We start from the raw sequence: 461,373 nt of genomic DNA, 5'->3' as shown, positions 1-461,373 counted from the left end.
TCCACCGATCCCCCGGCCGCGGCTCCGACAGGCCCAAGACCTGCCCGATCACGTCCAGCACCGCACGCTGCTCCGGCGTGACCGCCACCGCCGCCGTGTCCGCCCGCCACGGCCGATCCGCGCGGCTCAGCAACGCGGCCTGATCGACCTTGCCGTTGGCCGTCAACGGCAGGGCGTCGATCCGGTAGAGATGATGCGGCCGCATGTAGGTCGGCACGGTGGCGGCCAGATGCCGGTCCACCGCCGCGAACGACAGTTCCGGCTCGGTCACCAGGTAGGCGAGCAACTCCACCGGCCCGCGCTCGTCGGGGCGCCGGGTACACGCGTACGCCTGCCGGATTCCCGGGTGCGCCATGAGCTGCCGCTCGACCTCGCCGGGCTCGATCCGGAAGCCACGCACCTTCACCTGCCGGTCGGCGCGCCCGACGTACTCGATGTCCCCGTCCGCGTTGCGGCACACCAGATCGCCGGTGCGGTAGAACCGTGCACGACCACCGTCGTGCCACGGCAACCGCACGAAGCGTCGGCCGGTCTCCTCGGGAAGGTTCCGGTAACCCACCGCGACTCCCGCGCCGGACAGATACAGCTCGCCGACCTCGCCCGCGACGGCGGGCCGCTCGGCGCCGGGCACTACCACCAGCGCCCCGGTGTCCGGCAGCGGTCGCCCGATCGGCACCCGATCCGCCGAATACTCCCGCGGGATCGGGTGGCACAGTGCGAAAGTCGTTGTCTCCGTGGGCCCGTACACATTGTGCAGCTGGGTGGTCGCGTCGGCGTTGTCCCGGTACCACCGGCGCATCAGGGTCACATTGAGCTGTTCCCCACCGACCAGCACCTGGTCGGCCGCGGCAAAGCAGTCGGGGACGGCGTCGACCATCGCGTTGAACAGAGCCGTAGTCGTGAATACGGTGTCGATGCGTTCGCGGCGCAGGGCGGCGGCGAGCCGATCCGGTGTCTGCGCGGTCGCGTCATCGATGATCACGCAGCATCCACCGGTCACCAGGGGCACCCAGACCTCGAAGCTCAACGCGTCGAACGCCGGATTGGACAGGCACGCATAGCGTCTGCCCGGCGCGATCGGGAGGTATCCCGGCCGCGCCAGTCGCAGGATTCCCGCGTCGCGCACCTCGACGCCCTTGGGCAGTCCGGTCGTACCCGAGGTGTAGAACAGAAACGACGCCGCAGCGGGCATGCCGGGCGGCCCGGCCGTCGCCTGCTCGCCGGTCAACAGTGCCGAAACCGGCAGCGACAGCACCGATTCCGCGAGTTCCGCGGCATCGTCGTGTACGACCGCAACCGCACCCGAGTCCCGGAGAATGTGATGGCGGCGATCCGGCGGACTCTGCCGGTCCAATGGCACCACCTGAGCACCCGACCGCAGCAGCCCGAGCATGACGCAGACCAGTCGCCAGCCGCGGGGCAGCGCCACCGCGACGGCGTCCCCGGGCCGAATGCCGTTGTCGGCCAACGCCTGTGCGACCGCCGCACCGAGCGCGTCGACAGTCGAGTAGTCCAGGTCGCGGTCGCCCTCGCGCAACGCGACGGCGTCGGGCGTGCGCCGAGCCTGATCGTGCACGGCGGCGGCGAGGCTCGCCGCGACCGGGTCAGCACCCATCACGACTCCATCACCGAAGCCGAGAGCTCCACCAGCTCGGCCACGATGAGCTCGGCCACCCGGGGCAGCTGATCGCCTTCCAGCATCTCCCAGTGTCCGCACTCCACCGGCACCACCGACAGCCCACCCTCGGCCCGGGCCCGCCAGAAGTCGGCGGCCGCGGCATATTCCGGCGTATCCGCGGACCCGGTCACGGCTTGCATGAACACCACCCGCGCCGCCGACACCGGCGGCCGATAGTCGCACCCGGTCATCCGGTTGTGGTTGTAGATCCGCAGATAGCGCTCGATCTGCGCGTCGTCGATGCCAGGGTACATACCGTTGAACCGGACCAGCTTCTCCCGGAACTCCGCTCCCCCAACGGGTTCGATCGCCGAGGGGTCGGCGGTGCCGTTGGTGTCGAGCAAGACCACGCTCACCCGCGCATGCCCCCGCGCCGTCAACAGCCTGCCCATCTCGTAGGCCACCAGGCCGCCGTAGGACAGCCCGCACAGCACCACCGACTCCGCCGGATCGGGATCGGTCAGCGCCAGATACCGCTCGGCCATCGCCGCCACGCTGGGCAGCGGCGTCTGTCCCGGGTCGATCCCGGGCGACTGCATCCCCTGCACGGTCATCGTCTCCGGCAGTGCCGCGGCCAGCGGCAGGTAGCAGAAGGCGGTGCCGCCTGCCGGATGCACGCACACCACCCGCTGCGGTCCGGTCCCCGTGCGCAGATCGATGACGGTGCTGTCCGGCGCGAGGGCGACCTCCGCGCGCAGATGCGCCGCGAACGCCTCGATCGTCGGGTATCGCATGAGGTCCGGCACCGGCACGGGCCTGCCGAACTCCGCAGCGATGGCGTCGGCCACCCGGATGGCCGAGATCGAGGTGCCGCCGACGTCGAAGAAGTTGTCGGTGATCCCGATGGTCGGATGCACCAGCACGCGCCGCCAGATCCGGTACAGCGCCATCTCCACGTGCTCGCGCGGGCTGCTGGTGTTCACCCGGGCCGCGTGCTCGGCGCGGATGCGCTCCAGCAGCGCGGGCCGGTCCAGTTTTCCGCTGCGGTTCAACGGAAACGGATCCACCTCGGCGACGACGGCCGGAATCATGTAGTCCGGCAACAGATCCGACAGCGCGGTCCGCCAGTCGTGCGCGGATCGTCCCGCGCCGCCGCCGGCGACGGCGGCGACCAGGCGTGGCTCCCCGTTCGGCGCGCGGTCCACCAGCATGATCGCCTCGCGTCCACCCGACACCGCGAGCAGCGCCGCCTCCACCTCCCTCGGCTCGATCCGGAAACCACGGACCTTGACCTGATCGTCGCTGCGGCCGACGAATTCACCGGTGCCGTCGTGCCGCCAGCGGGCCAGGTCGCCGGTGCGATACATGCGCTCGCCGACCGCGAGCGGATCCGCGACGAATCGTTCGGCGGTCAGATCCGGGCGGTTCAAGTACCCCCGGGTCACCCCGGCGCCCGCGACGTACACCTCGCCCACCACCCCGGCGGGCACCGGCCGCAAGCGCTCGTCGAACAGATACATCCGGGTGCCGGGCAACGGCCTGCCGATGGGGCACGACTGTTGCCGCGGTTCGGGATCGATGTGCGCCGAGCTGTACACCGTCGCCTCGCTCGGCCCGTAGCCGTACAGCACCCGCAAGCCGGGCAGCACCTCGCGCAACCGGGCCAGCGCCAGCTCCGACAGCGCCTCAACGCCGGACTTCAACTGCCGCAATGCCGATCCGGCCAGCCGCTGCCGCGGGTCCTCGTCCAGCCAGCGGATGTACGCGGGCGGCAGGAACGCCTGCTCGACGCGCTGCGCGCGCAGCCACTCCAGCAGCGCCGCCGGATCGCCGCGCAGTTGCTCCGGCACCACGTGCAGAATGCCGCCGGTGGTCAGCGGCAGCAGCATCTCCTGCAACGAGGCGTCGAATCCGATGCTCGACCACGCCGACGCCGGCGCGCCGGGCAGCGCGCCGAACCGCTGCAACCACTGGTCGAGCAGGTTGACCAGACCGCGATGCGGCACCGCGATGCCCTTGGGCCTGCCCGTCGACCCCGAGGTGTAGATAACGTAGGCCAGGTTCGACTCCGCGACCTCGACACCGGGAAAGTCGTCGCGGTCGGACTCCTGCTCGACCGCGGCCAGGTCCAGCCACCACGGCGGGCGGGTCTCGACGTCGCTGAGCACCAGGGCCGGGGCGGCGTCGGCGACCATGGCGGAGAGCCGGTCGTCCGGCTGGGCGGGGTCCAGCGGCAGGTAGGCCGCGCCCGCCTCGAAGATGGCGAGCATGCCGACCACCAGCGCGGACGAGCGGCGCACGTGCAGGCCGACCACCTGCTCACGGCCGACGCCGCGGGCGATCAGCGCGTGCGCGAGCCGGTGCACCCGCCGCCGCAACGTGGCGTAGTCGAGCTGCTCCGGTCCGCACACGAGCGCGAGTTGCTCCGGCCGTTGCCCAGCCTGTTCCTCGAATCGGCGGATGACGCCACCGGGGGCGAACGGCGTCGTCGGTTCGCCGATGCTCCACTGCCCCAGTACGGTTCGCCGCTCGTCCGGGTCGAGCAGGGCCAGGTCCGCGACCGCACGGCCGGGCTGCTCGACCATCTGTTCCAGGGCGCGCAGCAGGTAGCGGCCGTAGCGTTCGATCGTCGTCCGTTCGAACAGCGCCGTCGCGTATTCCAGTTCGAGGACGAGAGCACCGTCCTCGTCCACCAGTCCGAGCGCCAGATCGAATTTGACCGGAGCGTCATCGATATCGAGCGGTTCGACCTCGACGCCGGGCAGCCGCAACCGCCCGCGCAGCGGGGGAAACTGCGTGCACGCGGTCTGGAACAGCGGCGTGTGCGCCGGGCTGCGAGGCGGGTTGATCAGCTCCACCACCTGCTCGAACGGCAGGTCGACATGCTTGAGCGCACCTCGCAGTGCATCCTGGACCTGACGGAGAAGCGTTGTCGTACTTGGCGATTCGGTCAAGACGAGCCGCACCGCGACGGTGTTGACGAAGAAGCCGATCGCCTCCGCGAACCGTCCGCGACCGCGATTCGCCGTCGGCACCCCGATGACCAGGTCGGCCTGACCGGTCAACCGGGACAGCAACACCGACCACCCGGTCAGCACCGTGGCGTACAGGGTGGTGCCGTGCGCATGCGCGAGGGCGCGCAGGCCACCGGCGAGCCCTTCGTCGAGCGCGAAGCGCACCCGGTGACCGCGATGGTCCTGTTCGGGCGGACGCGGGCGGTCGGTCGGCACTTCGAGCAACGGCGGAGCGCCGGCCAGGGTGCGCGCCCAGTAGGCGGCGTGGCCGGCGGGCTCGTCGCCGTCCAGCCATAGCCGCTGCCACCGAGCGTGATCCGCGTACTGCTGGGGCAACGGTGGCAGGTCGGCCTCGACGCCGCGCAGCAGCGCCGCGTACAGCGCGCCGAGGTCGCGCAGCAGGATCGTCCGGGACGTGCCGTCATAGACGATGTGGTGCACCGTGATCAGCAGAACGCGCCGATCCGGGGCCAGCACGGCCAGGTGCGCCCGGGCCAGCGGACCACGCTCCGGATCGAACGGCGCGCCGGCGTTGTGCCCGCGCAGTTCGGCCAGACGCGTTGCGGCGTCGGGTGATTCGGTGAGATCGACGATCTCCAGCGCGAAGCCGGTCTCGGGCGGATCGATCACCTGGTGCACCGCGGCGCCGATCGGAACCAGGCGGGTGCGCAACGCGGCATGACGGGCGGCCAGCGCGTCGAAGGCGCGGCCGAGGACCGCGTGATCCACCGCCCCGCGCAGCTCGAACGCCACCGCTTCGTTGTAGGCCACGCTGGCCCGGCCGTTCTCCGTACGGATCCACAGTCGCTGCTGCCCGAACGAGAGTGGGGCCTGCTCCAAGTTCATACGATCTACCAAACTCTTTCCCGCCGAGCCCCATTCGGGCTTGATCGACCGCCAACCAGCAACCGGCGATGACCGTGTCCTGGATGCTCTCACGCCGAAAATAATTCGGACATCACCTAAAAATCAGTGACGTCGTAAGACAGAGTTATCGGCTCGGTATAGCCCGATTCCCGATTATCGACTGGCGCACGGATTTCGGATCCAATGGCTAGCATTGCCGTCCAGCACCACGTTCGACGACGGCGAGGCTTCGATGATCGAGACAACCGGCAATCCCTATCGGTCACTGCCGGTGCGCGCATTCTGGCGCCCGGCCGTCGCCGAGCCCGACATATCCGCTATCACCGAGGTGTGGTCGCCGAAATTCGCGCTCGGCCAGGATGATCCGATCATCACGGCCGGCTCCTGTTTCGCGGCCCAGCTCGGCCGGACCTTGATCGAACGCGGAATGCATTGGTTCGACGCCGAACCCGCTCCCGCGGGCCTGACCGCCGACCAGCGCCGCAGCCGCCACTACGGCGAATTCTCGTTCCGCACCGGCACGATCTACACCGCCGCCGTGCTGCGGCAATGGCTGTCCTGGGCGTTCGGGCGTTCGGTGCCACCCGCGGACGCCTGGCCGGACGACGGCCGGTTCCATGATCCATACCGGCCTGCCATCCAACCGGAGGGATACGCCTCGGCCCAGGACATGCTCGACGCCAGGGCGGTCACCTTGGCCGCGATCCGGGACGCGATCACGACGGCCAGTTGCTTCATCATCACCCTGGGGTTGACCGAGACCTGGCGCGACAGCGTGCACGACACCACCTATCCGGCCTGTCCGGGGACGGTGCGCGGCACCTTCGATCCGCAGCGACACCTATTCCACAACAACACCTTCGCCGAGGTGTACGCCGACCTGACCGAGGCGATCGCGCTGGCCCGCACGGCCAACCCGGGCCTGCGGATACTGCTCACCGTGTCCCCGCAGCCGATCACCGCCACCGCGACCGGCGGGCACGTACTCGTCGCCAACGCCGACACCAAGTCCCTGCTGCGCGCGGTCGCCGGACAGGTGGCGCGGGACGGCGACGACATCGACTACTTCCCCGCCTACGAACTGATCACCAGCCCGCCGTTCCGCAGCGGGTTCTACGCGTCGAATCTGCGGGCGGTGACACCGGAGGGCGTCGACTTCGTCATGGGCCATCTGCTGTCCGGCCTGGCCGGTCGGCCCACCGAACCGCAGCGCACCAGCACCGGCACACCGTTGACGGGAGGAGATGTCTGTGACGACGCCGTCCTCGATTACTACGCTCCCCGCTAGGTTCCTGCTGCTCGGGGATTCGCACGCCGGACCGATCGGCCGGGCCGCCGAGGCGGCGCGAATCCCGTTCCGGGGCGGGCCGATCGGCGCCGGGCGCGAATTCACCGAAGACTTCTTCGAGCCCAGGCCCGGCGACGTCGTCTTCGGTAAGCCGGAGGCGGAGCGGTACTACCGAAAGTTCCTCGGCGAGCTGGGCATTGCCGCGCTGGGCGAGTCGACCGTCCCGCTGGTGACGACGTTCGGCTTCGCCGCGCATTTCGTCGCCACCACCGAGAACTGGGCGCTGTATCGGTTGCGCGACAACGCGTTCGAGCCGGGTTTCCTGGGTAGTTCGCTGTTCGACGCCATCGTCACGGCCGTGGTTCGCGACGCGCTCGCCTTCTACCGGCACACCCGCGCCCTCGGCCTGCGCGTGCTGGCGGTGCTGCCGCCGCAGCGAGTGCCCCCACTGTCCGATCCGGAGGTGTTCCTGGCCGCGCAGGACACCATCCGCCGCGCGGTCATCGCCCTCGGCATCGAGGTGATCGATCCGCGTGACCGCATCACCGACGCGAGCGGTTTCCAGCGGCGCGAACTGTGCCAGGCCGACGACGAGGTCCACGGCAATACGGCCTGGGGCCGGATCGTGCTGCGCGAACTGCTCGACCGCGGACTCTAGACCCAACAATCAGGAGGAATCTGTGCAGCGCTACGAGCTAGAGGCCATCGAACGCATCACCACCAGGGCACCGCGGACCTACCGGACCATCGGCGTGGAGACGCTGACCCCGATCATCGGCGCGGAGATCTCCGGCGTGGATCTGTCGCAGGAGCTGTCGGCGGAACAGCTCGGGGAGGTCAAGACCGCGTTCCTCGATCATCACGTGCTGGTCTTTCGCGATCAGGTCATCTCGGCCACCGATCACAAGCGCTTCGCGGGATACTTCGGCGAGCTGCGGCCGGTGAATCCGCCGCCGCCGGAGGGTGATCCGTACATCCTGGAGATCGCCACCTCCGCCGAGGCGGCGAATGTGGCGGGTAACGGCTGGCATGCCGACGGCACCGACAACCCTGAGCCCGCGCTCGGATCGATGCTCTACCTGACGCGCGTCCCGGAGACCGTCAGCGGCGGCGACACGATGTTCGCGAACATGCATCTGGCCTACGAGATGCTCTCACCGGCCATGCGGGAGTTCCTCGACGGGCTCACCGCCATCCACGACGGCCACGTCGCGTTGAAGGACTTCGTCGCACCGCCCGGATATGTCATTCCCCGCAACGAACATCCGCTGGTGGTGCGGCATCCGGAGACCGACCGCAAGCTGCTCTACGTGAATCAGGGCTACACCGAGTCCATTCCGCAGCTCTCCGCCGACGAGAGCCGGGCGGTGCTCGACCTGCTGTTCCGGATGGTGCCGGACCGGGCGCTGCTGAGTTGCCGGGTCCGCTGGTACCCGAACACGCTGGTGTTCTGGGACAACCGGTGCGTCCAGCACCACGCGACCTATGACTACTACCCGCATACCCGGTACGGCCAGCGGGTGGCGATCAACGGTGGTCCGCTGAAGGGCTGAGCCACAGCGGGAACCCGCGCGGCAGCGCCGTCCGCAGCTGGTTCGCCATCGACGTCAACCGGGCCGGGTCGTCGCCGGCACAGGCCAGTACCGCGGCGCGCAGTCGCGCGGAGGGAAAGGTCGCCGCATAGGCGTCCAGGTCTCCGCTCGCGAAGGCAGCCGCCGTCACCGCGGCATTGGCGGCCGCGTTCGCCGCGGCGTGGACGCGGGCATTGGCGTCGGTGTTCATCTCGGCGTAGCTCGCGCCGAACTGGCCGGCCGCCGCCGCGGTGTAACCGTGCGCCGCGGCATAGGACCTCGCGTCCGCCGCCGCGGCGGCGTAGGCCCGGGCATAGGGATAGGCGTGCCGATAGATCTGCCGCAACGCGGGCTCGAGCGCGGCAACCCACTCGGATTCGGCGATCGGCGCACCGGCGACGGCGCGAGTATGCAACGCCAGCAGGGCCTCCTGGGCCTGCGCTGGTTCGCCCCAGCGCGTGCTCGCCTCGATCAGCATCGGGCCGAGCACCCGCGCGTGCACGTCGTGCACGTCGAAAAGGGTTAGCGGTGTGGCGGACTCGTCGTCGGTCACGGGTTACCTCCTCGGTACGAGTTGCCGATGATAGTGCTCGATACCGATTTCGGTGTCGTCGCAGGAACCGACACCGACGACGCCCTCGAGCCAACCCGCCAAGTAATCACAAGAACATCACATACGCATCACTTTTATTGGGACACACAACATTTGCCCAGCCCAGAGCCAGTGCTGCGGGATTCGGATCCAGCGGCCGAATCCGGTGCGGTCACATAGCATGGGCCGACCGGCTGATCATCCAGGCGCTGCCGCCACCGTACGGTGCCGCCAATTCGAATTCACCTCCCTGAACACCGAATTCGTCCACCTGCAAGGAGATACGTAATGGGCGACACGTTGCCAGCGGCCCTGACCGGGCTGGCGGTAAACCATGTCGAATTCTATGTGGACGATCTCACCGCGCATACCGCGGAACTGGTTGACGGCTATGGCTTTACCGTCGCGGGCGTGACCGACCCGGCCCGCACGCGCGCGGACAGCGGTTCGGTGGTGCTGCGCCAGGGCGATATCACCGTCGTGCTGACCGAGGGCTACACCGATGACCACCCGGCCACCGAGTACGTCACGGTGCACGGGACCGGTGTCGCCGACATCGCGCTGGTCACCGCCGATGCCCGCGCCGCCTTCGACGCCGCCGTCGAGCGCGGCGCCCGCCCGGTGAGCGAGCCGGGCGTGCGGGACGACACCGGCGCGGTGACCGCGACCATCGGCGCGTTCGGCGATGTGCTGCACACCTTCGTGCAACACGGCCCCGGCACCGGGCATCGACTGCCCCCTGGCCTGCGCACCGTCCCGCCGGTCGAGCGCTCCGCGGCGAACACCCGGCTGTCGGACCTGGATCACGTCGCCGTCTGCGTGGAAGCAGGCCGGCTCGAGTCGACCGTCGAGTTCTACCGGCAGGTGCTCGGCTTCCGCGCGATCTACGCGGAGCGCGTGGTCGTCGGCGAGCAGGCGATGGTGTCCACCGTCGTGCAGAACGACTCCGGCACCGTGACCGTGGTGTTCGTCGCGCCCGAGAGCGCGGACGCGCCGGGACAGATCAATACCTTCCTGCACGACCACGGCGGCCCCGGCGTCCAGCACCTCGCCTTCAGCACCGACAACATCCTGACTTCCGTTGCCGCGCTGCGCGATCGCGGCATCGCCTGCCTGCGCACACCGGCCACGTACTACACGCTCCTGGCCGACCGCCTGGAACCGGACGCCTACACCGTGCCCGAGTTGCAGGCCTTGGACATCCTGGTCGACGAGGATCACGATGGGCAGCTGTTCCAGATCTTCACCCGGTCCACCCACCCGCGCGGCACCTACTTCGCCGAGATCATCCAGCGCCGGGGCGCACGCACCTTCGGCAGTGGCAACATCAAGGCGTTGTACACGGCCGTCGAACTCGACCACGCGAACCAGCGCGCCGCGACCCGATGACCGACGTGACCTCGGCCCACTCGATCGCCGGCCTCCGGCGTCTGGCCGAACAGCAACTGCCGACCCCGGTGTGGGACTTCATCGACGGCGGCAGCGGCGGCGAGGTGACCCTCGCGGCCAATCGCACCGCCTTCGACGCGGTGCAGCTGGTCCCCCGCGTCCTGGTCGACGTCACCCAACCGGACTGCCGCACAACGCTGTTCGGGCACGAGGCGAGCATGCCGGTCGCCGTGGCGCCGATGGCCTACCAGCGACTGCTGCATCCGGACGGCGAGCTTGCCGCCGCGCGCGCCGCCGCGACGGCCGGAATCCCGTTCACCGCAAGCATGCTCAGCACCGTCGCGGTGGAGCAGATCGCCGAGACCGGCGTGCAGACCTGGTTCCAGCTGTATTGGCTGCGCGATCGCGGCCTGATGCTCGACCTGCTGCACCGCGCCGAATACGCCGGCTGCGCGGCACTGATCCTCACCGTCGACGTCCCGGAGATGGGCCGCCGCCTCCGCGACATCCGCAACGGGTTCGCCCTGCCCGACGACATCCGAGCGGTCCAGCTCCCCGAGGCGAACACACGGCGCGCGCACGCCGAATCGGCGGACAACTCGGCGGTGGCGGCGCATACCAGCGAACTCTTCGATCCCGGGCTGGACTGGGCGGGATTGGCGTGGCTGCGATCGAACACCAGGCTGCCGATCATGCTCAAAGGGGTGCTCGACCCGCGCGATGCCGCGCTGGCGGTGGAGCACGGGGTCGATTCGATCGTCGTGTCCAATCACGGCGGACGCCAGCTCGACGGCGCGATTCCCAGCATCGACGCGCTGCCCGAGATCTGCGCGGCGGTCGGCGATCGGTGCAATGTGCTGCTGGACAGTGGGATTCGCAGCGGCACCGACGTGCTCCGGGCCCTCGCCCTCGGCGCCCGCGCGGTCCTGATCGGCAGGCCGGTGCTGTGGGGGCTGGCCGTCGCCGGGGAGATCGGTGTCAGTGCCGCGCTGTCGATGCTGCGGGCGGAGCTGCACACCGCGATGCGGCTCACCGGATCACCCGATCTCACCGCGGCGGCCGCGCTGCGGCACACCAGATCTCAGGTGTCCCGGTGACCGAACTGCGCCTCGACGCCCTGCACCCGGTGCTGACCGATCCCGCGCTGGAAACGATGAACTTCCTCAACGAGGTGGTCAATCGCTTCCCCGCGGCCGTGTCCTTCGCGCCCGGCCGCCCCTTCGAGGGGTTCTTCGAGATCGACGACATACCACGCTATCTCGACACCTACTGCCGCTATCTGCGGGAGCGGCGGGGTTACTCCGAGGAGCAGATCCGGCGGACGCTGTTCCAGTACGGACGCACCAAAGGCATTGTGCACGAACTGATCGCCGAGCAGCTGCGGCTGGACGAGGGCATCGACGCCGATCCGGAGTCGATCGTCGTCACGGCCGGCTGCCAGGAGGCCATGGTCCTGGTGTTGCGCGCGCTGCGCGGCGACGAACGGGATGTGGCGCTGGCCGTCGCGCCCACCTACGTCGGATTCACCGGGGCGGCGCGGTTGGTCGATATGCCGGTGCTGCCGGTGGCCGGCGGTGAGCACGGGGTCGATCTCGCCGACCTGCGCGCGCAGGTGCGGGCGGCGGTGGCCGACGGGCGGCGGCCGCGAGCGCTGTACCTGGTTCCGGATTTCTCCAATCCGAGCGGGATCAGTCTCGACCTGGCGACCCGCCTGCGGTTGCTTGATCTCGCCGACGAGCTGGATCTGCTTGTGCTGGAGGACAATCCGTACGGACTGTTCCATGCGACCGACGCCGCGCACGTGCCGACGCTGAAGGCATTGGATACCCGGAACCGGGTCGTCTATCTCGGATCGTTCGCCAAGACCGGCCTGCCCGGCGCGCGGGTGGGGTTCGCCGTCGCGGATCAGCCGGTCACCGACGGCGGGCGGTCCGCGGGACTGTTCGCCGACCAGCTCGCCAAGATCAAGAGCATGCTGACGGTGAACACCTCGCCGATCGCGCAGGCGGTCATCGGCGGCAAACTGCTCGAAAACGACGGCAGCATGGTTCGGGCGAACACGGCGGAGATCGAGTTGTACCGCCGCAACCTGCATCACCTGCTGGACGGACTGGCCGCCAGATTCGCCGATTCCCCGGTGCGCTGGAACATTCCGCAGGGTGGCTTCTTCGTGGTCGTCGACGTCGGATTTCCGGTCGACGACGAACTCCTGGAACGGTCCGCCGAGCACTACGGGGTGCTGTGGACGCCGATGTGCCACTTCTACGCCCGCGACGTGGCCATGAACCAGTTGCGGTTGTCCTGTAGCTCGCTCACCACCCGGCAGATCGATATCGGTCTGGACCGGCTGGCCGCCCTGGTGCGGGACCAGATCTCGAACGTCGCTATGCCCGATCGAAAGGATTCCGCTATGTCTTCGCCGAATGATCCGGCCGCGGAAAGCCGTGTGCGGAAGATATTCTCGGAGGTCCTGGAGATCGCCGAAACGCAGATCGAGGAGGGTGCGGACCTTTACGACGATCTGGCCGCGAACTCGCTCGACAAGGCGGAGATCCTGGCTCGGCTCGAGAAGGAGTTCGAGATCCAGCTCGCGCCCGAGCAGTCGGCCGCGATCATGAGCCTCGGCGACGCGACCGGTGTGGTGCTTTCGTTCGACGGGGGTCGGTCGTGATGCCGGTGCCGGAGACGGTGGATCTGGTCGAATCCTTCGTCGGCAAGCATGTGGTCGCCGGTGCCGGGGAGCGAATTTCCTATATCGACCCGGATCTCGGCAAGGTGACGTATCAGCAGCTCTATCACGCGGCCGGGCTGTTCGCCGCGCGGTTGCGTGCGCGGGGAATCCGCTCCGGGTCGCGATGTCTGGTACTCGCCGACGATTCGGCGACGACGGTTACCGCGATCATCGGAATGTGGTGGTACGGATGTATTCCCGTGCCGGTCAGCCCCGCTTTGACCGAGCAGGAAATCGGGTTCATCGCCGCGGACAGTGCGGCCGCGGCCGTTTATCTGGATGTGCCCGCGGGAAAGCGAGCCGGTCTCGCGGCGTTGCTGTCCGGGCTCGAACAGTTCGACAGCGCGCCGGTCGTGGCGGACCTCGCGCAGGCGGCCGAGGGGCGGGTGGGTGAGCTGCCGGGGTGTGCGCGGTCGTCCCTCCGGCAGGAAGCGCTGGTGCAGTACACCTCGGGGAGCACGGGTCGCGCGAAGGGGGTTCTGCATTCCGCGGCGGCGCTGCTGGAGGTGTCGGCCGGGTTCGGGCGGATTCTCGCCCTCGGTCCGGCGGACACGGTGTTGTCCACGGCCAAGTTGTCCTTCGGCTACGGTTTCGGCAACTCGGTGCTGCTGCCGTTGACCGCGGGTGCGTGCACGGTCCTGCTGCGCGGCGGCATCGACGCCTACGTCGTCGCGAGCGCCGTCCGTACCCACCGGCCCACCGTGCTGTGTTCGGTGCCGCGGATCTATGCGGCGCTCCCCCGCATCTTCGGCACCGGCGAAACGTTCGAACACGCTCTGCGGCTGGCGGTTACGGCCGGCGAACGCTGCCCGGCGGAGCTGATGGAATCGACCGCACGTCTGCTCGGCGTGCCCGTGCTCAACGGCCTCGGCGCGACCGAAGCCCTGCACATCGTGATCGCCACCGCCGACGGCGCCGAACCCGGCGCAACCGGTCGCGCGGTTCCCGGCGCGGTCGCCACGGTCCGGGACGAGGACGGGCAGGTGCTCACCGACGGCACCGAGGGCCGATTGCACATCGCGGGCCCGACCGTCGCCACCGGCTACCTGAATCGACCGGACGCCGAACGGCGCACCTTCGCCGACGGCGGCGTCTACACCGGCGACATCGCGCAGATATCCGCCGAAGGCTCGGTCCGATACCTCGCCCGAACCGACGACATCCTGAACCTCGGCGGCCACAAGGTCGCCCCCGGCGAAATAGAAGCCGTCATCCAAGCGGTCCCCGGCGTAGCCGACTGCGCCGTGGTCGCCGCCCGCAACCAGGACGGACTAGACGAAGCGATCGCCTACATAGTCCCCGCCGACCCCACCGCCACCGAACTACGCAGCGTCATAACAACCGCCCTACGCACCGGCCTGGCCCCCTTCAAACGCCCCAACCGAATAGAACTGGTCACCACCCTCCCCACCACCTCAACCGGCAAACTAGCCCGCTTCCACCTCCGAACCCTCGCCACCCACTGACTCCCCACCCAACCCGCCAGCCGAGCTCAATCAGTCTGGACTACAACAAGTTCCGAAAGAACCCGGTCACGTGGTCGGTGGTAGCGAAGGGGATAGAAGGGTTGTCACTCGGGTCAATTCGGTGCACAGGTCGGCTGGTGGGTGGTCGTCGGTTCGGGCGGCCTCGAACCTTAGTGTTTGGCCGCCTTTGTCGGGGAGATTGGCTTCGCGGGGGATTTCGAAAGCCAGTACGCACCAGTCCGTGGAAGCGTCCCATCGCACTTGGACGGCGTGGCGATCACCGATGGTTACCGGCTTCGGGTGCACGTAGGTGCGATTCTCGTAGATCGACCCTTCGAATGGGGCGACGGTCTGGGACACCCGGAGTCGATACCAGCCACCGCGCCAGATGCACTGTGCGCTCTTTGTGTCGTAGTCGCCGCGCAGTAGCGAATTCGGATCGAGTCCGGCGGCGGACAGGCGGTCGTCCGGGATCTGGCAAGGATCCCAGACGACACTGGGATTCTCCGCGGTCGTGGACGTGCGAGTGCTGCTGGTCAGCGAGGGCTGGGTCAGCATCGCCCGGGGGAGCGCCGACGGCACCTGCTGCGCAACAGCTTCCGCGATCGCTTCGGTTCCGGCGCGCAAATCAGCGCGCAGTTCCGGCGAATCCACGACGGGAAAGGTCTCGGGAATGCCCGACCAGTCCTTGCCCCACGTCTCGACCGTCACGATCAGGTTGTCGATGCTGAACATCACGCTGATCCGCGGCGGGTCACCCTTGGCGGTTTTCTCCCAGGTGACCGCGTTCTCACCGATGCCGGCGACGGGCGTCGGCCGCGGACTGTCCGGCTGGGTGGAACCCGGTACATAGTTCGCGAGGTTCGGCCGGGTGTCGTTCACTCCGATGGGATACAGGGACAGGAAGTAGGAGACCGTAGCGTTTCGCCACATCGGTGTTCGGTAAGGCTTGACCGGCTCGCGTTGAATCGAGCTGCCGAACTTCATCGCACAGGTCAAGCTCTGGCTGGTGTCTCCGGCTGCACGATCGGCGTCGGGCGCCTCCCGGACAGCACTGTAGGCCTCACCGGCGAATGCCTTGATCGCCCCGTCGGCAGGCTTCAACGCGTCCGAGCAACGCGCAGGCAGCTCCGAGAACCCCGCCTTGTACCGCTCCCCGGCACCCGGAGAACAGCCGGTCACACCGGCAACCAGCAGCAGCGTAAGTACTACGAACACCGAGCGATGACGACGAACAACATCCATGAGCAAAGCCCTCCCCGAGCGCGACCGCCCCCGTGCGACACGATGTCCGAGTGTGTCGGCGCGCCCCGGACCTGTCAACCTGATCACGCCTACATCCCGGTCACCTTTCCGTCGTTCGCTCGGAGCAGGGTGTTCAGGATTGGGCCGATATCGGTTGCGGCGCTTGGGTTCATCATGCCGGTGTGCCATTCGTTGATCGGGTATTCGTGGATGGTGCCGGTGATGTGGCCTTGCCAGGTGGCGGCGAGTTGGTCTCGGTAGGGCTCGCGGGCGGCTATGAACAGGGTGGCGTCGCCGGCGTAGTGGGGTGGGGTGTGGGGGACGGGGGTCATGAAGCTTTCGGTTACCCGTTCGACCTGGTGGGGGGTGAGGATGCCTTCGGTGCTGAGGCGGTCGGCGATCAGCGGGAACAGGTCTGCTGGGTCGTCGATGTGCTGACCGTCGGTCAGGCCGAGGAAATCGCGCCAGCCGCGCAGGAATTCGGTCAGGGCGCGGCGGTTCCGGGCATCGTCGGGCTCGGCGGCGGGGAGCGGTTCGAGGTTCTCCGCGATGCCGGTGTCGACCAGGACGAGCAGCCCGACCGGATGGCCGAGCTGTTGGAGTCGGGCGGCCATGGCGTGGGCGATCTTTCCGCCGAGGGACCAGCCGAGGAGGTGATAGGTGGTGTCGGGGAAGGCTTTCAGGATCTCCGCGACGTAGCGCTCGGCATACGCGTCCACCGACGCCAGCCGCGGGCCGTCCTCGACGATGTAGGGATCCTGCAAACCGTAGACCGGGCGATCCGAGTCCAGATGGCCCGCGAGCGCGCCGTAGACCCACGCGAGACCGCCGCCCGGATGGACGCAGAACAACGGGGCCCTATCCCCCGCCGAACGCAGGGGCGACAGCACGCCGAGGGAGACGCCCAGCTCGGATGGCCGCTCCAGGTACCGCGCGAGTGAGGCCGGTGTCGAGTCGGCGAAAAGCAGCCGGTAAGGCACTGCCGTCCCGGTGCGGGCACGGAGCTGGGACACCAACTTCATGGCGACGACCGAGGTTCCGCCCAGGGTGAAGAAGTCGTCGTCGACGCCTACCCGCTGCACGCCCAGCACCTCCGCGAACACCGCGACCACGATGTCCTCCAGCGGGGTCGAGGGCGCTCGATAGGTGGTCACCGCCCACTCCGGGGCGGGCAGCGCACGGCGATCGACCTTTCCGTTCGCGGTCAGCGGCAGCGCGTCGAGCACGGTGACGGTGTCGGGGACCAGGTAGGACGGCAGTCGTTGCGCGACCGCCTGCCGGATCGCTGCCGAATCAGGGCGGTGCCCCGGCACGGCGGTGACGTAGGCGGCCAACCGCACGGCAGAGCCGGACTCGTCGACGGTGACCACGGCCTGCTGCACCGAGGCCAAACCCGCCAGCGCCGTTTCGATTTCGCCGAGCTCCACCCGTTGCCCGCGAATCTTCACCTGGAAATCGTTGCGGCCCAAGAACATCAGCACCGCGTCGGCGCCGTCGCCCAGCCACCGCACCAGGTCTCCGGTGCGATACATGCGTGCGCCCGGCGCGCCGAAGGGATCGGCCACGAACGTCGTCGCGGACAACCCTGCCCGGTGCAGATACCCGCGCGCCACGCCGGGCCCGGCCGCGTACAACTCACCGACCGTCCCCGCAGGCACCGGCCGCAGCGACGAATCCAGCACCGCCACCCGAACTCCGGGGATCGGACCGCCCACCGACACCGGATCACCGGCGGCCAACTGGGCGCCGGTCAGCCAGATCGTGCACTCACTCGGCCCGTACAGGTTGTGCAGCCCGCGGATACCGGCGGCGTCCGTGCCCGACCACCGGCGCACCAGCTCCGGCGGACAGGCCTCGGCACCGGTGAGCAGCACCCGCAGGTCGTCGAGCCCGTCCGGATCGATCGAGAGCCCGACCGCCGGTGACAGGAAGGCGTGGGTGACGCGTTCACCACGCATCAACTTCGCCAACGGTTCTCCGGCGAAGACATCGTCGGGAGCGACGACCAAGGCCGCACCGGCCGACACCGCCAGCAGCAGCTCCAGCATCGCGGCATCGAAAGTACGCGCGGCAACGGCCAATACACGAGAGTCGCGATCCAGCTGATAGCGCGAACACTGAACGGTGGCGACGGCCGCCAGTCCCGCATGGGTGACGGCCACGCCCTTCGGCGTACCGGTGGACCCCGAGGTGTAGACGACATAGGCGGTATTGGCCGAAAGCACCGACCCGCGTTCGTCACCGACCGGCGCTGCGCTGCACCGAGACAGGTCGAGTCGATCCAGGTCGATCACCCGACGGCCATTACGGTCCAGTCCAGCATCCGAATCTGTGCCCCGCGAGGCGGTTCCACTACTGACGAGCACAAGGTCGGCAGCGCAATCATCGAGGATGAACCGATTGCGTTCGACCGGATGAGCGGGATCGATCGACACGAACGCGGCACCGGCCTTGGCGACCGCCCACACCGCGCGCACCCACTGCGCCGACCGTGGAATCGACACTACGACAATGGATTCCCGCCCGATCCCCGACTCGATCAGCAGCCGCGCACAGCGATTCGACCACTCATCCAGCTCCCGATACGTGCACGCCCGCCCGGCTTCGACCACCGCGGGCCGGTCTCCGTGCTCGGCGGCGGCACGACTCAGCATCTCGGCCAGGGTGACCCGATCCGGCCCCGGACCACCATCACCCCACTCCGACAACAACAGTCGCTCATCGGCCTCGAGCACCTCGAGCTCCCGCAAGCCCACCGCGGGATCGGCAACCACGGCATCGATGATTCGCCGCAACCGCCCGGCCAGCGCGGCGATCGTCCCGTGATCGAAGAGATCGAGGGCATAGCTCACCCCGACCAGCAGACCACCGGCCGCCGCCGGGTCATCGGACACCGTGACCGTGAGATCGAATCGCTCCACGCCGCTGCCGAACTCCATTGGCGTGCACCGAATCCCCGGTAACTGCGCGTCCGACGCAACCGTGTCGAGGTTCTGGAACGCCAGCATCACCTGGAACAGCGGATGATGCGCCTGGCTTCGGGGCGGATCGACCACCTCGACCACGCGCTCGAACGGAATGTCGGCGTGCGCGAACGCCTCCAGATCCACCCGGCGGCACTCATCGAGCAGCTCGCCGAACGAGGCGGCGTCATCGACCCGGGTACGCAACACCAGCGTGTTGACGAACATGCCGACCAGCCCGTCCAACGCCGCGGCACCGCGCCCCGCGATCGGTGTGCCGACCGCGATATCGCCACTCCCCGACAGCCGCGCCAGCACCACCGCCAACGCCGCGTGCACCACCATGAACACGGTCGCATGCTGCGCACGCGCGACCCGGGCCAGCCCGGCCGCCGTATTCGCCTCCACCGCAAACGAATACGTACCACCACGATGGGTCGCCACCGCGGGCCGCGCCCGGTCGGCAGGCAACTCCAGCCGCTCCGGCAGACCCGCCAACTGCCCGGTCCAGTACCCGGCCTGCCGCGCCGACCTGCTCTCCGGATCGGACTCCGACCCGAGAACCGCACGCTGCCACAGCGTGTAATCGGCGTACTGCACCGGCAACGGCGCCCATTCCGGCGACCGCCCCGCCCGCCGCGCCGCATACGCCAGCGACAGATCCCGCGCCAGCGGCGCCAAGGACCAACCGTCCGCCGCGATGTGATGCAGGACCAGCACGAGGACATGCTCACCGGAACCGCTGTCCAGCAACGCGACCCGCACCGGCGGCGCGGTCGACAGATCGAACCCGCGCCGCATCAGCGGCAGCACCGCCTGCTCGAGCTCGGCGGCGGCGACGGTCCGCACCTCGACCGTGGTGCCCGCCTCGGCCGCGGGCAGGATCCGCTGGTACGGACTCCCGTCCCGGTCCGGGAAGACGGTGCGCAGGGTTTCGTGACGCGCCACCAGATCACCGATGGCGGCGGTCATCGCCGCGATGTCCAGCTCGCCGGTCAACCGCAGCACGAGCGGGATGTGGTACGCCGGTGAGTCCGGTTCGAGCCGGTTGATGAACCACATCCGCCATTGCGCGAACGACAGCGGCGGATACTCCGGTCGCTCGCGCGCCACCAACGTCGACCACACCGGGTCCTGGCCGGCGGCCGACCGCTCGGTGAGCAGCCGCCCCAACCGGGCCGCGGTCGGCGCGTCGAACACATCGCGCACGCTCACCTCGGCGCCCGCCGCCGCGGACACCCGGGACGCCACCCGCGTCGCCGACAGCGAATGTCCGCCCAGCGCGAAGAAGTCGTCGTCGACCCCGACCCGGTCCACGCCGAGCACCTCGGCGAACACCGCGACCACGATCTCCTCGAACGGCGTCGACGCGGCCCGATACGGCACCACCAGCCACTCCGGGGCGGGCAGCGCGCGCCGATCCACCTTGCCGGTCGAGGTCAGCGGCAGTTCCGCCAGCACCGTGACGGTATCGGGCACCATGAACGACGGCAGCCGCCGCGCAATGGCTTGCCGAACGGTCACGGGCTCGGGCAGGCGCCCGGGCGCCGCGGTGACATAGGCGGCCAATCGCACTGTCCCACCGGACTCTTCGTCGGTGTGCGGGACGACCACCGCGTCCCGCACGTCATCCAGCTGGGCCAGCGCGGTCTCGATCTCGCCGAGTTCGAGACGCTGCGCCCGGATCTTGATCTGACTGTCGGCACGCCCGGCGAACATCAACGCCGGACGCGCACCCTTGGTCCACCGCACCAGGTCGCCCGTGCGATACATCCGCGACCCGGCCGGTCCGAACGGATCGGCGACGAACGATCCGGCCGTCAACGCCGCTCGATCGAGATATCCGCGCGCCACACCGGGACCCGCGGTGTACAACTCCCCCACCACACCGGCCGGGACCGGGCGCAACCAGGCGTCCAATACCGCCAACCGGACTCCCGGAATCGGCCCGCCCAGCGAAACCGGCTCATCCGCAACCAATTCGGACGCGGTCACCCAGATCGTGGCCTCGCTCGGCCCGTACAGGTTGTGCAGGCTGCGCACGCCGGCGGCGTCCGTACCCGACCATTGCCGCACCAGTGCGGACGGGCACGCCTCACCGGCGACCATCAGCACCCGCAGATCGTTCAGCCGCCCGGCCTCCACCGTGGCGGCCACCGCCGGGGTCACGCACGCGTGCGTGACGCCTTCGGACCGCATCAACTCCGTCAACGGCGCACCCGCGAAAACATCACCGTCGGCGACGACCAACGCGGCACCGACCGAAACGACCGCCAACAGCTCGTACACGGCCGCATCGAAAGTTCTTGCCGCAACACCCAATACGCGGGAATCGGCATCGAGGCCGAACTGCCGGCGCTGGGCAGCCGTGACCGCGGACAGCCCGGCATTGGTGACGGCCACGCCCTTCGGCGTGCCGGTCGTCCCGGACGTGTACACGACATACGCGGTATTGCTCGGCCGCACGGCACCGCGTCGATCGGCCCCGGTGACCGGTGCGTCGCTGTACTCGGTCAGGTCGAGCCGATCCGGATCGATCACCGAGACCCCGGCCTCGTTCAGCCCCGCGGTGTCCAGTCCGGTTGTGCCGTCGAAGGTTCCACTGTCGGCGAGCACGACCCGCGCGGCGACATCGGCGAGCACGAACCGGTTCCGCTCCCACAGGTGCGCCGGATCGACGGACACGAAGGCCGCACCGGTCTTCGCGACCGACCACACCGCCCGCACCCAGTCCGCCGAGCGCGGCAGCGCGATCGCCACCACGGTTTCCGGGCCGGCACCGTGCTCGATCAGCATCCGCGCGCATCGATTCGACCAACGATCCAGTTCCCGATAGGTCAGTCGATGGTTCGCGTCGACGACCGCGAGCCGATCCGGGCACTCGGTCGCCACCCGCGAGAGCATCGCGGTCAGTGTGATCGGAGCCGGAGCGCCACCCCCATCACCGCGCTCCCGCAACGCATTCCACTCACTCGCATCTAGCACATCCAGCTCACGCAGTCCGGCCTCGGGATCGGCCACCGCCGCGCGCAGGATTCGCGCCAGCCGATCCGCCAGGTCCGCGACCGTCGAGCGATCGAACAGGTCCGTGGCATAACCGATGGTGACCGGGATGTCGCCGTTCGCATCCGGAATGTCGGCGACGGTGATGGACAGATCGAATCGTTCGACGCGGGCACCGAGGTGCATCGGCATGACCCGGATTCCCGGCAGCTGGGCGGAGTCCGGATCCAGGTCCAGATTCTGGAAGGCCAGCATCACCTGAAACAGCGGATGATGCGCTTGCGTCCGGGGCAGATCGATGGCCTCCACCACGCGCTCGAACGGAATGTCGGCATGGGCGAACGCATCGAGATCCACCTGCCGGACCTGGCCGAGCAGATCGGCGAACGACCCGGTCTCGTCGATCCGCGTGCGCAACACCAACGTGTTGACGAACATGCCGACCAATTCGTCCAAGTCCGCCGCGCCACGCCCCGCGATCGGCGTGCCGACCGCGATGTCATCGGCGCCGGACAGCCGGGACAGCAGTAGCGCCAGCGCCGAGTGCACGACCATGAATACCGTCGCCCCAGCGGCATTCGCCAGCTCACCCATCCTGGCGAACAGTCCGGCGTGCAGCACGAACGAGTAGCTTTCGCCGGCTTGCGTGGCGACCACCGGCCGCGGCCGATCGACGGGCAGCTCCAGCCGATCCGGCAGTTCGGCCAAATGCCTTGTCCAATAGTCGAGCTGACGTGTCAGCGTCGACTCCGGATCGGACTCCGCACCCAGCATCGCCCGCTGCCACAGCGTGTAGTCCGCGTACTGCACCGGCAGCGGAACCCATTCCGGCGCTCGCCCGCTCCGGCGGGCCGTGTACGCGGCCGACAGGTCGCGCACGAGCGGCGCGATGGACCACCCGTCGGCGGCGATGTGATGAATCACCATCGACAACACGAACTCGTCGCCACCGCGGTCCAGCAGCGTGACGCGCAGCGGGAGATCCGTCGCCAGGTCGAACACGTGCCGGGTCGACTCGATCACCGCGGCGTCGAACCCTGCCGGATCCACCGACCGAACGTCGACGGTCACCGAGGCCCGGTCGGCGGGCAACACCCGCTGGCACGGTGTCCCGTCCATGTCGGGGAATACCGTACGCAGGCTCTCGTGCCGTGCAACCACGTCGCCGATCGCGGCGACCAAGGCCTCCGGGTCCAGCTCACCGGTCAACCGCAATACCAGCGGAATCGTGTATGCCGCTGCCGCACCGTGGAATTGGTTGATGAACCACATGCGCAGCTGGGCGAACGACAGCGGCACCCGCTCGGGCCGCTCCCGGACGACCAGCGCCGGCTGCGGCGAGGCGGCGTTGCCGGCCGCCAGCACCCGGGCCAACCGCGCGGGCGTCGGCGCCTCGAACACATCACGCACCCCGATCCGGACACCAAGCATCGCGGACACCCGCGAGGTCACCCGCATCGCCGACAGCGAATGCCCGCCCAGCGCGAAGAAATCGTCGTCCGCGCCGACCCGGTCCACCCCGAGCAGCTCGGCGAACACCTCCGCCACCGCCTGCTCGGTCGGCGTGGACGGCGCGCGATAGGCGCGGGCGAGCCGTTCGGGTTCCGGCAACGCCGCGCGATCCAATTTGCCGCTCACGGTGAGCGGCAACTCGGGCAGCACCGCGCACGCGTCGGGAACCATGTGCGCGGGCAGCCGGTGCCGGGCCGCGGCCAGCACCTCCCGCGGATCGAGATCCGCGCCGACGAGATAGCCGATCAGGCGATCGGATTCCGGATGATGCACCACGACTGCCCGACGCACCCCGGCCTGCTCGGCGAGCACCGCCTCGATCTCACCCAGCTCGATCCGTTGCCCCCGAACCTTGACCTGGAAGTCGTTCCGCCCCAAGAACTCCAGGTCGCCGCGCTCGTTCCAGCAGACCAGGTCTCCGGTCCGATACAGCCGGGAGCCACCGACCCCGAACGGGTTCGCGACGAAGGATGCCGCCGTCAGTCCCGGCCGGTTCGAGTAACCGCGCGCCTGCTGAATGCCGCCGAGATACAGCTCACCGCGCACACCGACCGGTACCGGTCGCAACAACCCGTCCAGGACGACGGCCGCCACCCCGCGGATCGGCCCGCCGAGGGTCACCGGCGCGGCGGGATCCATCGGGTCGCTGATGGTGGTGACGATGACCGTCTCGGTCGGCCCGTACGCGACGTACAGTTCCCGGCCCGGCGCCCACGCGGCCACCAGTTCCGCCGGGACCCGCTCGCCACCGGTGACGAGCACCCGCAGCGCGGGCAGCCCGGCCGGCGACATGGTCGCCAGCACGCTTGTCGTCACGAAGGCATGCGAAACCCGCTGCTGCCGAATGATTTCCGTGAGGGAAGCACCACCGAAAACGTCCGGCGGCGAGACCACCAGCGCGGCCCCGTTCGGGTGCGCCATCAGCAGTTCCATCATCACCGCGTCGAAACCCGGCGCCGACACGGCCAATATCCGGGAACTCGGGTCCACGCGGTAGCGCTCGCGCTGCTCGGCGGTGAAGTTCGCCAAGCCGGCGTGGGAGACCACCACGCCCTTCGGGGTGCCGGTGGACCCGGAGGTATAGATCACGTAGGCCGCGTGGTCCGGCCGGAGCGGGCGGACCCGGTTCGCATCGGTGACCGCGGTCGCGGCGAACTCGGCAAGGCGCGCAGGCAGATCCGGCCCGTCGAGCAGCAACCGCTCGACCGTGCCGGGCACGGTGGCCACGGTGTCCGCCACCGACAGGGCAAGGCGCACAGCGGAATCGGCGATCATGCCGGTGACCCGGTCCAGCGGGTGGCGGGGATCGATCGGCACGAAGGCCGCGCCGGATTTGGTCACCGCCCACAAACCGACGAGGAACTCGATGCCCCTGGGCATGGCCAGCGCGACCGCGTCGCCCGGTCCGATGCCGCGGCCGATCAGCAACCGCGCCAACCGGTTCGAATAGCCGTCCAGCTCACCGAAGCTGAGTGTCACCGCGCCCGACACCGCCGCGGGCGCCGCCGGTTCGATGGCGGCCCCTGCGGCGAGCAGGTCCGCCAGCGGGCGCGGCGACTCGGCCGCGAGGCCACGGACGGGCACCAGCCGCGCCCGCTCGGCCGGGGACAACAGGTCGATCGACGCCACGGGCGCCGACGGGTCGGTGGCCATCGCGTCCAGCACACGCGCGAGCCGATCGGCACAGCCGCGCACCCACTCGTGCGCGAATACGCCTGGCTGGTACTGCAACTGAGCCCGATACGGATCGCCCTTGGCCACTACCAGTGCGAGCGGATAGTGCGCGGAGTCGTTCGACCGCAGATCCGTCACGCTCAGGTCATCGATGGCCGCCGCCTGGGCCGCCAGGGCAGCCTCGTCGACGGGGTAGGACTCGAACACCAGAACCGTGTCGAACAGGGCCGAAACATTCAGTGCGGCATGAATATCGGAAAGACCGATGTGGTGGTGCCCCAGCAGGCCCGACTGTTCCGCCTGTACTCGGTGCAGCACCGCGGCGATCGGCTCGCCGGGCCGGTGCCGGACCCGCACCGGGATGGTGTTGATGAACAGGCCGACCGCGGACTCGATGCCGGGCAGGTCGGCGGGCCGTCCGGACACCGTGGCACCGAAGACGACATCGTCGCGCCCGGTCAGGTATCCCACCACCGTGGCCCACGCCACCTGGAACAGGGTGTTCACCGTGACCCCCGCGGACGACGCCGCGGCGACCAGTCGACCGGACAGCGCGTTGTCGAAAGCTAGTGCGACGGAGCTCATTCGCTCCGTCGGGCGCTCAGCCGCGGCGCGCGGCGCCAACCGCGTCGCCTCGGCGCCGTCGAGCGCGTGCCGCCACACCCGCAGCGAATCCGCCGGATCCTGGCGGCTCAGCCAGTCGAGATAGGACCGATACGAACCCACCGGTGCCGCGCCGGCCGCGTCCGGCGACGCGTACGCCGCCAGCAGCGTGTGCAGCAGCGACGGCATGGACCAGCCGTCGAAGAGCACGTGGTGGTACGAGAGCAGCAGGGTGAACCGCCCCTCCGCCACCGTGATCAGGGTGAACCGCAGCAGCGGCGCCGTCTCGATGTCGAACGGCTCGGCCCGGTCCCGCGCCATCACCTCCGCGAGCGCGGACTCCGGCTCGGCCCGCAGGTCGACCTCGCGCCAGGGCAGCGCCACACCGTCGGCGACGATCTGCACGCCGTCGCCCTCGGCGGTCGCGGTGAACGCCACCCGAAGGTTCGGATACCGCTCCAGCAGCGATCCGGCCGCGCGGCGCAGGCGTCCGGCGTCCACCGCTCCGGTCAGGGTGATGGCGAGTTGCACCGCGTACACGTCGACCATGGACTCGGCCAGCCGGGCGTGGAACAGGAGCCCGGTCTGCAACGGCGACAACGGCCACACATCGACCAGGCCCGGGTACCGCTGCTCCCAGACCGCGATGTCGGATTGGGTCGCTCGCACCAGCGGGAAGTCGGAGGGCGTGTGGCCACCGGAGCGCGGGCGCCGCAGCCGGGCGACGACGGCGTGCAGCGCGTCGACCCACAACTGGGCCAGCTCGTCCACCGCCGCCTCGTCGAGCACGTCATCGAGGTAGCCGAAGGTGGCGGACAGGCACCCGTCGGTGACGGCGGCCGTGATGTCGACCACCGCCGTCGCCATGACATGCAGGTCCTCGTCGGCCAGCGGAGAGCCGAGTGCGTCGGTGACGGCGAAGTCGGCTGCCGTTGTCCCGCTTGTCGATCGGTTCGGCGACAGCTGACCGAGGTAGTTGAAGGCGATCTGCGCGGGCAGCCCGACGGGCAGGGCGTGCGCGGTCTCCGGATTGAGGTAGCGCAGCAGCCCGTAGCCGATACCGTGGTCGGGGATCGCGCGCAGGTGCTCCTTCGTGCGCTTGACCGCCGTCTCGATCGCCGGCCCACCGGCGTAGGCATCGTCGAGATCGATTCCGGCCAACTGGATTCGGACCGGATACACCGTCGTGAACCAGCCGACGGTCGCGGTCAGGTCGGCGCCGGGAAGGATCTGTTCCTCGCGTCCGTGCCCCTCCAAGCGCAGCAGCGTCGAGGACTCCGGCACGCCCCTACCGACTCGCCAGCGACGCACGGCCACGGCCAGCGCGGCAACCAGTGCGTCCTGTACATCGCCGTGGACAGCCGCGGGCACCAGGGTCAGCAGGGCCTCGGTGACTTCCGACGAAACCCGCACTCGCCGTGTGCGTATCGCGCCTGCGCCAGCGCGCACGCCGGTACGCGAGCCGAGCAGCGGGTCCGGCCCGTCGACTATGCCCTGCCACAGCGGCAGTTCCGCCACCCGCCGCGGCGACCGCGCCGCCTCGATCATGCCGTGCGCCCAGCGCCGCATCGAGGTGCCCACCGGCGGGGTCGCCAGCACACCGCCGGCGCGGTACTGCTGCCACGCCGACAACAGGTCGGGCAGCAGGATGCGCCATGAAACACCGTCCACCACAAGGTGATGCGCGATGACGATCAGCTGACCGGCGTGCGCCGGGTCGGCCGGAGCGAACCAGAGCACCTGCAAGACAACGCCGTCGGCCGGATCCAACCGGCTCAGTGCCGCGTCGACCTCCGCCGTCACGCGGCGATGACGTTGCTCCGCAGCGAGATCCGGGGCAAGCACGACCGGGTGCACCAGCGACTCGACGTCGACCAGCCCGCTCGGCCGCGTCGCCAGCTGCCAGTCCCGGCCGTCGTGCCACAGCCGAGCGCGCAGCATGTCGTGCCGGTCGATCAACGCGGTCAGGATCGCGGTCAGGCCGGCCCGGTCCAATCCGACCGGAGCGGTGAGCACCAGGGTTTGGTTGAACCGCTCGAACCCGCCCCGCTCCACCATCCATCGCACGATCGGGGTGAGCGGCAGCGAGCCGACACCACCGCCGGGCAGCTCCGCCAGAACCGGTGCGGGCGCGACGGATTCGGCCACGCGCGACAGCGCGGCGACCGTCCTGGCCTCGAACACCTGTCGTGGCGTGAACACCACACCGCGGTCCTTCGCCCGGGCGACCAGCTGGATCGACACGATGCTGTCGCCGCCCAGTGCGAAGAAGTCGTCGTCGGCTCCCACCTGATCGAGCCCGAGGACCTGCGCGAACACCTCGGCCACGACCTCCTCGGTGGCGGTGGCGGGCGCCCGGTACTCCGTGGTCGTCCACTCCGGTGCGGGCAGCGACCGCAGGTCCACCTTCCCGCTCGTGGTCAGTGGCAACTCGTCGAGGACGGTGATGAGATCGGGGACCATGTACGACGGCAGCCGCCGCGCCGCGGCCGCGCGAAGGGCAATCGGGTCGGGGTGCCTGCCCGGCGCCGGGGTGAGGTAAGCGGCCAACCGCGCGGTGTCGCCGTCGGTGACCTGGGTGACGACGACGCGGTGTACCTGGTCGAGGTCGGCGAGCACGGCCTCGATCTCGCCGAGTTCCAGGCGCTGGCCGCGAATCTTGATCTGGCCGTCGGCGCGGCCGACGACCACCAGTGCCCCACCGTCGGGCAGCCGGCGCACCAGGTCGCCGGTCCGGTACATGCGGGACCCGGCGGGCCCGAACGGGTCGGCGACGAACGCCGCGGCGGTCGTGCCCGCGCGGTTGAGGTAGCCGCGGGCCACGCCGGGGCCTGCCACGTACAGCTCGCCGACCACGCCCGGCGGCACCACGCCGAGCCAGGTGTCCAAGACCGTCGAGCGGATACCGGGAATCGGGTTGCCGATCGATACCGGTTGGCCGGCAGCCAGTTTCGTGCCGGTCACCCAGATCGTGGCCTCGCTGGGGCCGTACAGGTTGTGCACGTCCCGGAGGCCGGCGGCGTCGCTCGCCGACCATTGCCGCACCAGCGCGGGCGGACACGCCTCGCCGACCGCCATGAGCACGCGCAAGCTGTCGAGCCCGCGGGCATCGAACGAGGCCGCGACCGCCGGCGTCAGCACCGCGTGGGTCACCTGCTCGGCGCGCATCAGCTCGGCCAGCGGCGGCCCGGCGACCACATCGTCGGGAGCGACGATCAGCGCGGCGCCGACCGGTGCCGCGAGCAGCAGCTCGAAGATCGCCGCGTCGAAGGTGCGCGCGGCGACCGCCAATACCCGCGACTCGGAATCCGTGCGAAGGTCCCGGTGCTGCGTCGTGGTGACCGCGGTGAGCCCGGCGTGGGCGACCGCCACGCCCTTGGGCGTGCCCGTCGACCCCGAGGTGTAGACGATGTAGGCGGTGTTGTCCGGCCGGATCGATCCGCGCCGATCGGCGTCCTCGATCGGGCCTGCGCGCCATCCGGACGGGTCGAACTCGGCCAGATCGAGCGCCACGATCCCCGGCACGTCCCAGTCCCCGCCGTCATCGACGGTGAGCAGTACCGCGGCCGCACAATCCGCGAGCATGCCGCGATTGCGCCCCCGAGGCTGCGCGGGATCGAGGGAAACGAACGCGGCCCCGGTCTTCGCGACCGACCACACCGCGCGCACCCACGCCACGGACCGGGGAGCGGCGATCGCCACCACGGTTTCCGGACCGGCGCCGAGCTCGATCAGCGCTCGCGCGGCGCAATTCGACCACTCGTCGAGTTCCCGATACGTCCAGACCTGCCCGGCGTCCACGATCGCGGGTCGCGTCGCGAATTCCGCTGCGGCGCGCAGGAATATCCCGGCCAGATCGCGCGGCCGCGGACCGGCGCCGCCGTCGCCGCACCGGCGCAACAGCATGCGCTCATCCGGCGTGCGCAGGTCGAGAGCGCGCAGCGTGAGCTGCGGATCGGCCACCACGGCGCGCACGGTGTGCTGTAGGCGGTGCGCGAACGCGACGATGGTCGATCGATCGAACAGGTCGAGCGCGAAGCTGACGGTGATCGGCACATCAGCGGACGTGCCGTCCGGGATGTCGGCGACGGTGATGGTGAGATCGAAGCGTTCGATCCCGATGTCGAGACTCCGCAGCGGCTCGACCGCGAGCCCGGGCAGCCGCGCCAGCGCCGGGTCCAGGTCGAGGTTCTGGAAGGCCAGCAGCACCTGGAACAGCGGGTGATACGCCTGGCTGCGGGGTGGGTCGATGGCCTCGACGACGCGTTCGAACGGAATGTCGGCGTGCGCGAACGCGGCCAGGTCCACCTGGCGGCAGTGGTCGAGCAGGTCGGCGAACGAACCGGCCCCGTCGACCCGGGTGCGCAGGACGAGCGTGTTCACGAACATGCCGATCACACCGTCCAGTGCCGACGCGCCGCGTCCCGCGATCGGCGTACCCACCGCGATATCGGCGCTGCCGGACAACCGCGAGAGCACCGTCGCCACCGCGGCGTGCACCACCATGAACACGGTTACCCGATGGGTGCGCGCCACGGCGCCCAGCCCGGCCACCGTCGCGGCATCCAGGGTGAACGTATAGACGCCGCCGCGTTGCGCGGCGACCACCGGTCGCGGCCGGTCCGCGGGCAACTCCAGCCGATCGGGCAGGCCGGCCAAATGTTCTGTCCAATAAGCGAGTTGGCGCGCGGCCAGGCTGTGCGGATCGGACTCCGCGCCGAGCACCTCGCGCTGCCACAGGGTGTAATCGGCGTACTGCACCGGCAACGGCGCCCATTCCGGCGTCCGGCCTGCCCGGCGCGCGGTGTAGGCCAGCGACAGGTCGCGCACCAGCGGCGCGATCGACCATCCGTCGGCGACGATGTGATGGAGCACCACGACCAGCAGGTGCTCGTCGGATCCACTGCGCAGCACCGCGACTCGCCACGGCGGTTGCGCGGACACGTCGAATCCCTGGCGCACGATGCTGATGACCCGGGGCGTGGGGTCGACCGGATCGACCGTCTCGTTCACGACCGCACCCGCGGCAGGCAGGATCAGCTGGCAGGGTACTCCCCGCTCGTCCGGGAATATCGTGCGCAGGCTCTCGTGCCGGGCCGCGATATCGCCGACCGCGGCCGACAGTGCCGCCGAATCCAGATGCCCGCGCAGCCGCAGCACCATGGCGATGTTGTACGCGGGTGAATCCGGCTCGAATCGGTTGATGAACCACATTCGAGATTGCGCGAACGACAACGGTATTCGATCGGGGCGGTCCCGTGGCACCAACTCCACGCTCGACGGGCCCGTGGTCTCGGTGGCCCGCACGGCCAATACCGCGGCCAAGCGGGCGGCAGTCGGTGCGTCGAACACGTCGCGGACTTCGACCGTGATTCCCGTGGCCGTCGCCACGCGGGACGCCACCCGCGTCGCCGAGAGCGAATGCCCGCCCAACTCGAAGAAGTTGTCGTCGGCGCCGACTCGGTCGGTGCCGAGTACCTCCGCGAAGACCGAGACGACGGTCTGCTCCAAGGGGGTCGACGGAGCGCGATAGGTCGAGGTGATCAGCTGCGGGGCGGGCAGGGCACGGCGATCGACCTTGCCGTTGGGCATCAGGGGCAGCTCGTCGAGGACGACGATGGCCGCCGGAATCATGAACTCGGGCAGTCGTTCCGCCGCGAGCTCACGGATCTCGGCCACCAGGTCGGCGATGCCGGGGTCGTTCACGTAGGCGGCCAATGATTCCAGTGGCTCCGCGCTCAGATAGACGTCGTCGAATACCGTCGTCTCGTCGGCATCGCGGAGCAGGAGCGCGTCCATCCGACCGGCGACGGGCGACCAGGTGACCGCGACCGTGAAGCCCAATTCCGCTCCGAGCGAATGGATCTCGTGCGGCAGCACCGCCGCGTTCGGGTCGTTCAACTCGAGCTCGGCCACGCGCGCGTGTTCGGCGGCCGCGTCGACGGCGCGACCGGCCGCCACGTCCGCAACCGTTCCGGCCTGCGGTATTCCGGTGATGCGCAGGCTGCCGGGCCGCTCGGCGGCCAACTGCGCATGCAGCCCGCGCAGGTCACCGAATTCGGACCAGGCTCGCTGCGGCAGTCCGGCGAGCGAGCGCACCCGCGCCGGGGATTTGCGCAGGACGACGTCGTATCGGTAGCGCGTCAGTTCGTTGTCGACCGGCGCGTACTTCAACTCGATATCCACCGCGGCCACGTCGGCGACTTTGTCCCGCAACGCGACGAAGAACTCGGGGGCGACCAGCAATTCCTGCTCGGCGATCAGCGCGCGACGCGCGCGTTCCCGCACCGCCGCCACGGTGTCCTCGTCCCCGCCGCCGGACAGCTGTGTGCCGGTGGCGAACTCGCGCAGCAGCGTCAGATTGCGGATGTCGCCGACGAAGAACGCACCGCCGGGCAGCAGCAAGCCCATGGCCTTGTCGATCACGTCGATCAGATAGGCGGCGTTCGGGAAGTACTGCGCGACCGAATTCAGCACCACCACATCGAATCGATCCGGCGGGAGTCCCGAGATGTCGTCGGCGGACTGCACCCGCAACCGCACCCGATCCGCCCAGTCGACCGCCGATTCGCTCAGTCGCGACCGGAGATTCCCGATGGTCGCCGCCGAGAAATCGGTGCACCAGTATTCGGCGCACTGCGGGGCCAGTCGGGACATCAGCAGGCCCGATCCGACGCCGATTTCCAGCACCCGGGCCGGCCGCAGCCCGAGAATCCGGTCCACGACCGCGTCCCGCCACGCCCGCATCTGCTCGACCGGAATCGGCTCGCCGGTGTAGCTGCTGTTCCAGCCGCCGAAATCGGCGTCCAGGGCCATGGGCTCGGCGAATTCCCGGCCGTCGCCGCGGTAGCTTTCCTTGCCCGCGTACAGGTTGTCGTAGACCTGTCGCCAATGGTCGACCAGGTCGGCGGCCCGGTCGCCGTCGTCGGCGACGGTCGTTTCGCGATCGCGGACGACATAGGCGACCAGCTGCTTGTCGGCCACGGCATCGGCGCTCTCCCGGGCGACGACCACCGCGCGCGACACCGCCGGATGGGCCACCAGCGCCGCCTCGACCTCGCCGGGCTCGATCCGGTACCCGCGCACCTTGACCTGGTCGTCGGCCCGGCCCGCGAATTCGAGCACGCCGCCGCGGGTCCACCGCACCACGTCTCCGGTCCGGTACATCCGCTCGGCGACACCGAACGGGCACGCCACGAATCGTTGCGCGGTCAGCTCCTGCCGTCCCGCGTAGCCGCGCGCCAATTGCGTTCCGGCTACGTACAATTCACCGGCCACACCGACCGGCACCGGGCACAACCGCGAATCCAGAATGAACACTCGCACATTCGCCACCGGAGCGCCGATCGGCACCCGCCGATCGATATCCCACGGTTGCGCGGCGAGGATCTCGTGGGTCGAGACGCACACCGTGTTCTCGGTCGGCCCATAGGCATTGGCGATATCGACACCCGGCCAGCGGTCCCGGAATCGGGCCACCGCGGCCGAACTCAAAGCGTCACCGCCGGTGACTACCTGACGTACCGGGCCGGCGTCGAGCTCGGGTTCCGCGGTCGCGAGCAGTTCGAAGAGCGCGGTGGCCACGAACATCGTGCTGACGCGATGCCGAGATACCGTCCGCATCAGCGCGGACAGGTCGAGCCGATCGGGAGGTGCGATGACGATCGTCGAGCCGGCCAACACGGCGGGCCACAATTCGTAGGCCGAGGCGTCGAAGGCCATCGAGGAATGCAGCAGCACCCGCGCACCCGGACCACCGGGCCAGCCGTGTACCGCCATGTTCACCACGCCGCGGTGCTCGACGACAACGCCCTTCGGGCGTCCGGTCGAACCCGACGTGTAGATCACATACGCGGCATCGGCCGCCGACAAGGCAGGCAGACCGGATGACTCGCCGGCGCCGAGATCCGCGCTGTCGACGCATATCGACGCTCGGCCGTTCAACGGCAGACCCGCTCCGACAGCCACCGTCGTCAACACGAGCACCGGATCCGCGTCACCGAGGATGAACTCGATACGGCCGCTCGGATAGTCCGGATCGATCGGCAGGTAGGCGGCGCCGGCGACCACCACGGCCAGCACGGCAGTTACCAGATCCGCCGACCGCGGCAGCGCGACGGCCACGACCGAACCACGGCCGACCCCATGACCCCTCAGCACCTGCGCCAGAACACGCACGCGCACAGCCAATTCCGCGTACGTGAGGTCGCCGTCCGCGTGCGCGACAGCGACCGCCTCCGGGGTGGCCGTTACCTGTCGAGCGAACAGGTGCGCCAGCGAGGCATCCGCAGGCAGCGGCGCCGCGGTGTCGTTCCAGATCCGGAGCACTCGGTCGCGTTCCGCGGGCGCGAGGACGTCCATCCGGCCGAGCGGCATAGCGGGGTCGGCGCTGACGGCTTCCAGCAACTGCAGGTAGCGCTCGGCGAGGTCGGCCACGGTGGCGCGATCGAACAGATCTGTGGCGTATTCGATTCGACCCGACAGTGCGGGCGGCGCGGCGTCGTCGGCCGGGTTCATCCGTTCGACCACGTCCACGTGCAGGTCGAATTTGGCGGTGCCGGTGATCGCCGGAACGATCTCGACCTCCAGCTCGGGCAGGTGCAGATCCGGCAACAGGTTGTTCTGCAACGCGAACGACACCTGGAACAGCGAGTGGTACGCCGGAGAGCGGGTCGGTTGCAGCAACTCGACCAGTCGCTCGAAGGGCGCGTCCTGATTCTCGTAGGCGGTCAGAGCCTTTCGGCGGACCTGGTCGAGGATCTGCTCGAATCGGGGGTTGCCGGACAGATCTACCCGCAGCACCCAGGTGTTGACGAAGAAGCCGATCAGATCGTGGGTCGCCGCTTGGGTACGCCCGGCCACCGGACCGCCGATCGAGATGTCCTCGCCCGCACCGAGCCGCGACAGCAACACGGCGAGCGTCGACTGCAACAGCATCGACACGGTCACCTGACGATCGTGGGCGAGTCGGTACAGCGCCGCGCACAACGCCGGCTCGAAGGCGAACTCGATGACGTCGCCGCGGTTGCTGGCCGTCGGCGGGCGCGGGCGGTCGGTCGGCAGGGTTATCGGCTGCGGTGCGTCCGCCAGTTCGGCTGCCCAGTAACCGAATTGAGTGGCCAGGATGCTGTCCGGATCGGACTCCGCGCCCAAGGTCGCGCGCTGCCACAGGGTGAAGTCGGCGTACTGCACCGGCAACGGCGCCCAATCCGGTGCCCGGCCCTGCCTGCGCGCGGCGTACGCGGCCGAGAGGTCGCGCACGAACGGCGCGATCGACCAGCCGTCCGCGGCGATGTGGTGCAGCACCAACACCAGGGTGTGGTCGTCGGCACCGTTGCGCGACAGCGTTACTCGCAACGGCGTCTCGGTCGAGACATCGAATCCGCGCCGCACCAGGCCGGTCAGTTCATCGGGCTCGGCCGTCTCGATCGCGGTTCGCGCCAGGTCGATCGGCAGGACTCGCTGGTAGGGCACCCCGTCCGCGTCCGGGAACACGGTGCGCAGGCTTTCGTGCCGCGCCACCACATCGGTCAACGCCGCGGACAGCGCCTGCTGATCCAAGGGTCCGCGCAGACGCAGCACCATCGGGATGTTGTAGGCGGGTGAGTGCAGTTCGAATCGGTTGATGAACCACAGCCGGGACTGGGCGAACGACAGCGGAATCCGCTCGGGTCGTTCCCGCACCGTCAGCTCGGGCCGAGCCGGGCCACCGCCCGCTCCGCCTCCGGTGAGCGCCTGTGCCAGCCGGGCGGGAGTGGGGGCCTCGAAGACGTCCCGCACGCCCACCTCGATGCCCAGCACGGCGGTCAAGCGCGCGGCCACCCGCATCGCCGACAGCGAATGTCCGCCCAGGGCGAAGAAGTCCGCGTCCACGCCGACGCGCTCCACACCGAGTACCTCGGCGAACACGGTGACGACCGTTTCCTCGGCCGGCGTCGACGCGACGCGATCGTCCGCCGCGGCGAAGGCCGGCGCGGGCAACGCGCGCCGATCCACCTTGCCGTTCGGGGTCAACGGCAGGTGATCGAGGACCACGAAGGACGACGGGACCATGTACTCCGGCAGCCGATCCGCGACGAAGCGCCGGATCTCGGGCACGAGAACGGTCTCGTCCCGCACCTCGTCGGCGCGATCGAGCACGACGTAGCCGATCAGTCGCTTATCCACCACGGTCGCCGAATCGGCAGTCGCAGAGCCGATCTCCCGCGCTATGACCACCGACTGGGAGACCAGCGGATGCGCGGTCAGGACGGTCTCGACCTCACCGGGCTCGATTCGGTATCCGCGGACCTTGACCTGTTCGTCGGCGCGCGTGACGAATTCCAGCACGCCGGCCCGGGTCCACCGCACGATGTCGCCGGTGCGGTACATGCGCTCACCGGCGCCGAACGGACAGGGCACGAACCGTTCCGCGGTGAGTCCCGGTCGATTCCGATACCCGCGCGCCAGTTGCACTCCGGCCACATACAACTCGCCCGCCACGCCTACCGGTACCGGGCGCAGGCGCGAATCCAGCACGTACACGCGCATATTCGCGACGGAGGCGCCGATCGGCACGCTGCCCCCGCCCGTCTCCTCCGGGGTATCCGGGATCTCGTAGGCGGAGACGCACACCGTGTTCTCAGTCGGCCCATAGGCGTTGACCACGCCGATGCCCGGCCAGCGGTCGAGGAAGCGGGCGACGGCGACCGTTCGCAACGCGTCACCGGCGGTGACCACGCGTCGGACCGAATCGAGTCGAAGTTCCGGGCCCGAGCTCGCCAGTATCTCGAACAGCGGGGTCGTCACGTACAACGCCGTGACTCGATGCCGAGCGATGGCCCGGCTCAGTTCCGCGATGTCCGTTCGGCCAGGGGGTGCGATGGCGATCGTCGACCCGGCCAGCAGCGCAGGCCACAACTCGTAGGCCGACGCGTCGAAGGCCATCGACGAATGCGACAGCACCCGCTCACCGGGGCCACCCGGCCAGCCGTACTGCGCCATATTCACTACGCCGCGGTGCTCGACCACCACCCCCTTCGGACGCCCGGTCGAACCCGACGTGTAGATCACATACGCCGCGTCGGCCGGTGCCAGCACCGGCAAGTCCCCGGACGAATCGCGCCCGAGATCAGTGACATCCAGACACCGCGCTGCCCACTCCCCCAACGGCAGCACCGCACCGACGGACGCGGTCGTCAACACCAGCAGTGGGTCGGCGTCGGCAAGAATGAACTCGATCCGACCACTCGGGTAGTCCGGATCGATCGGCAAGTAGGCGCCACCGGCGACCACCACCGCCAACACGGCGGTCACCAGATCCATCGACCGGGGCAACGCCACGGCCACCACCGAACCCCGGCCGACCCCGCGGCCCACCAGCGCCCGCGCCAGAACATCGGCCCGCACAGCCAGATCCGCGTAGGTGAGTTCCTCGTCGCCGAAGCGCAGCGCGACCGTGTCCGGTGCCGAGGCCACGCGGCTACGGAAAGCCGCCACGATCGTGGACTCCGTCAGCGTGGCATCGGATCGCGAGTTCCAGTGCATCAGCAGCTGTTCGCGTTCCGCGCCGGACAGCAGGGCGATGTCGGCGATCGTCTCCGCCGGGTCGGCGCTCACCGTGCGCAGGACACGGAGGTAGCGGTCGGCGATGCCGGTGACCGTGGTTCGGTCGAACAGGTCGGTGGCGTATTCGATCCGGCCGGCCAGCACCGCGGGAGTCTGCCCGCCGCCCGGGATGTCGATCAGGTCGAAATGCAGATCCGTCTTCGCGGTCCCGGTCGAGACGGCGACGAAATCGGCAGTCAGGCCGGGCAGTTCGAGCGCGGGCAGGCCGTCGCTCTGCAACTCCAGCGACACCTGGAACAACGGGTTGTAGGCCGTCGACCTGGCCGGGTTGATCAGCTCGACCAGCCGCTCGAAGGGTGCGTCCTGATTCTCGTAGGCGGTCAACGCCTTTCGGCGCACCTGATCGAGCACCTGATCGAAACGCGGGTTGCCGGACAGGTCCACCCGCAACACCCAGGTGTTGACGAAGAAGCCGACCAACTCCCGCAGTGCCTCGTCGGTGCGCCCGGCGACCGGACCGCCGATCGAGACATCCTGGCCCGCACCCAGCCGCGACAGCAGCACCGTGAGCGCCGCTTGCACGACCATCGACACGCTCACCCGGCGTTCCCGCGCGAGCCGGTACAGCGCTTCGCGCAGCGGCGCGTCGACGGTGAATTCGACGACGTCGCCGCGGTTGCTCACCAGCGGTGGACGGGGCCGGTCGGCCGGCAGCGCGATCGGCTGCGGTGCGTCGGCCAATTCCGCTGCCCAGTACCGGCATTGCGCCGCGAGCGCACTGTCCGCGTCGGACTCCGCGCCCAGCAGTTCGCGCTGCCACAGGGCGTAGTCCGGGTACTGCACCGGCAGCGGACTCCACTGCGGCCGCTGCCCCGTCACCTGGGCCGTATAGGCCGTCGACAGATCGCGCAGCAGCGGCGCCATCGACATGCCGTCCGCGGCGATGTGATGCAAGACCAGCACCACGACGTGCTCGGCCGGGCCGCACCGGAACACGCTCGCGCGCAACGGCATATCCACCCGAAGGTCGAAGCCGCGGCGAACCCGCTCGGTCACCGCCGCATCGACTCGCGCCGGATCGACGGCGACCTGCTCGAGCACCGGCGCGCTCGGCACGACCTCCTGATACGGCACCCCGTCCAGCTCGGGATAGCGGGTTCGCAGCGCCTCATGGCGCGCGACGACCGCGCCGAGGGCCGCGGTCAACGCCTCGGTATCCAGCGATCCGGCCAGCCGGAAGACCAGCGGGATGTTGTAGGTCGGTGATTGCGGCTCGAATCGGTTGATGAACCACATGCGTAACTGCGCGAACGACAACGGGATTCGCGCGGGGCGCGGCTGGGCGATCAGCTTCGACCGCGCCGGACCGGTCTCGCGCGCGGTGAGCACCCTGGCGATGCCGGCCGCGGTGGGGGCGTCGAAGATGTCGCGCACGCCGACCGTACGGCCGGTCACCTCGGTCAGTCGCGCGGCCACCCGCGTGGCCGAGATCGAATGCCCGCCGCGCGCGAAGAAGTCGTCGTCGACGCCGACCCGTTCCGCCCCCAGCACCTCGGAAAAAGTAACGGCGACAATCTCTTCGAAGGGGGACGAGGCGGCTCGATACGGCGCGATCGGTCGCTGTGGCGCCGGCAGCGCACGCCGATCCACCTTGCCGGTCGCGGTCATCGGCAATTCGTCGAGCACGGTGACGGTCTCGGGAACCATGTAGGACGGCAGTCGTCGCGCCGCGGCCTGCTTGACCGTGGTCGCATCGATGGCGTGTCCCGGTGCGGCGGTGAGGTAGGCGGCCACCCAGGCCTCGCCGGCCTGTCCGCCCACGGTGGTGACGATCGCCTGCTGTACCTCGTCCAGGCCGGTCAGGGCGGCTTCGATCTCGCCGAGTTCGAGGCGTTGGCCACGGATCTTGATCTGGGAATCGGTGCGGCCGACGAAGATCAGCGTCGCGTCGTCGCCGCGGAGTTCCCAGCGCACTACGTCGCCGGTGCGGTACATGCGCGCACCGGCCGGACCGTGGGGGTCGGCGACGAACGATGCCGCGCTCAGCCCGGCCCGGCCGAGGTACCCCCGAGCCAGCCCGGGGCCGGACACGTACAACTCCCCCGCCACCCCGAGCGGTGCCGGCCGCAGCCACGAATCCAGAACGGCCAGACGGACTCCCGGAATCGGGCGGCCCAGTGACACCGCGTCACCCGGTCGCAGTGCGGCGCTGGTCACCCAGATCGTGGTCTCGCTCGGCCCGTACAGGTTGTACAGCAGGCGAGCGCCGGCGGTGTCGCTTGCCGACCATTGCCGCACCAGGGCGGGCGGGCACGCTTCGCCGGCCACCATGAGCACGCGCAGATCATCGAGTCGCCGCGCGTCGAGGGTGGCCGCGACGGCCGGAGTCAAACATGCATGTGTCACACTTTCGGCACGCATCAACGCCGTCAACGAGTCACCGGCGAAGGCGTCCCGGGCGGCGACGATCAGCGCCGCCCCGGCCGGGACCGCGGCCAGCAGTTCGAAGACCGCCGCGTCGAAAGTCCGTGCCGCGACGGCCAGCATCCTGGAGTCGCGGTCGAGTCGATACTGCCGGGCGAGGGTGTCCGATACTCCGGAGAGTCCGGCGTGGGTGACGGCGACACCTTTCGGGGTGCCCGTCGAGCCCGAGGTATACACGATGTAGGCGGTGTTACCGGGCCGTACCGCACCGTGTCGATCCGCGTCGACGATCAGGGCGGCGTTGCGGTCGCGCAGTTCGAGCCGGTCGATGTCGAGAACCCGCACGCCGACCAAAATGTCTGCGTCTGTGGCGTTCTCACTGTCGGTCAGCAGAAGTTCCGCGCGGCAATCGGTAAGGATGAACCGATTCCGTTCGACCGGCTGGGTGGGATCGATGGTCACGAACGCGGCACCGGTCTTGGCGACCGCCCATATCGCACGCACCCACCCGGCCGAGCGTGGAATCGCCACGGCCACCGTGGTTTCCGGGCCGGCACCGCAATCGATCAGCGTCCGTGCGCACCGGTTCGACCAATCATCCAACTCCCGGTACGTCCACGTGCGGGCACCGTCGCGGACCGCGAGTCGATCCGCGTGCGCCGTCGCGGCACGCGACAGCAGGTCGGGCAAGGTGATCTGCGCGGGCCCCGGACCGCCCGCGGCCGACGCCAGCAGCATCCGGCGCTCGGCGGGCTCGAGCAATTCCACGGAGCGCGCCCGGGTCTCGACGTCCGTCAGCACGCTGTGCAGGAAACTGTCGAGGAACCGCGCGAACCGCCGGTGGTGGTATGCGACCTGAGCGGAGGTGTACACGCTCGGGTTGGCGAAGAAATCCAGCCGGGTGCTCTCGCCACCGACGGCCGGGTAGACGTTCACCGAGAGGTCAGGGACCAATCCCGGGGTCAATACCCGCAATCGGCCGGTGAGGTCGCCGAGCACGATCTTCGTATCGAGGATCATCAGGTCGACCATCGGCCCGGCCGCACGCGGGAGATGCTGAGCGGCAACCGATTCCGTGTCCTCGAGCATGTCCTCGTGCCGGTAGCGCTGGCCGCGCAGGACCGCCATCAGCGTGCGCTGCGTTTCCTCCAGCAGTGAGCCGACGGTGCGGTCGGGCGGCACGGTGATCCGGAACGGCACGATGTTGGCGGTCATCCCGCCGGAGCGGCTCATGGAGGCCGTGACCCGCGCGGACACCGGCAGACTCAGCACCACATCGTCGGCGCCGGTCATGCGCGCCAGGTACAGGCCGAACGCGGCGAGCAGGAAGACCGACGGGCCCGCGGAGCGCGTCGCGACCGCGGCGCGCAACGCGTTGTCGGTCTCGGCGGACAGCAGCGCGCTCACCGCGACGGGGTGCTCTTCGGCGAGCGCGACCCGATCGGTCAGCGTGACCGGCTCGGGGAGCTCGGCGACATACTTCGACCAGAACACCCGGTCGTCGTCGAAGCGTTGCGAGGCGCGATACTCCTCGTCCGCCGCGACGATCTCGGCCAGCGAGCGAATCGACTGCGCGGCAATGTCTTTGCCCGCCAGGGTGGCGGTGTAGAGCTGTGCGCTGCGGGTGAGGATGTTCAGCGCGGCGATGCCGTCCAGCACGATGTGATGGGCGCGCAGGTACCAGAACCACCGCCGCTCGGCGACCCGCACGATCGCGCCCTGCACCACAGGACCGTGCCACAGGTCGATGGGTGCGCGGTAGTCGGCGCGCATCCACTCCTGCGCTGCGGCAACCGGGTCGGGCGCCGTCCGGTAATCCAGGTGCCGCACGGCGCTATTGGCGGTGTCGTCCACCACCTGCCGCAGCTGCCCGGCCACCTCGAACAGCCGCATGCGGCCGACCTCGAACTCGTCGAGCGCCCGCTCGAACGAACCGGCCAGCCGCGCGGCGTCCAGATCGCCGGCGAGTTCCACGTACAGCGCGTTCGATACCGGTGTGGCACCGGCCAACTGCTGCAACAACTGGATCGCACGCTGCGCCGCGGTCAGCGGATAGGTAGCTGGATGACCGTCGCGGGCATGCAGGGGTGAACGATGGTCGGGCATCCCGCCTCCTGAAGATCCGAAACTCAAAGAGCACGTGCTTTGTTCGCGAGGGTGGCCAGCGATTCGAGACCGTCGAGCACGGCCGGCTCGGCCACGCCGAAGTCGATGAGGCAGGCGATCTCGTCGGCGCCCGCGCGGTGCAGGCTTTCGACCATCGGCAGCGCCGAATCCGGGGTGCCGAACAGCCCGTTGGTGCGGTAGTACCGTTCGAAGGCGAAGTCCAGCACCTTGTTTCGCGATCGGTCGGCCAGGCCGTCGAGAGCTTCCGCGCCGCGGCGCCACAGATCGACGGAGTCGGCCAGGTAGCGCTTGAACGGTCCCTGCACCGTCTGCCGCACCGCGGCGTCGTCGTCACCGACGAACGTGTGCAGCATGACCGTGACCTTCCCGCCGTCGGCGTCATGGCCATGCCTGGCGCGCGCCTTGCGGTAGGCGGTGATCTTGTCCGCCAGTTCGTCGACGCTCTGGAAGAGCAAGGCGGTCAATACATTCACGCCGAGCTCGCCGGCCATCTCGAAGCGCTCCACGCCGCCGCTACAGGTCACCCAGGCGGCCAGGTCCGGCTGGATCGGAGCGGGGAAGATACGCACCGATCGCGATTCGCCCGCGCCGTTCGGCAACTCGATCGACTCACCCCGCCACAGCTGCCGAACGGTGCGCATGCCGGAACGCATGACGTCGACCCTGGTGCGGTAATTGTCCTGCGCCAGGACGAAATCGTCGGGATTCCAGCCCGTGGCGAACGCGACATCGACCCGGCCGTCGGACAGATTGTCGACCACAGACCAGTCCTCGGCGACCCGCACCGGGTTGTGCAGCGGCAACACCACACTGCCCGCCCGGATCCGCACCCGCTCGGTGATCGCCGCCAGCGCCGCACCCAGCACGGCGGGGTTCGGGTACAGCCCGCCGAAGGTGTGGAAATGCCGCTCCGGCAACCAGATCGAGGCGAAGTCGTGGGTGTCGGCGAAGCGGGCGCTGTCGAACAGCAGACGGTAGCGCTGCGCACCGGTTTGCTGCGCGTCGCTGGCGAAGAAGAACAGGCTGAACTCGAGCCCCGTGCCGTCCGGACCGGGCCGCGCGGTCGAGCCGGCGACCAGGCTGCCGGGCTCGCCGGGTTCGGCGACCGCCTCGACCAGGTCGGCGACGCACATGCCGCCGTAGATGTCCTCCGCGGAGATCTCGACGCCGAATCGATCCTCGAGCATCGTCAGCAGTTCGGCGGCCTTGACCGAGTCCAGACCGAGCGCGGTGAGCGGTGTTCGGGGGTCGACGGATTCGAGCCCCAGGCGCTGTCTCGCCCAGTCGAGGAAGAATGCCGCGGTGTCGGCGTCGCCCTGCGGCTCGGTCATATGGCCCTCGATTCGGACTCGTTGGCGTACAGGTGGCGCAGGTGCGATCGGCGGATCTTGCCGCTGGTCGTCTTCAGCACCTTGCCCCGGTCCACGAAGATCACTCGGTGCAGGGCGACGGCGTGGTCGCGGCTGACCGCGGACCGGATCGACGCCTCCAGCGCGGCGACGCTGTCGTCCGCGATTTCGTCGTCGAGTTCTTGCACGACGATCAATCGCTCTTCGCCGTTTATCTCGGCCGACAACGCGGCGCAGCCGCCGCGGCGCAGACTCGGGTGCGTGGATTCGATGCTCCACTCGATATCCTGCGGGAACAGATTTCGGCCGTTGATGATCATGACTTCTTTGAGCCGTCCGCAGACGAACAGATGCCCGTCGACCATGAATCCGAGGTCGCCGGTGCGCAGATAAGTCGTTCCGTCCTCGTCGGCGATCTCCGCCGCGAATGTTCCCTTGCTCTCCTCGGGTTTGTTCCAATAACCCGAGGTGACGCTGGGTCCGGACAGCCAGATTTCGCCGACCCGGCCCGAATTCACCCGTCGACGCGTCTCGGGATCGATCAGCGCCGCGGTCCCCGCGCCGACCCGCCCCAGATCGACCAGTTCCCGGCCGTTCGGCTGTTCCACGACGAGACCCTTTTCCAGGTCCTCGCTCACGAACGAACTCGTGCGCAGGCCCGAGCCGACCGGTCCCCCACTCACATACAGCGTCGCCTCGGCGAGGCCGTAGCCGGGGAAGAAACTTGCCCGGCGGAATCCGCTCACGTCGAACTTGTCGGCGAATTTCCGCAATACGATCGGGTTCACCGGTTCGGCGCCGACGAACGCGACGTCCCATTGGGACAGATCCAATTGCTCGGCATCCGCGCGCGATACGCGTTCCGCGCAGATTCCGTAGGCCAGATTCGGGCCGCCCGCAGTGGTATTCGTGTGCTCCGATATCGCGCGCAACCAGATGAGCGGGTCGCGCAGGAAGGTCAGCGGCGCCATGAGCGTCACCGGGTAGCCGGCGAAAAGCGGCGACAGAATTCCCAGGATCATGCCCATATCGTGCGAGGGCGGCAGCCAATGGACGGCCGAGCTGTGCTCGGTGTGGCCGAAGGCGCGGCGTTGGCATTCGAGGTTGTGCATGAGGTTGCGGTGGCGCACCACAACACCTTTCGGGCTGCCGGTGGAGCCCGAGGTGTATTGCAGGTGGGCGACGTCGTCCGCCGAGGGCAGCGGGGTGTCGAGCACCGGCCGGGAACCGCCGCCGTCGGTGGCCGCGCTGTCGATGATCTTCTCGTCGGGCCAACCGAGCAGGTCACGGGCCACCGCCGCGGCCGACTGCGGGGCGATGACGGCCACCGCGCCGCTGTCGCGCGCGATCGCCGCGACGGTTTCGGAATGTCGTTGCGAGGTCGGTACATACAGGGGCACGGCGACGCGCCTGCTCAGCAGGCAGGCGAAGAACGCGTGCACCATGTCGAGGCTCGGCGGGCACAGCAGCAGAATTCGATCGCCCGGCGCGCTGATTTCCTGCAATCGGGTCGCCAAACCGACCACCCGGCCGAGGAGGACCGCATAATCCTCGACTTCGCGGTTGCCGCGGCCGTCGAGAAACGTGTAGCCGACGCGCGTGGGTTGCTCGGCGGCGCGACTCACCAAGATGTCCGCCAGAGTCGACGGGCGCCCCGATAATTGTTCGTAACTCATCGACCTTCGACCTCCCAATTCAGCTATAGCCACACTGGACGAACGACTTTCAGGTCTGCACCCGACACCCGGCAGCGAGTCCCGACCGCTCCGCGCGCTGCACATCTTTGCACAGATCCGAGGGACCGAGCGGCGCCCGAACTCCGGTCTGTCGACAGCCGTTCAGCACCGGAACTTCGGCGGTCCGTCGTGCGTCCACAGCACCAAGCAATTGCTTCTGGAACGGGACGGCCACCCTTCTGCCAATTGGTCCTTTGACCATGTCTGGCGGCCCGGAACGCCGGGGCGATGGCCGAATGTCGCCGCCTACGACGCCGAAAGTCATTACCCCACTGCGGATCACCTGCTGCTCGCGCACTCGATTCCGATCGCTCGAATATCTCCGGAAACGTCTCGTCAGCGGCACGATAGGACGGCAGCGGGTAGCGAACTGATACGTGTCACTGTTCTCCTTCCAGAGCGCGGAGCGACGGCAGTGGTCGAGTGTTCCTCCTAGTTCGTCGCCGCGAGTGTCGCGGATGGGTCGAGGATTATGCCGAAAGCGCAAAAGTGGAGTGGGGGCGTCGAGTAGAGGGCGGAATCGCCGACTCCGCCGATATACACACGTTTGCGAAATCGAGCCGCCGCCCTGCGCGTGTCGCCGCTGCTGTTATCCGATTGTTGCCGGGAGGACGTCGGTGATGCCATCGGCGATATCGTGAGATTCGAGGCGAGGTATCACAATTCGCGACGTTCCAATGGATTTCGGATGTCGTGTCGCTTGGGGGTGGATCGCTCTTTCGACTGCGCACCGATCACCGCAGAATCGGGAGCACCGGCCCATCGGGCAGACACGACGACCGGGGATGACCCGCGGCCCACCTACGGGCCGCGCGGTCATCCCCAGTTGCGTTAGGACACAGCGGATATCGCCATTGTCCGGGCCGTCGCCTCGAATCGGCTCGGGGCCGGACAGTCCCGTCAGACGATCCGGACGTCCATCGTGTAGGAGGCGTCATGCTCCGGCGAGGTGAGCGTCACGTGGTATTTGCCCGTCTGCGGCAGGCGGATCTGGCTCGAGGTGTTGTCGCGGCAGATCAGCTGGCCGTCGGGGGCGGCGATGACGAAGCGGGCGGTGCCGGAGGCGGAGGTGTAGTGCGAGATGAGGTCGGTGGTCATCTGCTGGCCTGCCCGCGCGTCGATCACCCAGATATCGCTGTAACCGCGGTTGAGGTAGCCGGTCACGGTGCCGTGGTCGGTTCCGGGCGCGAACTTGATCTCCGCGTAGACCCCGCTGGCGTTCGCGACGCCCGCCCCCGCCGAGACGGCGAAGAACGCCGCCGCGATCGTGACCATGGCGAAGGCGGCTTTGCGCAGGGTGGTGAGCCAGACAGTCATGATGTTCCCGTTTCTCGCAGCATTGAAAGGTGTTACGCCACAGAGCTTGCGCCCCGGCACTCAGCAAGATCTATCGGCCCGCTAACGGACCACGTGGGGCGACGCGCACCGAGTCCCGACGGAGCGGCCGATGGCCACCTATGCATGTTCTGCGCACCCCGGATGTCCCGGAATGGGGGTTCTCGGTGTTCGAGCGTCTGCTCATGGAGGAAATTGTCGACGGTGCGTCCGGCGGACGGCAGTTCGGCGTGGGTCTTCCGATACTCGGTGTCTACCTGCGGTATATCGAGATGGGAGAACAACATTGAGCGAGTGGAACCGGGTGACGGTTGTCGAAGGGTTTGTTCCGGTGATCGATCTGTCGTCCAAGGACAGTGGCTCGGGGCGGCGGGCTGTCGCGCAGGCGATCGGCGCCGCCTGCGCCGGGTCGGGGTTCTTCACCATCGTCGGGCACGGGGTGCCCGCGCAGCTCATCGATCGGATGTGTGTGACGAACCGGGAGTTCTTTCTGCTGCCGGACGCGGTGAAAGATGTGGTCGGGCATCGGCCCGGGGTGTCCGGGTTCCGGCGGATGGCGGGGTCCACGGCGCACAGCCTGGACAAGCGGACACCGCCCGATCTGTGTGAGGTGTTCTCGGCGCATGTGACCGGGGAGCTGAGCGACCGGGAGCGCGAAGGTCTCGGAAATCATTGGGCCTCATGGAAGTTGGCCAATATCTGGCCGGAAACACCGGCGGGCTTCGCGGACACCTGGCGCGAGTACATGGCGGCGCTGACCCAACTGGCCGGTGATCTCATGCGGCTGTTCGCGCTGGCATTGGAACTCGACGAGAACTTTTTCGACGGCATGTTCGACCGCCACGTCTCCTCGGTGGCCGTCAACTACTACTTTCCGCAGCGCGCGGCGCCGCTGCCCGGTCAGCTGCGCCGCGGCGAGCACACCGACTGGGGCAGCCTGACCATCCTCTATCAGGACACCGACATCGGCGGGCTCCAGGTACGGCACGGGGACGGCGAATGGCGGGACGTGCCAACCATTCCCGGCGGATTCATCGTCAATATCGGCGATCTGATGGCGCTGTGGACCGCGGGCCGATGGGTCTCGACCATGCATCGGGTGGTCAACCCCGAACGCGGCAACAGCTCTTCCCGGCTGTCCATCCCGTTCTTCTACCTCCCCAACCACGACACGCCGATCGACCCGATCGGGGCCTTCACCGGCGGGGACGCGCAACAGCACTACGGCGCGTCCACCGCCGGCGAATGGATCTCCCGAAAGATGCAGAAGACCTTCGCCGCCGACCCCCTCGACTATCGGTAGCCGCTCAGGCGAGGAACTTGCCGAGGTCGTCGAGGACGCGCATCGCGCCGATCGGGCCGAGGCCGAGGAACCAGACCTCGTCGTCGACGGCGATGGCGTGGCCGGCTTTGACCGCGCCGATGTTGCGCCAGATCGGGCCGGAGGTCACGGCCTTCTGGTCCGGCGAGACGTCGGCGCCGTAGCTGGAATAGAAGATCCAGTCGGCGGCGGCCTGGTCGATGTTTTCCTTCGAGACCTCTACCGCGAGTTCGTTGACGTTCTGATTCGCCGGGCGCGGCAGGCCGACGTCGGCGAGGATGACGCCGATGAAGGATTTGTTGGCGTAGAGGCGGATGTTGCCGCTCAAGAAGCGAACGAGCGAAATCGTCGGTGCGGCAGGTAGTTTGGCCTTCACCTGATTGGCCTTGGTTTGGTAGTCGTTGAGCAGCTTGGTGGCCTGCTCCTCGGCACCGAGGGCGGCGCCGACCAGCAGGAAGTTCTCCTTCCACGGGAAGCCGGGGCGGATGGAGAACACGGTCGGCGCGATGGCGGACAGCTGCGGGTACAGGTCGTTGACGCGTAACTTGCTGCCCAGGATGAGATCCGGCTTCAGCGCGGCGATCTTCTCCAGGTCGAGGGTGTTGGTCGGACCGACGGTCGCGATGTTCTGTACCCGATCGGCCAGATACGACGGCACGCCCTGCTGACCGGCGGTGGTGGCCATGCCGACCGGCGTAACGCCAAGGGCGAGAACGTCGTCCAACTCGCCGGAGTCGAGAACGACTACCCGCGTCGGCTTCTTCTCGATCCGCGTCTGGCCCATGGCCTGGGTGACCGTACGCGGGAACACCCCGGGTCCGACATCGGCCTTGAGCTTGGCGGTTTCGGTATCGGCGGTGGCGAACATCGCGCCCCCGGTGGCGACATTCTTGTCACCGTGGCCGGTGTCGCCCGCGCTCACGGGGTTGGTGGCGGGATCGGACCCGCATGCGGTGAGCAGCGCGACGGCCGCCACGGCGACCACCGCCTTCGTCCATCGGACCATTGTGTGATTCCTTTCCTAGGACCGGGTGGCGGGCGCGACGGCCCGGCCGGTGCGATGTCGTCCGATCGGAACGACCATCGGGGTGCCGGACACGGGGTCCGGGATGATCTGGGCGGGCAGGCCGAAGACGTCCTCGACCAAGTCCGCGGTGAGGATGTCGGCCGGTGCGCCCTCGCAGGCGATGTCGCCGCCCTTCATGGCGATGAGGTGATCGCCGTAGCGGGCGGCCAGGTTGAGGTCGTGCATCACGATCACCACGGTGGTGCCGTCGACCTTGTTGAGGTCGGCGAGCAGGTCGAGCACCTCCACCTGATGGGCGATGTCGAGAAAGGTGGTCGGCTCGTCGAGCAGCATGATCGGGGTGCGCTGGGCCAGCGCCATGGCGATCCACACCCGCTGGCGCTGGCCGCCGGAGAGTTCGTCGACCGAGCGCGCCGCCAGCTCGACGGTGTCGGTGACTTCCAGTGCGCGCGCCACGGCGGCGTCGTCCTCGGGTGTCCATCGGCGGAACATGCCCTGGTGCGGGTAGCGACCGCGCCCGACCAGGTCCGCGACCGTGATGCCTTCTGGCGCGACCGGTGACTGCGGCAGCAGGCCGAGCACCCGCGCGACGTCCTTGCTGCGCTGCGCGGAGATCGACTCGTCGCCCAGATAGACCGCGCCCCGGGCGGGTGTGAGCAACCGGGCCAGCCCGCGCAGCAGGGTCGATTTCCCGCACGCGTTGGTGCCGACGATCATGGTCACCTTGCCCTCGGGGATGCGCACGGTGAGGTCGTTCACGATCGTCACCGGTCCATAGCCGAGGGCAAGGTGCTCGGTGCGCAAAGTTGGGGTCACGCTTTTCCTCTCAGACACGCACAGACCTTTCAGACTCGGCCGGCTCGGTTGGCCGCGGCGAGCAGCCACAGCAGATACGGCGCGCCGACCGCGCCGGTCACCACGCCGACCGGCAGTGCGGTGCCGAGCAGATGCTGTGCGACGAAGTCGGCGGTCAGCGTGACCAGCGCGCCGGTGAGCGCGGCGGGCACCAGGGCCGTGCGGCCGCCGCCGGTCAGCCGGGTGGCGATCGGGTTGGCGACGAACGCGACGAACGCGATGGGGCCGGCCACCGCCGTCGCGAAAGCCACACTGGCGGTGGCGATCAGCAGCAACAGCAGCCGGGTGTACTCCACCCGCAGGCCGAGGCCGGCCGCGACGTCGTCACCGAGTTGCAGTCCGTTCAGCGCGGGGGCGAGCAGCGCGGCGGCCGGGAGCAGCACCGCGAGCGCGATCGCCAGCGGGATGACGTGGTGCCAGCTGCGGCCGTTGAGATTGCCGATCATCCAGACCAGCGCCTGCTGGGCGAGCGCCACGTCGGCCCAGGTCATGAGATACGAGACGACGCTGGTCAATACCGCGCCCACCCCGACGCCGACCAGCACGAGACGAAACCCGTTCACCCCGCCGCGGTGCGCGAGGCGATAGATCAGCGCGCCGGTGCCGACCGCGCCGGCGAACGCGGCCAGCGACAGTGCCGTGCCGGCCAGTCCGAAGACGACCAGCGCGGCCACCGCCGCCGCGCTCGCGCCCTGGGAAACCCCGATCACGTCCGGACTGGCCAGCGGGTTCCGGAGCAATCGCTGAAACAGCGTGCCGCCGATGCCGAACGCGATGCCGACCAGTGCGGCCGCGACCGCGCGCGGCAACCGTAGCTGCCGGACCACGAACGCGTCCTGCCCGCCGCCACCTCCGAGCAGAATGCCCGGAATCTCTTGCAGCGGAACGGAATACGAGCCGACGGCGAGGTTCAGCGCGAATACCACGACCAGCGCCGACACCAACCCGAGCGTCACCACCCTGGCCCGAGTGGCGCCACCGCGCCGGGCGTGGGCGACGGCGGCCAGCGCGGCCGCGTCGACGGTACTCACGCCGCCACCAGCTTGCGGCGGCGCACGAGCACGACGAGCAGCGGCCCGCCGATGACGGCGGTCACGACGCCGACCTGCACCTCGGCGGGGCGGGCGATCACGCGGCCGACCACGTCCGCGACCAGCAGCAGGATCGCGGCGAGCACCGCGGCGTACGGCAGGAGCCAGCGATGGTCGGGGCCGGTGATCAGCCGGGCCGCGTGCGGGATCATCAGGCCGACGAAGGCGATGGGTCCGGCGATGGCCGTGGCCGCGCCGCACAGGATGATCACCGCGAGCGCGGCGACGCCGCGGGCGAGCGGCACATTCTGGCCCAGCGCGCGGGCCACGTCCGGGCCGAGCGCCAGCGCGTTCAACATGCGCGCCGACAGCATCGCGAGCAGGAAGCCGACCGCGAGGAACGGCAGCGCCTGCCCGATGGTCGGCAGGTCGCGCTCGGCGAGCGAGCCCACCTGCCAGAACCGGTATTGATCGAAGGTGGTGGTGTCGGTGAGCAGCAACCCGCTGGTCACCGACTGCAACGCGGCGGTCACCGCGGCTCCGGCCAGCGCGAGCTTCATCGGCGTGGCGCCCTCCCGGCCGAGCGAGCTGACCAGGTAGACGACGCCGCCCGCGATCGCGGCGCCGGCGAAGCCGAACCACACGTAGCCGGTCACCGAGGTCAGGCCGAGCACACTGATCCCGAGCACCACGAACAACGCCGCGCCCGCGTTGACGCCGAGCAGGCCGGGATCGGCGAGCGGGTTTCGCGTCGCGCCCTGGATGATCGAGCCGGCCAGCCCGAGCGCGACACCCACCAGCACGCCGATCACGGTGCGCGGCAACCGCAGATCGCGCACGACGGCGTGGTCGATATCGGCGGGGTTGTAGTGCAGCAGCGCGTCGAGCACGGTGGTGAACGTCAGCGCGCGTGAGCCGATGGCGATGCTCAGCAGCACGGCGAACGCGAGCAGCGCTAGTAGCAGCGCCAGCCCCAGTGCGAGCGGGAGCGTCCTGGTGCGGGCGCGATCCATGTGTGTCGGTTACCTTCGGTTGCAGACTATACGGTTTGCCTACCCTAATTCATGAGTGATGGGATGTTCGAGCCGCCGGGGGGCGGCGCTGCCGCGGCGCGGCACAGCAAACAGCAAGAAAGCCGAAACCCTCTGCATCGCAGAGGATTTCGGCACTCATCGGCCGGTAGCGACAGGCGCTACTTCCCGGTGCCCTCCATTATGTGCTTCAGCTTGTCGGTCTCCTGCGTCTGCTGTTCCTGCTGGAGCGCGAAGCTCGTGGAAGCGGTGTGCAGTGCGCTTCCGATCTGCTCGGCCACCGGCTTGGCCTCGTTGAGGCGCTTCTGGATGAATTCCGCGGCGGCGGTATAGGCGTCCCACATCCCGAAGAACAGCGGGCCGAACTGCACCACCGTGTATTTCAAGGGGTCGATCTCCCCGGCGGTCTGGCCCAACTCCGGCGCCACCTCGGTCAGCCAGACCTTGGAAACCTGCTCTAGCAGATCGACGTCGACCTTCAGCTCTCTGGTCATAGATGATCACTCCACAAGGTGTCGTTGCTCATTGAGATCCACGCGGACATCAATTCGGGTTCGCAATCTTCCAGATCGCCAGCTCGGCTTCCGTGGACGAACTGCCGTCCCACGGGTGGTCTTGGAAACTCTCATCGGTCAGCAGTGTGCGGTACTTCGGCTTCGCCGCACCCTGGTTGGTGATGTCCACCACCGCCGTGCGCGACCCGATCTCGGTGTGCTTCAGCAGATGGGCGACATCGGTGGCCACCGGGCGCAAATCGTCCGGACTCGTCGACCCGGCCGCATCGAAATCGACGGTCACCGAGATCATGCCCGGCCTGTCGCGCATTTCAACCGTATCCACCATGAACAAGCAGGTTCCGGCCGGAAGTCGCAACTTCGCGAGCTCCGCGGTCAAGAATTTCTCGTCCGCGTTCTGGGCGGGCGAAGACGGCCCGTTCGTACACGCTCCGGCGCTGGTCGTCGCCCCGGCCGACGTGCTCGGCGTCGCCGTCGGTGTGACGAATTCGCCTGACCCACAAGCGGATACCACGGCTACAGCGGAGATGCCCACGGCGCCGGCCAGGCGCCTCGAAGCCGAACGGAAGCGCACAGTGCGCGGAGCCGCGCGTCGCTCCGGGTGCGGAGATCTCATTTCTCCTTGTCCTCTCCGTCTTGGTGCCAATCGTCGCCCTTGTCGTCGAACAGATCGGTCGCACCGGAGGGCCACGTCACCGCGCCGGATTTGGCGACATCGAACCCGGATGGAGCTCGGATGAGGTTCTTGAGATCGTTACTCGCGACGTAGACCTTGCTCTGTACCTTGACGAAGTCGGTGAGCGCCTGGGCGACGAGTTCGACGGCCGCCACAATGGCGGAATTCAAGTTATTGATGGTCCAGATCGAAGCGACGCCGGCCGTAGCACCCGTTTCCTCGACGAACGTCGCAACGTTGGCGATAATCGTAGCCAGCTTGTTGGTGATGTTGTAGTAGAGATTCTGCCCCTCTTCGGCGACCGTGATGAGTCGGTCGTGAATAGTGGTACACATGTTGTCGATGGTGGTCATGGCCGCCTGCTGGCTTTCCTTCGTCGTCTTGAACGACTTGTAGGCGCTACCGTCCCATCGGCCTTCCATGTTCAGCTCGCGGCGGCCCTGCATGCCGATGCAGCCGCGGACCTCGGCGCCTATCCATTGCCATTTAGCCGCGTAGTCCAGGAACAGCCAGGGGGCGAACATCCCCTCGACGGCCTGTTTGAGCTTCTCGAACAGGTCGGCAAGGGTGTCTTGAATATCATCCCGGACGTCGCTCACCTTGAGGTATACCAGAGGCGCGATGTACTTGAGCTTGTCGACTGCATCGTTGATTTTGTCCGGCGTCTTCTTGACGTCCTCGACCGCGCGTGAGAAATCATCCCTGACCTGAGCCAGCGTCTTTTCCGATAATTCGACCATCGATCCCGAATTTCCGTTCTTACATCATGTCCGATTGACCCGCTACAACGTGCCGGCTAGCTGTATTCCACGAGGTACCGCTCGTGCGCCAGCACCCGCGAAGCCAATTCGCTGTCCGTTTCCTGGTCGAGATAGATATCGCTCACTGGCCGCGGCTTCCGCGCGCGTATCTGCGCACAGCACTCGAGAATGTCCTGCGCAACGAAATCGACCTCGATGCCCTCCACCCAGCCGGGATCGATACTGATCGAGATCAGCTTGGACCACGTTGCGGTGACGGTCAGCGCCGGCCTGCCGAACGCGTCGCGTCCCGGGCCATACACTTCGAGCGGGGTTTCGAGGAACAATTGATCGTAAAGTCCCCGGTAGTCCTCTATCGTGCGGGTCCTCAGCAATAACGGTGTGGCACTACGTAGCGACGGTACGGTCGACGGCGGCAACGCTCCGGACTCGACCGTGCGCGCGGCCCACTCGTACATGCCATAGCGGTAGGCATCCACAATCGACTTACCGTACTGCGACGGATCGAACGCGGCCTTCCAGTTGCGCCCCAGCTTGATATCCACAGGCAGGCGATCGGGGCCGACGGTCACGGAAACCAGCGATGACTTCTGCGGCGGAGTCAGGCCGAGGCTCGCCATCAGAGCGGTCGAGCTCGACGCCCCCGCCATGTCTCGGGCGGCGGGAGCGGGGCGGCTGAATGACGGCGTTGGCGCGGACGGGCGCGAATCGGCCGGTGGCGGGGGCGCACTCGGCGCGGACGCTACGGGCGGCGTTTTCGGGGCCGACCGGAGCGGTTCCTCGTCCCAGTATTCATCGGGGTCGTCATAGTGGTTGTAGAACCCCCCGCTCATCGCCGCACCTGTCCGTGGCCGGTGGCCTGCGAGGCAGGCAGCGTCGGAACACCCGGAATCAACATCAACCCCCAAGTCATGTCAGTCGCCGTCAAGACGGACGCGACCACCCTCGCTGGTACCGATCGGTTTGTCAACTTCCACGGTGCGCATTCCTTACGCACACGGCAACCGAATCCGAATTCATGACCGCGACCGCTGCGCGCCGGGGAGTTCGGGAACCGAGGAGATGAGGCGGCGGGTGTAGTCGTCTTGGGGTGTGTTGAAAACTGTTTCTACATCGCCGGATTCGACGATGCGGCCGTCTTTCATGACGACTACGCGGTCGGCGGTGTGGTGGATTACGCCTAGGTCGTGGGAGATCAGGAGTAGGGCGGTGCCGGATTGGGCTTGGAGGGTGGCGAGGAGGTCGAGGATTTGGGCTTGGACGGAGACGTCCAGGGCGGAGACCGGTTCGTCGGCGACGAGCAGGGCGGGGCGGGGGGCGATGGCGCGGGCGATGGCTACGCGTTGGCGTTGGCCGCCGGAGAGGGTGCGGGGGTGGCGGTCGAGGAAGTCGGGGGTCAGTTGGACCGCGTCGAGGACCTCGCGGACGCGGGTCGCCCGGTCGCGGCCTCGAATGTCCACGGTGTCAAGGCTTTCGCCGATGATGCGTTCGACGGTGTAACGGGGGTCGAAGGAACTCAGCGGGTCCTGGGCGATCAATTGGGCGGTGCCGCGGTGGCGGCGCAGTTCCTTGTCGGAGTATTCGCTCCACGGTTCGCCGTCGACGACGACGCGGCCCGCGGTCGGCGCGACGAGGCGCAACGCGAGGCGCGCGGTGGTCGTCTTGCCGGAGCCGGACTCGCCGACGATGCCGAGGGTCTCGCCGGCGAACAGGTCGAAGTTGACGTTGTCGACCACGGTGCGGGCGGCCGGGCCGGTGCCGTAGGTTTTGCGAAGGTTCTGAACGGACAACACGATCCGGGTCTCGTCCACCGTGCGCGGCGGTAGTGGTGTGCGATCGTGCAGGTCGAGGTCGGACGGACCGTCCGGGATGGACAGTGCGGTACCGCGGGAATCGGCCGAGGGGACGGCGGCCAGCAAGCGCTTCGTGTAGCCGTGCGTCGGCCGGGTCAGCACGTCGTGGGCACTCCCCTGCTCGACGACCGTTCCGTCCTTCATGACCAGCACGCGATCGGCCAGCTCCGCGACCACCGCGAGATCATGGCTGATCAGCAGCAGCGCGTTGCCCGCCGCCTTGCGCTGCCGGAGCAACTCCAGAATCTGTTGCTGCACAGTGACATCGAGGGCCGTGGTCGGCTCGTCGGCGATGATCAAGCGGGGATCGCCCGCGATCGCCGTCGCGATCAGCACCCGCTGGCGCAGGCCGCCGGAGAGTTCGTGCGGGTACTGCCGCAATCGCCGCTCGGGTTCGGGGACACCCACATCGGTGAGCAGCCGCACGCTGCGCGCGGTGCGCGCGGGCCCGCGCAGATCGGTCAGCGCGCGTTGGGCTTCCGCGAGGGTCGCGCCGACCGTGCACAGCGGATCGAGGGACACGAGCGCGTCCTGGAGGACGAACCCGATATCGGAGCCGCGGATCCGCCGCCACTGCCGCTCGCGATACGCCCGCGCGTCCTGCCCGAACAGCTCGAAACTGTCCGCGCGGACCGCGGCCCCGGATCCGGACAGCCCGAGCAGAGCGCGCGCGGTCACCGACTTCCCGGAACCCGACTCGCCGACCAGCGCGACGACCTCACCAGGCTCGATCCGCAGATCGATGCCGTGCACCACCTCGCGGCCGCCCGCCTTCGCCGGAAACCCGATGCGCAGGTTGGTGATCGAGACCAGGCTCATGAGGGCCTCCCGTCGTAGTGCCGTTGCCAATGCCGCCCGAGCGAACTCACCGCGATGACGGTGGCGGTGACCGCCACACCGGGCAGTACCGCGATCCACCAGGCGTTGCGCAGATAGTTGCGCCCCTCGGCGAGCATCGCTCCCCATTCCGGTTCCGGGGGTTGCGGTCCCATTCCCAGGAAGCTCAGTCCGGCCGCGCCGAGGATCGCGGTGCCGAGGCCGATGGTGGCCAGGATCGGTACCTGAGCGACCGCGTGCGGCAGCACGTGCCTGCGCACCAGCGTGGCCCGGGTGAGGCCGAAGGTCCTGGCCTGCTCGACGTACCCGGACTCCTGGACGACGAGTGTCTGGGCGCGCACCACCCGGGCGAACCGGGGAATCGAGGCGATGCCGAGCGCGAAGATCAGGTTGGTGGTCCCCGGCCCGGTGAACGAGATCAGGACCAGCGCGAGCAGCAGATCGGGGAAGGCCGAGACCACGTCGAGGAACCGGGTGATCAGCTCGTCGAGCAGCCCGCGGGCCAACCCGGACAGCAGGCCGAGCGCCGTGCCGGCCACCACCGCGATCGCGACGGCGGTGACCCCGATGAGCAGCGAGTAGCGCGCGCCGTGGACCACCCGGGTGAAGACATCGCGGCCGAGATGGTCGGTGCCGAACCAGTGCTGCGGGCTCGGCGAGAGCTGGGCGGCAAGGGGATCGGCGGCCAGCGGATCGTCCCCGGCCAGCACGGCGGGCGCAATCACCGCGATGGCGACCAGGATTACCGTCACCGCCGCCACGACGACGCCCGGCGGCACCTCGAACTTTCTTGCCCGCGTGGCGATTCGGTGGATGGCCGGGCGGGAAACACCGAACGTCGTCATGCCCCGCCTCCGCTGGAGTCCCGCCGAAGTCGCGGGTCGAGCCACAGGTACAGCAGATCGACCAGCGTGCTGATCACCACGTAGACCAGCGCGGACAGAATCGCGACCGCGAGCACCACCGGAAGATCCTGTGCCAGTACGGCATCCACGGTCACCCGGCCGAGGCCGGGGCGGCCGAAGACCTCTTCGATGATCACCGCCCCGCCCAGCAACCCGCCGACCAGCCAGCCGGTCAGGGTCACGGCGGGCAGTGCGGCGTGACGCAGCCCGTGCCGCAGGCGCAGCTCGGTCTCGCTCACCGACCAGGAGCGCACGGTCACCGCGAACGGCTCGTCGAGCGCCCGCTCCAACCCGTCCCGCAGCACCTGGGAGATGACCGCGCCGAGCGAGAGACCGAGCGCGAACGCGGGCAGCACCAGGGCGGACAGTCCCTTGTTGGCGGCCACCGGAAAGATCTTCAACTGGAAGCTGAACACCGAAAGCAGCACGATGCCGAGCCAGAACGCCGGCGTCGAGATCAAAGCCAGCTCAACCGCATTCGCGACGGCGCGGGCACGCCGGCGCCGCGCGGTGGTCGTCGCGACGAGCACCGCGAACACCACCGCGACCAGCAACGCGGCCCCGGTGAGCGCCAGTGTCGGCCCGGCCTGCGAGCCGATCACCTCCGAGACCGGCCGTTGCAGAACATAGGAGCGCCCGAAGTCGCCGTGCGCCACGTGCCACAGGTACCTGGTGTACTGCACGATCGCGGGACTGTCGAGCCCCCATTCGGCGCGGATGGCCGCCTCGATCTCCGGCGTGCGCGGCTGCTCGCCGAGCAACACGTCGACCGTGTCACCCGGCGCCAGCCGCACGCCGACGAAGGACAGGGTGGCCGCGCCCCACAGCACGCCCACGCCCGAGAGCAACCGCAGCAGTACGCGTTTCGCGATCCTGACCCGTGCGTCGGGTGGACTGCCCTCGGCGATGGCCACGGCCGGCGGTGCGGCGATGTCGAGGGTCATCGACACCACACCGGTTCGTCACGCACCGCGTCACCCACGATCGATCCAGACGTCGTAGGCGTTCTCCGGAAGTTGTTTGTAGGGGCGGAAACCCGCGCCGTGCACGTGCGCGGCGGCCGCGATCTGGTTCTCCGGAATGTAGAGCGGCAGCCCATAGGCCTTGTCCACGAGTGCGAATCGTTGCAGCTGTGCGTACTGCTTGGCCCGTTCACCGTTGTCGATCGTCGCGGCTGCGGCCTGGAGCCAGCCGGACAGTTCGGGATCGCCGGCCCGGCTGTAATTGAGCGTGCCCTTCGAATTCGGCGGGTACCAGTGGTTTTCGATGTCGATGCCCCCGGTGAGGGTGTCGGAGTTGGCGATCGAACCGAAGGTGTTGTTCTTGCGCAGTTCGGCGTAGGTGCCGAGATCGACGTAGGAGACCTTCAGATCGATGCCCGCGTTCTGCTTGGCCTGCGCCTGGACCGCCTGCAACAGCACCTCGCGCTGATCGCGGACGGTGGACTGGGCCTGGACCAGATCGATGGTCAGGCGCTGACCGTTCTTGGTCCGGAATCCGTCGGAATCCTTTGCCGTCCAGCCCGCTTCGTCGAGCAGCCGGTTGGCGGTGTCCTTGTTCGGGCCGTAGGCGCCTTCGATGCTCTTGTCGTAGAACAGCGTGTCGACGCTGGAGGCGATCCCCCAGCCCCGGGTGCGCTGACCGCGATAGATCGACTTCAGCACCGCGTCGACGTCGACCGAATTGTTCAGTGCCTTACGGACTTTCTCGTCCGCGGCCGGACCGAAGGTGGCGTTCCAGTACAGCGTGTACGGGCTGCCGTTGTTCAGCGAGTGCTGGTAGGTGTAGTCGGAATCGTCCTGGAACAGCGACGCGTCGTTGCCGGACACGCCTTCGATGAGGTCGACCTGGCCGGAGGTGAGCGCGCCGGTGCGCACCGACGACTCGGGCAGGAACCGGTAGGTCAGCTCGTCGAGGTAGGCCGGGCCCTGATGGGCGGCGTTCTGCGGCGCCCAGTTGTAGTCCGGGTTCTTCCTGAAGTGCAGTTCCTGACCCTTGACGTAGCGATCGAGGATGAACGGACCGGTGCCCGCGATCTCCGGTCCACCGGCCTTGAGCTGGGGCTTGTCGAACGCGGCCGGGGAGATGATGTCGAAGCCGGAGGCGAAGTCGAGGAACGGCGCGTACAGGTTCTTCAGGGTGAAGACGACCGTTCGCTCGTCCCGTGCGGTCACCGCGCCGAGGTTCGACAGCGGGCCGGAGGAGAATCCGCCGGAATAGGCCACGTCCTGCATGGTGGTGAAGTTGCGCGCCACCGCGGCCGCGGTCAGCGGATTGCCGTCGGTGAACTTCACTCCCTCGCGCAGGGTGAAGGTGTAGGTCAGCCCGTCGGGCGACACCTCGTGCCCGGTGGCCAGCCAGGGGACGTAGCCCCCGTCCTGGGTGCGAGCCAGCAGCGTCTCGAAGGTGTTGCGCAGCAACATCCTGGTGTTGCTCTGACCGTTGAGGTGCGGATTGAGCGTGGTCGGCTCGGTCTCCACACCCCAGGTCAGCGAGCCGCCGCTCTTCGGTTGCGCCGAGCTGCCCGCCGTGGTGTCCGAGCCGCCGCACGCGGTCGCCAGCAGGGCCGTGGCCAGCAGGAGGGCGCCGGCCAGTCGTCGAGTCCGCATCACAGTGCGGCGCTCCTATCTTCGATGAGAAACAGTGGTTGATCGGTGGTGATGACCGCGCCTTCCGCCGCGGTCACGGTGACGATTCCGGAATGGGTCGCGGTCAGCTCGTGCTCCATCTTCATGGCCTCGACCACGCCGAGCAGCTGGCCCTTTTCGACCTGCACACCCGATTCGACGTGCAGCCGGACGACCGTGCCCGGCATCGGCGAACGGATCTCGGGATCGAGCGCGGTGGCGCCGAACGACCGGTACTCGGCGTACCGGACTTCCCGGGCGACGCCCGCGACCTGGATGGCCCAGGCCTCCCCCGCGCGGCGGACCACACACGGGGTCGAGCCGACCGAAATCGTGTCGCCGCCGGTGCGCACGCAGACGACGCCGCGCTCGGCGGTGTCCGCGCGGACCCGCACCGCCTCGCCGTCGTAGCCGCTGACCCGGACGGTGAACGGTCGCCCGTCGACCGACAGGTCGATGCTGCCGAGGTCATGATCGGCGGGATCGAGCAGTGCGCGGTCGCCGGTGGGTGCGCCTGCCGACCACGGCGTCGCGCGATCGGGCGCGGTCAACGCCGCGGCAACGGCGTAGGCGCCCAACAGATCTGGATCCGCGAACGCCGCGGTCGGGTCGATGCGGTCCAGGTAGGCGGTGTCGTGTTCGACGGCCGCCAGGATCGGCGAACCGAGGACCTGGGCGACGAAGCCGAGGTTGGTGGAGATGCCGGTCCAGCGCAGATCGGTGCACGCCTGCCGGGCGGCGGCGAGCGCCTCGTCGCGGGTGGCGGCGGTGGCGATGAGTTTGGCGATCATCGGGTCGAATCCGCCGGTGACGGTCAGGTGCCGATCGAAGGCGCGCTCGATCCGGATGTCGGGCCAGTGCGTCACTTCGAGCGCACCCGGGCACGGCAGGAAGGCCCGGAACGGGTCCTCCGCGTACATCCGCACCTGAACCGAGGCGCCCGAGTAGGCGATCTGGTCCTGGGTGGCGGGCAGCGGCTCGCCCGACGCGACCCGAAGTTGCCAGTCCACCAGGTCGATGCCGGTGATCTCCTCGGTGACCGTGTGCTCGACCTGGAGCCGCGTGTTCATCTCGATGAAGAAGAACTCCTCGCCCACCAGCAGGTACTCGAACGTGCCCGCACCGACGTAGTTCAGCGCCTGCGCACCGCGCACCGTGGCATCGAATATCCGGGCGCGGATGGCGTCCGGGATGCGCGGGGCGGGCGCCTCCTCGATCACCTTCTGGTGGCGCCGCTGCAGTGAGCAGTCGCGGTCGAAAAGGTGTACGACGCTGCCGAATTCGTCGCCGAACACCTGCACCTCGAGGTGGCGCGCGTGCTCGACGTAGCGTTCCAGGTGCAGGCGGCCGTCGGCGAAGGCCGCGGTCGCGGTCCGGGTGGCGGAGGCGAGCGACTCGCGCAGTTCGGCCGGCGAGCGCACCACGGACATGCCCTTGCCACCGCCGCCACCGGCCGGTTTGACGATGAGCGGATAGCCGATGTCCTCGGCCGCGCGGGCCAGCGCGTCCAGGTCGCCGCTGGCCTCCCTGGTGCCGGGCAGCACCGGGACGCCGGCGTCGGCCATCACGGTCAGCGCGGAGGCCTTGTCGGCCATGGTCTCGATCACCCGGGAGCTCGGTCCGACGAAGACCAATCCGGCGGACCGCACCGCGCGGGCGAACTCGGCGTTCTCGGAGAGAAATCCGTAACCGGGATGCACTGCGTCACAACCCGTTTCGATGGCCGCGCGCACCAGGGCGGCACCGTCGAGGTGGCTGCCGGCGGCGGGCAGTCGCACGGTGGCGACCGCGCCGTCGTGATAGGTCAGGTCGCGATCCTCGTCGACGCTGACGGTGACGTAGCCGATGCCGAGCCGGCGGCAGGTCCGCGCGATCCGCGCCGCGACCTCGCCGCGATTCGCGATGAGCAGCGTGTTGATCACAGCCGGAACACCCCGAAGGTGCCGGCGGCCGGCTGTGGCCGGTCCCAGCGTTCGTGCGCCAGGGACAGGCACTGGGCCAGCCAGGCGCGGGTGTCCTCGGGCTCGACGACCGCGTCGACCCACATCCGGGCGGCGATATACGCCGGGTGCGATTGCTTTTCGAAGCTGTCGATGATCGGCTGCTTGATCGCCGCCTCCGCTTCCGCGCTCAGTTCCTTGCCCTCGCGACGGAGCTTGTCGCGCTTGAGAATTGCCATCACCGCGGCCGCCTGCTCGCCGCCGACGCCGGTGGAGCGGGCGTTCGGCCACATGGCCATGAACTGGCCGCCCATCGAGCGGCCGGACATGGCGAAGTTGGCCGCGCCGAAGCTGCCGCCGATCACCAGCGAGATCTTGGGCACGGTCGCGCAGGAGACGGCGTTGACCATCTTCGCGCCGTGTTTGGTGATGCCCGCGCGCTCGTATTGCTCGCCGACCATGAAGCCACTCACGTTGTGCACGAACAGCAATGGGATTCGGCGTTGGTTGCAGATCTGGATGAAGTTGGTCGCCTTGAGCGCGCTGTCGGGGAAGATCACCCCCTGGTTCGCGATGATTCCGACCTCGTATCCGGCGATGCGCGCGGTCGCGCAGACCATGGTGATGCCGTAGTCCTTGCGGTACTCCGTCCACGAGGTGGCGTCGACGATGCAGCGCAGGATCGCGCGGACGTTCATCTCCTTCTTCGTGGTGGCCGGGATCAGCTCGGGCAGCCGCGCCGGATCGTCGGCCGGCTCGAGCGCCGCGAAGGACGGCGGGCGCACCTGGTCACCCGGTGTGCGCGCGATGATGTCGCGCACCATCGCCAGCGCTTCCACCTCGTTCACCGCCAGGTGATCCGCGACGGCGGTCTCGCGCACGTGCAGGTCGGTGCCGCCGAGGGTCTGCGCGTCGACCTTGATGCCGGTGGCGGCCTCGACCAGTTGCGGGCCGCCGAGGAAGACCGTGCTGAGGTCTTTGACCATGACGGTCTCGTCGCTCATCGCAGGGATGTAAGCGCCTCCGGCGGTGCAGATTCCGAGCACGGCGGAGATCTGCGGCAGGCCGAGCGCGGACATCTCCGCGATGTTGCGGAACATCTTTCCCAGGTGTTCCTCGTCGGGGAAGATCTCCTCCTGCAAGGGCAGATAGATGCCGCCCGAGTCGGCGAGGTAGACGCACGGCAGGCGGTACTCGCGGGCCAATTTCTGGCCGCGCAGCTGCTTCTTGATCGTGAGCGGGTAGTAGGTCCCGCCTTTGACGTGCGGGTCGTTGGCGAAGACCATGCAGGGGCGGCCGTGGATGCTGCCGATCCCGACGATGAGCGCGGCGGCGGGCAGGTCGGTGTCGTACACCTCGTGCGCGGCCAGCCTGCCGATCTCCAGGAACGGTGTTCCCGGGTCCAGAATGCGGTTCACCCGTTCCCGGACCGGCAGTTTGGCGTCGCCGGTGCGGCGGCGCGGCGCGACGATGCCCGCGTTGTGCTGGCGCAGAAGTCGGCGCTGCGCTTCGAATCCGGTGTCGTGCTCGACGGTTACGGTCATGCCGGTAGCTCCGCTCGATCCTGATGTGCGGCGAGACTCGCGTTCAGGGTGTCGGCGAATCGACGAATCGTGCTGGGCTCCAGATCAGCTCGCAGCATGAGGCGCAGGCCTGCGCTGCCGCGGCGGATGATCGGGAAGAAGACGGGCGAGGTGTAGAAGCCGGCGCCGAGCATGTCCCTGGCCACGGCGATGGTGGTGTCCTCCTGGCCGATGCTGACGAACCGGATGGGCAGGCCGTCGCCGGCCAGCTCGGTGTCGACCAGCGAGTCGAAGAGCCGAATCCGCTCCTGCAGCGCCAGTTGCCGTTCGTCGACCGTGCCGTCGTCGTGCAGGTCGCAGGCCGCGACGATGGCGCCGAGGCCGGCCGTGTTGACCCGCTGTGACCACATCAGCGGGCCGCTGGTGCGCAGCAGGGTGTTCTTCAGGGTGTCGTCGCCGAGCGCGCCGAAGAAGATGACCCCGCCGCTGGCGCCGAAACCCTTGTTGAGCGAGGCGATTACGAGGGTCCTCTCCCGCCAGCCCGGATAGGCGCCGAGGACATATCCCCGCCCCCGCGGGCCCAGGGTCGAAATGCCGTGCGCCTCATCGAAGTACAGGAACAGCCCGTACTGGTCCTGGAGGCGGAACAGCTCGTCCAGCGGCGCTCCACCGCCGGTGCTGTAGACGCCGTCGGCGATGTAGGCGACGTGCGAGTGCTTGCGGCACAACTCTTCCAGGGCGGCGATGTCGTTGTGCGCGATGGTGATCAGCTCGGTCTCGTCGGCGACGAGCGGCTTCATCGCGTTCAGACAGAAGTGCGCGTTCTTGTCGAAGACGACCAGCGGCGGATGGCCGTCGGTGAGCTCGCCGGAGGCCAGCAGCGGCAGGGTCGCCCAGGCCGCGGCGGCGCAGGACGAGACCGTGACCGCCTCGGCGCCGAAGGTCTGCGACAGGCGTTGCTCGGCCTCCTCCAGCAGTGCGAGCCGAATTCGCATGCGCGAGATGGAGGAATTGATCGTCGCGGTCTCGTCGAGTCCCCGGTGGGCGCCAGCGACGATGCGCGGGTCACTGTCCAGGCCCAGGTAGGAGTAGGACGAGAAGTTGATGATCGTGCGGCCGTCCCGGTCGTGCACGTGTCCGTCGCGCATGTCCGCCGCGACGATGTCGACCAGGCCGTGAGCTGCGCTATCGTCCCAGAAGGAGTTGCTCAGTTGCAACTGCCGACGGACATTGGCGAATTGATGGATAACCATTCCCCTTGTTCCTTTGTTGGCGTGCGCGTCTATCGGTGGATCAGGAAGTAGTGGCGGGCCTTTCCGGTGCCGCCACGACGAGTACGTTCACTCCGGCGAGCAGCGTGATGACGATGGACCAGGCGAGCAGCCCGGTCAGGGACGGACCGGCCAGCGAGGCGACGCCGGCCAGGCCCTGCTGGATCAGCGCGCACCAGGTGACCGCGATCGCGGCGCCGGAGACCAGGTGGCTGACCGCGTGCGCGGCACTGTTGGGGAACAGCGTCGCCTGGCCGAAGGTGGTCGCGATGTAGCCGGCGAGAAAGACCGGAAGGGCGATCGCCCGCGGGGCATCGACGATCCAGACCAGGGTGATGAGCACGCACCCGGCGAGCATGATCCACGCGCCCTGCCGCATCATGGCGCGCGCGCCGACGCGGCGGACGGTGTGCCGCACGTAGGTGGCGCCCGCCAGGTAGGCCGCGCCGTACAGCCCGCCGAAGAGGCCGAATACCCACGGCTGCAACGAGAATCGGTCGGTGAAGATGAACGCCGACTTCTGCTGGATCATGACGATCACGGCGAACCCGATGCCGCCGGCGACCGCGCTGGCGACGAAGACCCGATCGCCGATCAGCCTGCGTACCGTGCCCCTGGCCGGGGCCTTCGGCTCCGGCTTCGGCAGCGAGACCCGCAGGGCGAGCGCTACCGGCACCGCGGCGAGCACGGCCAACGCCACGAAGCCGTACCGCCACCCGATGGTCGAGGTAAGCACGCCGCCGACCACCTGACCGCCGCCGAGCGCGACGACGAACGCCATCGACAGCAGCGAAAGTTGGCGCGCGAGTTCGGCGCCCGAGAACAGGTCCTTGATCATCATCCGGGCGACGACGGCGATGCCGCCCGCGCCGATCGCCTGCACCACCCGCAGCCCGAGCAGTTCCGCCGCGTTGGTGATCAGCGCGAGGCCCGCGCTGGCCAGGATGAAGCACAGTCCCGCGGCGACGAACGCGGGCACGCGCCCGAATCGTTCCGCCGCGCGGCCCCAGGCGACCACCGGCAACGCGGCGAACACCACGAAGACCGCCACCGACAGTTGCAGGGTCGCGTCACCGGCCCCGATATCGGCGCCCAGCGCGGGCATGCTCGGGAGATAGATGGTGGTCGCCATCTGCGCCGCCGCGACCGCGCTACACGCGGTCAGCACGATGGATCGGTTTCCTACCGGCGGGGATACAACGCTCCCGGATTCCTGCCGCACAGCCAATTCAGTCCCCCTACTCAATAGAGTTGCGCCGCAGGTCGGTCGAAGCCCGGCAGACAACGTCGATCGTCCGATTTCGGATTCGAAGATATGGATACCCTGGCCGGATGCGCGGGTGCGAGGGTTAAAATCCGCTTGATTCTGCCGGAAGGCTTTGCGGCCCAGCGGGTTTCGCGCATCCGACTATTGGTTCGGCACGGCGTCCGTCAAGCCCCCGAATCCTGGGGCCACCCGCGTTCAGGGAGATCACCTCGGACTACGGAAGGTCTCCGACCGCAGGGCCGCGCACCGCGGCTACCGGGCGGTCGCGCGAACTGGACCGATCCACCGCGGTAGGAGTTCGCGCAGCGGTACGGTCGGTTTTCTATACCGTAAACACTCCCGTGACATTCCCCAGTCAATTCCCCAGTCAGCCTGCTTCATCTGGCAAGGCATTCTGCACATAATCATTGTACCAATCAGAAGCATCCAAATTTCGGATGACTGGTTAGACATTTCACTGCTCGCTGCCACGTCCGGCACATTGCGGCCGTCCGTGCGCCCGAAATATTCACGAGGAACGGCAATGAAAATACCTTCGGCAAAATCTGCTCGCATATCCACAATTGCGGCGCTTTCCGCGCTGGCGCTCGCGCCCGCGCTGCTGGCGGGGCCTGCCTCGGCAGATCCGGTGACCGTCAATTTCCAGTGCCAGGCCAAGCCGCCGATCGGCGCCCCGCAGGAATCCACGATGGCCATGCAGGTCACCGGCACGGCACCGGCCACCACGCCGCCCGGTTCGGCGGTGGCCATCAACCTGGTCGCCGGGCAGGGGCAGATCCCGGCCAATCAGGGTGGGTACAAGATCAATTACGTGCGTGATCTGAAGCTGATCGCGCCCTTCCCGACCAATTCCACCTACGTGTCCTCGACCCTGTCCGGCGGCACCGTCCACGCCACGATCGACACCAGCGGCGGCAACGCCGCGATCAAGGTGACCGACCGGCTCCCCGGCGGCTCGACGTTCACGCTGCCTGCGCTGACGGTCAATGTGAAGGCGGGCAATTCGGGCTCGATCACGACCACGCTGGCCGGCACCAGCTATACCAACCCGGGCTTGACCATGGTCGTCAACGCGCAGGCGGGTCCGTTCGCGGTGAACGTTCCGGTGTCGTGTTACCCGTCACCGGCGCCGATCTTCACCACGACCGCCATCACACCAGGAAAGGCACAGCAGGCACCTCAGCCCGCGGCACCCAGCGCACCGGGGGCCTTCACCCTGCTCCCGGAACTCGGACTGGGCCAGGCGCAGTAACAATCGCAGTCAGCTGGACGTGCGGTATCGATCTGCTCCACCTCGATACCGCACTCTGACGTGGAAATAGGGCTGTCGCGTATCTCGACGCTCCCGAGTTCGAATGCCGCACATGCCTTCCCGTGTTCCGTCGAGCGGAGATCCCGGTCATGCGATTCACCATTCGAACAATTGTCGCGTCCACGATTCTGCTTTTCACACCCGCGGTAGCGCATGCCGAGCAACCCGTTCCACCGGGCGGCTGCTCGACCATTTCCTTCCCGCAGCCCCCATTGGGAAACCTCGCCGCGACCCTGTGTCTGCCGAGCGCCGCGACGAGCACCGTCATGGTGTTGATGCCAGGGTCGAACTACAACCACACCTACTGGGATTTCCCGTATCAGCCGGAAACCTATAATTTCCGGCGGGCGATGAACAACGCCGGCTACGCGACGCTGGTCGTGGATCGGTTCGGCACCGGCGCCAGCAGCAGGCCGCCGAGCGCGCTGCTGACCGCGACCACCTCGGTGACCGCCCTGCACGGACTGGTCGGCGCCCTGCGCCAGGGGCAGCTGGGCGGGCAGGCGTTCAGCAAGATCATTACCGGCGGGCACTCGCTCAGTTCCGGGATCGCCGTCAACGAGGCGAGCACCCATCACGACGTGGATGGCGTTCTGCTCACCGGCTTTTCGCACAGCCTGGACGCGGTCGGCGTGACCGCCGTCGTGGCCACCTATCAGGCGGCCGAGGCGGATCCCAAGTTCGCGGGGCAGGGCTACGACCCCGGTTATCAGACGACGCGGCCGGGAACGCGCGCCGCCGATTTCCACGGCGCGGGCGACGACCCCCAGGTGATCGCCACCGACGAGGCGACGAAGGACGTCTTCGCGCTGACCGAGTATCCCGACGGCCTGACGTCCACCGTGCCGCCCGTCACCGACACCATCGACGTCCCGGTGCTGGTGGTGAACGGAAGCTCGGATCGATTGTGCCGCAACGCCTGTGCCAACACCGCCACCCTGGCGGCCGAGGAGGCGCCGTACTACAACCCCGCCGCCCGCCTGCGCGCGTTCGTCCTCCCGAACAGCGGGCACTCGGTCAATCTGGCGCCGAACACCGCCGACTACCAAGCCGCGGTACGCGACTGGGTGAACTCGACCGTCCTGTCGCACAGGTAGGCACGATTCCGGACCCGCCACGAATAGCGGACACATCCTGACCGCTACTGGTGACATCGTGAGTTCGTCGCCGGAAGTCTCCGGGGGCGAAACCACTCGTGAAGGACCGGAACATCATGTCGCTCAACGCTGTTGCTCATCTGAACTTCCACGGCGAGGCTCGCGAAGCACTCGAGTTCTACCGGTCGGTGTTCGGCGGGGAACTCACTGTTGCCACGTATGCCGACTTCGGCATGCCCGCCGGGGCGCCCGGCGCGCAGCATGTCGTGTTCGGCCAGGTTGTCGCGGACAACGGCTTTCGGGTGATGGCCTATGACGTGCCCGGCCAGGCCGGACCCGCGGCGCCGCGTGTGCCGAGCACGCGGCGGGAGAACGGCACCACGATCACCGACGAGCGGTTCTTCCTGTCGGTCCGGGGCCCGAGCGTCGACGAGGTGACCCCGGTGTGGGCGGGCCTGGCCGAGGACGCGATCGTGATCGAGCCGTTCGGCCCCGCCCCGTGGGCGCCCGCCTTCGGGATGCTCACCGATCGCTTCGGCGTCACCTGGATCGTCGATGTCGCGACCGAGTACGCGCCGGCCTGATCGTTCGACTGGGGGTGCGCCAGTGGCGCGCCCCCACCGGCACCGTCACGGTCCGCAGAAGTCCTCCGGCAGAACGTCTTTGAGGAAATGCCTGCCCCGAGCCCCCGGAATCTGGGGCAGAGGTGGATCTCGATGGGCGATACCATCGGCGTCTACGCACCGAACCCAGCGACGGTGCGCCCGGGGAGAATTCGGTGTCAGAAGAACAGATGCAGGCCGGTCACGAGGATCGGAATCGCGGACGGTGAGCGGGTTCGAGGTCGAGATCAGCCAGTTGCGCGACGCGGCCAAGGCGGCGGGGTCCGCCGAGAACCAGGCCAAGGTGGTGGACCCGGGTACCGGCCTGGATGCGATCGCGACCGCGTTGCCGGGTGGGGACGCGGCAACGAAGGCACCCAAGCTGGCGACGACGTTCAACGAGCGGGCCAAGGGGTGGGCCGACGAGATCGGCAAGTGGAGCGGGACGGTCGCCTCGGCCGCACAGTTGTACGAAGACAATGAAAAAGAAGCCGAAAGCGCGTTCGGGCCATGACCATCAGCTACCACGATGTCCGCAAGTGGGATGCGGGTGCGCTCGACACCACGGCCACCAACCTGCGCGGGCGGCGGGACAAACTCATCGGGCTGCAGGATGAACTGGACGACGCCAGACGACTGCCGCGATGGCACGGCCCGGCGAGCGACAAGGCACGCGATTCGTTGGGGGTCACCCGGAACAACGCCGAGATCATCATCGCCGAGCTGTCCGCGGTCGACCGTGCGCTGCAAGATGTTTCGGACGACGTGACCGCACTGAAGAACCGGGTCACCAATAACGACGCCCTCGCCGATACCTACCAATTCGGCATCGCCGCCGACGGCGCGATCGTGGACAACCGGCCGCCCGATCCCCCACCGAAGTCGCGCACCGAGGCCGAGGATCGCGCCGAGACCCGGCGGCACCGGGAGACCATCCGGCAACAGCTGATCACCGAGACCAAGGCGATACTCACCACGGCGCACAATATCGACGCCGGCCTGGCCGGGGTGATGCAGCTCGCGCAGGACCGCAAGATCAGCGACCACGGCGCGACCACCCTCGACGACGCCAGGAAGGGTGGGGAGATCGACGCCCAGGTGGCCGAGATGGAGCAGGCGCTGCGCGACGCCGGGCTGCTGACCGGGCCGCCGGTGTCCGGCTACTACCGGCAGTGGCTGGAAAACGCGGTGCGCCGGGGCGTTTCGCTCGACACGATCAAGCAGATCATCGCCGAACACCACATCACGCCTGCCGATTTCAAGATCCTCGAGGGGCTCGAAGAGATCCGCGAGGACGAGGACGGCGACGGGATCTTCAAGTCGTTCTTCCTGCTGCCGACCAACATCAGCGGGGACGACGCGGCCAAAGCGGTGCGGATGACCTACATCTTGAACGCGGGCACCGACTACGGAAAGGGCCACCCGACCGACTTCGCGCCGACCCCGTACAGCTCCGCGGAACTGCGGCGCATCACCGAACGGCAGCAGAAGAACGACTGGAGCTACGACGAAGACGTCGGGTTCGTGCACGGCAACGGCGGGCGGCTGGTGACCACGCCGAACGGCATGATGATGGGCCTTGGCGGAAACCTGATCCAGGACCAGTTCAGCCGAAACGGCGGAACGACCTGGGGCGACACGTTCATGCTCAACATCGATGACGCGAAGGATCCGGCGCAGCAGATCAGGGAGGTGGCGCGGTCGGGCCACGCGTGGTACGAAAACGACCAGGGCCCCTACCGGGGCAAGCTCGACCTGGACCGGTATCTGCACCACGAGGAGCGCCACTCCCAGCAGTGGGCACGCGAAGGCTATACGAGCTTCATCACCTCTTATGCGTGGGAGCAGCTCACCGGCGGCAACGAGACCGAGGAAGACGCGGGGCTTTCCGATGGTGGGTATTAGGTGGCCGCGAGTCGCCTGTGCCGCTCTGCTTGTGGCGGCGGTGACCGCGGCGTGCGATAGCAAGGCGCAGTTCGCGCCGTCGCTGCCGCCTGCGGCCGGGTTCCGGGTGGACGACGGTGTCCTGAAGTTGTGGACGGGCACCCCGTGCGCCGGCGTCACCGGGCTGACGTTGATCTTCGACTCCGGCACCGAGCAGAGCACGGAGCAGAGATGGACCGCGCCGCTGCCGGGAGTGCCGGTCGAGCGGATGGACCTGCTGCGCACCGCGGGCGGGGTCGCCGGCGAGGGGCCGTTGCAGGTCCAGAAACCACTGCCGGCCGGCTACGACTGGACCAGGGCCGGCTCGCTCAACTTTTCCGTGGACGGGCCGGAGGCAAATGGCGCCAGGGTGGATGTGGGTCAGATTCTGCGCGAGTCGGCCCAGCATCCGTCCGGGAGTTATCTGTTCGGCCCGCGCGGCTGGATGGACGCCACGGAAGTTCAACGGGAGAACCAGAAGTCGTTCCTGACCGTCTGCACGCCCGACCCGAAGTGAGGGAGCCGCGCAGCGCGACGGGTGTGCTGCGGACGGTGCTGCGCCGGGTCGTGCTCGGCGCGTTTGTGCTTACCGTCGGGGTGATCGCGCTGCTCGTCGGCGAGGCGGTGCGCAGTGCCACCGGCCTGGCCTTCGATCCGCACGGCTACGGAGTGTTCGCCGGAATCCTGTTGACCGCGGTCCTGACGCCGGTCGCGCTGGCGCTGTGGCTGCTGTATCGGTTGTTGCGCTGACGCAGCGGCCCGCGAACGCTACCGGTCGCGTAACCCGCCGAAGAACCCGACGATCCGGCGGATTCGCCCGTCCGAGATCTCCACGAAATCCACGCCGTCCGGCAACGCCGTGCCGTCCGCCCGCACCAGCCGCCAGCCGAACCTGGCCATCCCGTGATGCGCATCGACCTGGCTGACCCGCAGCACCCGCATCCCCGGCTGCTGCGCGAACACGCCGTCGATGTGTCCCGCCAGCTCCTCGACCCCAACGGCGTGCACGGTCGGATCGGTATACGTCGCGCCCACCGCCAATGCCGCACCGAGAAACTCGCGCCGCCGCAACGGATCCGGGTCACTCCACCCCGCGCAGTACGTATCGATCAGCCCGTCCAAGTCAGCCATTCCCCCATCCTCCCCCGAGCGGGCACCATCGCCCAGTCCGCCCAGAGGATTCAGGTGCGGTCGTGCAGGGTGATGTGGTAGCCGTCGGGGTCGGCGAAGGTGAAGGTGCGGCCGAAGGGGCCGTCGATCGGGGCGGTGACGATGGGGTGGCCGTCGGCGGCCAGGGCGTCGTGGATGGCTTGGACGTCGGTGGCGTGCAGCCAGATCGCGGCGCCGACGCCGGGCTGGGCGACGGCGTCGAGATCGGTGCCGGGCACGAGGTCGCGGAGGGCGAAGGCGATGGGTTTCGTCTCGAAGACGACGGCGTGCGGAGGTCCGGCGGGTGAGCGGACGAGGCCGAGGTACCGCTCATAGAACGCCTGCGAAGCGTCGAGGTCACGCGCTTGCAGCGAGAGGAAGTCGGGGCCGGTGGCTGGCATGATGCTCCTTCGGTTACGTGTCAGTCTTCTGACACGGGTCACTGTATGTCAGAATACTGACATGAGTCAACACGGGGCAGGCATCGAGCTGCAGACGTCGCTGGGCTACCTGCTGAAAGAGGCGTCGAGCGCGCTGCGCGTAGCAATGGAGGAGGTGCTGCGGCCGCTCGGCATGAGCGTGACGCACTACTCCTGCCTCGAGCTGCTGGCGCAGCGACCGGGCCTGTCGAACTCCGAGCTCGCCAGGGGCGCGTTCGTGACCAGGCAGTCGATGAACGTGCTGCTCCAGACCCTGGAGCGGGAGGGTCACGTGAGCAGGCCCGCGTCGGCGCCCGTGGGGAAGGTGCTGCCCACCCGGCTCACTCCGCTCGGCCGGAAGAAGCTGGAGAAAGCGAGCGCGGCGGTCCGGTCGGTCGAACTCAGAATGCTGGCCGACCTCACCGATACCGACCAGTCGGCCGCGCTCCGCATCCTGCGCAGCATGATCCGTTCCCTGCGGGACGACCCCCGCGAGGCCGGCGCCACCGCGAATGATTGAATTGATCGCGCGGGCGCGGATTTCGCGCCGGACGGCCTTTCTCGCCGATCGGCACGGCCGGATAACCCGTCACACTCGATGCCGTTGAATCCGCGGATACTTCCCGCCCTGCGGGAAAGATGCCGTTGTGTTGCTGTGCCGTTCGACGCAATTCCAGCGAAACGACTTGCTCAACAACCGTTCCGAACAAGGCGCACGAGAATACTCGAGCTCGGCATCAATCCGTTGCCCTACGTTGCCCCACTCCGTGACCGCGACCTGATCTCGCAGGCGGAAAGGGTGGATCGGGCCGGTTGAATCCGAAGTGAGCTCGGTTCTGTCTTGCTATCCTGATGAGCATCACGACCTTCCGCGCTGGCGGAGGTCCAATTCATCGGCGCCGCAACGAGTATGGGCAACTACGTCGGGTGGTGGACATCGCGTCGAAGGCACCGCGGCTGCGTCCGCAGGAATCGGTGTTCGAGGTGACGGGTTCGTCGAAGTACGGCCGGCGGGACGGGAGACCTGATGCGAAAGAGCCTCTCGTCCCTGCCGTGGGTGATCGTTTATGTTCTGCTGTGCGGCGTCGTCATGTGGCTGCTGGCAATCGGCTGGATGCACATTTACCCGTAGCCGTGCGGCGCGTCAGGCGACGGCGCGCAGTTCCTCGGCGGTGATTTCCTCCAGCGGGCGGCGGCGGGTCTCGACCAGGAAGGCGATGCCCGCCGCGGCGGCGATGGTCATCGGGATGGCGCTGATCAAGGCGGTGACCGAGATCGACGGCGCCGCGACGGCGAGCACCACCAGCGCGATCACCACGATACCGCCGGCCTTGCTCATGGCCGCCGCCAAACCGGTGCCGCGCGAACGTATTCGGGTCGGATACACCTCGGCGCCATAGGCCACGAGCACCGCTACCACCGAGCTCGCGCCCCAGATCGGCGGGATGAGCAGCGCGTAGAGCAGCGTCTTGTTGTCCGCGACCCGATCGCCGAACGCGACGAAGCCGAACAGCGAAACCGCAAGCAGCGCACTGAGTATCACCATCGTCCATTTCGACGAGCGGTGATAGCAGTAGGCGACGAGGAAGTTGAGCGGGAACCCGATCAGTGCCGAGTCACGCAGGATCTGATCGGCCGAGACGCCGCTGTATCCGAGCTGGCGCAGGTTGGTCGGCAGCCACAGCTGGAAGCCGTACACGACCAGCCCGACACCGAGACCGACCAGCACCAGGACGGTGGTGATCCCGCCGAACGGGGGCTGCACGAGCCGGCGGAATCCGCCCTTGACCCCGGATTCGACTGCGAGCTCTGAGTTTTCGACCTCGACGATGGAGGCGTTGTAGACGCGCAGCACCTCCTCGGCCTCCCGGCGGCGGCCGAGCGCGAGCAGGAACCGCGGCGACTCCGGGATCCAGCGGGTGAGCAGAATGGTCAGCAGCCCGGTCGGGAACCCGATCAGCCACATCACCCGCCAGCCGTAGCTGTCGCCGATGGTGGACGACAGCCAACTGGTGATGATGTACGCGCCGGCGATGTCGCCGCCGATCAACACCATCAGCCAGCCGCGGTGCCTGGCCGGAATCGTCTCCGCGAGCAGGGTGAACGCGATCGGCAGCATGCCGCCCGCGCTCATGCCCATGATCAGGCACATCAGCAGATTCAGCTCGAAACTCGGCATCGCCCCGCACACCGAGGTCGCCACGAAGAACACCCCGGCCAGCAGAATCGCCGCCTTGCGCCCGATCCGATCACCGAGCCACCCCCACAGGAACGACCCGATCACCGTGCCGGTGATACCCGCCAGCGGCAGCAGCGCGGCGGGCAGCCCGCCACCGGGATTGGTCGCGGTCTTCAGGCCGTACTCCTTGGCCACCCCGGGCACCACGAAGGCCAGCGTGGTCGGCTTCATCACATCGATGGTGATCGCCGCGGCCATCACCAGCAGCAGCACCACGTGCACCCGATTGACCGGAGCGTCGTCGAGCGCGCGCACCCGCAGATTCGCCACCTGATCCCGTTGTGCCCCAACCGGAATCAGGCCATAGGTGGTCACCGCGAGACCGACCACGATCAAGGCCATACCGGCGATCATCGAGGCATCCATCGGCATGTCGGCCATGTGATACCCCATGTGCCTGGACTCCCAGAACATCGGGAAATGCAGCGCGGTACCGAGAGTGGTTGCGGCCAGCCCGAACCAGAAGGCGCGGGTGCGCCGCCGGATGGGCGCCGGGCGAGATCCACCGCCGGATTGCGCGAGCGATGAGTCGAAATGTCTTTGGCCAGACACAGATATCTCCGTTCGTTACCGCGCGGACAGCGGGCGAGCCGAAGTGGTACCCGCGCGCCGACGCGGCAGATGCACGACCAGAGACGGCAGCGGCACGAGTCGCCGCCACCCTGCTCGACGTTGAGCTCTGGTCTCTCCCTTGCGGTTTCAGAATCGCATCTCTCGGTTGCCGCCGCAGCGATTCCGCGAACATGTGTGCCGGGGCCGGGCGCGGCCGCGGCCGGGGAGCCCGGCCGCGGCGCGGCTCAATGGTGCGGCAGCGCCAGCAGGAAGGGCGCGGTCCGAATCGTTCGCTCGCTCAAGGTGATACCGATTTCCAGCCGATCGTTTTCGCGTAATCGGAACTCACAGATTCCGATGCGGACATCCCGGGTTACCCGGTGATTTCGATCGTCGCGAACGGTCGAGACCGCGATCGCACGGGCAACCCACTTTCCCGGCGGCAAGCAGCTGATACTGAACGCGCCCTGGTCCGTGACAATGAGTTGCGCGGCGGCCGACGTCAGCGGGTTGGCCGCGGAGAATATGCTCATGTATCGGCGGGTCGCGACGGCACCGTCCGGATCGCATAATTTGCCACGCAAGAGTGGTGTACTGGACTCCCGGCCGCAGTTGGCGTGTTGTTCGGACCATCTCAGCGGAACCTGCTCGCCCCGGGCGTAGCGCCGATACTGCGACGGACTCAGTCCGACCGCTTCGGTGAATCTGGAAGTGAAGGTGCCGTAACTGAGGTAGCCGACAGCATAGGAGATCTCGGAAACTTTCATCGACGTGGACGCCAATAACTTCTTGCTACGGGCCAGCCGGATTGCCGCGAGAAAACGGGCCGGTGACCAGCCGGTTTCCGCGCGAAAACGTCTGACGAAGTGAAACTTACTGCATTTTGCGACGTCGGCGAGATCGTCCAAGGTAACCTGCTGCCCACAGTTTTCCCACATGTACTTGATGCTGTCATCGATATGATCCGACACGAACTCTCCAAACTCATAACAATCCAGGATGCCGGAGCCGGCGGCAGCAGAAGTAAGCCCTTCCGCGACCATTCGGCCGCGAAATAGCTGCAAAATAGCGACTATGCTATCGGCAACGGAACATGGCCGCTACCGCAGATGGTGAAACTGGCCGGCCGTCTCTGGCATCGAGGGTCAACCATTCAGGTATCGCTCCGCAGGCCGCACGACGTCGAGGGGAATGTCGTGGCCCTTCGGCCGCGGGATGAATGCTTGGTAAGTGAAGCCGTCGATTCCGCAGGGTGGTTGCGCTCCTGCCCAGCACCCCCTTGCCCGGTATCCCCGACGCAAGCCCCATAGCCCCGATGCAGCGAGGCATGCGAGCGGAGTGCCCGACGGCGGCCCAGTTCGCCACCGTGATTGATTGTTTCAACTGGACGGTAGAATACTTCCATTTCGTAGATTGAGCAACGAGGGAGAAGCCCCAGACGCGGCCGGATGTCAATCTGGAGTACACGTTTCTGCGAAGGAGGGCTTCAGATGGTCTCCGCTTTGGGTGGGCTTCGCCGGAGGATCTTGACGCCGGACGCGCGACAGGCAACGTTGAAGGTTCGCGGGTTTCCCGCCCGAAACCCTTATGCCGCAGCATGTTTGGAAACAGCAGGCGCGACATTCCTGGCCGGATTCGGGGTCGGCGCCGAGCGCGGAACGGCGGCGGAGACCGCCGCGCTTTTATCGGAAATCGACAGCGGGAGAAGAGGTTTCGCGTTCGAAGGCGCCGCGATGGCGCTGGCGATCCGGGACGGGTTACCGATCGGTCACAACCACCACGTCACCGACTTCATCACCGCAGCAAACGAACATCTCTACATGATCTACGTCGGCGTCGGCTGGGCGCTGGCCCGGCTCCCCCGGCGCCTGCATCGAGGGGCGCTGGCCGGGGCCACCGACCCGGTTCTGCGGTGGCTCGTATTGGACGGCTACGGATTCCACCAGGCCTATTTCGATACTGATCGCTACGTAAAACAACAGTATGTTGACCCGACGCCGCCGCTGGTGTCGCCCCGGCACCTCGACTATGTGCCGCACGCCATCGATCAGGGGATCGGCCGCGCGCTGTGGTTCGTCTCCGGCGCCGATCCGGCGGCCGCGTGCACGCTGATCGAGGGGTTCCGGGCGGACCGGCGGCCGGACCTGTTCGCCGGACTCGGCCTGGCGGCGACCTACGCCGGCGGCGCCACCGCCGACGAGCTCGCCACGCTGCGCGACCGGGCATCGGCCTACCGCCGGGAAGTCGGCCAGGGCGCGACGTTCGCCGCCGAGGCACGCTCGCGCGCCCGCATCGTGCAGCCGAATACCGAAGCCGCCGTGGCGATTCTCACCGGCAGCCACGTCGCCGACGCCGCCGCGCTCGCGATCGAGACCCGGCCCGTGCACCTGACGATCAATGGCCGCCCTGGATTCGAGGTCTGGCGCGAGCGGATCCGACAACGCTGCCTGACCGCAGAACCAGCCGACCCGACCGTCTCCGCAGCACCGGAATCAACCGCAAAGGCCGAATCATGAACGCCAGACTGAGAGCCCTGGTGCCGACGATCGGCGCGGTGGTGCTGTTGGCCGCCACCTTTCTGATCGCACAGGCCCAGGTCGCCACCGAAGATCCGGCCACGGTGGCGCAGGACTACAAGTTCGAGTCCATGTCGATCGCCATGCCGCCCGGATACGACCAGTTGCCGATGAATTCCGTGCGCGAGGTGAACCCGGCGTATCAGAACATTCGCTCGTGGATCTCCTCCGTCGGCGCCTCGATCGCGATCAACGATCTGGTCGGGCACGGGCGGTCCGACGGCATGTGCATCGTCGACACCCGCACCGACTCGGTGATCGTGACCTACACGCCGACCGCGGCGCAGGCCGACCGGTTCACGCCGTTCGTGCTCCGCCCGGACCCGATCACGATGGATTCTACGATGGCGCCGATGGGTTGCGCCCCCGGCGATTTCAACGGCGACGGCGGCATGGACCTGCTCGTCTACTACTGGGGACGAACACCGATCATGTTCCTGCACAAGGCCGATGCCGCGGGCCAGGCACCGGCCTACACCCCCACCGAGGTGATCCCTTCGGGGACCACGCAGGGTCAGTACCACGGCGAACGCTGGAACACCAACGCCGTGTCGATCGCCGACTTCGACGGGGACGGCCATCCGGACATCGTGTTCGGGAACTACTTCCCGAACTCCGGTGTCCTCGACCCGAACGGACGCCCGGACGTCGTCATGAACGACTCGATGTCGAGCGCGAAGAACGCCGCGGGCGAGCGCGTATTCCGCTGGACCGGACTGGATCCCGCCGGGCAGCCGAAATACGTCGAGCAGAAGGAGGCAATCCCGATCGACGTCGCCACCGGCTGGACGCTCGCACTCGGCGCAGGCGACATGACCGCCGATCTGCTTCCCGAGCTCTATGTCGGCAACGATTTCGGCCACGATCATCTGCTGCTCAACCAATCGACGCCGGGCACTATCCGATTCAGCACGGCCACCGGCAACCGAACCTGGACCGACCCCAAATCCTTTGTACTCGGGAACGACTCGTTCAAGGGCATGGGCGTCGATTTCGCGGACATGTACAACCGCGGGAAATTCGACATGGTGGTCAGCAATATCACCACCGCGTGGGGCATCCAGGAAAGCAACTTCGTCTGGCGCAACGACGCGACCACGCCGGACGACATGCGCCGCGAACTCGCCTCCGGGCACGCGCCGTTCGCGCAGCAGGCCCAGCAACTCGGGCTCGCCTGGACCGGCTGGGGCTGGGACATGAAGGCCGCCGATCTGCGCAACTCCGGAACCCTGGACGTGCTCCAGACCGCCGGGTTCGTCCAGGGCGCCGGCGGCAGCAACCGCTGGCCCTGGCTGCAGGAGCTGGCCACCACCAACGACGTTGTGCTGCACGACCCTGGCATGTGGCCGCGGGTCGTCCCCGGCGACGACATCGCGGGCAGGCACCCGATGGCGCTGTACGCCAAGGGGAACGACGGCAAGTACGTCGACATCACCGAGCAGGTCGGCACCGACGCGCCGATACCGACGCGCGGAGTCGCCATCGGCGACACCACCGGCACCGGCCGGCTCGACTTCGCCGTCGCCCGCCAGTGGGGGCCGCCCGCGTTCTTCGCGAATCGTTCGCCGCACCTGGGCAATTCGCTGTCCTTGCGGCTGTGCCGGCCGGCCACGGGGACGGCCGCGCCGGGTGCCGCACAGCCGGCCTACAACGCGATCGTCACGGTACGCACCGCCGACGGCCGGACCATGCGCAGCCAACTCGACGGCGGCAGCGGACACAGCGGCAAACGCAGCTTCGACGTCCACTTCGGGCTCGGCGCCGCCACCACCCCGGTCTCCGCCGACCTCGAATGGCTGGACAACGCAGGCACTCCGCACCACCAGACACTCCAGCTGGCGCCTGGCTCGCACACGCTGATGCTGACCGAAACGGCCACCGAGATCGCCGAGGGGATCACGAAACCATGACTCTGCTCAATCGGAAACGAAATCTTCGCGAGCCGCGCCCCGCGACCAGGACCACGGTCGCGACCGCACCGCCCGCCACCAACGGCGCGACACCCGGCGACCGGAAGCCCGACACCCCACCGGTCAAGAAGGATGTGCGATATCTGGCCCTCCGGAATTTCGCCATCTCGCTCAGCGTGCTCAATATCATCGGCTACACCCTGCTCGGCTTCGAACAACCACCGCTGTGGCCGATTCTGGCGCTCTTGGCGTCGTACTCGATCGACCTGGTTTTCGAGTGGATCACCGCGTGGTCGCGCGGCACCGCGCCGCGATTCCTCGGTCGCGGAGCCCGCGGCGTGTACGAGTTCCTGCTGCCCGCGCACATCACCGCCCTGGCCGTGAATATGCTGCTCTACGCCAACAATCAATTCTGGCCGGTGCTTTTCGCCGTGGCGGCCGCGATCACCAGCAAGTACGTTTTCCAGGCCCCGTTCGCCGGGCGCATGCGCCATTTCATGAACCCGTCCAATTTCGGGATAACGATGGCGCTGCTGTTCTTCAGCACCTGGGTGAGCATCGCGCCGCCCTACGAGTTCGGCGAGAACATCAACACGATGTTCCGGATCGCGGTCCCGCTCGTCCTGCTCGTCGCGGGGTCGGTGATCAACGCGACCCTGGTCGGCCGGGTGCCGCTGATCGTCGGCTGGCTCGGCGGGTTCGTCATCCAGGCCCTGGTCCGGCACGCGCTGTTCGACGTCGCGCTGGTCGCCGCGCTCGGCACGATGACCGGCACCGCCTTCATCCTGTTCACCAATTACATGATCACCGACCCGGGCACCACACCGTTCCCGGCGCGCGTCCAATTCATGTTCGGCGCCTCGGTCGCGACCGTGTACGGGCTGATGATGGCCGTCGACATCGTGTACACCCTGTTCTTCGCGCTCACCCTGGTCTGCGCGATCCGGGGCAGCTATGCCTGGCTTTCCACCTGGACCAAGGCCGCCAGACAGCGGGCCGCCGAACGCCGGGACACCGACCCGGTGTCCGTCCTGTCCCCCGGCCCCACCGCTCAGCGAGCTTGACCGATGGTTCGGCTAGCGATCGTAGGCATGGCGTGCCGTTTTCCCGATGCCGCGAATCCGGCCCAGCTCTGGGACAACGTCCTGGCCCGGCGGCGCGCCTTCCGGCCGGTCCCACCCGCCCGGTTGAACGCGGCCGACTACTACGCGAGTGATCCCGCCGCGGCGGACCGCCACTACGCGACGCATTCGGCGGTCATCGAGGGCTGGACCTTCGATCGGGCCCGGCATCGCGTGGCCGCGGGCACCTTTCGGTCCACCGACATCGTGCACTGGCTCGCCCTGGACACCGCCGCGGCGGCGCTCGACGACGCGGGCTTCCCCGCGGGGGAAGGCTTGGACCGCAAACGCACCGGCGTCATCCTCGGCAATACGCTCACCGGCGACATGACCCGCGCCTCGGGCATGCGGCTGCGCTGGCCTTATGTGCGCCGCACCCTGGCTGCCGCGCTGCGCCGCAACGGCAGGCCCGCGGCGGAGATCGCCGCCTTCCTCGACGAGTACGAGGCGGACTACAAGGCGCCGTTCCCGGCGATCACCGAGGACACCCTGGCCGGCGGCCTGGCGAACACGATCGCCGGGCGGATCTGCAACCACTTCGATTTCGGCGGTGGCGGTTTCATCGTCGACGGCGCGTGCTCGTCCTCGCTGTTGTCCATCACGCAGGCCGGCGACGCCATGCTCGCGGGTCATCTCGACGCCGCGATCGTCGGTGGCGTGGATCTGTCCATCGACCCGTTCGAACTGGTCGGCTTCGCGAAGACCGGCGCCCTGTCGACCTCGGAAATGCGCGTGTACGACGAGCGGTCGAACGGATTCTGGCCGGGTGAGGGCTGCGGGATCCTGGTGTTGCAGCGCGAGGAGGACGCGCTCGCCCGGGGCGCGCGGATCTACGCGACCATCGCCGGGTGGGGTGTCTCCTCGGACGGTCGCGGCGGTATCACCCGGCCCGAACCCAGCGGCCACCTGCGGGCCATCGAACGCGCGTACCGGATGGCGGGATTCGGGACGGACACCGTCGACTATCTCGAAGGCCACGGCGCGGGCACCACGGTCGGTGACCGAACCGAGCTCGAGGTGTTCAACACCGCCGTCGCCGCGCGGAGTGCGGACCGGCCGCCGGTGGCGGTCGGATCGATCAAGGGCAATATCGGTCATACGAAGGCGGCGGCGGGGATCGCGGCGCTGATCAAGACCGCGCTCGCCGTGCACCACGGAACCATTCCGCCGATCACCGGAACCGACCGGGCCCATCCGGTGCTCGCCGACGTCGGAAATCGACTCCGCCTTCCCGACCGGGCACTCGAATGGCCGGGCCCGGACGGCCCCCACCGGTCCGCGAAGGCCGGTTATCCCCGGCGGGCGGGTGTCTCGTCGCTGGGCTTCGGCGGCATCAACGCCCATGTCGTGCTGGAGAGCCGACTGCCGCCGCGCCCGCTGTCGCGCACCGCCGGTACCCGGCTGGCCCGTAGTGCTCAGGACGCGGAACTGTTCGTGCTGTCCGCGGCGACGCCGGTTGAACTGGAAACGCGGCTGCGCACGGTGGCCGCGCTCGCCGCCCGATGTTCGTTCGCCGAACTCGGCGATCTCGCCACCGAGCTGATCCGGATCGACGCCCGGCTGCCGATCAAGGCGGCGGTGGTCGCCGCCGACCAGCGCCAGGCCGCCGACCGGCTGACCGAACTGGCCGACCTGCTGGCCACCGGTGAACGGCACTGGTTCGCGCCGGGCAGCGGCCAATTCCTCGGTGCGGGAATCGGATCCGCGCCACGCATCGGCCTCCTGTTCCCCGGGCAGGGCGCGCCGGGGCAGGGCGACGGCGGCGCGCCCGCTCGCCGCTTCGCCGTCGTCGCCGATCTGTACCAGCAGGTCGGCGTGCGCGCCGGCGGTCAGGCGACCGAGGAGGCGCAGCCGCGCATCGTGACGGCCTCGCTCGCCGGCCTGCGCGTGCTCGATTCGGTCGGCATGAACGTCGTCGGCTGCGTGGGGCACAGCCTGGGGGAACTGACCGCGCTCTACTGGGCGGGGGTGTTCGACGAGACCGAGCTCGTGCGCACCGCGGCGGTCCGCGGCGCGGCCATGCACAACGCCGCCGTGGACGAGCCGGGCAGCATGGCGACGATCTTCGCGGCCGCCGATCAGGTCGCGACCCTGCTGAACGGCAGCCCGGTGGTGGTCGCCGGATACAACGGCCCGGGACACACGGTGGTCGCGGGCCCGGCCAACGCGGTCGACGTGGTGCTGGTGAGTGCGCGCGCGGCCGGAATGCGCTGCCGGACACTACCGGTCTCGCATGCGTTCCATTCGCCGTTGGTCGCGCCGGCCGCCCACGCCTTCCGCCGCTACCTCGACGAGATCGACCTCGGCCGGGTCAAACGGCCCGGCGTGTTCTCGACGGTCACCGCGGGCCCGCTGGAACCCGGCTGCGCCGTCGCCGATCTGCTCGAGCGTCAGGTGCACGCACCGGTCCGGTTCGCCGACGCGCTGTCGCAGCTCGCGGAGACCTGCGATCTGCTGGTCGAGGTCGGTCCCGGTGCGACGCTGTCGGCGCTGGCCGCCGACGTCTGCCCCGGTGTTCCGGCGGTCGCGATGGAAACCGACGGCAACTCCGTCGGCGGGATCCTGCGCACCCTCGCCGCCTGCTATGTGCTCGGCGCCCGCCCCGACCTGGAGGGGTTCGCCGCCGAGCGCTTCACTCGGACCATCCCGCTCGACAAGCAGTTCGTTTTCCTCGAAAGTCCTTGCGAGCAAGCGCCGAACGACTCGTTCCTCCCCCAGGCGCAGTCCAACGGACACGGGGTGATCCAGCCGGATATCGCCGATCGACCCAGCGGGGCCCGGCCCGACGAGACCTCGTCGCTGCCGACGCTGCGCCGACTGATCGCCGAGCGCGTCGAACTCCCGCTCGACGAGATCACCCCGGAGATCTGCCCGCTCGACGACCTGCACCTGAGCAGCATCACCATCACCCAATTGGTCGCGGACGCGGTCAAGCTGCTGGGTGCCGAGACACTGGAACCGACCACCAATGTGGCCACCGCGACGATCGCGCAGCTCGCCGAGGCGATCGACGACCTGGCGAAGACCGCGCACGGTGCACCGGCGCGGCAGGCCGACGACCTGACCGGGGTCGATATCTGGGTGCGGCCGTTCACCGTCGAGCTGGTCGCCGCGGCGGCGCCGCCGGTCACCGACCGCGGCGACGACGCGCCGGGCACCTGGCGGGTATTCGCACCGCCGGACGATCGGTTCGCCGCGGTCCTCCGATCCGAGCTCGACACCGCCCGCCTCGGCGACGGTGTGCTCCTGCGGCTGGGCGCGGCCACCGGCGAACCGGCCGAAATCGCCATCGACCGTATGCTTTCCGCGGCCCGGGCGGCGATCGACACCGGGTCCCGCCTGGTCGTGATCGACGACGGCCGGGACGCCGCCGCGCTGGCCAAGACGGTGCACCTGGAGGCCCCCGCCGTCCGGACCACCGTCATTCATCCGGCGCCCGGCCTGGCACCCGAGCAGGCCGCGCGGCTGGCCTGCGCCGATATCGCCGCCACCACGACCTTCCGGGAAGTCCACTACGACGGGGAGGGCAACCGGACCGAACCGGTACTTCGCGAGCTCACGCCGGGCGCCGCCGATCTGCCGCTCGGCGCGCGCGACGTGGTCGCGGTCACCGGCGGGGTTCGGGGCATCACCGCCGAATGCGCTGTCGCGCTGGCCGAGCAGACCGGATGCGTGCTCGCGATCATCGCGCGCAGCCAAGCCGACGATCCCGAGATCGCCGCCAACCTGGCCCGGCTCCGCGAATCCGGTGTCACCGCACACTATTACGCCGCCGACGTGACCGACCGAGGCCAGATCGCCGACACGATGGCCACGATTCGGCGCGAACTCGGCGCGGTCACCGGCATCCTGCACGGCGCCGGAATCAACACCCCCGCGGCGATCGGATCGTTGACCGGTGACCACGTGGCGCGAACCGTCGCGCCCAAGGTCGACGGCCTGCACCACCTGCTCGGATCGGTCGAGCAGGCCGAGCTTCGGCTGGTCGTCGGCTTCGGCAGCATCATCGGCCGGGCCGGCCTGCGCGGCGAGGGGCACTACGCGATCGCCAACGACTGGTTGCGCTCCGCCATCGATGCCCTCGCCGAGGAGCTGCCGGACTGCCGGTGCCTCACCATCGAATGGTCGGTCTGGGCCGGAACCGGGATGGGCGAACGGCTCGGCGTGCTGGATTCCCTTGTCCGCGAAGGCATCGAGCCGATTCCGACCGACCTGGGCGTCGACCTCATGCTGGATCTGCTGCGCACCCCCGCCTGCCCGTCCAGTGTGGTGGTGATCGGCAGAACCGGCGGGCTGCCGACGATCCGCTTCGATGACACCGAGCTGCCGCTGCTGCGGTTCCTGGAGCGCCCGCGGCTGCACGTCCCCTGGATCGAGCTGCTCGCCGACGCCGACCTCTCGGTGGCCACCGACCCCTATCTCGCCGATCATCAATTCACCCGCGACGCACTGTTCCCCGCGGTGCTGGGCATGGAGGCGATGGCGCAGGCCGCCACCGCGCTGTTCGGCGAGCAACGCCCGGTGCAGTTGCACGATCTCGAATTCCTCCGGCCGATCGTCGCGGCACCGGACCGGGTGACGACGATCCGGGTCGCCGCGCTGCGCTCGGGCGACACCGTCCGGGTGGCGATCAGGTCGGATACCACCGCGTTTCAGCTCGACCATTTCCGCGGCGTCTGCCGGCACGCACGCCAGCCCGACGACGTGGCCGCGGTCGGCGCGATTCCCGCCGTCCCGGCGCCGGCGACCGAACCGTTGGAGCGGCTGGCCGAATTCGCGCACACCGCCGAGACCGCGCCGGCCGGGCTCGGCATGGCGATCGACACCGACTTCTACGACCGAATCATGTTCCACGGAAAGATGTTCCGGTCGGTCGAGGACTATCGGCAGCTGTCCGCCCGGCAATGCGTGGCGCGGATCAGCGTCCGCGAGCAGCGCTGGTTCTCGCCGATGTTGCCGAAATCGCTGGTGCTGGACGACCCGGCGGCCAGGGACGCGTTCATGCACGCCATCCAGGTCTGCGTGCCGGACGCGACGCTGCTGCCGGCGAAGGTGGCCCGCGTGCTGTCGCTGCCGATAGCCCCCGACGTCCGGACCGTCGTCCTGGCCGCGCGCGAACGGTCGCACGAGCAGTCGACGTATATCTACGACGTCCTCGTGCGCGACGAGCGCGGCGCGGTCGTCGCGATCTGGGAGGGGCTCGAACTCGTCGCGGTCGCACCGATCGCGGCGGAGTCCGGGTGGATCCCCGAGTTGCTCGGTCCACACCTGCAGCGGCGTCTCGATACCCGGCTGACCTCGCCGGTGCAGTTGGCGATCGTGCGCGACCAGCCGCCGGTTCCGGTCCTCGACGACCCCCGTATCTCGCTGCGTCGCAACGCAACCCGACGCGCACTGGCCGCCGCCCTCGGACGCACGGTTGTCCTCCGGTATCGCCCCGACGGGCGGCCGGAGATACCGGACGGACACGCGAGCTTCGCGCACGGCGCCGGGGTCACCGTCGCCGTGGTGGCCGCGTGCCCGGTGGGCTGCGATCTCGAACCGGTCCAGGCGCGCACGCAGGCGCAATGGGCCGGGCTGCTCGGCAATTCGGGGGTCGCGCTGGCGGAGCTGTGCGGCCGGGCGGCAGGCGAGTCGTTCGACACCGCCGCGACCCGGGTATGGAGCGCGCGCGAGGCGGTGACCAAGCTCGGCGTCACGGTCACCAGGCCGCGACTGACCCTGGACCACCGGGCCGCGGCCGACGGCTGGCTGGCGCTGCGGCACGGCACCGACGTCGTCTGGTCCCTCAGCACCACCCTGGCGTTACCGGCACCCCTGCCGGTGGTGTTCTCGGTCACCGAGAAAGGTTGATACGTGCGTTATTACGAGATCTCCCACATCGTCGGCTTCGAGGAAACCAACCTGGTCGGCAACGTCTATTTCGTGCACTACTTTCGCTGGCAGGGGCGCTGCCGGGAAATGTTCCTGATGGAGCACGCGCCGGACGTGCTCGACGAGATCCACCGGGACCTCAAGCTTTTCACGATCAAATGCGAGTGTGAGTACTTCGCCGAACTGACCGCGTTCCAGCGGCTCACCATCCGGATGACCCTGGTCGACCTCACCCAGACGCAGATCGAGTTCGAATTCGCCTACCTCGAGGTCGACGACCGGACCGGGGGCGAGCACCTGGTGGCCCGCGGTCGTCAGCGAGTCGCCTGCATGCGCGCCAACGGAACTCGGGTGGAGCCGACCCGGGTGCCCGAGAGCCTGCGGCGCGCGCTCGAGCCGTACGCCGAACCCGGCCACCGGGGAACCGACCGGCGCGTCCTGGCCGGCCGCCGGGCCGACTGAATCATGGACGATCGGCCGACCGGGTCAGGAGACGTCGGCGTGGGCCTCGGACCCGGCCTGCGCCGTCGAGGTGAGCTCGAGGTCGAGCAGCCTGAGGCAGCGATTCAACGAGGTCGAATCCCCGCTGACGGTCAGGCTTCCGGACAGCATCGCGTCGAGGATGCCCAGTTGCTCGGTGCCGATCCGGATGAACGTCTCCGGGTCGGCGGTGACCACGAGTACCGGTTCGTCCGGTGTGGGTCCGTCGACGACGCGCGCGGTGCGGTCCTCGCACAGCACGTGGAACACCTCGTCGCCGATCCGGAACTCGTAGGACTCGTCGACCTCGGGCTGCGGCCCTACGCTGATCATCGCCTCCAACGCCAATCGGCCCCACTCGGAACGGACGAGCCCGTCCTGCTCGTAGGAGGAGATGTGCGACAGGCCCCATGACGCCAACCCGATGATCACCGGTCTGAGCGCCTCACCGCTGGCGGTCAGCCGATATTGAACACCGCGGCCGTCACCGGGTACGGGCTCACGCTGGATCACCCCGTGTTCGGTGAGCATCTGCAACCGGGCCGCGAGCAGGTTCGGTCCGATCCCCACCAGCGTCTCTTCGAGCAGCTGGTTGTATCGCTTCGGGCCGGTCGTGAGATCGCGGATGATCAGCAGGGTCCAGCGCTCGCCGACGAGGTCGAGCGCGGCCGCGACCGCACACAGTTGCGCGTAGCGCTTCGTTCCCATGTGAGTACCTCGAGTGTCGGATCACTACAACTTCCTAGTGACACTGATACTACGTTACATGTTTCCCTTCGGTTGCTGCGGCCACCTACCCGTCGGTCAGTACCGTCTGAGCTAACGGTGTTTCAATGCTGAACCATGGCCGGTCACGCGCCGTTCCGCGGAACTGATGCCATCCGGAAATAACACGTCGACGCTGGGACGGAAGGCGAATCGCCGGCGCGACCGAAGGCGGCCGGAGCCGCGGCGCCAGCAACGGAGATGCCCGCCGACCGGCGCCCGGCAGTCCGCAGCACATCTCGGCCGTAATAATATCTTAATGTATAGCAATATTGACGACGCGCCACTGCGGGTCGGACCGGGCGCTCACGTCCCGACGGCCGCGCTCAGCAGTTTGTGCGCGGACTCGAGGTGCGCGGGCGTGGTGCCGCAGCATCCGCCGATGATGTCCAAGCCGTAGTCGGCGCACCACCGCGCGGCCAGTTCCGCGAACTCGTCCGGGGTCAACGCCGGAGCCAGGGCGCGATCCACATGTTCGTGGGCCGGCAGTCCGGTCCGGTCCTCGATGTTCGGATAGGCCCCGATCAACCCCGCCCGGCCGCGGCACACCACCCGCAGCGCCACCTCGGTGGCCTGCGGGGAGGTGCAGTTGATCAGAACGGCCTCGGCCCCGTCGCGTTGCACCGCGTGAACCGCACCGGTCAGCGGCTCCCCGGACAGCAGGGTCGCGTCCTCCGCGCAGGCGAACGACACCCACGCCCGCCCGCCCGCGGACAACACCTCCCGCAGCGCGATCCTGGCCTCGCGAATGGTGTTCATCGTCTCGATCAGGAACAGGTCCACCCCGGCCCGCGAGAGCTCGCGCACCAGCCAGCCGTGCTCGGCGCGCAGTTCCTCGTCGGACGGCACCAGATCCGGCCGATAGCAGTCCTCGACCGGTCCGATCGAGCCGGCGATCTGGGCGTCGAGCACGCCGGCTTGTTTCCGGGCGGCGCCGGCCACCCCCACGGCGGCGTGCACCACCCAGGCCCAGCCCGCCTCGTCGAGCTTGGTCTGCCGCAGGGCGCGCAGGTTGGCCCGGAAGGTGTTCGCCGTGATCACCTGCGCGCCGGCGGCGAGATAGGCCTCGTGCACCGACTGGAGCACGCCCCGCTTCGCGTCGGTGAGCACGGCCCCGGAGGTCCACCACGGCGGGCGCACCGGCAACCCCGCGCGTTGCAGCTCGGTCGCGATGCCGCCGTCGAGCAGCCGGACTCCTTGGATATCAAGGGAATTCGTCATCAGTCACCTTCCAGCGCAGTGGTCAGATCCTCGACCAGATCGGCCGGATCCTCGATCCCGACCGAGAGCCGAATCAGGTCGTCGGTGATTCCGGCCGCGTGCCGGATGGCACGCGGTATCGGCCGATGCGTCATCAACGCGGGGCACTCGATCAGCGAGCGCACGCCGCCGAGGCTCACCGCGCAGGCGAACAGCCGAGTTCTCGCCATCAGCTTCTCCGGGTCGCCGCGGTAGCGGAAGCCGATGATCGAGCCGGGACCCGACATCTGCCGGCCGGCCAGGCGATACTGGGGATGCTGCGGCAGACCCGGATAGCGCACCTCGAGCACGGCGGGCAGAGCGCACAGTTCCTCGGCGATCGCGCGGGCGGTGGCGGTCTGGCGGGCGACCCGCAGGGACAGCGTCTTGACTCCGCGATGCACCAGATAGCAGTCCAGGCCGCCGGGTACACCGCCGGTCACCGTCCGATGTTCGACGAACCCGGCGTGCAACTCCGCGTCGTCGCACACCAGCGCGCCACCGAGCACATCGGCGTGGCCGGCGATGAATTTCGTTGTGCTGTAGAGGCTTACATCCGCACCAAGCGCCAGCGGACGCTGCAGGGCCGGGCTGGCGAAGGTGTTGTCGACCACCACCGTCGCGCCCCTGGCATGGGCCAGCCTGCCGATCTCGGCCACATCCGCGATCTTCAGCAACGGGTTGCTCGGCGTTTCCACCCACACCATCGCGGCGTCGCTCGCCAGCGCGCGCCGCACTTCGGCCGGATCGCTCAGATCCGCGTAGTCGACCCGGATGCCGAATCGGCTCAACGCGGCGAACAACGCGTAGGTACCGCCGTACACGTCATCGGAGGACACCACCCGCTGCCCGGCCGCCAGGCGGGACAGCGCCGTGGTCGCGGCGGCCTGCCCCGAGGAGAAGACCGCGCAGAATCGCGCGTCCTCCAGCGCGGCCAGGCATTCTTCCAATGCCTGCCTGGTCGGATTCTCCCCGCGAGAATAGAACAGCCGCAACGGTTCCTGCGCGAAACGGTCATAGGTGGTGGCGACATGGATCGGCGGCACGAGGTCGCCGGTGCCCGGCGCGGACTGCTGCCCGCTGTGCACGAGCCTGGTGTCGAAGCGCATGCCGGTCAGCCGATCGGCGCGACGGCCCGCAGCAGCAAGGCCTTGCTCGGCAGGGCGACGGTGCCCTCGGGTGTGCGGTAGGGCTCGACGGCCTCGCCGACGGCGGCCCAGGTCTCCGGATCGTCGGCGCTGCCGAACCGCTCCCGCAGCATGGTCCTCAGGCCCGGCGGAATGACCACCTTGTTGAATTCGATGAAACGCTGCGGGGATTCGAGCACGAACGGTACTCGGAACTCACTCACCTCGACATCGCCGAAACCGGCCTTGACCAGTTCGGCGCCCACCGCCTCCTGGTCGCCCATGCTGAACGGCCCCGGTGCCCCCGGTGGCGCGGGTGGCAGTTCGAGCCGTCGGGCGATCACCTGGAAGCCGAGCGACATCATGGGCGCTTCCGATCCCGGAGCCGCCCATACGGCGGCGGCGAGCAGGCCGCCGGGCACCAGCACCCGCGCCAGTGCCCGGAACGTCTCGACCCGGTCGACCGCGAACATCAAGCCCCAGCGGCTGAGCACGACGTCGAACGACGCGGCCGGAAAGTTCAGCGATTCGACGTCGCCGACCACGAATTCGACATTGCCGACGCCGCGTCCCCGGTCGCGGGCCCGGCCGATCATCTCCGGCGCGAGGTCGATCCCGGTGACCGCACCGGACGCGCCGACGACCGCCGCGGCGGACAGCGCGGGTTCGCCGGTGCCGGTGCCGATGTCGAGCACCCGCTGGCCCGGCCGCACGCCGGCGAGGTCGAGCAGCGCGGCGGTGACCGGTGCGCCACCGGTTTCGAAGTCGGCCGAGCAGGACATCCAGCCGGCGCTGATCGCGTTCCAGTTGGCTCGTTGCGTGTGCTTGAAGCGCACCGGATCGAATTCGGTTGTCATGGCGCCGGTCCCGTCAGTGCTGGTTCTCGGTGGACGGCTCGGTCGCCAGAAAACGTTCGGTGGGATGCTCGTGCGTCCAGAATCCGGGCCGCACGGTGGTGAGCGCCTGCCGGACGACCTCGATTTCGGCTTCGGTGTTGTATACCGCGAACGACAGGCGGACGGTGCCGACCTCGCCGAAGCTGTCGATGAACAGGTTGGCGCAGTGCACCCCGCTGCGCACCGCCACCCCGTGCCGATCCAGGTGACCGCCGACGTCGTAGGGGTGGATGCCGTCGACGACGAACGAAACGATCCCGCTCGGCCGGGCGGCCGGGTCGCCGATGATCCGCACCCGCGAAATGCCTTGCAGGGCTTCGACAGTGGCCTCGATCAGCAGGTCGTCGTGGCGCTGGACGGCGTCCCAGCCGAGCTCATGGACATAGTCGAACGCCGCGGCCAGCCCGATGGCGCCCGCAATGTGCGGCGTGCCCGCTTCGAGCCGGGCAGGCACCGGAACGTAGGCGACCGGCTCGGCCAGGGTCACGCCTTTCACGGTGCCGCCGCCCACCTGGTACGGCTCCAGCGCGGACAGCAGCTCCCGCTTGCCGTACAGCACGCCGATGCCCATCGGGCCGTAGATCTTGTGCCCGGAGAAGCAGTAGAAGTCGGCGTCGAGGTCGCGCACGTCCACCGGCCCGTGCGGCACCGCCTGTGCGCCGTCGACGAGCACCGGTATGCCGTGCCGATGCACCGCGGCGATCATGTCCCGGACCGGGTTGACCGTGCCGAGCACGTTGGACACCTGCGCGACGGCGGCGAGCCGGACCCGCGGCCCGAGCGCCGCGGCGAACCGGTCGAGCGCGACTCGCCCGCCGGCGCCGACCGGAACGATCACGAGCTCCGCGCCCGTGCGCTCACACAGCCTTCGCCACGGCAGCAGGTTGGAGTTGTGCTCCATGCCGGTGACGACGACCTGGTCGCCCGCGGTCACCACCGACCGGCCGAAGGTATCGGCGAGCAGGTTGACCGCCGCGGTCGTGCCGGGCGTGAACACCACCTCGTCGGCGTGCTCGGCGTTGAGCGCGCGCCGGATGGTTTCGCGGGCCGCCTCGTAGGCATCGGTCGCGGCCATGCTGAGCTGGTAGTAGCCCCGGCCGATATTGCTGTTCAGGCCGGAGTAGTAGTTCACCAGCGCGTCCAGCACCGCACGCGGTTTCTGCGCGGTCGCCGCATTGTCCAGGTAGACCAACGGATTCGGGCCGAAGCGGCGCTCCAGGATCGGAAAGTCCGGGCGCACGGACTCCCCCAGAATCGAAGGGCTGATCTTCCCATTACTCACCAGATCAGTCATCAGATAACCATATCTAAATGAAGTTAGTTTGCCTAGGGTTGAACAGGTTCCGGAACTCGGTCAGATAGCGCGCGGGGAACTCGAACACCTTCTGCGGCGGATACCGGCGCTCGCCCGCGCGCGGGCCGAAGAAGAACCAGCAGATCTGCGCGATCTGCTCGGTGAACAGCACCGGATGCACGTCTGCGGAGTACATCCCCATATGACAGAAGGCGGCCCCGAACTCGCCGCGAGCGGAGAACCCGCGCCCGGACATCACATGCCCGAACACGTCGTGCACCGCCCGGAACACGTCGTTGTGACTGAACTCCACGCCCTCGACCACAATGCCGGACGGTTGCCGCATCGGATGGAAAGCCGCGGCCGGTTCCGGGCCGTGCCCGGAGCTGGTCAGATAAACGTACAGCTCACCGGTGGCCCGGACGGACGCACGCAGCTCGGCCGAAGTCCGGTAGGGCTGTCCAGCGGCCAACCAGGGCCGCACCCTGATCCCGGCATCGGCAACCAGCCGGTACTGCTGGACGTTCTCCCGCTTGAACCGGTCGTAGCGCCGGGCAAGGGAGGTGGCATAGGCCAATCGCGGCGCCTGCTCGAAGTACGCGGCCACCCGGCGGCAATAGTCCTCGTCCCAGTCGAGGGTGAAGCCGGCCGGCGCGGCGATCCGATGCCCGCCCGAGGGCCAGTGGCGATCGACGTAGGTCTGCGCAAGATCGGCCAGCTCGGCTTCCATCAACATCACCCCTAGTTCACAATATATTCTTGAAGCGAGATTGTCGCCAGGCCAGGGAGACCGAGATGACCCACCGTGAATCCGCGCCCGTCGCCAGGACGCTGCCCGCACCCACCGCCTATCTGTGCGGTCTCACCTGGGACGGCTCGATGCTGTGGCACTCCGATCAGGACGCGCGAACGATCTTCGCCATCGACCCGTCCGACGGCACGGTCGCGCGGTCCTGGGCCTGTGCCCGCGTGCGCGCGGACCTCGCCTACGACGGCACCCGGCTGCTCCAGGTCGGCGGGCACCCGAAACGGCTCGTGCTCGTCGACCCGGCGACCGGGGAAGCCGCCGGGGAGAAGGAGGTGCTCCCGCGCAGCGGTCGGCTGACCGGGATCGAGTTCGGTCCGGAGGGGCTGTGGATGTGCCTGCGCGCGCCGACCGTCGTCCAGCTGCGGAACTACGCGACCATGGAGATCGAACGCGAGTACCCGGCGGGCGGCGAATCCCCTTCCGGCCTGACCTATGCCGACGGCCTGGTGCTGCACGGCGATTACGGCGATGCGATGGTGCGGGCGCTCGACGCGCGCACCGGCGAGCAGGTCGGCGCGGTCCGCGTACCCGGCCGTCCGACCGGAATGACCTGGGACGGAAGCCATCTCTGGTATTGCGACTTCCCCGCCCGCGCACTGCGCGCCGTCGAACTCGACGCCGTGCTGGTCAATCGAGGGTAGAACGGCCGCCGTCGGTGCCGAACAGGCCGCGCATGAGCTGCGGCTTGGCCGCCTCCTGAAAATCCATGTCCGGGTCCAGTTCCCGGATGGTCCCCTCGATCACCAGCAGCGACAACAGCGGGAAGATCAGCTCGGACGCGGCGTTGATGCCGAAGCGGCGCTGCAGGTCGAACATCTCCATGGCGAACGCGATCAGGCTGAACTCGCTGGCGGGCTGGCCGTGGCTGCGTTCGACGAGATCGGCCATCCGCACCGTGAAACCCGCGAGATCGGCGTCCGCGGCGATCTCGGCCGCACTCTGGATCACGATCTCGGCGGCATGCTGCCCGCGGCCGATCGCCATGTTCATGAAGAACTCGGCGAACAGGCGGCGCAGCCGGTCGGTCAACTGGACGCTGAAGCCGGCGTCCAGCACCACGACCTGGGCGCTGCGGGTGAAGTAGAGATTGCCGGGATGCATGTCGCAGTGCACGAATCCGTCGACGAACAGCATCTGATACATCGCGGCCATGCCGGACGCCGCGAAGCGCCTGCGCGCGGCCGGGGAACAGTGCTCGGCCGTGTCCACCGCCAGGTCCGGGATGAACTCCATCACGATGCAGCGGGGACGGCAGGCCTCGGGATAGACCTTCGGCACCCAGACCCGCGGCACCTCGGAGAGGTTCTTGCGCAACCGCCGCAGATTGTCGGCCTCGCGTTCGAAGTCGAGCTGCCCGAGGATGGCGCCGGCCATGTTCGCGACGACCTCCTCGACCGGAACGCCGCGGAAAACCGGTAGTCGCGCAACGAATGCCGCGCCGCCCCGGATCAGCGCGAGATCCTCGGACATGACCTGCTCGATGCCGGGCCTGCGCAGTTTGACCGCCACCTCCTGGCCCGAGCGCAGCCGCGCCCGGTACACCGAGGCCACGCTGCCGGACGCGACCGGACGCGCGTCGAGCGAGGCGAAAACGTCGTCCGCGTCGGCGCCGTAGGCCTCGGCCAGGGCGATCGCGGTGTGCGCCGCGTCCAGCGGCGCGACGGAATCCTGCAGCAGCGACAGTTCGTCGCACAGCGCGGGCGGCAGCAGGTCGCGGCGGGTGCCGAGCACCTGTCCGGCCTTGACGAAGGTCGGCCCGAGCACCATCAACAGCGCGACCAGTCGTCGGTAGACATGCTGCCGGCCGGCCGCGGGACCGTAGCGCAACCGGCGGATCACCCCGCCCGGAATCGCCGGAACGCCTACCGCGACAACGGTGCCGGCGACGCGCGCCGCCCGCAGCATGAGCGCGAATCGTGCTGGCATGGCCTCAACTCCCTATTCTCTGCTGTCGATCGAACCGATGCACCGCCTCCGCGAGTTCGCGCCGGATCTCCCTGGCCACCGGCGCCGGGCAGAATGCCGCGTCGATCCCCACGGCCACCAGGTCCACCAGCGCGGCGACCGAGATGCCGAGCCGGTCGTGGCACAGCTGATATTCGCGATTCAGCGAGGTGCCGAACATCCCCGGATCATCGGCGCCGAGCGTGACCGGGACCCCGGCGGCGAGCAAGGCGGGCAGCGGGTGCTTGGCGAGCGTGCGCACCGCGCCGGTGCGCAGGTTCGACGACGGGCACACCTCGAGCGTGATGTTCCGGTCCGCCAGGTAGGCCAGCAGCCCGCGGTCGGCCACCGCGCGGATCCCGTGCCCGATCCGTTCCGCGCCCAGATCCCGGATGGCCGACCAGATCTCACCGGCGTCGGAGGTCTCCCCCGCATGCGGAACGGCGTGCAGCCCATGGGCCCGCGCCTGCTCGAACGCGGCGCGGAACAGCCGGCGCGGCGCACCGCGTTCCGGGCCGCCCAGCCCGAACCCGACCGTTCCGGCGGGCTGGTGGCGCAGAATCCAGTCCAGCGTGGCGAAGGCGCCGGCGACGCCGTCGTCCGCCGACACGTCGAATATCCAATTCAGGTGGATGCCATGGCATTCCGCGACCAGGCGGCGACCGATGGACAACGCCTCGGCGAGCTCGGCGGCCGCGATGCCCATCCGCAGATGCGACAGCGGGGTAACCGTCACCTCGGCATATCGCACGTTGTCCGCGGCGAGCTGGTCGCCGAGGCCGGTCACCAGCCGTACCAGCGCGGGACCGCCGGTGACCAACTTGTTGACCGCGGTGTACACCTCGATGAAATGCGCGAAATCGGTGAATCGGTAATACCGGCGCAATTCGGCCGGGTCGGTGGGCACCCCGGCCTCCGGCCGCGATCCGGCCAATTCGGCTACCGTGTCCACCGCCGCCGAACCCAGCAGGTGCACATGCAATTCCACCTTCGGCAGCGCCGCGAGGAATGCCGCCACCGACCGCCCGTTGCCGTTCATCGGGGCCCACCCGCGCTAGCGGCCGGCTCCGTCGTGCACGGGCGTGACCATCCGAAACCCCCTGGCTGGCAGCGGCATACGAGATCTGGCGGTGCGCCGCCGGGCCGGCTCGGCGCCGGCGGACTGTCCGCAATATCCACCATAGCTTTCTTAAGCCAACTAGGTAAGAGGAACGCTCGGCAGGGCAAGCGCGCAGCCACCCGGGTCGGCATTCAAACCCCAGATGCCGGGATCCAACAGCCCAGGACGACCGGAACCGTAAAACACGCAGACCCTCAAAAGAGGAGAAAACTTATGTAACATATAGCTAGTCGAACGTCGAGGAAGCGCGGAGGCGATGTCCGGCCGATGGCAGGACGACCGACCGGGCCGACCGGCGACGCAGGCGCGCGGCCCATCCGGCCGGGCCGCATCGTGGAAGGGGTTCCCATGAATGGTGCTGTCGATCCCGTCCCGCCGCACCCGGCGGCGACGATGACCGCGGAGTCCCCGTCGAGCCTGCGCACCGCGGACTGGTCCGAGATCCACGGGTTGTTCGCGCTGGAGCCCGGCGCTATCCATCTCAATACCGGCACCGTCGGCGCGATGCCGTACGCCGTGCTCGACACCGTGGACCGGGTGACCAGGCAGTGGGCCGGCGGTCTCGGCGACGTCTATCCGCCGGGGATGTACCCGGACCATCGGGCCGCCATCGCCAAGGCGTACGGGGTCGATCAGGACGAGATGGTGATCACCCACAATGCGACCGAGGGCGTCGCGCGGGTGATCCACGGCCTCGATCTGCGCGCCGGCGACGAGGTCGTCACCACCACGCACGAATGCTATTCCGTGCTCTCGAATTTCAACCTGCTGCGCAACCGCTTCGGCATCGAGCTCACCACGATCACCCTCCCCACCGGATACGACGTGCGCGCCGAGCAGATCATCGAACTGTTCGAGGCGGCGATCACCCCGCGCACGAAAGTGCTTGCCTTCGCGGGGATCACGCTGTTCACCGGCACCAAGCTCCCGATGCGCGCGCTGTGTGAGCTCGCGCATCGGCACGGCCTGATCACGGTCATCGACGGCGCGCTGTTGCCCGGCATGCTCGATCTCGACATGCGGGCGATCGGCGCGGATTTCATCTCCTGCTCCGGATCCAAGTTCCAGTGCGGCCCGCTGGGTACCGGATTGCTGTACGTGCGCAACAAGATTCATCCGGAGCACAATCCGCTGCCGTTGCCCAAGTTCTGGCCGACCATCTCCACCTGGTACCCGATGAAGGGCAGCCCGCCGCCGCGGACCACGACCTCGATCGCGAGCGACAACATCGGCGACTACCTGCAGAGCGCGGGCAGCGCCAGCATCGCCCGCGGCGCCGCACTCGCGACGGCCTGCGCGCTGTGGGACGAGATCGGCCGGGATCGGATCGAACGCAGGATCATGCTGCTCGCGGAGTACGCGCGCTACCGCATCGCCGAACGTTTCGGCCGGGAGGCGATGTACTCGCCCGGCGCGGACCGCGTGCTGAAGTCGCCGCTGATCGCCTTTCACCCGTTCCGCAGGCCCGAAGACGCGTGGAATGTGAAGAAGATTCACGAGTTCACCATGCGGTTGCAGCGCGAGCACCGGCTCTTCACCAGGTGGACCGAGTTCGATGTGGCCGGATCGCCGCATCAGCACTACGCGTCGCGGATCACGACCCACATCTTCAACGACTTCGACGAGATCGATAAGGCCGTCGACATCATGGGCGCCCTCGCCGCGGAGATGTCATGACCGATCCGACGATCCTGCGCCTGTACGGCCCGGGCCCGCTCGACCAGCTGGATCCGGTGTGCTGCCCGAGGTTTCCGATCGATCGGGCGGTCCGGCTGTTCACCCGGCAGCTGTTCACCTATCGGACCCAGGCCGACCCACGCGATTGGCAGTCCGGCGCACCGGTGCCGGACGTGGCGACCGAGGTCCCGTCCATCTACAACGCCGGAATGGGCGCGAGCTACACGAGTTACGTGGTCCATCTGCGGCCCGGCGTGCTCTGGGACAGCACCCCCGCGCGGCCGGTCACCACGCACGACGTGGTTCGCGGCTTCAAGCGGATGGGTAATCCGTTGCGCCGCAGCGCGTTGCTGCCGTACTTCACCGACACCGTCCGGGGCATGGCGAAGTACTGCGCGGAGTACGCCGCCGCGTTCGCCGGTGTGGTGCCGACCGGCCGCGAGTTGGCCGAATATCAGAACTCCCATGACATTCCGGGTCTGCTGGTGCTCGACGATGAGACGATCATCTTCGAATTACGCAGGCCAGCCATGGATTTCATCGACATGCTGACCCTCCCCTGCGCCTCGCCCGCGCCGGTCGAATACGACCGCTTCGTGCCCGGCAGCATCGAGCTGTGCCGCAATATCCGGTCCACCGGCCCGTACCGGCCCGTCGAATTCACCCCGGGCCGTGAACTCCGGCTGGACCGGAATCCGGTGTGGCACGCGGACACCGACCCGGTTCGGCGTCAGCAACTCGAGGCCGTCGAGGTCAGCGCCGAACCGGTCGGCGCGGGCGCGGTCGCGTACCGAATCCGCACCGACCGCGCGGATCTGGCCTGGGGCCTGCGCATCGCCGATCCGGCCACGCCGGTCGAGCACGATCTCGGTTTCGCGCTGGACCCCTACCTGGTGTTCAACACCCGCAGCCCCAACGCCGGTGGCGCGTTGCGCGACGTGCCGGTGCGCCAGGCGATCGCCCGCGCGATCGACAAGGCCGCCGTCGCGACGGACGTCGCCAGGCTGGGCGGCGAGACGATCATCCGCGTCGCCGGTTCCATCGTCCCGCCGAACAACGACGGCCACCAGGACCTGGACCCCTACTCCACGTCCCACCACGGCGGCGCCGGGCAGAACTGCGCGGCCGCGCTCGCCGCCGCGGGGCATCCGGGCGCGCTGACGATCACCGCGATCCACCCGGGAACCGAGCGCGCCCGCCGGGTCGCCCAGCGCTACGCCGCCGACCTGGCCACCGCCGGAATCACCGTCGTGCCCGTCGAATTGGCCGTCCCGGAGTATCTGGATCTGCTGGCCGACCCGGCCAGGGCGGCGGCCGGCGAATGGGATATCGCGCTGGCGTCGTGGTCACCGACCTGGCCGCAGCACAACGGCCGCGTCTTCCTCCAGCCGCTGCTGCAATCCGGCTCCCCCGCCAACCTCGGCGGCTACCACAATCCCGAGGTGGACGCGCTGATCGACCGGGCGCTCGGCGCGGCGGACGGCGAATCGGCCGACGCCGCGTGGCGCAAGGCCGAACGCGTCGCCCTGGCCGACGCCCCGATCGTGCCGCTCCTGTTCCAGGTCCCCACCACGCGGGAACTCTGTGGCCGCCGCGTTCGCGCCGCCACCGTGCTGCCCACGCACGGTCTCGCGGTCGACCTGGCCACGCTCCGGCTCGACCCGCCCCCGACGGACGGGGGCAGCAGACGTGGATGAGCACGACGCGCATCTCCTCACCGAGATCGCGGGCAACACCTCGGTATCCCTGTGGGCCGCAGCGGGTCCCGAGGACGACTACGCCATACGACTGTGGACTCGCGGCGCCGAGCGCCTGTACGGCTACTCGATGGGCGAGGCCATCGGCGAGAGTTATCTCACGCTACTGACGAACAAACTCGAGCACGACCGCGCAAAAGCGGATCACGACAAGATAATTCGGAACGGCATCGAGATCCGGAACCTGGTAGACGATGTGATCTACTCCGGCTCACAGCGATTGCTCCTCACGATTCGATTTCCGCTCTACGACAAGGCAATGAAGGCACATCTGCTCGCCGAGACCGGAATCGAGATAACCGGCATCACCCTCGAAGAAGCAACGCTGATCACCAGTACACGTGAAGAGGCGATTCATATCAGCGAGAGCGCAGCCAGATACGATCTATCGGAGCAGTTGCGCCGGCTGGTCGGCGCGCTGACGTTGTCGGGGACCGGCGAGGACGAACGTGCCGCGCTGGCCCTGGGTGTGGAACTGCTGCGGCAGGCGCTGAATGTGTCCGCCGAATCGAGCGTATGGCTGGCCGGCAGCGACGGGCAGTTCAGCGAGGTGTTCCGCAGCGGTGGCTGGAAGAACCCGCCCGGCTTCGACATCGGCCGCACGCTCGACTGGTTCCGGTCGAGCACCAAGCCGATACTCCACGATTCCAATTCCCGTCCGCACCGACTGCTCAAGCGGCTCTTCGACACACATCAGGGGCCGCTGGACACGGTGGGCCTGATTCCACTGCACGCCGAGGGGGAACTCCTCGGTCTCCATGTCATCCGGGTGGCCGCGCCGCATTCCTTCTCCCAGCTCGAGCGCGACGCGCTGCCCGTGCTGTCCTCGGCCGTGCTGGCGAGCGCACGACTCGCCGCCGAAGTGCGCCGGCGGCGGGAGGAGGCCGCCGAGTCCCGGGCCGAGGCGACCAGGCTGCGGCTCAACGGCGACTTCGCCCATCGGATACGCAAGGCGGTGGATCCGATTCTGCGCGACGTTCATTCGATACGCGAGGAGTTGCAGCTGCGCGGGGTGAAACTGGACGGCGAACTCGCCCAGTGGATCGACGACATCACCCTGGGGTGCACCGAGCTGGCCCGGGCCCCGGAAGAACTGCATCGCGCCCAGAAGGTCGCGCGAATCAGCATCCGCGGTGTGCTGACCGCGCTGCGTAACCGGCTCGGTCTCGAATTCCCGGACAGCGTCATCGAACTCGATATCGACGGCATCGCCGGGGTGCTCGTCCGCGGCGTCAAAGGCGATATCACGGCATTGTTCGAGAACCTGCTCTACAACGCGATCGAGGCCGTGGACGGCAATGGCCGGGTGCGGGTGATCGCCTCGGTCTCCGGCAGGTCCGTCTCGATCATCGTCTCGGACGAGGGCCCCGGAATCCCGCCCGAGGATGTCGAGGGCATTTTCCAGCTCGGGTTCTCCAGCAAGGGCGAAGGCCACGGCCTCGGCCTGGCCAGGGCCCGCGAAATCGTCACCGACCTCGGCGGTCAGATCACGGTCGACGTGCACTACTCCACCGGCGCCACTTTTCTCATTGTTCTGCCCATTTCCAGGAGAGCGTAGATGGCGATAATATTGTTGCTCGAGGACAATATTCAATTTGCCCGGGCGGTGCAGCGAGTACTTCGGGGGCATGAAGTACGACACGTGACCAGAGTCGATGCGGCGATCGATGAGCTCCAGCGGCCCGATGTGGACTGCGCGCTGATCGATCTCAATCTCACCGACGAGGACGACTACTCCGGTTACGAAGTCCTGTCCTACATCCTGCACAACCGGCCGGAGCTGCCGCGCGCGGTGGTGACGGGCTCCCGCCTGAAAGGCGCGATCAGCAAGAACATCCTGCTCCGGTACGGCGTCGGCGACATCGTCATCAAGGGCGATGTCGACCGGGCCGGCTACGGCACCACGGATCTGATCGACACGGTGAGCGATCTGCTCGTCGGGTCGGACCGCCGGCGCCGGGAAAAGGCGCGCGACGAGGTCGCGTCGATCTCACTCGCCGCGCAGACCGAATTACGCCGCCGCATCAACGGATTACAGCAGCTCTCGGAACAGCTGCGCAGCGGCCCGAAGCGCCGCGACCCGACCGCGAACAGCCGGACCGTGCTGACCCGGCGCGCCGACAAACTGATCGAACTGGAGGCGGCGGCGAAGGCCAGGTGCGACGTGGTCGCGCTGGACGAGCTGGCGCACGAGGTGGAAATGTTCGAGGCGGAATCGGCGAGGGTGCTCGGTGATTCGTAGGATCAGCGCCAGTCTCGGCCAGGTGCATCCGGGCGCCTACTACCTGGCCAGCGCGGTCGTACTGTCGCTGTCGACGAATACGTTCACTCAGGCCTACGGCACGGTTCCGGCTCCGGACAATCAGCAATCGCTGCTGCTGTGCACGCTCACCGCGTTCGTGTCCGCGGTGGCGTTGTCGACCCTGGGCTGGCGCATCGAGACGATCAGGTCATTGGCCATGGAGCGGGCCGCGGACGTGGGCCTGCCGCCGCGGCATCTTATCGGCGAAGCGGCGGAAGCATTCTATGTCGAAGTATTCGTGAAAATGGCGGTCGGCGTCGCCACGGCGGTAATGTCGGTCGCTTTCATGCTCGGTCGATGGTAGGACGCGCGCAAACATCCGGCGTGATTTTGCCTATCTCGATGGTCAGCGATCTCGAGTTCACTTATTGATTTCGAGTGCAAGTCCCCTATTCGCGTGCGGCCGCTGCCTGACCCTCCTCCCGCGCTGAGCGCTGCGCGCATCGTCGCAAGCGCGGCCCGTCATCGCTGTCTGTGCTCCCCACGCTGCGCACTCCGACATGCCAACGCTTCACTTCGGTGCCGAACCAAGTAACTTCACTAAGATATAATTACCTCTTGAAGAGCCGCCTTCCCGGCAGTAAAGTAGGGATAGTAGAGGTCCGCATAGTGAATGACCGGTTGAGATAGGGAGTCCCCATGGTCACGCAAGCCCGGCAGCAGAAATTCGCGAAGCACTTCGAGCGCTACGATGCCGACAACGATGGCAAGATCGACCAGTCGGACATCGACGCGTTGATCAACAAATGGTGCAACGCGTTCAACATTCCCCCTGGTTCCGACAAATGGCGGATCACGGTCAAGCGGGCCAACCGGCTATGGCAGGACCTGCAGGGGCACGCCGATGCCAACGGCGACAAGGTGATCAGCAGGGAGGAATGGATCGCGGCGCACGAAGACCCCCGCTTCGTCGACGAGGTCGCTATTCCGTTGGCCCAACTCACTTTCGAACTCGGCGATGTAGACGGCGACGGCACGCTGTCCTTGAGTGAGTGGATGATCCTGCAGTCGACCTCCGGTGTCGGCCAGGTCGAGGCGTTGAAGATGTTTCAGGCGCTCGACCACAACGGCGACGGATACATCAGCACCGACGAGCACGACGCGGCGCTGCGTGAATTCTTCGGCAGCGACGACCTCGAAGCCGCGGGCAACCACCTGGCCGGCCGCGTATAACAGGTCGCCCGACCACGAGATCCGGAACTGCGCGGGGGTTGTCGTCCCGTTCCCGACGCCGGCCCCCCATGCAGTGCCCCGCCGCCACCGACCCCCGATTCCCTCTCGGCAGACCATGGCGACGCGCTACCCTAGGGTTGCACTTCGTCGCCACAGCGAGCATCCTGTCACAAAACAGTAGTAATGCCGCCCGGAGAGGAGATTTCCCGATGACAGCGCCCGACAAAATCGAGCATGAGGTGGACATTGACGCATCCGTCGCACGGGTCTGGGAACTGGTGACCGACCCCGGCTGGTGGGTCGGCGACGGTGACCGATCCGGCCAGAGCCGTTCGCGGGACGGCGATTTCGAGGTGATCGACGACCCGAAATACGGCCGGTTCCCCGTCCGGGTCGAGACGATGGAACCACCGACCTACATCTCCTACCGATGGGCCTCCGCCTTCCCCGGCTCGACGCCCGGCGACGGCAATTCCACCCTGGTCGAGTTCCGGCTCAGCGAGCGCGACGGCGGCGGCACCCGGCTACGGGTGACCGAGAGCGGCTTCGCCTCCCTGAACCTGCCCGACGAAGACCGCGCGAAGCGGTTCGATGACAACGTGGGCGGCTGGAAGATGCAGCTAGACGTCCTGAAAGCCAGCGCGGAGTAACCGATCAAGGCCGACCAGCCCCCGATCGGCACGATTCTCATCGCGCTCGCCGATCCCACCCGTCGCCTGCTGCTCGACACTCTGGTCGAGGAGGGGCTGGCCAGCGCTACGACGCTCGCGGGCCGCCTGCCCGTTTCCCGGCAGGCCGTCGCCAAACATCTGACCGTCCTCGAGGACGCGGGACTCGTCACGGGTCGCCGCGCGGGACGTGAGGTGCTGTACCGGATCAGCCCGGAACCGCTCAACGAATCCGCCGATTGGCTCGCCGAACTCGCCGCCCGCTGGGAACGCAGGCTGACGGCGATCAAACGCGCGGCCGAGGAGGGACGTCCAGGAGAACTCCCTAACTAGCTATAGGTTATTATAGTAGAATTTTTATCCGTAGGCAGTGCCGGCAACCCCCTGGAACTCGCTGACCAACGGCGGCCCGGCACGAGAGCGCGGAGGTCATCATGGCCGAGAAATCAATCGAGCTGACCGACGAGGTCGCCGAATACTACGACGGTGTCGGCGAACTGGTGGAGCTCGTCGGGGGCAACCTGCACCTCGGCTACTGGGATGACGACCAGGACGACACGCCGTTCCTCACGGCCATGGGCCGGCTCACCTGGATGATCGCCGAGCGACTCCCCCTGCGGCCCGGTCAGCATCTCCTCGACGTGGGGTGCGGGGTGGCCGAACCCGCGATCCGCCTGGCCGAGCGGCTCGGCGTCTCGGTCTCGGGCATCACGGTGAGCGGCTGGGAGGTCGGCGAGGCGACCAAGAATGTCGCGTTGGCCGGCCTGGCCGAGCGCATCTCGATCAGCCGGGCCGACGCCGCCGCGCTCCCCTTCCCGGCCGACGCGTTCGACGCGGCCATCGCCTTCGATTCGGTGCCCAACGCCCTGGACAAGCGCCAATGGTTCGACGAGATCTTCCGGGTGCTCCGCCCGGGCAGCCGGCTCGTGTACTCGGAATACCCGGCGATCGCGGACATGACGGCGGCCCAGCGAGAGGTGCTGCGCGCCAACACCGTTCCGGATCCGCCGACCAGCATGGCCGCGGCCGTCGCGCCCGCGGCCGCGGCCGGATTCGAGGTGCTGGAGGAACTCGATTGCAGCGCTCAGGTCCGCCGGTTCTACGGCGACTTCCTGCGACGACTCGAGGACCAACGGGACGAATTGTCCACGGCCTACGGAAAAGACCGGATCGACGCCTTCCGATCCGGCATGACCACCATGTTCGAACTTTGTCGCGAAAAGATCGGCTACTACCTGATCGTGTGCCAGAAGCCATGAGATCGGCGGCTCCAACTATATGAACGAGGAGTGTGATCGAGCGTGTCCGAGATCCGACGACGGCTGCTCAAACCGACTACGCAAGCAGATCACACCCCGGCGCAACCCCGCGTCACCAAACGCCTACCGGTGGGGGTGTACGTCCTCGGGATCAGCGTCTTCGCCCTGGGCACTTCGGAATTCATCGTGTCCGGGCTGGTCGATCAGATCGCCGGCTCGCTCGGGGTCTCGGTGCCCCAGGTCGGCCAGCTGATCACGGCGTTCGCGATCGGCATGCTGGTCGGCGCGCCCACCATGGCCGTGCTGACCCTCGGCCGGGATCGTAAGACCGTGCTGCTCGGCGCCATGATCGTCTTCTGCGTCTCCGATCTGCTGACGGTGATCCCGGTCTTCGGCCTGATGTTCACCATGCGGGTGATCGCGGCCATGGCCTGCGCGACCGCACTGACCGTCGCTCAGGTGATGGCCGTCGCGCTCGCGGGCCCCGGCCGGATGCCGCAGGCGATCGCGGTGATCCTCGGCGGCATGACGCTGGCGAACGTGGCCGGCGTGCCGCTCGGCAGCCTGGTCGGCGCGCTGTTCAGCTGGCAGGTCATCTTCGTGCTGATCGGCGTGATGAGCGCGATCGGCGCCACGCTCGTCTTCTTCTTCGTGCCCAGGCTGCCGCGCGACCGCGGCCCCGAGGTCGGGCTGCGCACGCTGGTCGCCCGCGAGCTGCGGTCGCTGGTCCAGGTCCGGGTGTTCGTCGCCCTCGCCACCACGGTGCTGTTCGAGACCGCCCTGTTCAGCGTGTACGCCTACGTCCAGCCGCTGCTCACCGAGGCCAGCGGGTTCAGCGTGCATCAGGTGCCGATCGTGCTGTTCCTGTTCGGTGTCGGGTTGTTCGTCGGCAACACCATCGGCGGCCGGCTGGCGCAGTGGGACGCCATGAAGAACGTGATCGGCAGCCTGATCGCGATGATCGTCATGATGCTGGTGCTGCGGGCCGTCGTGCACCACGGGATCGCGGCGGCCGCCGCGGTCACCCTGCTCGGCGTGTGCGCGTTCTCGATGACCGCCGCGCTCAGCTCGCGGGTGATCGGTTTCGCGGCCGGGGCGCCGACCCTCGCCGTCGCGATTGTCATGTCCGCCTTCAACATCGGCAACGCGATCGGTCCGGCGATCGGCGGCGTCGTCATCGCGCACTCGGCGATCACCGATGTGATCTGGGTCGGCGTGATCGTCGCATCGCTCGCGCTGGCCACCGCGTTCGTCTCGGTCGCCATCGAACGCAGGCCGGAATTCGCCTCGGCGCCGTGACCACCGACGGCGCCGGTGGCCGGGGCCGCCGGCGCCGAGTCGGCTACCTCGAGTCGGCCGTCGCGCGCCGGGCGGCGACGGCGCCGCGCACCTCGTCCGAGATCAGATCGTCGATCATCGCGACCGCGACCTCGGCGCCCATCGCGGCGGCGCCGATCAGCTGCTTGGACGGGTCCGCGACGTTGCCTGCGGCCCAGATGCCCGGCACCTCGGTCCGGCCGGCGGCATCGGTGGCGATGTAGTCGCCGATCCCGCTCGGGTGCGCGGCCGGGGTCAACCCGAGCGCGGCGAGCAGGCCACCGCGCGCGGAGAATCGCGGCCCGCACACCAGCGCCTGCAGCTCGACGGTCGCACCGGTGGCCAACCGGACCCCGGTCAGCCGATCATCGGTGAGCTGCAACCCGGTCACCTCGCCGGGGATGATCTCGATATCGCGCGCGGTCAGCTCCTCGACCTCGGCGTCGCTCAGCGCGGGCCCGGTGTGCGGCAGGAAGATCAGCCGCGCCGACCACTGCCGGAACAGCGTGGCCTGGTGCATGGACATCGGCGTGGTGGACAGCACGCCGATGACCTGATCGCGAACCTCCCAGCCGTGACAGAAGGGGCAGTGCAACACATCTCGGCCCCACCGCTCGGCGAGGCCGGGCAGCTCGGGCAGATCATCGGTGAGCCCGGTCGCGACGAGCAGCCTGCGTCCGCGCAGGGTCGCGGAACCGGCGACCTCCACGCTGACCACCCCGTCCGCGGCCGACACCGAGGTCGCCTCGCCGGCCACGAACTCGACGCCGTACTGCGCCACCTCCGCGCGACCCGTCGCCAGCAACTCCCCCGGCGGCATCCCGTCCCGGCTCAAGAACCCGTGCATGTGCGCGGCGGTGGCGTTGCGCGGCCGGCCGCTGTCCACGACGACGACCGAATACCGCGCCCGGGCGAGCATCAGAGCGGCGCTCAAACCCGCCGCGCCACCGCCGACGATCACTACATCGCAGTGATATCCGGATTCTCGGATGGTCACTCCAGCCTCCTGTAGTAAGATAGGTATACAAGATGATAGCATTCGCCAGCTGATCGAGTATCAGCAGCACTCCACCATCCGGTTCGAATATACGGCGGTAACGCGATGCCCAGTGCACTTAGAACAAATAAACTCCGCAGATTTTTCGGCGCATTAGACGTCGACCAGGACGGCGTCATGGACCAGCTCGACGTCACCGCGCTGGCCCAGATGTGGTGCGACACATACGAACTCCCACCGCTGTCGGCGGAGTGGAGCAGAATTCATCGCCAGGCCAACCGAATGTTCCGGGATATGCCCGGGTCGACGGATGCCGACGGGGCAAAAAAGGTGTCCGTCGAAGAATGGGTGGAGTGGGGCGATCATCCGAAATTCTCGGAATTCGTCGAAACCGCCGCCATACCGTTCAGCATGGCGGTGTTCGACGCCGCCGACAAAGATCAGGACGGACGAATTACCGCGCCGGAAATGATGGCGGCCCAGATCAAAGGCGGAATGTCCGAAGCGGAGACGAACAAAGCCTTCGCACTCTTGGATGCCGACGGCGATGGATTTGTCACCACGGACGAATACGTGCTGGCCTCCCGGGAATTCTGGCTCAGCGACGATCCGGCCGCGCGTGGAAATCACATCGCCGGCGAACTCTGACCGCTAGGCCGGCTGGACGCGCCGCCGATGCACCGTCATCGGAAGCGCGTCCACCGGCATGGTGACCGCGGGTTTCGGCCGGGGCTGATGTCCCGGCACGGACACCAGTCGCCAGCGCGCGGCGATCGTCGCGAGCACGATGATCAATTCGGCCCAGGAGAACGTCTCCCCGATACAGCCGTGCACCCCGGCCCCGAACGGCATGAACGCGTTGCGCTGGGTCGCGGTCAATCGATCGGGTAGCCAGCGGTCCGGATCGAATCGCTCCGGGTCGGGAAAGATCTCCGGATTGTGCATGAGCGCGTAGAAGCTATAGAGAACCGCCTCGTCCGCCGGTATGTGGTATCCGCCCAGTTCGGTGTCCTGGGTCGTCTGCCTGGTCTGGAAGAAACCCTGGGTGCGCAGGCGCAGCGTTTCGGTGAGCACCCGCCGGGTGTATTCCAGCCGGCCGACCGCGTCGAATTCGGCCGTCCCGCCGGCCAGCTCCCGGTCCACCTCGGCATGCAACTGCCGTTCGACGTCCGGATGGGTGGCGATCTCGTGGAACGCCCACGCCAGGGTATTGCTGATCGTGTTGCTGCCCGCGATGAAGAAGGTGAGCACCTCGTCGTGGATCTGCTGATCGCTCATGCTCGGTTCGCCGTCGTCGTCGCGGGCGAACAGCATCATCGACAGCAGATCGCCGCGATCGACGCCGTCTGACCGATACTGCCGGATCGTCTCGTGGATGGTCCGGCGCAAATAGGTCTCCGCCTCCCGGTACCGCCGATTGGCCGCGGTCGGCAGCTTCGTCAGCAGGCCGGTGGTGTCGGTCATGCGCCGGAACAGCCCGCCGAGCACGGTTCCGGTGGCGTCCATGAACCGGCGCTGATCCAGCGAGGTGCCCGGCGCGAAGATCACCTGGGTCACGTTGGCCAGGGCGAGTTCGTCCATCACCCGTTCGACCCGCATGGTCTCCCCGTCGGACCAGGCCTCGGCCGTCCGCACGGCCAACCCGCTGATCAGCGAGCAGTAGTGGACGATCCGGTTGCGGTGGAACGCGGGCTGGAGCAGGCGACGCTGGCGCCGGTGGAAGTCGCCGTCGGAGATCCCCAGGCCGTTGCCGAACATGACCCGGAATCGTTCGGTGATCGGGCCGCCCCTGGCGAATATCTCGGGTGTGCGCATGATTTGACGCATCAGGTCGGCGTCGTTGACCACGTACATCGGCCGGCGGCCGAGCCGGATCACGGTCACCGGATCGCCGGACTGCAAGGAGAGCAGCAGGTCGCCGGGACTTCGCTTCATCTCGAGCCCGTGGCCGAGCAGCGGCTTACCGCCGGGAGTGAGCGCAGGCTGCCGGGAAATAGTGGTCATCGGATCGCCGCTTTCTGCATCGGGCCGCGGGGGCTAGTCATCGCCGTGCGCGGTCTTGGCGGCGGCCGGCACGGTGGCGAGCGCCGTGCCGGTTTCCAGCAGCGCCTTCAGATTGCGCATGAGTCCGGGCCAGCCACCGCTGCCCTCGAGCTGGCCGCTGATCGCCCGATACATGACGCTGCCCGGTTCGAAGCCGTCGTGGATCACCAGCAGCCGGACCTTGCCGTCCCCCTCGGGTTCGAGGTCGAAGGTGACCTTGGTCCGCGGTTCCTTGACGTACTCGGCGAGTTGCTCGGCGGTCCAGCCGAAGAGCATGGCGTGCGCGGGTTGCAGCAGGTGCCAGCTGTAGCTGAGCAGCCGGGGCGGGTCCGCGGCCAGCACCACCTGACCCAGATCCTGGAATTCCTCCTCCGGCATGTTCTGCCATTTCACCGGTGACCCCACTCGCCAATCCGATTGCATGGCGACGCCGAACCAATATCGGCGAGTGAAGTCCGGCTCGGTGAGTGCTGCCCACAGTTGTTCGGGTGTCGTCGCGATGTGGGTCGTGTAGGTGAATTCCATCTTGCTCATCCTTCTGCACTTCGATACTGCTCTATGACGAATTCATTGCCTGCACCCGCATCGCGACGTCACCTATTACCCGTCCAACTCACCTACGAGTTATCGATCAGGGCAGTTACACGTTCGGCGGATGCTCGTCCTGTACCAGCCCGAGGGTGATGTCGTGTTCGAGGGCCGCCTTCAATCCGCTGATGAAGAAGGCGAATCCGGCCGTGGAATCCCGGACGGCATCGACCTGGGCTTGGAGGTCGCCGCTGTATCCATTCTCCGTTATCTGCAGATATGTCGCGTCGTTTTCATACGGAGTCAGCGAGAATTCTACGGTGGTCGGGTGGTCGGGATCGTAATTGTCCCAGGTGAATTGGATCTTGCTGTCGATGTCGACCTTCTCCACCCTGGCCGTGCGGGACGCGCCGTACATTTCCCATTCCCAGGTCAGTTCGGCGCCCTCGACCATGCGGCCGCTGCTCTTCGTGTACCAGAACCTGGTCGTTATCGACGGGTCGGCCAGGGCCTCGAAGACGTCGTGCGGTGGGCGGCGGATCAACATGCGGACGTCCACCGATGGCGGTTGGATCGGCTGCGACGCAACCATAGTGTCTCCTGTTCACTGATGAGATTCGGTAAAGCTTTCGATAGTAGTTCGGAGCCACAATAACGGTGGATGGGTATCGCCGTGGGTCATTCGAGCATGTCAACGGCCCTTTCCATCGAGCCACAGGTTGGTCGGATCGCCGTTGAGCACCGGGTACGGCAGCCAGTTCCGCACGGTCGTGGCATGGAACCAGTACTGGTGTGCGAAGAGCACCGGCACCACCGCAGCGTCCAGCAGCACCTCGGCCTCCATCCGGCGGAAGAGCTCGCCGGCCCGGTTCTCGTCCGCCGAGGTGAGCGCGGCGCCGAGCAACTCGTTGACCTTCTCGTTGCGATAGCGGCCGAAGTTCGAACCCCAGTCGCCGTCCTCGACCACGCCCCGGCTGTCGAACAACGGTTGCAGATAGGTTCTGGCGTTGTTGCCGTACCAGTCCGGTTCCCAGCCGGTGAGGGCGATGTCCCAGCTCGCCCGCCGGTCCGCGGCGCAGAAGTAGTCGGAGAAGAGTTCGTTGATCGAAACCCCCACCAGCTCAACGCGAATGCCCGCCCGCGCCAGCGCCACCTTGACCGCCTCGGCCGTCTCCGGGTGGATGTCGCGGTCGCGGAAGACCAGCCGCAGCGTGAGCCCGTCCGGGTAGCCGGCGTCGGCGAGCAGGCGCCGGGCGAGTTCCGGGTCGCCGCGACCGCCCTCGGTGCGGTACGGGCGAAACTCCCGGTGCGCGGTGCACAGCGGGGGCAGGATCTGGTCGGCGATGTCGTTGAGCCGCGGACCACCCCAGACGGTCGAGACCGCGGCCTTGTCCACCGCGTACTGCAACGCGACCCGGACCTGCCTGCTGGCCATGACGGGACGCTCGAAGTTGATCAGAATATAGGGACTGAACAATCCGGCGGGGCATACCTCGAGTCGCGGATCATGGGTGCCGAGCAGCGCGGGGAGCTCCTCGGTGAGCGGTTGGATGTCCCACAGCATGTCGGCCCGGCCGGTGGCGACCAGCTCATGGGCCGCGCGCTCGGACATTCCCTCCCGGACGACGATGGCGTCCACATGGGCGGCCCGCAGGGGATCCGACTTCGGTTCCCAGGCCGGGTTGCGCTCGAGCACGATCCGTTCTCCCGGAACGTAATTCGCCACCCGGTAGGGTCCGTTCGAGGCGAGCACGCGATTGAATTCCGGACTTCCGGGGACGACATCGAGGTACTCGATCGGTGCGGGCGTGGCGAACGGCAGGGCGAGCATGTTCAAGAAGTCCGAGGCCGGATGCCGGGTGGTGAACTGGATCTCGCGCTCCCCCACCGCGCGCACGCCGCGAATCTCCGTGTGCTCGAGCCGATCCGCGACCGCGTCGCGGGCGGTGCCGGCCACCGCGTTCCGGAATTCGATCATGCCGTCGATCGTGCTCAGGTAGTAGGCCAGACCGGGACTGCAGGCGAGCGGGTGGGCCAGGCGCTTGATCCCGCGCACGATATCGGCGGCGACCAGCGGCCGGATGCCCGACGGGGTGTGCCACCGCAGGTCTTCGGCGAGGGTGAATCGGTATCGCGTGCCGTCCGCGCCGATTCCGCCGTTCGCCACGGTCGGGACGTCGATCGCCAAGTCGGGCACGATCTTTCCGGCTTCCTCACGATTGCGGCTCGCGACGCAGCCGACCAGCTGCCGGGTGTAGCCGCGGATGATGCCGCGGGTCGCCGTGTGATACGCCAGCGCGGGGTCGAGATAGTCGACGTCGCCTGCCCCGACCAGGGTGAGCGTGCCGCCGCGCCGGGGCGCTCGATCCTCGGCAGAGCTTGCGCGAATCGTCGATTCCCACACCGCGACACCGCCTTTCCGTATCCCGCCCCAAAGTATACTTCTATTACATATAGTGATCTAGAGGATCTTTCGGGAGGGTCCGAACCAGGAGGTCAGAGCAATGAGCGGTGATCAGCCCCGGTACGGCGGTACCTTGCGCCTGTACGGACCCGGAAGCATGGACCATGTCGACCCGGCGAGCTCCTATTACATGTTGTCCGGACAGATCATCCGGCTGTTCACCCGTCAGCTGTTCACCTATCGCCCGGTCGCCCACCTGCGCGACTGGAACCAGGTGACGCCGGTGCCCGATATCGCGCTCGAGCTCCCCACAGTGGACAACGGCGGCCTCAGCCGCGACCACCTGACCTACACCGTGCACCTGCGCCCAGATGTCTTGTGGGACACCACCCCACCACGCCCGGTGACCGCGCACGACTTCGTTCGCGGGTTCAAGCGAATGTGCAACCCCGTGCTCCGGGCCGGCGCGATCCACTACTACACCAGCACCATCAGGGGGGTGGCCGAGTACTGCGACGACTATGCCGCCGCTGTGCCCCAACGCAATCCGACGCCCGCCGAGCTGGCGAAGTTCCAGAGCTCCCGCGACATCCCGGGGATCACCGCCCTCGACGATCGCACCCTGCGGTTCGAGCTGATCCGGCCCGCGCTCGACTTCATCCACATCATCTCGATGATGTTCGCGTCGCCGGCCCCGGCGGAATACGACGATTTCGTCCCCGACAGCCCCGAATTCCGGGCGAACGTCCGGTCGCTCGGCCCCTACCGGCTCACCCGGTACGACCACGGCGTGCAACTGCGGATGGCCCGGAACCCGGTGTGGCGGCAGGCAACCGACCCGGTCCGGCACCAGTATCTGGACGGCGTCGAGGTCGTCATGGAGAAGGCGACCCCGGAACAGGTCGGGCAGCGGATCCGGGCCGGGCACGCGGACCTGTCCTGGGCGTCCCCGGTCACCGAGGCCTACGCGGAGAACCCTACCGATCCGGGCAACAACCTCGGCTACGCGTTGAATCCCTATCTGGTGTTCAACACGGTCAGCCCGAACGCCGCCGGCGCCATGGGCAAACCCGCGGTGCGCCAAGCGATCTCGTTCGCGGTCAATAAGGCGGCGATGGTCGACATCTTCGACAAGCTCAGCGTCGGCACGGTGATGTGGCCGGCCCGCTCGGCCATTCCACCGGGAAACTACGGCTACGAGGATTTCGACCTCTACCCGTCCCCTGGCGATCGCGGCGATCCGGAACGGGCGCGGGCGCTGCTCGCCGCCGCCGGCTATCCGGAGGGACTGACGCTGACGATCGTGCATCGCGACGTGGACGCGAACCCAGAGGTCGCCGACGCACTGACCACCGACCTCGCGAAGATCGGCATCACCCTCCGCTCGGTCGCGCTCGGGCACACCGACTTCTATCCCTTCCTCCGGGACCCGGCGAACGCCAGGGCCGGCGCGTGGGACATTTCGACCCCGGCGTGGACCCCGGACTGGTTCGGCAACAACGGGCGCGCCTTCCTGCAACCGATGTTGCAGACCAACGAGATTCGCGGCACCGGCAACTACGGGTGCTACAGCAATCCCGACGTCGACCGCATGATCGACGAGGCGCTCTCGGCGACCGACCCGGACCACGCGCACGCGGCGTGGCACGCGGTGGATCTGCAGGTGATGAAGGACGCGGCCATCGTGCCGATCCTGGTGCACGCGCCGACCATCCCGCATATCAAGGGCGCCAGGGTGCGCAACGCGATCGCGATGCCCACCATCGACCGCTGGTTCGACCTGTCCAACCTCTGGCTCGATACCGCCGAATGAGTCTCCCCGGCAACGGCATTGCGGCCGACGAGCCAGTGGTCCGCGAGTACCTGCTGCTCGGGCTGCGCCTGGGCAGGCTGATCGACGGTTTCGTGGACTGCTGGTTCGGCGATCCGCGGCTGGCCGCTCGGGTGGCCGCGGAACCGCCTGCCGATCCGAACGAACTGGTTCGGCAGGCGGTCCGGCTGCGGGCCGAACTCGCCGACTCGGGCCTGTCCACCGCGCGGCAGCGGTATCTGACGGCGCAGCTCACGGCGCTGGAATGTGCGGCACAACGGTTGTCCGGCAAGGAGATACCGTTCCTGGACGAGATCCGGCAGTATTTCGGCGTCGACATCGCGCTCGGCGATCCCGAGGGGTACGCGGACGCGCACGAGGCGATCGCCGAGCTGCTGCCGGGCAGCGGCGGCATGCGGGAGCGACTGGACGCGTACTACGAGCGCAACCGGATACCACCGGATCGCTTGCAGCGCGCCGTCCAGGCCGTGTCCGACGAACTGCGCGTGCGCACCCGCCCGCGGTTCGGCCTACCGGACGGCGAGCGCGTCGATTACGAAGTGGTACACGGCAAGCCGTGGAACGCCTTCAATAGATACCTGGGCGGCTTTCGCTCGAAGGTCGTGCTCAACGACGAGGCAGGCCGGGCGATCGGCGCCCTGCCGACCCTGGTGACCCACGAATCGTATCCGGGCCACCACACCGATCACTGCCTCAAGGAAGCCGGACTGGTGCACGAGCACGGACACACCGAGCAGCTCATCGCGCTGGTGAACACCCCGCAGTGCCTGATCTCGGAGGGCACGGCCGAACACGCGCTCGCCGCCGTCCTCGGTGACGGGTGGGGCGAATGGACGGCGAGAATACTTGCCGCAGAGGGCATCCACGGCGACGGCGAGCTGGTCGAGCGGGTGCTCACGCAGGTCCGTCGGCTGTTGCCGGCACGCCAGGACGCGGCGATCATGTTGCACGACCGGGGCGCCGGCGTCGAGGACGTCACCGACTATCTCGAACGGTGGCTGCTCCTTCCGCGCGACCGCGCCCAGCACATGGTGAGCTTCCTGACCGACCCGCTGTGGCGGGCCTACACGGTCACCTATATCGAGGGCGCCCGGCTGGTCGGTGCGTGGCTTGCCGCCGGTCCGACGAATCGAACTGTCGCCGAACGGTATTCGAGCTTGCTCCGGAACCCGCTGTTGCCCGCCGATCTGCAGCGCGATCTGGACGCGACGAGGGCTACTGCGTACTGATGCCGGGCACCATGATCGCCCGCAGTTGCAGGGTGGTGTGGTCGCAGTACCAGATCCGGCTGCCGTCCCAGGTCAGTCCGGTGGGGTTGCCTGCGACATGGTACGAGGCGACCTCGCGGCGGGTCTCCAGGCTGACCAGATTGATCATGCCGCCGTGATAGTCGGCATAGGCGAGATAGTTGTCGGAGACAGTCACGCCGGATGGCCGGGCGCGCACGGGAATCGTGTCGATGAGCGCGAGCCCGCCGACCGTGCGCAGATCGATCACCTTCCGCTCCTCGTAGCCGAGCCACATCCCGTGCTGGGCGGCCTCGAGGCCGGATAACCGTTCGCCCCGCCGGGGATTCGGCAGCTCCGCGACCGTGTCGGCGGTCGCCGGATCGATCACGCGTAACTCGCGATCGTCGCCGACGACTTGGATCAGGTGGCCGCCCATCGTGGTCAGGTCCGATCGCACTGCCGCGCAGGGGATTCGGTGCTCGACCGCGCCGGTCGCCGGGTCGATCGCGATGATCTGGTTGAGCACGCCTTCGGAGAACCAGAGCAGATCCCCCGACCAGGTCAGGCCGCACAGCTTCAGCGCGCGCACCGGGATATCACGCACGGTGCCAACGGAAATCGGCATCACCCCTCCGTTCCCCGAGTAATCGTGCAGTCCAGCCGCCATTCGGTGACCACCCGGGAGCGGGCGGAGCCGGACGGCTGATGCACCGTCGCGTGGACGGCATCGCCGGCGGTCACCGGGGTGTGGCGCAGCGGCCAGATCCACACCGCCCAGTTACAGCCCTGGTATGACGGAAAATTCGACAGGGAGACGCCGTCGATGAGGTCGGCGGTGAAGAATCCCATGACGGCGTGCAGGTTCCCGGGCCGGGTGAGCGGCAGGCGCACGCGGTCCGCGATCGGCACGGCGTCGCTGAGCAGCCGCGGCGACCGCTGGAAGAAGTGCAGCTGGGCGCGCGGTTCGGCGAATTCCTGTACGGCGTCGAGCCGGAAGCCGTGGAAGTCCTGCCCCCACATCCCCCAGCCCTCGTCGTCGAATTCGATCGCGGCCAGCGTGGTGGTCAGCCCCTGCGGGATGATCCGGCCGTTCGGCCGCAGGTTCTTGCGGGCGACGCTGTCCAGCACCCGCATCATGTTCTCTTCCGGGCCGAGATTGCCCATCATCTCCGAGACGATGACGTCGGCCTTGCGCGGTAGCCGGACCGCGCGCGCGTCCCCCTGGATGAGGGTGAGCTGATCCTTCAGGTCGTTGGTGGCGATGATTCGCTCGGCGACCGCCGCCATGTCCGGGTCCGCCTCGATCGCGTATACATGCGCCGCACCGTGTTTCAGCGCCAGCAGCGACAGCGCCAAGGTGCCGGCGCCGACATCGATCACGATCGAGCCGGGCTCGACGGCCTGCGCGAGCGCCTGGTCGTAGGCGTTCATCCGCGGCCGGTCGGAGAGCATCACCTGGTGCATGAGCAGGATCAACGGATCCACGATGCCTCCCGCCGGTCGTGGGTGCTGGTCCCTCCCGTAGGGCGCGGTGAGGGACCAGCAGGGCCGAACTATCGCTATCGATAACTCTAGGAAACTCACCCGAGCGGCCGACGTCAAGCGACGACCGCTCGGGAGAGCCCCACTTACACGTTGACGGCCGCGTGCTCGCCGACAAACGAATCACGCATGACCAGGTTGATGCCCGTCAGCCTGGCCTTGACCTCGTCCGCCGTGGTGACCAGCGCGGTGTCCGTGCCGTTCATCTGGAGCTCGGTCCCGGTGGCCTCCATGCTGCCCAGCTTGCCGAACACGTGCACCGGGTTCGTCGCGTAGAGCGTCACGTCGGGCGTGACCAGCTCGAACTCGGTGTCGATGTGCAGTTCGCTCGGGTAGCGGATGCGGCTCAGGCTGTCTTCGGTGCCTTCGCCGAGGGTGCCGCCGGACGGGCGCGGGAAGCTCACTCGTAGCATCACACGTCCGCCGAGTTCGGCGCAGTGGCCGGAGATCGCGATGCGCGAGATCTGGGCCAGCACACCGGTGCCCTCGTCGTGCTTCTCCGGTCCGAACAGCAGGATCTCCGTGCCTGCCGCGTTCTTGTAGTCACCGGCCAGGTCGACGGTCACCTCCTTGCCGCCCACCTCCAGCTTGGCCTGGCCCTCCAACGAGACCTGCATGATCATCGAGGGATCGACCAGCATGGAGATGCAGGGCCCGGCGCTGGGCATGAAGAACATGCTCGGCGTGATGCCCACCGGCTCGTTGTCGTCGTTGGCGGGGTACCAGGCCTCGGGCAGGGTGGTGCCCCGGACCACGTTGGGCCCCACGATGACATCGAACGGACCGTCACCGCGCGGCTTGCCGAGGTACGGGCCGGTCAGTGGCTTCTTGAACGGCGGGATATGGTCGACGACACCGTAGATGTCGATCACGTTGCGATGCGCCAGGCGCAGCGTGCTGGACTCCAGGATGCCGAACCGGCGGATGTTGAACTCCGCGGGGAAGTTCTTGCCGGGCGTGATCTGGCGGACGTGACCTGTGTTGGGCAGGAACGGGTTGGACAGCACCTGGATGCGGTCGTTCAACTCGTAGCTGAAGCCCTTGATGCCGACCTCGGGTGCTGAGATCAGCTCGGTCTGGAACTCCGCGTAGCCCTTTTCGTCGACGCGGTGCTCGAAGCCCGGCATGGGCCACTTGTTCAGTTGGACGAAGCCGGAGAGGTTGATGGTCTCCTTTCGTGCCGCGTAGTAATCCTCACCGAAGGCCACGGTCGCGGCAGCGAGGATGTGCGGGCGGATCGGCTTCGGTTCTAGGTTCAGTGATTCATACGTCTCTTTGATGGCGCTCAATCCAGACACCTCCAGCGTCTGCGGTACTAGTGGGAACGATATCGTTAACTATATGTTTTTGAACCAATCTAGGTCAATGATACGAGCACTACCAAAAGGGCAAATAATCAAGATTTAATTGGCGAACGACACCGACGCGAAATGGAAAACGGCACGCTTCAGCCGCGCAACACGTTTCGTGTTACGCGGCGGATTTCGGCGAAATCAGGTCAGCGCTACTTCTGGCTTTTCCTTGTCATCGTCGGTCTTGGTGAGTTTGGTTTTGCCGGTGAAGGTGAACTTGGCGTCTTCGCCGGTGCCTTCCCCGTCCCAGCCTTCGACATCGACGAACACGGTCTGGCCGGGTCCGATCTCGCCGAAGAGGATCTTCTCCGACAGCTGGTCTTCGATCTCGCGCTGGATGGTGCGGCGCAGTGGGCGGGCACCGAGCACGGGGTCGAACCCACGCTTGGCCAGCAGCGCCTTGCCCTGCTCGGACAGCTCCATCGACATGTCCTTGTTCTTCAACTGGACGCCGACGCGCCCGATCATCAGGTCCACCATCTGCACGATCTGTTCGGTCGTGAGCTGGTGGAAGACGATGACATCGTCGATGCGGTTGAGGAACTCGGGGCGGAAGTGCTTCTTCAACTCATCGTTGACCTTCAGCTTCATCCGCTCATAGTTCGAGCCCTGAATGTTGGACTGACTGAAGCCCAAACCGACCGCCTTGGAAATATCGGAGGTCCCCAGGTTCGAGGTGAAGATCAGCACCGTGTTCTTGAAATCGACCGTCCGACCCTGACCATCGGTCAACCGGCCGTCCTCGAGAACCTGCAACAGGGTGTTGTAGATCTCCTGATGCGCCTTCTCGATCTCATCGAACAACACCACCGAGAACGGCTTACGCCGCACCTTCTCGGTGAGCTGACCACCCTCCTCATACCCCACATACCCGGGAGGGGCACCGAAGAGCCGCGACGCGGTGAACCGATCATGGAACTCACCCATATCGATCTGGATGAGCGCGTCATCATCACCGAACAAGAAATTCGCCAGCGACTTCGCCAACTCGGTCTTACCCACACCCGACGGGCCGGCGAAGATGAACGACCCCGACGGACGCTTGGGATCCTTCAACCCCGCACGCGTGCGGCGGATCGCCTTGGACACGGCCTTGACCGCGTCCTCCTGGCCGATGATCCGCTTGTGCAGCTCATCCTCCATCCGCAGCAACCGGGTGGTCTCCTCCTCGGTCAACTTGAACACCGGAATACCGGTCCAATTGGCCAGCACCTCCGCGATCTGCTCATCATCGACCTCGGCAACCACATCCAGATCACCGGAACGCCACTGCTTTTCCCGCTCGGCCCGCTTGGCGACCAGCTGCTTTTCCTTGTCCCGCAACCGCGCCGCCTTCTCGAAGTCCTGCGCATCGATCGCGCTTTCCTTCTCCCGCCGCGCATCAGCGATCTTGTCATCGAACTCCCGCAGATCCGGCGGCGCGGTCATCCGGCGGATCCGCATCCGCGCACCCGCCTCATCGATCAGATCGATCGCCTTGTCCGGCAGGAACCGGTCGTTGATGTAGCGATCAGCCAGCGTCGCCGCCGCCACCAACGCCCCATCGGTGATCGAAACCCGATGATGGGCCTCATAACGATCCCGCAGACCCTTCAAAATGTTGATCGTGTGCTCGACCGTCGGCTCACCGACCTGCACCGGCTGGAACCGCCGCTCCAACGCCGCGTCCTTCTCGATGTACTTACGGTACTCGTCGAGCGTCGTCGCACCGATCGTCTGCAACTCACCCCGCGCCAGCTTCGGCTTCAGGATCGACGCCGCATCGATCGCACCCTCAGCGGCACCCGCACCCACCAGAGTGTGCAGCTCATCGATGAACAAGATGATGTCACCACGGGTATTGATCTCCTTGAGGACCTTCTTGAGCCGCTCCTCGAAATCACCACGGTAACGACTACCCGCCACCAACGACCCCAGATCCAAGGTGTAGAGCTGCTTGTCCTTCAGCGTCTCGGGCACCTCACCATTGACGATCGCCTGCGCCAAACCTTCGACCACCGCGGTCTTACCCACACCAGGCTCACCGATCAACACCGGATTGTTCTTGGTGCGCCGGCTCAACACCTGCATCACCCGCTCGATCTCCTTCGAGCGCCCGATCACCGGATCCAGCTTGCCCTCCAGCGCCGCCTGAGTCAGATTACGGCCGAACTGATCGAGCACCAGCGACGTCGACGGCGTACCCGCCTCACCCCGCGAACCCGACTCCACCGGCTCCTTACCCTGATACCCCGACAACAACTGGATCACCTGCTGACGCACCCGATTCAAATCGGCACCCAGCTTGACCAGCACCTGCGCGGCAACACCCTCACCCTCACGAATGAGACCCAGCAAAATATGCTCGGTACCGATGTAGTTATGACCGAGCTGCAACGCCTCCCGCAGACTCAGCTCCAAAACTTTCTTCGCCCGCGGAGTGAACGGAATATGCCCCGACGGAGCCTGCTGACCCTGACCGATGATCTCCTCGACCTGACTCCGCACCCCCTCCAGCGAAATACCGAGCGACTCCAGCGACTTCGCCGCGACACCCTCACCCTCATGAATCAGCCCCAGCAGGATGTGCTCGGTACCGATGTAGTTGTGGTTGAGCATCCGGGCCTCTTCCTGGGCCAGGACAACGACACGCCTCGCGCGGTCGGTGAACCTCTCGAACATCGGCGCTCCTCACCACCCGGTGCAGATAGATATATAAATATACAGTAACCCTCCACCCCGTAGAAGCAACCCCGGCTTCGCAATGCGTCCGTGTCTCCCTTGAGCTCTCGGCCCGGCTGTTCTACCTTGAGCAGGGGCACGTTCACTATCCGAAACCAAAGGAGACGAACCCGTCATGGGCGAAGTGGATGCCACGGCGATGGAACCGATGTGGCCCAAAGGCGCCAGCGCGGAGTATGTCGCGGCCCGGATCCAACTGGCGAAGGCCGAGCGCACGCTGCGCGACCAGATCGAGGAGGTCGCCGCCGCGCGCAGGCAGGTACCGCCCGGACTCCTCCTCGACGACTACGCCTTCGCCGAGGGCCCCGCCGACCTCGGCAGGCCCGAACCGGTCCGCAGCACAAGACTGCGAGACCTGTTCGGGGAGCACGACACCCTGGTCGTCTACCACCTGATGTTCCATCCGGACGAGGACGAGGCCTGCCCGATGTGCTCGATGTGGGTCGACGGCTTCCAGGGCGTAGCCCACCACCTGGCCCAGCGCACCAGCTTCGCCGTCATCGCCAAGGCCCCCTTGCCGAAGTTGCGAACCTGGGCCGTGCGCCGCGGCTGGGACGGCCTGCGCATCCTCTCCAGCTACGACACGACCTTCAACGCCGACCTCAACGCCGAACGCCCCAACGGCGACCAGCGCCCGATGATCAGCGTCTTCACCCCCGACGGCGACCGCGTGCGGCACCACTACACCCTCCCCGCCAACTTCCTCGACGACGCCCAACGCGGCATCGATCAACTCTCCCCGGTCTGGAACATCCTCGACCTACTCCCCGGGGGCCGAGGCGACTGGTACGCCGAGAACCACTACGCCGGCCGCGCCCGCCACCCCTGACCCACCCGAACCCCTTGCGGCGCAAGGGGCCTGGGCAGCCACCAGGCTCGCCGCCGCGCTCGTCACCGGCGCCACCCTCGCCGCCGAACCGGCAACCGCCGACAACGGCGTGATCCACATAGCGGAAAAGCCCGGCGCGACCGCAGCGACACCCGGCGGCACGGTCACCCCCGACGCGACCGCGATCGAGTACGGCCTGGCCGCGAAGTCCGGCGGCTCACGGCCCTGAGGGCAGGACGCGACCGGTCGCTCCCGCGACCCGAACTGCGCACGGCTCCAACCGAATCGCGTGCGACCGGAGCGGCGACTCAGAGCCGCGCGGCGGCGGCGATCATCAGCGCGCGTGATCGCTCCGGCGTTTCGGCTTGCACGGCCACCTGATCCATCACGTCGCGATAGACCTCGAGGTCTTCGCTGCGGTCGAGGTAGAACGCGCTGGTCAGTTGCTCGAGGTAGACGATGTCGGGCAGTTCCTGTTCGGCGAACCGGAGCAGGGTGAAGGAGCTGCCCGCGGCCGCGTGGACGCCCACGGAGAAGGGCAGTACCTGGATCGTCACTCCCTGCTTGTGCGACACCTGCACCAGATGCTCGATCTGCTCGCGCAGCACCTTCCGGCCGCCGATCGGCCGGTGCAGCACGGCCTCGTCCAGCACCGCCCACAGCCTGGGCCCGTCCGGCACGTCGAGGATCTCCTGACGCTTCGCGCGCAGCTCCACCCGCCGCGCCGCCTCGGCGTTCTGCTGGCTGACCTCGATGACCGCGTGCGTGTAGTCCTCGGTTTGCAGCAAACCCGGAACCAGTTGACCCTCAAAGGTTCTGATCGACTGGGCGGCGCCCTCGAGCCCGAGATAGGTCTCGAACCAGGGCGGCAGCAGGTCACTGTAGCGGTGCCACCAGCCGGGCTGATTGGCCTTGCGCGCCAGGTCGAGGAACATCTCGCGCTCATCGGGATCGGTGACGCCGTAGAGGGTCAGCAGATCCCGGATGTCGCGTTCCTTGTACCCGGTCCGGCCGAGCTCGAGCCGGCTGATCTTGGCGTGCGAACCACGGATGTGATTCCCGGCCGCGACCGGCGTGATGCCCTTCGCCTCGCGCAGCTTGCGCAGTTGGCCACCGATCGCGATGCGCAGAGCGGTCGGGCCGCGCTCGGCGACCCGCGCGTCGATCCCGGTGATCCGGACCGGTTCCGCGACCATGACCTCTACCCCGCTTCTCGATGACCATCCGCGGTGTCACGCTTATCTCGGTCCAGCACCACACCGCGTGCAACGATGATATCCTGCCCAGCGCAAACCGACCCGTGGTTTGATTTCGGCGCGTCACCACGCCACAGTGCCCCCTCGTCCTTGGTGATCCCAGAGGACTTCGCTATATTCGCGAGTGCAACTGGTTCGCCGGAGGCGGAGTCGAGGAGCCCCTGATCCGCGCGATGGCGTCGAATCGGTTTCGCGCGTGAGCGTGTGGCCGGTGAGAGGAACTCGGTGAAACTCCGGGACCGTACCCGAGTCCGGGTCGGCGCCCAAGAGCCCGCAGACCTGCCGATTGTGCCGGGTACACCGTATCCGGCGGTCGTCGCCTCGGGCATCGGTGCGACGCCGAGTAGACCCGGGCACGGGATTGATGCTTCGTGGGGCTCCTCGGCGGCGACTCGTTACCGGCGGCGGCCACTGGCCGCTGACCTGGAGTTCATCCATGCCTTCCATCCCCGGACGTGACCGTTCGAATCACGGGCTCCCTGCTCGAATCACACCGGCAGTCCCCGGCGTCCCCTCGGTCGTCGACAGCCTGCGCATCCACTCGGGGGCGCGGGTGCCGTTCTCGGTGGAGTTCAATCCGCCGCGCGACACCGCGGGCGAGGCGCGGCTGTGGCGCACGGTGCGGGAGTTCGAGCGCATGCATCCGGCGTTCGTCTCGATGACCTACGGCGCGGGCGGATCGACCAAGGACCGCACCGCCCGGATCACCGGACAGCTGGCGCAGCAGACCACCTTGCTGCCGGTCGCGCACCTGACGGCGGTCGGACACAGCATCGCCGAGCTGCGCGCGCTGGTCGGCTCGTACGCCGACTGCGGCATCCGCAATATTCTCGTGCTGCGCGGCGATCCGCCCGGCGATCCGCTCGGCGAGTGGCACAGGCATCCCGAGGGCGTCGAGTACGCCGAGGAGCTGGTGCGCATCGTGCGGGGTCTCGGCGACTTCAACGTCGGCGTCGCGTCGTTCCCGCAGGGACACCACCAGTCCCCCGACCTGGCTACCGATGCCCGGTTCCTGACCGCGAAACTCCGTGCCGGAGCGGACTATTCGATCACCCAGATGTTCTTCGAGGTGGATCACTATCTGCGCCTGCGCGATCGGGTCGCGGCCGCCGACGCCGAACAGGGCGCGAAGCCGATCATCCCGGAGCTGATGCCGATCACCTCCTTGCGCACCATCGCGCGCGCGGAGGAACTCAGCGGCCGCGCGTTGCCCGAGTCGATCATGCGGCGGCTACGCGCCGCCGCGGGCACCGGCGCCGAGGAGAATCGCGCCGCGGTGCGCGCGGCCGGCATCGAGATCGCCACCGAGATGGCGCAGCGCCTGATCGACGAGGGCGCGCCGTGCCTGCACTTCATCACGCTCAATTTCGCCAAGGCGACCACCGAGGTCCTCACCAACCTCGGCTACGAGGTCACGGCGGCCCCGCTCAGCGCCTGACGCCGCGGTCGAGCGAGACGGTCGATCACCCCGCGCGAGTCATCGGATTCCGTCATACGTACTCAGACGGCCAGCAGCAGCTTCCCGGTATTCGCGCCGGTGAACAGCATCTCGAGGGTCGTGCCGAACCGCTCGACTCCGCCCTCGACCACGTGCTCGCGCGGCTTGATCTTGCCCTCGGCCAGCCACTTCGAGATCTGGGTGACGGCCTCGCCGTAGCGGTCGGCGTAGTCGAACACGACGAACCCGGTCATGGACGCCCGGAAGACCAGCAGCGACATATAGCGGGACGGCCCCGGCGGCGGCTTGGCGGCGTTGTACGACGCGATCGCGCCGCTGATGACGATCCGGGCGCCCCGGTTCAAATTCGCCAGCGCGGCATCGAGAATCTCCCCGCCGACATTGTCGAAGAAGACATCGACCCCGCCGGGCGCGAGTTCGCGCAGCCGCCGCAGCACATTCTCGCTGCGGTAATCGATGGCCAGGTCGAAACCGAACTCCTCGGTCAGCATCCGGCACTTCTCCGGACCACCCGCGATGCCGATCACCGTGGCGCCCAACGCTTTAGCGATCTGTCCGGCGACACTGCCCACCGCGCCGGCCGCCGCGGAGATCAGCACGGTCTCCCCCGCCCGCACCTTCCCGACCTCGAGCAGGCCGAAATACGCTGTCATGCCGGTGATTCCGAGCGCACCGAGCCACGTCGCCGCCGACGCCACCCCGAGATCGACCCGCGCGACGCCAGTGCCGTCGCTGATCGCGTACTCGGTGACACCGAAGGTCCCGCTGACCGTCTCGCCCACGGCGAAGTCGGGATGCTCGGACTCGACCACGGTGCCGATATCCATCGACCGCATGACCTCGCCGATCCCGACCGGCGGAAGATAGGACCGCACATCGTTGAGCCAGCCACGCATCGCCGGATCGATCGAGATCAGCTCCACCTTCACCAGAATCTCGCCCGCCCCCACCCCGGGCAGCTCCTCGGTCACCACGCTCCACGTGTCCGCATCGGGCAGCCCCTGCGGCCGCTTCGCCAGCCGCACCTGTCGGGTCGTCGTCACACACGCTCCTTCGCCGAACGGAAATGAAGCCCACTGTAGTGGCGACCCCGCGCCCCACCCGACGATTCGGCCGTGCTCCTCGCGAGGCCGCTACCGAGACGCTTGCGAGCCGACGAACTCCGCCGCCTCCTCCTCGGACTGCGCGGAAGGCGCCGAGCCCCACATGTGCTTGCCGTTGGGTTCTTGCAGGAAGTAGACCGAGACCGCGCCGACTATGCCCGCGAGGATCAGGTAGTAGGCGGGCCAGTTCAGGTCGCCGGTGAGTCCGACGAGTGCGCCGACCACCACCGAAGTGGTGCCGGCGAACAGCGAGACCGCGACGTTGAACGCCACCGACAGGCCCGCGCCGCGCACCTTCGTCGGGAACAGCGACGGCAGGGTGGACGGCATCGTCGCGCTGAAGCAGATCAGCGTCAGTCCCATCATCAGCAGGCCGGCGAAGACGGCGAACGCATTGTCGGTGCGGACCAGCAGCACCATCGGGAACGCCAGCACGATCAGCCCCGCGATGCCGGTCCAGATGATCGGTTTGCGGCCGACCCGGTCGGAGATCAGGCCGATCACCGGAATGGTCAGCAGCGCGACGACCATCACCGCGATCTGCAACCACTGCGAGGTGGACGAGGACACCCCGCCGCCGGTCGCGTCGGGCACCGTCGAGGTGACATAGGTCGGCATGTACGAGGTCAGCATGTAGTTGGGGACGTTCCAGACCACCACCAACCCCATGCAGACCAGCACATACGGCCACAGCTTTGCCAGGATCTTGGCCTCGTCGCCGGTCTTGTTCGACTTCTCGCGCTCCTCGGATTCCTGCTCCAGCGCGGCGAAGGCCGGGGTGTCGGCCAAGCGCATGCGCAGGTAGACGCCGACCATACCGAGCGGCAGCGCGACGAAGAACGGCAACCGCCAGCCCCAGGCCAGCAACTGGTCGTGGCTCAGGGTGGCGTCGGCGAGCGTGACCACCAGCGCGCCGAGCAGATATCCGGTGAAGGTGCCGAATTCCAGCCAGCTGCCGAGGAATCCGCGCCGCCGGTCCGGCGCGTACTCGGCGATGAAGGTCATCGCGTTGCCGTATTCACCGCCGGTGGAAAAGCCCTGCAGCAACCGCGCGCACAGCAGCAGCATCGGCGCCCAGATGCCGATCGCGTTCTGGTCCGGGATGCAGCCGATGGCGAAGGTGCCCAGCGCCATCAGGATCATCGTGGTGGCCAGCACCCGGTTGCGGCCGATGCGGTCGGCCAGCGGGCCGAAGAACATTCCGCCGAACGGGCGGACCAGGAACGCCACCGCGAACAGGCCGAAGGTGGCGATCGTGCCCGCGGTGTCGCCCAGATGCGAGAAGAACACCTCCTTGATGGTCGGCTCGAAGTAGGCGTAGACGCCGAAGTCGTACCACTCGGTGATGTTGCCGATGCTGGCCGCGCCGATCGCCCGGCGAATGATCGGCGGATCGGTCACGACGATGTCGTCCAGCGACCAACGCCGCGGGCGCTCACGCGGGGTCAGCACAGCCACAAGGACAACCTCCTCGAGTTCACGATCCGTCGACCACCCGGATCCCGCCGCGCAGATACCGACCGATCGGGAGAGCGGATCTCAGGTTAGGCGACGACAGAGCGATCCACGGGCGACGCTCCGTATACCCGCCGAGCACAAGTCCAGCAGTCGGTGCGCCGACGCAAGAGCCCGCGGCCGGCCCGCTACTCGCTGAGCCACGCGGCGGAGCGGAATCATGATCGTTGTGCCGTTAATATTAACCAGACAAGACTCTGGTACGCTCGCACCATGGATGACGGGCTGGGCGACTTGTTGCATCGTGTGGTGTATTCACTCGGTGAGGCCACCCGGCGGCGCGTGGAACGCTCAGCCGGGTTCAGCTACAGCCAGATGCGGCTGCTCGGCATCGTGGACGAGAGCGGGCCGATGACCCAGCACCAACTGGCGCAAGCCCTTTCGGTCTCCGACCCGGCGATCAGCCGGGCCCTGCGCCCGCTGCGAGCAGCGGGCCTCATCCTGGTCAACCCAGACCCCGAGCACGGACGACGGCGACTGGTCAGCACCACCGAAGCCGGCCGCAACGCCTTCCACACCAGCGGTAAGCCGCTCCAAGACGAACTACGCGATGCCTTGCTCGCCGCCGACTTCCCGTACGAGCGCTACCTGCGCGACACCGTCACGCTGGCCGAACTCCTGGAGCCGAGACGCTAGCGCCGAGTTGTAGAACTACTGTGCGCGGTCGTCCATTTTGTCCATCGTGTCCGCGGCGTCGCGCATCCCCTTGGCGAACTTGCCCGCTGACTCCGACATGTTGTCGCCGCCGGCGAGCAGGTTCGTCTCGGAAGTGCTGTAGCCCTTTCCGCCTTTGGTGAACTTGTTGCCGTAGTCATCTCGACCCCACGGAAATCCCTGCGCCTCAATCATATTCCGCAAGTTCGTGATGATGTTCTTCGTCTCCGTGCCGACCTCATCCATCTGCTCCGCCGCTTGCCGCAAACGCGCGGTGTCCACTTGGATACGACGTCCTGCCGCCATGACACTCTCCTGACTCTTGTGATCCGGACTCAGTACCGATCCTCGGGACGCCCGTCCTCCCGATGCGATTCGATGCGCTCGAGCAAGTGCTCGATATCCCGGTGGATCCGATAGACCAACTGCTGTCTGCTGGTGGCAACGGCGACGGGCGAATCGTCCAGCGCCATCACGTATCGTCCGTCGTCGGCCACGTCCCGCCACAGCAACGTCGTCTCGTGCAGTCCACGCGGGCCGAACTTCGATCGGCCCTGCGCGACCGTGATCACCCCGGTCAGATCGGCACGCTGCTCGAAGAACCGCTGGGTCCGATACACCGGACGGGACTCGACGTCGTCCCACACCGAGTTGGTGCCCCAGCTCGGCGCGATGTGCTCGACCGGGTCGGTCACGATCGGAATATCCGGCAGCCGACCGGCTTCCACGTCCGGCATCGCCTGCACCACCGCGACCGCCAGTGCCCGCGGATCGCATTCGGTCACGACGACCATCGGCGAATCGAAGGTGAGTTCCCCTGGTATCTGTTCGAAGACGAACCCCAGCGCCCCCGCCCGCGCGACATGCACACGGAGCCTCTTGTCCCGGTTGGATCTTTCCCGCTCGTCCCAACTCTGCAGCAGCACATACAGTTCGGGGGCACGCAGCACGTGCGCCATGCCCGCGAACGAGCTGTCCAGCCTGGGCTGCAGCTCCTCCCATACCAGGCGCTTTCGTCGCTCCAAGTCGTCGGACATCACCTCCTCGTCGCTCTGGAACAGCAACGGCCGCGGCATCGAGCCTGCGCGATACTGCTCACACAGCACGAGAAATTCGAGCGAGGTGAACTTCCACTGCAGCGTCACGGCTCGATCACCGGCCGCACCCGCTTGATGTCCGGCCCGAGGCCCTCATCCAGGTGCGTCTCCGAGTCGAGATACTTGGGCCGCTTGTATTCTCCGCCCGCGCCCTGCGCGCCGCCGGGCCCCGGGCCGGGCCCCATCGGCATGCCGGACTGCGAACCCGGCTGAACCATCTGATGCTGGGACTGCTGGGTCGCGACTTCGTTCTGCATCTCGCTCACCTTCTTGGCGGCTCCCTGTACCGCCTCGGTGATCGCCGCGGCGATCTCGCTGTAGGACAGATCACCGATGTCATCGGCGAATCTGGTTTCGATCAGGATGCCATCGGCGTTGACCGTCACCGCGATCCGCTTGTCGCACGCGGTGACCGTCGCCATGAGCCGGGCCCGGTCGCGGTGAACCCGCGCCACGCCCTGCATCTGTTCCGTCATCGCTTCCAGCATCATCGCGGCATCGGCCCGCAGCCGTTCATTCACCACCAGCAGCCTCCGGCTCGTCGATCGAAATCACTGCGACTGGGACTTTTCGTTCTCCTCGAAAACCTTCGCCCCGTCTCGCATATTCTTCGCATTTTGCCCGGCAACTTCGGCGAGCTGAGTCAGCGACTTGAAATAATTGTCCCGGCCGACTTTGTATCCCTTGGGTCCGTCGGCGAATTTCTTGCCGAACTTGTCGTTTCCCCAGGCTTCGCCCTGGGCCTCGGTCGACTGGACGAGAGTCTCGTGGATTTTCCCGAGCTGTTCGGCGACCTCATCGAAACCGGCTGCCGCCTGGCGGAGTCCGTCGGGATTTATTTGATGGGCTGATTCATTGCGCTTCTCTATCTTCCGAACGGCATTGTCACCAGCATCCGACAAGTGCGCACAGCCGACTGATACGCTTCTTGCCGTAGAAAACATGTCGGCGGATACCCGCCGCGGGGCGACAGGAGAAGACATCGGATGAGGCCGACATCAGCTACACCCTGTCGAGGGTGTAGCGCGCGGACGCCCGACCCGCTGCGCGCTCCGGGCCGCCACTCCCGGACATCCGCCGGCGGCCGAACCTGCACAGTTCATTGATCCCTGCGATCCTGGCGCATCCACGTCAGCCACCTCTTTAGGCTGACCGTGAATAAAATGACATGACTGAGAGTCAATCAGGCCTTATGGCAGACGTCAATCGCTCGCAGCGCACCTACTCCTCCCCGGTGCGCGAGGAGGCTGCGCGCCGCACTCGGGACATCGTGGTGCGGGCCGCGATGCAGGTGTTCACCGAACGCGGATACGCCGGCGCCACCATCGATCAGATCGCCACCTACGCCGGAGTCTCCCGCCCGACCGTGTTCGCCGCGGGCAACAAGGCCCAACTGTTCGCGCTCGCTCGGCAATACCAAGGCAACGACGGTGACGGCACCGAGGCCGGTTCGACGATGGCGGAGATTCTCACGATCGACGACCCTCGGCGCTTGCTCGAACAGTTCGCCGCCCACACGGCCGCGGCCATGCAGCGTGTGGGGCCGTTGCAGGTAGTGCTCGAGCAAGCCGCAGGCACCGATCCCGAACTGGCGGAACTGTTGAAATCGACGCAGCGGCAACTACTGGAGACGGCCGGTAGCGTCGTGGCCGCCGTCGCGGCGAAAGGATCGCTGCGCCAAGGAATCTCACCCGACGCCGCGACCGACGTGCTCTGGTTACTACTCCAGTACACGAACTACCACCGCTTGGTAGCCGAACGCGGCTGGAGCCACGCGGATTTCGAGCGCTGGCACGCCACGGCGATGATCGCCAGCCTGCTCGAGCCCCGCCACGAATAGCCCTGTGCCCCTAGGCGGGCGTCCACGGACGCCGGCCGGCGATCAGCGCGGATTCCGCTCCATGCATGGTCAGTACCGCGCCCTGGACGTAGGCCGCCCGCAGCGAGATCAGGATGCGCTTGTCCGTTATGGCGCTGCGCCACAACGCTGTTCGCCCGGCCGCATCCGTCGGCAGCTCGCCGGGACCGACACCGATCTTGCGCAACGCGCCGGCCACCAACGCATCGGCCGAGGGTGGATGCTCGTCCAGTCCGCCGAGATCGAGGTACAACGACCCATCCGGATAGGCGCCCCGCACGTGATGGGCGAGATACATTGCGAATGCGGTCTTTCCGATGCCGCCCATGCCGGTGATCGCGATCGCCGGCCGGTGATCGGCGTCGGCGCGCTCACCCCGCCGCACCAGGCCTTATGCCGGTGCTGGCAGGCAGTCGTAACTTTCCGCCACGCCTGCTCCAGTCATAGCCAGGAGGACGCCCCGCATACCGGCGGCCCGCGGCGAGACGAGGAACCGGATGGCCTCCGCGACGCCGGTCGGCCCGTCACCACCGGCCGCCGCGCCAGGCCGGCGTCCCGGATCCGGTTCCGTTCGGCGCTTCAGAGCCGAAGTGACCGCGTGGCCGAGATCCACGAAATTGACCCGCACGCCCTTCGGCCCGTACTCCCTCGCCCACACCCTGGTCAGCATGATCAACGCCGCTTTCGCGGCCTGCGCCTGGCCGCCATCCGCCGCGAGGGCACCGAACCCACCCACGTTGACGATCGCGCCCCGGCCACGCTCGACCATGAGCGGGGCGAACGCGCCCGTCAAGACCAAGGGCGCCTTCACATTCCGATTGAACATCGTGTCGAAGACGTCCTCGGTCGACCCGCACGCCGCTTCACCGGCATTGTTGACCAGCACCTCTATCGGAGCACCCGCCACCGCCGCGACCGTTTCCGTGACCAACCGACGCACCGCCGTGGCGTCACCGAGATCGACTACCAGATCAACGGCCCGTCCCCCGGCCCACTCGATCAATTTGCGTGTCTCTTCCGCACCAGCCCCGTCGCGGCCACAGACCACGACCGAATACCCGTCCTCGGCGAGCCGCAACGCCGTCTCCCGCCCGGCGCCACCCGTCGCACCAGCGACCACTGCCCATGTCCCTCGCCCCCGACCGTCCTGCACGATGCCTTCACTCATCAGGTGTCATCTCTCAGCCGTGTGGTTCATAACGCAAGTCTTGCACGGTTAATATTAACAACGCAAGACTTTCCTTTCCTCGGCGTGCACCTCGCACACTCCCGGTCGAAGCAGTCGCGAAGGATTGTCTTCAATCATGTTTTCAATTATGTTTTCAATCATGAAGGCAGGAAAAGACACTGTCAACCACGGTGCCGGGCAGGCTGGAACCGACCGCAGGGGGGCCACATCCGCGCGCCCCGCGAGCCGCACCACGGCGAAGGTCCTGGATGCCGTTCGGGGTGCCATCCTCGACGGCGAGCTCTCCCCCGGAGAACAGTTACGCCAACAGATCTGGGCGGACCGGTGCGGGGTCAGCCGGCCGCCGGTCCGGGAGGCCCTCGAGATATTGAGCAATGAGGGCCTGCTCACCCACGAGCTGAACCAGGGCTACTTCGTCGCGAAGTTCAGCAACGAGGAGGTGGAGCAGCTCTACACGATGCGAGACCTGCTGGAGGCCGAGGCGCTTCGCACGCTCGAGTGGCCGACTCCGGAGGTGCTGACCGAACTGTCCGGGCACGTCGACCGGATCGAAGCCGAGGCGCTGGCCGGTCGGCCCGACCTCGCGCGAGGTGCGATGGCGGACCTCTACCTGTCCATCTACCGCCTGTGCCACCGCGCGCTCATCATTGCCGAGATCGAGCGACTCTGGGCGCGCACGGCGTCCTATCGCGCACACAACTACGACATCCTGGCCGCCCCACAGGAGTCGACCGTCCAGTTCCGCCTGATACTCGACGCCCTGGCCGCACAGGATCGCGAGCGGCTCGCCGAACTGCTGCAACGCCCGGTCGTGAGCATCCTGGCCCGCGCCCGGGCAGCGATCGCGCGCGTTGCCGCCTCCGACGGCTAGATCGTCGAGCCTTTCGATCACCCTATTGACATTACTAGCAGTAAGGTTATTTTTTCAGGAGGCAGGCGCACGGCAACGACACGGAGCGGATGCCGATGGCGGAGAACACCTTTCAGGCGGGACCGTCATCCCCGATTCCCGGCCACGCAAGAGTCTTGCGTGGTTAATATTAACTATGCAAGACTCAGGATATGAACAGCATGGCTTACCTCGCTCGGACCTCAGTCCCTTTGTTCTGGCCGCTGGTCGCGGTCATCGGCGCCCTCATCGCCACCCGGCACAGTCCTTCTCGCGCAGCCGCATTGGAGACCTGGCAGCGATGGTGGGCCGTGGTCGCGCTCGGGTTCGGCAGCTTGTGGATGACGATCACGTTCCTGACGGTGCCCGAGGTGATGGCGACCGCGATCGGGTTCGACTCGACTCCGTTCCAGTTCGAGATCGCGTTCGCCAACCTCGGACTCGCGGTCATGGGTTTCCGTGCCGTCTCGGCCTCCGCGCGCGAGCGGATCACGATCGGCCTCGGCGCTGGAATGTTCTTGTGGGGCGCGCTGATCGGCCACGTCTACCAGTGGTTCGCCCATGGCGATCACGCTCCCGGCAATACCGGCGGAGTCCTGGTCTGCGATCTGCTGTTCCCCTTGGTCATGATCGTCCTCGCCTACCGCGCCCAACGACTCGCCGCACAGTCGGCCGAGGCGTCAACGTTGTTGTCCAGCACCATGAATGGCCTGTCGAACGCGGCCGGGAGCAGGCGGGCATGAACACCGCGATCGTGGTCGGCGGCGGCATCGGCGGGTTGAGCGCGGCCCTCGGCCTCGAGCGTGCGGGCTGGCGGGTGACCGTGCTGGAACGAGCGGAGCGGTTCCGCCCGGTCGGCGCCGGGCTGATGCTGGCACCCAACGCGGTGCGCGCGCTGAACTGGCTGGGACTGCACGACGAACTCCGGTCGCTGGATGCCGCGCAGGGCACCACGGGGATTCGGACCGCATCGGGACGGTGGCTGCTGCGCGGCGATGTCACCGAGGTCGTCCGCCGGTTCGGTGTCCCCGGGTACATGCTGCACCGGGCCGACGCACACGCCGTGTTGATCGGGGCGCTGCGGCACACCAACCTGTGCACCGGCCACGAGGTCACCGCGGTGGATCCCGCCGCGGGCACCGTCACGTTCCGGCGTACCGCCGACGAAACCGCAACGCTCGGTGCGGAACTCATCGTCGCCGCGGACGGCATCGCCAGTCCGACCCGGGCTCGGCTGTTTCCCGACCATCCGGGACCGGCCTACGCCGGGTACCTCGCCTGGCGCGGCGTGGTACCGGCCGAGGCCGCCGCCGACATCGAGGTAGGGCGCTCGTTGATCGAGAGCTGGGGGCGGGGCAGGCGGTTCGGCGTCATGCCGCTCACCGACGGCCGGGTCTACTGGTACGCCACGCTGTCGGCGCCGCCGAACTCCCACACCCACGCGACCATCGAAACGGTCGCGCGACTCTTCCGCGACTGGCACGACCCGATCCCCCGCCTGATCGACGCCACTCCGCTGAGATCCCTACTGCGACACGATATTTACTCCCTGGAGACACCGCTGCCCAGCTACGCCGCCGGCCGGGCCATCCTGCTCGGCGACGCCGCGCACGCGATCACCCCCGACCTCGGCCAGGGCGCGGCACAGGCACTGGAGGACGCCGCGACCCTGAACGCGCTCGCCGCCACGGAGTCCACCGTGGAATCCGTGATCGCCGGCTACGATCTGGCCCGGCGCGGCCGGACCCAGCAACTGGCCCAGGCGTCGGCGTCGGCCGGCCGGGTCGCGCAATGGCGCAATCCGCTGAAGGTCGCGTTCCGGAACAACTCGGTGTGGCTGACGCCGCGCTCGGTGTATCTGAACTCACTGCGCGAAACCTTCTCCTGGACACCCGCAACCACCCTCGCGACGAGCGACCCGGTGGCCGCGGCGCGATCCGAGGTGAGCAGCTGATGCGCGCGGTCCTGATGTTGTTCGACAGTCTCAACCGCCGGTTCCTGCCGCCCTACGGTGCCGATTGGGTACACGCCCCGAACTTCACCCGCCTGGCCGCGCACACCGTGCGGTTCGACAACTGCTACGGCGGCTCGATGCCGTGCATGCCCGCCCGCCGCGAGATGCACACCGGCCGCCACAACTTCCTGCATCGTTCCTGGGGCCCGCTGGAACCCTTCGACGACTCCGTCCCGGAACTGCTCTCCGCGGCGGGGGTCTACTCGCATCTGGTCACCGACCATCCGCACTATTGGGAAGACGGCGGAGCGACGTACCACAGCCGCTTCCGCACCTTCGAGTTCTTCCGCGGACAGGAGGGCGACGCGTGGAAGGGCCAGGTCGCCGATCCACCGCAACCGCAGAGCCCGCGTCGGGTCCGAAACCGGCTGTGGCGGCAGGATCTCGTGAACCGGCAGTACCTGACCGAGCCCGCCGATCACCCGCAGGTCCGGACGGTGCAGGCCGGACTCGAGTTCATCCGCGCCAATCACGCCGAGGACGCGTGGTTCCTGCAGATCGAGTGCTTCGACCCGCACGAACCCTACTTCTCCGACCGCGAATCCCGGCGCCACTACCCCGCTGCGGCCGCGACGGACCAGGCCCCGGCGTGGCCCGACTACAAGCGGGTGGCCGAAGCCCCGGAGGCCGTGGACCGTACGCGAGCCGAATACGCCGCGCTGCTGACGATGTGCGACACGTCGCTGGGTCGCGTCCTGGACACCTTCGACGAGCTGGACCTCTGGGACGACACCCTGCTGATCGTGTGCACCGACCACGGGTTCCTGCTCGGCGAGCACGGCTGGTGGGGCAAGAACGTGCAGCCCTGGTACGACGAGAACATCCACACGCCACTGTTCGTCTGGGATCCGGTGGTCCGCACGACCGCGGGCACCTGCCGGGAACTGGTGCAGACCATCGACTTCGGCCCCACCCTGCTGGACTTCTTCGATCTCCCGCCGACCGCGGATATGCAAGGCCGGTCCCTGCTTCCGCTGCTGCGCGACCCGGCGCCGGACAGGCACCGAGCCGGGGCGCTGTTCGGGATCTTCGGCGGGCACGTCAATGTCACCGACGGGCGGTACGTATACCTGCGAGCCCCGGCCGCCCCGGGCAACGCACCGCTTTTCGAACACACGCTGATGCCCACCCACATGGCATCCCGTTTCGCTCCGGCCGAACTGGAGAACGCGCAGTTGGTCGGCCCGCTCCCGTTCACCAAGAACGTCCCGGTGCTGCGGGTGCCCGGGTTCGCGGTCGGCGACCCGTTCGACTTCGGCACCGCCCTGTTCGACCTGGAAAGCGACCCACACCAAGCGAATCCGATCGTCGATGACGACCTGGAACTGCGGATGATCAACCTCCTGCTGGAACTCATGCGGGCGAGCGCCGCGCCGGACTCGCAGTTCACCCGCCTCGGCCTGCCGCTCGACGGACCCGCCGACGCCCGGCACCTTCTGGCCCGGACCCAACTGCGCGCCTATCAGGAAGCCGTTGCCCCGCTACCGATTCCGGCGGACTTCCGCACCGGACGGCCGGGGGTGAACACGCCGATCACCGAACTCCTCGCCACCGCCGGCACCCGCACGATCGTCGAGGCCGCGCTCGGTCCCGCGATCGAGCGCATCGCCGAGCAGACCGGCTCGGTCACCCTCCTCGACCTCGCCGATTTCACCCCGGCACTGACCAGGCGAACCCTGCGTCAACTCGATCAGGCCTTGGCCGAAAGCTGACCTTCTCCACCATCCTCAGTGAGGTATTCCGTTGACAGACACCGTCATACCGGCGTCCTCGGCCACCACCGGCACGCCGGTGATCGTTCCCGGCCGGTGGCGCAAACTCGCCCTCGTCGTCGCTCCGCTCTGGGCCGACAACAACGAATCGAGTGTGCTCAGCACCCTCGCCCCGGTCATCGTCCAGGCGGTCGCGGCGCCCGCGGGCGCGGTCGGCTACCTGACCTCCATCGGAAAGTTCATCAGCATCGTCTTCGGGCCGCTGTGGGCGTGGGTGGCGCGCCGGACCAATCGCAAGGTCGCGTTCGCCGTGGCCTCGGGGCTGGCCGGAATCGCCACCGCGGCAACCGGTCTCGCGCAGAGCTACGCCCAGCTCATCGTCTTGTACGGGGTGTCGGCCGCGTTCATCGCGGCGGCCCTGCCGATTGCCAGCGAAATCACCGCCGACCTGTTCGACGATTCCACCCGCGGTCGCGCCAACGGCTATACCTGGGGCGCGATCTCCCTGCTCGGTTCGGTGCTCGGACCACTCATCGGGCAACTGTCCCGGGTACCCGACGGCTGGCGCTACGGATTCTTCGCCTGGGGTGCGGTCACCGTGCTCACCGCCGTGCTGCTGGCCGTGTTCTTCGACGACCCCGCCGTCGGCGCCAGCGAAATCGCCGCGCCGACGACCCAGCAGGCCGAGGACAGCCGGATCACCTGGACCAAGGTCCGGCAGATGCTCCGGATCCCCACCTTCGTCCTGATGCTGGTACAGCGGCTCATCTCCGGTCACCTGCTGATCATGAGCTTCGGCATCGTCTTCCTGGTGCACACCTACGGCTTCACCACCGCGGTGGCGTCGATCGTCACGCTGCCCTTCGGCATCGGCTATCTGCTCGGCACCTTCGGCGGCAGTCTGGCCACCGACTTCCTGCAAAGCAGGCTGCCCAGGATCGGCCGCATCATCGTCTTGCAGTTCGCTCAGTTCGGCTTCGGCGTCGTCGCGCTGGTCGGCACCCAGCACGACTGGGGTGGCATCGGAATCTTCGCCGGATTCTGGGCGGTCCTCGGCTTCATGCAGGGCCTGAACCCCGGGGTGAACCGGCCCATCGTGGCGGCCGTCGTACCGCCGGAAATGCGCGGCGCCGCCTTCGCGCTCCTGCTGTCGGTGTTCGAAGCGCTCGCCTACGCGCTGTTCAACCTCGCCGCCGGACTGCTCACCGACGTGATCGGCCTCCGTGGCGTAATGCTGTGGATCCCAGGCGTTCTCATGCTCGTCAACGCCGCCTTCTGCACCATTCTCTATCGCACCTATCCCCGCGACGTCGAGCGGCAACGCGCCCTCGTGATCGAGCAGGCCCGACCCGCGGCGGCCGGATGAACCCCGCCCGCCACCCGATCGAACAGGCAGACCTGCCCGGCGGAACCTTCGCGATGGGTGATCCGCACCGGGACGGATTCCACGCCGACGGCGAGACGCCCGTGCACACCGTGGAACTCTCGCCGTTCACGATCGACACGACCACCGTCACCAATGCCGCCTTCGCGACCTTCGCCGAACGGACCGGATACCAGACCGACGCGGAAAAGTGCGGGCACTCCGCCGTTTTCCACCTCGTGCTGGCCGCCGACGAGGCAGACGTCATCAGCCCCGCCACGCGCGCGCCATGGTGGCTGGCGGTGCGGGGAGCGAACTGGCGGCACCCGCGGGGACGGCATTCCGGCATCGATGACCTCGGCGATCATCCGGTCGTGCAGGTCTCCTGGCACGACGCCGTCGCCTACTGCGACTGGGCCGGTCGTCGCCTGCCGACCGAGGCACAGTGGGAATTCGCCGCGCGCGGCGGGCTATCCGGCGCCCGGTATCCGTGGGGCGACGAACCGCCGGGCGCGGGCGGCCGGTGGCGGGCGAACATCTGGACAGGATCCTTCCCGACCACGATGCAGGAGAACACATTTCGGACAACCGCGCCGGTACGCACCTACCAGCCCAACGGATACGGACTCTGGCAGACCGCCGGAAACGTCTGGGAGTGGTGCGCCGACCACTTCTCCCCCACCACCTACACCAACGATGCCCGAACCGGCCGCGTTCGCGATCCGCAAGGCCCCGCAACCGGACATTCGCGAGTCCTGCGCGGCGGCTCATACCTCTGCCACGACAGCTACTGCACCAGATACCGCACCGCCGCCCGCTCCTCGAACACCCCGGATTCCACCATGGGCAACGCCGGCTTCCGCACCGCAGGCCCACTGGACCAGCCCATCGAACTCACTTGATCGGGTCGCCGCGCAGCCAGCCGGGTCGTGCTGGCGACCCGCACCGAGGATTCCCGTCCGGTAGCGGCCTTCCGGCACTGTGCCGTGGAGCAGTTGACCGCCTGAGCAGTCAGTCCGGACGAGTCGTCATGTGGGCGTGCAGCTGCTCGAGAATGCCCTGCAAACTGCGCCGCCGCGCCGGACTCAACGCCTCCAGCGCCGCACGGACACCGTGCATCTGCTCGCGCACCTGCCGGGCGATCGCCGTGCCCTCGGCCGTGGCGACCACCTTCTTCACCCGGCGATCGGCTTGGTCGACGTGCCGCTCGACCAGGCCGCGCTGCTCGAGTCGATCGATGAGCAAGGTGATGTTCGATGCGTCACAGGACAGGGCCTCCGCCAGTTCCCGCATCGCTCGCGGTTCGGCCAGTAGGCCGAGCAGCTTGGCCTGGCTGTAGGTCAGATCCAGACCCTGGGCCGCGGCGAGGAAGTCCTGCTGATAGACGCGGCAGAACTCGGTGACGGTCGCCATCACGTCGAGCGCGGTCGGCGAAGCGGGTGGCGAGGAGTGCGGCACCCTGCAAAGGTAGGCCGAATACTTGACGAACTCAAGCTTCCCGGGCGGACACCGCGGGTCGGGATGCTTGACAGAATCAAGCACTTGCGGTTGTACTGTCGGTGAGTCGCTTGAGTTGCTCAACTATTTTCCCGCACTGCTCGCTTCCCCTACCGCAGCCGACCATGGTGCTGTCATCAGCTCGGCGCCGACCTTGGAGACGATATGACCTCGGCAGTAGACACCACGCGGATCCGGCGATTGCTGGATCGGCCGTTCACGGTCGGCGATCTGACCGTGTCGAACCGGATCGCGATGGCACCGATGACGCGGAACATGTCGCCGGACGGGATCCCCGGCGCCGACGTCGCCGAGTACTACGCCCGCCGGGCGGCCAACAACGTCGGCCTCATCATCACCGAGGGCACCTACATCAACCGGGCCGCGGCCGGCGCCTACCCCAACGTGCCGCACTTCTACGGTGAGCAGTCCCTGGCCGGCTGGGCGCACGTGGCCGAGCAGGTGCACCTCGCCGGCGGCCGGATCATTCCCCAGCTGTGGCACACCGGGGTGGCCCGCACGGCGACCGAGCCGCCCGCCGAGAGCCCGTCCGGGGTGGGGCTCGACGGAGGCCCGGCCGGAAACGCCATGACCCAGCGCGACATCGACGACACGGTCGCCGCGTTCGCCGAGGCCGCCGCGGCGGCGGAGCGGCTCGGCTTCGACGGCGCGGAACTGCATGGCGCACATGGCTATCTGATCGACAGCTTCCTGTGGAGCGGCACCAACCAGCGCACCGACGGCTACGGCGGTGACCCCGCGTCGCGGGCCCGGTTCGCCGCGGAAATCGTCGCGGCCGTGCGTGCCGCCGTCTCCCCCGGCTTCCCGCTGTTCTTCCGGCTTTCCCAGTGGAAGTCCGGGAACTACGAGGCGAAGATCGCGGACAGCGCGGCCGAGCTGGAGCAGATCCTGACCCCGCTGGTCGACGCGGGAGTCGACGCCTTCCACGCCTCGACCCGCCGCTACTGGCTGCCCGAATTCGACGGCAGCGACCTCAATCTCGCCGGTTGGGTCAAGAAACTCAGCGGCAAGGCCACCGTGACCGTCGGCTCGGTCGGGCTGGATCAGGAGTTCGTCGGCGCCGCGGGCTGGCAGAAGCAGGCCGAGGTGGCCGGCATCGATCAGCTGCTCGATCGCCTCGAGCGCGACGAGTTCGACCTCGTCGCCGTCGGCCGCGCCCTGCTCGCCAACCCCGACTGGGCGAACAAGGCGCTCCAGGGCCGCCTCGACGAGGCCATCGCCTTCGACCGCGGCGTGTTGAAGTCCCTCAACTGAGACCCGGAGCTCGGCTCAATCACGTTCTCCCGCAGCGCCGCCCCGCAGGAACCGGTCGATCTCGGCCGGAGTCCGCGGGGCGACGTCCGCCGGAGTAAGCGTCAGGATCTCCCGTCGATAGTTCCGGATCTCGAAGCGACTGTCCGGCGTCGCTGCCGACAGCAGCCGGAGCCCGCGCTCCAGCATCGATCGGCGATACACCTTGAACCTCTTCTCCCGCAGCGACGTTCGACCGCCGAGTTCGGCGAAGCCGTTCGCACTGCGCAGATCGAACTTCAGGTCGATCACCGGGTAGGGCGCACGATCCCAGCTGGTCGAAGGCATCGCGTCCCGCCCCTGCATCCGCGCTTCGACCAGCGTCTCGGTGTCCTCGTCGCCGATCTCGCAGTCGAGAATCGGGACGGCCCAACCCACCCGGCCGCCATACCGGTTGCCGCACAGCGACGGGGCACGAAACAGCACGTGATCGAATCGGCCGATCGATGCGGGCAGCTTGTGATGGGATCGGCCGTCGAAGGCCAGTTCCGTTCGCGGGCAGACGAAGTCGAGGAAGGCCGAGATGGTTCGGGGATCGTGGCCTGGCTGTTTGACCACGAATTCCAGGCCACGACGCTCGTCCGCGCTCAGCACTAGGTACTGATAGAAGGCCCTCGGCTGGAAGTCGAAGAACTTCGCGAACACCCCCGCGCGCCCGTCGACCGGCGCGTAGCCCGCCCAGTAGGCATCCCACGCCCCCGCGTACCGCTTGTCCTCATGCACCCGCATCACGTCGAGCAGCGGGGCGTCCGCCATCTCGTCGGCAGCCTCGACCAGCACCGGCGCCGCCACCTCGACGTATCCCTGACGCTGCTTCTCCCGGACCTTCCTGGCCAGATGCCGCTCGGCATGGGCCAGATCGTCGAGCGTCATGCTCGATCCCAGAGCCTTGCCGCCCACCTGTCCCCAGGACATGTGACAGCGGATTCCCGCACGGCGGATCCGCCAGAACCGCACCACGCCATCGTCGTTCTTCTCGAAATATCGCACCTCGGACACGCCTTCATCTTGCCGGGTTACGCGGTATACCCGCCGTCGATGTTAAGGCTCGAGCCGGTGATGTAGGCCGCGTCGGGCCCGGCGAGATACGCGACGAAGGCGGCGACCTCGGGTGCGGTGCCGAATCGGTCCGTGGCCATCACGCCGAGCTGGGCGGATGCGGTAGGTCCGTCGGCGGGATTGGCGTCGGTGTCGATCGGGCCCGGCTGGATGTTGTTGACGGTGATTCCGCGCGGGCCCAGTTCGTGCGCGAGACCGCGGGTCAGGCTCGCGAGCGCGCCCTTGGTCATGGCGTATACCGAAAGGCCGGGGAATGGCGTCCGGTCGGCGTTGATACTGCCGATATTGATGATCCGCCCGCCGTTGCCCATGTGCGCCAACGACTCTCGGATGGCGACGATCGCCGATCGCACGTTGATCGTCAACATCGCATCGATCTCCGCCGGCTTCAGCTCGGTGATCGGGGCCATCGTGGCGACGGCGGCGTTGTTGACCAGGATATCGAGGGTGCCGAAGCGGTCGATGGTCTGCGCGACGGCGGACTCGACGTCCCGCTCGTGCAAGCTGTCGGCGTGGATCGGGTGCGCGGTACCGCCCGCCGCACCGGCCGCGGCCGCGACGGTCTGCGCGCGCTCCGCGGAGTTGGCGTAGGTGAATGCGACCCGCGCACCGTCGGCGGCCAGCCGGGCGACGATACCGGCGCCGACACCCCTGGATCCTCCCGTCACCAGTGCGGTCTTGCCCTCGAGCAGTCGTGTTGTCATCTGCGGCACCCTCTTCCAGTTTTTGAACGTTCACTCAAATACAGCGGAAACGGCCCGGTTTGTCAAATTTGAGGGATCACTCAATAACTGGTAGCATGCAGCTATGGCGAGGCCGAGGAAGTTCGATGAGCAGGCCGCTCTGATCGCCGCGCGAGATACGTTCTGGGGCAACGGTTACGCGGCGACATCGGTGCAGAACCTGACCGACGCAACCGGATTGGGAACGCAGAGCCTCTACGGCGCGTTCGGCAGCAAACGCGACCTGTTCCTGCGGATCCTCGACGACTACTGCACTCGTCAATCGACCGGACTCGAGGCCGCCGTCACCGCGGACCCGAGTCCCTGGCACGGCATCACCTCGGCGGTCGTGTTCGAGGACGGTGGCCGCATGGACCTACCGCCTCAGGGCTGCCTGATGGCCAGCACCGTCGCCGCGCTGAGCACCCACGACGAGGAGATCCGGGCCCGCGCCTGCCGGGCCCAATCCGAAACCCGCACGCTGTTCACCCGTCTGCTCGCCCAGGCTCAGGAGAACGGCGAGATCGACGCCGACCTCGATCTCGAAGCCACCGCCCGCGCCCTGATCGCCGTCATGCAGGGCATCGAATTCCTCTACAAATCCGGCATCGGCGACGAGGAATTACAGCTCACCAAAACCGCCGTACTCGAGCTGATCGAACGCTCGGTCACCCGCTGACGACAGCGGCGCCACCCGGGGCACGCTCCGGCGGCGCGAACCAACGATCCGTCCGCGATCGCCGACCGCGAAGTCGGCGGCCGGCCGACCACTCGTACAGCGGGTCGGCGCCGTCCTCCGCCCTACTCCGGCACCGCCGATCTCGGTTGCGCCAGAACGGTTTTCACCGGGACGGCGACGAAGCCGCCACCGATCACCACGATTCGATCGGCCTCTCGGCTCCAGTACACGGCCGAATAGTTGGAGCGGTCGTCGAACATCTCGGGTGGCAGGGGGATGTGGGTGCCCTGGTCCGGGAAGTAGAGGGCGCCGACGTTGCCCTCGTCGTTCTCGCCGAACTTCAGGAGCAGGCCGCCGTCCGGGCCCGGACGCACGGCCATCACATTGGTCCATGCTTCGACATGCCGGAGCGGGGCACCGCCTCGATGGATCTCGTGTAGACGACGGCCGGACAGATAGAAGAATCCGTCGTCACCGGCCGGCACCGCGGTGAACGTGACGAACGAGCGCTGTGCGCCCATCTCGAAGGACCGGACGCAGCCGGTGGCCGCGGCGTCGAGCTCGTAACCGTTTCCGTCCCAGATCAATACGGTGCTGCCGTCCGCGAGCCGGGCGTCCCCGGTCAGCGGAAGCGCGGCATCGCCGATCGAGCTCTTCACCACCGCCGCCGCCGGGATGCAGGGAATCTGTTCCCACGCACCGGATTCCGTGAGCCACAGCGGGCCGGGCAGCGGGTCACCGATATTCAAGCCGCCGAATCTCAGCAGGTGGGTCTTGACTTCGTGCAACACCACGGGGCGATCACCGAGGAAATAGCACTCGTGCGCGTAGAGGTCGGCCTCGCCCGGCCCCTTGGCCGGCAGTACGCGCGGGGCGTCGTCCGAGCCGTCCACCAGGATCGGGCCGAACACCCGCGGGCGCGCCGTCGTGTCGACGGTGGACTGCGCCAGCCACCCACCGGCCGGCGAGCGTGCCGCCCCCACCCAGAATTCGTTGCGCTGCAACGCCAAACGCGGCGGCCACGGCTCGAGGTCCCACAATTCCACCCGCGGTGCCCGGCCGTCGCTGTGCGACAACAGGAATCCGTCGACGATGGCATCGAGCACGCTCGCGATCGGCGAGGCCGGCGCGGTCTGCACCTCGGCGGCCGGAGTTCCGTCGTTGCCCAGGTATTGCGCCCACATCAGCTCCGGATCGCCCGGGAACTCACCGGCCGCGGGCACCGCGAGATCGGTTGCCTCCCAATACCCCAGCTTGCGGTCGACCGCCGCCCGCAGGGTCGCCACGATCCCCCGGTACTTCCGCTGCTCGCCCTTCGGCATCGGTTCGAGCTGCTCGTGCAGCCACTCCAGCACCTCCGCGACATGATCCGCGGGCACATACAGACCCGTCGAGTAATTCCCGCTGAACCACCCCGACGAGAACCGTCCACCCAATTGCGGATGCGCCGCGACAACTTCGGTGAACAGCAGGTCCGGCGCGTACTGCGCCTTCGGTTCGAATACCGCGTCCGGGAACACCCGCCCCGGTTCGAACGCCAGGCTCAGCGCCAGTCCCCGCTCGTACCGGTACGGCAGCATCGAAGCGCTGAACATGATCGCCGCGACGGACACCGCCTCGGCCGCGGCCCGCCCGTCCGCGCCCAGCAGCAGCTCCCGTACCTGCCGCCACACCTCCTCGGCCCCGGGATGCACCCGATCCAATGCCGTCGGCCCGCTCGAACTGCCGAGCAGCCTGGGCACGAACTGCTCCCGAATCGCGCCCTCGTCCACCAGATGCAATGTGCAGTCGTATCCCATAATCCTCCGCCTCGTCCTGCGCCCCCACATGCAACCACGAGCACGACAGCCACGCGAGGCCCTAATCTCCCGGTCATGTTTCTCGGCCGCGCGGTCCGACAGCCGAGACCTCCTCGACTACGGGTCGGCGGATCAGCGCCGGTGTGACCGCGCCATCAGCGCGGCGAGTACCCGCTCGGTCTTGGTCTCGCCGGCCGCGACCGCTAGACCGTGCCGGCGCACCATGGCCTCGAACCTGAGTTGCTCTGCCGCGGCCCGACTTTCCGTATCGGCGAGTGACTCCGGCGGCCGGGCGGTGACCCTGAGCGACAACTCGAGCAACTCGAGCTCGGCGATACACCACCGTTCGACATCGACCTCCAGATCCCCCAGGCGCACCCCGGTCCATTTCGTCGACGCGATCGGACCCAGCGCCGAGAGGTGATCGACCGCGACGCCGGGCGGCGTGCAGCTCACCAGGAACTGACGCTGCGCCGAGTCCAAGGCGGCGGTGACGTCGGTGCCGAGCAGCGCGGCATCGCGCAGTGATCCGGGCGGCCGCTCGCCCACGGCCGAGGCGGACAACACCCGCCGCTCACCACACCAGTCGCTCTCGATGCGGTACTCCAACGCCTCATCGGTGAACGGCGCGGCCCACCTGCCCGCCAATTGGGAACGGCGACATGGCCGTAACTTCACGGTCAGGTCGTCGCGCGCGCCGCTGCGCAACCGGATGACGATCCGGCTCGACAGCAACGCCGATGCCCGGCCGGAGCGGTCACGGCGCGACTCGGCGAACCAGATGCGGCGTTCGGTAGCGGGATGCCCCGAACACCGGAGCCGGGTCAGCGCGTCCGCGACGTCGCCGGCGAGATTGACCTTGATCTCGATCGGAGTGATCACACCAGTGCCCTTTCGTGGTGCTCGCCCCGAGTACCTCCCCGCGGCCGCGACACCATCGAAGACAGCGTTGGCCCACCCGTCACCGAGCCGCGCGCGTAATTCGCTACTCGATTACCTCGAAGCCGCCATCGGCGGCACCTGGCGCGGCCGTGCGCGCTGGGCTCCGCGGGCCGGACCGCCGTGCACAGGCACACCGACACCGGGCGGGGGCGTCGTTGCGGAATGTGTGCCCCCGTTCCGCACAACCGCCGACTCCATCGCGAAATTCGAGTAGCGGCATCTGCAGCCCGGACGCGACGAGCGGGTTTGAAGTAGCCGACTACGCAAGACGGACCCCCCGCTCCGGCCAAAGACTATGCATCCGATCCGATCTCGGACGAGCCGCGCGCTCGCACCCGCCACTGGGAGGTCCTTTGATAGTCAGGGCACAACCGACGACACCGTCGCCGGGGTCCACATCGCCGGCTCGCCGAAGGCCCCGTGCGATCCGCTTGCTGGCCCGGGTCGCCGAGACGATCGACCGCGCCGTCGGCTGGTCGAGGTTGCCCACGCCGCTGGGGTTGGCCGTCCTGGTCGGGCTGCGTAGCCGGTTGCGCGCGGAGAACCTCTTCGACACCGGACCGCATCCGGCCGGACCGCTCCCCGCCGACCCGGCCCGCGTCGGCGAACAGCTCCGCGCGCGCACGGTCGACGGCACCTACAACTCCCCCGACGATCCACGCGCGGGCTCGGTCGGCTGCCGGTTCGGCCGCAACGTCCCGCTGCGATTCACCTACCCGGAGGATCCGGCCCGGATGCTGGAGCCCAACCCGAGGCTGATCAGTCGGCAACTGCTGACCCGCGATCGTTTCCAACCTGCCACCACGTTGAATCTCCTTGCGGCGGCCTGGATCCAGTTCGAGGTGCACGATTGGTTCAGCCACGACGACGCCGACACCGAGCCGTGGGCGGTCCCGCTGAACGACGATGATCCATGGCCGGCCCGGCCGATGACGATCCCCCGCACCGCCGCGGTCCCCAGCCCCACCCCCGGCGGGCCGCCGACCTACCCGACCGCGGACACCCACTGGTGGGATGCCTCGCAAATCTATGGCAGCACACCGAAATTCGCCGCCGCACTGCGGACCGGCGACCAGGGGCGACTCGAACTGGACGAGCTGGGACTGCCGCCGCTCGGCGTGGAAGGCCTGCTGGAGCTGTCCAGCGCGGCGGCCAACGCCTGGGTCGGTCTCGCCCTGCTGCATTCGCTGTTCATGGCCGAGCACAACGCGATCTGCGCTCATCTGGCGCGCCGCTACCCGGACATGACCGACGACAACCTCTATGACACAGCCCGTTTGGTGAATTCGGCGTTGATCGCCAAGATCCACACCATCGACTGGACACCGGCGATCATCGCCCACCCGACCACCGTTGCCGCCATGCGCGCCAACTGGTTCGGGCTTCTCGGTGAGCGCGTGCAACGACGCTTCGGCCGGCTCAGCGGCAACGAAGTGCTATGCGGCATACCGGGATCCGCCCGCGACGACAGCGGGATCCCGTTTTCGCTCACCGAGGAGTTCGTCGCCGTCTACCGGATGCATCCGCTGATACCCGATGATCTGCTGATTCGCAGCCTCGCCGACGACAGCGTCCGCGCCGAGCACCCCTTCCCCGATCTGGGGGTCGCGCACATCCGCGAGCGGCTCGCCGAAACCCCGATGGACGAGCTGTTCTACTCGTTCGGTCGCGCCCACCCCGGCGCGCTGACACTGCACAACTATCCTCGTCATCTCCAGAATCTGACCCGCCCCGGACATCCGCTCCTCGACCTCGCGACCGTGGACATCCTGCGGGTCCGTGAACGTGGCGTGCCGCGCTACAACGAGTTTCGCCGGCAGTTGCGGCTGCGACCCGCCACCTCATTCGAGGAACTGACCGACAACCCGCTGTGGGCGCGTGAGCTCGAACAGGTCTACGGCGACGTCGAACGGGTCGACCTCATGGTCGGGCTCTACGCCGAACCCAAACCGCCCGGATTCGGCTTCAGCGACACCGCATTTCGGCTGTTCGTACTGATGGCGTCGCGCCGGCTGTCCGGTGACCGGTTCTTCACCACCGACTTCCGCCCCGAGGTCTACACCGAGGCGGGCATGGCGTGGGTACGGGACAACACCATGCGCAGCGTCCTGCTGCGGCACTTCCCCACTCTGGCACCCGCTCTCGACGGCGTCGCCAACCCGTTCGCTCCGTGGCGGAGCGTCGATCCGCAGAGCAGGCAAAGGAAACGATCGCAATGACCGATGTGGCAGCGCCGCGCACGACCGCGCAGAAGTACCTCCGTTACCGCGACGACCTCGAGCAACCGCGCCCCGACGAGGAACAGATCATCGACAAGATCATCACGGTGCTCCGCGGCAACAACGAACGCGCCTACCGCAAGTACAAGCACGGATTGCGCGACGCGCACGCCAAGGGACACGGCATCCTGCGCGGCGAACTGACCGTGCATCCCGGCCTGCCGCCGGAACTCGCACAGGGCCTGTTCGCCACCCCCGCCAACTATCCCGTCATCGCGCGCCTGTCGAGCACCTCCGGGGTGATCCGCAGCGATCAACTGCGCGGCGTGCGCGGCCTGGGCATCAAGGTGGTCGGCGTGCCCGGCGCGCGTGCGCTGCCCGGCGACGAGGCCACCACTCAGGACTTCATCATGGTCACCCACCGTGAGTTCCTGTTCGCGGACGCCCACGCCTATCTCCGCCGGGGAATGCCGATCGCGTGGGTGCTGGCCCGGCTGCCCGACCCCGTCCTCCAGACCGGCAGCAGCATTCTTTCCGCGCTCGACAAGCATGTGTTGCGGCGCATCGGACGTCCCCTCCCCCCGAACCTGGCCGTATTCGTTCGGCCCAACACCCACATTCTGGGGGAAACGTTCTATTCATCGGCGCCGCTGCGCTTCGGCGACTACGTCGCCAAGCTGCTCTACACTCCGGTATCGCCGGAGGTCACGGCACTGCGTGACCAACCGGTGCGCCGCGACGCGGGCAGCAACGCCCACCACGATCAGGTCGTCGACTTCTTCGCCAGGCACGGCGCCGAATACGAGCTGCGCGCGCAACTGTGCACCGATACCGACACGATGCCCATCGAGGACGCGACCGTCGCCTGGCCCGAGGCGGCGTCGCCGCACCGGACCGTCGCCACCATCCGGTTCGACATCCAGAATCCCGACACCCCCGAGCGGCGCGCGTTCGGCGACGACGTGGTGTCCTTCAACTCCTGGCGCGGCCTGCTGGCGCACCGGCCGATGGGCTCGATCAACCGGCTCAAACAGCGCGTGTACGAGGCGTCCAGCAACTACCGTCACGGCGTCAACAACGTCCCCCGGCTCGAACCCACCGCGGACCAACTTCCCCGATGACCTCCGCGCCGCGCACCCACCCCCGTCCACCACCCCGACCGGTCGGCCACCCGCAGGTCGACGCGGAACGGCCGCCCGGGGAAACACATCGCGGCGCCGCGCCGCGGTCTCTACACTTATCGCTCATGGGGGATCGCTGGCAGCTGCTCGATCGTCCCGACAAATTCGAGGCGGTCCGCGCGGCACTGACGAGCACCGACACCGGCGGTGTCGTGCTCGTCGGTGCCGCGGGCATCGGCAAAACGACGCTCGCCAGGATCGTCACGTCGGCACTGAGCGCCCCGGTCCGGTGGGCGGCCTGTACCGAGTCGTCCCAGGCCATTCCGCTGGGCGTCTTCGCGCCCTGGATCGCGCCCTCGGCCTCGCGCGATCCCATCGCACTTCTGTCGTCGGCGCGGGAAAACCTACTCGCCCAACCGAACACGGTCATCGGCGTCGACGACGCGTACCTGCTCGACAATCTGTCCGCGACGCTGCTGCACCAGATCGCCGTCGACCACAGCGCCCACATCGTGGCCACCGTGCGGACCGGGGAACCCGTGCCCGACGCCGTCACGTCCCTGTGGAAGGACGGCTACCTGGAACGCATCGAGCTGACCGCACTGACCAAGGAGCAGTGCGTCGACCTGGTCGAGACCGTGCTGAGCGGAACCCTGGAGGGGCTCAGCGCCGACGTCATGTGGGAATCCTCGGGCGGTAACCCGCTGTTCCTGCGCAACATGATCGAGGGCGCGGTCGAGGCGGGCACCCTCACCGAGGTCAACGGCGTCTGGCAGCTGCGCGGTCCGACCGCCGTGCCCTCCGGGCTCGTCGCACTGCTCGGCGAGCGGCTCGCCCGGTCGGGCGAGCCGGTCCTGGACACGGTGAAAACGCTGGCCATCTATGAACCGCTCGACATCGACATCCTCACCGACCTCGTCGGGGCGGACGCGGTCGACGCCGCCGAGATCGCCGGCCTGATTCGGATCAGCCACGACGGCTGGCCGAGCAGCGCGCGGTTCAGCCATCCGCTCCTCGGTGACGTCGTTCGCCGCCAGATCGGCACCGCCGCGGCGCGCAAGCTGCGCGGCCGCATCGTGGAGATGCTGCGGGAGCGCAGTCTCGGCACCGCCGCCGACCGGATCCGGCTGGCGCAACTGTGCGTCGACAGCAACCAGCCCATCGACCTCGAGCTGTTGATCACGGCCGCGAAAGACGCTGTCGCGCTGTCCAACCTGCCGCTGGGGGAACGACTCGCGCGCGCCGCCAACGACCGCGGCGGCGGGCTGGCCGCGGCCGAATTGCTCTCCCGCGCCCTGCTGTGGCAGGGACGTCCGCTCGAAGCCGACGAGATCCTGGCCGGCTTCGACCCCGACCAACTCGATCAACTCCAACTGGTCCAGTGGGGCATTCCGCGCGCCAGCCTGTTGTTCTGGTCCCTGCGCGACGCCGACCGCGCCCGCAAGCTGATGGACCTGCTCGGCGAGCGCGTCGAGCATCCCGCGCTGCGCCTGGTCATCGACGCGGTGAACGCCGCCATGGCGGTGCACGAGGGCCGCATCGCCGACGGCATCGAGGCCGCCGAACGTGTTCTCGCCGACCCGAACTCGCCTGGACACGCCGTCGATTTCGCCGCGTTCGCCGCGGGACTGGCGATGCCGGTGGCCGGGCGCGGCGCCGACTACGCACCGATCGCGGCCCGGAGCCGGGCCCAGCGCAAGGCAAGCGACGGCATGATCCGCGCGATGGTCCGGTACTGCGATGTGCTGGCGCTGACGGTCATCGGCGAATTCGACCTGGCCGAGCAGCGCGCCACCGAGAGCTCCGAATTCTCCTCCGCGGGACAGTTCGCCGGCTGGGCGATCGCCAAGATAGCCGTCGGCGTGGTCACCACATACCGCGGCCGGTACCGTGCGGCGATCGCCGCGTTCGAGCAGGCGCTGGCGGCGCTCGACGCCGAGGCCGCGCTCCCCTGGCAGTTGCCGGCCCGGCTGCTGCTCGTCCGCGCCTACGCGTCGGTGGGCGACGCCCAACAGGCCGAGCGGGTCCTGCTCGAGGCGGACGAACACACCGGACCGCACATGGCGCTGCACGAGCCGCAGCGCATGATCGCCCGCGCCTGGCTGGCGGCCGCGACGCACAACCAGCACTCGGCCGTCGAATTTGCCCGCAAGGCCGCCGAAATCGCCCACCGCACAGGGCAATACGCGTTGGAGGCGGAGGCGCTGCACTATGCCGTCCGGTTCGGCGACCGCACCCTCGCCGCGCGGCTGCACACGCTCGCCGGCCGCGTTCAAGGTCCCGTGGTCGGGATCTACGCCCGCCATGCCGCCGCCTTCGGCCACTCCGACGTCAACGCACTGGCCGCGGTCAGCGTCGAGTACGAAACCGCCGGATTGTTGCCCGCGGCCGCCGATTCCGCCGCACAGCGGGTCCCGCTGCACGACCGCGCGGCCCAACGCCTACTCAGTGCGCAGGCCTCGGCCCGCGCCCTCGAACTGGCCGCCCGGTGCGACGGGGCGACCACCCCGGCCATCGTGTCCGCCGCCCAGCCCCTGCCGATCACCGCGCGCGAACGGGAGATCACCGCGCTCATCGCGCGCGGACTGTCCAACCGCGAGATCGCCGAGCGGCTCTGTGTCTCGGTGCGAACCGTAGAGGGCCACATCTATCGGGCCTGCTTCAAACTCGGCGCCGCCGACCGCGAACAACTCGCCTCCATGATCTGGCGGGACGACGACCACTAGGCCCTTCGCCCGATTCGGGTAGCGATCTACTCGTGTCCGGGGTCCCTGACCTGCGGTCTGATGGTGTCGACAGCGATATCGGCCGAGAGACGGGCGAAATGTGGGTATCGAAACCAGCGATGATGGGATGGCCGGCCCGGTCCGGTCCGGCTGATCCGCGGGTGGCCGGGTGCGCAGCCGGTACGGCCGCCTCCGGCGAGGCGCTTCGGCCGGCCGCGCAGGTCTTGTTGTTCGGGGGGTTCGAGTTGCGGCAGGGCGGGCGCAAGGTCGTGCTTCCGCTGCATGCGCAACGGGTGCTGGCCTACCTGTCGCTGCATCGGATGACCGGCGAGGACTGCGGGCGGCAGGTGCTCGCGGAGCGGCTGTGGGAGAACTCGTCGCCGGAGCGATCGTCGGCCAGCCTGCGCACGGCGCTGTGGCGGATTCGGCGGGCCGGCCCCGACCTGCTGGCGGGCGACGCGGAACGAGTGCGACTGGCCGGCCACGTCGCGGTCGACGTCGACCGCTTCCGGCAGCGCGCGGAGGCGATGCTGTCGGGCACCGACTGCCCACCGGCGAACCTGCGGATGCTGTGCACCGCGGCCGAGCTGTTGCCCGGCTGGGACGAGGACTGGCTGTTGCTGTTCCGCGAACAGGTGCGGTTGCTGCGGTTGCACACCCTGGAGGCGGTCGCGCGCCGGTTCTGCGCGCAGCGACGGTATCCGCAGGCCATCGACCTGATCCTGCGCGTCGTCGCCGCGGAGCCGTTACGCGAATCGGCCCAGGCGATCCTCATCGACGCCCACCTCGGCGAGGGCAATGCCGCCGAGGCGCGCAGGCAGTTCGACCGCTTCGCGGCGACGCTGTGGCGCGAACTCGCGCTGCGCCCGTCCGCCGATCTCGGCCATCGGGTCGGCCTGCCCACGGTCGCCGCGACTACGCGAGATTGACGCTCCCGAGCACGGCGCCGTCGCATGCTGACGCGATGCCGGCCGATTTCACCCACGCACCACCGCCGACGCGGATCGCCGGGCTGCGCGCGGTGCCGATGCACATCCAGGAGCTGCGCGCGGTGCTCACCCTGGATGCCGCGACCGGCACGGGCTCGGTCGAGGCGACGGTCGACTACGTGGTCGGGCCGCACGCCGGAGCGCCGATCTTCGACCTCCGGCAAACCGTGCTGACCTGCCGGCTCGACGGGTCGCAGCTCGACCCGGCGAAGATCGCGTCCCGCGATGCCGGCGCAGGACCGTACAGCTCGATCCGAGTCATCGGCGTCCCGCAGGCCGCGGGGTCGGCGCACCGGCTGGTCGTGACCTATTCGCTGGCGACGCCGGACGCCGACCTCGGCGGCGCCTATCCGCCGGTACTGCAGCGGGCGAACGGTGGGCTTCGCTGGTCACTCGGCATGTCCGATCTGTATGCGGGCCGTTATCTCGAAGCCTGGTTTCCGTCGAACCTGCCCTTCGACCAGTTCCCGTGGACGCTCGAATTGCGGGTCACCGCAACCACGGTCGCGCACTCGCTGATCACCAACGGTGCGGTGACCGCGGCCGGCGTCAACGCCTGGACCGTGCGGTTCCCGGCCTGGTTCACCACCATGTCGGCACTGCTCGAGCTGCGTCCGTCCGACACGGTGGTGCTGCGATCATCGACCGTCACGCTGCCGGTGTCCGGGCGATCGGTGACGGTGGAGACGTGGAAACCCGTTGGCGGCCAAGAGAATCTGCCCGCGCTGAATGCTCGCGTCGGCGCACTGCTCGCGGACTACGAGACCGCCTTCGGTGCATTCCTCGGCAGCCGCTTCGTCTGCTTCTTCCACGGCGCGGGCGGCGGCATGGAATACGCGGGCGGCGCGACCACCGCGGCAGGCGCGCTCGGTCACGAGGTGTTTCACTCGTGGTTCGCTCGCGGCGTCAGCCCGGCGGCACAGACCGACGGCTGGTGGGACGAGGCGTACACCACCTTCCGCGACGACGGCGACACCCGCACCGAGCGTTTCGATTTCACCCGGCCGCCGGTCCGCCTCTGCGCCAGGCAGCCGTTCCAGCGCACCACCCCGATCGCGGCGTACGACGAGGGCAGCCGCTTCTTCCGCGGCGTCGCGGACCGGATCGGCGCGGCCCCGCTGCGCACCCTGATGGCGGGGTGGTACCAGGCTCGGCAGGGCACGCCGGTCAGCACGGCCGATATGGTCGCGCACCTCGTCTCCGGTTCCGGCGCACCGGATCTCGTCGACGCCTTCCACCGATTCGTCTACGGCTTCGCCGAGCCGACGCCGGACGCGCGTCTCGAGTTCGTCGCGACGCCCACGCTGTGGGTCCGCCGTGCCGACGACGGCGTCCCCACGCACGCGAATCCACACACTGGACAGGACAACTGGATTCACGCCCGGGTGCGCAATCGCGCGGCGGCCGGACCGTGCCGCCATTTCGTCGTGACCTTCGCGATCAGGACCACGACGACCACCGCGCCCACCTACCCCGCCGACTTCTTCCCCGCGCAAACGGCGACGGTGGGTTTCGATCTCGCACCGGGCCGCTGGCGCACGGTGTCCGCGCGCTGGCCCGCGGCACTGGTGCCCGCCCGCGGCACCCGGGTGACCGTGCTCGCGTCGGTGCACGCCCGCCGCTCGCATCCGGCGTCAGGCACCCACGTGTGGGAGCAGGCGTCGATTGCCAAGCGCGACATGACCGTTGACTGATCGCGGCGTGGGCGGCGGCGGGGTGATCATGCCGACCCGGCCGAACAATTCCGGTGACGGGCGGATGCTCAGCTCGGTCCAGAGCAGGTCCGCGAACATGCGCAACTGCCTGCGCGCCTCCACCACATTGCCCTCGCACAGGTGCGCCTCGATCAGCGCGGCCTGCGCCGACTCACGCAGTGGTTCCTCGGCGACGACGGCGAGCATCACATCGATCGCCTCCGGGTAGCGCCCCTGCTCGGCGAGCTTGCGCGCATCCACCTCCAGCGCGTGTAACCGCATCTGCCGCAACTGTTCCCGGGCCAGCAGCAGCCAGGTTTCGTCCCAGCCCGGCAGCAGATCGTTGGTGCGGGCGAGCAGCGCGGCCCGGTCCCGCGGGCAGTCGCATTGCTCGGCCAGCATCCGCTCGGCGTTGCGGCGGAACTCGTGCACGTCGACCGCGACCTCGGCGCCGAGCCGCACCCGGCCACCTTCGCCGCGCACCAGCGCGGGACTGGCCTGCCGGATCCGCCACAGCGCGGTCCGCAGGCTGGCGCGCGACCGGTCGACGGTCGCGTCGGGCCAGAGTCGTTCCGCGAGTACCCCGCGGTCGCAATCGGGTTCGGCGATCTGGTCCAGCGCCAGATACGCCAGTACGCGGCGCGAATGCTGGGGCAGCGCAACATGGCTCGCGTCGACCCGCAGCGCGAATCCACCGAGCAAGCAGATGGCGAGCTGCATCGAATCATCCCTCCGTCACCGGCCGGGAAGTGGCCGGTCGAGCAAGCGTGCCGAGTCCGCGCTGCGCGCGCGTCAACACCGCGTCAACGCCGCCCACCCGGCATTGACGGGAGTTGGTATGGCCGCGCGCGACCGTGGTCCGGTGAGTGGACCCGAGAGCAAGACCATCGTGGTGCGGGCCTGGCGTGACCGCGGCCTGCTGATCATCCGGGTGCTGGCCGGTTCCGGCGATCTCGGCTCAGGTCAGGAGTGGGTTTTCGCCGATATCGACGCCTCGCTGGCGCACGTCGGCGCATTGCTCGGCGAACTGCTGGGGGATCCGGCGCCCGACGAGACGAAGCGTTGACGCTCGCGCACACCGCGGTCCCGCACAGTGACGCGAAACGCCCGTCGTTTGCGGAGGTGACCACAATGCGCAGTGACTCCTTTACCGAGTCTCGCGGTGATACCGAGGACTATGTCTCGCCGTTCTCCGGGCTGTCGCCCTTCGGCGAAGCGGTGGATCACGCGACCGAACAACCGGCCGCCGAATTCGACGAATCACCGTTCGAAAGCTACTCGTTCACCGAGTCTCCGTTCGGGGAGCACTCCTACTCCGAGGCCGACGAGCAGTCGGCGCTGGCCACCGAGTTCCTGGCGGCGCTGCACGACGAGGAGTTCACCGAGGCATTGGAGCAGCTGCTCGACGCGGGCGCCGCCCGTGCGCTCGCGGATGCCCAGCAGTGGTCGATGACGCCGTCGGAGTCCGAATGCCGGGAATCGCTGCAGGAGTGGATCGCCCCGTTGATCAGCGAGTGGGAACGCGCGGTCGACGGCTTCGCGAGCGGACTGGAGAACGCCGATCTGCACGGTCTCGCCGAGCAGGAACTCGACGAACTGCTCGACTCGCTGCACACCCCGGCCGCGCTCGGGTCGGAGGTGTTCGAGAATTTCCTCGGCAAGATCGTGCGCAAGGTCAAGTCGGTCATCAAGCAGAAGGTGCGCCAGGCGATCGGATTCGTGAAGAATCCGGTCAAGGGCGTCATCGGCCTCGCCAAGAGCGGGCTGGACACGATCAAGAGCGGCCTGCAGACCGTCGGCAAGCACCTGATCGGCCCGCTGCTCGAGCGGCTGAAGAAGATCGGGCTCTCCTTGCTGAAGGGGGTCGTTCAGAAGCTGCTCAATCCCCTGACCCGGATCCTGCCCGCCGAGATCCGCCTGCTGGTCCCGATCCTGGCGAAGCGTCTCGGCATCGGCGAGGCCGCCGACGAATCGGCGGACGAGGCCGACGAGGGCACGGACGAATCGGGCACCGCGGCAGCCCTGTCCGAGGCCTTCGACCAGCAGCTCTTCGCGATGTTCACCTCCGAGGAGACCGATGAGGCCGGCGCCGAGGCGTTCGATGAGGCGGATTCCGAAGAGCCCGAACACAATACGGTGGCCGAGCTGGACGACGCCAGGGCCCGGCTCGCGGCCCAGTTGAGCACCTACACCGGAGCCGAGGAGCCGATCGCGGAGATCGAGCAGTTCGTGCCCGCGGTGCTGGCGATCCGGCCACTGCTCAAGCTGGGACTGAAAGTCACCGGCGCCCGGGCGAAACTGATCAATCTGATCGCGCAGCCGCTGGCCAAGCTGATCAAGGGGATGGTCGGTCCCGAGGCCGCGCGCACCATCGCGAGGATCGCCGGGCAGGACCCGTCGGTCCTGATCGCGCGGGCCGTGGTCGGTGTCGGGTTCACCGCGCTCGGTCTGGAAACCGCTGGACAGGAAGAAGATACGATTCCCGGCGAGGCACTGGCCTCGGCGGTCGAGGCGACGGTCACCCGGGTCCTCGACGAACTGCCCGAGGCGGCGTTCACCGATCCCCTCCAGGTCAGCGCGGCGGTGCAGCGCGCGTTCGCCGAGTCCGCCGCCGCCTACCTGCCGGACCGGCTGTTGCGGGCCGACCTGCCGGAACGCGAGACGGCCGAGGAGGGCGGATTCTGGGTGATGATGCCGCGCTCGACCGGACCGCGTTACCGATTCCGCAAGTACACCAAGGTTTTCACGATGCCGATCCCCCGGCAGGTCGCGCGGGCGGTGCGCTGGAACGACGGCGGCACGCTGGAGACCTATCTGCTCGACCGTGGGGTCGACCGGTGGCCGGTGCAAGCCGAGATCGACCTCTACGAGACGCTGCCCGGCACCCTGCTCGGCCACCTGACCCGCGACGAAACCCTGCCTGCCGCAGAGCAACCCGGCGCCGACGAGTTCCAGCCGCTCACCGCGGAGGCCGCGGGACTGCTACTGCGCGAACCCGGGTTGGGCCGCCGCAGGCGGGTCGGGACCGGACCGGGCGCCTACCGGCCGGTGCCCGGGCAGCGGTATTTCCGGGTCCGCGTCGCGAAAATGCCCGGCCGCAAGGCGCGTCGGCCGCGCAGGCTGACGACGGTGCGCTGGGATCCCGCGACCAAGCGGATGGCCGTCGTGATCAAGCTGTCCGAGCGGCGAGCTCGCGGTCTGCAGGCCCGGCTGCAGCGGGCCGCGCCCGCGGGGCAGCGGGATCTGCCCGCCGTGCTGTCGGCGTTGCGCGAGATCTTCCTGCCCCGCCTGCAGTATCGGATCGCCCGGCGGCTGCTGAAAGCCGCGGTGGTCACCGACCCGGCCGCGGCCGCCAAGCTGGCCGGCGAGCTGACCGCCGCGACCAGCACCGGCCTCGCCACCTATCTCGCCCAACGCGGCGCCCAATTCGCCGCCGCCGTGGCCGATCCGGCCGACGGGGTCACGCTGACGGTGACCTTCACCGGCGTGGCGCCGGATTCGGCGCAGATCCCGGCGCCGGAAGTCGTCGCGACACCTGGATTGACGTGATGGACGCCCGATTCGCCACCGAGACAGCCGCCCTCGCCACCGAGGCGAGGCACTGGCGGCGCGCCAGCGCGGCGCTGGGCGACCTCGAGGTCAGCGCGTCGCCGGCGGCCTGGCGGGAGCTCGAGTCCTATCTCGGGCTCAGCGTCCGGGCGAGCCTCAGCGGCCAGGCGCGCAGGCTCACCGCGCAGGCCGATCGCACGATCTTCACGATCAAGGGCGCGACCACGCCGGACGACCTGAAAACCGCACGCGCGGAACTGCTCCGGCTGCGTCGCCGCTACAGCCGCGCCGAGGCCGTCGTCGACTTCTATTGCGACGCGGTGAACACCCGGACGAATCCGCGCATCGCCGCGGTGCTGCGCGGGCTGGACGCGTTGGCCGTGCACAGCATGGATCAGGTGTTGCGGCCGTTGAACATCGACACCCCGTCGGTGCTGACCTACCTGGACAAAGGGATGGGCGCCTCGATTCTGCGGGCCGGCGCCCGGCTCTGGGATGCCTCGCTGTCCCCCGCCGCCGCCATCAAGATCACCCGGCACAATCTCTGGCAACCGACCTCACTGGTGCACGAGACCGGCCATCAGGTCGCCCATTTGACCGGCTGGACAAAGGAATTGGCGGCCGCGCTGCACACCGTGCTCGCACCGCACAGTCTCGTCGCCGCGGAGGCGTGGCAGAGCTGGGCCGCCGAGGTCGCCGCCGACGTCTATGCGTTCTGTCTGCTCGGTTACGCACCGGTGCCTGCGCTGGCGACCGTCGTGGACGGGCCGTCGAGCCAGGTGTACCGGATGCCCTTCGGTGACCCGCATCCGGTCTCGGCGCTGCGGGTGCAGTTCAACGCGGCGCTGTGCCGGGCATGGTTCGGGGCCGGACCGTGGGACGCGCTCGCGACGCGCTGGACGACCAGGCACCCACTCACGCGGGCCGGTTCGGATGTCGCGGCGATCGTCGCGGCGAGCATGCCGCTGCTGCCCGCCATCGTCGACGTGTGCACCCGGGTGCCGATGCGCGCCTTCCACGGTGTGCCGCTCTCGGCCCTGGCCGACCCGCGGCGGGTGGCGCCGGGCGAACTCACCCGGCTGGCCGATCGCGCGGGCGAATCGCTGTACACCTCGACCTACCTGCAACGGGTCGAGCCGATGCGGATTCTGGCGCTGACCGTGCTGCGCGGTCTCGAATCATCCACCGCGCCAACGGCAATGGAGACCTGGCTGCGACGGATGGGTGGCGGCGACCGACTCGCCGCCTGAACGGATAGATAGGAGACCGACATGGATAACGAGCCAGGCAACGGGACCGCCAACGTGGATCAGCTGATCCAGTTGTGCACCGCCATCATTCAGCAGTACCGGCCGCCGGACAGCGCCCCGTCGAACACGCTCGAGGAAGGCAACGACCTGACGCTGTCGATCTTCTCGGAGCTGCAGTACGCGTTGCAATCACGCAACCTCTCGGCCAAGGGGCCGGCGACGCAGGCGCTGCCCGCCCAGGTCGATGTGCCGCACGGCCGGTTGGTGTTCACCCGGGCACTGCCGCGCTACGCGGAGCGAGTAGTCGCCATCTACCGCGGCAACCGTGCTCCCGCCATCCTCGAGCGGATCTACGACCAGGACAGCCGAGACGGTGGGAACGGTGGGGACTGCGAGCAGCGACCGACGTTCCGACTCCCCCACGCCGACGAGGCGATCGCAGTGCAGATCCAGGACTGCCACGAACGCGTCCGGCTCGTCAGCTTCGTGACGTACGCGCCGATCGACACACCCGGATCCGATTCCAGGGTCGCCGTGTACTCCGACTCGCCGCAAGCACTTTAAGGAAGGCAGCGCCATGTTTCGACAGTTGGCTACTCAGCTCCCCAAACTCACCGGCGGGCTCACGCCGGCCGATGCGGTCTTCACCTTCCACCCCGAGCAGCTGAGCCGGTGGCTGGACGAGATCTGGGCACAGGGCGGAATCACCGCCTGGCCCAAGGTCATCAACCAGACCGCGGTGCCGCTCGGCGACCCGGCCGCGGTCAAGCTGACCCAGATCCCGGACAACCTCATCAAGGAGTCGTTCCGGTCCGGTGTGCGCGGGCCCGCGGGGACGCCGCCGTTCCCGCCGCCCCTCGGCTACAACCCGAGCAACGCCCCGCAGGTGGCGCCGCTCTGGGATCACATGTTCTACGCGTACCTGGTGGAAAGCACCGGTATCGTCGAGATCTTCGCCGAGGTGGTGCGGCGCTACGTCGTCGGCGAGACGCTGCCCGCGCCGACGGTCGAGACCATGACCTGGGTGCGCGCCACCGAAGAACTGTTCTTCCGTGATCCGCCGCTGTTCCGGGTGGGCGGCCTGACCAGTCAGCTGCGCCCGGACGCCAGGGTGAATCGGCGAAATGCCTACTGGCGCATGTTCGGACTCGATCTGCCGCATCCGGCGCCCGGCGCGGACAGCCAGGCGTGGAAGCGAGATGCCGGGGCCGCCAGCAGCATTCGGTTCATCGAGATCTGGAACGAACTGCTGCGGCAGATCTGGCTCGGTATCGAGAACGAGCGCAACACATCCGGTTCGAATCCGACCGACGCGAGCTACATCGGGTACCTGTGCCAGACGATCGCGGAGATGCTGCGGCTGCGCCGCCTCGGCGGGATGCTGTCCCGGGAAGAGTTCAGTTATGCCTGCCTGTTGAACTGGTTCCACCTCACCGTCGACTACGAAAGCGCGGTGGTGCGCGACCTCAGCGCGAACGCCGGTATCGCCGGTGGCAATCCCGCCGACCGGCTCGCGACGGTCGGCGCCAGGGTCGGCGTCGCACCGTCGCGCCAGGCCCGCGAACTCTTCGAACTCGCCTCCCTGGTCTCACCCCTGCTGTGGGCCATCGAGCTGGGCGTGTTCGACGAGCAGCCCCAGGCCGCGCTGCTCTACCGCTCCACCGGCGTGCCGGGCACCGGGACCAAGCCCGCGCAGACGATGACCCGAATCATCGACCTGTGGCAATCGGCGACCGGGGAGCGGGTCAAGGACCTCGCGGTCACCATGCGTCGCACCACGAACCAGGTCCGTTCCGCGCAACCGGCGAAACTGCTGCCCGCCGGCGTGCTGTCCGGCGCGACCGCGCCGGCCGCACCCGCGACGAACGGACATCGACGAGTCGCCCCTCGGCCCTGAGCCGTTGGGACGCCGAGTCGTTCGCCACCGCGCGACACCGATTGGGAGCCTGATATGAGTACTGTTGCCGAATCGTCGATCTTCGCCTCGCCCGAATCGACGCCCGACCCCGGCGGGTGGCCCACTCGCGAAGACGTGTTCGCCGAGGACGTGGGCGATCTGGAATATGCCGGCGAAACAGGTTGGCCGAACGAGAGTTCCGACACCGAACTGGATGAAACCGGGTACGGCGGTGCGGAGTCCGGGGAAAGCTACACCTACGGAGCCGAATACGGCCAGGAGGACGCCGATCACGAGGGCGGCGATCTCGAAGCCGACAGCGAGACCGGGTATTTCGAGGCAGTCGATTACGCCGAGACCGACCACGAAGGCGCGGATTACGAAGACGTCGACTACACGGAAGCCGATTACGAGGACGCGGACTACGAAGACGCGGACTACGAGGACGCCGATTACGAAGACGCCCAGCCTGTCTCGGTGACGCCCGGCCGGTTGCTCGTCAAACGCCACCCACTGCTGCGCACGCACGCGGGCACACCGCCGGACCTGCTGCTCGAGTGGAACGGCATGGTCGAGCCGTCGGTGGTCGATGTCGTCGTCCATCTGCACGGCTACGCCGGGCAGGGTGCGGCGATGAACATCGTGAAGCACAAGAAGCCGATCAGCGGACTGGATTTCACCGATCCGGCCAACCCGTCGACCGTCGGACGGACCGCCCCGACGCTGTTCATCCTGCCGCGCGGCCATCACCAGCCGAAGGGCAACCCGGCACGGTATACGTTCCCCGCCCTCACCAAACCTGGTGCGCTGCACCGATTGATCGATGACGCGCTGGCTCGGTTCGGCGCCGCGACCGGAACCACCGTACGGCGCAATCGGTTGATCCTGACCGCCCACTCCGGCGGCGGGGCCGCGCTGATGGCCATCCTGGGTCATACCGACCCCGACGAGGTGTACACCTTCGACGCGCTGTACAACGACCCGAAGGCGCTGGTCGATTGGGCCCGCAAGCGCATGGCGACGGGCACCGGCGCGCTGCGCGTGCTGTACCGCCCCGGCGAGGGCACCGCGCGGGCCAGCGAGCGGGTGGCGGCGGTGGTCGGCGGCGCGGCCTCGCCTAACTTCCGGGTCGAGCGAACCCGGGTGCCGCACAACGATATTCCGCGCCGATTCGGCTGGCAGCTGCTGGCCGACGCGTCCGCGAACCTGCGCGGCGGCATCGTCGCCCGCGAGGCCGCCGACGAGAGCGGCGACGAACTGTGGACCCCGCAGGCGGGCGACGGCGAGTACTGGGGCGAAACCGCCTGGGAGTCAGCGGATCATCTCGATGAGTCGACCTCGCAGGAGTGCGGTTGCCGGCACCGGGAGCGGGAGTCGTTCGAGGAGGAGGCGCCGCGAAGTCCGGCGTGCCCGCCGAAATTCGCGAGCCGGGGCCTCGGAACGTGCAAGCCGTCCCAGGACGACTGCAAGCCGACCGCGCCGTGGAGCGAGATGCAACAGCGATTCCGCCAGAGCTGCAGCCTGTCCACCCATCGCCTCGACGCGAAATCGGCCGTCGACTGCGCGTGCGCGTTCGGTGATCCACGCCAGGTCGCGATGTTCTCGATGGCGCGCGTGATCGCCGCGGGCCCGCTCGCGGCCCGGCTGTTCGCGCACTTCCTCGGTGCGAGCGGCACCGAGGTCACCATCGATGTCGCCGACATGATCAAGCGCTCGGCCGGGGTGCGGGAGAAGATCCGCAAGTCGATCGCCCGGGGCGGAACCTCCGGCACGACGCGGATCGAACAGAGCGAATACCGCGACAGCGAACTGCAATTCGCCTACGGCGCCATCGACTGCGTGCAATGGCGGGTGCTGCCACCGGTCGCGAAGGATTGGCGCAAGAAGCCCGCCACCCGGCTCGAGATCTCGATGCTCGACTACTACGAATTCCATCCCGCCCGGGCCGGCGTGAGCCAGTGCGCGCACGCGGCGTGCGTCGAGCTCGTCGCCCGCGGACAGGCGAAGAACTTCTGGACCAGCGGCAGCGCCGTGGTCACCCTCGCCGAGATCAACGCGCGCGCGTCCGCACCCGTGCGCCGGCCGAGGGAGCACCGCGATGTGGTCTACCAGAACACCTACTGAGTCGAGTGGAGGCGAGTCATGAGCACCGTCGCCGAATGGCCGGCCCGGGAAAACTATCCGGACGCAGCCGAATACGACCGTCAGCCGGCCCACTCCGAGGAGTTCGGCTACGAAGAGGTGGCCGAAGCCCAGGAATCCGGCGAGGTCGAGCAGCACGAGTTCGACGAGACCATCTCCGGCGCGGAAACTCATTTCCACGCCGAGACTTTCCCGTCCGGACTCGTCCTCACGGCCCGGCCAGGCCCGTCGGCGCAGGGGCAAGAGCACTGGGATCCGAACAACACCGGTCTCCCGCTCTACGACACGGGACCCGCGGTGCGCAAGCAGAGGCTGGCGCCGAACTTCACCGTCGGCGAACTCGTCAGCAGCGGTGGACGACCCGCCGATCGCGCCCGCATCGCACCGGCTCTGGTCCGCTGCCTGCAGGCGATCCGGGACAAGGTGGGACGGCCGGTCAAGATCAGCTCGGGATACCGTTCCTGGGCGAACAACGTGGCGGTTTATCGGGCTCGCGGGCAGCAGCCGACGTTGAGCAGACATTGCAGCGGACAGGCCGCCGACATCACCGTCGCCGGACTCACCGGCTTGCAGATCGCCGAGCTCGCGATCGACGCCTGCGGCAACGACATCGCGCTCGGTGTCGGGGGCAACTTCGCCCACATCGATGTCCGTGGGCGGCCCGATACCTGGACCTACCTGACCGGCAAGGCCAATGCCGCCGCCCTCGCGCACGTCCGGCAGTATCGCCGAAACCGCTCTGCCCCAAGGCCTGATCCCGCCCCGACGCCGACACCCGCGCCGACCCGGACGCCGGATCGCGCGGCGGGCGTCGTCCGTCGCGGCACGTTCACCAAGTGCACGACCGGGGAACAGCCCGGTGCCCGCGCGATGGCGAACCAATGGCGGCGCTTGACCGGGCGGCATGCGGGCACGTTCGACTGCCGCGCCACCACGTTCGGCACGCCGTCGCTGCACGGCGAGGGTCGTTCGATCGATCTGAACGCGATCGCGGCGAACCCGGTACAGCGCGCACAGGCCGACGCGTACATCGCGTGGTTGCTCGCCAATGCGGTCGAACTCCAAGTGGCGTACATCATTTGGGATCGCCGGCAGTGGGGATGGCAGTTCCGCGCGCAGGGCTGGCGGCCCTATGGCGGCAGCAATCCGCACACCGACCACATCCACGTGGACCTCAGCTGGGAGGGTGCGCTGAACCCGAGTCCGCTGTTCGCCGGGCCGGTTCCGGGGCTGGGCGGAAATCTCGCGCCCGCGCCGACACCGGGACCGCGACCGGCCCCAGGACCGAAACCGGCGCCGGGACCGAAGCCGAGCGGTCGAGTGCCCGCCCACGTCGTCGAGTTCGTCCGCAAGTACCGCCCGCACGCACAGGCGGACGAAACCCGCAGTCGCATCCCCTGGCTGGTCACCCTCGGCCAGGCCGCGCTCGAAACCGGTTGGGGCGAAAAGGCTTGCGGCAACAACTTCTTCGGTGTCAAGGCGGGCCCGAGTGTGCCGGCCGCCCGGCGGAAACTCTGCGTGACCACCGAGGTGCACAGCACCCCGAATGCGCGGGGTTATCCGGAGATCATTTCGGTGACCCCGAGACCGGACGGCCGCTACACGTATGTCGTCCGCGACTGGTTCCGCGTCTTCGACTCCCCGGTGCAGTCGTTCGACGGCCACGCACAGACGCTGCTCAAACCGCGCTACGCGAAAGCCTTCGCGCACACCGGCGATCCCTATGCCTTCGCCCGCGAAGTCGCGGCGGCCGGCTACGCCACCGAGCCCAGCTATGCGGCGAAACTGACCGGCGTGATGAGAATGATCGAGAAGGTGCCGTAGGCCGGCCGGAAGACGCCGTCGGGGGTTGACAAAGAACTCCCGACACGTCACCTTTGTCCGATGGTAACGTTACCAGACCCCGAACGCGACGCTCCGGCGCCGGGTGAACGGCGTCGGTGGCCGACGATGGCGGATGTCGCTCGGCGCTCCGGCGCCTCGCTGATGACCGTGTCGCGGGTGGTGAACGGCGAGCCCGGCGTCCGGGAGGAAACCGCGCAACGGGTCCGGTCGGCCATCGACGATCTGGGCTTCCGCCGCAACGACGGGGCGCGAATTCTCCGGCAGGGCAACGCGACCGCGAGCATCGGCCTGGTCATGGAGGACCTGACCGGTCCCCTCTACAGCACCATCATGGCCGCCGTCGAACAGGTGGCAAGACAACGGGACTACTTGCTGCTGGCCGGATCGGCGCAGGGTGATCCCGCGCGCGCCGCGAAACTCACCAGCGCGTTCCTCGCCCGCCGGGTGGACGGGCTGATCGTCGCGGCCAGCCTGGCCGGCGCGGTGGCGCTCGAATCCGAGCTGTCCCCGGACACCAAGTGTGTCTTCGTCGATCGGCCGAGTTCGAGCGGGAAATTCGATTCGGTGGTCTCCGACAACGAAGGCGGCGTGGGGCTGGCCGTGGCGCACCTCGTCGCGGCGGGTCATCGCCGGATCGGCTACCTCGGCGACGACGAGCGTTTCTGGACGGCCGGTCGGCGTCGCGACGGCTTTCTCGCCGCGATCCGCGCGCACGGTCTGGACGCGACGAACCTCGTCGGCATGGGTTTACCCGAACCGCACAGTCGGGCCGAGATCTGGCAGCGGTGGGCCGACGGGCCCGAACCGGTCACGGCCGTGGTCACCGGTAACAACCGGGCCACCCTCGCGCTCATCCGTCAGCTGCGCTCCGCCCCCGAATTGTCCGTCGCCTACGTCGGATTCGACGATTTCGACCTCGCCGATCTGCTGCGCCCCGCCGTCACCACGGTCGCCCAGGACGCCGAGCGCATGGGGGCGCGCGCGGCCGAGATGCTGTTCGAGCGCATCGGCGGGCTGACCGTGCGCCCACGCGAGGTCGTCGTCCCGACTCGACTGATCGTCAGGGAGTCCGGACACCTCGGGCGATGAGTCGCCCGGCCTGCGGTCGATACCGCACATTTCTTCGTCGAACACAGATCAAAGGAGATCCCGTGACCCACCGGACGGCGCGCCTGCGCCGCTACTCAACCCTGGTCGTCCTGGCCGGCGTCCTCTTGGCCACGGGCTGCCGCGGCGGCGAGTCCACCGCGGGCTCGGACGGTGGCGGATCGGCGATCCCGGACAACTCCGCGATCGTGAACGCCGTGCAGAGCGATCCGGCGCTGGCCGGCGAGGTGCCCGCGGCGATCAAGGGCAAGGGCACCCTGTCGGTCGGCTCGAACGTGCAGTCGCCGCCGAACAACTTCTACGGCGCGGACGGCAAGCAGGCCGTCGGATTCGAGGTCGACCTCATCACGGCCGCCGCGAAGAAGCTCGGTCTCGGCGTCGCCTACAGCGACATGTCCTTCGACTCGCTGATCACCAGTCTGCAGACCGGGCGCATCGACGCGACCATCGCGGGCATGAACGACACGAAGGAGCGCCAGCAGAAGATCGACTTCGTGGACTACTTCACCTCGGGCATCACCATGATGGTGGCCAAAGGCAACCCCGAGAAGATCCGCACGGTGGATGACCTGTGCGGCAAGGCCATCGCGGTGGTGACCGGAACCAGCCAGCAGGAGTTCGCCAAGTCGCAGAGCGCGAAATGTACGGCGGCGGGCAAGCCTGCCCTCACCGTCACCGACACCAGCAGCGACGCGCAGAACCAGCAGCAGTTGCGCTCCGGCCGCATCGCGGTGATCCTCAACGACCTGCCGTCCGCGGCGTATATCTCCCGTACCGCGGGCGACGGAAAGTTCTTCGAGACGGTCGATCAGGCGCCACTCAACGGCGGGCCGTACGGGATCGGTCTGGCCAAGGAGAACAGGGCGCTGACCCAGGCGCTGCAGAAGGCACTGCAATCCCTCGTCGACGACGGGACCTACACCAAGATCCTCACCGCCTGGCAGATCAGCTCGGGTGCGCTCCAGCAGGTAACCGTCAATGCAGGCTGAGACTCCGGCGATCCGCGGCGCGGAAGCCGCGGTCGCCCTGCTGCCGAAGGTCCCCCTCCGGCACTGGGGCCGATGGCTATCCGGCGCGCTGATCCTGGTTCTGCTCGGTGCGCTCGGCTACGCGATGTCGCAAGGCCAGATCGACTACGCGTCCATCCCGGCGCTGCTGACCGAGCCCATCGTCCTGGAGGGCCTGGTCAATACGATTCTCCTGGCCGTCGTCGCGCAGGCGGGGGCGATCGTGCTCGGCGTGGTGATCGCGCTGCTGCGCGCCTCCCGCAATCCGGTCGCGCGCTGGTTCGCCAGCGGTTACATCTGGCTGTTCCGCGGATTGCCGGTCCTGCTGCAGATCCTGCTGTGGTTCAATCTCGCGTTCATCTTTCCGCGCATCACGATCATGATCCCGTTCGTCGACGTCACCGTGCTCGACCAGTCGGCCAATGTCCTGATGACCGTCTTCGTCGCCGCACTGCTCGGGCTCGGGCTGAACGAAAGCGCCTACATGGCCGAGATCGTGCGCGCCGGACTGAACAGCGTGGACAAGGGGCAGGTCGAGGCCGCCCAGTCGATCGGGATGCCGCCGGCCACGGTGCTGCGGCGGGTGATTCTGCCGCAGGCCATGCGCGTGATCATCCCGCCGACCGGCAACGACTTCATCAACATGCTCAAGGGCACGTCGATGGCGTCGGTCATCGGATACCTGGAGTTGATCAAGGCGGCCCAGAACCTGACCTCGCACAGCCTGAATCCGATGGAGACGCTGTTCACGGTCGCGATCTGGTACATGGTCGTGGTCAGCGTGGCCAGCGTCGGCCAGTACTTCCTCGAACGCCGCTACTCGGCGTCGGACCGGTCCACTGGCAACCGAACACCGTGGCGGCGGATCGGACGATCCCTCGGCACCCCTCCGATGGTCAGGACCACCCCATGATCGAACGAACACCGGGCGCGGCCGGGCCGTCCCAGGGCGCGGCCACGCGGGAAGATCCCGACGTACTGGTCAGAGCCGTGTCGGTGCGCAAACGGTTCGGCGACGTCGAGGTGCTGAAGGGTATCGATCTCGTCGTCCGTCGAGGTCAGGTCGTCGTGCTGCTCGGCCCGTCCGGCGCGGGCAAGAGCACCTTCCTGCGCTGCATCAACCACCTGGAGTCGATGGATTCCGGGGAGATCTGGGTCGATGGCGACCCGATCGGGTTCCGGTTGCGCGGCGGCAGGCTGCACGAGCTGCGCGAGCGCGAGATCGCCAAGCAACGCGCCCAGATCGCCATGGTGTTCCAGCGGTTCAACCTGTTCCCGAATCGCACGGCGCTGGAGAACGTGATCGAGGGACCGGTCCGGGTCAAGGGCACGCCGTCGGCGCAGGCGCGGCAGCAGGGGAAGGACCTGCTCGACCGCGTGGGTCTAGCCGACAAGGTCGACGAGTACCCCGGCCGCCTCTCCGGCGGACAGCAGCAGCGGGTGGCGATCGCCAGGGCATTGGCCATGCGGCCCAAGCTGATTCTGTTCGACGAGCCGACCAGCGCGCTCGATCCGGAGCTGGTCGGCGAGGTGCTCAGCGTGATGACCGAACTCGCCAGGGCGGGCATGACCATGATCGTGGTGACCCACGAGATGTCCTTCGCGCGGGAGGTGGCGGATCAGGTGGTGTTCATCGATCAGGGGGTCGTCGTCGAGATGGGCTCGCCGGAACAGGTCATCGGCAATCCGACGCACAGCCGTACCCGGCAGTTCCTGGCTCGGGTGCACCAGTGACCGATCCGCGCGCCGCGTACCTGGCCCAATTCGGTGAAACCACGGGCTATCTCGATTTCGCGCGGTACGGTCCGCCGTCGCGGGCCGTGGTCGCGGTGAGCGCCGCCGCGATGCGGTCCGGCGCGACGGCGGGCCCGGATACGGTCGACGAGCTGATGGGCGCGACCGATCGAGCGGTCCGTGCCGTGGCGCGGCTGTCCGGCTTCGCGGCTTCGTCGGTGGTGCTGATTCCGAACACCTCGACCGGACTGTTCCAGGCGGCCTTCGCCATCCCGCCCGGACCCTCGGCCGGCGAGGTTCTGGTGAGCGGCAACGACTTTCCGGCGAACCACTATCCGTGGGCGCGCGCGGCCCAGGCCGGTCGGTTCCGGCTGCGGGTGATCGCGCCGCCCGGCGGGCGGATGACGCCGGAGGTCATCGGTGCGGAATTGCGGCCGGACACCACGGCGGTGTCGATCAGTGCCGTCGACTTCGCCACCGGCTATCGCGCCGATCTGGCCGGTATCCGGGAGGTCATCGGCGAGCGGCTGCTGATCGTCGACGGCATCCAGGGATTCGGGGTGACCACCCAGCCGTGGGAGGTGTGCGACATCCTCGTGGTCGGCGGGCAGAAATGGCTGCGGGCCGGCTGGGGCACCGGATTTCTCGCGCTGTCGGACCGGGCGCTGGAACGGGTCGATCCGCTGTTGTCGGGATGGACCGGCGCCGTGGATCCCACCCACTATGACGGGCTGATCCACCCGCAGGCGCCCGGTGCCGCGCGATTCTCCCTCACCAATCTCAGCCCGGTCGATCACGCCGCCTTCGCCGCCGCGCTCGAACTGGTCGAATCCGTCGGCCCGGCCTGGATCGAACACCGGATCGGCGAACGCCTCGACGCGCTGCACGCAGCGCTCCTCCCCCTCGACCCGGTGATCCGCTCGGCACTCGACCCCGCGCACCGGGCCGGGATCCTCTCCTTCGCCCTTCCCGATCTCCCACCGGCACAGCTGGGCAAGCGGCTGGCCGCCGGCGGCGTCACCGCCACCGTGCACGCCGGGGCCGTGCGGCTGTCGGTCCACGCGACCACCACCTACGCCGCAATCGACGCGGTCGCCGCCACGATCCGGGAGTCGCCTCGGCAGGGGTCGTGGTGATCGGTTGACGGCCCCCACTTCCTGGGGCACGGTCGGCGCGATGTCGCGTTAACACTTCGCCCGAAGGTGGCCGGAGCAGCGGGTTTCGGGCAACTTCCAGGCGAACTGCGTTGATTCGCCGCCGATTACCCGAATCCGTGCCGACGCGGGACGTAACGGCGAGTCGCGCACCTCGATGTGCAGCTTGCATACCGAATGGTTGCGGCACAAAACTGGAGGGGATCTCATGCGGATCACAGCACTGCTGGTCGCCGGCTTAGCGGCGGGCGTCGTCATCACCGTGGGCGGGTGCGACTCGAACTCGACGCCGGGACCGGCGCCCACCCGAACCCCGCTGCCCTCAGCGCAAACCGAGCCGTCCACCCAGCCGGGGCGCACGAGTGAGCCCGGCGGCAGCGTGCCCGAGGCGACCGCCGCGCCCGGTGTCCCCGGCGCCCCCGCCGTGCCCGACGTGCCCGCGACCAGAACCGTTGTCGCGGAACCGGCGCCGCCCGTCGATGCCGCGCCGCCGAAGTGCGTGACCGCCCAACTCCGCTTGGACAAGGGCGTCGGCGGGCAGGTGGGCGGGACCTGGTTCCTGCGGTTCATCAACTCCACCTCGCGAACCTGTGTCCTGCAAGGGTTCCCGGGCGTCTCCCAAACCAACGGCCCCACCGGCGAACCGGTCGGTGAGCCCGCCACCCGGGATCAGGGCCCGCAGGCACCGAAGCCGGTCCCGGTCACGCTGGCACCCGGCGGCGCCGCGCAATTCGAGTTCATCTCCTATCCCAAGCAGATCAACGAGTGCGCGGCCCTGCGCACCGACACCCTGCGCGTCTACCCGCCGGACAACACCGAATCCCTGTGGCTGCCTTGGGACAACCTGATCTGCCCGAGCCCTCAGCACATGCTCGTCGTCCGAGCGATCACACCGCTGTAGGCACTCGCGGTCAGCGGTCGCGACTTCTAGGCGACCGCTGACCCGACCACCGCCTGGTGGAACTGCCAGGCGTCGGCGACGATGTCGGTCAGGTCGGGGCGTTGGGGTTTCCAGCCGAGTTCGCGGTGCGCTTTAGCGCTGGCGGCGATCGATACGGCGGGGTCGCCGGGTCGGCGGGCTTCGACGCGGACAGGGAAGTCGACGCCGGTGACGGCGCGGACGGTGTCGAGGACCTGCCGGTTCGAATGTCCTTGCCCGTTACCGAGATTGAAGATGTCGTGGCGGCCGGGCGCGACGGCGTCGAGGGCGAGCAGGTGCGCGGCGGCGAGATCGGAGACGTGAATGTAGTCGCGGATGCAGGTGCCGTCGGGGGTCGGGTAGTCGGTGCCGAAGAGGGTGAAGGTGTCGCGCTGCCCGCCGGCGGCCTGGAGCAGGATCGGGATGAGGTGCGATTCCGGGTCGTGGCGCTCGCCCAGGTGTGCCCCGTTGCTCGCACGGACGGCGCCCGCGGCGTTGAAGTAGCGCAGCGTGGCCGCACCGAGCGTCGCCGAGGCACCGCAGGCGCCGGTGATGAGCTGGTCGACGGTCGCTTTGGTTGCGGCGTATGGGTTTCGGGGGCGGACCTCGGCGGTCTCGTCGAACGCGGTGGTGCCGTCGCCGGTATACATCGACCCCGTACTGGAGAAGATCAGCCGCGGCACGCCCGCGGCCCGGATCGCGCGCAGCAGAGCGAGCGAACCCTCGATGTTGTTGTGCCAGTATTTGTCCGGATCGACCACCGATTCGGCGACCTCGATGCTGGCCGCGAAGTGCAACACCCCGTCGAACCGAGCGGCCGGGGTCAGCACATCCGCCACCTGATGCACCGACATCTCGTGAAACCGAGCCCCCGGAGGAAGATTGGCGGCGAACCCGGTGGACAGATTGTCGATGATGTCTACCTCGTGCCCGGCCTCGACAAGCTGATGGGCAACAACCGAACCGATATACCCGGCCCCGCCGGTAACGAGCAACTTCACAGTGGTCGAATCCTCCGAGAGTAGCGGTTCAAACAATGGCCCTGGCGACGATACTTCTCCCGCAACCACACCAACCCAGCACGGGCAGGCGCCGCGGCTGGGCCGGCGGCGGGTGCCTCCGTATGACCGACGCGGTCGGCTCAGGCATGCTGGCAGGCCGGATGGTGCGCTGCCGACCCTGGATCGGGGCGCCTCGGGCCGGGATGGGTAGGGAGGTTTCACATGGGCTGTGCCGGACGGGCGCTGGTGCGCTCCGTGGTGACGGCGGTTGTCGTGACCGCGGTTGCCGGGACGATGGGGTGCGGGACAGACGGTGATGACGAGGCGGTGATCGCACCGCCGAGTGCGGCGGTGGCGGCGGGTGTGCGGGTTCCGCCTGCGCGGGCGATCGCGGACTACCAGCTCGGTGGGGCCTACCCGCCACCCGCCGGAGTCGAAGTGGTCGCGCGGGATAGCACCGCGCAGCCGGCGCCCGGTCTCTACAACATCTGCTATATCAATGGCTTTCAGACCCAGCCCGCCGAGCGCGACCGGTGGCTGGCCGAACGCCGCGATCTCGTCCTGGCCGACGCCTCCGGCAGTCCGCTAGTCGATCCCGACTGGCCCGACGAACTGATCCTGGACACCTCGACCGAGACGAAACGCCGTCGACTGGCCGACATCTTGTCACCGATCATTCGGCAGTGCCGCGACGCAGGGTTCCACGCCGTCGAATTCGACAACCTCGACTCCTACAGCCGCTCCCACGGCCAGCTCACCCCGGAGACGAATCTCGGCCTCGCCGCCCTGCTGGTCGAGGCGGCCCACGAAGCCCAGCTCGCCGCCGGCCAGAAGAACGCCGCGGAACTGAGCGCCCGCGCCAAGGCCCGAGCCGGATTCGACTTCGCCGTCACCGAAGAGTGCTTCCAGTTCAAGGAGTGCGACGGCTACCGAAACGTCTACGGAGACCTAGTCATCGATATCGAATACCCGGACAACCTCGGCACCCCGTTCGACCGGGTCTGCACCGACCCGGCACGCGCGGCCACCACCATCCTGCGAGACCGCAAACTCGTGCCGGGCGGCACCCCCGGACACCTCTACCGGCATTGCTGACCGCGTGCGGGCAGGCGTGCCCACGCGCGTCCGCGATACGCGACTACGACAGTGTTCGAATACCCCACCGCCACAACGTTGACCGAGCACCTCGACGCGGCGTTGGCGTGATCGGCGATTCACAAGAGGTTGGCGGCGTGTGTGGCGAGCCACATGGTGTGTTCGCGGCTGATGGCTTCCTCGGCGTCGGCCACGGCCTGCGGCCATTCCGCCTCCGTGACGTCGGTCAGGCGGCCCACCTGTAGCGCCAATTCGTTGGCGGCGGTGGCGTAGGCGGTGGTGAGTGCCGAGTATTGCTTGAGCCCGACCCAGGCGGCGCCTGCGGCGATGCATGCCGCGACGATGCCGGAGATATCCATCTCCCAGATATCGAAGGCGCGGGCACCGGCCAGCACCAGCCCGACGACCTCGGCGACGACGAGAAACGCCTGCCACATCAGCGTTTTCCGCTTCGCGTCCTCGGCCTTCCTCGCGTACCAGCGATGCTGGTCCTTGGTGCGCCCCTCGATGTAGGCGGTCTTGCGCTCGGTGAACGAAGCGTTGCGCAGCGTCGTCATCGCGTCGGTGACGTCGGGAACGTCGGCCCCGATCGCGATGCGGCTGCCGACCTTCTCCACGATCCCCGCCAACCTGGCGCGCAGCTCGGCGCGGGCGGCCTCGGCGCCGAGACTCAGGAAGAAGGGGTCCGCGCCGACGGCGTACCGCCACGCCAGGGTCTTGGCCGACTCGGCCAGCGCGCGTCCGGAGTACCAATCCTGCTCTGGCCGTTGGCTGATCAGGATGACCTCGGCGATCAGCGCGGCGGCGAAGCCGGCCAGCGCCACCATGGCCCACACATTGACCGTGCCGGTGGACCAGCTGAACGCGCCACCCATCGCCGCGGCGACGGAACCGCCCAGCCGGATGACGTTCACCCGCAGGGTCAGGGCCTGGCCACGCAACGACGCGGCGTCCGCGCTGCGCCAGAACCCCGGCAACTCGTCATCGCTCAACCCGGTCAAGTCGGCTCCTCACGCTGCGGCACGGTGCGCTCGGTCCGTGCATTCCAGTGCTGCCACTCGTTGTCGGTTCGTGTCGGGTCGGCTCGTCGCCGGGACGGGCGGCCCTTTCGCGATAGGCTGGCGACCTGCGACCATTCGTTCGGGTAAGGAAGGCATATGGCTGGGCCCGAGACGATTCGTGTCGACGCCACCACGGATCTCGCCGAGACCTTCGCGGCACGCGGCATTCCGCGCGGCCGCCCGGTGCTCGTCGTGGTCGGCGGCGCGGCCGGTATGAGCGACGGGGCCGTTTCGACATCGATCACGCTGTTGCTGACTCGGCTTGCGCCAGTGCTGGATCGGTGCGGGGCCGTCGTCATGGACGGCGGGACCGACGCGGGTGTCATGCGACTGCTCGGCGAGGTACGCACCCGGACGCGAGCGAGCTTCCCCCTGATCGGTGTCGCCGCCGCAGGCACCGTGGCGCTGCCGGGAACCGAGCCGGAAGCCGGTACAGCCGCCATCGAAGAGTCCCACACCCATCTGATCCTCGTCCCCGGCCACGAGTGGGGTGACGAATCGCCGTGGCTCACCCTTGCCGCACAAGTGATCTCGGCCGAACACCGGTCGGTGACGCTGTTGATCAACGGCGGCGCCATCACTCTGCGCGACGCACGCAACAGCCTGTCGGCCGGCCACCCGGTAATAGTCCTGAACGGTTCGGGTCGCACAGCCGACGAGATCGCGCGGGCACGCACCGGCGGCACCGCATCCGCCCCGGCCGCCGAGATCGCGAAATCCCCACTCACCCACATCATCCCACTGACCGACTATGACGCGATAACGGACACGATCGAACGGCTGCTCACGTGATTGACCTCGGGTAGGCAAAGAGGCCCGAATCCGCAAGCGCCGTAACCGATTACATTGACCGAGGGCGGATCTCCGCAGCGGTGCCCCCGCGCTCATCAGCCTACGTGCGGCGCACCGAAGGGTCTGTACGCCGTTCGAATGAACACCGGGGTCTACCGCTGTTGCGGGCATATCGACAGCGATTCGTGGCCTGGGAGGTACTTCTTGCGCTCCTGCTGACTCAGGTCTCGGCCTGCTTGGTGGCAGGCGTTGGCCACGAGGTCTCCGGTGTAGAGGGCTATGTCCCACAGGCGGGCGGTGGCGTCGCTGCTGGCGGTGGCCAATGTTTTGCCGTCCGGGCTGAATGCCACCGACCAGATCATGAGGACGCCGAGCAGGCCGCTCGCGTGGCCGGTCAGGGGGTCGCCGTACGGCTGGCCGGTGCGCGCATCCCACATTCGGACGGCCCCGTCCTCGCCACCGCTGGCCAGGGTGGCGCCGTCGGGGCTGAACGCCACCGACAGAACCGGTTTGACGTGGTCGGGCATCGGCGCGCGACGCGGCTGGCCGGTGACCGGGTCCCACAGTCGGACGGTGCCGTCTTCGCCGCCGCTGGCCAGCGTGGTGCCGTCCGGACTGAACGCCACCGACCAGACCGGGCCGGTATGACCGATCAGTGGCTCACCGCGCGGCGTTCTCGTCGCGACGTCCCACAATCGCACCGTCCCGTCGACCCCACCGGCACTGGCGAGCGTGGCGCCGTCCGGGCTGAACGCCACCGATCCGATGGGACCTCGATGCCCGGTCAGCGGATCGCCGCGCGGATCGCCGGTCACCGCGTTCCACAACCGCACCGCCCCGTCGAAACCGCCTCCGGCGGCGACCAGAGTGCCGTCCGGACTGAACGCGACGGCACCGACCCGGCCGAGGTGGCCGGTCAGCGGGTCGCCGCGTGGCTCCTGGGTGACCGTGTTCCACAATCGCACCGTGCTGTCGTCTCCCCCGGCACTGGCGAGGGTGCCGCCGTCCCGGTTGAACGCCACCGACCAGACTTCGCCGGTGTGGCCGATCAGCTTGTGTCCCTTCGGCTTTCCGGTGTCCGCCGCCCACAGCCGGACGGTTCGGTCGTTTCCGCCCGTGGCGAGGGTCGCGCCGTCCGGACCGAACGCCACCGACCGAACCGGACCGGCGTGCCCGGACAGCGGTCCACCACGCGGCTGCCCGGTGGCGGTGTCCCACAACCGGACCGAACCGTCACCACCGCCGGTAGCGAGCGTCGCGCCACCCCGGCCGAAGGCCATCGACCGGACCGAACCGACGTGACCACGCAACGGTTTACCGCGTGCCTGCCCGGTCGCGGCCTCCCACAATTGAACCGACCCGTCACCGGACCCGCCGGTCGCCACGGTGGAGCCGTCCGGACTGAACGTGGCCACCTGCGTCAGGCCGATGTTTCCGGTCGACAGCCGGCCGCGCGAGACCCCGGTCATCGAGTCCCACAGTCGAACCGACCCGTCGGCGAAACCGCTGGCCACGGCCGCACCGTCCCGGCTGAACTCCACCGACCACGCCCGTCCGACATCGCCGGCCAGCGGGGCACCGCGGGGCTCCCCGCCGGCCGCGTCCCACAGTCGCAGGGTGTCGTCTCCACCCGCGGAGACGAGCGTCCGGCCCGCCCCGGTGAAGGCCACCGCCAGCACGGAGTCCCGGTGGGCGGCCAGTGGCGCGCCTTTCGGTTCCCCGGTGCCCGTGTCCCACAACCGCACCGACCCGTCGGCGCCGTCGCCGGTCGCGAGCGTTCGGCCATCCGGGCTGAAGGCCACTGCCGCCACCGACTTGTGTCCCGTCAACGGGCCGACGCGCAGATGTCCGGTGTCCGCATCCCACAATCGCACCGACCCGTCGTCACCGGCGGTGGCGAGGGTCGTGCTGTCCTGGCTGAACACGACCGACCGGACCGAACCGGTGTGGCCGACGAGCGGCTCACCGCGCGGCCTGCCGGTCACCGCGTCCCACAACCGTGCGGTTCGGTCCGCGCCGCCGGTGGCCAGGACGGCGCCGTTCGGACTGAATGCCACCGCTACGACGGCGTCGGTGTGGGCGGGCAGCACGTGCAGACCGCGGTTCAGCAGTGCCGCTCGCAGTGCCGCCTCAGCGTTGGCGCGCTCCGTGCGCACGTTCAACTTCGTCGCGGCGACGGCGAGCAGACGGGACAGCTCCGGGTTCGGGCCGGCCAGGGTCCGCGACTCGTCGATCAGCTGGCGAGTTGTCGAAAGGTCTTGGCGTTCGCGGGCACTGGTGCGTTCCACCAGAAATCCGAGGCCGGCGACCAGAGCCGAGACGAGCAGGATAGCCAGTGCGGCGAAGACGAATCGGTGCTGGCGGCTGTCGTACTTGACGAGGTCGCGCTTGTCCTTGCCGTGCACCCGCGCGGCGAGTGTCGCGACCTCGTCTTTGAATGCCCGGTCACGCAACTTCGGTTTTCGATATCTGTTGCGGTGCAGGTCGACCCACAGCGGTTCCCGGTCGAAGTATCCGCGCAGTTCATCCCGGGGCAACGCCGTCGTTGCCGGCCAATCGAAATCGCCGGACTCCTTGTCCCACTGCACGATTCCGTCGGTGACCGCGATGAGAAAGGTGCTTCGTTCCTTGTGCTGCTTCCAGAATGCGATTTCTTCGCGGACCCACGGCGACGTCGCCGCGCGCGGAGCGGCGAGCAGGAGAAAGTAGCGCGAGCGGTCGAGAGCGTTTCGGATTTCCCGGCCGAGATCGTCGGCGGCGGCCAGATCCGTCTGATCCCGGAAGACGCGCAGCGCGCGCGGTCGATACCACGGTCGGGCAAGTCTTTCCAGCGCCCGCTGCAGTCCGGGCGAGAGCTCGCCGTCGGCGGCATGACTGTACGAGATGAACACGTCGATATCGTCAGCGGCCACTCGCACTCCCTCGGTAGTGCTGCCCGCACAATATAAATTATCGCTCGCTCCCGCGGCTCGTATTCGAAATCGTTGGACGACAACGGGTTCCTCGGGCCGCGCGGAGGTCAGCCGGTTTCGGCCATTTCCCGCACCGCGCGGAATTCCGCGGCGAGGGCGTCGAGTGTGTAGTGGGCGTTGAGCCCGCTGGGGTTGGGCAGCACCCAGACCGCGCTGTCGCCGATCCGCTCGGGCTGGGGGCCGACGGTGGTGCGCGGACGACCGAAAGCCGTGCGATAGGCGCCGATACCGAGCACGGCCAGGACCCGGGGCCGGTACTGCTCGACCCGATCGACCAGGGCGCGTCCGCCTGCGCGCAGTTCGTCGGCGGTCAGCTCCTCGGCTTTGGCGGTCGTGCGCGCGGCCACGTTCGTGATCCCCAGGCCAAGACCGAGCAGTTCCTCCTGTTCGTCCGGCCGCAGCTGGCGGGGGGTGAAGCCGGACCGGTGCAGGGCAGGCCAGAACCGGTTCCCGGGGCGCGCGAAGTGATGTCCGGTCGCCCCGGACCACAGGCCCGGATTGATTCCGCAGAACAGCACCCGCAAGCCGGGTCCGATCACATCCGGAACTGTCTTGTCCTGCGCCGCGGCGAGATCCGCGGGCGACGGCCGAGCTGACGAACCAGAAACCATCCCCCCAGTCTGCCCGGTGCCGCAGGGCCGGAGGCACCCGGCCACCGCGCGCCACCGCACATTGGTCAAGCCATTTTTCATTCAGCGGACCATATCGACTACCCCAATATCAGCGACCGACGCATCGCACAATTGAGGTACAGAAATACGCGCGCTCCGGCGCGCGCTCCGCCGAATCATCAAGGCGCGCGCAATATCGTGCGCAACACGATCCGAAAAGCGGAGACTCTCATGTCCGAACGGTTTCAACTCCCCCCACCGGGGTTCTTGAAGACGGAAATAATAGATCTGGGTCCGGTCATCGAACCGAAATACAGCGACGCCGAGGATTGGAGCCGGTTCCGCCCGGCCATCGAGACCACGCCGGTGCGGTACGCGGAGCGAAGCCTCGCCGAGCTCGACCGGCGGGCGGCGGCGGCACCCGAGATCGCGCTCGCGGCGCCCGAGGTCGGAGACCTGCTGCGCGGCAAGCGGTACGCCATCGTCAGCGTCGGCACCCGGGAGCTGGACCGGGATACCGAGTATCCCGTCGTGGTCATCTACGACTATGACGACGACCTCGCCGTCGAGGCCGTTGTCGATCCGGACCGGCGCGTGGTCGTGCGGGTGACCACCTCGACGAACCAGCCGGCCGTGTCCGCGCAGGAGGAGCGGCACGCGATCGAGCTGGTCCGCGCGGACGGTCGCCTGCCGGACAACGGAATCGACGTCGACACCGGTGCCGGACTGATCATCGAGGACGTCGACATCCACAGCCCGAGGCACGGACACCGGCTCGTCGATCTGCGGTTCGGACCGCTGGACCGGCGGATGCCGACCTCGTTCGCCGTCGTCGACCTGAGCACCGACGAGGTCGTGCGGGCCGGCCTGTTCCCGGAGGGATTGATATGAGCGTGTCGGGTGTGGTGAGCTGGCCGCCGGAGGCTCCGGTGTGGACGTTCATCTGGGAGATGATCGACGGCGACACCGAGGCGATCAGGTTCCGTGAGGTCTTCTACCGGGGCAAGAAGGTGCTGTACAAGGCGAGCGTGCCGATGATCCGGGTCCAATACGACCAGGGCGGCGGTCCGTACAAGGACCAGATGGGCACCTCGAATTTGCAACGACCGGTCGAGGTGTACGAAGGCAGCCCGGGCGACGGATTCCGGTTCCTGGTGGTGGACTCCTATCACCGCATCGTCAATTATCGTCTGCTCAATCGCTGGATATTCCGCGACGACGGCATCATCTTGCCGCAGATGTACAGCGCGGGACTCCAGCATCCCTATAACCATCGCCATCATGTCTACTGGCGCTTCGATTTCGATATCGACGGGTCGCAGAACAATCTCGCCCTTCAACATCTGCCGACAAGTCAGGACTGGGGATATGGCCCCGGCTGGAATCCGAAGACGAACGAGGTGTCGACCGTCCACACCGGCGACAACCGCTGGGCGGTGATGAACAAGGACAGCAACCGCGGGTTCCTGATCGACAAGGGACCGTTCGACGGCACCAGCGACTGGTTCTCGAATCTGGACGTGGCGATCGTCGCCTATCACGGGGCGGAGGATCTCCGGGGCGCCCTCGGCACGAGCTACGACGATCAGATCTGGCAGCATGCCAACGGGGAGAACACGGACGGCCAGGACAATGTCATGTGGTACGTCGCGCACTTGGCGCACGAGGCCCACGACGGCGGCGACGAATGGCACGTCTGCGGCCCGATCCTGCGCCAATTCCGTTACTGAACAACCCAACTCGAATCCCCGTCCAGCCGTCGGTGCCGGACGGGGATTCCGCCGCCGCCGCTCGTGACCACACCTGTGCACGGCGGCCGGCTGGAAAGGAACCCGTGTCCGTTCGATACCAACTGGTGATCGACTGTGCCGATCCCGAGCGCCAGGCCCGGTTCTGGGCCGCCGCGCTGGGCTATGAATTCGCGCCGCCCCCAACCGGTTTCACCACCTGGGCGGACTACTACCGCGACTTGGGGCTGCCGGAGGAAGCCTTGGCCGGCGGCGCGGACCGGATCAGCGATCCGCAGGGCGGCGGACCGGCCATCTGGTTCCACGTGGTGCACGACGCGAAGGTCGTCAAGAACCGGCTGCACCTCGACATCCACGCCAGCGGCGACCGGACCGACCCGATCCAGATCCGGAAGCAGCGAGTCGACGCCGAGGCCGACCGCCTGGCCGGCCTGGGCGCCACCCGCATCTGCGTCATGTACCAGGACGGAATCGACCACTACGCGGTCGGGATGCAGGACCCCGAAGGCAACGAGTTCGACATCAATTGAGCCACGCCCGGTTTCGCGCGGCGGTCGCGCGGCCGAACCGGTAGCTGCTCGCCGGGGCGAGCAGGAAGACCCCGGCTTGGTGCCACTGCTCCGCACAGTACGTCGGCCAGCGCGGCGGGGCGTGCCGCGAACGGCGCATGGCCGCCCGGCAGGGTGTGGACCGTGAACGGCTGGTCCGGCATGGCCGCGTCGGCTTCGGCGATCATCAGGTCTTGCATGGCCGGTGTCGCCGCGCGGTCGTCCGCGCACCGGATGAACACGCGCGGGATGCTCCCCCACCGCTCGCGCGTCAGGGTGATCGGGGTGGTCGGAATGGACACGGGGAGATCAGGACTCAGGGCGTGGCGCCATCGGTCGAATTCCCGGACGGGAACATCGTGGTAGTAGGTCTGCCGCAGCTCCTCGACATAGGCCGGGTCGGGCGAGATCGGGTTGATCCGGAACGCGCCGATCCGGTCGGGATCACCCAGGATCAGGCCACCGCCCAGGGCGGTGGCGGTCTGTTCCGGCGCGGCCAGATAGTCGGCGAAGCGCGGACGGCCCGCGGGCACGAACGCCGACAGATAAATCAGTGTGTCGACCAGTTCGGGAGCCTGTTCCGCGGCCGCGGACGCCGGTCCCCCGCCCGCGCTGTGCGCGACCAGCACGACCCGGCGATACCGGCGAACCGAGCGCAGCGCCGCCACGATCTCGGCGGCGCACTCCGCCGAGGACAGTCCGGCCAGCTCCGACTGGGCCGAGTTCAGCCGGCACTGGCCGGGGTCGAGGTAGGTGTCGGGCATGGGGGCGGAAAAGCCGTGTCCGGGTAGGTCCAAGGCCAGACTTGTCGCGCCCAGCGCGGCCAGCCCGCGTTGCGTGGCCGCCCACTGCCAAGAGGCATGCCACGCGCCGTGCACGAGGACGAAGATCGTATCCATCGGTCCAGTCCACCGTTGCCCCCGAGCGTTATCCACCGGCATATCTCACAAGCCTGTGCGCGATACCCCACGGATATCATCGACCCGGTGGAAGCCCGTCATCTCCGCTACGCCATCGCCCTGGCCGAACATCAGCACTTCGGGCGGGCCGCCAACGCCATCGGCATCGCGCAGCCACCACTGTCCAAACAGATCGCCGCACTCGAGCGAGAAGTCGGCGCGAGACTGTTCGACCGCACCGCGCACGGGGTGTTTCCGACCGCCGCCGGGACGGCGTTTCTGGCGCGGGCGCGCCGATCACTGGCCGAAATGGCCGGGGCCGCAGCCGATGCGGGCCGGGCGGAGCGCGGCGAGATCGGCGAGTTGCGCATCGGCTTCATCGGCTCGGCGCTGCTCGAACTCCTGCCCGCCGTGTTGAACGCGTTCGTCGCCGAGCATCCGGACGTGCGGCTCGGCCTGCATGAAATGGCCACCAGCGCAAGCACTTCCGCGCTGATCGCGGGTGAGCTGGACGTGAGTATCGGGCGCGGCGCCCCGCGCGGCGCCGGTGCGGAGCGGCTGACCTCGGTCCCGGTCGGCCGGGACGATCTGCTGGCCGTGGTCGGGGCCGCGCATCCCTTCGCCGGACAGCGGTCGGTCGGCATCGAGCAGTTGCGTGGTGCGCAGTTGATCGTCGCCCCGTGGGACGCCGAGCCGGCCACGATGTCCAGGCTGCGGACGCTGCTGGACCCGGTCACCGGCACCGCCGGGCGGGCGATCGAGGCCAGGGACGTGCACACGATCATCGGGCTGGCCGCGTGCGGGGTCGGGGTGGGCATGGGACCGAGTTGTCTGCGGGCGGTCGCCAGGGCGGGCGTATGGTTCTGCGCCGTCACTCCGCGAATTCCGTTGCCGGAGTTGGTGTTGTCGTATCGGAAGAGCGACACGTCGCCGGTACTGCGGGAATTCCTGGACACCGTGCGCCGGCGCGGCCCGGCGGGGGCGAATTCCCGATTCGCTTGACCGATGTCCGTTTCCCGACGTAGTTTTGAGCCTACCGGATCCCGAGCCGCTGGAAAGGGGGCGAAGTCGGATGTCGACCATCTCTGACCTGCGTCGCCTCGCCCACCGGACCGCGTGGGTTCCCGGTCGCGTAGCCCACGGCTGCTGACCGACCCCGTCGCCGCGGGCCCCGCTGTGGCCCGGCACATTCCGAACTTCGTCCGCACCGCGGCACGCCCACGCGTGCTGATGCGCGCTCCGGCTTTCCGGGCTGCGCTATCGAAAATAGAAGGCTTTGACATGGCAAGTTGGGCAAACACATCGACCGATCACCGAAATGATGATGTGTCATGGTAACGGCGCGAATCACCGTCAATGGACAGGCGGTGCCGATTTCCCCGGCGGCACCGCATACGACGGTCCTGGATTTCCTCCGGGAAAGCGGCCTCACCGGAACGAAGGAGGGCTGCGCCGAGGGTGAGTGCGGCGCGTGTTCGATCATGGTCGCCCGCCCGGGCATACACCAACCCACCGACTGGGTCGCGATTAACGCGTGCCTGGTGCCCGCGGCCGCGCTCGACGGCCAGGAGATCGTCACCGCCGAGGGACTCGCGGGCACGGGCACCCCGGGCACGCCCGCCACGCTGCATCCGGTGCAGCAGGCGATGGCCGTGCGGGGCGGCTCGCAATGTGGTTACTGCACACCGGGATTCATCTGCAGCATGGCCTCCGAGTACTACCGCCCCGACCGTCGCGCCGCCCCGGATTCGGCAGCCGCCGAACCGGAGACGTCCGCGGCCGAACACGGCCCCAACGGGTTCGACCTGCACGCGCTGAGCGGAAACCTGTGCCGCTGCACCGGGTATCGCCCGATCCGCGACGCGGCGTATGCCGTCGGCGCGCCGAGCGCGGACGACCCGCTCGCCCGGCGCCGCGCGCAGTCCCCGCCCGAGCCGGTGGCCACCGACTATGCCGGCGGCGGCCACACATTCCGGCGGCCGGAGACCCTGCTCGAAGCAGCGCGACTGCTGCGGGACCGGCCCGGCGCGATGCTCGTCGCGGGGTGCACCGACTGGGGCGTGGAGGTGAATATCCGTGCCCGGCGCGCGGATTACGTGATCGCGATCGATCGTCTCCCCGAATTGCGCGAACTGCGGGTGGAGAGCGATCGCATCGATATCGGGGCGGCCCTGTCGCTCACCGAGATCGAACGGCGTCTCGACGGACGGGTACCGCTGCTCTCGGAGTTGTTCCCGCAGTTCGCCTCCCGGCTCATCCGCAACGGAGCGACGCTGGGCGGCAATCTGGGTACCGGATCGCCCATCGGCGACAGCCCGCCGGTGCTGCTCGCGCTCGGCGCGTCGGTGGTGCTCGCCGACGCCGACGGCGAGCGGGAGGTCGACCTCGCCGACTACTTCACCGGGTATCGGCGCAGCGTGCGCAGGCCGGATGAGCTGATCCGCACCGTGCGCGTCCCGCTGCCGCTGGCGCCGGTGGTGGCGTTCCACAAGATCGCCAAGCGTCGCTTCGACGATATCTCCAGCGTGGCAGTGGCTTTCGCGTTGGATATCGAGAACGGCATGGTCCGGTCCGCACGCATCGGCCTCGGCGGCGTGGCCGCCACCCCGATCCGGGCCCGCGCCACCGAGGCCGCGCTCACCGGACGGCCCTGGTCGGCGGAGACCGCCGAAACCGCCGCCCGGATCCTGCACACCGAGGGGACACCGCTGGCCGATCACCGCGCCAGCGCCGAATACCGCTCCGCCATGCTCGGCCAGAGCCTGCGAAAGCTGTACGCACACACCGTCAATGAGGTCGAGTCATGAGTCACCTGTCCCAGCGACCGGACAATCCCGTCGTCGGCGTCCCGATGCCGCACGAGAGCGCGGCGCTGCACGTCACCGGCGCCGCGCTGTACACCGACGACCTGGTGCACCGCACCAAGGACGCGTTGCACGCATACCCGGTGCAGGTCATGCACGCGCACGGCCGGATCACCGCGCTGCACACCGAGCCCGCACTGGCCGTCCCCGGCGTGGTGCGGGTGCTCACGGCCGCCGATGTACCGGGCGTCAACGATGCCGGGATGAAACACGACGAACCGCTGTTCCCGGACACGGTCATGTTCTACGGCCACGCGGTGTGCTGGGTACTCGGCGAGACGCTGGAATCCGCGCGGCTGGGCGCGGCCGCCGTCGTGGTGGAACTGGACGAGCGGCCGGCGCTGATCACACTGGCCGAGGCCATCGCGGCCGAGAGTTTTCACGGCGCCAGGCCCACCATGCACTGCGGCGACGTGGACGCCGGTTTCGCCGAGTCGGCGCACGTGTTCAGCGGTGAATTCCAGTTCGGCGACCAGGAGCACTTCTACCTGGAGACACACGCCGCCCTGGCCTACGTCGACGAGGGCGGGCAGGTGTTCGTGCAGAGCAGCACCCAGCACCCGTCGGAGACCCAGGAGATCGTCGCGCACGTGCTCGGCCTGCGCAGCCACGAGGTCACCGTGCAGTGCCTGCGGATGGGTGGCGGCTTCGGCGGCAAGGAGATGCAGCCGCACGGCTTCGCGGCGGTCGCCGCGCTCGGCGCCATCCGGACCGGGCGCCCGGTTCGCCTGCGGCTCAATCGGACTCAGGACATGACCATGTCCGGCAAGCGGCACGGGTTCCACGCCGAGTGGCGCGTCGGGTTCGACGCCGACGGGCGGCTGCGGGCACTGGCGGCGACCTTGACCGCGGACGGCGGCTGGAGCCTCGACCTGTCCGAACCGGTCCTGGCCCGCGCGTTGTGCCACATCGACAACATCTACTGGATCCCCAACGCGCGGATCGCCGGTCGCATCGCGAAGACCAACAAGGTGTCCAATACCGCGTTCCGTGGTTTCGGCGGCCCGCAGGGCATGCTCGTCATCGAGGACATCCTCGGCCGTTGCGCACCCCTGCTCGGACTCGAGCCGGCCGAACTGCGCGAGCGCAACTTCTACCGGCCGGGCCAGCACACCCCCTACGGGCAGGAAGTCCTTGGCGCCGAACGAATCTCGAGAACCTGGCGGGAGGTGCACGAGCAGGGCGACCTCGACCGGCGGCGCGCGGAGATCGCGGAATTCAACGCGGCACACCCGCATACGAAGCGGGCCTTGGCGGTCACCGGGGTCAAGTTCGGCATCTCGTTCAACCTGACCGCCTTCAACCAGGGCGGCGCACTCGTCCTGATCTACAAGGACGGTTCGGTGCTGATCAACCACGGTGGCACCGAGATGGGCCAGGGGCTGCACACCAAGATGCTCCAGGTCGCCGCGACCACCCTGGGCATACCGCTGCACAAGGTGCGCCTGGCGCCGACCCGGACCGACAAGGTGCCCAACACCTCGGCGACCGCGGCCAGCGCAGGCGCCGATCTCAACGGCGCCGCGGTGAAGAATGCCTGCGAGCAGCTGCGTGCGCGGCTGTCGCAGGTGGCCGCGGGACAGCTGGGCGCCGACGCGGCGGATGTCCGCATCGCCGACGGCGTCGTGCGCGCGCTCGGCAGCGACCGGGAGCTGGCCTGGGACGCCCTGGTCGGCACCGCGTACCGGCAGCGAGTCCAATTGTCGGCGGCCGGTTTCTATCGCACGGAAGGGCTGCACTGGGACGCCGACGCCTTTCAGGGCACACCGTTCAAGTACTTCGCCTACGGCACCGCGGCGTGCGAGGTGGAGGTGGACGGCTTCACCGGCGCCTACCGCATCCGGCGGGTGGACATCGTGCACGACGTCGGCGACAGTCTCTCCCCGCTGATCGACATCGGCCAGGTCGAGGGCGGATTCGTGCAGGGCGCGGGCTGGCTGACCCTGGAGGACGCACGATGGGACACCGGCGACGGTCCCGGCCGCGGCCGGTTGCTGACCCAGGCGGCCAGCACCTACAAGCTGCCGAGCTTCTCGGAAATGCCCGAGGTCTTCAACGTGACGCTGCTGGCGAACGCCACCGAGACGGGCGCGGTGTACGGGTCGAAGGCGGTGGGCGAGCCGCCGTTGATGCTGGCGTTCTCGGTGCGCGAGGCGTTGCGGGCGGCCGCCGCGGCGTTCGGCCCCGCCGGGATCAGCGTGCGGCTCGGCGCCCCGGCCACACCCGAGGCGGTGTACTGGGCGATCGAGGCGGCGCGGGCCGGCGGCGAGCACGCCCGAAGCAGCGGCGAGATCCACACCGACGCAAGCACTTTGAGCAGTGTCTGACTCGACCTGGGTGAGCGCGGTCGCGCGGCTGCGTGCCCGCCGCGAACCCGGCGGGCTGGTGACCGTCGCGGCGGTGCGCGGCCACGCGCCCCGCCGGGCCGGCGCCAAACTCGTGGTGGGACAGAGCGAGACCTGGGGATCGATCGGCGGCGGCAATCTCGAGGCCGTCGCCATCGACCGGGTCCGTGAGCTGATGGCGACGCCGCACCCGGAGCCGGAACTGATGGAATTCGCCCTGACCGACAAGGTCACCAACCGCCACGGCGTGCAGTGCTGCGGCGGCGCGGTCACCGTGCTGCTCGAACCGCTGCCGGTCGGTCCGGCGGTGGCCATCTTCGGCGTCGGGCACGTCGGGCTGGAGCTGGCCCGGATCCTGGCCCGCCACGACCTCGATCTGCATCTGATCGACACGCGGGCCGACGTGCTCACCGACGAACGGCTCGGCGCGCTCGGGGACGCGGTGGCGCAGGTACACGTGCACCACACGCCGCTGCTGCCGGAGGAGGTGCTCGCGCAGCTGCCGCCGGGCACCCACATCCTGATCATGACCCACGACCACGCCGAAGACGCCGCGCTGTGCGACGCCGCCTTGCGCACCACCGATCTCGGCTCGATCGGCCTGATCGGCTCGGCCGCGAAGTGGGCGCGGTTCCGGCAACGCCTGGCCACCGAGGGTGGTCACGACGCCGCCGCCCTCGCGCGGATCAAGACGCCGATCGGACTTTCCGAGATCACCGGCAAGGAACCGGCCACGATCGCGGTGAGCGTCGCGGCCGACCTGCTCCTGACCTTCGAGCAGGCCGGCCGCTAGCCGCACAAAGCCCCGGGCCCGGCCAGCGGTCGCTGATCGGGCCCGGGGCAGCGCAGGCGCGGTGAATCCGCCGCTACCCGGCCGCTTTTCGCCGTGCGGCCAGCCGGACCGCGTCGAGGATCTTCTCGTAACCGGTGCAGCGGCAGAGGTTTCCGGCGAGCGCCTCGCGGATCTCCGCATCCGACGGCGTCGAAGTCCGTTCGATCAGATCGTGGGCCTGCACGATGAGACCCGGTGTGCAGAAGCCGCATTGGACCGCTCCCGCCTCTACGAACGCCCGCTGCACGGGCGCCAGCTCGGCACCCTCGGCGAGGCCCTCGATGGTCCGCACCACGCGGCCCTGCGACTGGCCCGCCGCAACCAGGCACGAGCAGACCGGCGCATCGTCCAAATAGACCGTGCAGGAACCGCATTCGCCTTGCTCGCAGGCATTCTTGGCGCCGGGCAGCCCGATTCGCTCCCGCAGGAGGTTGAGCAGGCTCTCCCCCGCCCAGACCTCATCGACGGTGACGGGTGTGCCGTTGACGGTGCAGATGACCCGCATCAGGCCGCCTTCCCCTCTGCCACATAGTCTTTCCAGGCCCACCCGAGCGTTCGCCGGGCCAGCACCGACAGCGCGTGCCTGCGGTACTCCGCCGTGCCGCGCACATCGTCGATGGGTGCGGCCGCGTCGGCGACCAGTTCGCCGAAGCGCGCGACCACGGCGGGCGCGAGTTGCGCCCGCGAGTCCCACCACCCGCCCGCGTCGAGCTCGCCGCCGAGGAACTGTTCGGCCGCGACGGCCCGGCGCGGGGTGGGGGCCGCGGACCCGAACCCGGTGCCGACCTCGCGGCGGTCCGGACGCAGCGCCAACGCGAACGCGGTCACCGAGATGACCATGGCGTTTCGCGTGCCGATCTTGGCGAATTGCTGCGGGCCGGTGGCTGGCCGGACCCAGAACGCCGCGATGAGCTCGTCTCGCGCCAGGGCATTGCGTTTGACGCCGGTGTAGAACTCGGTGATCGGGATCCGCCGGATGCCGCGGACCGAATGCGCCTCCACCACCGCGTCGTCGGCGAGCAGCGGCGGGTGCGCATCCCCCGCGGGCGAGGCCGCGCCCAGGTTGCCGCCGACGGTCCCGCGATTACGGATCTGCGGCGAGCCGACGGTGCGGGCGGCCATCGCCAATCCGGGCAAACGAGAACCGAACTCGCCGATGAGCCGGGCGTAGGTGACACCGGAGCCGATCCGCAGGGCGCCGTCGGCGGCGCTCCAATCGGTGAGCTCGGCCACCCGGGTCAGATCGAGCAGGGCCGGTGGCCGCTTGATGTCGAAATTCAACTCGACCATCACGTCGGTACCGCCGGCGATCGGCACCGCGTCCGGATGCTCGGCCTTGGCGGCCAGCGCGTCGGCCCAGGTCGCGGGTTGCAAGAATTCCATGTCGGAACAGTCCTGTCGGTGGGAGGCGAATCGTGGTCAGCGCGCCAGGCAGGAGCGCAGGCCGCGGGTGAGTTCGGCTCGGTCGAGGTCGCGGCCGATGAAAACGACCTTCCCGGTGTGGTTTTCGCCCGGCCACGGCGCCGACGGCCGGATCTCGAACGAGGTGTGGATGCCCTGTAGGACGAAGCGTCGGGTGTCGTCCTCGACCGCGAACAGTCCTTTGATCCGGTACACGTCGGCGCCCCGTTCGGCCAGGTGGGCGGCGAGCCAGGACTCCAGCGCGCGATGATCGACCCGGCCGTCGAGTTCCACCCCGACCGAGGTCAGGTCCGGATCGTGCTGGTGGGTGTCCTCGTCGAGCCAGTGCGGATCGCCGGCCATAGTGCGGGCCATGTCGAACGCGCCGATGCCGAGCACGTCGGCGAGCTCGACCGCGGCGTACTCGGAGGTGATGATGTCCGCGGTAGCGTTGATCGCCCGCATCGAATCCCGCACCGCCCGAACGGATTCGGCATCGACCAGGTCGATCTTGTTGATCACGATCCGGTCCGCGAAGGCGATCTGATCGACCACGTGGGACCCCACGCCGTGCTGATCGACCTCGGCCAGGTGCGCCCGCACGTGCTTGGCGTCCACCAGCGTCACGATGGCGTCGAGGGCGAAGTGCCGCGCGACCTCCTCGTCCACGAAGAAGGTCTGGGCGACCGGGTTGGGATCGGCGAGCCCGCTGGTCTCGATGAGCACCCGATCGAAGCGATCGCTGCGGGTCAGCAGGGAACGCAGGATGTCGATCAGGTCGGTGCGGGCGGTGCAGCACAGGCAGCAGCCGTTGCTCATCTCGATGATCTTCTCGTCCGCGTTCAGCACGAGATCGTTGTCGATCGGGATCTCGCCGAACTCGTTCTCGATCACCGCGATTCGGTGGCCGTGGTTCGCCGTCAGGATGTGGTTGACCAGGGTGGTCTTTCCCGAACCGAGAAACCCGGTCAGGACGGTCACCGGGATTTTGGCGTGGTCAGGCATGTTTTCCTCCGGTTGGTGTGCTCGGTTCGAGGATCTGTCGCGCGTGGGCCAGCGCGTCGGCCGAGATTTCGATCCGCCGACCGTCGAAGCCGGGACCGCGCGTCGCGTCGAGCCCCATGCGGGACGTGGTCCCGTCGCTGGTCGAGGACGGGTCCAACGGTGAACCGGGGAGCCCGTCGGCGGTCAGGATGTCGCGGTGCGGCTGGAAATGCGTGGCCAGCGCCCACAGCACCGCCGCGTCGTCGGTGATATCGATGTCGCTGTCAACGGCGACAACGGTTTTGACGTACGGATCCCAGCCGAGCAGCCCCAGCATCACCTGCCGCGCCTGCCCCGGCCTGCGTTGCCGCAGCGCCACATAGCAGTGGAAGTGGGTTCCCGAGGTCGGATAGTGCACGGCGGTCACATCCGGGAATCGCGTCTTGAGCTTCTCCGCCATCTCCGACTCGCGCGGAATCCGGGCCAGATTGAGATGCTCGGCGGTGTTGCCGCCCTCCACGTCGAACAGGATCGGCTCCCGCCGCCGCAGGATCGAGGTGACCCGAATCAGGTTGTTGGTGGACCGATTCGAGGAGTAGCCGGAGAACTCGCCGAACGGACCCTCCTCGGCGTAGGCGGCGGCATCGATGGTGCCCTCCAGCACGAAGTCCGACCAGGCCGGAACCTCGATGCCGTGCTCGGGCGTCGGTACCACCTCTAGCGGCTCGCCGAGCAGGCCGCCCGCGATCGAGCGCTCGTCCACCTCGTAGCCGACCCGCGCGGAGGCGGCCAGCATGAACAGCGGGTGCCCGCCGATCACCATGGCGACCGGCATCGGCGCATTCCGTTCGGCGTAGCGCCCGAGAATGCGCCACAGGTCGCCCCGCGAATGCAGGCTGGTCGCCAATTCGGTGGGCGAGTGCGCCATCGAGCGGTGATAGCTCAGATTTCCGACGCCGGTGTCGGGATCGGCGGCGACGATGATGCCGCTGGTGATGTACGGCGCCCGATCCGAGGCGAAGTGCCGCAGCATCGGCACCGTGCCGAGGTCGACCTCCGCGCCGGTGTGCACGACTTCGAGGATCGGTCCCGCATCGACGCGCCGCGGCGTCAGCGGTCGTGCGGCGCGCGCCGCGAACTCCTCGTGCAGGCGTTCCGGCCCGACCCCCAGCAACCGCGCGATCCGGCGGCGGGCGGCGAACACATTGCTCACCACCGGAACCGAGACGCCAGTCACCTTGCGGCACAACAGCATGTCCTCCCGTCCCCGGGCGGCGAGTTCGTAGATCAATCCGGTGACGCCCTGATCCGCGGGGACCGCGTCGTCGACGGTCAGCACATCGTCGGGATGGGCGGCGAGGTACTCGGCGAGGAAGGCGTGCGGGTCCTGCCGCTGCGACAGTTCGGGATACGTCATCGGACCATTCCTCCGGTCAGCTCGGTCCGGGAACCCGCGCCGCGCCAGCGGGGCGACAAATCGTGGGCGATGCCGAATTGGTCGAGGATCTTGCCGCTCACATGCGCGAGCAGGTCCTCGATGGCGGCCGGACGGGGATAGAACGCGGGCACCGGCGGCAGCACGATCGCGCCCGCCTCGGTGACCGCCGTCATGTTGCGCAGATGCACCAGGCTCAGCGGTGTCTCGCGGGTGACCAGCACCAGCCGGCGACGCTCCTTGAGGCAGACGTCGGCCGCGCGGGTGAGCAGGTCATCCGAATAGCCGTGCGCGATACCGGCCAGTGTCTTCATCGAGCAGGGGACCACGACCATGCCCATGGTGAGGAACGATCCGGAGGCGATGCTGGCCGCGATGTCCCCGCGCTGGTGATAGACGTCCGCGAGCCCGGCGAGATCGTCGGCGCGCAGATCGGCCTCGAGCTCGAGGGTGCGATGCGCCGCGCGCGAGACCACCAGGTGGGTCTGCACCGTGCGCAATCGGGCGAGCGCGGTGAGCAGATGGATTGCGAGGTGCGGTGCGCTGGCGCCGGTGACCCCGATGATGAGCCGCGGCCGGTCTGGCGGGTCGGCGGCGTAGTCGTTGGGCATGACGATCCTTCTCGGGAGGGGTGGCTCTGAAATCGCTTGTGCGCAGGCCTAATCGGCGACCGCCCGGGCGTCGCCGGGGTCGCGGCGCCGCACGCGGAAGACGAGGTTGAGCACCACCGCGAGGACGGTGCCGGTGGCGACGCCGCTGTGGAACACCACCTCGGCCATGGTCGGTAGGTGCTGATAGAAGCGCGGCGCGTACGCGGGGATCAGGCCGATACTCAGCGACAGCATGACGATGAGCGCATTGCCGGACCGGTCGAAATCCACCCGCGCCAGGATCTGGATGCCGGAGACGGTCAAGGCGCCGAAGGTCAGCACCGCGGCGGCGCCGATCACCGGCTCCGGGATCGCGGCCGCCACCCGGCCGACGGGCTGGACGATGCCGAGCACCAGCAGGATCACGCCGACGATCGCCACCGGATATCGGCTGCGGACCTTGGTCAGCGCGATGAGGCCGATGTTCTGCCCGAAGGTGGTGTAGACGAATCCATTGAACACCCCGCTCAACGCCGTCAGCAGGCCGTCGACGCGCAGCAGCCGGGCGATGTCGTCCGGCCCGACCTGCTTGCCCACCACCTCGCCGACCGCAAGTCCCTGCCCCGCGCCTTCGACCATGAGCACGAAGACGATGACGAGAAACAGCAGGATCGACGGAATATGGAACTGCAAGGCGCCGAAGTGCATTGGGCTCATCATGCCGACGATCGGCCCGGCGCCGGTGTGCGCGAGGCTGCCGATCCCGGTCGACCAGCCGACGATCGCCCCGAGAACCAGCGCCAACAGGATGGCGAGCTGCCCGAGCAGACCACGAAACAGCCGCCGGAACACCACCATCGAGGCCAGGGTGAAGCCGGCGAGCGCGAGGTGGCTGAGCCGACCGTACCCGGGATCGCCCGGATCCGAGCCCGCGATGAGCCGGACCCCGACCGGGATGAGCGTCAGGCCGATCAGCACGATGACGGTGCCGGTCACCACCGCGGGAAACAACCGCAGCAGTCTGCTGAAGTACGGCGCGACCAGCACCCAGATCACGCCGGCGACCAGCAGGGAACCGTAGACGGTCGGCAGCCCCCTGCTCTGCCCGATCAGCACCATCGGCACGATGCCGCTGGATGCCGCACCGACCACCAACGGCATCCGGATGCCGAACTTCCACAGCCCCAGCGCCTGGAGCAGGGTTCCGATGCCGGCCAGGACGAGGTCGGTGCTGACCAGGTTGGCGAGCTCGGCCGCGGACAGGCCGAGGGTCGTGCCGACCACGATGGGGACCACGATGACCCCCGCGTACATAACCAGCGCGTGCTGCCAGGCCAGCAGCAGCATGTGCGTGAAGGGCAGCCGCTCGTCGACCGCGCCGACTTCGGTGGTGCGCGGCGCACGGCGCGATTGTTCCTCGGTCATAACGCTTCTCGCCGCGCCGAGGGGGATCCGGCCGGCTGGTCGGCGGGCTCGCCGACCGGTGGCTCCGCGGCCGGGTCCGACGCACCGGCGCCGGTCTCGGCCCGCGGGATCCCGTTGAGCAACAGATTCAGCAGGAACGCCGAAATACCGCCTGCGGCAATACCACTGGTGAGCACGGTCTGCAGCGGACCGGGCAGCTGGGTGTAGAAGTCCGGATTTCCGACCGGCATGAGGCCGAAGCCGAACGCGATGGCCACGATCAGATGGTTACGCGGTTGGCTGAAGTCGGCCGCCATCATGAACTTGATGCCGATCGCGCCCACGGTGCCGAACATGACGACCCCGATGCCGCCGAGCACCGGCCCGGGCAGCGACGCGACGACCGCCCCGAGTTTGGGCATCAGGCCGATGATCACCAGGATCACGCCCGCGACGGCCACCACGTACCGGCTCAGCACCCGGGTGATGCTGACCAGCCCGACGTTCCCGCCGAAGGTGACGAAGGTGAAACTGCTGAACACGCCGGCGATCGCCGTGCCGACACCGTCCGCGCGCAGCGCACGGGCGATATCGGCGGGCCCGACCTCCCGGCCGACCACCACGCCGGTGGCCAGCGTGTCCCCCGTCGACTCGACCATGTTGACCACCTGCACGACCAGCATCGGGAGGATGGCGGCGAGCACGAAGGTCGGGGTACCGAACGAAAACGGCTGTACGACACCGAATATCGGCGCCGAACCGGTGGCGGAGAAGTCGGTCAGCCCGAGCGGCCACGCCACCAGCGTCCCGGCGATCAGCGCGATGAGGATGGCGAAGCGGCCGATGGCCGGGCGGGTGGCTCGCTCGAGCACCACCACGAGCACGATGGTGCCGAGCGCGAGCAACAACCGTTTGGCGCCACCGGGATCGGCGGCCGTCGCGGATCCGGCGATCAGCGTGGCCGCCTTCGGCACCAGGGAGAAGCCGATGATCGCGATGGTCGTTCCGGTCACGATGGGCGGGAAGTACCGGGTCAGCTTGGCGAACCAGGGGGCGATCACCCAGGTGAGCACCCCCACCACGATGGTGGCGCCGAAGACCGCGGGCAGGCCCGCGGTGGTGCCGACGATGATGGCCGGGGCGATGCCGGTGAAGGTGGACCCCATGACGATGGGCAACCGGACGCCGACATTGAACAGGCCGAGGGTCTGCAACAGCGTGGCCAGGCCGCTGACGAACACGTTGGCGGTGACCAGGGTGGTGATCTGGGCCGGGGACAGGCCGATGCCCATGCCGATGACCAGCGGAAGCGTGACCATGCCGGAGTAGGCGACGATCACATGCTGCACGGCGAGCGGGATCAGCTGGCGGATCGGCGGGACCGAATCGACCGGGTCCCTCGGCGCCGCCGGGAGACTACTGCGGGTGAAGAATTTCATAACTGCTCCTGGCCTCACGACGCGGTGAGACAAGTCGTCGAGAAATGGGCCGTGGCCCACCGGGGGTCGATCAGTTCGACCAGGGCATGCGCAATGCCGTCATGCCCGCACGGGCGATCAGTCGTTCGGCGCGGAACTGCGCCTGGGCGACGACCGCCGCCTCGTCGACGAGCAGGCACCGCCCCTCGTGGTAGACGATCTGCCCGCCGACGATCGTCGTCTCGACGTCCGAGCCGCGCGCGGAGTAGACCAGGGAACTCACCGCGCGGTGCAGCGGGCGCAGGTGCGGCCGGTCGAGGTCGACGACGATGATGTCGGCGAGCCGGCCCGGCTCGAGCACGCCGGCATCGATACCGGCGTATGCCGCGCCCTCGCGGGTGGCGAGGACGAGCGCGTCCTCGGCGCGGGCGGCGGTCGGGTCCAGGGTGGCCAGCCGCTGCGCGAAAATGGTCAGCTTCATCGCCTCGAACAGGTCCTGCCGGTGCCCGCAGCTGGGCCCGTCGCTGCCGAGAGCCACTGTGGCGCCGTGCTTTCGGAGTTCACGCAGCCGCATGGTGCCGGACGCGAGATAGGCGTTCGAGGAGGGATTGTGGGCGATGCCCGCGCCGCTCAGTCCGGCCTGTTCGATCTCGTGGTCGTCGAGCCAGATGGCGTGGGCCAGGGTCGCCCGGTGGTCGAGCAGCCCGGACTCGGCCAGCCATTGCACCGGCCGGACGCCGTACTCCTCGACGTAACTTCTCGGGTCGCTGCTGCTTTCACAACAGTGGGTGTGCCAGCGGGTGTCGAACTCCGCGGCGAGCTCCACACAACCGCGCACCAGATCCTGGTCGACATACGTGAGATTCAAAGGTGCGGGCCATATCTCGACCTTCGAGCCGCGCGGGCGATGCCGGATCGCGTCCCGCGTGATCGCGAGCTCGTCGGCGGTGCTGAACCGGAACAGGCCCGGCGGCTGGCCGCGCCTGGCCGCGATCGCGGTGCGATCACCGAGTGCGCCGCGGGCGACCGCGCCACGCAGGCCGGCCGCTTCGATCACCTCGGCGATCGCCAGCGTGGTCGCCAAATCGCTTGGGGCGTAATGGTTGTCGATCACCGTGGTGGTGCCTGCCCGCAGCGCCTCGACCGCGCCGAGGCGGGCGGCGGCGACCGCGTCCTCGTGCGTCATCGCGATCGAATAGGGCCACATGAACTCACACAGCCAGGGCACGATCGACATTCCCTCGCCCAGCCCGCGGGCCAGGGCCTGGGCCAGATGATTGTGGCCGTCGACGAAGCCGGGCAGCACGGCCCGGCCGCCGCAGTCGAGCACGGTGTCCGCCCGCCAGTCGGCGAGTTCGGCGGCGGTGCCCACCGCGACGATCCGGGAACCGGAAACCGCGACCGTGCCCTGGTGATGCACGGTGCGGGAATCATCGACGGTGATCACCGTGCCACCGGTGAGCAGAAGATCGCAGCGTTTGAGGGATGGAGGTGCCATGGCCGCCTCTGCCTTTCCCGGGCGGCTGAGCCGCCGTAAATCCGTTGGCGAAGGGAGCTGACTCCCGGCCAGGGCACAGCCCTGGCGATCGCCGAACGGTTTAACCCAGGATCGGGAGGTCACCGGCAGTGCGATCCGGTCGACTAGGACCGGCGCAGATACATGTAAACGCGGCGGCATCGCCGTTGTCAACCCTCGAATTCCGTCGACATCGCCGACGGGGCGCCGAATGATAACGCATCTGAGCTGCATAAATGCATAATCAGAGCGATCAGAAATTACATGCAATCTGTTGACACGCCGAGGGTGCTGTGCTGAACTCGGTGCCATCGAGTCGGCGTCGGGCCGGCTCGCCGCCGCGTCGACAGAGCGGCCCGTAGGTGCGGTGATTCGCGGCCGGGGATCTCATCCCGACCTGATTCAAGGAGAGCCACGATGATCATCGATACGCACGTCCATCCGACAAATCTCGTCGACGAGGCATGGCGGCATACCGGTGAACCATTCACCGGCGAACGCACTCTCGCCATGATGGACGGCCCGTTGTGGATCAATGGCAAACCGCGCCGGGTGGATATCAGTTGCATCATGCCGCCGCCGGGCAATACCGCCTGGCGGGAGGGCAATCGCAGCGGGCGCGAGGGCATCCGTGATTACCAGGCCTATATCACGTCACTGGTGCAGAAGTATCCGGATCGGTTCGTCGGAAATTTCATCTACAACCCGCGCTTCGGGCCGGAGAACGGGGCCGCTGAATTGGCGTTCCACGTTCAGGAACACGGCTACAAGATGATGAAACTCCATGCGAACATGCACTCGTACCGCCCGGACCGGGCGCTGGACTGGCTGCGCCCCGCGCTGCGGGTCTGCGCCGACCTCGGCGTGACGGTGCTGATCCACACCGGGGACGGCCCCTACTCCATTCCCACCCAGTTCTATCCGATCATCCGGGAGTTCCCCAGCGTGAACTTCATTCTCGGACATTTCGGCATCCAGACCGGCGGCGTCTACTGTTTCGAGGCCTTCTGGATGATCCAGGATTCGACGAATGTCATCGGCGAATCCGGCTGGTTGCTCCAATCGCGAATCGTGGAGTTCGCGAAGGAGATGAAGAAGAGCAAAATGGTCTTCGGTACCGACTCCCCGCCGAACGAACCGGGAATGTGGGCGCGCGAACTGGAGGTCCTGTGCCATGAGCCGCCGCAGGGGCTGAGTTTGTCCGAGGACGACCTGGAGGGTTACCTGGGCAACAATATGGCGAAACTGCTCGGGCTGGCCCCGACCCCGCCGCCCAAGGACAAGGCCGAGGCGGAGGCGTACCTGCGCGGCGATGTCCCGCAGGCGTCGGCGACCAATTCGCACGCCGATCACTACAGCGGCTACACCCCCTCGGCCTGGGCCGAGGAAGCGGCGCTGGATTCGGCGAAGTAACCGCTAGCCAGGGGTCTCGATGGGGCGCGCACGACGGCGTGCGCGCCCCACGGGGCCCGGGGTGGCCTCGTCGCCGACCAGCAGCGAGAAGTTTCGCCGCCGCGGTGTGTCGCCGGACATGCCGTCCCGGGTAGTCGCCTGGGACAGCCGCACCCGGAGCCGGGAAATATGGCGCCGGGCAACGGTTTCCGCGAAATCGGGATCGCCGGCCGCCATCGCGTCGACGATGTGGGTGTGTTCGTCGAGGGCGAGCCGGGGAGCGTCCTTGCTCCGCCACAGCGAATGCAGCGCAAGGTGCGACCGCCCGGCGATCGGCTCCAGCGCGGCCGTCAGGTGGGCATTCGCGGCGATCTCCCGGAGGGTGCGATGAAACCGGATATCCAGGTCGATATGGGCGGCGTTGTCGGCGCCGCTGCCGAGCACGTGTTCGTGCTCGGCCAGGATCTGCCGCAGCGTGGACAGGCCGTCCGCATCGAGGTTCTCGGTCGCCAGCCGCGCGGACAGGCCCTCCAGCGATTCGCGCACCACGTACAGTTGCCGCAGGTCAGCGATGTCGACCTTGCTCACCTCGGCACCGCGGCGGGAGACGTGGTCGGCCAGGCCCTCGTAGATCAGCCGTTGCACCGCCTCGCGCACCGGCGTGCGGCTGACCTCGAGCTGCCGGGCGAGCTCGGGCACGCTCAGCGCCGTGCCCGGCGTGAGTTGATTGCGGAGAATCGCCGTCTTCAGTGCCTCGTAGGTACGGTCGGTGAGCAGTTCTGCGGACGCGCTGTTCTCCTGAACCGGCGACTCGGGCATGACGGCACGCCTCCTTCGTGGACAAGTGCCGTAATATTACATGCAACTCGCCCGGTGCCCGCCGAGGCACCGGCCGGCCCGGGCGACGTACCGCCGGAATGCCTTGGCAGCGAGCGGTCCCCCGTGTAGCATTTGACCGATCTCCGGTCGGGGATGTGCCAATCCCCTTGGCGGACAAGGTGATCGGGTGGGAATGGGCCGGCGAACCCGGTCCGCCCCGGCGTTGTCGAAGCGCCGCACAGCCAAGGAGTCCGCTCATGAACAGAGCGTCCGTCATCGATCGAACCAGATCACTCGTCACCCGGTGGGCCCGGTGGTCCCGATGACCGCCATGGTGCGCGCCGCCCGAACGCACGAGGGAAAAGGCGTCGGCAGCAGCGCGTTGCGGCCGGACGGAGCACTCAAGGTAACGGGCGAATTCGCGTACTCGTCGGATCTGTGGATGGACGGCATGGTCTGGGCCACCACGGTGCGCAGCCCGCACGCCGCGGCGCGCATCCGATCGATCGACGTGAGCAAGGCGCTGGCGGTCGCCGGTGTGCACGCGGTGCTGACCCACGAGGACGTCCCCGGCGCGAAGACCTACGGCATGAAGGTCGCCGACCAGCCGGTGCTCGCCGTCGACCAGGTCCGATACCAGGGCGAGCCGGTGGCGCTGGTGGCCGCGGACGATCCCGAAACCGCCAGGCAGGCAGCCAAACTGGTGGTAGTCGACTACGACCCGATGGAACCGGTCACCGATGCCGAACGGGCGCTCGACCCGCGGACGCGGACGCTTCACGATGGGTCGAATCTGGTGCGGCACGTCAAGATTCGGCACGGCGACATGGAGCTGGCGCGAGCCCGGGCGGAGGTCGTGGTCGTCGGCGACTACGAGGTGGGCATGCAGGACCAGGCGTTCCTCGGTCCCGAATCGGGCCTGGCCGTGCCGGCCGCCGACGGCGGGGTGGAACTGTACGTCTCCTCGCAATGGCTGCACAAGGATCTCGAACAGCTCGCACCCTGTCTCGGGCTGCCGCCGGACAAGGTGCGGCTGACCATGGCGGGGGTGGGCGGCGCCTTCGGCGGACGCGAGGACCTGTCGGTGCACGTACACGCCTGCATGCTGGCGCTGCGCCTCGGCAAGCCGGTGAAGATGGTCTACAACCGCTACGAATCCTTCTTCGGCCACGTCCATCGGCATCCGGCGAAGATGCGCTACGAGCACGGCGCCACCCGGGACGGCAAGCTCGTCTACGTCAAAGCCCGGCTGGTGCTCGACGGCGGGGCCTACACCTCGACGTCCCCGGTCGTCATCGCGAACGCGTCGTACTTCGTGGCGGGGGCGTACGCGGTCGAACACGCGGAGATCGATGGGCTGGCCGTCTACAGCAACAACCCGCCGTGCGGAGCGATGCGCGGTTTCGGCGCGGTGCAATCGGCCTATGGTTGCGAGTCCAATATGGACAAGCTCGCTCGCGAGCTCGGGATGGATCCGCTCGAACTGCGGTTGAAGAACGCGATGACCACCGGCACCGTCTTGCCGACCGGCCAGGCGGTCGACGGGCCCGCCCCGGTCCGGGAACTGCTGGAGGCGCTGCGCGCCCGACCGCTGCCCGCGGCGGACCCGGGCTCCGACTTGCGCACGCTGCCAGGCGGTGTCGGCAACACCACGCACGGTGAGGGCCTGCGCCGGGGCATCGGCTACGCGGTGGGGGTCAAGGCGATCGGCTACTCCGGCGGCGTGGATGACATCTCCACGGCCAGGGTGATCCTGTCCGTCACGGCCGGCGAACCGGTGGTGTCGATCCACACCGCCGCGGCCGAATGCGGGCAGGGCATCACCACGGTGCAGTCGCAGATCGCGACCACCGAGCTCGGGGTCACCCGGGTGGTCGTGCTGCCCGCCGACACCCAGATCGGCGACGCCGGTTCGGCTTCGGCGTCCAGGATGACCTGGATGTCGAGCGGGGCCGTGCAAGGTGCGTGCAGGCAGCTCGCCTCGGAGCTGGTGCGCCGGGCCGCGGCGGCAACCGGCCGCAGCGCCGCCGCACTTACCCTGCGGGACAACGCGATCGCGGACGTGACCACCGGCGAACCGGTGGTCTCGATCGCCGAGCTGATCGGATCGGAGACCCTGGAACGGGTCCACGAGTATCACCACCGGCCGACCCAGGGCATCGACCCGGAGCGCGGACAAGGCAACGCGCACATCGCATTCGCGTTCTGCGCGCATCGGGCCGTGGTGGATGTCGATGTCGAACTCGGGCTGGTGCGCGTCGTCGAACTCGCGGTAGCCCAGGACGTGGGCAAGGCGATGAATCCGCTGGCCGTCGAGGGACAGATCGAGGGCGGCAGCGCGCAGGGCCTGGGACTGGCGCTGATGGAGGAGATACTCGTGGATCATCAAGGGAAGGTGCGCAATCCGTCGTTCACCGACTACCTGATCCCGACCATCCTCGACGTGCCGCCGATGCCGATCACGCTGTTCGAGTTCGCCCACCCGGACTCCCCCTACGGCCTCAACGGGGTGGGTGAGCCGCCCACGCTGTCCGCCACGCCCGCCATCCTGAACGCGTTGCGGAATGCCACGGGACTGGATCTGGCCCGGATTCCCGTGCGGCCCAGCGACATCGCGCTGGCTCCGCTGGCGGTGTCCTGACCGGTTGCCGAACGGACGGCGACGGAGCGGCGCGTCGCCGTCCGTCCCGGCTACCGCAGGGCGAGCGCGAGAAAGAACCCGGCGCGGTCCTCGAGGCAGGACAGGTCTCGACCGGTCAGTTCTTCGATGCGCTGGATGCGGCTGCGCAGCGTGTTGACGTGGATGTGCAGCAGCTGGGCGCATCTGGTCCAGGCGCCGGAGACCTCGAGGAACAGCTCGAGCGTATGGACGAGGTCGGCCCGGTTCAGCCGGTCGTAGGTCCGCAGCGGGTGCAGCAGGCGGGTCTGCAGCGTCAGGCGTACGTCCGCGGGAACGCTGGCCAGCAGCAGGGTTCGGGCGGTCAGGTCGTCGTGGCCGACGACGCTGTCGGACCCGCCGCGATCGGCGGCCACCCGGCACGCGGAGCGGGCTTGGTCGACCGCCGTCCGCAGCCCCGCCCGGTCGGTGACGCCGCTGACGCCGACCGCGAGCCGGCTGCCGTGCAGGCCGGGCGCCAAGGCCGCGACGGTCCGGGCGATGTCGCGCACGGCGTCGGGGTGCGCGGGCAGTACCGCGATCGCCGCGCCGTCCACGATGGCGACCGCAGGACCACCGGCGTGCAGGATTTCGCGCAGTAGTGCGCGTAACTCGTTCGGGCGCAACGTATCTGCGTCTATCGTCGCGGCCACCGCGAGATAGCCCGCGGCCGATCGGAGACCGGTCAGCTCCAGCCGCACCAGGACTTCCGACGGTTCGGCTCCGGCGACGATCTGTTCGAGGAGTTCCTGCGCGAGCCGGACCTCGGCGCGCCGCTCGTCGTCGGCGCGGGCGTGTTCCAGCGCGACGACGGCCGCCAGATCCGTGACCAGCGCACGCTGCTCCTCGGGCCATTCGGTGCAGTCGGCCGCGAAGATCAGCAGCCAGCCCCCCGCCCGCGCGACGCGCCCTTCGTCGACCGCGAAGACGGTGCACGGCGGTTCGGCATCGCGCAGCACCACGGGCAGGCTCCTGGCCGCGAGAAAGGCGCCGACCGCCGTGGCGGGCGGCGGCGGCGAGCCGGCCACCAGGCGGCCGGTCGACGACATCACCCAGCAGCGCAGACCGAAGTCGCGTTCGACCACGCTCAGCACCGAACCGAGCCCGTCGCCTGCCGCCAACTCGCGGTGGCGCCGCAGCGCCGCACACAGATCCGCGGCGCGGCCGGTGGCGAACATCCGGTTGATGTACTCGGTGACGACCGCGAAGCCGACGGTGACCGGCACCTGGAACAGCGGCACGCGATGGCGCCGGCAGGCCTCGACGACGTCCTGCGGCACTCCCCCGTAGCGGGCCTGGCCCGCGACCAGGCCCGCTACTCGCGCAGCGGCCAGCGCGGACACGAAGGCATCGCTGTCGGCCGGGTGCCGCCGCCAATGCAGTCCGGTGAGCACCAGCTCGCCCCCGGACAGGTAGCGTCCGGGGTCGAGCAGGTCCGTCGTGACCACCCAGCGCACGAAGCGATCCTGCTCCTGCTCACCGACCAGCAGTTCGAGACCGAGGTCGATCATGGTGAGCAGGGATCGCAATCGCACAGTGATCAACGTTACCGGCGGCAATTCGAAACTGCCCCATATATTTTCGACGCATCGATAGATGCCCGCTCACGGCTTGTCCTGCGGAACGTTTTCGTTATCGGCCGCGCCGTCGGGCCCTGGCTCGTAATGGGATCGCATTTTCACCTCCCTCACTCGCAGCTGGTCGGATATCCGGGCGATACGCCGGACTCGAACATCGGCCACCGTCGTTGCGGGACAGGCGGTTCGGCGCTGCGCGCCGTCGAGAGAGAAAACACGCTCTGCTCCTGGTCGAGGTGTCCACACGAAGTCGAGCCGCGCTACGGGACCCGGAGAAAGCAGCATTCAGTTTACTCCGCGGACGTGCGGGAAACAGCACAACCGGCCAGTAGGCGGCCGCGATCGGATCGCGAAACGTTGCACATCCGACGCAGCACCGGCGAGCCACCCAGCGTGACGCAGCCGATGCCCGCGCCGTTATTACTCACGGCGACAAGGGTATTCGGCCGGTGCAGATTCGGTGAGTGCGCATTCGCTCAACGCCTTGCGCTCGGCGGCGGAGGACCCGAGGATCGCGCGCAGGCAGGTCGGCGCGAAGACTCGGTCGAAGGTCCGCTCGCCGTCGGCGGATTTCCGCGGTCCGGATCCGCCGCCGCATCGCCCACAGTCCTCGGCAGAGCTTGACACAATCCCCGGACGACTAGTAGAACTTAGTTCGTTCATAACGAACTAAGTTCGTCTCGAAGTCGTGGAGGTGCGTGATGCGGGTGTCGGTGGTCGGAGCCGGCCTGGGCGGTCTGGCTCTCGCACAGGGTTTGCGTGGCGCCGAGATCGAGGCGGACGTGTTCGAGCGCGATCCGGGGATCGTCGCGCGGTTCCAGGGTTACCGGCTGGTGCTGAACCCGATCGGCTTCCAGGCGGTGCGTGATTGTCTGCCGCGGCGCTGGCACCCGCTGCTGGACGAGATCGTCATGGCGGCCTCGGCCGAGCAGTTGATCCTGGACCCGCAACTGAACGAGATCGGCAAGCTCGGCGCGGGCCGGACCGGCATCGTGGTCGACCGCCAGGTGCTGCGGCATCTGCTGCTGACCGGACTCACCGTGCACACCGGCGCGGCGCTCACCGACTACGGCGTCCTGGCCGACGGCACCGTCGAAGCCCGGTTCGCGCACCGCGACCCGGCGACCGCCGACCTGCTCGTCGGCGCGGACGGCGTCGCCTCCGCGGTCCGCGGCGTGCTGTCGCCGCAGACCACCCCGACCGATACCGGCGTGCGGTTCGTCATCGGCCGTACGCCGTTGACCGAGGAGTTCGCGGGACTGGCCAAGGCCTACGGCTCGAAGATCGCCGGTGCCGGGGTCGGTCTGCTGCTCGGCGCGATGCGGTTCCGCACCCCGCCGAAGCAGGCCGCCGCACGGCTGGCCCCCGAGGTCGCACTGCCCGATATCGGCGACTACGTGCGGTGGGCCATGATCTTGCCGCCGCACGGTTCGCTCGAGGATCTGAGCGCGCAAGACGCCGTGCTGTCCCGGATGCCGGGTTGGCATCCGCTGCTGCGCGCGCTGATCGAGCAAGCCGACCCCGACAACAGCACACTGCTGTCCATCCGCGTGGTGAAGCCCGGAAAGCGTTGGGCGCCAGGCCCGGTCACGCTGCTCGGCGACGCGATCCACGCCACCTCCCCGACCGGCGGCAACGGTGCGAACACCGCACTGCGCGATGCCGACCTGCTGCGCCGCAGCCTGATCGAGGCCGATCGAGGCCGCCGCAACCTGCACAGCGCCGTCGACGACTACGAGCGGCAGATGTTCGTCTACGCCGCCGAGGCCGTGCAGAGCAGCCTCGACAAACTCCCGGCCTTCGCCCCCACGGCGAACCTGACCTGACGCAGGCGCGCCAACTCGCCCGCGCCCAGCACCGATGCCGATCGGATGACCACCGCCGGCGCACTCTTCGATCGGCGTCCGGACAGGATCGGCGGGGCGGACGGTGGGCAGCACGTGGGTTCCCGCCCCGCCGATCTGCGGTGCCCCGCCTCGCTCCCAAGGGAAAGGAGCGGCCGGGTACTACCGGTTGCGAGCCTTCGCCGGCTCACAACCCGGCCATACCCGGGCTGGCGGGCTCAAACCGGTTCCGCCGAAACAGTTTTCCGCGACCTGGCGGTGTCTCGCGGGCCTACCGAAGACACCAGCCCGGTTATCCGCCAGCCGATTCCGGGTACCTGGCGGCACCGGCCTCACGGCAGCGCGGATCATCGGTGGTGACGCCGGGGCGGCCTACCCGGCGCCTCGCACCCGAAACAGCGCACAGCCTCGATCGCGCGCGCTGCCTGCCCCTCGGCTCGAACAGGGCAGGCAGCGAACGGAATCGAGCGATCGTGGTCAGTTCAGACCGGTGACGTCCTGAGCGATCGCGGCAATCCGGGTCTGGGCCGCGGAGACGACACCCTGCCGATTCTTGTGCGCCTCCTCGTAGGCGAGGATCGCGCGCACGTCGCGCGGATCGGTGAGTTCCTTGATCGCAGCGACGGATTGGCTGACGTTCAACTCGTCGTAGTCGCCGATCGGCAGCTCACCGGGCTCCAGCACCCCGGCGCTGGTGCGCAGCGAATGCAGCGCTTCGGCGGCGTTCTCGGCGCCCTCGCGGCGGGTGACCCGCTCGGCCGACTCGAGCGCGGCGTCCCTGGACGCGGTCAGCGCCTTGACGGCGACATCGCCCGCATGCGCGCCGCGGGCCAGCAGCTCACTCAGGGCGGGCGGTGCGCTACGAAAGGTGTCCAGCGTGCGGTCTATACCGCGGGCGGACAGGATGACCGGGATGTTGACCAACTTGACCGCGGTACCGGTAACCGCCTGGAACGGGGTGCGGCGCAGGGCCGCCGGTCCGCCGAGGGCGTCCTCGGCGAGGACGGTGGTCAGCCAGTCCACCGTCGCCGTGTGCGCGGCGATCAGCCGGTCCGCGAGTGTCACCACCTCGTCGCGCTGGGCGGCGATCGCCAAGGCCTTGACGTATCGGGCCCGGTCGAGCAACTGATGCTCGAGCACGAGGTCACCGAGCAGGGCTTCGTCGAACGGCTGAGCCTGTTCGCCCATCGCCTTGACCGCGGCGAGGATCCGTCCGACGAACGGGCCGATCCGCTCCGGAACGCCGCCCAGTTCCCGAATCGCCGCCTCGATGGCCTCGGCCCGCCGCCGGGCATTGTCCGCGTTCTCGGACAGCTCGCGCCGCACCGCCTCCGTGCGGGCCTGCGCGATTCGCGTCTCGGCGATCCGGATCTCGGTGTTGGTGAGATCTCGAAGGGCGCGTAGCTGTGCGAGCAAGGCAGTGGTGTCGCGTGTACTCATGAAATCGGATCCTTCGGCGTTGACATCAGGGTCGGCGCGACGCTGCACCACTAGGTCGACTACCCAGCAGTGCGATTCGAAACATCGCCCGCGAGAAAGAAAGCCCGTCAGGGCTTTTCAAGATCCAGCGCGTCCTTGATCTTGCCCATGACCCCGGACTGAGTACCGAACATGGTCGAGCGCGGTTAGCCCATGGAGCCGTCATAAATGACGTCGAGTTTCGGGTCGGGTGGTGGCGGAGGCGCGGCATTGTCCCCCAACGGAACCGGATCACTGCTGATGAAATGGGCTGTGCGCGTGCACGATGCGGGCGACGGGGCGAACATTCTCGGCGGTAATGTCAAGGGGGCGAAGGCCTGAGCCCGGCGCGCGCCTACTCTTGTACCCAGAGAACTTTTATACCCAGAGACGTTCCATCGCGGCGGACATCACCGCCGGCCGATTGTCTTCGCGTGGCCGGCGCCACCGAACCGAAGGCGAGCAGAAATGGACACAACGCAGACACGGCTGGCCTTCGCGGAGCTGACCGCAACGCTCACTACCGATTTCGATGTGCCGAGCCTGCTCTACCTGGTCGCGCGGCACGCGCGGGAGTGCTTCGACGCCTACTCCGCGGTGGTAGTGCTGCTGGACGGCCGCGGCAACGCGGGTACGGGACGGACGCGAATCGTCGCCGAAGCCCTGCGCGAAGGATATTCGGCGGACCCTCGACTGCACGCGATCGGCCCCGGTTGCACCAGTGCGCGCTACGGCGCGGTCACGATGATCGCCGACCTCGGTGCCCGTAACGAAACGAGCTGGCCCAACTACCGGAGGTACGCGGTCAAGGCCGGGATGCGCGCGGTGCGCGCCTACCCCGTGACCACCCTGGCCATGCCCCTGGGCTCGCTGATCGTGCACACCGATGATCCCTGGGGCACCGCGCGCCCCAACGAGTTCGGTCAAACGCTGGCAGATCTGACCGCGATCGCCCTGTCGCTCGGCCGAATCGACCGTCGGCGCACCAGCACCATCGAAACGGTACAGGCCGTGCTGGACGGGACCACCATGATCGCCTTCGCGATCGGCATCCTAGCCCAGTATTTCCGCATGGACGTCGACCACGCCCGCACCCGCCTGAACCGGCTTGCCCGCGCACACGACACCACGCCCACCGCGCACGCGCGGGTGATCGTCGCCGCACAAAACAATCACCCCGCCGACCCGGCGAAGTCTGGCGCCCTGCACTCACCCGAAACACCCGATGCGCCAAGGCAGTTCGACAACTGAGCGCGCCGGCCGGCGGCAGGAACCGCTCGGCCGGATCGCGACGTAGCTCAGGACGACGGCAGGATCACGGGCTCGTCGTGTGCGGTCAACAGCAGATGGTCGATCCGCGATCGGGTCGAAGGGCCCGCCGCCGGGATCTCCGCCAGACCGGCGAGCACACGCTCGGCGAGCACGCGCAGTTTGACGTTGGTCTCCTGCGAGCGCCAGCGCAGCACTCGAAACGCCTGCTCGGCGCTGATGCCGTACACCACCATCAACACGCCCTTGACCTGTTCGATCGCCACCCGGGCCAGCAGCACCTCCGGCAGGATCTCCTCGAAGAACACCTTTCGGCCGCTGTCGACGGAGACATCGTGACTTCCACCCGGTGTGCCGGCATCGTGGCTGCCGACACCCTGGTCCTGGTGGGCTCTGTCGGCATCGGTGATATCTATGTAGAACCCCGCTGTCCCGACGATCGCACCCTGCTCGTCCCGCATCGGGTCCGACACCACGATGACATCTCGCACGACGCCGCGAAAGTCGATGATCCGGTGACTACAGGAGAACGGCGCGTCGTCCTCGACGGAGGTCACGATCGCCTCTTCCACCCGATCACGATCCGCAGGGTGCTTGTGCGCCAGCAGCAACTCCGTCGTCGGCACCACCTCGCCCGCCCGGTACCCGTACATGCGAGCGACCTCGTCGGACCACTCCCACAGCTGCTCGGCGAACCAGAACCGGAAACCCCCGGTTCCCAGCGGCGTACCGGCACCGACCACCCGCTCGACATCCCCGAGGTTGCCGCGGTAGCCGGAGCCACTGTCGCCGTTCATAACTACATTTAACGCCGAGACACGATGGTTTCGGCGATCGGCGTGCCGCAGGTGCGACCGCGGCCGGGACGGCCCCGAAACCCGTCCGGCCCCTGACCTACGGCAACACCGGGTGCGCCGGAGTCATCCGCACCCCTACCCGCGTATCCGGTGGGTAAACGTTTTTTGCTCATCTAATTCGGCCAGCGGGGTTTGTATCCGTTTTTGTTGGCTATTCGCTCCCATGCCGGGTCGGTCCAACAAACCGCCGCCTCGGCGAAGTCCGAGGGTAAAGGAGCCCCCTCGATGACTAGACCTGCCCGGAACTGCCCTGCGGAAACCCAACCGACCACGACCGTGAACCGTGCGAACGGATACGAAAGCCTCGAACCCTGGTTCGAACATCTCGCCGCCCTCCCCGCCGACGATCCCCGCCGCCGACAACTCCGTGACGACATCGTGCACCGCGCGCTCCCGCTCGCCGCGCATATCGCCCGTCGCTTCGCCCGTCGGGGCGAACCCCTCGATGACCTGCAGCAGATCGCTCGTCTCGGACTGCTGCTCGCGGTGGACCGCTTCGACTGCACGCGGGGACCGACGTTCCTCAGCTTCGCCATTCCCACGATCATGGGCGAGGTGCGACGCCATTTCCGCGACCGCACCTGGGCACTGCGCGTCAGTCGCACGCTCAAGGACATCCACGCCCGCCTCGGACCGGCCACCGAAACGCTCGCGCAGCGACTGGGCAGGCTGCCCACCGCCCGCGAGCTGGCCACCGAACTCGAGGTCGACCTCAGCGACGTGACCCAGGCCATGGTCGCGGCCGACTGCTATCGCACCAAACCACTGGAAAGCACGCTCCGCGAAGATGATTCGGACTCCGGTTATATCGTCAGCACCGCCGCCCTCGGACGCGAAGAGCCGGGTTACGAATTGCTCGAAAACGCCATGGCGGTCCGGCCGCTCATCGAGCGACTCCCCAAGCAGGAACGCCAAATCCTCATCTGGCGCTACTTCGGTTCGATGACTCAGTCCGAGATCGGGCAACGCCTCGGCATATCCCAGATGCAGGTGTCCCGCATGCTGAACCGAATCCTGACCTCCCTCCGCGAACAGGCCCTGACCCCCGCATCCGAACCGGCGCTGGCGTAGCCCGACACAGCCGTCAACCCAAACCTGACCCGAGCCATCCCGCATGCTGTCGGCCGCATGGATTTGCTGCCCGTTCGTTGACTCGTCCGGACCGCTCACGCGCCGCAGTACGCGTGATTTGTTGCGGCGCAGTGCTTTCGCGGTGAATGCACCCGGATGGGAGAACCGGTTACTCGAATTCGGCATTCGCGCAATGCGAGTCGACCTGGTCAGCGTTTACGACCGTGCACCAGTCGCACGATCGTGCGCATCAGCCGCACGGTGCGCTCGGTGCGGCGATAGGACAGCAGTTCTACGCCGGGGATCGAAAAGCGTTGCACCGCGAGGGAATGCGCACGAGAGAACTCCAGCAGGCCTGCGGCACCGTGGATTCGGCCGATGCCGGAGTCACCGACTCCGCCGAATGGCAGGGCCGGGATCGCCGCGAAGCCCGCCACCGAATTCACCGACGTGGCACCGGCGCGCAGCCGGCGCGCGATCGCGCGGCCGTGCCTACGGGAGAACACGGCCGAGCCGAGGCCGTATCCGCCGCTGTTGGCCAGGCGCACCGCGTCGTCGATGCTGTCGACGGCGTGCACGGTGATGGTCGGGCCGAAGGTCTCCTCGCACACCGCGGCGGAGCGTTCGTCGACGTCGACCAGCACGACCGGTTCGACGTAGGGCGGCCGCACCGAATCAAGGCCGCCGAGAACGGCTCTGCCGCCGTGCGCCAACGCGTCCTCGATGTGCCGGCGCACCACCGCGAGCTGGCTGGGCAGGGTCATCGGTCCGTAGGACGCCGACGCGCCGATGCCGGGCCGCACCGCGGTCAGCACCGTGGTGAGTTCGGCCAGGAACTGGTCGGCTACCGACCTGAGGACATAGACCCGCTCGACTCCGATGCAGGTCTGACCGCTGTTGCTGGTCGCGCCGAACGCGACGGCGTCGGCGGCCGCCGCGAGATCGGCGTCGGCGGCGACGATCACCGCGTCCTTGCCGCCGCACTCCAGCAGCACCGGGGTCAGGGTGTCCGCGGCGGCGGCCATGATGCGCTTGCCCGTGCGGGTCGAGCCGGTGAAGGCGATCTTGTCCACGCCGGAGCCGACCAGCGCCGCGCCGGTCGCGCCGTAGCCGTTGACTGTGCCGAACACACCTTCCGGCAGCTCCGGGTTGGCTTCGGCGAAGGTGGCGGCGAGCAGGTTGCCGACGCCGGTGGTGTGCTCGCTGGGCTTGAACACCACGGTGTTCCCGGCGGCCAGAGCGTAGGCGATGGACCCGTTCGGCGTGTACAGCGGATAGTTCCACGGGCCGATCACGCCGACCACCCCCAGCGGCCGCTGCTCCACCGCGGCCGAGAAGTTGGCCATCAACGCCCCGGTGCGCACCTTCTTCGGGCGTAGCACCCGGGCGGCGTTCTTCGCCGCCCACGCGGTGTGCTCTAGGGCGAGCAGCAGTTCCAGGAAGGCGTCGTCGCGGGGCTTGCCGGTCTCGGCGTGGATGAGGTCGCACAGCTCGTCCGCTTTGGCGACCAGCAGGCTGGACCAGCGCAGCAGATGCCTTCGGCGGGCGTCGAAGCCGAGCTCACCCCAGGTCGCGGCGGCCGCGCGGGCAGTGGCGACGGCCGTACGCACGGAGTCCTCGCCGTCTACCCGATAGGTGGCCAGGGCCGCGCCGGTGGCGGGATCGGTCGAGGTCAGTGTCTCCGGCTGCGCGATGGCAGACATAGTGGAATTCCTTGCTCTTGAAGGGTTTCGAGGCATACGGGAAGGGCAGGACGGTGGCCCCCGATCCAGGGCGTCACCGGCCGGTGAGCTCACGGGACGATGACGGACTGGGCCGCCGCGACGGCTCGGATGGCGATCGGCAACTGCCCCACAGCTGCCCCATCCACCACCACGCCGACTCCCGGTGCGCGCAGGGCCACCGACGCGGTGCGGCGAGGCGCCGCACCGGTCGGCGCGATCTCGAGCTGCCCGTCGTCTACTCGTCTACCACCGTTCACGCCGACCGACACCAGCACACCTTCGGTCTCGATCCGCTCGACGGACGTGCCGCCCGCACAGGTCATATCGAGTGGAAACGGCCGAGGGGCGGACCCGGTGCCGCGCGCTGCCGGGTACGGCCGCCCGGCACGCGACCACGTCCTGCGGTACCGCTCGGTGGGCGCACCGCCGAAACCCGCGTGCACCGCGGTCGCGAACCATCTGGGCGAAACCGGAGTCGTTGCGCCGGCGCCGGATTCGATCACGCCGAGGTCGATCCGGCGCTCGTTGCCCGCGAGCACGATGTCGGCGGCCGCCCGTGCGTCGTGCCGCGGGATGCCCAGCGTGGCCGCCAACCGGTTGGCCGGTCCGACCGGCAGCAACCCCAGCGGTGTTCCGGTGGCGGCGGTCGCCTGCAACGCGACCACGATCAGATCGTCACCGCCCACACAGACCACGACATCCGGTCGATGGGGTCCGGCCAGACGCTCGCGTAACAGCGAGATCGAACTCTCGAACGAGGTGCCGCGCAGTTGCCGCACCCGGACCCCGCGCTCGGCCAGGTAGTGCGCGGCCCAGACCGTCTCGCGCAGCCCCCTGCCCCATTCCGAGCACGGATAGGTGATCAGATCGAGGGACGCGACGCCGGCCATCGCGCGGGGAACGGACAGGGGGCTCATGGCGTAGTACTCCGATCGGATGGCGTGCCGTGGTTGTCGATCCGATCTTGCGCAAGGTGCTCGAGCATCCGTTGAGCCACGAATGAACAGCGCCCTGACCTGGTGCTACCTGTGCTCTCCTACGGCAGGTCGGACGGTCACAACCGCGCCGGTTCCACCTCCGGTGCCGCGGAACCGGCGCAGCACAGATCCGGCCGAGGGAGGGTGCGGCTGACCAGATCCGAGGATTCGGCGATGCCGGTGCCGAGTTCAGCCGCCTCCACGGCGCGTCCCTGCGCGGCCACCGCCGACGCCTGGAAGTGCAAGGCGTGGTCGCGCCGGATGGGGTCGGTCGCATCGGTGAGAATCCGGACGGCTTCGCCGGCGGCGGCTTCGGCCGCGGTGAAACGACCGCAGTAGAGGCCGACCTCGGCGAGCCGGTACAGCGCCCAGCCCAGGTACAGCCGGCGGTCGTGGATCCGGGCCACCCGCACCGCCTCCGCGCACAGCGCCATGGCCCGCTCCGGGTCGTTGTCACGCAACGCCGCCACTCGGCCCAGCTGACCGAGCGCCAACGAGTCGAAGGGCGCGCCACCCAGTTCGTCGGCCAATCGCAACGCCCGCTCAGCGGTCTCGACGGCCCGATCCCATTGCGCGACATCGCCGCACCGGTCGGCGAGGGTCGCGCACGCCCATCCCTCCCAGGCGGCATCGCCCAGTTCATGGAAGATTTCGGCGGCGGCGCCATTATGGATGATCGCGTCGACGATGTTGCCGATGCTGAGCGCGGCGGCGCCGAGGACATGCTCGACGAAGCCGAGCAGCATGCTGTTCCCGTTGGCCTGCAACGCTTTCCGGGCCGGCTCGAGCACGGTCACCGCGTCCTCGCCCCGACCCAGATCGATGGCGAGCACGAGCCCGAGCACCAGGCGAACCCGCACCTCACTGTCCCGATCGCCGAGCCGCTCGGTGACGGCGAGCAGTTGCCGGAACACTGCGGCGAGTTGCCCGGACTCCGCCGAGGCATCGATGCCGGTGGCGACCAGTAACGCGACAGCTACGGTCGCGGACAGCAGGCCGGGGTGGTCCGCGGCGATCTGCCGGTGCAACGCGATCAGGGTCGCGCGTTCGGCGTCGAGCCACGAATGCGCCTCGACTTCACCGGAGATCGGTCGGCCGGGGTGGGTCGTGGCCGGTACATAGTCGAGGTGATGGCCCGGATTACGTTGGCGAGCAATATTTTTCGCAGTAGCCAGGTAGAAGTCGAGCAGGCGGACGAGGGTCTGTTCCCGGTCGCAGTCCGGCGCCGCGTCCCTGGCGAACAGACGCAACAGATCGTGATAGCTGTACCGATCCGGTGCGGTAGAACGCAGTAGACCGAGATCGACCAGCGAGTCGCAGATACCCGACGCCGCATCGTCGTCGATGCCCAGAATCGCCGCCGCGGCGGCAACCGGAAGGTCCGGCACGGACGGCACCGCGAGCAGCACGAAGGCTCGTGCGGTGGCCGAATCCAATAGCCGGTAACCGACATGGAAGCTGGCGTCCACGGCAAGCTCGCCGCTGCGCAGTTCGGACAGCCGCCGTCGTTCGTCGGCCAGCCTCGTCGCGATCGCGGCGACGGTCCAGTGCGGCCGTGCCGCCAGGCGGGCACCGATGATGCGGATCGCCAGCGGTAGCCGCGCGCACGCGTCGACAATGGACTGTATCGCGGCCGGCTCGGCGGTTGCGCGTTGCACACCGATGATGCGGCTCAACAGGTTTCGCGCTTCTATGTCGGAGAGAACATCCAAATGACGGACCGTGGCGTCCGGCACCGGCAACAGCACAGTACGGCTGGTGATCAGGACCGCACACCTCGGCTCGCCGGGCAACAGGGGCGCCACCTGTTCGAGGTTGCCGGCGTTGTCGAGCACCAGGAGCAGCCGCCGACCGGTGAGCAGGTGCCGCAGCAGGCCCGCACGTTCGGCCTCGGTCGGCGGAATGTCGCTGTCCGGCACGGCCAGCGCTCGCAGGAACGCGGCCAGCACCGCCGCAGGCTCGGCCGGCCGGTCGTCCATACCCCGCAGGTCGGCATAGAGCTGACCGTCGGGAAACTGGGCGCGCACCTCGCGCGCGATCTGGACGGCCAGCGTCGTCTTGCCCACGCCGCCCATTCCCGTGAGCACCACGACGGGCGCAGAGCCCGCGAAACCGGTGACTATCTCGCACAATTCGCGCACCACCGGTTCGCGCCCGGTGAAATCCGCGATACCCCTAGGTAACTGCGCGGGGCGACCCTCGGCGGGTACGACGGAAACGGCGCCGGCCGGACCGAGCAGGGCCGCGGCCGAAGGGAGGTCGTCGTCGAGGATGGCACGGTGCAGAGCCGTCAACTCCGGGCCGGGTTCGATGCCGAGTTCGTCGACGAGCATCCGGCGGGTCTCGGTGTACACCGCCAGCGCCTCGCTGCGACGGCCACAGTGATACAGCGCGGTCATCAATAGTCCGCGCAGGCGCTCGCGCAGCGGGAATTCAGCGCTTGCCGCGGCGAGCTCGCCCACCACCTGATCATGGCGACCCAATCGAAGGTCGAGCTCCAGGCGGGATTCGAGCAGAGTCACCCGCAGCTCGGACAGTCGTCGCCGCTGGTGGGCGGCCTGCGGGCCCGGAACCCCGGCCAGCACCTCGCCGCGCCACAGGTCGAGCGCGCGGACCAGCAGGCCGTGCGCCTGCACGAAATCCCCTGTCGCCCGGGCCGTCTCGGCTGCGTCGGCCAGCAGCTCGGCGCGGTGGGCATCCACCGCGGCGCGCGGGACGCGCAGTTCGTATCCATCGCCGACCGATACGAGGATCGAGGCGGCGGCGCGGGGAGCGCGCCCGGGCTCGAAGAGTTTGCGCAGCAACCGCACATGCGAGCGCAACGAGGCAACCGCGTCGGCAGGCAGCTCGGTGCCCCAGACCGCGTCCACCAACTGAGCGGCGGTCAGCGGCCTGCCCTCGGCGAACAACAACGCGGCCAGCACCGCCTGGGTCCGCGGGCGTTCCGAGACCGCGGCCGTATCGCCGCGGCAGATGGTGACGCGACCCAGCACGGTGAATCTCAGTTCCGGCGCGTCCATCGGTCTTTCAGTCTCGAACATAGGATGACCCATCCTACGAACCGTCGGCGCCGGCCAGCGCCGACCGCGTCGTCCCCGCGCACAGCTACCGGGCCGACCAAGCGCGCTCCCCCGCCGCCCGACACTCGCGGATCGACCGCGCGACCTGCGGTTCAGACCCGCGTTGAGCGCATGTTCAGTGGTGATTCAGCCGAGGCGGCGATCGTGATGAGGTGAACACGCAACACCCGAACCAAGCGCAGTCGCACGACGGCAGTCCCGGTACCGCAACGACCCGGACCGGTCGGAGGCGGCGCCGTCGGGGCCGTGTCAGCTGACCGGTCGAGTTGGCGCGAGTCCCTAATTACGTTACAGTCACTCACTGTAACTAAACGTGAGTTCGTACCGCGGCAGCGCGGCACAACCACCGATGCCGAAGGAGCAAAATCCATGAGCAACCACTTCGCCGAGTCGATCAAGACCGCGCTGTCTTCCCTGGTGCCGGGCGCGCACGCGCAGGACGACGGGGCGCCGAAGCCGACGGTGGTGCTGGTGCACGGCGCGTTCGCCGACGCGTCGGGCTGGCAGGCGGTCGCCGGCAAGCTGCACCGGCGCGGGTTCCCGGTGATCGCGGTGCCCAACCCGCTGCGCGGGCTGACCTACGACAGCGCCTACCTGCAAGGTTTGCTGGCCGGCATCGACGGCCCGAAGATCCTGGTCGGGCACTCCTACGCCGGCGCGGTCATCAGCAACGCCGCTCCCGCCGTCGCCGACGTGGCGGCCCTGGTGTTCGTGGCGGCGTTCATCCCGGACCAGGGCGAGGCCCTCGGGGGCCTGCTGGAAACGCACGCGGACGCGTCGGTGCCGCCGCTGCCGCAGCAGGTCTTCCAGTACACCCGTCCCGACGGCTCCACCGGCACCGAGGTGTGGCTGGACCACGCGCAGTTCGCGACCGCGTTCGCCGCCGACGTCGACGCCGCGACCGCCGCCTACCTGGCGATCTCCCAGCGCCCGGTCGCCGCCGAAGCGTTCGGCGAAGCCGCCACCGCCGCCGGGTGGAAGACCACCCCCTCGTGGGCGCTGATCGCGACCGAGGATCACGCCATCGCGCCCAGCCTGGAACGCTTCATGGCCGAGCGCGCCGGCGCGACCGTCTCCGAGGTCGACTCCTCGCACGCGGTCATGATCAGCCACCCCGACGTGGTCGCCGACCTCGTCGAGCAGGCCCATCGAGCCACCCACTGACAATGCCGCGCCGCCGGTGCGAGTGAAAACCCGCCGCGCCCTTGCCCGGATGCCGCCCGAGCGGAAACCTCACCGGGAGCACCGGCCGCACTCGCGGCTTCCGAACAGGAGGAACCCACTCATGCAGCAGCCGACCGTTCCACCATTCACCGTCGTGCGGCCGGGCGAGGGAAAGCACGTGCCGATCCCCGGATTCGGCGCGGAACTCAAATTCGATGCCCAACTCACCAGCGGCGCGATGTCGATCGTGGAGCATCCTTTCGCGGTCGGCCTGATCACCCCGCCGCATATGCACACCGTCGAGGACGAATACTCGATCGTGCTCGAAGGCCGGATCGGATTCCGGTCCGGCGACGCCGAGGCCGTGCTCGCGCCCGGTGGGTACGTGCTCAAGCCCCGCGGCGAGATGCACGCCATGTGGAATGCCGGGGACACCCCGGGCCGGATCATCGAGATCATCATTCCCGGCGGCTTCGAGCAGTACTTCGTCGAACTCGGCGACCTCATGGCCGCCGAGCAGACGGCGCCCGCCGCGTTCGACGACCTGGCCGCTCGCTACGGGCTGACCTACGGCCACCCGGACTGGCTGGACGACGTCATCGCCCGCTACCACCTCGATCCGCCCACCCACGGCACCACCATCGTGCACCGGTAATACACAGGGAGACAAGGACATTGACTTCGTTCGACGCGGCCGTGCTCGGGTTGCGCGCCGGCTTGGGCCTCATGCTGATCGCCCACGGCTATCACAAGGTGTTCCTCGGCGGCCGACTCACCGGGACCGCGGCCTGGTTCGACAGCCTGGGGATGGCACCGGGCCGGCTGCACGCCCGGCTGGCCGCCGCCACCGAGATCGCCGCCGGAATCGCCATGGCGGCAGGGTTGCTCACCGCGCTCGCTGCCGCGGCGTTCGTGGCGCTGATGCTGGTCGCGGTGGTCACCGTGCACCGGCGCAACGGGTTCTTCGTCATGGACTCCGGGTGGGAATACAACTTCCTCATCGCGCTGGGCGCGGTCGCGATCGCCACCCTCGGCGCTGGTCGCGTGAGTGCCGAGCAGCTACTGTTCGGCGGCCCGCTGCTGACCGGCTGGGCCGGGCTGGGAATCGCCGTCGGTCTCGGACTCGCCGGTGGCGCCGGGCAATTGGCCCTGTTCTACCGGCCGGGCAACGCGGCCGCCGGGGCGACACCGTGACCTGATCGATGACGCGTCCACGGAATCGACGCAGGCCTCAGCCCGGCGGCCGCGGCTGCGGGATACAGTCGTGACCGGCAATGAAACACGAACGGGGAGGCCATGACCGGACGCCGCACCGAAACCGGCCACCCCCCTGCGACCCGCAAGTCGGGTCCGCGGGGCGGGCGACCCCGCGATCCCGCCGTGGACGAGGCCATCCTCCGCGCCACCCGCCGCCGCCTGGTCACCGACGGTTACACCGGGATGGCCCTCGGCGACGTCGCCGCCGACGCCGGCGTAACCCGCCCCACCCTCTACCGGCGCTGGCCGGGCAAACTCGAACTCGTCATCGACGCCCTCGACTACGGACTGCGCACCCAGCTCGCCGCAACCCCGCCGTTCCCGGTGGAAGACATGCCGCCCCGGGCGGCGTTCACCGAGGCCATCCGCCGCGTCGACCCCTGCTACTACAACCCCGACGCCATCATCCTGCAGGGCGGATTCATCAGCGAGGCCGAACGCGTCCCCGAACTGCTCGCCCACGTCGTGCGACGCGCCGTCGAACCGCGCGTATCCCAGGTCGAACACCTGCTGCAGCAACTCATCGACCGCGGCGCCGTCCGACCTGACCTCGACACCCGCTCCATCGCCACCATGGTCTTCGGCGCCTATTTCGGCGCGTTCCTGCGCGGCGACGACGCCGCCACCCGCGCGGGCCTTCCCGACCAGCTCACCGCCGTCCTGTGGCCCGCCCTCAGCACCGAGCCGGGCCCCTGACCTTCGAGGCACCAATCGGTTACGGTCCTTCGAGTGCTGCGGCGACACGTCCAGGGTGGGCGGCGCTCAGCACATGGCCGCCGACTTGATCGGCGGCGGCGCTGGTCGGCGCGAAGCGGGCGATCATGCGCGCCCAGTCCAGGTCTTCGATCTGGTCGAAGCCGAATCCGGTGAGTTTCGCGGCGATTTCGTCGGCGGTGAACAGCGACAACCAGGGCTCGCCGAGCCGCTCCATCACCCGCGCCAGTATTTCCATGGTGGCCTTGTTCTGCGGCGGCAGCGCGGAGATGGGTTCGCTGTAGTCGAGGATCACGCGTGCGGGCGCGGGCAGGTCGGCGATGAAGCGCAGCGTGGTGTCGACCGCGGCCGCGGTGAGATACTGCACCACGCCCAGCCACAGGAAGAACGTCGGCGCGGATCCGTCGAACCCTGCCGCGGTCAATTGTTCAGCGAGACTGTCGGTTTCGAAGTTCACCGGCACGAACCGCAATGACGCCGGTACCGGGATACCGGCATCGGCGACGCGTGCCCGCTTCCATGCCTGGGTATCGGGGTGGTCGACCTCGAAGACGGTCATACCGGGGAACGGGTTGCGCAGGCCGAAGGTATCCAGTCCGGCGCCGAGCACCACCACCTGGCGGATCGTATCGGCGTGAGCCGACAACTCGTTCTCGGCGAAGCGATGCCGCATGGCTAGGAAAATCCTTGCCTCCATGGGGATTCCATCGTCGGCCTGCGCTTCCTCGACCGCCTCGTCGGCGGCCTTGGCGATCAGCACGGCGAGCGGATCGTCGAAGATCCGCGGTTCGTCCGCGTCTTGATGGAATGCCCGCGCCCGCGCGGCACCCAACGCGGTCCGACTCGGCTGACCCAGTTGCATGAACATCCTTCCAGAGCGGCGTACAACATCACCGACTCTCTCAGAAACTTAAACAATTGGCAATGAGGGCCGTGCCCCGCCGACTGCCCCGTATGGCTACCGCCAGACGCTCTCGCGATATCGGACACCGAGCCGCACAGAACCGCACCCTGGAAACTGTTCCGGCCGAACCGGTTTGAGCCCGCCTGCACGGGTATGGCTGCATTGCGAGCCCACAAATGCTCGCACCGGTGATACCGGGACGCTCTCACCCCTGGAGCGCGCCTAGGCGCACCGCAGTTCGGCGGGGCGGAAACCCAGGTGCTGCCCACCCACCGCCCCGCCGAACCTGCCAGAACGACGTCCCCGCACGTTCGTCTCGAGCAGGACCCGATGTTGGGCGAGCCTCATGCCGAAGGGCTGGGTTCGGCCACGACTTCGGCGTAAGCGCCCGAATGCAGCAGGCGTTCCGGCTCCACGAAGCATCGGTGGGTGATGAGGGCCGCCGCGCCGCGCGCGACGGCGTCGCGACCCAACGGCGAGACGGTCAGCGAGATCGGGCGGCGGGCGGCGGCGAGCACGCCGGTGCCGAGTTCGGCTTGCACGCCCGGGGCGAGATCGTCGAACAAGGCCGCGTAGCTGCCGCCGAGCACGACGGTCGCGACGTCACAGACGTTGATCAGCGACCTGAGTGCGGTGCCCAGCGCCGAACCGGCGCGGTTGACCGCGGCCCGGGCGACCGCGTCACCCCCTTCCAGAGCATGCGACAGCGCGTCGAGATCGGGGACGCCCGCGGCACGGAACACGGTGTGCAGACCGGCGTATTGCTCGACGCAGCCCCGACCGCCGCAGGTGCAGGCAGGCCCAGCGCGCTCGATCACCACGTGCCCGAGTTCTCCGGCGAATCCGCTGCCCCCGCGAAACAGCGCCCCGCCGAGCACGATTCCGGCGCCGATGCCGACATCGCCGGACACATAGACGAAGTCGTCGCCGGCCAGAGGATGCGGCCAGACATGGGCGAGGGCGGCGAGATTGGCTTCGTTGTCCACCTCGATCATGCCCGCCTCAACCCCTTGCCGTCTCAGTGCCGCGTCCAGCCGGTCGCCGATCCGGATTCCGGCCAGACCCGGCACATTCGGCGCAAGCACCACGGTGCCCTCACACACGATGCCCGGCACGGCCAGCCCGATTCCCAGCACCGGCCGACCGGCCTCGGCGATCGCGTCGCCGATCGATTCGGCAAGCCGGTCGGCGATCTCTTCGGCACCGCGGCATCGGTTCTCGATGTAGACGCGGTGATCGGAGACGGTCGATCCGTCCAGCCGCCCCACGGTGACGGCGAGGTGGCACACGTTGATCTCCGCGCCGATCGCCACGGGTGCTTCGGCGGCGAACCGCAGCGGCCGCGACGGTCTACCCCGCCCGGTGTTGACGAGGGCGTCCTCGGACAGAATGCGTTGCCGCAGCAACGGTTCGGCCAGGCTCGCGACGGTGGCCTTGGTCAAGCCGGTGCGCTGGGCGAGCTCGGCGCGCGAGGCGGGGCTGTCCAGTACCGACCGCAGTAGCGTCCGCAGGTTCCCGGTGCGCACCTGGCGCAAATGGCCCGGGCGCGTGGCGGATTCGACGCCCGGCATCCGCCGTCGTGCGGTCACCTCGCACCGAGCAGGTGTTCCAGCGCAAGCTGATTCAACCGCACGAACCCAAAGCCGCGCTGCGCCGCCTTGTCGGCGTCGAAGTCGGCCAACGCCGGATCGGCCAGCAGATCGGCGTGGGTTTCCCCGGCGGCCAGCGTCGGGGTGCGTAGGTCGGCGACCCCGGACTCCGACAGCGCCTGGCGCACTTCGGGATCGGCGCGGAATGCGCGGGCACGCTCCTTCAGCAGCAGATAGGTCCGCATGTTCGCGGCCGCCGAGTCCCACACGCCCGCGAGATCCTCGGTGCGCGAGGGCTTGTAGTCGAAATGCCGGGGCCCGGCATAGGCGGGCGTGCCGTCCGGGCCGCCGTTCTCCAGCAGGTCGACCAGGCTGAAGGCATTCATCAGATCGCCGTGCCCGAACACCAGATCCTGATCGAATTTGACGCCACGCTGCCCGTTGAGATCGATGTGGAACAGCTTGCCGTGCCACAGCGCCTGCGCGATCGAATGCACGAAGTTCAGGCCGGCCATCTGTTCGTGTCCCACTTCGGGATTCACGCCTACCAGCTCTGGATGCTCGAGCGAGGCGATGAACGCCAGTGCGTGCCCGACGGTGGGCAGCAGAATGTCGCCGCGCGGTTCGTTGGGCTTGGGTTCGACGGCGAAGCGGATGTCGTAGCCGCGGTCACGCACGAATGTGGTGAGCAGGTCGAGACTTTCGCGATACCGGTCCAGCGCCGCGCGGACATCCTTGGCGCTGTCGTATTCCGCGCCCTCGCGCCCGCCCCACAGCACATAGGTCTGCGCGCCGAAGTCGGCCGCCAGCTCCACATTCCGCAGCACCTTGCGCAGCGCGAACCGGCGCACGTCTCGATCGTTGCTGGTGAACCCGCCGTCTTTGAACACCGGATGGGTGAACAGATTCGTGGTGACCATCGGCACCACCATCGCGGTCTCGGACAACGCGGTCCGCAGTCGGTCGATGCGCCGCTGCCGCTCGGCATGCGACGCGCCGAAGGGGAACAGGTCGTCGTCATGGAAGGTCAGGCCGTAGGCCCCGAGTTCCGCGAGCCGATGCACGGCCTCGACCACGTCGAGTTCCGGCCGGGTGGCGTCCCCGAACGGGTCCCTTCCCCGCCATCCGACTGTCCACAATCCGAAGGAGAACTTGTCCGCGCGAGTTGGTGCCACCATGTCGAACCTCGACTTTGTTCAGTCATTGAACTAATTGCATTCGAGCGTACCCACAATCCACGCCGACCGCGGCGATCATCACTCAAAACGTTGCGCGACACCAGAATTCCCCTGGTAGCCTCGTTCGGGATGCCGGAAATCCGCGAATCCGCTCCCGAGCTCGACTTCGCCCCGCTGCGGCACGGCCGGCTCAGCCACGGCGCGCGCATCGCCGTCCATCGGCATCGCACGGGGCAGTTGCTCTATCCGTCGGCGGGCGTGCTTGCCACCACGACCGAACTCGGCACGTGGGTGGCGCCGACCGACCGGCTCACCTGGATGCCGCCGGGTTTCGCGCACAGCAACCGCGCCTACGGGGCGACCGAGGTGCGGGTGCTGGAACTGCCGCGAGCGTTCTGCGGCGAGCTGCCTGTTCGACCGACCGTCTTCGCGGTGACTCCGCTGGTGCGGGAGTTGCTGGTGACCCTCACCTCCGATCGCCCCTTTCGGCCCGGCGCGCACGAGCGGCTGTTCGCGGTCGTCGTCGATGAATTGATCGATGCTCCAGAGCAATTCGGCCATCTTCCCGAACCGCGCGACGATCGGCTACGCACCGTGACCGATCGACTGCACACCGACCCCGCCGACAACGCCACCCTGGCCGAGCTGGGACGAGCCGCCGGTGCGAGCGAGCGCACCCTCAGCCGCCTGTTCCACACCGAGGTCGGCATGAGCTTCCACGGGTGGCGGACGCTGCTGCGCATCCAGCACGCGCTGGTACACCTGCACGACGGTCGCTCGGTCACCGACACCGCGATGGCCTGCGGCTGGTCGAATCCGACCAGCTTCATCGAGGCGTTCACCGCGCTCGTCGGGCAGACCCCCGGCCGATACCAGAGCGAACTGAACCAGACCGCGCGCTGAACCTTGGCGGGTTTCCGGATTCCGCTGGCGACATACCGGTGGTGCGCACTGTCGGCCGTGCCTACGTTGGTGGTATTCCGCCCGGGCGAAAACCCTTCTACTGCTTCCGATTACCGAGGAACGAGAGTGATGCTCGAAAATACCGGCGCCACCGCGGCCCGGCTGCTGATCATCGACACCGAGGACAGCGCCGTGGAATTGCTCGACGCGTCATCGCTGAACCGGCTCGCCCACCTGTCGATTCGCGCGATGCCCCACGAGGTCGCCGTGGATCATGCGCGGGGGCTCGGGTACGTGTGCATCAGCTACCAGGACGGCTTCTACAACCACTACAGGTCGGCCTCGCACTTCCTGGAGGTCGTCGCCGTCGATGAGCTCCGGCCGCTGCGCGGCATCGACCTGTCACCGCACTGGGGGCCGCACGGCATCGCGCTGGCACCGGATCGCCGCACGGCCCTGATCACCTGCGAGTCCGGCGGTGGGGAGCTGATCGCGCTGGACCTGGACCAGGAGACCGTACTCGGGTCGGTGTCCGTGGGTGCGCACGGCCCGCACTGGATGGCGCTGACACCGGACGGTTCCACGGTGTTCACCGCCAACAAGGAGGATGGGTTCGTCTCCGTCGTCGACGTGGCGTCGATGACGGTCACCGGCCGCATCGAGACCCCGAACGGGACCGAGGGTATCGCCGTATCTCCCGACGGTGCAAGGATTTTCGTGGCAAGCCAACGGTCGCCGCAGTTGTACGTCGTGGACGCGGTCCAGGCCCGGATCGAGGCAACGCTCGAGTTGCCGGAATCGCCGGGGGCGGTCGCGGTCACACCCGACGGCCGCTACGTTCTGATCACCAGCTTCAACTTCACCTACTGGACCGACAGTCCCGAGCTACGCCAGGGCTTCTTCCAGACCGTCGATGCGGCCACCTTGGCGCTCGGGCCGCGGATAGCGGTGGGCCGGTTCCCGCTCAATGTGATCGCCAGCGCGGACAGCTCGACCGCCTACATCAGCAACTACAAGGACGATTCCGTCTCGGTGATCGATCTCGAATCCATGTCGGTCACGGCGACGGTGCCGGTCGGCGCCGGACCGCACGGCCTGGCATATCTGGAGGAGCGTGCCGGACGGAGAACGTCTCACCGAGCCCATAACGAGCACGATGAGACGTCCGATTCCGACCGATAACTATTGTCAGGCGCGGGTCTGCAACTGCGGCAGCTTGGTCGCCTTGGTGGCATTGGCCACCTGGACGCAGTCAGCGGCCGTGGTGCCCGCGGTGTTGTTCCGGACATTGGTGTTGCACGCGTTCTTCAGCGCGCTGGACAATGCGCCGTAGTTGGAATTGGACGACAGCAGGGTCTGCGTGGTCCAGTACAGCGCGGCGGTCTTGGTGATGCCCAGCCCGGTGACGGTCACGCCGTTGAGGGTGCCACCGTCGGTGATGAGCGACGCGGTGCGGTTTCCCACCCCGCTGTTGGTGTGGACGCCGCCGCTGTCGCCGCTACCGGCATACCAGTAAGTACCCCGGTAGGTATCCGGATTCTGGTGCGTCTTCGGGTTCCTCATGTCCCGGATCACGCCGATCGAGCTGCACGCACCGAGCTGCCACCGGTTGGCGGCTGTGTTGCACGGGTTCGCGGTGTCCACCAGGAAGGTGAGCTCGCCGAACACATCGGACATGGACTCGTTGATCGCGCCCGGCTCGTTGCGGTAGACCAGACCGTTGGTGTTCTGGGTCACGCCGTGGGTGAGCTCGTGCGCGGTGATGTCCTCGGTGGTCAGACCCGAACCGTAGGCCATGTAACTGCCGGACCAAAAAGCGTTCTGGTACGGGCATTCATCGTAGGTGCAGAGACGAACGGTGGCGCGCAGCGCCTGACCGTGGCCGTCTCCGGTGTCGGAACCGATCAGGTTGGTCAGGTTCGCCACCTGGGTGTACTGAGCGTAGAACCGCTCGGTATTACCGAGGTAGTCGTAGATGTCGTCGACATCCTGGATGCCGCTGGGCCCCTCACCCTCCGACCGCGTCGGTTGGATGGCCGAGGTGCCGCAGCCGGCCTCGTTGGGGTCGATGGGCTGACTCGCGTTGTCACACACGACCCGGTTGAGGTGCCTGGTCTCGCTCCAGCTGTCGAGCACCTTGCCGGTGCTGTTCGCGTCGACGAAGACAACCCACGTCGCCGGCTCGCCCTTCTTGTCGGCACCGGCACCGGCGATCTCCACCTTGAACGCGGGCACCGCGATGCTCTGCGCCTCGTCTTTGGCGGCCAGCTTCGCGTCGTACCAGTAGGCCTTCGTCGCCGTGACGCGCAACCGGTCGGGCGCGGATTTGCTTTGCTCGGCAATCTTTTTCAGCGCGGTCTGGGCTACCTGGGCGGACGGTTGCGTCGTCGCGTACTTGCCCTGCGACTTCTTCGACAGCGAGCCGGTCACCGAGATCAGCGAACCGTCGGCGGTCAACGATTCCGCCGCCGACGCGCCGAACACCGGCACCTTGTCGATCTCCTGACGCAGCCGGACCGTGGCCCCCGTACCAATCTTGAACACAGACTCCACGACCAGATTGCCCGCGGTGTCACCGTTTCCGCCGAGCGCCTTCTGCACACCGTTCGCGTGCGCCTGCGCCGCGGTAGCGGCGTCGGCCGCCGAGCCTGCCGGAACCTTGATCGGATCCTTCGGCACCACCTGCCGAACGGAACCCTGCTGATCCGTCGTCACCTCTTTCGGCACGGAGGAAAGATCAGAACCCGAGGGTGCGGATGGACTGACCGGCGGCGCCCCGCCGGCCCCTGGGCCGGACGCGAAGACCATTGCCCCGACCGCAATTATCGCAAAGGCGGTATTTCGACCCGCCCGTTTATGTGCAAATTTCATTACCAAGTAGAACCACATACCAGCGGTCAACTCGACTGGAGAAAAGACTGGGGAATGAGCCGGACATCTTCGAGCTAATAGTCCGTTTTGCCCGAAAACGTTATGCGCGTATGCCTTTCGACATGATCACCCACGAGTACCCGATCCGCCCACCGGCGAGCGGGTCCCCGGCGTAAGGGATCCTCAGCACGGACGCTTCGAGCGGGCCGACCCGAAGTCGGGCAAGCGTCGAGGTGAAGCGATTCAGGCATCAACCCGACCGGACCTCCAGATAAAACTGGGCGACACGATTTGAAGGTGAAATGATATGAGTGCGATCGCCAGGCTGATCGATCTGAACGAGGCGTACATTACCCGCGGAACAGTATTTCGCCTGCCGCAAAATGGCCTTACGAGGACATCGTCGAATTCATGATGTACGAAACCCTCGAAGAATATCGCCCCTTCGGCCTTATGATGACAACTGGTTACAAGGCAGGCTTGATACTTGTCAAGTTGCCGCCGGAGAGCGTAGCCGAGGAAGCCAATGGATTGAGCACGACTTGGGTTCCGGGGCAGTCCCAGAGCTCCGCGATGGCAACTGCTTCGGACAAGGTCCAAGTCGCCGCTTCCTCAGCGAGCAGCGTTTCCCACGATGGCGCTCCGCCTTCCGCGCGGGCCGCGGCGTCGGAGCGGACTTTCAGCGCGAGCATGCCCACCCGCAGGAGCACAGGAACGTTGAGATGCCTTGCGGCTACTACGTTTTCACCAGCGATCGCGGCCGCGGCGGTCTTCGACAGGCTGATCGCTCCGGCGGCGGCGTGCGCGGCGAGCAGCATCTCCGTGCGTTTGGCCGTCGCGGAAGTCGCCAGCCGGGGAGTGCCCGTGGCACGGTATGCCCCGAGGTGCGTGTGCGTTCGGATGACGACCTCGGTCGCGAGCATCCCCAGACCAGGCGTCAGCATTCCGGAGCGAAGGTTCAACCCGTCGCCGGAATTAGTTCCGGCGTAAGCGTCATTGGCGAACTTCCGCAACTCAGGGTTCGGCATCTCGCCGAGAAGCGTCCAACCCGGCAACGGCAAGTTCATCGGGGTGACAAAATCTGCCGCCCAGTGTTTCAACAGCAACGCGACTGCCAGATGCCGCTCTGGTGCTCGCGCGAACGGTAGCCCGGAGCGCGTGGTCGCAACCGTTTCGAACATCCGCTGTCCGTCTTGCCACCACGTACCTTCGAAGGTTCCTGTGCGGATTTGATTGAGGGCGTTGAAGAACCGGCCGATGTCGTGGCCGGCCGACCGAACGCGATGTGCCGGACCGCCGAACTTCGGGCCGGTGTAATCGATGGGCAGCCGGGCGGTCTCCCGCTCCCACCGGCGCAGCAGGTCGGTCTTTTTCAACAAGGACAGACCGCTGAGCGCCGCGGCGTCCACCTGGCTGTCGTAGAGGTTTCCAAGTGCGCCGATGAGCCCCGAAATACCCACGGCGATCACGTCACCCCGTTCCCAGGGAACCCGTTGGGCCGCCCGCCACTCGTCGATCTGCCGCAGCGCGATCGGGTCGAGAATGTCGGCAATGGCGGGCTCGCCCCATCCCTCGACTTCGCGACGCTCCTGATGGTGGGCCGTGAGGTCGGAATAGGTGCGGCCGGCAGCGGTGCTCACGATGCGCTGTGTCGTCGCACGGTCGGTCGGCTTGCCCGAAAGCGCCGACGCGGCAATCATTTCGATGTCGTCGAGGTCACGCGTGAGTGCGTCCAAGTTGCCGACGTAGTCATCATCGATCGGCGAGACCTGCTCACTCGGGCTACCGCCAGTGTCGCTCACGCCGCTTCCTCGAGGTCGTCGGCGAGGACAGAGACCCCCTGTGCAAGGGTCTCGACGACCTTCTTCTCCCCCTCGACTTCCTCGAGTTCGGCCAGCAAAGCCTGGAGTTCAGCATTCTCCGGCCCGGTGACCCGCTCCTTGAGCCGGTCGGCGACGCTCCGGAAACGAGCAACGCGGTCCTCGGCCACCTGGCGTTGATCCCGCTCCGCGGTCAACTCCGCCTGCTTCGCCTCGAGCTGCGCACGAAGGAGTTCGATTCGCTCGGCCAGGGTCACGACGGTCTTGCCCAGATTCGTCACGCGCTCGCGGAGACTGACAATGACAGCCTTTGCCGCCTCTTCGTTACCGTCGACATCCCGCAGCACGAGCTGAGTCACGACATGGAGCCGGATGGCGTCGGCCGCGACGCGCGCTGCGGTGAACCCGGCGGCTTTTCCCGCCAGTGTGGCCGCTCCGATTCCCGCGGCGCCGCCGAAACCGGTGATGAGCGCGGCACCGCCGGCCATGCCGAGACCACCGGCGGCAATGGAACCCCCGCCGATCGCGGCCAAGCCCGCCGACGTAGCCACCGCGCCCGAATAGCCGAGGACAAGCGTTCCGTACGCGCCGGCAATTGCCGGCGCGGCGAGGCCGCCGGTCAGGACGCCGAGCCCTAGGCCCGCACCCGCGAGGAGTGCGTATTTGGTCCAGTTGCTTGCCTTCGAGAGCTTCTTGATCGCGTCCTTGTACGCGGTCTCCACGGCAGGCAGGTCTTCGGGATGGAGCTTGTCCAGCGACCGATGGACGTCGGCGAGGACTTCAGCGCGGACAGCCTTTTCCCATTTGCCCTCCACCCACGGCTCGAACCCATACAGATCGATCAGCAGAAGCAGCGCCCGTGATCGCCTCGTCACGACCGAGGAGATCTGTGGCCCAGCGGATTCGAGCGCCTCGAGATTCGGCGCCTCGCCATCCGCGGCGATCTGGCGAACGACTTCTGCGACAGCAGGCGACCAGTCGTCCTGGTCGCGTTCCACGATGGCCGCAACCGCGCTGTCGCGAAAGGAGTTACGGATTTCACGCTTGGACGGTAGGTGCTTGCCTTTCGATGCGGCGATGTCGCGCTGCATCATTCGGTACTGCCACGCCGTGAGGATGAGGTCCTCATCGGGCGAGAGCACGAGCTTCGTCTGCACCTGCACCGCGTCCATCCGCGTGACATTAGCGACAGAGCCCGACGCACACAGGCGGATCGAACGAACGCAGAACGAGACAAGGCCTGGAGTCGCGGAACGGACTGCGCATCACTCCAGCCAGGTGTCTGACAAGTCATGCCCTTATGGCCGCCCCGTAACCGCTCGACGTCTAGCCATCTTGCCGATGGCGGCGGCGACGTCTTCGGGATGCGCGATCGGGGACATGTGGCTCGAATGCAGTTCGGTGAGAGTGGCATTCGTCCGTTCCGCGAACCAACGCTGCAACCCAGGATCGAAGATCCGATCCTCCAGCGACAGCAGGTAAGCACACGGCAGATCACGCCACCCACTCGGCCCCGCAGGCTGGGAGAAACACGCGCCGTGGGTCGGCTTCTGCGTTGCGGCCAGCGCCCTGCGTTTCGCGGCGGGGACGTCAGCGGCCAGCACATCGGCGAACTCGGCGGGATCGATGATCGACCACCCGTCCTCAGCGAACCGGATCGCCTCACCGCCAGGCATTTTCGCGCCACGGCCACTCAGCGACGAGACTGTCTCGCCTTCCTCCGGCGCATAGGCCGCGACAAACACCAGCGCGTCGACCTGCTCGTTGTGCTCGGCGGCCCCGGAAACCACCATGCCACCGTAGGAATGCCCGACCAGCGTCACCGGCCCGTCGAAACTCGAGATCTCCCGCCGCGTCCAGGCGATGTCGTCGATGAGCGAGGTCAACGGCAACTGGACGGCCCGCACCCGATGCCCTTGCTCGTCCAAGACCGCAACCACCTCCTGCCACAGCGACCCATCACTCCACGCTCCGTGCACCAGCACAACATTCGCCACGACCGCCTCCATACTTGCCATTCGACGGACCAGCCGCCGCAAATTTCCGTGCAGCACAAGGCAACCAGGCGATCGGGCCGGCACCGAGCCGGCGAGATCGATCCCCCGCTTTCCGACATCGGGCCCGAACACAACGATAGGAACCGACACCCGAGTCCATAGAACAAACAGAATCCGCCGTTGGAGATACCTATGTGTTGCCGATGGTTCGGCGGTACCTATTCGGTAAGGCTGATCACGAACTTTGTCGGTCTCCCGGAAATCTGGCGGAACCACGTGAGTTCGAGCAAGTGTCTACACCCCTGGAGGTTTCAGTGTCCGCATCGGTACTCGACATGTCGATGTCGCTCGACGGCTACATCGCCGATCCCGATGATTTCCTCGGCGGCGAGGACGGCGAACGGCTGCACCACTGGGCCGGTGCCAGCGATGAGGCGGGGCCGACCCGGGAATTCGAGGCCGAATGGAACGGCGCCGGCGCGGTACTGTCCGGACGGCGGACGGCCGAGCTCATGGATCACTGGGGCGGCTCGCACAACGGCCTGCCGATCTTCGTGCCCAGCCACCGCCCGCCGAGCCCGGCCGCGCGATGGGGCTATCCGTTGGTGACGTATGTGAACGACAGCATCGAGAGCGCGATGGCGCAGGCGAAGGCCGCCGCGGGCGACCGCGATGTACAGGTGCGGGGCGCATACACCGCCCAACGCGCGATCGAGGCCGGCGTCCTGGACGAGGTCCAGATCCACCTGATCCCGGTACTCCTCGGTCGCGGCCACCGGATGTTCGATGTGTTGCCTGCCGAGATCGAGTTGGAGATTGTGCGGGTGATCGACACACCGCAGGCCACCCACATCCGCTACCGCGTCCGGCGCTGAGGCGGCGGCAAGGACTACGCCGGACCGAGCGGCCCGTTGAACGTGGGGCCTGATGTTTGCCTCGCCCTTTTGCGGGTAGGGCGCGTGCGTTCGAAGCGTGTCCAACCCAAGGAGGAATCATGGTGCGAGTCGGTCTGCTGGTCCGGGTACAGGCAAAGCCGGGCAAAGAGTCGGAAGTAGCGAAATTCTTGACAGACGCCCAAGCGATCGTCGAGCAGGAGCCCGACACCCGGGCCTGGTTCGCCGTCCAGTTCGACGCGTCCACCTTCGGCATCTTCGACGTGTTCCCCGACGACGCCGGCCGGCAAGCCCACCTGGCCGGGGGCGTCGGCACCGCACTCGGCCAGCGCGCCGAGGAACTGTTCACCGTTGCCCCGGCGATCGAGAACGTCGACATTCTCGCATCGAAACTTCCGACATAAGCCTGGAGGCAAAGACAGGACGCCGAAGGTGACGGCGAGGATTCTCTCGCCGTCACCCAAAGCGATCTGGGCAACGATGCAAACCTTCGACACGACCATGTATTCCGCGAACGCGCAGGACGCCTAGCGGGGAGAATCTATGATGCGGGCACGAGGCGTGCACAGCGGCTGACGAGCTGGGTTGCCTTGTGCGGCTTGCGGTTTTGGCCTTCCCGGTGGTGGCTTCGACGACGACCCCCGTGCTGGGTGGCGCCGGAAGGAGCTGGCGTTGAACCTGCCCGAGGCGCACGACTTCGTCCGTGCCTACAGCACGACCTGGTATGTCCCGATCACCAGCATGCCTGCGGGACTGAATGAATCGACGACGTGTGCCTATCTGTGCATGCGAGCCATCGACGAAATCGAGGACCATCCATCCCTGGATGCCGAGGCGAAGGTTGTCCTGCTCCGTGCGGTGAGCCGGCTGTTCCAGACGCGTTTCGGGCGAGCCGAAGCGGCGGATGTGTTCGCCGGATATGCCACCGCTTTGCCGGAAGTCACTGTCCGACTTGGGGAATGGGCGCAGCTGGCTCCTGCTGATATTCGTCCGCGGGTCTTGGATACCTTCTCGGCGATGGCCGAGCGGATGGCGGGTTGGGTCGAGTCGGGGTTCGCGATTCACGACGAAATCGACCTGGACCGCTATACCTACGCGGTGGCAGGAACGCTTGTGCTGCTGCTGTCGGATCTATGGGCGTGGCATGACGGCACGCGATCGGACCGGACGCACGCCGTGGAGTATGGCCGCGGGCTGCAGGCGGTCAACATCCTGATCGATCGGGACGTGGACAGTGGCCGCGGGGTGGACTTCTGGCCCGACAACTGGGATCGCGCCGATATGGTTGCCTACGCCGAACGGGAATTGGTCCTGGCCGACGCGTATCTGGCGGCTTTACCCGACGGCCCGGCTCGCGGCTTCTGCGCTGTGCCACTGGCTCGTGCGCACCGCGCGTTGGCCGAGCAGAAGTCAGCGCGAGCATGATGTGGGCCGTCGACGCGACAGATCTCGTTGTTCCACGTATCCGGTTCCCGGTGGCCGGGCGGCTGCATCCGGAGGCCGATCAGTTGGAACAGCGCACGCTCGGCTGGCTGCGCGAGTTCGGCGTCATCCGCGACGATGCCGACGAGCGGTACCTGCGGCATTCGACGCTGGGGCGAACCTACGCGTGGATGATCCCTGCGGGCGATGCCGAGCGGGTCCTGATCGCTACCCAGTTCTGTGTCTGGGCGACCGTTCAGGACGACCGCTACACCGAGGGATTGGGTCTCGCGGGCCGTCCCGCCGCGCTGTCGGCGCACCTGCTGGCCTGTGAGGCCATCGCGGAGAACCCGCACGCACCGCTGGCGAGCGGGCGACCCCCGATCGAGCACGCGTACCGGGATCTGTTCCTGCGCATCGAGGCCATCGCCACGCCGCACCAAGTGCTGCGTATCCGAAAGGGCATGCTGCACTACAGCGTTGGCGCCGCCGCGGATGTCGCCTACACCGCGGCTGGGCAGGTACCTCCGGTGGCCGAGTATCGGCGCATCCGGCATCTCATCGCGCACCTGCACCACCATTTCGTGCTCACCGAGATCGCGCAGGGCTTCGACATGCCACCGGCACTGCTGCTCGACGCCGAGGTCCGCGAGCTCACCGACCTGGCCATCGAGATCATCGGCCTGACCAACGACGTCTACGGCTGCCCCCGCGACTTTCGCCGGCGGCACGTGGCCAACCTGCCGATGGTGCTTGCCCATCACACCGGTATCACCGTGCAGCAAGGAATCGACCGCACCGCGGCCGAAGTCGGCCACGCCACCAAGACCTTTGTGCGTCTCGCCGGACGGCTGCGAGACCGCGGCAGCCAGGTTCTGCACCACTACGTGAGCGGTCTCGAAGCTCAGATCGCGGGCCATCTGAGCTGGCTCCACGAGACCGGACGCTACGACATCGGTCTGTAGCGGCAGCCTCGTCCTCGCCACCCGCCCTGCCACCGCAGCGGCATGTCCATCCTCAGTTCGCCGGCGTGATCGCTCCGGTGAGTGTGGCCAGTACGGCGGTGACGGCCGTCGGGTCGGGTGGGTCGCCGAAGGTGGCGGCATAGATCTGGCGGTGCAGGCCGGTGAGTTCGGTGGCGTGGATGTCGGGTCGGCGGTGGGCCTGGAGTGCGAGGCCGGGCAGGGTCGCGACACCCGCGCCGGCGGCGACGAGGGATTGCACGACGACCATGTCATCGCTGTGCGAGGTGATGCGCGGGGTGAAGCCCGCGTGCCGGCACAGGGCGTTCAGCTCGTCCTGGCAACTGTCGCAACCGCCGATCCAGGCGGAGTCCTTCCTCCGCCGCCGGGGCTCCGGCATGCCGGAAGACGAGGGCGATGTCGATCTCGCCGTGCCGCAGCATCTGTAGCGCGTCGACCGGATGGCGGTCGAACAGTCTCAGCTGGAGTCCGGGGTGCGCCTGCGACAAGGCAGCGGCCGCCCGCGGGACGAGCGTGCTCAGGGTGGACGCGCTGGCGGCCAGTCGGACCTGCCCGGCCTGCAGGCCGACCTGAGCGGCCAGCTCATTGGTCGCGGCGTCGACCCGTCCCAGGATCTCGGCGGCGCGGTTGGCCAGCAGCTTTCCTTCCGGCGTCAATCGGATTCCACGGCCGACCCGCTGAACGAGTTTGACGCCGGTGGCCGCTTCCAGGCGGGCCAGATGATGGCTCACCGACGGTTGGGAGTAGTGCAGCTCCGCGGCTGCCGCGGTCACCGAGCCGTGTCGAGCTACTGCCGCCAGAACCTTGAAGTGGACCAGGTTGAGCAATTATCAAGATAATCAATGTAATTGGCGGCTGATTGGCATTGGACGTCATACCATTCGCAATCCATGCTGACCTCTGACGGAAATCATCGTGATGGCGACGGTAGATCGCCTCGAGGAGGACAGCTCAATGACCACACATCTGGGGAAGGTGACGTGCGACCTCACGATCTCGGTCGACGGATACTCGGCCGGGCCCAACCAGAGCGAGCAGCGTCCGTTCGGTGACGACGGTGGCGACGGCTGGGGCGACAAGCTGCACGCCTGGTTCACCGAGGGCTCCGCGGCGCATCCGGCCGAGTTCGCCCGAATGCTGACGGCCAAGGCATTCATCATGGGGCGCAACATGTTCGGCCCGGTGCGCGGCGAGTGGGACCGGCAGTGGAAGGGCTGGTGGGGCGACAATCCGCCCTACCACGCCCCGGTCTTCGTGCTCACCCATCACCCACGCGATCCGCAGCCGATGGACGGCGGCACCACGTTCTACTTCGTGACCGACGGAATCGAAGCCGCGATGCAACGGGCACGCGACGCGGCCGGGGACGGCGACATCTCCATCCACGGCGGCGCGACCACCGTCAACCAGTACCTCACCGCCGGCCTGATCGACGAAATGCGGCTGCACATAGCGCCACTCATGCTCGGCGCCGGCCCGCGACTGTTCGACGGCGTCCCGCCGCTGAACCTCGCGCAGGTGGAGTCGCGAGCAGCCGGCTCGGTCACCCACCTGACCTATCGCGTGCTGCACTGAACCGGACGCATCGGCAGCGAGTTCGGCAATCACCCGCTGGAATTCTGCTCGGCCGACCGGCCGAAGCCGGTGCCCATCGCGCCGCGATCACGGCCCGGCGGGCAGGATCGGCGGGACATAGTCGAACGTCATGCCCAGCAACCGCACGAGCAACAGCACCACCGGCAAGTGGATCATGAACTGCAGAGAGGTGAATCCGACGAGGTCGCGCGCCCGCAGTCGGAGTACCGCCAGGAGCGGCACCATGAAGAACGGGTTGATGAGGTTCGGCAGCGCCTCGGCCACGTTGTAAATCTGTACCGTCCAACCGAGATTCATCCCGACATCGGTCGACGACTGCATCACGAACGGGGCCTCGACCAACCATTTCCCGCCGCCCGACGGAATGAAGATACCCAGTACCACCGTGTAGAGGGCGATGACGACGGCGAAGTTCCCGCCGCCGCCGATGTCGGTGAAGACCGCCGCCAGGTGGTCGGACAGCGTATGACCGCCCCGGCCTTTCGCTTTGGCGAGTACGGCGGCTATCGCGGCGTAGAGCGGGTACTGGACGAGAATCCCGGCCGTGACGGGTACGGCGAGAGACACGGCCTGCAGGAACTTTTTCGGCGTCCCGTGCAGGGCCAGGCCGAGCACCAGCGAGACGAGCAGATAGCAGTTCAGGCTGCTGACGACCGTGAGCACCGGTTTGCTGACCAGCTGAGAGACCAGCCAGCCCGCGGTCATGAGCAGGACCAGAATCGGCAGCACACGGCTGTACTCGAGCCATTCGCCCGGACGGGAGCGTGGCGCGATCTCGGCAGGCTCGTCGTCGAGGTCGACGCGCAGTTGCTGCGCCGTCTCGATCGCCGCTCCCCGCGGCGCGGAGAAGTATGCGATCGCGACGGTGAGCGCCACGAGGATCGCGCACGTGAGCAGCGACTGCCAGGTGAAGATGGTGCGCCCGAAGTCGAGCACCCCGGTGATCTTCAGCAGCGCGGGTGGCAGTGAGGTGGGCGTGGCCTGCAACTGCGCCGCCGAGGAGGAGATGCCCAGCGCCCATACCGAGCCGATTCCCATGAACGCCGCGGCGCCGAGCGCACGGTAGTCGACGCGCAGTCCGGATCGCCGCGCGACGGAGCGGGCCAGCAGGCCGCCGAATACCAGACTCAGCGCCCAGTTCAGGATGGAGACCGACATCGACAGCAGCGCAACGAAACTCACCGCGCCGGCCGCGGTGCGCGGTACGGCGGCCAGCCGGTCGATGAGCCGGGTGACCGGCGGCGAGGTGGCGAGGACGTATCCGGTCAGCACCACCATGGTCATCTGCAGCGTGAACGCCGTCAGATCCCAGAAGCCATCACCGAACGCGTCGACGACAGTCTTCGGCGACGAACCGTTCACCAACGCCGCGGCGGCCACGAGGATCAACCCGGCGAGCGCGACGACGTAGGCGTCCGGAAACCATTTCTCCGTCCACCGACCGAGCACCTGCGCGACCCGCGCCAGCCCCTTCTCGGAGTCGTTGTCTACCGTTGCGGTCGCCATCGGGGTGTTCCTTCGTTCTCGACACGCTTCGGGCGTCACGATGACACGCCACCGCGCGGGGGCTATCTGATGCGCCGAAGTCGGCTCTGGTCAGCGGACGAGGTCGGCGGGATCGGTATTCGCCCCGCACAGCACGATCCCGATTCGTTCTCCGGGCCGCGGCCGGTAGGCGCCGACCAGCAGGGCGGCCAGCGCGGTGGCCGAACCGTGCTCGACGGCAAGGCGATGATGCCGCCACAGCCGCAGACGGGCGTCGATGATCGCGTTGTCGCTCACCACCACCGAGCGGGTGTCGGCGGTCTTTGCCCAGGCCAGCGCGGCGGGCGAGACCCTGGGCGCGCCGAGGGAATCGGCGGCGACGGAATCGATCTCGACCTCCCGCACGGTGTCCGCGGCGAGCGCGGCGTGCAGCGCCTGACTGCCCTCCGGTTCGACGCCGACCACCCGGATGCTCAGCTTCTCGGCGACGGCGGCGATCCCGGAGAACATGCCGCCGGCGCCGACCGCGCAGACCACGGTGTCCAGGCCGGGTCGCGTCGCGGCGAGCTCCAGCAGGATGGTGCCGGCGCCGGCCGAGGTCAATGCGTCGTCGTAGACATAGGCTTCGATGGCACCCGTGTCATCCTGGAATCGCCGTGCCGCATGCTGGGCTTCGGCCCTTGTCGCGCCCGTCACCCGCACCTCGGCACCCAGCTCACGCAGCCGGCGAACCGTCGCCGGGGGCGCCGACCGGCTCAGGAACGCCGTCGCGGGCACGTCGAATCGGCTTGCAGCCCAAGCGAATCCGATGGCGGCGTTGCCCTCGGTGGCCGAGACGATACCCGCGCGCGGCATGCGGCCCGCCGCCAGCAGCGCGGCCATCAGGTTCGCCGCGCCCCGCGCCTTGAACGAGCCGCTGTGCTGCAAGCATTCCAGGGCCAGACTGATGTTGCCGCTCGGCGCGAGATCCGCGTCGGCGTCGATCACCGTGAGCGGCCGGACGATGCCCGCTATGCGCCGGGAGGCCGCGGCGACATCGTCGAATACCGGGGTCAGCGAACCCATCACCCCGAACTCCTCCTCACGACCCCGCCCCGATATCGGCGGGCCGAGCGAGGATATCAGCGCCCGAAGTCGACCTCGCCGCCCCGCTCGGTGTGCCGCACCAGCGGCCAATCGATCGGCACGCGCCCGGCCAGCGACAGGTAGGAGTCGAACACCGCGAGCGCGATCTCGGCCACGACGTCGATGAACTCGGCATCCGACAATGCGGCGCGGGCCTCGGCCACCTCCTCGTCGGTCACCGCCCCACGGCGGCGGACCAGTGCCGCCGCCCAGGCCAGCACCTGAGCCTGCTTCGGGTCGGTCGCCGAGCCGGAGCGGGCATCGGTCATCGCCTGCTCGCTCAATCCGCCGACCCGCGCGGCGAGGAAACTGTGGGCCGACAGCAGGTAGTCGCAGCCGTGTTCCTGCGCCAGCAGGAGGCCGAGGCGAGTCCGGGTATCCGAGTCCAGAGCGCTGTCCGTGCCCAGGGAGTCGGCGAGCGCGAGATAGCCGCGCATCGCGGCCGGACTGTTGGCCAGCGTCTTGGCGATATTCGGCGTGATGCCGAACAGACGCTGGGCGGTGTCGAACAACGCTCGGGTCACGCCGGTGGCGGCCTCCGGCTCGAGCAGCGGCAGCGGCGGTAGCTCGGTCATGAGGCCAGCATGATCGTGCGCGTTGATACTTTTGCGATGCGCCCGCGATGGGTGGTTGTATGTGACACGACAATGGATCTACGTTTTTCGATTCTCGGGCCGGTCGAGATCAGTATCGACGGCCAGGTCGCGACCCTCGCGCCGCGCCACCGCGGGGTATTGGCGTACCTGCTGCTCAACGCCGAACGCGTCTGCACGATCGAACGCCTCATCGAAGCGATGTGGGGCCTCGACGAACCCGACACCGCCCGAGCCCAGATCCACGCCTCGCTCACCTCGATCCGGCGGGTGCTGCGTACGGCCGAGGCAGCGCCGACCATCCAGACCCGCGCGGCCGGTTACGTCGCGCGTCCGGGCTCGAATCAGTTCGATCTCACCGACTTCACCGTGCGCCTCGCCGCCGCCGAACACGCGGCCGACCCCCGCGACGCGGTCGCGGAACTGCGTGCGGGACTGGCACTCTGGCGCGGTGACGCGCTGGGCGACCTGACCGCCGCCTACGTCGTCAACGCCCGCGCCCGGCTGCATGAGCAGCGGCTCACCGCCGTCGAGCGGCTGATGGACCTGGAATTGTCGCTGGGCCGGCACCGGCGATTGCTCGACGAGCTCATCGCCCAGGTCGCCGAGAATCCACTGCGGGAGCGGCTCACCGGACAATTGGTACTGGCGCTGTATCGCGCCGACCGGCAGCGCGACGCGTTGGCCGCCGCACGCGCGCTGCGCACCGCCCTGGTCGAGGAGCACGGCCTGGATCCGGGGTCGGCGTTCAGCGATCTGGAACAGGCCGTGCTGCGCGGCGATCCCGACCTGCTGCTCCCCGCGAACCCCGATCACCAGGAACCGCGTCGAACCGGGCCGGCGAATCCGGCTCCGCCGTCGGATGCGTCGCCACCGCGCCCGGACCTGACGTCGGCCTCCCCGCCATCGGAGACGCCATCACCCGGTGCGAACTTCCTGCCCTACGACATTCCCGATTTCACGGGCCGCGCGGCGGAGTTGGATCGGCTGGGCGAACTCGATCAGCGGGGACCGGGCGGAATTGTCGCCATCGACGGCATGGCCGGAGTGGGCAAGACCGCGTTGGCCATCCATTCCGCGCATCGCCTCGCCGAGCATTACCCCGACGGGCAGCTGTTCATCGACCTGCAGGCCTACGCGGCCGAACGCGCCGCCGTCGCCCCGGCCGCCGCGCTGGAGATACTCCTGCGTCAGCTGGGGGTTCCCGCGGATCGCATCCCGCTCGACGAGGGCGACCGCAGCGCGCTCTGGCGCGGTGAACTGACCGGCCGCCGGATCGTCGCCGTCCTCGACAACGCCGCCGACGCCGACCACGTGCGCCCGCTGCTGCCCGCCACCACCGGCAGCCTGTTCCTGATCACCAGCCGTCGGCGAATGATCGATCTCGACGGCGTGCACGCGGTGTCGATGCCGGTACTGCCGCCGGGCGACGCCATCGGGCTGTTCGAGCGAATCGTCGGCGCCCGCGCCACCGCCGAGCCGGTGGCCGCGCTGGATGTGTTGCAGCTGTGCGGGTTCCTCCCGTTGGCAGTGCGGATCGCCGCGGCGCGACTGCTGCACCGCCCGCAATGGAGCGTCGGCTACATGGCGGAACGACTGCGCGACGAACGGCGGCGGCTGGTCGAGCTGGCCACCACCGAACGCGGTGTGGCCGCGGCCTTCGCGTTGTCCTACGGGCAGCTCGCCCCCGCGCATCAGCGCCTGTTCCGGCTGCTTGGCCTGCATCCCGGCCGCGACATTGACGCCGCCGCGGCGGCCGCGCTCGCCGATCTTCCGCACGCCGATGAGGCCGAATTGCTGCTCGAGGAACTGCTGGACGTGCACGTCGTCGCACAGCACGAACCAGGACGCTATCTGCTGCACGACCTGCTGCGCGCCCACGCGACCGCCATCGTGGCGGTCGACGAGTCCGATACCGCACGGCAGGCCGCACTCTCGCGACTGTCCGACCACTATCTGCACACGGCCCGGGCCGCAGTGGACCGGTTGTTTCCGCACAGCGCGACCGACCGCCAGGCATTGCCACCCGCCGCGGCGCCGATCACCCCGATCGACGGTCCGGACGCCGCGGCGCGATGGCTGCACGCCGAGCGGGCCAATCTCCTGGCGGTGATCGTCCATGCGGCGGATCACGATCGGCCCGAATTCGTGCGCGACGCGGCGGTGACGCTGCGCCCCTACCTCGACGGATACTTCCATCACAGCGACTCGGCCCGGCTGCACGCGGTCGCGCTGGTGGCCGGGCGCCGGCTGGGTGATCGCTCCGGCGAGGCGCGGGCGCTGGCAGACCTCGGCTGGACGCACTGGCGGCGAGGCGAATACGCCGACGCGACACGATATTCGGAGCATGCGCTGACCGTCGCCCGGGCGAACGGGGACCGGTTCGAGGAGGCACGCGCACTCAACACCCTCGGCAATGTCCACTGGCGGCAACGCGATACCGACGCGGCGCGCGAATACTTCCGCAGCGCGTTGTGCATTACCCGGGAGATCGGTAACCACGGCGGCGAGGCACACGTTCTGGGGAATCTCGCGTTGGTCCTCGGCGAGGACGAACGCACCGAAGCCCGCGAACATCTCGAACGCGCATTGGATCTGCACCGCCAGGTCGGCAACGCGCGCGGCGAGGCGTTGGTGCTGAACAAGCTCGGCACACTGTACCGCTGGTGTGGACAACCGGACCTGGCCCGCGAACTCCACAGCGGGGCGCTCGAGCTGTATCGCTCGCTCGGTACCCACGGTGACGAGGCCGCCGCGTGGAACGGATTGGGGCATACCGCCCGTGCCGGTGGCGATGCGGCACAGGCGATCTCCGAGCACACCGTCGCGCTCGAACGCGCGGTGCAGACGGGCAATCTGCCCGAGGAAGCCGACGCGCACGAGGGGCTGGCCCGCGCGCATCTGCTGTGCGGACAGCTGGACCAGGCCCGTGAGCACGCCGAATCGGCGCTGCGGACGTATCAGGCGCTCGGCCTTCCGGAGGCCGACAGCGTGCGGGAACTGCTGGCCGAATTGTCCTGAGCGCTCGCCCGAAGGCTCTCCTCTTCATCCGGCGCGCACCGCGGCCCACCGGCGATTCGCTCGCGTCACCGACCCCATAGCGAACGCATCGGCGAAGTATCGATCCGGCACGGGACGCTTTGGAAGTGCGAATCTGCCCAACCCCGCACAGCGGCACGGTAAATCCCCCCATCCGAGGACAGGGGTTGTCGACTGCCGACACCTTGCGGCAGACAGGCGTATCTGTACGTGCGCCTGCCATTAACCCACCATGCGTGGGATCAGTTCCCGGACTAGGGAATTGCGAAGAAACAGGAGAGAAAATGCATATCGCGTACGTTACCGTCACCATCATCGCCGCCGCCTGGGTCGGGTTCTCGGCGTTCTCGCTGTTGCGGAAAGCGAAGTTCGTGACCGATCCGCTGGTGGAATACGGTGTGCCACAGAGCTGGTGGACCGCGCTGGGCGCGCTCAAGGCCGCCGGGGCGATCGGGCTGATCGTCGGCCTGTTCATACCGCTGATCGGTGTCGCCGCCGCGATCGGACTGATCCTCTACTTCGCGGGTGCGGTGATCACCATCCTGCGCGCACGCTCCTACAAGACTGTCGCCTTCCCACTGTTGTATCTCGTCCCGGTCGCCGTGGCGTTGGGGCTGGGAGCCGCGGCCTGAGCGTCCGGTCGTCAGGCGGCCCGAGATTTCCATCACCGCCGGTTCGCCCCGGCGAGCCGGCGGCATTCGAATGTCGAGAGAGGAAAGGAAATGACATGCCGAAAGCGGTCATAGTCGGCGGCGGGATCGGCGGTCTCGCGACCGCCATCGCGTTCACGCTGCGCGGCTGGGAGGTCGAGGTGCTGGAGCGCTCGACCCGGATCGAGGAGGTCGGCGCCGGATTATCGGTGTGGCCCAACGCACTTCGCGCCCTGGCCGCGCTCGGTCTCGACGCGGCCGTGCGCGGCCGGGCCAGGGCGGAGGATTCGGCCGGGATCCGCGACAGCAAGGGACGCTGGCTTTCCCGGACCGATACCGAGGCCATCCGACTGCGCTACGGCAGTCCGGTCATGATGCACCGTGCCGACCTCCTGGATATCCTGCGTCGCGCCCTCCCGGAAGGCGTAGTGCGCACGGGCATTTCGGTGAATTCGGTGCAGACCGACGGCACCGTCGTGCATTCGGCGGGAACCTCGACCGGGGAGGTAGTCGTCGGCGCGGACGGTATCCACAGCGTGGTCCGGCGTGCGGTCTGTGGCGAAATCGAGCCACGCTACCGCGGATACACCGCGTGGCGAGCGGTCATCACACCCACCGAGCCGGTCGGCGAAATGGGCGAAAGCTGGGGCCGGGGCGAACGTTTCGGCTACAGCACGCTGCCCGACGGCCGGGTCTACTGCTTCGCCACGGCGGACATGGCCGCGGGAACCCTGGGCGACGGACTGGACGAACTGCGCACCCGGTTCGGCTCCTGGCATGACCCCATCCCCGCCCTGCTGGCCGCATTCGGCGAAACGCCGATCCTGAAGCACGACCTCTATGACCTACCACCCCTGAAAACCTATGTGGCAGGCCGGATCGCGCTGCTCGGCGATGCCGCGCACGCCATGACGCCGAACCTGGGTCAGGGCGCCTGCCAGGCGCTGGAGGATGCGGTGGTGCTGGCGCACGTCGCCACCCGGGACGACGATCTGATGCGCTACGACAGCCAGCGCAGACCCCGCACCCAGATGATCCTCAAACGCTCCCGCCTGATCGGCACCATCGGCCAACTCTCCTCCCCTGCAGCCGTTCTGGCCCGCAACACGCTACTGCGCCTGTCCCCGCCGTCCATGCAGTTCAAGTCCCTCGCCCCGGTCCTCGACTGGGAATGTTGTTGACCCCGTGTGACATCGGACCAACTCGCCGGAATGCACGGCCGCCGGGGTCGAACGGCGGTCGTCACCCTTCCCACAGACACCTATCGTCACGGCCGGAGCCGTTGTGCCTCACCCATTCCAGAGTTCTGCCGGACCCTGCCTCCGTACTCGTACGCCCCGTACGGTCGCATCGGCGTGATCAGCGAATCCGTCAGGGCCATCGAGAAATACCTCACCCGCTGACGATCAGCTCACCGTGTAGTTACTTCGTGCGATCTGGAAGCGATGTTGGTCATTGACGCACTGGATACCAGTTTCGCGGGCCAGGCCCGAGCAGACAATAGAGCCGTTGCTGAGGACCTTGTGGAACGGGAGGACTTCTCCGTCCTCGATTACCAGCTGGCAATCGTTGCTGAGCTGGACCTCTCCGGTGTTGCGCAGAATGAAGGTGGGGAATTTGTAACCGCTGGGGCAGCGACTGGGTGGCGGCGGGTCGCCGGGGATGGTCCAGGGAACCTGGCCGGCGATGACACAGAGCACCCGCTCGGTGTCCATGTTGCAGCGGACGGTCTCCCGCTTCGGGTCGATATCGGTGAAGTTCCCTGTGTATGCGGCGGCAGGCGCAGCCGCGACGGCGATCAGCGATACACCCATAAGACCCAGGAGCAGAGCACGGCGAACACGTGTGAGAATCATTGGCCCAGCATCGAAGCCGCGCGTTTCACGAGCATTTCACACCGATCTCGAGCAACCGGAAGCGCTGTACCGCATGGTATTCCAGCATCCCGGCCGATGAAGCCGGATATCGGTAAGGACCGACCGCCGTCTTCGATCGGGCCGACCGCCCGTGGCGGTGGCGCCAAGCCTGCCCGGAGCACGCCCGCACCGGTCCCGACAGGTGCGTGCAGGGTTGTCCAGGCCCGCAACGATTTTCGCTTCGAATGCGGGTGGTGACGGCAAGTAAACGTCCGCAACAGACCGTGACCCCACTCGCGCAGGCGCTGTCGGTCTCGATGGACACCTGACGCACAAAAGGGCAGGGGGCCGAACTGGTCGCGGCGCTACCCGGGCACCCGCGGCCCGGCCCCGATCTCCCTGGCAGCACGAAAGCATCGGCACGATTGTCGAGCATCTGGGCGCGGTCGATCCCGCTCCGCCCAAATCCTGGCCAGGCCAGCTTTTCGAGGTGTACGTCTTCACCCAGATCCCCGAGATACTGCTGGCCGGAGATTCTCCGACGCCGATCTCGTGACTGCTCGGCGGTGGGCTTGCCGTCTCGCCGGGTCGGAAACGCCCACCTCAACCGACCGCGGAAGCGCAAACCGTCCGAGCCGTGCTCACGAGGTCAGGTGCCCGAGCCGGATCGCCAGCAGGTTCCCGACCAGGACAGCGACGAAGACGACCGCGGCCGCCCGGTAGCCCGCGGCCCACAATCCGACCGCTGCGCCGCCGAAGACTACGACTTTGGTGACGACCGCCAGCAGCGGGTGGTCGAATGTCGCATTCGGCGCCGCGAACATGCCCCAAGCCAGCGCCGCCAGAGCAGGCGCGCCCACCGCCGAGACGAACTCGAGCGGCGTCGCAGTGGCGGTCTTCCAGCCCCACAGCGCCAGCGCCACGAGCGCGACCAACTCCATCACGAACGCGAGCGTGAGATTGGCCCATTTCCAGACTTCGTGCATGTCTGTTCTCCCTCAGGCCTATACGTGAGCATCGCTCTCTTACGAGAGCAGTGTGCACGGATGCTTGGTGATTCGTCAAGTCACCGCCCGACACCGGCCCTTCGGGCATTTCCGCGACCGTCAGCGTGCTGATGCCCGGCAGCCTCGACACACCGCAGTCGTAGAACTGACCGTTCAGCGCCAACCGGCGTGACCTACCGCATCGCCCGCGCGGGTCTCAGCAGAAGCGGACGTTCGAAAGCTGTTCTGGACCAAACGATCTGAACGTACAACTAATACCCGCGCAGCGGTCGGCAGCCTCGGAGCCCGCCGGCGCTCGCCAGCTGCGCTCCCTCCTTACGCGATGCAGCCTGCCACGAGCAGAGAGCCTGCCGACCGACGGTCAGGGTTCGAGATCGGCGACGCCCTTCCCGGTGGTGATGTCGAACGGCACCGAGACCTGATCGTGGGCAATTCGCCAGTCGCCGTCGATCTTTCGCATGCCGTAGGTGACCCGCACCCACATGCCGTTCGAGCTGGCACCGTTGTTCAGCGTGCCGCGCAGACGGGCGAAGGCGTGGCCGAAGGCGACCTCGTCCCCGATGGTGAAGGTCAGGTCGCGCACGTCATAGGTCACCGTCTCGAAGACGCGAAACACGTTGGCCCAGTTCGCGAGTTTCGCGGCGATGCCGACGTGCTGCAGGGGCGGCTCGATATCGAAGGACACCACATCGTCGGTGTAGGCCTGCCGCACGGCATCGAGGTCCTGGTCGTGCAGTCCGTCGATCACGGTGTCGATCGTGCGGCGCAGCTGGGCCTCCTCGGCCTTGATGCGGTCGTCGTGGGACTGGAAGTCGTTGGACGCGTTCATGATCGGCTCCTTCAGGAGTTGACGAGGGCGGTGCGCAGTGGGGCCAGGGCATCGCTCCACGCGATGGCCTGGTCGAGGGTCTTGCTCAGCGCCCCACGCTGGCGGTCGGTGGGGACGAATGTGGTTTCGTTCTCGAAGTCGGTGAGCACCGAGATCGACACCTGGTAGCCGACGTCGGCCATGCCGAGGGTGCTGCACACGAGGCGCAGTTGCTGCACGGCGCGCACGCCGCCGTCCACACCGTAGGAGACGAATCCGACCGCCTTGTTCACCCATTCCGCGAACGCGTGGTCGAGGGCGTTCTTCAGCACGCCGGGAGCCGAGCCGTTGTATTCGGGGGTGACGATGATGAACCCGTCGAAGAGCGCGAGCCGTTCGGCCCAGGCGCGGGTGTGGGCGTTGACCGACGGGCCGAACATCGGCGGCACGGCCTCGTCGAAATGCGGGAGCGGGTGATCGCGCAGGTCGATGAGCTCGAAGTCGGCATCGTCGCGCTGGGAGGCGGTGTCGAGCACCCACTGGGCGATCGGCTCGCCTTTGCGGTGGGGACGGGTACTGCCGAGGATGATAGCGATTCTGGTCATACCCTTCCGACGAGACAGCCTCCCGGAATGTCAGGCCGTCTCACAAAACAGGTGGGTGATTCGTCGATTCGGTGAGGCACACACGATCCCGAAGGAGACGACCATGACCGATCCGCAGCTACCCGCAGTGATGGCCGAACGCCGCCAGCTGATCAATCTCGCCTACCGGCTGCTCGGCTCGCTGGCCGAGGCCGAGGATGTGGTGCAGGAGACCTACGCACGCTGGTACGCGCTCTCGGAGGCGCAGCGACGGGAGGTCGCCGCGCCCGGCGCGTGGTTCACCACGGTCGCGGGCCGCATCTGCCTGGATCTGCTCGGCTCGGCGCGCGCCCGCAGGGAAAGCTATGTGGGCGAATGGCTTCCGGAGCCGGTCCCCGAACGGTCGGCGTGGCGCGACGGTCGCGATCCGGTCGACCCCGCCGACCGGGTCACCCTCGACGAGTCGATCAGCATGGCGTTCCTGGTCGTTCTGGACTCCATGACACCGGCCGAACGTGTCGCCTTCGTCCTACACGATGTGTTCCGGTATTCGTTCGCCGAGATCGCCGAGGTGGTCGGCCGCACCCCCGCCGCCTGCCGCCAGCTGGCCTCGAGCGCGCGCCGCCGCATCGACACCTCCCGCAGCGCGCCGTCCGGCGAGCGCGCCGAGGTGGTTCGCGATTTCAAACAGGCTTGGGAGACAAAGGATATCGAGGCTCTTATCGGACTGCTCGATCCGGAGGCGACCGCGACGGCCGATGGCGGCGGGCTGGCCCTGGCTTTCCTCGAACCGATTCAGGGCGGCGAGGCGATCGCGCATGCCTGGACGGAGATCGCCTCCCGCAGCACGCCCGTCACCCTGCTGGAGCGGACCGTCAACGGCCAGCCCGGTTTGGTCGGCGAGATCGACGGCACCGTCGTGTCGGTCTACGCGTTCGATATCGCCGACGGCCGGATCACCCGCATCTGGGTGATCCGGAATCCGGAGAAGCTGCGGCGCTGGACGGCGTGAATCACTGCCGTCCCGGGGGTTCGGTGTCATCGAGTCCGTCACGACGGTCGACGATCGCCACGTGCCGAACTGGCCATCGTCGCTCCACCCGAACCAGCGCCGTCAGCAAGGACTCCGACTCGATCGGTCCGGAACTGCCGCGGAGATAGCAGTCGTGATTCCGGATCGGCCGTGGATTCGTCGCCAGATGCGCGAGAGCTCGATGAGCTGATTCAGCTCGGCTTCGAGATCGCGACGCTGTGCGGGGCGCGTGTAATGCTCGGTGCGGCCGGCCGGCGGCGGGAGTTGTCCGCTGCGTTTCGCGGCGACCGCGGCGGAGATTCGACGCGCGTAGTCGCACAGTTCGTCGTGTTCGGAGCCCGCGGCGCGATGGGGTGGCACGCCCGATATGTAGCGGTTCAGGCGGACGAGACAGTCCCGAATTTCCATTGTCATGCGGTGCAGTTGGCTGATCGAATCGGCTGCGGTGCCGGTTGCCGGACGTTCGAGGACCACTTCCGGATAGCAGTCGGTCAGATCGCGCCACAGCGGTCGAATGCGACGACAATAACGTCCCGGTTTATCCCATCCGGTGCGGACGAGCAGGGCTCCCACGAGCGGGACGGTGAGGATGGCGGTACCGATGACAAGTGCTACGAACGCGGTGAACGCCCTGGACTGCATCGACGGGTCCTGCGCCGCGGCGTGGGCGACCACCGCGATCACCGTCTCGGCGGGAACGTAGACCGACTCGATGGTGAGATAACCGAAGTAGCTGAGAACAACCAGGTAGATGACAATTTCGCGGGTGGTGTTGTCGCCGCTGCGCAGTTCCGCGACCATCATCTTGATGATCGATACCGAACTCGCCGCGAGCACGGAATAGTATGTGATCCATACGATGGCCGCACCCCAACCCTGGTATTCGTCGATCAGCATGTTGTGCGCACGAGCTGGGGTTCCAGCCGCGAGGATCACCGCGGCGGCGGTGACTGCCACGGCATCGTAGCGTCGCTGGCGACGAGCCACGATTGACCAGTCGTCGTCGGGAGAGGCGGCGAACCGGGCATGCCGTAGATGCACATGATCGAAAGCAGCAGCGGGCCGAAGGACACCTGCCGAACGACGTTGATCACGTAGGCGTCGTCGAACATCCAGCAGACGCGGGTAATGGCATGTTGGACGCTGGCGTTGCGCATCATGTCGCAGACGAGCCCGAACAACAGTGCGCGAGTGCCCAACCGGTCCATCGGCGTTTGAGCCACCAGGAGGTAGCGGCCCGCGATCACGACGGCGACGACAACGAATGCCGTCCACTGGATGATCCCCGGTATCTCTGATGTCATCGGTGTCGCGTCCGGAAGAGCGTGCGGCGCGCGACCGAGGGCCGCCTACGCGGCAGGGCGGCTTCGACCATCAGTAGATCCGCGAAAGTCTCTGCCGCCGTTTCTCGTTCGCTGCTGTAATCGTTTCGGCCGAGGGCGCATTTGATCGCATCGGGCGACAGCGAGGGCATGAGTTCGTGCAACGGCAGCCGGTCCGCGGGGCCGCCGTCAGCGGCGCCTTCTTCATCGTGACCCAACAGCATGTGCCCTATCTCGTGCGAGATCACATGATCGGCATGCCATTCCGTATCGGCGAAGTACAAGACGATGTCAGCGTGCGTTGTCTTGATCCACAGGCCACTGGTGGTTGTTCCGCATCCGACACCGGACAGCAGTGCCGGATCCTCGACCGGCTGTAGCCGGATCGGTCGCCCGCGATGGCGCCCCACCGCGGAGACAAAGGTGTCGCGCTCCCACGGATAGGGAATCTCGATATCCCGCAGCAAATCCGCGAACCGTCCTGGCACATCGGACACCGCGCCTGCCCCCTCGAAAAAGTCTTAGCGCAACGCATTACCGGCGCGGCGGCGAACGATGCCGAGGAGTGCCCCTCCAGCGCCTCCGGCGCGCGTCTAGCGCACCGGGTGCCGCCGCACATGGCTGCAAGGTTCTCAGACCGAGCGGCGGGAGGCAATAGTCACGAAGCCGGAAGCTGAGTCCGGGAACGCATCCGCATCGCGAGCCCAACCGGTTTCAGCGTGACGAGCTCGTCGACCGCAAGTCGATAGTGCGGATCAGGCTCCAAGTCGAATGCATACAGCACGTGCGCGAGGGTCAGCACGATTTCATGGATCGCGAACTGCCGACCGATACATGAACGCACTCCGATGCCGAACGGCTTGTACGCCCCCGCCGGGCGCCGCGGGGTGGCGCCCGGGGCGAATCGATCCGGGTCGAACCGGTCGGCGTCGGGTCCCCACGCGCACTTGTCGCGATGGACGGCAAGGAGATTCACATACACCCATGCGCCGCGACCGATGCGATGCTTCCCCAGGTGCGTGTCCTGTTTGGGACGCCGGAAGTACCCGCCCGCCACCGGCCACAGTCGCAGGATCTCGTCGACAACTCGACGCAGATACTGCAGCTTGGCCACCTGCTCATAGGTGAGCGTCGCGGGGTCACCTCCGGCGACCGTGTCGATCTCCGCACGCACTCGTTCGACGATGTCCGGCCGGTCCCCCAGCGCGTGCAGCGCGAAAGTCAAAGTGTTCGCGCTGGTTTCGTGGCCGGCGATCAGAAAGGTGAGTACCTGGTCCCGCACGACCGTCCGCGACAGCCGTTGCCCGGTGTCCGGATCCGGCGTCTCCATCATGTGCTGCAAGAGATTTGGCGTCCCGTCGCCCACCGGCGGGCAATTGTCGATCAGGCTGTCGGCGATTCGCTGTAGCTCGGTGATGTTGCGCCGGTGGCGCCGCAGGGCGAATCGACCGATCGTCGCATCGACGAGCTTTACCGAAACCGGGCGACTGGCATACCGAAGCACGTCGACCATCAGTTTCACGACCGGCAGACCGTTGCCCGCGGGCGGCTCGTCGAGCGTCGTGAAGCTGTGCCCGAATCCCGCGCGCGCGATGACTTCCAGTGCCATGGAGTTCATTTCGACCGCAACGTCGACGGGATCGCTGCCGCGCTCCCACTTACGTATCAGCTCAGCGACCACCTGCACCATCGTCAGGTGATACCCGCGCATCGCCTCGCGGCTGAACCCAGGCATGAGGACGCGGTGCGCGGCCCCCCACTGCGGATCCTCGGTCGCCGCAGCTATCAATCCGGTGCGGACCACCTTCCGCAGGCGCCGGATCGGAGGCCCGAATTCCTTCTCCCACAGGGCTTCCGATTGCACCTCGTCAACAAGTTCCGCACTGTTGACGATCACCATCCACATCGGACCGAAGCGCAACTCATAGACGGGACCGAGCTTGTCCGCAAGCTCAGCCATCGACTGAACCGGCTTACCAGGGTTGAGCGACAACACGTCACCTAGCACGGGAAGTCTGTTAGGCGGGTGCGGAAACTCGTTCACAGCGCGATAATCCCTTCGACGTTCGATCCACCGTAGACTGTCGACCCCCGAGCCCCCGTGGTTTACATGGTGTTCCGCCAGGCCGGACAGCCAGTCGATGCGTCGGGTCCCGGTGCCATGAGGATCGAATCGACGATCAAATCGTCGACCTATAGACAATCGTGTTCGCAGAACACTCGCATGTTACCCAACCGAGGGATGGGCAACAAGCCCGACCTCACCTGTTGATATCGGCGCCCTGGTCCATCCGTCTCAACTGTCCGCCTTGTCGCGGAATCCGTCCTTCCCTTCGCCTTCCTTACAGTCGAGATCCGGGTACGCGTACGACGGGCCGGCGTTACAACCGATCGTCCAGGGATGCATGGTGCAGTCCACCATCGCGCTCCTGACATTGGCCCACACCGCGCATCGCTCCGGCGGCCGGGCGGACGACGAACTCCGATCAATCGAACTGCAGCGGCGCATCACCACGATCGCTGATCGATTCGACAACGCCGACGACGTCTCGGCCAGAACACTTTCGCAGATACCGTTACTGATACGCGGAACCTGTTGCGTTGCTGACCGTTTGGGATCGACGTCGACAGATCGCGAGGGCGGCGACCGCTGCGATGAGATAGCTGCTGTCCGCGCCGGGCTCCTCGGCGCGCGGATCGGGTCTCGACGTCTCCACGTAAACAGCACTACCTGCGACCCGTCCTATCCACCGCGTCGAATGGTCCGGCGACGGCTTCGGCGCCCAGGTCGACAACACCCGGTCCACGGCCGCGGCGTTCGGCATGAACGTCCGCTACACCGGAGAAGGCAGCCAGCGTGGCACCTTCAACACCCCGCTCACCGGCGAGCACGCCGGCCATGGCCAATCCGGCACCGTAACCAGCAACCGCCGCGAACTCCTGCGCTTCGGCACCCCCATGGAAACCGCCAATGGAGGCACCGCCGGGCATCGCATCCGTGCCCTGGGCGTGCTCGAGATCCGCGGACCGAACGGAACCCTCTGGGTGAGTGGCGATCTGCTGCTGCGCAGCACCGAAACCCCACCGCCCGAGACCATCTCGTTCCCACCGATCCGCGAGCACCCGGGCACCGAACAGCCGGAGCCGGCCCACGACAGGACAGACGCGCACCCCGCCACCGACGAGCCGCACGAGACCTCAACCGACGCGTCCGACAGGTCCTTCGGCATCGATCCCCCACCGCTACCGGACAACTCGGCCCAACCACCCGACGCACCGCCGGACATTCCGTTCCGCCTGAAGTGAGCCGGTAAGCACGCAGGGCAGTGGTCGGTCTGTCGGTCGAGGGCGACGGAGTGCCCGAATACCGAGCAGAAAATGACCCGCTACCTGCATCGCCGCGGCCACGACGTGGCGTTCTGCACGGTATCTCGGATTATGCGCGAACTGGGCGGTGGCTCAGGCGGGAAGTCGGACTCTTCGGCGGGACGGCAGTCGAGGCCGATGCGCCCTGTCAGGCCTTGCAGGTGGACGGGGACCAGTCCGCTGAGCAGAGCCCCGCTGTTATCCGACTCCGCGCTCTAATACAGTTGCACGCAACGAGCATCACTCGACCATCGGTATGAGGGCGCATTGCCCACGCTGAGATGATCTCTGCCCGTAGATCTTCCATAGGGCCGCGCAGGCTTCCAGACCGCGTGGGTCGCGGCAGAAGAGGGCGTTTTCCGGGGGTGCCTATCCGGCCGAGTTGCGCAATCATGGTTACGTGAAGCCACATGAGGCAGCGGGACTGATCCTGACACTCATCGCCACGATCGCCGGTGTCATCGCTACATGGGCTGCGGTGGCCCAGCTTCGTCTCGCACGGCCGCAACCTCCCCCCGAGGGGAATCCATCGCCATCGCCATCGCCAGAATCGGGCTCGCCGCCACCCCCTGATCCGGGCCCACCACGGGGAGCTTCGGGAGTTCGATGGCTGGCTCCGACTGCCATGGTCGCGATGGGATTCGCCTGGGCGGGTTCTTATTACGTCTCGCAGGGAATGTGGCCCCTGGAAAGTTTGGGGATCTTGAACCTTCTGTTCGGAGGTGTCATAGCCGTGCTGGGTGTAGTCCTGTTCGCGATTCCACGCCGAGAGTAGCCACGCCGCTGTGTCGACGAGCGCACATCAACACTCGTGTGCGTGAGCTTGCCTGGTGGCAAGTTGCGCAGTGCCGGATGTTCTGCGCGGCAGTCGATCTCACCACACAGAACGCGCACCCAGCGGCATGACGGTACGTCCGCCAGTGCGAAAGTTGCTTGTACGACGAGTGAAGTAACGCCGGGTCGCGAGGTCGTCCTCGAGACGAGTCGCCTACTGCTCCGTCCTCGGCGGGTAGCCGAGGCGGTCGTCCATCGCGAGCTGTGGATCGAACGGGATCGACGAGTGCCGCCGCACCGTCGACTCGACGCGGACGGGCGGCCCCAATGTACTGTTGCGGGACAACGAATCTGCGGTCATCCGATGAGACGGTACTTCCGTTGCGCGAGTTCCGACCTCGGCGTTCGCGCTGCTCGATTTCGCCGTCAGGCCGAGCCGTCGCTGGCACGATAATCTCGTGACGAACCCGGTTGACGGCACGTTGTTGAGACTCATGGCCAAGGGCGCCGTCCCGCTGTGGCGCCGGTTCCGGCCGGACATTTCCCGCCCTTCGCTGGCCAGGTACGCCGATAACCTCGCAGACCAGGTACGCAGACGAGAGACGCAGCTGCGCGATCAGTTGAGAGCCGGACCAGGAGATCGGCCGGTGGTCGTTCATGTCGCCGTGCGAACCAAGGCCGGATCATCATCGATCGAGGCCACCGGCATCATGCAGCATCTACAGCGACCAGATGTGCTACGACGGGTGTTGATACTCGGCGAGTCCGGCAGCGGGAAGACTTCAGCCGCAACGCATTTGACGCTCGGACTCCTCGAAGAGCGACGCGCGTACGACGACGAGCGACGAGCCGACGAGCCGGTTGCGGTGCGGGTGCACGCCGCCGGGTGGAACGGCACGCAATTTGTCGGCGACTGGCTGGCCGAACGCTTGAGCGCCGACTATATGGTGCACCGGCGGGTAGCCCACGCTTTGGTGAAGACCGGTCGTGTCCTGCCGTTGATCGACGGCTTCGACGAACTGGACTCCCTCGAAACAGCGAAGGAGGCACTCGCATGGCTCAACAAGCCACCGTGGTTGCATCGGCCGCTCGTCGTGCTCTGCCGCACCGAGGATTTCGAGGAACTGCGCGGAACCGGTGCGCGCCTGCAGAGCGCGACGGCAATGACCATGCAGGCCTTCACCACCACCGACATCGTCCGCTATTTGAACGATCAGCAAGGTGATGAGGACGTCGCTGACGATGCGTGGCAAGAAGTCATCGAGCACGTCCGGAACGACCCGGCGGGGCCGTTGGCCACCGCGCTGCGAACGCCATTGATGCTCGTGCTGGCCGATTCGGCGCAACGCCACGATCCGGCGATCGTCGGCAGACTCGCGCGCTGTGCCGAACCGGAGGAGGTACGCGACAGCCTGCTCGACCAGCAAATTCCGACGGCGGCGGCCGGGGCGGAGCGCGGCGGAGACTACGAGGCGTTCGCCGAGGCGGACGCGGTCACTCGATGGCTGGCTACCCTCGCGCGCCACCTCGATGAACGCGGTGTCGCTGGCGGCGACGCAACCACGATCTGGCTGGACCAGGTGTGGCAATTGGCCGGACCGATCCGCTGTCGGGTCCTGCACGCATTCCTGTGCGGACTGATCGCACTGCTCCTGTTCATGCCAGCGCTTCTGAATCCTCCCGAAGACGCAGAGTCGTGGCTGTTCGACGAGGGATGGCCCTGGCTTGGGGTCGCTTCCACGGTGATAGTCGCGGCCGTGATCGGTGGCAGTCCGGGTGAGCTCGGCAGACGCATGGCCTGGTCGATACCGGGGCGCCCATGGTGGAAACGTCTGGCTGAGCCGATCTTCTTGGGGATCATCCTGAGCGTTGGGTTCGGTGTGGTCAGTCTTTTCGCCGACGGCACCCCCGATGAGTTGGTCGTGTGGGCAGCGTTAGCAGCCCCCGCGTTCGTCGCCTACGGGCTGATCAAATTCTTGTTGGTGGACGTCAAGGACCACGGCAGACTGGTCATGCACGAGAACCGCCTGGTACGGGATGACGCGACGGCCGCGGCGGTAGTCGGCGCACTGGTCACGGCCGCATACTGGACCGGCCTGGTCGCGGTGGACCAAATCGGCGGCGAGCCCGATGGCAGCTACCTCGTACCGCTGTATTCGGCGGGGAGCTTCGGGGTCGTCGCGGCCCTGATGGCAGGCACCGTCACCGGTCGCCATCTGACCGCCTCGATGATCTTCTCGATCACGAAAACTTTCCCCGATCATCCGGCGCGGTTCTTGGAATGGGCCCGTCACAGCGGCTTGCTCGGTGTCTCCGACGCCGCCTATCACTTCCGCCACGACACACTGCGGGTATGGGTCAAAGCGCACGATCCAGCACCTGACCCGACTCGCCTGGATCGCCTTCTCGCACAACTGAGCCATTCGATCTCCCTTGCGCGCGATCGTGCGCTGCCACCGAGAAACGGCTGACGACCACCGAGCATCGGATGCCTCGTCGGATTCGAGCGCGACACAGGCGGCGCTGCTCACCGTGTGCTGACGAGGTCGGGTTCACCGAGACCGAGGCCGTGCGCGGTCCACGGGACCACCCCGCTCATTGCGATACGGCTCTGACCCGATTTGCGTTCTCTGGTTCGGCCGCGCAAGTCATTTCGCCGCGTCCGCGTCGGTTCCCAGGCTCATCCTACGGGCCCGTGTGCTCGGCCGATCCGGAAAGGACGAATCCGCCGTGGAACCGACGCCCGATATCGCAATACCCACCGACGGTGCGCCGTACCGGCAGGCCGCAGCGACGACGCCACCCGCCTCGCTGAGCGCGCCCGCACCGCCCTCTTCCTCCCCCGGCACCTCACCGCTTGAACGTCCCGTGGGGATCGCTACGCAAGCGTCGGAGTTCAGATATCGCGATAGTTCGCTACCGCGTCATCGATGGTGCGCAGGATCCGATCGACGGGAACCGGCTGATGACGTGCGGTGTAGTCGGTGGACGGGTGCGGAAGCAGGACCAGCCGATCGACCCCGAGCGCCGCGTACTGCGCGACGGTATCTCGGTGCACCGGGCCGGCCGGTGTCACGGTGATCTCCAACCGGCCCAGCTCTGCTGGTCGCTCGTATTTCCGGCCGGCGGCCGCCAGGTTCTCGAGGTGCACACGGGTTTGGTTCAGATCCAGCCCGAAGCCATACCAGCCGTCGGCCAGGGTGACCGCGCGGCGGTCGGCCACGGGACCACCCGAGGCCACGACGATCGGCGGGCCCGGCTGTTGCCGTGGTCGCGGATGGGCGTCGATTCCGGAGAAGCTGACGTAGCGGCCGTGGTAGGCGGGCTCGGGCATGCTCCACAGGGCCCGCATGGCGTGGATGAAGTCGTCGGTGCGGGCGGCCCGCTCCGACCTGGCGACACCGACGGCGTCGAATTCCGCCCGGACGTAGCCCGCACCGACACCGACGATCAGCCGGCCCTGTGCCACCTGATCGAGGCTCGCCAATTCCTTCGCGAGCACGACCGGGTTCCGCAGCGGCAGGACGATGATGCCGCTCGCGACTTTCACCGTAGTCGTATGCGCCGCAACCAGAGTCAGACCGACGACGGTGTCCAGCATCGGGAGCGTCGGAGACAACGCGAATCCCGCGGGAGCCGGGTCCGGCAATACCAGATGCTCCCCACTCCAGAGAGATTCGAGCCCGGCCGCCTCGGCATGCCGGGCCACGCGGACAGCGGTGGCAGGATCGGCGCACGCGCCGTAATTGATCGCGAACAGTCCCAGCTTCATGACCGGCACCGCCTACTCGTTCCGAAACAAGACACGCAATGGAATCTAAGACCGAGCCAGCGATGCGACTAGCGATAGTCTCGCACAGCTGATATGAGTATTGCGCATGTCTGACTTCACAGTGCCCGGACTGCGAGTCGTCCGCGAGGCGGTGCGTACCGGCTCCTTCTCGGCGGCGGCGGAAAGATTGGGCTACACGCAGTCGGCGATTTCGCGCCAGGTCTCGCTGATCGAACAGGTCACCGGCCGACAGCTGTTCGACCGGCACGCTCGTGGCGTGCGGCCGACCGAAGCTGGCCGCATCGTGGCGCGGCACGCCGAATCGGTGCTCGAAGCCCTGGACCGCGCCCAGAGCGAACTACGCGACCTCAGTAAGCACACCACGGCGCGCATCCGCCTCGGCGCCTTCTCGACCGCCACCGCCGCACTCGTACCACGCGCCATCACCATTGCCGCACAACATAATCCCCTGCTCACCGTGCAGCTCCGCGAGGGCACGAGCCCGCACCTGCTGACCGCTCTCACCCGCCGCCGCATCGATCTGGCCGTACTCTCCGGCGAATTCGACGTCCCCGACGGCATCGAGGTGACCCCGCTGCCCCAAGACACCCTGTATCTGGCTGTGCGCCAAGGGCATCGGCTGGCACACCAGAGCAGCACCTCGATCGCGGCGCTGCGTACCGAGAAATGGATCGTCGGCAGCGAAGAATCCCACACCTCGCTGCTCGGCGCCTGGACCAATGCCTCCTGGCAACCGATCATCTCCCACGTGGCCCGGGACTGGGTCACCAAATGGGGCCTGGTCGCCGCAGGCCTCGGCATCACCCTCGTCCCCGGCCTGGCCATCCCCGCGCTGCCCGCCACCATCGCGATCCTCCCCATAGACGACCCCGCCGCCACCCGCCGAACAGTCCTGGCCCACACCCCCAACCCAGCCAACCGCATCCTCCGCGAGGCCCTCCTCGACGCCAGCGCACAACTGAATGTCGAACTGCGAGAACGCCTCAAGACCTGACCTGCCTTCGCCTCGCCCCGCTTCTTGACGAACATTCTTTCGTCGGCCTCGGTAGCGATGCCGAGTCTCGCGCAGGTCGTGGGCCGATGTTGATGCCGTAACCGTGTCCGAGGACCCGAAAGCCGAGGCTGCGGTAGAACGGCCGGTCGCCGGGAGACCACTGATCACGCGGTCGCCGACACGAGCGCTGAGATGAGAACGTAACCGAAAGACAGAAACCTGGGATGACTCGTCCATCAACACGTTTAGCCCGCCCCGGTAGGAGCCGGCGAAGCCCCCACGGGTTCTGGCGTCCCGAGGGGGCTTGCTGATCGGTTTCAGTTGATCGGATAGCAGATGTCACCGGCGGTGACGCAGACGCGGCCGACCAGGTGATCGCTATGGTGAACTACGAGGTCACCATTCAGTCGAGCCGGACTGGTCAACTCCAGGAAAGCGCGGCGGCGGATCATGGCGGAGGACCTGACCGTATCCCAAGGGCTGGTGATACCCGCGTCCGAGTTGCGCGAGCGGTTCTCCCGGTCGTCCGGTCCAGGCGGGCAGCACGTCAACACCACCGACAGCCGGGTAGAGCTGTCGTTCGACCTAGCCAACCCGCCCTCGGTGCCGGAGTCACTGCGCACCCGGATGCTCGACCGCCTGGTCAACGGGGTGCTCACGATCGCCGCCTCGGAGCAACGCGCCCAGCTACAGAACCGCGCGGCCGCCCGGGAACGCCTGGCCGCAGTGCTGCGCGACGCGGCTGCCGCACCACCACCCGTTCGCCGCGCCACCAAGCCCTCCTGCGGCGCGAAGGAACGGCGCATCGTCGCGAAGAAGCGGCGCGGCATCACCAAACGCAACCGCCGCGCCTCCCCCGACGACTGACCGAACAGCGGGCCGGAATCGACCGCGGCAGGGGATCCGGTTGCCGGTAGTGTCCGGTCCGGAACTGTATTCGATCCTCCTACCTGCGGGTTCGCTGGATACTGTGGCGGCGGCTTCGGTCAGCGCTCCTAATCTCGGGGCAGTTCAGGAGCGTCGCTCCGGTCCGGAGGAGATATAGGAGTGCAGATGGATTCGAGCCCACCAGACCCGCGTCGGCGGCCGTCGCCGAGAACCGTTTTCGTGCAACAGTTCGCCGCGCTGTTCGCCGCGGCGGGCAATCCTTCGTTGCGCCGGGTCGCGGCGGCGGCCGAGGCACGGATGCGTGGAGCGCGGCCGGCGGGACAGAAGGGCGCCGCGTCGGTGCAGCGGATCAGCGATTGGAAGTCGGGTCGCAATGTGCCCGCGCGGTTCGAGTCGTTGCTGCCGGTGCTGCTCACGCTCATCGACGAGGTGCGCAAGTCGAGCGCCCCGGCGCCGGCCGCTTGGCTGGATGTGCAGGAGTGGCAGCGATTGTGGTCGGAGTCGAACGCGTGGAACCCGGAGTCGGAGTTCTCGGAGTGCCCGTACCTGGGACTGACCTCGTACCGCCGGGAGGATTCCGAGCTGTTCTTCGGGCGGGCCAGGCCGACCGCCGAGCTGGCCGAACTGGTCCGGGACACGGTCGGTCCCGCCGGGCACGGCGGGATCATTGTGCTGGTCGGCGCTTCGGGTGCGGGCAAATCATCGCTGCTGCACGCGGGTTTGATTCCGGCCCTAGCGGATCCGGCCGACCAATGGGCGACCGTGACGATCACACCCGGCACCAATCCGGCGCTCGCGCTGCTGGCCGCGATCGATATCGACGGTTCGCGAAGTCTCGACGGAGCGGACTTCCTCGGCGCGGTGCTGGGTTCGTGGGCCCCCGATCGCCGCCGCCTGCTGATCGTGGATCAGTTCGAGGAACTGTTCACCCTTTGTCGCGACGACAAGCAACGCACCGACTTCCTGGCGGCGTTGGAGCACATCGCGATTCGGGGCGAGCGGGCACCGGCGGCGGTCGTCATCTCCGTACGCGCCGACTTCTACGCGCGCTGCCTGGACATTCCGCTGCTCGAGGACGCGCTCAAACATCGCAGCTACCTACTCGGCCCGATGCGATTGGACGAACTGGCCGAAGCGATCACGCGTCCGGCCGAATTGGCCGGATACAAGCTGGAATCCGGATTGGAAGAGCTGATCATCAGCGAGCTGTGCGGTCTCGGCGGTGGCGGGGTCCACCGAGGCTACGATCCGGGCGCTTTGCCATTGGTGTCGCACGTGATGGAGGCGGTCTGGCAGCGCCGCGAGGGCGCACGATTCACCATCGATGGTTATCGAGCGGCGGACGGTGTGCTGGGGTCGGTCGCGGCGACGGCCGAACGCGCGTGGAACGAGCTTTCGGAATTTCAGCAGGCCGTCGGCAAGCATGTGCTGCTCGGCTTGGTCACCGTCGGCGACGACTCCCGCGACACTCGCCGCAAGGTCGCGCGCGCCGAATTGGTCGGGCAGACAGTGGAAGCCGCCGAAACGGCACTCGAGGTGCTGGCCCGGACCCGCCTCATCACCCTGGACGCCGAATCGGCCTATCTCACCCACGAGATCGTCCTGAATGCCTGGCCACGCTTGCGGATCTGGATCGATGAGGACCGGGTCGGCTACCTGGAACGACAGCGACTGCACGTTGACGCGACCGATTGGGTTGCGCACGAGCGAGATTCGTCTCTGCTCTATCGCGGCGCCCGGCTCGTCACGATGCAGGAACACGCGGCCGGTGGCGCCATCGGCCCGGCGGCGCAGGAGTTCCTGGCGGCGGGTCAGGCCGCCCGGCGCAGGGCGCAACGGCGAACGTCGGCGATCCGGGCCGCGCTGGTCATTCTGACGGTCGCGGCGCTAGCGCTCGCCGGGGTGGCATTCGTCCAGAACGACAGGGCGAAACAACAGCGGGACAGGGCGATCCTGAGCAGCGTGCTCGCCGAGGCCGACCGAGTTCGCGACAGCGATCCGTCGCTGTCGGCACAGCTGACATTGGTAGCCAACCGGCTCCGGCCCGGAGATGCCGGGGTCCGCGCCCGCCTGTTCGATTCCCAGAGTCTGGCGTTGGCCACGCCGCTGACCGACAATGCCGGAACCGGTCCGGCCGTGGCCCTTCGACCGGATGGCGGGGTGCTCGCGGTGTCGGGTACCGACAACGGCATTCGACTCTTGGACATCGCCGATGGGGCGAGCCCGAAACAGTTGGCGCAGATCGCGACCAATCTCCCGGTCGGCGAGTACTCCTCTCAGTACCTGGGGTTCAATCCGGATGGGACGATGCTCGCGTGCATGTGTAACCGCACATTGCGGTTGTGGGATATGCGCGATCCGGCCAACCCGGCTCCGATCAGTGTGACCGGTCTCGCCGGAGACTATGGTTTGCCGAAGTTCAGCCCGGACGGACGCGTTTTGACGGCGTCGAACGGTGACGAGCGCGCGTTCTGGGACATCCGCAGTCCTGTCGAGCCGAAGAAAATAGATGTGCGGTTACCGATAGGCCGCGTGAGCGAAGAGTACGTTCCCGGGCCGGTCAGTCCGAATTGGCGGTTGATGTCCAGTACCAAGAACAACGAGGGCATCCAACTGTTCGATACGTCGGATCTGCACAATATCCGGGCGCTCGGACGACTGCCGGGGCGAGCGAACGATAGCTGGTTCAGCCCAGATGGCCGGACCCTCGTTGTCGCTTTCCCCGACAAGGAGATCAAAGACAAAGCCAAGCTGGAACTCTGGGACATAGCCGATCCGAATACACCTCGCCGAATCGGAATACCGATAACGGTCGAGGCGTCGCCGGGAGTGGTGTTCAGCCCGGACGGCAAGCGAATGGTGGTCGGACTGGCTCAGGGACAAGCCCAGGTGTGGGCGTTGGATGAGCGGGAGCATCCGCTGTTGTTCACCACCTTGACCGCCGGAGACAAGGACGTCACCTGGGCCATGGCGTTCGGCCCCGATGGACGCCTGGTGACCAGCGGCATGAACGGCGCGATTCGGATGTGGTCACTGCCGGAACGGGATTCGAGCCGACTCGGCTATACCGGCATGCCCACCCAACTGGGACTCGACGCCGGCGGGCGGGTCGCGATATTCGCCCTGCATCCGGAGTTCATCGAGACTTTCCGGATCGATGATCCGCTGTCGACGCGCCAGGCCGGCCGGTTGCGGGCGAGCACGGGCAACGCCGCGGTAAGCCCTGACGGGCGGACGCTGCTCGCGAGTGCGCCGACGGAGGGTAAGGAGACGTTTACGGAGGCGCTGTTCGATGTTTCCGACCCGGCGGCTATTCACCGGCTGGCCGACTTTCCGGGCCAAGAATATTTCGGTCGCGGTGTCTTCAGCCCAGATTCGCGATTCCTGGTAACCATACTTGAGGAATCGCCGACCATGATCAGAATCTGGGATCTTGCCGACCGGAACAAGCCGGTATTGGTCGGACCGCCGATTTCCGCGCCGAATGTGTCCGCCGGGGCCTTCAGCCCGGATGGTCGTTTGCTGGCGACGTGGGGACGGAAGGCACCGGTCACGTTGTGGGACATGACCGTTCCCCCCGCGCCAAGAGCCCTGTCGAGTATCCCGGCGGGTCGAGACGGAGCGCGGGAACCGGTCGCCTTCGCGCCGGATTCACGCACCCTGATCGCCGGCACCGGCGACGATCGGTCGATCGGGGTGTGGGATATCACCGATCCCCGCCACCCGGCTGCGATCGGCAATCCCTTGACCGGGCACACCGGGACGGTGCAATCGCTCGCGTTCAGCCCGGATGGGCGAACGCTCGCATCGTCGAGCCCCGGCTCGGAGGTTCTGCTGTGGGACTTCAGCGATCGCCTGCATCCCACTCCGGTGAAATATCCGCTGCTCACCGCCGCGCCGGTGGACGGCTGGGAGTTGACGTTCCATCCCTCGGGCAAATACCTGATGACGGGCAGCGCACTCGGCGCTCTGCGCTGGTGGGACCTCGACCCGCAGCATGCCGTCGACCGCATCTGCGCGGCCACCAGCTCGGTGTTGACCGAGCAGGTGTGGGCGGCGCATCTACCGGACCTCCCCTTCCGGCCGCCCTGTGCGCAGCACTGACCGGAACCGCCGGTCGCGAATCGCGCGGTTGCCCGGCCCGGCGCCCATTTCGCCGGGCCGAGTCCTCCGATCGAATATGGTTGCTGTCGCAGCAGGCGCCTTGGACGAGACCCGTCCAAACCGTGCCGGTGTCGAATCCTGTTCAGACAGTTCGAAGGTCGTTCGCGAAGGTTCGCGAACCGGCCGGGGCTCGGGTGTTGGCCCGAGACCTACATTCGCTGCGGGATGGCGATCGACCCCGACCTCTACCTGACCGATAGTGACCGGCTTGCCGACGACTACCTCGCGACCACCCCGATCCTGGCCCACGCGCTGCGGTTCTGCCAGCACTACCAGCCCGACTTGATCGCGGTCGTCATCATCGACGACCCGCGCCCGAACCGCCCGGTGCCGCGCGAATCCCACCGCGAACTGGTGCGCGTGATCGGTGACCGGCTACATAACGGCGTTCTGTGTCCGTCAGCTCACACCCCTCGCCGAAACCGCCATCGATCGGGCGACGGTTGGCAGGCCAGCACCGTGCGCGCGATCCTGGAGAATCCGCGCTACACCGGATACGCCTTCTTCGGCCGCTGGACCAAACACGAAGAACTGCTCGACCGCGACGACGTGGCGGCGGGCAAGGTCGTCCGGTTCCGCAGGTCGAGCAACGACCGCGTGATCCGTTCGCGAGAGCCCGCCCATCCCGCGATCATCAGCGTCGAGACCTACACCCAAGTCCAACTCGCACGCCGGGCACGCGGAGGCGGCGGACTGCAACGACGGGCCAAGCTCGAACGCACCAGGGTTTCCGGCCGCCAACTGTATCGAATCCGTTGTCGCGACTGCGATCGGAAGATGGAAGGCGGAATCAAGGACAACTCCGTCTGGTATCGGTGCAGGGCAAGCACTCTCGCCCCCAGCAGTCCCGCACTCGAGAGCCATCCTAGAACGGTGAACCTCGCCGAGTCACGCCTCATCGTGCCGGTAAATAACTGGATCGCGACCGTCTTCGATCGACGCCACCGCATCGGGAGCGGTCGATGTCCATCCGCCATCTCGTTCGACCCCGCCGAACCCGTGTGGCGTGAGTTCCTCGAGCCCCGTGCCGGGAGCAGGCTCGGAGTCTGCGACAATCGGTCACCGACCTGGGGGCCGGTCCGTCGACGTCGGGTTCTTCGAGATCGTCGAGCCCGTCTGCCTGCTGCTCGACAGGCTTATCGGCCACCGATCAGTCCTTCGAGTCCGAGATCCACCGATATGAGAAGGCCCGAAATCCTTTGTTTTGCAAGATATTTCGGCCTTTTCGGTGTCCGGGGGGCACGCGCTAACACACAGCTCGATCTACGGAAACGCTAGCCATCGTCCGACACCGAGCCCTGCCTTCGACAGTGCGCAGATCCTGCGCCTCATTCCGCGCTGTGCGGTCGCGATCTGGTCATCGGTCAACTGGCCCAGTTGATTTCCCCAGTCGCTTATCGATGACAGTAATCGGATCGCGTGGCATGCTGATTTCACGTCAGCAATGAACTGGCAATCTTATCTGCGGGGGGCAAGGGTGAAACGTTCATCGATATCAACGTCTTGGCAGCGTCGGACCGGTCGCCGAATTCCGCTGCGGGCCGGGGTGATCAGTGTCGCGGCACTGTTGATCATAGCGGGGGCGCAACTCGCAGCCGCGGACCCGACGCCGAGCCCACCGCCGTCTACGCCGACGACGACGGCGCCGAGCATCGCACCAGCATCCCCCTCGGGTTCGACACCACCACAGCCCAGCCAGACGGCAGCGCCGGCAACCCGCGCTCCGCAATCGTCCTCGCCCGCAACATCTCCGAAGCCGACCACAGCGCCATCTGGTCCCGCATGCACTCCAGGTGCTCGCTCGCAGGCCCCGGCCAAGTGGGAACCGACCCACAACCCACAGTCGAGCGTGGTGCCAGGACGGATGCGTTCGGATTGCCAGAAGATCCCAGACGGGTTCACCAAGGAGCAAGCCGACAAGGCCGAGACAATGGAAGCCGCGGTAGCGGCCCGCCCGCAGCAACGCTCAGCAACGGCCACCGATGGATGTCAGGTGTATTGGCCTGCGCCCTATGAGGTTTGCGGCGCGATCCGCGACAAGTACAACGAGCTGGGTGGGCCCAACAGCTTCTTGCTGTTTCCGACCTCCAACGAGTTGAGCAACCCCGACGGCGTCGGCAAACGCTCGACATTCCAGAACGGACCGATCTACTGGTCACCCGTCGGCGGCGCACACCCGGTGGTCAACCACTTTTTCGCAGCCTGGCAGCGCAACGGCTGGGAAGGCGGCGTTCTCGGCTACCCGACCTCCGATGAACTCGTCAATCCCGACAACATCGGACGCCGCCAGTATTTCCAGGGTGGCACTATCTACTGGAAACTCAACGAGGCCTACTACGTCGCAGGCGCGATCCGCGACAAGTGGGGTGAAACCGGCTGGGAGGGAGGTTCTTTAGGCTATCCGACCAGTGACGAGATCAAAACTCCTGACGGGCAAGGTCGGTTCAACCGATTCGAGAGGGGCGTCATCTACTGGTCTCCGAGTACCGGAGCGCACCCGGTATCGGGTCTGATCCTGATCGAATGGAGCAGCGAGCAATACGAGGCCGGCCTGTATGGGTACCCGGTCGGCGATGAACGATCGGCGGGCGGCTCCAGCCGCGAACAAGACTTCCAGAACGGGCGTATTCGTGTCCCGACTCCGGTCAATGGCGGAGACGGCGCCGATGAAGACAAGGTGGACCAACCCGGACCCGGCGGGCGTGACTATGCCCCCGATGCCGACTGGCGCACATCGTTGCCCACCCAGCCAGGCAGCACAGCCTGGAATCGATGCCGGGAGACACAAAGCAGTAACAGTGACATCACTATTTGTGCTGGATCCGGATATACCGACATTCCTGACCCGACTGCCACCGCACCCGGCCCACAACTACGCGCAGACCCGATCACTCTTCGCCCCGGATGTGACCGCGACTACGCGAAGAAAAGGAGTGATGCACTCGCAGGACGTCCACTTACACTGGGGTACTGGCAGATCGACCGTCTCTACGCCTGCGGGGTCAACCCCAACACCGTCGTGCTTCGCGACAAGCAAGGCAAGGTGATCGGCTCCGCCTCGGGCAAGCTCGAGCAAGAGTTGATCACCCGCGGCGACCGCACTCAGACCGAGTACCGCGTCCGGTTCACCGTCGAGAAAATGACTTCGACGGTGTTCACGGTGACCGGCCGTACCCCGTGTACCGGCGTGGCCTGCTCAGTCACCGTGCACGACGAGATCGTCAATGAACGTTTGACACCTGGCGGCTCGGTCTTCGGGTTCTATGAGTTCGGTCCAGGCACCCTCGCGCCGAACCAGATCTTGACGCTGATCATGGCCCTCAACCTCGAATACAGTTCCCCTGGCGGGCACGAGACCTCACCGGGTAGCGCCACGATATCGAGCTTCTCCCCGGAGATTCGATGCGACGACGACCGTGGAGTACCCGGCATTTCGGCCAGACTGCCAGGACAGGGATGTGTTTTCCCCAACCGCGTGGGAGTGATGGACTTCGCTTCCGATCCAAACCTGACCACCATCGCCGACCATGTTCGCAAAGCCCAGCAATCCGGACTGCCCGGAGCACCGCGGCTGTATTCCAACGGCACGCTCAGCAGGATGACCGACTTCAACCAGCGCGAGCGCAACGGCGCCAGGGCGTGCCCGTCCGGACGATACTCGGTCGCGGGCTTCTCCTGCGACGAATACCCGTTTCGCTCCACGTATCAAGGTGCCGCACAGCCGCCCAACGTCACGTTGCCGCCCAACGGCCGTACCTTTCCAGGCTGCCGCATCAGTGACATGGACCGCGTCGATCCGTCACGCACCGGGCCGAATGGCTATAGCGTCTGCATGGTGCCGACAACTCCGGTCGACGCCAACGGCGAGCAGGCAAAGGTCATCGCCCGGTTCTACTACGACAACAGAGTCCGCGACGGTGACAAGTTCTACATCCGTGCCGACCCCTCGATGTGAACGCAGGAAGGTGAACGTGAAGTCGACCGACATCATCGACTACGACGGCGGCACCATATACCTACTCGACGACAAGCTAACCAACCAGACCGATACCATTCCCGCGCTCGATACTGGTCGTCTGCGGCCCGGCCTCGGCGCACTAGGCATCAAAACGGTCAACGACCGCAGCTACGGTCATCTCGCCCGGGTCAGCGTGGAAACCGCGGACACGGGCTTCCCGCCCGAACCGACCGATGCCGAGTTCATCGCAGAAGCCAGCTATGTCACCGACCTCGGGGAACAACGACTCGGTGACTGCTACTTCGCAGAATGCCAAGGGGAGCTCGCCGGCACACTGACACCACCCGGCCGCGCCCGGGTGCACGTGCGGCTCTACGACGTACCAGGGCCTCACCAGCCCTACCATGCCACCGCGCCCGGGTACCCTCCCCGGCTGGTCCCAGTGAACGAACACCTTCTCCTGCATATCTGGAACGAACCCATCTAGTATCTGTGGTCACATTCAACCTCAGATTTCGAGCCTTGATCGGTCGACAGCGCGAAGGCGGCCTGCACAACCAGCTGCCCATCGAGAACCTGCTAATCGGAACGGTCTCTATCTAGATTGCCCCGCCGAGGAGATGAGCCTCCGACATTTGCCGAACCTTGTTGATGCTCAGAACATTCGGCCTAGTTTCTGGGTCACCAGTCCCCACTGCCACGATGCCAGTCCCGACGCGATCGTTCGACCAGCGAAGAAGCTCAGCACTAGAAAGGGTGCCAGCACCAGCACTATCGAGGCGGCCATAGGCCTGTACCGCCCGGCCCACTGCAGATTCAAAACGAGTATCGCTTCCGCTAGCGCACCTTGCTGGAAGCTCCGACAAAGTCGGTCACCGACCCAGGGGTCGTTCCGTCAACGTCGGGTTGTTCGAGATCATCGAGCCCGCCTGCCTGTTCCTCGATGGGCTTTCTGCCACTGATCAGTTCCTTCGACCCCGGAGGGTCCGCGCAGATCGACGACACACTCGTGGCCGCCGAACCCCTTATCCGCACCGGACTCCTTCGGCCACACCATTTGGTGATGGCTACCCATCGCGCTCTCAAAGTGTCCGGAGGGGACACACGCGCTAACCACGCAAATCGACCTGCGGAAACAGCGCTGATTACCTCTTCCTCAAGCGCGCACACCGCCGACCACGCCAGCGGATCCCGATCCGGATTACGTGCCCAGGCCGATCCCGATGCCCAGATAACGGCCATGGCGTGACGCGCTCCACAAAACAGCGGTTGAAACCTGGACGACCGACCACAACCAGCACAACTCCGGTGTCGAAACGGTGAACGAACGATCACAACCGACCCCGGCAATTACCTATCGGTTGCCAGAAATTAACCATTAAGGTCTTCTATGACCATAGGGGGAACCCATCCGGGCGGGTTCGCAGCCGAAAACGAACCGATAAGGACGAATCTTGATGAGCAGGGTTACCTTTCGGCACGGCGGTGTCGCAGCCGCAGCGTGCACGAGCTTGATAACAGCAGGATTGCTGACAAGCGGGCGGGGCACAGCCGCAGCAGACGGCGTCGCCGACAGATCCCGCGTAGGCAACACCGACGACGGCTGGGCCTTCGCCGTCACCAAAACCACCGAAACCCTCGACCGCTACCCCAGCCTCGCCGCGACCATGTTCACCCGCGAAGGATTCGTCTCACTGAAAGCGATCGCCGAAATCACCGGCAAGTGTAACCAGCCGGTCAGCGCCGCCATGGTCAGCTTCGGCAACCAAATCGGTTGCCAAATAGACGTTTCCAACGGCCTTACCACCAGCCTCGGCTTCTCCGCCGGCCCCAACGGATGCGAGAAGAAGATCCACAGTCATGGCTACCACAACCAGTAACGCTCAACCTGCCCACGCCGCAGGCGAATCCGACAACACCGCACTCGCGATCCCCGCGCTCCTCGTCGGACTGGCCATGCTCATCACCGCCTTCGCAACCCTGAACCGCATGCCCGGTTGGGCCGACGACTACGGCGCCGTCCTGATCTATCTCGTCTTCTTCCTCTACATGTCCATCGCAGGCCGCCTCACCTGGTGGGGCATCGACACTCTCTACGCCCAGGCGAAGGCCAGCCGGAGCGGCCGATGAACTTCCTGAAAGCCACCATCCGACTCGCCGCTGCCGCAACAGCGGCCCTCGCAGCTGTCATCGGGGTCGGATTCGCCTCTTTCGCAACACCTTCCGCCTCGGCTGTCCCCTGCGCCGAATGGCAGCAAATGCACCCCGGATGGCCATGCATCGATACCCCATCTCTTCCTCCGACGCCACCCCCCAGGACCACCAACCACACCTCCCCCGTTGCCTACGCCGGAAATACCCGGCCAACCTCCGAGCAACAACAGCGGCGGAAGTCAAGCCGGCGCACTAACGCCACCACCGGTCGGGCCAGGCAACGGCACTCCCATCGTCCCCGTCCCCGGAGCGGAAACACCGGGCCTGCCCACCAAAGAACCCCCGGTCCAACAGCAGATCCCACCAATTGGCCCGTCGGCCACCGCCGACGCGAGCCTGCCGCTGACAGCGGAGCTACCGCCGCCCGAGGTGACAACCGCGTCACCGGTGGACGCCACCGTCGAACCCGCGACCACACTCGAGGTACGGCAGCAGAACGCGTCCGGCACCAACGCCAGGCAAGGCGATCCCCGCCTGTCGTTGCTGATGATCCTGGCTGTCGCCGCATTCGGAACTGGCGCCCTGTCTGCGTCACGCAGAACGCCATTGAATAAGTGGCCGCAACCTACAGCCCGCGAAGCCCCGAGTCCGCACACCGGCCCGCTGCGGCCGCTCGGCCATCGCTCGAGCGAAAAGGGAAGGCAGCAACCGGGCCCGAAGAACAACCCACTCATCCATCCAGACAAAACCGACCCCACACCCCCGAAAGATCCCAATCCGCCAAAAGATCTCGCTCCCGGCAATCAAGAATGGACTGGCGACACCAGGTATCGAGAACAAGGATTCGAGTCGAATTCCTACACGGAATGGGTCCCCAACCATCCTGGCGCAACGACCGGCACGATCAGGATGGGGATCGGGCAGCAACCCGCCGATGCGTCATGGACGACGAGTGGTGTCGACGTTTGGATCGACGGAAAATATCAGCACGTAATGCCACGAGAAGTCGCCCCTGGCGCATATTTGATCGAAGTGCCCAACGTTCGCATCGGCCAGAGCGTTCAGTTTTCAGGGCAAATTACTGGGACATACAGAAGGGGGAGAACCCAGTACCAGGCCCAGACCGATATCAACGGAACATTCACGCCGAGGTTAACTGTCAGGCAACGACTCGACGCACTCTATCAGCGTCTCGGGCAGACTCCGCCTGCGAGGACAGCAGACGAAGCGCTCGCCCAACTGAGCTCGACGCTGGACGGCGTCGAGGACGATTACAGCGGGGTCCCCAGAAACCCGAATCCCGGATTGGCCTGGGACGGTAGAATGTATCCGCCGCGCGCAGACAATATCACCCGAAACCCCGGCGGCAGTATCTTTGCGAGAACAAAGGGCAGCGATATCAATATCGGCGCAAATGGTTCAATTGAAATCATCAGTAGATCGACCGGAGCGGTCGAGTACTTCAAACCAGGCGGTGGAGCATGAACAGGCCCAGGCACGAGCTGGACAACATGGTTCTTCGAGAATTCGGTCCGGACATCGTATTCGCTTTCACCGAATTTCCGTCGGGGGCGTTGGATCTCGAGCTCCGCTGGCAAGGGCATTTTGCCGTAATCCAGGGGAAGGACAACGAATGGGGCCTATCGGTTGACATAGCCGACGGTGATGGCTTCACCGGCCACGACCACATATTCAGCTCGTTCGACGATGCGCTGCGATCCGCCAGACCGCTGATGCTGGCTCCGAGAACGCCACGGGACCACACCGCAGGATGGCTCCAGAACCGGCTGACCGATACAACTGACAACTGACTCACGGCACGAACCGTCATCGTGTTTCCAACTCGGCCCGTCCAGCGTATTCGAGTGTCGCACGATCGCTAGCCCGCTCGACTGCGAAGTCGAGGACTAATGGCTCGCGTTGGCTCTTCTTTCAGACGTACCACGGATAGCAGGGCGCACTCACAAGGACAGTGCAGGTTGCATCGGTGTCGCTGGACGCGACTGGGTTTCGGGCCAGAACTGCAACAGGTACCGTTCGGTGAGGTCCGACTCCATGGCACGCAGAATGCTGACTCGGGACTGGTCGATCGTAATCAGTGAGCCGGGTATCCGGCTTGCGCCGGCGACGGTTCGATCACCACGGCCGCGGTGGCAGCGGCGACCGCGGCACGCATGGCGTCGATGTCGTTGAACGGCACCATCGTCAAGTCGGTGGCGCGCACGCTGTAGCGCTCCCGCTGGCCGCCCCGATTCCGCTCAGGTAAGTCTGGAGACTTCTTCCATTTACAGAATGCTGGCGGTGAAAATTCGAGCACCCGGCAAGTCACCGCGACGGGAATCCCGTCCGCAGCCAGGTCGAGGACCAGCGGGTAGATCATTTCGGGTTCACATCGCGGGAAAATAGGCTACCGCGCGTGCCGCATGACCTCGACTCCCTGTTGGAGTTGCCGGACCCGTTTACGGAGACACAGCCGAGATGGCGATCCGATGACCACGCTCCGACAACCCTCGAGTGACATCACTCCGCAGTGATCGCCCATCTCCTGCGGGTACAAATCGCTTAACGATACAAGAAAAGCCGAAATCCCTTGCATTACAAGGAATTTCGGCGTTTGCTGTCCCCGGAGGGGGCACACGCGCTAAACACGAATCGACCTGCCGAAACGCCGATCAACCTGCACGATGCGTGGGATGAACCTGGCACTCGGACAGCCGTCCGAAAGCGCGGCAGAGCGATACCGTCTAAATCTCGATCCGCGACGGGTCGGGCAGTGACTTCGGGCGCTCATCGGTGTACCAGGTGTACTCGATTCCGCCGAGTCGCCCGTCCTCTACCCACAGAATGACTTCGCCGATCGGCGCACCGTTGCGGTCGGTAACGCCTCCATCGATGAAAATCCCGTCAGTAGCGTCAGGAGACGCTTCCACGCCAGGGCCAACCCTCAGGTCGACGCTTGGAGATCCCTCACCCCAAGTTGCGATGACCTGTGTAAACGGCAACTGCGCCAGATAGTCTCGAGCTCCGGCTTTGCCGGAGGCGGACAGCAGTTTGGTCACGACGCTCGTTTCGAGCGCGGTCAGCGCCCTCGGCTCTATCGGTGTAGTACCGCTCATCGTCCTCTCCTCAGTTCTCGCGTCACGTCACGGAATGTACGCGGTGCCGATCTTGAAGACACCGTCGATCATGGAACCGCGGATTTCGACGGTCTGACCGTTGATCGTCCGGACCAGAGGATTCGTCCTGTCGTACACCCCGTTCGGCACCCCCTGAACACTTTCGATGAGCTTCCTCATCGTTGCTTCCTCACCACCGAGCGATTTCACCAGCCCATCCAGTTTGTGCTTCGGGACGAAGACGTGTTTCATCGGCTCTTGTCCGAGCGCGTAGTCGAGCGAGCTCTGCAACTTTTCCCGCCCGACCCGGGCGATATCGGCGGTGCGCTGCGCCAAGAGGTCCGCGATGCGCTGGAGCGCGGCCCGCCGTGCTGCGAGATCCTCGCCGGTTTCGGCAACCTTATCGACGAATTTGGCGGCCCGCTTCGCCGCCAGCACCCGATCGACGTACTTCTTCATCTTTACCGCGAGTTTGCCCGCCTTCGCAGCGGCTACCGCAGCAGCTCCGAAACCGGCGGACAATGCACCCGCGATCACGCTGAGGACGACGGTCTCGGCGATTTCTTGTGCCAGGTCTTTAGCGAGATCGACCAGCAGCTGGCCCAACTGGGTCCGGAACTCCAGGATCGCGGCCCGGTGATCGCGACAGGATTTGGCGAGATCTTTGTAGAGGGTGAGTACGCCCTCAGCGGAGGTTTTCAACTCCCGGATATCTTCGTCGACATGGGAGGCGTCGGGCGCGGTTTCGCTTTCGAAGCTTTTCGCCAGCTGGTCCAGCAATGCCGGAAGGTTGCCGACCCCTGATTCGGAAGAAGCGAGCTTGTCCCAGGAATCAGCGGCGGTCAGTAGATCGTGCGGCTCACCATCGGGCATCGAGACGCCGAAATCCTCGAGTGCTGATACCGCGAACCCGACGTCGTCGAACAGGCCGCTACCGGGCCCGCCCGCTGAAGGCGGCGGCACCAGACATGTCGACCATGCGGGATAGAGGTCCGCTGGCTTTACCGGCTCGGGGCGTCCGGTTCCCTCGACGTAATCCGCGAGTGCGTGGTTGTATCCAAGCTGGTTCAGGATCCCGGCGTAGTTGCTCATCGCGGTGACGAGTAGCTCGGTCATACTCATTGCCGTTTTGACGGTCGAATCGTAGGACGTGGCCCACGTCTTGGATTCGCCGACATTCCCGCCCATATTGGCGGTCTCGCGCAATGCGGCGATCTGAGTGGAGAACGTTCGGTGGTATGTGGTGGCAAACGAGTACAAGGACGCTCCAGCCGAGGAATACACGGCGGGATCGACGATCAATGTCGTCATGGAGTCCTATGACCTTCCCAGCATCGCCAGATTCGCGGCGACAGCGGCCGTATACCGATCGTGTGCAGCCTGAACGGCTTTACACATCGTTTCGATGCCTTCGGAAACATCGGTCGCCCCGGTGTGCCAAGCACGGAAAGCCTCGGCCTGCGCATCTGCCGCCGCACCGTTCCAGGTCTGCTGCACGGTGGAGATTCGTTGCTGCAACCCGTCCAGGCTATCGTTGAGAAATCCGACGAACCCGGAGACCCGAGCGGCCATCTGTTCGAGCTCGTCGAGATCGACGCTGAACGGCTGTGAATTCTCGACCATCACTGCACCGGCAGATCGAGCGAACCAGCGAACTCGCGAGTGGTGGTCGCCCGCACCTGGTCCTGATCGTCGAGTGTTTTGCTGGTGACACCGAGCAATTCGGCCATTTCCGTCAAGGCATCTAGTACGGTGTCCGCCCCTTGTTTGGTCTCAGTCCACCCCGCGCCGAACGAGTCAGCGGAGGTTCCGCGCCACTGCGACAGCAGCGCTGCGATATCCCTGTCGAGGGAGGTCAGCCCGTTGATAAGTGATTCAGCGACCTGCTGGACGTACTGGCCGGCGTCCGTCACCTCGTCAGGCACAAGCGTGAAGTCGGTGGAGTTGGGTTGGCCTGTCATTGCATCCTCAGACGTTGTTGCGGGTCAATAGGTTAGACGCGATCGAGAGCGGTTCGGTTCCTTCGCCGGAACGTGCCAGCGGTCACAGATCTTTCCACGCGCGTACGCCAACTACCTCCGAGTCATACGAGCGGGTTCGAACCGAGTGTCCCGGCGTAGCGGATTTTTCGCCGAACTCGACCCAGCTGCCCATCCCCGATGATCACCCCGAGCCGGTGAACCTCGCCGAGTCAGGCCTCATCGTGCCGGGGAACAACCGGATCGCGACCCTCTTTGATCGACGCCAACGCATCGGAAACGGTCGATGTCCATCCGCCATCTCGTTCGAACACGCCGAGCCCGTGTGGGGTGAGTTCCTCGGGCCCTGTGCCGGGGGCAGGCCCGGAGTCTCGGACAAAGTCGGCCACCAACCTGGGGGTCGGTCCGTCGACGTTGGGCTGTTCGAGATCGCCGAGCACGTCTGTCTGTTCCTCGATAGGTTTGTCGGCCACTCATCAGCCCTTCGAGTCCGGGATCAGTTCAAATCGACGGCACACTTTTGACCATTGAACCCATTTAGCCACGCCGGACTCCTCGCGCTGCACTATTTGGTGATGGTTACCCGTCTCGTCGGGGTTCAAATCACCCTGCCGATACAAGAAGAGCCGAAATCCCTTGCATTGCAAGGGATTTCGGCTCTTTCGGTGTCCGGAGGGGGACTTGAACCCCCACGCCCGTTAAAGGGCACTAGCACCTCAAGCTAGCGCGTCTGCCATTCCGCCACCCGGACCGGTGGTGCTCAGCAAGATTATAGGATCTGGCGGCGTGGACCAAATCGCGGGTTGACCACGGGTTTTGTGGAGGGTTTGGCCTGTGGCGGGGTGTGTGGGGGCGGCTGATAGGTTCGCGCGCATGTCTCGCCGTGATGATCGGACCGTTGGGCTCGTTCTGGTGACGTATCAGAGTGCGGAGGATCTGCCGGGATTCCTGGAGTCGCTACCGGCGGCGGTGGGGTCCTTGGCGCTCGATGTGGTCGGTGTGGACAATGTTTCCGCTGATCGGAGCGTTGAGATTGTCGAGGAGTTCGGCGGGAGGGTGATCCGTAACCGGGAGAACGTGGGGCTTGCCGCGGCGGTCAATCAGGGGGCTGCGGCTACGGGTGCCGAATGGATCCTGGTTGCCAATCCGGATACCCGGCTTGCGGCCGGATCGGTCGCCGCGCTGGTCGAGACGGCGATGGCCGACGATCGGATCGGGATGGTCGGGCCGCGAGTCGCCCGGATGGACGGAACGCCCTATCCGAGCGGTCGCCGATTTCCTTCGCCGGCGGTCGGAGTGGTGCACGCGCTGCTGGGCGGGGTCTGGCCGGGCAATCCGGCGACTCGCAGGTATTTCGGTGCCCCCGTCACCACGGTCAGCGATGTGGACTGGATTTCGGTTGCTGTATGTTGTTCCGTCGCAGTGCATTCGAATCCATCGGCGGTTTCGACACCCGGTACTTCCTGTACTTCGAGGAGACGAAGGCCGCGCTGGACATGCATCGCGCAGGCTGGCGGGTGGTCCTGGACCCGACCGTCGAGATCCGCCACCGCGAGGGTGGCAGCATGCGCTCGGCGCCGTTCCGCAAGATCCGCACTCACCATCGGAGCGCGCTGCGGTTTTACTGCGACTACCACCGGCGCTCCCCCTGGCTGGTATTCGCGCCGGTGGTGGCGGCGGGACTGGTGCTGCGCGGTGCGATATCGGTAGTACGCACGGCGATCAGCCAACGCATCGCTTCGCGGAAGGCAGGCCGCCCAGGAGACAGCTTCACCGCATAGCGCCGGGAAATGCGAAATCCATTGCCACGGAGAGCTTCATACGGCCGAAGCTCCGCCGCACAGAGCACACGCGGTGCAGAAGGATTCGTCGGCGGCAAGCACCGGGCATGCGCCGTCCGGCCGGACGGCAACGACCCGCGTGAGCCACACCCCTTCCGGAGGAGCTCAGATACCAACGTAACTATCAGCAAAAACATCCTGATGAGCCCGCGAACTGGCCAAATTGTGCAACCGTGCCTGTTGCAGTTCACGCCGGTAAGCCCGCTCAGGCTCATCGCCGCCGGGGGGATGAAGGAGATCGATCATCCAGTGCGAGAACTCCTGCGCCCGCCGGATGCGTGGCTGATGCCGCGCGGAATACTGTTGCAGCGCAGCCTCATCGGCGTTCCGCACGGCGTCGATCAGCCCCGCGCCGAGCAACTGCGCGCCGGCGATGGCCAGGTTCGCGCCCTTGGCGGCGGACGGGCTGATCGAGGTTGCGGCGTCCCCGACCAGGAACAATCGCCCGGCTTGCAGCGTGTCCAGAATCTGTGACCGCAGCCGCACCAGACCGCGTTCGATGATCGGCCCGGGGACCAGCGCGGACGCGGCCAGCCGGCGGGTCAACTCCGTCCAGATCCGCTGCTCGCTCCACTGGTCCGGGTCGGTGTCCGGATCGCATTGCAGGTAGTAGCGGGTCACCTCGGCGGTCCGCGGCATGTGCCCGGCGAATCCCGCCTCGTGCACGCCGTAGATCACCGACGCACCCGCGGGTGGCGCCTGTGCCAGCAGTGCGAGCCAGGTGATGCCGTGGTCGTAGGTCGCGCTTCGGGCCGGCACCGCGGTCCGGGCCACGCCGCGCGCGCCGTCGCATCCGGCCAGGTAGCGGCCGGCGAATCGGAGTTCGCGGCCGGTTTCGTCGCGCGCCGCGACGGTGGGGCGGTCGGTGTGGATGCCGTCGATCCGCTCGACCGTGGTGCCGAACCGCAGCGTGCCGCCGCGGCGCAGGTATTCCTCGATCAGGTCGGTGACCAACGCCTGCTGGGGGTAGACCGTGTGCACCCGGCGGCTGCCGAGCTCGCTGTAGCGCAGGTCGACACAGCCTGCGGGACTGCGGAATTCGCAGCGATCGTGGGTGTGACCGCGGGCGTCCAGCCCGGCGGCGAGACCGTGCGCACGCAGGATCGCGACGCTGTCCGGGGCGAGGAAACCGGCCCTGGCCCGGTGCTGCACCTGCGCGCGGGTGCGCCGCTCCAGCACGATGGATTCCACCCCCGCGGCCTGCAAGATATTGGCCAGCACCAGACCCGCCGGGCCGGCGCCCAGGATGAGCACGGTGGAAGTCAGGTCGTCAGAACTCGGGAGCACGTGCAGAATCTAGAGCACGGGCCGTTGATCGGGGCGACGAAGACAGCGACGACCCCCGGCGGCACCGGAATCGCCCGTCGCGCTCGACCGCGTCATGCGCATCCGCGAGAGCCGGAACGGTCATGATGGGTCGATGACGCGAAACGAGGACGAGTCGGGTTCGCCGACGGCACAGCCCCTCGCGGGGCGCGAGCTTCGCGTGCTGGCGATGAACCTGTGGCACAGCGGTACCAAGGTCGCGGGCGGCACGGAGTTGATCGCCGATCTCATCGTCTCGACCCGAGCCTCGATCGTGCTGCTGTCCGAGGCGACCACCGCGACCGCGGACGTCGCGGCCGAATTGGCCCGGCGCGGATACGAATTCAACGCGGTCAGCTCCCCTGACACGGGCATTCTGACCGTGTTTCCGATCGAGGACAGCGCCGATCTGCGCTGGATGGTCAAGGCGCGGTTGACCATCGACGGAAAACGCCTCACCGTCTACTCGGCGCATCTGGAGTTCCGCTGGTACGCCGCCAACCTGCCGCGCGGTTACGGCCCGGGTGTCCCGCCGCCGGATGAGTTCGCCGAGTACAACTTCGACAAGATTCCGAGCGGCCCGGTCACCGACCCCGCGACGATCCGGCGGGTCAACACGGCCTCGGGCCGCCCCGAGGTCATCAGCGCCTTGCTCACCGACGCGAAAGCCGAACTCGCCCAAGGCTCTTCGGTCATCATCGCCGGTGACCTGAACGAGCCGTCGGCGCTGGATTGGACTCCCGCGACCGCGGACATGTTCGACCACAACGGCGTTACGATGGCGTGGGAGTCCACTCGACTCCTGCACGAAGCCGGGTTCATCGATGCCTACCGATCGATGTACCCCGACCCGGTCACCCATCCCGGCCTCACCTGGCCCGCGGACAACGCCGAGGTGGACGTCGCCGAACTCGCCTGGGCTCCGGAGGCCGACGAACGCGACCGCGTCGACTTCGTCTTCGCCCATGAGACGGCCTTGTCGCTGTCCACCGTCGGCATAGTCGGCCCCCGCGGGTCCATTGTGCGCGGCGCCCGGCAGCCGGAAACCACCCAGGACAATTTCGCCGCATCACCGCCGCGGTGGTGCAGCGACCACAAAGGAATACTCGCGACGTACCGATTCACCGGCTAGGCCGCGCCCGCCTTGTCGGCCGTGAAGTCGCGGACCAGCAGGAAGAACGGGATCGCGGTGGCGATACCCACCGTGAAGGTCAGCACGAACGAGGCGGCCCACCAGCGCACGATGCCCAACCGCCGCGCCTCGGCGAACGCCCACACATGGAAGCCGAGGACGACGAACCCGAGATCGACCATCGCGAACCGGCCGGGAACGGTTTTGTAGATATCGCCGACGAAGAAATCCAGCGCGGACTTCGGCCCATTGCGCCGCACATACGGCAGGGCGATCGAGTTCTGGGTGATGAACGCGGCGACGAGCGTCGCGATGAGGGTGGGGCGCCGCCAGGACGGACCCTCGGTGCGGTCGGACATGGAGCAATCTCCTTTGGTCACTCTTCACCGGTGAACCGATCGGTCCAATCGGACCCTAATAGACCGATTGGTGTGTCACAACCCCGGAGATCCATTCCACGCGCGCTCGCGCCGGAAACCGTTGTGCGGCACCGGCGCGAGCCCGGCGGTTCAGACCAGTTCCTCGATGGTCCGAGCGAACTCCTCGGCGCCGTGACCATCGGCCACCTGACGATCGATCAGGTTCTTGATCGGGGCGACGAAGTCGACGGTGACTCCGGCGTCCCTGGTGGCGCGGTTGATCGCGTCGAGGGCGGCCTTGTGGAACGCGAGGGATTGGTTGGGCCTGGTGTAGTCACCGCCGTCGATGATCCGGCCGTAGGCGGGGAGCATCTGCGCCATGGCGGTCACCCACGCGGTGGCGCGCTCGGCGAACGCGCCGGCCGAGACGCCGACCGAGCGCATCATGGCCGCACCGTGCATGAAACCGGTGAACATGGCGTACATGTTGGCGAGCAACGCGAAATCGTAGCTGGCGGCCAGACCGGCGTCGTCGCCGAAATACTCCGCGGCCGCGAGCAATTCGAGGGTTTCGCGGTGCTCGTCGTAGACCGCGCGGGAGCCGCTGTAGAGGATGGACGCGCCGGGCTGCCCGATCATCGGCGGGACGGCCATGATGCCGCCGTCGAGATAGTCGATGCCGTGCCTGGCCGCCCAGGTGGCCAGCTCGCGAGCCTCGCCGGGGGCGGTGCTGGTCAGGTTGACGACCTGCCTGCCGGACAGTTCGCCGGCCACCGGGTCGAGGGTGGCGTGCACGGAGGCGTGATCGAACAGGACGACGATGATCGGCCCGCCGGCCTGAACCGCCTCGGCGACCGACGTGGTGCCGACCGCACCGGCGGCAACGAGGTCGGCGTCCTTGCCGGGGGTGCGGTTCCACACCGTCGTCGGGCGCCCGCCCTTCAACAGCGTCGCGGCCAGCGCCTGGCCCATCGCGCCGAGCCCGAGGATCGTCACCGGGGTGTTCGTGGTTTCCGCCATTGCGGGTCAACTCCTTGGAAAGTCAGTGAACGGGATGGTCAGCGCGCTGAAACCAAGGTTGCGCCTTGCCCGCGATACCGACAAGTACCTACTATTTGGTCGGGTACTTACCAAAGGGTGTGTGAACAGGTAGCGAGGTCGGACGATGGGCGCGAAGAGATCCGGGCCATACTTCTGCGGCATCGACGCGGCGATGGACGTGGTCGGCGGGAAGTGGAAGGCGCTGATCCTCTGGGAGCTGGACACGCACGGCGTCCGCCGGACCGGCGAGCTGCGCCGCGGCCTGCCGGGCGTCTCGGAGAAGATGCTGATCCAGCAGCTGCGGGAGCTGGAGGAGGACGGGATCGTCGCCCGCGAGATCTATCGCGAGGTGCCGCCGCGCGTCGAATACCGGCTCACCGCATCGGGTGTCGCACTCAACCAGGCGCTCGAATCGCTCGGGGCGTGGGGTCGCGAGCGGATCGACCGGATCGGGGCGGATCGCGTCCACCCGGCGACGGCGTAGTTGCTATTCGCGACCGGGTGTCGGCTTATCCGTTGAGGGGTAAGGCATTTCGTTCCCGGTCGAGGTCGGCGGCGGCATGATGTACGGCAGCGTCCGCACGTGCTGATCGGTAGCCGGCATCGGCGGCTCGTCCTCGGGCATCAGGAACAAGGCCATGATCACGAGCAGCAGGGCTGCCAACCCGCCCAGGATCGGTCGGCAGTAAACGCGCACATGCGAATGATCGGCCGCCGTGCTCGATCCGTTACCGAAATCGGCGAATCAGGCCGGGGCCAGTGCCCCGGCGAGGTAGTCGACGATCCGCCGCGCATGCCGGCCATCGACATCCAGGTCGGGGTCGTAGCTCGTCAAAGTCATTCCGACACAGCCGGGTTGGGCAGCGGCGGCGGTGATCGCGGCGAGGTCCGACCAATCCAGCCCGCCGGGTTGCGGATGGTCGACGGCCGGCAACGCATCTGTGGACAACACATCCAGATCGACATGCAACCACCAGGAGTACCCGCGGCGGCGGAATCGGCCGACGGCGATCTCGGTGGGGACGGCGGCCTTGCCGCGCAACTCCTGATCGGTCAGTACCGCGATGGTCGATCCCAACGACGCGACACCGGCCGCCCGCAGCACGGACGCGTCGCGCGGCCCGAGGGCGACGATCCGCGTGGCATCGAGAACAGGCAACCGCTCGGCCAACTGCGCGGGCAGACCGTGGGCACCGCGCAACACCAGCCCGAGTTCGCACTCGGCGGCCCGGCCGGTGGCGCTGTGATCCGGCGGCCACGCGTCCTCGTGCCCGTCCACGAAAACCAGCGCGACATCACCGAGTGCTTCTTGCGCACCGCGCAACGCGCCGAGCAGAACCGGACAGTCCCCGCCCAGCACCAGCGGGAACTCGCCCGCCGCGATACTCGCGACAACCGCCGCGTGCACGGAAACCGTTGCGGCAGTGAGCGACTGCTGGGCCAGCAGCCCACTCACCGGATCCCGCGACGGCACCGGCGACCCGATATCGACGTCCCCGGCCGCACGCACATCGGCACCTCGCCCGCGTAAAACGTCGACCAGCCCGGCCGCACGCAGTCGCGCGGGCGCGTTTCCCACTCCGCCGGCGCTTCCGGCGGAGTCGAACGGTGCACCGATCACGGTCAGCAGTGTCCGGCCTCCTCCTCGTGCGCGGCGCGAACTGCCGAACCGACATCTCCCCCGCTCCGACGATAACCCCGCGCGCTTACCAGATGAGGCCTTTCGCCGACCCGCCATGACCGGACCGGGCGCGTTGCGACGCGCATCACATCTGCCTATTGAATGTGACCCCCGCTTGGTGCTAAACATTGTGGCACGCAACGCAATACACGTTGCACTATATGCAACGGGTGATGGAATGGATCGAAATCTTGATGCTGCACCGTGAATTCGGGCCAGGCGGGGCCGTGCGACGCGCACTCACATTCGGAGCCGCACTGTTCCTGCTCGCCGGCTGCGCGCCGGTCCAGTCCAATCCGGCCGGCTCTGGTGGCGACGAGAAGACCGGCACCGTCCGGGTATGGCTGTTCGACGAGGCGAACCGGGCGCCCAAAGAGGCGGTGGTCAACGAGGCGATCGCGGAGTTCGAGGCGGCCCGGCCGAACGTCGAGGTCGACGTGCAGTGGGTGCCGGTGGCGGCACGCGCGGAGAAGTTCGCCGGCGCGTTCAACGACCCGGCCAGCGCCCCCGACCTCGCCGAGTTCGGCAATACCGATCTCGCCGGTTACGCCGTCACCGGCGCCTTCGCCGACCTCGGCGCCGATCTCGCGGCCTGGCCGGAGGGCAAGGACCTCGACCCGTCGGTGCTGGAGACGGCGAAATCCGGCGGCAAGGTCTACGGGCTGCCCTGGTACACGGGCATCCGCGCGCTGTACTACCGCACCGACATCTTCGCCGAGCTCGGCCTGCGCCCGCCGGCCACGCTCGCCGAGGTGACCGAGACCGCCCGGCGCATTCGCGCGAAAAAGCCCGAACTGTACGGGATTTCGGTCGGCGGCAAGTACACCTACGCGATGCTGCCGTACCTGTGGGCGCACGGTGGCGAGCTCGCCGAGAACGACGGCACCATGTGGAACGCGACGATCAATTCGGACCGGGCCAGGGCGGGGATCACCCGCTACACGGAGCTGATCCACGACGACATCTGCCCACCCGCGCAATGCGCCGACTTCACCGGAACGCAGAGCGTGCAGGCGTTCGCCGGCGGCAAGGCGGCGATGACGATCGGCGGCGACTTCAGCCGCAAGGCGATGGATCAGGGCGCGGCCAAGGACAAGTACGCGGTGATCCCGCTGCCCGGCACCACACCCGGCTCGGTCGCGCCGGCCTTCGCGGGCGGTAACCTGCTCGGCGTCTTCCGCGCCGGCATGCGACGCGGCCTGGCCGTCGAGTTCGTCGAATTGCTCGGCGGCGCGAAGTATCAGGAGAAGATGTACGCGGCGATGGGCAATCTGCCCACGCTGTCCGGGGTGCAGCACAAGCTCGCCACGAACGATCCGTTCCTGGCGCCGTTCGTCGAATCGCTGAGGGCCGGAACCAAGTTCGTGCCGAGCACCCCCGCCTGGTCGAAGATCGACAGCCAGAACCTGCTGCCGACGGCGGTGCAGCAGATCGCCACCGGCGCCAAGGAACCGTCGGCAGCGTTGAACGCGGCGGCCGCCGCGATGAACAAGGCATTCAGGTAGGCGCACATGGCAATTCAGCAACTGACCGTCCCCACCCCGGCCCCGCGCACGCCGCCGAAACCGCGTCGCCTGCGCCGGGACACCGTCACCGCATGGCTCTACCTCGCCCCCGCGGGGATCCTGCTGGCCGCCGTGCTGATCTATCCGATCTATCAGATCGTGGTGATCTCGTTCTTCGACTACGGCCAGGCGCAGGCCACCGGCGCGGCGCCGCTGGAGTTCATCGGCCTGGGCAACTACCGGGAACTGCTGTCGGACAGCCAGTTCTGGGTCGTGCTGGCCAACACCTTCGTGTTCGGCGGGGTCTGCGTGATCGGCGGGCTCGTGGTCGGCACCGCCCTGGCGGTGCTCGCGACACGGGTCCGCGCGGTGCCGCGGATGCTGCTGTTCCTCGCCGCGCTCGGCGCGTGGGCGACACCGGCCATGGCCGGCTCCTATGTCTGGCTGTTCCTGTTCGACGCCGACTTCGGCATTGTCAACGAGGCGCTGTCCGGTCTCGGGCTGCGTTCGATGGACGGGCACTCGTGGACCTTCGGCACCCTGAGCGCGTTCGGATTGGTTGCCGCCGAGGTGATCTGGTGTTCGTTCCCGTTCGTGATGGTGACCATGTACGCGGGCATCAAGGCGATCCCGGAGGAGGTGCTGGAGGCCGCGGCGCTGGACGGCGCGTCGACCTGGCGTTCGGCTCGCTCGGTGATCCTGCCGATGCTGCGTCCACTGCTGCTCATCGCGACCATCCAGTCGATCATCTGGGACTTCAAGGTATTCACCCAGATCTACGTCATGACCAATGGCGGCGGCGTCGCCGGGCGCAACCTGGTGCTCAACGTCTACGCCTACCAAAAGGCCTTCGCCGGGCAGGAATACGGGCTCGGCTCCGCGATCGGAGTCCTGATGACGCTGTTGCTGTTGTCCATCACCGGCCTCTACGTCCGGTCCCAGCGCAGGAGCACGCCATGGCAGTGAAACCCTTGCTGCGCGCGCCGCGCAAGCCCGGCCGCCTGATCGCCGAGGTGGTCACCGTGGTGATCGCCGGGTTCGTCGCGTTCCCGCTGTACTGGATGGTGCTCTCGGCGATCAAACCGCCGGGTGAGATCCAGTCGGCCGATCCGCGACCGTGGACGCTGGCGCCCAGCCTGGACAGCTTCACCCGGGTGCTGTCGATGAACGGGTTCGGGCGGTTCTTCCTCAACAGCTTGCTCATCGCCGTTGTGGTGGTGCTGTTTTCGCTGCTGCTGTCGTTCCTGTCCGCGGTGGCGCTGACCCGCTTCCGGTTCCGCGGCCGCACCGTGCTGCTGGTGATGATCCTGGTGGCGCAGATGGTTCCGGTGGAGGCGCTGACCATTCCGCTGTTCTTCCTGATGCGCTCGATCGGCGGCACCGTTCCGGCGTTGGGGCTCAACGAGCTCGGCTCGATCGTGCTGGTGGATCTGGTGTTCAGCCTGCCGCTGGCGATCTGGCTGCTGCGCGGATTCGTCGCGGCGGTGCCGTTCGAGCTGGAGGAGGCGGCGAAACTCGATGGCGCGAGCCGGCTTCGGTTCGCCTGGCAGATCCTGCTCCCGCTGGTGGCGCCCGGGCTGGTGTCGGTCAGCGTGCTGTCGTTCATCCACGCGTGGAACGACTTCCTGTTCGCCAAGACGTTCATCATCTCCAAGACCGAGAACCAGACACTGCCGCAGGCGATCCTGGTGTTCTTCAAGCCCGAGGACACCGATTGGGGCGCGGTGATGGCGGCGTCGACCCTGATGACCATTCCGGCGCTGGTGCTGTTCGTGCTCGTGCAACGCAAGCTCGTCTCCGGCCTCGGCGGGGCGGTGAAAGGCTGACATGCCAGGCTTCGATACCCTGCTCCCCCGGCCGGTTTCGGTCACCCCGGCGCCCGGTGTGTGCGCCTGGCCCACCGAACTCGACGTGCGCTTCGATTCGGCTCTGCCGCCCGAGGGCTACCGGCTGGAGATCACGCCCACCGGAATCACGCTCACCGCAGCGGATCCCGCCGGACAGACGCACGCGCAGCAGACCCTGCGGCAGCTCGCCGGGCCGAACGCGTTCCGTGCGGCGACCATCGACGCCGGCCCGGTGGTCGTGCCGTGCGGGGTCGTCGAGGACCATCCCCGATATCGCTGGCGCGGTTGCCTGCTCGACGTCGCCAGGAACTTCCGCACCAAGGCGGAGGTGCTGCGGTTCCTCGATCTGCTGTCGGCGCACAAGCTCAACGTGCTGCACCTGCACCTCACCGACGACCAGGGGTGGCGCCTGGAGGTCCCCGGCTTCCCGAAGCTGACCGAAATCGCCTCGTGGCGAACCGGATCGATGGTCGGCCGGCACGACGGCCCCGAACGCGACGGCCGCCCGCACGGCGGCTTCTACACCACCGACGACCTGCGCGAGATCGTCGCGTACGCGGCCGACCGGTCGATCACCGTGGTGCCGGAGATCGACGTTCCCGGCCATGCCCGCGCCGTCATCACCGCCTATCCCGAACTCGGTCCCGAAACCGGAACGCCCTGGGCGGTATGGACTTCCTGGGGTATCAGTACCGCACTGCTGAACCCCGCCCCCGCCACGCTCGACTTCTTCCGCCGAGTCTTCGACCATGTGCTGACCGTCTTCCCCTCGGAGGTCATCGGCCTCGGCGGCGACGAAGTCCCCGGCGCGACACCGGAACACGGCCGCCTCGTCGCCGACCTCGCCACCTACCTGGCCGCCCAGGGTCGCCGGGCCTTCGGCTGGGACGAGGTGCTCGACGCGGGCCCGCTGCCGCCCATGGTGATCGGCGCGTGGCGCGACGCGACCGCCGCCACCCGCGCGGCGACCGCGGGTCACGACGTCGTGCTGTGCCCGGAAGACCACTTCTACCTGGACCACCGCCAGTCCGATCACCCCGACGAACCGATCCCGGTCGGCTATCTGCGCACCCTGGAAGACGTCTACCGCTACCCACCCCCGCTCGACGACCCGCGGGTCATCGGCCTGCAAGCTCAGCTGTGGAGCGAACACCTGGACACGGTGCGCCGCGTCGACTACGCCGCCTTCCCCCGCCTGTGTGCCATCGCCGAACTCGCCTGGAGCCCACCCGATCGCGACTACCCCGAGTTCCGCTCCCGTCTGCAAAACCATCACCTCCCCCGCCTCGACGCCCTGGGCGTCGAATACCGTCCGCTCGGCGGGCCGCACCCTTGGCAAACCCGCCCCGACGTCCCACCGACCGCCCACCGCCCCAACCACCTACCGGTGCCGTCGACCTGATCGGCGCCCCTCGAATGGACGGCGAAGACCGCTATCCGAAGACACCTCCGCGGATAGCGGCCGAATTCGCGCCGGAACATCGGCGATCGCCCACCCGATCACCGTGCCGATTCAAGAATTACGCCGTTCGGCGTATTTCGTCAGGGGCACTTCTTCCAGGCGAAGTGGTAGGTGGTTTTGATGCTGCCGTCCGTGGAATCCATGGTGATGAAGCTGGTGGTCTTTTTCGGGTCCGAGGTGCCGGCGTCGACGCGCAATTGTGTATTGATATTGAAATTGCGGAACTCGCCGCACGGCTGGTAAACGATCGCACCGACCTCGGTGGAGTCGGTGTACTGCCAGTCGTCACCGAACGGGCCCTTGAGGTTGTGATCGACGTAGTCGGTCGGCGAATTGCCCTGGAAGTAGTAGCGGGCCCTTTCCAGGGCGGTCGCACCCTTCGCCAGGGAGGCGAAACCACGGTAGTCGGCCTGCGCGATGCCGTAGGTGAAGCCCTGCGGGACATGCACTTTCAGGTTGAGCTGGCAGTTCATCCGGAATTCGGTCGGGCCGGCCCCGACACCGACCTTGGCGGTGTACTGGCTGTAGGTGACCGTGAAGGCCTCGTTGTCCGGCGAGACCGCGACGGCCGCGGTTCCCGCCGGGCAGCCGGTGCCATTGACGGTCGCGACGTCGATGACAATCTTGTCCGGCGGAGTGGGCATGTCGCGATCGGTGGTCGGCATTCCAGACGCCGGCGAGCCGGACAGCGGAATAGCAAGCGCGAATAGTGCAGCGCCGAGCGTGACTGATTTCTTGTACATGAGATGCCTCACAAAGGGCGGGGATCGGATGGATCTCACTGTAAGACGTCTATACCCGCGTGCAACTCCCCAATAGAAGTGGGGAAAATCCGGAAACTCTTACCGCCACTACATAATTGGCGGTCGGTTCTCCGGATGCGCCGATAACCGTTGAATGTTGGAGTTCTACCTGTTCTCCGCCCGTTTACGGACGCAGGAGATGAAATGTCTCCATCCGCTGCCGGTGATACTCCAGGTCGCCCTCGTCGTGCTGGACGCCGCGACCGACCGCGATGTCGAAATACACTGCCTCCCTGCGCAATCGGTGCCGCATCAACTGCGCTAGCGCGAGATCGTCCAGCCGCCCCGCGGTACCGCCCGCCGCGTGATAGTCATCGACGAATTGCCGCGCGCCGGTCAGATCGCTGCCCAGCACGTCGGCGAATTCCAGTGCGGCGGAAGCCAATTCGACCTCCGGCGGGCCGATCAGCGCCTCGTCCCAGTCGAGCACCGCGATGACGTGTCCGTCGCGGGCGAGCAGATTGCCCTCGTAATAGTCGCCGTGCAGCGGTTGCGCGCGGGCGGACGTGCTGAACTCGCCCAGCCAACGATCCAGATCGGGGTCCGGCAATTCCGCCGACGGCGACCCATCGAGCCCGATCTCCAGAAACGACCGCCGGGGGCGGGCCGTCGGCCGGAAGCCGGCCAACCCACGATGCACTCGCGCCAGCAGCCCGGCCGCCTCGGCAACCTGCACCGGGTCCTCGCTGCTCACCCACTGCCCCTCGATCAGCGGCCACACGGTGATCGGCCGCCCCGCCACCACCTCGACCGTCGACCCGTCCGAACGGGCCAGCGGCGCCACGGCCTCCGGCACCGTCCGCGCGGCCGCGACGGCAATCCCGTTGCACCACTGCACTTCCGCCGGGTCCCGGCCCACCGCCCCGATCCGCACGACCACCTCGCCGACCCGGTAGGCGGCGGACTCCTCACCGCCGTACAGGCGCACTCCGTCGCCTTTGACTCCCCATTCGGCCGCGACCGCAGCCTGAATCTCCTCGGTGAGCGGCACGTCGACATAGATCACCTGTCCACTTCTACCAGCGACCCGCGGTGCGCCTGCCCACCTGTAGCCATCAGGCGTAATACGCGCGTATTATGCGAGGTGTGGGTTTCGAGTGGCCTGATTGGGCGTTGGACATGCTCATCGGGATCTCTCCGAACGAGGTGATGCAGGTGCTGACCAAGCAGCGACGGTGGCCGCGGCGCGGACGTGGCACGGCAGGCATGGAGATGCTGACGATCTGGGGCCGCACGGCCGCAGGTCGCCCGCTGATCGTCGGCCTGCGCCAGGCCGAGGCATGGCAATGGCAGATCGTCGCCGCCCGACCGATGAGCCCGGAGCAGCTGACCGAGTTCGAAAAGTGGGAACAGGAGAATCAGTGATGGGCGACAACACATTCCCCACCACCCCGCAGGGCGTGGACGAGTTGATGGACAGCCTCGTCTTCGACGACGCACCGGTACGCGAGGCCGACGTACCGCCCCCGATGGCGCCCGGCGAAGACATCATGGTGGTCAGATCCCTGCGCATCCCCCTGGACATGGACCAATCCATCAAGGCCGAGGCGCAGGCCCGCGGCGTCACCATGAGCGAACTCATCCGCGACTGGCTCGCCGTAGAACTGGCCGCCCTCGCCGACGATCAACCCATCTCCCGCGCCGACGCCCTGCGTGCGCTCGCCGGGGTCCGGCCGATTCACCATCGGGCCAGCTGAGCTCTCGGACCCGGTCCGCCCGCGAGCCGGTGCCGCGGACACGCGAAGAGGGGCGGTACCGATCGCTCCAAGCATTCACAGTCGCTGTACGCGCAGCACGCAGGTCAGCATCGGAAGCCGGAACTCGCCGCGAGCCGTCTCCGGTCGACCATCGAGAAACGCGCGGATTCGACCCAGCGCGGCCTCTCGTTCCTGGTCCGGCATGACCAGCATGCCCGCCCGGGTAGCCAGCGTCGCAACCAGTGAGTCGGCGGTGCGAACCTGACTGTGGGCGAACTCGGCGTGCTCCGGCGAACCGAACCGCGCGACCGCACCGGATTTCGGGAGATGCATCTCGGCCGTCTCCGCGCGCCAGCCGGCCGGCGTATCCCGTGGGCCGATCGCCGCACTCCCGCTGATCCGCGCGAGCCCGGCAACCCAGTCGACCGCGTCGTCCATGACGTTCCACAGACCCGCGAGGACCCCGCCGGGTGCGAGAACTCTGGCTATCTCGGGTCCGGCGACATCCATGTCGAACCAGTGCATGGCGTTGCCCGCCAGTACGGCATCGACGGACGCGTCCGGCAGCGGAATCGCCTCCGCGCTCCCGGCCAGCGCGCGAACGCCAGGCAGCGCCTGCCGCAATTCGGCCAGCATCGCCGAATCCGGCTCGACCGCAACAACTTCGGCACCCGACTCGAGCAGGGTGGCGGTCAGCTTCCCCGTTCCCGCCCCGAGGTCGAGCACCCCCGCCCCGGGAGCACCCGCCCGCCCCCACCGCACCGCGGCCCGCGCATAGTCCGGGCGATGCTCGGCATACGCCGCCGCCGCGGTGCCGAACGAAGAGGCAAGACCTAGCCGATCACCCTGGCGCACCCACCCACCCTACGTACCCCACCGCCCCCTCGGCGGCGAACCCGAGCAAGATCCGCACTCTTACTCGGGTTCCGCACTCGCTCCAGGGGCCCTATTCCGAGTGCGGATCCCGAGAGGGAGTGCGGATCCCGAGAAAGGGTGCGGGGGGTGCGCAACGATGGGCGTTCGACAGTGCTGAACCGGTGGAACGTTAGGTGAACTGTGGGTGAGTAGACGCCTGAACGGCGGTGGGAATTCGCACGCCGACCGGCCGTGGGCTGTTTCGCACCACCCCGGTGGACCGCGGCGTGAAAGTGGTCACGGCTAATTCCCAGCGAATTACCTCTACTCTTCCCTCAACTGGTCGTACGACCAGTTTCTGTTCCATCCAAGCAGTCACCTTCCATACACCTGTGCCACAGCACCCCTCTTGCTAGGAACCAGCAAATGAGAAGCATCCTCCGTTCGTCGCGCATGGTCGCGGCGATGATGGCAGCCGCGATTGTCGGATTAGGGCTCAATGCCGCGGTGGCCGTTGGGGATCCGGGCTCGGAGACACACTCCGCCGATACCGTCGGATACGGCCCGGTACTGACCGACGAGGCCGCGGCCTTCGCCTACGGCCTGGTCAACCCGGACGTGGCGCCGCAGGGGTCGAACAACTGGGCCTGCAAGCCCGACGACGCCCACCCGCGCCCGGTCGTGCTGGTGCACGGAACCTGGGCCAGCGCTTTCGGCGCCTACTCCTACCTGTCCCCGCAACTCGCCAAGGCGGGCTACTGCGTCTTCACCTTCAACTACGGGCGCGCGAACGTCGCCGGCGCGGGGCTCAACCAGCCGACGATCGGCGCCACCGGCTACATCGAGGACTCCGCGAAGCAGCTCGCGACCTTCGTCGATCGCGTCCGCGCGGCCACCGGCGCCGGTCAGGTCGACATGATCGGTCACTCGCAGGGCGGCGTGGTGGCACGCCAGTACCTGAAATTCGAGGGCGGCGCGAACGCCGACGACCCCGCGGCGAACAAGGTGAAGAAACTCATCACCTTCGGCGCCACCAACCACGGCACCACCCTCAGTGGCCTCGGCAGCCTGCTCGGCGTCGTCAAAAACACCATGGGACTTGATCTTTCGACGCCGACCGAGGCGCTCATCGGCCACGCGGGCATCCAGCAACTCATCGGCTCGCCGGTGCTCACCAAGCTCAACGATGGCGGCGACACGATGCCCGGCGTCGACTACACCATCGTCGCCGACCGCTACGACGAGGTCTCCAGCCCGTTCACCCGCACGTACCTCACCGCAGGCCCGGGCGCGACGGTCGACAATGTTCTCCTGCAAGACGGGTGCGTCCAGGACATCTCCGACCACAACTCGATGCTCTACTCCCCGCACGCGGTCTCCCTCGCGCTGCGCGCGCTCGACCCGGCCGCCGACCCCGCCCCGGTCTGCACGATGAACCCGTGGCTGCTCTGATCGGAGCCGGCCGCTCATCTCGTTGATCGGCGGAATCGGGGCGTCCCAGCGCATCGGACGCCCCGATTCACCGATCGAGCGGGACGTCGCGCCGGTAATGCGATCGGCGAGCTCGCGAGCCGCCCTCGGCCACCACGAGGAACGCTCTGATCAGCGGCGTGTCGGCAACTCCAGACCCGGGACACCCTGCCAGGATGGGCACGCACCGGGGCAACGTTGTCGCACGCTCGTCGAGGAGAGGTATGTCGCGTCGCCGTCTTGTCGGCATTGTTGTTCCTTTGTTGCTTCCCTTGATTCCCGTTGCGGCGCAAGCTGAAACGGTGGCTGATTCCAGTACGTACGTGAATCCCTTCGTCGGCACACAGGACGGCGGCCCCGATTTCGGACACGGCGGCGGTGCGGGCATGACCTTCCCCGGCGCGGTCACGCCGTTCGGGATGATGCAGTGGAGCCCGGATACGGTGCGCACCGCGGGCGGCGGGTACAAATACGAGGACAACCGGCTCTACGGGTTCTCGATGACGCACATCTCCGGCCCCGGCTGCACTGGCGCACAAGACTTTCCGGTGCTGCCGGTGTCCGGGATCATCGGCCGCTCGCCGGCCGTCGACGGCGCGGGCTACCTGCAGACCTTCGAGCACGCGAACGAGCAGGCCGACCCCGGCTACTACAGCGTCACCACCGACAGCGGCGTGCGGACCGAGTTGACCGCGTCGACCAGGGCCGGCGTCGCCCGCTTCACCTTCCCGAAGAACAAGCCGGGCACGCTGCTGCTCGACGTCACCGGCTCGGTGAACGGCGTCGACGACTCCGAGATCACCATCGACGGCAACACCGTCTCCGGCTGGGCGCTGACCGGCGGGTTCTGCGGCGCGCGCACCCGTTACCGGGTCTACTTCCACGCCACCTTCGACCGCAAGATCACCGCGTCGGGCGCGTGGAAGGACAACGTCATCAGGCCGGGCGCGACCACCACCGGTGGCGCGGCCCCCACCCGCCGCACCAATTCCGGCGACATCGCGAGCAACGGCCTCGGCACCGGGCTCTTCCTGCAATTCGATTCCGCTCAGCCGGTGCAGATGCGCACCGGACTGTCCTACGTCAGCGTCGACGGCGCCCGCCGCAACCTCGCCGCCGAGATCGGCGCGCAGGATTTCGACGCCGTCCGCGGGAACGCGCTGGACGCGTGGCAGCGCAGGCTCGATCAGGTCCAGGTGACCGGCGGGGACCAGAAGCGGCTGCAAACCTTCTATTCCGCGCTCTACCACGTCTTCCTCCAGCCTTACATCTTCGACGACGTGGACGGCAACTACACCGGATTCGACGGCCAGACCCATCAGGTGCGTCCCGGGCACCACTATTACGCCACCTTCTCCGGCTGGGACATCTACCGCAGCGAGGCCCAGCTGCTCGCGTGGCTGGCGCCCGACGTGGCCTCCGACATCGCCCAGTCGATGTACGACAACGCGCACGTCCTCGGCGACGTGTGGGACCGCTGGTCGCATCAGAACACCATCACCGGCGTGATGAACGGCGACCCGTACCACTCGATCGTGGCCAGCGCGTACGCGTTCGGCGCCCGCGATTTCGATGCCGACGGCGCGCTCGCCTCGATGGTGGCCGGCGCCGAACGGGTCGGCGAGAAGGCCGGTTACACCGAACGCCCGAGCAATGACGAGTACCAGCGGCTCGGCTGGGTGCCCGGGCAGGTATCCGACACGCTCGAGTACAACATGGCCGACTTCGGCATCTCGCAGTTGGCCCAGCGGCTCGGCAACGCCGAGGTCAACGCGAAGTTCCTGCGCAGCGCGCACGGCTGGCAGCACCTGTTCAACCCGCGTACCGGCTGGCTGCAACCGCGTTCGGCCCAGGGCCGGTTCGGCCTGCTGTACAACCCGGCCGACACCGAGGGATACGTGGAAGGCAATGGCGCACAATATCATTGGATGACCTTCCACGACGTTCGCGCGCTCTTCGACCTGATGGGCGGCAACGCCGAGGCGATCAAGCGGCTGGACACCTTCTTCACGAAACTGAACGCGGGCCCGCACGAGCCCTACGCCTATCTCGGCAACGAGCCAACCCTGCAGACGCCGTGGCTGTATGCCTGGGCGGGGCAGCCCAAGCGCACCCAGGACGTGGTCAGCCAGGCACTCGGCACATTGTTCGCGCCGACGCCGAACGGACTGGTCGGCAACGACGATCTGGGCACCATGTCGGCCTGGTACGTCTGGGCCTCGCTCGGTCTCTATCCGGTGATCCCCGGCCGCGCCGAGCTTTTCGTGCACGGCCCGGCGTTCCCCCGAGCTGAGATCCGGCGCTCGTCGGGCGAGCAGTTCACCATCACCACCACCGCGGACACCGACCCGGCCCCCTATGTGCGCGCGTTGCGGGTGAACGGCGAGAACACCACGAAGGCATGGCTGCCGGAATCGTTCGCGCTGGCCGGCGGCCGGCTCGATTTCACCATGGGCGCGGATCCCGGCCCGGATTTCGGCACCGCGAAGGCCGACGCGCCACCCTCCTTCCCGGTCCCCCGCTAGCCGGCCATTGGTTCGATCATCGGATGTTGGGAGGGGTGCCAATCCGGTGGAATCGTCTCTGGGGAGGACAAACCGGCCCGTAGCGAGGCCGCCGAGCCCACTATGGATGAGGGCGCGGAGGATGAGGTTGCGGTGGTGGATCATGTGCGGGCGATCGTCGGTGTGGTCGAGTCGGTCGACTCGTTTCCGACCGTGGACGAATTGAGCTCCTACGTCGACGAATTGGTCGACACGGTGCCGGATCGGGTGACGGTCACCGAGATCGGCAGATCGCGCGGGGGTGATCCGATCCGGGCGGTCCGGGTCGGATCGGGCGCCAGACAGGTGGTCGTCATCGGGAACCCGCACCCGAACGAACCGATCGGGATGGCCACGATCCGCCACCTGCTCGGCAGGCTGACCGCGGACGATGCGCAAACTCTCAGCGCCACTTGGCATTTCGTGCTGTGTCTCGATCCCGACGGAACCCGGCTCAACGAGGGCTGGTTCGCCGGGGCGCGCACCAGAACCGGTGTCGCGCGCGGCTTCTACCGTCCGCCCGCCGCCGAGCAGCCGGAGTGGTGCTTTCCGACCAGCTGGCGCGGCAACCCGATCGGCACGCCGCTGCCGGAAACCCGCGCGCTGATGCGCCTGATCGATCGGACCCGGCCCGCCCTGATCGTCTCCCTGCACAACGCCGATTTCGGCGGCGGATTCTTCTACACCACCGGCGGCGACCACGACTATTGGACCGAACTCACCGATCAGCTCACCGCGACCGGCGTGCCGATCTACGCGGGCGCGGCCGACGTGCCCGGCGCCAGAACCTGGGCCCCGGGCGTTTTCGAGCTCCCGTCGTTCCAGCGGATCGCCGAAACCCTTGCGGCCGAGGGCGTCGAGCCGTTGGCGATGATGTACGGCGCCGGTGTCCGCGACTACGCGGCCGCCCACGCGACCGCGCTGCTGGTCTGCGAATTACCCCTGTGGGTCGACTCCAGGGTCACCGACGACGCCCCGAGCGGGCTCTCGATGGCGAGCGCGTTGTGTTCCACCGCAACCGCTTACGAGGAAATCGCGGACCTGGTGCAGCGCGTGCTCGACCGGCTGGCCGACCGGCTGACCGGCCGCAGCCCCTTCGAACGAGCACTCACCGACAGCGTGCGCGCCCTGCGCGGCAACGCCACCGCCAAGCGCTCCGCCACCGACACCCGCCCCGCCACCCTCGGCGACATCTTCATCGAGGACTACGTCTGGGTCGGCGTGGCCCGGCTCCGCGCCGGCGGCATGCTGCTGCGTCTGTTGGACGAGCAATCCCGCGACCACCCGTCCGCCGAGGTCGCCGCCGAACGCACCCACTTCGCCGCCATCTTCGAGAAGTGGTGCACCGACATCGAAACCAACGCCCCCGGCCGGCCCATCCCGGTCCCCCACCTGGTCGCCATCCAATCCGCGGCCATAGTCACCGCGGTGATCCGTCTGCGGGACAACCTCCCGCTGTGACGGATTCCCGCACCGTATCGGATTCGGTGACGGAATCCGGTAGCGACGGCCCCATAGCTCGCGGCACGGTACACAGCCGGGCGAAGCTCGGATCATGATCCTCGACTTCGATGACCTGTATACGAACTCCACCGTGCCCTGGGATCTCGGCGCGCCCCAGCCGGCCGTGGTCGCGCTCGCGCGTGCTGGACGGTTCTCCGGCGCGGTGCTCGATGCGGGGTGCGGCCTCGGCGACAATGCAATCTACCTGGCCCGGCAGGGATATCGGGTGACCGCGATCGACGCCGCCGGGCCGGCCGTCGAACAGGCCCGGCGGCGAGCGGCCGGAGTGGACGTCGAATTCCGCGTCGCCGACGCCACCGAGCTCTCCGGCGTCACCGGGCGGTTCGACACCGTGCTGGACAGCGCGCTGTACCACTGCCTCGCCGACGCGGACCGCGGGCGATACGTCACGGCTCTGCACCGCGCCACGAAGCCCGGCGCGCGGCTGAACCTGCTGTGCTTCTCCGACCAGCGGATCGGCGCAGTGCCTTCCCCACTTCCCGTGTCGGAAGGCAACATTCGCGACACGCTGACCGCAGGCGGTTGGGCGATCACCGATCTGGCCCCCGGCGAACTCCGCGCGCTCACCGAGTCCTGCCGCGCGTTCGTCGAGCAGTACCCCGAGGCCGAGACCGACGACCAGGGGCGGATCGCGATGCCGATCTGGATCGTCCAGGCGAACCGGATCGGGTGAAATCATAAGTGCCGCAGCGGCGGCGATCCGGCTGCCGGAGTGCGCGCTCCGGCCGGAGCGCGCACCCGGATCAGTAACCGAACTGGCGCAGAATCGGCCCGCAGACGTGCCATTCGTCGCCGCCGTCGTGCGCCTCGTGGGCGAGGTGCGCGACGTACCACATCACGATGTCGGCCCCATCGATGTTCTCGCCGTTGACCTGCCGCCAGAGCTCGTCGTCGTTCGCGTTGCCGAGCGCGCCACCGAGGTCCTCGGGACCGTGGTAGGCGGTGACGGCGACGTCGAGCCGGGAGAACCAGTCGCTGGCACCGTCGAACGGTCCCCGGTCGATGAGAAACCCACGCCCGGTGCCCTTTTTGAGCACCGCCCAGCGATTGTCGCCGATGTGGATCGTGGACAGTTCGTTGGTCCGCGGGATCCAGCCGGGCCCGTAACCCCAATCCTGGCTGGTCAGCGCGTGTTGCAGGGCGAGGTTGTTCGCCGCACCGTCGATGTCCCAGTCGAATCGCCAATACGTGTGGTGGCGGTGGTTGGCCGGGTGTTGCAGGCCCGCGCTGTAGAGCTGGGGCAGGATGATGCCGTCGCTGCGGAAGATCCACCGGTTGAGCAGGCGGTAGCGGCCGATCACGTGGTAGCTCTCCACCACGAGGAAGCGGTACGCCGGGTTGGTCCCCTCGTAGACCGCGACGGGTCGCTGCATGTTGCGGCTGCTGAGCGCGTCCTTGTACGGACCGCCCGCCCCACCGTCGTATTGCACACGGATCATCGGCAGGCTGGCGCGGTGCAGCACCTTGATGCCCTTGTAGAAGACATCGCGGAAGGCGATGGCCTCGCTCTTGCCGTCCAGCACCTCCCAGTAGAACTTCCAGACCGGGGCCTCCGGCGGCCAGCTGACCGTCCCTGAGCTGCTCATGACCGTCCCTCCGGGATCAGCCCGACCTCGGCGACGTCCTCGGCGCTCAGATCCACGATGGCGAATGCCGTGGGCAGGCGCCGATCCGCGGGCCCGAAGCGCAGATCGACGAGCCGGTGTCCGTACCGTGCGCTGTGGAAATTCACGTCCTCGACGATCAGCCCGGCGCCGGTGCCGACGTCGATCCCCTGCTCGCCCAGCCGGCCGTCGCGGCGGACCAGCTCGATGGCGCGCGCCTCCTCGGCCGCGGACACGGCGGGCTGGTTCCGCGTCGTGTGCACCTCGACCAGCGATCGCGTGGCCACGTCGACCAGGATCTCGACGACGATGTCGTCGGCATAGTTGTAGAGGACGACCACCGGATACTCGGTGCCGCGGTCCAGGAACCGGGTACCGACGCTGATGATCTCGTAGCGTTTGCCGTCGAGCAGGTCGGCGATGCCGGGCAAGCCGAGCGCGATCTCGGGCGCGGCCGCGGCGGCCGCGTCGGCCGCGCGGAGGTCCCGTTCCGGCGAATGCACCGGCGTGGTCGGCACCGGCGGGAGCAGCTCGCTCCAGTCGCGCGCGTCGGCGAATTTCGGATCGATGTCGTGGCCGAGATCGGTGATCTCGGTTCGCAGAAATCCCGGAGGCGGCAGGGTGAATCTTTCGGCCATGAGCGAACTCCATGCTCTTGGTACTGACTGCGCGGTGTTCCGCACGCCCCCATATTTCGACGCCGCGCCACCCGGGTCGCGAGTACTTCTGTACTCCACTTTGTCGTCCCCACCGACCGGGAACAGCAGGTAGCCGCGGTCCCGACCGGACGATTCAACAGTCACGGTTTCGTAACGGGCCGGAATGGGTATTGAGAGATGTATGACATCGACGGATCACCGACCCACCCGGATCGCCGGCGTGGAGCCGGGGACCGCGGTACTGGCATTCGCTACGTGCCTTGCCTTTTCGATCGGCATCGCAGCTCTGACGCAGTCTGCTACCACCACGGTCCTCGCGCTCGCCAGCCTCGCCGCCGGACTCGCGCTGGTACTGACCATCCTCCCGCACAAGGCCTGACCCCCGCACGCCTCCGCCCATCACCGGCCACATCGAGCGCCCGGCTCTTGCTTACCGGGCCCGAGCCTGATGGCATAGCGCCAAGAAGATCGGCGTATTTCGGAGGCAAGCATGCTGTCCCTGCAAGAGATTTCGGACCGCCTGGAGATCCAGGACCTCATGGTCCGGTACTCCCACGCGGTCGACACCGCGCAGTGGGAGCTGCTGGACGACATCTTCACCGAGGACGCGCACATCGACTATTCCGCGATGGGTGGCGCGGTCGGCGACGTGGCGGCGACGAAGAAATTCCTCGCCGCCATGTTGCCGAATTTCCCCGCGTTCCAACACTTGATCAGCAACTCGTCGATCACGGTCGACGGCGACACGGCCACCGGCCGGACCATGTGCCACAACCCGATGCTGCTGTCCGGCGGTGACGGACCGCCGAGCCTGATGCTGTGCGGGCTCTGGTATCTGGACACGTTCGCCCGCGTCGACGGGCAGTGGCGGATCGCGCGGCGGGTGGAGGAGAAGAGCTACCTGTTCGTCGCGCAGGCGCTGCCCGGCACCAGCTGAATCGACCGCGGTCCCGGCGAGATCAGCCCACGATCGGCAGCGCGCGCTCCGCCGCGAGACCGCTCAGCGCCTCCTGCATGACGCCGGTGACGTGCTCGTAGGCGGCGTCCAGATCCAACTCCGGTCCCAGCTCGGCGCGCAGGTCGATCGGGTCGAGGAACTCGACGGTGACCTTGCTCGGCAACGGGATGTGCCCCGCGAGATCGCCGATATTGAGTCCCCAGGGCAGGGCCAGCGAGATCGGAAACACCTTGAGCCGCAACATCTGATCCAGCCGCAGCAGTCGGGCCAACCGGTCCCCGCGGGTCAGCATCAGCGCGGTCTGCTGGGCGCCCATGTTGACCATCGGCACGATGGGCACGTTCTCCTCCCAGGCCAGGCGGAGGAAGCCGGTGCGGCCGGCGAAGTCGATCTCGTCTTCCTTCCAGCTGGGGCGGTGCACCTCCCAGTCCCCGCCGGGATAGACGAGCACCACCGCGCCCTCGCGCAGCACCTGCCTGGCGCTGTCCGGATCCGCACCGACCGTGCCGAAGCGGCGCAACAGGGTGCCGATGACCGGATAGGCCATCACCATGTCGTGCGCCAACTGGAAGAACGGGCGGTGCGGACCGAACCGGCGCACGAAGGCCAGCGTGGCCACCAGCACCTCGGGTGAGACGTTGCCCCCGGAATGATTGCCGACCAACAGGACCGGGCCCGCGTCCGGTATACGTTCCAGCCCCCGGACCTCGGCCCGGAAGTACAGCCGGGCGAACATCCAGCCCGGACCCACCGTGTCGATGATGAACTCGGGATCCCGCGCGGCCGGATCGGCCGCGGGAACACGGGCATTCACCTGCTCGGCGACCCAGTCGGCGACCCGGTCGATCCGCTCGGTCGGCAGTCGAAACAAGTTCATGGGCAACGCTTTCCGTGCGAACGCTTACGACTCGATCGACAACAGCCTGCGGAAGAAGCCCCGGTAACCCCGCAGCGCCTGGCGGAGGTCTTCGGTATCGGCTTCGCCCAGACCGGCGCTGCGCTGCTCGAGCACCCGCTTGCGTTCGGCGTAGACGGTGGTCAGCTGATAGATGACGTCCGAGACGATCTGGTCGGCCTGGGTGACCGCGTCGCGCGGATTGTCGACGAAGGCGCCCTGCACCTCGCGCCACTGCGTGCGCAGCCGATCCAGGTCGGCGTCGGCGAACAGCGGCGTTTCCACGTCGTCGAGCGAAACATGCTGCTGCTCAGCGTCAGTATCCGCAGGCGCAGCCTGCTCGGCGGCGGTGCCGGTCGCCGCGGGCGTCACCTGTTCCGCCTCGGCGTCGGCCGTGGTGGTCACCGGATCGTCCTCGGCGGTCGGCCGCGCGTCGTAGTCGTAGTCGGCGGCGGAGGCCGCCACGGGCTGCGCCTCGTAGTCTGCCGTGGTCGCCGCCCCCGCACCGGAGTTCGCGGTGGTCGCCCGGTCGGGCTCCGTGGCGCTCACGTGCTCCGGTTCGACCTCCGCCTGGGTCGCGCTCGCCCGCTCGTCCGCGACGTCGGTCTCCGATTCGCTTGTCGCCCTGGCATTCTCGTCCCCTTGCCAAGACGATCGCGGCTCCTGCTCGCTAAGCGGAGCCGCGTCGGTCGACTTGCCGGAATGCACGGTGCGGTCGTATTCGGTGCTCATGACAGTGCTTTCTTGTCGTGCTCGGAATCCTGATCAACGGTGCGCTTGTCGGATGTGCCATTCAGCAAGTCCTGGAACAGCTCTCGGTAGTGCACGAGGGCGGTGCGACGGTCCTCGGTGGACACCTCGGTGCCGGTCGCCCTGGTCGCGATCTCGTGCGCGGCGCGATAGTGGCCGAGCGGCTGCGCGTGCTCCACCGACAGGTCCGCGACCTGCTGGTCGAAATTCTCGGTGGGATAACCGCGTTCGCTCATCACCGTGGTCAGCAGCCGATCGGCGGCCTGCAGCGCCTCGGCCGGATCGTCGATGAACCGCTCCTGCACCTCGACCCACTGCGCGGTGTAGAGCTGCTGCTGTTGCGGCGTCAGCGCGCGCAATTCCAGCTCGGCGTGGCGCTTTTCGCGTTCGGCCAGTTCACGTTCGGCCGCCCGGCGGTCGTCGTGCTCCTCGACCGTCCGGTCGTATTCGGGGCCGAACTTGGTGCGCAGCCGCTGCCTGCGCACCATGGGCCACACCGCCGCCGCGACGACCACCGCCGCGACAACGACCAGAACGATCACGATGATCAACACTCCAGACGACACCTGAACCTCCTTGCCGAGCCTGTCGTATCCGGACAGGTAATGCCTCGCCGCCGAGGTTCCAAACTCTTGATCTCGTTCGGATGTCAACCAGTGGGATCGGGCCACGCCCAGGGGATTTCCGTGCCCGCTCTGCTCAGCCGAAACGCAGCGCCTCGACCGGGCAACTGTCGACGACGAGCTGGATCAGGTCGCGATCCTGCTCGTCGATCGCGTCCACGACCGGCTCGACGATGCCGTCGTCACCGACCCGGAACAGGTTGGGGGCCAATGCCTCACACATGCCGTGACCTTCGCAGCGGGCGCGATCGGCGATGATCTTCATGACGACAGTCGCTCCAGGTGGATGGGCAATCCGTCGGCCGGCATCGGGCCGGTGCCCGCGACCAGCGGCACCTCGTAGCCCGGCCGCACGGACCAGCTGTATTGCAACAACATCTGGTGCAGAACGGCTTTGACGGTCATGCCGCCGAAATAGAGACCGATGCATTTGTGCGCACCGCCGCCGAACGGCGACCAGGCGAGGCGGTGCGACTTGTCCTCGCGCCGATCGGCGGCGAACCGCTCCGGGTCGAAGACATCCGGGTCGGGCCAGTAGTCCGCGGTGCGCATCATCGGGTATCCGCCGACCATGACCAGCGTGCCCTTCGGCACGTAGTGGCCGAGAATGTCGGTGTCCCGGATGGTTTCGCGAATCTGCTGCGCCACCGGCGAATACAGGCGCAGCGCCTCCTTGAACGCCAGATCGAGACCGGGCAGCCGATCGAGGTCGGCGTAGTCGAGCGTCGGCTTGCCCAGCGCACGCGATTCGGCGCGCAGCCGGTCCTGCCACTCCGGATGGCGGGCGAGTTCGTAGGCGAGCATGGACGCGGCGATCGTGCTGGTGTCGTGCGCGGCCATCATCACGAAGATCATGTGCTCGATCACCTCCTGGTCCGAAAAGGCATGTCCCTCATCGGTTTCGGCGTGACACAGCACGCTGAACAGATCGGTCCCCGCACCCGCCCGCTTGGCCGGCAGCTCGCGCCGGAAGTAGTCGCTGAGCACGCGCCGGCCGCGCACGCCGCGCGACCACACCCCGCCGGGCACCGCCGCGCGGATGAGCGCGGCCCCGCCGTGCACCGCGTCCTCGAAGGCCCGTTCCACCGTCACGCTGTCCGGGCCCAGCTCGGCCCCGGCGAAGACCTCGGTGGCCTGCGCGAGCATGATCTGCTTGATCGCGTCGAACAGCGGGAAGTGCGGGCCGGGCCGCCAGCCGGCGATGCCGCGGCTGATGCGCGGGGTGGTCAGATCCAGGTAGCCGACGAGCCGGGGCCGGGTGAACGCCTGCTGCATGATCCGCCGATGGAACAGATGCTCGTCGAAGTCCCGCAGCAGCAGCCCACCGCGAAAGAACGGGCCGATCAAGAACTCCCAGCCGCGCTGCGCCGAGAACACCTTGTCCCGGTCCATCAGCACCACCTCGATGGCCGCGGGGCTGGTGACGCCGACCGTGGGACGGCCGAGGATGCCCATCCAGTTCACCGGCCCGTAGCGCTCGGTGCGGTGGCGCACCAGTGCGATCGGATCGGTCAGCGCGTGCAAGGTGTAACCGATTCCGGGAGCGCCGAAGTCGCCGGGCACGGGCCGTAAACCGCTGCCCGGCGGCGGATCCGCCAGCGGCCGCTCGGCCGACGGGAACCGGCCGGCCACGCGGGCACCCAGCGTTTGCGCGTGTTTGGCGACCCGAGCCCGTAAGCGCCGGACATCGCCCTGGACATCGGTGACTTTCGGGGGAATCAGAAGACTCATGACGGCCGTCCCTTCGCAACGCTGCGGCCCTTCAGACGATAGAGGAATCATGCGTTTCCGTAAACAGTTGTTTCCCGACTTCTCCTCTGCCAGACTGGCCTGGTGACCCGAGCATTCAGCGGCACCTACCGCGGCACCTCGACCGCCGAACGCCGGGAAGATCGACGCAGGCGACTGCTGGACACCGCGCTCGACATCGTCGGCACCCAGGGCCTGTCCGCGTTGACCGTGCGCGGACTCTGCGAACAGGCCCGGGTCGGCCCCCGCTTCTTCTACGAGGCGTTCCCCGATCTGGACACGCTCGCCTCCGAGTTGCTCCTGGAGATCCAGGAATCGGCCCTCGGCACGGCGGCCGCGGCCGTCGCGGGCACCGGCGGCACGCCGTCAGACAAGATCCGGGCCGGGGTCGCCGCGCTCATCACCGAACTCACCGACGACCCGCGCCGGGCCAAGGTCGTCTTCGCCCAGGCCTCGGGCAGCGAACCGCTGATGCGCAGCCGCTTCGACGGCATGCGCCGGGTCGCCGACGTCATCACCGAGCAGACCCGCCTGGTGCTCGACCTGCCCGCCGGGCACGACACCGCGGTCACCGCGACCTCGCAGCTGATCACCGGCGGCGCCGCGGAACTCGTCCTGGTCTGGCTCGACGGCGGGCTGGACGTCGACCGGGACGGTCTCATCGATCTGCTCGCCGAGTTCACCATCGCCATGGTCGGCCGGCTCCCCGACGTCGCTCGGCGCCTGTCGGCGGGTGCCGGGAGCTAGCCGATCGGCGCGTGCCGCAGGCTCTCGCCCGTGCGCAGCAGCAGGCCGAGCACCTGCTGTTCCGGGGGATGGCCGCAGCCGAGCAGCCGGTTGCAGTGCATGTGCACGAAGCTGCGGGCGAGTTCGAGCCGGGATCGGCGTAGTTCGCCGCGTGCGTCGAGCGCCTCGAGCCGGGACGCGGCGGCGCGCACGCGAAGACGACGTCGGGCGAGGACTTCCGCGATCGCGTCGCCGCCCGGCTGCCCGGCCAGCCAGCCCGGATCGCCGAGCACTGCCCTGAGCACGTCCTGCTGCCCGCGGTACTCCGTGGCGGTGGCCCGCCGGTCGAGTACCCCGCGCCGGTAGAGCGCGTCGCGCTCTCGGTCCTCGAGGCCGAGCGCGGTCAGCAGGTCGTGCACCGTGTACACGCCGAGCAGGGTGCGATCCAGGTCCACCCGGCGCTGGGCGATCAGCTCGAGCAGCTCCACCACGGCGACGCTGTCGGCGGCGAACAGTTCCTCGGCGACCGCGGTCCCGGCCGTGCCGCCGTAGCGCTCGACCTCCTGGTCATAGGTGTCCAGGCACACCCGGCGGCAGAATCCCTTGTCCACCAGCGCGGCTCCCCACCGAAGCAGCGCGGGCGCCAGCCGGTCGGCCAGGGTGTCCGGATCGCCGTGCCAGCGGATCCGCAGGTGCGGATCCGGATCGGTATAGCGGATGAAGAACCAGCTCCGCGCCGATCCGTCGGTCACGGTCTGCGCGCAGAACGTGCGGATCTGCTCGGCCAGCAGATCCTCTTCGAAAGTGGGCACGTGGTAGAGCTTGGCGAACAGCCAGTCGCTGCCGGGCGGATGTATCCGATCGGCGACCGGCGGCAGGGATTTACCGGCGGCCCGGACCGGAACGGCCGCGGCGTCCCCGGTTTCGCGCGCGTCGAGCACCACCGGCACCACGACCTCGCTGATGTAGTGCCCACCGGGGCCGGGCAGCCACGCCTGGTCCGGTGCGGGCAGCGCTTCGTGCAGGCAGATCTCCTTGGCGCCGCGCCCCTCGGTGCGGATCTGCTCGACCTGGGCGGGCGAGTCGAGGTCGAGGAGCAGGCGATGGTCCGACAGCGCCAGGTAGACGTAGCGCGGCGGCTGCCACCGCTCGCGCCACCGGTCGAAGAACTCCGTGAACGCGGCCGCCGATTTCGCGGTCGGCTCATCGATGGTGAGCCGCCATCTGGCCGGAGCCAGTACGATCCGCCCCACCTGAACCCTCGGCAGAAACGGGAATCCGGCCACCGCACCCCAATGAAACGGCGCGGCAACCGGTTTGCCCGCCCGGCTGATCTCGTCCAGGAACCGCAGCACGGCGGGCGCGACCTCGGCGTTGAGCATGTGCCCGGCGCAGGCCACGACCTCCTGGTCGACCTGCGGCCAGCGCACCACGAACCGGCCGTCGTGCACCCCGACCACCAGCTCGGACAGCGGGACCACCCGGTCGGGCGGCACACCGGGCGTGGTGTCCGACGCCAGCTCCCACTCCCGCACGGCCGGCCGGATCGCGACGTTCGCCAAGCGGCCCGGCAGCGGGTAGTAGCTGACCTCGGCCCACAGCCGGCCGGGCCGGCTCGCCGCCTCCGCGCCGGCCGCGGCGCGCAACGCGGCCTCGGCCCGCGATCCGATCAGATCGGCGAAGCGGCCGAGCACCCGGCCCGCCGCCGCGGCTCCCATATTGGGTCCGACCACGACCTGGAAGTCGCCCGCGTCCACCGCGGCCGCGGACTCGGCCACCACGAATAGCGAAATATCCAGGGACGGCGGCACTTTGGCCAGATCAAGGGGCTGAAGTTCGAGCTTGGCGACGGTCGCCGCGTCCAGCTCGACCACCTGCCGTCGATCCCGGATCGCGTCGAGGGCCAGTTCGGTGAGTGTGCGCAACCGCAATTGCCGGGCGGCGTCCTCCGGTTCGGTGCGGTCCGGGCGGCCCGGTGCGCCGAGTCCGATCTCCGGATCGATCAGTTCCAGCAGACCGACCTCGCGTTCAGCGCCGTAACGCTCGATGAAGGACTCACGGTACTTGTCCAGGTGGGACATGCCGGTCGGCCAATTGCTCAGCCGCAGTAGAAGTTCGGCGGCGCGGGCGGCCTCGTCCGCGACGGCGTGGTTGACCAGGCTCCCCGCCAACGGCGTGGCCATATCCGTCTGGAACGGCCCCTTCGGCGTCGGCGCGGAGTGCACCGACCGCGCCTGGGCGACCAGCTTCGGATATCCGGCGGCGGCCTGGTCGTGGTCGAGCCGATCCCAGGCGTCGAGTTGTTCGAGGAGATCGCCGATGGCGGCCGAATCGTCTGCGGCGGCGGGGATTTCGGCGAGGCGGCGGGCCACGTATCCGGCGGGTTCCGCGGCGGTGAGCGGCGGGCGGAGGTCGGTGAGCAGCAGCGTCTGTTCGCACAGCTGGTCCACCAGCCGTGCCGCCTTCTCCGCGTCGACACCGAAGGCCGCGCGCAGCTCGTCGACCAGGCGCGCGTAGGGCAGCGGCGACCGCGCGCACTCGAGCGCCCGCCGGACCGCGGACGTGGCGCGGAGCGAAACCGATTGGCCCGCTTGGGCATCCGCGCCGATCGCCGCGCGTTCGCTGAGGAACACCCGGTCGGCCTGGACGAAGGTGGCCGGGTTCGCGAATACCCGCAGCTGCGAACGCACTTCGGCGCGCTGCTCCAGCTGCCGGACGAAGTCGAGCAGCCAGCCCATGTCCGGTCTGGTGCGTACGATCGCCGGCGCGTCGGCCAGCGCGAGATCGGTGCGCTCGCCCCAGTTCGCCAGTCCGACCCCGGCGAACAGACCGAACGGCGTCGGCCTGCTCGACATCCGGATGAGGTACCGCTGGAGCTTTCTGGACAACCTGCCGCGGGCGCGGGCGTCGCCTTTCGGTCGTTCCAAAGCGCGGAGCAGATCACCGCCACCCACCGCCAGTGCCCGGTGCACCCGCGGGTCGGCGGGCAGCAGTGTTTCCGGCGGTCCGGCGCCGTCCTCGCCGGGCCGCGCTCGGCCCGGCGAGGCGGCGGCCAGCGCCAGATACTCCTCGATGGGCAGCAGTGGCGCGCGGACCATCAGCCAGTCGAGCGGACGGTAGATCTTCGAACCGGTCATGGTGATCTCAAATCCTCAGGCCAACAACAGCGTTCGATCCCAGATCGGCGGAATGTCGGTGGCGGCGGCGAGTAGCGCGAGAGCGATTCCGGCGGCGCCGTCGAGCAGGCCTGGATCGTTCGCCGTCGCGCCGCCTTCGGCGAGCGCGACGTAACCGAAGGGGGTCTCCGGCCGGAACATGGAAAGCAATCGAGTGGTCAGCTCCGCGGCGGCCCGGACGAACGCGGCGTCGCCGGTGTCCTGGGCAAACCGCAGGGTGATCTGCAGCAGGCCGGCCACGCCATGGCACAGACCGGGTGAATGGTCGCTGCGCCGCGCATGCGGCGGCCTGGCGTAGACGGCGGTCATCGTATCCACCGCGAGCGTGCGTAACGAATTGTCCCGCAGGGCCGTTCCAGCGAGCCACAGGCTTCTGGCCACCCCGGGACTGCCGTAGCACCAGGCGTTGTGGGTCGGTCCGTAGCTCGGCGGTGCGGCCCCGGCCGGATCCGGCAGCGAAACCGCCGTCGGCCAGTTGGGCCCCCATTCGTCATCGGCCCGGTGGGCGATCAACCAGCTCGCCACGCGTTCGATCGCGTCTGGTTGACCCGACACCGAGATATCCACCCTCTCGGCCAGCGCCAGCAACGCCAGTGGGCCGGGAATCCCGTGCGCCAGGCCGCAATTGAACACACCGTCCGGAAACGACCGGGCCAACGGGGTGTCCTGGACCATGGCGGCGGCCGGGGTGTGCCAGTTCGGCAGGCCGGCGCGCTCGTCGCAGATCGCCACCAGTCCGGTCAGTATCGAGCGCAGTGCGGCGTCGGTGCGCTCGTCGCCGTTGCGGCACAGCAGGTATGCGCCCACACCCGCACCGCCCGAGATGACGTCGAACGACCTGAACGGCTGACCCGCCGGGTGCGCCGTGAGCAGCTCGCCCAGTGCGGTCGACGACACGGCGAGCGGACCGTCCAGACTATCGAGCAGACGGCGGTACCTGGTTCCCTCCCTGGACAGGGTGTCGGCCGCGAACGCCACCTCGCACAGACCACCGAACAGGCCGAGAAATCCGGGCTCGGTCCGCCGGACGGTGTGCACGGCGCCTGCGAGGCAGTCGTGCGACCGTTCTGCCCAACCACGTTCCGGCACAAGCTGATCCAGCTGGCCGAACAACACGGCAGGTCCGGTACCGCGGGGCGGATCCGGCATCTGCCGGGCGATCGCCGCCGGGTCGCACAGCCGCTGCCCGATGTCGATGGCGACGGCGAGCGCCTGCTCGGCCAGCCCATCCGGCAGTATCCGCCGCCAGCACCGGTCGGCAGCATGGATCTCATCGACCACGGTCGACGTACGTTCCGCGTTCACCGTTGACCATCCTTTCCCTGATCTCGGGCTGTTCCGTAGCCTGCTGGTCCTCCGAACTCTGATGCGCGGGCCCGATCCGACGGGCCCGCGCAAGCTATCAGCAGTATTTGGTACACCGTGGCGGATGCTCGGTGTCGCAGGCCGAACCGCAGGTGGGACAGTGCGAGTCGTCGCACCAGTCGCCACCGGTGGTCTTGGTGACCATTACCGGGGCGAGGATGCGGATCGGCTCGCTGATCCGGATATCGAGGTCGAAATCATCTACTGGAGCGGACATGTCATTCCTTTCGAGATACCTACTTTGAACTCCGTGATCAGCACGTGCGCTGATTCGTATTGCACATCGGATAGCTGCTGCAGTCGTCGGTCGGGCACTGCTCCGGTCCATCGCTGCGGCCGCGCAGGGGCGAGTGGCTGTGGGCAGGCACCGGCAGGTCACGCAGGCGGATGTCGAGGTCGAATTCATCTATCGGAGTAGACATCTGCTCTCCCATCGGTCGGCTGTCTCCAACGGTGCTCCGCAGCGATGCCTCGGCGACAGGGGGATCCGGCCTCGATGCCCGGGAAAGTTTCCCGGTTCCGCCCGGTCGCGGCCCCTGCCGATCGGGAAGCCGGTAGTGCCAGCCTGATCGGAGTTCTCGTCACCGAGGAGGGATGCATGACCAGCACCGTGGACGCGTTCGATCTGGACATCCGAATCCGCCCGCCCCGAGCGCCGGTGGCGCTCGACCCACCGACGGAGACGGACCCGGATTCGCACGAAGCCACCTGCGGGAGCGCGTGTTCCAGCCAGGGGCCGGGCTGCGGGCGGGTGCGATAGTTGTCCGGCCGACTCGGCGAACCCGGAGCTCCCTCGGCCGAACCGCTGGTCGGCGTGGACGAAATGACCACGCCCGCTTGGATGACGGTGGATCAGCAGGTCGCCGCCGCCGGGCTGTGGCGGACGCTGCTCGCGCTGCCGGCCGGCGCGCGCGTGGTGATCGGCCTGGCCTGGCAGGCCTCCGCGCGCTTGACCGTCGGCACCGTGCTGCTCGCCGTGGCGGGCGGCTGCGCGACCGCGTTCGGCCTGCTGGCCACCGCCGACGTGCTGGGCGGCTTGCTCGCGCAGGGGCCGACGCCGCAGCGGGTGGCGGCGGCCCTGCCGTCGATCGGGCTGGTCGCGGCCGCGCTCGCGGTGCGCGCCCTGATCGAAAGCGCCACCGCCACGGCCGAAGCCCTGCTGAAACCCAGGGCCGAGCGGATCGCCAGGGACCAGGCGCACACCGCGATCGCGCGGGTCGAACTGGTCGCTTTCGAGGACAGCCACTACGCCGAGCTGGTCCGTCAGGGCCTACAGCGCGGCATGGGCAGCATCGATCGGTGTGTGCAGGCGATCGTCGGCATCTCCGGCGCACTGATCCACGTGGTCGCCGCGGTGACGACGACGGCGGTGCTGCATCCGCTGCTCGCGCCACTGGTGTTGCTGGCCGTGCTGCCGGAGCTGTGGGCCTCGGCGCGGGCGGCGAAACTGTCCTATCGCTCCTATGTCCGGATGGTGACCCGCAATCTGCGGACCGCGATCGCCAGCGAGCTGCTGTCCGGCCGGGACACCGCGGCGGAGTTGCGCTCGTGCACCGCGGGCCCGGCGTTGCTCGCCGAGTACCGGCGGATCAGCGATCAGCTCACCGACGAGACCAGCCGGGTCGAATTGGCCAGGGCGCGAGTGCGATTGGCCGGCCGCGCGGTCGCGGGGGTGGGCACCGGCCTGGCCTACGGCGTGCTCGGCCTGCTGCTGTATCTGGACTCGCTGCCGCTGGCCCTGGCCGGCACGGCGGTGGTGGCGATGCGGATGGCGGCGGCCGCCCTGTCGCAGACCATGATCGGGATCAACAGCCTCTACGAGAACATCCTCTACCTCGAGTTCTACGCCGATCTGCTGGCGCAGACCGAGCGCCGCACCCGGCCGCCCGCCACCGGGGTCGCGCCGGCCGATCCGCGCGAGATCACCCTGGATTCGGTGTCGTTCACCTATCCCGGCCAGGACGAGCCCGCCGTGCGCGAGGTGAACCTGACCATCGGGCGCGGCGAGATCGTCGCGCTGGTCGGCGAGAACGGCTCGGGCAAGAGCACCCTGGCCAAGCTGATCACCGGCCTGTACCTGCCGACCAGCGGTCACGTGCGGTGGGACGGCGTCGACCTGGCCACGGTCGACGAGCAGTCCATCTACCGCCGCATCGCGATGGTCATGCAGGATCCGGCCCGCTGGCCGATGACCGCGCGCGACAACATCCGCATCGGCCGGATCGACCGGACCGATCCCGCGGATCACGCGATCGCCCGCGCGGCAACGGAATCCGGCGCGGACGCGGTCATCGCCGAACTCCCCGACGGCGAGCGGACCGTGCTGTCCCGGCGCTTCGCCAAGGGCCGGGATCTGTCCGGCGGCCAGTGGCAGCGGATCAGCGTGGCCCGCGGCCTCTACCGCGACGCGCCCATCCTGGTCGCCGACGAGCCCACCGCCGCCATGGACGCCAGGGCCGAGCACCAGGTATTCCGGTCCCTGCAACACCTGAGCCGCGGCGACGGCCGGGCCGCGGGAACCAGGACCACCATCCTGATCACCCACCGCCTGGCCAATATCCGGCACGCCGACAAGATCATCGTGCTCGACCACGGACGCGTGGTGGAGGCGGGCACCCACACCGAACTGATGCTCGCCGAGGGTGCCTACGCCCAGCTGTTCGGCCTGCAAGCCGCCGCCTACCTGCCCGAGCGCACGGCGACCTAGCCGAAGAAGGCGGTCAGTTCGCGCACCACCCGGTCCGGCTGTTCTTCGGGAATGTAGTGGCCGCTGCCCTTGACCTCGACGACCCGGATGTCGGTGCCCTTGTCCGCCGACATCTGTTCGCGCAGAGCGGGATACGACTCCTCCCCGGCCAGGGTCAGAATCGGCAGGGTCACCGGATCGTAGGTGGCGAGATCCGCGATGTCCTGGCGCATCGTCCGATACCAGCCGTTGCCCGCCCGAATCGCCTCCGGCGCATCGTAGGCCCGCGCGTAGATCCGCCGCGCTTCCTCTTCGACCGACGACTGATCGAGCAGCATGTGCCCGTACAGCCAGTCGATCACCAGCCGGAAGCGATCGGCCAGCAGTTGCTCGGGCAGTCCGTGCAATTGGTTCAGCGCGAACCACCACGGATAGCCGCCGCGCCCGCGCGCGAGCGCCGTCACCTGATCGTCGCTGGCGGGCAGCATCGGGATCGCCTGCCAGGCCGGGTCGGGAACGCCCAGGTCGATGGTGACCAGCCGGCGCACCGACTCGGGGAAATTCGCGGCGAGGTGATAGCCCAGCGACGCGCCGATGTCGTGCCCGGCCACGAACGCGGACCGGTGACCGAGGTGCCGGATCAGTTCGTGGATGTCACGGGCCATGGTCTTCTTGTCGTAGCCGGACTCGGGCTTGGCCGAGCCGCCCATGCCACGCAGATCGACCGCGGTCACCCGATAGCGAAGTGCCAACTGCGGCAGGATCTTCCGGAATTGCCACCAGGTCTGCGGCCAGCCGCCGAGCAGGATCAGCGGCTCCCCCGCGCCGCCGGTGACGTGGTGCAGCCGAATGCCGTTGACCTCGGTGTAGGCGCTGGTGAAATCGCCGGCCAGGGAGGCGGCCAGCTCGGCATCGGTGGGGACGGTACGGGTCACAGAGTTACCTTTTCTTTAACGATCGGTCCAGAAAATGCGCATGGCAATGCCCGAACCGAGGGTGGATGCGGCCCGAACGGGCGGCGTGGTGCGAGACGAAGGTCAGCCGAGCAGGACCAGCGCCTGCTCGACGGTGCCGTCGAGGAAACGTTGCCGAACCGGGGTCTTACCGACCACCCGAACCCCTTGCAGCAGGGTCACGAGGAACCTGGCCAGGACGACCGGATCCCGGTCCGCCGGCAGCTCCCCCTCGGCGCGCGCCCGCAGCAGCGCGCTCGTGAGCACCGTCTCCATGGTTTCCAGGCTGGAGCTCACCAGCCGGCGCGCGCCCTCGTCGGCGGGAAGCTCGACCGCGGTGTTGGTCATCAGGCAGCCTTTTCGCTGCTGGTCGGCGAGCGAGCTGTCGGCATACCAGCGGACCATGGCGCGGACCGCGTCGAGCGCGGAGCCCGGCCCGGACAGCTGCGCGAGCAGGTCCGCCCTGGTGTCGTCCACATAGCGTTCGACCGCTTGGAGATACAGCTCGCGCTTGCCGCCGAACGCGCCGTAGATGCTGCCGCGCCCCAGCTTCAGGTGCTCGACCAGGTCCTGCATGGACGTGGCCGCGTAGCCCTGCCGCCAGAACAGCTGCATCGCCGTCCGCAGCGCGACGTCCGGATCGAATTCCTTCGTTCTGCCCACCCGGGCGAGGCTACGTTATCTGGACCGATCATTCAAATAAATCGGCTCGGACTGGTCGAGCGGGACGGTGATCCCTTAAGCTCGACTCATGAACTGGTGCACGCGATTTCTGCGCCCCGGGCCGTCAGTCGGCCGCGGGGCCTGTCGCGTGCGTCCGCTCGCGTAGTTCCGGTGGCAGTCGTCGGTTCGGGGGTTTCACCGAATCCGGCCGACTACCAAAGGAACTCACATGTCTACCTATCTCACCCCCCTGGATCTGTCGCGCGCGCTGACCGTGCGCGATCTCAGCGATGCCGCGCAGGGGCCGCACGCCATGCAAACCCTGCTGGACGGGACCGTCGACGCGCTGGTCCGCGCGTGGGGGTCGAACGTGCGCGTGGTGCGCAACTCGCCACTCGTCGCGGTCGTCGACAACTACGACAAGCTGGGCTACGACCCGGCCGACGTGACCAGGGACGCCCGCTACACCCGCTACGTCAGCCCCACCACGATGCTGCGCAGCCACACGTCGGCCGATATCCCGCAGACCCTGCGGGGTTACGCAGGATCGACGGTGCCGATCGATGACCTGATCGTGGTGCCGGGCCTGGTCTACCGCAGGGACGTGGTCGATCGCATCCACGTCGGCGAACCGCATCAGGTCGACCTGTGGCGGCTGCGATCGCGCCCGGACACCGGCGACGCCGACGTCCGGGACCTGGTCGCCCACCTGGTGGAAGCCGTGCTGCCCGGTGCCGAATGGCGAACCACACCGGCCCGGCACCCCTACACCGCCCTGGGCAGGCAGGTCGACGTGCGCCTCGGCGACGACTGGCTCGAACTCGCCGAGTGCGGGCTCATCGCCGACCACGTCCTCGCGAGCGCCGGACTCGATCCCACGCGCTGGTCCGGCACCGCGCTCGGCCTGGGGCTGGACCGAGCCCTGATGTTGCGCAAGGGAATTCCCGACATCCGCTACCTGCGCTCGGCGAACCCGCGGATCGCCGAGCAACTGCGCGACCTGTCGCCGTGGCGGCCGGTCTCCACGCTGCCGCCAATCCGCCGCGACCTGTCGGTGGTGATCGCCGACGACACCGACGACGAAACCCTCGGCGACACCGTGCGCAAGGTGCTGCACGATCGGGTCGACGACATCGAGTCGGTACTCGTCACGGCCAGGACACCATGGGCGGAGCTGTCCGAAACGGCGAGGGACCGGCTCGGCATCGTCCCGGGCCAGACGAATGCCGTGGTACGGCTGATCCTGCGGCCGCTGACCAGGACGCTCACCGACGAGGAGGCGAACGCGCTGCGCAATCAGGTCTATCTCGCGATCCACGTCGGCCCGCGCCTGGAGCTGGCGTGACCCTACGCCGCGGCGCCGAACCAGCGAATCAACGCCGCCTCCAGTCCATCCCGGCTCCCGGAGTCCGCGGCCCACGCCACGAACCCGTCGGGCCGGACCAGCATCGCGGTCAACTCGACCGGCCGAACGGTCTTGGCGGTGACCACCCGGACCCGATCCGCCCACGGCGCGGCCGCCGCCCGCAGTTCGGCCGAATCGGCCAGGTCGAACAGCACCGCCCCGCCGGCGAAGAAGTGCTCGCCGACCCTGGTCCCATCCGACAGCTCGAAGTCCGGCACCGCGGCGCCGACCCGTTCGTGACCGCCGCCGAGGTCGTAGCGGTGCAGCACGCCGGAGATCTTCTGCAGCACCAGGGTCGCGGCCTCGCGGGTAGCGAGCAGTTCGGTCATCACCGCGCGAAGTTCCCTGCTGCGCTTGTCGGTTCGCATGAGGGCGACCTGTGCCCGGGTCCAGTCGAGCACCCAGGCGCCGATCGGGTGCCGCTCGGTGGTGTAGGTGTCGAGCAGGTCCGGCCGTGCCCGGCCGCGCACCACCGCGGCCAGTTTCCAGCCGAGATTCACCGCGTCACCGACGCCGAGGTTCAGTCCCTGCCCGCCGAACGGCGAATGCACGTGTGCCGCATCGCCGGCCAGCAGCACCCGGCCCCGGCGGTACTCGGTGACCTGCCGGGTGTTGTCGGTGAACCGGGTGGCCGAGTGCACGGCGGTGATCTCCACCGGAACACCGGACACCGCACGCAGACTCGCCTGGAGACCGGCGGCGGTGATCGGCGCGTTCCGGTCGGCGGGCGGCCCGTCCAACTCCACGGTGAGGATGCGGCCCAGCGTCGGGTTGTAGACGTACATGCCGGTGTCGGTCGTCGTCCATCCGTGGACAAGCCCTTCGGCTCCGGTCAGGTCGACGAGGGCCTGATGGCCGGTCAGCTCCGGGTCCAGGCCGGGAAAGTCGAAGCCGGACAGCTTGCGCACCGTGCTACGCCCGCCATCGCAACCGACCAGCCATCCGGCTCGAATCGTGTTGTCGCCGAGCCGGATCGTGACGCCGTCGCCGTCGTCGAGGAAGTCGGTCAGCTCGACACCGCGGCGCACGGTGACGCCCAGCTCGGCGGCGCGCCGCCCGAGGGTCGCCTCGATGTCTTGCTGCGGGACGAAGAACACCTCGCCGGCCGGGCCGCGGTCAGCGAACTCGGGTCGATCGAAGTCGATGGCGTCGACGTCGAGCATGATGCCCGCGAAGTGCCCGGCGAACCGCAGCTTCAGCGGCTCGGCACCGGAATCGCCGCCCTCCCGCACGAGCAACCCCATCCGCTTGCGCGCCCGCTCCTGATCGGCGATCAGGTCCGACAGCAGCCCGCGCCGGTACAGCGCCTGCGCGGTCGGCACATTGATCCCCGCGGCCTTCAGCGTCGGATCGATCTCGTCGAGCCGCTCGAGCACCAGCACCTCCACCCCGGCGAGGCGCAATTCGCAGGCCAGCATCAGCCCGACGGGGCCCGCGCCGACCACCACTACATCCCATGTCTCGTCCATGAATCCGACTGTGCCGTCGGCCGATTGCGGCGCCCTTGCACCGCCCTTGCGCGGCGTCTTGCGTTCCGCTCACTTCACCGTGCGCAGCAGCCTGATCACGGCGCGGTCGACCAGTTCGCGGCGGGCGTCGTCGGAGTCGGCCCGGCGGGCGCGCCGGAGCGCGGACGCGATGGTCGCCCCGTTCTCGAACGCCGTCACCACGCGTGGATCGACATAGGAGTTGCGCGCCACCGTCGGCGTATTGCCGAGTGCCGTCGCGACGTCCTCCATGACCTTCTTCACTACCGCCTTGCGCCCGGTTTTCGACCCGGGCCGTTCGGCCGACGCGAAGTCCGCGGCCGCCAAAACCGTTGCCTGCCAAGTGCGCAAGTCTTTGGCGCTGCACTCGCAGCAGGCGAGTTCCTTGAACCGGAGATTGATGTCGTCGGCGTGCAATTCGCGGTAGCCGGAGCCGTCGCGGTAGACGAGCAGCCGCTCCGAGCCGGATTTGCAGCGCCGCAGCGCGCGAACGGCCTTGGCCACCAACGGTTCCCGGATGCGCACGCGGCGCCGGATACCGCCCTTGGCCGGATAGTCGAACAGCATCTCGTCCCCGGACAACCGCACCTGCTCGCGCAGCAACGTGGCGACGCCGCGCGTGCCGTTCTCCTCCGCGTATTCCTCACCGCCGACCCGGAATACGCCACGGTCCAGCAGTTCGATCGCCACCGCCTCGGCCCGGTGCCTGCCGAGCCCCGGCTCGGCCAGATCGGCCCTTATCCGCCTGCGCACCTCGGGCAGCCGGGCCGCCAGCTCGAGCACCCGGTCGAACTTCTCTTCGTCGCGCTCCCTGCGCCACTGGTCGTGGTAGCGGTACTGCCGCCGACCGGCCGCGTCGATGCCGACGGCCTGCACGTGGCCGTTGGGGTGCGGGGAGATCCATACCTTGCGCCACGCGGGCGGGATCACCAAAGCCTTGATGCGGTCCAGGGTTTCGGCGTCGGTCACGGGCTCACCGTCGGTGGTCGCATAGGAGAACCCGCGACCGCGCCTGACCCTGGTCAGGCCGGGGCCGTACACGGTGCTGCGGCGTAAACGCATCGGGCTGCCCTCCCCTCGGGACGGCCGATGGGCGAGGCCGCTGCCTCGCCCATCGGCTGATTCTCGACTATCGGTTCAGGTGGCTGCGTTCGCCGCCGAGGCGTTTGGCCGCGGTCGGCTGGGCCGCCGCACCCTTCTTGCCTGCCTCGCTGGCCCGCTTGGGGTCGTTGTCGAAGCTGCCGCTGCTCGCCTTGCCACCCTGGCTGGCGATCTTGCGCTGCTGCTCCGCGTCCATGGCGGCAAAGCCACGTCGGGCGGCCATGAATCCCTCCTTGCCTCGAGTTATCCGGTCGGCGACGGCTGGGTGCCGTCACTGACGGCCCTACCCGGGGATCCCGGCAGCAAACACTGGGGAGGTCAGGATCAGTGTTGCGACACCAGCGCGGGGGTGGGCTCCGGTATCCGGGCCGCGCGGCGGCCGGAGACGAGGTACAGCGCGACGAGCAGGACGCTGAACCACACGTAGGTGTTGCCGATGAAGTGTTGCCATGGCGTCCACTGGGTTTCGCGATGCTCGCCGTCGGGCAGCCAGTTCTGCGGACCGTAGACGAAGACCGCGGTCATGATCGCGATGGTGATCGACCAGCCGATGGCCTGCCTGCGCGGCAGCAGCGTGGTGTAGCCGATCGCGGCGGCCAGCGCCGGGGCGATCCAGACCCAGTGGTGCGACCAGGAGATCGGGGACAGCAGCAGCGTGAAGACCGCGTTGATCGCGAGCGCGAGCGGCGGGAAGTCGGCGGCCCTGCGCATCGCCGCGACCACGAGGACCAGCAGCGCGGCGCCGAGCAGCAGCCACAGCACGGTGGAGGCGGGCTTGGGCACCTGCAACCGGGACAGCACCGCCTGGATGGACTGGTTCGTGTGGAATGCCGACCCGCTCAGGCCGGACACATTGCCCATGCCGCCGAACCAGTACTTCACCGAGTCACGCGGCAGCACCGCGAAGCCGAGCGCGGTGGCCGCCGCGCCGGTCGCCGCGGCCGTGGCCGCCGACTTGTAGTCGCGGCGGACGAGGAAATACAGCACGAACGCGGCGGGCGTCAGCTTGATCGCGGCGGCGATGCCGATCAGCATGCCGCGCCGCCAGCGGGGTTTGAAGGCGAGGCAGTCGGCCGCGACCAACGCCATCAGCAGCAGGTTGACCTGCCCGAAGTCCAGTGTCGAATGCACCGGTTCCAGCAGCAGGGCCAGCGGGGTCGCGCACGCGGTGGCGACGAGTACCAGCCTGCGCTGCTCCTCGCCGGGCCACACCCGCCGGGCCACCAGATACAGCGTCAGCGCTAGCGCGAGCACCGAGGACACGAAGAAGGTGAACGCGGCCGCGTGCCACGGCAGCAGCGCGAACGGGCTCAGCGCCAGCGCGGCGAACGGCGGATAGATGAACGGCAGCCCGAACCCGATGCTGGTCTGCGGCAGCTGGCCGTACATGTCGTTGCCGTGCCGGAGCGCGTCGACCCCGAGGCGATAGACCTGCAGGTCGATGAACCCACCGGTGATCTTGTGGAACGGCCAGGTCGGCAGCAGCAGACAGAACGCGGCGAACGCGATACAGGCGACGGGTGCCAGCCACACCGCGACGCCGAGTCGACGGTTCTTGGCATCCGGCTCAACGCGGGTGGTCACACTACTCATCCGCGGCGACTATACCGACCCATCGCGTCCGGCACACCAGGTGGGAGGGGCCATCCGGGGCCTACGGAGTGATCCGGGACAAAACGGGTACCTCGGCAGGTGTCTCCCATCCGAAGGAGGTAGGCCCCCATGACCGCGTTGACGGCCGCAGGCGCGAGCAAACCCACGGGTGCGGACGAGTTCGTCCCCGACACCGAGGATCTGGCGACGCTGCGTGCGGCGTCCGGCGGCTGCCGGGGATGCGATCTGTATCGGCACGCGACCCAGACCGTCTTCGGCGAGGGCCCCGCCGACGCGGCCGCCGTACTGGTCGGCGAACAACCGGGCGATCAGGAAGACAAGCAGGGGCATCCGTTCGTCGGGCCGGCCGGCCATCTGCTCGACCGTGCGCTGGTCGACGCAGGCCTGGAGCGCGACACGCTGTATCTGACCAACGCCGTCAAGCACTTCAAGTTCGTCGAGCGGGGCAAGCGGCGGATCCACAAGACGCCGGGGCGCACCGAGGTCGTCGCCTGCTCGGCCTGGGTGACCGCCGAGCTGGCGCTGATCAGGCCGAAGCTGGTCGTGTGTCTCGGCGCGATCGCGGCTCAGGCGGTGATCGAGCGGTCGTTCAAGGTGAGTGAGCAACGCGGACAGGTTGTTTCGCTGCCGGACTACCGGGCGATCGCCACGGTGCATCCGTCGGCGGTGCTGCGCGCACCCGACCGGGCCGAGGCCTACGCGGCGTTCGTCGATGACCTGAAGCAGGTGCGCGCCGAGCTGCGCAAGCGGGCCTCGCGGTGAGGGTCACCGGGGCGTGGTAGGAATGGGCCGATGAGCGATGACCTGGATCCGGAAATCGTCGAACTGGCCACCAGGGTGTTCGGCTTCGCGCGGCAGGGGGATGCCGCTTCGCTGGCCACGTATGTGGATGCCGGGGTGTCCGCGGATCTGACCAATGACTCCGGGGACACGTTGCTGATGCTGGCGACCTATCACGGGCATCGGGACGCGGTGGTGGCGTTGCTGGACCGGGACGCCGATCCGAACCGGGCCAACGACAAGGGGCAAACTCCGTTGGCCGGTGCGGTTTTCAAGGGCGAGGCGGAGATCGCGCGGCTGCTGATCGAGTCCGGCGCGGACCCGGACGCGGGCACCCCGTCCGCCCGCGACGCCGCCGTGATGTTCGGCAAGGCCGATCTGCTGGAGCTGATGGCCGACTACTGAGGGGCCGGAATTTCGCCGCACGCCCGGTGGTTGCCGGAAGAAACGCAACCACTGGAGGCAATGTCGTGTCCGACCCCAACCCCACCATCGAGCCGAAGAGCTTCAACGAGCAGGTGATCGACGAGTTCCGCGCCAACGCGGGCAAGGTCGGCGGCATGTTCGAGGGTGCGGCCATGGTGCTGATCACCACCACCGGCGCCAAGTCTGGACGGCGCGTCACCAGCCCGCTGGTCTACCTGCCCGACGGGGACCGGATCGTGCTCATCGCGTCCAACGGCGGCAGCGACAAGCACCCGTCCTGGTATCACAATCTGCGCGCGAACCCGGACCTGACCGTGGAGATCGGCACCGAACGATACGAGGCGAAGGCCGAACTCGTCACCGGAGCCGAGCGCGACGCGCTCTACGCCAGGATGGTCGAGATCATGCCCGGCTTCGGCGAGTACCAGGAGAAGACCTCGCGGGTGATCCCGGTCTTCGCGGTGCACCGGCACGCGGCCTGAGCGCTACCCGCGCTCGCGCACCGCGGCGACGGCCTTGCGCGCGGCCACCAGGACGGGGTCCCACACCGGGGAGAACGGCGGCGCGTAGCCGAGATCGAGGGCGGTCATCTGTTCGACCGTCATCCGCGCGGTGAGCGCGACGGCAGCGATGTCGACGCGCTTGCCCGCACCCTCGCGGCCGACGATCTGCACGCCGAGCAGGCGCCCGGTGCGCCGCTCGGCGAGCAGCTTCACCGTCATCGTCGCGGCATCGGGGTAATAGCCTGCGCGGCTGGTGGATTCGATGGTGACGGTCACGTATTGCAGGCCGGCGGCGCGAGCGTCCTTCTCCCGCAAGCCGGTTCGCGCGACCTCCAGATCGCAGACCTTGCTGACCGCGGTGCCGACCACACCGGGAAACGTCCCGTATCCCCCGCCGACATTGGCGCCGATGATCTGGCCGTGTTTGTTGGCGTGCGTGCCAAGGGCGATATGGCGTTCCCGCTCGGCGACCAGATCCAGCACCTCGACGCAATCGCCGCCCGCCCAGATGTTCGCGTGGCCGCGCACCCGCATGGCCAGATCGGTGAGCAGCCCGCCGTACTCCCCCAGCGGCAGGCCCGCCGCACTCGCCAGTTCGGTGTCCGGGCGCACGCCGATGCCGAGCACCACCACGTCCGCGGCGTACTCCACGCCGTCGGCGACGACCGCGCGCACGCGGCCCCCGTCGCCGGTGCGGATCTCGGTCACCTCCGCATTGCCGACCACTTCGATGCCCATGCCGCACATGGCATCTCGGACCAGCGCGCCCATGTCCGGGTCCATCGTCGACATCGGCTCTGGACCGCGGTGCAGCATGGTGACGTCGTAGCCGCGCTGGATCAGCGCCTCCGCCATCTCGACGCCGATGTACCCCGCGCCGACCACCACCGCGCGCTTGCCCTCGGTGTGCTCGAGGGTGTCGATCAGCGCCTGCCCGTCGTCGAGCGTCTGCACGCCGTGCACGCCCGGCGCGTCGATGCCCGGCAGCGGCGGCCGGATCGGGCGCGCACCGGTGGCGATCACGAGTTTGTCGTAGTCCGTCCAGGATTCGGCGCCGGAGTCCAGTTCACGGGCGCGCACCCGCCGCCCGGCGACGTCGATCTCGGTCACCTCGGTGCGCATGCGCAGATCGATGTCGCGGGATCGATGCTCCTCGGGTGTACGGGCGATCAGCGCGTCCCGCTCGCGCACGTCGCCACCGACCCAGTACGGGATGCCGCACGCGGAGAACGAGGTGAACCGCCCGCGCTCGAAGACCACGATCTGCAATTCGCTCGCGTCCTTCAGCCTGCGTGCCTGCGCGGCCGCCGACATTCCGGCCGCGTCACCACCGATGACCACCAGTCGCTCCATGAGCTTCACGCTACGGCGGACTGTCCGTCGCCGGCGGAAGGGGGTCGCGGCGATTTGCTGCGGTATTCCTGGTTGCCGTGCGGTTGACCCGGGTTTACTCCACACTGATCTTCTGGCAAACGCTGTGTGAGGGCAGCGTTTACACCCTGGAGCTACACATGAGTGATCAACCGTCTCCGTCCGACGATGAACGTCGGCTCGCCGAACTCGGCTACAAACAAGAATTGGCCCGATCCTGGTCCGGATTCTCGAACTTCGCCATCAGTTTCACCATCGTCTCCATCCTGACCGGCGGATTGGCCAGCTACGGAATCGGTTTGGCCAATGGCGGCCCGATCACCATGGCCTGGGGCTGGCCGCTGGTTTCGGTCATGGTGCTGTTCATCGGCATGGCGATGGCCGAATTGGCGTCGGCCTATCCGACCTCCGGCGGCCTGTACTGGTGGGCATCGCAGCTCGGCGGCCCGGTCTGGGGCTGGTTCACCGGCTGGTTCAACCTGATCGGCCAGATCGCGGTGACCGCGGCCATCGACTACGGGGCGGCCATCTTCACCACCGTGGTGCTGAACGTGATCGGCATCGATATCGGCACCGACCGGACCGCGATCTTCCTGGTGTTCATCGTGATCCTGGTGCTGCACGCCGTGCTCAACGCGATCGGGCCGCACCTGTCCGCGGTGATCAACAACATCTCCGCCTGGTGGCATGTCGGCGGCGTGGCGATATTCGTGCTGGTGCTCGCGTTCGGCGCGAATCACCATCAGAGCGTCGAGTTCGTCTTCACCCGAACCGTCGACAACGCCGGAGTCGGGTTCGGCGGCGTGGCCTTCAGTTTCCTGCTCGGCCTGCTGCACGCGCAATACACGTTCACCGGATACGACGCCTCGGCGCACATGTCCGAGGAAACCCACGACGCCTCGCGAATGGCGGCCAAGGGCATCATCAACACCATCGTGGTGTCGGCGATCGCCGGTTATCTGCTCATCATGGCGGTGACCTTCGCCATCCCGAATCTCGACGACGCCCTGGATCCGACGAAGAACAGCGGTTATCCGGTGATCTACATCCTGGAGAACTCGCTCGATTCGTTCTGGTCCGGGCTGTTGCTGATCATCGCGGCGATCGCGCAGCTGTTCTGCGGATACGCCTCGGTCACCTCGGCCTCGCGCATGCTGTTCGCGTTCGCCCGCGACGGCGCGGTGCCGGGATCGGCGCTCTGGTCGAAACTTTCGGCCAAGCGGGTGCCGGTGAACGCGGTGCTGTTCATCTCGGTGTTCGCGTTCGTGCTGCTGATCCCGTCGATGCTGGTGCCCGCCGAGAACGCGCCGACCGCCTACGCGGCGGCCACCTCGGTCGCCACCATCGGGCTCTACATCGCCTACGGCATCCCGATCCTGCTGCGGCAGGTGCACGGCACCCGATTCCGCACCGGCCCATGGCAGCTGGGCAGGTGGTACCGCCCGGTCGGCGTGGTCGCGCTGATCTGGATCGTGCTGATCAGCTTCCTGTTCATCCTGCCCACCGACGACCGCGGCTATCCGTGGAACGACGAATTCACCTGGAACACCGTCAATTACGCGCCGATCGCTCTGATCGGCGTGGTCGGCGCGATCGGCATCTGGTGGCTGGTCTCGGCGCGCACCTGGTTCACCGGCCCCAAGCGCACGGTCGAGGAAGCACCGGACGCCGGCGGCGAGACGGCGGTCAACGCCTGACGGAACAGCGCGAAGCGACGCTGGTTCGCGGCTTGTCGGTGCCGGTCGCTAGGTTCATCGGTATGGAAAGGATCGACCTGGAAGACAATCCGGCCCGCGGCCGGATTGTGTTTCCGGGAAACCCGTGGCCGGCCGGACACGCGATCGAAGAGTTCGCGTGGACCGGGCGGATCGACGAGAACGGCAATTTATGGTTCGACCTCCACCTGCGGTCGGCCCGGTATGTCGCCGCGGGGGCCGTGGAAAGCGCCGAGGCGGCCGATGATTGGTCGTCGCCGGAGATCTGGCGGAACTACGGGAGTTGCACGCTGTCGTCCACCTACTGGGGCGAGGACGACGGCACCGGTTTTCTGGCCGCCACGCCCGGAAATCCATTTCGTTTGAAAGAGTTGACGCCACAACGACTAACCGCCGATCCGCTGCCGCTCATCGAGATCGATCAGCTCGAATATCTCGCCTTCAACATCTACCTGCTCGGCCACGATTCGGTGGCCGACCAGGAGGTGGTGTTCACCCGCCGCGCGGACGGCAGCCACGACATCGCCTGGCGCGGACGGATCGCGCTGACCTACGTCGACGACGCCGAATTCCGGCATCGATTCGAGGCCAGAATCGTCGCGCCGCTGGAATACATCCGCTATCCGGCCAGCCTTTCGCTGGAGGAGGCGCACGATCATCTCCAGGCCGTCGTGGACGCGCCGGAATTCTTCACCACCGGGCTGGTGGACGGCCAGCCCGCCTGGGTGCCGAACCGTTAGCCGACGGAAAGTGGTTGTCCCAGCCTTTATTTCGTGACATCGCGCTACCGTTGGACAGATGAATTACGAGTTCGTGGTGCTGCCCATGGGAGCCGTCGACTCGCCCGCGGAGGTACCGGCCTATCTCCGGACCCAGACCGGACAGCCGGTCGACGAGCAGTTACGCCGATTCGTGGTGTCCGGTCTGTACCTGTGGAACAGCCGGGTGCCCGCGGCCTACCGGCACGCGTTGCTCACCGTCGAGGCCGCAGGGAATTCGGTCCGGGTGACCGCGGCCGACCGCGCCGACCGACGGCGGTATCGCGGGTCGGCGGTCGACAGCGCGGCCACCGCGGTGCGCGGCCTGATCGAGGGTTTGATTTCCGGTCTGGCGTATCAGCTCTACGACGCCGCGAACGACACGCTCTGGCCCGACCGCACCGAATAACCGTCAGCTACGCGGCCGAATGGCCAGGCAGCACGCAGACCGTGTCGAGGCCGAGCACCCGATTCAGGCGGCCGAAGGCGAGCCAGGAACCGATGCTCATGCTCAATTCCACGAGTTCGACCTGGGTGTACTCGGTGAGCATGCGGGCCAGGAACTCGTCATCGATGCCGTGGTGGTCCAGGGCATAGCGTTCGGCGTATTCGGCCGCGAGCCGGGTGCGTTCGTCGAATGCCTCGGTGAGCCGCCAGTCGGCGACGGCGTCGGCGAACTCCGCCTCCACCTTTTTCCCGTCGCGTTCGGTGCGCCAATCCTGGCAGAAGATGCAGCCGTTGATTTGCGCGATACGCAAACGGGCGGCCTCGAATTCGCGCAGCCCGAGGGTGCTGTGCGAATACACCGACATCGAGAACTGCGCGGCGGCCACCCCGATGCCGGGCACCATTTCGCCCCAGACGTAACCGATCGGGTCCTTGCCCTCGGGGATATCGATGATCATGGGTGTTTCCTTCCGAGTTTGCCGACTGCCGGACGCAGCGGAATATCGAGCGCGTCATAGAGCCCGGGTCCGGCCTCGGCGAGCCAATCGATGGCACTCACCAAACGGCCGACGGCAGTGGCATTTCCGCCCGCGGCCCGGTTGCCGTTCTCGTCCGACGCCTCGATGGTGACCTCGATGCGCGGGCGACCCTCGATGATCACCCGGTGCGCGCCGTCGCCGTCGGCGGGCGCGGGCCAATCCGGCGCGCAGGACGGGTGGATGCGGGTGACGTGTTCGACGATGATGCGCGGCTCGCCGTCGACGATGCCCTGCACCTCGAACCGGACGGCGCCCTGGCCGCCGGCCACGAATTCGCCCATCGACGCCGTGCTGATCGTGGTGTCGAGCGGCCGCCGATCCAGCGTCTCGCGAATCTCGTCGAGTTCGACGCCGAGCGCCCTGGCCATCAGCCGAATCTGCCCGCCCCACACCATGGTCGGCACCGTCGGCGCCAGCATGGGCGGTTGGTAATCCATCGGCTGGCCCATGCCGACCAGCCAGCGGACCGAGTCCGGCTGGTCGTAGGTGGAGTAGTCGAAGATCTCCTGGCAGCGGATCACGTCGACGGTGCCACCGAGGCCGCTGATCAGCAGCGGCAGCACGTCGTTGCCCCAGCCGGGGTCGACACCGGAGACGAACAGGGAACCGCCACCCTCGGCGATCGCGGCCAGCACGGGCTCGCGGATCTCGGACGGGGCGTTGCGCGGGTCGTAGAGCGCGTAGAGCGCGGGCGTGACGACGATCGCGCCCGCCCGGATCGCCAGGACGATGTCGGCGAGTGCGTCGTCGGGGCGCACGTCGCCGGAGGCCGCGTACACGACCGCGCGCGGCTTCGCCGCCAGGACCGCGTGGACGTCGTCGGTCGCCGCGACCCCGACCCGGTAGTCGAGGCCGCTCAGCTCCCCCGCGTCGCGCCCGACCTTGTCCGGATTGTGCACGAGCACATTCGTGAGGGTCAGCGCCGGATGCGCCTCGACGGCCCGAATAGCCGCCCGGCCGACATTGCCGGCGCCCCACACCGCCGTGGAGATCATGCCGGGAGCGTAGCAAGCGCTTGGTCGGGTTCACGCGGTTATGGAAAAGCTGGGGTGCGGTAGCGGACACGAGAGGCAGCAGGTAGGCTTTACGACATCTCAGGTCCCGCGTGATCACTCCGCGACCAGAACCCCCTTCGAACCTTCCCGAAGTTATCTGTAACCGTCGGTTACAGATAACTCTTCCTGCTCGCGGCGGTAGCCACACAGTTACCACCCGGCCGCTCGCATGCGCCGACACCGACCACGCCGGACAGGCCATCGGATGAATCTCCCGAAGGTGAACCCGGCTGCCGCACAACACATCACGACAATCGATCATGCGCGCAACCCGCGCGCTTATCAGCACGTCGAAACCGATATTCCCCAGTAACCGAATTCGGCACCTTACCCGCCCTGAGCGGGTTAGGTTTAGAACGCTCGGGGGCGGGCTACAAGAGGGTGTCCTGCGAAACCGGATCGGCATCCGATGGGTGAGGAGGGATGGTGACGACCGCGAATCCGACCGCACTCGGTTACGTGCGAAGCGATATCTCGGGTCCGCAGCAAGCCTGGGATGAAACCCAGATCCGAAGTCTCGCAAAACGACTCGGCTACGACCTGGTCACAATGATCGCCTTCGACGCGGACACCGACTACCGCATTGATCAACTGGAAACCGCGGTCAAGATCAACGACGCCGAGGCCGTGATCACCCCCTCCCTCGACCACCTCGACGATTCCGTCGATCTCCTGGTCAAATCCTGCGACGTGATCACCGTCCGACCCGAAAACACCTACGCGCGTTGGGCATTTCCCAAAGCCCAGGCCGACGGGTAACGCCACCGGCGGAAGTTTCCCGAGCAAACGTCCGGTTTCCGGAGCACGCCGGGGATACTATGCGCAGATGGCGCACCCCGCCCCGCCGGTTTCGGGGGCGACGGTCGCATCGGACCGTTCGCCCGTGCGTTCGCGCGGCACCGGGGTGGCCGAGGTGGTGGAACGATTCGCCGAGGCGTGGCAGGTCGCGGCGGAGCCGCCGGACCTACTGGCCTATCTGCCGGATTCGCCCGGTATTCGGCGGGTGTCGCTGATCGAATTGATCAAGGTGGATCTGGCGAATCGGTGGGGCCGGGGCACGGCGCCGAAACGGCTCGCGGACTATGTCGCCGATCTGCCGGAATTGCGGACCTGGCCGTTGCCGCCGGATCTCATCTACGAGGAATTCCACGTCCGCCGGCGCGCGGGCAGTTCCGTCGAGGTGGCGGAATACACCGCGGCGTATCCCGAGCAGGCCGAACAGCTTTCGGAAATGCTGGGCACCGACGATTATCACAGCACGCTGATGTCGGCGGCCGAGCCGGTGAATCTGGACGATATCGAGGTCGGCCAGAAGATCGACGACTTCGACCTGATGACCGGCCTCGGCCGGGGCGCGTTCGCGCGGGTGTTCCTCGCGCGGCAACGGTCGATGCAGCGGCTGGTCGCGGTGAAGATCTCCAGGGACAAGGGCACCGAACCGCAGACGCTGGCGCAGTTGGACCACGACTACATCGTCAGAGTCTTCGACCAGCGGGTACTGGAAAGCCGGAAACTGCGGCTCCTCTACATGCAATACGTGCCGGGCGGGACGCTGTTCACCGTGCTCGAACGGGTGCGCGGGACACCGCCGGAGCAACGCGACGGCACCTTGTTGCTCGACGTCATCGACACGGTCCTGGCCGACAAGGGCGAGATCCGCCCGAGCGAATCACCGCTGCGCGCCGAGCTGGCCCAGCTGTCCTGGCCGGAAACCATCGCCTGGCTCGGGCGGCGGCTGGCCGAGGCGCTCGACTACGCGGGCAACGCCGGCGTCCTGCACCGCGACCTCAAACCCGCCAACGTATTGCTCACCGCGGACGGCGTGCCCAAGCTCGCCGACTTCAATATCAGCTTCAGCGGCAATGTTTCGGGCGACAGCCCGGTCGCCTACTTCGGCGGCTCGCTCGCCTACATGTCGCCCGAGCAGCTGGCGGCGGTGCATCCGGATCACGCGGGCACGGCAGCGGACCTCGACACCCGCAGTGACCTGTACGCGCTCGCGGTGGTGCTGTGGGAATTGCTCACCGGCCGAAAGCCGTTCGCCGACGACGCGGTGACCGGCGGCGACCGCACCGCGCTCGACGGCATGCTGGAGCGCCGCTCCGGCAGCCCGAAAGCGCTTCCCTACCAGGATCTTCCGCCCGACTGCCCGGCGGCGCTGGAACGCGCGCTGGTCCGCGCGCTCGACCCGGAACCCGACAATCGTTGGCCGCGTGGGGCGGACATGGCCCAGCAGCTCGAGGTCTGTCTCGACGCCAGGGCCCGCGACCTGGTCGACCCGCCGCCGTCGAGCCTGCGGCTGCGCGCGCGCCGGCTCATGCACCCGATCATGGCGCTGGCCATCGCGGTACCGAACGCGCTGGCCATCTGGTACAGCTACGTGCACAACCGGACGCTGATCATCAGCAAGCTGGATGCCGCGGCGCAGCACCGATTCGATCAGATCGCGGTGACCACCTACGGGTTGTGCTTCCTGATCGGCTTCCTCGTCACCAACATCCTGCTGGCGAACCTGTGGTCGATTTCGCGCGGGCTGCGCAAGGGAACGGCCTATGACGCCGCCACGCTGGCCCGGGCGCGCGGCGATAGCCTGCTGCTCGGCAAGCGAAATGTGCTGACCTGCTTCGCGCTCTGGGTCATCGCCGGTGTGGTCGTCCCGCTGTCGGTGCAGATCTCCGGCAATCACATCCCGGCGCAGTCGTACGTGCACTTCTTCATCACGCAGCTCGTGTGCGGCGCGATCGCCATGGCCTACCCGTACTTCCTGGTGAACTTCTACGCCGTGCGCTCGCTCTATCCGATGTTCCTCCGGCACGGCGGACTCGGTGATCGAGACGCACGCCGCCTGCGACAGCTCGACCGGCGCAGCACCTACTTCCTGGCCATTGCCGCCGCCGTGCCGCTGCTCGGTGTCGCCGGTGCGACGTTCATTCCGCCGGACGATATTCCGGCGGTTATCGTGCCGCTGCGGGTGCTGTGCGTGGGCAGCGCGCTGGCGTTCGTCGGCGTGTACTGGCTGTTCCGCATGCTGGAGCAGGACCTGGCCGCGCTCGAACGCATAGTCGCCCGGTCCGCGCGATAACCCGCAGGATCGCTGGGCCATTCCCGGCTCCGGCGGGTACGGTATACCCGCCGCAACGGCAGGACGCATTCGGCGGAAAGGCGGGCATCGGATGAACGAGCCGTATTCGTCGTGGGCCGCTCGGAATTCGCCCGACGACCGCCCGCTCGCCGCCCGATATCAGAGCGCGGAGCCCATCATCCTGCGCGGCAGCAAGGTCTATCCGATGTACACCGAGCAGGTCGGGCCGGAGCCGACGACGGTCACCATCACGCTGCTCTCCGCCGCGCCCCCCGCCGGGCTGCGCGGGCTCGGGATGGGGTTGTCGGTGGTAGACGGTTATGTCGGATTGAACGGCCGCCGCCTGGCCGGGGTCGACGTGTGGTCCGACGCCCTGGTCGGCGGGATCAGTTTCGACATCATCGGCACCGCGCCGGTCACCCTGGTGACGCTGACCCCGGTCTGGGTGGACGGTTTCGGCGAGCAGAAATCCTGGGTCGGCAATTACGGCATCGTCGTCGAGAGCGCACCGGACGGGCGCATGGTCCTGTGGTGCAGTATCGGCGAGGGGCCCGCCAATTTCGCCAATCTCGTGGTGGAGGTGACCACCTCCCCGGCGGCGCTGCCGGCCCAGCCGCATCCCGAGCCGGACGCGCAGCACACCCATCCGTTGCGGTCGATGCCGAACCTGGCCGCGAACCCGGCGGGCGGGTCTGCGTCGGCGAACGGGCCATACCAGCCGGCCACGCAGTCGGCGCAGGGTAATCCCGGTCCGGATGCCGCGCCGTTCGGTGCTCCGCAGCCCCCGCCGGCCGGTATTCAGCCGCTGCCGATTCCGCCGACCGGTGGGCAATCGGCCGGGAGTCACTATCCGCCACCCGACCCGCAGGCCGGTTCCCCGGCGCCGCCGCCGAATTCGCAGGCCGCCACCCAGCCGAACGCGCACGAGCGGGTCCAACCGCCGCGGCCGAACGCGCCCGCCGGCGCGCAGCAGCGACCGTCGCACCCACCGGCCGCTGCCCAGCAGTCGCCACCGAACGCACCGGGTGCCCAGACTTCGGGCTCGGGCGCCGCCCAGCAACGCAACGCACCCAACGAAGTTCAGCAGTCTCCGTTGAATCCGCCCGCCGGTACGCCACAGCCTTCCCCGAACACGCCCGCAAATGCGCCACAGCCGCCCGCGAACTCGCACGCGGGTGCGCCGCCGAACCCGCATTCGGGCGTCCACCAGCCACCGCCGAGCCCGCACTCCGACGCCCACCGGTCGCACGAGAGCCCGCATGTCGGCACGCATCCACCGACCCCGCACCTCGGCTCCGACGCCCACTACGGCCCCGGCGTCCAGTCCGCCCCCACCCGCCCCATGCAGACCAAGCCGGCGGCCGAGGACGCGCCGTCCCCGGACACCAGCTACCGCACCGCCCTCTACGACCTGGGCGTGGCCATGTACGGCCGCGGCGAGGAAGACCAGGCGTGCGGGCTGTGGGCCCAGGCCGCCGACGCCGGCCACGCGGGCGCGGCCTACGACCTCGGCGTCGTCCGCTTCCGCCGCGGTGACCTGGATGACGCCGAACGCTGGTGGCGTACCGCGGCCGATCGCCGCGAACCGCGCGCCATGGCCGGGCTCGCCGAACTGCTCGATCGCCAGGGCAATTACGCGGAAGCCCGGGTCTGGCGCGCGTGCGCCGACGAGGAGCGGGTGCCGAAATCCGATCAGTCGGTCAGCTCGGGCTGACCGCCGCGTAGTTCCGCGCGCGCCGCCATCAGCGCGAAACCCAGCAGGTTCAGCCCCGGCCACTGTGCGGGCTGCTCCGCCCGCGGATCGTCGGCGGCCAGTCCGATCCCCCAGATCCGGTCCACCGGACTGGCTTCCACCAGCACCCGATCGCCGGTGCCGAGCAGATACTCGGTCAGCTCCGCGTGCTGCCCGAATTTCGCCACGTTGCCCCGCACCACCACGTCGTACCGGTGCGCACTCCACACCGTGCCGTCGAAGCCGCGCACCTCCCGCCCGAGCGCCTTCGCCGCCTTCGGGGTCGGCGCGGCCAGCACCCGCTCGGCATTGTCCGCGTCGCCGAAAAGCCGCGCCTTGCCCCACATCATGTAGTGCTCGGCCGAGGCGAACTCCACCCCGTCGAGGACGAACGGCGCGGGCCACCACTGGCTCAGGCAGCTGGCCCCGATCCGTCCGCTCCGTTCCGGTTGGTGGCCCCAGAACAACAGGTAGTCCACTTTCTCGCCCGCGGTTGTCACCCTGACCAGGTCGTCTACCGAACGGAGGTTCATGATCAAAGTGTGCCCTATGGCAGGCCGTGCCCGCCTGCCGAATATCGGCGAGCGTCGTTGGGGGCGGCCGACATAGGGTCGAGTCGTGAACAGGCACATCGCTTTCGAACGGCTGCACAACTTCCGCGATCTGGGTGGGTATCCGACCGAAGACGGACGGGCGGTGCGCTGGGGACGTCTGTTCCGCTCCGATTCGCTGAGCAAGCTGCGCGACGCGGATCTGCGGCGCTTCCTGGACCTGGGCGTCACGACCGTCGTCGATCTGCGTTATCCGTGGGAGATCGATTCGAAAGGCCGAGTGCCCCACTATGATTCGCTCGACTACCACAACCTCAGTATCGAACACCGCCCCTACGATCAGGCGGCGCTCGGTCCGGACATCGAGACCGGCCCCTACCTCGCCGAGCGGTTCCTCGAGGTCGCCTACGACGGCGTCGAGGAGATCCGCGAAGCCCTCCGGGTGATCGCCGCGGCGGACGGACCGACCGTCTTCCACTGCGCGTCCGGCAAGGACCGCACCGGCCTGATCGCCGCCCTCGTCCTGACCTTGCTCGGCGTCTCCGAGCAGCAGATCGTCGAGGACTTCACCCTCACCGAACTGGCCACCGAGCGGCTCGTCGCGGATTGGCGGGCCGCCTACCCGGACAAGGTGCTGACCTGGCCCGGCTACGGACGCGCACCCGCCGAGGTCATGCGCCTGTTCCTCGACGGGCTGGCCGTCGATCACGGCTCGATGCACGGATACGCGACGACGGTGCTCGGCGTCGACGACGACCTCATCGCGGCCCTGCGCCGCAGCCTGCTCGAACCGGTCTAGCGACAGCGCAATCCGCTGGTCACCGGCGCAGATAAAGCGGTCGCGGGCGACGGGACGGGTGCACCGTTCCGCTCCGCCGCGCGACAAACCGGATCCAGCCCGGTGGCAGACGTCGGGAATGGTTGACAGTGTTGTGGGCGGACCGAACAATGGATCGCATGGTCAGTGACGAGCGGCAATTGGATCCCGCTCTGGAAAAATGGTTGCAGGACGCACTCGGAGAGCAAGGTTATCGACTGTTCCGTGACCGCCCATTGATGGCCATGGTGCTCCTGCAAAATCGCGACGAAATGAATGACGTGCCGAGCAGAGTATTGTCGGCGTGGCGGCGCGAGATCGTGGGCGCAAGACGCGAAGTAGACCAGTCCGAAGCACTCTTCATCGACGTCGCCCTGCGCAACAACATGACCTGGCAAAATATCGCCGATGCACTCGGCCTACCCAGCGTCCAGGCCGCACAGAAGCACCGAGCCCAACTCGCCGACGAGTTGGACCGCATGCACCCGGAAAACAACCCGGCACCGTGGCTACCGTGAATGCCGCGGTGAGCAGATCCGCATCCGACAGCTCACCGCAGCCTTGTCACACCCTTATACGACGGCAACCCACTGCTCGACGATCAGATCCGGTGGAGACGGAGCCGTCATCCAGCAGTAGTAATCGGTATACCGCCCTTCCTTGACCCCTTCTTCGCCACTTTCCAGGCATATTCTGCATGCGTTCGGCCCATAGTAGGTGTACGGCCTGGTCCGGTAGTAGCCCATGTCGGGCGGCGCAGGATTGCACGGACCCCGCAGGAGCTCCGACCGGACCTCCGAATCCGCCACCTGCACAACATCGCGTATGGGCACACCAGTCGGGCTCTGCTGTGTCACCGCGGACGCAGTCGGAGCGATCAGGATTACGGCGGTAGCCGCTGATGCGCACAACAAAGAGAACATTTTCATTTCTGGAATACTCCGATACTGTCTGGGAATGCCCGCGTTCGGACAGCGGGCAAACCGATGTCGATTTTCCGCGAAAGAATAAATAGCGGACTGGATGCAGCTGACGCCGGACACGTCTGTTGACCTGCTTGTCCGCGCAGAGACGTACGCTTCCAATTACGAAATAACTGGAACCCAGGTGCCGCCGTCCGACCGAGCCCGCCATACGAGATGCGCGCGCTTGCCGGACCGCTCCACAGCCTGGTTCAATTTATGGTCGGTCGAATACCCAAAGTAGCCCCCCTTTGATGCATGACCCGCAATTCGATGCCTGTTCGGCAATCATTGCGATCTGTACGGACAAGACGATACCGCGAGATTCAGTTGAGTGTCCAGATCTCCGCTCTGCCAGATATGGGGTGCCGAATTGCTCGTATATTGCTTGATCCGACGCGAGTTCGCGCATTTCCTGGAAGGGCCTACGGCCGGTTCGTCGCCGACCGCGGCACTTGCCAGTTGCCCGCGGTTGGTCGACCGTGCGTCGGTCAGCCGGTCGCGCCCACGGATCCCTCGAGGCGTGCGCTCGCGCGATATCGCGGCGGACGAACCGGTTGGGCTGGTTGATCCGGGGCGGGGGGTGTCCTGTACAGGTCATCGGGAACGGGGATGAACTCGCACCGCTACAGAAATGTATCGGATACATTCATGTATCAAACGAGGAAGGGAGCGCCGTGACCGGGAACTTCGGTGACTACCAGTACGAGATCTATTTTCAGGGCCTCGGTGGTGTTCAGCCCACTCTGCCGATGACGTTCGCGGAGTTGGAGGCGCGGGCGCAGGCCGCGCTGCCGCCGGGGATCTGGTCATATGTGGCGGGTGGGGCCGGCGATGAGCTGACCCAGCGCACGAACGCGACGGCGTTCGAGAAGCTGGGCCTGACGCCCCGCATGCTGCGGGCGACGAAGGAACGGGACCTGTCGATCGATCTGTTCGGCATGAAGCTGCCGTCCCCGATCTTCATGGCACCGGTCGGCGTGATCGGCCTGTGCGCGCAGGACGGGCACGGCGACCTCGCCACCGCCGAGGCCGCGGCGCGCACCGGCGTCCCGATGGTCGCCTCCACGCTGACGGTCGACCCGCTAGAGGACGTCGCGGCCAACTTCGGCGATACCCCCGGCATGTTCCAGCTCTACACCCCGACCGATCGAGACCTGGCCCAGAGCCTGGTCAGCCGGGCCGCGGCCGCCGGGTTCAAAGCCATTGTGGTGACGCTGGATACGTGGGTACCCGGCTGGCGCCCGCGCGACCTGAGCACCTCGAACTTCCCGCAGCTGCGCGGCCACTGCCTGGCCAACTACTTCAGCGACCCGGTTTTTCGCGCGATGCTCGCGAAGACCCCGGAGGAGGACCCGAAAACCGCGATCCTGACCTGGATTTCGCAGTTCGGCAACCCGGTCACCTGGGAAGACCTGGACTGGCTGCGCTCGCTGACCGATCTTCCGGTGGTACTCAAGGGAATCTGCCACCCGGACGACGCCCGCCGCGCCAAAGACGCAGGCGTCGACGGCATCTACTGCTCCAACCACGGTGGCAGGCAAGCCAATGGCGGTATCCCGGCGATCGAGCACTTGCCCGGCGTGGTCGCCGCCGTGGACGGCCTGCCGGTGCTGTTCGACTCCGGAATCCGTTCCGGCGCGGACATTGTCAAGGCGCTGGCGCTGGGCGCGACCGCCGTCGGCATCGGCCGCCCGTACTGCTACGGCCTGGCCCTCGGCGGCGCCGACGGCATCGCGCACGTACTGCGCGCACTGCTCGCCGAGGCGGATCTGCTGATGGCGGTGGACGGCTACCCGACGATCGCCGATCTCACCCCGGAGATCATCCGCCGATCGAGCTGACCGGCCGGCCGGGCTGGGCGCCGGCTCAGCTCGGCTGAATCAGCGTGCGCTTCAGGATCTTTCCAGTCGCGTTGCGCGGCAGCGCCTCCAGGAACGTCACGTCGCGCGGCACCGAGAACCGGCTGAGCCGATGCCGGATGTAGTTGCAGACCATGTCCCGGTCCAGCCCGAACCCCTCCCTGGTCACCACGAACGCGGCGAGGCGCTGGCCGTACTCCTTGTCCGGCACGCCGACCACCGCGACCTCGCTGACCTGCGGCAGATGCGACAGCGCCTCCTCCACCGGACGCGGGAAGACGTTCTCGCCGCCGGAGATGATCATCTCGTCGTCCCGGCCCGCCACGAACAGCAGCCCGTCCGCGTCGAGGTAACCGAGGTCGCCGGTGTCGAGCATGCCGCCCCACTCGGTGGGCGGCTTGGCGTCGGTGTAACCGTCGAACAGCATGTGGTTCAGCACGAAGATGCGACCCGTGACCCCGCGCGGCACCGGACGCAGATCCTGGTCCAGCACAGCGAGTTTCGTGCCGAGCGGCGGCCGGCCCGCGGTGGTCGGCGCGGCGCGCAGATCGGCCGGGTCGGCGATGGTCGCCCAGGACACCTCGGTCGAACCGTAGACGTTGTAGAGCACATCACCGAAGCTGTCCATGAACTTCAACACCGCCGGACCGGCAAGGGGCGCACCACAACTGGCGACCACCCGCAGGCTGGAGGTGTCGTAGCGATCGCGAATGTGCGCGGGCAGATCCAGGATTCGGTTCACCATCACCGGCACCACGATCAGCGAGGTGACCCGATGCTCTTCGATCAACCGCAGGCTGTCCTCGGCGTCGAACCGTTCCGGCAGCACCACACTCGCCCGGATCGGCGTGCTGATCTGCAACGCCGCCAATCCCCAGGTGTGGAACAGCGGCGCGGGGATGAGCATGGTCTCGTCCATCCGCAACGGAATCCGCGACAGCAGCGCCGCGACGGTGCCGAATCCCTTGGGCTGCGGGCGTTGTGCGCTCTTGGGCGTGCCGCTGGTGCCGGAGGTGAGCACGATCAGCCGGCCCGGATGCGACGGCCGGGAAAACGTCGGCGCGTCCAGCGCGATCAGGTCGTCGACGGTATTGCGGTCGAACCGGGACTCCCGGCCGGTCGCGAACCGCGGCACCTCGGCCGGGATGTACTTGGTCGAGTCGTCGTACTCGTCGTCGAGGAACACCGCGGACAGCCCGTGCCGATCGGCGACGTCCTCGATCTGGCGGGCCGACAGCCCGGTGTTGAGCAGCACCGTGTCCACCCCGAGTTTGCCGGTGGCAACCATGCATTCGACCATCGCCACGCGATTGCGCGAGAGTAGCCCGATTTTGTCCCGCGCGCCGATGCCGAGCAAGGTCAGCGCCGACGCGAGTTTGTGTGTGCGATCGTGCATTTGACCGAACGTGTAAGCGGACACGTCGTCCACCACGGCCAGCCGATTCGGCGAGTGCCCGGCGGCGGCCGCGTAACCGCCGGCCAGGGTGAACCCCCACTTGGCCAGCCCGCCCACCTGTTTGAGCGCGCGATCCGGCCGGTAGGTGCGCACGACACCGGTCGCCACCATTTGTTTCAGGGTACCGACCTGCTGCTTCGCCCCCGACTCCTCGCCGTTGACCAGTACCGAGGTCGGGGTGCCGAGAATCGCGTCGGCGATACGCTCCAGCCCGGCCATGGTCCAGTCGATCACGTCCTCGTTGTCCCGCTCGGCAATCCACGGATGGATCCGCGCGGCACCGAAGTAGGTGATGGTGATCCGAGTCTGTTCCTGCTCGCCGCGTAGTCGTACCGCGGCGAAACTGCCCAATCCCGGGCACTGTAGCTCGAAGGTTTCCAGCTCCTTGCCGACGACGAGGCGCAGCGCGGGCACGGTGAGCTCGTTGCCGTCGTGGCGCGCCCGGATCAGCAGCACGGGGTGCGTGTCCGAGGTTTCCGCGCGTTCGCAACCTCCGATTCCGCGAAACATCCGGGTGTAGGTCTGCGGGTCCAGGAAAAAGTCCCACAGTGCTTTTCGTGCGGCCGCGAACTCCGCATCGATAGTGATGACGTCCGTTACCAACTGCGTGCATTTCTTCCTGGGCCGACCGAGCGGTATGGGTCGGCATGGTTACGTAGTTGTACCCAGCGGTAACAATTAGGTCAAGAGCGATCGGAGTTGCTCATGATTTGCCGTGAAATTGGTCGATTGCCCATGTTTGTGCACAATGCGGGCACCCGACGGCACTCTGCACAAATTGTCCGAAAAGGCCTCCGGGCCAGCCACGATCGGTTAGCGGAACGAGAAGGCCACGCGCGCACTGTCCGTCGGTGACCGGATCGGTCTCCCGGCCCGATCAGACGGCACCGGGCCGGTGAGTGATCTTGTGGCGAACGCCAACCGCGTCAGGTTGGCCAGAACATTGCACACGCCCGAAGAACTTTTGGCGGGTCGGCGGGAACTGGGGCGAATCCGGCTGCGTGCGGCGTCAGCAGCGGATGACCGAGAGGATCGTACCGCCGATGCGCGCGGGACGCGCGCCGAGCGCGAAGGCGCCCTTCGGTCCGGCGAACGGACCGACAGGGCGCCTTCGATGCGCGAATCAGGCGGACAGCGGCGTGAAGTCGCGGCTGCCGATGTAACCCGGGCGCGGGGCGGGCGCCGCGAACGGCTCCACCAGCGTGTTCTCCACGCTGTTGAACACCAGGAAGATGTTCGAGCGCGGGAACGGGGTGATGTTGTTCGACGAACCGTGCATCAGATTCGAGTCGAACAGCAGCGCCGATCCGGCCCGCCCGGTGAACTGGCTGATCCCGTAGGTGTTCGCCAGCGTGGTGATGTCGTCCTGGGTCGGGACGCCGATCTCCTGCTCCTGCAACGACTCCCGGTAATGCTCGGCGGGTGTGCTGCCCAGGCAGGGCACGAACGTGCGATGCGAGCCGGGCATCACCATCAGGCTGCCGTTGATCGGGTAGTTGTCGGTGAGCGCGATGGACAGGCTGACCGCGCGCGGCGCGGGCATGCCGTCCTCGGCGTGCCAGGTCTCGAAGTCCGAGTGCCAGTAGAAACCGGTACCGCGGAAACCGGGCATGTAGTTCACCCGGCTCTGGTGAATGTAGACCTCCGAACCGAGGATCTGCCGGGCCAGCCCGGCGATCCGGGACTCCCTGGTCAGGTCCGCGATGGCGGCGCTGAGCCGGTGCACCTCGAAGACCGAACGCACGCGCTTCGACGACTTCTCCACGATCACCCGCTCGTCGTCGCGCAACGACGGGTCGCCGGCGAGCCTGCCGATCTCGGCGGAGAAATCGGCCACCTCGGTGGGGGTCAGCAGATCGTCGATACTGGCGAAGCCGTCGGTGTCGAAGTTCGCCAGCGCCGGGGTCTCGACCCGGCCCCACACCGTCGGATCCTTGCGATCCAGATGTGCGCCGGGCGTGCTCAACCGAGTCGGGTAGCGATCGGCCGGGCCGGTGTGGGGTCGAGTTTCCGTGTGCAGCAATACCATCCTGAGCTATCCCCCGATCGTCGCGGCGACCAACGGGTACGCGCCGCTACTGTCGTGGACCTCCTGCCCGGTGACCGGTGGATTGAACACGCACATCATCCGCATCTGGGTGCGGGCCTCCAGGCGGTGCCGTTCGTGTCCGTCCAGCAGATACATCGAACCCGGCTCGAGCACGTAGGTGACGTTGTTGTCGAGATCGGTGAGGCTGCCCGTTCCCTCGATCAGCCATACCGCTTCCACATGGTACCGATAGTGGAACTCGTGCGTGGTGCCCGCGGCGATGGTCGTCTCGTGGAACGAGAAGCCCACGCCGTCGCCGCCGAGGATGATGCGCTTGCTGCGCCAGCCCTCGCCTGCCACATCACGTTCGGTACCGGTGATCTCTTCGGTGCTGCGTACGATCATGCGATCGCTCCCATTCCACTGCACACGGTGTCCACGGCACCGGTGAGGATGCCGAGCCCGTGGTCCAGTTCCTGATCGGTAATTGTCAACGGCGGCAACAACTTCACCACCTCGTCGGTGGAACCCGAGGTTTCCACCAGCAGGCCGCGCTCGAACGCGACCTGGCAGACCTTGCTCGCCTGCGACGCGTCGTCGAACACCACGCCCTGCACCAGGCCGCGACCGCGGGTCGACAGTCCGGGGACGCGCTCGGCGAGCTCGCCGAGCGTCCGGGCGACCCGCTCGCCCTTGGCCAGCGTCGAGGCCTGCAACGTGCCGTCGGACCAGTAGTGCCGCAACGCGACCGACGCCGTGACGAAGGCCGGGTTGTTGCCGCGGAAGGTGCCGTTGTGCTCCCCCGGCGACCACTGGTCGAGCTCGGACTTGAACAGCACCAGCGCCATCGGCAGCCCGTAGCCGCCGATCGACTTGGACAGCGTGACGATGTCCGGAGTGATGCCGGCCAGCTCGAAGGAGAAGAACGGGCCCGTACGGCCGCAACCCATCTGGACGTCGTCGACGATCAGCAGGATCTCCCGCGCCTCGCACAGCCCGGCCAGATGCCGAAGCCATTCGGCCCGAGCGACATTCACCCCGCCCTCGCCCTGCACCGTCTCGACGATCACCGCGGCCGGGCGGTCGAAGCCCGACGACGTGTCGTCCAAAACCTTTTCCATCCACTGGAAGTCGGCCGTGGTGCCGTCGAAGTAGCCGTCGTAGGGCATGTGCGCCGCGTGCACCAGCGGCACGCCCGCGCCGGCCCGCTTGGCCGCGTTGCCGGTGACCGACAGGGCGCCGAGGGTCATGCCGTGGAAGGCGTTGGTGAAGCTGACGATGGTCTCGCGGCCGGTGATCTTGCGGGCCAGTTTGAGCGCGGCCTCGACCGCGTTGGCGCCCGTCGGGCCGGGGAACTGCACCTTGTAGTCCAGGCCGCGGGGCACGAACAGGGTATCGCGCAGGGTGGTCAGCAGCTCCCGCTTGGCCGTGGTCGACATGTCCAGGCCGTGCGTGATGCCGTCGCCGGCGATGTAGTCCAGCAGGGGCTGCTTGAGCACGTCGTTGTTGTGGCCGTAGTTCAGCGCACCCGCGCCGGCGAAGAAGTCGAGGAAGTCGTTGCCGTCTTCGTCGCGTAACCAGGCGCCCTTGGCCTTGGTGAACACGGTCGGCCAATTGCGGCAGTAGCCGCGGACATTCGATTCCAGGCTCTCGAAAATGCTCGTGTCGGCGTTGATCATCGGTGGTCCTCCTGCGTTGTGCGAGCGTTCGGTGCGATGAGATAGAGATCCTCGGGCGCGTGGCTGTCCGGGAAGACACCCGCGTCGAACAAGGGGCGCTTGGTGATTCGGGCGTCGCGACGCCGGGCCACCGAGCTGAACAGGGCGATGGATGCGGCGTTGTCCGGCGAGATCGTCGTCTCCAGCTGGGAAACACCCTGGGCGGCAACATTGTCGAGCAAGGTGTGCAGCAGCCGCGCACCGATTCCCTTGCCCTTCTGCGCCCGATCGACGGCTACCTGCCAGACGAACACGGTGTCCGGCGCCTGCGGCCGGACGAAGCCGATCACGTAACCGATCACCCGGCCCTGCACCTCGGCGACCACCGAGGTGGCCGCGAAGTCGCGGCACCACAGCACGTAGGCGTAGCTCGAATTGGTGTCGAGCACGGCCGAGTCCTTCGCGATCCGCCACAACTGGGCACCGTCTTCGACACCGGGCGCACGCAAGGTCGCGGCGGGCTCGGGTCGCGGAGTGGTCTGGGTGGAGCCAAGTGCGGCTGCGGCCTGTACGACGCGTGATCGTTCGATCTCCGCGGTGTTCAACGTTGGCAGTGGCATACAACTCCCGTCGGTAGTACTTATCCAGGCTTACGACTCAACGTTGAGGTGACCTGGTCGAGTTCTTTACGGTTGTGTTACGACTCGATTGCGTCGATCCCCGGCAAGGTGACGACGAACCGCGCGCCGCCGCCCGGCCGCTCGGTGCAGGCGACCCGGCCGCCGTGCTTGACCACGGTCTCGGTCACCAGCGCGAGCCCGATGCCCGTGCCGGTCGCCGAGCGCCTGCCGCTGCGCGCGGTGGCGAAACGTTCGAAGATGCGGACCCGGTCCGCGGGCGGCACGCCCGGTCCCGCGTCGTCCACCACGATCACGGCGGCGCCGTCCGCCCGATCCGCGCGGACCTCGACGACACCGCCGCCGTGCAGATCGGCGTTGCGCAGCAAATTGCCCACCGCGCGTTCCAATTCGAGCTTGCGGCCGCGCACTACGACGTCCTCGGCGACGGTCAGCAGTCCCGGCGCGTAGCGCCGCTCGGCGAGTGTGTGCCGCAACAGGTCGCGCACCGACAGCGGTTCCATGTCGCCGCGGTGCATGCCCGCCTCGACCCGCGCCAGGGCCAGCAGATCGTCGAGCAGCCCGCGCAGATGGTCCACCTCCGCGGTGACCAGGCCGAGCGCGCGCTGCGAACGTTCCGGCAGATCCGTGCGGTGCCGGTTGAGCACGTCCACGCCGGCCGTCAAAGTGGTGAGCGGCGTACGCAATTCGTGACTGACGTCGCCGAAGAGCCGATGCTCGCGTTCGATCCGGCGCTGCAGCGAATCGACCATGCTGTTGAACGACTCCACCGTGGTGGCGAGGTCCTGATCGCGGGTGGCGGGCAGGCGCAGATCCAGGTCGCCGGAAGCGATCTCGGCCGCCGCGCCGGCCAGCTGGTGCAGCGGCGTCAGCACCCGCCTGCTCGCCCACCAGCCCACCCCGGCGCCGATCAGCGTCACCACCACGGCGCAGCCGATCAGCACGTTGCGCAACAGATTCAGGTTCGACTGCAGGTCGGTGCCGCCGGTCTGCGCGTGTTCCAGATAGCTGCGGCTGATGGTGAACACCGACACGACGAGCACCAGCGACATGAGCGCGGCGATCGCCGCGGACATGGCCGTCACCCGGCCGCGCAGACTCCAGCGTTTCGGATCGAACCAGCGCTCAGCGCTGGACATCGAGTCGGTAGCCGAGCCCGCGCACGGTCACCACGATATGCGGATCGGACGGATCCCGTTCGATCTTGGTGCGCAGCCTGCGCAGGTGCACGTCGACGATCCGCTCGTCGCCGAAAAACCCTTGGTCCCAGACACGTTCGAGCAGCACGGTGCGGCTGAGCACCCGCCCCGGCGCCTCGGCCAGCTCGCACAGCAGCCGGAACTCGGTGAGCGTGAGCCGGATCTCGTCGTCGCCGCGGCGGACCACGCCGGCGTCCGGCGCGAGCACCAGCGGGGCGACCGGGTCGGCGTCGAGCACCATCTCGTGCGGTGCGTCCCGCTCCACCGCGGTCCTGGCCCGGCGGCGCACGGCCCGCATGCGCGCGGTGATCTCCTTGATCTCGAACGGTTTCGTCACGAAATCGTCGGCGCCCGCCTCCAGCGCGGCCACCACATCGTGGGTATCGTCGCGGGCACTGACCACGATGATCGGCACATCGTGCTCGCGACGGATCTCCCGGATGCAGTCGAAGCCGTCCATCCCGCCGAGCATCAGGTCGACGATCATCACGTCGGGGGCACCGTTGCTGCGCAGATGGGTGAGCGCGTCCTCGGCCTCCTGGGCCTCTTCGACGTCGTAGCCTTCGTCCTCCATGGCGAGCCGCAGCGCGCTACGGACCCGGTCGTCGTCTTCGACGATCATCAGGTTCGCGCTCATGCCCGCACCTCGCCGATGCTCGGTTCCGGCATGACCGCGGGCGCGGTTGTACCCTTCGATCCCTCGCTGCGCTCGCTCAAATACCCATCCTTTGCAGACACGCGGACGCGCGCCGCGATACGGAAATTCGCATCCCCATACCGACGCGACATTCCGCTGTTCGAGCCACTTGCCGAGGTTCCAATACCCGTACAGACCGTTCGGTAAACGTTAACTGGACGCACGTTCAACAGCCTGGCTCGTCTCATCCACCCTGTACCCACCCACTCCGTTACGCAACCGTTACGTGACACCTGACACATCGATGCCATCGGCTGTTCACCACACCCGTCCGTCCGGAGCTACCGCGGCCTCAGCGATCCTCGCGCGTCGGACGTTCCAGGCGATTGAAATTGCTCGGCGTCCCATCCGCCCGCCGATCCTGGTAGCGGAAATGCAGGTGCCGCTCATCGAAGGTGGCGAACCACTCGTCCCAATCCACCGGCCGCAGCACCGCGCCTCCGTAACCGGGAAAATCGAAGCGCAGCACCCGAAGATGACCGTCGTCCTCGCTGCCCGGCATGGTCGCGGGGCGGGCGCCGCGACGCTCCGCCCACTGCCGGATGATGTCGTGATTCTGGGTGACGCGCGTGCGCTCCACGTTCGTCGCACGGGTGCGCGCCATCCGCTCCGGGGACTGCAATTCCGGCAGGTACTTCGGCGACCTCGAGCTCCCCGATCCGGCGTACGGATTCCGGGTGCCTAGTCGGTGTTCGTTCATAAACGAGCTCCTGAGCCGTCGGCATCGTATGTCCGGTTCCCCTTTTGGTACCCGGCGCCAACTTCGCGCAAACCGCCAATCCGGCACCCGACCGGCGGAATCGGGCATACGCGGCCCGAAAACCGCTGACCGGCAGCCGGTCTGTGCGCAGGGTCACCGACAGCGGCGCGCTGCTCGCCACCGATTCAGCCGGGTGCGGATGGGTAACTCGGACGCGAGGAGGAATCAGATGACCAGTCCAGTAGCTCCAGAACCCAGCCCCATCCCGCCGGTACCGGGGCCCGACCCCGCGCCCGCGCCGCCGGACCCGGTGCCGCCGGTTCCCGGGCCCGACCCGGCGCCGGCTCCGCCCAACCCCGGCGGACCGCGGCCGATCCCCCCGGTGCCGGAACCTGGCGAACCGTTTCCGCCGAACGAGCCGGTTCCCCCGAACCCGCTCTGATCGCCGGTGTTTCACCGTCTCAATCGCGTAATGCCTGCTCGCGCAGTTCATTCAGGGTTCGCGAGAGAATTCGCGAGACGTGCATCTGGGACACGCCCAGCACGTCCGCGATCTGGGTCTGCGTCTTGTTCTCGAAGAACCGCATGATCAGTACCTGACGCTCACGCTCGGGCAGCTCTTCGATCAACGGCCGAACGGCGAGGAAGTCCTCCACCAGATGGTAGGAGGGCTCCTCCGCCCCAAGGCTTTCCAGCAGCGGCAGCGGTGCGTTCTCGATATCGTCGCCGGCCACCGCGTCGATGGACGAGGACTGATAGGCGTTGCCGGCGATCAGGGCCTGGGTGACCTCGACCAGGTCGACGTCCAGCTCCTCGGCGATCTCCCTGGCCCTCGGCATCCGCCCGAGCCGCTGCGAGAGCGCCTCCACCGTCGCGCCGATGCTGAGCTGGATCTCCTTGGTGCGCCGCGGGACTCGCACCGACCAGGTATTGTCCCGGAAGTGCCTGCGCACCTCGCCCATGATGGTCGGCACCGCGAACGCCAGGAACGAGGAGCCGCGGGTGACGTCGAACCGGTCGGCGGCCTGCACCAGGCCGAGCCGTGCCACCTGGAGCAGATCGTCGAAATTCTCTCCGCGCCCGGCGAATTTGCGTGCGATGTGTTCGGCCAGCGGCAGGCACCGCCCGATCAGCTCCGCCCGCATCGCCTCCCGGCGCGGGTCGTCCGGCGCGAGCGCGGCGATCTTCTCGAACAGCGGCTCGATGTTGTCGTAGCTGTCACCGCGTGTTCTCGATTCATCTGCCATCCGCCGCCCCTCGGATCCAGCTGAACTCGACGACAGTCGGATAACCGGACCGGGCGCCGTCGAACGGGGCTTGCGTGGCGGTGATGGAATGGGTGAGCGTGCGCACGATATGCCAGCCGAAACCGGCTTGGCCCACTACCGATTCCGACGCGGCCACCGAGGCGACATGGACGAACATCTGGTTCGTGTCATAGGTGAATTCGCACTCCAGGCTGGACCCTGGCACCGCGTCCAGAATCAGCGAGGTGGCGACCTCGTCGAGCGCGAGCCGGATATCGGTGACCTCGTCCAGCGCGAAATCGGCGATGAGTGCGACGGTCTCGGCGAGCGCGCGCAGCATGGTCAGCTGCTCCAACTGCGCGGGGATTCGGACACCGATTGTTGTTGTTTCCGTTGAGGATCGGGAAGTCCATTCCCCCATGCCCATCACCACCTTGCTCTCGCAGCCGAACCCGGGAACGCCGGGCAACCGTCGATCCGAGTTCTCCTGGCCCGCCGTCCGACACCGCGACCGGCCACAACGTCGAGGCCGCAGTGCTCCTCATCGGTACCGGCGTACCCGCCGCGGTGCCCCCGAAACGTGCGCGCGAGATCAGCTCACGTCGATCCGCTCGTGCGCGGTCAGCAGCAGGTGATCGAATTGGGTGCGCAGGCCCACGGTCGAACCGGTCAGTGAACCGAGGTCGGCGACCAGGCGCGAGGCCAGGGTGCGCAGCTTGATGTTGGTCTCCTGCGAACGCCAGCTGAGCACCCGGAAGGCCTGCTCCGAACTGACCCCGTAGACCAGCATCACCGCACCCTTGGCCTGCTCGATCACCGCGCGCGAGGCCCACAGTTCGGGCAGCGCGTCGTCCAGCGCCTCCTGCCGGTGGTGCTCGAGGGTGTCGGTCACATCGATGTAGTAGCCGGCGGTGCCCGCGACCCGGCCGTCGTCATCGAAGAGATGATCGGCGACCACGATGACGTGGTGGATCTCGCCGGCCGTGTCGATGACCCGGTGCCGGCTGGAGAACGGCTCTCCGTCATTGATGGATTTGGCCAATGCGTTGGCCACCTGGGCGCGATCGTCGGGGTGTTTGTGGGTCAGCAGCAGATCGGTGGTCGGGACCACGCTTCCGGGCGAATAGCCGTGCATCGTGGCGACCTCGTCCGACCATTCCCAACGCTGATCGGCGAACCAGAAACGAAAACTGCCGACACTCTGTGGTGTCCCTAATCCGATCACCCGGTCCAGCGCACGCGAATCCTCGGGCTGGACCGGCCCCATTTCAGTCACAGCGCCAAGTATCCGTCGTCGGCGCACGCCACGCGACCAGATCGGCGCGCGCCACGCCGGACTCGGCGCCGTCGGCGAATCGGTCGGTTCTCAGGCGTCCAGTGCGGCACGCATAGACGGGTAGCGCCGGAACAGCTGCCGCACTCCGGAGATCTCGAGCGACCGCTCGATCGGCTGCCGACCGGCCACGATACGCACATCGGTGCCGTCGCAGGCGGCTCGCTGCCGCACCGCACCCAGCGCACCGGCGGCCCGGAGGCTCAGGAACCGCGCCGCCCGCAGATCGATGACCACAGCGTGACAGTTCGATCGAACCGCTCGTTCGACGGTGGCGAAGAATTGCGGAGAAGCGGCCGCGTCCAATTCGCCTTCGACACGAACCACCACGCATTCATTGCGGCGATCTACGCGTTGCGCCCAGGCGTGACCATCATGGGGCTGCGGCCCCGAGCCGTTCAGGTGCACGCCCTCGGCGTGCTCATGTAGAGCGGATCTAGCGGACATAACTGAACCTCCCGTTAAAGGGGGGAAATACCAGTCCGTCGCGACAGGTCCGGCCGATGGGCGAAATGGCAGCGGACAACCGGCGAATAGGTTGCCACTACGATTCCATCGACCGGTTTTCGGCGGGTGTGCTGCGCCCGAACGTCGAACCGGGGTCGGCTGTAGTCTCAACCTCCCTACAGTGTTGCACGGTCCGTAGCCGATGTCACAAAGTCACCCGTTACCCGGCCTCGGGGGTTGCCGATCTTGCCGGCTGGGTACGCCATATACATGGACCCCGACCCGAGCACGACCACCGAGCAGCCGACCAACAACCTGTTCTCCGGGACCGGCCCCGCCGCGATGATCGCGACGATGCTGCTGGTGGTCGTGTGCACCGCGGTCGCGATCGGGATCGTCGTGTCGACCATCTGACCGCGTCCGTATTGCCAAGCAGGCTCACGGGTTTCACACCCGCTCACACGGGCATACCTGGGGCATACCCGAATTCGACGCATGCCACGCGATGCCTGGTCGCGGGCACCGTGCGGCGTCGCCGCCGGCCGATCACCCGCGGTGAGAACGGAGCACATCGTGAAGATTGCCATGGTTTCCGAACACGCCAGCCCGCTCGACGCGCACGGCGCGACCACCGCGACCGGCCAGCACGTCCATGTCGCGGAGCTGGCCGCGGCGTACGCGCGGCGCGGACACCAGGTCACCGTGTACACCCGGCGGGAGAATCCGAACGTCCCGCCCGAGATTCTCACCGACGCGGGCTACCGCGTGGTGCACGTGACCGCGGGCCCGGTCGAACCGCTGCCACGCGACCAAAGTCTGCCGTTCCTAGGCGATTTCGGCACCTTCCTGCAACGCCAATGGGGTCTGGACACGCCGGACATCGTGCACGCGCACTTCTGGATGTCCGGGCTCGCAGCGGAATTGGCCGCCCGCGCCCACGGGATTCCGGTGGTGGTCACCTTCCACGCGCTCGGCACCGTGCGCCGTCGCCATCAGGGTCTCGCCGACACCAGCCCGCGCTCGCGCATCCGGTTCGAGCGGCTGATCGCCGGGCGCGCGGCACATATCGTCGCCACCAGCTCGGACGAGGTGATGGAGCTGACCAGGATGGGCGTTCCCCGCTTCCGCATCTCCACCGTGCCGAGCGGGGTGGACCTGTCTGCCTTCACCCCCGAGGGCCCGGCCGCCGAGCGCGGTCAGCGGCAACGGATGCACCGCGTGCTGTCGGTGGGGAGATTGGTGCCGCGCAAGGGATTCGACGTCGCGATCAAGGCCCTGCAGGAACTTCCGGACACCGAACTGGTGATCGCCGGCGGGCCGGTCGGCGACGACATCGAGGACGACAGCGAGGGCAGGCGGCTGCGCAGGCTCGCGATGGATTACGGTGTGCAGGAACGGCTTCGGATGCTCGGGCACGTCCGCCGCGCCGAACTGCCGCGCTGGTACCGCTCGGCCGACGTGGTGCTGTGCACGCCCCAGTACGAGCCGTTCGGCATGGTCCCCCTGGAGGCGATGGCCAGCCGGAAACCGGTGGTGGCCACCGCCGTCGGCGGCCTGCTCGACACCATCGTCGACGGCGTCACCGGGCGGCTCGTCGCGCCGCCGGATCCGCTCACCGTGGCCAGGGCGGTCCGCCAGCTGCTCGACGACCGGACCCTGCGCGAAACCTGGGGCGCGGCAGGCTATCAGCGCGCCGCCAGCCGGTATGCGTGGGATCACGTCGCCCTCGAAACCCTGACCGCCTATCACCGCGGCGCGCCCGCCCAAGCGGCAGACGTGGTTTCGGCCCGCTGACCGTCAGCGATCCTCGGCGGGTGCGCTGGACCCGCGCCAGAGCCACGGCGCGAGCAGCCACGCCACCAGGAACAGCGCCGCGACGGTCAGGCCGGCGAGCACCCCGCCGATGGTACCGGCGACCATGCTCACCACCAGCACCATCGCCCCGGTCAACGCGATGCCGAGCAGGGCGATGCCGGCCATCGCACACCGGTGCGCCGCGGCGACCACATTGCCGAGCCGATGCCGGCGGAACAGGATCCGATGCCAGGACACCGGCGCGACCAGGAACACCGTCGCGCCGATCGCGGCGCAGAGGGTGATCAGATACAGCACCCGCAACGAATGCGACAGCGTCCCGAACGACGCCTGGAACGGCACGATCAGCAGCGCCGAGATCAAGAATTGCACCCCGGTCTGCACCACCCGCAGTTCCTGGATGAGCGTGCTCCAATTGCGGTCCAGCCGTTCGGTTCCGGTCTCGCCACGCGCATCCTGATTCCAGGCGTCGTCGTCGCCGAGCACCACCTTGCCCCGTGTTCGCCCTGACGATTCCATCATCGATCACCTACTTGTCTTCCCCCGACCGGCGGTTGCGCACCTGGGCGGATACCCGATCCGGCGACGATTAACCGGCCGGCCACCGGGTATCACCGGATCGCGCTCCCGGACGCAGGCGTCCAGCCCATCGAAGACGGAGAGAGTTGAACCCTCATGCGGATCGCGGCGATCGGCGATGTCCATTTCGGCCTCGGGTCAACCGGCCGGTTGCGCCCTGAGCTGCGCGAACTGCCCGAGCGGGCGGACGTGCTGCTCCTGGCGGGCGACCTGACCGAGCACGGCAGGCTGGCCGAGGCACGGGTGGTGGCGGCCGAATTCGGCGACCTCGGCCTACCGGTGGTCGCGGTGCTCGGCAACCATGATCATCACAGCGATGCCGACGCCGATATCGCGAAACTGCTGACCGACCACGGCATCACCGTTCTGGAGGGCACGGCGACCACGCTCGAACTCGACGGCCGGACCCTCGGCGTGGCCGGCACCAAGGGCTTCGGCGGCGGCTACGCCGGCCGGTGCGCTGGCGTCTTCGGCGAACGCCTGATGCGCGAATTCGCCGGACACACAATCGATCTGGCGGCATCGCTGGGTTCGGCGCTGGCCGAGCTCGGCACCGACGTCACCATCGCGCTCACCCACTACTCCCCCGTCACCGGCACGCTGCTCGGCGAGCCTGCCGAGCTCTACCCGTTCCTCGGCTCCTACCTGCTCGGCGAGGCGATCGACGAGTTCGGCGCCGATCTCGCGGTGCACGGCCACGCGCACTCGGGCAGCGAGCACGGCCTCACCCCGGGCGGCGTCCCGGTCCGCAATGTCGCCAGGCCGGTCATCCAGGCCGCCTACCGGGTCTACGAATTGCAGCCCGCCGCAGTCTGATCCGCCATTCATGGCGAACGCACGTTTCGGATTTCCCGACCAGGGCACCCGTCCCCCATGGATGCTCCGACGACCGAAACGACCGGGGCGGCCTGGCCGCGCACCCACGCCGCGCACCGGACGGTGCCGCGCCGATGACCGGCCACGTGCTGGTAGCGCGCCTGGACAGCGCGGGTGACGTCCTGCTCGCCGGACCCGCCGTGCGCTCGATCGCCCGCCGCGCCGAAACGGTCACCTTCCTGGCCGGCCCGCGCGGCAGTTCGGCCGCCGCGCTGCTGCCCGGCGTGGACCGCGTGCTGCAATTCGAGGCGGCCTGGGTGGAAGCCGATCCGCCCCCGCTGACCGGCGCGGCCGTGCGCGCCCTGATCGAGTGCGTGCGGATGCTGGCGCCGGACGAGGCGATCATCAGCACCTCGGCGCACCAGTCCCCGCTGCCGCTGGCCCTGTTGCTCCGGATGGCGGGGGTGCCGCGGATCAGCGCGATCACCACCGACGAGGCCGGCGCGCTGCTCGATGTCCGCCATCGCGTGAACAACGATATGCCGGAGCAGATTCGGGCGTTGTCGCTGGCCGTGGCGGCCGGTTATCCGCCGGTGGCACCGCGCCTGCGGGTCCGCCAGGATCTGCCCGAGGTCGCCGAATTGACTGGCGGCCCAGGCTATGTCGTGCTGCATCCGGGTGCCGCCGAGCCGAGTCGGCGGATGTCCGCGCCGCGCAGTAGGCAGGTCGCCGCCGCGCTGGCCGAAGCGGGACACCGCGTGGTGGTCACCGGCAGCGCCGCCGAACGGGCGCTCACCGACACCGTCGCCGACGGGCACGCCCGTGACCTCGGCGGGGCCACCGATCTGGCCTGCTTCGCCGCCGTGCTGCGCGACGCCGACGCGGTGGTCGCGCCGAACACCGGCGCCGCCCCGTTGGCCGCCGCGGTCGCGACGCCCGTCGTCTCGCTGTTCGCGCCGGTCGTGCCGGCTCGGCGCTGGGCGCCCTACGGCGTGCCGACCATCGTGCTCGGCGATCAGAGCGCGCCTTCCGGACGGCACGGTCTGGACGCCATTCCGGACATCGCGATCGTCTCGGCCACCGAACAGGTACTACGCGCCACCGATTGAGCCGCCGCGGTCCGGGTATGCGGTCGAATGCCCCCGTTTTCGGCGGTTGGACCAGAAAGGATTCCTATGCTTCCCGGACCGAATGAATCGACCACGGGACACAGCGGTGCCGAGCACCACGGCGACCCCGGCGACAACTTCCCGGACTACACCCGGACCTCGCGGGCCCACGTCGGGGAGTCCATCGAGGACACGCGTAACTGGCCGGGCATCATCCTGGTCGCACTCGGCCTTGTCGGTCTCGGACTGACGCTCACCGCGGCCGGATACGGCTTCGGCGGCTGGGCCGTCATCGGCGCGATCGCCACGGTGGCGTTGATCGCCGCCGGCGTTGCCCTGGTCGTGCTCGAGCATCGCCGCCTGAAGAACCGTGAGGGCCTGGACCTCACCGATCAGGCGGGTCACTGAGATGAGCCGAGATCGCCGTCGGCCGGTGCTGCGCGCCCTGCTGATCGCCGGTGCGCTCGCCGCCGCCCCGCTGGTCGCCGCCTGCTCCGCCGAGGACAAGGACCCGGCGGCCCCGGCCACCGGGACCAATACCTCCGTCCTGTTCTCGATGCCGTCCACGACGGCGCAGGTGCCCAACCCCGACGGACAGATCTCCGGCGCGGCGGCGAAGCAGCTGTGCGACATGATCCGACCGGATCTGGACAAGTGGCGCACCGAAGGCGCCGCCCTCGGCCGGGTGGCGTTCAACGGCACCGTGCACAACTGGGCCGCCCGCAACGGCGGCCTCAACGACACCGTGATCAAAGACCGCGGCGTCGTCGATCAGATCACCACGCAGAACTGCCCCGATGTGCGCCGGCAGGCGCTCGAGGCGCTCGACACGTCAGATCTCGCCAGTGCACTCGTCGGATTCGGAGGCTGATTCCATGTTCAAGACCGCCAAGTTCTTCGTGTTCGTGATCGCCGCGGCGTTCTTCGTCGGCGGCTGCGGCGACGAGCCGGAAAAGATCGTCAACAAGGGCGGCAGCACGCCGTGCAACGAGTTCTCCGCCCAGGATCCGGACAAGCAGCGGATCACCGTGACCAAGTTCCTCGAGCAGGAGCGCAACGGCGACGCCCCGCCCACCCAGGACCGGACCGTGGACGCGGCCATCGCGTCGATCAAGCTGATGTGCGCGGCGCAGGCGAACCCGGACACCCCGATCAACAAAGCCGACCTGACCGGGATCCTGGTCCCGAAATAGGCGGAAGACATGACCGCTCGTCATCACCGAAACATCGTGGAACTCCTTGTTCTGCAACATAATCGGATGCGTGAACTGCTCGACGACCTGCAATCGACCGCGGGGCCGGAACGCAGGGAGTCGTTCGAGGAGTTCGCGCGCTGGCTCGCCGTGCACGAAGCCACCGAGGCGGAGCTGATCCAGGGCGATTTCGCGCAGGAGCCCGCCGCTACCTGGTGAGCAGTTGCATTACCCGGTCCACCGGCAGCGCCGGTGAGCGATGGCCGTCGCGGCCGATCATCGTCTCACCGGCGAACAGCACGTTGACCACCGCTTCCTCCACCACCTGGACGACCGCGTCGTAGAACGGGTTCAGCTGCCCCCAGGGAATGAAAGTCAGTTGCTCGTAAGGGGTTTCGCCATTGGGGAAGTAGCTGGTGAGCGCGCCCTCGTTGGCCGTGGAGAAGGCGAGGAAGATGTCGCCGGAGAAGTGCGAGCCGCTGGTTCCGGTACGGGCCAGGCCCAGCGGCACCCGGCGGGTCATTGCGGTCAATTGCCCGGGCAGCAGCGGCGCGTCGGTCGCGATGACGACGATGACCGAGCCGGAGCCCGCCGGTGCGAACCACGAACCGAGCGGATCGTCCTCGGCGAGCACGGTACCGAGCGGGACGCCGCGGATCGTGAGTTCTCTGCGGGCCCCGAAGTTCGCCTGGACGAAGGCGCCGACGGTATAGCTGTCACTGCCGTAATCGACTCGGCGTGAGGCGGTTCCGCTGCCGCCCTTGAAGCCGTAGCAGTTCATTCCGGTGCCGCCGCCGACGCTGCCCTCGGCGATCCGGCCGCCGGTCGCCGCGTCGATGGCGGCGACCGCGTCAGCGGAGGTGACATGAGATCCGTTGATGTCGTTGAGATACCCGTCCCAGGTCTCCGCGACGACCGGCAGCGACCAGTCGTCGGGCAGCTCGGCGAACGCGCCGACCAGCCAGTCGATGATCCCGCGATGACAGGTCCCGACCGCGTGCGTGTTGGTGATCAGCACCGGCAGGGCGAGCGAACCGGTTTCGGTGAGCCAGGTGGTTCCGGTCATCTCGCCGTTGCCGTTGAGCGAATACCAGCCCGCCGCACAGGGAGTGAACACCCGCTCGCGGCCGCGCGGCAGGATCGCCGTGACGCCGGTGCGCACGTTGTCCCCGCGGATGAGCGTCGTATAGCCGACCTCGACTCCGGGCACGTCGGTGATCGCGTTCAATTCCGCAGTGACGCCAGGGAATTGCACCCCATACTCCCGTGCACGCATATTCATGGGATGATCTTAGGCAAGGAAACGACCTTTCGCTCGGTAACTTTCCGGTTCAGTGGCCCGATTTCCGGACAACAACCGGCGGGTTTGCCGATCGGCGCACCGGCTATGCCGGGGTTATGACGTCACTATGGTTGAACAACGCAGACGTCCCGGCACGTCTGCGATTAACGCCAGGATCGCGATTCGACACTGTCGTGATCGGCGGCGGTCTCACCGGTTTGGTCACCGCGTTGCTATTGGCCGAGAGTGGCGTCGAGGTGGCGGTGGTCGAGGGCAGGCGGGTCGGCGCGGGCACCACCGGTGCCACGACCGGAAAGATCAGTCTGCTGCAGGGAACACGAGCCCAGCAGATCCGCCGGCGACACAATGCGGGCGCGTTGCGGGACTATGTCGCGGCGAATCGTGATGGGCAGCAATGGTTGTTGCGGTTCTGCGCGGAACACGGAGTCGCGGTGCAGCACGCCGCCGCATTCACCTACGCCCAGTCCGGCGCCGAGATCGCAAAGGTACGCGGGGAATTCGACGCGACGCGGGCGGCGGGACTACCCACCGAGCTCGTCGACGAGCTGGATGTGCCGTTCCCGGCCTTCGGTGCGGTGCGGCTGGCCGATCAGGCACAGGTCGACCCGATGGCCGTGCTGGCCGCGCTGGCCGTCGAGGTCGAATCGCACGCGGCGCCGATCTACGAGTCGACCATGGTGCGCGGCGTGCACGGCGGAATGAACGGCGACCTCACCGTCGAGACCGACCACGGCGAACTCGGTGCGGGCACCGTCATACTGGCCACGGGCACACCGATACTCGATCGCGGCGGGTTCTTCGCCCGGCTCACCGCTCAGCGCTCCTACCTGGCCGCCTTCCGGCTCGACGAGCCGATGCCGCGCGAGATGTACCTCAGCGCAGGGCAGCCCACCCGATCGCTGCGCTACGCGCCGACCCCCGCGGGCGACGTGCTGCTCGTCGGCGGCAACGGGCACGTGGTCGGGCGCACCCGATCGGAGCGCGAGCAGGCAGGCGAGTTGCTGCGCTGGGCGCAAACCTGGTTCCCCACGGCCGAACTCGTGCAGGAGTGGTCGGCGCAGGACTACTCGCCGATCGGTGAACTCCCCTATGCCGGGCCGCTGCTGCCCGGGAAGAACAACATCCTGCTCGGCACCGGATACGCCAAGTGGGGTCTCACCAACGGCGTCGCCGCCGCGCTGGCGCTGGCCGGGCGCGTCACCGGCAAGCCGCCGAATTGGGCGGGCGCGCTGGCCAGTTGGCGGCCGGACGAGCTCGAGGCGGTACCGTCGGCAGTCCGCGCGAACAGCGCGGTCGCGCAGCGGCTCGCGACCGGCTGGCTGCGCATGGCGACCCGCGCGAGCGGTGAGATCCCGGCCGAAGGATGCGGCACCGTGCGGCGACACGGCCTGCGCCCCACCGCCACCAGCACGGTCGACGGCACCACCACCGAACTGTCCGCCGTCTGCCCGCATCTCTACGGCATCGTCCGCTGGAACGACGCCGAACGCTCCTGGGACTGCCCGCTGCACGGCTCCCGCTTCGCCCCCGACGGCACGCTGCTCGAGGGCCCGGCCACCGAGTCGCTCACCCCCCTCACCCCGCCGCAGACACCCCTGCCATAGCAAGTTCCTGCCTATCCGCGGCCATACCGGAGCCGCTCCGCGCTGTGCTGGTTAGCGTGAGACAGGTGGTCCCGATGGCGCGCCACCACGCAACGGCGGGGAGATCCGCGCGGGGTCACTGCGAGAGCGGCTCCGCGCGGGTCAGTATCTCGTCGACGGTCTGCCGCACGGTGAGATACGAAGTGTCCAGCCACAATCCGATGCGCGGCGTGCTCTGCCACAGATCCGCGTCCAATTCGGCGACGGTGAACGTGCCGTAGGCGGACTTGCTCCGGGCGGCCTCCCGCGCCGCGACCACCTCGGGCCTGGGCGCGAGCACCACCACATACAGCGGCCTGGTGACGATCTGATCGATGGTGTACGGCAACAACTCACCGAGCATGGTGTCCTGCAGGACCGTCGTAAACCCCTCCGCCGCATAGGCATCGGCGGCGTTCGCGGCCAGCCGGTGCCGTAACGCCAGTTGCCGCAGCGCCTCCTGCGACGGCTCCTGGCTCATCTCCTCGCGCCCCCCGACGACAAACCGCCGGAAGGTGTCCCCGCGCACATGCGCCGACCGCGGCAGCCGCTCGGCCAGCGCCTGCGCCACCGTCGACTTCCCGGCCGCCTGAATGCCGGAGATGAGGTAGACCGAAGGTGTCATGGCGATCATGATCGCACCCGGTGCGAGCGAATGTCAGCCGAGCACCGAAGCGGCTGCGTTCCAACCGACTCCGCGCGGTCCCGCGTCGAAGACCGCACCCTCGAGGAAATCCAGGAGCGGGCCGAGCAGCTGTAGGCCGGATAGCGGTCAGATCATCGAGCGGTGGATCCCCTGGGGTTCGCCGCCGAGCTGGGTCAGCGCCGACGAGTGGAAGATCGAACCCGGCACGTGGATGGCGTGCGACAGGCCCGCGTGCGCGTCCCGCCAGAACCGTTGCAGCGGCGTCTTCATCTGCAACGCGCCGCCACCGGACCGGGCGAAGATCTCGTCCACCGCGCGCACGACCCGCCAGGCGGCGGCGGTCTGCGTGCGCCGGCCGATCGCGCGCAGCTCGAAGCTGACCTCCTCGCCCCGGTCGACCATGTCCCAGAACCGGTCCACGGTCTCCAGGATGGCCGCCCGGGAGGCCGCGATCTCCGCCGCGGCGGCACCGATCGCATACAGCACATACGGGTCGTCCTTGATCGGGATGCCGGTGATGGCGACCCGAGATTTCTGCGCCGCCATGTGACAGGCCAATGCGCCCTCGGCAATGCCGATCAGCGACGAGGTGATGCCGAGCGGGAAAATGCACGAGAACGGAAAGTTGTAGAGCGTCTCCGTGCGCCCCGCCTCTTTCGGCGCGGTGCCGTCGAACACCTTCGCGGCATCCAGGGTCCGATACGTCGGCACGAACGCGTCCTCGACGATCAGGTCTTTACTACCGGTTCCCCGCAAACCGACGACATCCCAGCTCTCCGGATCGATCCGGTAATCCGCGCGCGGCAGCAGAACATGCATCGTCCGCGGCGGCATCACCCGTTTGCCCTGCTCGTCCCCGAGCGCCGCGCCGATCATCACCCATTGGCAATGATCGGTCCCCGACGAGAACGCCCAGCGCCCGCTGAGCAGGTATCCGCCGGCCACCGGCCGCGCCACCCCCATCGGCGCGTACGGCGAGGCCATCCAGGTATCCGGGTCCGCTCCCCACACCTCGTCCTGCGCCTTCGGATCGAAGAACGCCAACTCCCATGGATGCACCCCGACGATCCCGGTCACCCACCCCGCGGCCCCGTCCATCGCCCCGATCGCCATCGTGGTCTCCGCGAATTCCCGCGGATGCACCTCGAGTCCCCCGTATTTCTTCGGCTGCAACATGCGAATGGCACCGGATTCCCGCAGCCGCCCCGCCGAGGTATCGGACAGCCGCATCAACTTGTCCCCCACCACCCCCTCGGCTCGAATCTCGTCCGCGTACTGCTCGATCCGAGCCAGAACCCGCGCCATACCATTCCCCGTTCCTGCGGTCATACCCCAAACTAGAACACGTTCCAGTCCTGCGGGGCCGAAACAGTCCGAACCGCGGAACCACCGAGGCACCGGGGGTGGTGCGCCTCAGTCCGCCTCGGGGACGCCGGGATCGTTGGGGTGGGGTTGGAGCGCAGTGATGGTGAGGGTCATCCAGGGGCGCAGCGGGAGCGTGTCGAGGACGTTGACCTGGAGATCGGACTGGTCGGCCGCGCGCCAGATGCCGATGCTGCGGAGTTCCCCGACCGGACGCCACAGACGGTAGAGATGTCCGGTGGCGGCGAGTTCCTGGGCGCGGGCTTTCTCGGCGGCTCGGCGTTCGTCCACGACGAGGGGGTCGGTGCCTTCGGGGATGGTGGTGGTGATCTCTACCAGGAATTCCTGCATGATGACTCCCTCGAGTGGGCGTGTCCGGCATCACCATTGTGAATGAGAATCCCCCCGATGCAGGGACGACGGAGCGACCCCTGATGGTTACGATCGAGCCATCATCGAAAGCCTGGCCTTCATCGCGGCCGTTGTCCGAATCTGATCAGGAGACCAGTTGACGATCTTCCGCAGTGTGGTCGGGGTGCAGTTGTTGATGAGCCGGGGCGAGCAGGTGTTGCTGGCGCGGCGGCGGAATACCGAATTCGGGGATGGGGAGTGGAACGCGCCCGGTGGGCGACTCGATGCCGGGGAGGATGTGCTCACCGCGGTGATCCGGGAGGCGGAGGAGGAGATCGGCGTGCGGGTGGAACGCGACCACGTGCAGATGGTTGCCTCGATGCACATTCAGTCCCCGCCCGGACAGGCGCTGATCGTGTTCATCTTTCACACCGACACCTGGTCGGGCGAGCCGCGAAATCTCGAGCCCGACCGGTGTTCGGAGCTGCGCTGGTTCGACTATGACGACATTCCGGACGAAACGATCCTGAGCACGCGCGCCGGCCTCGACATGTTCCGGCGCAAGCAGCATTTCGGACTGTTCGGCTGGCCCGAGCACGCGACGCTCGGCGCGCACAACTGGTAGGTCAGAGCAGGGTGCCGCCGCTGGCGTCGATGTAGGAGCCGGTGATCCAGCGGGAGTCCGCCGAGGCGATGAAGGCCACGACGTCGGCGATGTCGGAGACCTCGCCCACCCGATTGAAAGCCGACCATGCGGACATTTCGGCGACGGTGTCGGGATCGTCGAAGACCGGGTCACCGTTGTTGGTCACGCCGGGGGCGACCGTGTTGATGGTGATGCCGCGGGGCGCGATGTGCAGGGCCAGCTGGAGGGTGATCTGCTCCATGGCACCTTTGCTCATCGCGTAGCAGATCTGCGCGGGCAGCGAGGTTCTGGTCATGCCCGAGGAGATGTTGATGATCCGGCCGCCGTCCGGCATGCAGTTCAGCGCGCGCAAGGTCAGGTAGAACGGGGCTTTCGCGTTCACCGCCATGTGCCGGTCGAACATCTCCGGCGTGACGTCCTCGGGCTGCGCGCCGGTGAAGCCCGCGTGCGCGGCGTTGTTGACCAGGATGTCCAGCGTCGCGGCGCCGGTGCGGGTGAGCAGCTCCGGTTCCAGCTGGGCGAACAGCGACGAGACCGCTTCCGGCGCACCGAATTCGGCGTGTACCAGGAAGGCGTCCGCACCGGCCGCCTCGATCTGCCGAACGGTTTCCTTGCCCGCCTGCTCGTTGCTCGAGTAGTGCACCGCGACCAGCGCACCCTCGCGCGCCAGGCGGCAGGCGATCCCCCGGCCGATGCCCCGGCTGGATCCGGTGACCAGGGCGACTTTGCCCCGCAGCTTGCCCATGACTTCCCCTCACGTCTACGACTTTCTGTAGTAGATCGTAGTGAGCGGCGCGCGAAAAGGACAATCCCGGCAGCCGGTGCCGAACGACACAATCGAATATCGTTGCGGGAATAACGATCATCTGATCATCGGGCGCGCGCGGTCCGCAGGGTGAGGTAGCTCGGCCGAGCCGGGTCCAGCACGATGGTCTGACCGCCCATCGTGCGCCGCCTCCAGGGCGGGATCAGGTGCCGCGGAAAGCTGGTGCGGCTCACCGCGATCCGCAATCGGTGACCGGCCGCCAGCACGGCCTCGGTGGGATTGATCTCGATGTCGATCAGGAACGGCTCGCCCGGGATCACCGGCAGCGCGGATTCGGCGGTGAGCGTATGCAGCGGGAACACCAGCTCGCCGTCGACATACTCGCTGCCCGCGGTGTCGATCGCCCGCATGCTGGACAGCAACGCCCCGCGCGTGATCGGCACCGAGGCGCCGCCGGGCTCCACATCGCACACGGTCACCGACCAGAACGCGTCCGCCCCTTCGGCTTCCGCGTGCAGATGCAGGTTCATCGGCCCGGACAGCACGGTGTCCTCGGCCAGCGGCTCGCTGGTGAACGTGACCGCCCCCGCCTCGGCGTGCCGGTCATCGGTCCCGAACCGGCGGCCGAAGAGCAGCGCCACCCCCATGCTCATGATCCCGGTGTTGTTCGACGCCATCCGGATTCGCCCGGTGGGCAGCGGTAGGCGCGACTCGATCTCGGGCACCTCGGCCGACAGTCCCGCGTCGGTCCCGGCATGCGTTGCCGTACCGGTGATCTCGGAATTCAGGTAGAGCCGTCGCAATGTCGCCGCCGGATCCGGGAACTCACCGTGCCGCAACCACTGCCCGTCACCCTGCCTGCGCACGGTGACCGGGCCGTAGCGATCGATGCCGTTGTCGATCCCCTTGACCCACCGATCGAACCACGCGCACTGCAACTCGTCGAGCGCCTGCGGACCGTCGGGTGCGCCGAGCCCGGAGCCGACGGTCAGATGATAGGAATCGTCGACGAAGACCTGTTTCTCGCCGCCGGACAACGGGATTCGATCGAACATCCGGAAGTTGGACCGGTTGTAGACATCGTGCCATCCGCCGTGGATCCAGGTCGGCGCCGAAATGTCCTCGAAGCGAGCCAATTTGCTCGACCACATCGGATTGAGGAAGCCGTCGGGATGATTCTCGGTAAGCCCGATATCGATCGCGTGCCGCACCCACCCGGCGGGATCGGCCAGCCGATCCCGCAGGAACTGCCGCGTGATCCCGGCGCGCAGCAGACCGGGCACCGACGGCAGCCATTTCGCCCCGGTGACGGCGAGAATCCACAGCATCATTCCCGGCGTCGGCACGCCGCCGGTCAGTCCGAGTTCGCGCATCGGATCCTCGCCCGCCTCGATGGCGAACACGGCCCGCAGCCCCTCCGGCCGCAGCCCCGCGGTGATCAGCGCGGAGATCGCGCCGTAGGACACCCCCGTCACCACGAATTCCCCGTTGCACCATGGCTGTTCGCGTACCCACGCGATCGCCTCCAGGTAATCCCGCTGCTCCCGGGGCTGGAAGAAATCCCAGCTGCCGGTGGACGTTCCGGTCCCCCGCACGTCGATCATCAACCCGACGTATCCGCGGCGCACTGCGGTCCGATTGATCACGAAGGGCTCCAGAATGCCCCCGGCCGGCGTGTGCAGCACGTCTCGCGCGGTGAACCGCCGCCGATCCGAGGACCCGACCCGTTCGCCGAGCGCCCGCAGCGCGGTGTTCCAGCGCATGCCGTGCCGGTTGATCATCTTGTTGTACGGGGTGAAATTGATGATGGCGGGCAACGGTTCCCGTGCCGGGCCACCCCCGTCGCCGGGGCGCAGGATATCCGCGGTGAGCACCGCCCCGTCCGACATCGCGATGGGAACGGTGGTGGCGCCGAACAACTTCGGATACCGGGCAGGCCCGATATCGAATCGGTGATTCGGCGGCACCGTGGCCACGGTCGGGTTCAGCGGCTGGACCATGGTGGAGTCCTCTCGGCGTCAGCGGCCAGGCGCCCGGTTCGGTCCGCGCGACTCACCTCGCCGGCGCGCTGTACAGATCATACTGTCCCAGACGCGATGCCGCGCCCCGCTCAGGCCGGTTCGTCGAGGGCGAACACGATGGTGGTCCAGCCGCCGAGGTGGATCCGATCACCGCTGCGCAGCGGGACCGGCACCTTCGCCGGGATCAGCTCGTCGCTGCCGTTGACACTGGTGCCGTTGGTGGAACCGAGATCGGTGACGGTGAGCGAGTCGCCGTCGATGTGGATCGTCGCGTGCATCCGGGACACACCCACATCCGCGGGTGCGATGCCGAGATCGATATCCGGCGTCAGCCCCTGCGAAACACTACGCTTCCCGATCAGAACATCGTTGCCTTGCAGCACGATTCGACGCTCGGGATAGAACGCGGGGAACCCGACCTGGTCGGCGTCGGGCCCCTTGCGGGCGATCACCCGGTCATAGAACTCGCGATCAGCGGTGATCGTGGCCACCCAGGTGACCGCCGCGGGCGTCCGCTCCGGCTGCGGATCGGGGCGGGCCGCCGGACTCGGCAAGGCCGAATCATGGCCGCACACTTCGCAGAACCGCCCGCCGCTCGGCGCACCGCAGGACGGGCACAGCGCCACCGGTTCCGCGACGGCCGCCGGCGCCGCCGCCCCGATCGGCGCGCCGCACACATCGCAATAGTCGGTCGCGCTCGACTCGTGCCCGTCCGGACAGGTAACCCCCACTAGCCCTCCTTCCGCACCCTGGCCGTTTTGGTCGAACGCGCGTCCAGGGCCATCTCGTCGGCGGCCGCCACGCTGGCCCGCAACCGCACCGTCCCGCTGCGCTCGTCGACCTCGACCACGCCGCGCAGCAGCTTCGCGGTGCTCTCGTTCCCCGACTCCGCCGCCAGTTCGACCGCGCGCCGCAGCTTGGCCGTCGCGGTGTCGGTATCGCCGCTCTTGCGCGCGGCCAACCCCTCCTGCACCACCTGCGCCAGCTCCGCCTGACCGGTGTAATGCGCTACCCGCCTGCTGATTCGGGCCGACAGCTCGGTATCGGTGGTCCACACGGCCTTGACCAGGCCCTGTCCGAGCACCTGATCCCCGCTGACCACGCTGACCCGGGCGGCCAGCTTCTCCCGCCCCGGCGCGGCCGGTTCCACCTCGACCTGCACGTGGTAATCGCGGTCCTCCACGCCCCATGCCCCGAGCGGGTACTCCCCCACCTGCGCCGCGGTGTCCACCCGCCGTGCGGTGAGATCCTCGATGGCAGGCGCGACCTGCTTGACGAACCGGACCTCGGCCCCGGCCGGCGTCCAAACCCGCAGCGTCAGTTCCGGAATCGCCTTCGCCATCGAGCCCTGCATCATCGCGGCGAAGTCGTCGGCCAGCTTGGCCGGGTCGGCGACGATGTCGACGGTGCCGTGCAGCGCGGACGCGATGGTGCGCAATTCGTCCACCCGCCAGTCGGTGCCGACGCCGCGGCAGTCACAGGTGAACACGCCCTCGGACTGCTTGATCTCCGCGGCGAGCGCGGCGGGCTCCTCGTGCTCGTTCTTGCCGTCGGTGAGCAGAATGGCGTGCACCATCGCGCCGGGATGCTTCTTGGCCAGCTGCCTGGTCAACCCGAGCCAGGTGCCCATCGCGGTGCCGCCGCCGGGCGTCAGCTTGTCCAGCGCCCGCCGGGCCGCCGCGCGCGCCTCCCGATTCACGGCCATGGACGGCACATTCGACGGAAACGCCAGCCGCGCCATCGCGGTGCCCTCGATGATCGCGAACTTGGTGCCGTCGGACATCACGTCCAGCGCGGCCAGCGCGGCCTGGCGGGCGCCGGGAAACTTGCGGCCGGTGGCCATGGAACCGGAGCAGTCCAGGATGAGGATCTCCAGCCGTTCCTGCGGTGCGGCGGCCACCACCAGATCGGCCGCGGTCTCCACGGTCACCACCGCGTCGACCGTGCCGACGCCGTCGGCCAGATACTCGTTCTGATCGATGGCTACCGAAATGCCATTGTCTGCAACGGAACTCACTGAACTTCTCCTGGCTGTGCAATCCATGGAACGGGGACGAGCGCGACCGTGATGTTGTCGCTGCCGCCGCAGCGCAGCGCGAACTCGACCAGTTCGCGCGCGGCGACGGCGGGGGCGGTCGCGGTGGCCACCTCGGCGAGCGCGGTCGCGTCGGACAGGTAGTTCCAGAGGCCGTCGCTGCACAGCAGCAGCACGCCGGGTCCGGTGGTGCGCAGCGTGCGAACGCAGCTGTCCGACCACGGTTTCACCGGTCCGTCCGCGCCGAGCCAGCGAATCAGTGTGTGCGCCCGCGGGTCGTTCATCGCGGCGTGCTCGTCCATCGCGCCGGCGTCGACCAGGGCCTGTGCCCAGGAGTCGTCCACGGTCAGCCGCTGCGACGGCGGGTTGGCCGGCTCGTCGGGGGCGTCGGCGTGCAGCCAATAGGCCCGGCTGTCACCGACATTCGCGACCGTGATCTCGGTGCCGTGCGCGTCGGCCCGCACGACCGCCGAGACATAGGTGCACGACGGCGCGTGCCCGTCGGCCACCGCGATATCCCGCACCGCCTGCGCCGCCGCCGCGAGGCCTGCCATCGCCGCCTCCGGGGCGGGCAGTCCGTCCAGCAGCGCGGTGCGGCAGGCATCGACCCCGGTCTTGGCCGCGGTACCGGAGGCCACCTGCGGATCCTCGGAGGACGAAACCCCGTCCGCGACAACGATCACCACCGCCTCCGGCAGACCGCCGGCGCCGTCCAGCACCGCCGCGGCGACCGCGTCCTCGTTGCGCGCGTGCGCGATCCCGCGATCGGTGACCACCGCGACCGCGCCGAGATCGGCGTCGAATCGGTCCGGCGCCGTGCGCAATTGCCCACAGCCCGAGCAGTATCCGTCGGCGTCGTAGTCCAGTCCCCCGCAGGCCGCACAGGCGGTGGGCGGGCCCGGCTCGTGGTTCGGCAACGCGATTCGCCTGCCGCCCAGTTCCTGTCCGCAGTTCTCGCAGAAGCGATCCTGCGGATGCACCTCGGCGCGGCACCCCGGACAGCTCAGGTCCACCCCGGCGCTCATAACCGGGTCCTGGGCCGGACGGTGTTGGCCTGCTCTACCAATGCGAATCGCTCCCACATGTCGTCGGTTTCCCGAGCCAGATCTCGATAACAACGCTCCAATCCGGTGCGCACCCCGTCTTGATCCAGCTTCGCGCCGAGCAACGGATCGAGCGAGTTGGCCGCGTGCCCGGCTCGTAGCCAGTCCAGGGCGGCGGTCAGCACGCGCAAACGCACCTGTGCGCCACGGCGTTTGGAGTCCAGCCGCAACCGGGCCGCCCGCTCGCCCGCGTCGCGCACGATCAGCTCGTTCAGTTCGGCGGCCGAGCGCCCGGTCAGCTTGGTCTCGATCGCCGCGATCCGCGCCTCGGTGAACAGCGCGGAGCCGGCGTCGACCTGATCGAGCACGCCGATCGCGCCGTCGCGATCACCGGCCGCCGCGCGCAGCCTGGCCAACCCGAACACCGCACTGAGGTACGTGCGATCGGTACGCCAGACTGTCTCGTAATAGCTTGCCGCCCTGCGCTTTTCCTGCGCGGCCTGGAATCCGCCCGCATCCGGGTCCGCGGCGCCGGACAGCTCCGCGACGGCGGCCAGCGCGAGTTTCGGCGCCCCCTCGCCGGGCAACGCGGCATACACCGCATCGAATTCGGCCGTCGCCGCCGCGAAATCACCGGCAAGCAAGCGGCTTTCACCGCGGTACCAGGCGATGCGCCAGTCCCCCGGCAGCGTCTCGGCGGCCTCGGCCAACCGGCGATCGGCCTCCGCCGGGTCGCCGACCTCCAGCGCGGCCCGGATGAGCCGCAACGGGATCTCGGTCGACTCACCCCGCCCGGTGACCACCGACCGCAGGCCGGCCTCGAACGCCCGCGCCAACTCCGCCGGGGTGGTGCCGCTCGTCGTGGCGAGCAGCGCCGCCGCGCTGTCGGTCGGGTCGACCAGCGGAACCGGCAGGGCCGCAACGATATTCGCCGCGTCCACCGGCCCGTCCACGCCGAAGACCGCGCGCGGCGGCCCGAAGTAGGTCGACATCCCCGGCCGCGGCACCCCGTCCTCGGTGGACAGGACCTCGCGCAGCACTCCGGTCAGCTGATCGGCCATCTCCTCCATCGAGGCGAACCGCACGTCCGGGTCGTCGTCGGTGGCGCGCAGCAGGAATCGGTAGAGCGAGTCGTAGGTGACCAGCAGCGGCTCGGTGTCCGGCCCGGGCAGCTCGGCGAAATGCCCGCCCCGCTGCGGCACGTCCATCAGCAACACGGCCAGGGTGCGCCCGACCGTATAGACCTCGGTGGCGACGGTCGGCCCGGTCTCGGCGATCTCCGGCGCCTGATAGCCGATCGTGCCGTAGATCGGGCTGTCCTGATCGTCCATCGCGATCACCGCACCGAGATCGATGAGCTTGAGCTGCTCGTCGGTCTGCATCACGTTGTCGGGCTTGAAATCGCAGTAGGCCAGGCCGAGCGAGTGCAGGTAGCCGAGCGCGGGCAGCATCTCCAGCACGTAGGCGATGGCCTGAGCCGGCGGCAGGAAGCCGCCGCCGGAATCACGGTGGGCGCGCAGGATCTGCTTGAGCGAGGTGCCGCCGACGTACTCCATCACGATGTAGCCGACCGCGACCCCGTCCGACCCGGCGTGCTCGACGAAGTTGTGGATCTTGACGATGCTCGGGTGCTCCACCTCGGCGAGGAAGCGCTTCTCCGCCACCGCGGCCAGCATCGCGTCCGCGTCGCCCGAGTTGAGCAGGCCCTTGAGCACCACCCAGCGATTGCTGACGTTGCGGTCGATGGCCAGGTAGATCCAGCCGAGCCCGCCGTGCGCGAGGCAGCCTGCGACCTCGTACTGCCCGGCGACCAGATCGCCCTTGACCAGCTTGGGGGCGAAGGAGAACTTGGTGCCGCAGTTGGCGCAGAACCCCTCGCTGCGGCCGGGCTTTCCGTCCCGGCCCCGCCCGACCGGCTTCTCGCACTTGCCGCAGAACCGCTTGTTCTCCGGCACCTGCGGGTCGGTCATGATCGCCGTGGTCGGGTCGACGCGCGGAACCCGGGGTACCTCGACCATCCCCGCGCCAAGGCGTCCCCGCCTGCTCGACCTGGACGAGGACCGGCCGGTGCGCACCGACCGCGAGCTGCTCCGGGTGCTCCGGGTGCTGTCCGACGTCGTCGCGACCGGCTCCGGCGCAGGCGCGGTGCCGCACACCTCGCAGTAGCCGTCGATAATCGTTCCGCCGCAACCGGGTTCGGCGCAGTGCCGGTGCGCGGACGCCTCGGTCGTCGCCTCGGCGGCCTCGGCCTTCGCCGCCGGTGCCTTCGCCGCGGGCGGGTGGGGCGTGGTCGACTGAACCGTCGTCGCCTCGGCCGGGGCGGTCCCGCACACCGCGCAGTAACCGTCCTCGATCGTGCCCGCGCAGCCGGGTTCGGTGCATGTCCTCACGGTCGCCTCCCCGATTTCTCCGCGATGAGTTGCTGGTAGTCGGCGACGGCGCGGGTGACCGCCGCCAGATCGCACGGTGTGCGCCCGAGCAGCCCGGCGGCGATCTGCTGGGCGGCGAGCAGATCGCGGTCCTCGGCGACGCCGAGCCGCGCGGCCTTGGCCTGGTAGGCGGCCAGCCTGCCGCGCAGTTCACCGCGCCGGTCCAGCAGGCCCTGAGCCAGGTTCTCGGCGGCGGCCGCGTCCGCCATCGCGGTATCAATGCGGCGGCCGAGCTCCAGGAACGCCGCTGCCGCAGCGGGATCGGCCGGGATGGCGTCCAGCTGCGCGCGATAGAGGCCGACGTCCTCCGGCAGGACCGGCAACGGACCCGAGACGATGGTCTGCTCGACCTGCACCCGGGCTCGCCTGGCCCGTCCCCTGGTCGCCTGCAGCGCGTCCAAGCGCTGGTGCGCGCGCCCGACCGCGGCGGGCCAATTCGCGGCTACCGCGGCGAGTTCGGCGAGCACCGCCGCCTCGCGACGCATGGCACCGGCGAGCTCGCCGAGGCGGGCATCGATCTCGGCGGTGGTCAGGGCGAGCGGATCGGTGGCCGAGCGGCGCAGCAGTTCGGCGATGCCGTCGCTGATCGCGCGCAGCTCCGGCGTCACCGCACCGGCCTTGTCCAGCTTGTCCTGCAGGGGCGCGAGTCCCGACAGCACGCGGGTGTTCACCTTGTCCACCGCGTCGAGGAATTCGGCGATCACCGGGAACGTCGCCCGCATGCGGTCCAGCGTATCGGCGAGGCCGACGAACAGCACGTGTTCGCTCGGACCGGTCAGCGAACGCTCGGCCAGCGGGATCGGGGTGCGCGACACCTCGTGCGGCCGGCCGCGCAGCAGCTCGGTCAGTTCCGCGCGCTGGCCGTCGTCGACCCGGCTGCGGGTACCGCGCACGGCGCTCGCCGAATCCAGGATGGCGCGCATCCGGCCGAAGTCCTCCCACATCAGCGCGAGCGCGTCCCGGACCGGCAGCCAGCGCGCCTCGGTGACCCCGGACGGCGGGAAGCGGCGCACCAGCTCGAGCCCGGGATGCTTGTCGAGCTCCAGCAGGGTGGCCACGATCGAATCGGCTTCACTTGCGCGACTGGCCAATTCGCGGTCGATCTCGATCAGGGTGAGTGGTTGCATGCCGATCGAACTCACCCCACGTACCGAGGCTCGGGCGGATCCTGCGCCTGCCCGAGGACGCCGAGCTGGGCCGTGGAGATCCGCTTCCAGGTGCCGTCGGCGCGCATCCGCTCCAGCACGCCGTTGACGAAGCGGACCAGGTCGTCGCTGCCCTTGGACATGCCGACCGCGTACGCGCCGGTGCCGACGGGCCTGCCGACCACCTCGAAGTTGTGGTCCTGAGCGACCAGGCCGAACAGGATCGGGTCGTCGCCGCTGATCGCGTCCACCTGTCCCTGTTGCAGCGCGACCAGGCAGTCGGTCCAGGTGGTCACGCCGATGACGGTGGGCCGCTTGGGCAGCGCGAACAGCGGCGCGGGGGCGGTGGTGCCGCGGGCCACGCAGACCCGCTTGCCGCCCAGGTCCTCGCCGGACCGGATGCTGGACTCGCGCGGTGCCAGGATGCGTTGCGCCGCACGGTAGTACACGGCCGAGAAGTCGACCTCCCGACGCCGCTCGCAGGTCGCCGAGAAGGTGCGCACGATCATGTCGACCTTCTTGTCCCGCAGCGCGGGGATGCGTTCGGCGGCGGTCACCGAGCGCAACTCGATCCGGTCCGGGTCGCCGAACAGCGCGCGGGCGATCTCGTGCGCGATGTCGATATCGAAGCCCTGGAGCAGGCCGTTGCCCGGATCGCGAAAACCGAACAGGTAGGTGTTCTGGTCGACGCCGACCCGCAACCGCCCGCGCGCCACGATCTCCGCCATCGACGAACCGGCAGGCATCGCACCGGCACTCGGCAGCGGGCCGGGTCGCAGCGAGGCCTCGGTGTCGCAGGTCCCGTCCGCGTCCGCCTGCGGCGGCGTGGTGATTTCCGCCGCGCCCGCGGGCTGCGGATTCACCGCCTCGAGGGTGTGGGTCGGGGGCAGCTCGCCGGACCCGCACCCCGCCACCAGCACGGCCGCGCCGACCAGCAGCGTGGCGAACAGCACGCGTGTACTCACAGGAACTCCTTCAGCCGCGGCCACACCCCGGTCACCACGGCGGCCGCGGCCAGCACCAGCAGCACCAGCGTGCCGAACGGGCTCAGGATCAGCGCGTTGCCCGCGGTCTCCAGCCCGCCGCGCAGATCGCGGCGGGCCTGGGCGAGGTCGTCGTTCAGCGAACGGTCCAGCGCCGCGAACTGGGTGGCCGACGAATCCGGCGCCGTGCCGATCGCCTGCGCGAGCGCAGCCGGGTAGTTCGCCGCCTGGTATGCCTCGATCTGCGCCTTGTGCCCGGCCGACCACTTCGTGAGCTGTTGTACCGCAACCGAATCCGGGCCGACGGCCGTGCCGAGCCGGTCGCGCAGGTCGGTGGCGTGCCGGTTGTAGGAGTCCTCGCCGGCCGCGATGTCGCCGCGGGTGATCAGCTGCAACGTCTCGTCGGTGCGCGCCTGCTGCGCCGAGATGCGCGCCTTGGCCAGAGTTTCGAAGCGATTGCTCGCCCCGGACGGACCGGTGTCCAGGGAATTCGCGGCCAGGCCCGTCGCCGCGATCACCCACAGCAGCGCCAGCGCCGCCGCGCCCGCCGCGGTCAGCACCCCGAGGTTGGCCAGACGGTTGGTGCGCCGCAACAGAATCCACGATCCCACCGCACAGGTGAGCAGCACCAGGACGATCAGGGTGATGGTCAGCAGCGGCATTGCCGCGATGGCCCGCTGGTCGTCGCGCACCGCGGCGAACCGGTCGGTGGTGAGTCGTTCGGCGTTGGGCAGCAACGACTTCTGCATCACCTCCGAGGCCGCGCTCAGGTAGGACGAGCCCACCGGGAAGCCCTGCCGGTTGTTCGCCCGTGCGGTCTCCACCAGCCCGGTGTAGGCGGGCAGGTCGGCGGCGATCCGCGCCACGATCTGCCGGGTCTGCTCGTCGGCGGCGCCCGCGGTGGCGTCCGCGAGCGCGACGGCGGCATCGGCCAGCGACTGCTGATACTGCTGGCGCACCGCGGGCGCCTCGACGCCGACGGCCAGGAAGGCGGTCGCCGCCGCGGCGTCCGCGGCCGAGAGCGCGACGTACAACCGTTGCGCCGCGAACGCGAGCGGCTCGGTGTGCCGCAGCGCGGCATCGCGGCGCGCGCTCTTGCCGCTCATCTGGTTCGCGCCGGTGAAACCGGCGAGCAGGCACAGCACGACGGAAACGACGACAACGACGGCGATCACCCCCGGCGTCGTTCCGGCGAAGCGTCGCAACCACAGGGTCCCGTTGCGGATGCGAGGTCCCACACCGTCCTCCTAACATCTCCCCGGCCGGTGTATCCGATCGCGATAGTACGGGAGGAGGAAACAGTGTGCCGACCGATTGCCCAGGTAGTGGACAATCATGATTTCAGACGTCGGCGTGAACCAGCTTGGGCGCGGTGCTGATTCGGGCCACGAGCAGGGCGGCGAAGCACAGCCCGGCGATGGTCAGCCAGCCGAGATGGGCAGGCGACCGGAAGGCCGCGGCCGAGGTGAGAGCGTCGGGATGGCTGGCGATCAGCGACCCGATCACCGCGACGCCGAGCGACTGACCGATCTGCCGGGACGTGGTTGCCAGGCTGGCCGCGACCCCGGCCTGCGCGACGGGCAGCCCGGCCACCGCGGTCGCCGTGATCGGCGTGTAGATCAGGCCGATGCCCGCGCCGAACAGCGCGTAACCGATGAGCAGCACCAGGTTTCCGCTGCCGTCGAAGGTCGCGGTCAGGACCGCCGCCGCGACGGTCGCCAGCACTGCCCCTGCGCTCAGCGCGCTGCGGGCGCCGCGGTGCGCGACGATCCGGCCGGACATCGGCCCGAACACGAACATGGCCACCGCCATCGGCACCAGCGCGAGCCCGGCCGCGAGCGGCGAATCGTGCCGGATCTCCTGGAGATAGAAGGTGTTCAGGAACAGGAACCCGCCCAGTGCCGCGAAGGCGAGGATGGCGATGACGAACGCACCGGTGAACGGGGCCGACCGGAACACCCGCAGATCGATCAGCGGATGCGGATGCCGCGGCGCGTAGCGCAGCAGCACGCCGAGGCAGGCCACCGACCCGGCGAAGCAGCCCAGCGTCACCGGCGCGAGCCAACCCCGGTGCGGCCCTTCGATGATCGCGAACACCAGCAGCCCGAGCACGCCGATCACCAGCAGCTGTCCCAGCGGATCGAGCGCGCGCGGCTGCTCGGATCTCGACTGCGGCACGACCAGGAAGGTGAGTGCCAGCGCGACGGCCGCGATCGGCACGTTGATCCAGAACACCGCTTCCCAGCCGATCGCGTGCACCAGGAACCCGCCGATCACCGGGCCCGCCGCCATGCCGATCCCGATCGACCCGCTCCAGACCCCGATCGCCCGCACCCGTCGCCCCGGCTCGGTGAACACCGCCGAAATGATCGCCATCGCAACCGGAGTCAGCATCGAACCGCCGACCGCCTGCACCACCCTGAACCCGATGAGCCAGCCCATCGAGGGCGCGAGACTACAGGCCAGCGAACTCATGGTGAATAGGGCAAGGCCGAGCTGGAAGACGGTCCGCCTGCCGATCCGGTCGGCCAGCGAGCCGGACAGGGTCAGCAGGCAGGCCAGGGTCAGCGTGTAGGCCGCGACCACCCATTGCGCACCGGCCACCGAACCGTGGAGCCCCCGGCCGATCGCGGGTAGCGCGACGTTGACCGCGGTGGTGTCCACGTTCGCCATCACCACGGCGGCGCAGCAGACCGCCAGCACCGTGGCCTGCCGCATCGTCGTGGGAACACTCGGCGCAACCGGGGCGCTGATCGACATGGCAGCATACTTGCAGCATCCCGCCCGTCTGCCGCTGCCAACACACCGTGCGGTCCGCTTCGTTCCACTTGGAAATCCATGTGCACGGGGCTAGTGGACGCCCGCGGCGACGGGCGCGCGGGCCGGCCCGAGCGGGTGACCCCCGTGCAGCCGGAACTCCTGCGGCGGGCAGCCTTTCCAACGACGGAAGGCCCGGATGAAGGACGCGGCCTCGGCGTAGCCGAGGCGGGCGGCGACCTGCTCGGTGGTCAGGCCGGTGTGCACGAGCAGCTGCTCCGACATCAGCTGCCGGACCTCGTCGAGCAGTCCGCGGAACGACGCGTCCTCTTCGTTGAGTCGCCGCGACAGGGTGCGCGGGCTCATGAACAGCTCGTTGGCGACCGCGATCTGGTCCGGAATGGTGCCGGGGTTGCGGACGAGCAGATCGCGGACCGCGCCCGCGACGCCGGAGCGGGCGCGGTGCCGATCCAGCAGATCGCGGCACAGCTGCGCGCACGCACTACGCGCGCGTTCATTCGTCGCCGGTACCGGCCGGTCCAGCCGGCGGCCGTCGAATGACACCGTGTCGGTGTCCGCGCCGAAACTCGGTTCGACGCCGTAGATTTCGCGATAGCTGCCGAGATCCGCGGGCAACCCACGACGGAATTCGATGCGGGCGGGCGGAATTCCGGTGTCGAACAGCTGGCCGCTGATTGCGCCGAGCGCGGCGATGATTCGCTCGGCGAGAAATACGCGCAGCTCCGGCGGGCATTCGGAATCGTCGAACCGCAATCGCAGCACGCCGGCGGATTCCGCGGCGAGGAACCGGCCGGAAACGAAGGCGCGGTCCAGATAGCGCGCCATTACGTCGAGCGCGTCCCGTGTTGTCCGGCTGCTCAGCAGGGCGAGCGCCCAGGGGCCGGACAACGGGATTTCGGCTCTGCGCCCCGCTTCCGCCCCGAGCGCCGCCTCGACGCCGAAGCGGCCGAGCAGATTACGCACGACCAGTAGTTCCTGCCGGGCCGTGCACTCGATATCGGTGGCCGACAGCCCGGTGCCGGACAGGCATTCCGTTATGGACATTCCACGCTCTGCGGCGAGCGCGATCAGCACGCGGACGCTCGACGTGCTGCGGCGAAATTCCCGGTCGAACATGTACTCGCATTCCTCATCGAATTCGCCGTACCGGACGGCTTGGCGAAATCTATCAATGCGCGGGCGATCTGTGGTGCGAAACGACGAACTGCTCAGGGAATGCGCAGCAGCATTTCGTTCAGCGGGGTGCTGCGCTTACCGGGAAACCATTGGCCGAGTTGGCGACTCAGCGGGATGCGCAGTTCGTCGCGGGCCTGCGCCGAGCGCTCCCGCAGGACGGCGGGTGCACCGTCGATCAGGAAGTAGATCAGTCGCCAGCTGTCCGGCACGGCCCGCACCTCGGCCGGCACCTCCGCCCGATCCTGTTGCGGGGCAGCCGATTCGATGCCCACCATCGATCGGCCCACGGCCTCGCGCAGACCATCGAGGTCGGCGGGGGAATCAGGCGCAGCCGGTCAAGCAGTCCGGCGCCGCGGTGCACGCAACAGGGTGATGCTCACCGCGAGCAGCCAGAGGATGGTCAGGCCGCCGGTCGACGCCGTGGTGCCCCAGCCGTTGGCCGCGTAGAAGTTCGCCGGATCGTTGCCACAGAACATGGACGGCACGAAGATCAGGTGGATGGCGGCCAGGCCGAAGGCCGTCCACATGGTCCAGCGCGGCAGCAGCCCGGTGCCCGCGATCGCGCTGCCGAAGGCGATCAGGAACAACGCGATCAACAGCTTCGACAGCGAGCCGTAGAGGATGTAGGTGCCGGTCACGGCGATGGTCGGATCGATCGGATCGGGCGCGGCGATGGCCGCGCCGACCTCGAGGCAGGTGGCGACGCTGGTGACCGTGAGCCACATCAGGCCCGCCGCCGCGCTGATCGAGCCGATCCACGCGTACGCCGGGCCGCGTTCTTTCAGCAGGTGCGGGAGCCCGATCATGAACACCACCAGCAGGACGTTGCCGATGAGCCCGAACATGCTGCGGGTGAGGATGTTCCAATCCGGCGGCGGGCCCGCGTAGACGAAGTACAGCGGTAGCTCGACGAGCATCAGGAGCGTGGCGACCAGCCCTGCCGTGCCGGTGGTTCGTCGGATGACGGTGCTGTCCATGGACCCTCGCTTTCGCTGGTCCACCCCGCTCGATGCGTGGCGACCAGGCTCTTTCCTATTTAGTATATCTCTTATACTATAAGACGCATGCTAACCTTCCCGCCGGTCGAGCACAAGCGCTGAGGAGGCGAACCGGACGATGGGCGACGACACCCCGCCGAGCGAGCTGGTCCGCCTGTGGCGCCTGCCCACCGGTCCGCGGCTCGGCCGTCCCGCCGGGCTCGATGTCGAGCAGGTCGTGCGCACCGCCGTGCACCTGGCAGACCGCGACGGGCTGTCCGGGGCCACCCTGCCGAAGATCGCCGAAACCCTCGGCGTCACACCGATGTCGCTCTATCGCCACATCGGCTCGAAGGAGGAACTGCTCGTCCTCATGGGCGACGCAGGCACCGGTCCTCCCCCGAATTTCGCCGCCCCGGAAGAGGATTGGCGTCCAGCGCTGCGCGAGTGGGCCGCCGCCCTGTGGTCCGTGCACCGGCGGCGCCCGTGGCTGACCCAACTACCCATCTCCGGCCCGCCGAGTGGACCCAGCGCGATCGGCTGGATGGACGCGGGCCTACGCGCCCTCCGCCCCACCGGGCTCGACGCCGGCGCGAAGGTCGGCATCGTCATGGTGGTCAGCGGCTACGTCCGCCAAGCCGACCTGATCGCGCAGCAACTCGAACAGGGCAGGCGCACAACCGGTCTCGACGAGGTCGAGACCAACCGCAACTACGCCCGCCACATGGCCCGCCTGGTCGACCCCGAACTCTTCCCGGACGCGTCCGAACTCTTCCACTCCGGCCTGTTCCAGTCCGCACCCCCGCCCACCACCCCCGACCCCAGTCGAGAAGATTTCGAGTTCGGCCTGGATCTCATCCTCGACGGCGTAGCCGCGACCATCGCCCGCACCAACACATAACCGCTACTGGCACAACGCACTTCGTTATAGCTCGCAATTCGCCTGGCGTTGCGCAGCGCAGTGGTGGGGTCGTGCCTGGTGCCGCCGAACAGCACCGAGGCAGTCAGGGGGCACGCAAGGCGATCAAGAGTTTTGGACGACGAGGCCGAGGTGGCGGGCGAAGGCGGGGGCCAGTTCCATGAGCTGGCCGTTGTCGATGGTGGCGCCGCGCAGGGAGTCCAGGCCGTCGGTGATGTCGAGGGCTCGGGCGCCGCGGAGGTCGACCTTGGTGAGTTTCACCCGGTTCATGATCATGCTCTCCAGGGTGGAGCCGGGGAAGGTGACGTTGGTGAGGGTGGCGTCGCCGAAATCGCAGTCGCGCAGGACGCATTCGACGAAGCTGACATCGCGCAGCTGGGCGGTGCGGAAGTTGACCGAATCGAACTTGCACCCTTCGAAGCGCACGCGGCGCAAGCGGGAGCCCGCCAGGTCGACGCCGGACATGGCGCCGGCGATGACCTCGCCGTCCTGCCAGCCGGTGTCGGCGAGTTCGGTGCCGATCCAGCGGACATTGCGCAGCCAGACATCGACGAACCTGGTGTGCCGCAGGCTGCCTCGATGGAACGCCAGCGAGGTCAGCGCGGATTCGTTGAAGCGGGCATTCTGCACCTCGACGTCGTCGAGTTCGGCGCCGTCGAGGTGCACGCAGTCGTAGTCACCCTCGGGTTCGAGCTCGCCCGTCCAGGCCGCGAGGTGGCGCGCGTACGGCAGGTCTTCGAGCTCGCGGGGCATTCGGGTCCTCCTGGTGACGGGTCATGGTGCGACAGCGGTCGAGTATTCCGGGCGGCACTGACAGGTTCAGCCGGAGGTCTCCCCCGGCAGGCGGGCGGCGCGCGCGTGCAGGTAGCGCTGCTGCGGAATGCTCAGGGTGTGCTGCGCGGCAAGCAGATACGCGGCACGGGCGGCCGCGGTATCGCCGGTGGTCTCCAGCAGGTGGGCGCGTACCGCGTGCAAGCGGTGGTCATCGGCGAGGCGGCCGTCGGCTGCCAGATCGTCGACGAGTTTCATCGCCGCGTGCGGTCCGCGGGCCATCGATACCGCGACAGCGTGATTGAGCGCGATCATCGGATTGTCGACCAGGGCGAGCAGCCGCTCGTAGAGCAGCATGATCTGCGGCCAGTCGGTGTCCGGGTAGCTCGACGCCTCGTCGTGCAGTGCGGCGATCGCGGCCTGGAGTTGGTACGGGCCGGGGACGCCGCGCGGCAGCGACGCGGTGATCAGCGCGATGCCCTCGGTGATGAACGCGGCGTTCCATCGGCTGCGGTCCTGGTCTGCCATCGGGATGAGTTCACCGCCGGGTCCGGTGCGCGCGTCCCGGCGGGCGTCGGTGAGCAGCAGCAGCGCGAGCAGCCCGGCCACCTCCGCGTCGCCGGGCAGCAGCCGATGCACCAGACGGGTGAGCCGGATTGCCTCCGTGGACAATTCGACCCGGTGCAGGCTCGCGCCGGAGGTGGCGGCGTAGCCCTCGGTGAAGATCAGGTAGAGCACGTGCAGCACCGCGGCGAGACGGGCGTCGCGGTCGCCGAGGGCGGGCGGGGCGAACGGGACGCCGCTGTTCTTGATCGTCAGCTTGGCCCGGCTGATGCGTTTGGTCATGGTCGGTTCGGGGACCAGGAAGGCGCGGGCGATCTCCGCGGTGGTCAGGCCGCCGACCGCGCGCAAGGTGAGCGCGACCTGCGACGACGGCGACAGTGCCGGGTGGCAGCACAGGAACAGCAGGATCACGGTGTCGTCGGAGTCCGCCGGTTGCCGGTCGGCGGGCGGGGTCAGCCAGTCCTGCGGCAGCACCCATCGGGCGACGGTCTCCTCGCGCTGTCGGCGGGCCTGCTCGCTGCGCAGCAGATCGGTCAGCCGACGGGACGCGACGGTGATCAACCAGGCCCGCGGATTATCGGGAATGCCCTGACCGGGCCATTGCGCCGCGGCGGCGAGCAGTGCCTCCTGCACCGCGTCCTCGGCGGTGTCGAAGTGGCCGTAGCGGCGGACCAGCGCGGCGAGGACCTGCGGCGCGCAGACGCGCAGCAGGTCCGCCACGTCGTGATTCGGCATCTCAGCCGAACTCGGGTGCCGCCTCGGCGACCGGCCGCACATCGGCATAGGCCGTGTCCGCGAGGTGTGCGGGCGCCGGGCATCTGCCGAGTTGGGCCGCGATCTCGGTGGCGCGGTCGAAGCTCTCGCATTCGACGATCCAGTAGCCGGCGAGCACCTCCTGGGTCTCCGCGTACGGTCCGTCGGTGACGAACGCGCCGCCCTTGCCGCCGATCCGCCGGGTGTGCACCGGTTCGGCCAGACCGCGAGTTTCGACCAGTTCGCCGGATTCCTCGAGGCTCTTGTTGAACTCGGTCATGAACTGGACCATGGCCGCGAACTCCTCGGGAGTCCACGCGGGTTTGCCGGTCTCCTTGCCGGACAAGCCGTCGTAGTCCTGCTGCGAGCCGTAGCTCAGGATCATGTATTTCATCGCAATTCCTCCGAGTCGGCGGCACCGCGGTGGTGCCGCTCATCAAGAACGTCGGCGCTGCCGACCATTCTCGGACATCCGGGAAAAGTTCGATGCGGCCGCGGCCGGGCACATGACATGCTGGGGTTCATGACGATCGACGGAACGGTTGCCCCTGGTTTCGAGCCGGTACGGGACGCGTTTGCCGCGAACTTCGCCGATCAGGGCGATGTCGGGGCGGCCGTATGCGTGTATCGGGACGGGCGGCCGGTGGTCGATCTGTGGGGTGGGCTCGCCGATCCCGACGCCGGGCGGCCGTGGGCGCGGGACACGCTTCAGCTGGTCTACTCGGCGACCAAAGGGGTGGTCGCGGCGGCGGCGCATCTGCTGGTCCAGCGCGGTCTGCTCGAGCTGGACGCGCCGGTCGCACGGTACTGGCCGGAGTTCGCGGCTGCCGGCAAGGAGCAGATCCCGGTGCGCTGGTTGCTGACGCATCAGGCCGGGCTCGCGGCGCTCGACCAGCCGGTGCCGCTGGACGACGCGCTGGCGTGGACGCCGATGGTCGACGCGCTGGCCGCGCAGACACCGAACTGGACGCCCGGCACCGACCACGGTTATCACGGGCGCACCTTCGGCTGGTTGATCGGCGAGGTGATTCGTCGCATCACCGGGCGGACGGTCGGGCAGTTCCTGGCCGCGGAGATCGCCGAGCCGTACGGGATCGACTTCTTCATCGGTTTGCCTGCGGCGCAACGCGATCGGGTCAGCCGACTGGTGTTCGCGCCGAAGCCGGATCTGGATTCGGTGCCGGACGAGCTGATTCCGGAACAGCTGCGGCCGATGGTCGCGGCGATGCGCGATCCGGAGTCGTTGGCGAACCGGGCCTTTCAGATCACCGACCCGCCGGACATCGACTTCAACTCGCCCGCAGTGCAGGCCGCGGAGATCCCGGCGAGCAACGGTATCGGCACGGCCCGCGGGCTGGCCAGGTTGTACGCGGCGCTGGTCGGCGAGGTCGACGGCAAGCGTCTGCTCACCCCCGAAACCCTCACCGCCGCCACCCGTGAGCAGACCAGCGGCCTCGACCGGGTCATCATGCTGCCGGACCGCTACGCCACCGGCTTCATGCTCCCCATAGCCGACCTGACCCTCGGCGGCCCCACCACCTTCGGACACCCCGGCCGCGGCGGCTCCCTCGCCTACGCCGACCCCGACCGCACCCTCGCCTTCGCCTACGTCACCAACTACATCATCGAAGGCGCAGTGGACCTACGCGCCCGAAACTTGGTGGACGCGTTGGAAACCGCGCTGGGGTAGGACAGGAAGGCACCTCTCCGCCTGCGCGGATTTGCGATCGGACCGAGCACGCATACGCCCAGTCAACAGTGCCGCACGCTACGCAATGAATCAGCTTCCAGTGCAACAACTTAGCCGAAATCGTGCGCTGAGAAGCACGATCAGTGAGCCGAACCTGTTGCGCTCCTTCAAATCGCGCTTGGATAGCGCTCCGCGCGATTCATCTCTGACCGCGTCGATTCGCCGGCGATCCGAGGTGCCGTCAACGAAATGTGCTTGCATGACACAGGGAAATGCGCTGGGCACGATCCGGCCGCGACACATCGATAGCCGCTGGCGCAGCGATCGATGGCGGAACGTGCAGCGGAAGACGACGCACGCTGCGCTTGGTTCGGCGCAAGACGCGGAACTGCCTGGCGGTGCCGGTGGTCTCGTGGCCCGGCACGAGGCGCGGGGCGTCAGCGGAGGGTGCGGATCCAGCGGCGGGTGTCGGCGGGGTCGATGACGTCGTCCAGTTCGAGCAAGGTGGCGGCGGTCAGGGCTTTGCCGGTGGTGTAGGCGAGGGCGACCATGTTGTCGAAGGCCTCCTGCTGTGCGACCGGGTCTTCGATGGCGGCGAGTTCCTTCGCGAAGCCGAGGCGAACAGCGCCTTCCAAACCCATGCCGCCGATTTCGCCGGTGGGCCAGGCGATGACGAAGCGGGGCGCGCGGAAGGAGCCTGCGGCCATGGCCTGGGCGCCGAGGCCGTAGCCCTTGCGCAGGATGACGGTACCCCAGGGGACGGACAGGGCGGCGGCGTCGATGAAGAGGCGGCTGAATTTCGTTACGGTGGCGTCCTTTTCGGCGTCCGGGCCGACCATGAAACCCGGTGTGTCGCAGAGCGATACGATCGGCAGCCGATGGGCTCCGCACAGGCGCAGGAAGCTGCCGAGTTTCTCGGCGGCGGGGGCATCGATGGCGCCGCCGAGGTGGTGACAGTTGTTGGCGATGAGGCCGTAGGGGTGCCCCTCGACGCGGATCAGGGCGGTGACGATGCCGACCGCCCAGTCGGGGCGCAGCTCACGGACGGAATCGACGTCGGCGACCGCCTCGATCGCGGCGTGGATGTCGAAGGCGTGCAGCCGGTTCTCCGGGATCACGTGGCGCGCCAGGCGCGGGTCCGGCGCGGTCCAATCATCCACTGGTCCTTGGAAATAGGCGAGATAGTCCTTGGCGACGCGGACCGCCTCGGCTTCGTCGGCGGCGACGATGTGCACGACCCCGTTGCGGCGCTGGACCTCGATCGGGCCGATGTCTTCGGGGGCGTAGACGCCGAGTCCGCCACCCTCGATCATCGCCGGGCCGCCCATGCCGATATTGGCGTCGGGGGTGGCGATCACGACGTCACACATCCCGAGCAGCGCGGCGTTACCCGCGAAGCAGCGGCCGGACACGATGCCGATCAGCGGGACTCGGCCGGACAACGCGCCCATGGCGTGGAAGGTGGTGACGTCGAGTCCGGAGATGCCGCCGGTGTCGGTGTCGCCGGGGCGACCGCCGCCGCCCTCGGTAAAGAAGATCACCGGAAGGCGCTGAGCGGCAGCAATTTCCAGCATGCGGTCGGTCTTGGCGTGGCCGCGATAGCCCTGGGTGCCTGCCATGACGGTGTAGTCGTAGGCGAGCACGACCACCCGGGTGCGGTCGGCGCCGAACCGCTCGGCGTTGACCGTGGCGACGCCGCCGATCAGGCCGTCGGCGGGGGTGTTCGCGATCAGATCTTCCGGGCTGCGGCGGAGGCGCTGGGCGGCTACGGCGAGGGCGCCGTATTCGACGAAGCTGTCCTCGTCGACGAGGTCGGTGATGTTCTCGCGGGCCGTGCGCCGACCCAGTCGGTGACGCTTGGCGACGGCGGCGGGTCGGGCCTCGTCCAGGCCGATGCGGTGACGTTCGCGCACCTCGGCCAAGTCCGGGCGGATGGTGTCGAGGTCGACCGCCACGTTGTCGGCGACGGTTCCGTCATGGTCGGCCTCGGTCCAGATGAGCAGGGGCGCATGCGGATCCACCGTCGCACCGGCGGCCGCGACGTGTCGCCGGACGAGCAACGGTTGCTCGGCGCGGAGCACATGCTGCATCTTCATGGCCTCCAAGACGGCGATTTCGGCGCCGGCCGCGACGACGGTGCCGGGTTCGACGAGGCTGACCACCGTGCCGCCCATGGGTGAGCGGAGGGTTTGTTCGTCGTCTCGCAGGTCGACGGATTCGGCGATCGCCGTGACCGGTTCGAGATGCGGTGCCGGTGCGTAATCGATTGCCCGGGTAACGAGTTCGTCGAGATTCTGCGCCAACCACGCGGTCGATACGGTGACCCCGGCGGACAGCTCGTCCAGTGCCGCCCGCAGCAGTGCCGCGTTGGTATCGATGCCCACGACCACGGTTTCGGCCAAGGCGTCCGAACAGCGGCGCAGCGCAGCGGAATACGAGGGACCGCGGGCGATCACCTTGGCCAGCAGCGAATCGAACTGTGCCCCTTGCCGCATGCCGGTGTAGGCGGCGGTGTCGACGCGCACGCCGACGCCGGTCGGTGCGGCGAACTGTGCCACGGTGCCGGTGCTGGGCAGCACATCGCCACCCGCGGTGACGATTTCGGCGTTCACTCGGGCCTGCACGGCATAGCCGCGGGGTGGGCCGGCGGGCAATTCGAGGTCCGCGAGGGTGCGGCCCTGTGCCAGATCCAGCTGGATCGACACCAGGTCCACGCCCATCACCTCCTCGGTGACGGTGTGCTCGACCTGGAGCCGCGGGTTCACCTCGAGGAACCATGCCTCGTCACCGCGCACGAGGAACTCGACGGTGATCACGCCGCGACAACCCACCGATTCGGCGAGGCGCACCGCGTCACCGTGCAGCCGATCCCGCAGTGCCGCGGCAAGATCGGGCGCGGGCGCCACTTCGATCAGCTTCTGATGCCGCCGCTGCACGCTGCAATCCCGGTCACCGAGGGCAACGGCGCGTTCCCCATCCGCCACCACCTGCACCTCGATATGCCGAGCATCCGCCACCAGTGCTTCCGCATAAACCGTGGCATCCCCGAATCCCGCCAACGCCTCCGCCCGACACCGCTCATACGCCTCCCCCAGCGATTCCGCGTCCCGCACCTCGCGCATCCCACGCCCGCCACCCCCGGCCGCCGCCTTCACCATCACCCCATCCGGATGCGCGGCAAGCAATTCCGCGATCTCGGCGATCCCCGCACCGCTGGACGTGGCCGCCAACACCCGCACCCCCGCGCGTTCCGCCGCCGCCCGCGCCGCGATCTTGTCGCCGAAGGTCCGCAACACCTCCGGCGCCGGTCCCACGAAGACGAGATCGGCTGCCGCACAAGCAGAAGCAAGCTCCGCACTCTCACTGAGAAATCCATACCCCGGATGCACCAACGCCCCGGCCCCCGCCTTCCGCGCCGCCCCCACCACGGCCGCGACATCCAAGTACGCGGCCGCCCCCACCCCCGAAAGCTGCACCGCATCATCCGCCAACCGAACATGCAGCGCATCCCGCTCCTCAGCGGTAAACACGGCCACCGTCCCCCACCCACGCTCCCGAGCCGCCCGCAAAACCCGAACCGCCACCTCACCCCGATTAACCACCGCCACGCGCATCCCGCCAGTCTCCCCCATCCCACCCCTGCACCCATCAGGACATCCCCGACCCAAATCGCAGAAACCTTCTATCCCGCCCTTCCCCGGACGACCAGCCTCCCGCACCCCAATAACCACCATCCATGCCTTACAAGACCCGAATCGCGAAAACTCCTCCACCACATCGCGATACCGACGGCCAGTCGCCCAACACCACAGGGACACGTCCGAGGCAAATCGCTATAAAACCTCCCCCACGTCCCGCTAGACCACGCATGCGACACCAAACGGGCCATGCCTGCAACAAATCGCGAGAGCTCCCTCCACCACATCCGGCCTTGAACGCAACCGAACACCCGATGAACCCCATTCCGGCAAGTCGAAGACATCCCCCCAGGTCCCACTCGCCCGAGCCCGCAACGTCAACCGGGACATCGCCGAGGCGAATCACGAGAATTCCCTCCACCACGTCCCACTCGGAACCCGGCCCGGACCCGACGAGGACCTCGCCAAGACGAACCACAAGAATTCCCTCCACCACGTCCCACTCGCAAAGGTAGACAGCACCGAACGGGACGTCATCGAGACGAACAGCAAGCGGGCACCCAACTAGGTCCCACCCGGAACCCAAGCGAACAAGGCGGGACCTCACTGAGGCAAATCGGACGAAATCCCACACCCAGATCCCACTCGGCCGTACTGACAACGTGAACCGGGACACGGCTGAGGCGAATCCAACGAAAACCCACACCCAGATCCCACTCGGCCGCACTGACAACATGAACCGGGACACGACTGAGACGAATCCAACGAAAACCCACACCCAGATCCCACTCGGCCGCACTGACAACATGAACCGGGACACGGCTCAGACGAATCCAACGAAAACCCACACCCAGATCCCACTCGGCCGCACTGACAACATGAACCGGGACACGGCTCAGGCGAATCCGGAGAGTGCCTCCCCGATACCTCACTGGCGAGGCCCGGACATAGAACAGGACGTAGTCGAGGCTGATCGCGACAAGATGCTCAGCCAAGTCCCACTCGACAAAGCCGGCGGCATAGACAGGCACAGTTGAGCCCGCGCGCAAGGCGGCCGCGCGCGCTTCCGCTCGTAACGCGAGCAATCCCCAAACGGGACCTCGCAGATGCGCATCGAAAGAAGACCCTCCAACACATCCCGCCCGGGACACAAGCAACTCCCGATGGGACCTCACCGAGCCAAACCGCAGAAACACCCGCCGCCACGCCCCACTCAACCCGCCGCACGACACCACGCGGGACCTGACCGCGACAAAACCCGACAACACACCCAGCCACGTCCCACTCGAAACACCAGCGAACACCTGACGGGACCTCACCGAGGCAAACCGCAGGAACACCCGCGGCCATGCCCCGCTCGGCGGAGCCAGCAACACCACACTGGCTGAGATGGATCGGCGAGAGCCCGCCGCCACCTTTTGTGAGACGCGAGCTGGTTCGAATTGGATCTCGCTAGGCAATTCGCAAGAGCCCACTCCGGCACGTCCCGCTTGGCGAAGGTCTACGGCATCAACGGAACATCACCTCGGCAATAGCGAGAGCTGCCTCTACCAGACCCACTCGTGAAGCCCTATGGCAGCGAACGGACAAGCTAGGCGAATCACGCGAAGCGCTCCGCCATCACCCGCTCGCGGAGGCATGCAGCATTGAACGGGACGGCACCGAGCCAAATCACGATAAGGACCTCCGCCCAATCCCGCTCGCGGAGCATGCAGAGCCGAACGAGACCGCGCCACGACCAACCACGAGAGGACACTCGGCTATGTCCCGCTCGCGAAAGCATGCGGAGCCGAACGGGACACGGTTGAGGCGAATCACGCAAGAGCGCCCCGCCAAACCCCACTCGCGAAGACATGCAGCAGCGAACGGGATCGCACCGAGACAAATCACCAGAGGACACTCAGCTATGTCCCGGAGGCGAAAGTATGCGGAGCCGAACGGGACCGCACTGAGGCAAATCGCGAGAAGGACCTCCGCCTAGTCCCGGTCGCGAAAGCATGCGGAGCCGAACGAGACCGCACTGAGGCAAATCGCGAGAAGGACCTCCGCCTAGTCCCGGTCGCGAAAACATGCGGAGCCGAACGGGACCGCACTGAGGCAAATCGCGAGAAGGACCTCCGCCTAGTCCCGGTCGCGAAAACATGCGGAGCCGAACGGGACACGGTTGGGGTGAATGACGCGAGTGGGCTCCGCTAGGTCCCGCTCAGGGGCGTGCAGGATCGAATGGGACCTCACCGAGGCAAATCGTGAGAGGGCACTCGGCTATGTCCCGGAGGCGAAAGCATGCGGAGCCGAACGGGACATGGTCGGGGTGAATCGCGCGAGTGGGCTCCGCTAGGTCCCGTTCGCGGAAGCATGCAGCAGCGAACGGGACCTCACCGAGACAAATCACGAGAAGACACTCGGCTATGTCCCGCTCGCGAAGGCTTGCGGAGCCGAACGGGACCGCACTGAGGCAAATCGTGAGAAGGACCTCCGCCTAGTCCCGGTCGCGAGAACATGCGGAGCCGAACGGGACATGGTTGGGGTGAATCACGCGAGGGGGCTTCGCTAGGTCCCACTCAGGGCGTGCCAGATCGAACGGGACCGCACCGAGCCAAATCACGAGAGGGCGCTCGGCTATGTCCCGGTCGCGAAAGTATACGGAGCCGAATGGGACGTGGTTGGGGTGAATCGTGCGAGGGGGCTTCGCTAGGTGCCGCTCAGGGGTGTGCGGGATCGAAGGGGGCCTCACCGAGGTAAATCGTGAGAGGGCGCTCGGCTTTGTCCCGGTCGGGATGGGGGCGGGCGGCGGACGGGACTTGGCTGGGGTGGGGCGTGGGGAGGGGATCGGTTAAGTCCCGATTGGTGGGTTCGCGGCGGGGCTGCGGCGGGGGTGGCTGGTCGGCTGGTCGGCTGGCGGCTGGCGGCTGGCGGCTGGCGGCTGGCGGAGCATGCGGTTACCGGTCGAGTGTCGCTGGTGATGTGCGGCGGGACCTTTGGCACTGGTGGCGATTACGACGCCGTGGTGGTGGATACCTTTGGTGAAAACTTCGATCTCGCTGAGGGTTTCACCTGAACGCGGGCGATGGGCGAAGTGGGGTTCGACCATCGCCCGCGGGTCGACGGGCGCATGCTCACTGCGACCGATCGGCTGGTGGCTGAGGAACTCGTCGTGCTGGTCGATGTACGCGGGGATGATCAACGCGTCGGCTCTCCACGGGAGCCGCCCGAAACTGTCAACACTGCAGGCGATGTCAGGTCGGGGCGGCTACGGGGTCAGCGAGGCGGTGATCAGGCTGCGTCGTGTTCGATCAGGCTGTTGGCGCAGTCGAGGACCGCTCGGTCGGCGGGGCGGGGTGCCCAACCGAGGAGGCGTTTGGCCTTGTCGGTGCTGTGCCGGTTGCGCCGGCCGAGGGCGGGCGCGATTTCGCCGAGCGCCGCGTCGCTGAGCCGGGCGGCGAGCTTGACCGCGAAGTCGGGCAGCTGGCGGGTGGAGACCTGCTTGCCGCGCGCGCCGAGCCCCTCGTGCAGGGTGCGGGCGATGTCGCGCATCCACATGAATTCGCCGGTGGCGAGGAAGCGTTCGCCGGCGGCGGCAGGTTCGGTCATCGCGCGGATGTGGATGTCGGCGAGGTCGCGGACGTCCACGATCTCGAGGCCGATGCGCGGGACGCCGGGCAGCTTGCCGCCGACCATGCGGGCGACGATGTCGACGGATCCGGTGGTGCTCGTGGTGAGGATCGGGCCGAAGACCGCGCCGGGCAGGATGGTGGTGAGCTCGGTCGGGCCGTCGTAGTCGGCCATGAAATCCCAGGCCGCGCGCTCGGCGAGGGTTTTGGACCGGCGGTACGGGATCAGCGTCGGATCGTCGGGGTCGGTCCACAGCGTCTCATCGGTGATGCCGTCGGTCGCGGAGGATGAGGGGCTGGAGGCGTTCGCCGCCGAGGTCAGCACCACGCGCTTCACCCCGGCCTCGGTGGCCGCGCGCAGCACCCGAAGCGCGCCGCCGCGGGCCGCGTCGATCAGCGTGTCCGTGTCCGCGGCGGCGGCGTTGCGGCCGAGCGGCGAGGCGATGTGCAGCACGTAGTCGACGTCCTTGACCGCGGCGTCCCAGCCCTCGTCCGAGGTCAGGTCGGCGATGACGAAGCTCAGCCGCCCGGCGGGGTCGACCGCGGTGGACACGGCCGAGATGACGGCCGCCTCCTTGTCTTGGCCACGCACGGTCGTGCGCACGTCGTAGCCGCGTTCCAGCAGCTCGACGATGCACCATCCCGCTATGTAGCCACTCCCCCCGGTTACCAGAACCAACTCACCCATCGTCGTCCTCCATTGTGTTCGGAACGCCTGTGCGAGAATGAAACGGAGACCCCTCCGGTATGGATCGAGAGCGTACCGGAGGGCCCTCCGTTTAGCAAAGTTGTGTATCGGCACAGTGTGTATGGATGGAGCGCCGACATTGGTGGACACGCCGAAGCAGGCCAGAGTTGATGCCAGAACTAACCGCGAACGTGTCCTCGTCGCCGCCAGAGACGCGTTCGCCGGTTCCGGCGGCACGTCGCTGACGGCGATCGCCAAGCAGGCCGGGGTGGGCATCGGAACGCTGTACCGGCACTTCCCGAGTCGGGAATCACTGATCATCGCGGTCTACCGGCACGACCTCCAGGAACTCATCGATCTCGCGCCGACACTGCTGGACAGACATCCGCCGCTGACCGCGTTACGACTATGGTTCGACGAGGTCGCCAGATACGGACAGCTGAAATACGGTGTCGCCGAGGTCATCCACGCGGCGACCAACGGGGGGCTAGACGATGAGTACTACCAGCCGTTCGTGGGGGCGATCGGCTCGCTGCTCGAACGAGGTATCGCGGCAGGCACATTCAAACCCGACCTCGATCCCGAAGACGTACTGCTCCAGCTGAGTGTTCTCTGGCGGATCAACCCCGAGAACGGCGGCGCCGAACGGGCCGCGCGCATCCTCGATCTCATTGTCGATGGGCTACAGGTCAACCCGCAGTCCGACTAGGCGCGACAGCCGAGCTGTCCGCGATGTGCAGGACCGTGTCCGCGGTATCGAACGTCGCGCGGTCGAGCGGGAAGTACCCCTTCTCCGGAGTCGTCCCGGTCCGCATTCGAGCGCCGGCGATCGTGGCCGCGGGCGCCAAACCCCAAGTGCTGATTCGACTTTGCAGCGAACCCTCGTAGGTATCCGGCTCGGGCGCCGGCAGCTCCAGTCCCGGGCTGCGCCCCAGGCTGCCCGCGATGAAGGTGTACTGCTCACCCCACAGCGCCCCGACGATGGCGCCCACGCCGACCCAGTCGAGCACCATCCCGGCCACCTGCATCGTGCCGGGATGCCGCCGCAGGTGAAAGTTGTGCGCGTGCGCCAATGTCGCGCCGCGACCGGCCTCCAGCCGACGGATGTCGAGAAGGTTCTGGGCCATGATCGCGTCCCTGGTGGACGACAGCAGGGATATCCGCGCGTCCAGGTCGAGCTGCCGGGCGGCCTGCCGGTGGTAGCGGAGCAGGCCGATGCCGGCGGTGAGATATGTTCTGGCCCTGTGCCACTCGGCGGATGACGTGCGGTCGATCAGTTCCGGTGCGCGGCGTTCGAGCGCGACGAGCAGGTCGTGGGCGATCGAGCGCACCCGGTCGGCCTCGGGCGTGGCACCGATCGACTTGGTGGCGTCCAGGATTGCCTCCTCGCGGTCCCAGAGTTCGTCCGCACCGAGCAGATTCGCGAGGTCGAGATCGGATCGCAGGTAGTCGCGGGCGTATTCGAGGTAGCGGCGCGGGCTCGGCGCGGTGGTGTTCTCGGTTTGCCCATCGAAGCCGTGGAAGCTCAGGCGTTCCTCCGGCGGCCGCTGCCGGTTGTATTCGCGCATCCAGCCGACCAGCTGCCGGTTGCCCTCCAGCTTTCCCCAACCATGGGAGAAGCCTTCGTTCATCACGGTCTCGAAGGCGCCGACGCCGGTCTGCACGAAATCGTTCACGGCGAGCGCGGCGACCCGGTCGGTTTCGAGGGCGATCGACCGGAAACCGAGATCGGCAAGCTGCGCGAACAGTTCGTTGCGCACCAGTTGGAAGGCCGGTTCCTGGTGTGTCGGTTCGCCCAGTGCCACCAGGTCGCAGGGCGTGGGTACGAAGTCCCGAATGTTCTGACTCATGTATCTGAATCGTATCGTTGAAAGATCGGTTGAGACTTCTGCGCGCTGCCATCGCCGATGGCTCCGGTAAAGTCTCAAACCGGTGACCACCCTACGACCAGCCGACCTGGCACGCGAGCACGGCCTCTCGACCCAAGCCGTGCGAAACTACGAGCAGGATGGGTGCATCCCGCCCGCCGAACGCACGGCCAGCGGCTACCGGATCTACACCGAGGTGCACGCGGCGGCGCTGCGCACATACCTCGCGCTGATCCCTGCCTACGGGCACGCCGCAAGCGGCCGGATCATGAACGCACTGCACGATGCCGGGATCGAAGGCGTGCTGGTGACCATCGATCGCGGCCACAGCCAATTACTGCGTGACCGCGAGACTCTCGAAACGGTGCGCAAAGCGGTGACGCACCTGACAACCGAATCCCCTACCGCCACAGACATATCCGGTGACACCCGGACCATCGGCGAACTCGCGCACCAACTTCGGGTAACCCCGGCGACACTGCGCAACTGGGAAGCCGCGGGCATCCTCGCCCCGGCGCGCGACCCGGCCACCGGCTACCGCCGTTACGCCGCCAACGATCTCCGCGACGCCCACCTCACCGACCTACTCCGGCGCGGCGGCTACCCCCTGGAACACATCCGCACGGTGATCGAGCAGATCCGAACCGCAGGCGGCACCGACGCACTGACCGCAGCCCTGGCGGACTGGCAGCAAAAGCTCACCACCCAGGGCCTCGCCATGCTCACCGCAGCCACCCACCTAAGCCACTACCTGACCCTGCTCACGCACGGTTCCTGATTTCCCGCACCGGGAATTGCAGGCGATTTTCGGTGCGGGAAATCAGAAGGCGTGCGGCTCAGGCGGTGCGGGTCTCGGCCAGCGGGCGCTCCTCGGACTCGGCCGCGGTGCGGGTGAAGGTGAGCACGCCGTCCTCGATCGGGCCCTTGCGCAGCATCTTGCGGTCGCGGAAGTAGTTGTTGATCACCTGCCAGGGGCCGCGGGTGCCCTGGCGGGGCATGACCGCGTCACCGCGCTGGATGTACCCGGAGGTGAGCGCACCGCCCATCACCGACTCGGCGGCCCGGTCGCCTTCCTCGGCTACGGCGACGACTTTCGTGAAGCCGCCCGCCTTCATGTGGTTGAGCACGCGGCAGAAGTATTCGGCGGCGAGGTCGGCCTTGAGCGTCCAGGAGGCGTTGGTGTAGCCGAGCACCATCATCGCGTTCGGCACACCGTCGAGCATCGCGCCCTTGTAGACCACCCGGTCGCGGGTGACCACCGGCTCGCCGTCCACCTCCAGGGTGGCGCCGCCGAGCATCTGCACGCGCAGGCCGGTCGCGCTGATCACCAGGTCGGCGGGCAGTTCCTCGCCCGAGACGAGCCGGATGCCGGTCTCGGTGAAGGACTCGATGCGGTCGGTGACGATCGACGCCTTGCCGCTGCGCAGCACCTTGAACAGGTCACCGCTGGGCACCACGCACAGCCGCTGATCCCACGGATCGTAGGACGGCGTGAAGTGCTTCATGTCGATGTCCGAGCCGAGCCACATCCGCACCGCGCCGAGCAGCACCCGCTTCGACGCACCGGGATTGGTGCGGGAGAGCTGAAAACTGGCGCGCTGCAACGCGATATTGCGCGCGCGGCCGGTCCGATAGGCCAGCTTGGCCGGCACCCTGGCCAGCTTCAGGCCGACCGCGACCGGATCGTCGGCGGGCAGCGCGGTGATGTAGGTGGGCGAGCGTTGCAGCATGGTGACGTGCGCGGCGTCCTCGCTCATGGCGGGGACCAGGGTGATCGCCGTGGCGCCGCTGCCGATCACCACGACCCGCTTGCCGCGGTAGTCGAGCCCCTCGGGCCAGTGCTGCGGGTGCACGATCTGCCCGCCGAAATCGGCCTCGCCGGGGAATTCCGGGCGGAAGCCGTTGTCGTAGTCGTAGTAGCCGGTGCAGCCGACCAGGAAGTTGCTGGTGAAGGTCTCGACCGCACCGGTCTGCTCGTCGAGCGCCTCGACGGTCCAGATGCCCGCCTCGCTCGACCAGCGGGCGGTGGTGACCTTGCGGCCGAAGTGGATGTGCTCCTTGACGCCGTACTCGACGGCGGTGTCCTCGACGTACTGGCGGATGTGCGGGCCGTCGGCGAGCACCTTCGTGCCGATCCAGGGACGGAAGCCGTAGCCGAAGGTGAGCATGTCCGAGTCGGAGCGGATGCCGGGGTATCGGAACAGGTCCCAGGTGCCGCCGATCGCGGTGCGGCGCTCCAGGATCGCGTAGCTGCGTCCGGTCTGCTCGCGGGTGAGATGGCAGGCCATGCCGATACCGGAAAGGCCGGCACCGATGATCAGTACGTCGACATGCCGCGTCATTGAGGAATCCGTTTCGTCTGGTCACGCCCCGATCACCGTCGACCGAGAACCTGCGTAGAGGTTACGTGTTATTTCAGGTTACGTCTAGTAAAGGTTGCTGAAGGCGTGCCGCCGCGGGCGCGCCAATTAAAACCGCGCTGGTTTCAACCGGTGACTCCGTCGCGCCGGGGGCACAGCATGAATGACTGCGGCGCGCTCAGTGGTGCTGCGCGGATCTGTCCCCAACCCGAGGTGTCGAGTGTCATCAATTGTTCTGGAGCCGACACCGATTCGGGTTCGGTCGGCGACTCGGTGGCGGCCGCGCAAGACCTGGTTGCGGGTGGTGAGTCCGCTGGTCCTGGTGATCGCGTGGCAGGTGGCCAGCGCCACCGGCGCGCTACCGGAACGACTTCTGGCCTCGCCCCTGACGATCGTCCAGACCACGGGCGATCTGCTACAGGCCGGCACCTTGCAGGAAGCGATCACGGTATCGCTGGGCCGGGCGGCGATTGGGTTCGTGATCGGCGCCGCGCTGGGGATCGGGCTGGCGATTCTCGCCGGGCTGAGCACCATCGGCGAGTACGTCGTCGATCCGCCGATGCAGATGCTGCGGACCGTGCCGTTCTACGGCCTGATTCCGCTGCTGATCCTGTGGTTCGGCATCGGCGAGCTGCCGAAGGTGGTGCTGGTCGCGTTCGGTGCGGCGATTCCGTTGTATCTCAATACTTTCGCCGGCATCCGCGGCGTGGACGGCAAACTCGCCGAACTGGCGCAGGTGCAGCAGCTGGGCCGGCTGGCCGTCATCGGGCACATCGTGTTGCCGGGCGCGCTGCCGCAGATATTGGTCGGGCTGCGCCAATCGCTCGGTATCGCCTGGCTGGCGTTGATCGTGGCCGAGCAGGTCAATGCCGACGCGGGGCTCGGTTTCCTGATCAACGACGCGCGCGAGTTCCTGCGCACCGACGTCATCGTGGTCGGCCTGCTCGTGTACTGCGTGCTCGGTCTGCTGACCGACGCGTTCGTCCGATTGATCGAGAGGAAGGCGCTGGCATGGCGACGCGGATTCCTGGGACAGTGATTACCGAAGAGCTGATCGATGACAACCGCACGGAGTTGCCTGCCGATGCGAAGGCAGACGGTTCGGTCGTGGCGGCCTCCGCGAGCCGGGTCGAAGGCCGTTCGTTCGCAACAACTCCGACCGATGAGCCGACCGAACCGGTCGCGCGAGTACGCGGATTGGTTCGCGAGTTCGATGGTCGCCGCGTGCTCGACGGGCTCGATCTCGACATAGCGCCAGGCGAATTCGTCGCGCTGCTCGGTCGCAGCGGGTCGGGCAAGTCCACCCTGCTGCGCGCACTGGCGGGTCTGGATCGTGGCATCGGCGGCGAGCTCGACACGCGCGGCACCATCGCCGTCGCCTTCCAGGAACCGCGCCTCGTGCCGTGGAAACGCGTACTGGCCAACGTGTTTCTCGGTCTGCGCCACGACGATCCGAAGGCCGCCGCCCGCGCCGCGCTCGCCGAGGTCGGCCTCACGGAGCGCGCGAACGCCTGGCCGCTCACCCTCTCCGGCGGCGAGGCGCAACGCGCCAGCCTGGCCCGCGCCCTGGTCCGCGAGCCGGATCTGCTGCTGCTCGACGAGCCGTTCAGCGCACTGGACGCGTTGACCCGCATCACCATTCACCGCCTCGTCATCGATCTGTGGCAGCGCCGCAGGCCCGGCGTCCTGCTGGTCACCCACGACGTCGACGAGGCGCTGCGGCTGGCCGACCGGGTGCTGGTGCTCGGCGACGGCCGGATCGCCCACGAGTCGCGCATCGACCTGCCGCGCCCGCGCCGCAACGACCATGCCCAACTGCTCTCCCTGCGCAACACACTGCTCGCCGAACTCGGCGTGGCACCGGAAGGAACCGAATGAAAGCCAGAAGGCTGCTGCTCGCAACGACTCTCGCACTGGTCGTGGCGGTCGGCACGGCCTGCGGGTCGGACAAGACCGAGGACGCGGCGGTCCGCCCGGACGGCTCGATCGACCTGTCCCAGGTGACGTTGCACGCGGGCGATCAGAAGGGCACCGGGCTGCAAGCGCTGCTCACCGCCGCAGGCGAGCTGGACAAGACGCCGTACAAGATCACCTGGTCGCAGTACCCGTCCGGTCCGCCGATGCTGGAGGCGATCAACGCGGGCGCGGTCGATATCGGCGGCGTCGGCAATGCCCCGCCGGTGTTCGCGGCCGCGGCCAAGTCGCAGATCAAGATCGTCAGCGGCTATCGGGCCGGCCTCGAGGGTCAGGCCGTCGTGGTGCCCAAGGATTCGCCGCTGCGCAGCCCGGAAGAGTTGCGCGGCAAGAAGATCGCCGTGGCCAAGGGCAGTTCGGCGCACCACCATCTGCTAGCCGTGCTGAACAAGGCCGGCATCAAGTGGGATCAGATCGAGCCGCAGTACCTGCAGCCGCCGGATGCGCTGGCCGCGCTGTCCACCGGCCGGGTCGACGCCTGGGCCATCTGGGACCCGTACACCGCGCAGGCCGAGCAGCAGGCGAACGCGCGAATCCTGGTGAACGGCAACGGCTATGTCACCGGCGATGCCTTCTACGTGGCCGGCAGCAAGGCGTTGGAGAGCAAGGCGACCTCCGCCGCCCTGCGGGACCTGCTCGCCCGCATCGCGCGGGCACACGTCTGGGTCAACGCCCACCCGGAGCAGTGGGCGAAGACCTATGCCGAACTGACCGGGCTCCCCTACGACGTCATCCTCACCGTCGTCAAACGCGGCCCGTACCAGGACCATCCGCTCGACGCCGCCGCCATCGCCGCCGAACAGGGCGTCGCGGACGCCTTCGCCGACGCGGGGCTCATCCCGCGCAAGGTCGACATCAAGGACTACACCGATACCCGCTTCAACGACCTGTATCCCCCGGCCTAAGGAGTTGGCTTCATGAGTTTGTCCTTTCACTGGTTCCTGCCCACCTACGGCGATTCGCGCGGCCTGGTCGCGGGCGGGCACGGCACCTTCATGTCCGGTGACCGGCCCGCGACGCTGCGCTACCTGAACCAGATCGGCGCCGCCGCCGAGGACAACGGGTTCGAGGCCGTGCTCACCCCGACCGGCGCCTGGTGCGAGGACGCCTGGCTCACCACGGCGATGATGGTCGACACCACCGAGACGCTGAAGTTCCTGGTCGCGCTGCGCCCTGGACTGGTCAGCCCGACCCTCGCCGCCCAGATGGCGGGCACTTTCCAGCGGCACTCGCGGGGCAGGCTGCTGCTGAACGTGGTGACCGGCGGCGAGCCGCACGAACAGCAGGCCTACGGCGACTTCCTGAACAAGGAGCAGCGCTACGCGCGCACCGGCGAATTCCTGCACGTGGTGAGGGAACTGTGGAACTCACCCGAACCGATCACCTTCGAGGGCGAGCACATTCACGTCCGCGACGCGCTGCTGAGCAATCGGCCCGATCCGATTCCGCCGGTGTTCTTCGGCGGTTCCTCCGCGCCCGCCGGACCGGTCGCCGCCCGCTACGCCGACACCTACCTGACCTGGGGTGAGCCGCTGCTCGCGGTGAGCAGGAAGCTGGAGTGGATCCGCAAGCTGGCCGTCGACCAGGGTCGCGTGCTCGACTACGGCCTGCGCATCCACGTGATCAGCCGCGACACCGCGGAGGAAGCCTGGGCCGAGGCGGACCGGCTGTTGCAGGGCATCGACCCCGCCGACGTCGAGCGGGTGCAGGCGAGCCTGGCGCGCAGCGAGTCGGAGGGGCAGCGGCGGATGTCGGAGCTGCACGGAGGCAGCACCGATCGGCTGGAGATCGCGCCGAACCTGTGGGCCGGGGTCGGGCTGGTGCGCGGCGGGGCGGGTACCGCGCTGGTCGGGTCGCACGCCGAGGTGGCCGAGCGGCTGATCGAGTACTCGAAGCTCGGCATCGAGCACTTCATCCTGTCCGGGTACCCGCACCTGGAAGAGGCGTACTGGTTCGGCGAGGGCGTGCTGCCGATCCTGGAGCGCAAGGGGCTGTGGACGCACCCGTCCCGACCGGCCGCCGCGTCGGTCGCGACACCGTTCGCGGCGTCGTCGAGCAGCTGACACAGCTGCGCCATCATGTTCCCGCACCCGGTGTCACCTGCGCTATCGGGTGCGGGATCGCGAGCCGCGCGCTTTACCCAGTTGCACCCAGTTAACGGTGACTGACTCACTTCGACGAGAATGATCTAGTGGTCCGGCTCCCCCGCCGTGCCGCCAGACGAGCTCATAAGGGAGTCATGACCACCCCAGCCGCCCAGCGATGGCGTCGCCGCCTGCCCGATACCGCGACCACCGACGGAGCGCCCAAGCTGGCGCGCCGGCTCGGACGCATCGACCTCACCGCGATGGGGGTCGGCACCATTGTCGGCGCGGGGATCTTCGTGATCACCGGCGTGGCCGCGGCGGAGAAGGCCGGGCCGTCGATCGTACTGTCGTTCCTGCTGGCCGGGACAGTGTGCGTGCTGGTCGCGCTCTGCTACAGCGAGCTCGCGGCGATGGTGCCGGTTTCCGGCAGTGCCTACACCTACACCTATGCCACGCTCGGCGAGGGGCCCGCGTTCCTGGTCGGGTGGAATCTGTTGCTGGAGTTCGTGATCGCGGGCGCCGCGGTCGCGATCGGCTGGTCCGGGACAACCGTGTCGGCGCTGGACTCGATCTTCGGGATCACCGTGCCCAAGGCCATCGCAGCGGGGCCGACCGAGGGCGGGATCGTGAATCTCCCTGCGGTGCTGATCATCTGCGTGATCGTCGCGGTGCTGGTCGGCGAGGTGTCGTTGACCGCGCGGATCACCAAGGCACTGGTCGGGGTGACGATCGGCGTGCTGGTGCTGGTGATCGCGGTGGGCGCGCCGCATATCGACGTGAACAACTGGACTCCGTTCGCGCCCTTCGGTTTCGGCGGCATCGTGGGCGGAGCGGCGATCGCGTTCTTCGCGTTCCTCGGGTTCGACGTCGTCGCGGCCTCGGCCGAGGAGGCGCGCACCCCACGCAAGGACGTGCCGTTCGCCATCATCGGCACGGTGCTCATCGCGACCGTGCTCTACGCCCTGGTCAGCGCGGTGCTCACCGGAATCGCGCCGTTCGCCTCGCTGAACAACGGGGCGCCGATCGCGACGGCGTTCGAGGGATTGCGGATCGGCTGGATCGGCAACGTCATCGTGGTCGCCTCGATCATCGCGTTGACCAAGGGGCTGCTGATGATCGTCTACGCGCAGGTGCGGCTGGGGTTCGCGATGTGCCGGGATCGATTGCTGCCCTACGGTTTCGCGCAGACCGGCAAGCGGTCCACCCCGGTCCGGTTGACGCTGCTGCTCGGCGCGTTCTGCGCGACGATCGCCGGACTGCTGCCGATCGACATCGTGGTGGAACTGGTGAACATCGGCGCGCTGTCCGCGTTCGCGGTGGTGTGCGTCGGCGTGCTGGTGTTGCGCCGGGTCGAGCCGGAGCGGGAGCGACCGTTCCGGACGCCGTTCGTGCCGGTGGTCCCGATACTCGCGCTCATCGGGTGCGTACTGCTCGCGACGACCTTGGACGGTTTGACCTGGGTCCGTTTCGCGGTCTGGGTGGCGGTCGGACTGATCGTGTACTTCGCGTACGGCCGCAAGCGTTCCACGCTCGCCCCGGCCGCCGTGCGCGCCTGACCCGCCGCCGCCGACTCTGCGGCGCACCGCCTCGTTCTGGCGAATTTCCTCGTCCCAGGTGGATTTCCGGCAACCGCCGGGACCGGGTCGCGACCTGCGGATTCGGGGCGGACTCGGGCCTGGATGGCAGGAAGGCATCGGGATATATCACACATGACGTGGAATCCATTGCGCCCCATGCGCGTTTTCGGCAGGCTCACTAGATGCCGAACGCACTGGTGAGGCGCCAGATGAAGGGACGATGAACGATGTCGGACGACGAGAAGACGATCCGGGTTCTGATCGAGCGGTGGGCGGCCGCCGTGCACGCCGGCGACCTGGAGGGCGTCCTCGCCGATCACGCCCCCGACATCGTCATGTTCGATGTCCCGCCGCCGGACGAGGGCCTGCGCGGCATCGACGCCTACCGGGCAGCCTGGCCGGGCTTCTTCGAGTGGCAGGCGCAGGGCGCGACGTTCGAGATCGTCTCGCTCGACGTCACCGCGGGCACCGACGTCGCCTTCGCCCACGCCCTCCTCCTGTGCGGAACCGCCGAAGACTTCGCCGAGAACCCCGCCCGCCGGCTCCGCCTCACCCTCGGCCTGCGCAAGGAAAACGGCCGCTGGATCGTCTCCCACGAGCACCACTCCTTCCCCGACTCCACCCTGCCCACCATCTGATCTCAGCTCGGCGGGCGAGGCGGGGGCCGGTTCAGTACTGCGGTACTAGGGGCGAATAGTGCTGCGGCGGGACGTGGTTCGGGGGTTGGGATTTCTAGCGTCGAGGCATGCCAACAATTCATTCCGCCGCGCTCGACCTCCGGTCTTCGGCGCGGCATCGCCGCAGGGGTGCGGTCGCCGCGGCCGCCGGTCGGTTGCATCGGCCGCTGACGTGGATGGCGGTCGCGATGGCGGGGCTCGTCGTGTTCTCTCTGGTGGCGATGGTCGTGGACGATCGGATGCTGCTCGGCGAGTCCGTCTGGTTGAAGCCGATGAAGTTCGGGCTCGCGTTCGCGCTCTACGGGCTCACGCTCGCGTGGCTGTTGTCGTTGCCGCACCGGGGCAGTCGCGCGACGTGGTGGCTGGGCACGGTGTTCGCGGTGACCGGGTTCCTCGATGTCGGCTTCATCGCGGTGCAGGCCGCGCGCGGCACGTTCAGCCACTTCAACAGCGAGACCGACGCGGTGAACGAGATCGGGCAGCAGGTGTTCCAGTCCGGGGTGCCTGGGCTGTTCCTGGCGAACCTGATCATCGTGCTGATCCTGTCCTGGCAGCGGCTGGTGGATCGGCCGACCGCGCGGGCCATTCACGCCGGGCTGTTCCTGGCGGTCGCCGGGATGATGCTCGGTTATCTGATGGGCTTCACCGGCAAGCAGCTGGTCCGCGACGCCGACGGCAATGTGGTCGAACTGGTGGCCGGGCACACCGTGATCGACCAGGCCGGCCGCGATCTGTCACCGCGGGACGCCGCCCAGGGCATGCCGATCACCCATTGGAGCACCATCGGCGGCGACCTCCGCGTCCCGCACTTCATCGGACTGCACGGGATCCAGGTGCTGCTGCTGGCCGTCGTCGTCCTGGCCTGGCTGGCCCCGCGCTACCCCTGGCTACGCGCCGAACGCACCCGCGCCGCGGTGGTGGGCGTCCTCGCCCTCGGCTACACCGGCTTGCTGGCCATCGTGTTCACCCAGGCCATGCGCGCCCAGTCCCTGGTCCACCCCGACGCCACCACCCTGACCGCCTTCGCCGGCCTCACCGCGGGCGTCGGGGCGCTGCTCGGCCTCGTCTACTGGCGAGCCCGCACGACCATGTACAACGCGTCGACCACCGCGGACCCGATCCGTCCGCCGGTACCCGAGGCCGACCCGGTCCGAGCCCGCCGGTAACCCCTCCCGAAGCGACTCGACGTAGGCACCGCACTGACGCCGCAATGCGTCAAGAGCACGGTTCCTACGTCAAGTCGGTTGTCTGTCACCAGGACTCGACCGGACCGGAGATGATCACGCGGCAGCGATGCCTACCGCACACGAAGTGCTCCGCTGCGGATCGAACGCGATGGTCCGATCACCGTAGGCGTTCGGCATCCCGGGTCAGCTCCAGCAACGTCTTGCCCAGCGTCGCCAGCTCATCCGGGCTCGCCCCCTCCTCGATGGCGATGGCGACATCCTCGGCGGCACAGCGCGCGGCGAACCAGCGGTCGGCCAGGTCGGCGGCCTCCTGGGCGCTGAGCACGACGGAATCGTCGGGGATCCCGGTCCCCTTGAGACTGTTGCGGTGCTCGTAGGCGCGTTGGCGACAGGACTGACGGCAGTACCGGCGACGACGCCCGGCCTCCGACTCCACGATCTCCCGCCCACACCACAGGCAGGACAGCTGGCGAGAGTGACGACGATCAGAGATGGAACACACCCCCTAGCGGGACAGCAAGCGGCGCGACATGACGCAGAACCTTAATCGCTCGACGCCGGGAACCCGCTCAGCGACCCCCGAGAACCGCCCGACGGCGGGCGCGGCGAGCTCGGCGCGCCGTTGGCACTACAATGGAACGGTTCCGCGGCCCGTCGGGAACTATCGGCGCAGGCCCGTTCGTTGCACATAAGGTCCAGCGAGCACCACCGCTCGTACGGTCGCAGCAACAAAGACTCGAGCACACAGGGAGAGGCACACCATGGCAGATCGCGTACTCCGGGGCAGTCGGCTCGGAGCGGTGAGCTACGAGACCGATCGCGACCACGACCTGGCTCCACGTCGGATCGCCCGGTACCGGACCGATAACGGTGAAGAGTTCGACGTCCCGTTCGCCGACGACGCCGAGATCCCCCCGACGTGGCTTTGCCGCAACGGTCAGGAAGGCATGCTGATCGAGGGCACCACCGTCGAGACCAAGAAGGTCAAGCCCCCGCGCACCCACTGGGACATGCTCCTGGAGCGCCGCAGCAAGGAAGAGCTCGAGGAACTGCTCAAGGAGCGCCTCGACCTGCTCAAGACCCGCCGCCGCGTCTAGGCAGCACCCCCGAAAAGGCCGCCCGCATCTCCGGATGCAGGCGGCCTTTCGCGTCCCCCACGACGGTCACCGAAACCCGCACCCGGACTCGGGATTCGCACTCGCGCCACGGCCCTGTTGCGAGTGCGAACCCCCAGACAGGGTGCGAATCCTCGGCTGGAGGTGACGCGCGGCCGAGGCCGGGCTCACCGCCGAGGGTTCGGGTGAGATCGGCTGGGGTACTTAGGGTCTGGCGCGGCACATTCCGGTGTCGCGGCAGGCGTGGGGAGGTCGAAGTATGGCGCAGGAGATCGAAGTGAGTCCGGCGGCTCGGGAGTTCGCCGAGCAGATCTGGCAGTCGGGGGTGAAGCAACTGGTGGTGACGGTCGAGGCGGCCCGGGCCGCGGTGGAGATGACGCGACAGTTTCCGATGCCGAAGGAGCCGCCGACCGAGTTCACCGAGCAGTTCGCGGTCGGCACCGAGGTCAGCACCGATGCGCGCGGCAATGTGTGGGTGGTGTACACGGCGACCGAGCGGGACCGGGAGCCCGAACGGACCGTCCTGTACACGCACGGTGGTGGTTTCGTGCTGCGGATGTCGCCGGATAGCTGGCAGGAGTGCGCCGAGGTGATCACCGAAACCGCGGCGCGCCTGGTCATTCCGCTGTATCCGCTGGCGCCCGAGGGCACCGGTGAGGTCATTCCGGACATGATCGCCGACATCGCGGCGAAACTGATCGCCGACGAGGGCCCCGAGCGGGTGACGCTGCTCGGCACCTCCGTCGGCGCGACGATCACGCTGTCGGCGGCGCAGATCCTGCGCGATCGCGGGGTGCCGAATCCGCACCTGACCGCGCTGATCGCGCCGGTCCTGGACAACCGCTACGCCGATCCGGAGATGGCGGAGCTCGATCCGCTCGACCCGTTCCTCAGTCCGGAGGGCTGCCGCTATTTCGGCAGCCTGTACCGCGGCGACCTGGACGTGACCGACGCCAGGGTGAGCCCGATGCTCGGCGACAACGACCACCTCGGCCACGTCCTGCTGTTCAGCGGCACCTACGACATCCTGAACTGTCAGGCCCGCAAGTTCGCGGCCATGGCGCCGTCGTTCATCGGCACCCGCCTCGAGTACCACGAGGCGCCGCGGATGATCCACATCTGGATGGCCGCCCCGATACCCGAGGGACAGGCCGCGCGGGAAACGCTCTTCCGGGCGATCCGGGGTTAGTGGCTGGCCACCTTCCGGTAGCGCAGCAACGCCATCGGCACCGCGACCGCCAGAATGACGAGTGAGCAGCCGATCGCATATCCGACACAGTGATCGGCGGCCCACCCGGTCGGATGCGCGAACGTCGGCGGCGCGTCGTTGTCGAAGAGCTTGCGTCCCGCGGCGGAGACCGCGGTGATCGGATTCCACTCGGCGATCGTGCGCAGCGGACCCGGAAGGGTCTGGCCGGGAATGAAAGCCGACGAGATGAACGACAGCGGGAACAGCCAGATCAGGCCAGCGCTCTGCGCCACCTCGACGTTCGGTGAGAGCAGACCGGTCAGCGCGCCGACCCAGGACATCGCGAAGGCGAACAGCAGGATCACCCCGAAAGCCAGTGCGGCGTCGGCGATTCCGCCGTTGATCCGCCAGCCGACCACATACCCGCAGCCAACCATGACGGCGACGCTGAGCACGTTCACCACCAGGTCGGACAGCGTGCGCCCCAGCAACACCGCCAGCCGCGACATGGGCAGCGTGCGCATCCGATCGATGATGCCCTTCTGCAGGTCGCTGGCCAGCCCGACGGTGGTGAACGCCGCGTTGAAAGCGACTGTCTGGGTGAAGATTCCGGCCAGCAGGAACTCGCGATACTGACTACCGCCCAGGGATCCGCCGAAGATATAGGCGAACAGGAATACGAACATCAACGGTTGAATCGTCGCGGTCACCAGCAAAGTCGGCACCCGCAGGATGGTCAGCAGGTTCCGGTGCGCGACGATCGCGCTGTCCCGGAAGATCCGCAGCTGCGGACCCGAATCCAGCTGAGCCATTTGCCTTTTGGGCGCTTCGACCACGGCAGTCACGAGAGAATCTCCTCTGTTACGTCATCGGTTTCTGGCTGGCGCGCGGCCGAATCACGGGCCGCGGTGCCGGTGAGCGAAAGGAATACGTCGTCCAGGCTCGGGCGATGGACGTTCGCGTCCACCACGCACACGCCCGCGTCATCGAGCCGGCGCAGCGCCTCGACCATGGTGCGCGAGCCGTCGCCGACCACGATCGACGCCTCGTTGGTGTCCGCCTCGTGGCTCGGCTCGCCGATGCCGACCTGGGCGAGCACGGTCAGCGCCGGTTTCACGTCCTGCCCGGCGGCGAGGGTGACGGTGAGCCGGTCACCGCCGATCGACATCTTCAGTTCGTCCGCGGATCCGCGCGCGATCACCCGGCCGCGATCGATCACGGTGATCCGGTCCGCGAGCAGATCGGCCTCCTCCAGGTACTGCGTGGTCAGCAGCACGGTGGTGCCGTCGTCGACCAGTTCGCCGATGACGCGCCACATGTCGAGCCGCCCGCGCGGATCGAGCCCGGTGGTCGGCTCGTCCAGCACCACCACCGCGGGCCGGGCGACGAGCGCCCCGGCCAGGTCGAGCCGCCGGGCCATGCCGCCGGAATAGGTGCCCGCGCGCCGGTCCGCGGCGTGCTCCAAGCCGAACGCGCTCAACAACTCCACCGCGCGCACCGTGGACTGCCGCGGCGACATCCCGTACAGCCGGGCCACCATGCGCAGGTTCTCGTAGCCGGACAGGTTCGCGTCCACCGCGGCGTACTGACCGGACAGCCCGATCCGCCGCCGCGCCGCACCCGGATTGCGCAACACGTCCACCCCGGCCACCCGCACCGATCCGGCGTCCGGGCTGAGCAGCGTGGTGACGATGCGGACCGTCGTGGTCTTGCCCGCACCGTTCGGGCCGAGCAGTCCCATCACGGTGCCTGCCGGAATGTGCAGGTCGATGTTGTCCAGTACCCGGATCTTGCCGTAGCTCTTCACCAGGCCGTGCACTTCTACTGCCAAGCTCACTGGTTTACCTCCCCGAGCGCCGCCATCGCGGCCGGTCTGTCGGCGGACCCCTGCGTCACCTTTGCTTCTCCTTCTTTCTGATCCCGATGGCAGGCTTGTCGGATCGCGAACCGTTCTTGGTGCGTTTCGGGTCGCCGTTGGCCGGGTGCGATCCGTTGGCCAGCGGCAGTCCGGGGTCGCCGTCCAGCGCGCGGCGTAAGACCGAACCGATCGCCGCCAGTGATTCGGGTGCGGTCATCGCCGAATGCCGGCACGGCAGTTCGTGATCGTGAATCGCGCCGGTCACGAACGGCTGCCACGCGACCGCCCTGCGCTCCGGATCGGCCCGGTTGATCTCGTCCGCGGCGGCGGTGAAGAACACCACGTCACCGTCGAACACCCGGGGCCGGAAACCGTGCGCGAGCAGCGTGCCGTTGGTGTAGCCGGCGTAGAGCCGTTCGAGGTGCTCGACGGTGAGCGCCGCGAACGGCCCCGGCCGCGCGCGCAGCAGCTCGGCCGCGTCGCGCAGGTTCATCGCCGGGTCGATCGGGGCGTCGAGCTGGTCGCTGCCGAACTCCTCGATGATCTCGGCCACGCTCGGGATCGCGTGCTCGAGCCAGGCGTCGGAGAGCCGGTAGCTGTCCATCATCGACAACAGCGCGACCTCGTCGCCGGCGTCCTGCAAACGCACCGCGACCTCGTGCGCGATCAGCCCGCCGAGCGACCAGCCGAGCAGGTGGTACGGCCCGACCGGCTGGATCGACTTGATATGGGCCACATACTGTCCGGCCGCCTCGGCGATCGAGGCGAACCCGTCCTCCCCGGCGACGTGCGGGGCCTGCAACCCGTACACCGGGCGGTCCGGCGCGAGGTGCGCGAGCAGCCCCGAGTAGCACCAGGCCAGCCCGATCGCGGGGTGGATGCAGAACAGCGGGGCCGCGGCGCCGTTGGGGCGGATCGGCAGCACCGGTCCCAGCGCCGCCGCGATGCCCGCGCCGGCACCGTCGAGCCGGGCGGCGATGGCGGCCGGGGTCGCCTCGCCGAACATCAGCTGCACCGGCAGGTCGAGGCCGTTGGCCCGTACCTGCGCCACCACTTTCGTGGCCAGCAGCGAGTTGCCGCCGAGTTCGAAGAACCCGTCGTCGGCGCCCACCGATTCCAGGCCGAGCACCGCGGCGAAGGCCGCGCACAACGCCGACTCGGTCGGCGTCGATGGCGCACGATAGCCCTCGGCGGCGGCGAACACCGGTTCCGGCAGCGCCGTGCGGTCCAGCTTGCCGACCGGGCTGAGCGGCACCCGGTCGAGCAGCATGATCGATTGCGGCACCATGTAATTCGGCACCAACTCGGACACGTGCTCGGTCAGCTCGGCCGCGGTGACTCCGTCGCGCGCCTTCACATACGACACCAGCGCGGTGGTTCCCGCGGAGGTGCGATGCCCGATGGTGGTGGCGAACTCGACCGCGCCGTGCCGGGACAGCGCCGCGTCGATCTCGCCGAGTTCGATACGGAAGCCCCGGATCTTGACCTGGTGGTCGGTGCGGCCGACGTATTCGATCTCGCGTCCCGAGCCGGTGTCACGGCCCGCGGACAGCGAACCCGTCCCGGACCACCAGCGCACGAGGTCGCCGGTGCGATACATCCGCTCCCCCGGCTTGCCGTACGGATTCGCGACGAACCGCTGCGCCGTGAGGCCCGGCCGATTGAGATAGCCACGGGCCAGCGCGGCACCGGACAGTTGCAGCTCGCCGGTGACGCCGACCGGCGCCGGGTGCAGGCGGGTGTCGAGGATGGTCGCGCTGACCCCGCGGATCGGCCCGCCGATGGTGATCGGTCCGCCCGGGGTCAGCGGCGGCCCGATCACCGTGACGATGGTCGTCTCGGTGGGCCCGTACACGTTGTACAGGTTGCGGTTAGGCGCCCAGCGGGTGACCAGGTCCGGCGGCAGCGCCTCGCCGCCGACCAGCACGTGCCGCAGCTCGGTGACGCCGGCCGGATCGACCGTGCCGAGCGCGGAGGTGGTGATGAACGCGTGCGTGATCGCCTCGTCGATGAACACCCGGCCCAGGTCGTCCCCGCCGACCACGCCGGGCGGCGTGATCACCAGGGTCGCCGCGCCACCGAGCGCGAGCAGCAGGTCGAGCATCGCCGCGTCGAAACTCGGCGTCGCGAAATGCAATACGCGGCAACCGGGCCGGACGTCGAAGCGCTGCGCGGTCTCCGCGGCGAAGTTGGACAGGCCACCGTGGGTGACCACCACGCCCTTCGGCGTGCCGGTCGAGCCGGAGGTGTAGATCACGTACGCCGGGTTGTCCATCCGCAGCGGGGCGTTGCGCTCCGCGGCGGTGATCGGCGCGTCGGACGAGTCGAGCACCAGCCCGCGGAAGTTCGCGTCGTCCAGCACGATCCACTCCACCCCGCCGGGCAGCGCGGCGCGATATTCGCCGAGCGTGATACCCAGTGCCGCACCGGAATCCGACAGCATGTGGGTGATCCGGTGCGCCGGGTACAGCGGGTCGACCGGCACGAACGCGGCGCCGGCCTTGGCCACCGCGAGCACCGTCGCCACCGATTCGACCGAACGCGGAATGCCGAGCGCCACCAGCGTTTCCGGGCCGACGCCGCGCCCGATCAGCACCCGCGCCAGCCGGTTCGTCCACCGGTCCAGCGCGTCGTAACTGACCTGAGTGTCCTGCGCGCGCAACGCGATCGCCTTGCGGTTGACGTTCACCGCCGCCTCGAACACCTCGGGCAGGGTGATCGGACGATCCGGCTCGGCGCCGCGCACCGGGGCCAGCCCGGACCATTCGGCGGGATCGAGCAGCTCCAGATCCCCCACGGCGGTGGTCGGATTCGCGGCGACCGCGGTCAGCAACCGCACCAGCCGCTTGCCGAGCAGCAGCGCGGTCCGCTCGTCGAACAGATCGCTCGCGTAGTTCACCGACAGGGCGATGCCCGCCGGATGACGTTCCGGCGTCTGCGATTCGGTGAGGGTGAATTGCAGATCGAACTTGGCGATGCCGGTGTCCACGTCGGCCGCCTCGATCCGCAGATCGGGCAGCTCCAGCCCGCGCACCGGCTGGTTCTGCACCGACAGCATCACCTGGAACAGCGGGTGATGCGCTTGCGAGCGAGCCGGATTCAGCACCTCGACCAGCCGCTCGAACGGCACGTCGGCGTGCGCGAACGCGTCCAGATCGGTGTCGCGGACGGTGTGCAGCAGGTCGGTGAACCTGGCGTCCGGATCGATCCGGCTGCGCAGCACCAGCGTGTTGACGAACATGCCGATCAGCCGGTCCAGCGCGGGGTGGCCGCGCCCGGCGACGGGCGTGCCGACCGTGATGTCGTCGGTCGCGGTCATCCGGTGCAGCAGCACCGCGAGCGCGGCGTGCAGCACCATGAACATGCTGACGTTGTTGCTGGTCGCGACCGTATGCAGGGCCCGGTGGGTGTCCGCGTCGATCGCGCATTCGACCAGTCCGCCGCGGTAGGACGGCATCGGCGGACGCCGCCGGTCGGCGGGCACGGTGAGCAGCTCGGGGCTGCCGTCCAGGGTGCGTCGCCAGTAGGCGAGCTGGCGGCTCAGCACCGAGTCGGCGTCGTTCTCGGCGCCGAGCGTTTCCTGTTGCCACAGTGTGTAATCCGCGTACTGGACGGTGAGCTCGGACCACTCCGGCGGGTGTCCGGCACAGGCCGCCCGATAGGCGGTGGCCACGTCCAGCGCCATCGGCTCGAGCGACCAGCCGTCCATCGCGATGTGGTGCACCACCAGGACCAGTACGTGCTCGTCGGACACCTCGGCCGGGTTCTGCACGCCGGTGTCACCGTCGGGCGAGACCGAGATCAGCGCGGCCCGGATCGGCACCATGCCGGCCAGATCGAATCCCGGTGCGGCGAACCGCCGTACCGCGTCGTCCACCTCGGCCGGGGTGACCGTCGCGACGAACAGCGTGATCGCGGCGGCGGCCAGATCGAGCACCTGCTGGGCCGGTTCGCCGTTGGTCTCGGGGAACACGGTGCGCAGGGTCTCGTGCCTGGCCTGCACCGCGTGCAGCGCCATGACCAGGGCGTCGACGTCGAGTTTGCCGTTCATCCGCAGCACGACCGGCACGTTGTAGGCGCCCGCGGTCTGCTCGGCCGCCTCGCCGGATCCGTTGAACCGGTTGAGGAACCACAGCCTGCGCTGGGCCGCCGACAACGGAATCCGCTCGGGCCGGTGGCGGCGCACCAGCGCCGGACGCACGTCCGAGCCGGCCGGCCCGGAGTCGAGCAGCGCGGCCAGCGCGGACACCTTCGGCGCGGCGAACACGGTGCGCACCTCGAGCCGGATGTTCGTCGCCGCGGCCAGCCGGGCGACGAGTTGCGTTGCCAGCAGCGAGTTTCCGCCGATATCGAAGAAGCTGTCGTCGGCGTTCACCGCGTCGACGCCGACCAGATCCGCCATCACCCTGGCCACCAGCAGCTCGGACTCGGTCTCCGGCGCCCGCGCGGCGACGTCGGCGGCGAGCTGCGGCTCGGGCAGCGCGGCGGTATCCAGCTTGCCCACCGGGGTGAGCGGAATCCGGTCCAGCACGGTGATACTCGTCGGCACCATGTGCGACGGCAACTGCGCGCCCAGATGGGCGCGCACCGCCTCCACATCCACACCCGCGTGCTCGTCGGCGGCCTGCACGAACGACACGATCCGGTCCGCGCCCGCGATCTGGCGAACCTCGGTGTGCGCGAACCGCACTCCGGGATGCTCGCCGAGCGCGGCGGTGATCTCGCCGAGCTCGATGCGGAAGCCGCGCACCTTCACCTGATGGTCGCTGCGACCGAGGTAGCAGAGCTCGCCGGCCGCGTTCCAGCGCACCACGTCACCGGTGCGGTACAGCCGGGCGCCCGCCGGACCGTACGGATCGGCGACGAAACGGGATGCGGTGAGCCCGAATCGGTCGAAGTAGCCGCGGGCCACGCCGTGTCCGCCGAGGTACAGATCGCCGGGCACGCCGACCGGCACCGGGCGCAGCCGCTCGTCCAGCACCAGCGCCCGCGCGCCGCGGACCAGGGTGCCGATGGTGACCGGCCGGTCCGCGGTCAGCGTAGCGATGGTGGCCACGACGGTCGTCTCGGTCGGACCGTACCCGTTGAACATCGCCCGTCCCGGCGCCCAGCGGGCCACCAGGTCGGGCGCGCACGCCTCGCCACCGACCATCAGCGCGCGCAGGTGCGGCAGCGGCCAGCGTTCGTGGTCGATGGTGGACAACGCGGCCGGGGTCAGAAAGGTGTGGGTGATCCGCTCCCGCTCCAGCAGCGCGGCCAGCTCGTCGCCGCCGTAGACCTCCGGCGGGCAGATCACCATGGCCGCGCCGGAACCCACCGCGAGCAGCAGGTCCAGCATGGCCGCGTCGAAGCTCGGCGAGGAGAAGTGCAGCGTGCGCGACTCGCGATCGACCCGCATGCGGTCGCGCAGCTCGTCGGCGAAGTTGGACAGTCCGGCGTGGGTGACCGCGACGCCCTTGGGTTTTCCGGTGGAGCCGGAGGTGTAGATCAGGTACGCGAGATCGGCCGCCTCGATGGTGCACAGCCGGTCGAGGTCGTCGACCAGTGCGTCGTCGTAGGTCGCGAGCTCGGTGACGAAACCGGGTTCGTCGAGCAGTAGCCACTCGGTCGAGGGGCCGTCGAGAGCGGCCGCGCGCAGCCGGTCGGCGTGTTCGGTGACGGTGACGCCGACCCAGCAGCCCGCGTCGCCGAGCATGTGCCGCACCCGGTCGGCCGGGTAGTTCGGATCGACCGGCACGAACGCGGCGCCGGACTTGACCACCGCGAGCAGCGTGACGACGGACTCGACGGAGCGGGTGAGGCCCAGCGCGACCCGGTCGCCGATCCCGATGTCCCGCGCGAGCAGGGCCCGCGCCAGCCGATTCGAGCGGCGGTCCACCTCGGCGTAGGTGAGCGTGGTGGTGCCCGACTGCACGGCGGTGCGCTGCGGATGCATGTGCGCGGTGGCGGTGAAGTACGCGGACAACGTGCACTGCGGCGTGGTCGCGCCGCCGGTCGCCGGGGCGAACAGGCGCCGCTCCCGCTCGGTGCGGGCGTCGATGTCGCGCACCAGGACTCGCGGATCGGCGGTGACCGCGGCGAGCACCCGCAGGAACCGGTCGGCCAGGGTGTGAATCGTCGACTCGTCGAAAAGCTCGGCGGCGTAGACGAATTCGAAGGCCTGTCCGGGCTCGCCCGGGCCCGCGTCGCACCCGATGTGCGCGACCCGCAGTTCCAGATCGAACTTCGCCAGCGCGATGTCGAGTTCTTCGGCGCGCAACGCCAGGCCCGGCAGTTCCAGCACCGGGACCGGGCCGTCCTGCACGCTCAAGGCCACCTGGAACAGCGGATGACGACCGAACCCGCGGGACTCCCTGCCCAATTCCTCGACGATGCGCTCGAACGGTATGTCCGCGTGCGCCATCGCGGCCAGCTCGGTGTCGCGATCGGCGCGCAGCAGGGCCGCGAAGGTGCGGTCCGGATCGACATCCGAACGCAGCACCAGCGTGTTGACGAACATGCCGACCAGCTCGTCGAGCTTGGTGTCGGTGCGGCCCGCGACCGGCGTGCCGATCACGATGTCGCGACCGCCGGTCACCGAGCGCAACAGCACGGCAAGCGCCGAGCGCAGCACCATGAACATGCTGACGCCCTGTTCCTTACCCAGGTCGGCGAGCGCGCGCTGGACCGGTTCGGGCACGGTGAATTTCACCGCGCCCGCCCGCTGCGTCGGCTCCGCGGGGCGCGGCCGGTCGTAGGGCAGCGGCAGTTCGTCGGGCAGGTCGGCCAGCACGGTGCGCCAGTAGGCCAGCTGATTGCCCGCGAGGCTGTCCGGATCGTTCTCGTCGCCGAGGCAGGCGCGCTGCCACAGCCCGAAGTCGGCGTACTGCACCGGAAGTGGCGTCCACGCGGGTGCGGCGCCCTCGTGCCTGGCCACGTAGGCGGCGGCCAGGTCCCGGGTCAGCGGTCCGAGCGACCAGCCGTCGGCGGCGATGTGGTGCACCACGATGCCGAGCAGATAGCGCTCGGATCCGGTGCGCAGCAACGTCGTTCGCAGCGGGGTGGCGCGGACGAGATCGAAGCCGGTGTGCGCGAGGGTGCGCAGCGCGGCCGCCGCGCCCGCGTCGTCGACGTCGATCGGATCGATCGAGGGCAGTGCGCGCGCGGTCGGCAGCACCGACTGCTTGGCCCCGTTGTTGTCCTCCGGGAAGACCGTCCGCAGCACCTCGTGCCGCTCGACCACATCGGTGAGCGCCGCCCGCAGGGCCGCCACATCCAGATCACCCGCGATTCGGATAACGAAAGCGATGTTATATGCGCTCGATTCGGGAGAATATCGATTGAGGAACCACAGTCGCTGCTGCGGCAGCGACAATGGAATGCGTCCCGGACGCGTGGTCTGCACAGCCAGCGCCAACCGCTGCGTCCGGGGCGCTTCCGTGAGCCGCTCGGCGACGCCGGCGATGGTCGGCGCCTCGAAGATCACCCGCACCGGCAGGTCCACCCCGAACTCCGCGTGCAGCGCCGCGGCGAGCCGGGTGGCAAGCAGCGAGTTACCGCCGACGTCGAAGAAGCTGTCCTCCGCGCCGGTGATCGGGCGGCCGAGGATGTCGCCGAACACGCCCGCGACGCGCGACTCCAGCTCGCCGCTCGGCGCCCGCGACGAACCGAGGGCGGCGAAAACGGGTTCCGGGAACGCCTTTCGGTCCAACTTGCCCGCCGGGGTGACCGGCAGCTCGTCCAGCACGATGACCGAGGCGGGCACCATGTATCCGGGCAGCCGCTGCCGCGCGGTCTCGACGATCGCCGCGGCCTCCACCGGCCGGTCGGCGGTGACGTACGAGGCCAGTCGCGGCTGGCCCTGCTCGTCGGTGTGCACGATGGTGAGCGCGAAACTCACGCCGGGATGCTCGCGCAGCACATGGTCGATCTCGCGCAGCTCGATGCGGAACCCGCGGATCTTGATCTGGTCGTCGGCCCGGCCGAGGAAGCGCAGCTGTCCGCTGGACTCGACGACCACCAGATCGCCGGTGCGGTACATGCGCTCGCCGCGCCGGCCGTGCGGGTTGGCCGGGAACCGTTGCGCGGTAAGGGCGTACCGCCCGTGATAGCCGCGGGCCAGGCCGGGGCCGGACAGGTACAGCTCGCCCGGCGTGCCGGGCGGCACCGGATGCAGCCGGGCGTCCAGCACGAACAGCCGCATGCCGCGGATCGGCCTGCCGAGCGGCACCGGGCGGCCCGGCACCATGGGGCCGGTGGCGGTGGCCGCGACGGTCGCCTCGGACGGGCCGTACATGTTGTGCATGCGGTGCTGGACCGACCAGGTCTCGACCAGTTCTTCCGAGCACGCCTCGCCGCCGACGATGACCGCCTCGAGCTCGTCGAGCCCCTCGGTCGGCACGGTGGCCAGCGCGGCGGGGGTGACGAACGCGTGGGTGACCCGTTCGTCGCGCAGGAACGCGGCGAGTTCGGCGCCGCCGTACAGGCCGGCCGGCGCCACGACGATGGTCGCGCCCGCGGCGAAGCCGAGCAGCAGTTCCAGCACCGACGCGTCGAAGCTCGGCGACGAGAAGTGCAGCGTCCGTGCCGAATCCGAGACGCCGAACAGATGCATCTGCTCGTGGGCCAGGGACGCGAGCCCGGCGTGGGTGACGATCACCGCCTTCGGGGTGCCGGTCGAGCCCGAGGTGTAGATCAGGTAGGCCGGGTGCACCGTGCACAGCGGATGATGCCGGTCGGCATCGGTGATCGGATCGGTCGAGTAGGCGACGGATTCGGCGGCCAGCTCGTCGGAACCGAGCACCAGCCAGTCGACCTGGTGCTTGCGGTGGCGCCCGCGCGGGGCGGGCCACTCCGGCATGGCCGCGAGGCATTCCGCGTCGGTCAGGCCGAGCAGGGCGCCGGAGTCGGTGATCATGTGCGCGATCCGCTCGCCCGGGTAGCCCGGATCGATCGGCACATACGCCGCACCGGTTTTCGCGACCGCCCAGACCGCGGTGATGGCGTCCAGGCCGCGCGGCAGCGCGATGGCGACGACCACCTCGGGACCCGCGCCGTGCTCGATCAGCGCGCGGGCCAGCTTGTTCGAGGTCTCGTCGAGCTCGCGGTAGGTGGTGTCGATGCCCAGGTAGCGCACCGCGACCGCGTCCGGCAGCCGTTCGGCGGTATCGGTGAGCAGCCGGGCCAGGGTGGTGAACGGCTCGGCCGGCGAACCGGCCATCGGTACCAGGTTGGCCAGCTCGCGCCGGTCCAGGATGGTCAGGTCACCGATCGGCATGCTCGGCGCGGCGACCACCGCGTTCAGCACGGCGACGAAGCGGCGGGCGAACGACTCGACCGTCGACCGGTCGAAAATATCGGTGGCATAGCCGAATTCGGCGGTCAGCGGGCCGTCGGAGGTGTCGTCGTGCACCACCAGTTGCAGATCGAACTTGGCGATGTCGGAGACGATCGGCAGCACCTCGGCCCGCACGCCGGACAGCTCGACCCGCAGGTCGGGCGCGCGGTCGTAGGACAGCATCACCTGGAACAGCGGATGCCGGGCGGCGGAGCGTTCCGGGTTCACCACCTCGACCAGCCGCTCGAACGGCACGTCGGCGTTGGCGAAGGCGTTGAGGTCGGTCTCGCGGGCCACGTCGAGCATCCGGTCGAAGCCCGCGGCGGGGTCGACCTCGGTGCGCAGCACCAGCGTGTTGACGAACATGCCGACCAGCTCGTCCAGCGCCGGATCGGAGCGGCCCGCGATCGGCGTGCCGATGGCAATGTCGGTGCTCGCGCACAGCCGGGACAGCAGCGTGGCCAGCGCGGCGTGCAGCACCATGAACATGCTCACGCCCCGGGTGGCGGCGAGTTCGCTTGCCGCGCGGCGGATTTCCGGGGCGATGGTGAACTCGACCCGGCCGCCGGTGGTGGTGCGGCGCAGCGGGCGCGGGCGGTCCAGCGGCAGGTCCAGCTGATCCGGCAGGCCGGCCAGCGCCGAATGCCAGTGTGTCAGTTGTCCGCTCAGCGCGCTGGCCGGATCGGACTCGGCGCCGAGCAGTTCGCGCTGCCACAGCGCGAAGTCGGCGTACTGCACCGGCAGCGGGGTCCACTGCGGCGCGGTGCCCTCGGCCCGCGCCGACACGGCGGTCATCAGATCCCGGGCCAGCGGTGCGATCGACCAGCCGTCGCCGCAGATGTGGTGCAGCACGAGCAGGAACACCCAGCTGTCCGGTCCGGTGGTGTAGAGCGCCACCCGCACCGGGGCCTGGATGCGCAGATCGAAGCCGTACCCGGCGAATTCGGTGGCCAGCGCGGCCACGTCGGCGCCGGTGGCGTCGATCGGGTCGAGGGTCAGCGGGATCTCGGCGGCCGGATGGATCAGCTGGCACGGCCCGTCCGCGGTTTCCGGGAAGGTGGTGCGCAGGCTCTCGTGCCGTTCGATCACGTCGACCAGGCCGGCGCGCAGCGCCTCGACATCGAGGGCGCCCTCGATCCGCACGGCCAGCGGCATGTTGTAGGCCGCGGCATGTTCGGCGAACCGGTTGAGGATCCACAGCCGCTGCTGGGCGAGCGACAGCGGAATCCGCTCCGGGCGTTCGGCGGCAACGAGTTTCGGCGAGGCGACGTCGGCGGTGTGGGTGGCGAAGCACTGGGTGAGCGCGGCGATGGTGGACGACTCGAACAGGTCGCGGATGGTCAGTCCGGTGCCCAGTGCGGCGTTGATCCTGGCCACCGCGCGGGCGGCGATGAGCGAGTTGCCGCCGAGGTCGAAGAAGCTGTCCTCGACGCCGACGTCGTCGGTCCCGAGCACCTCGGTGAAGATGCGGGCGAGCACGCGCTCCACCTCGGTGCGCGGCTCGGCCGTCGATCTGTTGGCCGAGCGAGCGCCCAACACGGGCGCGGGCAGCGCCTTGCGGTCGATCTTGCCGTTGGCGCTGAGCGGCAGTTCGTCGAGCTCCATCAGCGCGGACGGCACCATGTAGGCGGGCAGGGTGCGGCGCAGCGCGGTGAGCAGCGCGGCCGTGTCGATCCGCGACACCGGATGCGGCCCGCCGGTGGACGGCACCGCCGGGCGGTACTCCTCGGCATCGGGCACCGCGACGACATAGCCGACCAGTTCGTCGCCGTTGCGTCCGGTGTGGGCCACGCAGACCGCCCTGGCGACCCGGTCGTCGGCCAGCAGCGCCGCCTCGATCTCGCCGAGTTCGATGCGCAGGCCGCGGATCTTGACCTGGAAGTCGCTGCGGCCCATGTATTCCAGCACTCCGGGGCGACCGGTCGCGAGCTGCCAGCGAGCGAGATCGCCGGTGCGGTACATCCGGGCGCCGGGCGCGAACGGGTTGGCCACGAAGCGATCCGCGGTCAGCCGCGGCTGGCCCAGGTAGCCGCGGGCCAGCTGGACACCGGCCAGGTACAGCTCCCCCACCACGCCGGGCGGCACCGGGCGCAGGCGCGAATCCAGCACGTAGGTCTGGGTATTCCAGACCGGCGAGCCGATCGGCACGCTCGCCGGATCGGCCGGGCACGGCCAGTAGGTGACGTCGACCGCGGCCTCGGTCGGGCCGTACAGGTTGTGCAGTGCGGGACCGTGCCGGAGGGGGGCGGCCGGCGAGGCCTGCGGGGCGGGCGAACGCAGAGCGGCATGGAAGTCGCGGACCGTCGCGGCGGGCAGCGCTTCGCCACTGCAAAAGACCTGACGCAGTGCGGTGCAGCCGCGCACGTCGGTATCGGTGACGAAGACCGACAGCATGGACGGCACGAAATGCGCCGTGGTGATCCGCTTTTCGGTGATCAGCCGGGCCAGATAGCCGGGGTCGCGGTGGCCGTCGTGCTCGGCGATGACCAGGCGCGCGCCGATCTGCAAGGGCCAGAAGAACTCCCAGACCGACACGTCGAAGGTGGCCGGGGTCTTCTGCAGGACCGCGTCGGTGTGGTCGAGCGGGTACTCGTGCTGCATCCAGCGCAACCGGTTGACGATCGCGGCGTGCGTGACGCCGACGCCCTTGGGCTTGCCGGTCGAGCCGGAGGTGAAGATCACGTAGGCGAGGTGATCGGCGCGCAGCGCGCAGGTCCGGTCGGCGTCGGTGATCGGGGAACCGGAGTAGCCGGACAGGTCGGCGGTGTCGACGGCGAGCCGGTTCACCGGCAGGGTGAGCTCGTCGCGGTCGGCGGTCAGCACGCAGACCGGTGCCGCCTGCCGCACGATCTGTTCGATCCGGTCGGCCGGATGCTCGGGATCCAGCGGCAGGTAGGCCGCGCCCGTCTTGACGATCGCGTACATGCCGACCACGAGGTCGAGGCTGCGGCGCAGGCACAGCGCGACCACCCGTTCCGGACCCGCGCCACGGGCGATGAGCAGGCGGGCGAGGCGGTTGGCACGGTCGTCCAGTTCGGCATATGTCAGCGTCCCGCAGGGACTCATCGCGGGGTGGTGGTCGGGCGACGGGAGGGCCAGTGCGTCGTCGCCGAATTCGAGAGCGACGGCGTCCGGGCAGCTCGCGACGCGCTCGGCGAACAGGCTCGCGAGGGTGCCGGTGTGCGGCGGGGTCTCGGTCGCGTTCCAGTCGTGCAGGACCCGGGTGCGTTCGGCCGCGGTGATGGCGGTGAGCGTCTCCGCGCGGGTGTCCGGCGCGGCGGTCAGGAAGCGGGTGAGGAAATCGAGGTAGCGCTCGTGGTGGGTGCGCACCTCGGTCTCGCGGTAGAGCCGCGGGTTGGCCTCGAAGTCGACGTGGATGCGGTTGCCGACGCCGTTGTACAGGTTGACCGACAGGTCCTCGACGGGCCCGGTGGCCAGCACGTTGAGCGAGCCGACCAGGTTGCCGAACTTCAGCTCGTTGTGGAACAGCATGATGTTGACCATCGGACCGAAGAAACCGCGGGCGTCGCGGGAGTAGCCGCAGTCGCGGCGGATGTCGTCGTGGCGGTAGCGCTGATGCCGCAGCGCGCCGGTGATCTGCAGTTCGGCGGCCTTGACCACGTCGGCGACGGTGGTCTCGGCGCCGAACCGCAGCCGGATCGGCACCACGTTGGAGATCACGCCCGCGGAGCGGCGCAGCGAGACCGTGGTGCGCGCGGAGACCGGCAGGCTGAGCACCACATCCGGATTCCCGGTCACCGAGCGCACATACGCGCCCAGCGCCGCGACGAACAGCGCGGAGTTGGCGGTGCCGAACTCGGCGGTCGCGGTGTCCACCGCGGACTGGGCGCGGTCGTCGAGCACGGCGGTGGCGGTGCGCCGGCCGACGTCGTGGCTGGCCGCGGTGACGGTCACGCCGCTGAGGCTCATCGGCTCGCCTGCCCCGGCCAGCTGTTCGAGCCAGTAGTCGCGATCCGCGCGGAACCGGCTGGTGTCGCGATAGCGCACCTCGTCGGCGTAGATCTCGGCCAGCGGCGTCGCGCGGGAGGCGACCGGCTCGGTGTGGTTCTCCAGCGCGGTGTAGATCTCCGCGGTACGGGTGAGCGCGTTCATCGCGCCGTAGCCGTCGATCACGATGTGATGGGCACGCGCGTACCAGATGTAGTCCGAATCACCGGTCCGCAGCACCACATTCGTGCTGAGCGGATCGTGTTCGAGGTCGATCGGCGTGCTCGCGTGCTCGTGCATCCAGCGCAGCGCCGCGGCGTGCGGGTCGGCCTCGTGGCGCAGATCGACCCGTGCCCAGCCGGGCCTGCGGGTGGAATCGACCAGCTGATGCGGGATTCCGTCGATCTCGCGCAGGCGCACCTGCCCGACCTGGGTCTCCGCGCCGAACCGCTCGATGGCGTAGAGCAGGCGCCCGACGTCCAGGTCGCCGTGGATCTCCACGTACTGGGCGATGGTCAAGGGCACATCCGGGCGGATCCGCTGCGCGTACCAGAGCGCGGTCTGCGCTGGCGACAAAACGAACGGTTGTGCCGAAAATTCGCCGGATGAACATTGGTCGACGCGATCCGTGGCCAATGAACTCATCAATCACTCCGTTCTGCCGCTGTTGAAGCAACTCCACGTGCATCGCCACACAGTCGGCGCGCAGGCGCCGACCACGGACGTGATCTACGCCTTTAGATTCGGAGCGTCAGAACGGGCGGATTGCCGACGAGTTGGATTTGTTTCACATCCAACGCCGTTGGCGGGTCATGATTTTGGTAGCTACACCGTCGCGAACTGGGCGATATGGGCGCATTGAGACGGCGAAACGCCAGGAAGATAGGTGACGCGACAAGGAAACGCCCGCGTACCCCACGGGACTCGGCGAATATTGCGCTACATCACAATTCGGCTACAGATGCCACAGAAAATACCGGGTGTCCGGTCCGGTATCGCCGTTGTCAGGAGACGGATTGTCCGATCTCGGCGTTCCGGTCGGTCGTCTCCTCGGTTCGGGAGCGCCGCCGCCGGACCACCACCCCGGCCACCGCGGCCGCCACGGTCAGCGCGACGAAGACGCGCTCCGGCGCCGGACCGACCCGAGTCGCGATGGTGTTGCTGGTGCGCAGCGGCAGATCGGCGACCAAGGCGGCGGGCACGAACTGCGGGGTCTCCTGGGCCACGCTGCCGTCCGCGGTGATGATCGCACTCACCCCCGAGGTGGCCGCGACGACGAGGGCGCGGCCGTGCTCGACCGCCCGGATCCGGGACATGGCCAGCTGCTGATAGGTCATCTCGCTGTCGCCGAAGGTCGCGTTGTTGGTCGGCACGGTGAGCAGTTGGGCGCCCGCGCGCATCGCGTCCTCGAAGGCGCGGTCGAAGGCGACCTCGTAGCAGGTCGCGACGCCGATATCGACGCCGTCGGCGCGCACCACGCCGTCGCCGTGGCCGGGCACGAAATACCCGGCGCGGTCGGCGTATTCGGAGAACAGGCGGAAGAACGAGCGCATCGGCAGGTACTCGCCGAACGGCTGGATGATCTTCTTGTCGTGCCGCTCCCCCGGTCCCGCCGCGCCGTTCCAGACGATCACCGAGTTGGTCGTGGTGCGGTCGCTGTTCACCAGCACCGCGCCGACCAGGATGGGCGCGCCGATCTGCTCGGAGGCCTCGGTGATGAGGGTGGCCGCGTCGGCGTTGCGCAGGGGATCGATGTCGGAGGAGTTCTCCGGCCAGATCACCACATCCGGCTTCTTCGCCTGGCCGGCCTCGACCGCCCGGGCCAGCTCCTTGGTGCGGCGGACGTGGTTGTCCAAAACGGCGCGGCGCTGGGCGTTGAAGTCGAGGCCGAGGCGCGGGACGCTGCCCTGGATCGCGGCGACGGTGATGGTGCGGTCGCCCTGGTCCGGGTCGGGAAGCGTGCCGCTCAGCAGCAGACCGGCGATCGGCATGACGACCAAAGCGGCTGCGGCGGTGACGAAAGCGGTTCGATGGGTCGACGCGCGACGCTGATCGGCTGCGGCTCGATTCGGCTCTCGGGCACCGGCATCCGAGGCTACCGGCGCAGCCGCGCGCGCCGATCGCACGGCCACAACCAGTGCCGCCGCCCCGGTTCCGGTGAGTGCCACCGCAAAACTGACCATCGGCGCCCCACCGATCGAGGCCAGCGACAGGAACCAGCCGTCGGCCTGCCCGAATGCCAAACGCCCCCAGGGAAATCCGCCGAACGGAAAACTCGACCGCACCCACTCGGCGGTAGTCCACGCCAACGCCACCCACAACGGCCAGCCGGGCAGCCTCCCCACCAGCCGCGCCAGCACCCCGAACAGCCCGATATACACCGCGCACACCGTGGACAACGCAAGCCACGGCACGGGTCCGACGTAGATCCCGGTCCACGGCAACAACGGAACGAAGAACGCCAGCCCCGCCAGGAGCCCGTACCCGAACCCGCTACGCAACCGGCCACTGTCCCGCACGATCAAGGTGAGCACCGCGATCCCCACCGGCGCGAGAAACCACCAGGGCCGCGGCGGAAAACTCCCGAACACCAACAACCCACCCACGATCGCCGCCCCCGACCGCCACAACACCGGATACCGCCTCAACACACTAGAAAATCGCTCACGCACCGGCAGTCGCCTTCCCATCCACTACAGCAACGCCCGCCGCGCTTCCCCCACGCAGCCCTACTGCCCCGCCCCACCGTTCTACACCCCGACCGCGCCGAATCCGCCCCCGGCACACCCGAACTCGCCCTCGTATCGAGGCAACCGTCGAGTCCTCGTCAACACCCGCAAAGGTCCGCAGACGACTCGCCGAAACCTCGCCCACGACATAGTCGTGACGGCGTGCGGCTCGGGGTGGAACGTCGGGTTCGGCCTGCTTACCGGGAGGTTCGCGATGCGCACCGGTCGGCTGGGCGGGGTGGTCACGCTGCATAGATGGTGGTTCCGCGGTGGACGGTGCGCAGGCAGGTGGGGAGGGGGGAATCGGGGGTCAGCGGTGGCAGGCCCGGGACTCGGGAGCGGGGGTCGGTGGACCAGCGTTGGACGGTGTCGGCGGCTGCGGCGACAACCAGTTCGTCGGCGGCCCAGATGGCGTAGGAGGCGGGGGCGCCGGGGACGAGGGTGCCGGCCAGGCCGTCGCGGACGCCGCCCGCGCGCCAGGCGCCTCGGGTGGCGGCGGCGAAAGCGGCTCGCGGAGAAAGGGAGTGGCCCGGGGTGCGGTGGTTGGCGGCGGCGCGGACGGCGGACCACGGGTCGAGCGGGGTGACCGGGGCGTCGGAGCCGACGGCCAGGGAGATGCCCGCGGATGCCATGGCGGCGAAGGGATTCAGGGTCGCGGCGCGGTCGGCGCCGAGCCGGGCGGCGTACATGCCGTCGGGTCCGCCCCAGGCCGCGTCGAATCCCGGTTGGACACTGGCGATCACGCCCCAGGAGGCGAGCTTGGCGATCTGGTCGGCGTCGAGGAGTTCGGCGTGTTCGACCCGGTGGCCGCGGGCGGCGACGGCCGGACCGCCGAATTCGCCGACCACGCGGTCGAATCCGGCGATGATCGCGTCCATCGCGGCGTCGCCGATCACGTGGAAGCCGGCCTGGATGCCCGCCTCGGTGCAGGCGCGCACGTGCGCGGCGATGCCGTCGGCGTCGAGATAGGCGCGGCCGGTGCCGGGGGCGTCGGCGTAGGGTTCGCGCAGCCGGGCGGTGCGCGAGCCGATGGAGCCGTCGACGAACAGGTCGCCGCCGAGCGCGTGCACGCCGAGCTCGGCGATCAGCGCCCGCGCTTCCTCGGCACTGCCGACCGCTTCGCCCCAGTAGGCGCGCACCTCGACGCCGTGCCGGAAGTCGAGCAGCTCGCGAATGTCGGTGCGGCCGGAGATTTCCGGGCCCGCGCATTCGTGCACCGCGACGATGCCGCGCGCCGCGGCGTGGTCGAGCGCGGCGGTTCGGGCCCGATCCCGTTGCGCCCGATCGAGTTCCGCGAGCACGGTGGTGCGGACGAGATGGTGGGCGGTCGCGCGCACCGGTTCGCCGCGGGTGTAGCCGTCGGCGGCGGTCACCTGCGGCATGGCGTCGAGCAGCGCCGAGGACACCACGGCCGAATGCGCGTCCACCCGGGACAGGTACACGTGCCGGGCGCCCGCGGCCTTGTCGATCTCCTCGACGGTGGGCGGACGCCCCTCGGGCCAGGTGGTCTCGTCCCACCCGTCGCCGAGGATGGCGCCCTCCGGCCGGACCGCGGCGAAGTCGCTCAGCAGGGTCAGGCAATGCTCGAGCGACCGCGCCACGGACAGGTCGAGTCCGGTGAGTTTCAGTCCCAGCGCGGTGACGTGCACGTGCGGATCGACGAAGGCGGGTGCGACGAACGCGCCGTCCAGCTCGATGATCTCGGCATCCGGGTGCAGCGCTCGCCCCGGCTGCTCGGCACCCAGCCACACCACAGTCCCGTCGGTCACCGCCATCGCTGTCGCGTCGGGGGAACTGGAACTGTAGAAACGACCGCCGATCAGCAACTGGGTTCTCACGAGAGACCAGTCTGCCGTATGCCCGATTCAGGCTTTCGGGTCAGCCGTTCAATACCGGATGCGGGGCCGTGTCCTCCGGGCACGCCAGCACCGTCATCACCTCGGCGAACTGGCTGGTACCTAGGCGCGAGCCCGGCCGGCACCCGGCCTCGACGGCGATGAGCTCCAGCCGCAGCGCCGCCGCGGTGAAACCAGAGATCGACTGTCCGGCAGCTGCCGCGGCTTTCTTGACCGCTGCGGCTAGCTCCTCGCTCACCGTGATGGTGAGTTGCTCGGTGGCCATCGCGCCACCATAGCCCGGTTCGCCACGGATCCCTAGCCCGCCCGCGCGCCTTTACTACCCGTTGGTAATAGCGAAACTATGGCTTGGTAATCGCGCGGCGCGCGTTGCCCTGTCCGTCGTCGTAGTACTGCTGCACCACGACGCCGTCGACCACGTCACCGCCGTCGATCACCACCCCGCGATACGGCATCGCGGCGGCCATCTTGCCGATCCGGCGCGCGGCGAACGCGGCGACCACCGGACGCACCAGCATCCGGGTCGGCGGCAACAGCAGCAGCAGGCCGAACAGCGAGGTGACCAGGCCGGGCACGAACATCAGGAACCCGCCCGCGGCGACCAGCGCGCCGTCGGCGACCGCGGTGCCCGGCGGAATCTCGCCGCGACCGGCCCGCCGGAACTGCTCGAACACGCGCCGACCCTGCGAACCGATCAGCAGCATGCCCGCGGCGGAGCCGGCGATCAGCAGCAGGATGGCGGGAATCACACCGAGCCACTGGCCGACGGCGACCAGCGCGATGATCTCGGTGATCACGTAGAGGACGAATACTAGGGCGGGCATGGCGATCCTTTCGGACGATCTACCCTGTGCAACGCGCGGCGGCGCGAGTTTTCTCCCGAATCCGCCTGAGAGACCGCTGAGATCCGGCTCAGGCGACCGGTTCGCCGTAGGAACTCATCTGGACCAGCAGCTCGTCCAGCGCGTCCGCGCCGAAGAGGAGGGCCTGGTTGGCGGCGGATTCGGCGGCCAGTTCGGCACTGCGGGGGAACAGGGCCGCTTCGTAGGTGTGCAGGGCCTGTTCGAGGTCGGAATGGGTGGCGAGCGCGGTGGCAAGTTCGGCTCCGTCGAGCATGGCGAGGTTCGCGCCCTCACCCGCGAACGGTGACATGAGGTGGGCGGCGTCGCCGAGCAGCGTCACGCCGGGGACGCGGTCCCAGCTGTGACCGATCGGCAGGGCGTGGATGCGCCGCGGAACGAGTGGACCCTCGGCATCGCTGACCAGCGCGCGAAGTCGGTCGTCCCAATCCTGGAAATGTTGCAGGACATCGGTTTTGGCCGAGGGCGTGGCGGTGAAGTCGATGCTGTCCAGCCAATCGGCCGGCGCGGCGAAGGCGACATAGGTGTGCACGGAGCCGTCGGTTTCCCGGTGCGCGAGCATGCCTTTGCCGTCGGCGAGGGCGAACATCATTCCGCCGCCGGTCAATTCGGCCGCGGCCGGGTTCCGGGTGGCGGCGTCGGGGAGGTCGCATTCGACGAAGGAGACGCCGGTGTAGGCCGGGGTGGCCGTGGACAGCAGCGGCCTGATCTTGGACCAGGCCCCGTCCGCGCCGATCAGCAGGTCGGTGGTGCAGGCGGTGCCGTCGGCGAGGGTTACCTCGTGCCTGCCGTCACCGAGGGCACGCGCGTCGACTACTTTCGCACCCCAGCGAATCATGTTGTCCGGCAATGAGTTCAGCAGCAATCGACGCAGGTCGTCGCGGTCGATCTCGGGTCGGCCGCCGTCGTCGCCGTCGTCGCGCAGGCGGATGTCGCCGTGCTTGTCGATGATGCGCATTTCCTCGCCGCCTGCGTGCACGAGCGCGCGGAACTCCTCGAACAAGCCCGCGGCACGCAGCGCGGCCTGGCCCGATTCGACGTGTATGTCGAGCATGCCGCCTTGGCCGCGGGCGTCCGGTGCGGCGTCGAGTTCGTAGACGGCCGTTGCTATTCCGTGCGTGTGCAGGACGCGGGCGAGCACGAGACCGCTGAGGCCCGCCCCGATCACGGCGATGGGATGGTGTTGCGACATGGCATTCCCCTAACGGGTGGGGCGCGGCGTGTGCACGGCGCCGTTGATGAGCAGATGGAAGCCCCAGGCGAGGCGGTCCGCGCCGGGGCCGGACAACAGGTCGTCGCCCAGAGCGGCGATCCTGGGGTGGGTTTCGGCCGACGCGGTGCGAATGGCGGCGACGAGTGCGTCGGTGTCGCGTTCGATGTCGGTGCCGCGGTCACGGGTGGCGTGTTCGGCGGCGTTCGCGGTGGCGTACTGCAACAGGGCATCACAGAGCCAGGCCGCGCGGTCGTCGGGGAGTCCGCCCTGGCTCAGCAGCGCGAGGATCGCCTCGAGCAGGTTCAGGTAGCCCGGCCCGGATGGGCGGGCGACCAGCGCGGATTGCCCGAGGCCGGGGTTGTCGTAGAGCACCGTCGTGTACGAGGTGAGCAGCTGGACCAGTCGGTCTCGCCAGTCACCCGCGGCGTCGACCGGGGTGCGGTCGACCGCGGCGAGCATGTCGTCGAGGACCGCGGCGTGCAGTTCGGCGGTATTGCGGACGTACACGTAGAGCGAGGCGGGTCCGGTATCCAGCTCGGCGGCCAGGCGGCGCATGGTGACGCGCTCCAGACTCTCGGCCCGCATCAACCGGATGGCCGTCGCGATGATGCCGGGCCGGGTCAGCGCGGGTTTCGCCGGGCGTTCACGGCGGCTTCTCGGTTCCTTCGGCGTTGTCGGCATGAGTCCACTATAGCGAACATGTTCGTTACGAACATGTTCGATACGTCACGACATGCAAAACCCACTGTTCAGAGCGATTCATCGTCCGACTCAACCGAGGAACAAGGCCGCACCCGGCGCGACCTCGGACTACTTGTTCGGAGCTCGCACCCGCCCGCTGGACTACACCGCGCGGCCGCTCGATTCTGGCCGCTTCGAATGCGGTGGATTTCCGTTCAGCGCGGCATCCCCATCAGCCGCCGGGACGGACCAGCCCGGTCTCGTACGCCAGCACCACGGCCTGAACCCGGTCGCGCAGACCGAGTTTGGTGAGCACCCGGCCCACGTGGGTCTTCACCGTCGCCTCGGAAAGGTAGAGCTGCTCGGCGATTTCGGCATTCGAACGCCCAGCGGCGATCTGCTCCAGCACTTCTCGTTCGCGCGCGGTGAGCACATCGAGCACGCCCGGATCGCGCATCCGCGCCGGATCCTCCGCGATCAGCCGATCCAGCAGCCGCTTGGTCACCTTCGGCGACACCACCGCGTCTCCCGCGGCGACGCTGCGGATAGCGGAGATCAGGTCCTCCGGTGGCGTGTCCTTCAGCAGGAACCCGCTCGCCCCGGCCCGCAACGCACCGAGCGCGTGCTCGTCCAGATCGAAGGTGGTCATCACCAGAACCCGGCAGCCATGACCGGCCTCCACGATCCGCGTGGTCGCGGTGACCCCGTCGACCACCGGCATCCGCACGTCCATCAGCACCACGTCCGGCCGCAATTCGGCCGCCCGGCTGACCGCGGCGGCCCCGTTCGCCGCCTCCCCGATCACCTCGATGTCCGGGTGCGCCCCGAGGACCATCTTCAGCCCCATACGCATGAGTTCCTGGTCATCCACGACGAGAACGGTGATCGGCACGCCCCTAATCTAACGTGCCCGCCCCGGCGCTCCGCCCTGCCCGCCGAACGCCCGCACCCGGACCGGCCGACAATCCAGCGCGCGCCACGCGGACTTCGCCCAGGCAGGCAACCCATTCGCCGGCACCGCCGGGTTACTCGGGGAAGCCGGGCTCCAGCGGGATGGTGGCATGGACGCGCCACGCGCCGTCCGCGGAACGGCCTGATTCCAGGGTGCCGCCGAGGACCGCGATGCGTTCGCGCATGCCGACCAGACCCATGCCGCCGCCCTTGATCCGGACGGCGGGCTCGTCCAGCGGGACACCCCCGGTGTCGGTGATGTCGATGGTGACGTCGGTGTCGCGCCGACGGATCTGGACCCAGGCCTTCGGGTGCGGACCCGCGTGGCGCAACGTATTGGTCAGCGATTCCTGCACGATGCGGTGCACGCCGAGGCTGACCTCGGGGGCGATGTCGTCCAGCTCGCCGGTCAGTTCCAGTTCGACGGCCAGGCCGGTGCCGCGCATCATCTCGACCACCTTCGCCAAGCCCGCGGTGCCGTGCTGCGGCAGCTGGTCGGCGGCGTGCTCGGTACGCAGCAGCGCTACGGTCCGGCGCAGTTCGCGCAGAGCCTCGCGGCCGGTGCCCGCGATCGTGCCGAGCGCCTGTTCGGCGGCGTCGGGATCGCGGCGCAACGCGTAGCGCGCGCCGTCGGCCTGCACGATGATCACGCTGACCGCGTGCGCGACCACGTCGTGCAACTCGCGGGCGATGCGGGTGCGCTCGGCGGACACCGCGTCGTGCGCGCGCCGCTCCTTGTCGTAGTCGGCGACCGCCAGCCGGGCCGCGACCTCGGTGTCGTAAGCGTGTCGCGCGCCGATGAATTCGGCCAGGGTCCAGCACAGGGCGAAGAACATCAGGGTGAAGATGAGATCGCTGGGACTCACCAAACCCGCCGCGGTCGACAGCCCACTGTCGGCGACCAGCCCGACCCCGAACCACAGCCCCTCGCGCCGCCCGACGTAGGCGACCAGCGTGTACAGCATGATGCCCAGGCTGAACAGCGTGATGTGCTCGACCTTCTCGTCGCCGACCACATACTGCACCGCCGTCGCGGTGAACGACAGCAGCAGCGCGGCCGCCGCCATCGCCCGCGGATACACCCGCCGGAACACGATGGGCACCGGGATGAAGATGCCGATCGCCGCCGCCGCGGCCTTGTTGTCCGCGTTGGTGAGCCCGAGCACCTCGAGCACCAGCAGCACGAGCGCCAGCATCGAATCCGCAACAATGGGCTTCCCGCGAAGCCACAGACTGAACCGACGCATGCCGACCAGCCTAAAGCGACCCCCACCCCGGCCAACGCACACCACACAGCCGCACCACTTCTGATTTCCCGCACCGAAAATCGCATGCGATTCCAGGTGCGGGAAATCAGAAGTGGTGCGGCGATACTGGACTGCTGTCTGGTATTGGACAGGCGATCTGGTTGGGTGACCGGTGTGCAGATCGGTGATTGGGTGGTATTGCTGACCGCGGCAACGGCGGCGGGCTGGGTGGACGCGGTGGTCGGGGGCGGCGGATTGATCATCCTGCCGACCTTGTTCCTGGTCGCGCCGACGATCGCGCCGCAGACCGCGCTCGGCACCAACAAGCTGGCCGCGGTCGCCGGCACCGGCGCCTCGGTGGTGACCTTCGCCCGGAAGGTGCCGCTGCGCTGGCGGGTGCTGCTGCCCGCGGCGGCGATCGCGGCGGTCACGGCCGGAATCGGCGCTGCCGCGGTGTCTTTGATCGATCGCGAGCTGTTCATCCCGATCGTCATGGTGGTGCTGGTGTCGGTCGCGGTGTTCGTCACCCTGCGCCCGTCGATCGGGGTCACCCTGGCCACGCACCCGCCCACGCGGCGCAAGTTCATCCTCACCATCGCGCTGGCCGCGGGCCTGATCGGCCTCTACGACGGCTTGCTCGGCCCCGGCACCGGCACCTTCCTGATCATCACCTTCGCCACCCTGCTCGGCACCGAGTTCGTCCGCGCGGCCGCGATGGCGAAGGTGATCAACTGCGGCTCCAATGTCGGCGCGCTCATCTTCTTCGGCGCGACCGGCCACATCATCTGGGCGCTCGGCGCGGCCATGGCGGTCGGCAACATCGCCGGCGCGATCGTCGGCTCGCACATGGCATTGCGCAACGGCGCGAAGTTCGTGCGCATCGTGTTGCTGGTGGTGGTCGTCGGCATGGTGATCCGGCTGGGCTGGCAGCAGTTCGGTTGATCAGCCCCGGGTTTCGACCTGCGAGGCCAGCCACGGCTTCAGCACCCGCGAGGTCGTCTCGTGGATGCGCCGGTGCAGTCGCTCCCCGTCCTCCGCGCCGTTGATCGGCTGCTGGAACAGCACGGTCAGCGCGCCCGACACTGCGCCGACGACCGCGCCGACCAGCGCCGCGGCGCCGACCTCGTCCAGCTCGTGCGGGAACGCGATGTGCAGCTGACGAGCGATCTCCCGCTGCGCGACCAGCTGTGCGTGCGCGGCCCGGCCGCTCACCGACGGCACGGTGCGCGAGACCTGCGCGCGCAACGCGGCGATCCGCGCGTTCAGGTCGTCGACCAGATGCTCGCCGGGATTGTCACCGGCCGCGCGTAACGCCCGTAGCAGCACCTCGACCGGTCGCTCCCCCGGTCGCCGGCTGCCGATCGCGGCCACCGCGGCCCGCACCCGCTCGTCGGTCTCCGGGAAGAGCAGCTCTTCCTTGCTGGCGAAGTAGTTGAAGAAGGTGCGAGTCCCCACATCGGCCACCGCGGCGATGTCGGCCACCGTGGTCTCCTCATAGCCTCTCGTCTCGAAAAGCTCTACGGCTGCCTGGAGCAGGGCTCGGCGGGTACGTTCGCGTTTGCGGTCACGAAGGGCGGATGGCGGCACGGCGGGCACAGTACGGCATTTCGCGAGGCAGACGCGGTAGGCGGCGGTTTCGCGCGTGCCGTTCCCAGGGCCCGTCGGGGGTGTTTCATCCTGTGCCGCTGGGCATTTCATGCGGGATTGCAGGCGGTGCAAACTCGCACGGCGTGTAACGAAGGCGGACGCGACCGCGCTCGGCGGAACCGACTAGTTTGGAGCGGGTGAGCATCGCGACTTCGAAGGATGTGGACGCCGAGTTCCTCGACCTCCCACTGGCCGCGCTCGCCGAGGCCGCGTTGACCGCGGCCACGGCGGCGGGCGCCGAACACGCCGACCTGCGGGTGCATCGGCTGGTCACCCAGTCGATCCGGCTGCGCGACGGGCGGGTCGAGTCGATCAGCGACAACGTGGAGCTCGGCTTCGCGGTCCGGGTGATCGTCGACGGCACGTGGGGATTCGCCGCGCACGCCGCGCTGACCCCGGAGACCGCGGTCGAGGTGGCGCGCGACGCGGTGACGGTGGCGACGACCCTGCGCGCGCTCAACCGCGAGCGAGTGCGGCTCGCCGACGAGCCGGTCTACGACAACGTGCACTGGGTTTCGGCCTACGACCTGGACCCGTTCACCGTGCCCACCGCCGACAAGGTCGCCCTGCTCCAGGACTACTCCGGGCGCCTGTCCGGGTCCGACGGTGTGGATCACGTGACCGCGTCGGTGTTGCAGGTGAAGGAGCAGACCTTCTACGCCGACACCGCGGGTTCATCGATCACCCAGCAGCGCGTCCGGCTGCACCCGATATTCGAGGCGACCACGGTCGACTCCTCGGCGGGCGTGTTCGAGACCATGCGCACGCTGGCGCCGCCGGTCGGCCGCGGGTGGGAGTTCGTCACCGGCGCCGACGGAGCCTGGGACTGGCAGGGCGAACTCGCGCAGATCCCCGAGTGGCTCGCCGAGAAGGTCAAGGCGCCGACCGTCACCCCCGGCCCGACCGACCTGGTGATCGATCCGACCAACCTGTGGTTGACCATCCACGAATCCATCGGCCACGCCACCGAGTACGACCGCGCCATCGGCTACGAATCCGCCTATGCCGGTACCTCGTTCGCGACTCCGGACAAGCTCGGGACGCTGAAGTACGGCACGCCGATCATGCACGTCACCGGTGATCGCACCCAGGCGCACGGGCTGGCCAGCGTCGGATACGACGACGAGGGCGTCGCCGGGCAGCGCTGGGACCTGGTGCGCGACGGCATCCTGGTCGGCTACCAGCTCGACCGGGTGTTCGCGCCGCGGCTCGGCCTCGACCGGTCCAACGGATGCTCCTACGCGGACTCCGCGCATCATGTGCCGATCCAGCGGATGGCGAACGTCTCGCTGCAACCCGATCCCGAAAACGACACCAGCACGGCGGAACTCATCTCCAGGGTGGACGACGGGATCTACATCGTCGGCGACAAGTCCTGGTCGATCGACATGCAGCGCTACAACTTCCAGTTCACCGGGCAGCGGTTCTTCCGGATTCGCGACGGGAAGCTGGACGGTCAGCTGCGCGACGTCGCCTACCAGGCGACCACCACCGACTTCTGGGGTGCGATGGAAGCCGTTGGCGGACCGTCCACCTGGCAGCTCGGCGGCGCGTTCAATTGCGGCAAGGCACAACCCGGGCAGGTCGCGGCGGTCAGTCACGGGTGCCCGTCGGTTCTGGTGCGCGGCATCAACATTCTCAACACGCGGACGGAGGCGGGCCAGTGACCGTGCAGACCGTTATGGCGGCGGGCGAGGTCGTCGAGCGCGCGCTCGCGCTGTCCCGGGCCGACGAGGCGATCGTGATCGTCACCGACGCGTACGACGCGTCGCTGCGCTGGGCCGGGAATTCGATGACCACGAACGGGTCGTCGGTGTCGCGGGACTGGGCCGTCGTCTCGATCTTCCGGGACGGGCCGAAGTCGGCACGGGTCGGAACCATCGGGTCCACCAGTGTCGATCCCACCGAGATCGAGGCGGTGGTGCGGCGCAGCGAGGAGGCGGCACGGGACGCCGAGCCGGCCAGGGACGCCATGCCACTGCTGGAAGCGGATGCGGCCGTTGACGATTGGGCGGCCGCACCGGGGACCACCGGGATCGAGGTGTTCACCGACCTCGCCGGCGGGCTGTCCACCGGATTCGACGGCAGCGATCGGCTCTACGGTTTCGCGCATCACACCGTGCACACGACCTGGCTCGGCACCTCGACGGGACTTCGGCGCCGGTTCGTGCAGCCGACCGGGTCGGTGGAGATCAACGGAAAGCGCGGCGAGGGAAGCGATCTCGCCAGCGCCTGGGTCGGCGTAGGCACCAACGACTTCACCGATGTCGATGTGTCCGCGCTGCTCGCCGAGCTGTCGCGCCGCCTGGACTGGGCCGAGCGGAAGGTCGAACTGCCCGCGGGCAGGTACGAAACCCTCATGCCGCCTTCGACTGTCGCCGATCTCATGATCTACCTGCACTGGGAGATGGAGGGACGGGGCGCGCACGAGGGGCACACCGCGTTCTCCCGGGCCGGCGGGACGCGGATCGGCGAGCGGCTCACCGATATTCCGCTGACGCTGTACTCCGACCCGACCGCGCCCGGACTCGAATACCGTCCGTTCGTCGCGACATCCGCGTCGTCGCAATCGATGTCGGTGTTCGACAACGGCATGTCCGCCGACAGGGTCGACTGGATCCGCGCAGGCGTCATCGAGTCGCTGGTCTACCCCCGCGCCACCGCCGCCGAATTCAACACCACCGCAACGGTTCCCGGCGGCAACCTGCTGCTCACCGGCGGTTCCGGCGCCGCCCTCGACGACATGATCGCCCGCACCGAACGCGGTCTGCTGCTCACCACGCTCTGGTACATCCGTGAGGTCGACCCCGCCAGCCTGCTCCTCACCGGCCTCACCCGCGACGGCGTCTACCTCGTCGAAAACGGCGAGGTAACCGCCGCCGTCAACAACTTCCGCTTCAACGAAAGCCCCCTCGACCTGCTCCGCCGGGTCACCGAGGCAGGCGCCACCGAAACCACCCTCCCCCGCGAGTGGAAAGACTGGTTCACCCGAACCGCGATGCCCCCCTTGCGCATCCCCGACTTCCACATGTCCTCGGTGAGCCAGGCGACGTAGTCGAAATCGAGTCGAGTCAAAAGGTCGTCAGTTGATCTTCAACGGCAACCTTTTGACTCGACTCGATAGGCGCGATTCCGCGAAAGGGGCTGGCGGATCTGTGCAGCCGGGCTCGCTGCGGGCTCTCGGACCCGACGCCGAGCACTCGACCCCTCCTAAGCCTCTTTGAACTGGACCACAAGCCGATGACCACGCTGGAACTCTCGCGTTGCCCATGCCAACTGGGTAAGTAGGTCGGGGACCCCGCCTGACGTGCTCAGCACTATCGATCATCCCTGGGAGCAGGCGCACCTGATTGCCAGGCGCACTCCCGGCTCGTCCCAACGCGACCTGACGAGGGAAAGCTGAAGACCTACCCAGGTTTTCACTGGAGTAGTGCTGAGCACGTCGCCTGCCGTACCCGGCTTCAGGCGCATGTCGGTCACGCGGTGTCGAGTTCCAGCGTGGTCATCTGGCTGTGGTTGCGTTGTCGAGATTTCTTCGTATACGTGATTCATCCTTCGCATACCTGTTGAAGCGTTGAGGGGTGTGCGAACGATGAGCGGGTGTGCGAGGTCGATGAGCAGCGGTCCAGCGACCGATCAAACCTGCGAACCGCTGCGCGACCCAGGGTCGTCAAAGACCCCGCTCCCCCTTCGGATTCGCCAGGGTTCTTCGCAGACCTGGTTTCAGCTTTACCTAGCCAGCGGTGTCCGAGGGCTATGCAGAGGATTGAACAAACGTGCGAGGGGACCGATCTCTCGCTCGGATCGATCCGAGGGATCAGTTGTGGGTACGCTCGCGCCAGACCTCAGGCGCTGAGCGTGATTTCGATGGCGATGGTGCCCTTTTTGCCGCGGCGGAGGTTGCTGCCGAGGATGGTGATGGGGCCCATGAGCCAGTACTTGCGCATGAGGAGTTTGCGGACGCGGTCGGTGCCGGCCTGGTCGAGGATCTCGCCGGTACCGGCGACCACGTCGCCGCGGGTTTTGCCGGTGACGTTGCAGGGTTGCACGGTGACGGCGGGGTTGCGGCGTAGGCGCTTGACTTTCCAGCTGTCGGTGACGGTCCACACGTAGAGCTTGTCGGCGTTCGCGACAGCCCAGACCGGGGTGCCGACGGGGGTGCCGTCCTTCCGGAACGTGGTCAGCAGAACGTAATCGGCCTTGCCGATAGCCCCGAGTGTGTTCGTCATGAGCTCAGCGTATCCGGGTGTCGGTTATTCGGACATTCGATACTCAGCCCACCTTGGTCAGCACCTGAGGGCCTTCGTCGGTGATGGCGACGGTGTGTTCGGAATGGGCGGTGCGCGAGCCGTCCGCGGAGCGCAGGGTCCAGCCGTCGGGGTCGGTGACGATGCGGTCGGTGGTGCGGGCGAACCAGGGTTCGATGGCGATGGCCAGGCCGGGGCGCAGGCGATAGCCGCGGCCGGGGCGGCCGTGGTTGGCGACGTGCGGGTCCTCGTGCATGGTGCGGCCGAGTCCGTGGCCGCCGAATTCCATATTGACCGGGTAGCCGTAGTCGCGGGCGACGGCGGAGATCGCGGCGGAGATGTCGCCGATGTGGTTGCCGGGCACCGCGACCTCGATCGCGGCGGCGAGGGCTTCCTCGGTCGCGCGGATCAGGCGCAGGTCTGCTTCCGCGGCGGTGCCGACCACGATGGTGGTGGCCGCGTCGGCGACCCAGCCGTCGATGCCGACCGCCAGGTCCATGGTCAGCACGTCGCCGTCGTGCAGCGCGTAGTCGAACGGAAGGCCGTGCAGGACAGCGTCGTTGACCGAGAGGCAGACGGTGTTGCGGAAGGGTCCGCGGCCGAAGGACGGCGCATAGTCCCAGTAGCAGGATTGCGCGCCGCGCTGCTTGATCCGTTCGCGCACATGGGCTTCCAGCTCGAGCAGGTTCACTCCGACGCGTGCGAGTTCACGCAACTCCCCCAGCACCGCGCCCACGAACTGTCCCGTTACCCGCATGCGTTCGATCTCGGCCGGCGTCTTCAGCTCTACCATGCAATCACTCCCGTCTTGGTATTAAAATACCACCGTAGACGATTCGGTATTTTAATACCAACCCGGGCGTCCCGGCGGGCAGTAAAGCTGCTCAACGGACATGATGACCAGAACCTACTGGTCCGCACATCAATAGATGCGCATATCTACGTATGCACATGTACTTGCGGTATTTAAATACCGCCAATACCCTGATCGGCATGGTCCGTCTCCCGTTGACCCCGGCCCAGATCGACGCAGGCCGCCGCCTCGGCACCGCCCTGCGCGCGGCTCGCGCCGACCGCGACCTCATCGAGGTCGCCCGCTCGGCCGGCATCTCCCCGGAGACCCTGCGCAAGATCGAGACCGGCCGCCTCCCCTCCCCCGCCTTCGGCACCGTCGTGGCCCTGAGCCTCACCCTCGACCTCCCCCTCCAGGACCTCGCCGACACCTGGCGCGCCGCCGGCCTGGCCGAATCCGCCTGACCCCGACCACAACCGCGCTACTCGCCGGGGTCCAGTCGCCGGGTGACGGCGAGGCCGATCGAGGCGTCCGCGCCACGAAACAGCTTGTGCAGCTTGATGAGTGACGTTCCGATGATTCCGTACTTGCGGGAGATGAGGTCGCGCACTCGCTGCGTGCCATCCGCATCGAGGACCGTGGCAGTTCCCGCGAACACCACTTCGCCCTTGGGGCGGCCCCGGGCATCAGAAGATCGCAGCGTCACGTCCGAGTTGCGGCGGATGCGCTTGACCTTCCAGGTCGCCGGGTTGGTCCACACGACGATCCGGTCGCCGTCCGGCGCGACCCACACCGGCGTCCCCACCGGGGTGCCGTCCTTCTTGTAGGTCGTCAGCAGCGCGAATGTGCTCGCGCCCAGCTCATTCCATGTCATGGCGACAACGGTAGGTCGCGGGAGGTGGCCGGACATCCGTCCGTGAGCCCAGATCCGGGCTACGCGCCGCGACGTATCCGCGGCGCGCAGCGCACCCCGCGCGCCTCAGCCTCGATGCGCGCGGAAGAACGTCCGGACATCCTCGAGGAACAGCCGCGGCTGCTCCAACGCGGCGAAGTGCCCGCCCGCGGCGTACTCGGTGAAGTGCTCGATGTAGCCGCCCGGGTTCATCACCCTGCGCATGAGCGGACTCGTATTGAACACCGCCCACCCTTGTGGCACTCCGGACGGCATCACCCAGTCCATGCCGGAATGCGCTGTCTCCCAGAGGAACTGCGCGGCCGAGGCGCCACTGCGGGTGAACCAGTAGATGCTGATGTTGGTCAGCAGGATGTCGCGATCCACCGCCTCACCGCTCGGCCGCGCCGGATCGGTCCAGACCTGGAACTTCTCCGCGATCCACGCCAGCTGCGCGAGCGGCGAATCGGTCAACGCGGCCGCGATCGCGTTGGGTTGCGTCGTCTGGAGCACCAGGTAACCCTTCTGCTCCGACCACCGCGCCTGCGCCTCCTCGATCGCCGCCAGCTCCTCGCCGGTCAGCCCGTCCGGCATCGGCAACTGCTCCCCCACCAATCCGAGCGTGCCTCGATCGCTGTTGACGTGCGTCGCGATCACCCGCTCCGGATACACCGCCGCCAACCGTCCGGTCACCCCCGCGCCGACATCCCCGCCCTGCGCCACGAACCTCGCATACCCCAGCCGAGTCATCAACTCCGCGAACGCATCCGTCGTCCGGGACAACTCCCACCCGGTCGACGCCAACGGCGTGGAGAACCCGAAGCCCGGCAACGACGGAATCACCACATGGAACGCATCCGCCGAATCACCCCCGTAGGCAACCGGATCCGTCAACGGCCCGATCAGGTCGAGAAATTCGACCACCGACCCCGGATACCCGTGCGTGATCAGCAACGGCACCGCCCCCTCCGCCGCCGACCGCACATGGAAGAAATGGATTGTCTGCCCGTCGATTTCGGTGGTGAACTGGTCATACGCATTCAGCTTCGCCTCCTGCGCCCGCCAGTCGAACCCCGCGCGCCAATACTCCGCCAGCTCCGCGAGATAAGCAGGCACAATGCCCCGCCCCCAATCGTTCTCGATCCCCGGCACCACCCACGGCACCCGAGCCCGCGCCAATCGCGCACGCAACTCATCGATCTCGGCCTGCGGGATGTCGATACGGAAGGGACTGATCGCTGTATTCGTCATGCGAACTACCTTTCCGGGTATTGCGGAAGACCTGCTTCCGCAATTCGAATCTTCCTTCGGACTTTGTTTGACGATCAATTCCCCGGCACAGACAGGGCCGACGGCAGTCAGCCACCCAATCCCTCACTCGCACCCGACTTGCCCCACCCCGAACCGGTGGGTAACGGCAACGACCGAACGCACCGGCTCGAGCGCCGTTGACGCCGTCGCCAGCCTGAGTCATCCGGTGGTGACCGCGTCGGTCGCCGAATTCGCGCCGGGCCACTGATTCCGGCGCAATCCGCTGACGGTGCACGCGTATCCGCGCGTGCGCTATCGCCGGCCGTCCGCGGCATTCCACCGGGGATCGCGGCCGAGCAGGGCTGCGATGGTGTCCAGTGCGGGCAGCGGTCCACCCGGCTCCACCCGGGGTCGGTAGACGCCATCCGGGCCGTTGAGCGCGCTGCCCGGTGCGGTGATCGACCGGGCGATCGGCAGAGCCGAGTCGGTGAGACGTTCCGGGACCGGGCAGGGGCGGGACAACGCACGGGACAGGTCCCAGCGGTGCACGAGCATATCGACGAAATGGACGGAGAGCACCGTGTCAGTGGCCAACGGGCCGCGCTGCGGCAGGTTGACGACATCGCCGGCCTGTTCCATCGCGACCACCCACCGCGCGGACGTACGCGCGAAATCGTCGCGGGGATTGTCGGCCTGGTCATCGATCGGTCCCAGAATCGATGCGATGACCGCCTCGTGGCGTTCGTTCATGTGACCGATGAGGTCCGCGACGGTCCAGCCCGCGCACGGGGTCGGCGCATCCATGTCCGCGTCGGCAACCGTGGCCACATCGTGTGCGATCAGCGCCAAGGCCGTCGCGTCGAGTCGCAGCAGGTCAGTCACAGGCACTCTCCTTTTAACAGTCAGTCGTTCGCTATGAGAATAGCGAACGACTGACTGTTATCTTGGGTAGATGTCCCCACGCAGCTCATTCGCCGAAGCGGCCCGCACCCGAGATCGAATCGTGCAGGCCGCAGTCGAGGAGGCGTCGCGCATCGGGTTGGAAGGTCTCACGATCGGGTCGCTCGCCGAGCAGCTCTCGATGAGCAAGGCGGGCGTCATCGGCCCGTTCCGATCTCGCCACAACCTGCAGAGCGCCGCGCTCGAACAGGCCGGGCGGATCTTTCGGGCGGCGGTTCTCGCCCCGCTGGCAGCGATGCCGCCGGGCCCGGCACGCCTGGCCCGGCTGATCGATGCATGGATCGACTATCTGGCCGAATGTCCTTTTCCCGGAGGGTGCTTGGTCACTGCGGCATCGACCGAGCTCGACGGGCGGCCCGGCAGGTTGCGGGATCGCCTGCGGGAGGTCGTGACCGACTGGCGCACCTTTCTCATTGCCGAAATCGCTGCGGCACAGGATGAAACGAGCACCTCCCCGCGCCCACCCGAGGAGATCGCCACGGTGCTCATCGGCATCTCCATGGCGATCAACCAGGAAATTCAGTTACTCGACGACGAATCCGCCGCCCAACGCGGTCGCACGGCCATGCGCAACGCGGCCGGACTGGCTGCCTCGCCATAGCCGCACCCTTGACAACACCAATCGGTAAGCGTTGACTTACGGTTCGTAGAAACTTACCAAGCAGGAGATGAATGGGGTGCGCTGGCCGATCGAATGCGGCGCACGATCGTGGAGCGCCTGGCCGAGAAGCCGCAGGCGGTGGGTGAACTCGCGCGCGAGTTGCCGATCAGCCGACCCGCGGTTTCGCAGCATCTGAAGGTGCTCAAGGACGCGGGGCTGGTTCTGGACCAGGCCGCCGGCACTCGCCGAATCTACTACCTGAACCCGGCGGGAATGAACGCGCTGCGCGCGCAGCTCGACCGGTTCTGGGGACGCGCCCTCGCGACGTATCAACAAGTGGTCGAGCAACATTCAGGAGAAGACATGACCCAAACCCAAGCCGAACCGGTGCGGCAGCAGATCGTGGTCAACGCGCCGCTGGAACGGGCATTCGCGGTGTTCGTCGAACGATTCGACGCGATCAAGCCGCGCGAACACAACCTGCTGTCCTCGCCGATCGCCGAGACCGTATTCGAGCCGCGCGTCGGCGGGCACATCTACGATCGCGGCGAGGACGGAAGCGAGTGCCGCTGGGCGAGAGTGCTCGCCTACGAGCCGCCGAATCGCCTGGTATTCAGCTGGGATATCAACGCCCGCTGGGAGATCGAGACCGATCCCGGCAAGACCAGCGAGGTGGAGGTAACCTTCACCGCCGACGGCCCCGAGCGCACCCGGGTCGACCTCGAACACCGCAATATCGAACGCCACGGCGAGGGGTGGGAAGCGGTTCGCGCCGGCGTCGACAACGAGGCAGGCTGGCCGCTGTACCTACAGCGTTACCTCGACGTGGCCGACCAGGAGGCCTGATGGAACCAGCGATCGACGACCAGCCCGGACGAGTGGGACTGGTCACGATCGCGCGGGAGTGGACCCGGATCGGGTGCATCGGGTTCGGCGGTCCGCCCACCCATATCCTGCTCCTGCGCCGGCTGTGCGTGACCGAGCGGAAGTGGCTCAGCGCAACGGAATTCGAGGACGGGATCGCGGCGACGAACCTGCTGCCCGGTCCGGCGTCCACCCAGTTGGCGATCTTGTGCGCGTGGCGGCTGCGCGGCGTGCCCGGGGCGGTCGTCGGCGCGCTGTGCTTCATCGTTCCCGGGCTCGTGCTGATCCTCGGGTTGGCCGCGCTGTTCCTGTCCGGCACGCCGCCGCGGTGGGTGACCGGCGCGGCGGCCGGGGCTGGAGCGGCGGTCGCGGCGGTGGCCGCGCACGCCGCCATCGGCCTGATCCCGGCCAGCCGGGCCCGCGCCGACCGGCCCGGTCAACGGCTGCGCTGGACCGCGTACCTTGTATTCGGCGGCGCGGCAACGATTGTGCTCGGTCCGTGGTTGGTGCTGGTGCTGATCGGCTGCGGAACGATCGAAGTCTGCGTCCGAACTCGCCTGCGGTCCGAGCGCGCTGCGCAGTTGCCCGCGCTGCTCGCGTTCGCTCCGGTGAGCCTGACCGGCCTGGGGGCGCTGGCGTGGGTGGCGGTGAAGGTCGGTGCGCTGTCCTACGGCGGCGGGTTCGTGATCATCCCGCTCATGCAAGCCGACGCGGTGAATCACTATCACTGGATGACCGACGCCCAGTTCCTCAACGCGGTGGCGCTGGGGCAGATCACACCGGGCCCGGTGGTGCAGACCGTCGCGGTGGTCGGCTACGCGGCCGGTGGAATCGCCGGCGGGTTGCTGGCGGCGCTGCTCGCGTTCACGCCGTCCTTTCTCTTCGTGGTCGCCGGTGCGCCGTATTTCCGGCGCCTGCGGTCCAGCGCAACGGTTCAGGCATTCTTCGACGGCGCAGGTCCCGCGGTGATCGGCGCGATCGGCGGGTCGACCGTCCGGTTGGCGGCCGCCCTGACCCACCTGTGGCAGTTCGCCGTGCTCGCCCTCGCGGCAGGCTGGCTACTCGGCCTGCGCCGGGGCGTGGTGAGCACCCTGCTCGGCGCCGGGACCTTGGGTGTGGCCGCCGCACTGGCACACCTGCCGATCGGGTAATCCCCGCGCGATCCAGCTTCTGCGGCTCCTTCGTCGAAACTCTGGAAAATCCCCTACAGCTACTATATGGTAATCCTTCTTACCAAATAGCTGAAGATTATCCAGAGGAGCAGACGATGCACTTCGGTGGAGTGACGCTGATGGTGGACGACGTGCATGCGGCGGCGGCGTTCTATGAAACGGCATTCGGGCTGGGGACGGTGTTCGCGGACCCGGACGGCACGTTCGTGGTCCTCGGGCGGGGCGTGTGGACGCCGGGCCCCTCGGCGCCGAGCCTCACCATCGAACACTGGAAAAAGATCGAGGACTTCGCGGAACCAGGCCCCGCCAACGCTTTTCGGGTATTCCTCGAGACCGCCGACGTCGACGACGCCTACCGCAGCGCGCTGGCGGCAGGCGCGCATAGCGCGCTGGCCCCGACGACACGCCCGTGGGGACAACGAGTCGCCGTCATCCGCGACCCCAACGGCGTGATCGTCGAGATCGGGGCGCCCGTCGAATACGCCTGAGCGCCAACGCTCCCGGGCCGGAATCTCTACCGAAGGAAGTAGCAGTGCTGCGTCGAACAATGATCGTCATCGCGGCGGTGACCGCCACCATCCCGCTGATCCTCGGCAACGCGTCCGCCGACCCGCTGCCGGTCCCCTATTCGTTGGCCGCCATGGTCTCCGCGAGCGTGACCACCGCACCGCCCGGCGCGCCACCGGGAGCGAACAACTGGGACTGCGTTCCTTCGGCGGCGCATCCGCGACCGGTCGTGCTGGTGCACGGCCTCAGCGGCAACGGCGAAAACAGTTGGCAGACCTTCGCTCCCCTGCTCGCCAACGAAGGTTATTGCGTCTTCGCGCTGACCTACGGCGTGTATCCGACGGATCGTGGAATCGCGGCGGGCATCGGCGGTCGCGCGCCGATCGACGAATCCAGTTCGGAACTGGAGCAATTCGTCGATCGAGTGCGCGCGGCGACCGGAACCGAGCGCGTAGACTTGCTCAGCTGGTCCGAGGGCACGCTGGTCAGCGCCGGATACCTCCAGTTCCGCGGCGGGGCAACGGCCGTCGGCCAGTCGATCAACCTGGCGCCGATCTGGAACGGCACCGCCATCACCGACCCATTGGATTCACCGCTATCGATCCTGGGCGTCCCCGGCGACGTTTATCAGGCACTGGACCCCACCTGCGCCGCCTGCGCGGATCTGCGCACCGGATCCGACTTCATCGATCGGCTCCAGGCCAGCGGCGTCTACGCGCCGAATGTGCACTACACCAACATCGTCACCACCACCGATATCCAGGTCCAGCCCTACACCAGCGGTGTGCGCCCGGCCCCGAACGCGACGAACATTGTCCTGCAAGACATCTGCCCGGTGAACCGAGCCGGCCATCTCTCCGTCTCGGTCGACCCCACCGTCACCGCGCTCGCCCTGCACGCCCTCGACCCCGGCACGCCCCGCCAAATCCCGTGCGCTCCTTCGCAAGCGCCACCCGGCGTCTGATCGCGCCGTTTCCCGGCGTCACCCACCGCGCGGTCCTTACAGTCGAAGGCAGGGTTCCCTCGACGCACGCGGAGGACGCCGATGATCGAGACCGCGGTCCTCATGATCGACCTCCAGAACACCTACATCGCCGACGACGGCGTCCGCGATGCCCTCGGCTGGCCCCCGATCTGGCGCCTCCACGAGGTGGTCGGCGAATGCGCCGCCCTGGCCGCGCGGGCGCGGCGCCGCGACTTCCCGGTCATCTACTCCCGCATGGTCGCGGCCCAGACCGGTCTGGTCGGCATCGGACCGCGCCCGCGTCGCCACTTCCAGCACCGCAGGCACCTGCTCCCGGAACTGTCCGGCGAATACCAGGCGTGGAAGGCCCAGATCATGGACGCCGTCGCGCCCGAGCAGGGCGACCTGGTCCTGGCCAAGACCCGGCACAGCTTCTTCGCCTACACCGAGCTGGAGCCGCTGCTGCGCAACCTCGGCGTGCACCGCCTGGTCGTCGCGGGCCTGCAAACCAATGTCTGCGTCGAGGCGACCGTGCGCGCTGCCCTGGAGCGCAATTTCGAGGTCGCCGTGCCGGAGGACGCGGTCACCACCGACGGGCCCGCACTGCACTACGGCTCGCTGAACGCCATGCGCGTCCTCTACGTGGAGGTGGCCCCGTGGCGCGAGCTGCTCGCCCCGGACGCACCGTGGGACCGCGCCTACACCACCCGTGATTACGGACGCGACCCCGAGTATTGGCGCGGACCCGCGGTGTAGCCCGAGAACTGTGTCCGGAAACACTGCGGGGGCCTCAGCGGATAGCTGAAGCCCCTGCCGTCGTGCCGACCGGTGTCCGAGCGATTTCCTCTGGGCCCCGGCCTCGATACATGAGGCTTTCACACTTCCGGCCGTTCGGCGCACCGAGCGAGGCCGCGAACGGTGAGGATGCGCGCCCGTGCAGCTGTACTGGCAACGAACCGACCTGCCTGCACCGGAAACGCCGTCCGAAAGCCGTTCGCAGATAACGAAATAGCAACGCCGCCGGCGAAACGTGCCCAAACTGTTCCGCTCGTCGTCACCTGCCGCGCACCGAGAATTCGCCGCCGGGCCGCCGCCCGGCAACGGTCCGCCCGCTACCGCCCGGTTGGCCCTCGGATAACCTGGCCCGATGTTCTTGGCCCAGATCGTCGCCGCTCGCGTCCCGAGCCGGATGCTGTCCGTGTTCGTGCGGAACGCGGAGTTGCTGAAATTCCTGACCGTCGGAGCGATCGCCTTCGTCACCACCATGGTGCTCTTCTTCGGGTTGAAATGGACTGTCCTGGAAGGCAAGCCGGTCACCGCGAACGTGGTCGCGGTGTTGATCGCGACCGTGGTCTCCTACGTGCTGAACCGCGAGTGGGCGTTCACCGCGCGCGGCGGACGTGAGCGCCGTCACGAAGCGGCGCTGTTCTTCCTGGTGGCGAGCATCGGCATGGTGATCAACCAGCTGCCGCTGGCCGTGTCGAGCTACCTTTTCCAGCTGCGCACCCCGCACGTCTCGGTGGTGGTGGAGAACATCGCCGACTTCGTCAGCGCGACCATCATCGGCACGCTGCTGGCCACCGTCTTCCGCTGGTGGGCGATGCGCAAGTTCGTCTTCCCCGATCCCGTGCGGCCCGCCCTGGAACACGACGAACCGGTCTCCGGAACGCGAGCCTGACCATGCTGGTCACCATCCCGCGGGGAACGGTGACGCTCTCGGATCGGCGCACCAGCACCAGCTGGACGGTCGAGGTCGCGCCCTTCCGGATGGCCGCGGTCCCGGTCACCCAGGAGCAGTACGAGCAGGTCACCGGCCAGCTGCTGGGCAGCGTCCGCGGCGACCGGCTTCCGGTCGACAGCGTCTCGTGGTGGGACACCCTGCGGTTCTGCAATGCCCTCTCGGCCCGGCAGGGCCTGACGCCCGCGTATCGGCTCGACGACGAGAACGCCGAGTGGGACGTCGACGCCGACGGCTACCGGCTCCCCACCGAGGCCGAATGGGAGCACGCGTGCCGCGCGGGCAGCACCGGACCGCGGTACGGCGAGCTCGACGAGATCGCCTGGTACCGGGGCAATTCGGACGAGCATATGCACGAGGTCGGCGGCAAGCGCCCCAATGCCTGGGGCCTGTACGACATGCTCGGCAACACCTGGGACTGGTGCTGGGACATCTACGATGCCGAAATCTACGGCTCCTACCGGGTATTGCGCGGTGGCGGCTGGTTCGACGAGCACTGGAGCTGCCGCGCCTCGGTGCGCAGGCGCAGTCACCCGACGCTGCGCCTGGACGACGTCGGATTCCGGCTCGCGCGTTCCTGATTCCGCGCGAACCTCGGACTTCGGTTGCAGCCGAATAGCTTTCGGCAGGCCGCTGGTCCGGTATGGTTACGATCAGCCGGTGTGGCATCGGCCGTGGTCACCGCAGCGACGCGGAGTGACACTGTCTCGATAGTGGATTCGCCCCTGCCGCAGGACGTGATGCACGATGCGAAGTACCAGCGACGTCGTGGTATTGACCGATCACAGCTCTACCGAAGGCAGTTCGGGCCAGCTGGCCCGCGCCGTCGAACTGGTCACCGGCGCCGCGCCGCTCATTCTCGACGCGCGAGATTTCTACGACGGCGGCGAGGGAACCGTGCGCCCCGGCGGTCGGCTCGTGCTCCCGGCCGCGGCGCTCGATGTGCGGCCGTCCGTGCTCATCGTCTACGAGATACCGCCGGCCGATCGGTGTCGATTCACGCGTTTCCAAGCGGACGTGGCCCGCAGCGGCATTCCCTGCCTCGGCGCCGACGCGCGGGCGTGGCGCCGAGCCACCGACAAGCGGCACACGGTCGAGTGCTTCCGCGCCGCAGGCATTCCCCAGGCGGACTCGCTCGCCCTGGATCGCCCGACCCTGGCCGCCGCGCTGACCGCCTTCGACCGACTCGGACGCAACGTGTGGACCCGGCCGGCCGTCGGCTTCGGCGGACACGACGTCTTCCACGTCACCACCGCGGCGCAACTGCACGCGGCGTGCGAGCACTACCGGCGGATCGGCAGCGGCTGGCTGCTCTCCCGCGACGCGCACAACTTCGACGAGCACGGCCGACGCCATCAGTACCGCGTAGTCGTGCTCGGCGAGCGGGTGTTGCGGGTGTGCGAACACGTGCAGCACGACCCGGACGCCCCCGGTAACGAGTCGAGGGGCGCGATCTCGACCGTGCTCGCACCCGACGCACTCCCTCAGCACCTCCGCGAGCTCGCGGTGCAGGCGACAGCATCGGTCGGGCTACCGTTCGGCGGCGTGGATCTGGTGCCCGAACGCGGCGGCGCGGTGTTCGAGGTGAATGTGCATCCCGTGCTCGACGTTCCGCAGGGATTCGAAACGGTGACCGTTCCGTTCGTGCTCGCGCACCTCACCGATGCCGCCGCGCACGGGCCGGCGCGGCCCGAATCCTTGCGCCCACACCGCTGATCGGACATACCAGACAGGTTCTTCCGTACGCTCCACGAAATCAACGGCGCCGCACATACTGTCCGGTACAGGCATGGCTATCACCCAGACAACGCGCCAGTGGCAGCTCGATCAGGTGCCACATCGACCCCGAAGCGAGCGTATTCATGGTCATCTTCGCTGTGCACGACGCCCTCCTCGCGCAGATCGGCAATCCGACCCCGGAAGCGCCGCCGGTCTCGGACAAGATCTTGCAGATGGTCCGCTACCTCACCTGGCTGGTGCTGTTGTCCGGGGTCTGCGGAATCACCTATGCCGGTGGACGGTTCGCCTGGGAGAAGTGGCAGGGCGGTCCGCTGGACTCGCCGAAGATGATCGCCGGGGCGATGATCGGCGGGGTGGTCGCCACCAGCGCGGGCACGATCATGAACGCGGTGGTCGGCTGAGCGGGGCGACTCCGTCGCGCCGGACCATCGCGGAACGATGCCTTCCGCGATTGCTGAGATGATCGACGCATGTTGGAGACCTCCGCGCGACTGCTCCGGCTGCTGTCGCTGCTGCAACTGCGTCGTGATTGGACCGGGCCCGCGCTGGCCGAACGCCTCGGGGTGTCGACCCGCACCATCCGCACCGATATCGAGCGACTGCGGACACTCGGTTACCCGGTGCACGCCACCCCCGGCGTGGCGGGCGGCTATCGGCTCGGCGCGGGCTCCGCGTTGCCGCCGCTGCTGCTCGATGACGACGAGGCGGTCGCGGTCGCGGTCGGGCTGGCCACCGCGGCCAACGGCGCGGTCACCGGGATCGAGGAGACCTCGGTGCGGGCGCTGGTGAAGTTGCAGCAGGTGCTGCCGTCGCGGCTGCGTAATCGGGTGCAGGCGTTGACTTCCGCGACCGTGCACGTGCCCGGCGTGGGCAGGCCGACGGTCGACGCCGCGGTGCTCACCGCCGTCGCGGGCGCGATCCGGGCGAGCGAGCGATTGCGATTCGACTACGAATCCCATTCCGGCACACCGTCTCGCCGCGATGTGCAGCCACATCGGCTGGTGCACTGGCGCGGTCACTGGTATCTGGCGGCCTGGGATCCCGGGCCCGGCGATTGGCGCACGTTCCGGGTGGATCGGATCACCCCGAAGACGCCGAACGGTCCGCGGTTCACCCCGCGTGCGGTGCCGGAGGCGGAGATCGCCGAGCGGGTGCAGCGCGGGGTCGGCGCGGCGACCTGGCGTTATCGTGCGACGGTACGGATGGCCGCGCCGGCCGAGGCGATCCGGGCGCGGCTGCCCGCGGCGGTGACGGTCGAGCCGGACGGGCCGGAACACTGTGTGGTGCAGGCCGGTTCGGACTCGCCGCGACTGCTCACGTACTACCTGGCCCTGGCCGACGTCGAGTTCGACGTGCTGGACGCCCCCGAACTGGCCGACCAGCTGCTGGCGACCGCCGAGCGATTCCGCAGGGCGGCCGGTCACCGAGGATAACTCCGGCGCAGCATAATTCGCCGAAAAAGCGATACCCGGCCGGACCGGCGGAATATGCCGAGCGCGGCCGGGGGATCACCGTCGTAATTTCCGGTCAGGGCTGGTTGGCACCCGCGATGCCACCGATGATTCCGCCGATGATGCAGCCGGGGATGGCCCCGATAATGGCGAAGATCAAGCCGATCAAGAACCCGATCGCGCAGCCGATCAACACCCCGGCCACGGTGGTGCCCGCGTCACCGATGAACTGCGGCGCACCCGGCTCCGGGCTCGCCGCGCCGACCGGCGTCAACGTCAACGTGGTTGCGGCGGCGTTCACTTCCGGCGCGACCTGTACCTGCTGACCGGACACCGACCGCAGGGTGGTCGGCACGGTCGCGACCACGGCCCCGTCCGGTGCCAGCACGGAGACGCCCTGATCGGGCGTCAGCACGAAGGTGCCGGAGGCCAGCGTGAGCGTCGCGCTCGAGTGGTCGGGCGCGACCGCCGCCGTGTAGGCGACGCCGTGATCGATGCCGTTGAACGCGGCGTCGGCCACTTCGGCCTGACCGTGCGCGGTGGCGGCGGCGACGCCCGTGGCGGCAATGGTGAGAACCGCGGTTGCCACAAACTTCCTGATATTCATAAGGCTTTCCAATCATCTAACCGATTCGATCGGCGTTTCCCTGGAAACGGCCATGGAACACCATCGATCATGCGCTCCACACAAGAGCATTGTCGAGCGAATTCGGCAGATCGAATTGCCTTGCAAGATCAGGTAATTCGAAACTCCCCCGATAATTGGGGGGTTGATTTCCGGGCTATTCCAATTCTCCTTCGGTCTCCAAGTAGACCTGACGCAACCGATCCAGCGTCGCCTGCTCCGGATGCTCCCACAGGTCCCGCTCGGCGGCCTCCAGCAGCCGCTCGGCAATGCCGTGCAGCGCCCACGGGTTGGACTGCGCCATGAACTTGCGGTTCACCTCGTCGAAAACGTAGCTCTCCGCGAGCTTCTCGTACATCCAGTCGGCGACCACATTGGTGGTGGCGTCGTAGCCGAACAGATAGTCGACAGTCGCGGCCATCTCGAACGCGCCCTTGTAGCCGTGCCTGCGCATGGCCTCCAGCCAGCGCGGGTTCACCACGCGGGCGCGGAAGACCCGGGAGGTCTCCTCGGACAGCGTGCGGGTGCGCACCGCGTCCGGCCGGGTGCTGTCGCCGATGTAGGCCTCGGGGTTCTTGCCGGTGAGCGCGCGCACGGTGGCGACCATGCCGCCGTGGAACTGGAAGTAGTCGTCGGAGTCGGCGATGTCGTGTTCGCGGGTGTCGGTGTTCTTGGCCGCCACGGCGATTCGGCGATAGGCGGTGCGCATGTCGTCGGCGGCGGGTGCGCCGTCCAGGTCGCGCCCGTAGGCGTAGCCGCCCCAGGTGGTGTAGACCTGCGCGAGGTCGTCGTCGGTGCGCCAGCTCTTGGAATCGATGAGCTGCAGCAGGCCCGCGCCGTAGGTGCCCGGCTTGGAGCCGAAGATGCGGGTGGTGGCGCGGCGGGCGTCACCGTGCTCGGCCAGGTCCGCCTCGGCATGCGCGCGAACGTAATTCGACTCGGCGGGCTCGTCGAGTTCGGCGACCATCCGCACCGCGTCGTCGAGCAGGGCGAGCACGTGCGGGAAGGCGTCGCGGAAGAAGCCGCTGATGCGGACCGTGACATCGATACGCGGACGGGCCAATTCGTCGAGCGAGATCACCTCGAGCGTGGTTACCCGGCGGCTCGCCTCGTCCCACACCGGCCGGACGCCCAGCAGCGCAAGGACTTCGGCGATATCGTCGCCGGAGGTGCGCATCGCCGAGGTGCCCCACACCGACAGCCCCACCGAGCGCGGGTACTCGCCGTGATCGGCCAGATAACGCTCCAGCAGCGAATCCGCCATCGCCTGACCGGTTTCCCAGGCCAGGCGCGAGGGGACGGCCTTCGGGTCGACCGAATAGAAGTTGCGGCCGGTCGGCAGGACGTTGATCAGGCCGCGCAGCGGCGAACCGCTGGGACCCGCCGGAATGAAGCCGCCGTTGAGCGCGTGCAGCACCCGGTCGACCTCGACGGTGGTCTGACGCAGGCGCGGGACGACTTCGGTTGCGGCGAAACGGAGTACGGCCCGCACCGCGGCCAGCCGCGGGTCGGTGGTCAGGACCGCGCCCGCGTCGGTGTGCGCGGCAGCGGGCGATTGCGCGGCGGGCCGATCGGCCGTGGTGGCGAGGAGCGAGTCCGCGAACTCGTCGACGAGTCGATCGACCGCCTCCGCCGACCAGTCGGCCGCCTGCAGAGCGGCGACGAGTCCGCGCGCCTGGCTCTCCACGACGTCGACGCGACCGCGGACCTCGGTGCCGGACTCGTCCAGCCCCAGCGCTTCGCGGAGACCGGGCACGTTGCGCTCGCCGCCCCACAGTTGACGGGCGCGCAGCATGGCCAGCACCAGGTCGACCTCGCTCTCCCCGGCCGGCGCCTGGCCGAGGATGTGCAGACCGTCGCGGATCTGCACGTCCTTGATCTCGCACAGCCAACCGTCGACGTGCAGCAGCATGTCGTCGAACACGTCCTCGTCCGGGCGTTCGGCCAGGCCGAGGTCGTGGTCCATCTTGGCCGCGCGCATCAGCGTCCAGATCTGCTGACGGATGGCGGGCAGCTTGGCCGGGTCGAGGGTGGAGATGTTCGCGTGCTCGTCGAGCAGCTGCTCCAATCGCGAGATGTCGCCGTAGCTTTCGGCGCGGGCCATCGGCGGGATCAGGTGATCGACCAGGGTGGCATGGGCGCGGCGCTTGGCCTGGGTGCCCTCGCCCGGGTCGTTGACCAGGAACGGGTAGATCAGCGGGAGATCGCCCAGGGCCGCGTCGGTGCCGCAGGAGGCGGACATGCCGAGCGTCTTGCCCGGCAGCCACTCCAGGTTGCCGTGCTTGCCGAGGTGCACTATCGCGTCGGCACCGAAACCGTCGAGGGCGCTCTGCTCACCCGCCCCGCCGGCTCCGCCGTCCGCCCGCCCCGAGAGCCATCGGTAAGCGGCCAGGTAATGGTGGCTGGGCGGCAGATCCGGATCGTGGTAGATCGCGACCGGGTTCTCGCCGAAGCCGCGGGGCGGCTGCACCATCAGCACGACATTGCCGAAACGCAATGCGGCGATGACGATCTCGCCCTTCGGGTCGGCGGAGCGGTCCACGTAGAGCTCGCCGGGCGGCGGACCCCAGGCCTCGACGATGGCCTCGCGCAGGTCCTCGGGCAGGGTGTCGAACCACGCGGTGTAGGCCGCCGCGCTGATTCGGATCGGGTTGCCCGCCAGCTGTTCCGCGGTCAGCCAGTCCGGATCCTGGCCGCCTGCGGCGATGAGCGCGTGGATGAGCGCGTCGCCGTCCTGCTCGTCCAGGCCGGGGATCTCGCCGGGCGCGCCGAGGTCGTAACCGGCGGCGCGCATTTCGGTGAGCAGGCGGATCGCGCTGGCGGGCGTGTCGAGGCCGACCGCGTTGCCGATGCGGGCATGCTTGGTCGGGTAGGCCGACAGCATCAGCACCACGCGCTTGCGGGCGGCGGGGATGTGGCGCAACCGGGCGTAGCGCGTGGCGATGCCCGCCACCCTGGCCGCGCGCTCGGCATCCGGGACGTAGGTGGACAGACCGTCGGCGTCGAACTCCTTGAAGGAGAACGGAACCGTGATGATCCGGCCGTCGAACTCGGGGACCGCGACCTGGGTGGCGACGTCGAGCGGGGACAGCCCGTCGTCGTTGGCGGCCCACTGGGCGCGGCCGCTGGTCAGGCAGAGGCCTTGCAGGATGGGCACATCCAGGTCGGCGAGCGCGCCGACGTCCCAGGCCTCGTCCTCGCCGCCGGCCGAGGCGGTGGCGGGCTTGGTGCCGCCCGCGGCGAGCACGGTCACCACCAGGGTGTCGGCTTGGCGCAGTGTCGCAAGCAGTTCCGGCTCGGCGGTGCGCAGCGAGGCGCAGTACAGCGGCAGGGCGCGTGCGCCCGCGGCTTCGATCGCGCGGCAGAGGGCGTCGATGTAGCCGGTGTTCCCGGCGAGATGCTGTGCGCGGTAGTAGATCACCGCGACGGTGGGCTGGTCGGCGCTCGGCTCGGCCGAATCTCGTTCCAGCACACCCCAGCTCGGCAGCTGCACCGGCGGCTCGAAGCCGTGTCCGGTCAGCAGGACCGTGTCGGAGAGGAAGTTGTGCAGCTGGCGCAGGTTTTCCGCGCCACCGGCGGCCAGGTAGTTGTGGGCGTCGGCGGCGACACCGCCGGGCACGGTCGAGCATTCCATCAGCTCGGCGTCCGGCGCGATCTCGCCGCCGAGCGCGACCATCGGGATGCCGCTGGCCCGGATCGCGTCGAGGCCGTCTTCCCAGGCGCGCTTGCCGCCGAGGATGCGCACGATCACCAGATCGGCGCCGTCGAGCAGCGCGGGCAGGTCGTCCACGAGCAGTCGAGCGGGGTTGCCCCACCGGTACTCGGCGCCACTCGCGCGGGCGCTCAGCAGATCGGTGTCGGACGTGGACAGCAGCAGAATCACAGGTGACGGCCTTCCTCGGGTTACGCGCCCATCGGGGTTGCTGCTCGGCTACCGGGGTCGGCAGCCAGCGGCGCCGGCGGGTGGGTAAAACCCAGAGGGTCTGGCTTTTTACAGTGGCGCGACCGCACCGGACTTCCACCGGTTTCCTCGTCGCCCGCCGAGCATGCAGATGCTACCTGCCGAGCCGCGGGGTTCGGTTCAGGCGGTCGCCGCGCGGGCCGCGAGGAAGTCGTCCACGATGCGGGCGCAGTCGGCGGGGGTGGCGTGCTCGATGCCGACCAGTTTGGCGAAGACGATCGGGCCGACGAGTTGGGTGAGCGCGAGTTCGAGGTCGAATTCACCGAGCTGGGCGCGGACTTCGGGGGTGTCGAGCAGCTCGTCGAAGGGTTGGCGGTACTGCTGGAGCAGCCGATGCCGCAGCGACGAGAGGGCGGGACCGCTGTCGCCGTGCTCGGTGCCGGTGGCCAGCCAGGCGAGGGTGGACAGTTGCAGCGGCGCCTCGTTCACGACTTCGGCCTGCCTGCTGAGCAATTCGACCAGGCGGTCGCGCAGCGGCCCGGCCGGCGGCGCGTCGATGACCGGCGGCAGCAGGCGCTCCAGGGTGGCGGCGCGCAGGTGCATGGCGTTGTCGAAGTGCCGGTACAGCGTGGTCTTGGCGACCTTGGACGCGCGAGTCACCGCCTCGATGGTGACCGCCTCGACGCCACCCGATTTCAGCAACGCGGCCGCGGCGTCGAGCAGCCGGGCGCGCGAACGCACCTTGCGCGGGTCGACGTCATCTGTCGGGGTCATGGGTCGAAGCATTCCTGTTCCGCCGGGGCTATCGCCACTCACCAGACTTATGCTACTGATAGTAGCGTAGCGATACTGGCAGTCCTGTTTCGTCTGGAGGGTTCGATGGATTCCGAGCGGTTGTCCGCGGCCCAGCGGTGGATGTTGGGACTCTCCTGTTCGGCGGTGGCGTTGGTGGTCGCGTCGATGGCGGCGTTGTACACGGCGCTGCCGGAGATCGCGACGGCTACCGGGGCGTCGCAGCAGCAGCTGACCTGGATCGTGGACGGGTACACGTTGGCGTTGGCCTGCCTGGTGTTGCCCGCGGGGGCGCTCGGCGATCGGTATGGGCGGCGGGTGGTGCTGGTCGTCGGGCTGTTCGTGTTCGCGGTGGCTTCGGCGGCACCGCTGGTTTTCGACAGTCCGGTCTGGCTGATCGGCTCACGGGCGGTCGCCGGGGTGGGTGCGGCGTTGGTGATGCCGTCGACGTTGTCGTTGCTGACCGCCGGCTTTCCGGAGTCGCGCCGGGGCAATGCGGTCGGGTTGTGGGCCGGGGTCGCGGGCGCGGGGGCGGTGCTCGGGATTGTCGGATCGGGGTTGCTGCTCGAGCGTTGGTCGTGGGTGTCGATCTTTCTCGCCATGGCGGTGGCCGGGGTGGTGCTGATGATCGCGGGGTGCACGATTCCCGAATCGGTGGATCAGGAGCGGCCCGCGCTGGATCTGTGGGGCGCGGTGACGTCGGCGGCGGCGGTCGGGCTGATCGTGGTGGCGGCGATCGAAGCGCCCGCGCGGGGATGGCTGGATGCGCTGGTCATCGCGCTGTTCGTCGGCGGCGTGCTGGCCGCGGCGGTGTTCACCGTGATCGAATTGCGGGTCGCGCAGCCGCTTTTGGATGTCCGGCTGTTCGCCAGGCGTGGCTTCGCGGCGGGGACGCTGTCGGTGACCGTCCAATTCCTGGTCACCTTCGGGGTTTTCCTGCTGCTGGTGCAGTTCTTGCAGTTGATTCTTGGGTATCGGCCGTTGGTGTCGGCGTTGGCGATGGCGCCGATGGTTGTTCCGCTGGTGGCGATTTCGGCGGTCGCGCCGTGGGTGGCCGAGCGGGTCGGGTTGCGGTTGCCGACGTTCGCCGGGCTGGTCGTGCTCGGGGTCGGATTGATCGCGGTGTCTCGGATGACCGTGGACAGTGGATATCTGGATCTGCTGTGGCCGCTACTGGTGATGAGCACCGGGCTCGGATTGTGTACCGCCCCGGCGACCGCCGCCATCATCGCGGGGACGCCGGTCGAAAAGCATGGTGTCGCCGCGGCGGTCAACGATGCCGCTCGGGAGATCGGGGCCGCGATCGGGATCGCGGTGGCGGGCAGCATTCTTGCCGCGGGGTACACCGATCGGATCGCGCCCGCGCTGCCCCGGTTGCCCGAGGCGGCCCGTGGGCCGGTGTCCGACTCGCTCGCCGCGGCACTGCAAGTCGCCGATCGGGTGGGGCCGCAGGCGCAGCCGCTGGTCGAATTCGCCAAGGGGGCGTTCGTGCACGGTGCGCAGCAGTCCTGCCTTGCGCTCGGTTACGTGGCGTTCGGTGCGGCTGTGCTCGTCGGGATTTGGGCGCCGGGGCGGTCGCGGACCGCGGCGGATTCCGGTCCGGCGCCGGAACCGGTGTCGGCGGGCGTGACCGGCGAGCGCTGAACCGACCGGCACGGCGAATTCGGTTCGGTTGCGCGGCAACCGGTTCAGCTGCGGTCGGGCTCCGGGATGTACGAATGAAGTCGCGCCGGCGCGGGTGCCGACGCGACTCCGGCCGGATCAGGTCAGGTCGGCGTTTCCGTCGATGACCTTCAGGTGGTAGTGGAACTTGTTGACCCGCCAGCCATTCGGGGTTCGCTCGGCGCCGATGTCGTAGCTGCCGACGAACGTGCGGGTCTTGCCGTTGGTCGCGGAGTTCTTGACGTGCACGGCGATCGCGTCCGCGTGCACAGCGGCCGTGTCGCCGGCCAGGTCGATCAGCTGGTTTCCGGACTGATGGTGGACTCCGTCGAGCTCGCCGAGCCCGACCTTCCAGTCCTCGACGATGTCGGTGGCGTCGCGTACGCCGACCGGGCCGCCGAATCCACCGTCGAAGTCGACCTTCGGCGTGAACACCGCGTCGACCAGGTCCTGCCAGCGGCCTTGATCGGTGTAGACGAACATCCGGGTGACCACGTCGACGATCGCGAGCCGATCCGTCAGGGTAGAGATTTCAGACACACGTCCGACATTAGCGATCGTCCCGCACCCGCACACCTCCTTATTTCCCGCACACCGGATCGCCGCACTGACACGCGTGCGGATGTCAGAAGGTGTGCGGTTGTGGGTGTTCCGCACAACCGTTCGGAGGCGCGGTGGCGTGCGGGTCCGCTGCAGGTGGATTTGCCCCTGAGCGAACGCCCACAATGCCGAGGGTCACCGCCGCGATGGCGACGCAAACTGTACGAAGCGTGTTGATGACGCAGGCGGCAACGTGCGTCAAGACCACGCTCGGTACGTCGAGCCGGCATCCTCTGTGAAGGCGCGGCGCATGGGCTGGTTGGCGCGTTGTGCTCAGGGCGCGGGTGATTGCGCCGGTCAGCTGCACTCCGGACTGAATCCCGGGCTCGGAGCACTGTTCTGGTCGCTGAGTCGGCGGGCGTCGGTGGGTCGGCGGGCGGGTGGTCGGTTGGTCGGTGGCCGGTGGCCGGTGGCCGGTGGCCGGTGGCCGGTGGAAGGGGTCCGTACCCTGGGCGGGCTCGGTGGGGTACGTACGCTGGTTGGACTATGACTCGACGTGTTCCGGATTCTTGCCCCGGCGTGCTGCGGCTGCACGAGGCGGCCGATGGGCCGCTGGCTAGGATAAGGGTGCCGGGCGGGCGAGTGGAGCCGGGGCAGTTGGCGGTGCTGGCGGAGGCGGCGCGGGAGCTCGGGGACGGGAACATCGAGCTGACGTCGCGCGGGAACGTTCAGTTGCGGCAGGTGCGGGACGCGGGTGCGTTGACGGGGCGGCTCGAGGCGGCGGGGTTGTTGCCGAGCCACACGCATGAGCGGGTGCGCAATATCGTCGCTTCGCCGCTGTCCGGGCGGATCGGTGGTACGGCGGACGTGCACGGGCTCGTCCCGGTGCTCGATGCCGGACTGCTCGCCGCGCCTCGCCTGGCCGGATTGCCCGGACGCGTGCTGTTCACGCTGGACGACGGACGCGGGGACATCAGCGGCCTCGGCGGCGATATCGGCGTACATGCCACCGGGACAGGCGAATTCGCGCTGATCCTGGCCGGGCGGGATTCCGGGATCCGGATCTCGGCGAGCGATGCGGTGGACGTCATGCTCGCCGCCGCGCACGGGTTCCTGGAGCTGCGCGGTGACGAGGCCGGCCGGTGGCGGCTGCACGAAATCGAGGACGGTGCCGATCGGGTCGCCGCATCGCTCGGCCTCGACCGGGGCGCCGATCGCGTGGAACTCGTTGCGGCCCAAGATATTCCGATCGGCTGGCTGGATCAGGACAACGGCTTGGTCAGCCTGGGCGCCGGTGTGCGCCTCGGCTCGCTCCCCGCCCGCACCGCCGAATTCATCGCCGCCGTCGAACGTCCCGTCTTCATCACCCCGTGGCGCAGCCTCGTCCTCCCCGACCTGGACGAATGGACCGCCGAACAGGTAGTCCGCGTACTGGCCCCCATGGACCTCATCTTCGACGCCGACTCCCCCTGGCTCCAGGTGAGCGCCTGCGCGGGCCGCCCGGGTTGCGCGAAATCCCACACCGACGTCCGCGCCGACCTCACCGCCGCCGTCGAGTCCGGCCGGGTCCTGCCGCCCGTCCCCAATCCCCCTTCATACCAAGGCATCCCACCCCTCCCCGCCACCGAGATCACCGTCCCCGGCCGCCAGCACTGGTCCGGCTGCGACCGCCGCTGCGGCCGGCCCCACACCCCCGTCACCGACGTCACAGCCACCGAATCCGGCTACCAGCAGTCCTCGACCTAGACCACTCGACCGTCGGCCCCGGCAACATCGCGATCACCGGCGCCTGATACGACCGTGCTCTGCTCGATCAGGCGGACTGCTGCAACCACTTGCCGTATTTGGCTCGCAACACCACGAAGCACGGAGGCCGCGACCGCACCGGGGCGCGTCACCGCGCCTACTGCCGCCGTTAGTCTCCAGTGTCGCTGGGATCGTCGCCGATTGCCCGGCGAGCACGGCCGCGCCCGCACCGGCACCCGCGACTACCAGTCCTCGACATGGTGGCCGTCGCCAGCCGGACTGTCAGGCAACCTATTCGGTGCATCAGCACACCCGGCATCGGCGCACTGGAGTTCGAGGCTTCGACGACCCGAGCCACCGCCATCGTCGGCGTGCACGTCGGCAGACCCGACACCGAAGACCCGATCAGCGTCGGCCTGGACGTGGCTACCACCTCGACGTATAACCGGTCCCCGAGACCGAGAGGTCGGCGTGGCAAGCAACTCCCCGCCGCCTCGGACGCCGAGCGTGCGCGAGAGCTCATCGCGATTCAGCTGCCCTCCGGTCTGGCCGAGGATCTCGGTACCCAGCCGGTCCGTCGGCCTTCATAGTCGACGGCACATGGTGGCGGCGACGCCCGGCAGCGGGCCGCGACCATGTGCCGTCGGCGGGAAACGCTCCGCACCACCGTGCGTTTCCATGATCAACGGGACTTGGTGGCGGAGTTGGCGGAGTGTCGCCGCCACCATGTCCCGTCGGGGAGCGGTTGCTACTCGTGGATTTCCAGGGTGCAGCACTTGACGCTGCCGCCGGCCTTGAGGAGTTCGGACATGTCGATGCCGATGGGGTTGTAGTCGCGGGCGCGGAGCTCTGCGGACAGGGCGGTGGCCTTATCGCTGAGGAAGACGTTCAGGCCGTCGGAGACGCCGTTCAATCCGAGGACCTCGGCGTCGGCGTCGGTGGCGACGATGGCGTCGGGGTAGAGCTCGGTGAGCACCGCCTGGCTGGCGGGGCTGAAGGCGGGCGGGAAGTAGGCGATGGTGGTCGGGTCGAGGGGCAGCAGAACGGTGTCGAGGTGGTAGAAGCGCGGGTCGACCAGCTCCAGCGACACCACCTCGCGGGAAAAGTGTTGCGCCACTTCCTGATGCGCGGCGGGCGAGCTACGGAAGCCCATGCCGGCCAGCATCCGGTCGCCGACCAGGAGGAAGTCGCCTTCGCCCTCGTTGACCTCCTGAGCGTCGACCAGTCCGGCGAGACCCTGCTGGGCGAACCAGCTGTGGTAGGCCGGGCCCTCGGCGGCCCGCTCGACGTGGGTGAACCGGGCCGACATCGCGCGATCACCGACGATGAGGCCACCGTTGGCCGCGAACACCATGTCGGGCAGGCCGGGGACGCCGGGCACCACGTCGACCTTGTGCCCGTACTCCTCGTAGGTCGCGCGCAGGGTTTCCCACTGCGCCAGGGCGCGGGCGGGGTCGACCGGTGCGTCCGGATCCATCCACGGATTGATGCAGTAGGTGACGTCGAAGTAGTCCGGACGGCACATGACGAACCGTCGCGGCGACGGCTTACGGGTGGTGGACTCGGCGCGGAGGGTGGCTACGGAGGTCAACGTGTCTCCCGGTGGGTCGGCGCGAACTTGCGGCTCACACGACCGTAATTCGCCTACTATTGCGCCCGGAACAACGAATCGTTGCGCATTTCGGCCCCGCAACATCGAATCATTGCGTAGTAGGGAAGCAGGTGTGACGTGGACGACATCGACCGGCGGATTCTGGAGCACCTGCTCAGACAGGCACGGGCCTCGTTCCAGGAAATCGGCAGCGCGGTCGGCCTCACCGCACCCGCGGTGAAGCGGCGCGTCGACAAGATGGTCGCGAGCAAGCAGATCACCGGTTTCACCGCACTGGTGAACCCGGCCGCGATGGGCTGGAAGACCGAGGCGTACGTCGAGGTGTACTACCGCGACAACATCTCCCCCGCCGAACTGCGCCGCACGCTGGAACCGATCCCGCAGATCGTCGGCGTGTGGACCATCGCCGGCGAGGCCGACGCCCTGGTGCACGTCATGGCCACCGACATGGCCGAGATCGAGGTCACCGTCGAACGCATCCGGGAGAACGTCCGCGTCGGCCGCACCCGCAGCTCGATCGTCATGTCCCGCATCCTCGAACGCCCCCGCACCTGATCGCCGCCGCAAACGCGAACCGGATCCTCCGGCGACCCGCGCCGACCTGGCCGGGAACCGACCTCTTAGGGTGGAGCGCATGTCCGACGTGCGTACCAGCTACCTCACCGACGGGGCCGAGATCTATCGGCGCTCGTTCGCGATGATCCGCGCCGAGGCGAATCTCAGCCGGTTTCCGCCGGACGTGGCGCAGGTGGTGGTGCGGATGATCCACGGTTGCGGTCAGGTGGATCTGGCCGAGGACGTGGCGTTTTCGCCGGGTGTGGTGGCGGCGGCGCGGGCCGCGTTGCGGTCGGGGGCGCCGATTCTGTGTGATGCGAACATGGTCGCGTCCGGGGTGACGCGTAAGCGATTGCCCGCCGACAATCCGGTGCTCTGCACGCTCACCGATCCGCGGGTGCCGGAACTCGCTGCGACGCTGGGCAATACGCGGTCCGCGGCGGCGCTCGAGCTGTGGCGGGAGCAGCTCGACGGCGCCGTCGTCGCCATCGGGAACGCGCCGACCGCGCTGTTCCATCTGCTCGACCTGATCGACGCGGGCGCCCCGCGCCCCGCTGCCATTCTCGGCATCCCGGTCGGCTTCATCGGCGCGGCGGAGTCGAAGGACGCGCTGATCGATTTCGGCGGCATCGAGTACCTGACCGTTCGCGGCCGACGGGGCGGCAGCGCGATCACCGCCTCGGCGCTGAATGCGATTGCGAGCGAACAGGAATGACGGATGGGACGCAGCCGGTGCGCGGTGACGGCACGGCCATCGCGGCTTCCGGCGACTCGGAGCGCGGCCCGCTGACCACGGACGCCCCGGGGAAGTTGTGGGGCGTCGGGCTCGGTCCCGGCGATCCGGAGCTGGTGACCGTGAAGGCGGCGCGGGTGATCGGCGCGGCCGACGTGATCGCGTTCCACAGCGCGCGGCACGGGCGGAGTATCTCCAAAGCTATTGCGGCGCCGTATATGCGGGCCGGGCAGTTGGAGGAGCATCTGGTCTATCCGGTGACCACCGAGACCACCGATCATCCCGGCGGCTATCAGGGTGCGATCGATGAGTTCTACGAGCAGGCCGCGGAGCGGCTGGCCGGACATCTGGCGGCGGGCCGCTCGGTTGCCCTGCTCGCCGCGGGCGACCCGTTGTTCTACAGCTCCTACATGCACATGCACCGGCGGCTGGCCGACCGGTTCGAGGCGGAGATCATTCCGGGCATCACCTCGGTGAGCGCGGCGTCGGCGGCGCTCGGCACCCCGCTGGTCGAGGGCGAGCAGGTGCTGACCATCCTGCCCGGCACCATGCCCGTCGACGAGCTGACCCGTCGGCTCCGCGACACCGAGGCCGCCGCCGTCATGAAGCTCGGCCGCACCTACCCGGGTGTGCGCCAGGCTCTTTCGGATTCCGGCCGGCTCGACGACGCCTATTACATCGAACGCGCCAGCAGCACGCGGCAACGCGTCCTGCGCGCCGCCGACGTCGACGACGCGGACGTCCCGTACTTCTCCATCACGCTCGTCCCCGGCCCGACCCCGACCACCCCACTCCCCCGCGCCGAAGCAGAACCCGCTGCGGCACATCAGGACTCGAAGACCCACGAATCCGGCTCAGCGGCCAGACGGCGCGCCACACGGCCGGAAAGCGGTGCTGCTCCAGTGCTTGGAACCGCCGAAGGCACACAGGGCATTCCGACCGGTGAGGTCGTCGTCGTCGGCCTCGGCCCCGGCGCGGCCGAGTGGACGACCACCGAGGTGCACGAAGCACTCGCTGGCGCAACGGATCTCGTCGGTTACACGACCTATTTGAACCGAGTGCCCGAACGTCCCGGCCAGCGCAGGCACGCCAGCGACAATCGGGTCGAGTCGGAGCGCGCCGCCATGGCACTGGACCTGGCCGCGCGCGGCGCACGGGTCGTGGTGGTGTCGTCGGGTGATCCGGGCGTGTTCGCTATGGCGGCGGCGGTGCTCGAGGAGGCCGCCGATCCCCAGTGGCGCGACGTGCCGGTGCGGGTGCTGCCGGGCATGACCGCGGCCAACGCGGTGGCCAGCCGGGTCGGCGCCCCGCTGGGGCACGACTACGCGATGATCTCCCTGTCGGATCGCCTGAAACCGTGGGAGGTTGTCGCCCAACGTCTTTCCGCCGTGGCGGCGGCCGACATGGCGATCGCCGTCTACAACCCCGCCTCCTCGCAGCGCACCTGGCAGGTCGGCGCCATGCGCGATCTGCTGCTCGAGCATCGCAAGCCGGACACGCCCGTGGTGCTCGGCCGGGACGTCGGCGGCCCGGCGGAGTCCGTGCGCGTGATGCAGCTCGGCGAGCTCGACCCGGCCGAGGTGGACATGCGCACCCTGCTGATCATCGGCGCGTCCACCACCGCGGCGCAGGAAACCGACCAGGGGGTCCGCGTTTACACCTCGCGACGCTACGCCCGCACCGGCGACGCGCCCGCGCTGGACGCGTAGGATCTCCTGACGCACTGACGATAGGAGGGATCTTGGCCGCGACACTGTCGGAGCTGACGCTGCGCGCCCGAGCCCTGGAGGCCCGAGCCACCGCCGGCGAACAGGCACTCGACGAACAGGGTGACGTCCTCAGCGAACTCGCGGCTCTCACCAGGAAAACGCTCGACGGCATCGACCGGATCGAGGAGCGGACCGAGAAGATCGAGGAAGACCTCGTCGAACTGCGCCTGGGTCAGGCGCGCTTGGAAGAGGGCATGGCGCTGGTGCTGGCCCGTCTCGACCAGCTGGCCGGAAAGTAGGCCGGCCGCCGATCCGGCGCACGTTCGTATAACATTCCATTATGGAAGGTTGAAGGCGAAGGGAGCAGTCGGTTGACGAACACCGCGACCAGCCGCAAGCCGTTGAACTCCACGGCCGCGTCGCTGCTCGGATTTCTGCACGAGGGACCGATGTCCGGCTGGGATCTGGTGGCCAAGGCGCAGGAACGCATCGGAGACTTCTGGACCATCACCCAGAGCCAGGTCTACCGCGAGCTCGCCTCGATGGACGCGGCCGGCCTGGTCGAAAAGGGCGCACCGGGCGCCCGCGAGCGCACGCCCTACCTGATCACCGATGCGGGACGAGAAGTGTTCCTGGAGTGGATCGCTCGCGACCCCGGCGGCGAGAACATCCGGTTCCCGCTGCTGTTGACCCTCTCCTTCGGCGACCATCTCGATCGCCCGCATCTGGATCGAATCATCGCCGCCAACCGGGAGATCCACCAGACGCGACTCAGCAAGTACCTGGACGAGGACCCGACCGACCTGCCCGCGTTCGCCCGCGCCACCCTGGATTTCGGCATCGGATACGAACGCGCGGTGCTCGATTGGTTCGATCGCCTGCCCGAGCTACTCGGCCGCTGACCGCAGCCAATCCCACACCTGTGCAACACTTTCCATGGTCGCCGCGGCTACGGGAAGCGGGGGACGGTCGATCATGACAACGGGCAGTCCGGCCTGGCGGGCGGCGGCCAGCTTGGCATCGGTGTGCTCGCCGCCGCTGTCCTTCGTGACGAGGACATCGATGCGGCGGTCGGCCAACCGCCGGACCTCGTCCTCGATGGTGAAAGGCCCACGGGCGAGCAGCAATTCGTGTTGCGGCGGGAGTGCGCCCGCCGGCGGATCGATCGCGCGGATCAGAAACCACTGACGGGTCGATCCGGCGAAAGCGGCGACACCCTGCCTGCCGATGGTCAGGAAGACCCGATCCCCCAGTTGCTCAACGGTCTTCGCCGCGGCGGCAAGATCGGGCACCCGAATCCACCGATCGCCGGGTTGCGCCGACCAGCCGGGCCGCCGCAGGTGCACGAGCGGCAAGCGCAGATCCCCCGCTGCCGCAGCGGCATTCGCGCTGATGCTGGCCGCGAACGGGTGGGTGGCATCGACCACGGACTCGATACCGTTGTCCGACAGCCATTTCCGCAGGCCTTCGACCCCGCCGAAACCGCCGACGCGCACCGCGCCGGCCGGCAGCAGGGGGTCACGAACGCGACCGGCGAGCGAGGAGACGATGTCGAATCCTTGCTCGCCGGAGGCGATGGCGGCCAGTTCCCTGGCTTCCCGGGTGCCGCCCAGAATCAGGGTTTTCAGGGCTGACCGCTGAAGTAGGCGATGCCCGCGTTCAGCAGCGACGGTCCGCCCGCGACGGCCAGGCCGATGATCGCGCCGAGCACGGCACCGGGCAGGATACCGACGCCGAAGAACAGGATTCCGACCGCGGCGCCGATCAGTCCGCCGACGAGCGCGCCGAGCGAGGCCCGCTGCAACTCGGCGAAGAACCAGTCCTGCGCGCCGATGAACTCGGCGGCGACCGGCGCGTTCGCGTTCGGCGCGACCTTCGGGGTCAGCGTCAGCTGCTTGGCGTCGTCGGCGATGGCGGCGGCGATCTCCACCTGCTCGCCCTTGACCGGCTGGGTCAGCGGAATGCTGGTGACGGTCTGGCCCGCGGCGTTGGTCAGGGTGACCGACTGCTTGTCGGCGGCCAGGCTGAACGCACCGCCGGTGACGCTGGTGACGACGGACTTGCCCGCGTCGGCCAGCTGCAACGCGTAGCTGACACCCTGGTCATCGCCCTTGACGGACGGGACGGCGGCGGTCTGGTCCTGCACGGCGGGCGGCGTGGGCGCGGCATACGCGGTGCCCGCGCTGACTCCGGTGGCGGCGATGGCCAAAAGTGCGGTAGCGGCGAACTTCTTGTATTTCATCTATCTCCCCATCAGGAACCGGATCTCCGATCATGACCGGAACTCGGCCCCGACCCTACCCGCTGGAGTGAACCCGTTTCATTCGTGGACCTCATTACGTGGGTTCGCACTGTGCGGTTTCACAACCGACCATTGCGCGACGGGCAATTGCGGGCGCCAGGTCGTGAAGGATCCCAGCGGCTCCGCGCGATAGATCTGAAACTTCCGCAAGGTGCCTCCGTGCGCGGCCGCCCAGCCGAGCAGCAGTGATTCCGATTCCGCGGTCACCGCGTTCACCACGAGCCGGCCGCCTTGTCGCAGCTGTGACCAGCATGTCTCGAACAGGCCAGGCTGGGTGAGTCCGCCGCCGATGAAGATGGCGTCAGGAGCGGAGGACTCGGCGGGGTGCTGCCATGCCGCGGTTTGCCGCAGTTCGGCGGCGGCCTCGCCGCGTACGACGAGGTTCGGGACGCCGAGGGCGGCCGCGTTGTCGGTGATCTGCTTCCGCCGGTGTTCCATGCGTTCGAAAGTGATTGCGCGGCAGGTGGGATGGGTGCGGCACCATTCGATCGCGATGCTGCCCGAGCCGCCACCGACATCCCAGAGGAGTTCGCCGGGGGCGGGGGCCAGAGCGGACAGGGTCAGGGCGCGGACCTCGTTCTTGGTGAGTTGTCCGTCGCCGGTGAACAGTTCGTCGGGCAGGCCCGGCAGTCGGGACGCTCGAATGCGGTCCGGATCGGCGACGCATTCGATTGCCACGATGTTCAACGGATCGCCGGGCGGCCGCTGCCACCGTTCGGCAATGCCCGCCTCGACGTGTTCCGCCGGGCCGCCGAGTTGCTCCAGCACGGTCAGCGTCGAATCCCCGAACCCATTGCGCCCCAACAGCTCCGCCAGCAGGCCCGGTGTGTGCTCGTCGGCACTGAGCACCAATACCCGCCGGCCATCGACCAACTCAGGAAGCACCGTCTCCAATGCCCGACCCACCACACTGATCACCGGCGTCTCGGCGACGCCCCAGCCTAATCTGGCGCACGCCAACGAAACCGACGACGGCTGCGGTAACACCCGCAGTGCCTGCGCACCCAGCAACCGGGCCAACGTCACCCCGATCCCATAGAACATGGGATCCCCGCTCGCCAGCACACACACCCGCGCACCCGCATACCGCTCGAACAACCCAGGCAGCGCAGGCACCAAAGGCGACGGCCACACCACCCGCTCCCCCACCGAATCCTGCTCCGGCACAAGCGAAAGCTGCCGCGCAGACCCGAAAAGCACCTCCGCCTCAGCAATCGCCGCCCGCGCCGACCCCCCAAGCCCCTCCCACCCATCGGCCCCGATCCCGACCACAACAACCGGCGAACCAGACCACGAACCCGTCATCGCACCCCACCGCGCCGGGCATCCAGCATCAGGCGCCGCGCCAGCACCGCCCGGCGCGCACCTCCCCGCCCCATATGCGCCGGAACATCCACCGCCAGACCGCTTCGCACCAGATCCAGCGTCGAACGACGCGACGACACCACCCGACCCACACCTCCCAGCCCCATACTCAACGCGGTATCCACCGCCAACTCGCTTCGCTGCAAATGCGGCGTCAAGCGACGCGCCAACACCACCCGCCCCAGACCCACACGCACCGGGGCACCCGCTGCCACACGCGCTTTGCAGCGGCTCCGCTGCAACACCGCCCCGCCCGCACCTACCAGACCCACACACAGCGCGACGTCCGCCGCCAACTCGCTTTGCAGCAGATCCAGCATTAGACGACGCGACGACACCGCCCGGCGCACACGTTCCTGCCTCACACTCACCGCCAGATCGCTTCGCACCAGATCCAGCATCAAGCGACGCGGCAGCACCGTCCGGAGCGCACGTTCATGCCTCACAGTCACCGAGGCATCCGGTGCCGGATCGGTTCGCACCAGATCCAGCGTCAGGCGACGCGACGACACCGCCCGGCCTGCACCTACCAGCCCCACACTCACCGGGGCATCCGGCGCCAGATCGCTTGGGGCATCAGGCGCATCGCGAAGAACACCAGGCGCAGGATGCCGGGGGTGGTGACGACTCCGGCGCGCTTGTGCAGGCCCTTGACCACAGCGGCGGCTACCTGGTCCGGGGTGCTGGAGAAGGGGGCCGGTTCCATGCCCTCGGTCATGCGGCCGATGACGAAGCCGGTGCGCACCAGCAGAAGGTGAACGGCGGTGCCGTGCAACGCATCCGCGAGCCCGCTGGCGAAACCGTCGAGGCCTGCCTTCGCCGATCCGTAGACGTAGTTGGCCCGGCGGACGCGCACCCCCGCGACCGAGCTGAACACCACGATCTGCCCTTCCCCCTGTGCGCGAAGAAGATTCGCGAGGGTGGTGAGCACGCTGACCTGGGCTACGTAGTCGGTGTGCACCACGGCGACGGCGTGCGCCGGATCCTGTTCGGCCCGTGCCTGATCGCCGAGCACGCCGAACGCGAGCACCGCCACGCCGATCTGCCCATACTCGGACGCGATCTTCTCCAGAAAAGCCGGATGGGCGGCGATGTCGTCGGCGTCGAACTCCACGCAATGCACGGCCGTCGCGCCACCCTCGGTCAACGCCGCGACCTGCTCACTCAGGTCCCCGCTGCGCCGCGCCGCGAGAATCACCACCTGCCCCGGCGCCAGCCGTCGCACCACCTCGAGCCCGATCTCGCTGCGCCCGCCGAGCAGCAGCACCGTCCCCTCAGCAATCCCGCGCAATCCCATGCCCTAAGTCTGTCATTCCCCACCCATCCCCCCGCCACACCCCACGCCCAACGGAACCTCCCCAAGCCAACCCCGAAGTCCGACCACCACGACACCCCGTCGGCCACGCCGAAACCCACCAAACGGGACACCACCGAGCCACCCCACGCGTACGGCCACGGTGAGGTCCCACCGGACACCCTGCACTTCACCGACCGGGACATCACCGAGCCATTCTCCGAGTACGGCCCACCGTGAGGTCCCGATGACCACGCCACGCTTCAGCGAGCGGGACACCACCGCAGGACAGCGCCTGAACCCAACCCTTGCCCCTGTCACCCGGACACACCCCCATTCCCCAAGCGCAACCACCGAAAAGGCCCGTTGGCCACACCACAACCCGCCGACCGGGACACCACCCAGCCATTCCCCAAGTACGACCACCGTGAGGCCCCGTTGGCCATGATGCGATTCACCGGCCGGGACACCAGGGCGAGACTGGCATGCGTTTGCCCGCCGTCATTGCCGACTCGTTCCCGACTCGACAGGGGACACCGTGCGGGGATCACTGGCCCAGGCACGAGTTCACAGCTCGAATCGTCCGGCTGCAAGTAGCAGTAGGCATCGCGGCCGAGTCCAACTACCGCCCCTGCCAATAGGACACCACCCAGCCATCTCCCAAGTGCAGCCACCATGAGGTCCCGTTGGCCACGCCACGACCCGCCGAGCGGGAGGTCACCGAGCTAATCGCCGAGTACGGCCACCGTGAGGTCCCGATGACCACACCACGATTCAGCCAGTGGGACACCATCGCGGGACTGACACTCGTCTGCCACCACGGTGTCCCGTTCATTCCCGACTCG

The 461,373-nt window shown here is 68.1% G+C and carries 386 protein-coding genes, 1 tRNA gene, 3 pseudogenes and 1 riboswitch (1 of these 391 only partly in view); of the genes and pseudogenes, 188 read left to right on the top strand and 202 right to left on the bottom strand.

From position 1 onward, the window contains the following. A protein-coding gene (locus ACFQ9K_RS16670; RefSeq protein WP_378713075.1) for an amino acid adenylation domain-containing protein crosses the window boundary here: on the bottom strand, nt 1-1,615 show its beginning. Its footprint begins 7,415 nt before the window's first position; 1,615 of the gene's 9,030 nt are visible here — the first part of the coding sequence; it begins with the start codon at nt 1,613-1,615; the stop codon falls past the left edge of the window. After that, on the bottom strand, nt 1,615-5,478 hold the full coding sequence (locus ACFQ9K_RS16665; protein WP_378713074.1) for an amino acid adenylation domain-containing protein: 3,864 nt from the start codon (nt 5,476-5,478) through the stop codon (nt 1,615-1,617). The genes ACFQ9K_RS16670 and ACFQ9K_RS16665 overlap by 1 nt, the downstream gene beginning before the upstream one ends. Before the next feature lie 253 nt (nt 5,479-5,731). Here ACFQ9K_RS16665 and ACFQ9K_RS16660 point away from each other — a divergent pair, with 253 nt between their 5' ends. The 3 genes from ACFQ9K_RS16660 to ACFQ9K_RS16650 are packed head-to-tail and all read left to right on the top strand — an operon-like array spanning nt 5,732 to nt 8,340. Continuing rightward, the gene (locus ACFQ9K_RS16660; protein WP_378713072.1) at nt 5,732-6,787 is read left to right on the top strand and encodes a GSCFA domain-containing protein; all 1,056 of its coding nucleotides are present in this window, start codon (nt 5,732-5,734) and stop codon (nt 6,785-6,787) included. Next, nucleotides 6,750-7,445 carry a hypothetical protein gene (locus tag ACFQ9K_RS16655; protein WP_378713071.1) on the top strand — a complete coding sequence of 232 codons (696 nt, stop codon included), beginning with the start codon at nt 6,750-6,752 and terminating at the stop codon, nt 7,443-7,445. Before ACFQ9K_RS16660 ends, ACFQ9K_RS16655 begins: the two co-directional genes overlap by 38 nt. A gap of 22 nt (nt 7,446-7,467) precedes the next feature. Next, nucleotides 7,468-8,340, top strand: coding sequence for a TauD/TfdA dioxygenase family protein (locus ACFQ9K_RS16650; RefSeq protein ID WP_378713070.1), 873 nt, complete (start codon nt 7,468-7,470; stop codon nt 8,338-8,340). Here the strand turns inward: ACFQ9K_RS16650 and ACFQ9K_RS16645 are convergent. Further along, nucleotides 8,315-8,911, bottom strand: a complete 597-nt coding sequence (locus tag ACFQ9K_RS16645) for a hypothetical protein (RefSeq protein WP_378713068.1) — start codon at nt 8,909-8,911, stop codon at nt 8,315-8,317. The two genes, ACFQ9K_RS16650 and ACFQ9K_RS16645, sit on opposite strands and share 26 nt — an antisense overlap. Nucleotides 8,912-9,238: 327 nt before the next feature. On the opposite strand from ACFQ9K_RS16645, the gene hppD reads away from it, so the two are divergent. The 4 genes from hppD to ACFQ9K_RS16625 are packed head-to-tail and all read left to right on the top strand — an operon-like array spanning nt 9,239 to nt 14,536. Beyond that, nucleotides 9,239-10,339: a 4-hydroxyphenylpyruvate dioxygenase gene (hppD, locus tag ACFQ9K_RS16640; RefSeq protein WP_378713066.1), complete on the top strand. Its 1,101-nt coding sequence runs from the start codon at nt 9,239-9,241 to the stop codon at nt 10,337-10,339. Then, nucleotides 10,336-11,436 carry an alpha-hydroxy acid oxidase gene (locus tag ACFQ9K_RS16635; RefSeq protein ID WP_378713064.1) on the top strand — a complete coding sequence of 367 codons (1,101 nt, stop codon included), beginning with the start codon at nt 10,336-10,338 and terminating at the stop codon, nt 11,434-11,436. The genes hppD and ACFQ9K_RS16635 overlap by 4 nt, the downstream gene beginning before the upstream one ends. Further along, a complete protein-coding gene (locus tag ACFQ9K_RS16630; RefSeq protein ID WP_378713062.1) occupies nt 11,433-13,010 on the top strand; it encodes an aminotransferase class I/II-fold pyridoxal phosphate-dependent enzyme in 1,578 nt (525 codons plus the stop codon). Before ACFQ9K_RS16635 ends, ACFQ9K_RS16630 begins: the two co-directional genes overlap by 4 nt. Next, on the top strand, nt 13,010-14,536 hold the full coding sequence (locus tag ACFQ9K_RS16625) for an AMP-binding protein (RefSeq protein ID WP_378713060.1): 1,527 nt from the start codon (nt 13,010-13,012) through the stop codon (nt 14,534-14,536). Before ACFQ9K_RS16630 ends, ACFQ9K_RS16625 begins: the two co-directional genes overlap by 1 nt. A 66-nt stretch (nt 14,537-14,602) precedes the next feature. Here ACFQ9K_RS16625 and ACFQ9K_RS16620 read toward each other — a convergent pair whose 3' ends face one another. The 5 genes from ACFQ9K_RS16620 to ACFQ9K_RS16600 all read right to left on the bottom strand — a co-directional run bounded on the left by ACFQ9K_RS16620 (nt 14,603) and on the right by ACFQ9K_RS16600 (nt 46,036). Further along, on the bottom strand, nt 14,603-15,868 hold the full coding sequence (locus ACFQ9K_RS16620) for a DUF3558 family protein (RefSeq protein ID WP_378983293.1): 1,266 nt from the start codon (nt 15,866-15,868) through the stop codon (nt 14,603-14,605). A 2-nt stretch (nt 15,869-15,870) separates the two neighbouring features. Continuing rightward, nucleotides 15,871-41,613 carry a non-ribosomal peptide synthase/polyketide synthase gene (locus ACFQ9K_RS16615; RefSeq protein WP_378983291.1) on the bottom strand — a complete coding sequence of 8,581 codons (25,743 nt, stop codon included), beginning with the start codon at nt 41,611-41,613 and terminating at the stop codon, nt 15,871-15,873. Between the two features lie 23 nt (nt 41,614-41,636). Next, entirely contained in the window at nt 41,637-42,965 is a 1,329-nt protein-coding gene (locus ACFQ9K_RS16610) for a MupA/Atu3671 family FMN-dependent luciferase-like monooxygenase (protein WP_378720685.1), read from the bottom strand. After that, the gene (locus tag ACFQ9K_RS16605) at nt 42,962-44,659 is read right to left on the bottom strand and encodes a fatty acyl-AMP ligase (RefSeq protein WP_378720684.1); all 1,698 of its coding nucleotides are present in this window, start codon (nt 44,657-44,659) and stop codon (nt 42,962-42,964) included. The genes ACFQ9K_RS16610 and ACFQ9K_RS16605 overlap by 4 nt, the downstream gene beginning before the upstream one ends. A gap of 960 nt (nt 44,660-45,619) precedes the next feature. Then, the gene (locus ACFQ9K_RS16600) at nt 45,620-46,036 is read right to left on the bottom strand and encodes a hypothetical protein (protein ID WP_378720683.1); all 417 of its coding nucleotides are present in this window, start codon (nt 46,034-46,036) and stop codon (nt 45,620-45,622) included. Nucleotides 46,037-46,340: 304 nt separating this feature from the next. Between ACFQ9K_RS16600 and ACFQ9K_RS16595 the strand changes: the two genes are divergently transcribed. Further along, a complete protein-coding gene (locus ACFQ9K_RS16595) occupies nt 46,341-47,357 on the top strand; it encodes an isopenicillin N synthase family dioxygenase (RefSeq protein WP_378720681.1) in 1,017 nt (338 codons plus the stop codon). 4 nt (nt 47,358-47,361) lie between these two features. On the opposite strand, the gene ACFQ9K_RS16590 is transcribed toward ACFQ9K_RS16595, so the two are convergent. The 17 genes from ACFQ9K_RS16590 to ACFQ9K_RS16510 form a co-directional block, all read right to left on the bottom strand. Next, nucleotides 47,362-48,381 carry an ABC transporter substrate-binding protein gene (locus tag ACFQ9K_RS16590; RefSeq protein ID WP_378720680.1) on the bottom strand — a complete coding sequence of 340 codons (1,020 nt, stop codon included), beginning with the start codon at nt 48,379-48,381 and terminating at the stop codon, nt 47,362-47,364. A 15-nt stretch (nt 48,382-48,396) separates the two neighbouring features. Next, complete coding sequence (locus tag ACFQ9K_RS16585; RefSeq protein WP_378720679.1) at nt 48,397-49,218, bottom strand: ABC transporter ATP-binding protein; 822 nt, start codon at nt 49,216-49,218, stop codon at nt 48,397-48,399. Between the two features lie 29 nt (nt 49,219-49,247). Continuing rightward, nucleotides 49,248-50,288 carry a FecCD family ABC transporter permease gene (locus ACFQ9K_RS16580; RefSeq protein WP_378720678.1) on the bottom strand — a complete coding sequence of 347 codons (1,041 nt, stop codon included), beginning with the start codon at nt 50,286-50,288 and terminating at the stop codon, nt 49,248-49,250. Next, nucleotides 50,285-51,301, bottom strand: a complete 1,017-nt coding sequence (locus ACFQ9K_RS16575) for a FecCD family ABC transporter permease (RefSeq protein ID WP_378720677.1) — start codon at nt 51,299-51,301, stop codon at nt 50,285-50,287. Before ACFQ9K_RS16575 ends, ACFQ9K_RS16580 begins: the two co-directional genes overlap by 4 nt. Nucleotides 51,302-51,480: 179 nt before the next feature. Next, on the bottom strand, nt 51,481-51,813 hold the full coding sequence (locus ACFQ9K_RS16570) for a hypothetical protein (protein WP_378720676.1): 333 nt from the start codon (nt 51,811-51,813) through the stop codon (nt 51,481-51,483). 49 nt (nt 51,814-51,862) lie between these two features. Next, nucleotides 51,863-52,162 (bottom strand): hypothetical protein, encoded by a 300-nt coding sequence (locus ACFQ9K_RS16565; protein WP_378720675.1) that lies wholly within the window; start codon nt 52,160-52,162, stop codon nt 51,863-51,865. 284 nt (nt 52,163-52,446) lie between these two features. Next, nucleotides 52,447-53,250 carry a hypothetical protein gene (locus ACFQ9K_RS16560; protein WP_378720674.1) on the bottom strand — a complete coding sequence of 268 codons (804 nt, stop codon included), beginning with the start codon at nt 53,248-53,250 and terminating at the stop codon, nt 52,447-52,449. Between the two features lie 56 nt (nt 53,251-53,306). Then, on the bottom strand, nt 53,307-54,104 hold the full coding sequence (locus ACFQ9K_RS16555) for a hypothetical protein (protein ID WP_378720673.1): 798 nt from the start codon (nt 54,102-54,104) through the stop codon (nt 53,307-53,309). A 183-nt stretch (nt 54,105-54,287) separates the two neighbouring features. Then, on the bottom strand, nt 54,288-55,943 hold the full coding sequence (locus ACFQ9K_RS16550; RefSeq protein ID WP_378720672.1) for a dipeptide ABC transporter ATP-binding protein: 1,656 nt from the start codon (nt 55,941-55,943) through the stop codon (nt 54,288-54,290). Continuing rightward, nucleotides 55,940-56,806: an ABC transporter permease gene (locus ACFQ9K_RS16545; RefSeq protein ID WP_378720671.1), complete on the bottom strand. Its 867-nt coding sequence runs from the start codon at nt 56,804-56,806 to the stop codon at nt 55,940-55,942. The genes ACFQ9K_RS16550 and ACFQ9K_RS16545 overlap by 4 nt, the downstream gene beginning before the upstream one ends. Then, nucleotides 56,803-57,810, bottom strand: a complete 1,008-nt coding sequence (locus ACFQ9K_RS16540) for an ABC transporter permease (RefSeq protein WP_378720670.1) — start codon at nt 57,808-57,810, stop codon at nt 56,803-56,805. Before ACFQ9K_RS16540 ends, ACFQ9K_RS16545 begins: the two co-directional genes overlap by 4 nt. 30 nt (nt 57,811-57,840) lie before the next feature. Further along, nucleotides 57,841-59,475, bottom strand: a complete 1,635-nt coding sequence (locus ACFQ9K_RS16535) for an ABC transporter substrate-binding protein (protein WP_378720669.1) — start codon at nt 59,473-59,475, stop codon at nt 57,841-57,843. Beyond that, complete coding sequence (locus ACFQ9K_RS16530; protein ID WP_378720668.1) at nt 59,475-61,415, bottom strand: biotin carboxylase N-terminal domain-containing protein; 1,941 nt, start codon at nt 61,413-61,415, stop codon at nt 59,475-59,477. The genes ACFQ9K_RS16535 and ACFQ9K_RS16530 overlap by 1 nt, the downstream gene beginning before the upstream one ends. Continuing rightward, nucleotides 61,412-62,977, bottom strand: a complete 1,566-nt coding sequence (locus ACFQ9K_RS16525) for a carboxyl transferase domain-containing protein (protein WP_378720667.1) — start codon at nt 62,975-62,977, stop codon at nt 61,412-61,414. The genes ACFQ9K_RS16530 and ACFQ9K_RS16525 overlap by 4 nt, the downstream gene beginning before the upstream one ends. Continuing rightward, nucleotides 62,974-64,209, bottom strand: a complete 1,236-nt coding sequence (locus ACFQ9K_RS16520; protein ID WP_378720666.1) for an aminotransferase class I/II-fold pyridoxal phosphate-dependent enzyme — start codon at nt 64,207-64,209, stop codon at nt 62,974-62,976. Before ACFQ9K_RS16520 ends, ACFQ9K_RS16525 begins: the two co-directional genes overlap by 4 nt. A 40-nt stretch (nt 64,210-64,249) precedes the next feature. Next, nucleotides 64,250-65,395, bottom strand: coding sequence for an MFS transporter (locus ACFQ9K_RS16515; RefSeq protein ID WP_378720665.1), 1,146 nt, complete (start codon nt 65,393-65,395; stop codon nt 64,250-64,252). 351 nt (nt 65,396-65,746) lie between these two features. After that, complete coding sequence (locus tag ACFQ9K_RS16510) at nt 65,747-66,190, bottom strand: hypothetical protein (protein ID WP_378983288.1); 444 nt, start codon at nt 66,188-66,190, stop codon at nt 65,747-65,749. Here ACFQ9K_RS16510 and ACFQ9K_RS16505 point away from each other — a divergent pair. From ACFQ9K_RS16505 to ACFQ9K_RS16475, 7 genes are all read left to right on the top strand, one after another. Continuing rightward, a complete protein-coding gene (locus ACFQ9K_RS16505; protein WP_378983286.1) occupies nt 66,183-66,746 on the top strand; it encodes a hypothetical protein in 564 nt (187 codons plus the stop codon). The two genes, ACFQ9K_RS16510 and ACFQ9K_RS16505, sit on opposite strands and share 8 nt — an antisense overlap. Before the next feature lie 326 nt (nt 66,747-67,072). Continuing rightward, on the top strand, nt 67,073-67,903 hold the full coding sequence (locus tag ACFQ9K_RS16500; RefSeq protein ID WP_378726156.1) for an alpha/beta hydrolase: 831 nt from the start codon (nt 67,073-67,075) through the stop codon (nt 67,901-67,903). A 116-nt stretch (nt 67,904-68,019) separates the two neighbouring features. Beyond that, entirely contained in the window at nt 68,020-68,487 is a 468-nt protein-coding gene (locus ACFQ9K_RS16495) for a VOC family protein (protein ID WP_378726154.1), read from the top strand. A 244-nt stretch (nt 68,488-68,731) separates the two neighbouring features. Continuing rightward, nucleotides 68,732-69,019: a hypothetical protein gene (locus tag ACFQ9K_RS16490; RefSeq protein WP_378726151.1), complete on the top strand. Its 288-nt coding sequence runs from the start codon at nt 68,732-68,734 to the stop codon at nt 69,017-69,019. Next, entirely contained in the window at nt 69,016-70,410 is a 1,395-nt protein-coding gene (locus tag ACFQ9K_RS16485; RefSeq protein WP_378726149.1) for a hypothetical protein, read from the top strand. The genes ACFQ9K_RS16490 and ACFQ9K_RS16485 overlap by 4 nt, the downstream gene beginning before the upstream one ends. Before the next feature lie 31 nt (nt 70,411-70,441). Beyond that, nucleotides 70,442-70,945, top strand: a complete 504-nt coding sequence (locus tag ACFQ9K_RS16480; RefSeq protein WP_378726147.1) for a hypothetical protein — start codon at nt 70,442-70,444, stop codon at nt 70,943-70,945. Beyond that, nucleotides 70,942-71,178, top strand: a complete 237-nt coding sequence (locus ACFQ9K_RS16475; RefSeq protein ID WP_378726145.1) for a hypothetical protein — start codon at nt 70,942-70,944, stop codon at nt 71,176-71,178. Before ACFQ9K_RS16480 ends, ACFQ9K_RS16475 begins: the two co-directional genes overlap by 4 nt. 18 nt (nt 71,179-71,196) lie before the next feature. Here the strand turns inward: ACFQ9K_RS16475 and ACFQ9K_RS16470 are convergent, their stop codons facing one another. Together ACFQ9K_RS16470 and ACFQ9K_RS16465 are read right to left on the bottom strand one after the other, a co-directional pair. Continuing rightward, nucleotides 71,197-71,559, bottom strand: coding sequence for a nuclear transport factor 2 family protein (locus tag ACFQ9K_RS16470; protein ID WP_378726143.1), 363 nt, complete (start codon nt 71,557-71,559; stop codon nt 71,197-71,199). A gap of 50 nt (nt 71,560-71,609) precedes the next feature. Then, nucleotides 71,610-71,978 (bottom strand): VOC family protein, encoded by a 369-nt coding sequence (locus ACFQ9K_RS16465; protein WP_378726140.1) that lies wholly within the window; start codon nt 71,976-71,978, stop codon nt 71,610-71,612. A 61-nt stretch (nt 71,979-72,039) separates the two neighbouring features. On the opposite strand from ACFQ9K_RS16465, the gene ACFQ9K_RS16460 reads away from it, so the two are divergent. Beyond that, nucleotides 72,040-72,516, top strand: a complete 477-nt coding sequence (locus ACFQ9K_RS16460) for a MarR family winged helix-turn-helix transcriptional regulator (RefSeq protein ID WP_378726138.1) — start codon at nt 72,040-72,042, stop codon at nt 72,514-72,516. A 624-nt stretch (nt 72,517-73,140) separates the two neighbouring features. On the opposite strand, the gene ACFQ9K_RS16455 is transcribed toward ACFQ9K_RS16460, so the two are convergent. Together ACFQ9K_RS16455 and ACFQ9K_RS16450 are read right to left on the bottom strand one after the other, a co-directional pair. After that, nucleotides 73,141-74,787, bottom strand: coding sequence for an MFS transporter (locus ACFQ9K_RS16455; RefSeq protein ID WP_378726136.1), 1,647 nt, complete (start codon nt 74,785-74,787; stop codon nt 73,141-73,143). 245 nt (nt 74,788-75,032) lie between these two features. Continuing rightward, entirely contained in the window at nt 75,033-75,851 is an 819-nt protein-coding gene (locus ACFQ9K_RS16450; RefSeq protein ID WP_378983282.1) for a helix-turn-helix domain-containing protein, read from the bottom strand. 384 nt (nt 75,852-76,235) lie between these two features. Between ACFQ9K_RS16450 and ACFQ9K_RS16445 the strand changes: the two genes are divergently transcribed. The 5 genes from ACFQ9K_RS16445 to ACFQ9K_RS16425 are packed head-to-tail and all read left to right on the top strand — an operon-like array spanning nt 76,236 to nt 86,730. After that, nucleotides 76,236-77,303, top strand: coding sequence for a DUF1702 family protein (locus ACFQ9K_RS16445; protein ID WP_378983279.1), 1,068 nt, complete (start codon nt 76,236-76,238; stop codon nt 77,301-77,303). Continuing rightward, nucleotides 77,300-79,273, top strand: a complete 1,974-nt coding sequence (locus ACFQ9K_RS16440; RefSeq protein ID WP_378722525.1) for a CRTAC1 family protein — start codon at nt 77,300-77,302, stop codon at nt 79,271-79,273. Before ACFQ9K_RS16445 ends, ACFQ9K_RS16440 begins: the two co-directional genes overlap by 4 nt. Continuing rightward, entirely contained in the window at nt 79,270-80,337 is a 1,068-nt protein-coding gene (locus tag ACFQ9K_RS16435; RefSeq protein ID WP_378722527.1) for an enediyne biosynthesis protein, read from the top strand. The genes ACFQ9K_RS16440 and ACFQ9K_RS16435 overlap by 4 nt, the downstream gene beginning before the upstream one ends. A 3-nt stretch (nt 80,338-80,340) precedes the next feature. Next, complete coding sequence (locus tag ACFQ9K_RS16430) at nt 80,341-86,247, top strand: SDR family NAD(P)-dependent oxidoreductase (RefSeq protein WP_378722528.1); 5,907 nt, start codon at nt 80,341-80,343, stop codon at nt 86,245-86,247. A gap of 3 nt (nt 86,248-86,250) precedes the next feature. Next, nucleotides 86,251-86,730 carry an acyl-CoA thioesterase gene (locus ACFQ9K_RS16425; protein ID WP_378722529.1) on the top strand — a complete coding sequence of 160 codons (480 nt, stop codon included), beginning with the start codon at nt 86,251-86,253 and terminating at the stop codon, nt 86,728-86,730. A gap of 24 nt (nt 86,731-86,754) precedes the next feature. Here the strand turns inward: ACFQ9K_RS16425 and ACFQ9K_RS16420 are convergent, their stop codons facing one another. The 6 genes from ACFQ9K_RS16420 to ACFQ9K_RS16395 all read right to left on the bottom strand — a co-directional run bounded on the left by ACFQ9K_RS16420 (nt 86,755) and on the right by ACFQ9K_RS16395 (nt 92,805). Beyond that, nucleotides 86,755-87,456, bottom strand: a complete 702-nt coding sequence (locus tag ACFQ9K_RS16420; RefSeq protein ID WP_378722530.1) for a winged helix-turn-helix transcriptional regulator — start codon at nt 87,454-87,456, stop codon at nt 86,755-86,757. Nucleotides 87,457-87,819: 363 nt separating this feature from the next. After that, nucleotides 87,820-88,734 (bottom strand): homocysteine S-methyltransferase family protein, encoded by a 915-nt coding sequence (locus tag ACFQ9K_RS16415; RefSeq protein ID WP_378722532.1) that lies wholly within the window; start codon nt 88,732-88,734, stop codon nt 87,820-87,822. Then, complete coding sequence (locus tag ACFQ9K_RS16410; protein ID WP_378722534.1) at nt 88,734-89,861, bottom strand: trans-sulfuration enzyme family protein; 1,128 nt, start codon at nt 89,859-89,861, stop codon at nt 88,734-88,736. Before ACFQ9K_RS16410 ends, ACFQ9K_RS16415 begins: the two co-directional genes overlap by 1 nt. A gap of 5 nt (nt 89,862-89,866) precedes the next feature. Then, nucleotides 89,867-90,736: a class I SAM-dependent methyltransferase gene (locus ACFQ9K_RS16405; protein WP_378722535.1), complete on the bottom strand. Its 870-nt coding sequence runs from the start codon at nt 90,734-90,736 to the stop codon at nt 89,867-89,869. Nucleotides 90,737-90,749: 13 nt separating this feature from the next. Further along, a complete protein-coding gene (locus ACFQ9K_RS16400; RefSeq protein WP_378722536.1) occupies nt 90,750-92,069 on the bottom strand; it encodes an aminotransferase class V-fold PLP-dependent enzyme in 1,320 nt (439 codons plus the stop codon). A 13-nt stretch (nt 92,070-92,082) separates the two neighbouring features. After that, nucleotides 92,083-92,805 (bottom strand): crotonobetainyl-CoA--carnitine CoA-transferase, encoded by a 723-nt coding sequence (locus ACFQ9K_RS16395; protein WP_378722537.1) that lies wholly within the window; start codon nt 92,803-92,805, stop codon nt 92,083-92,085. Between the two features lie 59 nt (nt 92,806-92,864). On the opposite strand from ACFQ9K_RS16395, the gene ACFQ9K_RS16390 reads away from it, so the two are divergent. Continuing rightward, nucleotides 92,865-93,518 carry a PQQ-binding-like beta-propeller repeat protein gene (locus tag ACFQ9K_RS16390; protein ID WP_378722538.1) on the top strand — a complete coding sequence of 218 codons (654 nt, stop codon included), beginning with the start codon at nt 92,865-92,867 and terminating at the stop codon, nt 93,516-93,518. Here ACFQ9K_RS16390 and ACFQ9K_RS16385 read toward each other — a convergent pair. Both ACFQ9K_RS16385 and add read right to left on the bottom strand, forming a co-directional pair. Then, entirely contained in the window at nt 93,505-94,803 is a 1,299-nt protein-coding gene (locus ACFQ9K_RS16385) for an ABC1 kinase family protein (RefSeq protein WP_378722540.1), read from the bottom strand. The genes ACFQ9K_RS16390 and ACFQ9K_RS16385 overlap by 14 nt on opposite strands. Nucleotides 94,804-94,807: 4 nt before the next feature. Then, entirely contained in the window at nt 94,808-95,860 is a 1,053-nt protein-coding gene (gene add / locus ACFQ9K_RS16380) for an adenosine deaminase (protein ID WP_378722541.1), read from the bottom strand. Nucleotides 95,861-96,289: 429 nt separating this feature from the next. Between add and ACFQ9K_RS16375 the strand changes: the two genes are divergently transcribed. From ACFQ9K_RS16375 to ACFQ9K_RS16330, 10 genes are all read left to right on the top strand, one after another. After that, a complete protein-coding gene (locus tag ACFQ9K_RS16375) occupies nt 96,290-97,618 on the top strand; it encodes an aminotransferase class V-fold PLP-dependent enzyme (RefSeq protein ID WP_378722542.1) in 1,329 nt (442 codons plus the stop codon). Continuing rightward, entirely contained in the window at nt 97,615-99,315 is a 1,701-nt protein-coding gene (locus tag ACFQ9K_RS16370) for an ABC transporter substrate-binding protein (RefSeq protein WP_378983274.1), read from the top strand. The genes ACFQ9K_RS16375 and ACFQ9K_RS16370 overlap by 4 nt, the downstream gene beginning before the upstream one ends. Next, nucleotides 99,308-100,933: an ATP-binding protein gene (locus ACFQ9K_RS16365; RefSeq protein ID WP_378726675.1), complete on the top strand. Its 1,626-nt coding sequence runs from the start codon at nt 99,308-99,310 to the stop codon at nt 100,931-100,933. The genes ACFQ9K_RS16370 and ACFQ9K_RS16365 overlap by 8 nt, the downstream gene beginning before the upstream one ends. Then, nucleotides 100,934-101,617 carry a response regulator gene (locus tag ACFQ9K_RS16360; RefSeq protein WP_378726673.1) on the top strand — a complete coding sequence of 228 codons (684 nt, stop codon included), beginning with the start codon at nt 100,934-100,936 and terminating at the stop codon, nt 101,615-101,617. 22 nt (nt 101,618-101,639) lie between these two features. Continuing rightward, nucleotides 101,640-101,981, top strand: coding sequence for a hypothetical protein (locus ACFQ9K_RS16355; RefSeq protein ID WP_378726672.1), 342 nt, complete (start codon nt 101,640-101,642; stop codon nt 101,979-101,981). 335 nt (nt 101,982-102,316) lie between these two features. Beyond that, entirely contained in the window at nt 102,317-102,850 is a 534-nt protein-coding gene (locus ACFQ9K_RS16350; RefSeq protein ID WP_378726671.1) for an EF-hand domain-containing protein, read from the top strand. Nucleotides 102,851-103,089: 239 nt separating this feature from the next. Next, complete coding sequence (locus ACFQ9K_RS16345) at nt 103,090-103,500, top strand: SRPBCC domain-containing protein (RefSeq protein ID WP_378726669.1); 411 nt, start codon at nt 103,090-103,092, stop codon at nt 103,498-103,500. A gap of 24 nt (nt 103,501-103,524) precedes the next feature. Continuing rightward, nucleotides 103,525-103,851: an ArsR/SmtB family transcription factor gene (locus tag ACFQ9K_RS16340; protein WP_378726677.1), complete on the top strand. Its 327-nt coding sequence runs from the start codon at nt 103,525-103,527 to the stop codon at nt 103,849-103,851. A gap of 101 nt (nt 103,852-103,952) precedes the next feature. Continuing rightward, nucleotides 103,953-104,777: a methyltransferase domain-containing protein gene (locus ACFQ9K_RS16335; RefSeq protein ID WP_378983271.1), complete on the top strand. Its 825-nt coding sequence runs from the start codon at nt 103,953-103,955 to the stop codon at nt 104,775-104,777. Between the two features lie 42 nt (nt 104,778-104,819). Then, nucleotides 104,820-106,076 carry an MFS transporter gene (locus ACFQ9K_RS16330; RefSeq protein WP_378727268.1) on the top strand — a complete coding sequence of 419 codons (1,257 nt, stop codon included), beginning with the start codon at nt 104,820-104,822 and terminating at the stop codon, nt 106,074-106,076. Nucleotides 106,077-106,119: 43 nt separating this feature from the next. Here the strand turns inward: ACFQ9K_RS16330 and ACFQ9K_RS16325 are convergent, their stop codons facing one another. Next, nucleotides 106,120-107,091: an NAD(P)/FAD-dependent oxidoreductase gene (locus tag ACFQ9K_RS16325; protein WP_378983268.1), complete on the bottom strand. Its 972-nt coding sequence runs from the start codon at nt 107,089-107,091 to the stop codon at nt 106,120-106,122. A 177-nt stretch (nt 107,092-107,268) separates the two neighbouring features. Here ACFQ9K_RS16325 and ACFQ9K_RS16320 point away from each other — a divergent pair, with 177 nt between their 5' ends. Further along, the gene (locus ACFQ9K_RS16320) at nt 107,269-107,739 is read left to right on the top strand and encodes an EF-hand domain-containing protein (RefSeq protein ID WP_378725341.1); all 471 of its coding nucleotides are present in this window, start codon (nt 107,269-107,271) and stop codon (nt 107,737-107,739) included. A 3-nt stretch (nt 107,740-107,742) separates the two neighbouring features. On the opposite strand, the gene ACFQ9K_RS16315 is transcribed toward ACFQ9K_RS16320, so the two are convergent. The 4 genes from ACFQ9K_RS16315 to ACFQ9K_RS16300 all read right to left on the bottom strand — a co-directional run bounded on the left by ACFQ9K_RS16315 (nt 107,743) and on the right by ACFQ9K_RS16300 (nt 112,066). Next, nucleotides 107,743-109,095, bottom strand: coding sequence for a cytochrome P450 (locus ACFQ9K_RS16315; RefSeq protein WP_378725339.1), 1,353 nt, complete (start codon nt 109,093-109,095; stop codon nt 107,743-107,745). A gap of 33 nt (nt 109,096-109,128) precedes the next feature. After that, nucleotides 109,129-109,668, bottom strand: coding sequence for an SRPBCC family protein (locus tag ACFQ9K_RS16310; protein ID WP_378725337.1), 540 nt, complete (start codon nt 109,666-109,668; stop codon nt 109,129-109,131). Nucleotides 109,669-109,774: 106 nt separating this feature from the next. Then, nucleotides 109,775-110,254, bottom strand: coding sequence for an SRPBCC family protein (locus tag ACFQ9K_RS16305; RefSeq protein WP_378725335.1), 480 nt, complete (start codon nt 110,252-110,254; stop codon nt 109,775-109,777). 99 nt (nt 110,255-110,353) lie between these two features. Beyond that, nucleotides 110,354-112,066 (bottom strand): ABC transporter substrate-binding protein, encoded by a 1,713-nt coding sequence (locus tag ACFQ9K_RS16300; RefSeq protein ID WP_378725333.1) that lies wholly within the window; start codon nt 112,064-112,066, stop codon nt 110,354-110,356. 100 nt (nt 112,067-112,166) lie between these two features. Here ACFQ9K_RS16300 and ACFQ9K_RS16295 point away from each other — a divergent pair, with 100 nt between their 5' ends. Both ACFQ9K_RS16295 and ACFQ9K_RS16290 read left to right on the top strand, forming a co-directional pair. Next, nucleotides 112,167-113,879 (top strand): ABC transporter substrate-binding protein, encoded by a 1,713-nt coding sequence (locus ACFQ9K_RS16295; RefSeq protein WP_378725331.1) that lies wholly within the window; start codon nt 112,167-112,169, stop codon nt 113,877-113,879. Beyond that, nucleotides 113,876-115,126 carry a DUF885 domain-containing protein gene (locus tag ACFQ9K_RS16290; RefSeq protein WP_378725329.1) on the top strand — a complete coding sequence of 417 codons (1,251 nt, stop codon included), beginning with the start codon at nt 113,876-113,878 and terminating at the stop codon, nt 115,124-115,126. The genes ACFQ9K_RS16295 and ACFQ9K_RS16290 overlap by 4 nt, the downstream gene beginning before the upstream one ends. Here ACFQ9K_RS16290 and ACFQ9K_RS16285 read toward each other — a convergent pair. The 4 genes from ACFQ9K_RS16285 to ACFQ9K_RS16270 form a co-directional block, all read right to left on the bottom strand. Then, nucleotides 115,113-115,751 carry a hypothetical protein gene (locus tag ACFQ9K_RS16285; RefSeq protein WP_378725327.1) on the bottom strand — a complete coding sequence of 213 codons (639 nt, stop codon included), beginning with the start codon at nt 115,749-115,751 and terminating at the stop codon, nt 115,113-115,115. The two genes, ACFQ9K_RS16290 and ACFQ9K_RS16285, sit on opposite strands and share 14 nt — an antisense overlap. After that, nucleotides 115,751-116,611 (bottom strand): 50S ribosomal protein L11 methyltransferase, encoded by an 861-nt coding sequence (locus ACFQ9K_RS16280; RefSeq protein WP_378725325.1) that lies wholly within the window; start codon nt 116,609-116,611, stop codon nt 115,751-115,753. Before ACFQ9K_RS16280 ends, ACFQ9K_RS16285 begins: the two co-directional genes overlap by 1 nt. Before the next feature lie 143 nt (nt 116,612-116,754). Next, nucleotides 116,755-117,966 carry a DUF6004 family protein gene (locus ACFQ9K_RS16275; RefSeq protein ID WP_378725323.1) on the bottom strand — a complete coding sequence of 404 codons (1,212 nt, stop codon included), beginning with the start codon at nt 117,964-117,966 and terminating at the stop codon, nt 116,755-116,757. A gap of 195 nt (nt 117,967-118,161) precedes the next feature. Further along, on the bottom strand, nt 118,162-120,681 hold the full coding sequence (locus ACFQ9K_RS16270) for an ATP-dependent Clp protease ATP-binding subunit (RefSeq protein WP_378983265.1): 2,520 nt from the start codon (nt 120,679-120,681) through the stop codon (nt 118,162-118,164). A 175-nt stretch (nt 120,682-120,856) separates the two neighbouring features. On the opposite strand from ACFQ9K_RS16270, the gene ACFQ9K_RS16265 reads away from it, so the two are divergent. Next, on the top strand, nt 120,857-121,570 hold the full coding sequence (locus ACFQ9K_RS16265; RefSeq protein ID WP_378717800.1) for a DUF899 family protein: 714 nt from the start codon (nt 120,857-120,859) through the stop codon (nt 121,568-121,570). Between the two features lie 308 nt (nt 121,571-121,878). Here the strand turns inward: ACFQ9K_RS16265 and ACFQ9K_RS16260 are convergent, their stop codons facing one another. Then, the gene (locus ACFQ9K_RS16260; protein ID WP_378717801.1) at nt 121,879-122,766 is read right to left on the bottom strand and encodes a helix-turn-helix domain-containing protein; all 888 of its coding nucleotides are present in this window, start codon (nt 122,764-122,766) and stop codon (nt 121,879-121,881) included. A gap of 228 nt (nt 122,767-122,994) precedes the next feature. Further along, nucleotides 122,995-123,128, top strand: a riboswitch (cobalamin riboswitch). Between the two features lie 134 nt (nt 123,129-123,262). On the opposite strand from ACFQ9K_RS16260, the gene ACFQ9K_RS16255 reads away from it, so the two are divergent. After that, nucleotides 123,263-124,264 (top strand): methylenetetrahydrofolate reductase, encoded by a 1,002-nt coding sequence (locus tag ACFQ9K_RS16255; RefSeq protein WP_378717803.1) that lies wholly within the window; start codon nt 123,263-123,265, stop codon nt 124,262-124,264. A 62-nt stretch (nt 124,265-124,326) separates the two neighbouring features. Here the strand turns inward: ACFQ9K_RS16255 and ACFQ9K_RS16250 are convergent, their stop codons facing one another. After that, nucleotides 124,327-125,328 (bottom strand): NADP-dependent oxidoreductase, encoded by a 1,002-nt coding sequence (locus ACFQ9K_RS16250; protein WP_378717804.1) that lies wholly within the window; start codon nt 125,326-125,328, stop codon nt 124,327-124,329. 90 nt (nt 125,329-125,418) lie between these two features. Continuing rightward, nucleotides 125,419-126,846, bottom strand: a complete 1,428-nt coding sequence (locus tag ACFQ9K_RS16245) for an MFS transporter (RefSeq protein WP_378717805.1) — start codon at nt 126,844-126,846, stop codon at nt 125,419-125,421. A 270-nt stretch (nt 126,847-127,116) separates the two neighbouring features. On the opposite strand from ACFQ9K_RS16245, the gene ACFQ9K_RS16240 reads away from it, so the two are divergent. After that, on the top strand, nt 127,117-127,539 hold the full coding sequence (locus ACFQ9K_RS16240; protein WP_378717806.1) for a MarR family winged helix-turn-helix transcriptional regulator: 423 nt from the start codon (nt 127,117-127,119) through the stop codon (nt 127,537-127,539). A gap of 15 nt (nt 127,540-127,554) precedes the next feature. Here ACFQ9K_RS16240 and ACFQ9K_RS16235 read toward each other — a convergent pair whose 3' ends face one another. From ACFQ9K_RS16235 to ACFQ9K_RS16220, 4 genes are read right to left on the bottom strand one after another with little or no spacing between them, the layout of a single operon-like run. Beyond that, nucleotides 127,555-127,863, bottom strand: coding sequence for a hypothetical protein (locus ACFQ9K_RS16235; protein ID WP_378717807.1), 309 nt, complete (start codon nt 127,861-127,863; stop codon nt 127,555-127,557). A 29-nt stretch (nt 127,864-127,892) separates the two neighbouring features. Further along, a complete protein-coding gene (locus ACFQ9K_RS16230) occupies nt 127,893-128,702 on the bottom strand; it encodes an ESX secretion-associated protein EspG (protein WP_378717808.1) in 810 nt (269 codons plus the stop codon). Then, nucleotides 128,699-129,178: a hypothetical protein gene (locus tag ACFQ9K_RS16225; RefSeq protein ID WP_378717810.1), complete on the bottom strand. Its 480-nt coding sequence runs from the start codon at nt 129,176-129,178 to the stop codon at nt 128,699-128,701. The genes ACFQ9K_RS16230 and ACFQ9K_RS16225 overlap by 4 nt, the downstream gene beginning before the upstream one ends. Nucleotides 129,179-129,205: 27 nt before the next feature. Next, nucleotides 129,206-129,637 (bottom strand): WXG100 family type VII secretion target, encoded by a 432-nt coding sequence (locus ACFQ9K_RS16220; protein ID WP_378717811.1) that lies wholly within the window; start codon nt 129,635-129,637, stop codon nt 129,206-129,208. 209 nt (nt 129,638-129,846) lie between these two features. Here ACFQ9K_RS16220 and ACFQ9K_RS16215 point away from each other — a divergent pair, with 209 nt between their 5' ends. Continuing rightward, complete coding sequence (locus ACFQ9K_RS16215) at nt 129,847-130,494, top strand: TetR/AcrR family transcriptional regulator (protein ID WP_378717813.1); 648 nt, start codon at nt 129,847-129,849, stop codon at nt 130,492-130,494. Between the two features lie 10 nt (nt 130,495-130,504). Here ACFQ9K_RS16215 and ACFQ9K_RS16210 read toward each other — a convergent pair whose 3' ends face one another. Further along, a complete protein-coding gene (locus tag ACFQ9K_RS16210; protein ID WP_378717814.1) occupies nt 130,505-130,897 on the bottom strand; it encodes a hypothetical protein in 393 nt (130 codons plus the stop codon). A gap of 6 nt (nt 130,898-130,903) precedes the next feature. Further along, on the bottom strand, nt 130,904-131,680 hold the full coding sequence (locus ACFQ9K_RS16205) for an SDR family NAD(P)-dependent oxidoreductase (protein WP_378717816.1): 777 nt from the start codon (nt 131,678-131,680) through the stop codon (nt 130,904-130,906). 160 nt (nt 131,681-131,840) lie between these two features. On the opposite strand from ACFQ9K_RS16205, the gene ACFQ9K_RS16200 reads away from it, so the two are divergent. From ACFQ9K_RS16200 to ACFQ9K_RS16175, 6 genes are all read left to right on the top strand, one after another. Beyond that, the gene (locus tag ACFQ9K_RS16200) at nt 131,841-132,572 is read left to right on the top strand and encodes a GntR family transcriptional regulator (protein WP_378717818.1); all 732 of its coding nucleotides are present in this window, start codon (nt 131,841-131,843) and stop codon (nt 132,570-132,572) included. A 191-nt stretch (nt 132,573-132,763) separates the two neighbouring features. Continuing rightward, on the top strand, nt 132,764-133,333 hold the full coding sequence (locus ACFQ9K_RS16195; protein ID WP_378717819.1) for a DUF6790 family protein: 570 nt from the start codon (nt 132,764-132,766) through the stop codon (nt 133,331-133,333). Beyond that, nucleotides 133,330-134,544 (top strand): FAD-dependent monooxygenase, encoded by a 1,215-nt coding sequence (locus tag ACFQ9K_RS16190; RefSeq protein WP_378717821.1) that lies wholly within the window; start codon nt 133,330-133,332, stop codon nt 134,542-134,544. The genes ACFQ9K_RS16195 and ACFQ9K_RS16190 overlap by 4 nt, the downstream gene beginning before the upstream one ends. Next, entirely contained in the window at nt 134,544-136,316 is a 1,773-nt protein-coding gene (locus ACFQ9K_RS16185; protein ID WP_378717822.1) for a sulfatase, read from the top strand. The genes ACFQ9K_RS16190 and ACFQ9K_RS16185 overlap by 1 nt, the downstream gene beginning before the upstream one ends. Nucleotides 136,317-136,347: 31 nt before the next feature. Further along, nucleotides 136,348-137,682 carry an MFS transporter gene (locus tag ACFQ9K_RS16180; protein ID WP_378717824.1) on the top strand — a complete coding sequence of 445 codons (1,335 nt, stop codon included), beginning with the start codon at nt 136,348-136,350 and terminating at the stop codon, nt 137,680-137,682. Beyond that, nucleotides 137,679-138,581 (top strand): formylglycine-generating enzyme family protein, encoded by a 903-nt coding sequence (locus ACFQ9K_RS16175; RefSeq protein WP_378717827.1) that lies wholly within the window; start codon nt 137,679-137,681, stop codon nt 138,579-138,581. Before ACFQ9K_RS16180 ends, ACFQ9K_RS16175 begins: the two co-directional genes overlap by 4 nt. 109 nt (nt 138,582-138,690) lie before the next feature. On the opposite strand, the gene ACFQ9K_RS16170 is transcribed toward ACFQ9K_RS16175, so the two are convergent. Next, nucleotides 138,691-139,137: a MarR family winged helix-turn-helix transcriptional regulator gene (locus ACFQ9K_RS16170; RefSeq protein ID WP_378717828.1), complete on the bottom strand. Its 447-nt coding sequence runs from the start codon at nt 139,135-139,137 to the stop codon at nt 138,691-138,693. Nucleotides 139,138-139,341: 204 nt separating this feature from the next. Here ACFQ9K_RS16170 and ACFQ9K_RS16165 point away from each other — a divergent pair, with 204 nt between their 5' ends. Continuing rightward, entirely contained in the window at nt 139,342-140,451 is a 1,110-nt protein-coding gene (locus ACFQ9K_RS16165; protein ID WP_378717830.1) for an NADH:flavin oxidoreductase, read from the top strand. A 15-nt stretch (nt 140,452-140,466) separates the two neighbouring features. Here the strand turns inward: ACFQ9K_RS16165 and ACFQ9K_RS16160 are convergent, their stop codons facing one another. Together ACFQ9K_RS16160 and ACFQ9K_RS16155 are read right to left on the bottom strand one after the other, a co-directional pair. Next, the gene (locus ACFQ9K_RS16160) at nt 140,467-141,486 is read right to left on the bottom strand and encodes a WGR domain-containing protein (RefSeq protein ID WP_378717831.1); all 1,020 of its coding nucleotides are present in this window, start codon (nt 141,484-141,486) and stop codon (nt 140,467-140,469) included. Nucleotides 141,487-141,503: 17 nt separating this feature from the next. Continuing rightward, nucleotides 141,504-142,250, bottom strand: coding sequence for an SDR family oxidoreductase (locus ACFQ9K_RS16155; protein ID WP_378717833.1), 747 nt, complete (start codon nt 142,248-142,250; stop codon nt 141,504-141,506). Nucleotides 142,251-142,353: 103 nt separating this feature from the next. Here ACFQ9K_RS16155 and ACFQ9K_RS16150 point away from each other — a divergent pair, with 103 nt between their 5' ends. Beyond that, nucleotides 142,354-142,947: a TetR/AcrR family transcriptional regulator gene (locus tag ACFQ9K_RS16150; protein WP_378717835.1), complete on the top strand. Its 594-nt coding sequence runs from the start codon at nt 142,354-142,356 to the stop codon at nt 142,945-142,947. Nucleotides 142,948-143,069: 122 nt separating this feature from the next. On the opposite strand, the gene ACFQ9K_RS16145 is transcribed toward ACFQ9K_RS16150, so the two are convergent. Continuing rightward, nucleotides 143,070-144,746, bottom strand: coding sequence for a hypothetical protein (locus ACFQ9K_RS16145; protein WP_378717836.1), 1,677 nt, complete (start codon nt 144,744-144,746; stop codon nt 143,070-143,072). A gap of 132 nt (nt 144,747-144,878) precedes the next feature. Then, the gene (locus ACFQ9K_RS16140; RefSeq protein ID WP_378717838.1) at nt 144,879-145,628 is read right to left on the bottom strand and encodes a hypothetical protein; all 750 of its coding nucleotides are present in this window, start codon (nt 145,626-145,628) and stop codon (nt 144,879-144,881) included. 485 nt (nt 145,629-146,113) lie between these two features. Here ACFQ9K_RS16140 and ACFQ9K_RS16135 point away from each other — a divergent pair, with 485 nt between their 5' ends. The 5 genes from ACFQ9K_RS16135 (at nt 146,114) to ACFQ9K_RS16115 (ending at nt 154,437) form a co-directional block, all read left to right on the top strand. Next, nucleotides 146,114-147,907, top strand: a complete 1,794-nt coding sequence (locus ACFQ9K_RS16135) for a peroxidase family protein (protein ID WP_378717866.1) — start codon at nt 146,114-146,116, stop codon at nt 147,905-147,907. Beyond that, nucleotides 147,904-149,028, top strand: a complete 1,125-nt coding sequence (locus tag ACFQ9K_RS16130) for a catalase family protein (RefSeq protein WP_378717839.1) — start codon at nt 147,904-147,906, stop codon at nt 149,026-149,028. The genes ACFQ9K_RS16135 and ACFQ9K_RS16130 overlap by 4 nt, the downstream gene beginning before the upstream one ends. Before the next feature lie 125 nt (nt 149,029-149,153). Further along, the gene (locus ACFQ9K_RS16125) at nt 149,154-151,754 is read left to right on the top strand and encodes a LuxR C-terminal-related transcriptional regulator (RefSeq protein WP_378717841.1); all 2,601 of its coding nucleotides are present in this window, start codon (nt 149,154-149,156) and stop codon (nt 151,752-151,754) included. A 119-nt stretch (nt 151,755-151,873) separates the two neighbouring features. Continuing rightward, nucleotides 151,874-152,683: a BTAD domain-containing putative transcriptional regulator gene (locus tag ACFQ9K_RS16120; RefSeq protein WP_378717842.1), complete on the top strand. Its 810-nt coding sequence runs from the start codon at nt 151,874-151,876 to the stop codon at nt 152,681-152,683. A 35-nt stretch (nt 152,684-152,718) separates the two neighbouring features. After that, nucleotides 152,719-154,437, top strand: coding sequence for a hypothetical protein (locus ACFQ9K_RS16115; RefSeq protein WP_378717844.1), 1,719 nt, complete (start codon nt 152,719-152,721; stop codon nt 154,435-154,437). Here the strand turns inward: ACFQ9K_RS16115 and ACFQ9K_RS16110 are convergent. Further along, nucleotides 154,378-155,157, bottom strand: a complete 780-nt coding sequence (locus ACFQ9K_RS16110; RefSeq protein WP_378717846.1) for a BTAD domain-containing putative transcriptional regulator — start codon at nt 155,155-155,157, stop codon at nt 154,378-154,380. The two genes, ACFQ9K_RS16115 and ACFQ9K_RS16110, sit on opposite strands and share 60 nt — an antisense overlap. Before the next feature lie 142 nt (nt 155,158-155,299). Here ACFQ9K_RS16110 and ACFQ9K_RS16105 point away from each other — a divergent pair, with 142 nt between their 5' ends. The 13 genes from ACFQ9K_RS16105 to ACFQ9K_RS16045 all read left to right on the top strand — a co-directional run bounded on the left by ACFQ9K_RS16105 (nt 155,300) and on the right by ACFQ9K_RS16045 (nt 171,023). After that, a complete protein-coding gene (locus ACFQ9K_RS16105) occupies nt 155,300-155,503 on the top strand; it encodes a hypothetical protein (protein ID WP_378717847.1) in 204 nt (67 codons plus the stop codon). Nucleotides 155,504-155,568: 65 nt separating this feature from the next. Further along, nucleotides 155,569-157,986, top strand: a complete 2,418-nt coding sequence (locus ACFQ9K_RS16100) for a hypothetical protein (RefSeq protein WP_378983261.1) — start codon at nt 155,569-155,571, stop codon at nt 157,984-157,986. Next, entirely contained in the window at nt 157,986-159,236 is a 1,251-nt protein-coding gene (locus ACFQ9K_RS16095) for a hypothetical protein (RefSeq protein WP_378717852.1), read from the top strand. The genes ACFQ9K_RS16100 and ACFQ9K_RS16095 overlap by 1 nt, the downstream gene beginning before the upstream one ends. Before the next feature lie 21 nt (nt 159,237-159,257). Next, nucleotides 159,258-159,800 (top strand): hypothetical protein, encoded by a 543-nt coding sequence (locus ACFQ9K_RS16090; protein ID WP_378717853.1) that lies wholly within the window; start codon nt 159,258-159,260, stop codon nt 159,798-159,800. Nucleotides 159,801-159,813: 13 nt separating this feature from the next. Then, complete coding sequence (locus tag ACFQ9K_RS16085; protein ID WP_378717854.1) at nt 159,814-161,133, top strand: hypothetical protein; 1,320 nt, start codon at nt 159,814-159,816, stop codon at nt 161,131-161,133. Nucleotides 161,134-161,187: 54 nt separating this feature from the next. Further along, complete coding sequence (locus tag ACFQ9K_RS16080) at nt 161,188-163,257, top strand: hypothetical protein (protein ID WP_378717855.1); 2,070 nt, start codon at nt 161,188-161,190, stop codon at nt 163,255-163,257. 18 nt (nt 163,258-163,275) lie between these two features. Then, entirely contained in the window at nt 163,276-165,099 is a 1,824-nt protein-coding gene (locus ACFQ9K_RS16075; protein WP_378717856.1) for a glucosaminidase domain-containing protein, read from the top strand. 126 nt (nt 165,100-165,225) lie between these two features. Next, a complete protein-coding gene (locus ACFQ9K_RS16070; RefSeq protein ID WP_378717858.1) occupies nt 165,226-166,209 on the top strand; it encodes a LacI family DNA-binding transcriptional regulator in 984 nt (327 codons plus the stop codon). A gap of 62 nt (nt 166,210-166,271) precedes the next feature. Then, nucleotides 166,272-167,216: an ABC transporter substrate-binding protein gene (locus ACFQ9K_RS16065; RefSeq protein WP_378717860.1), complete on the top strand. Its 945-nt coding sequence runs from the start codon at nt 166,272-166,274 to the stop codon at nt 167,214-167,216. Continuing rightward, nucleotides 167,206-168,147: an amino acid ABC transporter permease gene (locus ACFQ9K_RS16060; RefSeq protein ID WP_378717862.1), complete on the top strand. Its 942-nt coding sequence runs from the start codon at nt 167,206-167,208 to the stop codon at nt 168,145-168,147. The genes ACFQ9K_RS16065 and ACFQ9K_RS16060 overlap by 11 nt, the downstream gene beginning before the upstream one ends. A gap of 65 nt (nt 168,148-168,212) precedes the next feature. Then, nucleotides 168,213-168,968 (top strand): amino acid ABC transporter ATP-binding protein, encoded by a 756-nt coding sequence (locus ACFQ9K_RS16055; RefSeq protein WP_378717868.1) that lies wholly within the window; start codon nt 168,213-168,215, stop codon nt 168,966-168,968. Then, nucleotides 168,965-170,104, top strand: a complete 1,140-nt coding sequence (locus ACFQ9K_RS16050; protein ID WP_378717863.1) for an aminotransferase class V-fold PLP-dependent enzyme — start codon at nt 168,965-168,967, stop codon at nt 170,102-170,104. The genes ACFQ9K_RS16055 and ACFQ9K_RS16050 overlap by 4 nt, the downstream gene beginning before the upstream one ends. Before the next feature lie 226 nt (nt 170,105-170,330). Then, the gene (locus tag ACFQ9K_RS16045) at nt 170,331-171,023 is read left to right on the top strand and encodes a DUF4232 domain-containing protein (protein ID WP_378717864.1); all 693 of its coding nucleotides are present in this window, start codon (nt 170,331-170,333) and stop codon (nt 171,021-171,023) included. A gap of 26 nt (nt 171,024-171,049) precedes the next feature. Here ACFQ9K_RS16045 and galE read toward each other — a convergent pair whose 3' ends face one another. Further along, nucleotides 171,050-172,042, bottom strand: a complete 993-nt coding sequence (gene galE, locus ACFQ9K_RS16040; protein WP_378983258.1) for a UDP-glucose 4-epimerase GalE — start codon at nt 172,040-172,042, stop codon at nt 171,050-171,052. 222 nt (nt 172,043-172,264) lie between these two features. Between galE and ACFQ9K_RS16035 the strand changes: the two genes are divergently transcribed. Beyond that, nucleotides 172,265-173,137 (top strand): endo alpha-1,4 polygalactosaminidase, encoded by an 873-nt coding sequence (locus ACFQ9K_RS16035; RefSeq protein ID WP_378723784.1) that lies wholly within the window; start codon nt 172,265-172,267, stop codon nt 173,135-173,137. 119 nt (nt 173,138-173,256) lie between these two features. Here ACFQ9K_RS16035 and ACFQ9K_RS16030 read toward each other — a convergent pair whose 3' ends face one another. Beyond that, nucleotides 173,257-174,138: a DUF4231 domain-containing protein gene (locus tag ACFQ9K_RS16030; protein ID WP_378723782.1), complete on the bottom strand. Its 882-nt coding sequence runs from the start codon at nt 174,136-174,138 to the stop codon at nt 173,257-173,259. A gap of 156 nt (nt 174,139-174,294) precedes the next feature. Between ACFQ9K_RS16030 and ACFQ9K_RS16025 the strand changes: the two genes are divergently transcribed. Beyond that, nucleotides 174,295-174,990, top strand: coding sequence for a hypothetical protein (locus ACFQ9K_RS16025; protein ID WP_378723779.1), 696 nt, complete (start codon nt 174,295-174,297; stop codon nt 174,988-174,990). A 152-nt stretch (nt 174,991-175,142) separates the two neighbouring features. Here ACFQ9K_RS16025 and ACFQ9K_RS16020 read toward each other — a convergent pair whose 3' ends face one another. Together ACFQ9K_RS16020 and mug are read right to left on the bottom strand one after the other, a co-directional pair. After that, entirely contained in the window at nt 175,143-177,902 is a 2,760-nt protein-coding gene (locus ACFQ9K_RS16020) for a TIR domain-containing protein (RefSeq protein ID WP_378723777.1), read from the bottom strand. 107 nt (nt 177,903-178,009) lie between these two features. Further along, nucleotides 178,010-178,573: a G/U mismatch-specific DNA glycosylase gene (gene mug / locus ACFQ9K_RS16015; protein WP_378723775.1), complete on the bottom strand. Its 564-nt coding sequence runs from the start codon at nt 178,571-178,573 to the stop codon at nt 178,010-178,012. A 231-nt stretch (nt 178,574-178,804) separates the two neighbouring features. On the opposite strand from mug, the gene ACFQ9K_RS16010 reads away from it, so the two are divergent. The 3 genes from ACFQ9K_RS16010 to ACFQ9K_RS16000 all read left to right on the top strand — a co-directional run bounded on the left by ACFQ9K_RS16010 (nt 178,805) and on the right by ACFQ9K_RS16000 (nt 180,851). Then, nucleotides 178,805-179,464 carry a hypothetical protein gene (locus ACFQ9K_RS16010; RefSeq protein WP_378723773.1) on the top strand — a complete coding sequence of 220 codons (660 nt, stop codon included), beginning with the start codon at nt 178,805-178,807 and terminating at the stop codon, nt 179,462-179,464. Continuing rightward, entirely contained in the window at nt 179,461-180,303 is an 843-nt protein-coding gene (locus ACFQ9K_RS16005) for a hypothetical protein (RefSeq protein ID WP_378723771.1), read from the top strand. Before ACFQ9K_RS16010 ends, ACFQ9K_RS16005 begins: the two co-directional genes overlap by 4 nt. 104 nt (nt 180,304-180,407) lie before the next feature. Continuing rightward, nucleotides 180,408-180,851: a VOC family protein gene (locus ACFQ9K_RS16000; RefSeq protein WP_378723769.1), complete on the top strand. Its 444-nt coding sequence runs from the start codon at nt 180,408-180,410 to the stop codon at nt 180,849-180,851. Here the strand turns inward: ACFQ9K_RS16000 and ACFQ9K_RS15995 are convergent. Beyond that, nucleotides 180,800-181,768, bottom strand: coding sequence for an alpha/beta fold hydrolase (locus ACFQ9K_RS15995; protein WP_378723766.1), 969 nt, complete (start codon nt 181,766-181,768; stop codon nt 180,800-180,802). The two genes, ACFQ9K_RS16000 and ACFQ9K_RS15995, sit on opposite strands and share 52 nt — an antisense overlap. An 87-nt stretch (nt 181,769-181,855) precedes the next feature. Here ACFQ9K_RS15995 and ACFQ9K_RS15990 point away from each other — a divergent pair, with 87 nt between their 5' ends. The 4 genes from ACFQ9K_RS15990 (at nt 181,856) to xdhC (ending at nt 187,770) form a co-directional block, all read left to right on the top strand. Next, nucleotides 181,856-182,770 carry a LysR family transcriptional regulator gene (locus ACFQ9K_RS15990; protein ID WP_378723764.1) on the top strand — a complete coding sequence of 305 codons (915 nt, stop codon included), beginning with the start codon at nt 181,856-181,858 and terminating at the stop codon, nt 182,768-182,770. Nucleotides 182,771-183,099: 329 nt separating this feature from the next. Further along, a complete protein-coding gene (locus tag ACFQ9K_RS15985) occupies nt 183,100-184,575 on the top strand; it encodes a xanthine dehydrogenase small subunit (protein ID WP_378723761.1) in 1,476 nt (491 codons plus the stop codon). After that, on the top strand, nt 184,572-186,959 hold the full coding sequence (gene xdhB / locus ACFQ9K_RS15980) for a xanthine dehydrogenase molybdopterin binding subunit (protein ID WP_378723758.1): 2,388 nt from the start codon (nt 184,572-184,574) through the stop codon (nt 186,957-186,959). The genes ACFQ9K_RS15985 and xdhB overlap by 4 nt, the downstream gene beginning before the upstream one ends. Continuing rightward, entirely contained in the window at nt 186,952-187,770 is an 819-nt protein-coding gene (xdhC, locus tag ACFQ9K_RS15975) for a xanthine dehydrogenase accessory protein XdhC (protein ID WP_378723756.1), read from the top strand. Before xdhB ends, xdhC begins: the two co-directional genes overlap by 8 nt. Before the next feature lie 73 nt (nt 187,771-187,843). Here xdhC and ACFQ9K_RS15970 read toward each other — a convergent pair whose 3' ends face one another. From ACFQ9K_RS15970 to ACFQ9K_RS15935, 8 genes are all read right to left on the bottom strand, one after another. Further along, nucleotides 187,844-188,314, bottom strand: coding sequence for a (2Fe-2S)-binding protein (locus tag ACFQ9K_RS15970; RefSeq protein ID WP_378717493.1), 471 nt, complete (start codon nt 188,312-188,314; stop codon nt 187,844-187,846). Continuing rightward, nucleotides 188,314-189,192 (bottom strand): FAD binding domain-containing protein, encoded by an 879-nt coding sequence (locus tag ACFQ9K_RS15965; RefSeq protein WP_378717491.1) that lies wholly within the window; start codon nt 189,190-189,192, stop codon nt 188,314-188,316. The genes ACFQ9K_RS15970 and ACFQ9K_RS15965 overlap by 1 nt, the downstream gene beginning before the upstream one ends. Before the next feature lie 36 nt (nt 189,193-189,228). Next, on the bottom strand, nt 189,229-190,215 hold the full coding sequence (locus ACFQ9K_RS15960) for a CobW family GTP-binding protein (RefSeq protein WP_378717489.1): 987 nt from the start codon (nt 190,213-190,215) through the stop codon (nt 189,229-189,231). Beyond that, nucleotides 190,208-191,611, bottom strand: a complete 1,404-nt coding sequence (locus ACFQ9K_RS15955; protein WP_378717488.1) for a UbiD family decarboxylase — start codon at nt 191,609-191,611, stop codon at nt 190,208-190,210. Before ACFQ9K_RS15955 ends, ACFQ9K_RS15960 begins: the two co-directional genes overlap by 8 nt. After that, the gene (locus tag ACFQ9K_RS15950) at nt 191,608-192,240 is read right to left on the bottom strand and encodes a UbiX family flavin prenyltransferase (RefSeq protein WP_378717486.1); all 633 of its coding nucleotides are present in this window, start codon (nt 192,238-192,240) and stop codon (nt 191,608-191,610) included. The genes ACFQ9K_RS15955 and ACFQ9K_RS15950 overlap by 4 nt, the downstream gene beginning before the upstream one ends. A 48-nt stretch (nt 192,241-192,288) precedes the next feature. Then, on the bottom strand, nt 192,289-193,644 hold the full coding sequence (locus tag ACFQ9K_RS15945; protein ID WP_378717485.1) for a uracil-xanthine permease family protein: 1,356 nt from the start codon (nt 193,642-193,644) through the stop codon (nt 192,289-192,291). Then, entirely contained in the window at nt 193,641-195,062 is a 1,422-nt protein-coding gene (locus ACFQ9K_RS15940) for a uracil-xanthine permease family protein (RefSeq protein ID WP_378717484.1), read from the bottom strand. The genes ACFQ9K_RS15945 and ACFQ9K_RS15940 overlap by 4 nt, the downstream gene beginning before the upstream one ends. 70 nt (nt 195,063-195,132) lie before the next feature. After that, nucleotides 195,133-196,539, bottom strand: coding sequence for an amidohydrolase family protein (locus ACFQ9K_RS15935; RefSeq protein WP_378717483.1), 1,407 nt, complete (start codon nt 196,537-196,539; stop codon nt 195,133-195,135). A 435-nt stretch (nt 196,540-196,974) separates the two neighbouring features. Here ACFQ9K_RS15935 and ACFQ9K_RS15930 point away from each other — a divergent pair, with 435 nt between their 5' ends. Further along, nucleotides 196,975-197,970, top strand: coding sequence for an amidohydrolase family protein (locus ACFQ9K_RS15930; RefSeq protein WP_378717481.1), 996 nt, complete (start codon nt 196,975-196,977; stop codon nt 197,968-197,970). Between the two features lie 3 nt (nt 197,971-197,973). On the opposite strand, the gene ACFQ9K_RS15925 is transcribed toward ACFQ9K_RS15930, so the two are convergent. Beyond that, complete coding sequence (locus ACFQ9K_RS15925) at nt 197,974-198,768, bottom strand: GntR family transcriptional regulator (protein WP_378717480.1); 795 nt, start codon at nt 198,766-198,768, stop codon at nt 197,974-197,976. Between the two features lie 322 nt (nt 198,769-199,090). Here ACFQ9K_RS15925 and pucD point away from each other — a divergent pair, with 322 nt between their 5' ends. Continuing rightward, nucleotides 199,091-201,409, top strand: coding sequence for a xanthine dehydrogenase subunit D (gene pucD / locus ACFQ9K_RS15920; RefSeq protein ID WP_378717478.1), 2,319 nt, complete (start codon nt 199,091-199,093; stop codon nt 201,407-201,409). Between the two features lie 50 nt (nt 201,410-201,459). Here pucD and ACFQ9K_RS15915 read toward each other — a convergent pair whose 3' ends face one another. Then, nucleotides 201,460-202,959 carry a PucR family transcriptional regulator gene (locus ACFQ9K_RS15915; RefSeq protein WP_378717476.1) on the bottom strand — a complete coding sequence of 500 codons (1,500 nt, stop codon included), beginning with the start codon at nt 202,957-202,959 and terminating at the stop codon, nt 201,460-201,462. A gap of 743 nt (nt 202,960-203,702) precedes the next feature. Here ACFQ9K_RS15915 and ACFQ9K_RS15910 point away from each other — a divergent pair. After that, a complete protein-coding gene (locus tag ACFQ9K_RS15910; RefSeq protein ID WP_378717475.1) occupies nt 203,703-204,827 on the top strand; it encodes an FAD-dependent oxidoreductase in 1,125 nt (374 codons plus the stop codon). Between the two features lie 495 nt (nt 204,828-205,322). Here the strand turns inward: ACFQ9K_RS15910 and ACFQ9K_RS15905 are convergent, their stop codons facing one another. Further along, nucleotides 205,323-206,285 (bottom strand): ferritin-like domain-containing protein, encoded by a 963-nt coding sequence (locus ACFQ9K_RS15905; RefSeq protein ID WP_378717474.1) that lies wholly within the window; start codon nt 206,283-206,285, stop codon nt 205,323-205,325. 207 nt (nt 206,286-206,492) lie between these two features. On the opposite strand from ACFQ9K_RS15905, the gene ACFQ9K_RS15900 reads away from it, so the two are divergent. Continuing rightward, the gene (locus ACFQ9K_RS15900; RefSeq protein WP_378717473.1) at nt 206,493-206,645 is read left to right on the top strand and encodes a hypothetical protein; all 153 of its coding nucleotides are present in this window, start codon (nt 206,493-206,495) and stop codon (nt 206,643-206,645) included. Nucleotides 206,646-206,771: 126 nt separating this feature from the next. Beyond that, nucleotides 206,772-207,554, top strand: coding sequence for a GAF domain-containing protein (locus ACFQ9K_RS15895; RefSeq protein ID WP_378717471.1), 783 nt, complete (start codon nt 206,772-206,774; stop codon nt 207,552-207,554). Between the two features lie 47 nt (nt 207,555-207,601). Here ACFQ9K_RS15895 and ACFQ9K_RS15890 read toward each other — a convergent pair whose 3' ends face one another. Beyond that, nucleotides 207,602-208,369 carry a PAS and ANTAR domain-containing protein gene (locus ACFQ9K_RS15890; protein ID WP_378717470.1) on the bottom strand — a complete coding sequence of 256 codons (768 nt, stop codon included), beginning with the start codon at nt 208,367-208,369 and terminating at the stop codon, nt 207,602-207,604. A gap of 285 nt (nt 208,370-208,654) precedes the next feature. On the opposite strand from ACFQ9K_RS15890, the gene ACFQ9K_RS15885 reads away from it, so the two are divergent. Beyond that, on the top strand, nt 208,655-209,500 hold the full coding sequence (locus ACFQ9K_RS15885; RefSeq protein WP_378717469.1) for a SigB/SigF/SigG family RNA polymerase sigma factor: 846 nt from the start codon (nt 208,655-208,657) through the stop codon (nt 209,498-209,500). A gap of 209 nt (nt 209,501-209,709) precedes the next feature. On the opposite strand, the gene ACFQ9K_RS15880 is transcribed toward ACFQ9K_RS15885, so the two are convergent. From ACFQ9K_RS15880 to ACFQ9K_RS15870, 3 genes are all read right to left on the bottom strand, one after another. Further along, nucleotides 209,710-211,203 carry an aldehyde dehydrogenase family protein gene (locus ACFQ9K_RS15880; RefSeq protein WP_378717468.1) on the bottom strand — a complete coding sequence of 498 codons (1,494 nt, stop codon included), beginning with the start codon at nt 211,201-211,203 and terminating at the stop codon, nt 209,710-209,712. Between the two features lie 89 nt (nt 211,204-211,292). Next, nucleotides 211,293-212,141 carry a diacylglycerol/lipid kinase family protein gene (locus ACFQ9K_RS15875; RefSeq protein WP_378717466.1) on the bottom strand — a complete coding sequence of 283 codons (849 nt, stop codon included), beginning with the start codon at nt 212,139-212,141 and terminating at the stop codon, nt 211,293-211,295. Nucleotides 212,142-212,278: 137 nt separating this feature from the next. After that, entirely contained in the window at nt 212,279-215,242 is a 2,964-nt protein-coding gene (locus ACFQ9K_RS15870; RefSeq protein WP_378717465.1) for a BTAD domain-containing putative transcriptional regulator, read from the bottom strand. A 408-nt stretch (nt 215,243-215,650) separates the two neighbouring features. Between ACFQ9K_RS15870 and ACFQ9K_RS15865 the strand changes: the two genes are divergently transcribed. The 4 genes from ACFQ9K_RS15865 to ACFQ9K_RS15850 all read left to right on the top strand — a co-directional run bounded on the left by ACFQ9K_RS15865 (nt 215,651) and on the right by ACFQ9K_RS15850 (nt 218,398). Then, complete coding sequence (locus ACFQ9K_RS15865) at nt 215,651-216,445, top strand: esterase/lipase family protein (RefSeq protein WP_378717463.1); 795 nt, start codon at nt 215,651-215,653, stop codon at nt 216,443-216,445. 121 nt (nt 216,446-216,566) lie between these two features. Further along, nucleotides 216,567-217,100, top strand: coding sequence for a cupin domain-containing protein (locus ACFQ9K_RS15860; protein WP_378717460.1), 534 nt, complete (start codon nt 216,567-216,569; stop codon nt 217,098-217,100). A 20-nt stretch (nt 217,101-217,120) separates the two neighbouring features. After that, nucleotides 217,121-217,639 (top strand): DoxX family protein, encoded by a 519-nt coding sequence (locus ACFQ9K_RS15855; protein WP_378717459.1) that lies wholly within the window; start codon nt 217,121-217,123, stop codon nt 217,637-217,639. A 102-nt stretch (nt 217,640-217,741) separates the two neighbouring features. After that, the gene (locus ACFQ9K_RS15850; RefSeq protein WP_378717457.1) at nt 217,742-218,398 is read left to right on the top strand and encodes a TetR/AcrR family transcriptional regulator; all 657 of its coding nucleotides are present in this window, start codon (nt 217,742-217,744) and stop codon (nt 218,396-218,398) included. Nucleotides 218,399-218,417: 19 nt separating this feature from the next. Here the strand turns inward: ACFQ9K_RS15850 and ACFQ9K_RS15845 are convergent, their stop codons facing one another. From ACFQ9K_RS15845 to xylA, 3 genes are all read right to left on the bottom strand, one after another. Continuing rightward, the gene (locus ACFQ9K_RS15845; RefSeq protein WP_378717455.1) at nt 218,418-219,278 is read right to left on the bottom strand and encodes a class I SAM-dependent methyltransferase; all 861 of its coding nucleotides are present in this window, start codon (nt 219,276-219,278) and stop codon (nt 218,418-218,420) included. A gap of 386 nt (nt 219,279-219,664) precedes the next feature. Next, nucleotides 219,665-220,909, bottom strand: a complete 1,245-nt coding sequence (locus tag ACFQ9K_RS15840; RefSeq protein ID WP_378717454.1) for an ROK family protein — start codon at nt 220,907-220,909, stop codon at nt 219,665-219,667. Continuing rightward, nucleotides 220,906-222,087, bottom strand: a complete 1,182-nt coding sequence (xylA, locus tag ACFQ9K_RS15835; protein ID WP_378717452.1) for a xylose isomerase — start codon at nt 222,085-222,087, stop codon at nt 220,906-220,908. Before xylA ends, ACFQ9K_RS15840 begins: the two co-directional genes overlap by 4 nt. Nucleotides 222,088-222,216: 129 nt before the next feature. Here xylA and ACFQ9K_RS15830 point away from each other — a divergent pair, with 129 nt between their 5' ends. Together ACFQ9K_RS15830 and ACFQ9K_RS15825 are read left to right on the top strand one after the other, a co-directional pair. Then, nucleotides 222,217-222,990, top strand: a complete 774-nt coding sequence (locus tag ACFQ9K_RS15830; protein WP_378717451.1) for an AraC family transcriptional regulator — start codon at nt 222,217-222,219, stop codon at nt 222,988-222,990. Nucleotides 222,991-223,119: 129 nt separating this feature from the next. Then, nucleotides 223,120-224,172, top strand: coding sequence for a YncE family protein (locus tag ACFQ9K_RS15825; RefSeq protein WP_378717449.1), 1,053 nt, complete (start codon nt 223,120-223,122; stop codon nt 224,170-224,172). 6 nt (nt 224,173-224,178) lie between these two features. Here ACFQ9K_RS15825 and ACFQ9K_RS15820 read toward each other — a convergent pair whose 3' ends face one another. Then, complete coding sequence (locus ACFQ9K_RS15820) at nt 224,179-225,717, bottom strand: M4 family metallopeptidase (RefSeq protein WP_378983254.1); 1,539 nt, start codon at nt 225,715-225,717, stop codon at nt 224,179-224,181. A gap of 555 nt (nt 225,718-226,272) precedes the next feature. On the opposite strand from ACFQ9K_RS15820, the gene imm45 reads away from it, so the two are divergent. Further along, nucleotides 226,273-226,851, top strand: a complete 579-nt coding sequence (imm45, locus tag ACFQ9K_RS15815) for an Imm45 family immunity protein (RefSeq protein ID WP_378726998.1) — start codon at nt 226,273-226,275, stop codon at nt 226,849-226,851. Between the two features lie 808 nt (nt 226,852-227,659). Here the strand turns inward: imm45 and ACFQ9K_RS15810 are convergent. Continuing rightward, nucleotides 227,660-228,853, bottom strand: a complete 1,194-nt coding sequence (locus ACFQ9K_RS15810) for a hypothetical protein (RefSeq protein ID WP_378983251.1) — start codon at nt 228,851-228,853, stop codon at nt 227,660-227,662. 126 nt (nt 228,854-228,979) lie between these two features. Next, nucleotides 228,980-229,678, bottom strand: coding sequence for an alpha/beta fold hydrolase (locus ACFQ9K_RS15805; protein WP_378718896.1), 699 nt, complete (start codon nt 229,676-229,678; stop codon nt 228,980-228,982). A 314-nt stretch (nt 229,679-229,992) separates the two neighbouring features. Between ACFQ9K_RS15805 and ACFQ9K_RS15800 the strand changes: the two genes are divergently transcribed. The 4 genes from ACFQ9K_RS15800 (at nt 229,993) to ACFQ9K_RS15785 (ending at nt 232,958) form a co-directional block, all read left to right on the top strand. Beyond that, nucleotides 229,993-230,553 (top strand): dihydrofolate reductase family protein, encoded by a 561-nt coding sequence (locus ACFQ9K_RS15800; protein WP_378718898.1) that lies wholly within the window; start codon nt 229,993-229,995, stop codon nt 230,551-230,553. 119 nt (nt 230,554-230,672) lie between these two features. Next, complete coding sequence (locus ACFQ9K_RS15795) at nt 230,673-230,975, top strand: putative quinol monooxygenase (RefSeq protein ID WP_378718900.1); 303 nt, start codon at nt 230,673-230,675, stop codon at nt 230,973-230,975. A 268-nt stretch (nt 230,976-231,243) separates the two neighbouring features. Continuing rightward, on the top strand, nt 231,244-231,996 hold the full coding sequence (locus ACFQ9K_RS15790; RefSeq protein ID WP_378718901.1) for a squalene/phytoene synthase family protein: 753 nt from the start codon (nt 231,244-231,246) through the stop codon (nt 231,994-231,996). Then, the gene (locus ACFQ9K_RS15785) at nt 231,993-232,958 is read left to right on the top strand and encodes a hypothetical protein (protein WP_378718903.1); all 966 of its coding nucleotides are present in this window, start codon (nt 231,993-231,995) and stop codon (nt 232,956-232,958) included. The genes ACFQ9K_RS15790 and ACFQ9K_RS15785 overlap by 4 nt, the downstream gene beginning before the upstream one ends. Nucleotides 232,959-233,010: 52 nt before the next feature. Here ACFQ9K_RS15785 and ACFQ9K_RS15780 read toward each other — a convergent pair whose 3' ends face one another. Further along, nucleotides 233,011-233,277, bottom strand: a complete 267-nt coding sequence (locus ACFQ9K_RS15780) for a LysR substrate-binding domain-containing protein (RefSeq protein WP_378983323.1) — start codon at nt 233,275-233,277, stop codon at nt 233,011-233,013. Continuing rightward, complete coding sequence (locus ACFQ9K_RS15775; protein WP_378718904.1) at nt 233,228-233,803, bottom strand: LysR family transcriptional regulator; 576 nt, start codon at nt 233,801-233,803, stop codon at nt 233,228-233,230. The genes ACFQ9K_RS15780 and ACFQ9K_RS15775 overlap by 50 nt, the downstream gene beginning before the upstream one ends. Nucleotides 233,804-233,930: 127 nt before the next feature. On the opposite strand from ACFQ9K_RS15775, the gene ACFQ9K_RS15770 reads away from it, so the two are divergent. Further along, entirely contained in the window at nt 233,931-234,551 is a 621-nt protein-coding gene (locus tag ACFQ9K_RS15770; protein ID WP_378718906.1) for a dihydrofolate reductase family protein, read from the top strand. Between the two features lie 87 nt (nt 234,552-234,638). Here ACFQ9K_RS15770 and ACFQ9K_RS15765 read toward each other — a convergent pair whose 3' ends face one another. The 3 genes from ACFQ9K_RS15765 to ACFQ9K_RS15755 form a co-directional block, all read right to left on the bottom strand. Further along, nucleotides 234,639-236,078: a short-chain fatty acid transporter gene (locus ACFQ9K_RS15765; RefSeq protein WP_378718908.1), complete on the bottom strand. Its 1,440-nt coding sequence runs from the start codon at nt 236,076-236,078 to the stop codon at nt 234,639-234,641. A 90-nt stretch (nt 236,079-236,168) separates the two neighbouring features. Then, nucleotides 236,169-237,122 carry a pyridoxal-phosphate dependent enzyme gene (locus ACFQ9K_RS15760; protein ID WP_378983247.1) on the bottom strand — a complete coding sequence of 318 codons (954 nt, stop codon included), beginning with the start codon at nt 237,120-237,122 and terminating at the stop codon, nt 236,169-236,171. A 56-nt stretch (nt 237,123-237,178) separates the two neighbouring features. Further along, nucleotides 237,179-237,757, bottom strand: coding sequence for a carboxymuconolactone decarboxylase family protein (locus tag ACFQ9K_RS15755; protein ID WP_378718912.1), 579 nt, complete (start codon nt 237,755-237,757; stop codon nt 237,179-237,181). A gap of 72 nt (nt 237,758-237,829) precedes the next feature. On the opposite strand from ACFQ9K_RS15755, the gene ACFQ9K_RS15750 reads away from it, so the two are divergent. The 3 genes from ACFQ9K_RS15750 (at nt 237,830) to ACFQ9K_RS15740 (ending at nt 242,645) form a co-directional block, all read left to right on the top strand. Further along, nucleotides 237,830-240,796: a BTAD domain-containing putative transcriptional regulator gene (locus ACFQ9K_RS15750; RefSeq protein WP_378718913.1), complete on the top strand. Its 2,967-nt coding sequence runs from the start codon at nt 237,830-237,832 to the stop codon at nt 240,794-240,796. Between the two features lie 302 nt (nt 240,797-241,098). Beyond that, a complete protein-coding gene (locus ACFQ9K_RS15745) occupies nt 241,099-241,446 on the top strand; it encodes a DoxX family protein (protein WP_378718914.1) in 348 nt (115 codons plus the stop codon). Nucleotides 241,447-241,541: 95 nt separating this feature from the next. After that, nucleotides 241,542-242,645: an FAD-dependent monooxygenase gene (locus ACFQ9K_RS15740; RefSeq protein WP_378718916.1), complete on the top strand. Its 1,104-nt coding sequence runs from the start codon at nt 241,542-241,544 to the stop codon at nt 242,643-242,645. A gap of 225 nt (nt 242,646-242,870) precedes the next feature. On the opposite strand, the gene ACFQ9K_RS15735 is transcribed toward ACFQ9K_RS15740, so the two are convergent. From ACFQ9K_RS15735 to ACFQ9K_RS15720, 4 genes are all read right to left on the bottom strand, one after another. Further along, complete coding sequence (locus tag ACFQ9K_RS15735; RefSeq protein WP_378718919.1) at nt 242,871-243,320, bottom strand: hypothetical protein; 450 nt, start codon at nt 243,318-243,320, stop codon at nt 242,871-242,873. Nucleotides 243,321-243,961: 641 nt separating this feature from the next. Further along, on the bottom strand, nt 243,962-244,306 hold the full coding sequence (locus ACFQ9K_RS15730; RefSeq protein ID WP_378718920.1) for a YrdB family protein: 345 nt from the start codon (nt 244,304-244,306) through the stop codon (nt 243,962-243,964). Between the two features lie 382 nt (nt 244,307-244,688). Continuing rightward, nucleotides 244,689-245,156 carry a YybH family protein gene (locus ACFQ9K_RS15725; RefSeq protein ID WP_378718921.1) on the bottom strand — a complete coding sequence of 156 codons (468 nt, stop codon included), beginning with the start codon at nt 245,154-245,156 and terminating at the stop codon, nt 244,689-244,691. Between the two features lie 11 nt (nt 245,157-245,167). Then, nucleotides 245,168-245,740 (bottom strand): NADPH-dependent FMN reductase, encoded by a 573-nt coding sequence (locus ACFQ9K_RS15720; RefSeq protein ID WP_378718922.1) that lies wholly within the window; start codon nt 245,738-245,740, stop codon nt 245,168-245,170. A gap of 103 nt (nt 245,741-245,843) precedes the next feature. Here ACFQ9K_RS15720 and sigJ point away from each other — a divergent pair, with 103 nt between their 5' ends. Next, nucleotides 245,844-246,731: an RNA polymerase sigma factor SigJ gene (sigJ, locus tag ACFQ9K_RS15715; RefSeq protein ID WP_378718924.1), complete on the top strand. Its 888-nt coding sequence runs from the start codon at nt 245,844-245,846 to the stop codon at nt 246,729-246,731. A gap of 102 nt (nt 246,732-246,833) precedes the next feature. Here sigJ and ACFQ9K_RS15710 read toward each other — a convergent pair whose 3' ends face one another. The 4 genes from ACFQ9K_RS15710 to ACFQ9K_RS15695 all read right to left on the bottom strand — a co-directional run bounded on the left by ACFQ9K_RS15710 (nt 246,834) and on the right by ACFQ9K_RS15695 (nt 250,118). Then, on the bottom strand, nt 246,834-247,688 hold the full coding sequence (locus ACFQ9K_RS15710; protein WP_378983320.1) for an MAB_1171c family putative transporter: 855 nt from the start codon (nt 247,686-247,688) through the stop codon (nt 246,834-246,836). After that, nucleotides 247,685-247,999: a hypothetical protein gene (locus tag ACFQ9K_RS15705; protein WP_378718963.1), complete on the bottom strand. Its 315-nt coding sequence runs from the start codon at nt 247,997-247,999 to the stop codon at nt 247,685-247,687. The genes ACFQ9K_RS15710 and ACFQ9K_RS15705 overlap by 4 nt, the downstream gene beginning before the upstream one ends. 53 nt (nt 248,000-248,052) lie before the next feature. After that, nucleotides 248,053-248,571, bottom strand: a complete 519-nt coding sequence (locus ACFQ9K_RS15700) for a hypothetical protein (protein WP_378718925.1) — start codon at nt 248,569-248,571, stop codon at nt 248,053-248,055. 161 nt (nt 248,572-248,732) lie between these two features. Further along, nucleotides 248,733-250,118: a cytochrome P450 gene (locus tag ACFQ9K_RS15695; protein ID WP_378718926.1), complete on the bottom strand. Its 1,386-nt coding sequence runs from the start codon at nt 250,116-250,118 to the stop codon at nt 248,733-248,735. A gap of 779 nt (nt 250,119-250,897) precedes the next feature. Here ACFQ9K_RS15695 and ACFQ9K_RS15690 point away from each other — a divergent pair. Beyond that, nucleotides 250,898-251,380: a hypothetical protein gene (locus ACFQ9K_RS15690; protein WP_378718928.1), complete on the top strand. Its 483-nt coding sequence runs from the start codon at nt 250,898-250,900 to the stop codon at nt 251,378-251,380. A gap of 1,048 nt (nt 251,381-252,428) precedes the next feature. Here ACFQ9K_RS15690 and ACFQ9K_RS15685 read toward each other — a convergent pair. Continuing rightward, nucleotides 252,429-252,575, bottom strand: a complete 147-nt coding sequence (locus ACFQ9K_RS15685) for a hypothetical protein (RefSeq protein WP_378718930.1) — start codon at nt 252,573-252,575, stop codon at nt 252,429-252,431. Nucleotides 252,576-252,672: 97 nt separating this feature from the next. Between ACFQ9K_RS15685 and ACFQ9K_RS15680 the strand changes: the two genes are divergently transcribed. Further along, the gene (locus ACFQ9K_RS15680; RefSeq protein ID WP_378718932.1) at nt 252,673-254,685 is read left to right on the top strand and encodes an NACHT domain-containing protein; all 2,013 of its coding nucleotides are present in this window, start codon (nt 252,673-252,675) and stop codon (nt 254,683-254,685) included. Nucleotides 254,686-255,110: 425 nt separating this feature from the next. Here ACFQ9K_RS15680 and ACFQ9K_RS15675 read toward each other — a convergent pair whose 3' ends face one another. Then, nucleotides 255,111-255,986: a TIGR03619 family F420-dependent LLM class oxidoreductase gene (locus tag ACFQ9K_RS15675; RefSeq protein WP_378718934.1), complete on the bottom strand. Its 876-nt coding sequence runs from the start codon at nt 255,984-255,986 to the stop codon at nt 255,111-255,113. 106 nt (nt 255,987-256,092) lie between these two features. Here ACFQ9K_RS15675 and ACFQ9K_RS15670 point away from each other — a divergent pair, with 106 nt between their 5' ends. The 10 genes from ACFQ9K_RS15670 (at nt 256,093) to ACFQ9K_RS15625 (ending at nt 269,976) form a co-directional block, all read left to right on the top strand. Continuing rightward, nucleotides 256,093-257,001, top strand: a complete 909-nt coding sequence (locus ACFQ9K_RS15670; RefSeq protein WP_378718935.1) for a LysR family transcriptional regulator — start codon at nt 256,093-256,095, stop codon at nt 256,999-257,001. A 450-nt stretch (nt 257,002-257,451) separates the two neighbouring features. Further along, nucleotides 257,452-257,868, top strand: coding sequence for an alternative ribosome rescue aminoacyl-tRNA hydrolase ArfB (arfB, locus tag ACFQ9K_RS15665; RefSeq protein ID WP_378718937.1), 417 nt, complete (start codon nt 257,452-257,454; stop codon nt 257,866-257,868). Nucleotides 257,869-258,108: 240 nt separating this feature from the next. Next, the gene (locus ACFQ9K_RS15660) at nt 258,109-261,993 is read left to right on the top strand and encodes a hypothetical protein (RefSeq protein WP_378718939.1); all 3,885 of its coding nucleotides are present in this window, start codon (nt 258,109-258,111) and stop codon (nt 261,991-261,993) included. 225 nt (nt 261,994-262,218) lie between these two features. Beyond that, nucleotides 262,219-263,331, top strand: a complete 1,113-nt coding sequence (locus ACFQ9K_RS15655; RefSeq protein WP_378718941.1) for a recombinase family protein — start codon at nt 262,219-262,221, stop codon at nt 263,329-263,331. Nucleotides 263,332-263,905: 574 nt separating this feature from the next. After that, the gene (locus ACFQ9K_RS15650) at nt 263,906-266,008 is read left to right on the top strand and encodes an LGFP repeat-containing protein (protein WP_378718942.1); all 2,103 of its coding nucleotides are present in this window, start codon (nt 263,906-263,908) and stop codon (nt 266,006-266,008) included. 16 nt (nt 266,009-266,024) lie between these two features. Continuing rightward, nucleotides 266,025-266,498 (top strand): hypothetical protein, encoded by a 474-nt coding sequence (locus tag ACFQ9K_RS15645; protein ID WP_378718945.1) that lies wholly within the window; start codon nt 266,025-266,027, stop codon nt 266,496-266,498. A 970-nt stretch (nt 266,499-267,468) separates the two neighbouring features. Beyond that, nucleotides 267,469-267,891, top strand: a complete 423-nt coding sequence (locus tag ACFQ9K_RS15640) for an MspA family porin (RefSeq protein ID WP_378718947.1) — start codon at nt 267,469-267,471, stop codon at nt 267,889-267,891. Then, a complete protein-coding gene (locus ACFQ9K_RS15635) occupies nt 267,872-268,141 on the top strand; it encodes a hypothetical protein (protein ID WP_378718949.1) in 270 nt (89 codons plus the stop codon). Before ACFQ9K_RS15640 ends, ACFQ9K_RS15635 begins: the two co-directional genes overlap by 20 nt. A gap of 471 nt (nt 268,142-268,612) precedes the next feature. After that, on the top strand, nt 268,613-269,650 hold the full coding sequence (locus tag ACFQ9K_RS15630) for a hypothetical protein (protein WP_378718950.1): 1,038 nt from the start codon (nt 268,613-268,615) through the stop codon (nt 269,648-269,650). After that, nucleotides 269,647-269,976 (top strand): hypothetical protein, encoded by a 330-nt coding sequence (locus tag ACFQ9K_RS15625; RefSeq protein ID WP_378718952.1) that lies wholly within the window; start codon nt 269,647-269,649, stop codon nt 269,974-269,976. Before ACFQ9K_RS15630 ends, ACFQ9K_RS15625 begins: the two co-directional genes overlap by 4 nt. Before the next feature lie 458 nt (nt 269,977-270,434). On the opposite strand, the pseudogene ACFQ9K_RS15620 reads toward ACFQ9K_RS15625, so the two are convergent. The 6 genes and pseudogenes from ACFQ9K_RS15620 to ACFQ9K_RS15595 all read right to left on the bottom strand — a co-directional run. Further along, nucleotides 270,435-270,626: pseudogene (locus ACFQ9K_RS15620) on the bottom strand (IS3 family transposase); the annotation flags it as partial. Nucleotides 270,627-270,909: 283 nt separating this feature from the next. Beyond that, nucleotides 270,910-271,281 carry a hypothetical protein gene (locus ACFQ9K_RS15615; protein ID WP_378718954.1) on the bottom strand — a complete coding sequence of 124 codons (372 nt, stop codon included), beginning with the start codon at nt 271,279-271,281 and terminating at the stop codon, nt 270,910-270,912. 27 nt (nt 271,282-271,308) lie between these two features. Beyond that, nucleotides 271,309-272,592, bottom strand: a complete 1,284-nt coding sequence (locus ACFQ9K_RS15610) for a hypothetical protein (RefSeq protein ID WP_378718956.1) — start codon at nt 272,590-272,592, stop codon at nt 271,309-271,311. A 6-nt stretch (nt 272,593-272,598) separates the two neighbouring features. After that, nucleotides 272,599-272,904, bottom strand: a complete 306-nt coding sequence (locus ACFQ9K_RS15605) for a WXG100 family type VII secretion target (RefSeq protein ID WP_378718957.1) — start codon at nt 272,902-272,904, stop codon at nt 272,599-272,601. After that, nucleotides 272,904-273,242, bottom strand: coding sequence for a WXG100 family type VII secretion target (locus tag ACFQ9K_RS15600; RefSeq protein WP_378718959.1), 339 nt, complete (start codon nt 273,240-273,242; stop codon nt 272,904-272,906). The genes ACFQ9K_RS15605 and ACFQ9K_RS15600 overlap by 1 nt, the downstream gene beginning before the upstream one ends. A gap of 684 nt (nt 273,243-273,926) precedes the next feature. After that, nucleotides 273,927-274,011 (bottom strand) — tRNA-Leu (locus ACFQ9K_RS15595). A 122-nt stretch (nt 274,012-274,133) separates the two neighbouring features. On the opposite strand from ACFQ9K_RS15595, the pseudogene ACFQ9K_RS15590 reads away from it, so the two are divergent. Together ACFQ9K_RS15590 and ACFQ9K_RS15585 are read left to right on the top strand one after the other, a co-directional pair. After that, nucleotides 274,134-274,457 (top strand): annotated as a pseudogene (locus ACFQ9K_RS15590) (glycosyltransferase family 2 protein); the annotation flags it as partial. A 209-nt stretch (nt 274,458-274,666) separates the two neighbouring features. Continuing rightward, nucleotides 274,667-275,041: a glycosyltransferase family 2 protein gene (locus ACFQ9K_RS15585; protein ID WP_378723067.1), complete on the top strand. Its 375-nt coding sequence runs from the start codon at nt 274,667-274,669 to the stop codon at nt 275,039-275,041. A gap of 165 nt (nt 275,042-275,206) precedes the next feature. Here the strand turns inward: ACFQ9K_RS15585 and ACFQ9K_RS15580 are convergent, their stop codons facing one another. After that, nucleotides 275,207-276,388: a 4-hydroxybenzoate 3-monooxygenase gene (locus ACFQ9K_RS15580; protein WP_378723045.1), complete on the bottom strand. Its 1,182-nt coding sequence runs from the start codon at nt 276,386-276,388 to the stop codon at nt 275,207-275,209. A 133-nt stretch (nt 276,389-276,521) separates the two neighbouring features. On the opposite strand from ACFQ9K_RS15580, the gene ACFQ9K_RS15575 reads away from it, so the two are divergent. Then, nucleotides 276,522-277,538: an endonuclease/exonuclease/phosphatase family protein gene (locus tag ACFQ9K_RS15575; RefSeq protein WP_378723046.1), complete on the top strand. Its 1,017-nt coding sequence runs from the start codon at nt 276,522-276,524 to the stop codon at nt 277,536-277,538. On the opposite strand, the gene ACFQ9K_RS15570 is transcribed toward ACFQ9K_RS15575, so the two are convergent. After that, on the bottom strand, nt 277,535-277,897 hold the full coding sequence (locus ACFQ9K_RS15570; protein WP_378723047.1) for a DUF2834 domain-containing protein: 363 nt from the start codon (nt 277,895-277,897) through the stop codon (nt 277,535-277,537). The genes ACFQ9K_RS15575 and ACFQ9K_RS15570 overlap by 4 nt on opposite strands. A gap of 150 nt (nt 277,898-278,047) precedes the next feature. After that, entirely contained in the window at nt 278,048-278,917 is an 870-nt protein-coding gene (locus tag ACFQ9K_RS15565; protein WP_378723048.1) for an NAD(P)-dependent oxidoreductase, read from the bottom strand. Nucleotides 278,918-279,062: 145 nt separating this feature from the next. Between ACFQ9K_RS15565 and ACFQ9K_RS15560 the strand changes: the two genes are divergently transcribed. Continuing rightward, nucleotides 279,063-279,422 (top strand): winged helix-turn-helix transcriptional regulator, encoded by a 360-nt coding sequence (locus tag ACFQ9K_RS15560; protein ID WP_378723050.1) that lies wholly within the window; start codon nt 279,063-279,065, stop codon nt 279,420-279,422. Nucleotides 279,423-279,425: 3 nt separating this feature from the next. Here the strand turns inward: ACFQ9K_RS15560 and ACFQ9K_RS15555 are convergent, their stop codons facing one another. Further along, on the bottom strand, nt 279,426-279,602 hold the full coding sequence (locus tag ACFQ9K_RS15555) for a hypothetical protein (RefSeq protein ID WP_378723051.1): 177 nt from the start codon (nt 279,600-279,602) through the stop codon (nt 279,426-279,428). 81 nt (nt 279,603-279,683) lie between these two features. Further along, complete coding sequence (locus ACFQ9K_RS15550) at nt 279,684-280,559, bottom strand: arginase family protein (protein WP_378723052.1); 876 nt, start codon at nt 280,557-280,559, stop codon at nt 279,684-279,686. A 287-nt stretch (nt 280,560-280,846) separates the two neighbouring features. Here ACFQ9K_RS15550 and ACFQ9K_RS15545 point away from each other — a divergent pair, with 287 nt between their 5' ends. From ACFQ9K_RS15545 to ACFQ9K_RS15530, 4 genes are read left to right on the top strand one after another with little or no spacing between them, the layout of a single operon-like run. Beyond that, nucleotides 280,847-282,124 carry an extracellular solute-binding protein gene (locus ACFQ9K_RS15545; protein ID WP_378723053.1) on the top strand — a complete coding sequence of 426 codons (1,278 nt, stop codon included), beginning with the start codon at nt 280,847-280,849 and terminating at the stop codon, nt 282,122-282,124. A gap of 6 nt (nt 282,125-282,130) precedes the next feature. Beyond that, nucleotides 282,131-283,090, top strand: coding sequence for a carbohydrate ABC transporter permease (locus ACFQ9K_RS15540; RefSeq protein WP_378723054.1), 960 nt, complete (start codon nt 282,131-282,133; stop codon nt 283,088-283,090). Next, nucleotides 283,081-283,950, top strand: coding sequence for a carbohydrate ABC transporter permease (locus tag ACFQ9K_RS15535; RefSeq protein ID WP_378723056.1), 870 nt, complete (start codon nt 283,081-283,083; stop codon nt 283,948-283,950). Before ACFQ9K_RS15540 ends, ACFQ9K_RS15535 begins: the two co-directional genes overlap by 10 nt. Nucleotide 283,951: 1 nt before the next feature. Next, nucleotides 283,952-285,373, top strand: a complete 1,422-nt coding sequence (locus ACFQ9K_RS15530) for a beta-N-acetylhexosaminidase (protein ID WP_378723058.1) — start codon at nt 283,952-283,954, stop codon at nt 285,371-285,373. Between the two features lie 140 nt (nt 285,374-285,513). Here ACFQ9K_RS15530 and ACFQ9K_RS15525 read toward each other — a convergent pair whose 3' ends face one another. Both ACFQ9K_RS15525 and ACFQ9K_RS15520 read right to left on the bottom strand, forming a co-directional pair. Further along, on the bottom strand, nt 285,514-286,215 hold the full coding sequence (locus tag ACFQ9K_RS15525) for a DUF4360 domain-containing protein (RefSeq protein WP_378723059.1): 702 nt from the start codon (nt 286,213-286,215) through the stop codon (nt 285,514-285,516). Between the two features lie 145 nt (nt 286,216-286,360). Further along, a complete protein-coding gene (locus tag ACFQ9K_RS15520; RefSeq protein WP_378723060.1) occupies nt 286,361-287,242 on the bottom strand; it encodes a phosphotransferase enzyme family protein in 882 nt (293 codons plus the stop codon). Nucleotides 287,243-287,322: 80 nt separating this feature from the next. On the opposite strand from ACFQ9K_RS15520, the gene ACFQ9K_RS15515 reads away from it, so the two are divergent. Next, on the top strand, nt 287,323-287,601 hold the full coding sequence (locus tag ACFQ9K_RS15515) for a hypothetical protein (protein ID WP_150404752.1): 279 nt from the start codon (nt 287,323-287,325) through the stop codon (nt 287,599-287,601). Further along, nucleotides 287,601-287,933, top strand: a complete 333-nt coding sequence (locus tag ACFQ9K_RS15510) for a ribbon-helix-helix protein, CopG family (protein ID WP_378723061.1) — start codon at nt 287,601-287,603, stop codon at nt 287,931-287,933. The genes ACFQ9K_RS15515 and ACFQ9K_RS15510 overlap by 1 nt, the downstream gene beginning before the upstream one ends. 75 nt (nt 287,934-288,008) lie before the next feature. Here the strand turns inward: ACFQ9K_RS15510 and ACFQ9K_RS15505 are convergent, their stop codons facing one another. Continuing rightward, the gene (locus ACFQ9K_RS15505; RefSeq protein ID WP_378723062.1) at nt 288,009-288,788 is read right to left on the bottom strand and encodes a class I SAM-dependent methyltransferase; all 780 of its coding nucleotides are present in this window, start codon (nt 288,786-288,788) and stop codon (nt 288,009-288,011) included. A gap of 426 nt (nt 288,789-289,214) precedes the next feature. On the opposite strand from ACFQ9K_RS15505, the gene ACFQ9K_RS15500 reads away from it, so the two are divergent. The 4 genes from ACFQ9K_RS15500 (at nt 289,215) to ACFQ9K_RS15485 (ending at nt 294,998) form a co-directional block, all read left to right on the top strand. Continuing rightward, entirely contained in the window at nt 289,215-290,240 is a 1,026-nt protein-coding gene (locus tag ACFQ9K_RS15500; RefSeq protein WP_378723063.1) for an esterase/lipase family protein, read from the top strand. A 194-nt stretch (nt 290,241-290,434) separates the two neighbouring features. Then, nucleotides 290,435-292,783 carry a GH92 family glycosyl hydrolase gene (locus ACFQ9K_RS15495; RefSeq protein WP_378983242.1) on the top strand — a complete coding sequence of 783 codons (2,349 nt, stop codon included), beginning with the start codon at nt 290,435-290,437 and terminating at the stop codon, nt 292,781-292,783. A gap of 135 nt (nt 292,784-292,918) precedes the next feature. Then, complete coding sequence (locus ACFQ9K_RS15490; RefSeq protein WP_378983239.1) at nt 292,919-294,262, top strand: M14 family zinc carboxypeptidase; 1,344 nt, start codon at nt 292,919-292,921, stop codon at nt 294,260-294,262. A 94-nt stretch (nt 294,263-294,356) separates the two neighbouring features. Next, a complete protein-coding gene (locus ACFQ9K_RS15485; protein WP_378723066.1) occupies nt 294,357-294,998 on the top strand; it encodes a class I SAM-dependent methyltransferase in 642 nt (213 codons plus the stop codon). A 70-nt stretch (nt 294,999-295,068) separates the two neighbouring features. On the opposite strand, the gene ACFQ9K_RS15480 is transcribed toward ACFQ9K_RS15485, so the two are convergent. Both ACFQ9K_RS15480 and ACFQ9K_RS15475 read right to left on the bottom strand, forming a co-directional pair. Further along, nucleotides 295,069-295,911 (bottom strand): hypothetical protein, encoded by an 843-nt coding sequence (locus ACFQ9K_RS15480; protein WP_378727036.1) that lies wholly within the window; start codon nt 295,909-295,911, stop codon nt 295,069-295,071. Continuing rightward, nucleotides 295,908-296,567: a hypothetical protein gene (locus tag ACFQ9K_RS15475; RefSeq protein ID WP_378727034.1), complete on the bottom strand. Its 660-nt coding sequence runs from the start codon at nt 296,565-296,567 to the stop codon at nt 295,908-295,910. Before ACFQ9K_RS15475 ends, ACFQ9K_RS15480 begins: the two co-directional genes overlap by 4 nt. A gap of 202 nt (nt 296,568-296,769) precedes the next feature. On the opposite strand from ACFQ9K_RS15475, the gene ACFQ9K_RS15470 reads away from it, so the two are divergent. Both ACFQ9K_RS15470 and ACFQ9K_RS15465 read left to right on the top strand, forming a co-directional pair. Further along, entirely contained in the window at nt 296,770-296,967 is a 198-nt protein-coding gene (locus ACFQ9K_RS15470; protein WP_150404742.1) for a hypothetical protein, read from the top strand. Nucleotides 296,968-297,078: 111 nt separating this feature from the next. After that, entirely contained in the window at nt 297,079-297,525 is a 447-nt protein-coding gene (locus ACFQ9K_RS15465) for a nuclear transport factor 2 family protein (RefSeq protein ID WP_378727032.1), read from the top strand. A 22-nt stretch (nt 297,526-297,547) separates the two neighbouring features. Here the strand turns inward: ACFQ9K_RS15465 and ACFQ9K_RS15460 are convergent, their stop codons facing one another. The 5 genes from ACFQ9K_RS15460 to ACFQ9K_RS15440 form a co-directional block, all read right to left on the bottom strand. Next, nucleotides 297,548-298,423 carry a lysophospholipid acyltransferase family protein gene (locus ACFQ9K_RS15460; RefSeq protein WP_378727030.1) on the bottom strand — a complete coding sequence of 292 codons (876 nt, stop codon included), beginning with the start codon at nt 298,421-298,423 and terminating at the stop codon, nt 297,548-297,550. A gap of 24 nt (nt 298,424-298,447) precedes the next feature. After that, nucleotides 298,448-299,173, bottom strand: a complete 726-nt coding sequence (locus ACFQ9K_RS15455) for a hypothetical protein (RefSeq protein WP_378983236.1) — start codon at nt 299,171-299,173, stop codon at nt 298,448-298,450. Continuing rightward, on the bottom strand, nt 299,170-299,757 hold the full coding sequence (locus ACFQ9K_RS15450; protein WP_378726583.1) for a hypothetical protein: 588 nt from the start codon (nt 299,755-299,757) through the stop codon (nt 299,170-299,172). The genes ACFQ9K_RS15455 and ACFQ9K_RS15450 overlap by 4 nt, the downstream gene beginning before the upstream one ends. A gap of 133 nt (nt 299,758-299,890) precedes the next feature. Then, nucleotides 299,891-300,079 (bottom strand): ferredoxin, encoded by a 189-nt coding sequence (locus ACFQ9K_RS15445; protein WP_378726585.1) that lies wholly within the window; start codon nt 300,077-300,079, stop codon nt 299,891-299,893. Then, on the bottom strand, nt 300,076-301,545 hold the full coding sequence (locus tag ACFQ9K_RS15440; protein WP_378726587.1) for a cytochrome P450: 1,470 nt from the start codon (nt 301,543-301,545) through the stop codon (nt 300,076-300,078). Before ACFQ9K_RS15440 ends, ACFQ9K_RS15445 begins: the two co-directional genes overlap by 4 nt. Nucleotides 301,546-301,647: 102 nt before the next feature. Here ACFQ9K_RS15440 and ACFQ9K_RS15435 point away from each other — a divergent pair, with 102 nt between their 5' ends. Continuing rightward, the gene (locus ACFQ9K_RS15435) at nt 301,648-302,310 is read left to right on the top strand and encodes a TetR/AcrR family transcriptional regulator (protein WP_378726589.1); all 663 of its coding nucleotides are present in this window, start codon (nt 301,648-301,650) and stop codon (nt 302,308-302,310) included. Here ACFQ9K_RS15435 and ACFQ9K_RS15430 read toward each other — a convergent pair. The 4 genes from ACFQ9K_RS15430 to ACFQ9K_RS15415 all read right to left on the bottom strand — a co-directional run bounded on the left by ACFQ9K_RS15430 (nt 302,307) and on the right by ACFQ9K_RS15415 (nt 307,252). Further along, a complete protein-coding gene (locus ACFQ9K_RS15430) occupies nt 302,307-305,426 on the bottom strand; it encodes a lantibiotic dehydratase (protein ID WP_378983233.1) in 3,120 nt (1,039 codons plus the stop codon). The genes ACFQ9K_RS15435 and ACFQ9K_RS15430 overlap by 4 nt on opposite strands. Before the next feature lie 15 nt (nt 305,427-305,441). Beyond that, complete coding sequence (locus ACFQ9K_RS15425; RefSeq protein WP_378725820.1) at nt 305,442-306,770, bottom strand: lanthionine synthetase C family protein; 1,329 nt, start codon at nt 306,768-306,770, stop codon at nt 305,442-305,444. A 97-nt stretch (nt 306,771-306,867) separates the two neighbouring features. Beyond that, nucleotides 306,868-307,047 (bottom strand): hypothetical protein, encoded by a 180-nt coding sequence (locus ACFQ9K_RS15420; protein WP_378725818.1) that lies wholly within the window; start codon nt 307,045-307,047, stop codon nt 306,868-306,870. A 37-nt stretch (nt 307,048-307,084) separates the two neighbouring features. Further along, nucleotides 307,085-307,252 carry a hypothetical protein gene (locus tag ACFQ9K_RS15415; protein ID WP_378725816.1) on the bottom strand — a complete coding sequence of 56 codons (168 nt, stop codon included), beginning with the start codon at nt 307,250-307,252 and terminating at the stop codon, nt 307,085-307,087. 176 nt (nt 307,253-307,428) lie between these two features. Here ACFQ9K_RS15415 and ACFQ9K_RS15410 point away from each other — a divergent pair, with 176 nt between their 5' ends. Then, nucleotides 307,429-307,590: a hypothetical protein gene (locus ACFQ9K_RS15410; protein WP_378725814.1), complete on the top strand. Its 162-nt coding sequence runs from the start codon at nt 307,429-307,431 to the stop codon at nt 307,588-307,590. Beyond that, the gene (locus tag ACFQ9K_RS15405; protein ID WP_378725812.1) at nt 307,591-309,537 is read left to right on the top strand and encodes an ABC transporter ATP-binding protein; all 1,947 of its coding nucleotides are present in this window, start codon (nt 307,591-307,593) and stop codon (nt 309,535-309,537) included. Here ACFQ9K_RS15405 and ACFQ9K_RS15400 read toward each other — a convergent pair. Further along, nucleotides 309,534-310,451, bottom strand: a complete 918-nt coding sequence (locus tag ACFQ9K_RS15400) for an alpha/beta fold hydrolase (protein ID WP_378725810.1) — start codon at nt 310,449-310,451, stop codon at nt 309,534-309,536. The two genes, ACFQ9K_RS15405 and ACFQ9K_RS15400, sit on opposite strands and share 4 nt — an antisense overlap. A 102-nt stretch (nt 310,452-310,553) precedes the next feature. Further along, nucleotides 310,554-311,132 (bottom strand): TetR/AcrR family transcriptional regulator, encoded by a 579-nt coding sequence (locus ACFQ9K_RS15395; protein ID WP_378725808.1) that lies wholly within the window; start codon nt 311,130-311,132, stop codon nt 310,554-310,556. Between the two features lie 229 nt (nt 311,133-311,361). On the opposite strand from ACFQ9K_RS15395, the gene ACFQ9K_RS15390 reads away from it, so the two are divergent. Beyond that, the gene (locus tag ACFQ9K_RS15390) at nt 311,362-312,477 is read left to right on the top strand and encodes a hypothetical protein (RefSeq protein ID WP_378725806.1); all 1,116 of its coding nucleotides are present in this window, start codon (nt 311,362-311,364) and stop codon (nt 312,475-312,477) included. Nucleotides 312,478-312,479: 2 nt separating this feature from the next. On the opposite strand, the gene ACFQ9K_RS15385 is transcribed toward ACFQ9K_RS15390, so the two are convergent. From ACFQ9K_RS15385 to ACFQ9K_RS15370, 4 genes are all read right to left on the bottom strand, one after another. Beyond that, complete coding sequence (locus ACFQ9K_RS15385) at nt 312,480-314,006, bottom strand: FAD-dependent oxidoreductase (protein WP_378725804.1); 1,527 nt, start codon at nt 314,004-314,006, stop codon at nt 312,480-312,482. Between the two features lie 69 nt (nt 314,007-314,075). After that, nucleotides 314,076-315,086 (bottom strand): DNA topoisomerase IB, encoded by a 1,011-nt coding sequence (locus ACFQ9K_RS15380; RefSeq protein WP_378725822.1) that lies wholly within the window; start codon nt 315,084-315,086, stop codon nt 314,076-314,078. A 67-nt stretch (nt 315,087-315,153) separates the two neighbouring features. Further along, the gene (locus ACFQ9K_RS15375) at nt 315,154-315,348 is read right to left on the bottom strand and encodes a general stress protein (RefSeq protein ID WP_378725710.1); all 195 of its coding nucleotides are present in this window, start codon (nt 315,346-315,348) and stop codon (nt 315,154-315,156) included. Between the two features lie 101 nt (nt 315,349-315,449). After that, nucleotides 315,450-316,718 carry a glycosyltransferase 87 family protein gene (locus ACFQ9K_RS15370; protein ID WP_378725712.1) on the bottom strand — a complete coding sequence of 423 codons (1,269 nt, stop codon included), beginning with the start codon at nt 316,716-316,718 and terminating at the stop codon, nt 315,450-315,452. Between the two features lie 129 nt (nt 316,719-316,847). Between ACFQ9K_RS15370 and ACFQ9K_RS15365 the strand changes: the two genes are divergently transcribed. From ACFQ9K_RS15365 to ACFQ9K_RS15355, 3 genes are all read left to right on the top strand, one after another. Then, nucleotides 316,848-317,501 carry a UdgX family uracil-DNA binding protein gene (locus tag ACFQ9K_RS15365; RefSeq protein WP_378725714.1) on the top strand — a complete coding sequence of 218 codons (654 nt, stop codon included), beginning with the start codon at nt 316,848-316,850 and terminating at the stop codon, nt 317,499-317,501. Nucleotides 317,502-317,531: 30 nt separating this feature from the next. Continuing rightward, on the top strand, nt 317,532-317,924 hold the full coding sequence (locus ACFQ9K_RS15360) for an ankyrin repeat domain-containing protein (RefSeq protein ID WP_378725716.1): 393 nt from the start codon (nt 317,532-317,534) through the stop codon (nt 317,922-317,924). Between the two features lie 65 nt (nt 317,925-317,989). Then, a complete protein-coding gene (locus ACFQ9K_RS15355) occupies nt 317,990-318,427 on the top strand; it encodes a nitroreductase family deazaflavin-dependent oxidoreductase (RefSeq protein WP_378725718.1) in 438 nt (145 codons plus the stop codon). A gap of 3 nt (nt 318,428-318,430) precedes the next feature. On the opposite strand, the gene ACFQ9K_RS15350 is transcribed toward ACFQ9K_RS15355, so the two are convergent. Beyond that, nucleotides 318,431-319,801: an FAD-dependent oxidoreductase gene (locus ACFQ9K_RS15350; protein WP_378983229.1), complete on the bottom strand. Its 1,371-nt coding sequence runs from the start codon at nt 319,799-319,801 to the stop codon at nt 318,431-318,433. A 158-nt stretch (nt 319,802-319,959) separates the two neighbouring features. On the opposite strand from ACFQ9K_RS15350, the gene ACFQ9K_RS15345 reads away from it, so the two are divergent. The 3 genes from ACFQ9K_RS15345 (at nt 319,960) to ACFQ9K_RS15335 (ending at nt 322,701) form a co-directional block, all read left to right on the top strand. Then, complete coding sequence (locus tag ACFQ9K_RS15345; protein ID WP_378725722.1) at nt 319,960-321,516, top strand: amino acid permease; 1,557 nt, start codon at nt 319,960-319,962, stop codon at nt 321,514-321,516. A 62-nt stretch (nt 321,517-321,578) separates the two neighbouring features. Further along, nucleotides 321,579-322,274, top strand: a complete 696-nt coding sequence (locus tag ACFQ9K_RS15340; RefSeq protein ID WP_378725724.1) for a hypothetical protein — start codon at nt 321,579-321,581, stop codon at nt 322,272-322,274. A gap of 58 nt (nt 322,275-322,332) precedes the next feature. Continuing rightward, nucleotides 322,333-322,701, top strand: coding sequence for a hypothetical protein (locus ACFQ9K_RS15335; protein WP_378725726.1), 369 nt, complete (start codon nt 322,333-322,335; stop codon nt 322,699-322,701). A 7-nt stretch (nt 322,702-322,708) separates the two neighbouring features. Here the strand turns inward: ACFQ9K_RS15335 and ACFQ9K_RS15330 are convergent, their stop codons facing one another. Continuing rightward, nucleotides 322,709-323,197 (bottom strand): carboxymuconolactone decarboxylase family protein, encoded by a 489-nt coding sequence (locus tag ACFQ9K_RS15330; protein ID WP_378725728.1) that lies wholly within the window; start codon nt 323,195-323,197, stop codon nt 322,709-322,711. Beyond that, nucleotides 323,194-324,273 carry a dihydrodipicolinate reductase gene (locus ACFQ9K_RS15325; protein ID WP_378725730.1) on the bottom strand — a complete coding sequence of 360 codons (1,080 nt, stop codon included), beginning with the start codon at nt 324,271-324,273 and terminating at the stop codon, nt 323,194-323,196. The genes ACFQ9K_RS15330 and ACFQ9K_RS15325 overlap by 4 nt, the downstream gene beginning before the upstream one ends. 486 nt (nt 324,274-324,759) lie before the next feature. Between ACFQ9K_RS15325 and ACFQ9K_RS15320 the strand changes: the two genes are divergently transcribed. The 3 genes from ACFQ9K_RS15320 (at nt 324,760) to ACFQ9K_RS15310 (ending at nt 329,129) form a co-directional block, all read left to right on the top strand. After that, a complete protein-coding gene (locus ACFQ9K_RS15320) occupies nt 324,760-325,092 on the top strand; it encodes a hypothetical protein (protein WP_378983226.1) in 333 nt (110 codons plus the stop codon). Between the two features lie 67 nt (nt 325,093-325,159). Continuing rightward, nucleotides 325,160-327,415 carry a serine/threonine-protein kinase gene (locus tag ACFQ9K_RS15315; RefSeq protein ID WP_378983224.1) on the top strand — a complete coding sequence of 752 codons (2,256 nt, stop codon included), beginning with the start codon at nt 325,160-325,162 and terminating at the stop codon, nt 327,413-327,415. 91 nt (nt 327,416-327,506) lie between these two features. Beyond that, entirely contained in the window at nt 327,507-329,129 is a 1,623-nt protein-coding gene (locus ACFQ9K_RS15310; RefSeq protein ID WP_378725583.1) for a hypothetical protein, read from the top strand. Here ACFQ9K_RS15310 and ACFQ9K_RS15305 read toward each other — a convergent pair. Then, complete coding sequence (locus ACFQ9K_RS15305; RefSeq protein WP_378725585.1) at nt 329,108-329,680, bottom strand: NADAR family protein; 573 nt, start codon at nt 329,678-329,680, stop codon at nt 329,108-329,110. The two genes, ACFQ9K_RS15310 and ACFQ9K_RS15305, sit on opposite strands and share 22 nt — an antisense overlap. A gap of 85 nt (nt 329,681-329,765) precedes the next feature. Here ACFQ9K_RS15305 and ACFQ9K_RS15300 point away from each other — a divergent pair, with 85 nt between their 5' ends. The 3 genes from ACFQ9K_RS15300 to ACFQ9K_RS15290 all read left to right on the top strand — a co-directional run bounded on the left by ACFQ9K_RS15300 (nt 329,766) and on the right by ACFQ9K_RS15290 (nt 333,321). Further along, nucleotides 329,766-330,497 (top strand): tyrosine-protein phosphatase, encoded by a 732-nt coding sequence (locus tag ACFQ9K_RS15300; protein WP_378725587.1) that lies wholly within the window; start codon nt 329,766-329,768, stop codon nt 330,495-330,497. Between the two features lie 158 nt (nt 330,498-330,655). Beyond that, nucleotides 330,656-331,033, top strand: a complete 378-nt coding sequence (locus tag ACFQ9K_RS15295; RefSeq protein WP_378725588.1) for a hypothetical protein — start codon at nt 330,656-330,658, stop codon at nt 331,031-331,033. 1,121 nt (nt 331,034-332,154) lie between these two features. Beyond that, a complete protein-coding gene (locus ACFQ9K_RS15290; RefSeq protein WP_378725590.1) occupies nt 332,155-333,321 on the top strand; it encodes a lactate 2-monooxygenase in 1,167 nt (388 codons plus the stop codon). Between the two features lie 25 nt (nt 333,322-333,346). Here ACFQ9K_RS15290 and ACFQ9K_RS15285 read toward each other — a convergent pair whose 3' ends face one another. The 12 genes from ACFQ9K_RS15285 to ACFQ9K_RS15230 all read right to left on the bottom strand — a co-directional run bounded on the left by ACFQ9K_RS15285 (nt 333,347) and on the right by ACFQ9K_RS15230 (nt 344,623). After that, nucleotides 333,347-335,398, bottom strand: coding sequence for an AMP-binding protein (locus ACFQ9K_RS15285; protein WP_378725592.1), 2,052 nt, complete (start codon nt 335,396-335,398; stop codon nt 333,347-333,349). Nucleotides 335,399-335,918: 520 nt separating this feature from the next. Beyond that, nucleotides 335,919-336,824 carry an ectoine hydroxylase gene (gene thpD / locus ACFQ9K_RS15280; RefSeq protein WP_378716416.1) on the bottom strand — a complete coding sequence of 302 codons (906 nt, stop codon included), beginning with the start codon at nt 336,822-336,824 and terminating at the stop codon, nt 335,919-335,921. Nucleotides 336,825-336,830: 6 nt separating this feature from the next. Beyond that, a complete protein-coding gene (locus ACFQ9K_RS15275; RefSeq protein WP_378716417.1) occupies nt 336,831-337,229 on the bottom strand; it encodes an ectoine synthase in 399 nt (132 codons plus the stop codon). Further along, nucleotides 337,226-338,503 (bottom strand): diaminobutyrate--2-oxoglutarate transaminase, encoded by a 1,278-nt coding sequence (gene ectB, locus ACFQ9K_RS15270; protein WP_378716420.1) that lies wholly within the window; start codon nt 338,501-338,503, stop codon nt 337,226-337,228. The genes ACFQ9K_RS15275 and ectB overlap by 4 nt, the downstream gene beginning before the upstream one ends. Continuing rightward, nucleotides 338,500-339,102 (bottom strand): diaminobutyrate acetyltransferase, encoded by a 603-nt coding sequence (ectA, locus tag ACFQ9K_RS15265; RefSeq protein ID WP_378716423.1) that lies wholly within the window; start codon nt 339,100-339,102, stop codon nt 338,500-338,502. Before ectA ends, ectB begins: the two co-directional genes overlap by 4 nt. Before the next feature lie 77 nt (nt 339,103-339,179). Beyond that, a complete protein-coding gene (locus ACFQ9K_RS15260) occupies nt 339,180-340,259 on the bottom strand; it encodes an ATP-binding protein (RefSeq protein WP_378716425.1) in 1,080 nt (359 codons plus the stop codon). Beyond that, nucleotides 340,246-340,956 carry a response regulator transcription factor gene (locus tag ACFQ9K_RS15255; protein ID WP_378716427.1) on the bottom strand — a complete coding sequence of 237 codons (711 nt, stop codon included), beginning with the start codon at nt 340,954-340,956 and terminating at the stop codon, nt 340,246-340,248. Before ACFQ9K_RS15255 ends, ACFQ9K_RS15260 begins: the two co-directional genes overlap by 14 nt. Before the next feature lie 352 nt (nt 340,957-341,308). Then, a complete protein-coding gene (locus ACFQ9K_RS15250; RefSeq protein ID WP_378716430.1) occupies nt 341,309-341,716 on the bottom strand; it encodes a hypothetical protein in 408 nt (135 codons plus the stop codon). A 461-nt stretch (nt 341,717-342,177) separates the two neighbouring features. Beyond that, nucleotides 342,178-342,963, bottom strand: a complete 786-nt coding sequence (locus ACFQ9K_RS15245) for an RNA polymerase sigma factor SigF (RefSeq protein ID WP_378716432.1) — start codon at nt 342,961-342,963, stop codon at nt 342,178-342,180. Continuing rightward, entirely contained in the window at nt 342,953-343,303 is a 351-nt protein-coding gene (locus tag ACFQ9K_RS15240; protein ID WP_378716557.1) for an anti-sigma factor, read from the bottom strand. The genes ACFQ9K_RS15245 and ACFQ9K_RS15240 overlap by 11 nt, the downstream gene beginning before the upstream one ends. A 252-nt stretch (nt 343,304-343,555) precedes the next feature. After that, nucleotides 343,556-344,230 (bottom strand): PAS and ANTAR domain-containing protein, encoded by a 675-nt coding sequence (locus tag ACFQ9K_RS15235; protein WP_378716559.1) that lies wholly within the window; start codon nt 344,228-344,230, stop codon nt 343,556-343,558. 99 nt (nt 344,231-344,329) lie between these two features. Next, a complete protein-coding gene (locus ACFQ9K_RS15230) occupies nt 344,330-344,623 on the bottom strand; it encodes an STAS domain-containing protein (RefSeq protein WP_378983221.1) in 294 nt (97 codons plus the stop codon). Between ACFQ9K_RS15230 and ACFQ9K_RS15225 the strand changes: the two genes are divergently transcribed. The 3 genes from ACFQ9K_RS15225 to ACFQ9K_RS15215 all read left to right on the top strand — a co-directional run bounded on the left by ACFQ9K_RS15225 (nt 344,537) and on the right by ACFQ9K_RS15215 (nt 346,537). Beyond that, entirely contained in the window at nt 344,537-344,725 is a 189-nt protein-coding gene (locus ACFQ9K_RS15225) for a hypothetical protein (RefSeq protein ID WP_378983329.1), read from the top strand. The genes ACFQ9K_RS15230 and ACFQ9K_RS15225 overlap by 87 nt on opposite strands. 288 nt (nt 344,726-345,013) lie before the next feature. Further along, nucleotides 345,014-345,157, top strand: coding sequence for a hypothetical protein (locus tag ACFQ9K_RS15220; protein ID WP_378716437.1), 144 nt, complete (start codon nt 345,014-345,016; stop codon nt 345,155-345,157). A gap of 159 nt (nt 345,158-345,316) precedes the next feature. Further along, nucleotides 345,317-346,537, top strand: coding sequence for a glycosyltransferase (locus ACFQ9K_RS15215; protein WP_378716438.1), 1,221 nt, complete (start codon nt 345,317-345,319; stop codon nt 346,535-346,537). 3 nt (nt 346,538-346,540) lie between these two features. Here the strand turns inward: ACFQ9K_RS15215 and ACFQ9K_RS15210 are convergent, their stop codons facing one another. Beyond that, a complete protein-coding gene (locus ACFQ9K_RS15210) occupies nt 346,541-347,080 on the bottom strand; it encodes a DUF6328 family protein (RefSeq protein ID WP_378716440.1) in 540 nt (179 codons plus the stop codon). 153 nt (nt 347,081-347,233) lie between these two features. Here ACFQ9K_RS15210 and ACFQ9K_RS15205 point away from each other — a divergent pair, with 153 nt between their 5' ends. From ACFQ9K_RS15205 to ACFQ9K_RS15180, 6 genes are all read left to right on the top strand, one after another. Continuing rightward, a complete protein-coding gene (locus ACFQ9K_RS15205) occupies nt 347,234-347,953 on the top strand; it encodes a metallophosphoesterase (protein WP_378716443.1) in 720 nt (239 codons plus the stop codon). 134 nt (nt 347,954-348,087) lie between these two features. Further along, nucleotides 348,088-349,062 (top strand): glycosyltransferase family 9 protein, encoded by a 975-nt coding sequence (locus ACFQ9K_RS15200; protein WP_378716444.1) that lies wholly within the window; start codon nt 348,088-348,090, stop codon nt 349,060-349,062. A 66-nt stretch (nt 349,063-349,128) separates the two neighbouring features. Beyond that, entirely contained in the window at nt 349,129-349,470 is a 342-nt protein-coding gene (locus ACFQ9K_RS15195) for a hypothetical protein (RefSeq protein ID WP_378716446.1), read from the top strand. Nucleotide 349,471: 1 nt separating this feature from the next. Then, complete coding sequence (locus ACFQ9K_RS15190; RefSeq protein ID WP_378716448.1) at nt 349,472-349,933, top strand: hypothetical protein; 462 nt, start codon at nt 349,472-349,474, stop codon at nt 349,931-349,933. A gap of 4 nt (nt 349,934-349,937) precedes the next feature. Next, nucleotides 349,938-350,255: a hypothetical protein gene (locus tag ACFQ9K_RS15185; RefSeq protein ID WP_378716451.1), complete on the top strand. Its 318-nt coding sequence runs from the start codon at nt 349,938-349,940 to the stop codon at nt 350,253-350,255. A 9-nt stretch (nt 350,256-350,264) separates the two neighbouring features. Then, a complete protein-coding gene (locus ACFQ9K_RS15180) occupies nt 350,265-350,474 on the top strand; it encodes a hypothetical protein (RefSeq protein ID WP_378716452.1) in 210 nt (69 codons plus the stop codon). On the opposite strand, the gene ACFQ9K_RS15175 is transcribed toward ACFQ9K_RS15180, so the two are convergent. Beyond that, nucleotides 350,464-351,537, bottom strand: a complete 1,074-nt coding sequence (locus tag ACFQ9K_RS15175; RefSeq protein WP_378716454.1) for a P1 family peptidase — start codon at nt 351,535-351,537, stop codon at nt 350,464-350,466. The two genes, ACFQ9K_RS15180 and ACFQ9K_RS15175, sit on opposite strands and share 11 nt — an antisense overlap. A 116-nt stretch (nt 351,538-351,653) precedes the next feature. Between ACFQ9K_RS15175 and ACFQ9K_RS15170 the strand changes: the two genes are divergently transcribed. Beyond that, nucleotides 351,654-353,162 carry an FAD-dependent oxidoreductase gene (locus ACFQ9K_RS15170; protein ID WP_378716455.1) on the top strand — a complete coding sequence of 503 codons (1,509 nt, stop codon included), beginning with the start codon at nt 351,654-351,656 and terminating at the stop codon, nt 353,160-353,162. A gap of 115 nt (nt 353,163-353,277) precedes the next feature. Here the strand turns inward: ACFQ9K_RS15170 and ACFQ9K_RS15165 are convergent, their stop codons facing one another. The 3 genes from ACFQ9K_RS15165 to ACFQ9K_RS15155 all read right to left on the bottom strand — a co-directional run bounded on the left by ACFQ9K_RS15165 (nt 353,278) and on the right by ACFQ9K_RS15155 (nt 355,539). Next, on the bottom strand, nt 353,278-353,805 hold the full coding sequence (locus ACFQ9K_RS15165; protein ID WP_378716457.1) for an AAA family ATPase: 528 nt from the start codon (nt 353,803-353,805) through the stop codon (nt 353,278-353,280). A 147-nt stretch (nt 353,806-353,952) separates the two neighbouring features. Next, entirely contained in the window at nt 353,953-355,131 is a 1,179-nt protein-coding gene (locus ACFQ9K_RS15160) for a hydroxylase (RefSeq protein WP_378716459.1), read from the bottom strand. Nucleotides 355,132-355,239: 108 nt separating this feature from the next. After that, nucleotides 355,240-355,539 carry a muconolactone Delta-isomerase family protein gene (locus tag ACFQ9K_RS15155; protein ID WP_378716462.1) on the bottom strand — a complete coding sequence of 100 codons (300 nt, stop codon included), beginning with the start codon at nt 355,537-355,539 and terminating at the stop codon, nt 355,240-355,242. A gap of 157 nt (nt 355,540-355,696) precedes the next feature. Here ACFQ9K_RS15155 and ACFQ9K_RS15150 point away from each other — a divergent pair, with 157 nt between their 5' ends. After that, nucleotides 355,697-356,164, top strand: a complete 468-nt coding sequence (locus ACFQ9K_RS15150) for an NUDIX domain-containing protein (RefSeq protein ID WP_378716465.1) — start codon at nt 355,697-355,699, stop codon at nt 356,162-356,164. 1 nt (nt 356,165) lies between these two features. Here the strand turns inward: ACFQ9K_RS15150 and ACFQ9K_RS15145 are convergent, their stop codons facing one another. From ACFQ9K_RS15145 to ACFQ9K_RS15085, 13 genes are all read right to left on the bottom strand, one after another. After that, the gene (locus ACFQ9K_RS15145) at nt 356,166-356,930 is read right to left on the bottom strand and encodes an SDR family oxidoreductase (RefSeq protein ID WP_378716467.1); all 765 of its coding nucleotides are present in this window, start codon (nt 356,928-356,930) and stop codon (nt 356,166-356,168) included. A gap of 125 nt (nt 356,931-357,055) precedes the next feature. After that, nucleotides 357,056-358,951, bottom strand: coding sequence for a CocE/NonD family hydrolase (locus ACFQ9K_RS15140; protein WP_378716470.1), 1,896 nt, complete (start codon nt 358,949-358,951; stop codon nt 357,056-357,058). A 110-nt stretch (nt 358,952-359,061) separates the two neighbouring features. Beyond that, entirely contained in the window at nt 359,062-359,703 is a 642-nt protein-coding gene (locus tag ACFQ9K_RS15135; RefSeq protein WP_378716471.1) for an FHA domain-containing protein, read from the bottom strand. Continuing rightward, a complete protein-coding gene (locus ACFQ9K_RS15130) occupies nt 359,703-360,989 on the bottom strand; it encodes a VWA domain-containing protein (protein WP_378716473.1) in 1,287 nt (428 codons plus the stop codon). Before ACFQ9K_RS15130 ends, ACFQ9K_RS15135 begins: the two co-directional genes overlap by 1 nt. Further along, complete coding sequence (locus ACFQ9K_RS15125; RefSeq protein ID WP_378716476.1) at nt 360,986-362,032, bottom strand: PP2C family serine/threonine-protein phosphatase; 1,047 nt, start codon at nt 362,030-362,032, stop codon at nt 360,986-360,988. Before ACFQ9K_RS15125 ends, ACFQ9K_RS15130 begins: the two co-directional genes overlap by 4 nt. Further along, the gene (locus ACFQ9K_RS15120) at nt 362,029-364,440 is read right to left on the bottom strand and encodes a tetratricopeptide repeat protein (protein WP_378716478.1); all 2,412 of its coding nucleotides are present in this window, start codon (nt 364,438-364,440) and stop codon (nt 362,029-362,031) included. The genes ACFQ9K_RS15125 and ACFQ9K_RS15120 overlap by 4 nt, the downstream gene beginning before the upstream one ends. Next, nucleotides 364,437-365,621: a hypothetical protein gene (locus ACFQ9K_RS15115; protein ID WP_378983218.1), complete on the bottom strand. Its 1,185-nt coding sequence runs from the start codon at nt 365,619-365,621 to the stop codon at nt 364,437-364,439. Before ACFQ9K_RS15115 ends, ACFQ9K_RS15120 begins: the two co-directional genes overlap by 4 nt. Then, entirely contained in the window at nt 365,618-366,589 is a 972-nt protein-coding gene (locus ACFQ9K_RS15110) for a glutamate ABC transporter substrate-binding protein (protein ID WP_378716483.1), read from the bottom strand. The genes ACFQ9K_RS15115 and ACFQ9K_RS15110 overlap by 4 nt, the downstream gene beginning before the upstream one ends. After that, nucleotides 366,586-367,845, bottom strand: a complete 1,260-nt coding sequence (locus ACFQ9K_RS15105; protein WP_378716485.1) for a hypothetical protein — start codon at nt 367,843-367,845, stop codon at nt 366,586-366,588. The genes ACFQ9K_RS15110 and ACFQ9K_RS15105 overlap by 4 nt, the downstream gene beginning before the upstream one ends. A 103-nt stretch (nt 367,846-367,948) precedes the next feature. Next, the gene (locus ACFQ9K_RS15100; RefSeq protein ID WP_378716487.1) at nt 367,949-369,367 is read right to left on the bottom strand and encodes an MFS transporter; all 1,419 of its coding nucleotides are present in this window, start codon (nt 369,365-369,367) and stop codon (nt 367,949-367,951) included. A 90-nt stretch (nt 369,368-369,457) separates the two neighbouring features. Then, the gene (locus ACFQ9K_RS15095) at nt 369,458-370,501 is read right to left on the bottom strand and encodes an AraC family transcriptional regulator ligand-binding domain-containing protein (protein ID WP_378716489.1); all 1,044 of its coding nucleotides are present in this window, start codon (nt 370,499-370,501) and stop codon (nt 369,458-369,460) included. A 92-nt stretch (nt 370,502-370,593) separates the two neighbouring features. Further along, nucleotides 370,594-370,836 carry a hypothetical protein gene (locus tag ACFQ9K_RS15090; RefSeq protein ID WP_378716492.1) on the bottom strand — a complete coding sequence of 81 codons (243 nt, stop codon included), beginning with the start codon at nt 370,834-370,836 and terminating at the stop codon, nt 370,594-370,596. A 60-nt stretch (nt 370,837-370,896) separates the two neighbouring features. Further along, nucleotides 370,897-371,538, bottom strand: coding sequence for a hypothetical protein (locus ACFQ9K_RS15085; protein ID WP_378716495.1), 642 nt, complete (start codon nt 371,536-371,538; stop codon nt 370,897-370,899). Between the two features lie 139 nt (nt 371,539-371,677). Here ACFQ9K_RS15085 and ACFQ9K_RS15080 point away from each other — a divergent pair, with 139 nt between their 5' ends. Next, nucleotides 371,678-372,439: a TetR/AcrR family transcriptional regulator gene (locus tag ACFQ9K_RS15080; RefSeq protein ID WP_378716496.1), complete on the top strand. Its 762-nt coding sequence runs from the start codon at nt 371,678-371,680 to the stop codon at nt 372,437-372,439. A 123-nt stretch (nt 372,440-372,562) separates the two neighbouring features. On the opposite strand, the gene ACFQ9K_RS15075 is transcribed toward ACFQ9K_RS15080, so the two are convergent. From ACFQ9K_RS15075 to ACFQ9K_RS15065, 3 genes are all read right to left on the bottom strand, one after another. Continuing rightward, nucleotides 372,563-373,210, bottom strand: a complete 648-nt coding sequence (locus ACFQ9K_RS15075) for a pentapeptide repeat-containing protein (RefSeq protein ID WP_378716499.1) — start codon at nt 373,208-373,210, stop codon at nt 372,563-372,565. A 66-nt stretch (nt 373,211-373,276) separates the two neighbouring features. Next, a complete protein-coding gene (locus ACFQ9K_RS15070; RefSeq protein ID WP_378716502.1) occupies nt 373,277-374,527 on the bottom strand; it encodes an RNA polymerase sigma factor in 1,251 nt (416 codons plus the stop codon). Nucleotide 374,528: 1 nt separating this feature from the next. After that, nucleotides 374,529-374,939: a YciI family protein gene (locus tag ACFQ9K_RS15065; RefSeq protein WP_378716504.1), complete on the bottom strand. Its 411-nt coding sequence runs from the start codon at nt 374,937-374,939 to the stop codon at nt 374,529-374,531. A gap of 129 nt (nt 374,940-375,068) precedes the next feature. Here ACFQ9K_RS15065 and ACFQ9K_RS15060 point away from each other — a divergent pair, with 129 nt between their 5' ends. Then, nucleotides 375,069-376,235: a serine hydrolase domain-containing protein gene (locus ACFQ9K_RS15060; protein WP_378716505.1), complete on the top strand. Its 1,167-nt coding sequence runs from the start codon at nt 375,069-375,071 to the stop codon at nt 376,233-376,235. A gap of 437 nt (nt 376,236-376,672) precedes the next feature. On the opposite strand, the gene ACFQ9K_RS15055 is transcribed toward ACFQ9K_RS15060, so the two are convergent. Next, nucleotides 376,673-379,849 carry a carboxyl transferase domain-containing protein gene (locus tag ACFQ9K_RS15055; RefSeq protein ID WP_378716561.1) on the bottom strand — a complete coding sequence of 1,059 codons (3,177 nt, stop codon included), beginning with the start codon at nt 379,847-379,849 and terminating at the stop codon, nt 376,673-376,675. A 2,899-nt stretch (nt 379,850-382,748) separates the two neighbouring features. Between ACFQ9K_RS15055 and ACFQ9K_RS15050 the strand changes: the two genes are divergently transcribed. Next, on the top strand, nt 382,749-382,931 hold the full coding sequence (locus ACFQ9K_RS15050) for a hypothetical protein (protein ID WP_378716508.1): 183 nt from the start codon (nt 382,749-382,751) through the stop codon (nt 382,929-382,931). Between the two features lie 215 nt (nt 382,932-383,146). Here the strand turns inward: ACFQ9K_RS15050 and ACFQ9K_RS15045 are convergent, their stop codons facing one another. Beyond that, the gene (locus ACFQ9K_RS15045) at nt 383,147-384,172 is read right to left on the bottom strand and encodes an NAD-dependent epimerase/dehydratase family protein (protein ID WP_378716510.1); all 1,026 of its coding nucleotides are present in this window, start codon (nt 384,170-384,172) and stop codon (nt 383,147-383,149) included. Nucleotides 384,173-384,314: 142 nt separating this feature from the next. Between ACFQ9K_RS15045 and ACFQ9K_RS15040 the strand changes: the two genes are divergently transcribed. Beyond that, on the top strand, nt 384,315-384,881 hold the full coding sequence (locus tag ACFQ9K_RS15040; protein ID WP_378716513.1) for a TetR/AcrR family transcriptional regulator: 567 nt from the start codon (nt 384,315-384,317) through the stop codon (nt 384,879-384,881). On the opposite strand, the gene ACFQ9K_RS15035 is transcribed toward ACFQ9K_RS15040, so the two are convergent. Beyond that, on the bottom strand, nt 384,862-386,022 hold the full coding sequence (locus ACFQ9K_RS15035) for an erythromycin esterase family protein (RefSeq protein WP_378716516.1): 1,161 nt from the start codon (nt 386,020-386,022) through the stop codon (nt 384,862-384,864). The two genes, ACFQ9K_RS15040 and ACFQ9K_RS15035, sit on opposite strands and share 20 nt — an antisense overlap. An 82-nt stretch (nt 386,023-386,104) precedes the next feature. Here ACFQ9K_RS15035 and ACFQ9K_RS15030 point away from each other — a divergent pair, with 82 nt between their 5' ends. Continuing rightward, nucleotides 386,105-386,818, top strand: coding sequence for a TioE family transcriptional regulator (locus tag ACFQ9K_RS15030; RefSeq protein WP_378716517.1), 714 nt, complete (start codon nt 386,105-386,107; stop codon nt 386,816-386,818). A gap of 58 nt (nt 386,819-386,876) precedes the next feature. Here the strand turns inward: ACFQ9K_RS15030 and ACFQ9K_RS15025 are convergent, their stop codons facing one another. Continuing rightward, nucleotides 386,877-388,382, bottom strand: coding sequence for a flavin-containing monooxygenase (locus ACFQ9K_RS15025; RefSeq protein ID WP_378716520.1), 1,506 nt, complete (start codon nt 388,380-388,382; stop codon nt 386,877-386,879). A 319-nt stretch (nt 388,383-388,701) separates the two neighbouring features. Between ACFQ9K_RS15025 and ACFQ9K_RS15020 the strand changes: the two genes are divergently transcribed. The 7 genes from ACFQ9K_RS15020 (at nt 388,702) to ACFQ9K_RS14990 (ending at nt 395,881) form a co-directional block, all read left to right on the top strand. After that, entirely contained in the window at nt 388,702-389,439 is a 738-nt protein-coding gene (locus tag ACFQ9K_RS15020; protein ID WP_378716562.1) for an ABC transporter permease, read from the top strand. Nucleotides 389,440-389,507: 68 nt separating this feature from the next. Continuing rightward, nucleotides 389,508-390,278: an ABC transporter ATP-binding protein gene (locus ACFQ9K_RS15015; protein ID WP_378716565.1), complete on the top strand. Its 771-nt coding sequence runs from the start codon at nt 389,508-389,510 to the stop codon at nt 390,276-390,278. Beyond that, complete coding sequence (locus tag ACFQ9K_RS15010) at nt 390,275-391,279, top strand: ABC transporter substrate-binding protein (protein ID WP_378716522.1); 1,005 nt, start codon at nt 390,275-390,277, stop codon at nt 391,277-391,279. Before ACFQ9K_RS15015 ends, ACFQ9K_RS15010 begins: the two co-directional genes overlap by 4 nt. Nucleotides 391,280-391,291: 12 nt before the next feature. After that, nucleotides 391,292-392,437, top strand: a complete 1,146-nt coding sequence (locus ACFQ9K_RS15005) for an LLM class flavin-dependent oxidoreductase (protein ID WP_378716524.1) — start codon at nt 391,292-391,294, stop codon at nt 392,435-392,437. A gap of 176 nt (nt 392,438-392,613) precedes the next feature. Beyond that, on the top strand, nt 392,614-394,017 hold the full coding sequence (locus ACFQ9K_RS15000) for an APC family permease (protein WP_378716527.1): 1,404 nt from the start codon (nt 392,614-392,616) through the stop codon (nt 394,015-394,017). A gap of 248 nt (nt 394,018-394,265) precedes the next feature. After that, the gene (locus tag ACFQ9K_RS14995; RefSeq protein WP_378716530.1) at nt 394,266-394,676 is read left to right on the top strand and encodes a YybH family protein; all 411 of its coding nucleotides are present in this window, start codon (nt 394,266-394,268) and stop codon (nt 394,674-394,676) included. Nucleotides 394,677-394,783: 107 nt separating this feature from the next. Further along, on the top strand, nt 394,784-395,881 hold the full coding sequence (locus tag ACFQ9K_RS14990; RefSeq protein WP_378716532.1) for a hypothetical protein: 1,098 nt from the start codon (nt 394,784-394,786) through the stop codon (nt 395,879-395,881). Between the two features lie 178 nt (nt 395,882-396,059). On the opposite strand, the gene ACFQ9K_RS14985 is transcribed toward ACFQ9K_RS14990, so the two are convergent. After that, a complete protein-coding gene (locus ACFQ9K_RS14985; protein WP_378716567.1) occupies nt 396,060-396,395 on the bottom strand; it encodes a hypothetical protein in 336 nt (111 codons plus the stop codon). Between the two features lie 268 nt (nt 396,396-396,663). Here ACFQ9K_RS14985 and ACFQ9K_RS14980 point away from each other — a divergent pair, with 268 nt between their 5' ends. Further along, nucleotides 396,664-396,999 (top strand): RNA polymerase-binding protein RbpA, encoded by a 336-nt coding sequence (locus ACFQ9K_RS14980; protein WP_040731279.1) that lies wholly within the window; start codon nt 396,664-396,666, stop codon nt 396,997-396,999. 277 nt (nt 397,000-397,276) lie between these two features. Next, nucleotides 397,277-398,206: an alpha/beta hydrolase fold domain-containing protein gene (locus tag ACFQ9K_RS14975; protein WP_378716534.1), complete on the top strand. Its 930-nt coding sequence runs from the start codon at nt 397,277-397,279 to the stop codon at nt 398,204-398,206. Here ACFQ9K_RS14975 and ACFQ9K_RS14970 read toward each other — a convergent pair. From ACFQ9K_RS14970 to ACFQ9K_RS14920, 11 genes are all read right to left on the bottom strand, one after another. After that, on the bottom strand, nt 398,203-398,985 hold the full coding sequence (locus tag ACFQ9K_RS14970) for an ABC transporter permease (RefSeq protein WP_378716570.1): 783 nt from the start codon (nt 398,983-398,985) through the stop codon (nt 398,203-398,205). The two genes, ACFQ9K_RS14975 and ACFQ9K_RS14970, sit on opposite strands and share 4 nt — an antisense overlap. A 62-nt stretch (nt 398,986-399,047) precedes the next feature. Further along, entirely contained in the window at nt 399,048-400,043 is a 996-nt protein-coding gene (locus ACFQ9K_RS14965) for an ATP-binding cassette domain-containing protein (protein WP_378716537.1), read from the bottom strand. Nucleotides 400,044-400,098: 55 nt separating this feature from the next. Beyond that, nucleotides 400,099-413,904, bottom strand: a complete 13,806-nt coding sequence (locus ACFQ9K_RS14960; RefSeq protein ID WP_378716539.1) for an amino acid adenylation domain-containing protein — start codon at nt 413,902-413,904, stop codon at nt 400,099-400,101. Nucleotides 413,905-414,332: 428 nt separating this feature from the next. Then, nucleotides 414,333-416,018, bottom strand: a complete 1,686-nt coding sequence (lnt, locus tag ACFQ9K_RS14955; protein ID WP_378716541.1) for an apolipoprotein N-acyltransferase — start codon at nt 416,016-416,018, stop codon at nt 414,333-414,335. 281 nt (nt 416,019-416,299) lie between these two features. After that, nucleotides 416,300-417,895: an amidohydrolase gene (locus ACFQ9K_RS14950; RefSeq protein ID WP_378716543.1), complete on the bottom strand. Its 1,596-nt coding sequence runs from the start codon at nt 417,893-417,895 to the stop codon at nt 416,300-416,302. A gap of 40 nt (nt 417,896-417,935) precedes the next feature. Next, nucleotides 417,936-418,178 carry a hypothetical protein gene (locus tag ACFQ9K_RS14945; protein WP_378716545.1) on the bottom strand — a complete coding sequence of 81 codons (243 nt, stop codon included), beginning with the start codon at nt 418,176-418,178 and terminating at the stop codon, nt 417,936-417,938. Nucleotides 418,179-418,254: 76 nt separating this feature from the next. After that, the gene (locus ACFQ9K_RS14940) at nt 418,255-418,737 is read right to left on the bottom strand and encodes an FxsA family protein (protein ID WP_378716548.1); all 483 of its coding nucleotides are present in this window, start codon (nt 418,735-418,737) and stop codon (nt 418,255-418,257) included. 88 nt (nt 418,738-418,825) lie between these two features. Further along, nucleotides 418,826-419,965, bottom strand: a complete 1,140-nt coding sequence (locus tag ACFQ9K_RS14935; protein WP_378716549.1) for an FAD-dependent oxidoreductase — start codon at nt 419,963-419,965, stop codon at nt 418,826-418,828. Between the two features lie 9 nt (nt 419,966-419,974). Next, nucleotides 419,975-420,667 (bottom strand): TetR/AcrR family transcriptional regulator, encoded by a 693-nt coding sequence (locus ACFQ9K_RS14930; protein WP_378716551.1) that lies wholly within the window; start codon nt 420,665-420,667, stop codon nt 419,975-419,977. Nucleotides 420,668-420,899: 232 nt separating this feature from the next. Continuing rightward, the gene (locus ACFQ9K_RS14925; RefSeq protein ID WP_378716553.1) at nt 420,900-421,559 is read right to left on the bottom strand and encodes a response regulator; all 660 of its coding nucleotides are present in this window, start codon (nt 421,557-421,559) and stop codon (nt 420,900-420,902) included. 133 nt (nt 421,560-421,692) lie between these two features. Then, nucleotides 421,693-422,865: a sensor histidine kinase gene (locus ACFQ9K_RS14920; protein WP_378716556.1), complete on the bottom strand. Its 1,173-nt coding sequence runs from the start codon at nt 422,863-422,865 to the stop codon at nt 421,693-421,695. Between the two features lie 174 nt (nt 422,866-423,039). On the opposite strand from ACFQ9K_RS14920, the gene ACFQ9K_RS14915 reads away from it, so the two are divergent. Further along, nucleotides 423,040-423,807 carry a TSUP family transporter gene (locus ACFQ9K_RS14915; protein WP_378727240.1) on the top strand — a complete coding sequence of 256 codons (768 nt, stop codon included), beginning with the start codon at nt 423,040-423,042 and terminating at the stop codon, nt 423,805-423,807. Here ACFQ9K_RS14915 and ACFQ9K_RS14910 read toward each other — a convergent pair whose 3' ends face one another. Continuing rightward, on the bottom strand, nt 423,808-424,347 hold the full coding sequence (locus tag ACFQ9K_RS14910) for a TetR/AcrR family transcriptional regulator (RefSeq protein ID WP_378727238.1): 540 nt from the start codon (nt 424,345-424,347) through the stop codon (nt 423,808-423,810). A 302-nt stretch (nt 424,348-424,649) separates the two neighbouring features. Here ACFQ9K_RS14910 and ACFQ9K_RS14905 point away from each other — a divergent pair, with 302 nt between their 5' ends. Beyond that, the gene (locus ACFQ9K_RS14905) at nt 424,650-426,179 is read left to right on the top strand and encodes a TldD/PmbA family protein (RefSeq protein ID WP_378983212.1); all 1,530 of its coding nucleotides are present in this window, start codon (nt 424,650-424,652) and stop codon (nt 426,177-426,179) included. Nucleotides 426,180-426,193: 14 nt separating this feature from the next. Continuing rightward, a complete protein-coding gene (locus ACFQ9K_RS14900) occupies nt 426,194-427,567 on the top strand; it encodes a metallopeptidase TldD-related protein (RefSeq protein ID WP_378726393.1) in 1,374 nt (457 codons plus the stop codon). 790 nt (nt 427,568-428,357) lie between these two features. Here ACFQ9K_RS14900 and ACFQ9K_RS14895 read toward each other — a convergent pair. Both ACFQ9K_RS14895 and map read right to left on the bottom strand, forming a co-directional pair. Further along, entirely contained in the window at nt 428,358-428,741 is a 384-nt protein-coding gene (locus ACFQ9K_RS14895; protein ID WP_378726382.1) for a PPOX class F420-dependent oxidoreductase, read from the bottom strand. A 43-nt stretch (nt 428,742-428,784) separates the two neighbouring features. Beyond that, a complete protein-coding gene (map, locus tag ACFQ9K_RS14890; RefSeq protein WP_378726384.1) occupies nt 428,785-429,552 on the bottom strand; it encodes a type I methionyl aminopeptidase in 768 nt (255 codons plus the stop codon). A gap of 200 nt (nt 429,553-429,752) precedes the next feature. On the opposite strand from map, the gene ACFQ9K_RS14885 reads away from it, so the two are divergent. Then, a complete protein-coding gene (locus ACFQ9K_RS14885; protein WP_357389415.1) occupies nt 429,753-430,016 on the top strand; it encodes a helix-turn-helix transcriptional regulator in 264 nt (87 codons plus the stop codon). Nucleotides 430,017-430,033: 17 nt separating this feature from the next. On the opposite strand, the gene ACFQ9K_RS14880 is transcribed toward ACFQ9K_RS14885, so the two are convergent. The 3 genes from ACFQ9K_RS14880 to ACFQ9K_RS14870 all read right to left on the bottom strand — a co-directional run bounded on the left by ACFQ9K_RS14880 (nt 430,034) and on the right by ACFQ9K_RS14870 (nt 432,577). Further along, the gene (locus tag ACFQ9K_RS14880) at nt 430,034-430,426 is read right to left on the bottom strand and encodes a PPOX class F420-dependent oxidoreductase (protein ID WP_378726387.1); all 393 of its coding nucleotides are present in this window, start codon (nt 430,424-430,426) and stop codon (nt 430,034-430,036) included. Between the two features lie 105 nt (nt 430,427-430,531). After that, complete coding sequence (locus tag ACFQ9K_RS14875) at nt 430,532-431,695, bottom strand: epoxide hydrolase family protein (RefSeq protein ID WP_378726389.1); 1,164 nt, start codon at nt 431,693-431,695, stop codon at nt 430,532-430,534. A 312-nt stretch (nt 431,696-432,007) separates the two neighbouring features. Beyond that, nucleotides 432,008-432,577: a maleylpyruvate isomerase family mycothiol-dependent enzyme gene (locus tag ACFQ9K_RS14870; RefSeq protein ID WP_378983209.1), complete on the bottom strand. Its 570-nt coding sequence runs from the start codon at nt 432,575-432,577 to the stop codon at nt 432,008-432,010. Between the two features lie 121 nt (nt 432,578-432,698). On the opposite strand from ACFQ9K_RS14870, the gene ACFQ9K_RS14865 reads away from it, so the two are divergent. From ACFQ9K_RS14865 to ACFQ9K_RS14810, 12 genes and pseudogenes are all read left to right on the top strand, one after another. Further along, entirely contained in the window at nt 432,699-433,256 is a 558-nt protein-coding gene (locus ACFQ9K_RS14865) for a TetR/AcrR family transcriptional regulator (protein WP_378723315.1), read from the top strand. 81 nt (nt 433,257-433,337) lie between these two features. Beyond that, a pseudogene (locus ACFQ9K_RS14860) lies at nt 433,338-433,619 on the top strand (ArsR/SmtB family transcription factor); the annotation flags it as partial. Next, nucleotides 433,620-434,102 (top strand): SRPBCC family protein, encoded by a 483-nt coding sequence (locus ACFQ9K_RS14855; RefSeq protein ID WP_378723317.1) that lies wholly within the window; start codon nt 433,620-433,622, stop codon nt 434,100-434,102. It abuts the pseudogene before it with no gap. Continuing rightward, nucleotides 434,102-435,271, top strand: coding sequence for a chromate efflux transporter (gene chrA, locus ACFQ9K_RS14850; RefSeq protein WP_378723314.1), 1,170 nt, complete (start codon nt 434,102-434,104; stop codon nt 435,269-435,271). Before ACFQ9K_RS14855 ends, chrA begins: the two co-directional genes overlap by 1 nt. A gap of 116 nt (nt 435,272-435,387) precedes the next feature. Then, nucleotides 435,388-435,780: a VOC family protein gene (locus tag ACFQ9K_RS14845; RefSeq protein WP_378723313.1), complete on the top strand. Its 393-nt coding sequence runs from the start codon at nt 435,388-435,390 to the stop codon at nt 435,778-435,780. A gap of 44 nt (nt 435,781-435,824) precedes the next feature. Then, complete coding sequence (locus ACFQ9K_RS14840) at nt 435,825-436,763, top strand: esterase/lipase family protein (RefSeq protein WP_378723312.1); 939 nt, start codon at nt 435,825-435,827, stop codon at nt 436,761-436,763. Between the two features lie 81 nt (nt 436,764-436,844). Next, a complete protein-coding gene (locus ACFQ9K_RS14835) occupies nt 436,845-437,519 on the top strand; it encodes a cysteine hydrolase family protein (protein ID WP_378723310.1) in 675 nt (224 codons plus the stop codon). 391 nt (nt 437,520-437,910) lie between these two features. Then, nucleotides 437,911-438,441 (top strand): GtrA family protein, encoded by a 531-nt coding sequence (locus ACFQ9K_RS14830; RefSeq protein WP_378723309.1) that lies wholly within the window; start codon nt 437,911-437,913, stop codon nt 438,439-438,441. 5 nt (nt 438,442-438,446) lie between these two features. Beyond that, nucleotides 438,447-439,082: a formylglycine-generating enzyme family protein gene (locus ACFQ9K_RS14825; RefSeq protein WP_378723316.1), complete on the top strand. Its 636-nt coding sequence runs from the start codon at nt 438,447-438,449 to the stop codon at nt 439,080-439,082. A gap of 166 nt (nt 439,083-439,248) precedes the next feature. Beyond that, nucleotides 439,249-440,217 (top strand): RimK family alpha-L-glutamate ligase, encoded by a 969-nt coding sequence (locus ACFQ9K_RS14820; RefSeq protein WP_378723308.1) that lies wholly within the window; start codon nt 439,249-439,251, stop codon nt 440,215-440,217. 146 nt (nt 440,218-440,363) lie between these two features. Continuing rightward, nucleotides 440,364-440,642 (top strand): hypothetical protein, encoded by a 279-nt coding sequence (locus ACFQ9K_RS14815; protein WP_150404621.1) that lies wholly within the window; start codon nt 440,364-440,366, stop codon nt 440,640-440,642. 69 nt (nt 440,643-440,711) lie between these two features. Beyond that, nucleotides 440,712-441,674 (top strand): helix-turn-helix transcriptional regulator, encoded by a 963-nt coding sequence (locus ACFQ9K_RS14810; protein WP_378723306.1) that lies wholly within the window; start codon nt 440,712-440,714, stop codon nt 441,672-441,674. Nucleotides 441,675-441,768: 94 nt separating this feature from the next. On the opposite strand, the gene ACFQ9K_RS14805 is transcribed toward ACFQ9K_RS14810, so the two are convergent. The 3 genes from ACFQ9K_RS14805 to ACFQ9K_RS14795 form a co-directional block, all read right to left on the bottom strand. Continuing rightward, nucleotides 441,769-442,281: a hypothetical protein gene (locus ACFQ9K_RS14805; RefSeq protein ID WP_378723304.1), complete on the bottom strand. Its 513-nt coding sequence runs from the start codon at nt 442,279-442,281 to the stop codon at nt 441,769-441,771. A 193-nt stretch (nt 442,282-442,474) separates the two neighbouring features. Further along, on the bottom strand, nt 442,475-446,200 hold the full coding sequence (gene cobN / locus ACFQ9K_RS14800) for a cobaltochelatase subunit CobN (protein ID WP_378723303.1): 3,726 nt from the start codon (nt 446,198-446,200) through the stop codon (nt 442,475-442,477). Nucleotides 446,201-446,398: 198 nt separating this feature from the next. Next, complete coding sequence (locus ACFQ9K_RS14795; RefSeq protein ID WP_378723301.1) at nt 446,399-446,992, bottom strand: TetR/AcrR family transcriptional regulator; 594 nt, start codon at nt 446,990-446,992, stop codon at nt 446,399-446,401. 105 nt (nt 446,993-447,097) lie between these two features. Between ACFQ9K_RS14795 and ACFQ9K_RS14790 the strand changes: the two genes are divergently transcribed. Then, entirely contained in the window at nt 447,098-448,654 is a 1,557-nt protein-coding gene (locus ACFQ9K_RS14790; RefSeq protein ID WP_378723299.1) for an MFS transporter, read from the top strand. A gap of 117 nt (nt 448,655-448,771) precedes the next feature. Here the strand turns inward: ACFQ9K_RS14790 and ACFQ9K_RS14785 are convergent, their stop codons facing one another. Continuing rightward, nucleotides 448,772-449,212: a nuclear transport factor 2 family protein gene (locus tag ACFQ9K_RS14785; protein ID WP_378723296.1), complete on the bottom strand. Its 441-nt coding sequence runs from the start codon at nt 449,210-449,212 to the stop codon at nt 448,772-448,774. A gap of 546 nt (nt 449,213-449,758) precedes the next feature. Between ACFQ9K_RS14785 and ACFQ9K_RS14780 the strand changes: the two genes are divergently transcribed. Then, a complete protein-coding gene (locus ACFQ9K_RS14780) occupies nt 449,759-450,958 on the top strand; it encodes a precorrin-3B synthase (RefSeq protein ID WP_378723295.1) in 1,200 nt (399 codons plus the stop codon). Between the two features lie 748 nt (nt 450,959-451,706). Here ACFQ9K_RS14780 and ddaH read toward each other — a convergent pair. Further along, a complete protein-coding gene (ddaH, locus tag ACFQ9K_RS14775; RefSeq protein ID WP_378725767.1) occupies nt 451,707-452,549 on the bottom strand; it encodes a dimethylargininase in 843 nt (280 codons plus the stop codon). A gap of 138 nt (nt 452,550-452,687) precedes the next feature. Between ddaH and ACFQ9K_RS14770 the strand changes: the two genes are divergently transcribed. The 5 genes from ACFQ9K_RS14770 (at nt 452,688) to ACFQ9K_RS14750 (ending at nt 456,469) form a co-directional block, all read left to right on the top strand. Further along, entirely contained in the window at nt 452,688-453,125 is a 438-nt protein-coding gene (locus ACFQ9K_RS14770; protein WP_378725769.1) for an Lrp/AsnC family transcriptional regulator, read from the top strand. A gap of 79 nt (nt 453,126-453,204) precedes the next feature. Further along, nucleotides 453,205-453,840: a precorrin-8X methylmutase gene (locus ACFQ9K_RS14765; protein ID WP_378725771.1), complete on the top strand. Its 636-nt coding sequence runs from the start codon at nt 453,205-453,207 to the stop codon at nt 453,838-453,840. Beyond that, nucleotides 453,837-455,567 carry a precorrin-3B C(17)-methyltransferase gene (gene cobJ, locus ACFQ9K_RS14760; RefSeq protein WP_378725773.1) on the top strand — a complete coding sequence of 577 codons (1,731 nt, stop codon included), beginning with the start codon at nt 453,837-453,839 and terminating at the stop codon, nt 455,565-455,567. The genes ACFQ9K_RS14765 and cobJ overlap by 4 nt, the downstream gene beginning before the upstream one ends. Nucleotides 455,568-455,599: 32 nt before the next feature. Then, the gene (locus ACFQ9K_RS14755) at nt 455,600-455,866 is read left to right on the top strand and encodes a hypothetical protein (RefSeq protein ID WP_378725775.1); all 267 of its coding nucleotides are present in this window, start codon (nt 455,600-455,602) and stop codon (nt 455,864-455,866) included. Nucleotides 455,867-455,938: 72 nt separating this feature from the next. Beyond that, on the top strand, nt 455,939-456,469 hold the full coding sequence (locus ACFQ9K_RS14750) for a PadR family transcriptional regulator (protein ID WP_378725777.1): 531 nt from the start codon (nt 455,939-455,941) through the stop codon (nt 456,467-456,469). On the opposite strand, the gene ACFQ9K_RS14745 is transcribed toward ACFQ9K_RS14750, so the two are convergent. The 5 genes from ACFQ9K_RS14745 to ACFQ9K_RS14725 all read right to left on the bottom strand — a co-directional run bounded on the left by ACFQ9K_RS14745 (nt 456,455) and on the right by ACFQ9K_RS14725 (nt 460,531). Then, on the bottom strand, nt 456,455-457,195 hold the full coding sequence (locus ACFQ9K_RS14745; RefSeq protein ID WP_378725787.1) for a cobalt-precorrin-6A reductase: 741 nt from the start codon (nt 457,193-457,195) through the stop codon (nt 456,455-456,457). The genes ACFQ9K_RS14750 and ACFQ9K_RS14745 overlap by 15 nt on opposite strands. Beyond that, nucleotides 457,192-457,809 (bottom strand): hypothetical protein, encoded by a 618-nt coding sequence (locus ACFQ9K_RS14740; RefSeq protein WP_378725779.1) that lies wholly within the window; start codon nt 457,807-457,809, stop codon nt 457,192-457,194. The genes ACFQ9K_RS14745 and ACFQ9K_RS14740 overlap by 4 nt, the downstream gene beginning before the upstream one ends. A 78-nt stretch (nt 457,810-457,887) precedes the next feature. Next, nucleotides 457,888-459,174 (bottom strand): precorrin-6y C5,15-methyltransferase (decarboxylating) subunit CbiE, encoded by a 1,287-nt coding sequence (gene cbiE / locus ACFQ9K_RS14735; protein WP_378725781.1) that lies wholly within the window; start codon nt 459,172-459,174, stop codon nt 457,888-457,890. Next, the gene (locus ACFQ9K_RS14730; RefSeq protein WP_378725783.1) at nt 459,171-459,779 is read right to left on the bottom strand and encodes a hypothetical protein; all 609 of its coding nucleotides are present in this window, start codon (nt 459,777-459,779) and stop codon (nt 459,171-459,173) included. Before ACFQ9K_RS14730 ends, cbiE begins: the two co-directional genes overlap by 4 nt. Beyond that, a complete protein-coding gene (locus ACFQ9K_RS14725; protein WP_378725785.1) occupies nt 459,776-460,531 on the bottom strand; it encodes an SDR family NAD(P)-dependent oxidoreductase in 756 nt (251 codons plus the stop codon). Before ACFQ9K_RS14725 ends, ACFQ9K_RS14730 begins: the two co-directional genes overlap by 4 nt. Nucleotides 460,532-461,373: the final 842 nt, after the last annotated feature.

The organism is Nocardia sp. NPDC056564, assembly GCF_042793755.1.
Lineage (GTDB): Bacteria > Actinomycetota > Actinomycetes > Mycobacteriales > Mycobacteriaceae > Nocardia.
Note: the sequence above shows the minus strand (reverse complement) of the source record. Positions and strands in the feature narration are given on the sequence as shown.

Bases quoted from the DNA above. Each gene is read 5' to 3' on its own strand.
- ACFQ9K_RS15925 (WP_378717480.1), bottom strand. From the start codon at position 198,768: ATGCCCGAGTCGCCGGTTCAGGAGAACAGCGCGTCCGCAGAACTGCTC.
- ACFQ9K_RS16665 (WP_378713074.1), bottom strand. From the start codon at position 5,478: ATGAACTTGGAGCAGGCCCCACTCTCGTTCGGGCAGCAGCGACTGTGG.
- ACFQ9K_RS16215 (WP_378717813.1), top strand. From the start codon at position 129,847: ATGGCAGACGTCAATCGCTCGCAGCGCACCTACTCCTCCCCGGTGCGC.
- ACFQ9K_RS15895 (WP_378717471.1), top strand. From the start codon at position 206,772: ATGGACACAACGCAGACACGGCTGGCCTTCGCGGAGCTGACCGCAACG.
- ACFQ9K_RS15750 (WP_378718913.1), top strand. From the start codon at position 237,830: ATGGATCTACGTTTTTCGATTCTCGGGCCGGTCGAGATCAGTATCGAC.
- ACFQ9K_RS14815 (WP_150404621.1), top strand. From the start codon at position 440,364: ATGGTCATCTTCGCTGTGCACGACGCCCTCCTCGCGCAGATCGGCAAT.
- ACFQ9K_RS15085 (WP_378716495.1), bottom strand. From the start codon at position 371,538: ATGGACAGCACCGTCATCCGACGAACCACCGGCACGGCAGGGCTGGTC.
- ACFQ9K_RS15860 (WP_378717460.1), top strand. From the start codon at position 216,567: ATGCAGCAGCCGACCGTTCCACCATTCACCGTCGTGCGGCCGGGCGAG.
- ACFQ9K_RS16130 (WP_378717839.1), top strand. From the start codon at position 147,904: ATGACCGATGTGGCAGCGCCGCGCACGACCGCGCAGAAGTACCTCCGT.
- ACFQ9K_RS15875 (WP_378717466.1), bottom strand. From the start codon at position 212,141: ATGAGCCCCCTGTCCGTTCCCCGCGCGATGGCCGGCGTCGCGTCCCTC.
- ACFQ9K_RS15495 (WP_378983242.1), top strand. From the start codon at position 290,435: ATGGGCACGCACCGGGGCAACGTTGTCGCACGCTCGTCGAGGAGAGGT.
- ACFQ9K_RS15675 (WP_378718934.1), bottom strand. From the start codon at position 255,986: ATGAAGCTGGGACTGTTCGCGATCAATTACGGCGCGTGCGCCGATCCT.
- ACFQ9K_RS16205 (WP_378717816.1), bottom strand. From the start codon at position 131,680: ATGAGTGAAGGCATCGTGCAGGACGGTCGGGGGCGAGGGACATGGGCA.
- ACFQ9K_RS15235 (WP_378716559.1), bottom strand. From the start codon at position 344,230: ATGGGGCCGGTCCAGCCCGAGGATTCGCGTGCGCTGGACCGGGTGATC.
- ACFQ9K_RS16535 (WP_378720669.1), bottom strand. From the start codon at position 59,475: ATGCGGACTCGACGACTGGCCGGCGCCCTCCTGCTGGCCACGGCCCTG.
- hppD (WP_378713066.1), top strand. From the start codon at position 9,239: ATGGGCGACACGTTGCCAGCGGCCCTGACCGGGCTGGCGGTAAACCAT.
- ACFQ9K_RS16315 (WP_378725339.1), bottom strand. From the start codon at position 109,095: ATGACCACTATTTCCCGGCAGCCTGCGCTCACTCCCGGCGGTAAGCCG.
- ACFQ9K_RS15240 (WP_378716557.1), bottom strand. From the start codon at position 343,303: ATGCTGCGCGCGCTCGCCGAGACCGTCGCACTCATCGCCGATTTCGCG.
- ACFQ9K_RS16295 (WP_378725331.1), top strand. From the start codon at position 112,167: ATGAGCGGTGATCAGCCCCGGTACGGCGGTACCTTGCGCCTGTACGGA.
- ACFQ9K_RS15390 (WP_378725806.1), top strand. From the start codon at position 311,362: ATGTCTACCTATCTCACCCCCCTGGATCTGTCGCGCGCGCTGACCGTG.
- ACFQ9K_RS15870 (WP_378717465.1), bottom strand. From the start codon at position 215,242: ATGTTCGAGACTGAAAGACCGATGGACGCGCCGGAACTGAGATTCACC.
- imm45 (WP_378726998.1), top strand. From the start codon at position 226,273: ATGATGTACGAAACCCTCGAAGAATATCGCCCCTTCGGCCTTATGATG.
- ACFQ9K_RS16290 (WP_378725329.1), top strand. From the start codon at position 113,876: ATGAGTCTCCCCGGCAACGGCATTGCGGCCGACGAGCCAGTGGTCCGC.
- map (WP_378726384.1), bottom strand. From the start codon at position 429,552: ATGGTAGAGCTGAAGACGCCGGCCGAGATCGAACGCATGCGGGTAACG.
- ACFQ9K_RS16285 (WP_378725327.1), bottom strand. From the start codon at position 115,751: ATGCCGATTTCCGTTGGCACCGTGCGTGATATCCCGGTGCGCGCGCTG.
- ACFQ9K_RS15155 (WP_378716462.1), bottom strand. From the start codon at position 355,539: ATGCAGGAATTCCTGGTAGAGATCACCACCACCATCCCCGAAGGCACC.
- ACFQ9K_RS15010 (WP_378716522.1), top strand. From the start codon at position 390,275: ATGAAAGCCAGAAGGCTGCTGCTCGCAACGACTCTCGCACTGGTCGTG.
- ACFQ9K_RS16445 (WP_378983279.1), top strand. From the start codon at position 76,236: ATGTCAATCTGGAGTACACGTTTCTGCGAAGGAGGGCTTCAGATGGTC.
- ACFQ9K_RS15385 (WP_378725804.1), bottom strand. From the start codon at position 314,006: ATGGACGAGACATGGGATGTAGTGGTGGTCGGCGCGGGCCCCGTCGGG.
- ACFQ9K_RS16375 (WP_378722542.1), top strand. From the start codon at position 96,290: ATGAATGGTGCTGTCGATCCCGTCCCGCCGCACCCGGCGGCGACGATG.
- ACFQ9K_RS16110 (WP_378717846.1), bottom strand. From the start codon at position 155,157: ATGCAGCTCGCCATCTGCTTGCTCGGTGGATTCGCGCTGCGGGTCGAC.
- ACFQ9K_RS16370 (WP_378983274.1), top strand. From the start codon at position 97,615: ATGACCGATCCGACGATCCTGCGCCTGTACGGCCCGGGCCCGCTCGAC.
- ACFQ9K_RS16200 (WP_378717818.1), top strand. From the start codon at position 131,841: ATGAAGGCAGGAAAAGACACTGTCAACCACGGTGCCGGGCAGGCTGGA.
- ACFQ9K_RS15345 (WP_378725722.1), top strand. From the start codon at position 319,960: ATGAGTGATCAACCGTCTCCGTCCGACGATGAACGTCGGCTCGCCGAA.
- ACFQ9K_RS16625 (WP_378713060.1), top strand. From the start codon at position 13,010: ATGCCGGTGCCGGAGACGGTGGATCTGGTCGAATCCTTCGTCGGCAAG.
- ACFQ9K_RS16395 (WP_378722537.1), bottom strand. From the start codon at position 92,805: ATGTTGATGGAAGCCGAGCTGGCCGATCTTGCGCAGACCTACGTCGAT.
- ACFQ9K_RS15735 (WP_378718919.1), bottom strand. From the start codon at position 243,320: ATGATTCTCACACGTGTTCGCCGTGCTCTGCTCCTGGGTCTTATGGGT.
- xdhB (WP_378723758.1), top strand. From the start codon at position 184,572: ATGAGTCACCTGTCCCAGCGACCGGACAATCCCGTCGTCGGCGTCCCG.
- ACFQ9K_RS15770 (WP_378718906.1), top strand. From the start codon at position 233,931: ATGACCACACATCTGGGGAAGGTGACGTGCGACCTCACGATCTCGGTC.
- ACFQ9K_RS16460 (WP_378726138.1), top strand. From the start codon at position 72,040: ATGAGTCAACACGGGGCAGGCATCGAGCTGCAGACGTCGCTGGGCTAC.
- ACFQ9K_RS16185 (WP_378717822.1), top strand. From the start codon at position 134,544: ATGCGCGCGGTCCTGATGTTGTTCGACAGTCTCAACCGCCGGTTCCTG.
- ACFQ9K_RS16025 (WP_378723779.1), top strand. From the start codon at position 174,295: ATGGCTGGGCCCGAGACGATTCGTGTCGACGCCACCACGGATCTCGCC.
- ACFQ9K_RS16075 (WP_378717856.1), top strand. From the start codon at position 163,276: ATGAGCACCGTCGCCGAATGGCCGGCCCGGGAAAACTATCCGGACGCA.
- ACFQ9K_RS15540 (WP_378723054.1), top strand. From the start codon at position 282,131: ATGGCAATTCAGCAACTGACCGTCCCCACCCCGGCCCCGCGCACGCCG.
- ACFQ9K_RS15945 (WP_378717485.1), bottom strand. From the start codon at position 193,644: ATGACCGAGGAACAATCGCGCCGTGCGCCGCGCACCACCGAAGTCGGC.
- ACFQ9K_RS16255 (WP_378717803.1), top strand. From the start codon at position 123,263: ATGCCTTCCATCCCCGGACGTGACCGTTCGAATCACGGGCTCCCTGCT.
- ACFQ9K_RS15335 (WP_378725726.1), top strand. From the start codon at position 322,333: ATGAATTACGAGTTCGTGGTGCTGCCCATGGGAGCCGTCGACTCGCCC.
- ACFQ9K_RS14855 (WP_378723317.1), top strand. From the start codon at position 433,620: ATGACCCAAACCCAAGCCGAACCGGTGCGGCAGCAGATCGTGGTCAAC.
- ACFQ9K_RS16510 (WP_378983288.1), bottom strand. From the start codon at position 66,190: ATGGCCATCGTGGATTCCTGCGGGGCGCCGATCGGCGGCTTGGCCTGG.
- ACFQ9K_RS15100 (WP_378716487.1), bottom strand. From the start codon at position 369,367: ATGTCGATCAGCGCCCCGGTTGCGCCGAGTGTTCCCACGACGATGCGG.
- ACFQ9K_RS15170 (WP_378716455.1), top strand. From the start codon at position 351,654: ATGACGTCACTATGGTTGAACAACGCAGACGTCCCGGCACGTCTGCGA.
- ACFQ9K_RS14940 (WP_378716548.1), bottom strand. From the start codon at position 418,737: ATGCCCGCCCTAGTATTCGTCCTCTACGTGATCACCGAGATCATCGCG.
- ACFQ9K_RS15625 (WP_378718952.1), top strand. From the start codon at position 269,647: ATGAACAGGCCCAGGCACGAGCTGGACAACATGGTTCTTCGAGAATTC.
- ACFQ9K_RS16120 (WP_378717842.1), top strand. From the start codon at position 151,874: ATGATGGGATGGCCGGCCCGGTCCGGTCCGGCTGATCCGCGGGTGGCC.
- cbiE (WP_378725781.1), bottom strand. From the start codon at position 459,174: ATGACGGGTTCGTGGTCTGGTTCGCCGGTTGTTGTGGTCGGGATCGGG.
- ACFQ9K_RS15585 (WP_378723067.1), top strand. From the start codon at position 274,667: ATGTTGTTCCGTCGCAGTGCATTCGAATCCATCGGCGGTTTCGACACC.
- ACFQ9K_RS16100 (WP_378983261.1), top strand. From the start codon at position 155,569: ATGCGCAGTGACTCCTTTACCGAGTCTCGCGGTGATACCGAGGACTAT.
- ACFQ9K_RS14795 (WP_378723301.1), bottom strand. From the start codon at position 446,992: ATGACCCCGACAGATGACGTCGACCCGCGCAAGGTGCGTTCGCGCGCC.
- ACFQ9K_RS15745 (WP_378718914.1), top strand. From the start codon at position 241,099: ATGCATATCGCGTACGTTACCGTCACCATCATCGCCGCCGCCTGGGTC.
- ACFQ9K_RS14935 (WP_378716549.1), bottom strand. From the start codon at position 419,965: ATGTCGCAACACCATCCCATCGCCGTGATCGGGGCGGGCCTCAGCGGT.
- ACFQ9K_RS15890 (WP_378717470.1), bottom strand. From the start codon at position 208,369: ATGAACGGCGACAGTGGCTCCGGCTACCGCGGCAACCTCGGGGATGTC.
- ACFQ9K_RS15080 (WP_378716496.1), top strand. From the start codon at position 371,678: ATGGGCGACGACACCCCGCCGAGCGAGCTGGTCCGCCTGTGGCGCCTG.
- ACFQ9K_RS15175 (WP_378716454.1), bottom strand. From the start codon at position 351,537: ATGAATATGCGTGCACGGGAGTATGGGGTGCAATTCCCTGGCGTCACT.
- ACFQ9K_RS14845 (WP_378723313.1), top strand. From the start codon at position 435,388: ATGCACTTCGGTGGAGTGACGCTGATGGTGGACGACGTGCATGCGGCG.
- ACFQ9K_RS15370 (WP_378725712.1), bottom strand. From the start codon at position 316,718: ATGAGTAGTGTGACCACCCGCGTTGAGCCGGATGCCAAGAACCGTCGA.
- ACFQ9K_RS15465 (WP_378727032.1), top strand. From the start codon at position 297,079: ATGCTGTCCCTGCAAGAGATTTCGGACCGCCTGGAGATCCAGGACCTC.
- ACFQ9K_RS16485 (WP_378726149.1), top strand. From the start codon at position 69,016: ATGACCATCAGCTACCACGATGTCCGCAAGTGGGATGCGGGTGCGCTC.
- ACFQ9K_RS14995 (WP_378716530.1), top strand. From the start codon at position 394,266: ATGTCGGACGACGAGAAGACGATCCGGGTTCTGATCGAGCGGTGGGCG.
- lnt (WP_378716541.1), bottom strand. From the start codon at position 416,018: ATGGGAAGGCGACTGCCGGTGCGTGAGCGATTTTCTAGTGTGTTGAGG.
- ACFQ9K_RS15410 (WP_378725814.1), top strand. From the start codon at position 307,429: ATGACCAGCACCGTGGACGCGTTCGATCTGGACATCCGAATCCGCCCG.
- ACFQ9K_RS14975 (WP_378716534.1), top strand. From the start codon at position 397,277: ATGGCGCAGGAGATCGAAGTGAGTCCGGCGGCTCGGGAGTTCGCCGAG.
- ACFQ9K_RS15760 (WP_378983247.1), bottom strand. From the start codon at position 237,122: ATGGGTTCGCTGACCCCGGTATTCGACGATGTCGCCGCGGCCTCCCGG.
- ACFQ9K_RS15000 (WP_378716527.1), top strand. From the start codon at position 392,614: ATGACCACCCCAGCCGCCCAGCGATGGCGTCGCCGCCTGCCCGATACC.
- ACFQ9K_RS15455 (WP_378983236.1), bottom strand. From the start codon at position 299,173: ATGAGCACCGAATACGACCGCACCGTGCATTCCGGCAAGTCGACCGAC.
- ACFQ9K_RS15755 (WP_378718912.1), bottom strand. From the start codon at position 237,757: ATGACCGAGCTACCGCCGCTGCCGCTGCTCGAGCCGGAGGCCGCCACC.
- ACFQ9K_RS16545 (WP_378720671.1), bottom strand. From the start codon at position 56,806: ATGACGACGTTCGGTGTTTCCCGCCCGGCCATCCACCGAATCGCCACG.
- ACFQ9K_RS15075 (WP_378716499.1), bottom strand. From the start codon at position 373,210: ATGCCCCGCGAGCTCGAAGACCTGCCGTACGCGCGCCACCTCGCGGCC.
- ACFQ9K_RS14945 (WP_378716545.1), bottom strand. From the start codon at position 418,178: ATGGCCACCGAGCAACTCACCATCACGGTGAGCGAGGAGCTAGCCGCA.
- ACFQ9K_RS16115 (WP_378717844.1), top strand. From the start codon at position 152,719: ATGCCGGCCGATTTCACCCACGCACCACCGCCGACGCGGATCGCCGGG.
- ACFQ9K_RS15810 (WP_378983251.1), bottom strand. From the start codon at position 228,853: ATGGACGCGGTGCAGGTGCAGACGAAGCTCGTGCTCTCGCCCGATGAG.
- ACFQ9K_RS15035 (WP_378716516.1), bottom strand. From the start codon at position 386,022: ATGAGTCAGAACATTCGGGACTTCGTACCCACGCCCTGCGACCTGGTG.
- ACFQ9K_RS15740 (WP_378718916.1), top strand. From the start codon at position 241,542: ATGCCGAAAGCGGTCATAGTCGGCGGCGGGATCGGCGGTCTCGCGACC.
- ACFQ9K_RS14835 (WP_378723310.1), top strand. From the start codon at position 436,845: ATGATCGAGACCGCGGTCCTCATGATCGACCTCCAGAACACCTACATC.
- ACFQ9K_RS16560 (WP_378720674.1), bottom strand. From the start codon at position 53,250: ATGGTCGAATTATCGGAAAAGACGCTGGCTCAGGTCAGGGATGATTTC.
- ACFQ9K_RS14900 (WP_378726393.1), top strand. From the start codon at position 426,194: ATGGCGGCGGGCGAGGTCGTCGAGCGCGCGCTCGCGCTGTCCCGGGCC.
- ACFQ9K_RS15365 (WP_378725714.1), top strand. From the start codon at position 316,848: ATGACCGCGTTGACGGCCGCAGGCGCGAGCAAACCCACGGGTGCGGAC.
- ACFQ9K_RS16420 (WP_378722530.1), bottom strand. From the start codon at position 87,456: ATGGGAACGAAGCGCTACGCGCAACTGTGTGCGGTCGCGGCCGCGCTC.
- ACFQ9K_RS15530 (WP_378723058.1), top strand. From the start codon at position 283,952: ATGCCAGGCTTCGATACCCTGCTCCCCCGGCCGGTTTCGGTCACCCCG.
- ectA (WP_378716423.1), bottom strand. From the start codon at position 339,102: ATGCCACTGCCAACGTTGAACACCGCGGAGATCGAACGATCACGCGTC.
- ACFQ9K_RS15985 (WP_378723761.1), top strand. From the start codon at position 183,100: ATGGTAACGGCGCGAATCACCGTCAATGGACAGGCGGTGCCGATTTCC.
- ACFQ9K_RS16525 (WP_378720667.1), bottom strand. From the start codon at position 62,977: ATGACCGTAACCGTCGAGCACGACACCGGATTCGAAGCGCAGCGCCGA.
- ACFQ9K_RS16360 (WP_378726673.1), top strand. From the start codon at position 100,934: ATGGCGATAATATTGTTGCTCGAGGACAATATTCAATTTGCCCGGGCG.
- ACFQ9K_RS14790 (WP_378723299.1), top strand. From the start codon at position 447,098: ATGGATTCCGAGCGGTTGTCCGCGGCCCAGCGGTGGATGTTGGGACTC.
- ACFQ9K_RS15940 (WP_378717484.1), bottom strand. From the start codon at position 195,062: ATGAAATTCTTCACCCGCAGTAGTCTCCCGGCGGCGCCGAGGGACCCG.
- ACFQ9K_RS16415 (WP_378722532.1), bottom strand. From the start codon at position 88,734: ATGACGAATTCCCTTGATATCCAAGGAGTCCGGCTGCTCGACGGCGGC.
- ACFQ9K_RS14990 (WP_378716532.1), top strand. From the start codon at position 394,784: ATGCCAACAATTCATTCCGCCGCGCTCGACCTCCGGTCTTCGGCGCGG.
- ACFQ9K_RS15845 (WP_378717455.1), bottom strand. From the start codon at position 219,278: ATGCAACTGGGTCAGCCGAGTCGGACCGCGTTGGGTGCCGCGCGGGCG.
- ACFQ9K_RS16440 (WP_378722525.1), top strand. From the start codon at position 77,300: ATGAACGCCAGACTGAGAGCCCTGGTGCCGACGATCGGCGCGGTGGTG.
- pucD (WP_378717478.1), top strand. From the start codon at position 199,091: ATGACCGCCATGGTGCGCGCCGCCCGAACGCACGAGGGAAAAGGCGTC.
- ACFQ9K_RS14830 (WP_378723309.1), top strand. From the start codon at position 437,911: ATGTTCTTGGCCCAGATCGTCGCCGCTCGCGTCCCGAGCCGGATGCTG.
- ACFQ9K_RS15005 (WP_378716524.1), top strand. From the start codon at position 391,292: ATGAGTTTGTCCTTTCACTGGTTCCTGCCCACCTACGGCGATTCGCGC.
- ACFQ9K_RS16410 (WP_378722534.1), bottom strand. From the start codon at position 89,861: ATGCGCTTCGACACCAGGCTCGTGCACAGCGGGCAGCAGTCCGCGCCG.
- ACFQ9K_RS15460 (WP_378727030.1), bottom strand. From the start codon at position 298,423: ATGAACTTGTTTCGACTGCCGACCGAGCGGATCGACCGGGTCGCCGAC.
- ACFQ9K_RS15765 (WP_378718908.1), bottom strand. From the start codon at position 236,078: ATGGCGACCGCAACGGTAGACAACGACTCCGAGAAGGGGCTGGCGCGG.
- ACFQ9K_RS14875 (WP_378726389.1), bottom strand. From the start codon at position 431,695: ATGACGAATACAGCGATCAGTCCCTTCCGTATCGACATCCCGCAGGCC.
- ACFQ9K_RS16305 (WP_378725335.1), bottom strand. From the start codon at position 110,254: ATGGTTGCGTCGCAGCCGATCCAACCGCCATCGGTGGACGTCCGCATG.
- ACFQ9K_RS15325 (WP_378725730.1), bottom strand. From the start codon at position 324,273: ATGATCTCCACGGCGGTGTGGGGCGCCGGCAATGTCGGCCGGGCGGCT.
- ACFQ9K_RS15045 (WP_378716510.1), bottom strand. From the start codon at position 384,172: ATGGGTGAGTTGGTTCTGGTAACCGGGGGGAGTGGCTACATAGCGGGA.
- ACFQ9K_RS16320 (WP_378725341.1), top strand. From the start codon at position 107,269: ATGGACCAGCTCGACGTCACCGCGCTGGCCCAGATGTGGTGCGACACA.
- ACFQ9K_RS15535 (WP_378723056.1), top strand. From the start codon at position 283,081: ATGGCAGTGAAACCCTTGCTGCGCGCGCCGCGCAAGCCCGGCCGCCTG.
- ACFQ9K_RS14780 (WP_378723295.1), top strand. From the start codon at position 449,759: ATGACTCGACGTGTTCCGGATTCTTGCCCCGGCGTGCTGCGGCTGCAC.
- ACFQ9K_RS15250 (WP_378716430.1), bottom strand. From the start codon at position 341,716: ATGAACGAACACCGACTAGGCACCCGGAATCCGTACGCCGGATCGGGG.
- ACFQ9K_RS15635 (WP_378718949.1), top strand. From the start codon at position 267,872: ATGGCTACCACAACCAGTAACGCTCAACCTGCCCACGCCGCAGGCGAA.
- ACFQ9K_RS15965 (WP_378717491.1), bottom strand. From the start codon at position 189,192: ATGGAATTCTTGCAACCCGCGACCTGGGCCGACGCGCTGGCCGCCAAG.
- ectB (WP_378716420.1), bottom strand. From the start codon at position 338,503: ATGATCAACGCCGACACGAGCATTTTCGAGAGCCTGGAATCGAATGTC.
- ACFQ9K_RS16555 (WP_378720673.1), bottom strand. From the start codon at position 54,104: ATGAGCGGGGGGTTCTACAACCACTATGACGACCCCGATGAATACTGG.
- ACFQ9K_RS16235 (WP_378717807.1), bottom strand. From the start codon at position 127,863: ATGGCGGCAGGACGTCGTATCCAAGTGGACACCGCGCGTTTGCGGCAA.
- ACFQ9K_RS15185 (WP_378716451.1), top strand. From the start codon at position 349,938: ATGTTCAAGACCGCCAAGTTCTTCGTGTTCGTGATCGCCGCGGCGTTC.
- ACFQ9K_RS15340 (WP_378725724.1), top strand. From the start codon at position 321,579: ATGGAAAGGATCGACCTGGAAGACAATCCGGCCCGCGGCCGGATTGTG.
- ACFQ9K_RS15065 (WP_378716504.1), bottom strand. From the start codon at position 374,939: ATGAAATACATGATCCTGAGCTACGGCTCGCAGCAGGACTACGACGGC.
- ACFQ9K_RS15655 (WP_378718941.1), top strand. From the start codon at position 262,219: ATGGCGATCGACCCCGACCTCTACCTGACCGATAGTGACCGGCTTGCC.
- ACFQ9K_RS15575 (WP_378723046.1), top strand. From the start codon at position 276,522: ATGACGCGAAACGAGGACGAGTCGGGTTCGCCGACGGCACAGCCCCTC.
- cobJ (WP_378725773.1), top strand. From the start codon at position 453,837: ATGACGGATGGGACGCAGCCGGTGCGCGGTGACGGCACGGCCATCGCG.
- ACFQ9K_RS14895 (WP_378726382.1), bottom strand. From the start codon at position 428,741: ATGACGAACACACTCGGGGCTATCGGCAAGGCCGATTACGTTCTGCTG.
- ACFQ9K_RS16575 (WP_378720677.1), bottom strand. From the start codon at position 51,301: ATGGATCGCGCCCGCACCAGGACGCTCCCGCTCGCACTGGGGCTGGCG.
- ACFQ9K_RS16045 (WP_378717864.1), top strand. From the start codon at position 170,331: ATGCGGATCACAGCACTGCTGGTCGCCGGCTTAGCGGCGGGCGTCGTC.
- ACFQ9K_RS15070 (WP_378716502.1), bottom strand. From the start codon at position 374,527: ATGCCGAATCACGACGTGGCGGACCTGCTGCGCGTCTGCGCGCCGCAG.
- xylA (WP_378717452.1), bottom strand. From the start codon at position 222,087: ATGGTGGCACCAACTCGCGCGGACAAGTTCTCCTTCGGATTGTGGACA.
- ACFQ9K_RS16310 (WP_378725337.1), bottom strand. From the start codon at position 109,668: ATGAGCAAGATGGAATTCACCTACACGACCCACATCGCGACGACACCC.
- ACFQ9K_RS15255 (WP_378716427.1), bottom strand. From the start codon at position 340,956: ATGAGCGCGAACCTGATGATCGTCGAAGACGACGACCGGGTCCGTAGC.
- ACFQ9K_RS16550 (WP_378720672.1), bottom strand. From the start codon at position 55,943: ATGAGCCTGGTCTCGATCACCAACCTGCGCATCGGGTTTCCGGCGAAG.
- ACFQ9K_RS15960 (WP_378717489.1), bottom strand. From the start codon at position 190,215: ATGCCTGACCACGCCAAAATCCCGGTGACCGTCCTGACCGGGTTTCTC.
- ACFQ9K_RS15485 (WP_378723066.1), top strand. From the start codon at position 294,357: ATGATCCTCGACTTCGATGACCTGTATACGAACTCCACCGTGCCCTGG.
- ACFQ9K_RS15480 (WP_378727036.1), bottom strand. From the start codon at position 295,911: ATGAGCAGCTCAGGGACGGTCAGCTGGCCGCCGGAGGCCCCGGTCTGG.
- ACFQ9K_RS15200 (WP_378716444.1), top strand. From the start codon at position 348,088: ATGACCGGCCACGTGCTGGTAGCGCGCCTGGACAGCGCGGGTGACGTC.
- ACFQ9K_RS16605 (WP_378720684.1), bottom strand. From the start codon at position 44,659: ATGAGTTACGAACAATTATCGGGGCGCCCGTCGACTCTGGCGGACATC.
- ACFQ9K_RS15795 (WP_378718900.1), top strand. From the start codon at position 230,673: ATGGTGCGAGTCGGTCTGCTGGTCCGGGTACAGGCAAAGCCGGGCAAA.
- ACFQ9K_RS16260 (WP_378717801.1), bottom strand. From the start codon at position 122,766: ATGGTCGCGGAACCGGTCCGGATCACCGGGATCGACGCGCGGGTCGCC.
- ACFQ9K_RS15330 (WP_378725728.1), bottom strand. From the start codon at position 323,197: ATGATCATCGATATCCCCGAGGGCAAGGACCCGATCGGTTACGTCTGG.
- ACFQ9K_RS15640 (WP_378718947.1), top strand. From the start codon at position 267,469: ATGAGCAGGGTTACCTTTCGGCACGGCGGTGTCGCAGCCGCAGCGTGC.
- ACFQ9K_RS15420 (WP_378725818.1), bottom strand. From the start codon at position 307,047: ATGTCCGCTCCAGTAGATGATTTCGACCTCGATATCCGGATCAGCGAG.
- ACFQ9K_RS16600 (WP_378720683.1), bottom strand. From the start codon at position 46,036: ATGACTGTCTGGCTCACCACCCTGCGCAAAGCCGCCTTCGCCATGGTC.
- ACFQ9K_RS15025 (WP_378716520.1), bottom strand. From the start codon at position 388,382: ATGACGCGGCATGTCGACGTACTGATCATCGGTGCCGGCCTTTCCGGT.
- ACFQ9K_RS15445 (WP_378726585.1), bottom strand. From the start codon at position 300,079: ATGAAGATCATCGCCGATCGCGCCCGCTGCGAAGGTCACGGCATGTGT.
- ACFQ9K_RS16335 (WP_378983271.1), top strand. From the start codon at position 103,953: ATGGCCGAGAAATCAATCGAGCTGACCGACGAGGTCGCCGAATACTAC.
- ACFQ9K_RS15560 (WP_378723050.1), top strand. From the start codon at position 279,063: ATGGGCGCGAAGAGATCCGGGCCATACTTCTGCGGCATCGACGCGGCG.
- ACFQ9K_RS15165 (WP_378716457.1), bottom strand. From the start codon at position 353,805: ATGACACCTTCGGTCTACCTCATCTCCGGCATTCAGGCGGCCGGGAAG.
- ACFQ9K_RS15055 (WP_378716561.1), bottom strand. From the start codon at position 379,849: ATGCGCGTGGCGGTGGTTAATCGGGGTGAGGTGGCGGTTCGGGTTTTG.
- ACFQ9K_RS15260 (WP_378716425.1), bottom strand. From the start codon at position 340,259: ATGTCCAGCGCTGAGCGCTGGTTCGATCCGAAACGCTGGAGTCTGCGC.
- ACFQ9K_RS16035 (WP_378723784.1), top strand. From the start codon at position 172,265: ATGGGCTGTGCCGGACGGGCGCTGGTGCGCTCCGTGGTGACGGCGGTT.
- ACFQ9K_RS15970 (WP_378717493.1), bottom strand. From the start codon at position 188,314: ATGCGGGTCATCTGCACCGTCAACGGCACACCCGTCACCGTCGATGAG.
- ACFQ9K_RS16465 (WP_378726140.1), bottom strand. From the start codon at position 71,978: ATGCCAGCCACCGGCCCCGACTTCCTCTCGCTGCAAGCGCGTGACCTC.
- ACFQ9K_RS15605 (WP_378718957.1), bottom strand. From the start codon at position 272,904: ATGGTCGAGAATTCACAGCCGTTCAGCGTCGATCTCGACGAGCTCGAA.
- ACFQ9K_RS15910 (WP_378717475.1), top strand. From the start codon at position 203,703: ATGCGGGTGTCGGTGGTCGGAGCCGGCCTGGGCGGTCTGGCTCTCGCA.
- ACFQ9K_RS15350 (WP_378983229.1), bottom strand. From the start codon at position 319,801: ATGGAGCGACTGGTGGTCATCGGTGGTGACGCGGCCGGAATGTCGGCG.
- ACFQ9K_RS15095 (WP_378716489.1), bottom strand. From the start codon at position 370,501: ATGTTCGACCGGGAATTTCGCCGCAGCACGTCGAGCGTCCGCGTGCTG.
- ACFQ9K_RS14765 (WP_378725771.1), top strand. From the start codon at position 453,205: ATGTCCGACGTGCGTACCAGCTACCTCACCGACGGGGCCGAGATCTAT.
- ACFQ9K_RS16660 (WP_378713072.1), top strand. From the start codon at position 5,732: ATGATCGAGACAACCGGCAATCCCTATCGGTCACTGCCGGTGCGCGCA.
- ACFQ9K_RS15885 (WP_378717469.1), top strand. From the start codon at position 208,655: ATGACTAGACCTGCCCGGAACTGCCCTGCGGAAACCCAACCGACCACG.
- ACFQ9K_RS15145 (WP_378716467.1), bottom strand. From the start codon at position 356,930: ATGGGCAAGCTGCGGGGCAAAGTCGCCCTGGTCACCGGATCCAGCCGG.
- ACFQ9K_RS16405 (WP_378722535.1), bottom strand. From the start codon at position 90,736: ATGACAACCGAATTCGATCCGGTGCGCTTCAAGCACACGCAACGAGCC.
- ACFQ9K_RS15375 (WP_378725710.1), bottom strand. From the start codon at position 315,348: ATGGCCGCCCGACGTGGCTTTGCCGCCATGGACGCGGAGCAGCAGCGC.
- ACFQ9K_RS15995 (WP_378723766.1), bottom strand. From the start codon at position 181,768: ATGGATACGATCTTCGTCCTCGTGCACGGCGCGTGGCATGCCTCTTGG.
- ACFQ9K_RS15140 (WP_378716470.1), bottom strand. From the start codon at position 358,951: ATGGTCCAGCCGCTGAACCCGACCGTGGCCACGGTGCCGCCGAATCAC.
- ACFQ9K_RS16430 (WP_378722528.1), top strand. From the start codon at position 80,341: ATGGTTCGGCTAGCGATCGTAGGCATGGCGTGCCGTTTTCCCGATGCC.
- ACFQ9K_RS16150 (WP_378717835.1), top strand. From the start codon at position 142,354: ATGGCGAGGCCGAGGAAGTTCGATGAGCAGGCCGCTCTGATCGCCGCG.
- ACFQ9K_RS15160 (WP_378716459.1), bottom strand. From the start codon at position 355,131: ATGGCGCGGGTTCTGGCTCGGATCGAGCAGTACGCGGACGAGATTCGA.
- sigJ (WP_378718924.1), top strand. From the start codon at position 245,844: ATGACCGATCCGCAGCTACCCGCAGTGATGGCCGAACGCCGCCAGCTG.
- ACFQ9K_RS14920 (WP_378716556.1), bottom strand. From the start codon at position 422,865: ATGCGTCGGTTCAGTCTGTGGCTTCGCGGGAAGCCCATTGTTGCGGAT.
- ACFQ9K_RS15610 (WP_378718956.1), bottom strand. From the start codon at position 272,592: ATGACGACATTGATCGTCGATCCCGCCGTGTATTCCTCGGCTGGAGCG.
- ACFQ9K_RS16195 (WP_378717819.1), top strand. From the start codon at position 132,764: ATGAACAGCATGGCTTACCTCGCTCGGACCTCAGTCCCTTTGTTCTGG.
- ACFQ9K_RS14725 (WP_378725785.1), bottom strand. From the start codon at position 460,531: ATGGGATTGCGCGGGATTGCTGAGGGGACGGTGCTGCTGCTCGGCGGG.
- add (WP_378722541.1), bottom strand. From the start codon at position 95,860: ATGAACGGCAACGGGCGGTCGGTGGCGGCATTCCTCGCGGCGCTGCCG.
- ACFQ9K_RS15725 (WP_378718921.1), bottom strand. From the start codon at position 245,156: ATGAACGCGTCCAACGACTTCCAGTCCCACGACGACCGCATCAAGGCC.
- ACFQ9K_RS15195 (WP_378716446.1), top strand. From the start codon at position 349,129: ATGCTTCCCGGACCGAATGAATCGACCACGGGACACAGCGGTGCCGAG.
- ACFQ9K_RS15380 (WP_378725822.1), bottom strand. From the start codon at position 315,086: ATGCGTTTACGCCGCAGCACCGTGTACGGCCCCGGCCTGACCAGGGTC.
- arfB (WP_378718937.1), top strand. From the start codon at position 257,452: ATGGCGGAGGACCTGACCGTATCCCAAGGGCTGGTGATACCCGCGTCC.
- ACFQ9K_RS15475 (WP_378727034.1), bottom strand. From the start codon at position 296,567: ATGGCCGAAAGATTCACCCTGCCGCCTCCGGGATTTCTGCGAACCGAG.
- ACFQ9K_RS16125 (WP_378717841.1), top strand. From the start codon at position 149,154: ATGGGGGATCGCTGGCAGCTGCTCGATCGTCCCGACAAATTCGAGGCG.
- ACFQ9K_RS15440 (WP_378726587.1), bottom strand. From the start codon at position 301,545: ATGAGTCTTCTGATTCCCCCGAAAGTCACCGATGTCCAGGGCGATGTC.
- ACFQ9K_RS16470 (WP_378726143.1), bottom strand. From the start codon at position 71,559: ATGGCTGACTTGGACGGGCTGATCGATACGTACTGCGCGGGGTGGAGT.
- ACFQ9K_RS15685 (WP_378718930.1), bottom strand. From the start codon at position 252,575: ATGACCGCAGATTCGTTGTCCCGCAACAGTACATTGGGGCCGCCCGTC.
- ACFQ9K_RS16400 (WP_378722536.1), bottom strand. From the start codon at position 92,069: ATGACTGATCTGGTGAGTAATGGGAAGATCAGCCCTTCGATTCTGGGG.
- chrA (WP_378723314.1), top strand. From the start codon at position 434,102: ATGGAACCAGCGATCGACGACCAGCCCGGACGAGTGGGACTGGTCACG.
- ACFQ9K_RS15690 (WP_378718928.1), top strand. From the start codon at position 250,898: ATGAACGTCCGCTACACCGGAGAAGGCAGCCAGCGTGGCACCTTCAAC.
- ACFQ9K_RS16350 (WP_378726671.1), top strand. From the start codon at position 102,317: ATGGTCACGCAAGCCCGGCAGCAGAAATTCGCGAAGCACTTCGAGCGC.
- ACFQ9K_RS16505 (WP_378983286.1), top strand. From the start codon at position 66,183: ATGGCCATGCAGGTCACCGGCACGGCACCGGCCACCACGCCGCCCGGT.
- ACFQ9K_RS15730 (WP_378718920.1), bottom strand. From the start codon at position 244,306: ATGCACGAAGTCTGGAAATGGGCCAATCTCACGCTCGCGTTCGTGATG.
- ACFQ9K_RS15600 (WP_378718959.1), bottom strand. From the start codon at position 273,242: ATGACAGGCCAACCCAACTCCACCGACTTCACGCTTGTGCCTGACGAG.
- ACFQ9K_RS15245 (WP_378716432.1), bottom strand. From the start codon at position 342,963: ATGGCAGATGAATCGAGAACACGCGGTGACAGCTACGACAACATCGAG.
- ACFQ9K_RS15900 (WP_378717473.1), top strand. From the start codon at position 206,493: ATGACGTCGAGTTTCGGGTCGGGTGGTGGCGGAGGCGCGGCATTGTCC.
- ACFQ9K_RS15060 (WP_378716505.1), top strand. From the start codon at position 375,069: ATGACGATCGACGGAACGGTTGCCCCTGGTTTCGAGCCGGTACGGGAC.
- ACFQ9K_RS16495 (WP_378726154.1), top strand. From the start codon at position 68,020: ATGTCGCTCAACGCTGTTGCTCATCTGAACTTCCACGGCGAGGCTCGC.
- ACFQ9K_RS16080 (WP_378717855.1), top strand. From the start codon at position 161,188: ATGAGTACTGTTGCCGAATCGTCGATCTTCGCCTCGCCCGAATCGACG.
- ACFQ9K_RS15430 (WP_378983233.1), bottom strand. From the start codon at position 305,426: ATGACCGGTTCGAAGATCTACCGTCCGCTCGACTGGCTGATGGTCCGC.
- ACFQ9K_RS16610 (WP_378720685.1), bottom strand. From the start codon at position 42,965: ATGACCGAGCCGCAGGGCGACGCCGACACCGCGGCATTCTTCCTCGAC.
- ACFQ9K_RS16005 (WP_378723771.1), top strand. From the start codon at position 179,461: ATGAGCGTGTCGGGTGTGGTGAGCTGGCCGCCGGAGGCTCCGGTGTGG.
- ACFQ9K_RS14810 (WP_378723306.1), top strand. From the start codon at position 440,712: ATGTTGGAGACCTCCGCGCGACTGCTCCGGCTGCTGTCGCTGCTGCAA.
- ACFQ9K_RS16520 (WP_378720666.1), bottom strand. From the start codon at position 64,209: ATGGTTATCCATCAATTCGCCAATGTCCGTCGGCAGTTGCAACTGAGC.
- ACFQ9K_RS15950 (WP_378717486.1), bottom strand. From the start codon at position 192,240: ATGCCCAACGACTACGCCGCCGACCCGCCAGACCGGCCGCGGCTCATC.
- ACFQ9K_RS15880 (WP_378717468.1), bottom strand. From the start codon at position 211,203: ATGTCTGCCATCGCGCAGCCGGAGACACTGACCTCGACCGATCCCGCC.
- ACFQ9K_RS15360 (WP_378725716.1), top strand. From the start codon at position 317,532: ATGAGCGATGACCTGGATCCGGAAATCGTCGAACTGGCCACCAGGGTG.
- ACFQ9K_RS16190 (WP_378717821.1), top strand. From the start codon at position 133,330: ATGAACACCGCGATCGTGGTCGGCGGCGGCATCGGCGGGTTGAGCGCG.
- ACFQ9K_RS16175 (WP_378717827.1), top strand. From the start codon at position 137,679: ATGAACCCCGCCCGCCACCCGATCGAACAGGCAGACCTGCCCGGCGGA.
- ACFQ9K_RS15210 (WP_378716440.1), bottom strand. From the start codon at position 347,080: ATGATGGAATCGTCAGGGCGAACACGGGGCAAGGTGGTGCTCGGCGAC.
- ACFQ9K_RS15315 (WP_378983224.1), top strand. From the start codon at position 325,160: ATGGCGCACCCCGCCCCGCCGGTTTCGGGGGCGACGGTCGCATCGGAC.
- ACFQ9K_RS15850 (WP_378717457.1), top strand. From the start codon at position 217,742: ATGACCGGACGCCGCACCGAAACCGGCCACCCCCCTGCGACCCGCAAG.
- ACFQ9K_RS16145 (WP_378717836.1), bottom strand. From the start codon at position 144,746: ATGGGATACGACTGCACATTGCATCTGGTGGACGAGGGCGCGATTCGG.
- ACFQ9K_RS16220 (WP_378717811.1), bottom strand. From the start codon at position 129,637: ATGTCTTCTCCTGTCGCCCCGCGGCGGGTATCCGCCGACATGTTTTCT.
- ACFQ9K_RS14820 (WP_378723308.1), top strand. From the start codon at position 439,249: ATGCGAAGTACCAGCGACGTCGTGGTATTGACCGATCACAGCTCTACC.
- ACFQ9K_RS16240 (WP_378717806.1), top strand. From the start codon at position 127,117: ATGGATGACGGGCTGGGCGACTTGTTGCATCGTGTGGTGTATTCACTC.
- ACFQ9K_RS16270 (WP_378983265.1), bottom strand. From the start codon at position 120,681: ATGTTCGAGAGGTTCACCGACCGCGCGAGGCGTGTCGTTGTCCTGGCC.
- ACFQ9K_RS16390 (WP_378722538.1), top strand. From the start codon at position 92,865: ATGACCCACCGTGAATCCGCGCCCGTCGCCAGGACGCTGCCCGCACCC.
- thpD (WP_378716416.1), bottom strand. From the start codon at position 336,824: ATGGTATTGCTGCACACGGAAACTCGACCCCACACCGGCCCGGCCGAT.
- ACFQ9K_RS15090 (WP_378716492.1), bottom strand. From the start codon at position 370,836: ATGGTGGGCATCGAATCGGCTGCCCCGCAACAGGATCGGGCGGAGGTG.
- ACFQ9K_RS16565 (WP_378720675.1), bottom strand. From the start codon at position 52,162: ATGGTGGATACGGTTGAAATGCGCGACAGGCCGGGCATGATCTCGGTG.
- ACFQ9K_RS15295 (WP_378725588.1), top strand. From the start codon at position 330,656: ATGGTCAGTGACGAGCGGCAATTGGATCCCGCTCTGGAAAAATGGTTG.
- ACFQ9K_RS15305 (WP_378725585.1), bottom strand. From the start codon at position 329,680: ATGAACCTCCGTTCGGTAGACGACCTGGTCAGGGTGACAACCGCGGGC.
- ACFQ9K_RS15565 (WP_378723048.1), bottom strand. From the start codon at position 278,917: ATGGCGGAAACCACGAACACCCCGGTGACGATCCTCGGGCTCGGCGCG.
- ACFQ9K_RS15570 (WP_378723047.1), bottom strand. From the start codon at position 277,897: ATGTCCGACCGCACCGAGGGTCCGTCCTGGCGGCGCCCCACCCTCATC.
- ACFQ9K_RS15125 (WP_378716476.1), bottom strand. From the start codon at position 362,032: ATGAGCGCCGGGGTGGACCTGAGCTGTCCGGGGTGCCGCGCCGAGGTG.
- ACFQ9K_RS15830 (WP_378717451.1), top strand. From the start codon at position 222,217: ATGCCGGAAATCCGCGAATCCGCTCCCGAGCTCGACTTCGCCCCGCTG.
- ACFQ9K_RS16635 (WP_378713064.1), top strand. From the start codon at position 10,336: ATGACCGACGTGACCTCGGCCCACTCGATCGCCGGCCTCCGGCGTCTG.
- ACFQ9K_RS14880 (WP_378726387.1), bottom strand. From the start codon at position 430,426: ATGACATGGAATGAGCTGGGCGCGAGCACATTCGCGCTGCTGACGACC.
- ACFQ9K_RS16570 (WP_378720676.1), bottom strand. From the start codon at position 51,813: ATGACCAGAGAGCTGAAGGTCGACGTCGATCTGCTAGAGCAGGTTTCC.
- ACFQ9K_RS16090 (WP_378717853.1), top strand. From the start codon at position 159,258: ATGGATAACGAGCCAGGCAACGGGACCGCCAACGTGGATCAGCTGATC.
- ACFQ9K_RS14930 (WP_378716551.1), bottom strand. From the start codon at position 420,667: ATGCCGACAACGCCGAAGGAACCGAGAAGCCGCCGTGAACGCCCGGCG.
- ACFQ9K_RS15275 (WP_378716417.1), bottom strand. From the start codon at position 337,229: ATGATCGTACGCAGCACCGAAGAGATCACCGGTACCGAACGTGATGTG.
- ACFQ9K_RS16385 (WP_378722540.1), bottom strand. From the start codon at position 94,803: ATGCCAGCACGATTCGCGCTCATGCTGCGGGCGGCGCGCGTCGCCGGC.
- ACFQ9K_RS15180 (WP_378716452.1), top strand. From the start codon at position 350,265: ATGACCGCTCGTCATCACCGAAACATCGTGGAACTCCTTGTTCTGCAA.
- mug (WP_378723775.1), bottom strand. From the start codon at position 178,573: ATGGTTTCTGGTTCGTCAGCTCGGCCGTCGCCCGCGGATCTCGCCGCG.
- ACFQ9K_RS16615 (WP_378983291.1), bottom strand. From the start codon at position 41,613: ATGCCCGACCATCGTTCACCCCTGCATGCCCGCGACGGTCATCCAGCT.
- ACFQ9K_RS15220 (WP_378716437.1), top strand. From the start codon at position 345,014: ATGGACCCCGACCCGAGCACGACCACCGAGCAGCCGACCAACAACCTG.
- ACFQ9K_RS15615 (WP_378718954.1), bottom strand. From the start codon at position 271,281: ATGAGCGGTACTACACCGATAGAGCCGAGGGCGCTGACCGCGCTCGAA.
- ACFQ9K_RS15190 (WP_378716448.1), top strand. From the start codon at position 349,472: ATGAGCCGAGATCGCCGTCGGCCGGTGCTGCGCGCCCTGCTGATCGCC.
- ACFQ9K_RS16590 (WP_378720680.1), bottom strand. From the start codon at position 48,381: ATGGTCCGATGGACGAAGGCGGTGGTCGCCGTGGCGGCCGTCGCGCTG.
- ACFQ9K_RS16095 (WP_378717852.1), top strand. From the start codon at position 157,986: ATGGACGCCCGATTCGCCACCGAGACAGCCGCCCTCGCCACCGAGGCG.
- ACFQ9K_RS16070 (WP_378717858.1), top strand. From the start codon at position 165,226: ATGGCGGATGTCGCTCGGCGCTCCGGCGCCTCGCTGATGACCGTGTCG.
- ACFQ9K_RS15470 (WP_150404742.1), top strand. From the start codon at position 296,770: ATGACATCGACGGATCACCGACCCACCCGGATCGCCGGCGTGGAGCCG.
- ACFQ9K_RS16060 (WP_378717862.1), top strand. From the start codon at position 167,206: ATGCAGGCTGAGACTCCGGCGATCCGCGGCGCGGAAGCCGCGGTCGCC.
- ACFQ9K_RS14740 (WP_378725779.1), bottom strand. From the start codon at position 457,809: ATGAAATACAAGAAGTTCGCCGCTACCGCACTTTTGGCCATCGCCGCC.
- ACFQ9K_RS16085 (WP_378717854.1), top strand. From the start codon at position 159,814: ATGTTTCGACAGTTGGCTACTCAGCTCCCCAAACTCACCGGCGGGCTC.
- ACFQ9K_RS15905 (WP_378717474.1), bottom strand. From the start codon at position 206,285: ATGAGTACACGCGACACCACTGCCTTGCTCGCACAGCTACGCGCCCTT.
- ACFQ9K_RS15205 (WP_378716443.1), top strand. From the start codon at position 347,234: ATGCGGATCGCGGCGATCGGCGATGTCCATTTCGGCCTCGGGTCAACC.
- ACFQ9K_RS16500 (WP_378726156.1), top strand. From the start codon at position 67,073: ATGGTGTTGATGCCAGGGTCGAACTACAACCACACCTACTGGGATTTC.
- ACFQ9K_RS16165 (WP_378717830.1), top strand. From the start codon at position 139,342: ATGACCTCGGCAGTAGACACCACGCGGATCCGGCGATTGCTGGATCGG.
- ACFQ9K_RS14885 (WP_357389415.1), top strand. From the start codon at position 429,753: ATGGTCCGTCTCCCGTTGACCCCGGCCCAGATCGACGCAGGCCGCCGC.
- ACFQ9K_RS15720 (WP_378718922.1), bottom strand. From the start codon at position 245,740: ATGACCAGAATCGCTATCATCCTCGGCAGTACCCGTCCCCACCGCAAA.
- ACFQ9K_RS15930 (WP_378717481.1), top strand. From the start codon at position 196,975: ATGATCATCGATACGCACGTCCATCCGACAAATCTCGTCGACGAGGCA.
- ACFQ9K_RS15955 (WP_378717488.1), bottom strand. From the start codon at position 191,611: ATGACGTATCCCGAACTGTCGCAGCGGCAGGACCCGCACGCCTTCCTC.
- ACFQ9K_RS16540 (WP_378720670.1), bottom strand. From the start codon at position 57,810: ATGACCCTCGACATCGCCGCACCGCCGGCCGTGGCCATCGCCGAGGGC.
- ACFQ9K_RS16265 (WP_378717800.1), top strand. From the start codon at position 120,857: ATGGGCGAAGTGGATGCCACGGCGATGGAACCGATGTGGCCCAAAGGC.
- ACFQ9K_RS16010 (WP_378723773.1), top strand. From the start codon at position 178,805: ATGTCCGAACGGTTTCAACTCCCCCCACCGGGGTTCTTGAAGACGGAA.
- ACFQ9K_RS16435 (WP_378722527.1), top strand. From the start codon at position 79,270: ATGACTCTGCTCAATCGGAAACGAAATCTTCGCGAGCCGCGCCCCGCG.
- ACFQ9K_RS15510 (WP_378723061.1), top strand. From the start codon at position 287,601: ATGGGCGACAACACATTCCCCACCACCCCGCAGGGCGTGGACGAGTTG.
- ACFQ9K_RS15825 (WP_378717449.1), top strand. From the start codon at position 223,120: ATGCTCGAAAATACCGGCGCCACCGCGGCCCGGCTGCTGATCATCGAC.
- ACFQ9K_RS15415 (WP_378725816.1), bottom strand. From the start codon at position 307,252: ATGTCTACTCCGATAGATGAATTCGACCTCGACATCCGCCTGCGTGAC.
- ACFQ9K_RS15865 (WP_378717463.1), top strand. From the start codon at position 215,651: ATGAGCAACCACTTCGCCGAGTCGATCAAGACCGCGCTGTCTTCCCTG.
- ACFQ9K_RS15785 (WP_378718903.1), top strand. From the start codon at position 231,993: ATGATGTGGGCCGTCGACGCGACAGATCTCGTTGTTCCACGTATCCGG.
- ACFQ9K_RS15500 (WP_378723063.1), top strand. From the start codon at position 289,215: ATGAGAAGCATCCTCCGTTCGTCGCGCATGGTCGCGGCGATGATGGCA.
- ACFQ9K_RS14980 (WP_040731279.1), top strand. From the start codon at position 396,664: ATGGCAGATCGCGTACTCCGGGGCAGTCGGCTCGGAGCGGTGAGCTAC.
- ACFQ9K_RS15935 (WP_378717483.1), bottom strand. From the start codon at position 196,539: ATGGCACCTCCATCCCTCAAACGCTGCGATCTTCTGCTCACCGGTGGC.
- ACFQ9K_RS15310 (WP_378725583.1), top strand. From the start codon at position 327,507: ATGAACGAGCCGTATTCGTCGTGGGCCGCTCGGAATTCGCCCGACGAC.
- ACFQ9K_RS16155 (WP_378717833.1), bottom strand. From the start codon at position 142,250: ATGACAACACGACTGCTCGAGGGCAAGACCGCACTGGTGACGGGAGGA.
- ACFQ9K_RS15670 (WP_378718935.1), top strand. From the start codon at position 256,093: ATGTCTGACTTCACAGTGCCCGGACTGCGAGTCGTCCGCGAGGCGGTG.